This is a genomic window from Plantactinospora sp. BC1 (assembly GCF_003030345.1).
Lineage (GTDB): Bacteria > Actinomycetota > Actinomycetes > Mycobacteriales > Micromonosporaceae > Plantactinospora.
In genome coordinates, this window is the sequence record NZ_CP028158.1 from 346030 (window position 1) to 807402 (window position 461373).

390 protein-coding genes and 7 pseudogenes (2 of these 397 cut by a window edge) are annotated in these 461373 nt (G+C 72.8%); 223 read left to right on the plus strand and 174 right to left on the minus strand.

The window, feature by feature from the left end; genetic code table 11:
• The 4 genes from C6361_RS01395 to C6361_RS01410 form a co-directional block, all read left to right on the plus strand.
• On the plus strand, positions 1–481 hold the 3' portion of the coding sequence (locus C6361_RS01395) for a carboxymuconolactone decarboxylase family protein (protein ID WP_107266487.1). The gene continues 74 nt to the left of window position 1, outside the view; only the last 481 of its 555 coding nucleotides appear in the window; the start codon falls outside the window, past its left edge; it ends in the stop codon at positions 479–481.
• A 116-nt stretch (positions 482–597) separates the two neighbouring features.
• Positions 598–1761 (plus strand): M20 family metallopeptidase, encoded by a 1164-nt coding sequence (locus C6361_RS01400; RefSeq protein WP_107266488.1) that lies wholly within the window; start codon positions 598–600, stop codon positions 1759–1761.
• A 47-nt stretch (positions 1762–1808) separates the two neighbouring features.
• Positions 1809–2957 carry a glutamate--cysteine ligase gene (locus C6361_RS01405; RefSeq protein WP_107266489.1) on the plus strand — a complete coding sequence of 383 codons (1149 nt, stop codon included), beginning with the start codon at positions 1809–1811 and terminating at the stop codon, positions 2955–2957.
• A gap of 261 nt (positions 2958–3218) precedes the next feature.
• Entirely contained in the window at positions 3219–3818 is a 600-nt protein-coding gene (locus C6361_RS01410) for a nitroreductase family protein (protein WP_199853402.1), read from the plus strand.
• On the opposite strand, the gene C6361_RS01415 is transcribed toward C6361_RS01410, so the two are convergent.
• The 3 genes from C6361_RS01415 to C6361_RS01420 all read right to left on the minus strand — a co-directional run bounded on the left by C6361_RS01415 (position 3802) and on the right by C6361_RS01420 (position 8353).
• Positions 3802–5346, minus strand: a complete 1545-nt coding sequence (locus tag C6361_RS01415) for an NAD(P)-binding domain-containing protein (protein ID WP_107266491.1) — start codon at positions 5344–5346, stop codon at positions 3802–3804. The genes C6361_RS01410 and C6361_RS01415 overlap by 17 nt on opposite strands.
• A 150-nt stretch (positions 5347–5496) precedes the next feature.
• The gene (locus tag C6361_RS38795) at positions 5497–5628 is read right to left on the minus strand and encodes a hypothetical protein (RefSeq protein ID WP_255416198.1); all 132 of its coding nucleotides are present in this window, start codon (positions 5626–5628) and stop codon (positions 5497–5499) included.
• Positions 5629–5695: 67 nt separating this feature from the next.
• Complete coding sequence (locus tag C6361_RS01420; RefSeq protein WP_107266492.1) at positions 5696–8353, minus strand: IPT/TIG domain-containing protein; 2658 nt, start codon at positions 8351–8353, stop codon at positions 5696–5698.
• Positions 8354–8647: 294 nt separating this feature from the next.
• On the opposite strand from C6361_RS01420, the gene C6361_RS37465 reads away from it, so the two are divergent.
• Positions 8648–9595: a LuxR family transcriptional regulator gene (locus tag C6361_RS37465; RefSeq protein WP_234359256.1), complete on the plus strand. Its 948-nt coding sequence runs from the start codon at positions 8648–8650 to the stop codon at positions 9593–9595.
• A gap of 61 nt (positions 9596–9656) precedes the next feature.
• Here the strand turns inward: C6361_RS37465 and acpS are convergent, their stop codons facing one another.
• From acpS to C6361_RS01465, 8 genes are read right to left on the minus strand one after another with little or no spacing between them, the layout of a single operon-like run.
• A complete protein-coding gene (gene acpS, locus C6361_RS01430; RefSeq protein WP_107259565.1) occupies positions 9657–10025 on the minus strand; it encodes a holo-ACP synthase in 369 nt (122 codons plus the stop codon).
• A complete protein-coding gene (locus tag C6361_RS01435) occupies positions 10009–11208 on the minus strand; it encodes an acyl-CoA dehydrogenase family protein (RefSeq protein ID WP_107266493.1) in 1200 nt (399 codons plus the stop codon). Before C6361_RS01435 ends, acpS begins: the two co-directional genes overlap by 17 nt.
• Entirely contained in the window at positions 11201–11824 is a 624-nt protein-coding gene (locus C6361_RS01440) for an acyl-CoA dehydrogenase family protein (protein WP_159079118.1), read from the minus strand. Before C6361_RS01440 ends, C6361_RS01435 begins: the two co-directional genes overlap by 8 nt.
• Positions 11821–12663, minus strand: a complete 843-nt coding sequence (locus tag C6361_RS01445; protein WP_107266494.1) for a hypothetical protein — start codon at positions 12661–12663, stop codon at positions 11821–11823. The genes C6361_RS01440 and C6361_RS01445 overlap by 4 nt, the downstream gene beginning before the upstream one ends.
• 4 nt (positions 12664–12667) lie before the next feature.
• Positions 12668–12925: an acyl carrier protein gene (locus C6361_RS01450; RefSeq protein ID WP_107259557.1), complete on the minus strand. Its 258-nt coding sequence runs from the start codon at positions 12923–12925 to the stop codon at positions 12668–12670.
• Entirely contained in the window at positions 12912–14216 is a 1305-nt protein-coding gene (locus C6361_RS01455; protein WP_107266495.1) for an alanine racemase, read from the minus strand. Before C6361_RS01455 ends, C6361_RS01450 begins: the two co-directional genes overlap by 14 nt.
• Positions 14213–15649: an ATP-grasp domain-containing protein gene (locus C6361_RS01460; protein ID WP_107266496.1), complete on the minus strand. Its 1437-nt coding sequence runs from the start codon at positions 15647–15649 to the stop codon at positions 14213–14215. The genes C6361_RS01455 and C6361_RS01460 overlap by 4 nt, the downstream gene beginning before the upstream one ends.
• A 13-nt stretch (positions 15650–15662) precedes the next feature.
• Entirely contained in the window at positions 15663–16607 is a 945-nt protein-coding gene (locus C6361_RS01465) for a 3-oxoacyl-ACP synthase III family protein (RefSeq protein WP_107259551.1), read from the minus strand.
• 322 nt (positions 16608–16929) lie between these two features.
• On the opposite strand from C6361_RS01465, the gene C6361_RS01470 reads away from it, so the two are divergent.
• The 4 genes from C6361_RS01470 to C6361_RS01485 are packed head-to-tail and all read left to right on the plus strand — an operon-like array spanning position 16930 to position 22280.
• Entirely contained in the window at positions 16930–18750 is a 1821-nt protein-coding gene (locus C6361_RS01470) for a condensation domain-containing protein (RefSeq protein ID WP_159079119.1), read from the plus strand.
• Complete coding sequence (locus C6361_RS01475; RefSeq protein ID WP_107266498.1) at positions 18747–19634, plus strand: ABC transporter ATP-binding protein; 888 nt, start codon at positions 18747–18749, stop codon at positions 19632–19634. The genes C6361_RS01470 and C6361_RS01475 overlap by 4 nt, the downstream gene beginning before the upstream one ends.
• Positions 19631–20455, plus strand: a complete 825-nt coding sequence (locus tag C6361_RS01480) for an ABC transporter permease (protein ID WP_234359257.1) — start codon at positions 19631–19633, stop codon at positions 20453–20455. Before C6361_RS01475 ends, C6361_RS01480 begins: the two co-directional genes overlap by 4 nt.
• A 13-nt stretch (positions 20456–20468) precedes the next feature.
• Complete coding sequence (locus tag C6361_RS01485; RefSeq protein ID WP_107266499.1) at positions 20469–22280, plus strand: carbamoyltransferase C-terminal domain-containing protein; 1812 nt, start codon at positions 20469–20471, stop codon at positions 22278–22280.
• A 64-nt stretch (positions 22281–22344) separates the two neighbouring features.
• Here C6361_RS01485 and C6361_RS01490 read toward each other — a convergent pair whose 3' ends face one another.
• Positions 22345–23097: an alpha/beta hydrolase gene (locus tag C6361_RS01490; protein WP_107259545.1), complete on the minus strand. Its 753-nt coding sequence runs from the start codon at positions 23095–23097 to the stop codon at positions 22345–22347.
• Positions 23098–23292: 195 nt separating this feature from the next.
• Here C6361_RS01490 and C6361_RS01495 point away from each other — a divergent pair, with 195 nt between their 5' ends.
• The 3 genes from C6361_RS01495 to C6361_RS01505 all read left to right on the plus strand — a co-directional run bounded on the left by C6361_RS01495 (position 23293) and on the right by C6361_RS01505 (position 25840).
• The gene (locus C6361_RS01495) at positions 23293–24432 is read left to right on the plus strand and encodes a sensor histidine kinase (protein ID WP_107266500.1); all 1140 of its coding nucleotides are present in this window, start codon (positions 23293–23295) and stop codon (positions 24430–24432) included.
• Positions 24429–25088: a response regulator transcription factor gene (locus C6361_RS01500; protein WP_107266501.1), complete on the plus strand. Its 660-nt coding sequence runs from the start codon at positions 24429–24431 to the stop codon at positions 25086–25088. The genes C6361_RS01495 and C6361_RS01500 overlap by 4 nt, the downstream gene beginning before the upstream one ends.
• A gap of 104 nt (positions 25089–25192) precedes the next feature.
• Complete coding sequence (locus C6361_RS01505) at positions 25193–25840, plus strand: DUF2306 domain-containing protein (protein WP_107266502.1); 648 nt, start codon at positions 25193–25195, stop codon at positions 25838–25840.
• Between the two features lie 23 nt (positions 25841–25863).
• Here the strand turns inward: C6361_RS01505 and C6361_RS01510 are convergent, their stop codons facing one another.
• From C6361_RS01510 to C6361_RS39105, 5 genes and pseudogenes are all read right to left on the minus strand, one after another.
• On the minus strand, positions 25864–27576 hold the full coding sequence (locus C6361_RS01510; RefSeq protein WP_199853195.1) for a CdaR family transcriptional regulator: 1713 nt from the start codon (positions 27574–27576) through the stop codon (positions 25864–25866).
• A 119-nt stretch (positions 27577–27695) separates the two neighbouring features.
• Positions 27696–28802, minus strand: a complete 1107-nt coding sequence (gene menC / locus C6361_RS01515; protein ID WP_107266503.1) for an o-succinylbenzoate synthase — start codon at positions 28800–28802, stop codon at positions 27696–27698.
• The gene (locus C6361_RS01520; RefSeq protein WP_107266504.1) at positions 28799–29653 is read right to left on the minus strand and encodes a GNAT family N-acetyltransferase; all 855 of its coding nucleotides are present in this window, start codon (positions 29651–29653) and stop codon (positions 28799–28801) included. Before C6361_RS01520 ends, menC begins: the two co-directional genes overlap by 4 nt.
• Before the next feature lie 54 nt (positions 29654–29707).
• Complete coding sequence (locus tag C6361_RS37920; RefSeq protein WP_234359258.1) at positions 29708–30280, minus strand: serine hydrolase; 573 nt, start codon at positions 30278–30280, stop codon at positions 29708–29710.
• A 58-nt stretch (positions 30281–30338) separates the two neighbouring features.
• A pseudogene (locus tag C6361_RS39105) lies at positions 30339–31976 on the minus strand (serine hydrolase); the annotation flags it as partial.
• Between C6361_RS39105 and C6361_RS37935 the strand changes: the two are divergent.
• Positions 31903–32076 (plus strand): hypothetical protein, encoded by a 174-nt coding sequence (locus tag C6361_RS37935; protein ID WP_234359260.1) that lies wholly within the window; start codon positions 31903–31905, stop codon positions 32074–32076. The pseudogene C6361_RS39105 and the gene C6361_RS37935 sit on opposite strands and share 74 nt — an antisense overlap.
• Positions 32077–32078: 2 nt before the next feature.
• A complete protein-coding gene (locus C6361_RS37940) occupies positions 32079–33041 on the plus strand; it encodes a hypothetical protein (RefSeq protein WP_234359261.1) in 963 nt (320 codons plus the stop codon).
• Here the strand turns inward: C6361_RS37940 and C6361_RS01530 are convergent.
• The 8 genes from C6361_RS01530 to C6361_RS01565 form a co-directional block, all read right to left on the minus strand.
• Entirely contained in the window at positions 32995–33996 is a 1002-nt protein-coding gene (locus tag C6361_RS01530; RefSeq protein ID WP_107266505.1) for an ABC transporter ATP-binding protein, read from the minus strand. The genes C6361_RS37940 and C6361_RS01530 overlap by 47 nt on opposite strands.
• Entirely contained in the window at positions 33993–35846 is a 1854-nt protein-coding gene (locus tag C6361_RS01535; protein WP_107266506.1) for a dipeptide/oligopeptide/nickel ABC transporter permease/ATP-binding protein, read from the minus strand. Before C6361_RS01535 ends, C6361_RS01530 begins: the two co-directional genes overlap by 4 nt.
• Entirely contained in the window at positions 35846–36811 is a 966-nt protein-coding gene (locus C6361_RS01540; protein ID WP_234359262.1) for an ABC transporter permease, read from the minus strand. The genes C6361_RS01535 and C6361_RS01540 overlap by 1 nt, the downstream gene beginning before the upstream one ends.
• A 42-nt stretch (positions 36812–36853) precedes the next feature.
• A complete protein-coding gene (locus C6361_RS01545) occupies positions 36854–38440 on the minus strand; it encodes an ABC transporter substrate-binding protein (RefSeq protein WP_107266507.1) in 1587 nt (528 codons plus the stop codon).
• Positions 38441–38455: 15 nt separating this feature from the next.
• Positions 38456–39868 (minus strand): serine hydrolase, encoded by a 1413-nt coding sequence (locus C6361_RS01550; RefSeq protein ID WP_107266508.1) that lies wholly within the window; start codon positions 39866–39868, stop codon positions 38456–38458.
• Between the two features lie 135 nt (positions 39869–40003).
• Positions 40004–41425, minus strand: a complete 1422-nt coding sequence (locus tag C6361_RS01555; RefSeq protein WP_107266509.1) for a hypothetical protein — start codon at positions 41423–41425, stop codon at positions 40004–40006.
• 255 nt (positions 41426–41680) lie between these two features.
• Positions 41681–43237 carry a hypothetical protein gene (locus tag C6361_RS01560; RefSeq protein ID WP_159079120.1) on the minus strand — a complete coding sequence of 519 codons (1557 nt, stop codon included), beginning with the start codon at positions 43235–43237 and terminating at the stop codon, positions 41681–41683.
• 199 nt (positions 43238–43436) lie between these two features.
• A complete protein-coding gene (locus C6361_RS01565; RefSeq protein ID WP_159079121.1) occupies positions 43437–57296 on the minus strand; it encodes a hemopexin repeat-containing protein in 13860 nt (4619 codons plus the stop codon).
• An 819-nt stretch (positions 57297–58115) separates the two neighbouring features.
• Here C6361_RS01565 and C6361_RS01570 point away from each other — a divergent pair.
• From C6361_RS01570 to C6361_RS01585, 4 genes are all read left to right on the plus strand, one after another.
• Positions 58116–58415 carry an antibiotic biosynthesis monooxygenase gene (locus tag C6361_RS01570; protein WP_107259523.1) on the plus strand — a complete coding sequence of 100 codons (300 nt, stop codon included), beginning with the start codon at positions 58116–58118 and terminating at the stop codon, positions 58413–58415.
• Positions 58415–59440 (plus strand): NADPH:quinone reductase, encoded by a 1026-nt coding sequence (locus tag C6361_RS01575; protein WP_107259521.1) that lies wholly within the window; start codon positions 58415–58417, stop codon positions 59438–59440. The genes C6361_RS01570 and C6361_RS01575 overlap by 1 nt, the downstream gene beginning before the upstream one ends.
• 125 nt (positions 59441–59565) lie before the next feature.
• Positions 59566–60132: an RNA polymerase sigma factor gene (locus tag C6361_RS01580; protein WP_107266512.1), complete on the plus strand. Its 567-nt coding sequence runs from the start codon at positions 59566–59568 to the stop codon at positions 60130–60132.
• The gene (locus C6361_RS01585) at positions 60117–60884 is read left to right on the plus strand and encodes a hypothetical protein (protein ID WP_159079122.1); all 768 of its coding nucleotides are present in this window, start codon (positions 60117–60119) and stop codon (positions 60882–60884) included. The genes C6361_RS01580 and C6361_RS01585 overlap by 16 nt, the downstream gene beginning before the upstream one ends.
• 150 nt (positions 60885–61034) lie before the next feature.
• On the opposite strand, the gene C6361_RS01590 is transcribed toward C6361_RS01585, so the two are convergent.
• The 5 genes from C6361_RS01590 to C6361_RS01610 all read right to left on the minus strand — a co-directional run bounded on the left by C6361_RS01590 (position 61035) and on the right by C6361_RS01610 (position 66726).
• The gene (locus tag C6361_RS01590; protein ID WP_107259515.1) at positions 61035–62000 is read right to left on the minus strand and encodes a DMT family transporter; all 966 of its coding nucleotides are present in this window, start codon (positions 61998–62000) and stop codon (positions 61035–61037) included.
• 10 nt (positions 62001–62010) lie between these two features.
• A complete protein-coding gene (locus C6361_RS01595) occupies positions 62011–62988 on the minus strand; it encodes a BadF/BadG/BcrA/BcrD ATPase family protein (protein ID WP_107266513.1) in 978 nt (325 codons plus the stop codon).
• Between the two features lie 5 nt (positions 62989–62993).
• Positions 62994–64250, minus strand: coding sequence for an SIS domain-containing protein (locus C6361_RS01600; protein WP_107266514.1), 1257 nt, complete (start codon positions 64248–64250; stop codon positions 62994–62996).
• Positions 64247–65548: a D-tagatose-bisphosphate aldolase, class II, non-catalytic subunit gene (locus tag C6361_RS01605; protein WP_107270665.1), complete on the minus strand. Its 1302-nt coding sequence runs from the start codon at positions 65546–65548 to the stop codon at positions 64247–64249. Before C6361_RS01605 ends, C6361_RS01600 begins: the two co-directional genes overlap by 4 nt.
• Before the next feature lie 392 nt (positions 65549–65940).
• Positions 65941–66726, minus strand: a complete 786-nt coding sequence (locus tag C6361_RS01610) for a GntR family transcriptional regulator (RefSeq protein WP_199853197.1) — start codon at positions 66724–66726, stop codon at positions 65941–65943.
• 456 nt (positions 66727–67182) lie between these two features.
• Here C6361_RS01610 and C6361_RS01615 point away from each other — a divergent pair, with 456 nt between their 5' ends.
• Positions 67183–69258, plus strand: a complete 2076-nt coding sequence (locus C6361_RS01615) for a glycoside hydrolase family 36 protein (protein WP_107266516.1) — start codon at positions 67183–67185, stop codon at positions 69256–69258.
• A 138-nt stretch (positions 69259–69396) separates the two neighbouring features.
• Here C6361_RS01615 and C6361_RS01620 read toward each other — a convergent pair whose 3' ends face one another.
• Positions 69397–70959, minus strand: coding sequence for a non-reducing end alpha-L-arabinofuranosidase family hydrolase (locus C6361_RS01620; RefSeq protein ID WP_107266517.1), 1563 nt, complete (start codon positions 70957–70959; stop codon positions 69397–69399).
• A 469-nt stretch (positions 70960–71428) separates the two neighbouring features.
• Between C6361_RS01620 and C6361_RS36785 the strand changes: the two genes are divergently transcribed.
• The 4 genes from C6361_RS36785 (at position 71429) to C6361_RS01640 (ending at position 74382) form a co-directional block, all read left to right on the plus strand.
• Positions 71429–71899: a hypothetical protein gene (locus C6361_RS36785; RefSeq protein WP_159079123.1), complete on the plus strand. Its 471-nt coding sequence runs from the start codon at positions 71429–71431 to the stop codon at positions 71897–71899.
• A 39-nt stretch (positions 71900–71938) separates the two neighbouring features.
• Positions 71939–72745 carry a MerR family transcriptional regulator gene (locus C6361_RS01630; RefSeq protein ID WP_234359263.1) on the plus strand — a complete coding sequence of 269 codons (807 nt, stop codon included), beginning with the start codon at positions 71939–71941 and terminating at the stop codon, positions 72743–72745.
• A 3-nt stretch (positions 72746–72748) separates the two neighbouring features.
• Positions 72749–73666: a hypothetical protein gene (locus C6361_RS01635; RefSeq protein ID WP_107266519.1), complete on the plus strand. Its 918-nt coding sequence runs from the start codon at positions 72749–72751 to the stop codon at positions 73664–73666.
• A gap of 254 nt (positions 73667–73920) precedes the next feature.
• Positions 73921–74382, plus strand: a complete 462-nt coding sequence (locus C6361_RS01640) for a hypothetical protein (protein ID WP_107266520.1) — start codon at positions 73921–73923, stop codon at positions 74380–74382.
• A 25-nt stretch (positions 74383–74407) separates the two neighbouring features.
• Here the strand turns inward: C6361_RS01640 and C6361_RS01645 are convergent, their stop codons facing one another.
• Together C6361_RS01645 and C6361_RS01650 are read right to left on the minus strand one after the other, a co-directional pair.
• Complete coding sequence (locus C6361_RS01645) at positions 74408–75640, minus strand: RNA polymerase sigma factor (protein ID WP_107266521.1); 1233 nt, start codon at positions 75638–75640, stop codon at positions 74408–74410.
• A complete protein-coding gene (locus C6361_RS01650) occupies positions 75637–76008 on the minus strand; it encodes a YciI family protein (RefSeq protein WP_107259499.1) in 372 nt (123 codons plus the stop codon). The genes C6361_RS01645 and C6361_RS01650 overlap by 4 nt, the downstream gene beginning before the upstream one ends.
• 287 nt (positions 76009–76295) lie before the next feature.
• Between C6361_RS01650 and C6361_RS01655 the strand changes: the two genes are divergently transcribed.
• The 3 genes from C6361_RS01655 to C6361_RS01665 all read left to right on the plus strand — a co-directional run bounded on the left by C6361_RS01655 (position 76296) and on the right by C6361_RS01665 (position 80164).
• A complete protein-coding gene (locus tag C6361_RS01655) occupies positions 76296–77750 on the plus strand; it encodes an MFS transporter (RefSeq protein ID WP_199853198.1) in 1455 nt (484 codons plus the stop codon).
• 198 nt (positions 77751–77948) lie between these two features.
• Entirely contained in the window at positions 77949–79136 is a 1188-nt protein-coding gene (locus C6361_RS01660; RefSeq protein ID WP_159079124.1) for a low temperature requirement protein A, read from the plus strand.
• 134 nt (positions 79137–79270) lie between these two features.
• Positions 79271–80164: an SGNH/GDSL hydrolase family protein gene (locus tag C6361_RS01665; RefSeq protein ID WP_107259493.1), complete on the plus strand. Its 894-nt coding sequence runs from the start codon at positions 79271–79273 to the stop codon at positions 80162–80164.
• Between the two features lie 202 nt (positions 80165–80366).
• Here the strand turns inward: C6361_RS01665 and C6361_RS01670 are convergent, their stop codons facing one another.
• Positions 80367–80912, minus strand: coding sequence for an SUKH-4 family immunity protein (locus tag C6361_RS01670; protein ID WP_107266523.1), 546 nt, complete (start codon positions 80910–80912; stop codon positions 80367–80369).
• A gap of 336 nt (positions 80913–81248) precedes the next feature.
• Here C6361_RS01670 and C6361_RS01675 point away from each other — a divergent pair, with 336 nt between their 5' ends.
• Positions 81249–81905 (plus strand): hypothetical protein, encoded by a 657-nt coding sequence (locus tag C6361_RS01675; RefSeq protein WP_159079125.1) that lies wholly within the window; start codon positions 81249–81251, stop codon positions 81903–81905.
• Between the two features lie 77 nt (positions 81906–81982).
• On the opposite strand, the gene C6361_RS01680 is transcribed toward C6361_RS01675, so the two are convergent.
• The 3 genes from C6361_RS01680 to C6361_RS01690 form a co-directional block, all read right to left on the minus strand.
• Complete coding sequence (locus C6361_RS01680) at positions 81983–83002, minus strand: SMP-30/gluconolactonase/LRE family protein (protein ID WP_107266525.1); 1020 nt, start codon at positions 83000–83002, stop codon at positions 81983–81985.
• Between the two features lie 68 nt (positions 83003–83070).
• Positions 83071–84699 (minus strand): long-chain fatty acid--CoA ligase, encoded by a 1629-nt coding sequence (locus tag C6361_RS01685; RefSeq protein WP_107266526.1) that lies wholly within the window; start codon positions 84697–84699, stop codon positions 83071–83073.
• Positions 84700–84752: 53 nt separating this feature from the next.
• A complete protein-coding gene (locus C6361_RS01690) occupies positions 84753–86456 on the minus strand; it encodes a carboxylesterase/lipase family protein (protein ID WP_234359264.1) in 1704 nt (567 codons plus the stop codon).
• 300 nt (positions 86457–86756) lie between these two features.
• Between C6361_RS01690 and C6361_RS01695 the strand changes: the two genes are divergently transcribed.
• The 9 genes from C6361_RS01695 to C6361_RS01735 all read left to right on the plus strand — a co-directional run bounded on the left by C6361_RS01695 (position 86757) and on the right by C6361_RS01735 (position 96017).
• Positions 86757–88352 carry a tannase/feruloyl esterase family alpha/beta hydrolase gene (locus C6361_RS01695; protein ID WP_199853199.1) on the plus strand — a complete coding sequence of 532 codons (1596 nt, stop codon included), beginning with the start codon at positions 86757–86759 and terminating at the stop codon, positions 88350–88352.
• 195 nt (positions 88353–88547) lie between these two features.
• A complete protein-coding gene (locus tag C6361_RS01700; protein WP_107259479.1) occupies positions 88548–89294 on the plus strand; it encodes an ABC transporter ATP-binding protein in 747 nt (248 codons plus the stop codon).
• Complete coding sequence (locus tag C6361_RS01705) at positions 89287–89979, plus strand: ABC transporter ATP-binding protein (RefSeq protein ID WP_107259477.1); 693 nt, start codon at positions 89287–89289, stop codon at positions 89977–89979. The genes C6361_RS01700 and C6361_RS01705 overlap by 8 nt, the downstream gene beginning before the upstream one ends.
• Positions 89980–90030: 51 nt before the next feature.
• Positions 90031–91275, plus strand: coding sequence for an ABC transporter substrate-binding protein (locus C6361_RS01710; protein WP_107259476.1), 1245 nt, complete (start codon positions 90031–90033; stop codon positions 91273–91275).
• Between the two features lie 68 nt (positions 91276–91343).
• Positions 91344–92216, plus strand: coding sequence for a branched-chain amino acid ABC transporter permease (locus C6361_RS01715; protein ID WP_107259474.1), 873 nt, complete (start codon positions 91344–91346; stop codon positions 92214–92216).
• Positions 92213–93265, plus strand: a complete 1053-nt coding sequence (locus C6361_RS01720) for a branched-chain amino acid ABC transporter permease (protein WP_107266529.1) — start codon at positions 92213–92215, stop codon at positions 93263–93265. The genes C6361_RS01715 and C6361_RS01720 overlap by 4 nt, the downstream gene beginning before the upstream one ends.
• A 152-nt stretch (positions 93266–93417) precedes the next feature.
• On the plus strand, positions 93418–94047 hold the full coding sequence (locus tag C6361_RS01725; protein WP_159079126.1) for a TetR/AcrR family transcriptional regulator: 630 nt from the start codon (positions 93418–93420) through the stop codon (positions 94045–94047).
• A gap of 51 nt (positions 94048–94098) precedes the next feature.
• A complete protein-coding gene (locus tag C6361_RS01730) occupies positions 94099–94836 on the plus strand; it encodes an SDR family oxidoreductase (RefSeq protein WP_107259468.1) in 738 nt (245 codons plus the stop codon).
• Entirely contained in the window at positions 94833–96017 is a 1185-nt protein-coding gene (locus C6361_RS01735; RefSeq protein ID WP_107266530.1) for a thiolase family protein, read from the plus strand. Before C6361_RS01730 ends, C6361_RS01735 begins: the two co-directional genes overlap by 4 nt.
• 50 nt (positions 96018–96067) lie before the next feature.
• On the opposite strand, the gene C6361_RS01740 is transcribed toward C6361_RS01735, so the two are convergent.
• A complete protein-coding gene (locus C6361_RS01740; RefSeq protein WP_234359265.1) occupies positions 96068–97246 on the minus strand; it encodes a peptidoglycan DD-metalloendopeptidase family protein in 1179 nt (392 codons plus the stop codon).
• Between the two features lie 446 nt (positions 97247–97692).
• On the opposite strand from C6361_RS01740, the gene C6361_RS01745 reads away from it, so the two are divergent.
• Positions 97693–98472 (plus strand): formyltransferase family protein, encoded by a 780-nt coding sequence (locus C6361_RS01745; RefSeq protein ID WP_159079127.1) that lies wholly within the window; start codon positions 97693–97695, stop codon positions 98470–98472.
• Here C6361_RS01745 and ectB (C6361_RS01750) read toward each other — a convergent pair whose 3' ends face one another.
• Positions 98473–99717 carry a diaminobutyrate--2-oxoglutarate transaminase gene (ectB, locus tag C6361_RS01750; protein ID WP_107266532.1) on the minus strand — a complete coding sequence of 415 codons (1245 nt, stop codon included), beginning with the start codon at positions 99715–99717 and terminating at the stop codon, positions 98473–98475.
• The gene (locus tag C6361_RS01755; protein ID WP_159079128.1) at positions 99714–103781 is read right to left on the minus strand and encodes a non-ribosomal peptide synthetase; all 4068 of its coding nucleotides are present in this window, start codon (positions 103779–103781) and stop codon (positions 99714–99716) included. The genes ectB (C6361_RS01750) and C6361_RS01755 overlap by 4 nt, the downstream gene beginning before the upstream one ends.
• A 229-nt stretch (positions 103782–104010) precedes the next feature.
• Between C6361_RS01755 and C6361_RS01760 the strand changes: the two genes are divergently transcribed.
• From C6361_RS01760 to C6361_RS01790, 7 genes are all read left to right on the plus strand, one after another.
• Positions 104011–105249: an MFS transporter gene (locus tag C6361_RS01760; protein WP_159079129.1), complete on the plus strand. Its 1239-nt coding sequence runs from the start codon at positions 104011–104013 to the stop codon at positions 105247–105249.
• A complete protein-coding gene (locus tag C6361_RS01765) occupies positions 105246–111626 on the plus strand; it encodes a non-ribosomal peptide synthetase (RefSeq protein WP_107266535.1) in 6381 nt (2126 codons plus the stop codon). Before C6361_RS01760 ends, C6361_RS01765 begins: the two co-directional genes overlap by 4 nt.
• The gene (locus tag C6361_RS01770) at positions 111623–115987 is read left to right on the plus strand and encodes a type I polyketide synthase (protein ID WP_107266536.1); all 4365 of its coding nucleotides are present in this window, start codon (positions 111623–111625) and stop codon (positions 115985–115987) included. The genes C6361_RS01765 and C6361_RS01770 overlap by 4 nt, the downstream gene beginning before the upstream one ends.
• Entirely contained in the window at positions 115984–116598 is a 615-nt protein-coding gene (locus C6361_RS01775; protein ID WP_199853200.1) for a GNAT family N-acetyltransferase, read from the plus strand. The genes C6361_RS01770 and C6361_RS01775 overlap by 4 nt, the downstream gene beginning before the upstream one ends.
• Positions 116595–118364: a non-ribosomal peptide synthetase gene (locus C6361_RS01780; RefSeq protein WP_107266537.1), complete on the plus strand. Its 1770-nt coding sequence runs from the start codon at positions 116595–116597 to the stop codon at positions 118362–118364. Before C6361_RS01775 ends, C6361_RS01780 begins: the two co-directional genes overlap by 4 nt.
• Entirely contained in the window at positions 118361–119578 is a 1218-nt protein-coding gene (locus C6361_RS01785; RefSeq protein WP_107266538.1) for a cytochrome P450, read from the plus strand. Before C6361_RS01780 ends, C6361_RS01785 begins: the two co-directional genes overlap by 4 nt.
• A 78-nt stretch (positions 119579–119656) precedes the next feature.
• Positions 119657–120859: an acetyl-CoA carboxylase biotin carboxylase subunit family protein gene (locus C6361_RS01790; RefSeq protein WP_107266539.1), complete on the plus strand. Its 1203-nt coding sequence runs from the start codon at positions 119657–119659 to the stop codon at positions 120857–120859.
• 96 nt (positions 120860–120955) lie between these two features.
• Here the strand turns inward: C6361_RS01790 and C6361_RS01795 are convergent, their stop codons facing one another.
• From C6361_RS01795 to C6361_RS01830, 6 genes are all read right to left on the minus strand, one after another.
• Positions 120956–122191, minus strand: a complete 1236-nt coding sequence (locus C6361_RS01795) for an MFS transporter (RefSeq protein ID WP_159079130.1) — start codon at positions 122189–122191, stop codon at positions 120956–120958.
• A 47-nt stretch (positions 122192–122238) separates the two neighbouring features.
• Positions 122239–123276, minus strand: coding sequence for a helix-turn-helix domain-containing protein (locus C6361_RS01800; RefSeq protein WP_107266541.1), 1038 nt, complete (start codon positions 123274–123276; stop codon positions 122239–122241).
• A 540-nt stretch (positions 123277–123816) separates the two neighbouring features.
• On the minus strand, positions 123817–125121 hold the full coding sequence (locus C6361_RS01810) for an amidohydrolase family protein (RefSeq protein WP_107266542.1): 1305 nt from the start codon (positions 125119–125121) through the stop codon (positions 123817–123819).
• Positions 125118–126011 (minus strand): TauD/TfdA family dioxygenase, encoded by an 894-nt coding sequence (locus C6361_RS01815; protein WP_159079131.1) that lies wholly within the window; start codon positions 126009–126011, stop codon positions 125118–125120. Before C6361_RS01815 ends, C6361_RS01810 begins: the two co-directional genes overlap by 4 nt.
• A gap of 87 nt (positions 126012–126098) precedes the next feature.
• A complete protein-coding gene (locus tag C6361_RS01820; RefSeq protein WP_159079132.1) occupies positions 126099–127022 on the minus strand; it encodes a hypothetical protein in 924 nt (307 codons plus the stop codon).
• Positions 127009–128880 (minus strand): hypothetical protein, encoded by a 1872-nt coding sequence (locus tag C6361_RS01830; protein ID WP_107266546.1) that lies wholly within the window; start codon positions 128878–128880, stop codon positions 127009–127011. Before C6361_RS01830 ends, C6361_RS01820 begins: the two co-directional genes overlap by 14 nt.
• 426 nt (positions 128881–129306) lie before the next feature.
• Between C6361_RS01830 and C6361_RS01835 the strand changes: the two genes are divergently transcribed.
• The 16 genes from C6361_RS01835 to C6361_RS01910 all read left to right on the plus strand — a co-directional run bounded on the left by C6361_RS01835 (position 129307) and on the right by C6361_RS01910 (position 149605).
• The gene (locus C6361_RS01835; RefSeq protein ID WP_159079133.1) at positions 129307–130560 is read left to right on the plus strand and encodes an MFS transporter; all 1254 of its coding nucleotides are present in this window, start codon (positions 129307–129309) and stop codon (positions 130558–130560) included.
• Positions 130561–131194: 634 nt separating this feature from the next.
• On the plus strand, positions 131195–134494 hold the full coding sequence (locus C6361_RS01840) for a BTAD domain-containing putative transcriptional regulator (protein WP_159079134.1): 3300 nt from the start codon (positions 131195–131197) through the stop codon (positions 134492–134494).
• 221 nt (positions 134495–134715) lie between these two features.
• The gene (locus C6361_RS01845; RefSeq protein ID WP_107266548.1) at positions 134716–135546 is read left to right on the plus strand and encodes a ferric iron reductase; all 831 of its coding nucleotides are present in this window, start codon (positions 134716–134718) and stop codon (positions 135544–135546) included.
• A gap of 32 nt (positions 135547–135578) precedes the next feature.
• Complete coding sequence (locus C6361_RS01850) at positions 135579–136112, plus strand: hypothetical protein (protein ID WP_159079135.1); 534 nt, start codon at positions 135579–135581, stop codon at positions 136110–136112.
• 126 nt (positions 136113–136238) lie between these two features.
• On the plus strand, positions 136239–137210 hold the full coding sequence (locus tag C6361_RS01855; RefSeq protein ID WP_199853201.1) for a TauD/TfdA family dioxygenase: 972 nt from the start codon (positions 136239–136241) through the stop codon (positions 137208–137210).
• Positions 137211–137248: 38 nt separating this feature from the next.
• Positions 137249–138013 carry a TSUP family transporter gene (locus C6361_RS01860; RefSeq protein ID WP_107259426.1) on the plus strand — a complete coding sequence of 255 codons (765 nt, stop codon included), beginning with the start codon at positions 137249–137251 and terminating at the stop codon, positions 138011–138013.
• 123 nt (positions 138014–138136) lie between these two features.
• Positions 138137–139444, plus strand: coding sequence for a diaminopimelate decarboxylase (locus C6361_RS01865; protein WP_107266550.1), 1308 nt, complete (start codon positions 138137–138139; stop codon positions 139442–139444).
• A gap of 66 nt (positions 139445–139510) precedes the next feature.
• Positions 139511–140533, plus strand: a complete 1023-nt coding sequence (locus C6361_RS01870; RefSeq protein ID WP_107266551.1) for a fatty acid desaturase — start codon at positions 139511–139513, stop codon at positions 140531–140533.
• A gap of 26 nt (positions 140534–140559) precedes the next feature.
• Entirely contained in the window at positions 140560–141621 is a 1062-nt protein-coding gene (locus tag C6361_RS01875) for an aspartyl/asparaginyl beta-hydroxylase domain-containing protein (protein ID WP_107266552.1), read from the plus strand.
• Complete coding sequence (locus C6361_RS01880; protein WP_199853202.1) at positions 141618–142922, plus strand: GNAT family N-acetyltransferase; 1305 nt, start codon at positions 141618–141620, stop codon at positions 142920–142922. The genes C6361_RS01875 and C6361_RS01880 overlap by 4 nt, the downstream gene beginning before the upstream one ends.
• Positions 142909–144150, plus strand: a complete 1242-nt coding sequence (locus C6361_RS01885) for an MFS transporter (protein ID WP_234359266.1) — start codon at positions 142909–142911, stop codon at positions 144148–144150. Before C6361_RS01880 ends, C6361_RS01885 begins: the two co-directional genes overlap by 14 nt.
• Positions 144147–145433 carry an acetyl-CoA carboxylase biotin carboxylase subunit family protein gene (locus tag C6361_RS01890; protein WP_107270668.1) on the plus strand — a complete coding sequence of 429 codons (1287 nt, stop codon included), beginning with the start codon at positions 144147–144149 and terminating at the stop codon, positions 145431–145433. Before C6361_RS01885 ends, C6361_RS01890 begins: the two co-directional genes overlap by 4 nt.
• Positions 145434–145453: 20 nt before the next feature.
• The gene (locus tag C6361_RS01895) at positions 145454–146014 is read left to right on the plus strand and encodes an isochorismatase family protein (protein ID WP_107259414.1); all 561 of its coding nucleotides are present in this window, start codon (positions 145454–145456) and stop codon (positions 146012–146014) included.
• Positions 146011–147228 (plus strand): PLP-dependent aspartate aminotransferase family protein, encoded by a 1218-nt coding sequence (locus C6361_RS01900; protein WP_107270669.1) that lies wholly within the window; start codon positions 146011–146013, stop codon positions 147226–147228. The genes C6361_RS01895 and C6361_RS01900 overlap by 4 nt, the downstream gene beginning before the upstream one ends.
• Positions 147228–147803, plus strand: a complete 576-nt coding sequence (locus C6361_RS01905) for a peroxiredoxin (RefSeq protein WP_107266554.1) — start codon at positions 147228–147230, stop codon at positions 147801–147803. The genes C6361_RS01900 and C6361_RS01905 overlap by 1 nt, the downstream gene beginning before the upstream one ends.
• A gap of 605 nt (positions 147804–148408) precedes the next feature.
• The gene (locus C6361_RS01910) at positions 148409–149605 is read left to right on the plus strand and encodes a pyridoxal phosphate-dependent aminotransferase (RefSeq protein ID WP_199853203.1); all 1197 of its coding nucleotides are present in this window, start codon (positions 148409–148411) and stop codon (positions 149603–149605) included.
• 62 nt (positions 149606–149667) lie between these two features.
• On the opposite strand, the gene C6361_RS01915 is transcribed toward C6361_RS01910, so the two are convergent.
• Genes C6361_RS01915 through C6361_RS01950 form a run of 8 tightly spaced genes read right to left on the minus strand, consistent with a single transcriptional unit; the run spans position 149668 to position 164318 of the window.
• Positions 149668–157752 (minus strand): non-ribosomal peptide synthetase, encoded by an 8085-nt coding sequence (locus C6361_RS01915; RefSeq protein ID WP_107266555.1) that lies wholly within the window; start codon positions 157750–157752, stop codon positions 149668–149670.
• Between the two features lie 48 nt (positions 157753–157800).
• The gene (locus C6361_RS01920; protein WP_107259406.1) at positions 157801–157995 is read right to left on the minus strand and encodes an MbtH family protein; all 195 of its coding nucleotides are present in this window, start codon (positions 157993–157995) and stop codon (positions 157801–157803) included.
• Positions 157996–158023: 28 nt separating this feature from the next.
• Positions 158024–159139 (minus strand): mandelate racemase/muconate lactonizing enzyme family protein, encoded by a 1116-nt coding sequence (locus C6361_RS01925; protein ID WP_107266556.1) that lies wholly within the window; start codon positions 159137–159139, stop codon positions 158024–158026.
• A 41-nt stretch (positions 159140–159180) separates the two neighbouring features.
• Positions 159181–160503 (minus strand): methylaspartate mutase, encoded by a 1323-nt coding sequence (locus C6361_RS01930; RefSeq protein ID WP_234359267.1) that lies wholly within the window; start codon positions 160501–160503, stop codon positions 159181–159183.
• Positions 160504–160505: 2 nt separating this feature from the next.
• Positions 160506–160994, minus strand: coding sequence for a cobalamin B12-binding domain-containing protein (locus C6361_RS01935; RefSeq protein ID WP_107266558.1), 489 nt, complete (start codon positions 160992–160994; stop codon positions 160506–160508).
• Complete coding sequence (locus tag C6361_RS01940; protein ID WP_107259400.1) at positions 160991–161938, minus strand: diiron oxygenase; 948 nt, start codon at positions 161936–161938, stop codon at positions 160991–160993. Before C6361_RS01940 ends, C6361_RS01935 begins: the two co-directional genes overlap by 4 nt.
• A gap of 17 nt (positions 161939–161955) precedes the next feature.
• Positions 161956–163254 (minus strand): diaminobutyrate--2-oxoglutarate transaminase, encoded by a 1299-nt coding sequence (gene ectB, locus C6361_RS01945; RefSeq protein ID WP_234359268.1) that lies wholly within the window; start codon positions 163252–163254, stop codon positions 161956–161958.
• A gap of 41 nt (positions 163255–163295) precedes the next feature.
• Positions 163296–164318: a TauD/TfdA family dioxygenase gene (locus C6361_RS01950; RefSeq protein WP_107266559.1), complete on the minus strand. Its 1023-nt coding sequence runs from the start codon at positions 164316–164318 to the stop codon at positions 163296–163298.
• An 854-nt stretch (positions 164319–165172) separates the two neighbouring features.
• On the opposite strand from C6361_RS01950, the gene C6361_RS01955 reads away from it, so the two are divergent.
• Complete coding sequence (locus C6361_RS01955) at positions 165173–166441, plus strand: MFS transporter (RefSeq protein WP_107266560.1); 1269 nt, start codon at positions 165173–165175, stop codon at positions 166439–166441.
• A gap of 152 nt (positions 166442–166593) precedes the next feature.
• Here the strand turns inward: C6361_RS01955 and C6361_RS01960 are convergent, their stop codons facing one another.
• On the minus strand, positions 166594–167166 hold the full coding sequence (locus C6361_RS01960) for a Clp protease N-terminal domain-containing protein (protein WP_107266561.1): 573 nt from the start codon (positions 167164–167166) through the stop codon (positions 166594–166596).
• Between the two features lie 212 nt (positions 167167–167378).
• Here C6361_RS01960 and C6361_RS01965 point away from each other — a divergent pair, with 212 nt between their 5' ends.
• The gene (locus C6361_RS01965) at positions 167379–168971 is read left to right on the plus strand and encodes an amidohydrolase family protein (RefSeq protein WP_159079137.1); all 1593 of its coding nucleotides are present in this window, start codon (positions 167379–167381) and stop codon (positions 168969–168971) included.
• A gap of 18 nt (positions 168972–168989) precedes the next feature.
• Positions 168990–169118, plus strand: a complete 129-nt coding sequence (locus C6361_RS38800) for a hypothetical protein (RefSeq protein WP_255416199.1) — start codon at positions 168990–168992, stop codon at positions 169116–169118.
• Positions 169119–169172: 54 nt separating this feature from the next.
• On the opposite strand, the gene C6361_RS01970 is transcribed toward C6361_RS38800, so the two are convergent.
• Positions 169173–170189: a LacI family DNA-binding transcriptional regulator gene (locus C6361_RS01970; RefSeq protein WP_107270672.1), complete on the minus strand. Its 1017-nt coding sequence runs from the start codon at positions 170187–170189 to the stop codon at positions 169173–169175.
• A gap of 351 nt (positions 170190–170540) precedes the next feature.
• On the opposite strand from C6361_RS01970, the gene C6361_RS01975 reads away from it, so the two are divergent.
• From C6361_RS01975 to C6361_RS01990, 4 genes are all read left to right on the plus strand, one after another.
• Positions 170541–171107 (plus strand): snapalysin family zinc-dependent metalloprotease, encoded by a 567-nt coding sequence (locus tag C6361_RS01975; RefSeq protein WP_107266563.1) that lies wholly within the window; start codon positions 170541–170543, stop codon positions 171105–171107.
• A 456-nt stretch (positions 171108–171563) separates the two neighbouring features.
• Entirely contained in the window at positions 171564–172838 is a 1275-nt protein-coding gene (locus tag C6361_RS01980) for a hypothetical protein (RefSeq protein ID WP_159079138.1), read from the plus strand.
• Entirely contained in the window at positions 172835–173827 is a 993-nt protein-coding gene (locus C6361_RS01985) for a glutamate ABC transporter substrate-binding protein (RefSeq protein WP_107259386.1), read from the plus strand. Before C6361_RS01980 ends, C6361_RS01985 begins: the two co-directional genes overlap by 4 nt.
• Position 173828: 1 nt before the next feature.
• The gene (locus C6361_RS01990) at positions 173829–175286 is read left to right on the plus strand and encodes a hypothetical protein (RefSeq protein WP_159079139.1); all 1458 of its coding nucleotides are present in this window, start codon (positions 173829–173831) and stop codon (positions 175284–175286) included.
• 49 nt (positions 175287–175335) lie between these two features.
• Here C6361_RS01990 and C6361_RS37470 read toward each other — a convergent pair whose 3' ends face one another.
• A complete protein-coding gene (locus tag C6361_RS37470) occupies positions 175336–175620 on the minus strand; it encodes a hypothetical protein (protein ID WP_199853204.1) in 285 nt (94 codons plus the stop codon).
• Positions 175621–175912: 292 nt separating this feature from the next.
• Between C6361_RS37470 and C6361_RS01995 the strand changes: the two genes are divergently transcribed.
• The 4 genes from C6361_RS01995 to C6361_RS02010 all read left to right on the plus strand — a co-directional run bounded on the left by C6361_RS01995 (position 175913) and on the right by C6361_RS02010 (position 182007).
• The gene (locus C6361_RS01995) at positions 175913–178063 is read left to right on the plus strand and encodes a serine/threonine-protein kinase (RefSeq protein WP_234359269.1); all 2151 of its coding nucleotides are present in this window, start codon (positions 175913–175915) and stop codon (positions 178061–178063) included.
• Positions 178064–178866: 803 nt separating this feature from the next.
• Positions 178867–179898, plus strand: coding sequence for a PP2C family serine/threonine-protein phosphatase (locus tag C6361_RS36790; RefSeq protein WP_159079140.1), 1032 nt, complete (start codon positions 178867–178869; stop codon positions 179896–179898).
• Entirely contained in the window at positions 179895–181187 is a 1293-nt protein-coding gene (locus C6361_RS02005; RefSeq protein ID WP_107266567.1) for a VWA domain-containing protein, read from the plus strand. Before C6361_RS36790 ends, C6361_RS02005 begins: the two co-directional genes overlap by 4 nt.
• Positions 181188–181191: 4 nt before the next feature.
• A complete protein-coding gene (locus C6361_RS02010) occupies positions 181192–182007 on the plus strand; it encodes an FHA domain-containing protein (protein WP_199853205.1) in 816 nt (271 codons plus the stop codon).
• A gap of 105 nt (positions 182008–182112) precedes the next feature.
• Here the strand turns inward: C6361_RS02010 and C6361_RS36795 are convergent, their stop codons facing one another.
• Positions 182113–182871 carry a hypothetical protein gene (locus tag C6361_RS36795; RefSeq protein WP_159079141.1) on the minus strand — a complete coding sequence of 253 codons (759 nt, stop codon included), beginning with the start codon at positions 182869–182871 and terminating at the stop codon, positions 182113–182115.
• Between the two features lies 1 nt (position 182872).
• Here C6361_RS36795 and C6361_RS02025 point away from each other — a divergent pair, with 1 nt between their 5' ends.
• Both C6361_RS02025 and C6361_RS02030 read left to right on the plus strand, forming a co-directional pair.
• Positions 182873–183310, plus strand: coding sequence for a hypothetical protein (locus C6361_RS02025; protein WP_159079142.1), 438 nt, complete (start codon positions 182873–182875; stop codon positions 183308–183310).
• Positions 183311–183757: 447 nt separating this feature from the next.
• Positions 183758–185617 carry a Xaa-Pro dipeptidyl-peptidase gene (locus C6361_RS02030; protein WP_234359270.1) on the plus strand — a complete coding sequence of 620 codons (1860 nt, stop codon included), beginning with the start codon at positions 183758–183760 and terminating at the stop codon, positions 185615–185617.
• 127 nt (positions 185618–185744) lie between these two features.
• On the opposite strand, the gene C6361_RS02035 is transcribed toward C6361_RS02030, so the two are convergent.
• On the minus strand, positions 185745–186116 hold the full coding sequence (locus tag C6361_RS02035; RefSeq protein ID WP_101365836.1) for an FKBP-type peptidyl-prolyl cis-trans isomerase: 372 nt from the start codon (positions 186114–186116) through the stop codon (positions 185745–185747).
• 280 nt (positions 186117–186396) lie between these two features.
• Here C6361_RS02035 and C6361_RS02040 point away from each other — a divergent pair, with 280 nt between their 5' ends.
• Together C6361_RS02040 and erm are read left to right on the plus strand one after the other, a co-directional pair.
• Positions 186397–187203 carry an SAM-dependent methyltransferase gene (locus C6361_RS02040; RefSeq protein WP_107270673.1) on the plus strand — a complete coding sequence of 269 codons (807 nt, stop codon included), beginning with the start codon at positions 186397–186399 and terminating at the stop codon, positions 187201–187203.
• A gap of 640 nt (positions 187204–187843) precedes the next feature.
• Positions 187844–188632: an ErmE/ErmH/ErmO/ErmR family 23S rRNA (adenine(2058)-N(6))-methyltransferase gene (gene erm, locus C6361_RS02045; protein WP_107270674.1), complete on the plus strand. Its 789-nt coding sequence runs from the start codon at positions 187844–187846 to the stop codon at positions 188630–188632.
• A gap of 140 nt (positions 188633–188772) precedes the next feature.
• Here the strand turns inward: erm and C6361_RS02050 are convergent, their stop codons facing one another.
• From C6361_RS02050 to C6361_RS02060, 3 genes are all read right to left on the minus strand, one after another.
• Positions 188773–189228 (minus strand): hypothetical protein, encoded by a 456-nt coding sequence (locus tag C6361_RS02050; protein ID WP_159079143.1) that lies wholly within the window; start codon positions 189226–189228, stop codon positions 188773–188775.
• A 137-nt stretch (positions 189229–189365) separates the two neighbouring features.
• Complete coding sequence (locus C6361_RS02055; RefSeq protein WP_107266574.1) at positions 189366–190439, minus strand: hypothetical protein; 1074 nt, start codon at positions 190437–190439, stop codon at positions 189366–189368.
• A 143-nt stretch (positions 190440–190582) separates the two neighbouring features.
• Positions 190583–191590, minus strand: coding sequence for a tripartite tricarboxylate transporter substrate binding protein (locus tag C6361_RS02060; protein ID WP_234359271.1), 1008 nt, complete (start codon positions 191588–191590; stop codon positions 190583–190585).
• Between the two features lie 264 nt (positions 191591–191854).
• Between C6361_RS02060 and C6361_RS02065 the strand changes: the two genes are divergently transcribed.
• Both C6361_RS02065 and C6361_RS02070 read left to right on the plus strand, forming a co-directional pair.
• Entirely contained in the window at positions 191855–193618 is a 1764-nt protein-coding gene (locus C6361_RS02065) for an ATP-binding protein (RefSeq protein ID WP_199853206.1), read from the plus strand.
• Entirely contained in the window at positions 193615–194289 is a 675-nt protein-coding gene (locus tag C6361_RS02070) for a response regulator (protein ID WP_107266576.1), read from the plus strand. Before C6361_RS02065 ends, C6361_RS02070 begins: the two co-directional genes overlap by 4 nt.
• A gap of 67 nt (positions 194290–194356) precedes the next feature.
• Here the strand turns inward: C6361_RS02070 and C6361_RS02075 are convergent, their stop codons facing one another.
• From C6361_RS02075 to C6361_RS02085, 3 genes are read right to left on the minus strand one after another with little or no spacing between them, the layout of a single operon-like run.
• Positions 194357–195904 carry a tripartite tricarboxylate transporter permease gene (locus C6361_RS02075; RefSeq protein ID WP_107266577.1) on the minus strand — a complete coding sequence of 516 codons (1548 nt, stop codon included), beginning with the start codon at positions 195902–195904 and terminating at the stop codon, positions 194357–194359.
• Positions 195901–196518, minus strand: coding sequence for a tripartite tricarboxylate transporter TctB family protein (locus C6361_RS02080; RefSeq protein WP_107266578.1), 618 nt, complete (start codon positions 196516–196518; stop codon positions 195901–195903). The genes C6361_RS02075 and C6361_RS02080 overlap by 4 nt, the downstream gene beginning before the upstream one ends.
• A complete protein-coding gene (locus C6361_RS02085; RefSeq protein WP_107266579.1) occupies positions 196518–197606 on the minus strand; it encodes a tripartite tricarboxylate transporter substrate binding protein in 1089 nt (362 codons plus the stop codon). The genes C6361_RS02080 and C6361_RS02085 overlap by 1 nt, the downstream gene beginning before the upstream one ends.
• A 242-nt stretch (positions 197607–197848) precedes the next feature.
• Between C6361_RS02085 and C6361_RS02090 the strand changes: the two genes are divergently transcribed.
• Positions 197849–199570 carry a glycoside hydrolase domain-containing protein gene (locus C6361_RS02090; RefSeq protein WP_107266580.1) on the plus strand — a complete coding sequence of 574 codons (1722 nt, stop codon included), beginning with the start codon at positions 197849–197851 and terminating at the stop codon, positions 199568–199570.
• Between the two features lie 21 nt (positions 199571–199591).
• Here C6361_RS02090 and C6361_RS02095 read toward each other — a convergent pair whose 3' ends face one another.
• Complete coding sequence (locus C6361_RS02095; protein ID WP_234359272.1) at positions 199592–200671, minus strand: NAD-dependent epimerase/dehydratase family protein; 1080 nt, start codon at positions 200669–200671, stop codon at positions 199592–199594.
• Positions 200672–201194: 523 nt separating this feature from the next.
• On the opposite strand from C6361_RS02095, the gene C6361_RS02100 reads away from it, so the two are divergent.
• Positions 201195–202907, plus strand: a complete 1713-nt coding sequence (locus tag C6361_RS02100) for a cellulose-binding domain-containing protein (RefSeq protein WP_369931158.1) — start codon at positions 201195–201197, stop codon at positions 202905–202907.
• A gap of 75 nt (positions 202908–202982) precedes the next feature.
• Here the strand turns inward: C6361_RS02100 and C6361_RS02105 are convergent, their stop codons facing one another.
• From C6361_RS02105 to C6361_RS02130, 6 genes are all read right to left on the minus strand, one after another.
• Positions 202983–203651: a YceI family protein gene (locus tag C6361_RS02105; RefSeq protein WP_107266582.1), complete on the minus strand. Its 669-nt coding sequence runs from the start codon at positions 203649–203651 to the stop codon at positions 202983–202985.
• 197 nt (positions 203652–203848) lie between these two features.
• Positions 203849–205288 carry a hypothetical protein gene (locus C6361_RS02110; protein ID WP_234359273.1) on the minus strand — a complete coding sequence of 480 codons (1440 nt, stop codon included), beginning with the start codon at positions 205286–205288 and terminating at the stop codon, positions 203849–203851.
• 82 nt (positions 205289–205370) lie between these two features.
• On the minus strand, positions 205371–205922 hold the full coding sequence (locus C6361_RS02115; protein WP_107266583.1) for a hypothetical protein: 552 nt from the start codon (positions 205920–205922) through the stop codon (positions 205371–205373).
• A gap of 23 nt (positions 205923–205945) precedes the next feature.
• Positions 205946–207019 (minus strand): DUF5937 family protein, encoded by a 1074-nt coding sequence (locus tag C6361_RS02120; RefSeq protein ID WP_107266584.1) that lies wholly within the window; start codon positions 207017–207019, stop codon positions 205946–205948.
• Positions 207020–207046: 27 nt separating this feature from the next.
• Positions 207047–208252 (minus strand): amidohydrolase, encoded by a 1206-nt coding sequence (locus C6361_RS02125; RefSeq protein WP_107259350.1) that lies wholly within the window; start codon positions 208250–208252, stop codon positions 207047–207049.
• A 208-nt stretch (positions 208253–208460) separates the two neighbouring features.
• A complete protein-coding gene (locus tag C6361_RS02130; protein WP_369931161.1) occupies positions 208461–210017 on the minus strand; it encodes a M28 family peptidase in 1557 nt (518 codons plus the stop codon).
• Positions 210018–210398: 381 nt separating this feature from the next.
• Between C6361_RS02130 and C6361_RS02135 the strand changes: the two genes are divergently transcribed.
• From C6361_RS02135 to C6361_RS02160, 6 genes are all read left to right on the plus strand, one after another.
• Entirely contained in the window at positions 210399–211487 is a 1089-nt protein-coding gene (locus C6361_RS02135) for a serine protease (protein ID WP_107266585.1), read from the plus strand.
• Positions 211487–211903, plus strand: coding sequence for a hypothetical protein (locus C6361_RS02140; RefSeq protein WP_107259348.1), 417 nt, complete (start codon positions 211487–211489; stop codon positions 211901–211903). The genes C6361_RS02135 and C6361_RS02140 overlap by 1 nt, the downstream gene beginning before the upstream one ends.
• Before the next feature lie 144 nt (positions 211904–212047).
• Entirely contained in the window at positions 212048–213049 is a 1002-nt protein-coding gene (locus C6361_RS02145; protein ID WP_234359274.1) for an ABC transporter ATP-binding protein, read from the plus strand.
• A complete protein-coding gene (locus C6361_RS02150) occupies positions 213046–213885 on the plus strand; it encodes an ABC transporter permease (RefSeq protein WP_107266586.1) in 840 nt (279 codons plus the stop codon). The genes C6361_RS02145 and C6361_RS02150 overlap by 4 nt, the downstream gene beginning before the upstream one ends.
• Positions 213886–213911: 26 nt before the next feature.
• Entirely contained in the window at positions 213912–215396 is a 1485-nt protein-coding gene (locus C6361_RS02155) for a sensor histidine kinase (protein WP_199853207.1), read from the plus strand.
• Positions 215393–216031: a response regulator transcription factor gene (locus C6361_RS02160; protein WP_234359275.1), complete on the plus strand. Its 639-nt coding sequence runs from the start codon at positions 215393–215395 to the stop codon at positions 216029–216031. The genes C6361_RS02155 and C6361_RS02160 overlap by 4 nt, the downstream gene beginning before the upstream one ends.
• 70 nt (positions 216032–216101) lie before the next feature.
• On the opposite strand, the gene C6361_RS02165 is transcribed toward C6361_RS02160, so the two are convergent.
• On the minus strand, positions 216102–216494 hold the full coding sequence (locus C6361_RS02165) for a cupin domain-containing protein (RefSeq protein WP_234359276.1): 393 nt from the start codon (positions 216492–216494) through the stop codon (positions 216102–216104).
• A 78-nt stretch (positions 216495–216572) separates the two neighbouring features.
• Between C6361_RS02165 and C6361_RS02170 the strand changes: the two genes are divergently transcribed.
• Together C6361_RS02170 and C6361_RS02175 are read left to right on the plus strand one after the other, a co-directional pair.
• On the plus strand, positions 216573–217046 hold the full coding sequence (locus tag C6361_RS02170; RefSeq protein ID WP_234359277.1) for a MarR family winged helix-turn-helix transcriptional regulator: 474 nt from the start codon (positions 216573–216575) through the stop codon (positions 217044–217046).
• Between the two features lie 91 nt (positions 217047–217137).
• Entirely contained in the window at positions 217138–217539 is a 402-nt protein-coding gene (locus C6361_RS02175) for a GntR family transcriptional regulator (RefSeq protein ID WP_107264102.1), read from the plus strand.
• 35 nt (positions 217540–217574) lie between these two features.
• Here the strand turns inward: C6361_RS02175 and C6361_RS02180 are convergent, their stop codons facing one another.
• The 5 genes from C6361_RS02180 to C6361_RS02200 are packed head-to-tail and all read right to left on the minus strand — an operon-like array spanning position 217575 to position 219955.
• A complete protein-coding gene (locus tag C6361_RS02180) occupies positions 217575–218177 on the minus strand; it encodes a hypothetical protein (protein ID WP_107266587.1) in 603 nt (200 codons plus the stop codon).
• A 22-nt stretch (positions 218178–218199) separates the two neighbouring features.
• The gene (locus C6361_RS02185) at positions 218200–218751 is read right to left on the minus strand and encodes a DUF6286 domain-containing protein (protein WP_107259339.1); all 552 of its coding nucleotides are present in this window, start codon (positions 218749–218751) and stop codon (positions 218200–218202) included.
• 3 nt (positions 218752–218754) lie between these two features.
• Positions 218755–219213, minus strand: coding sequence for a hypothetical protein (locus C6361_RS02190; protein WP_107266588.1), 459 nt, complete (start codon positions 219211–219213; stop codon positions 218755–218757).
• On the minus strand, positions 219210–219710 hold the full coding sequence (locus C6361_RS02195; RefSeq protein ID WP_107266589.1) for an Asp23/Gls24 family envelope stress response protein: 501 nt from the start codon (positions 219708–219710) through the stop codon (positions 219210–219212). The genes C6361_RS02190 and C6361_RS02195 overlap by 4 nt, the downstream gene beginning before the upstream one ends.
• A 56-nt stretch (positions 219711–219766) precedes the next feature.
• Entirely contained in the window at positions 219767–219955 is a 189-nt protein-coding gene (locus tag C6361_RS02200) for a hypothetical protein (RefSeq protein WP_107259333.1), read from the minus strand.
• 155 nt (positions 219956–220110) lie between these two features.
• Between C6361_RS02200 and C6361_RS02205 the strand changes: the two genes are divergently transcribed.
• The gene (locus tag C6361_RS02205; protein WP_107264101.1) at positions 220111–220707 is read left to right on the plus strand and encodes an MBL fold metallo-hydrolase; all 597 of its coding nucleotides are present in this window, start codon (positions 220111–220113) and stop codon (positions 220705–220707) included.
• Positions 220708–220790: 83 nt separating this feature from the next.
• Here the strand turns inward: C6361_RS02205 and C6361_RS02210 are convergent, their stop codons facing one another.
• Both C6361_RS02210 and C6361_RS02215 read right to left on the minus strand, forming a co-directional pair.
• Positions 220791–222161, minus strand: coding sequence for an MFS transporter (locus C6361_RS02210; protein WP_107270680.1), 1371 nt, complete (start codon positions 222159–222161; stop codon positions 220791–220793).
• 281 nt (positions 222162–222442) lie between these two features.
• The gene (locus tag C6361_RS02215) at positions 222443–222679 is read right to left on the minus strand and encodes a hypothetical protein (RefSeq protein WP_107259329.1); all 237 of its coding nucleotides are present in this window, start codon (positions 222677–222679) and stop codon (positions 222443–222445) included.
• Between the two features lie 156 nt (positions 222680–222835).
• Here C6361_RS02215 and C6361_RS02220 point away from each other — a divergent pair, with 156 nt between their 5' ends.
• Positions 222836–223948 (plus strand): geranylgeranyl reductase family protein, encoded by a 1113-nt coding sequence (locus tag C6361_RS02220; RefSeq protein ID WP_107259327.1) that lies wholly within the window; start codon positions 222836–222838, stop codon positions 223946–223948.
• An 82-nt stretch (positions 223949–224030) separates the two neighbouring features.
• Here the strand turns inward: C6361_RS02220 and C6361_RS02225 are convergent, their stop codons facing one another.
• The gene (locus C6361_RS02225; protein WP_159079144.1) at positions 224031–224726 is read right to left on the minus strand and encodes a GntR family transcriptional regulator; all 696 of its coding nucleotides are present in this window, start codon (positions 224724–224726) and stop codon (positions 224031–224033) included.
• A 185-nt stretch (positions 224727–224911) separates the two neighbouring features.
• Between C6361_RS02225 and C6361_RS02230 the strand changes: the two genes are divergently transcribed.
• Positions 224912–226189 carry a glycosyltransferase gene (locus C6361_RS02230; RefSeq protein ID WP_107266591.1) on the plus strand — a complete coding sequence of 426 codons (1278 nt, stop codon included), beginning with the start codon at positions 224912–224914 and terminating at the stop codon, positions 226187–226189.
• A gap of 24 nt (positions 226190–226213) precedes the next feature.
• Here C6361_RS02230 and C6361_RS02235 read toward each other — a convergent pair whose 3' ends face one another.
• The 3 genes from C6361_RS02235 to C6361_RS02245 are packed head-to-tail and all read right to left on the minus strand — an operon-like array spanning position 226214 to position 229774.
• Positions 226214–228505, minus strand: a complete 2292-nt coding sequence (locus tag C6361_RS02235) for a cation-translocating P-type ATPase (protein ID WP_107266592.1) — start codon at positions 228503–228505, stop codon at positions 226214–226216.
• 14 nt (positions 228506–228519) lie between these two features.
• On the minus strand, positions 228520–229515 hold the full coding sequence (locus tag C6361_RS02240; RefSeq protein ID WP_107266593.1) for a hypothetical protein: 996 nt from the start codon (positions 229513–229515) through the stop codon (positions 228520–228522).
• Between the two features lie 49 nt (positions 229516–229564).
• Positions 229565–229774, minus strand: a complete 210-nt coding sequence (locus tag C6361_RS02245; RefSeq protein ID WP_107259317.1) for a heavy-metal-associated domain-containing protein — start codon at positions 229772–229774, stop codon at positions 229565–229567.
• A gap of 125 nt (positions 229775–229899) precedes the next feature.
• On the opposite strand from C6361_RS02245, the gene C6361_RS02250 reads away from it, so the two are divergent.
• The gene (locus C6361_RS02250; RefSeq protein ID WP_101365859.1) at positions 229900–230202 is read left to right on the plus strand and encodes a metal-sensitive transcriptional regulator; all 303 of its coding nucleotides are present in this window, start codon (positions 229900–229902) and stop codon (positions 230200–230202) included.
• A gap of 47 nt (positions 230203–230249) precedes the next feature.
• Here the strand turns inward: C6361_RS02250 and C6361_RS02255 are convergent, their stop codons facing one another.
• The 3 genes from C6361_RS02255 to C6361_RS02265 all read right to left on the minus strand — a co-directional run bounded on the left by C6361_RS02255 (position 230250) and on the right by C6361_RS02265 (position 233519).
• Positions 230250–230813 carry a hypothetical protein gene (locus C6361_RS02255; protein ID WP_107266594.1) on the minus strand — a complete coding sequence of 188 codons (564 nt, stop codon included), beginning with the start codon at positions 230811–230813 and terminating at the stop codon, positions 230250–230252.
• A 197-nt stretch (positions 230814–231010) separates the two neighbouring features.
• Entirely contained in the window at positions 231011–231994 is a 984-nt protein-coding gene (locus C6361_RS02260) for a serine hydrolase (RefSeq protein ID WP_107266595.1), read from the minus strand.
• 103 nt (positions 231995–232097) lie between these two features.
• The gene (locus tag C6361_RS02265) at positions 232098–233519 is read right to left on the minus strand and encodes a glycosyltransferase 87 family protein (protein ID WP_234359278.1); all 1422 of its coding nucleotides are present in this window, start codon (positions 233517–233519) and stop codon (positions 232098–232100) included.
• 275 nt (positions 233520–233794) lie between these two features.
• On the opposite strand from C6361_RS02265, the gene C6361_RS02270 reads away from it, so the two are divergent.
• Positions 233795–234565, plus strand: coding sequence for a DUF899 family protein (locus C6361_RS02270; protein ID WP_107266597.1), 771 nt, complete (start codon positions 233795–233797; stop codon positions 234563–234565).
• A gap of 228 nt (positions 234566–234793) precedes the next feature.
• Entirely contained in the window at positions 234794–236362 is a 1569-nt protein-coding gene (locus C6361_RS37950) for a cellulose-binding protein (protein ID WP_234359279.1), read from the plus strand.
• Between the two features lie 197 nt (positions 236363–236559).
• On the opposite strand, the gene C6361_RS02280 is transcribed toward C6361_RS37950, so the two are convergent.
• From C6361_RS02280 to C6361_RS38805, 6 genes are all read right to left on the minus strand, one after another.
• Positions 236560–237138, minus strand: coding sequence for a dihydrofolate reductase family protein (locus tag C6361_RS02280; RefSeq protein ID WP_107259309.1), 579 nt, complete (start codon positions 237136–237138; stop codon positions 236560–236562).
• A complete protein-coding gene (locus C6361_RS02285; RefSeq protein WP_107266599.1) occupies positions 237135–238334 on the minus strand; it encodes an RNA polymerase sigma factor in 1200 nt (399 codons plus the stop codon). The genes C6361_RS02280 and C6361_RS02285 overlap by 4 nt, the downstream gene beginning before the upstream one ends.
• Before the next feature lie 19 nt (positions 238335–238353).
• A complete protein-coding gene (locus tag C6361_RS02290) occupies positions 238354–238707 on the minus strand; it encodes a YciI family protein (protein ID WP_107259306.1) in 354 nt (117 codons plus the stop codon).
• Positions 238708–238746: 39 nt separating this feature from the next.
• Positions 238747–239160 (minus strand): DUF6069 family protein, encoded by a 414-nt coding sequence (locus C6361_RS02295; RefSeq protein WP_107266600.1) that lies wholly within the window; start codon positions 239158–239160, stop codon positions 238747–238749.
• 232 nt (positions 239161–239392) lie between these two features.
• Positions 239393–241990: a rifamycin-inactivating phosphotransferase gene (gene rph, locus C6361_RS02300; RefSeq protein ID WP_107266601.1), complete on the minus strand. Its 2598-nt coding sequence runs from the start codon at positions 241988–241990 to the stop codon at positions 239393–239395.
• Positions 241987–242109, minus strand: a complete 123-nt coding sequence (locus C6361_RS38805) for a hypothetical protein (protein WP_255416201.1) — start codon at positions 242107–242109, stop codon at positions 241987–241989. The genes rph and C6361_RS38805 overlap by 4 nt, the downstream gene beginning before the upstream one ends.
• A 133-nt stretch (positions 242110–242242) precedes the next feature.
• Here C6361_RS38805 and C6361_RS39110 point away from each other — a divergent pair, with 133 nt between their 5' ends.
• Positions 242243–242587, plus strand: coding sequence for a hypothetical protein (locus C6361_RS39110; protein ID WP_199853209.1), 345 nt, complete (start codon positions 242243–242245; stop codon positions 242585–242587).
• A gap of 85 nt (positions 242588–242672) precedes the next feature.
• Here C6361_RS39110 and C6361_RS02310 read toward each other — a convergent pair whose 3' ends face one another.
• The 3 genes from C6361_RS02310 to C6361_RS02320 all read right to left on the minus strand — a co-directional run bounded on the left by C6361_RS02310 (position 242673) and on the right by C6361_RS02320 (position 245379).
• A complete protein-coding gene (locus C6361_RS02310) occupies positions 242673–243194 on the minus strand; it encodes a GNAT family N-acetyltransferase (protein WP_234359280.1) in 522 nt (173 codons plus the stop codon).
• A 76-nt stretch (positions 243195–243270) separates the two neighbouring features.
• Entirely contained in the window at positions 243271–244410 is a 1140-nt protein-coding gene (locus C6361_RS02315; protein ID WP_159079145.1) for a low temperature requirement protein A, read from the minus strand.
• A gap of 102 nt (positions 244411–244512) precedes the next feature.
• A complete protein-coding gene (locus C6361_RS02320) occupies positions 244513–245379 on the minus strand; it encodes a hypothetical protein (RefSeq protein ID WP_107270681.1) in 867 nt (288 codons plus the stop codon).
• 241 nt (positions 245380–245620) lie between these two features.
• On the opposite strand from C6361_RS02320, the gene C6361_RS02325 reads away from it, so the two are divergent.
• The 6 genes from C6361_RS02325 (at position 245621) to C6361_RS37955 (ending at position 251958) form a co-directional block, all read left to right on the plus strand.
• Positions 245621–246520, plus strand: coding sequence for an aminoglycoside phosphotransferase family protein (locus C6361_RS02325; RefSeq protein WP_234359722.1), 900 nt, complete (start codon positions 245621–245623; stop codon positions 246518–246520).
• 175 nt (positions 246521–246695) lie between these two features.
• A complete protein-coding gene (locus tag C6361_RS02330; RefSeq protein ID WP_107266604.1) occupies positions 246696–247157 on the plus strand; it encodes a hypothetical protein in 462 nt (153 codons plus the stop codon).
• Positions 247154–248329, plus strand: a complete 1176-nt coding sequence (locus C6361_RS02335; RefSeq protein ID WP_107259300.1) for a zinc-dependent alcohol dehydrogenase — start codon at positions 247154–247156, stop codon at positions 248327–248329. Before C6361_RS02330 ends, C6361_RS02335 begins: the two co-directional genes overlap by 4 nt.
• A 114-nt stretch (positions 248330–248443) precedes the next feature.
• A complete protein-coding gene (ctaD, locus tag C6361_RS02340) occupies positions 248444–250453 on the plus strand; it encodes a cytochrome c oxidase subunit I (protein ID WP_107266605.1) in 2010 nt (669 codons plus the stop codon).
• 60 nt (positions 250454–250513) lie between these two features.
• A complete protein-coding gene (locus C6361_RS02345) occupies positions 250514–251233 on the plus strand; it encodes a VOC family protein (RefSeq protein ID WP_107266606.1) in 720 nt (239 codons plus the stop codon).
• A gap of 251 nt (positions 251234–251484) precedes the next feature.
• Entirely contained in the window at positions 251485–251958 is a 474-nt protein-coding gene (locus C6361_RS37955) for a hypothetical protein (RefSeq protein ID WP_159079146.1), read from the plus strand.
• Between the two features lie 85 nt (positions 251959–252043).
• Here the strand turns inward: C6361_RS37955 and C6361_RS02355 are convergent, their stop codons facing one another.
• Both C6361_RS02355 and C6361_RS02360 read right to left on the minus strand, forming a co-directional pair.
• Positions 252044–252427 (minus strand): hypothetical protein, encoded by a 384-nt coding sequence (locus tag C6361_RS02355; RefSeq protein WP_234359723.1) that lies wholly within the window; start codon positions 252425–252427, stop codon positions 252044–252046.
• 156 nt (positions 252428–252583) lie between these two features.
• Positions 252584–254038, minus strand: coding sequence for a M20/M25/M40 family metallo-hydrolase (locus C6361_RS02360; RefSeq protein WP_107259292.1), 1455 nt, complete (start codon positions 254036–254038; stop codon positions 252584–252586).
• Positions 254039–254201: 163 nt separating this feature from the next.
• Here C6361_RS02360 and C6361_RS02365 point away from each other — a divergent pair, with 163 nt between their 5' ends.
• Positions 254202–255500, plus strand: coding sequence for an NAD(P)/FAD-dependent oxidoreductase (locus C6361_RS02365; protein ID WP_107259290.1), 1299 nt, complete (start codon positions 254202–254204; stop codon positions 255498–255500).
• A 159-nt stretch (positions 255501–255659) separates the two neighbouring features.
• Here the strand turns inward: C6361_RS02365 and C6361_RS02370 are convergent, their stop codons facing one another.
• Positions 255660–256679 carry a DUF2267 domain-containing protein gene (locus C6361_RS02370; protein ID WP_107259289.1) on the minus strand — a complete coding sequence of 340 codons (1020 nt, stop codon included), beginning with the start codon at positions 256677–256679 and terminating at the stop codon, positions 255660–255662.
• A 325-nt stretch (positions 256680–257004) separates the two neighbouring features.
• On the opposite strand from C6361_RS02370, the gene C6361_RS02375 reads away from it, so the two are divergent.
• Positions 257005–257316 (plus strand): hypothetical protein, encoded by a 312-nt coding sequence (locus C6361_RS02375; RefSeq protein ID WP_107259287.1) that lies wholly within the window; start codon positions 257005–257007, stop codon positions 257314–257316.
• A 120-nt stretch (positions 257317–257436) separates the two neighbouring features.
• On the opposite strand, the gene C6361_RS02380 is transcribed toward C6361_RS02375, so the two are convergent.
• On the minus strand, positions 257437–258285 hold the full coding sequence (locus tag C6361_RS02380; RefSeq protein WP_107266608.1) for an aldo/keto reductase: 849 nt from the start codon (positions 258283–258285) through the stop codon (positions 257437–257439).
• 222 nt (positions 258286–258507) lie between these two features.
• Here C6361_RS02380 and C6361_RS02385 point away from each other — a divergent pair, with 222 nt between their 5' ends.
• From C6361_RS02385 to C6361_RS02420, 8 genes are all read left to right on the plus strand, one after another.
• Positions 258508–258852, plus strand: coding sequence for an STAS domain-containing protein (locus C6361_RS02385; protein ID WP_107264097.1), 345 nt, complete (start codon positions 258508–258510; stop codon positions 258850–258852).
• Positions 258853–258965: 113 nt separating this feature from the next.
• Complete coding sequence (locus tag C6361_RS02390; RefSeq protein ID WP_199853210.1) at positions 258966–259412, plus strand: response regulator; 447 nt, start codon at positions 258966–258968, stop codon at positions 259410–259412.
• A 163-nt stretch (positions 259413–259575) separates the two neighbouring features.
• Complete coding sequence (locus C6361_RS02395) at positions 259576–260241, plus strand: DUF4178 domain-containing protein (RefSeq protein ID WP_107266609.1); 666 nt, start codon at positions 259576–259578, stop codon at positions 260239–260241.
• A gap of 3 nt (positions 260242–260244) precedes the next feature.
• Complete coding sequence (locus tag C6361_RS02400) at positions 260245–260778, plus strand: DUF2617 family protein (protein WP_107266610.1); 534 nt, start codon at positions 260245–260247, stop codon at positions 260776–260778.
• On the plus strand, positions 260775–261200 hold the full coding sequence (locus C6361_RS02405) for a DUF4247 domain-containing protein (RefSeq protein ID WP_107259279.1): 426 nt from the start codon (positions 260775–260777) through the stop codon (positions 261198–261200). Before C6361_RS02400 ends, C6361_RS02405 begins: the two co-directional genes overlap by 4 nt.
• Positions 261201–261281: 81 nt before the next feature.
• Positions 261282–261704 carry a DUF350 domain-containing protein gene (locus tag C6361_RS02410; protein ID WP_107264095.1) on the plus strand — a complete coding sequence of 141 codons (423 nt, stop codon included), beginning with the start codon at positions 261282–261284 and terminating at the stop codon, positions 261702–261704.
• Complete coding sequence (locus C6361_RS36805) at positions 261704–262576, plus strand: hypothetical protein (protein WP_159079147.1); 873 nt, start codon at positions 261704–261706, stop codon at positions 262574–262576. The genes C6361_RS02410 and C6361_RS36805 overlap by 1 nt, the downstream gene beginning before the upstream one ends.
• Complete coding sequence (locus tag C6361_RS02420; protein ID WP_107266611.1) at positions 262573–264189, plus strand: polyamine aminopropyltransferase; 1617 nt, start codon at positions 262573–262575, stop codon at positions 264187–264189. Before C6361_RS36805 ends, C6361_RS02420 begins: the two co-directional genes overlap by 4 nt.
• 19 nt (positions 264190–264208) lie before the next feature.
• Here C6361_RS02420 and C6361_RS02425 read toward each other — a convergent pair whose 3' ends face one another.
• On the minus strand, positions 264209–265057 hold the full coding sequence (locus C6361_RS02425) for a hypothetical protein (protein ID WP_107270683.1): 849 nt from the start codon (positions 265055–265057) through the stop codon (positions 264209–264211).
• Positions 265058–265567: 510 nt separating this feature from the next.
• On the opposite strand from C6361_RS02425, the gene C6361_RS02430 reads away from it, so the two are divergent.
• A complete protein-coding gene (locus C6361_RS02430) occupies positions 265568–266515 on the plus strand; it encodes an endonuclease/exonuclease/phosphatase family protein (protein ID WP_234359282.1) in 948 nt (315 codons plus the stop codon).
• Between the two features lie 64 nt (positions 266516–266579).
• Here the strand turns inward: C6361_RS02430 and C6361_RS02435 are convergent, their stop codons facing one another.
• Positions 266580–267002 (minus strand): OsmC family protein, encoded by a 423-nt coding sequence (locus C6361_RS02435; RefSeq protein ID WP_107259273.1) that lies wholly within the window; start codon positions 267000–267002, stop codon positions 266580–266582.
• 296 nt (positions 267003–267298) lie between these two features.
• On the opposite strand from C6361_RS02435, the gene kdpF reads away from it, so the two are divergent.
• From kdpF to C6361_RS02465, 6 genes are read left to right on the plus strand one after another with little or no spacing between them, the layout of a single operon-like run.
• Positions 267299–267388, plus strand: coding sequence for a K(+)-transporting ATPase subunit F (kdpF, locus tag C6361_RS02440; RefSeq protein WP_101366169.1), 90 nt, complete (start codon positions 267299–267301; stop codon positions 267386–267388).
• Positions 267389–269044 (plus strand): potassium-transporting ATPase subunit KdpA, encoded by a 1656-nt coding sequence (gene kdpA, locus C6361_RS02445; RefSeq protein WP_107266613.1) that lies wholly within the window; start codon positions 267389–267391, stop codon positions 269042–269044.
• 41 nt (positions 269045–269085) lie between these two features.
• On the plus strand, positions 269086–271290 hold the full coding sequence (kdpB, locus tag C6361_RS02450; protein ID WP_107266614.1) for a potassium-transporting ATPase subunit KdpB: 2205 nt from the start codon (positions 269086–269088) through the stop codon (positions 271288–271290).
• Positions 271290–272195 carry a potassium-transporting ATPase subunit C gene (locus C6361_RS02455; protein ID WP_107266615.1) on the plus strand — a complete coding sequence of 302 codons (906 nt, stop codon included), beginning with the start codon at positions 271290–271292 and terminating at the stop codon, positions 272193–272195. The genes kdpB and C6361_RS02455 overlap by 1 nt, the downstream gene beginning before the upstream one ends.
• Positions 272196–272237: 42 nt before the next feature.
• Complete coding sequence (locus C6361_RS02460) at positions 272238–274778, plus strand: DUF4118 domain-containing protein (RefSeq protein WP_107266616.1); 2541 nt, start codon at positions 272238–272240, stop codon at positions 274776–274778.
• Positions 274775–275455, plus strand: a complete 681-nt coding sequence (locus C6361_RS02465; protein WP_107259264.1) for a response regulator — start codon at positions 274775–274777, stop codon at positions 275453–275455. The genes C6361_RS02460 and C6361_RS02465 overlap by 4 nt, the downstream gene beginning before the upstream one ends.
• A 36-nt stretch (positions 275456–275491) precedes the next feature.
• Here the strand turns inward: C6361_RS02465 and C6361_RS02470 are convergent, their stop codons facing one another.
• A complete protein-coding gene (locus C6361_RS02470) occupies positions 275492–276403 on the minus strand; it encodes an EamA family transporter (protein ID WP_107270684.1) in 912 nt (303 codons plus the stop codon).
• Positions 276404–276475: 72 nt separating this feature from the next.
• On the opposite strand from C6361_RS02470, the gene C6361_RS02475 reads away from it, so the two are divergent.
• Positions 276476–277381: a LysR family transcriptional regulator gene (locus C6361_RS02475; RefSeq protein ID WP_107266617.1), complete on the plus strand. Its 906-nt coding sequence runs from the start codon at positions 276476–276478 to the stop codon at positions 277379–277381.
• 31 nt (positions 277382–277412) lie between these two features.
• Here C6361_RS02475 and C6361_RS02480 read toward each other — a convergent pair whose 3' ends face one another.
• Positions 277413–278567, minus strand: a complete 1155-nt coding sequence (locus tag C6361_RS02480) for a phospholipase D-like domain-containing protein (protein ID WP_107266618.1) — start codon at positions 278565–278567, stop codon at positions 277413–277415.
• A 103-nt stretch (positions 278568–278670) separates the two neighbouring features.
• On the opposite strand from C6361_RS02480, the gene C6361_RS02485 reads away from it, so the two are divergent.
• Complete coding sequence (locus tag C6361_RS02485) at positions 278671–279363, plus strand: helix-turn-helix domain-containing protein (RefSeq protein ID WP_107266619.1); 693 nt, start codon at positions 278671–278673, stop codon at positions 279361–279363.
• On the opposite strand, the gene C6361_RS02490 is transcribed toward C6361_RS02485, so the two are convergent.
• Positions 279360–279761 (minus strand): VOC family protein, encoded by a 402-nt coding sequence (locus C6361_RS02490; RefSeq protein ID WP_107266620.1) that lies wholly within the window; start codon positions 279759–279761, stop codon positions 279360–279362. The two genes, C6361_RS02485 and C6361_RS02490, sit on opposite strands and share 4 nt — an antisense overlap.
• Positions 279762–280028: 267 nt before the next feature.
• On the opposite strand from C6361_RS02490, the gene C6361_RS37485 reads away from it, so the two are divergent.
• From C6361_RS37485 to C6361_RS02520, 7 genes are all read left to right on the plus strand, one after another.
• The gene (locus C6361_RS37485) at positions 280029–280196 is read left to right on the plus strand and encodes a hypothetical protein (protein WP_199853212.1); all 168 of its coding nucleotides are present in this window, start codon (positions 280029–280031) and stop codon (positions 280194–280196) included.
• Between the two features lie 16 nt (positions 280197–280212).
• Positions 280213–281682, plus strand: coding sequence for a class I SAM-dependent methyltransferase (locus C6361_RS02495; RefSeq protein ID WP_107266621.1), 1470 nt, complete (start codon positions 280213–280215; stop codon positions 281680–281682).
• Entirely contained in the window at positions 281675–283783 is a 2109-nt protein-coding gene (locus tag C6361_RS02500) for a sulfatase-like hydrolase/transferase (protein WP_107266622.1), read from the plus strand. The genes C6361_RS02495 and C6361_RS02500 overlap by 8 nt, the downstream gene beginning before the upstream one ends.
• Before the next feature lie 238 nt (positions 283784–284021).
• Positions 284022–285305: a citrate synthase gene (locus tag C6361_RS02505; RefSeq protein WP_107266623.1), complete on the plus strand. Its 1284-nt coding sequence runs from the start codon at positions 284022–284024 to the stop codon at positions 285303–285305.
• 197 nt (positions 285306–285502) lie between these two features.
• On the plus strand, positions 285503–286252 hold the full coding sequence (locus tag C6361_RS02510) for an acetate uptake transporter family protein (RefSeq protein WP_107259254.1): 750 nt from the start codon (positions 285503–285505) through the stop codon (positions 286250–286252).
• Positions 286253–286492: 240 nt separating this feature from the next.
• Positions 286493–287455: an SRPBCC family protein gene (locus C6361_RS02515; protein ID WP_234359283.1), complete on the plus strand. Its 963-nt coding sequence runs from the start codon at positions 286493–286495 to the stop codon at positions 287453–287455.
• Between the two features lie 27 nt (positions 287456–287482).
• Positions 287483–288655, plus strand: coding sequence for a zinc-dependent alcohol dehydrogenase (locus C6361_RS02520; protein WP_107266625.1), 1173 nt, complete (start codon positions 287483–287485; stop codon positions 288653–288655).
• Here C6361_RS02520 and C6361_RS02525 read toward each other — a convergent pair.
• Both C6361_RS02525 and C6361_RS02530 read right to left on the minus strand, forming a co-directional pair.
• Entirely contained in the window at positions 288645–289031 is a 387-nt protein-coding gene (locus C6361_RS02525) for a transcriptional regulator (RefSeq protein ID WP_107266626.1), read from the minus strand. The genes C6361_RS02520 and C6361_RS02525 overlap by 11 nt on opposite strands.
• On the minus strand, positions 289028–289519 hold the full coding sequence (locus C6361_RS02530; RefSeq protein WP_107266627.1) for a hypothetical protein: 492 nt from the start codon (positions 289517–289519) through the stop codon (positions 289028–289030). Before C6361_RS02530 ends, C6361_RS02525 begins: the two co-directional genes overlap by 4 nt.
• 207 nt (positions 289520–289726) lie before the next feature.
• Between C6361_RS02530 and C6361_RS02535 the strand changes: the two genes are divergently transcribed.
• The gene (locus tag C6361_RS02535) at positions 289727–290680 is read left to right on the plus strand and encodes a PrsW family intramembrane metalloprotease (RefSeq protein ID WP_107266628.1); all 954 of its coding nucleotides are present in this window, start codon (positions 289727–289729) and stop codon (positions 290678–290680) included.
• A gap of 76 nt (positions 290681–290756) precedes the next feature.
• On the opposite strand, the pseudogene C6361_RS37960 reads toward C6361_RS02535, so the two are convergent.
• Positions 290757–291608, minus strand: a pseudogene (locus C6361_RS37960) (DMT family transporter); the annotation flags it as partial.
• A gap of 269 nt (positions 291609–291877) precedes the next feature.
• On the opposite strand from C6361_RS37960, the gene C6361_RS02545 reads away from it, so the two are divergent.
• Positions 291878–292243, plus strand: a complete 366-nt coding sequence (locus tag C6361_RS02545) for a DUF3817 domain-containing protein (RefSeq protein WP_369931182.1) — start codon at positions 291878–291880, stop codon at positions 292241–292243.
• A gap of 17 nt (positions 292244–292260) precedes the next feature.
• Here the strand turns inward: C6361_RS02545 and C6361_RS02550 are convergent, their stop codons facing one another.
• Complete coding sequence (locus C6361_RS02550) at positions 292261–292806, minus strand: hypothetical protein (RefSeq protein ID WP_107259247.1); 546 nt, start codon at positions 292804–292806, stop codon at positions 292261–292263.
• A gap of 268 nt (positions 292807–293074) precedes the next feature.
• On the opposite strand from C6361_RS02550, the gene C6361_RS02555 reads away from it, so the two are divergent.
• Positions 293075–294199 (plus strand): Vms1/Ankzf1 family peptidyl-tRNA hydrolase, encoded by a 1125-nt coding sequence (locus C6361_RS02555; RefSeq protein WP_107266630.1) that lies wholly within the window; start codon positions 293075–293077, stop codon positions 294197–294199.
• 16 nt (positions 294200–294215) lie between these two features.
• The gene (locus tag C6361_RS02560) at positions 294216–296081 is read left to right on the plus strand and encodes a thiamine pyrophosphate-binding protein (RefSeq protein ID WP_234359284.1); all 1866 of its coding nucleotides are present in this window, start codon (positions 294216–294218) and stop codon (positions 296079–296081) included.
• Between the two features lie 136 nt (positions 296082–296217).
• Here C6361_RS02560 and C6361_RS02565 read toward each other — a convergent pair whose 3' ends face one another.
• Positions 296218–296673 (minus strand): hypothetical protein, encoded by a 456-nt coding sequence (locus C6361_RS02565; RefSeq protein WP_107266632.1) that lies wholly within the window; start codon positions 296671–296673, stop codon positions 296218–296220.
• A gap of 190 nt (positions 296674–296863) precedes the next feature.
• Here C6361_RS02565 and C6361_RS02570 point away from each other — a divergent pair, with 190 nt between their 5' ends.
• Both C6361_RS02570 and C6361_RS02575 read left to right on the plus strand, forming a co-directional pair.
• Positions 296864–298276, plus strand: coding sequence for a hypothetical protein (locus C6361_RS02570; RefSeq protein WP_234359285.1), 1413 nt, complete (start codon positions 296864–296866; stop codon positions 298274–298276).
• A 226-nt stretch (positions 298277–298502) separates the two neighbouring features.
• On the plus strand, positions 298503–299639 hold the full coding sequence (locus C6361_RS02575; protein WP_107259244.1) for a SigB/SigF/SigG family RNA polymerase sigma factor: 1137 nt from the start codon (positions 298503–298505) through the stop codon (positions 299637–299639).
• A 36-nt stretch (positions 299640–299675) separates the two neighbouring features.
• Here C6361_RS02575 and ctaD (C6361_RS02580) read toward each other — a convergent pair whose 3' ends face one another.
• The 3 genes from ctaD (C6361_RS02580) to C6361_RS02590 all read right to left on the minus strand — a co-directional run bounded on the left by ctaD (C6361_RS02580) (position 299676) and on the right by C6361_RS02590 (position 304145).
• The gene (gene ctaD / locus C6361_RS02580) at positions 299676–301727 is read right to left on the minus strand and encodes a cytochrome c oxidase subunit I (RefSeq protein ID WP_107266633.1); all 2052 of its coding nucleotides are present in this window, start codon (positions 301725–301727) and stop codon (positions 299676–299678) included.
• A gap of 200 nt (positions 301728–301927) precedes the next feature.
• The gene (locus C6361_RS02585) at positions 301928–303088 is read right to left on the minus strand and encodes a glycosyltransferase (RefSeq protein WP_107266634.1); all 1161 of its coding nucleotides are present in this window, start codon (positions 303086–303088) and stop codon (positions 301928–301930) included.
• A gap of 49 nt (positions 303089–303137) precedes the next feature.
• A complete protein-coding gene (locus C6361_RS02590) occupies positions 303138–304145 on the minus strand; it encodes a glucosyl-3-phosphoglycerate synthase (protein WP_107270685.1) in 1008 nt (335 codons plus the stop codon).
• Positions 304146–304406: 261 nt separating this feature from the next.
• Between C6361_RS02590 and secA2 the strand changes: the two genes are divergently transcribed.
• The 3 genes from secA2 (at position 304407) to C6361_RS02605 (ending at position 308291) form a co-directional block, all read left to right on the plus strand.
• Positions 304407–306701 carry an accessory Sec system translocase SecA2 gene (secA2, locus tag C6361_RS02595; protein ID WP_107266635.1) on the plus strand — a complete coding sequence of 765 codons (2295 nt, stop codon included), beginning with the start codon at positions 304407–304409 and terminating at the stop codon, positions 306699–306701.
• Between the two features lie 246 nt (positions 306702–306947).
• Positions 306948–307685, plus strand: a complete 738-nt coding sequence (locus C6361_RS02600) for a GAF and ANTAR domain-containing protein (RefSeq protein WP_107264089.1) — start codon at positions 306948–306950, stop codon at positions 307683–307685.
• A 99-nt stretch (positions 307686–307784) separates the two neighbouring features.
• Positions 307785–308291 (plus strand): DUF2231 domain-containing protein, encoded by a 507-nt coding sequence (locus tag C6361_RS02605; RefSeq protein WP_107259240.1) that lies wholly within the window; start codon positions 307785–307787, stop codon positions 308289–308291.
• 74 nt (positions 308292–308365) lie between these two features.
• On the opposite strand, the gene C6361_RS02610 is transcribed toward C6361_RS02605, so the two are convergent.
• Positions 308366–309319: a DUF3500 domain-containing protein gene (locus C6361_RS02610; protein ID WP_107259239.1), complete on the minus strand. Its 954-nt coding sequence runs from the start codon at positions 309317–309319 to the stop codon at positions 308366–308368.
• 404 nt (positions 309320–309723) lie between these two features.
• On the opposite strand from C6361_RS02610, the gene C6361_RS02615 reads away from it, so the two are divergent.
• Together C6361_RS02615 and C6361_RS02620 are read left to right on the plus strand one after the other, a co-directional pair.
• Positions 309724–311181, plus strand: a complete 1458-nt coding sequence (locus C6361_RS02615; protein ID WP_199853213.1) for a hypothetical protein — start codon at positions 309724–309726, stop codon at positions 311179–311181.
• A 93-nt stretch (positions 311182–311274) separates the two neighbouring features.
• Positions 311275–311646: a signal peptidase I gene (locus tag C6361_RS02620; RefSeq protein ID WP_107259237.1), complete on the plus strand. Its 372-nt coding sequence runs from the start codon at positions 311275–311277 to the stop codon at positions 311644–311646.
• A gap of 150 nt (positions 311647–311796) precedes the next feature.
• Here C6361_RS02620 and C6361_RS02625 read toward each other — a convergent pair whose 3' ends face one another.
• Positions 311797–312906 carry a cellulose binding domain-containing protein gene (locus C6361_RS02625; RefSeq protein ID WP_107266636.1) on the minus strand — a complete coding sequence of 370 codons (1110 nt, stop codon included), beginning with the start codon at positions 312904–312906 and terminating at the stop codon, positions 311797–311799.
• A 189-nt stretch (positions 312907–313095) separates the two neighbouring features.
• On the opposite strand from C6361_RS02625, the gene C6361_RS02630 reads away from it, so the two are divergent.
• From C6361_RS02630 to C6361_RS02645, 4 genes are read left to right on the plus strand one after another with little or no spacing between them, the layout of a single operon-like run.
• Positions 313096–313818, plus strand: a complete 723-nt coding sequence (locus tag C6361_RS02630; RefSeq protein ID WP_234359286.1) for an MBL fold metallo-hydrolase — start codon at positions 313096–313098, stop codon at positions 313816–313818.
• A 21-nt stretch (positions 313819–313839) separates the two neighbouring features.
• Positions 313840–314217: a nuclear transport factor 2 family protein gene (locus C6361_RS02635; RefSeq protein WP_107266638.1), complete on the plus strand. Its 378-nt coding sequence runs from the start codon at positions 313840–313842 to the stop codon at positions 314215–314217.
• Between the two features lie 32 nt (positions 314218–314249).
• On the plus strand, positions 314250–315809 hold the full coding sequence (locus C6361_RS02640) for a DUF4419 domain-containing protein (protein WP_159079148.1): 1560 nt from the start codon (positions 314250–314252) through the stop codon (positions 315807–315809).
• A gap of 45 nt (positions 315810–315854) precedes the next feature.
• Positions 315855–316349 (plus strand): DinB family protein, encoded by a 495-nt coding sequence (locus C6361_RS02645; RefSeq protein ID WP_159079149.1) that lies wholly within the window; start codon positions 315855–315857, stop codon positions 316347–316349.
• Between the two features lie 62 nt (positions 316350–316411).
• On the opposite strand, the gene C6361_RS02650 is transcribed toward C6361_RS02645, so the two are convergent.
• Entirely contained in the window at positions 316412–317488 is a 1077-nt protein-coding gene (locus tag C6361_RS02650) for a nucleoside hydrolase (RefSeq protein WP_199853214.1), read from the minus strand.
• Positions 317489–317735: 247 nt separating this feature from the next.
• Here C6361_RS02650 and C6361_RS02655 point away from each other — a divergent pair, with 247 nt between their 5' ends.
• The 7 genes from C6361_RS02655 to C6361_RS02685 all read left to right on the plus strand — a co-directional run bounded on the left by C6361_RS02655 (position 317736) and on the right by C6361_RS02685 (position 324669).
• Positions 317736–319337, plus strand: a complete 1602-nt coding sequence (locus C6361_RS02655; protein WP_234359287.1) for an ABC transporter substrate-binding protein — start codon at positions 317736–317738, stop codon at positions 319335–319337.
• On the plus strand, positions 319307–320347 hold the full coding sequence (locus C6361_RS02660) for an ABC transporter permease (protein ID WP_234359288.1): 1041 nt from the start codon (positions 319307–319309) through the stop codon (positions 320345–320347). The genes C6361_RS02655 and C6361_RS02660 overlap by 31 nt, the downstream gene beginning before the upstream one ends.
• Complete coding sequence (locus tag C6361_RS02665) at positions 320340–321224, plus strand: ABC transporter permease (RefSeq protein ID WP_107266641.1); 885 nt, start codon at positions 320340–320342, stop codon at positions 321222–321224. The genes C6361_RS02660 and C6361_RS02665 overlap by 8 nt, the downstream gene beginning before the upstream one ends.
• The gene (locus C6361_RS02670; RefSeq protein ID WP_234359289.1) at positions 321221–322273 is read left to right on the plus strand and encodes an ABC transporter ATP-binding protein; all 1053 of its coding nucleotides are present in this window, start codon (positions 321221–321223) and stop codon (positions 322271–322273) included. Before C6361_RS02665 ends, C6361_RS02670 begins: the two co-directional genes overlap by 4 nt.
• Before the next feature lie 5 nt (positions 322274–322278).
• Positions 322279–323112: an ABC transporter ATP-binding protein gene (locus C6361_RS02675; RefSeq protein WP_234359290.1), complete on the plus strand. Its 834-nt coding sequence runs from the start codon at positions 322279–322281 to the stop codon at positions 323110–323112.
• Positions 323113–323389: 277 nt separating this feature from the next.
• Positions 323390–323938, plus strand: a complete 549-nt coding sequence (locus C6361_RS02680) for a helix-turn-helix domain-containing protein (protein ID WP_199853215.1) — start codon at positions 323390–323392, stop codon at positions 323936–323938.
• 11 nt (positions 323939–323949) lie between these two features.
• Entirely contained in the window at positions 323950–324669 is a 720-nt protein-coding gene (locus tag C6361_RS02685; RefSeq protein ID WP_107266643.1) for an SDR family oxidoreductase, read from the plus strand.
• Between the two features lie 51 nt (positions 324670–324720).
• Here C6361_RS02685 and C6361_RS02690 read toward each other — a convergent pair whose 3' ends face one another.
• Positions 324721–325263: an MOSC domain-containing protein gene (locus tag C6361_RS02690; protein ID WP_199853216.1), complete on the minus strand. Its 543-nt coding sequence runs from the start codon at positions 325261–325263 to the stop codon at positions 324721–324723.
• A 321-nt stretch (positions 325264–325584) separates the two neighbouring features.
• Here C6361_RS02690 and C6361_RS02695 point away from each other — a divergent pair, with 321 nt between their 5' ends.
• The 8 genes from C6361_RS02695 (at position 325585) to C6361_RS39115 (ending at position 333643) form a co-directional block, all read left to right on the plus strand.
• The gene (locus C6361_RS02695) at positions 325585–325818 is read left to right on the plus strand and encodes a helix-turn-helix transcriptional regulator (RefSeq protein WP_107266644.1); all 234 of its coding nucleotides are present in this window, start codon (positions 325585–325587) and stop codon (positions 325816–325818) included.
• A 121-nt stretch (positions 325819–325939) separates the two neighbouring features.
• The gene (locus C6361_RS02700) at positions 325940–327211 is read left to right on the plus strand and encodes a glycosyltransferase 87 family protein (RefSeq protein WP_159079150.1); all 1272 of its coding nucleotides are present in this window, start codon (positions 325940–325942) and stop codon (positions 327209–327211) included.
• 144 nt (positions 327212–327355) lie between these two features.
• Complete coding sequence (locus C6361_RS02705) at positions 327356–328531, plus strand: low temperature requirement protein A (protein WP_159079151.1); 1176 nt, start codon at positions 327356–327358, stop codon at positions 328529–328531.
• 208 nt (positions 328532–328739) lie between these two features.
• Positions 328740–329921: a PQQ-binding-like beta-propeller repeat protein gene (locus tag C6361_RS02710; RefSeq protein ID WP_107266647.1), complete on the plus strand. Its 1182-nt coding sequence runs from the start codon at positions 328740–328742 to the stop codon at positions 329919–329921.
• Between the two features lie 222 nt (positions 329922–330143).
• Positions 330144–331625 (plus strand): CoA-acylating methylmalonate-semialdehyde dehydrogenase, encoded by a 1482-nt coding sequence (locus C6361_RS02715; protein WP_107266648.1) that lies wholly within the window; start codon positions 330144–330146, stop codon positions 331623–331625.
• Positions 331626–331761: 136 nt separating this feature from the next.
• Complete coding sequence (locus tag C6361_RS02720; protein WP_107266649.1) at positions 331762–332241, plus strand: cysteine dioxygenase family protein; 480 nt, start codon at positions 331762–331764, stop codon at positions 332239–332241.
• A gap of 61 nt (positions 332242–332302) precedes the next feature.
• Complete coding sequence (locus C6361_RS02725) at positions 332303–332800, plus strand: rhodanese-like domain-containing protein (RefSeq protein ID WP_107270691.1); 498 nt, start codon at positions 332303–332305, stop codon at positions 332798–332800.
• Positions 332801–333235: 435 nt separating this feature from the next.
• Entirely contained in the window at positions 333236–333643 is a 408-nt protein-coding gene (locus tag C6361_RS39115; protein WP_369931477.1) for a winged helix-turn-helix domain-containing protein, read from the plus strand.
• 41 nt (positions 333644–333684) lie between these two features.
• Here the strand turns inward: C6361_RS39115 and C6361_RS02735 are convergent, their stop codons facing one another.
• A complete protein-coding gene (locus C6361_RS02735) occupies positions 333685–334608 on the minus strand; it encodes an AEC family transporter (protein ID WP_107266651.1) in 924 nt (307 codons plus the stop codon).
• Between the two features lie 192 nt (positions 334609–334800).
• On the opposite strand from C6361_RS02735, the gene C6361_RS02740 reads away from it, so the two are divergent.
• Positions 334801–335418 carry a winged helix-turn-helix domain-containing protein gene (locus tag C6361_RS02740; protein ID WP_107266652.1) on the plus strand — a complete coding sequence of 206 codons (618 nt, stop codon included), beginning with the start codon at positions 334801–334803 and terminating at the stop codon, positions 335416–335418.
• A gap of 40 nt (positions 335419–335458) precedes the next feature.
• On the opposite strand, the gene C6361_RS02745 is transcribed toward C6361_RS02740, so the two are convergent.
• Together C6361_RS02745 and C6361_RS02750 are read right to left on the minus strand one after the other, a co-directional pair.
• The gene (locus tag C6361_RS02745) at positions 335459–336115 is read right to left on the minus strand and encodes a response regulator transcription factor (RefSeq protein ID WP_107266653.1); all 657 of its coding nucleotides are present in this window, start codon (positions 336113–336115) and stop codon (positions 335459–335461) included.
• A gap of 1 nt (position 336116) precedes the next feature.
• Positions 336117–337424: a sensor histidine kinase gene (locus C6361_RS02750; protein ID WP_107266654.1), complete on the minus strand. Its 1308-nt coding sequence runs from the start codon at positions 337422–337424 to the stop codon at positions 336117–336119.
• Between the two features lie 170 nt (positions 337425–337594).
• Here C6361_RS02750 and C6361_RS02755 point away from each other — a divergent pair, with 170 nt between their 5' ends.
• The 6 genes from C6361_RS02755 to C6361_RS02780 all read left to right on the plus strand — a co-directional run bounded on the left by C6361_RS02755 (position 337595) and on the right by C6361_RS02780 (position 341964).
• Complete coding sequence (locus C6361_RS02755; protein WP_107270692.1) at positions 337595–338518, plus strand: ABC transporter ATP-binding protein; 924 nt, start codon at positions 337595–337597, stop codon at positions 338516–338518.
• A complete protein-coding gene (locus tag C6361_RS02760) occupies positions 338515–339276 on the plus strand; it encodes an ABC transporter permease subunit (RefSeq protein ID WP_107266655.1) in 762 nt (253 codons plus the stop codon). Before C6361_RS02755 ends, C6361_RS02760 begins: the two co-directional genes overlap by 4 nt.
• Positions 339277–339309: 33 nt before the next feature.
• Positions 339310–339948 (plus strand): uridine kinase, encoded by a 639-nt coding sequence (locus C6361_RS02765; protein WP_107259211.1) that lies wholly within the window; start codon positions 339310–339312, stop codon positions 339946–339948.
• A 148-nt stretch (positions 339949–340096) separates the two neighbouring features.
• On the plus strand, positions 340097–340495 hold the full coding sequence (locus tag C6361_RS02770; RefSeq protein WP_107259210.1) for a TraR/DksA C4-type zinc finger protein: 399 nt from the start codon (positions 340097–340099) through the stop codon (positions 340493–340495).
• Between the two features lie 73 nt (positions 340496–340568).
• Positions 340569–341438 carry a DUF72 domain-containing protein gene (locus C6361_RS02775; protein ID WP_107259209.1) on the plus strand — a complete coding sequence of 290 codons (870 nt, stop codon included), beginning with the start codon at positions 340569–340571 and terminating at the stop codon, positions 341436–341438.
• A 97-nt stretch (positions 341439–341535) separates the two neighbouring features.
• On the plus strand, positions 341536–341964 hold the full coding sequence (locus C6361_RS02780; protein ID WP_107259208.1) for a DUF2267 domain-containing protein: 429 nt from the start codon (positions 341536–341538) through the stop codon (positions 341962–341964).
• Positions 341965–341980: 16 nt separating this feature from the next.
• Here C6361_RS02780 and C6361_RS02785 read toward each other — a convergent pair whose 3' ends face one another.
• The gene (locus C6361_RS02785; RefSeq protein WP_107266656.1) at positions 341981–342730 is read right to left on the minus strand and encodes a DUF72 domain-containing protein; all 750 of its coding nucleotides are present in this window, start codon (positions 342728–342730) and stop codon (positions 341981–341983) included.
• Positions 342731–342843: 113 nt separating this feature from the next.
• Positions 342844–345390: a beta-glucosidase gene (locus C6361_RS02790; protein ID WP_234359291.1), complete on the minus strand. Its 2547-nt coding sequence runs from the start codon at positions 345388–345390 to the stop codon at positions 342844–342846.
• 693 nt (positions 345391–346083) lie between these two features.
• Between C6361_RS02790 and C6361_RS02795 the strand changes: the two genes are divergently transcribed.
• The gene (locus C6361_RS02795; RefSeq protein ID WP_107266658.1) at positions 346084–347583 is read left to right on the plus strand and encodes a PQQ-dependent sugar dehydrogenase; all 1500 of its coding nucleotides are present in this window, start codon (positions 346084–346086) and stop codon (positions 347581–347583) included.
• Between the two features lie 115 nt (positions 347584–347698).
• Here the strand turns inward: C6361_RS02795 and C6361_RS02800 are convergent, their stop codons facing one another.
• From C6361_RS02800 to C6361_RS02815, 4 genes are all read right to left on the minus strand, one after another.
• Positions 347699–348958 carry an MFS transporter gene (locus tag C6361_RS02800; RefSeq protein WP_107266659.1) on the minus strand — a complete coding sequence of 420 codons (1260 nt, stop codon included), beginning with the start codon at positions 348956–348958 and terminating at the stop codon, positions 347699–347701.
• Entirely contained in the window at positions 348955–349716 is a 762-nt protein-coding gene (locus C6361_RS02805) for a Clp protease N-terminal domain-containing protein (protein WP_107266660.1), read from the minus strand. Before C6361_RS02805 ends, C6361_RS02800 begins: the two co-directional genes overlap by 4 nt.
• Positions 349717–349779: 63 nt before the next feature.
• Positions 349780–350256 (minus strand): ribonuclease HI, encoded by a 477-nt coding sequence (gene rnhA / locus C6361_RS02810; RefSeq protein WP_107266661.1) that lies wholly within the window; start codon positions 350254–350256, stop codon positions 349780–349782.
• A gap of 22 nt (positions 350257–350278) precedes the next feature.
• Positions 350279–351217 (minus strand): ribose-phosphate pyrophosphokinase, encoded by a 939-nt coding sequence (locus tag C6361_RS02815; RefSeq protein WP_107266662.1) that lies wholly within the window; start codon positions 351215–351217, stop codon positions 350279–350281.
• Between the two features lie 292 nt (positions 351218–351509).
• Here C6361_RS02815 and C6361_RS02820 point away from each other — a divergent pair, with 292 nt between their 5' ends.
• The gene (locus C6361_RS02820) at positions 351510–353204 is read left to right on the plus strand and encodes a cholesterol oxidase substrate-binding domain-containing protein (protein ID WP_107266663.1); all 1695 of its coding nucleotides are present in this window, start codon (positions 351510–351512) and stop codon (positions 353202–353204) included.
• Positions 353205–353324: 120 nt separating this feature from the next.
• On the plus strand, positions 353325–353993 hold the full coding sequence (locus tag C6361_RS02825) for a class I SAM-dependent methyltransferase (RefSeq protein ID WP_107266664.1): 669 nt from the start codon (positions 353325–353327) through the stop codon (positions 353991–353993).
• Here C6361_RS02825 and C6361_RS02830 read toward each other — a convergent pair.
• From C6361_RS02830 to C6361_RS02850, 6 genes are all read right to left on the minus strand, one after another.
• Positions 353985–354812 (minus strand): inositol monophosphatase, encoded by an 828-nt coding sequence (locus C6361_RS02830; RefSeq protein WP_107266665.1) that lies wholly within the window; start codon positions 354810–354812, stop codon positions 353985–353987. The two genes, C6361_RS02825 and C6361_RS02830, sit on opposite strands and share 9 nt — an antisense overlap.
• A gap of 43 nt (positions 354813–354855) precedes the next feature.
• On the minus strand, positions 354856–356325 hold the full coding sequence (locus C6361_RS02835; protein ID WP_107259197.1) for an NADH-quinone oxidoreductase subunit NuoF family protein: 1470 nt from the start codon (positions 356323–356325) through the stop codon (positions 354856–354858).
• Positions 356322–358079 carry a hypothetical protein gene (locus C6361_RS02840; protein ID WP_107266666.1) on the minus strand — a complete coding sequence of 586 codons (1758 nt, stop codon included), beginning with the start codon at positions 358077–358079 and terminating at the stop codon, positions 356322–356324. The genes C6361_RS02835 and C6361_RS02840 overlap by 4 nt, the downstream gene beginning before the upstream one ends.
• Before the next feature lie 291 nt (positions 358080–358370).
• On the minus strand, positions 358371–358493 hold the full coding sequence (locus C6361_RS38810; protein WP_255416204.1) for a hypothetical protein: 123 nt from the start codon (positions 358491–358493) through the stop codon (positions 358371–358373).
• Positions 358490–359962, minus strand: a complete 1473-nt coding sequence (locus tag C6361_RS02845; protein WP_107264081.1) for an OFA family MFS transporter — start codon at positions 359960–359962, stop codon at positions 358490–358492. Before C6361_RS02845 ends, C6361_RS38810 begins: the two co-directional genes overlap by 4 nt.
• 262 nt (positions 359963–360224) lie before the next feature.
• Positions 360225–360953: a Sir2 family NAD-dependent protein deacetylase gene (locus C6361_RS02850; protein WP_107266667.1), complete on the minus strand. Its 729-nt coding sequence runs from the start codon at positions 360951–360953 to the stop codon at positions 360225–360227.
• A gap of 26 nt (positions 360954–360979) precedes the next feature.
• Between C6361_RS02850 and C6361_RS02855 the strand changes: the two genes are divergently transcribed.
• Positions 360980–361153, plus strand: coding sequence for an acetate--CoA ligase family protein (locus C6361_RS02855; protein WP_107266668.1), 174 nt, complete (start codon positions 360980–360982; stop codon positions 361151–361153).
• A 76-nt stretch (positions 361154–361229) separates the two neighbouring features.
• Positions 361230–362954, plus strand: a complete 1725-nt coding sequence (locus tag C6361_RS02860; protein WP_107266669.1) for a GAF domain-containing sensor histidine kinase — start codon at positions 361230–361232, stop codon at positions 362952–362954.
• A gap of 66 nt (positions 362955–363020) precedes the next feature.
• Here the strand turns inward: C6361_RS02860 and C6361_RS02865 are convergent, their stop codons facing one another.
• Entirely contained in the window at positions 363021–363659 is a 639-nt protein-coding gene (locus C6361_RS02865; protein WP_107259192.1) for a response regulator transcription factor, read from the minus strand.
• Between the two features lie 168 nt (positions 363660–363827).
• Here C6361_RS02865 and C6361_RS02870 point away from each other — a divergent pair, with 168 nt between their 5' ends.
• The 7 genes from C6361_RS02870 (at position 363828) to C6361_RS02900 (ending at position 369959) form a co-directional block, all read left to right on the plus strand.
• On the plus strand, positions 363828–364856 hold the full coding sequence (locus C6361_RS02870; RefSeq protein ID WP_369931199.1) for a nitroreductase: 1029 nt from the start codon (positions 363828–363830) through the stop codon (positions 364854–364856).
• Between the two features lie 131 nt (positions 364857–364987).
• Positions 364988–366022 (plus strand): nitroreductase family protein, encoded by a 1035-nt coding sequence (locus C6361_RS02875; protein ID WP_107266670.1) that lies wholly within the window; start codon positions 364988–364990, stop codon positions 366020–366022.
• Positions 366023–366061: 39 nt separating this feature from the next.
• Positions 366062–366634 (plus strand): hypothetical protein, encoded by a 573-nt coding sequence (locus tag C6361_RS02880; RefSeq protein ID WP_199853217.1) that lies wholly within the window; start codon positions 366062–366064, stop codon positions 366632–366634.
• Between the two features lie 133 nt (positions 366635–366767).
• Complete coding sequence (locus C6361_RS02885) at positions 366768–367568, plus strand: SDR family NAD(P)-dependent oxidoreductase (RefSeq protein WP_199853218.1); 801 nt, start codon at positions 366768–366770, stop codon at positions 367566–367568.
• Between the two features lie 179 nt (positions 367569–367747).
• Positions 367748–368359, plus strand: a complete 612-nt coding sequence (locus tag C6361_RS02890; RefSeq protein ID WP_107266672.1) for a dihydrofolate reductase family protein — start codon at positions 367748–367750, stop codon at positions 368357–368359.
• Between the two features lie 52 nt (positions 368360–368411).
• Positions 368412–368705, plus strand: coding sequence for a putative quinol monooxygenase (locus C6361_RS02895; protein ID WP_107259188.1), 294 nt, complete (start codon positions 368412–368414; stop codon positions 368703–368705).
• 75 nt (positions 368706–368780) lie between these two features.
• Positions 368781–369959, plus strand: coding sequence for a winged helix DNA-binding domain-containing protein (locus tag C6361_RS02900; protein ID WP_199853219.1), 1179 nt, complete (start codon positions 368781–368783; stop codon positions 369957–369959).
• 46 nt (positions 369960–370005) lie between these two features.
• Here the strand turns inward: C6361_RS02900 and C6361_RS02905 are convergent, their stop codons facing one another.
• A complete protein-coding gene (locus tag C6361_RS02905; protein WP_107259187.1) occupies positions 370006–371013 on the minus strand; it encodes a threonine/serine dehydratase in 1008 nt (335 codons plus the stop codon).
• A 141-nt stretch (positions 371014–371154) separates the two neighbouring features.
• Between C6361_RS02905 and C6361_RS02910 the strand changes: the two genes are divergently transcribed.
• From C6361_RS02910 to C6361_RS02920, 3 genes are all read left to right on the plus strand, one after another.
• On the plus strand, positions 371155–371625 hold the full coding sequence (locus C6361_RS02910) for a DoxX family membrane protein (RefSeq protein WP_107259186.1): 471 nt from the start codon (positions 371155–371157) through the stop codon (positions 371623–371625).
• 133 nt (positions 371626–371758) lie between these two features.
• Entirely contained in the window at positions 371759–372211 is a 453-nt protein-coding gene (locus C6361_RS02915) for a YbhB/YbcL family Raf kinase inhibitor-like protein (protein ID WP_107270695.1), read from the plus strand.
• Positions 372212–372312: 101 nt separating this feature from the next.
• Positions 372313–373281: a GNAT family N-acetyltransferase gene (locus tag C6361_RS02920; RefSeq protein ID WP_107270696.1), complete on the plus strand. Its 969-nt coding sequence runs from the start codon at positions 372313–372315 to the stop codon at positions 373279–373281.
• A gap of 9 nt (positions 373282–373290) precedes the next feature.
• Here C6361_RS02920 and C6361_RS02925 read toward each other — a convergent pair whose 3' ends face one another.
• Positions 373291–374823 carry a glycoside hydrolase family 43 protein gene (locus C6361_RS02925; protein WP_107266673.1) on the minus strand — a complete coding sequence of 511 codons (1533 nt, stop codon included), beginning with the start codon at positions 374821–374823 and terminating at the stop codon, positions 373291–373293.
• A 257-nt stretch (positions 374824–375080) separates the two neighbouring features.
• On the opposite strand from C6361_RS02925, the gene C6361_RS02930 reads away from it, so the two are divergent.
• The 3 genes from C6361_RS02930 (at position 375081) to C6361_RS02940 (ending at position 378154) form a co-directional block, all read left to right on the plus strand.
• Positions 375081–376103 (plus strand): LacI family DNA-binding transcriptional regulator, encoded by a 1023-nt coding sequence (locus C6361_RS02930; RefSeq protein ID WP_107266674.1) that lies wholly within the window; start codon positions 375081–375083, stop codon positions 376101–376103.
• A 296-nt stretch (positions 376104–376399) separates the two neighbouring features.
• The gene (locus C6361_RS02935) at positions 376400–376705 is read left to right on the plus strand and encodes a hypothetical protein (RefSeq protein WP_107259183.1); all 306 of its coding nucleotides are present in this window, start codon (positions 376400–376402) and stop codon (positions 376703–376705) included.
• Between the two features lie 9 nt (positions 376706–376714).
• Complete coding sequence (locus C6361_RS02940) at positions 376715–378154, plus strand: cupin domain-containing protein (protein WP_107266675.1); 1440 nt, start codon at positions 376715–376717, stop codon at positions 378152–378154.
• Positions 378155–378186: 32 nt separating this feature from the next.
• Here the strand turns inward: C6361_RS02940 and C6361_RS02945 are convergent, their stop codons facing one another.
• The 6 genes and pseudogenes from C6361_RS02945 to C6361_RS02970 form a co-directional block, all read right to left on the minus strand.
• On the minus strand, positions 378187–378861 hold the full coding sequence (locus C6361_RS02945; RefSeq protein ID WP_107259181.1) for a hypothetical protein: 675 nt from the start codon (positions 378859–378861) through the stop codon (positions 378187–378189).
• Positions 378858–379565, minus strand: a pseudogene (locus tag C6361_RS39120) (cell division protein FtsK); the annotation flags it as partial. The pseudogene C6361_RS39120 and the gene C6361_RS02945, both read right to left, overlap by 4 nt.
• 147 nt (positions 379566–379712) lie before the next feature.
• Positions 379713–381689, minus strand: a pseudogene (locus C6361_RS02955) (FtsK/SpoIIIE domain-containing protein); the annotation flags it as partial.
• Complete coding sequence (locus C6361_RS02960) at positions 381682–382548, minus strand: hypothetical protein (protein ID WP_107266676.1); 867 nt, start codon at positions 382546–382548, stop codon at positions 381682–381684. The pseudogene C6361_RS02955 and the gene C6361_RS02960, both read right to left, overlap by 8 nt.
• An 8-nt stretch (positions 382549–382556) precedes the next feature.
• Positions 382557–382817 carry a hypothetical protein gene (locus tag C6361_RS02965; RefSeq protein ID WP_107259179.1) on the minus strand — a complete coding sequence of 87 codons (261 nt, stop codon included), beginning with the start codon at positions 382815–382817 and terminating at the stop codon, positions 382557–382559.
• A gap of 250 nt (positions 382818–383067) precedes the next feature.
• Positions 383068–383457, minus strand: a complete 390-nt coding sequence (locus C6361_RS02970) for a hypothetical protein (RefSeq protein WP_107266677.1) — start codon at positions 383455–383457, stop codon at positions 383068–383070.
• Positions 383458–383569: 112 nt separating this feature from the next.
• Between C6361_RS02970 and C6361_RS02975 the strand changes: the two genes are divergently transcribed.
• The 3 genes from C6361_RS02975 (at position 383570) to C6361_RS02985 (ending at position 386843) form a co-directional block, all read left to right on the plus strand.
• The gene (locus C6361_RS02975) at positions 383570–386137 is read left to right on the plus strand and encodes an ATP-dependent Clp protease ATP-binding subunit (RefSeq protein ID WP_107259177.1); all 2568 of its coding nucleotides are present in this window, start codon (positions 383570–383572) and stop codon (positions 386135–386137) included.
• A gap of 191 nt (positions 386138–386328) precedes the next feature.
• Complete coding sequence (locus C6361_RS36810) at positions 386329–386493, plus strand: hypothetical protein (protein ID WP_159079152.1); 165 nt, start codon at positions 386329–386331, stop codon at positions 386491–386493.
• Positions 386493–386843: a DUF3140 domain-containing protein gene (locus tag C6361_RS02985; protein WP_107259175.1), complete on the plus strand. Its 351-nt coding sequence runs from the start codon at positions 386493–386495 to the stop codon at positions 386841–386843. Before C6361_RS36810 ends, C6361_RS02985 begins: the two co-directional genes overlap by 1 nt.
• A 68-nt stretch (positions 386844–386911) precedes the next feature.
• Here the strand turns inward: C6361_RS02985 and C6361_RS02990 are convergent, their stop codons facing one another.
• Positions 386912–387148, minus strand: a complete 237-nt coding sequence (locus tag C6361_RS02990) for a hypothetical protein (RefSeq protein WP_107259174.1) — start codon at positions 387146–387148, stop codon at positions 386912–386914.
• A gap of 369 nt (positions 387149–387517) precedes the next feature.
• Here C6361_RS02990 and C6361_RS02995 point away from each other — a divergent pair, with 369 nt between their 5' ends.
• The gene (locus tag C6361_RS02995) at positions 387518–388762 is read left to right on the plus strand and encodes a sugar MFS transporter (protein ID WP_107266678.1); all 1245 of its coding nucleotides are present in this window, start codon (positions 387518–387520) and stop codon (positions 388760–388762) included.
• A gap of 161 nt (positions 388763–388923) precedes the next feature.
• Here C6361_RS02995 and C6361_RS03000 read toward each other — a convergent pair whose 3' ends face one another.
• The 3 genes from C6361_RS03000 to C6361_RS03010 form a co-directional block, all read right to left on the minus strand.
• Positions 388924–389895: a LysR family transcriptional regulator gene (locus C6361_RS03000; protein ID WP_107259172.1), complete on the minus strand. Its 972-nt coding sequence runs from the start codon at positions 389893–389895 to the stop codon at positions 388924–388926.
• Positions 389896–389989: 94 nt separating this feature from the next.
• Entirely contained in the window at positions 389990–390670 is a 681-nt protein-coding gene (locus C6361_RS03005; protein ID WP_107270697.1) for a ThuA domain-containing protein, read from the minus strand.
• An 85-nt stretch (positions 390671–390755) separates the two neighbouring features.
• Positions 390756–391418 (minus strand): hemerythrin domain-containing protein, encoded by a 663-nt coding sequence (locus tag C6361_RS03010; protein WP_107266679.1) that lies wholly within the window; start codon positions 391416–391418, stop codon positions 390756–390758.
• Between the two features lie 154 nt (positions 391419–391572).
• On the opposite strand from C6361_RS03010, the gene C6361_RS03015 reads away from it, so the two are divergent.
• Positions 391573–392901 (plus strand): M20/M25/M40 family metallo-hydrolase, encoded by a 1329-nt coding sequence (locus C6361_RS03015; protein ID WP_107270698.1) that lies wholly within the window; start codon positions 391573–391575, stop codon positions 392899–392901.
• A gap of 177 nt (positions 392902–393078) precedes the next feature.
• On the plus strand, positions 393079–393747 hold the full coding sequence (locus C6361_RS03020) for a hypothetical protein (protein WP_107266680.1): 669 nt from the start codon (positions 393079–393081) through the stop codon (positions 393745–393747).
• A 7-nt stretch (positions 393748–393754) separates the two neighbouring features.
• On the opposite strand, the gene C6361_RS03025 is transcribed toward C6361_RS03020, so the two are convergent.
• On the minus strand, positions 393755–393946 hold the full coding sequence (locus C6361_RS03025) for a DUF5703 family protein (protein WP_101366076.1): 192 nt from the start codon (positions 393944–393946) through the stop codon (positions 393755–393757).
• Positions 393947–394024: 78 nt separating this feature from the next.
• Positions 394025–394996 (minus strand): aldo/keto reductase, encoded by a 972-nt coding sequence (locus C6361_RS03030; protein WP_107259169.1) that lies wholly within the window; start codon positions 394994–394996, stop codon positions 394025–394027.
• Positions 394997–395177: 181 nt separating this feature from the next.
• On the opposite strand from C6361_RS03030, the gene C6361_RS03035 reads away from it, so the two are divergent.
• The 6 genes from C6361_RS03035 to mshC all read left to right on the plus strand — a co-directional run bounded on the left by C6361_RS03035 (position 395178) and on the right by mshC (position 400897).
• Positions 395178–396230, plus strand: coding sequence for an LLM class F420-dependent oxidoreductase (locus C6361_RS03035; protein ID WP_107259168.1), 1053 nt, complete (start codon positions 395178–395180; stop codon positions 396228–396230).
• A 64-nt stretch (positions 396231–396294) separates the two neighbouring features.
• Entirely contained in the window at positions 396295–397128 is an 834-nt protein-coding gene (locus C6361_RS03040; protein ID WP_107259167.1) for an undecaprenyl-diphosphate phosphatase, read from the plus strand.
• A gap of 132 nt (positions 397129–397260) precedes the next feature.
• A complete protein-coding gene (locus tag C6361_RS03045) occupies positions 397261–398001 on the plus strand; it encodes a histidine phosphatase family protein (protein ID WP_107266681.1) in 741 nt (246 codons plus the stop codon).
• Positions 398002–398113: 112 nt separating this feature from the next.
• Complete coding sequence (locus C6361_RS03050) at positions 398114–398689, plus strand: DUF3090 domain-containing protein (protein ID WP_107259165.1); 576 nt, start codon at positions 398114–398116, stop codon at positions 398687–398689.
• A gap of 31 nt (positions 398690–398720) precedes the next feature.
• Positions 398721–399539 (plus strand): SCO1664 family protein, encoded by an 819-nt coding sequence (locus tag C6361_RS03055; RefSeq protein ID WP_107266682.1) that lies wholly within the window; start codon positions 398721–398723, stop codon positions 399537–399539.
• 119 nt (positions 399540–399658) lie between these two features.
• On the plus strand, positions 399659–400897 hold the full coding sequence (gene mshC / locus C6361_RS03060) for a cysteine--1-D-myo-inosityl 2-amino-2-deoxy-alpha-D-glucopyranoside ligase (RefSeq protein WP_107270699.1): 1239 nt from the start codon (positions 399659–399661) through the stop codon (positions 400895–400897).
• A 51-nt stretch (positions 400898–400948) separates the two neighbouring features.
• Here mshC and C6361_RS03065 read toward each other — a convergent pair whose 3' ends face one another.
• Complete coding sequence (locus tag C6361_RS03065; RefSeq protein WP_107270700.1) at positions 400949–401740, minus strand: GntR family transcriptional regulator; 792 nt, start codon at positions 401738–401740, stop codon at positions 400949–400951.
• 341 nt (positions 401741–402081) lie between these two features.
• Positions 402082–402951, minus strand: a complete 870-nt coding sequence (locus C6361_RS03070; protein ID WP_101366070.1) for a PAC2 family protein — start codon at positions 402949–402951, stop codon at positions 402082–402084.
• Between the two features lie 302 nt (positions 402952–403253).
• On the opposite strand from C6361_RS03070, the gene metH reads away from it, so the two are divergent.
• Entirely contained in the window at positions 403254–406766 is a 3513-nt protein-coding gene (gene metH / locus C6361_RS03075; protein WP_107266683.1) for a methionine synthase, read from the plus strand.
• A 137-nt stretch (positions 406767–406903) separates the two neighbouring features.
• Positions 406904–409033 (plus strand): LuxR family transcriptional regulator, encoded by a 2130-nt coding sequence (locus tag C6361_RS03080; protein ID WP_107266684.1) that lies wholly within the window; start codon positions 406904–406906, stop codon positions 409031–409033.
• A 43-nt stretch (positions 409034–409076) separates the two neighbouring features.
• On the opposite strand, the gene C6361_RS03085 is transcribed toward C6361_RS03080, so the two are convergent.
• Entirely contained in the window at positions 409077–410225 is a 1149-nt protein-coding gene (locus tag C6361_RS03085; protein WP_107266685.1) for an oxalate decarboxylase family bicupin, read from the minus strand.
• Entirely contained in the window at positions 410222–410464 is a 243-nt protein-coding gene (locus tag C6361_RS36815; RefSeq protein ID WP_159079153.1) for a hypothetical protein, read from the minus strand. The genes C6361_RS03085 and C6361_RS36815 overlap by 4 nt, the downstream gene beginning before the upstream one ends.
• A gap of 310 nt (positions 410465–410774) precedes the next feature.
• Here C6361_RS36815 and C6361_RS03095 point away from each other — a divergent pair, with 310 nt between their 5' ends.
• The gene (locus C6361_RS03095) at positions 410775–411515 is read left to right on the plus strand and encodes a neutral zinc metallopeptidase (RefSeq protein ID WP_234359730.1); all 741 of its coding nucleotides are present in this window, start codon (positions 410775–410777) and stop codon (positions 411513–411515) included.
• A 196-nt stretch (positions 411516–411711) separates the two neighbouring features.
• A complete protein-coding gene (locus C6361_RS03100) occupies positions 411712–412365 on the plus strand; it encodes an HAD family phosphatase (protein ID WP_107264070.1) in 654 nt (217 codons plus the stop codon).
• Between the two features lie 133 nt (positions 412366–412498).
• On the opposite strand, the gene C6361_RS03105 is transcribed toward C6361_RS03100, so the two are convergent.
• From C6361_RS03105 to C6361_RS03125, 5 genes and pseudogenes are all read right to left on the minus strand, one after another.
• Entirely contained in the window at positions 412499–415045 is a 2547-nt protein-coding gene (locus C6361_RS03105; RefSeq protein WP_107266687.1) for an ABC transporter permease, read from the minus strand.
• Complete coding sequence (locus C6361_RS03110; RefSeq protein ID WP_107259157.1) at positions 415045–415812, minus strand: ABC transporter ATP-binding protein; 768 nt, start codon at positions 415810–415812, stop codon at positions 415045–415047. The genes C6361_RS03105 and C6361_RS03110 overlap by 1 nt, the downstream gene beginning before the upstream one ends.
• A 733-nt stretch (positions 415813–416545) precedes the next feature.
• Entirely contained in the window at positions 416546–417232 is a 687-nt protein-coding gene (locus tag C6361_RS03115) for a response regulator transcription factor (RefSeq protein WP_107259156.1), read from the minus strand.
• 52 nt (positions 417233–417284) lie between these two features.
• The gene (locus C6361_RS38945) at positions 417285–418547 is read right to left on the minus strand and encodes a sensor histidine kinase (RefSeq protein ID WP_107259155.1); all 1263 of its coding nucleotides are present in this window, start codon (positions 418545–418547) and stop codon (positions 417285–417287) included.
• A 320-nt stretch (positions 418548–418867) separates the two neighbouring features.
• Positions 418868–419779, minus strand: a pseudogene (locus tag C6361_RS03125) (RecB family exonuclease); the annotation flags it as partial.
• A gap of 136 nt (positions 419780–419915) precedes the next feature.
• On the opposite strand from C6361_RS03125, the gene C6361_RS03130 reads away from it, so the two are divergent.
• The 8 genes from C6361_RS03130 (at position 419916) to prcA (ending at position 429256) form a co-directional block, all read left to right on the plus strand.
• Positions 419916–421070: a site-2 protease family protein gene (locus C6361_RS03130; protein WP_369931213.1), complete on the plus strand. Its 1155-nt coding sequence runs from the start codon at positions 419916–419918 to the stop codon at positions 421068–421070.
• Positions 421067–422011 carry a tRNA (adenine-N1)-methyltransferase gene (locus tag C6361_RS03135; protein ID WP_107259153.1) on the plus strand — a complete coding sequence of 315 codons (945 nt, stop codon included), beginning with the start codon at positions 421067–421069 and terminating at the stop codon, positions 422009–422011. The genes C6361_RS03130 and C6361_RS03135 overlap by 4 nt, the downstream gene beginning before the upstream one ends.
• Positions 422012–422258: 247 nt before the next feature.
• Positions 422259–422831 (plus strand): hypothetical protein, encoded by a 573-nt coding sequence (locus tag C6361_RS03140; protein ID WP_107259152.1) that lies wholly within the window; start codon positions 422259–422261, stop codon positions 422829–422831.
• 447 nt (positions 422832–423278) lie between these two features.
• Positions 423279–425060: a proteasome ATPase gene (gene arc / locus C6361_RS03145; protein ID WP_107259151.1), complete on the plus strand. Its 1782-nt coding sequence runs from the start codon at positions 423279–423281 to the stop codon at positions 425058–425060.
• Between the two features lie 291 nt (positions 425061–425351).
• Complete coding sequence (gene dop / locus C6361_RS03150) at positions 425352–426869, plus strand: depupylase/deamidase Dop (RefSeq protein WP_107259150.1); 1518 nt, start codon at positions 425352–425354, stop codon at positions 426867–426869.
• A 96-nt stretch (positions 426870–426965) separates the two neighbouring features.
• A complete protein-coding gene (locus tag C6361_RS03155; protein ID WP_101366062.1) occupies positions 426966–427181 on the plus strand; it encodes a ubiquitin-like protein Pup in 216 nt (71 codons plus the stop codon).
• A gap of 317 nt (positions 427182–427498) precedes the next feature.
• A complete protein-coding gene (prcB, locus tag C6361_RS03160; protein ID WP_107266688.1) occupies positions 427499–428338 on the plus strand; it encodes a proteasome subunit beta in 840 nt (279 codons plus the stop codon).
• Between the two features lie 60 nt (positions 428339–428398).
• On the plus strand, positions 428399–429256 hold the full coding sequence (prcA, locus tag C6361_RS03165; protein ID WP_107266689.1) for a proteasome subunit alpha: 858 nt from the start codon (positions 428399–428401) through the stop codon (positions 429254–429256).
• 20 nt (positions 429257–429276) lie between these two features.
• On the opposite strand, the gene rfbD is transcribed toward prcA, so the two are convergent.
• Both rfbD and rfbB read right to left on the minus strand, forming a co-directional pair.
• Complete coding sequence (rfbD, locus tag C6361_RS03170) at positions 429277–430179, minus strand: dTDP-4-dehydrorhamnose reductase (protein WP_199853414.1); 903 nt, start codon at positions 430177–430179, stop codon at positions 429277–429279.
• A 161-nt stretch (positions 430180–430340) separates the two neighbouring features.
• On the minus strand, positions 430341–431357 hold the full coding sequence (gene rfbB / locus C6361_RS03180; RefSeq protein WP_107266690.1) for a dTDP-glucose 4,6-dehydratase: 1017 nt from the start codon (positions 431355–431357) through the stop codon (positions 430341–430343).
• 97 nt (positions 431358–431454) lie between these two features.
• Here rfbB and rfbA point away from each other — a divergent pair, with 97 nt between their 5' ends.
• The 3 genes from rfbA to C6361_RS03195 all read left to right on the plus strand — a co-directional run bounded on the left by rfbA (position 431455) and on the right by C6361_RS03195 (position 434039).
• Positions 431455–432327, plus strand: a complete 873-nt coding sequence (rfbA, locus tag C6361_RS03185; RefSeq protein WP_107266691.1) for a glucose-1-phosphate thymidylyltransferase RfbA — start codon at positions 431455–431457, stop codon at positions 432325–432327.
• Positions 432328–432449: 122 nt separating this feature from the next.
• The gene (gene pafA, locus C6361_RS03190) at positions 432450–433808 is read left to right on the plus strand and encodes a Pup--protein ligase (RefSeq protein WP_101366057.1); all 1359 of its coding nucleotides are present in this window, start codon (positions 432450–432452) and stop codon (positions 433806–433808) included.
• A gap of 27 nt (positions 433809–433835) precedes the next feature.
• Positions 433836–434039: a hypothetical protein gene (locus C6361_RS03195; RefSeq protein WP_107259145.1), complete on the plus strand. Its 204-nt coding sequence runs from the start codon at positions 433836–433838 to the stop codon at positions 434037–434039.
• A 16-nt stretch (positions 434040–434055) separates the two neighbouring features.
• On the opposite strand, the gene C6361_RS03200 is transcribed toward C6361_RS03195, so the two are convergent.
• Complete coding sequence (locus C6361_RS03200) at positions 434056–435138, minus strand: DUF3866 family protein (RefSeq protein ID WP_107266692.1); 1083 nt, start codon at positions 435136–435138, stop codon at positions 434056–434058.
• An 18-nt stretch (positions 435139–435156) separates the two neighbouring features.
• Positions 435157–436089, minus strand: a complete 933-nt coding sequence (locus tag C6361_RS03205; RefSeq protein WP_107266693.1) for a cation diffusion facilitator family transporter — start codon at positions 436087–436089, stop codon at positions 435157–435159.
• 104 nt (positions 436090–436193) lie between these two features.
• Here C6361_RS03205 and C6361_RS03210 point away from each other — a divergent pair, with 104 nt between their 5' ends.
• The 7 genes from C6361_RS03210 to C6361_RS03240 all read left to right on the plus strand — a co-directional run bounded on the left by C6361_RS03210 (position 436194) and on the right by C6361_RS03240 (position 442274).
• Positions 436194–437195: a YafY family protein gene (locus C6361_RS03210; protein ID WP_107259142.1), complete on the plus strand. Its 1002-nt coding sequence runs from the start codon at positions 436194–436196 to the stop codon at positions 437193–437195.
• A 55-nt stretch (positions 437196–437250) separates the two neighbouring features.
• Positions 437251–438336 (plus strand): YafY family protein, encoded by a 1086-nt coding sequence (locus C6361_RS03215; protein WP_107266694.1) that lies wholly within the window; start codon positions 437251–437253, stop codon positions 438334–438336.
• Between the two features lie 10 nt (positions 438337–438346).
• Positions 438347–438601: a hypothetical protein gene (locus C6361_RS03220; RefSeq protein ID WP_107266695.1), complete on the plus strand. Its 255-nt coding sequence runs from the start codon at positions 438347–438349 to the stop codon at positions 438599–438601.
• A 193-nt stretch (positions 438602–438794) separates the two neighbouring features.
• Positions 438795–439094, plus strand: coding sequence for a Sec-independent protein translocase subunit TatA (gene tatA / locus C6361_RS03225; protein WP_107259139.1), 300 nt, complete (start codon positions 438795–438797; stop codon positions 439092–439094).
• A gap of 15 nt (positions 439095–439109) precedes the next feature.
• The gene (gene tatC / locus C6361_RS03230) at positions 439110–440060 is read left to right on the plus strand and encodes a twin-arginine translocase subunit TatC (protein ID WP_107266696.1); all 951 of its coding nucleotides are present in this window, start codon (positions 439110–439112) and stop codon (positions 440058–440060) included.
• Between the two features lie 49 nt (positions 440061–440109).
• Entirely contained in the window at positions 440110–441054 is a 945-nt protein-coding gene (locus C6361_RS03235; RefSeq protein ID WP_234359294.1) for a diacylglycerol kinase family protein, read from the plus strand.
• Positions 441055–441500: 446 nt separating this feature from the next.
• Entirely contained in the window at positions 441501–442274 is a 774-nt protein-coding gene (locus C6361_RS03240; protein ID WP_107266698.1) for a maleylpyruvate isomerase family mycothiol-dependent enzyme, read from the plus strand.
• Between the two features lie 266 nt (positions 442275–442540).
• Here the strand turns inward: C6361_RS03240 and C6361_RS03245 are convergent, their stop codons facing one another.
• The gene (locus C6361_RS03245; protein WP_369931221.1) at positions 442541–443317 is read right to left on the minus strand and encodes an HAD family hydrolase; all 777 of its coding nucleotides are present in this window, start codon (positions 443315–443317) and stop codon (positions 442541–442543) included.
• Between the two features lie 86 nt (positions 443318–443403).
• Here C6361_RS03245 and C6361_RS03250 point away from each other — a divergent pair, with 86 nt between their 5' ends.
• On the plus strand, positions 443404–446190 hold the full coding sequence (locus C6361_RS03250; RefSeq protein ID WP_107259132.1) for an RNA helicase: 2787 nt from the start codon (positions 443404–443406) through the stop codon (positions 446188–446190).
• 186 nt (positions 446191–446376) lie between these two features.
• The gene (locus C6361_RS03255) at positions 446377–447297 is read left to right on the plus strand and encodes an MHYT domain-containing protein (RefSeq protein ID WP_234359295.1); all 921 of its coding nucleotides are present in this window, start codon (positions 446377–446379) and stop codon (positions 447295–447297) included.
• 71 nt (positions 447298–447368) lie between these two features.
• Here the strand turns inward: C6361_RS03255 and C6361_RS03260 are convergent, their stop codons facing one another.
• The 11 genes and pseudogenes from C6361_RS03260 to C6361_RS03310 all read right to left on the minus strand — a co-directional run bounded on the left by C6361_RS03260 (position 447369) and on the right by C6361_RS03310 (position 453895).
• On the minus strand, positions 447369–447776 hold the full coding sequence (locus tag C6361_RS03260; protein ID WP_107266699.1) for a gas vesicle protein K: 408 nt from the start codon (positions 447774–447776) through the stop codon (positions 447369–447371).
• Positions 447773–448045, minus strand: a complete 273-nt coding sequence (locus C6361_RS03265) for a gas vesicle protein (RefSeq protein ID WP_234359296.1) — start codon at positions 448043–448045, stop codon at positions 447773–447775. The genes C6361_RS03260 and C6361_RS03265 overlap by 4 nt, the downstream gene beginning before the upstream one ends.
• The gene (locus C6361_RS03270) at positions 448042–448884 is read right to left on the minus strand and encodes a GvpL/GvpF family gas vesicle protein (protein WP_107266700.1); all 843 of its coding nucleotides are present in this window, start codon (positions 448882–448884) and stop codon (positions 448042–448044) included. The genes C6361_RS03265 and C6361_RS03270 overlap by 4 nt, the downstream gene beginning before the upstream one ends.
• 157 nt (positions 448885–449041) lie before the next feature.
• Positions 449042–449242, minus strand: a pseudogene (gene gvpJ / locus C6361_RS39125) (gas vesicle protein GvpJ); the annotation flags it as partial.
• A gap of 1 nt (position 449243) precedes the next feature.
• Positions 449244–449582 carry a gas vesicle protein gene (locus C6361_RS03280; protein ID WP_107266702.1) on the minus strand — a complete coding sequence of 113 codons (339 nt, stop codon included), beginning with the start codon at positions 449580–449582 and terminating at the stop codon, positions 449244–449246.
• A gap of 5 nt (positions 449583–449587) precedes the next feature.
• Positions 449588–449905 (minus strand): gas vesicle protein GvpG, encoded by a 318-nt coding sequence (locus C6361_RS03285; RefSeq protein ID WP_107266703.1) that lies wholly within the window; start codon positions 449903–449905, stop codon positions 449588–449590.
• Between the two features lie 3 nt (positions 449906–449908).
• Positions 449909–450664: a GvpL/GvpF family gas vesicle protein gene (locus C6361_RS03290; RefSeq protein ID WP_107266704.1), complete on the minus strand. Its 756-nt coding sequence runs from the start codon at positions 450662–450664 to the stop codon at positions 449909–449911.
• A gap of 181 nt (positions 450665–450845) precedes the next feature.
• A pseudogene (gene gvpJ, locus C6361_RS39130) lies at positions 450846–450995 on the minus strand (gas vesicle protein GvpJ); the annotation flags it as partial.
• A gap of 62 nt (positions 450996–451057) precedes the next feature.
• Positions 451058–452191, minus strand: coding sequence for an SRPBCC family protein (locus tag C6361_RS03300; RefSeq protein WP_107266705.1), 1134 nt, complete (start codon positions 452189–452191; stop codon positions 451058–451060).
• Between the two features lie 2 nt (positions 452192–452193).
• Complete coding sequence (locus tag C6361_RS03305; protein WP_159079154.1) at positions 452194–452640, minus strand: hypothetical protein; 447 nt, start codon at positions 452638–452640, stop codon at positions 452194–452196.
• A gap of 325 nt (positions 452641–452965) precedes the next feature.
• Complete coding sequence (locus C6361_RS03310; RefSeq protein ID WP_107266707.1) at positions 452966–453895, minus strand: 5'-3' exonuclease; 930 nt, start codon at positions 453893–453895, stop codon at positions 452966–452968.
• 247 nt (positions 453896–454142) lie between these two features.
• Between C6361_RS03310 and C6361_RS03315 the strand changes: the two genes are divergently transcribed.
• The 3 genes from C6361_RS03315 to C6361_RS03325 all read left to right on the plus strand — a co-directional run bounded on the left by C6361_RS03315 (position 454143) and on the right by C6361_RS03325 (position 457209).
• Complete coding sequence (locus C6361_RS03315; RefSeq protein WP_107266708.1) at positions 454143–455255, plus strand: Xaa-Pro peptidase family protein; 1113 nt, start codon at positions 454143–454145, stop codon at positions 455253–455255.
• Between the two features lie 127 nt (positions 455256–455382).
• Positions 455383–456522 carry an acyl-CoA dehydrogenase family protein gene (locus tag C6361_RS03320; RefSeq protein WP_107266709.1) on the plus strand — a complete coding sequence of 380 codons (1140 nt, stop codon included), beginning with the start codon at positions 455383–455385 and terminating at the stop codon, positions 456520–456522.
• 162 nt (positions 456523–456684) lie between these two features.
• Complete coding sequence (locus C6361_RS03325; RefSeq protein ID WP_107266710.1) at positions 456685–457209, plus strand: Lrp/AsnC family transcriptional regulator; 525 nt, start codon at positions 456685–456687, stop codon at positions 457207–457209.
• On the opposite strand, the gene C6361_RS03330 is transcribed toward C6361_RS03325, so the two are convergent.
• Positions 457139–457750: a histidine phosphatase family protein gene (locus C6361_RS03330; protein ID WP_107266711.1), complete on the minus strand. Its 612-nt coding sequence runs from the start codon at positions 457748–457750 to the stop codon at positions 457139–457141. The two genes, C6361_RS03325 and C6361_RS03330, sit on opposite strands and share 71 nt — an antisense overlap.
• 241 nt (positions 457751–457991) lie before the next feature.
• Between C6361_RS03330 and C6361_RS03335 the strand changes: the two genes are divergently transcribed.
• Positions 457992–458186 (plus strand): CsbD family protein, encoded by a 195-nt coding sequence (locus tag C6361_RS03335; RefSeq protein WP_107259117.1) that lies wholly within the window; start codon positions 457992–457994, stop codon positions 458184–458186.
• A gap of 13 nt (positions 458187–458199) precedes the next feature.
• Here C6361_RS03335 and C6361_RS03340 read toward each other — a convergent pair whose 3' ends face one another.
• Positions 458200–459630 carry a KamA family radical SAM protein gene (locus tag C6361_RS03340; protein ID WP_369931225.1) on the minus strand — a complete coding sequence of 477 codons (1431 nt, stop codon included), beginning with the start codon at positions 459628–459630 and terminating at the stop codon, positions 458200–458202.
• 247 nt (positions 459631–459877) lie between these two features.
• Here C6361_RS03340 and C6361_RS03345 point away from each other — a divergent pair, with 247 nt between their 5' ends.
• Both C6361_RS03345 and C6361_RS03350 read left to right on the plus strand, forming a co-directional pair.
• Positions 459878–460864, plus strand: a complete 987-nt coding sequence (locus C6361_RS03345; RefSeq protein WP_199853416.1) for a zinc-binding alcohol dehydrogenase — start codon at positions 459878–459880, stop codon at positions 460862–460864.
• Between the two features lie 4 nt (positions 460865–460868).
• Positions 460869–461373, plus strand: the beginning of a protein-coding gene (locus C6361_RS03350) for an amidohydrolase (protein ID WP_107266713.1). 1094 nt of this gene lie beyond the right edge of the window; the window shows 505 of its 1599 coding nt (coding positions 1–505); its start codon is at positions 460869–460871; its stop codon lies beyond the right edge, outside the window.

Here is a 461373-nt window from a genome sequence, read left to right on the forward strand (position 1 = left end):
AACGGCGAAGCCGCTCAACGAGCTGGCCGAGGTACTGCTGCGGGCCCCGCACTCGCTCCCGGCCGGTGAGCGGGAACTCATCGCCGCGTACGTCTCCGGGCGCAACGAGTGCAACTTCTGCTGCGCGTCGCACTCGGCGTTCGCCGCCGCGCAGCTCGACGACGGCATGACCCTCGTCGAACAGGTACGCGCGGACCTCGACACCGCGCCGATCTCGGCCAAGCTGCGGGCGCTGCTGCGCATCGCCGGGGCGGTACAGGTCAGCGGCCGCAACGTCACCACCGAGCTGGTCGCCGACGCCCGCGCGAACGGCGCCACCGATCTGGAGATCCACGACACCGTCCTGATCGCCGCCGCGTTCTGCATGTTCAACCGGTACGTCGACGGGCTCGGCACCTTCGCGCCCGTCGGTCAGGACGCCTACGCCGAGTCCGCGCGCCGGGTCGTCGAGGTCGGCTACGGAGCGGCGGTGAACGCGTAGCCGGCGGAAAACCGCCGCCCTCCTGAGCACAGCCAAGGGTGACCACGCCCCGATCCCGCTGCGATGGTCGATGGAGAAGCCTTGCCAGGCCCGTCACCCGGGAGTCGGAGGGATCGATGGACCACCCACGCCGCCTGCTCGACGCCGCGAAGCGGTGCCGAGCGGACATGGTCGACCGGCTGCGCACGCTCGTCGGGTACGAGTCGGCACCGGGCTCGCTGCCGCACCTGGAGTCCTGTGCCGACCTGCTCACCCGCTGGGGGGAGGAGGTGCTCGGCCGGCCCGCCCGGCGGGTAGTGGTCGACGGCCTGCCGCACCTGCTCTGGCCGGCCGCCGACCAGCGGGTGCTGCTCCTCGGCCACTTCGACACCGTCTTCCCGGTCGGCACGATCCGCGCCAGGCCCTTCACCGTACGCGGGGACGTCGCGACGGGGCCCGGCGTGTGCGACATGAAGGCCGGCATCGTGCAGATGTTCACCGCCCTGCGGCTGATCGAGGAGACCTCGGCGGTCGGCGTACTGCTCAGCTGCGACGAGGAGAGCGGGTCGGTCACCTCGCGGCCGCTGATCGAGCGGGAGGCACGGCGCTCCGGCGCGGTCCTGGTCTGCGAGGCGGCCACCCCGGACGGGGCGGTGAAGGTGGCCAGGAAGGGCGGATCGGTCTACCGGCTCACCGTCTCGGGGCGGGCCGCCCACGCCGGCGTCGAACCGCAGCGCGGCGTCAACGCCACGGTCGAGGTCGCGCACCAGGTCCTCACGTTGCGCGCCCTCGGTGCCCCGGACAGCGGTGGCACCTCGGTCACACCGACCCTGCTCTCCGCAGGTACCACGACGAACACGGTGCCCGAGCGGGCCAGCCTCGCCGTCGACGTCCGGGCCTGGACCACGGACGAACTCGAACGCGTCGACCACGCCATCCGGGGGCTGGTGCCGTACCTGCCGGAGGCGACGTTGGCGGTGCAGGGCGGGATCAACCGCTACCCGATGTCACCGGAGCTCGCGCGACCGCTGCTGGAGCTGGCCCAGTCGATCGCCGGGCAGCTCGGCATCCCGAACCTCGCCGGGGCGCACGCCGCCGGGGCGTCCGACGGCAACTTCACCGCCGCGCTGGGCGTACCGACGCTGGACGGTCTGGGCGCGGTCGGCGGCGGGGCGCACTCCGCCGACGAGTACGTCTGCCTGGACCGCATGCCGGAACGGACGGCACTGCTGGCCGGGCTGGTCGACACGCTGTCCGCCGTGGAGCGTCTCGGGCCGCGATCCATCGACGGAATCCCGTAACGTGCTCACCGTCGGCGAACGACCGGCAGCGAGAGGTCGGCGTCGGCATGGCTACCGGACGACTCCCGGGATCGCGGATTCCGCTGCTCGGCGTGGAGGAGGAGTTCCTCGTCGTCGACGGCGAGCGGGGCGAGGTCGTACCGGAGGCGGCCACCGTGGTCGACCGGGCGCGCCCGGCCCTCGGTGCCCGGGTGGGCGGTGAGATCACCAAGCTTCAGGTCGAGACCCGTACCGATCCGTGCCGGAGCGTGGCCGAGCTCAGCGGGCAGCTCGTCGAGGCCCGCGCCGTCGTCCAGGCCGCCGCCCTGTCGGCGGGTCTGCGGGTGATCGCGAGCGGCTCGCCGGTGCTCGGCCGTGCCGTGCCGCCGCCGATCACCGAGGGACCACGCCAGGATCGCGGCACCGCCACCTTCCGTGGGCTGCACGACGAACTCGCGATCTGCGCCGTCCACGTCCACGTGGAGCAGCCCGACCGGGACCGTGCCGTGCTGATCGGCAACCATCTGCGGCAACACCTGCCGGTGTTTCTCGCCCTCTCGGCGAACTCGCCCTACTGGGCCGAGCGCGACACCGGATACGCGAGTTGGCGCAGCGTCACGTGGGGGCGCTGGCCGGTGGCCGGCCCGCCGCCGTTCCTGCGGTCGGCACGGCAGTACGACGAGCACGTGCGGATGTTGCTGGAGGCGGGTGCACTGGTCGACCACGGCACGATCTTCTGGGATCTCCGGCTGTCGACGAAGCACCCCACGCTGGAGGTACGGGTCGCGGACGTACCCGTCACCGCTGCCGAGTCCGCGGCGCAGGCCGCCCTGGTGCGGGCGCTGGCGGTCGTCGCCGGTGACGCGGTCGACCGGGGCGACGAGGGACCGGAGCTGGCGCCGGAGCTGATGCGGCTGGCGTACTGGCGGGCCGCCCGGGACGGGATGGCCGGGCACGGCGTCGACGTCGTCACCGGTCGGCTGCTGCCTGCGGCGACGCTCGCCGCACGCCTGGTCGAGCTGGCCGGACCAACGTTGGACGAGGCGGGTGACCGCGAGCGGGTCGAGGACTGGCTGGCCCGGCTGGCCACCGACGGCGACGGGGCGACCCGCCAGCGGGCGGCGGCGGCGCTGCGCGGACGCCTGACCGACGTGGTCGACGAGATCGCCAACCGGACCGCGCCCGACGTGTCCGCGCCCGACGTGTCCCGTCGGTAACGTGTCCCGTCGGTAACGTGCGCCGTGGGTGACGTGTCCCGCCGGTGACGTGCGCCGTGGGGTGACGTGCCGACGGGTGAAGAAAGCACGCCGGCATAACGCGAATCGCCCCGGTCTCGGAAATGCTGGAGGAACCGGACGCGGCGGCAGGCAGCCCTCCCGCCGGCAACCGGCACACCCGATCAGGGGAGGCCACAGGTGACCGAGGCAGACCTGCTACCCACGATCCCGGTCCGGCACCACCGCAGGCCGCCGGCGGAGATGGTGCGCGAGGCCGAGGCGTTCGCGGAACGGATGGCGCAGCGCCGCTCCGTACGCGACTTCGCCCCCGACCCCGTCCCCGACGCGGTGATCGAGGCCGCGATCCGGGCCGCCTCGACCGCGCCGAGTGGGGCGAACGTGCAACCGTGGCGGTTCGTCGTGCTGACCGACCCGGCCCGCAAGCGTCGACTACGCGAGGCGGCGGAGGCCGAGGAACGCGCCTTCTACGACCGCCGCGCCTCGCGGGAGTGGCTGGACGCGATCGCCGGGTTCGGCACCGACTGGCGGAAGCCGTTCCTGGAGACCGCACCGGCCGTCATCGTCGTCTTCGAGATACACCAGGGGCCGCACAGCCCGAAGCCGTACTACGTCAAGGAGTCCGTCGGCATCGCGGTCGGCCTGCTGATCACCGCGCTGCACCACGCCGGCCTGGTCACCCTGACCCACACGCCCAGCCCGATGCGGTTCCTCAACCAGGTCTGCGAGCGACCCCCGGAGGAGCGCCCGCACGTGGTGATGCCGGTCGGATATCCCACCCCGGACGCCCAGGTCCCCGACCTGGCCCGCAAAACCCTCGACGAGGTCATGGTCCGCTGGTGAGGTCCCCGGTCAGGAACTCGACGAGTGGCTCGACGTGCCGGTCCGGGCGCCGCCACTCGGCCAGCAGATCCTCCAGCAGGTGCTGCTCGGCGAGCAGCTCCGCGCCACGGTACCGTCGGATGACCGGGTGGATGAAGGCGCTCTCCCGGGCCCGGTCCGGCGTCGGGTGCCGGTCGATGGCGAAGACGTCGCCGTAGTCGTCGCGCCCCCACCGGAGCGCGAGCGTGTACCAGTGCGTGGCGGCCGCGAAGCGCTGCACGGCGTAGTCCTCCGGCAGGTCCTCGTAGTGCTGGAAGTCGCCGGTGACCTGGTCGCGGACGAAGACGTCGCAGAGGTACTCGAACTGCGTCCAGAGCGCCGACGACCAGTTGACCCGGTCGAGCATCAGTTTGGCCAGCGACGCGGCGTCGGCCGGCGTGGTCGTGCGGGGCAACGGGACGTCCTCGTACCGCTCCCGCAGGATCCGGGTGAACGTGCGGAGGTTGTAGCGGAAGCCGTCGATGAAGGGCGACGAGGCGTGCTTGACGTCCCGGGCCTGGGCGATGGTGCCGGCGAAGTAGAGGTCGTCGATGTTGCTCGACTGCCAGTCGGGGCGCAACCCGGGCATCCGGCCGTCCCGCACCATGTCGGGACGGGACGTCTCGTCGAACATCGTGGTGTCCATCCGGAAGCCGGTGCAGCGCAGCACCGTGTGGTAGTCGAGGACGGCGGTCTCACCGTCGGCGTGGGTGTACGTGATCGACACCTGGTACCGCCCGTCGACCGGCCGGATCTCGTCGATGGTGCAGTCCAGCACCGAGTGCAACGTCTTGAACTGGTAGCTGTCGAGGATCGCGCCGTACTGGCCACGGACGTCCCCGGGATGTTTGGTGTTCCAGGCGAGCCGCAGGGGTTGCCGGCTGGCGAGGTGCACCATCGACGCCCGGCCGAGGATCGACGACGCGGTCTCGAAGGCGGAGTTCCCCTTGCCGATGATCAGGACCCGCTGCCCGTCGTACGCGGTGGGGTCGATGACCATGTCCTCGTACCCGACGGCATGCTCGATGCCCTTGATCGCCGGTACGAACGGCTGGCCCCAGCCCGTCGCGACGACGAGGCAGCGCGCGCGGACCTCCCCCCGGTCGGTCCGTACCGTGAAGCCGTCGCCCGTCCGGGTGACCCGCTCGACCGTCGTGCCGTACCGGACGTTGAGCTGGTGGACCCGTTGGAACTCGGCGAGGTAGCGCACCAGGTCGTCGGCGGCCGGCAGGTACTCCTGGCTGAATTTCGGGAACAGCAGGTCCGGTGAGTCGTTGAGCAGCGAATTCCAGTCCCAGCGCAGCCGGATCTCGGGATCGTTGCTGTCGGTGTGCACCTTGTTCAGGGAGATCAGCCGGCGATGCCGGGGAAACCGCCGGAAGAACCCGCCCGGTTCGTCGCCACTCTCGAGCGTCAGGTAGTCGGCGCGGTGCCGCTGAAGGTAGTAGCTCAGCTGAAGTCCGGCGGGCCCCGCCCCGACGATGACGTACCTGTGCTCGTTGCCGACCATCCTGGGACCTTCCGACGGAGAGGTGGGTCCATCGACGATGGAATGGATAGCGGAGTGTGTCAATGCCGCCCGTCGACCGGGAACCGATGCAGTGCGCCGAGAACGGCAGCACCGCGAGGGTCAGGGGGCGAGGATCACGGACGCCTCCGGTCAGCTGTGGCTGAAGAACCGGGTACGCCAGGCCGGATCGGCGGTCGGACCGAAGGCGCAGGCATTCGGACCGCCGCACGGTGTGGCGAGGAAGTCCCACGGCACGACGTGGTACGCGGGTACGGCAAGCACATCTGCGGCTCGCGGCGCTACACCTCGGAGTGAGGGGCGGCCCACAGGTGCTGCCCGGCCGACCCGTTCAGCCGGGCAGCAGGTCGTCGCGGCGGCGGGCCAGGAGCAGCAGGACGACTCCAGCGGCCACGGCACCGGAGCTGTACCGGACCAGCGCACCGACGGGGTCGCCGGTGACCGGCAGGTTCGGGCCAGGAGGCGGCGGGTCGTCTCCGACGTACCGGAACCGGATCCCGGTCGAGACGCCGTCAGGGGTGTCGACGATGATGGTGGTGTGGCCGGCCCGGCAGGCCGGGGTGCGGAACGTCAGCGAGGTGCCGTCGGGAGCCACCGTGACCTGGTCGGCCGGAATGGTCCGGCCGCAGATCGTGATCGTGGTCCTACCGGGTCGGAATCCGCGGCCGAGGAGTGTCACCGTCGTGCCGCCCATGGTGTCGCCCCGGACCGGGTCGACCCTCTCGACGGTGGGCGCGACGACCAGGTAGGTGAAGCCCTCGGAGGTGACCGCGTCGGCTCCGGGCATTCGCACCCGAACCTCGACCGGGCCGGCGGGGCCGGGCGGGGTGACCACGGTCAGTGCGGTGCCGTCGGGGTCGACCGTCAGGTTGGTGCCGGGGACACCGTCGAAGGTCACCCCGGCCACCCGGTGGAAACCGGTTCCGGTGATGGTGACCGGCGTACCGCCGGTGCCCGGCCCGCGCGCCGGGCTGACCGCCGCGATGGTCGGCGCCACGTACTCGTAATGGCCGATGGCGCGGAGGCCGGCCGGGAAGGTCAACACCACCAGCGCCGGCCCAGGCGCGTGGGGCGGGGCGACCGCGCTGATCACGGTACCGGCCGGATCGATCGTGACGTCGGTGCCGGGGATCCCGTCGAAGGTCACTCCGGTCGCGCCGGTCAGGCCGGTACCGGTGACGACCACGGTGGTGCCGCCCGAGGTACGGCCGGAGCGGGGGGACAGTCGGGCGTCGCGGACCATGCTGCCGTCGGCCAGGTACGTGAACTCCAATGGTGCCGTGGTGCCGCTGGGGGTGCGGACCAGGACGGTGGCCGGCCCGATCGGCCGGGTCGGGGTCGAGCCGGTCAGCGACCGCCCGTCGGGAGCCACCCAGACGTTCATCGCAGGTTCGCCGTCGAAGCTGACCGTCGTCAGGCCGGGAACGAGGTTGGTACCGGTGACGGTGAAGTCCTCGTAGCCCAACTGCCGACCGGAGGCCGGTGTGATCGCCGTGGCCGTCGGTGGCACACGCAGATAGCTGAAGCCGTCGACCGAGATGGCGTCGGCTCCCGGAAGTAGCACCCTCACGACGGTCGGCCCGGGGAATCCGGGCGGTGTGACCACGGTCAGCGAGGTGCCGCTCGGGTTGACGACCAGGTCGGTCCCCGCTCTGCTGGCGAAGTTGACGCCGGTCGCCCCGGCGAGCCCGGTACCGGTGATCGTCACCGTGCTGCCGCCGACGGCCGGACCCTCAGCCGGAACGATCGAGGTGATCGTCGGCCCGAGGTAGCTGAAGCTCCCGGCGTAGGCATAGCCGGCGGGGAAGACGACCGATATGCTCGCCGGCCCGGCATCGCCGGGCGGAGTCACGATGCTGATCGTCGTACCGGCCGGGTCGACGGTGAAGTTGGTCCCGGGTACCTGGTCGAATATCACCCCGACCGCGTCGGTCAGATTGGTCCCGGTGATGGTGACGGTGGTGCCACCGAAACTGGGGCCGGTGTCCGGGGTGAGCCCGGTTACGGTGGCGTCGCTGCCGTCCGGCAGGTAGCTGTAGGTCACCGGCGGCGTCGAGCCGCCGGGGGTGGTGACGACGACGGAGGCCGTTCCGATCGGATGGGCGGGGGTGACGAAGGTGAGAGAGCTCTCGTCCGGACCCACATCGACGGCTTCCACGGGTACTCCGTCGACGGTGACGCTGGTCTGCTGGTAGATGAAGTTGCTACCGGTGACGGTGACGTACTGGCCGCCGGACTGTGGGCCGGAACTCGGGCTTAGTCCGGTCACGGTCGGTGCGGGTGGCATGCCCGGACGTTCACAGCTCGCCCGCGCCACGATCACGGTTCCGACCGGGATCGTCACCGGGGAACCGGCGGCGGTGCCGGTCAGTGTGAAGGTGGCCAGGATGGCGACGGACGCGCCGGCGCCGGTGGTCGTCTCGGTACTGCTCAGTGCGGCGTGCAGGGTGGCATCGAGCAGCCCCGGAACGGTGACCGGCGCGCTGGCGTCGACGCTGGGGCCGTTCACGGCCGGGTCGACGACCGTCGCGAACAGTCGGATCTGCCGGAATCTGGTGGTGGCGGTCTGCGCCCCGACGTACGGACAGTTGGCCAGGACGCCGACATCGACCGCGTCGAGCGTGCGGCTGCCCAGTACGTCCAGTGCCAGCACGGGCACGTCGGCGTCCGCGCTGGAGGAACCTGCCTGTCGTACGGCGAGGAGCGATCCGGCAGTACCCTGGGCGGTCACCCCTGTGGCTCCGGGCAGCGAGATGTCGGTCCGGAGGGCGAGATCTGCACCACGGCCGGCCGGCGCTGTCGCGCTGAGGATGGTGGCGTCCGCGCTGATTACCGGATCGCCGGAGACCTCCGCAGAGAGGTCCACCACCACGGCGCGGGCATCGGCGCTGCCCGGTTGGGCCACGGCCGGCGCCGGCACGGCCAGTACGACGGCACCGGCGACCAGCGTCGCCGCCAGTATCGCTCCGCTCTCCCGAATGGCTCTCACGGCTTCTCCGTCTCGGTGCGTCCGACCTCAGGTGGACGGACGGGAGCGTCCCAGGCCTGTCCTTCCTCCTTGAACGACCAGGAATCGCGAGAAGTTACGCGGAAACTACACAAAGTATTCATGTGAATACGTATAGCGACGGAGGCGTCGGCGGGTGCGGACCGGATCGTCGAGGCCGCCAGCGATCCATCCATTGACGACTGTCACTCAGCGTCGTCCAGTGCGCGTCCATTTGCGGTCCAGCCGAACTGCGTACGCTCTTCCATTGTCGACGGCATGGACGGAGAGCCGAAATTGCCCGAAATCAGCGCACCCACCACGGATCCGGTCGACACCCCCTTCACCTCCACGGGACCGGCCCGGTGCCGCCCCGGAGCGTGTCGTGGCGGCGGGTTCGACCCGGCACCGGCGCCTCACCCGGACGCGGCGGCACAGCGGATCGGAGAGCTCCTCGGTGACCTCGACGCGGGCGCCCACGTCGTCGAGGTCACCGCCGAGGCCGGCATCGGAAAGTCCAGGCTGCTCGCCGAGATCGCCCGCCTGGCCGGGGCCCGGGAGATCCGCGTCTTCTCCGGTGCCGCACCGCCGGACGGTGCGCTCTTCCCGTTCGGCGCCTTCGTCGACGCCGCCACCCGCCGTACCGGCGACGTCGACCTCGGGCCCGCTCCGCCGCCCGGAGTCCCGCCGGAGCACCGGCCGGTGCTGCGGGAGCTTCTCCCGCCGGGCGCCGGCCCGAGCGGCAGCCGCACACGGCCGGGCCGGCCGCTCCAGGCGTACGCGCGGATCGACGCCGTGTACGCCCTGCTGGAGCCGTACCTGTCGGCCGGCGGTCCCCTGGTGGTGGTGCTCGACGTCCCGCCCGCACACCCGCCGGAGCCGCTCGGACCCGACGACCTCGCCGACCCGGCCGACCAGACCGCACCGGAACCGGGTGCCGACGAGGTCGCGCCGGAACCGGGTGCCGACGAGGCCGCGCCGGAGCGGGGTGGCGCACCCGTGGTCGCGCGTCCATGGCGCGGCCGGCGGCGGACCGGCCGGCCGGCGTCGGCCGCGCTGACCAACCGGGAGCGGCAGGTCGCCGAGCTGGCCGGTGACGGGCTCACCAATCGCGAGATCGCGGCGGCGCTCTTCGTCACCGAGAAGACGGTCGAGATGCACCTCACGCACGTCTTCGCCAAGCTCGACGTCCGCAACCGGGTCGGACTGGCCCGGCGGCTGCACGCGGCCGGCCGGAGCGAGTGACCGGCCCTCGGGCGCGGTGACCGCCGACCGGCGACCGACCGGACCGGTCACCCCGCCCGCCTCACCAGCCCATCGCGACCGCGGCGACGAGGCCGCGCTTGTGGGTGATGGAGACCGTCACCTGGGCCACCCCGACCCGCTCGGCGGCGACGGTCGCCGCCCGGCGCAAATCGACCTGCGGTGCGCCGCCGGGCCGGGAGAGTACGGCGACGTCGCACGGTGCCACCCCCTCGAACAGTCCCGTGCCGAGTACCTTCAACACGGCCTCCTTGGCGGCGAACCGACCCGCCAGGAACTCCCGCCGTCGCTGCCCCGACAGCCGGTCGGCGTGCGCCAGCTCGGCGTCGGCGAAGGCGTACCGGACGAACCAGGCCCGCCCGGCCAGCCGGTCCAGCTCGTCCACGGACATCAGGTCAATGCCGAGCCGCATGGGGGGTCTCGTCAGGCTCGGTCGCGGCCAGGAAGTTGCCCTTCAGCACTCCCCGGAAGACGGACATCCGATGCAGGTTCGTGGTCCCTTCCATGATCTCGAAGGCCCGGACGTCACGGTAGATCTTCTCCAGCCAGGGATGTTCCACCAACGCCGCCGGCCCGAGCAGCCTGGTGGCGAGCAGCGTCGCCTCCTCGGCCAGCCGGGCGGCCTGTGCCTTGGCCGCGCCCAGCCGGTGACTGTTCACCGCGCCACGGTCGACGTCGGCGGCACCCTGCTGGATGAGCCGGCGCACCGCGGCGATCCGGTCCAGTACGTCGTCGAGGTGCAGCCGGTCGAAGCCGGTGAGGGCGGGGCGCTGCGCCTGGACGTAGTCGCAGACGGCCTGGGCACAGCCCAGCGCCATCGCCGCGATGGTGGGCCGGGCCCGGTACAGCACCTGGGTCGCGCCGTACAGGCCACGGCGGGTCCGGCGCAGGTGCGCCCCGAGCAGGTTCTCCGCCGGCACCCGGACGCCGTCGAACCGGATCCGGCTGATCCGGGCGCCGCGCAGGCCGACGGTGGAGAGCAGCTCTCCGCTGAATCCGGGGGTGTCGGTGTCGACCAGTACGGCCTCGATGCCGAGCGGTCCGGGTGCCCGCCGGCAGAACACCACGCCGAACTCGGCGCGGGCGCCGTTGCCGATGTAGCACTTCTCGCCGTCGAGGATCCAGCCGTCGCCGTCGGGCGCCGGGGTGAGCGTGGTGGTCAGCTCGGTGGCGGCGGAGCCCTTGGCCGGCTCGGTGAGCCCGAAGAAGGTGTGCTGCGGCTGCGCGACGAGCCGGTGGTAGTACCGGTCGGCCTGTTCAGCGGTGGCGAGCACGTCGACGACGCCGCCGGAGAGCGCCGGGCCGGGGCTGGCCAGCCAGACGTTCGGGTCACCGTAGGCGAGCCGTTCCCAGGCGACGCTCTGTCCCAGTACCGTCCGGAGCAGGCCCACCAGGTTGGCCGGCGCCTCCGGGCCGGGCCAGTACCGGGGTGGGATGGCGCAGAACCGGGAGAGGCGCACCCCGGGCCGGTCCAGGTGTTCCGCGATGACGTCCGGATCGTGGTCGAGCAACCGGCCCAGCTCGCGGAAGTCCGCGGAGACCTCAGCGCAGAATCCGTCCAGCTCGCGGAGGGAGTCGTCGAGCAGCTCAGGCATGGTGGTCCTCCGTCGACCGGCCCGGCCGCGGTGCTCCGGGATGCAGGTAGAGATTGCCGGTGACCTCCGCGAGGTAGAGCTCGCCGGCCGGGCCGTCGAGCAGGAACCCGGCGGCGCCGAAGAGGTACAGGATCGTGCGACCGATCCGGACCAGCCGCTGGTGCGTACGCCACCGCGCGGCGCCGTCACCGCAACGCCGCTCCGGCGGCATCGCCTCGTCCTCGCGCAGCGCCATCGCGATGTCGGCGAGCTGCGCCTGGACGAGCTGCCGGGCCAGCAGCGAGGCCCCCTCCGAGCTGCGTTCGCCGAGATGCTCCAGCGCCTGGTCGAACGCGCGGCGCAGCACCGCCCGGTGCAGGTCGAGCAGTCCGGTGGCGAACCGCTCGGCGACGTCGCCCGGCACCGGCGGCCGGTCAGCACCGCCGGGCGGTGGTGTCACGGCGAGGCCGAACCGCCGCAACGGCGTCGGCTCCGCCGAGGGCAGCGCCGCCACCGAGGCGGCGACGTGCCCGGTCGGCGCCGGTACCGGCCCGTCGGGGCGGATGCTGTGGTGCAGGGCGTCCAGTGCGCGCGGGTATTCGCTGACGCCGAGCTGCTGGGTCAGGGTGATGGTCACGGCGATCTCCTGGGGGTCGGTGCGGCGGGCCGTTGCCGCAGCACGGCGGCCTGGCTCTGCCCGGTACGCGGGTCGGTGTCGCAGAGCACCACCGACCGGTACGCGTCGCTCCACTCCTCGTGGTGGCGCGCGAGTTCGAGCCAGACGCCGGTGCAGTACGGGCCGGCCGCGGCGCGGTGCACCGGCACGGCGATCTCGGCCAACTCGTCCGGGTGCGTCCACGAACCGGCGACGAGCAGGGTCGAGTCCGGCTCCAGGTCTGTCGTCACCGACCCGAGCAGGGCGCGCAGCGGCGTGCCCCGGGTCGCCATCCGGGTGCCGTGGAACTCGTACCGGCCGGTGTCGTCGAAGTAGAGCAGCGCCGCCGAGTTCGGCACCTTGTTCTCCTCGACGAACGGGTCGGGGTAGGCGTACGTGTTCTGCTCGCAGACGACCAGGGCGAGGGTGCGGCAGCGACCGGAGCCGGCGAAGGCGTCGGCCACCCGCAGGGCGGTGTACGGCGCCCGGAGTCCCTGCTCGGAGACGGCGAAGCAGTGGCTGCCGCCGCCCAGCAGATAGTTGACCCGCTGGGCGACGTGCTTCAGCGCGATCATGTCCGGCAGCCCGAACGCGAAGACCAGCAGGTCGGGGCTGGTCAGCCGGAACGGCAGCCGGCCGATAACACTCTCGGCCAGTTCGGTGAACCCGATGTTCGCGCCCTGCCGGAGCCGCTCCTCGTCGCGCTGGATGCCGAACCGGACGAGCAGGTCCCGTTCGAAGATCGCGCAGTCGGGATCCGGCCGGTACGGGATGCTGCCGGGTTCCAGCACCAGGGCGGCGGATGACAGTGACAGCGGCATGGGATCAGGGCTTGTCGTCGAGGTTGCCGGCCACGTACTCGGCGAGGGTCTCCAGCGACGTGAAGTCGGACATCTCCAGGTTCTCCGGGTCGACCTCGATGCCGACGCTGTCCTCCAGGGCCATCAGCAGTTCGAGGATCGAGGTGGAGTCCAGGTGCAGGTCCTCGAAGAGCCGGGTCTCCTTCGGCATGCCGGAGACCGGGCGCTGGAGTACCTCGCTCAGCGCCCGCTCGATGTCGGCGATGATCTTACTGTTCTCCATGGCTGGTCCCTTCGGGTGAGGCGGTGGCGGTGGTGGCGGTGGTCACCGGCACGGGCAGGCTGACCAGGCGTTGCGGCCGGAGCAGGTCCTCGACGGTGTCGCGGCTGCGGACGAGGTGTGCCACACCGTCGAGCAGGAGCACCTCGGCCGGGTGGCCGTGACTGAGGAAGAGCACCGGCGAGGCGCTGGGGCCGTACGCGCCGGAGCGCTCCACCCCGAGCAGGTCGCCGGGGCGTACCTCGGGGAGCCGGACCTGCTTGCCCACCACGTCGCCGGGGGTGCAGAGCGGCCCGGTGACCGTGTAGACGTGTTCGGCCGGCTCGTCGGGACGGCTCAGCGACCTGATCGGGAAGTTCCGCTTGACGAAGCTGCCGACGCCGACCGCGGCCATGTGGTGGTTGGTGCCGCCGTCGGCGACCACGAACCACTCGCCCTTGGAGCGCTTGACGTAGCGGGCCCGGGTCACGTACGTGCCGCACCAGCCGACCAGGTAGCGGCCCAGTTCGGTGACGACCCTGCTCTCCGGGTGGCGTTCCCGGAACGCGGCCACCTCGTCGTTGACGCCGTCCACCGCGGCGTCGCCGTCGAGGTCGGTCTCGTTGTCGAAGTACGGCACGCCCCAGCCGCCGCCGATGTCCACCATCTCCAGCGGGATGTCGAGCGCCTTGGCGAGCGCCTCCGCCATGGCCAGCACGCCCCGGGTGTTGTGCCGTACCGTCGCCGCGTCCAGGATGCGGGTGCCGAGGTAGGCGTGGATCCCGGCGACGCGTACCCGGCGCAGCCCGCGCAGCGCGGCCGGGCCGTCCCGGAGGATCTCCTCGTCGATGCCGAACTGGCGCGGCTTGCCGCCCATCGCCAGCCGCGAGCCGTGGGTGTCGAAGTCGGGGTTGACCCGCAGCACCACCCGCAGGCCGGCGGCCGCGTCCAGCGCGTCGAGCGCCAGCACCTCGTCGAGCGACTCGCAGACCACCGCGTAGATGCCGCGCTCGCAACAGGCGCGCAGTTCCTCGGCGGACTTGCCGGGGCCGAGGAAGATCACGTCGGCGGGGTCGACCCCGGCCCGCTCGGCGGTGACCAGCTCGGCCAGCGAGGAGACCTCCAGACCCGCGCCGAGGGCGCCGAAGATCGCGCAGACGCTGAGGTTCGGGTTCGCCTTGGCGGAGTAGAAGATGTCCACGTCGGGACGGAGCCGGCCGCGCAGCGTCTCGTACCGGCGGCGCAGCAGGTCGCCGTCGTAGACGTACACCGGGGTGCCGAACCTCTCGGCGATCTCGGCGTAGTGGTCGGTCATCGCCGTTCCTCCGTTGCGGTGGCGGTCATGTCGGCGCGGGGTTCGGGCATCGGCGCTCCTCCGGTAGGGCGGCGCTCGTCGGGTGCGAGGCCGGCGAGGGCGGCCCGGGCGGCGTCGTCCAGTGCCGCCAGCCCCGCCTGGTCGGCGGCGACGAGCAGGGCGTACAGCCGGCCGTCGAAGGGCGGCGGACGATCGGCGTCGGCGTTGACCGTGCCGAAACAGGTGATGAGGAACCGCTCGGCGCCGGTGCGGTCGAGTACCGGCCCGAGCGTGCGGGCGAGTTCGTCGAAGGAGACGGGCGCGGCCAGCCGCAGCGGGTAGTGCCGGGCGAGCGCCACGTGCCCGTCGGGCTGGTACCGCTCGGTCACCCCGCCCTGGTAGCTCGACATGTTCAGCCGGGCGTTGATCTCCAGTACCGGGTACAGCTCGCCGCCGGTGGCGACGACCGCGTCGACGCCGACCACCCCGACGTACCCGTCGGCGTGCAGCCGGGTCCCGACCACCTCGGCGGCGTGCGCCAGCTCGGCCCGCTGCCGTGGGGTGAGCGCGACCGGCATCAGGTGTCCCTTGTGTACGCCGTTCTCGGTGATCGCCCGCTTGACGAAGTCGAGGGTGACCCGGCCGTCGCCGGCCACCGTGAGCTGGTAGTTGAGGTCGTGGCTCTTCTCCAGCCACTCCTCGACGACCACGTGCAGCCGGTCGTCGCCGCTGCGCTCGGCCCGCCGGTCGACCATCCGCAGCAGCCGGTCGGCGGTCTCCGGGCGGTCCAGCAGCAGGAGCCCCTTGCCGGAGACCCCGTAGGCGTCCTTCACCACGAATCGGGTGCCGTCCGCGAGCGCCGCCCGGCGTCGGTGCAGCACCGCCGCGAGTTCGTCGCGGCTCTCGCAGCAGTCGCCGGGCACGGCCCGCAACCCGGCGGCCGAGGTCAGCCGGCGGGAGTAGATCTTGCTGTTGACCCGGGCGAAGGTGGCCGCGTCGGGTACCGCGAGCGGCAGCCCGCACCGGTCGGCGAGCTTCTCCTCCAGCGCGGTGGTCCCCATCGGCAGCAGTCGGGCCCCGGCGGCGCCGAGCGCGTGCAGCCGGCCGAGCAGCCCGGGGGAGTCGAGGACGTCCTCGGTCGTCGACCGGTCGGCCCGGACGTTCTCCGGCACGAGTACGGTCGGCACCGGCAGCCCCAGCCCGGTCAGGTACTCCCGGTAGCCGGGGTCGAGCGGGTGTTTGAGCACCAGTACGTCGTCCGCGCCGGCCAGCAGGACGCCGTGTTCCTCCATCCGGGCCACCACCGAGGTCGGGGCGGCGAATCGCGGCGCGGGAAGTCCGACGTGTCCCTCGGCCCACCAGTTCTCGGCCTCGAAGTTGCAGAGCAGGACCAGTCGCCCGGTGGGCGCGCCGAGCAGGTTCGTCTTGAGCGTACGCAGATAGCTCGTGTCCATCGCCCACCCTCCGTCAGTATTGGATGACCATGGCGGCGTACGTGGCGCCGACCCCGACCGAGGTCAGCAGGTAGTACTGCCCCGGAATCAGCAGATCGCGGTCGCGCATCGTCGCCAGGTTGATGAACGGATCGGAACAGTACGTGTGGCTGTAACTCGCGATGTTGTCGAGAAAGACGCGGCTCCGGTCGAGGCCGACCTTCGCGCACAGCCGCAACCACAGTGTCCGGTTGACGTTGTGCGGGACCACCATCGCGATGTCGGAAATCTCCAGCCCGGCCCGGCGCAACGCCTCCTGCATCATTTCCCACAGGTGGACGTTGTAGGTGTCGTCGAATTCCTTCTGCCGCTCGACCGTCATCCGGAAGCCGTCGGCGAACTCACCGGCGGTGTGTGCGGCGTAGGAGAGGATCCGGCTGCCGGTGCCGTCGACGCCGAGCAGGCACGCCGCCGAGCCCTCCCCGGTCACCGAGACGTTGAGCATGTACCGCACCAGGCCGGTGAACGGCTTCTCGCCGGTGACCACCAGCGCCTGCGCGGTCGGGTCGCCGTCGGCGCGGAGCAGCTCGCTGGCGACGTCCAGCGCGGCCAGGTTGCTGGCGCACATCTGGTGGGTGACGGCGAAGGCGTCCGCGTCGACCAGGCCCAGCCGCTCGCGCAGCCGGTCGGCCGCGAAGACGAACGACGGGGTGAGGTCGGGGAAGGTGTGTGCGTAGATCAGGTACCGGATGCGGCCCGGGTCGGAGACCGAGCGGAGGACCTTCTCGGCCGGGGCGGCGAGCAGGTCGAAGAGGTCCAGGTCGGGGTCGAGGTGTATCCGGTCGAGTCCGCGAATGCGCCGGAACATGCGTGCCTGATGTCGGTTCAGTCCATTCGCCTCGGCGATCTCCTCGACGGCCCAGGACCGTTCCGGGGCGAACGCCTCGACACGCAACAGGCTCGTGACGGGCTTGGCCACCGATTTCTCCAGGTGAGCGGCCACCGATTCCTCCCAGTGAGCGGTACGCCGGCGCGGCACTGTCGCACAACGACGGCGCGCGGCGATGCCAGATTATGTGCGGCGCCCGTTCGGCGGAACTGGGGAATCCCCCAGGATCTCGACGCTCTTCAATGTTCTCGAAAAGGCTCGGGTTTCCCCGATTGCCACGGGCCGAGCAATTCGCCTAGCGTGTTCGGCAGCCAGCGAGCCACCCATCCGCTCGACGTGTGCCGACGGACCGGCGAATCGACGCGCCGGTCGGGTGGCCGCCGCCACTTCCGGTTTCCCTGAGGAGACGGCAATGGGAATAAAGCCGATAGACCTCTTTCCGCCTCCGGTCGTCGGTCCTCGGACGTCCACTGTCGAGCTGGTCCGGGTGGAGCGGCGGTACGCGAAGGTGGTCGGCGGCCGGGGCGGCGACGGGCCGCTCACCCTCGGCCACCTCGGCATGCTGAAGTGGATCAACCAGGAGAAGCCGTACGGCCGCTGGGCGGCGGCGCCGCTGGAACTGCCCCCGGGCGCAAACGTCGACGACGTGGTGGCCGCGCTCGGCGTGCTGGTGTCCCGGCACGAGGGTCTGCGGACCCTCTTTCCCGGTCGGGGCGAACAGGTGCAGCGGGTACTCGCGCACTGCGAGCTGCCGGTCGACGTGTACGAACACGGCGAGGCGGATCCACCGGCGCTGATCGAGGAACTCTTCCACCGGCTCCGCAACGCCGAGTTCGACCTCGCCGAGGAGTTGCCGCTGCGCGCCGCGGTCGCCGTACGCGACGGCGTGCTCACCGTCGCGGCCGTGGTCTACTCGCACGTCGTCGTCGACCTGATGAGCGCGGAACTGCTCGGTCGGGAGTTCACCGCACTCGCCGCCGATCCGGCCCGCCGGCACGTCGGACCGCCGACGCACCAGCCGCTGGACCAGGCGGCGTACGAGCGGTCACCGGCCGGGCGACGCCGGCTCGACACCGCCCTCGGGTACTGGGAACGTCACCTGCGGCGGCTACCGCAGTGCACCTGGGCGGCACCGCGGTCGACGGCGCCACCCGGCGGCGCCCTCTCCGGCTGGCTCTGGTCCCGGGCCGGGGCGCTGGCCCTGCCGCAGATCACCGCCCGGGTGGGTGCGAGCGAGTCGATGGCGGTGCTCACCGCGATCTGCGCGGTGCTGGCCCGGCGCACCGGGCACCGGAGTTTCCCGCTGCCGACCCTGGCCAGCAACCGGATCGAGCGTCGGCTCCGGGAGTACATCGGACCGCTGGCCGCGGACAGTCTGGTGCCGGTCGACATCGACGCCGAGAGCTACGACGACCAGCTGCGGCGGGTGGGCGGCGCGGTGCTGCGGGCCGGGCGACAGGCGTTGGTCGACGACGTCGCGCGGGTCCGGATGATCGATCGGATCCACCACGACCGGGGCAACTGGTACGGCCGGGACACCACCTTCAACGACGCCAGCACCTTCAACGACACCGAGGCGGCAGCCGACCCGACCGAGGCGGCAGCCGACCCGACCGAGGCGGTGGCCGACCCGACCGCTGGCCGGAAAGCCAGGAAAGCGCTCGGCGAGAGCCGGATCTGGTGGCAGGACTGGCCGCCCATCTCCCCGCTGCTGGCGTTCCGGCTGATGCAGAAGCGCGGTGAACTGGTGCTCGGCATCATCGCCCACGACCGGAACCGGATCCCGGCGGAGGAGATCGACCAGCTGCTGCGCGGCGTGGAGCGGGTGCTGGTGGCGGCGGCCGAGGGGGACTTCCCGATGTCCCGGATCGGCGAGGTGAGCGGTGTCGAGCCGATGGAGCGCGGCGCCGGTTGGCGACTCGTCGACTCCTCCTGGGTCGAGCTGGCCGAGGCACAGCGACTCCTCGACGAGTCGCTGGACGCACCGGTCCGGCGGGTCTTCGCGATCCCGGACGGCGACGGGCACCGGCTGGTGGCGTACCTGGTCGGCGGCTCGGCCCGGACCCCACGGGAGGCGCACGCCGCCTGCGTGGCCGCGATGCCGGGCCGCCGTACCGCGATGACGCCGCAGCGGTACGTGATCTGCGCCGAGCCGCCGGCCGACCCGGCCGATCCGGCGGCCTGGGCCCGGCAGCCCGTACTGGCCGACGGCGACGGCCGGATGGACCCGTGAGCGGGCGGACCGGCGGAGCCGGCGTCCCGGGCGACGACGTGGCCATCGCCGTGACCGACCTGCGCAAGTCCTACCGGGGGCGGCCGGCGGTGGCCGGCATCGACCTGACGATCCCCCGGGGCGAGGTCTTCGCCCTGCTCGGCCCGAACGGCGCCGGCAAGACCACCACGGTGGAGATCCTGGAGGGGCACCGCCGGCGCGACGCCGGCCAGGTGCGGGTGCTCGGCGTCGACCCGGCGCTCGGCCGGGCGGACTGGAAGGCCCGGCTCGGCATCGTGTTGCAGCGCTCCGACGACCTGACCCAGGGCGGGGCGCTCACCGTACGGGACTGGACCCGGGCGATCGCGGCCTGCTTCCCGAACCCGCGGGACCCGGACGAGGTGATCGAGCTGGTCGGGCTGACCGACCGGCGCGACGCCCGCGCGGCGTACCTCTCCGGGGGTCAACGCCGTCGGCTCGACGTCGCGCTCGGCATCGTCGGCCGGCCGGAGCTGCTCTTCCTGGACGAGCCGACGACCGGGTTCGACCCCGAGGCACGCCGCCGGTTCTGGGACCTGATCGCCGATCTCGCCCGGTCCGGCACGACGATCCTGCTCACCACCCACTATCTGGAGGAGGCCGAGCATCTCGCCGACCGGATCGCCGTGATCGTCGACGGCCGGGTCGTGGAGATCGGCTCCCCGCAGACCCTCGGCGGCCGGGCCACCGCCCCCGCCACGGTCCGCTGGCTCACCCCCGACGGACCCCGCAGCGTCCGCACCGGTACCCCGGCGAAGCTGGTCGCCGAGCTGGCCACCGAGTACGGACCGGAGGTGCCGGGGCTGGCGGTCGAGCGGCCCAGCCTGGAGGAGACCTACCTGCGGATGATCGGAGAGCCGACGTGACCGCCCCCGGACTCCCCGCCCGGCTGCCGGCCGTACTGGCGGTCACCCGGGCCCGGGTACGCGTGGAGTTCCTGGTCTTCATCCGGGAACGCATCTCGGTGGTCTTCACCTTCTTCTTCCCGGTACTGCTGCTGATCGTGATCGGCGCGATCTTCCACGGCCAGCGGTTGCCGGGCGACGTCGACCTCGCGCAGTACTTCGTCGCGGGCATGATCGGGGCCGGCCTCTTCGGCGTCAGCTTCCAGAACGTCGCCATCGCGATCCCGATCGAACGGGACATCGGCACCCTCAAACGGCTCGCCGGCACCCCGATGCCGAGGTCGGCGTACTTCCTCGGCAAGATGGCGATGGTCGCGTTCGTCGCGCTGGCCCAGAACGTACTGCTGCTCGGCATCGGCTCGGCCTTCTTCGGGCTGCGACTGCCGGACACCGCCGACCGGTGGCTGACCTATCTCTGGGTCATCGCGCTCGGCATCGCCTCGTGCACCCTGCTGGGCATCGCGGCGAGCGGGTTCGTCCGCAACGGCCGTACCGCTCCGGCGGTGATGTCACCGATCGCGATCGTGCTCCAGTTCATCTCCGGCGTCTACTTCGTCTTCGCCACCATGCCGACCTGGATGCAGACGGTGGCCGCCATCTTCCCGCTCAAGTGGATCGCCCAGGGGATGCGGTCGGTGTTCCTGCCCGACGGCTACCAGAGCCAGGAGCCGGCCGGGAGCTGGGAACTCGACCGGGTGGCCCTGGTCCTCGCCGCCTGGTGCGTACTCGGCTTCGTGGTCGCCGTCCGCACCTTCCGCTGGCGCGGCCGGACCGACGACTGAAGGGAGGGAACCGATGGAGGCTGCACAACGTCCCCGGGTGGTTCTCGGTTACAGCGGGCTGCACGGCTCCGCCGAGCTGAAGGCGGCCGGTTTCGCCGACCTGGACGAGCGCGAGGCGCGGCTGTTCCAGGGGCTGGACTCGGCGGCGGCACTGGTGGTCGACGGTGCACTGGTCGCGGCGGTCCAGCAGGAGCGGTACTCCGGCCGCAAGTTCGACCACGCCTTCCCGGTCGACGCCATGCGGTCCTGCCTGCGCCTGGCCGGCCTGGACTTCGCCGTGGTCGACGCGGTGGCGCACAACTTCGACCACACCAGGTTCGAGATCTTCGCCCAGGGCGAGCCGTACGCGCTGCGCCGCTACACCGAGGTGCTGGCGCCGCAGCGGCAGACCGAGCTGCTGCACCGGTTCGTGCCGGAACTCTCCGAGCACCGGGTGCGGCCGGTGCCACACCACCAGGCGCACGCGCTGACCGCGGCGATCCCGGCCGGCTTCGACGAGGCGCTGGTGGTGGTGCTGGACGGGATGGGCGAACTGCACGCGGTCAGCGTCTACGCCTGGCGGGGCGGGGCGCTGCACCGGCTGGCCACCCTCGACTACCGCAGCAGCCTGGGACTCTTCTACGCCCTGGTCACCATGTTCACCGGGTACTGGCCGAACAGCGACGAGTACAAGGTGATGGCGCTGGCCGCGCTCGGCGACCCGGAACGGTACCGGTCGGTGATGGCGGAGGCCGTCACACTCGGCCCGGACGGGCGGTTCGACGTGCCGGTGCTGCGGCACAACCGCGACCCGCGCAGCCGGGAGACCTTCGCCGGGTCCCGGGCCTGGCTCGCCGGGCGGGTCGGTCCGGAACGAGGGGCGGGCGAGGCGCTGAGCCAGGCGCACATCGACCTGGCCACCGCCGCGCAGCAGCGGTTGGAGCAGGCGATCTTCCACCTCGTCGGCCACTGGGTGCGGCGGACCGGGCTGCGCCGGGTCGCCTTCGCCGGCGGCGTGGCGCTGAACTGCGCCGCGATCGGCAAGCTCGCGTACTCCGGTCTGGTCGACGCGATCTACGTGCAGCCGGCGGCCGGCGACGAGGGTACCGCGGTCGGTGCCGCGCTCGCGGTGGCCGCCCCGCCGACCGAGGCGGTCGACTACCCGGCGATGACCTATCTCGGCCCGGAGGTGACCGAGGACGGCCCGCCGGCCGACCAGCCGTACTGGTCGGTGCGGGTCGGGCCGGGGGTGGCCGAGCAGGTGGTGGCGCGGCTGCTCACCCGGGGCCACATCGTCGGCTGGGCCCAGGGCCGGTTGGAGTTCGGCCCCCGCGCGCTGGGCAACCGCAGCATCCTGGCCGACCCGCGCGACCGGGGGGCCCGGGAGCGGGTCAACGCGGCGGTCAAGTTCCGGGAGGAGTTCCGGCCGCTGGCCCCGGCGGTGAAGGCGGAGTCCGCGAGCCGGTACTTCGTCGTGCCGGCCGGGACCAACCTGCGGCACATGACCGTCGCGGTGGCGGTGCACCCGCACGCCCGGCCGGTCATCCCGGCCGTGGTGCACGACGACGGTACCGCCCGGGTGCAGGCGGTGTTCGCGGCGGAGAACCCCCGGTTCTGGCGCATCCTCGACGAGTTCGAACGGCTCTGCGGTGTTCCGGTACTGATGAACACCTCGCTGAACGTCAAGGGCCAGCCGACCGCGCGGGCCGGTGCCGAGGCGTTCCGCACGTTCGCCTCGTCCGGCCTGGACCTGGTGGTCATCGCCGACCGGCTGTACGCGAAGCCGTCGGCGGTCGGTGACGCCGTCGAGGCGCTCGCCGCCGTCACCGGGGCGGTCTCGGTCTGACGGACACCACGGTTGCCGGCCGCTACTGGAGGACCGCCTACCGCCGGACGTCGTGGAGGACCGCCTACCGCGGGCCGTCGGTGGACCCGCCGCCTGAGTCGTCGTTCGTCCCGGGGGAGCGGAGCCACCGGGTGGCCTGCTGGACGACGGCGGCGGGTACCTCGTGGTTGCCGTCGAACTCCTGGTAGGTCACGGGGTAGCCGAGGGCCTCCAGTTGGGGTACCACCCGGCGGCTGCACCGGTCGACGGGCAGGACCCGGTCCCCGGTTCCGTGCGAGACGAAGACGCGTGGCTTTCCGTGCGTCACCAGCGGTGCGGCGAAGCCCGGGGAGAACGCGACGACGGCGTCGAAGAGGTCGCCGTTGGTCAACCCGAGCGACAGGGCGTACGACGCGCCGTCGGAGAAGCCTCCGATCGTGAGCCGGTCGACCGGAAAGGACTCGAAGACGTGCTCGAGTATCCGGTCGATCATGCGTACGTCGGGTCCGAAACCGTCGATGATCAGATCCCAGGAGCTGTCCGTCGACTTCGGTGCCACCAGGAGGAGGCGATGCTCGTCCGCGACGGGCAGCAGCAGGTCGAGGGCCTGCCGGGCTGAACCGCCGGCACCGTGCAGCAGCAGGACCAGGTGCCGGGGGCGCTGGTCGGTCGAAGCGGGCGCGTAGGTGAGGGCCAGCAGTTCCCCGGTCGGCGCCTCCTGGCGCAGCAGCCCGCTCCGAGCCTCGGCGGGGCTGACCGGGGGACAGGGGCGTACGGAGAGCCGCCCGTGCCGGGAGTTCTCCTCCGGCTGGACGTGCGGGAGGGCCGGCTCGCTCATGCGGCACCCTTCCTTCCCGTCCCACCGCCCAGCACCGGACCGACGGCGCGGGTGCCGTGGCGGGCACTTACCCGTAGTGGCGGGCACTTACCCGTAGCGGGTGCGGGCAAACGAGCCGAGGCGGGTGCCGGGGCCGGCATACCAGTCGTACTTTGGGCCGATCTGGAAGCGCACCAGCGTTCGTACGATGGTTCCGTGCACCCCCGCCTGCGCGCCGTGTTTGCCGAGCCGGCCGCCCCACACGCCCCGGCCCGGGTGTGGCGCGACTGGGCGCTGCTCGCCGGCTTCGCACCGGCGATCGTGCTGGAGGGTGCCTTCCGGCCCGACCTGCCGTGGCGGGTGGGCTGCGTCGTCGTCGCCCTCGCGCTGCTCGCCACCCTGCTGTGGCGGCGTACCCGGCCGCTCGCGACGGTGGCGACCGCGTTCGGCTGCACCGCGCTCGCCCCGCTCGTATTACCGGGCGACCCCTGCGACATGTACGCGACGAGTTTCCTGCTGCTGCTCTGCTACGCGCTGTTCCGCTGGGGGTCGGGCCGGGACGTGCTGCTGGGCTCGGTCTTCGTGGTGGCCAAGGTGGTCGTCACCGGCCTGGCCGGCTCGATCACCGGCGGCGAGGTGGTCGCCGGCTTCGCGGTGCTCTTCGCCGCCGCCACCCTGGGGGTCGCGGTCCGGTTCCGGGCCGCCGCCCGGCTGCGGGAGTTCGACCGGGTCAAGCTGTTGGAGCGGGAGCGGCTCGCCCGCGACCTGCACGACACCGTGGCCCACCACGTCTCGGCGATGGCGATCCGGGCCCAGGCCGGCATCGCCGCCTCGGCCAGCCAGCCCGACGCCGCCGTGGAGGCGCTCCGGGTGATCGAGGCCGAGGCGTCCCGCGCGCTCGCCGAGATGCGCGCGATGGTCCGGGTGCTGCGCCGCGACCAGCCCGCCGACCTGGCGCCCAGCCCCCGGGTCGCCGACATCGGGCGGCTCGCCGGCCGGTTCCGGGCCGGGCCCGCCGTCGACGTGCAGATCCGCGGCGACGTCGACGACCTTCCGCCCACGGTCGGCTCCGCGCTCTACCGCCTCGCCCAGGAGTCGGTCACCAACGCCCGCCGGCACGCCCGGCACGCCACCCGGATCGAGGTCAGCGTCGCGGCCGACGACACCTCGGTACGGCTGCGGGTCAGCGACGACGGCGAGCCCGGCGCCGCCCGCCCGGCCGGCTCGCCCGGGTTCGGCCTGGTGGGCATGATGGAGCGGGCCGGCCTGCTCGGCGGCACCTGCGAGGCCGGCCCCAACCCCGACCGTGGCTGGACCGTGACGGCGGTGCTCCCGCGCGCGGGGGCTGGTTCGTGACGGTGCGGGTGCTGGTCGCGGACGACCAGGAGATCGTCCGCACCGGCCTCACCATGATCCTGAACGCGCAGCCCGGCATCGAGGTGGTCGGCGAGGCCGGCGACGGCCGCCGGGCGGTCGAGCTGGCTCGGCGGCTCCGCCCCGACGTGTGCCTCTTCGACATCCGGATGCCCGGCATGGACGGCATCGAGGCCACCCGGGCGCTCGCCGGGCCGTCGGTCGCGGAGCCGCTCGCGGTGGTCGTCATCACCACCTTCGACCTCGACGACTACGTGTACGCGGCACTGCGCGCCGGTGCCCGCGGCTTCCTGCTCAAGGAGGCCGGCCCCGCCCTGCTGGCCCAGGCCGTGCACGCGGCCGCCGACGGGGAGGCGCTGATCGCGCCGAACGTCACCACCCGGCTGCTGAAGGCGTTCGCCGACGCGGGTCCGGCCGCCCCGCCGAAGCAGCCGGTCGAGGCGCTCACCGACCGGGAGGAGCAGGTGTTGGCCGCGGTCGCGCGGGGGCGCACCAACCGGGAGATCGCCGACGAGCTGTACATCACGCTGAGCACCGTCAAGTCGCACGTCACCAGCCTGATGACGAAACTCGGGGTGCGTAACCGGGTCGAGATCGCGATGTGGGCGTACGAGACCCGCCGGCATCCCGGTCGGTGACGGCTGCCGCCGAAGGTACGACGACCGGGTACCACCATGGGACGGCCCGATCGCGGCCCTTGTGCCGATGAGCCGGGGCGGGTACGACGGCCACCATCGACGGCATGACGAGACGCGAGTGGCGGCTGCCGGCCGCGCTGATCCTGCTGGGCCTGATCCCGATGATCGCCGGTGCGGTGCGGGTGACCGAGCTGGGCCTCGGTCCGGAGGTCACCCCGGCGAACGCCCGCTTCGTCGCCGACCCGCTGCCGGTGGTGCTGCACGTCGTCGGCGCGGTGGTCTACACGATCCTCGGCGCCTTCCAGTTCGTGCCCGGGCTGCGCCGCCGTCGCTGGCACCGGGTCGCCGGCCGGATAGTCGTCCCCTGTGGACTCGTGGTCGCCCTCTCCGGGCTGTGGATGACGTTCGGGTACGACCTGCCGGCCCATGACAACGACGTACTCGCCGGCCTGCGGCTGCTCTTCGGTTCGGCGATGGCCGCCTCGATCCTGCTCGGCCTCGCCGCCGTACTCCGCCGCGACTTCACCCGGCACCGGGCCTGGATGGCGCGCGGCTACGCGATCGGCCTCGGCGCCGGCACGCAGGCGTTCACCCACGCGCCGTACGTGGCGGCGACCGGCGAGCAGCCCGACGGGAACGTACGCGCCGCGCTGGTGCTCGCCGGTTGGCTGATCAACCTCGCCGTGGCCGAGTGGTACCTGCGCCGCCCGGCCCGTACCTCGCGCCGGTCGCGGGTCGTCGCCGCCGGATGAGCTGCTGCTGCGGCCCGGACGGTTCAGTCGCGGGCGATGTCGGCCGCGGCGAGGCGGCGGCCGGGTCCGGGTCGGTCCGGCCCGGATCGGGGCGGTGTGCCCGGCGAGATGACCCGCAGTTGGAGCATCGCCGCGAAGCGGGCCTCCGGATCGGTCAGGTCGATGCCGCCGACCTCGGCGAGCCGACGCAGCCGGTACCGGAACGTGTTCGGGTGGACGTACATCGCGGCGGCGGCGGCGATCACGTCGCCGAACGCGTCCAGCCAGGCCCGGAGGGTTTCGACGAGGTTCGTGTGGTGCTCCTCGTCGTAGGCGAAGAGCCGCGCGACCGGTCCGGTGAGCCGGTCGCCCCGGGCCGCGACCAGGTCGTGCAGTTCCAGGACGAGCGCCTGGACCTGCACGTCGGCCAGCCGGGCGACCCGGTGGCCGGCTCCGGCGCGCAGCACCCGCAGCGCCCGGTCGGCGCTGGCCCGCGCGGCGGCCATCCCGGCGGCGTCCTGCGCGACCTGACCGACGCCGATCACGGCGTGCACCCGGTCGCCGACCCGGTCGAGGAAGTCAGCGGCGATCCGCACCGCCCGCTGCTCGCCGTCGCCGTCCCGGGAGATCGGCACCAGCCCGTACGCGACGTCGCCGACCAGCGCCGCCGCGCAGCGCGGGTGGACCGCGCTCAGGTGCATCGCCAGCGCGTCGCTGGTGCGCTGGCGTTCGGTCGCCAGGGAGGCGTCGTCGCCGCCGGACCGCTGCGGGGCGGTGGCGATGACCGCGAGGCCGAGTACCACGACCGGCTGGCCGGCCAGGCCGAGCCGGCTGAGCGCCTCGCCGGCACCGGCCCCGCCCTCCAGCGCGGTGGCCAGCAGGTCGGCGCGGAGCCGGCGCTGCACGTCCGCCCCGGCCCTGATCCGCAGCATGTGCAGCGCGACCAGCTTGCTGGCGTCGCGCAGCGCCTGCGTCCGCTCGGCGCTGAGCGGCTCCCGGACGGCGGCCCAGATCGAGCCGAGGACCTCGTCTCCGGCGAGCACCGCGACGGCGACCCGGGGCACCGAGAACCCGTCCATTCCGGACGGTGGCGGTTCCACCCACAGCGGCGTACTGCTGCGGTAGAGGTCGCGGAAGACGCCCCGGTCGAGCAGGAGCCGGGAGTACCGCTGCGGGACCTGGCGGCCGAGGATGGTCTCCACCCGCGACGGGTCGGCCTCGTCCTGCCGGCCGGAGAAGGCGAGCACCCGGGAGCTGCGGTCCTCGATGGTGACGGGCGCGTCGACGAGGGCGGCGATCGCGTTGGCCAGCGTGAAGAGGTCACCGGAGGGCACCCCGCCGATCGTCTCCGGCCCGGCGTCGCCGACGTCGCCCTCGGCGAGTACGGCGCGGACCAGCGCGGCGAGCTGTGCCCAGGAGGCGCCACGGGTCAGCCCGAGCAGGGCCACCCCGGACTCCTCGACCGCCCCGGCCAGCTCGGCCGTGACCTCGACGGGGAGCCGGACCACGAGGCCGGCGGCCCGGTGCCGGCCGAGCGAGCGGAGCAGGGCGGCGATCTCGTCCGGCCCGCGCAGCCCGACGCCGAGCACGAGGGCGTGGTGCGGCAGGACCGGCTCCTCGACCGGGTCGTGGATCGCCACGCCGCCGATGTCGGCGCTGCGGTCCGGGTCGCCGTGCACGAGCTCCAGCACGGTGAACCCCAGGTCGTCGAGGACCCGGCCGAGGGTCGCGTGCGGGCGCAGATTCACCGGGAGCACCGCCCGAAACTAAGGAGGGTTCAGCCTGCCTGGTTCGTCGGAACATACGAGGTTCGTCACAGCCTATGGTGCGGACGGCCAAAGGGCTCGACGTCCTATCGTGTGGACGCGCCGGGGGCTCAGCGTCGCAGCCACCGGGATTCGGTGGTGACCGCCGCCAGTTCGTCCGGCAGCGGCTCGACGCCGATCCCCGGGCCGGCCGGCACCGCCAGGTGGCCGCCGTCGAGCACGAACGGGTCGGTGATGTCCGTCCGGTAGTAGCGGTCCGACGCCGACGTGTCGCCGGGCAGGGTGAAGCCGGGCAGCGCCGCCAGCGCGACGTTCGCGGCCCGGCCGAGGCCCGACTCCAGCATCCCGCCACACCAGACGGGTACGCCGTGCGCGACGCAGACGTCGTGTACCCGCCGCGCCTCCAGGTAGCCACCGACCCGGCCCGGCTTGATGTTGACGATCGCGCAGGCGCCCAACCGGATGGCGGCGGCGGCGGCCCGCGCCGAGGTGATCGACTCGTCCAGGCAGATCGGCGTGCGGACCGTCTTCGCCAGCTCGGCGTGGCCGAGCACGTCCTCCTCGTCGAGCGGCTGCTCGATCAGCAGCAGCCCGAACGGGTCGAGCGCGGCCAACCGCCGCCCGTCGGCGACGGTGTACGCGGTGTTCGCGTCGACCTGGAGCAGCACCTCGTCGCCGAAGCGTTCCCGGACCGCCCGGACCGGTTCGACGTCCCAACCGGGCTGGATCTTCAGCTTGATCCGCAGGTAGCCGGCGTCGAGGTAGCCGTCGACGGTGTCGAGCAGCTCGCCGATCGAGTCCGTGATCCCCACCGAGACGCCGCAGGGCACCCGGTCGCGTACGGCGCCGAGTTCCCGGGCGAGCGGCCGGCCCAGGGCGCGCAGCTCGGCGTCGAGTACGGCGGTCTCCAGCGCCGCCTTCGCCATCCGGTGCCCCTTGAATCCGGCGAGTGCCGGCGCGACCGAGACGGCGTCGAGGGTGTCCCGGGCGGCCAGGGCCGGCACCAGGAACCGGCTCAGGACGTCCACGGCGCCGTCGACGTACTCGGCGGAGTAGCGCGGGTCGGTCATCGCCACGCACTCGCCCCACCCCTCGGCCTGGTCGGTGACGGCGCGGACCAGCACGATGTCCCGGGTGGTCTGGGTGCCGAACGAGGTCCGGAACGGTGACACCAGCGGCATCGCGATCCGGCGCAGTTCGACTCCGACGAGTGTCATCCGGCGTTCCTTCCGACGATGTACCAGCCGGCCCGGTCGAAGCCGGTCACCCGGGCGCCGCCGGCCAGCAGCGGTACCAGGGCCTCCCGCAGCGCGGTGCGCCACCGCCGGGCCAGGTCCGGGGCGGCCGACCGCAGCGCGGCGATGTCCGGCGGTACCGCCACCAGCACGGTGTCGCCGTCCAGGGTCCCCGGCGCCGGGGCCCCGTCGGCGGTGCGCCCGAGCCCGACCACCGCGCCGCCGGCCCGCTCGGCCCGGGCGTCGCCGGCCCGGTGTCGTCCCTCGCACGCCGTGGCGACCCTGGGGTCGCGCAGCTCCCAGCGGATCAGCAGCCGGTCGGTGGCGTCACCGGCGTTGATCTCGTCGTCCATCTCGCCGTAGAAGTCCGGCAGGTACTCCACGGCGGTGGCGGCGAGCTTCACCACGTTGAAGTAGGCGTTGCGGGCGACCAGCGGGTCGAACGTCCACTCGACGGCGGAGCCGCCCCGGGCCAGCACCCAGGCGCGCTGGTGCAGCTTGAGGGCGTACCCGACGCGCCGGCCGAGGGCGGCGGCGCAGACCCCGGCGATGTGGCTGTGCAGCTCGGCCCCGGCCGGCGCGCCGGAGAAGCCGACGCAGGCGCCGACCAGTTCGCCCCCGTCGTAGGCGCCGGCCACGTAACCGCCCGACTTGCTCAGCGCCCGCAGCAACTTGGTGGTCACCAGCGGGTTGCGCGGGTCGGGGCCCCAGATGCCGTCGTAGAGCCGGCGTACCTCGGCGAAGCCGGCGACGTCCGCCAGCTCCCGGATCTCGACGCCGGCCGCCTTCGCCGCCCGGGCCACGGCCGCCTCGGCGGCGTGGATGTCGGTCATCTCGGCGTTCCCCTCTCCGCCAGCGGGCGGCGCCTCCGGGCGACCGGGCGCACGTCAGCCCACCTTCGGGGTGGCGCGGGCACCGAAGTGCAGGTACCGCTCGCCGGTCGGCAGCTGGTAGAAGATCACCGGTACCCAGGTCCGGGTCTCCGGCTCGCGGACCGCGAAGAGGTCCTCGGCGACCGGCACCATCGGGTACTCGTGGGTCGGCTCGGGCACCAGCTCGGCCAGCGGACCGGTGACCGTGGTACGCAGGGTGGGGCCACCCTCCCCGTCCAGCACCGCCATCCGGACGCCGGCCCGCTCGTACTCGCCGACGTGCCGGCCGAGGTCGGCGCCGACCGGGTGCTGCGGCGGCACGAGCGAGTGCGGTACCGCGACCCCGGCGACTTCGGCGAAGATCTCGCGGTACAGCTCCTCGTACAGGTCGCGGGCGTGACCGCCGTTGGTGAGCAGGGTGACCGCCAACCCCTGCTCCGGCAGCAGCCGCAGGAAGGCGGACTGCCCGATCGTGTTGCCGTCGTGCCCGACGAGCCGGTGCCCGTCCCAGCCGAAGCGGATCCAGCCGAGCCCCCAGGAGTCGCCGAGGGTGTGCGTGTCGGGCAGCTCCGCCTCGCAGGCGGTCATCGCGGCGGCGCTCTCCGCGCCGAGTACCCGGGTGCCGTCCGGCGCCAGCCCGCCGGTGCATCCGGGCGAAGCCGAGGAGGTCGGCGGCGGTCGAGGTGATCAGCCCGGCCGGCCCGAGGGAGCGGGGCAGCCCCCAGACCGGCGCGCGGGTCGGCTCGGCCTGCCCGGCCGAGACGTGCCCGACCGCCGCCCGGTGCAGCAGCGCCTCCTCCGGCAGCGTCCCGGTGTGCCGCAGCCCGAGCGGGGTCGAGATCCGGTCCCGGAGGGCGGCGTCCCAGGTGCCGCCGGTGAGCTTCTCGATCACCCGCCCGGCGAGTACGAAGCCGGCGTTGCAGTAGGACCAGGTGGCGCCGAGCGGGTGGTTCTGGGCCACCTCGCCGAGGAGCGCGACGTACTTCTCCAGGCAGTCGTCGCCGCGACCGGTGTCGGTGAAGACGTCGCCGTCGATCCCGCTGGTGTGCGCGAGCAGGTGCCGCATGGTCACCCGCTTGGTCACCTCCGGATCGGCCAGCCGCAGCTCCGGCAGGACGGTGCCGACCGGAGCGTCGAGATCGAGCCGGCCCTCGTCGACCAGTTGCATCACCATGGTCGCCGTCCACACCTTGGAGATCGAGCCGATCTGGAACACCGAGTCGGTGGTCACCTCGACCCCGGTCTCCACGTTCAGCACGCCGTACGCCGCCTCGGCCAGTTCGTCCGGGCGATCCTGGCCCAGCCGCAGGATTCCGAGTACGGCACCGGGGACGCGATGCCGCTGGGCGAGTACGGCCAGCCGGCGCTGCCAGTGCCCGGCGTCGATCGGCGCGCGGCGCCCGCCCGCGTACCGCTCGACCCAGTCCACGACCCGCTGGTTGTAGTCGGCGCGGTGTGACGGCCGCCCGTCGAGGATGAAGAGGTGGCCGGCGTCCGGGTAGAGCACCAGCCGGGTCGGCACGCCGCGCTCCCGCAGCGCGGTGTGCCACTGCTGTGCCTGGCCGACCGGGCAGGTGCGGTCCTCGGCACCGTGCAGCACGAGCGTCGGCGTGTCGACCCGGTCGACCCGGGCCAGCGGCGACATCGCGGCGTAGCGCCCGGGATCGGTCCACGGCGTGGCGCCCAGCTCGTACTCGCTGAGCTGGTGCCCCTCGTCGGAGGTGCCGGCCATGCTGGTGAGGTCGGCGACGGTACCGCCGGCCACGGCGGCGGCGAACCGGTCGTCCCGGCTGGTGAGGTAGCAGGTCATGTAGCCGCCGTAGCTGTAGCCGGTGACGGCGAGCCGGGCCGGGTCGGCGACGCCGGTGGCGACGAGCTGGTCGACCGGCTCCAGGAGGTCTCTGGCGTCCGCCTCGCCCCACCCGCCGTGGGTGGCGGTGAAGAACGCCTCGCCGTAGCCGTCGCTGGCCCGGGGGTTGAGCAGCAGTACCACCCAGCCCCGGGCGGCCAGCTCCTGGTGGTAGAGGTGCACGTCCTCGGCGGCGGCGTTCCAGGCGTTGTGCGGCCCGCCGTGCACGTCGAGCAGCAGCGGCCGTGCGCCGGTGAAGTCGGGGTCCCGGACCAGCCAGCCCTGCACGACGGTGCCGTCGGAGATCTCGAACGAGCGCTCCTCCCGGGGGTAGAGCCGCACCTCGGACGAGGTGTGTCCGGTGAGGACGGTCTCGGCGCCGGTGCCGAGGTCGACCGCGACCACCTCGCCGAACGAGGCCGGGGTGCCGAGCACGACGGCGGCGGTGCCGGCGCGGGCCGAGACGCCGAGGACGTTGCGGCCGGCCCCGCCGACGACCACCCGTGGTTCGCCGCCACCGGCCGGTACCGCGTAGAGGTGGGTGCAGCCACGGTCGCGGACGCAGAAGAGCACGGTGTCGCCGTCGTCGACGAGCTGCGGCAGCGCGCCCGGATATCCGGGGCCGCCCGGCATGACGTTGCGGTCCAGCGGGGCCGCCAGGTCGGTGACCGGTCCGGCGTCGAGCGGTACCCGGAGCAGGCCGGCGTGGCCGACGGGTGCGCCCTCGGTGCCGACGGCCAGCAGCGCCGACCCGTCCGCGGTCCAGGTGACGGCGGCACCGACGCCGTCGGCCAGCCCGACCGGCCGGGGTACGGCCGCCGTGTCGTCGACGTCCACCGTGTGCAGCGGGGCCCGGAGGGTCAGGTCCGCGTCGGGGGCGGTGGCCGCGACGAACGCCAGCCGGTTTCCCTCCGGCGACCAGGACGGGTCACCGGCGTTCCAGTCGCCGCTGGTGAGCTGCCGGCACCGTCCGGTGGCGACGTCGACGACGTGCAGGTGTCGGCGTCTGCCGCCCAGCAGGCCGGCGCCGTCACTCTGGTAGTCGAGCCGGTCCGCGACGACCGGGGCGCTGTCGTCCGGGCCGTCGCCCCGGTCGTCGACGGCGGCCACGAACGCGATGGCCGAGCCGTCGGGGCTCCAGACCGGGCGGCCGGCGCCGAGCGGCAGTTCGGTCAGCGGTTCGGGCTCGCCACCGGCGGCCGGGAGCAGCCACACCTGCGGGTGCCCGTCCCGGGCGCGCAGGAACGCGATCCGGTCGCCCTGCGGCGACCAGGCCGGTGCGGTGTCCGCCGGCCCGGCGGTCAGCCGCCGCGCCGGGCCGCCCGCCGCGTCGACGTGCCACAGCGTGCGCACCGTACGGTCGGCGTCGGCGTCCGCGCCGCGCAGTACGTAGACGATCCGGGCGCCGTCCGGCGACAGGGCCGGCTGCTCCGGTACGGCGACGGTGGTCAGGTCAGCGATGCGCAGGCGGCGGGTCACCGGCTCCTCCTCGGGTCGTGATCGGTGTGTCGGCGGACTCGGCGAAATGGCAGAGCGCCCGGTGCCGGTGCGCCGCCGTCGGCTCGACCTCCCGGCAGACCCGACGGTCCGGGTGCACCAGCGGCCCCACCGGGCAGCGGGGGTGGAACCGGCAGCCGGCCGGCGGCCGGTGCGGGTCGGCGGGCTCCGCCTCGGCGACGGCCGGCTCAGCCTCGGCGACTGCCGGCCCGGCGCCCTCGGCTCCGAGCCCGATCGGGTGTGCGGCCGAGCCGAGCAGTTCCCGCGTGTAGGGGTGCTGCGGATCGCCCAGCACCTCGGCGGCCGGCCCGTACTCGACGATCCGGCCGAGGTACATCACCGCGATGATCTCGCTGACGTAGCGCACCACGGCGAGGTCGTGCGAGATGAACAGCATCGACAGCCGCATCCGCCGTTGCAGGTCGCGGACGAGGTTGAGCACGGCGCCCTGGATCGACACGTCCAACGCCGAGGTGATCTCGTCCGCGACGATCACCTCGGGGCGGCCGGCGAGCGCGCGGGCCAGCGCCACCCGCTGCCGCTGCCCGCCGGAGAGGCCGGCCGGATACCGGCCGGCGAGGCCCGGATCGAGCCCGACCAGCTCCAGCAGCCGGGCCACCTCGGCCTTCGCCGCGACGCCGGCCCGGCGCGGGATCGCCTCCGCGATCGAGGCACCCACCGTCATCCGAGGGTCCAACGAGGAGTACGGGTCCTGGAACACCATCTGCACCGGTGCCCGTTTCGGCAGCGGGCGGCCGTCGAGCAGGATGCGGCCACCGGCCAGCGGGGCCAGCCCGACGGCGGCCCGGGCCAGGGTCGACTTGCCGGAGCCGGACTCGCCGACGAGTCCCACCACGGTGCCGGCCGGGACGGTGAGTCGTACATTGTCGACGGCGGTCAGCCGCCCCCGCCCGGTGCCGTACCGGACGGTGACGTCGTCGAAGACGAGATCGCTCACCGGCGGCTCCCCTCGATCTCGACGTCGACCTCCGCATGCCAGCAGGCGACCCGACCACGACCGTCGGCCAGCAGTGGCGGCTCGGCGGCGGTGCACCGGTCACCGGCCAGGGGGCAGCGGGGGGCGAAGGCGCAGCCGGGCGGCAGGCGGCCGGGATCGGCGGGCCGGCCCGGGATCACCGGCAACGGCCGGTCGCGGTCGGTGCTCATGTCCGGTACGGCGGCGAGCAGTGCCCGGGTGTACGGGTGCCGGGCGCCGGTACGCAGCCGCGCGGCGGGCAGCTCCTCGACGATGCGTCCGGCGTACATCACCAGTACCCGTTCGCAGACCTCGGCGACCACGGTGAGGTCGTGGCTGATCAGCAGTACCGCCACGTCGTCGGCGGCGCGGACGGCCGCCAGCAGCCGCAGCACCTGCCGCTGCACGGTGACGTCGAGCGCCGTGGTCGGCTCGTCGGCGACGATCAGTGCCGGCGTACCCATCATTCCCATGCCGATCATCGCCCGCTGCCGCATGCCGCCGGAGAACTCGTGCGGGAACTGCCTGGCCCGCCGCGCGGCGGCCGGGATCCGCACCGCGCGGAGCCGGTCGACCGCCCGGGCCAGCGCGGCGCGGCGGCTCGCCCCCCGGTGCTGCCGGACCACCTCGGCGAGCTGCCGGCCGACCCGCTGGGTGGGGTTGAACGAGGTCGTCGGGTCCTGGAAGACCATGCCGAGCGAGAGGCCCAGCAGCCGGCGTCGCGCGGCCGAGTCGCCGGCCAGCAGCGACACGCCGAGGAACTCCAGCCGCCGCGCGTCGACCCGGCCGGGCTCCTCGACGAGCTGGGCGATCGCGAGCGCGGTCAGGCTCTTGCCGGACCCGGACTCGCCGACCAGGCCCACCGCCTCACCGCGACCCATGGTGAAGCTGACCTCGCGGACCGGGCTGACCTCCCCGAAGCTCACCCGAAGGCCCTCGACCGCCAGCAGGTGGTCACCGGCGGCGGGCGGAACCGGCTCGGTGCGCGGGGCCCGGCGACCGTCGCCGACCGCCGAGCCTCGGGTGCCGATCGCCCGGGCGAGTGCCTCGCCGAAGAGGTTGAACGCCAGGCCCGCCAGGACGATCGCGACGGCCGGGGCGAGGGCGGCGGCCGGGCGTACGTAGATCCCGGCCAGGCCCTCGCCGAGCAGCCTGCCCCAGTCGTACCGGGGCGGCTGTACGCCGAGGCCGAGGAAGGAGAGCCCGGCGAGCGCCAGCAGCGCGCCGCCGGCCGCCATGGTGCCGTTGACCAGCAGCGGCTCGGCGATGTTGGGCAGCACGTGCCGGGCGAGCACACGGACCCGACCGAGGCCGGCGATCCGCGCGGCGTGCACGTAGTCCCGTTCGGCGACACCGGCCGCGAGCGTGTGGGTCAGCCGGGCGAAGCCCGGCGCGATCGCGAAGCCGATCGCCAGCACCGCACCCTTGAGACCGACCCCGAAGACGACCGCGAAGAAGAGCGCCAGCAGCAGGCCGGGGAAGGCCACCGCGATGTTCAGCGCGGCGGCCGCCCAGCGGCCGAGGCGGGCGCCGAGCAGCAACGGCGCCATCCCCAGCACCAGGCCGATGGCCAGACCGATCAGCGTGGCCAGCAGCGCCAGCAGCACCGACAGCCGGGTGGCGACGAGTACCCGGGCGAAGACGTCCCGGCCGAGGCTGTCGGTGCCGGCCCAGTGCGCGCCCGAGGCGCCCTGGAGGATCCGACCGGTGTCGACCGCCTCGGCCCGCTCGGTCCAGAGCACGGGCCCGAGCAGCGCGAGCAGGACGACAGCGACCAGCAGCGCCGCCGCGGCGACGGCCACCGGGGACCGCAGGACCCGTCGTACCGGCACTAGCTCTCCCTGATCGTCGAGCGCGGGTCGAGCAGGGCGAGCCCGACGTCGACCGCGAGGTTGACCAGCAGTACGGCCGCGCCGTAGACGAGGACGATGCCCTGGACCACCGGATAGTCCTTGGCCAGGATCGACCCGACGATGGTGCTGCCCAGCCCGGGCCAGGCGAAGACGTTCTCCACCAGTACGGTCCCGGCGACCATCGCGCCGAGCAGCAGGCCGCCGACGGTCGCGGTGGCGGTCAGCGCGTTCGGCAGGGCGTGCCGCAGGTAGATCCGCCGGGCCGGGAGTCGCTTCGCCCGCGCCGTACGGATGTAGTCGGTGCCCAGCACGGCCAGCGTCTCGACCCGGACGATCCGGGCGAGCAGCGCGGCCGGGCCGATCGCCAGCGCCAGTACCGGCAGGACGTAGGAGTCCGGGCCGGAGCGGCCGGCGACCGGGGCCACGCCGAGCGTCACGCCGAAGACGTAGACCAGGCCCACGGCGACGAGGAACTCCGGGAGTACCCCGAGGATCGAGCTGGTCGAGGTGAAGGCCAGCTCCGCCGGGCGGTTCCGGCCGCCGCGGGTGGCCACCGCCATGGCCAGACCCAGCGGTACGGAGACCGCGACCGCCAGGGTGAACGCGAGGAGCGCGAGCTGTGCCGTGGCCGGGAGCCGGTCGCCGATCAGCTGCGACACGGGCAGCCCGGTGACCATCGACTCGCTCAGCTCCCCGGTGACCAGGTTCCGCAGGTAGCGCAGGTACTGCGACCAGAGCGGGTCGTCCAGGCCCAGCGCGGCCCGGCGGGCGGCGACCAGCTCCACCGGGGCGGTCGGCCCGAGCGCGGCCCGGACCGGGTCGCCGGGAATGAGGTGGATCATGCCGAAGGCGGCGGTGACGAGCACCCAGAGCGACACCACCAGCCGTGCCGCCCGCCGGGCGGCGAAGCGCACCCAGGGGTGTTCGGTCGTCGTCTTCGGCACCGGGCCCGCCTTTCCGATAGTGGGGTACGCCGGCCGCGCCGGTCAGCCGAGCATGCGGATGGAACTCGGCGCCACGCTCCCGGTGCTGAGTTCGAAGCTGGCTCCCTTGCCGAAGACCGGCACGGTGGAGTAGACGAACGGCACGATGTCGACGCCCCGGACCAGCGCCTGCTCGGCCTCGGCCCAGCTGGCGCAGCCGCCGGTACCGGCCACCGCCGACGCCGCCCCGACCGCGGCCGCGTACCCGGGGTTCTCGACGTGCGCGAAGTTCACCCCGTTCGGCGGGGTCGCGCCGGAGAAGAACGGCACCAGCTCGCTGGGGAGGCCGACGTTGAGCGGCAGGAATGCCGCGTCCCAGGAGCCCTGCCCGCCGACGATCACCTGGCTGATCTCGGCGTTGGCCACCCCCCGGATGGTCACCTGCGCGCCGACGCCCTGCCAGGCCCGCTGGAGCAGCTCCGCGCCGGCCTGCATGCCGCTGCCGGCGTTGGTCGGGTAGTAGAAGCCGAGGGCGAGCCGCCGGCCGTCCTTGACCCGTACCCCGTCGCCGCCGGGAAGCCAGCCGGCGGCGTCCAGGGCCGCCTTCGCCGCCGCCGGGTCGTGCGCCGGCAGCAGGGCGTCGGTCCCGGCGGGCGGGCACGGGCTCAACCCGGGAGCCACCAGGCCGGTCATCGGCTTGCCGGCGCCGCTGCTGACCACCTGTCCGAGCTGCTTGAGGTCGAGCGCCTGGGTCAGCGCCCGGCGCACCGTCTCGTCGGCGCCCGGCAGGCCCGGCTTCTGGTGGAACCAGAGTTCGCCGAGCGCGGCGACCACGCTGCGTTCGAAGAGGCGCATCGCCCTGAGTCGCTGGCTGTCCGGCCCGATCACGGTCACCGCGTTCGCCTGGTCGGAGCCGAGCAGGTTGGCCGCGGTGCTCTCGTTCGTGACGATCTTCAGGATCACGGTGTCGGGCAGCCCGTCCTGGGTGGCCGGCCAGTCGCCCGGCCCCCAGGCGTACTCCTTGCGCCGGGTCAGCGTGTAGTGGTCGTCGGCCACCGCCTCGGTCAGGGTGAACATCCCGGTGCCGACCGAGCCCTGCCGGAGCAGCTTGCGGTCCTTCAGTCCCCGGTCGCAGACGATGTGCAGCCCGCCGACCATGCGGTCGAGGAAGGCGGCCGGCGTCGGCGAGGTCACCGTCACGGTGCCGGCCGCCTCGTCGGCGGTGGCGGTGGCGCCGGCCGGCACGTAGACGCCGATCCGGGAGGAGGCGTTCTTCGGGTCGCCGACGAAGGTGATGTTCGCCGCCACCTGGCCGGCGGTCAGCGGGCTGCCGTCGGCGCAGGTGACCCCCTTGCGCAGCGTGTACGTCACCGTGCTCGTGTCGCCCTGCCACTTCTCCGCCAGGCCGGCGAGGAGCGTGCCGTCCGGGCCGACGTTGAGCAGCGAGTCGTAGAGGAACCGGTCGACCTGTTGGGTGCTGGCCAGCGAGGTGAAGTGCGGGTCGAGGTTGCCCGGGTCGGCGCTCAGCACCATCGTGAAGGTCTTGCCGTTGACCAGCCGCTGGCCGCCGGTGCCGGCGGAGTCGCCGCCGCAACCGGCCAGCCCGACCAGCAGCACACCGGCCGCCGCCAGCGCAGGAACACGTCTCATCGTCTCTCCCGGGAGCTACTGGTGGCCGCTGGACGGGGTTGGTACGCCGGCACGTCGGGTCGCCCGACCACTGTGGATGTAGAGCGCCCGCCCGGTGCCGTCGTCGCCGAGGAAGACCTGCGGCAGGTGGATGCCGAGCCGTGGCCGTACCGGCAGGAAGGTCTCGGCGTCGAGGTGGACGAGTTCGGTCCGTTCCGGTTGACCGCCGATCTCCGCGAGCACGCCCTTGGGCACCTGGTCGAGCCAGAGCCGGCCCGCGTCGTCCTGCGAGACGGTCAGCTCGGCCACGTCCGAGGTGTAGGTGCCGAGACAGCGGTCGACCGGGACCCGGCGCGGCGTCGACGGTGGGGTCGGCAGCGCCGGCATCTCGATCCCGGCGAGTTCCCGGAGTACGTGGCCGTAGATCTCCGTGTAGAGGGCGATCGGGTTCCCGCCGTTGGTCAGCAGCGCGATCGCCACGTTCCGGTCCGGTACGACCCGGAGGAAGGCGGCCTGGCCGACGGTGCCGCCGTCGTGGCCGAGTACCGTGCCGCCCGGCCAGTGGTAGATCTCCCAGCCCAGCCCCCAGGCGTCACCCATGAGCCCGAGCGGTGGCAGGGTGACCTGCGGCTGCCGCATCGCGTCGGCGCTGTGCGGGGCGAGTACGGCGGTGCCGTCCGGCGCCCGTCCGCCGTCGATGTGCAGCTGCGCGAAGCCGAGCAGGTCGCGGGGGCGCATCGCCAGCATCGACCCGGCCGGGGCGGAGGAGCGGGCCAGCGACCAGATCGGCGCCGGTTCGGGATCGGCGTCCGGGTCCGGCTGGATGTGCCCGACGGCGGCCCGGAACAGGATCGCCTCGTCCGCACCGGTCGCCGCGTGGGTCAGCCCGAGCGGGGCGAACAGGTGCTCGCGCAGGCAGACGTCGTACGGCTTGCCGCGCAGCACCTCGACGACGCGGCCGAGCACGCAGAACCCGGCGTTGTTGTACGAGAACATCTCGCCGGGCGGGAAGAGCTGCGCGACCTCGCCGAGCGTGTCGACGTACCGGCGTACACAGTCGTCGCCCCGGCCGGTGTCGGTGAAGATGTCGCCCTCGAAGCCGGCGGTGTGCGCCAGCAGGTGGCGTACCGTGATCGCGGCCGACGCCGCCTCGTCGGCGACCCGGAAGTCGGGCAGGACGTCGCGGACCGGCGCGTCGATGTCGAGCCGGCCCTCGTCGACGAGCTGCATGACCAGCGTCGCCGTCCAGACCTTGGTGATGGATCCGACCTGGAACACCGAGTCCGTCGTCGCGGTGACCCCGGTCGCCTTGCTGAGCACTCCCTCGGCCACCTCGACGACCTGCCCACCGGCCGACACGGCGAGCGCGGCGCCGGGCACCCGGTGCTCGGCGAGCAGCGCCGGCAGCCGGTCCCGCAGCCAGCCCGCGACCTCGTTCAGACTCGACATGCGCGCCACCATAGGGACCGGCGGCGGGTGCCGTGTTCGTGCGAGACGACGAGCCGGGATCCGTTCGTCCGTATCGGCGGCCAAGTCCGTGCCGTGACGCCGGGTGGAGCGGGTCGCCCGACCGGAGCCGGTCGGCTACCCGAGGATCGGTGCGGTGTGCGTGGCGAGGACGTCCCGCACCGTCCGCCAGGCGTTCTTGACCTCCTCGTCGACGTCGCCCCGCTGTTCGAGTACGGCCAGGTGGCTGGTGACCTCGCCGGTCGCCGCCTGCATGAAGACCTCCGCGCAGAACTCGGTGAACTTGCCGGCCTGGTATTCCCGGCGGTTGTCCGGCCGGCGGCCCGCTCCCAGGTCGAGGCCGAGCAGTTCGGCCCCGTCGGCCTCGCGGAGCAGCAGCCAGGCGTGGTAGAGCCGCTTGGCGTCCGCCGACATGCCCCGCCAGCCGTCGAGCACCCGGTTCTCCAGCAGTGAGGTTTCGATCGCGAGCAGCTCCGTGAGGCCGGTACCCCAGCGCTGCGCGTTCCTCCACTCGCTCCTCGGCGGCGGCCCGGCCGGGGTGTACCCGTAGGTCTGCCGCAGGACCACCCGGCGCAGCAACTGCCCGATGGCCGACCCGTCGTCGAGGGTCAGCGGCATCGTCCGGTCCGCCAGCAGGATGCGCTGGAAGGTGGCGTGCCCGGTCTCGTGCAGCACGAGCCGCAGGAAGGCGTCGGGCGCGACGTGCTTGAGGTCCTGCAGGTGCACGACGCCGTCGAGGTAGGCGCCGCCGCCGTAGGCTCTGGCCTTGCCCGAGCCGAACTCGAAGAGGACGCGGCGCCGCCGCAGCTCCGCCAGGAAACGCGGGTTGTCGGCGAGGAACCTGTTGATCGCGCCGGCCTGGGTGCTGGTGACCTTCAGCGCGGTCTCGCCGAGCGTCGCTGTGAGCAGGTCGGGTTGCTCGTCGTCGGTCACCAGCGCCTGCGCTATCCGGCGGTACCGTTCGTCGCCGGTGAGTGGCTGGCCGCTCTTCGCCTGCTGGTACTGGGCGGCGACGTCGCGGATGAGTTGGATCAGCCCGTCGGTGGTCAGGTCGAAGGTGCCGTCCGCCAGCACGTGGTGCAGGATGCCGGGCGCCAGATAGACGGCTACCGCGCCCCTGGCCCGCTGGGCGACGCTGTTCAGTTCCTCCTCGGTCAGCCCGTCCACCCGGCGTCCGTCCAGGGTCAGGCCGCGGGTGACCGCCGGCTGTTGGGCCAGTGCGGTCGCGATCGAGGTACTGCCGGTGACCTCGGCCAGCTCGGCGATCGCGATCATGGTGTCCGCCGCGTCCGCCGCCTCGGGACTCAACTCGGCGGCCTCGTCGCCGAGCGCCGCCTGGAGCTGCGCCAACGCCCGGGGCGGGAGCGTCGACGGCACGCCCCGCCCGCTCTCCAGCAGGGTACGGATCCGTTCCCGGTCGGCGTCGCCGAGCACTCGGCGCGGGGCGGTACCGGAGCCGGTGTCGACCGGTCGCGCCGTGGTCCTGTTCGCCGGGCTGGGCTGGCGGGTCGAGGGTCCGGAGTCGTCCCGCTCCGGCACCTGCCGCAGTGGCGCGGGCGGCGCGACCGGCCTGCTCGTCGACTCTGGCCGCGTCTGTCCGGGGTCGGCGGCCGGCGTGCGTACCGGGATCGGCGGCAGGGGCTTGTCGGGCCGTCGCGGCGGACTGGTTGGCGTACCGTCCGGCGACCCGCCAGGGGTCGGCGAGAGTCGTTTCCGGGTCCGGTGTGGACGTGTCATCGGGTTCCTCCGTCTCGGGTGGGTCGGGGGTGGCCGACCTGGTCGGACTGCCGACGTTCAGCCCTTCAGCAGCGGCATCGCGCGTCGGGCCAGGACGTCGAGGACGTCCCGCCAGGCGTTCCGGACCCGGGGGTCGTCGCCGTCGCGGGGCTCCAGCATCGCCGTGATGTGGCTGACGATCTCACCGGTCGCGGTCTGCATGAAGACCTCGGCGAGGAACTCGGTGAACGTGCCCGCCTGGTAGGTCTGGCGCTTCGCCGGCGAGCGGCCGGCCCCCAGGTCCAGCCCCAGCAGATTGGCGCCGTCCGCCTCGCGGAGCACCTGCCACGCCCGGTAGATCTGCTGGGTGTCCTCGTCCAGCCGGTTCACCGCGTCGAGTACACCCTGCGCCTGCAACTCGCTCTCCACCTTCGCCAGCTCCGTCTCGACGCTCTCCCGTTGCTGCGGGCCGAGCAGCGACGCGCCGGGACCGGTCGGGTCGTTCAGGGCCTGCAGCAGTGCCGCACGCCGGGCCAGCAGGGTCGCTCCGGATCCCGCGTTGAGCGAGTCCGGCAGCGGGGTGGGGCCGAGGAGGTCCTGCTGGAAGGTCGCGTGTCCGGTCTCGTGCAGGAAGAGCCGGAGGAACGTCGCAGGGTCGATGTCCTGGAGTGGTTCGAGCTGTAGCTCCTTCGTCGCCGCCTCGTACTTGCCGCCGAGGCCCTTCGCCGCCACCGCGTTGAACGTGAACTTCACCCCGTTCCGGCGCAGTACGGCGAGGAACGACGGGGCCGACTTCAGGAACTGGTTCACCGCGTGGGCCTGACCGGGGAGGAGCGCCGCGGCCTCCTTCGCGTTCAGGGTGCGCTGGAGCTGGTACGGCGCTTCGTATTCGGCCGTCATCCTGCGCACGACCGTGGCCGCGGTGCTCCAGTCGGTGGGCGGGACCGAGGGCAGCGCCAGCTTCTCCGTTATCTCGACGACGAGCTTCAGCAGCTCCTCGGTGCGGAGCGCGAAGGTGCCGGTCGCGATCAGGGCGGAGAGGATGGTCGGCAGCATCAGGGCCGCCTGCTCCGGCAGCCGCCCGGCGAGCCGGTCCTCCAACTCCTCGCTGGACTCCCGCACGGTCTGCCCGTCCAGGACGAGACCGGGCCTGCTGGCGGAACGCTGACCCAACTGCCCACCCACCCCGGGACCGGTCATCCGCTGCACGTCCCGGATCGCGAGGACGGTCCGGACCGCGCCGAGCTGCTCCCGACTCAGTTCGGCGCCGGGACTCCCGTCGAGGACTGCCTGCACCACCGCCCGCAGGCTGGCGGAGACCGCGGGGAGACCTCCCGAGCGCAGGGCCAGGAACCCTCGGAGCACGTCGCGGTCCCGGCCGCCGAGTACCCGGTCCGACCCGGTCTGCGCGCCGGTCGTCCCGGTCGGCGGCCCGGACACGGTCGTCGACGGGCCGGACTGCCCGACCGTCGGGTCGACCTCGACCGGCTCCGGCCCGCGCCGGGTCAGCGTGGGCGGCGATGCCAGCGCGCGCTGCGGTGCCAGCACCGGCCGGGACCGGCCGGGCTGAAGCGCGGAACCGCCCTGCGGACGGTCCGGACGCGGTGGCCGGGGCGGGCGCTCTGGCTGCGGCACCGGCTTGTCCGGCCGTGCCGGCCGGGGCGGGGGCAGCGGCCCCGCGACGGGTCGCGGCGGGGTGACCGGCGGACCGCCCACCCGGGGCGGTGTCGGGGGGAGTGGCCGGTTGGACCGTACCGGCGGATTGCCCACCCGTGGCGGCAGCGGAGGAGGCTGCCTCCTCGGCGGCGGGGGAGGGTTGTTGCCCGGCGGCCGGTCAGGGGTCCGGGGTGGCGATCCCCGCTTCGAGCGAGCCATGATTCTTCTCTCCGTCCAGTGTGTCGGTGTCGCTGGTCCGGTGGAAACCCGACGGCACCGGTCGCCCGGCGATCGGCGCCGTCGTGGTCCCCGGCCCTCGCCCCGGCTGTGCCTGGTAGGTCAGGACCAGGCCGATGTTGCGGACCGGTTGCCGGTCACCGCGCGCGGTGAAGACCAGCGGCGCCCCCGGGTCGGCGCCGACGGTCAGCCCCGGGGTGGGCAGCAGCCGTCCGGGCGGCAGCTCCAGGTTCGGCTGCCCGGCGAGTGCCAGGACGAAGGCGCCGCCGCCGGCCACGTCGTAGCTGGCGTGCACCGCACCGATCTGCCGGCTGCCCATCTCCGGGAAGAACTCCGGGGTCAGCGGCAGCCTGAGCTCTTCGCTGTCGCCCTCCAGGAACGCCGCCCACTCGGCGGGGAACTCGCGGGCCAGGTCGAAGAAGCGGGCCGCCGTCTGCGGCTTCAACATCCCGCGTACCGCGTTCGCGAAGACCTGCCCGCCCTGCTCCGCGCTGTAACGGACGGTGAGCAGTACGTCGTACGGCGGCGTCGCCATCCGTCCGGACCGTTCCAGCCGCCAGGTCGAGACCGCACCGGTCCGCTCGAACGGCAGGTACCGGTCGTCGTCGTAGCGGAGCTCGAAGAGGCCGTTGTTGTCGCCGTCGACCTCGGAGAGTGCGATCTGCTGGCTCGGCCGCCAGTCGGCGCGGATCGTCGCCGGAGCCGGACCCACCGGGTCGAGCAGGTGCTTGACCGCCTTCGGGTCCGGCTCCAGCACGGTCTTGTGGCTCAGCTGGGTGAGCATCGCGTTGACCCAGGACGGCTGCCCGTCGGCGTCGACGAAGCTGACCGTCACGGTGCGCAGCTGCCGCCGGTAGTGGCCGGGGAAGTCCTGGTCGAACTCCGCCTCGGTCAGGGCGAACTCGCAGGTGCCGGTCTCCCGCAGCCGCAGCAGCGCCAGCGGGTCCAGCGCCAGCAGCGAGACCTGCTTGGTGATCTCCAGCCCCCGGCTGTCGGTGTCGGCGTACGCCTTGCCCAGCCGTTCCAGGTCGATCGCCAGGGTCTCCCCGGCGAGCAGCCCGGCCCGCCGGCTCTCCCAGTACGTCGACCGGATGTGGCTGGCCGCCCCCTCCGGCACCCCGCGCTCGAACTGGTACGCCCGCTCGGCCGAGCGGGCCACCTCGTGCGCCAGGTGGTACGCCTGGAAGTACAGCGCACCGAGCTGTCCCGCCATCCAGCCGTGCAGCTCGGCGGTGCCGAACCTGTCCCGCAGGAACGTGTCGACCGCCTCGCCGTGTGCGATCTCCCGGTCCAGCAGTTCGGCCTCGCGCCGGGCGATCGCGAGCTGGTGGGTCGCGCCGGTCATCTGGTGACCGATCTGCACCAGGTCGCTCTGCGCGGTCCTGAGCTGGAGATCCCAGTCGCTCGCACTCCGCTCGTGCTGGGCCTGCATGCCGAGGATCTCGCCGACCACGCTGAGCCCCTCGCCGACCGACTCGGTGAACTCGGAGGCCTTGTCGATGGAGTCGCCGAGCTGCCGCCCGCCGTGCTCCACGCCGATGATGAAGGGTCCGACCTTGACCTGCGGGACGGCGTGCGCGATGCCGGACGCCACCTTGAGCAGGCTGGAGGCGAAGTGTGCGCTGGCGGCGGAGGACATCAGGTCGAGCTGGGCCCGTTCCAGCGTCGACATTCCCTCGTCGATCAGCTTCTGGTAGTGGCCGGCCCGCTCCTGCGCGGCGGACTGCCCCGAGGCCAGCTCGGCGAGCTGCTCGGTGGCGATCCGGATCTGGGCCTCCTTGATGTCCCGGGTCAGTTCGAGGATCGCCCCCTCCTGCCGGCCGCGCAGCATGCCGAGTTCCTCGGTGTCCCGCCGGTCCAGCGCGGCCAGCAGCTCGCCGCCGAACTGCCGGAGCCGGTCCACCAGTTCCTGTGCCCGGCGGAACACCACGGCGAACCGGTAGGGCGGGGGTGCCACCGCCGCACCGGCGACCACGCTCTCCGGGCCGGCGCCGGTGGCGACACTGCGGACCAGCGCCATCGGGTCGAGCGGCGGATCGAAGAGCGGGAGCGGCTGGGCGACGCCGAGGATGTTGAGCGAATCCCGGATCTTGCGCAGCCGGTCCTCCACCCGGGTCCGGTACTCCCCGAAGACGGTGTTGGCCGGGATGTGGAAGTACCCGCTCGCCACGCTGTCGTGCACCGCACCGGTCCCCTCCAGCAGCGCGCCGCCGCCGGTCAGGTAGCCGATCAGGTCGAGCGTCCCGGGCTCCTCGTCCAGCTCGCCGAAGCTGCGCGCCGGCGCCGGCAACCGGGTGCCGAGCCGTACGGACGGCTCGCCGAGCAGGTCGTACGCGAGCACGTAGAGCATCCGGGCCTCGTCGACGCTCTCCGGGGTGTACTGCCGGAACAGCAGGTCGCCCCAGTCGAGCAGGTTGTCGATGTAGCCCAGCACCACCGCCCGGCGGTGCGCGACCGGGCGCAGGTCGGCGATCGCGTGCGGGTCGAACGGGTTGTCCCGGTACGCCTTCAGCAGCCCCTCCCGGTCGCCGAGCACGTCGAACTGCTTCTCCAGCCCGCTGAGCACGGCGGCCCGCTCCCGCAGGCTGGCGAGTACGGCCTGCTGCGCGTCGGTCAGCGCCGCACCGGGCAGGGTCCGCAGGGCGGTGGCGATGGCGTCCTGGGTCGCCGTGGAGGTGACCGTCAGCAGGGCCGCCCGCTCCTGCTCGGTGCCCGGCTCGCGGTTCTGCTCCACCATCGGGGCCAGGGTGCGCAGCGCGGTCAGCACCGGTGTCAGGGTCTCCGCCAGGGGCTCCGCGTTCAGCCCCAGCGCACGCAGCTCGGCCAGGTCACCGTCGACGCTCTCGGCGAGCGCCCGCAGGTCGGCGGTGAGGAAGGGCAGGAACCGCCAGTACGAGTCCGGGTTGGTGGGGTCGAAGACGTATTCGTACCACCGCCGGGCGTCGGCGAACCGTTGGGCGCCGTTGAGCGCCTGCGCGATCAGGAACGGGGCGTGGAAGAAGATCTCCGAGTAGTAGAGGCCGTTCGCGCTCTGGAAGTCCAGGTGCGAGCCGGTGGGCAGCCGCCCGGCGTCGACCATGCTTCCGCGTACCCGGATCGCGCCGACCGCCTCCGGATCGGTGCTCAGGGCCAGCTCGTCGGTCTCCTGGGTGGCGAGGTCGAGCAGCGCCGGAACACCGCCGGAGAGCAGCTTGCGGTTCAGTTCCGAGGCGGTGCCGGTGGTGAGCCGGATCAGTTCGAACGGCAGTCCGGCCCGCTCGTACGGCCGCCGCACCGGCACCGTCTTGGAGTGCACCACGTACTCGTCGCCGACGAAGAGGTAGAGCCCGGAGTCGCTGTCCAGCGCGGCGTCGAACGGCGGGGAGCCGTCCCGGGGGAGTTCGCCCCAGACCCCGGCGACCGGGCGCGGCGCCACCCGGACGTTCGGCTCCTGCCGGGCGTCGATCCGGACGTAGCCGTCGCCGCCGAACAGGTAGACGTCGTCGTCGCGGGTGAAGGCGGCGTCGACCGCCCGGGGCATCGCCTTGGGATACGACTCGTCCACCAGGTCCGGGGCCGACCCGTCCGGGTTGAGCGTGTACCGCACGTACTCCGCGCCCCGGGTCAGATAGAGCCGCCCAGCGGCGACCCAGGCCGCCTCCACCTGCCCGTCGGCGGCCACCGCGCTCTGCTTCGGGAAGGTGGGCCGGACCCGCCGGCGGTCGTCGGTCACCTCGACGTAGGTCCGGTTCTTGTTGTCGAACCAGTAGACGGTGCCCTGCCGCAGCAGCGCGGCGCCGATCCGGAAGTCGTCCGGCAGCCCGTCCGGGTTGCCGGCGAGCGGCTTGGGATATCCGGCGTCCTGCCAGGGCACGGTCTCCGGACCGGGCCTCGGCGGCGCCTGCGGCCGGCGGGACCGGCTGGCCCGGGTGGTCCGGCCGGTGCCGCGGCGAGGTCGGCCGGCGGGGATGGAGTGCCGGGTGTACCGGTCGCCGACGATCACGAACACGAATTCCTCGGTGACCAGGAACGCGTCCGGCTTGCCGAGGTTCTCGCCCCGGCTGGACCAGTAGTGCGCCGTCGGGTGCGGTTCGTCCAGCGCCGCCGAGGTGACGTACTCGTCGCGGGCGTGCGAGAAGAAGTACTCGACTCCGTCCTGGTCGGTGCAGGCCGCCTGCACCGAGGTCCAGGCGGGGAACCCCTCGTCGTTCTCGGCGATGCTGCGCGGGTAGCCGGCGTCGACGAGTCCGAACGGGGTGCCGGTGAACCGCAGGTACCGCTCGCCGGAGAAGACGAAGGTGTGGTCCCCGCGTACCAGCACCGCGTCGACCTCGCCGGGCTCGGCGAGCGCGCCGGGCTGTCGACCCCACCGCGACCCGGTCGGCACCGGCTCGCCCGGCTTGCCCCGGGGCTTGGCGGTGGCGAAGCCGTGCGCGGTGTTGTCGAAGAAGTACCGGGTGCCGTCCGGCAGTTCGACCGCGGCGTCCACCAGGGACCACTCCGGCAGCCGGTCCCTGTTCCGGGCCAGCCGGGCGCGAACCCCCTCGGTCCCGCTGACCACGGCCGGCCGGCAGAGGAAGCTACCGCCCCGGTGGTCGACGCTGAACCAGGAGAGCGCGTCCGACCCGGCGGGGTGGTCGAAGGGTACGACGGCGCCCGGGGCCACCGGGTCGACGAAGATCTGCGCCACCCGGGCGGCGGTGGCGGTGGCCGCCGCGGTCGCTTCGAGGTCGCTCAGCACGGCGGCGACCTCCGGGGTCAACCCGTCGGTGCCGAGCAGGTCGTCGGCGTACAGCTCGGGGTTGAGTTCGAAGAGCACGGCGGCCCGGCGGGAGGTGGCCGGCTCCTCGCCCTTGGCCGGGGCGGTCGCGGTGTAGGAGGCGGAGACCACGATCGCGGTACGGTCGCCGCCCTCCTTGGTCCGGGGCCGGATCAGCAGGCTGACGTCGGAGAGGACGCCCTCCTCCCGCTGCCCGGTGCCGAGGGTCTGCGCCGGCACCCACTCCTTGTTCAGGTTGTAGAACGAGTAGTAGATCTTGATCCGTTGCGTTCCGGCCTGCCCGGAGACCCGCTGCTCCTCGCCGGAGTCGGCGACCACCACGGTGGTGCTGCCGGGGTCGGCGTTGGCCGGCACCGTCTCGGTGGTCGCCCAGAAGACGAAGACCCGGCCGAACGCGTGCACCGGGTGCACCTGGTCGGCGTCGATCTGCAACTCGACCCGCTGCCAGGGCTCCCAGGTCGCGGAGAGCTTCTCCCGGCTGCCGAACTCGGCCCGCCGGTAGTAGTAGCGCCGGGGGTCGGTCTTGGTCCGGCCGAAGAGCACCAGCCGGCGGCGGCCGTCCGGGTCCCGGTCCTGGGTGTAGACGTACCCGCCGGCGATGGTGAGCCGGGAGACCTCGGTGTACTCGTCCAGATAGCGCTTGTACGCCCGCTCCACCGACGCCGCCGTGATCTCACCGGAGAGCAGGTCGCTCTCCAGCGCCCGGAACGCCGGGGTCTTGCTCGCCCGCAGCTCCGGACGGAGGTAGTTCTCCGGGTGGAGGAAGACCTTCCGGTTCGCCTCCCAGACCCGGTAGCTGCGCATCCAGGACCACCAGCCCTTCAGCCGCTGCCGGGTCAGCGCGGCACCCACGTCGGTCGCGCCGCCGGACTCCAGGTTGAGCAGGTAGCGGTGCAGGTAGAGCTGGGTGGCGGCGATCGCCTCCCGGATCCGCGAGGTCCGGCCCCGCCCACCCATCTCGACGTCGATCAGGAAGTACTCGTAGAGGTCCCGGGGAGTGCGGAACTCCGGAGTGCGGCCCGCGCTGCCCGCGATCACCACCGGCACCAGCGCGTCCCGTCGCCGCACGTTCAGCTCGTCGTGGATCTGCCCGGCGAGCGCGGCCCACTCCGCCGGGCCGTGCCGGCGGGCCAGCAGGCCGGCGAGCGCGGTCGCGGCGGCGTCCAGCGCGGCCGGGGAGCCGTCCTGGTGGAGCCGGGCCCAGACCTCGGCGCGGATCCTCGACGGCCCGGCACCGAGCCGGGCGGCGAAGGCGAACAGGTCGGCCAGCTCGACCAGGAACTCGATCTCGAAGCGCTCCTCGTCGACCGGGCCGCCGGTGAGGAAGCGGCTGTGTCGCCGGCACCACTTCAGCTCCTCGACGTCCCAGCCGAAGAGTTCGCCGAGGTGTTGGTACGGGTCGGCGACGGTCTCCGGGCCGGGCAGCAGGAAGGCGGCCAGCCCGCCGTCGCCGGGGTACGCCCGGGCCAGCCCGGTGAACCGGGTGATCGCCCGTACGTCGGCCAACCGGTAGTCGACCGAGCCGGTGAAGCGGTGCCGGAACGGCTGCGGCAGCGTACGGTCCACCGCGTCGAAGCCGTCGCCGGAGTAGCGGACGTACTCCTCGCCCCGGCACAGGTAGGTGCGGCCGCCGAGCACGAACGCACCGTCCACGCCCTGCTCGAAGGCGGTCGGCAGGTCGCCCCAGTTGTCCCGGATCGGCCGGGGGTGGCCCTCCTCCACCGCGTCGAGCTTGCCCGGCTGGTAGCGGACGTACTGGTTGCCGGCGAAGACGTACAGGTGCCCCTCGGGGCCGACGAACGCGGCCTCGACCGGCGTCGCGGCGCCGAACCCGCTGCGGACCGCGCCCCAGGCCCCGGCGACCGGCCCGGCCACCGCCGACGTCCCCTCGATGCGCAGGTACCGGCGCCCGGCGAAGAGGTAGGTCCGGCCGGCGCCGTCCCGGAACGCCGCGTCGATCCCGTCGGTGAACTCGGCCGGCAGCTCGGCGATGCCGAGTTCGGCGGGAAGCCCGGCGGCGATCGTCCGGGGGTAGCCGTCGTCCACCTCCGCGTAGTCCCGCCCCGAGTACCGGACGTACTGGTCGGCGGAGAAGACGAAGGTGTGCGAGTCGGTGACGAGGGCGGCGTCGACCCGCCCCCGTTCGGCGACGGTGTTGCGGACCCGGCCGAGCCGGTCGGTGGGGTAGCTGGCGGTCGGCTTCCGGGAGACCACGTGCAGCGCCCCACCGGCGAAGAGGTAGCAGTTCCGCGCGTTGGCGAGCACCGCGTCGACCAGCGGGCCCGCCCCGTCGAGCGCCCGCTCGGCGAGTTCGTCGTCGAAACCGGCCGGCAGGTTGCCGAACGGCTCCTCGGTGCGGAGGTTCCCGACGATCGGCCGGGGATAGCCGGTGTCGGCGTACCGGTAGTCGGTGCCGGAGTAGCGGGCGTACTGGTCGCCGGAGAAGAGGTAGCTGACCCCGTCGACCACCACCGCCGCGTCGACCCGACCGCCGTCGGTCAGGAAGTTGTTCTTCGACCGGCCCCACCGCTCCCGGATCGCCTCCCGACCGGTGAACGTTCGGTCGTGGTAGCGGGTGAACGTCTCGGCGAAGAAGAAGTAGGTCGCCCCGTCCCGACCGGTGAACGCGGCGGTCAGCCCGTCGACGGAGCCGATGCCCGGCCAGATCCGCTCCACCGGCCGGGGATAGGACCAGGTACCGCTGGTACCGTCGCGTTGCAGGCACACCGCACCGGCCAGCAGCAGCATGCTCTCCCCCTCGACCAGCACCGCGTCCGGCAGGAGGAAGCCGGCCGGGCGGTACGGCTCTGGGATGTCCCAGAAGTCCGCGTCGAGGACGGCCGGGTATCCGTCGTCGGGCTGGCCGTAGGTCTCGCCGGAGTAGGCGAGGTAGCGGACGGTGCCGTCCTGCTCCGGCGGCGCGAAGAGGTACGTGACGTCGTCGTGCACGAAGGCCAGCGCGACGGCGGGCAGCCCGGCCCAGTGCTCGGCGACCGGCCGGGGCTCGGCCTCGACCGGCGCGTCCAGGTACGCCGTCCCCGGATAGACCACGAACTGGTCGCCACTGAACAGGTAGGTCCTGCCGTCCCGGCCGACGAACCCGGCGTCCACCCGGTTGTGGTGGTAGATGTTGTTCCGGGGCCGGCCCCACTCCTCGGCGAGCGGGTAGCCGCGGCCCAGCCGGACGTTGAAGCAGGACGTCCCCTTGAACAGGTAGGTGTTGCCGTCCACGCCGGAGAGCACCGCGTCCAGCCCGGTCCGGTACTCCGCCGGCACCGTCCGCAGCCCGCGCGGCCGCACCGGCGTGGTGTCGACGGCCGTACCCTCCAGGGCGCCGTACCGGTGCCAGCCGTCGGCCCGCTCCACCAGTACGGCGCCGTCCTCCAGGTAGCCGCAGCGCACCCCGGCCAGCTCGACCCGGGGCGGCTCGCTTCCGGGCCGCTCGTCGCCGGGTGGCACCACCCCGGGCAGCTCGGCGTAGCGGCGGTAGGCGGTGGCGGAGACGACCGCCAGCTCCGGGCCGCTGAACAGGTAGACGTTGCGCCGGTCGGCGAAGGCCGCGTCCACCCGGTCCGGCGGCACGACGAGGTTGCCCAGCACCGGCTCGGCGGAGAGTTCCGCCAGACTCCTCGGGTAGCCGTCGTCGACGGTCCCGTACTCGGTGCCGGTGTACCGGACGAACTGGTCGCCGGAGAAGAGATAGGTGTACGTCGGGCCGACACCCTTCGGGACGGGTTTCGTCCCCGGTGCGAAGAGCGCCGCCGAGTCCACCACCAGCGCGGCGTCGACCCGGCCGGTCCGGGCGATGCTGTTCACGACGTTGCCCCAGTACGGCGTGATCCGGGCCGGGTACCGGTCGTCGACCCGGTTGAGGTTGCCGTCGGAGTACCGGACGTAGCGGTCCCCGGCGAAGACGTAGGTGTGCCCGTCCGCGCCGACGAACGCCGCGTCGACCCGGTCGAAGGGCAGGCTGTCCCACTCCGTCCGCAGCGACTTCGGCGCCGACCACCAGCGCCGCTTGTTGTCGAAGACCACGTAGCGGTCCCCGGAGAAGAGGTAGCTGCGGTTGTCCCGCGCGGTGAGGACGGCGTCGATCCGGGCGAACGCCGCCTCCTCGCCGACCAGCTCCTCCGGCAGGTTCCAGAAGTTGTCCGCGAGCGGCCGGGGGTAGCCGGCGTCCGGGGTGGTGTAGTCCCGGGTCGAGTAGCGCACGTGGAACGCCGTCTCGGTCGCCGGCTCGCAGTGCACGCCGATCGCGTTCTCGGTCCGGCGCAGCGTCAGCTCGATCCGGTGTCCGGCGGCGAGCTGCCACTGCGGCGCCGCGCCGCTCACCGCCGCGTCGTCGGCGACCGGCACGCCGTGTTCGGCGAGCCGCTGCCGTACCGACCGGGGCAGCCGGCCGGCGTCCAGCTCGGTCGCGTGGGCGAGCCCGATCTCGAAGAGCAGCCCGGCCGAGCCGAACAGGTGCGTCGCGCCGTCCAGCACGAACGCGGCGCCGACCGTACGCAGCCCGGCCCAGTCACCGGCGGTGCCGCGCGGATACCCGAGATCCACCGCCGAGTAGTCCGCGCCGGAGTAGCGCAGGTACTGGTCGCCGCTGAAGAGGTAGGTCCGGCCGTCCAGCCCGACCATCGCCGCGTCCACGGTGCCGCTGGGCAGCACCGGCCCGAGCACACCCCACCGCCGGGCGGTCGGCACGACCTCGCCGGCCGACCCGTCGCGGATGGTCACCGTCCGGCCGTCCCGGAACAGGTGCAGCGCGCCGGTCGGGTCGACGAAGGCGGCCTCCAGCCCGCCCTCGAACTCCGCCGGTACGCCGGGCAGCTGCGCCCCGATCCGGAGCGGACAGCCGGAGTCCACCCGTACGCCGTCGTTCTCCAGGCTGTCGGTGTAGCGGACGACCTGGTTGCCGGCGACGAGGTACTGGGCCGGCCCGGCGACGTAGCCGGCGTCGACCCGGCCCGTCGCGGCCAGGTTGTTCCGCACCCTGCCCCAGCTCTCGGCGATCGGCTGGGCCGCGTCGCTCGCCCCGCCCGGCCCGACCGCCACGAACCGGTCGTCGGCGAAGAGGTACGTCCGGCCGTCCCGGCCCCGGAAGGCCGCGTCCAGCGACCGCCGGAACGACGCGGGCAGCCCGACCCGGTGCTGTTCGCTCTCCCACCACTCGCCGATCCGGCGCGGGTAGCCCTGGTCGGCGTGACTGTGCTCGGATCCGGAGTAGCGGACGTACTGGTCGCCGCAGAACAGGTAGATCCGTCCCTCGTCGTCGACGTACGCGGCGTCGATCCGGGCCGGGTCGGTGAAGTTGTTCAGCACCGTCCCCCAGGACTGCGTCCGGGGCGCCCAGCGGGTGCCGCCGCGCTCCCGGACGAAGGCCAGCGCGCTACCGCCGTCGTTCCGTCCGACGATCCACTCCGTGCCGGTACCGTCGACGAACGCGGCGTCGACGCGGGACAGTTCGGCGAAGCGGGGCCAGAGCGCGGCCAGCGGCTTCGGGCCCGGCTCCAGCAGGGCGTAGGTGTCGGCCGAGTAGGTCCAGTACGACTGGTTCCGGAACAGGTAGATCCGCCCGTCGGCGCTCTCCAGCAGGGCGTCGATCCGGTCCACCTCGGCCGGTAGTGCCAGCGGCTCCGGAAACTTCTCGACCAGGTTCTGGTCCCGGAACGCGCACGTCACCTCGTCGGCGGCCAGGCCGAGCTTGCCGGCGAGCCGGGCGAAGCCGACGATCCGGCGGTACGCCCGGTGCAGTCCCGCGTCGGGCGTGGCCGGGTCGGCACCGGCGAGCGCGGGTACGACCAGCAGGTCGAGCGCGTCGGCCGTGCTGCCGGTCACCGCGACGCAGATCGCCTCGACGGTCGACGCCGGCATGCCGAGCACGTCCTGCCCGACGGTGCCGAGCACGCCGCGCTGCGCGGTCTCGCCGGCCGTCAGCGCGTCGGTGATCTCGGCGATCGCGTCGGTCAGTTCGGTGGCGATCGCGTAGAGCAGGAAGAAGATGTCCCGGCTGAAGTCCTCCAGACCGGGGATGACGAAGTCGAGCGCGTGCTGCACGGTGCCGAAGTAGTCGAGCCGGTCCTCCGGAACGGTCAGCGACTCGGTGAGGTGCCCGGCACCGGCCAGGTGTGCGACGAGCTGGTTCTGCTGGCCGGGGTCGAAGCCGAGGTCGGCCAGGGCGGCGGGGTCCAGGTGGTACGGCTGCTGCTCGGCGACGATCTCGGCGATCCGGTCGAAGACGGTGGCGTTCTCGCTCTCGGTGAACCCGGGAAGGTCCAGGATGTTCCCCGGGTCGGCGAACTCGGCCAGCCGGTCGACCGGCACCCGGCCGTCGAGCAGGTACGTCCCGGCCAGTTCCGCCATCACCCGTCGGGCCGCCCCGGCGTCGGCGACGTCCCGGAAGTCCTCCTCGGTCATTCGGTACGTCTGCGCCCTGGCCTGCCGCACCTGCTCCTGCATGGCGGCGAGTACGCGTCGCCGGTGCGGGTGGAACTCCAGGGCCAGCTGGAAGTCGGTGATCGGCAGGTCGAGCAGTGCGACCGGGTCGAGGTAGCCGTCACCGGCGTCGAGGTAGCCGTTGAACCGGAGGCTGTGCAGCAGTTCGCCGAGTCGTGGCCCGGTCAGCCGGAGCCCAGCGAAGATCGTCGGGTCGAGCGGCAGCCGTTCCCGGCCGAACCGGTCGGCCCGGTCCCGCAGAAGTGCGAGAAGGTCGTCGGTGACCCCGCCGAGGTGGGCGTTGACGGCGAACGTCTCGACGTTGGCCGGCTCGGCGAAGAAGTCCGGCCGGGTCACGTTGCCGTCCGGGTCGAGGTAGCCGTTGAAGATGAGGTTGTCGTACAGCTCGGCGCGTTCCCCGACGCTCAGCTCGGCGAGGGTCACCAGGTCGGACGGGAAGAACGCCGCCGGTACCGCCGGCAGCTCGCCGTCAGCGCCGCCGGTGCCGGCGCCGGCGTTGACCTCGGCGACCAGCGCGAACACCTGCTCGCGGTATTCGGAGAAGTCGGCGGAGAGCGCCAGCTCGTCCGGGGTGGCCGGTATCCGGTCCGGGACCAGTTCGCCGCCCGGTTCGAGATAGCCGGCGGCGAGCAGGTTGGCGAAGATCTTGGCCGCGCCGCGTTCGCCGATCCCGAGCCCCACGAAGTCGGCGTCGACCACCACCGGCAGCGCGGTGACGGCCCGGTACGCGGCCGATGCCACGGTGTCGGGCTCGACCCGGAGCAGCCGGTCGTCCCGGGCCGAGACCACCGCGTCGATCTCGCCGGCCAGCACGCCGTGCAACACCTGCGCGCCCCGCTCGCCGAACCGGTCGGAGCGGAGCAGGTCGGGACCGAACGCGACCGTCTCGAACTCCTGCCGGAGCAGGTCGGGACCGAACGCGACCGTCTCGAACTCCTGCCGGAGCCGGTCGAGCAGCCCGGGCAGCCCGTCCGGGACCCCGGTCGGCCCGGCGGCGGCGTCACCGCCGAGCACGCCGATCAGCTCGCGGCCGGTGAGACCGCTCGCCCGCAACCACTCCACCGTGCCGCGCAGGGTCTGCACCAGCCAGAGCCCGGCCGGCACGTCGCCGCCGGCCAGCACCGCCGCCACCCGGGGGGTCGGCGCGTCCGCCTCGACCAGCAGCGAGAACACCGGGTACCGGTGGAGCGACGGGTCGGCATCCAGGGCGTCGAGCACGTCGAGCAGTTCCCCGACCGGCACGCCCAGGGCGGTGGCCAGCCGGCTCACCCGGTGCAGCAGGGAGAGCGCGGGCAGCCCTGTCTCCCCATCGAACGGGCCGCGCGCGTCGGTGCGGCGGAACCAGTTCACCACGGCGGTCAGGTCACCGTCCGACATGGATAGTGCCGCGCCGATCCGTCGGCGGTAGTCGGCGTTGCGGGCGGCCAGGATGTCACCCTGGCAGGTCAACTCGGCGAGATCGGCGTACCGCGCCGGCAGGTACGCCGAGCCGCGCAGCACGGACCGTTCGGCGCCGACGAAGGGTACGTTGAAGATCCGGTTGAACAGGTCCTGCGGTGCCGGCCCGTCCCCGAACCCGAGCGTGTCGATCGGGGCGACCAGGCTGACGAGGACGTCCACCGGCAGGTCGAACCCGCGTCGCAGGTGCAGCAGGACCGCGATCGTCCGGAGCGCGGCGAGGTCGATCCGGTTACCGCAGCAGGTCCTGAGCACGAGGTCCAGTTCGGAGAGGGTCAGTCCGGTCCGCCGGGCCAGCCGGACGAACCGGTTGACCCGGTCGAACCACTCGACCGGCACCGCCGGCCCGGCGACCGGCCGGAGGCGTTGCGTCTCCTCGTCCAGGGTCACCACGGCGCCGCCCTGGTGGACGAAGAACGCCGAACTGGCCGCCCGCTCCGCCGGCCCGTCCCCGGTCGGGGTCGCGGAGAGGTTCTGGAACAGCAGCTCCAGCACCTCCGCCTCGGTCAGCGCGGCGGCCCGGCGGAACCGCTCGACCGGCTCCAGGGCGTCGAACGGCTCCTCGGCGCCGAGGTGCCAGCACTCGCGCAGCGCTGGCCCGTCGGGCAGCGCGCTGGTCAGCAGTGCGACGTCGGCCGGGGTCAGCCCGAGGTACTCCCGGGCCACCGTGTCCGGGTCGACGTGGGTGGCGAATCTGCGGTACAGCTCGGCCGGGTCGACTCCGAGGTGCTCCAGGTGCCGCCGTACCCGCTCGTGCGGGAGCGAGAACGGCATCGTGAACGGGTACCGCAACCCGGCGAGCAGCGTGTACGCGTCGACACCGTCGCTCTCGCCGTCGCTCTCGTTCTCGCCGGACAACTGCCCCTTCCGTACCGCCCGCTCCAGGACCTCGTTGACGATGTCCAGGTACGGCAGTTCGCGCTGGGTGTGCTCGGCGTCGAGCGGGACCGAACGGAGGTCCGGCCGGCGTACGACGAGTTCCGCTGGTGCCCCGCCCTCGCCGTCGCCCAGCAACTGGAGCAGGTCGGCGAGGTACGCGGCCGGGGAGTGGACCGTCCGTGCCTCGTCGCCGGGCCGGTACGGCAGATCTCCGAAGAGTTCGTCGTAGCTCGGCAGCAAGTCGTCCTGGTGCATTCGACCTCCCACGGTCGGTCGGCGAGAGAGCGCGCACGATGAAGCCGCCGGAGAGAGTCCGGCCGGGCGCGGAGAGAAGAGGGGGAATGTGGCACCGCGTCCTCGCGGCGACGGGCCCAGCATTCACGACGGTGGGTTGCCGGACAAGGGGGCCGAATGCGATTCGACAGTCGCCTCACCGACCGAACCGGGAGCCCGCCCTGCGCCGGGCAGCGGCCCTCAGCGGCGTCCGAGTTCTTCCGGGGTAGCGGTCGTCAGACGGCCGACAACCTGATCAGACGGGATCGCCGACGCTGCGGCGCGCGCGGTCACGGAGTGCCGGCACCGTAACCCGGCTGGTGCGTCAGCGCGGGAGGATCGGTGTCATCCGATATCCGACAGGGCGGCCCGACCGGTGTGCCGGACGACCGGGGCCGGCGCGAAGAACCACGCCCAGGCCCGGCCACCCGCACTCCCGACGACGTCCGTTGGCGTTCGGCAGCGGTGGGCAGTTCCGCCCCGCAAGGCACCGACATAGGGAGCAAATCGGTCAAACCGGGGTGTTCTACATAACATATGCCGGTGAGTTCGTTCCGCTCACCCGGTACGGCGGTACCGTACCCCCGTGCCGGCAACCTGCCGCGGAGCCGGCAGCGTCGACGTTCGGGCACCGCTGCGGGAACGGCGATTCTGCGGACCGAGTCGCAGCACGAGGCCGAGGGCGCGACGGATCTCCTGCTCACCGCCCTGGCCGGACTGATCGTCACCCGCGTCCGACCGGCTCGGGCTGGTGCTGGGGCACAGGGGCTGATCTCCGGTACCCGAACAGATCGAGGAGCCATGACCACCGTCGAAATCACCCGCTTCCGCGTGTCGGCGGCACACGCCGACGCACTGCTGGCCACTCGTCCGGCGATGCTGCGCGACTTCCAGACCGGTCGCGCCGGCTTCCTCGGCGCGCGCCTGATCCGACTGGCCGAGGACGAATGGCTGGACATCGTCTTCTGGCGCTCGTCCGAGGACTTCGCCGAGTCCCGGCGCCGGGGCGCCGACGAGCCCGGCATCCAGGCGTTCTTCTCGCTGATCAACGAGGTGATCAGCGTCGAGGAGGGCACCACCACCGAACCGGTGGGTGCCTGATGCGCGCGGCCTGGTACGACCGGCAGGGTCCGGCGCGCGAGGTGCTCCAGGTCGGTGAGTTGCCCGATCCGTGGCCGGGCGAGGGTGAGGTCCGGGTCCGGGTGTCGGTCTCCGGGATCCACGTCGGCGACCTGGGCAAACGACAGGGCTGGTGGGGGTCCACCATGCCGTTCGACCGGGTCGTACCGCACGGTGACGGCGCCGGAACGATCGACGCGGTCGGACCCGGCGTCGACCCGTCCCGGGTCGGCGAGCGGGTCTGGGTCTACCTCGCCCAGTCGTACCGCCCGTCCGGCACCGCCGCCGAATACACGGTGGTGCCCGCCCGGCACGCCGTGACGCTGCCTGCCGGCGTGCCGGACGAGCAGGCGGCCGGACTCGGCATCCCGGGGATCACCGCCCACCGGGCGATCTTCGGCGACGGGCCGGTGACCGGGCAACGGGTGCTCGTCACCGGTGCCCTCGGCGCGGTCGGCCGGGCCGCGTTGGCGGTTGCCCGCCGGGGCGGCGCCACCGTGATCGCCACGGTACGCAAGCCGGACCAGATGGAACCGGCACTCGCCGCAGGCGCGCACCACGTGGTGCCCACGGCCGGTGGTGACGTGGCCGCCCGGATCCTCGAACGCACCGGTGGAGAACCGATCGACCGGGTGGCGGAGCTGGCTTTCGACGCCAACCTGGCGACCAACCTGGAAATCCTCCGGTACGGCGGCGTGATCGCCACCTACGCCACCGGCGAGGCGGAGCCCCGAATCCCGTACTGGCCGCTCGGCTTCAAGAACATCACGGTGCGGTTCCTCAGCAACGACGACTTCCCGGAGTCGGCGAACGAGGCGGCCGCGACCGAACTGACGGCCGCGCTGGTCGACCGCGACCTGCGCTATCCGATCGCCGCCCGGCTGCCGTTGACCGAGATCGCCCAGGCACACGAACTGGCCGAAACGAGTTCGGCCAGCGGCCGGGTCGTCCTCGACATCGAAGACGCCCCGCAACGGCCCGCGCCTACGATCCCGAGCGCCGCCTGAGCGGCACGGAGCATCCGAGCGACCACCTCGCCCCGCCCGAGCCGGCGACACCGTACGTGAACCGGCGTGTGACAGCGGCCGCCGAGCCGGACAGGTAGGGGGTATGGACGACGAAGGAAACCCAGATGAGCGAAGCTGACCCTGGCGCCCGGGAGGAGCGTTTCCGTGCCCTGCACCTGGACACGTACCCGGATCTGCTGCGTTTCGTCGAGCGGCGGGTACCGACCGGCGAGGCCGAGGACATCGTGTCGACGGTCTTTCTGACCGCCTGGCGGCGCTTCGACGAACTGCCGGACGACACCCGGCCGTGGCTCTTCGCCGTGGCCCGCAGAACCATGGCGAATCAGGCGCGCGGCTGGCTGCGACGCCGAGCGCTGGACGTACGGCTGGGGTCGTCGGAGGCGCGCGAGTTCTCCGACGAATCCTCGGGTGCGGCGGTACGGATCGACCTGGCGCGCGCCTGGGCCGCCCTGAGCGCGGCGGACCGTGAGGTTCTGGCGTTGGTCGCGTTCGACGGCCTGACCGCCGAGCAGGCGGCCGTCGTGTTGGGCTGCCGGAGGTCGACGTTCGCGATGCGGCTCGGCCGGGCGCGACAACGGCTCCGGACCGCCCTGGAACCGGCCGGACCGGCCACCCGCTCGTCTCTCCGCCCCCACCCGCTCAAGGAGCAGCAGTCGTGGACCCAAGCATGAAGGACCTGGAGCAACTGGCCGTGCTCGACCCGGCGCGGCAGCGTACCCCCACCGAGCTGGAGTGGGCGCGCTCGCAGGCGTACGTCGAGCGGGTGATGGCCGGCGAGGTGACCCGGAAGCCGGCCCGGCGGCCGGTGCGGCGGTGGCTGGGGGTGGGCGTTGCCGCGGCGGCGGCGGGCGTCGTCGCGGCCCTGGCCGTGCCCGCGCTGCTGCCGGGCGCGGCCGAGCAGGCGATCGCGTCCTGGACGGCCACGCCCAGTTCGCGCACCGGCGAGCAGGTGCTGCCGCAGGCGCGGGCGTGCGGCGCGAACGAGGTCGGCGGCTCGTCGACGGTACGCCCGGCCGACGTGCTCCTGGCCGAGCAGCGCGGGGTCGCCACGCTGCTCATCCTGAAGAAGAGCAGCGGCAGCGTCGTGGAGTGCCTGAGCGTGGACGGGGACCAGTTCGCCTCCATGGCACTGGCCGACAGCCGGCCCCTGCCCGCCCCGCCGGCCAGCATGGTCAACCTGGAGACGATGAGTTCCCTCGGCAGCGGCGACAGCATGTGGTCGAACATCGTCGGCCTGGTGGGCCCGGGTGTCACCGGGGTGGAGGTGCGGCTCGACGACGGCCGGCTCTTCCGGGCCAGTGTGAAGGCCGGCTGGTGGGCGGCGTGGTGGCCGGGGCCCGAGGGGGGCGAGGTCGACCGCCTCACCGTACTCGTGCACACCGCCGACGGAACGACCGGCTACCGCCCCTCCGAACTGCCCTGAGTACCTCCGGCCGGGGCGGTCCCGACGGGGGTCGCCACGGCCGGACGGACACCGACCCGGTCACCACCCGATTCGATTCCCGCCGCCCGCGAATCCGGCCGCCGGTCCGGACCAGGTCCGGACCGGCGGCCGGCGGGGCCGCGCTGGCGGTTACGGTACGGCGACGTCCGGCGTGCCGTCCCGGTCGAGCGTGGTCGGGCTGGCCGCCCCCGCCGCCAGGGCCTCGCCGCGCTTCTCGTCGGCGTAGACCATCAGGGTGGAGCCGACGATGGCCAGCACGATGCCGATCGTGGCGTAGACCGACGGCACCTTCTGGTAGACGGCCAGCGAGAGGACCACGGTCAGCACCGGCGCCAGCGCGTTGGTCGTGGGGGCGACGATCGAGGCCTTGCCCCGGCTGAACGCCATCACCAGGAACAACGCGCCGACGGCGTTGAGCAGCTGGGTGACCGCGGCGAGGGACGGTGCCTGCCAGGGGGCGTCCAGCGCCAGGCCGCCGGCCATCCAGATGGCGATCGGCGCCAGCAGCAGGCCACTGATCGTCATCCAGGTGAAGGTGGTGGCGTCGTTGACCCCGACCGTGGCGGCCTTGCGCATGAAGTAGGCCTGCACACCCCAGGCGACACAGACCACGATGGCCAGGATCAGCCACGCTCCGCCGGTGGCGGATCCGTCGCCGTCGCTGACGCTGAACAGCACGACCGCGACCAGCGCGGCGACCGCGCCGACCATGGCGAGCCGGGGGATGCGCTCCCGCAGCAGCGCCATGGCCATCAGCACGGTGATCGCCGGGGACAGCGCGATCAGCGGGAAGATCAGGTAGGCCGGGCCGATGGTGAGCGCCTTGAACAGCAGCAACTGGCCGCCGGCACCGGTCAGGCCGACCAGCAGGCCGTAGCCGGCCGCGATGGGGCGGCGGTCCAGCCGGTTGCCGCGCAGCGCGGCGACGGCCGGGATGATCATGGTCAGCGACCAGACGACGTAGACCATGCCGTCGGGGTAGCCGTAGTCGCTGGTCGGGACGGCGGAGAAGGCTCCCCAGACGCCCCAGAAAAGTACGAGCAGTCCCGCGTACGGGATCCAGCTCCGGCTGATGCGGGAAATAGTCGTTGGCATCTGCGCCTCCTCAGGCAGCGGTGGCGGGCGGGGCGGTCCGGAGATGCTCGAGCGCGTCTGCGCGGAGCGGGCTGCGGGCCTGTTTCGCGGCGTAGAGCGCCGCACCGACAACCGGTGGGTACATCGGCTGACGAAGGTCGTACCGGTCGTGCAGCGTGTGCAGGTGCGCCCGGAACTCCGCGCGCACCTGTGCTGCGTTGAAGGTGCCGCCGGAGTAGGAGACCAGCACCTGCTCGTCTGCGGAGTAGCCGAGCCGGCTCCGGGTGGTCTCCACCAGATGGGCGAGTTCCCGGCCGGCCTCGGCCAGGATCGCCGCGGCCGCCTCGTCGCCCCGGTCGGCGGCGCCGGTGACCAGGGCGCTCAGCGCCGCGATTTTGCCGCGATCGCCGTGCCACCGGTTCAGCACGACGTCGATCAGGTCCAGGTCCGCGGCGAGCTTCAGATGGTCGCGCAGGACGTCCAGGAGCGGGCCGGCGGGCTGCCGACCGTCGCTCATCCGGGAGAACGCCTGGAGGCCCCGGATGGCGATCCAGTACGCCGAGCCCTCGTCGCCGAAGAGTTCGCTCCAGCCGCCGACGCGCAGGCCACGACCGGCCCGCTCGCCGTAGGTCATCGATCCGGTACCGCTGATCACGTTGATGCCGTCCACGGCGCCCAGCGAACCGGACCAGCCGCAGACCATGTCGTTGTCCACCCGGTACCGGTGGTGGCCTAGGATCTCCCGTGGCAGCGCGTCCAGCGTGCCGACGTCGTCGCTGACCTCGCCGTAGGTCGGGATGCCGAAGAACGCGAAGTCGATCTCGGCCGGGGTGATGCCGGCCGTCGCGCAGACGGCGCCGACGCCCTCCTTGAGGACCCGGGTGACCAGGTCGATGCCTTCGCCGAAGTAGTAACTGCTCGCGGTCGTCGCCTGGGCCACGATCGTGCCGTCCGCCCTCAGTAGGCAGAAGGCGGTCTTGGTGCCGCCGCCGTCCACGCCGAGGAACATCTGTCTCACCTCCGTGTGGCGTTGCTGCCGGCGTAGGCTCGGTCGCCGTCCGGGCCGGGGGAGTGGAGTCGGGCCGCCGGTGTCGTCGGCCCCGCCGTGTGCTGGCCGGCCAGGGGGTACATGATCGCGCCCTGGACGACCCGGTTGACCTCCCCGCCCGGAAAGGGGTTGTCCGGGGTACAGCCGAGCGCCAGGGAGAAGTGCAGGCCGATCAGCTGCGCGCAGATCACCGCCGGCAGTGCCAGCGCGGCGTCGTCCACGTCACCGACGTCGGGCAGGAGCCAGCCGTTGTCGTCGTCCCCGGCTCGCCGCCCGGCACGGCCGGTGACGGTGACGAGGTTCCGCTCGGGGATCACCCGCAGCAGCTCGGCCACCATGTCCCGGTCGTACTGGCTGGTGTACGGGTCGTTCGACTCGTAGCTGACGACCAGGGTCTGCTCGTTGAGTACGGATTTCGGCCCGTGCCGGAAGGCCAGCGCGGTTTCGGCCAGCGCCACCGCGCGACCGGCGGTCAGCTCCAGGACCTTCAGGGCGGATTCCCGGGCCAGGCCGTGCAGGGCACCGCTGCCGAGGTAGACGACCCGGGAGTAGCCCCGGGCGGCGAGGTCGGCGGCCGCGGCCGGCCGGGTGGTCAGCAGCTCCTCGGCCGCGCCGGCGAGCCGCTCCACCAGGGCGTCGTCGGGGCCGCCGAGGGCGAGCAGGCCGGCCAGCACCATGCCGGTGAAGCTGGACGTCATCGCGAAACCCCGGTCGTTGGCGGCTTCGGGCAGCAGCAGCACCTGCGAGGTCGACCGGTCGGCGTGCTGGCGGGCGAGCTTCCCCTGCCCGTTGCAGGTCACCACCAGGTGCCAGCAGTCGGTCAGTACCTCGGTGGCCAGTTCGGGGGCGGTGACGCTCTCCGGACTGTCTCCGGAACGGGCGAAGGAGACCAGCAGGGTCGGGACGTCCTCGGCGAAGCAGGCCAGCGGGTCGGCCACGATGTCGGTGGTGGCGACGGCCTCCACCCGGCGACCCAGCCGCCGGCGCAGTGCCGGCGCCAGCACCTCCCCGACGTACGCGGAGGTGCCCGCTCCGGTGAGCACGATGCGCAGCTCGGGCCGTTCGAGCAGCGGCTTGAGAAACGTGGCGGTCGTCGTACCCGATTCCGCCGCCATCCGGCCGATCTGCCGCCACACGGCCGGCTGCTGGGCGATCTCCCGGCTGGTGTCGAGGGCGCCGAGCCGGCGCAGGTGCTCGGGGTCGTGGCCGAGGAGGGTGCTCATGCCGCCCGCCCCGGTCGCGCGGGGGTGGTCGCCTGGCGGTAGCCGCGCAGGACGTCCCGGATCCGGTCGAGGACGAGTTCGCCGGGATGGTTGCCGAGGGTGCCGTCGCGGACCCGCCGGTACTGGTCGGGAAGGTACTGGCTGAGCAGCGGCAGTGGGATCTCCCGGCCGGTCAGGTTGGCCAGCAGTCGCCGCTGCGCGCCCTCGATCTCCGGGTCCGGCCAGTAGTAGCGCATCCGGTCGCTGTAGCTGTACCGCCGGGCGAGGCGCTGCTCGGCGGCGCCGCCGGTGTAGTACTTCGCCCACTGTCCCGGCTCGGCGCGCATCCGCTGCTCGACCACCTCCGGCAGGTTCGAGCGATCCTGCTCCGCGACGAGTTCGGCCTCGATCGCGGCCAGCGCGAAGAGGGCCTCCCGGAGCGCGAAGGTCAGCCCGGGTCCGACCTTGAGCACGGCCCAGTGGTCCTCGACCAGGGCGGCGAGTCGCGGGACGGTCTGGTAGTCGGTGGAGTGCGCCTCGAAGACCATCGTCGGCTCGTCGTCGAGGACCCGCTGTAGGTCCTTGGTGCGGTCCCGGTCGTAGTCCACCACCCGAAGGTGGTCGAACTCGACGCCCGGCTGCACCACCAGGGCGATCACCTGGGGCCAGACCTCTTCGAGGCCCTGCGCGGCGAAGGCCGCCCGGTGCCGGGCCAGGGTGGCGCGGGCCGACTCGGCGGTGGTGGGCAGGAGTTCCTCGATCGTCTCCTCGGCACCGCCGGGCACCGGGACCTCGGTGCCGATGACGTACCGGAGTTCCCCGGTCCGGCCGATCGCGGCGGCGGTCCGCTCGGCGACCGCGAGCATCCGGGCGGCCCGGGCGGCCATCACCTCGTCGGGCAACGGGGTCGGATCGTCCGCACAGGGGTAGCTGCAATCAAGGTGGATCTTGGTGAATCCGGCTTCGACGTACGCCGCGACGAGCACGTCGACGCGGACCATGGCCTGCTCCGCCGGCAACGACCGCCACCGGTTCGGGCCCAGGTGGTCGCCGCCGAGAACGATCCGCTCCCGAGCCAGCCCGGCCCGGTCGGCGGCCCGGTACACCAGGTCGCGGAAGTCTGCCGGTCGCATACCGGTATAGCCGCCGTCCTGGTCGACCTGGTTCGAGGTCGCCTCGATCAACAGCAGGTCGCCGTCCTCCCGGGCCTGTGCCATCGCGGCCTCCAGGACCAGTGGATGGGCGGAGCAGATCGACGTGATGCCGACCGGTTCCCCCCGTTTGTGCAGGGCGATGACCGTGTCGAGCGGGTTGTTCACGGGCGACTCCTCCTCCTCGGCGTTCCGAAGCTGGTAATGGACCATACTGGTATTCGTTCTGGTCGGCTACTGTCTAGATGGTCGCAATCTGGTACGGCGCACCTGGAGTGGGAGCCGACCACGGCCGGTGGGTCGTCGCAGCCGGGCCCAGCCGCGAACCGAGGCGTCGAACAGAGGCGTCGGACAGCGCCGTCGGACGGCGGCGGCACGGCCTACCGAGGTGAAGTGGGGTGGCGACCTGCCGCGGCCGGTACCGCTACCGACCGTCCATCATCGACAGACCGGCCGACCACCCGCCGGAACGGGTCGGCGCGGCGCCGGGCGACCGCTTTCCGGCGGCCGGTGATACGGCGGCGACCCGCCCTGCTCCGGCTACCGCCCGGCGGCCGTCGTCACCGATTGGTGATGGAGGCTCGGAAGCGGTAGCGGTCGCCCCGGTAGACCTGGGTGGTCAGCTCGATCGGCCGGCCCGCCTGGTTGAAGGTGAGCGTGGTGGCGACGAGCATCGGCATGGTCTCGGCGATCTCGAACAGCTCGATCTCGCGTGGCGTCGGGTGGCGGGCTTCGCACGAGTAGTCGGCGACGCGCGGCATCTGCGGCGGGTCCGCCGCGCGCAGCGTGGCGTAGAGCGAGGCGGCGTTGAAATCGGTCTCGGCCAGGGCCGGGCAGGCGGCCAACGGCAGCCGGTTGTGTTCGAGTACCACCAGCAGGCCGTCGAGGAAGCGCAGGCGGTGGAGGTCGAAGAGGTCGGCGCCGGGAGCGATGCGGAGACTCTCGGCCTCGGACACCGTCGCCGGGCGAACCGTGGCGGAGAGAACCCGGCTGCTCGGCGTCAGACCGTTGAGCCGGGCGAAGTCGGCGAGGCCCTGCACCTGGGGGGCTGCCGTGGTGGGCGCCGTCGCCGGCTCGGGGAACTGGTCGAGGTCGGCGACGAACCATCCCCGCGAGGACGCCGGTCGTACGACGCCGCGGGCCTCCAGGTCGGCGAGGGCGGCTCGCAGTGTCACGCGCGAGACGGCGTACCGGGTCGCCAGCGCCCGCTCGGAGGGCAACCGGTCACCTGCGCGGGCGGCGGAGGCACGTAGGTCGTCGAGTAGCTGTCCGGCGGTGCGCTCGTAGAGCGGAAGCGCGTCGTCGGCGAACAGGCCACGGGGCATCCGCGTCCTCGCAACAGTCATACCAGCCAACCATACCAGTTCAGTCGATCCTGCGGCCGGTCGCCCGCAGGCGGCCCACCGGCTCGGGTCGGACCAGGGTGGCCAAACCAGGAAACTACCGAGAACCGGCCATTGACAAGCCAAGACTATACCACTTACGTTCGTCGAGCAGACCATCCCGCAGCGAACGGGGAACGCTCGATGAGTGAGCTTCTGCTCGATCCTGTCGCCGCCAGCGTGCCGGGTCGACGGTTGACATCCCTCCGGTCTGCTCCGCGCATCCACCCGTGAACCAGACGGCGGTGCGGCAGTCCGTTGGAACCACCCTGACCTCGCTTCGACACCGCAGGCCGTACCGGCCCGTTCGGGGGCGCCCGATCTAGATGATCAACAACGGGTGAGCGAACGGCGCGCCTGGTTGTCGAAAGCTGCGCAACAAGCCCGAAGGTGCGCAACGAGCCCGAAAGAGAGTTCGACATGACCGAGATGAAGCGGCGGAGCGTACTGAAGGTGGCACTGGGCGGCGCCGGCCTGGCCGCGTTGCCTGCCCTGACCACGGGTGTGGGCGCCACACTCGCAGCCGCCGCGCCGAACCGTGGTCCCGACGTCGTCGGGGTCGGCGACACCTCCATCACCCTGGAGTTCGACGACAAACTGCACACCCGGGTGGCCCTGAAGGGCGTCGACGTCACGCGCTTCGACGCCAGCGAAGCCCTGCTGCTGGGCGGTACGACCGTCGCCGACTTCCGCTACCGCGGACACCAGACCCGCCGTAGCCGGCACCCCCGGCACGGCGCGGGCGTGACGGTGACCGTCCGGGGCGACTCCAGGGCGGGCGTACGCAAGACGGTGGAGCTGACCTCCTACCAGCGGCTGACCGGAATGATCGTGATGAGGGTGACCTACACCAACATCTCCGGCGCCGAGTTGACGGTCACCGGGTGGCGCAGCGGCGCGCACGAACTGCTGGAGAAGCCCGGCGGCTTCTACACCTTCTCGGGTACCACCTACGAGGACCGTCGCGACTGGGTCCAGCCGGTGCCGGACGGCTTCGACCAGAAGAACTCGCTGGGGATGGACTCCTCCGACTACGGCGGCGGTACCCCGATGGCCACCGTCTGGCGTTCCGGCGCCGGCATCTCCGTCGGGCACGTCGAGCCCGTGGCGAGGATCCTGCGCCTGCCGGTCCGCAAGACCCGCGACGGCGCGAGCATCGCCGTCGAGGGCGACACCCCGGTCACCCTGAAGCCGGGCCAGGAGTTGGCGACCGACACCACGTTCCTGACCGCCCACCCGGGCGACCACTTCGTGCCGCTCCAGCGCTATCGCGACTACATGAGCGACATCGGCCAGCGGGCTCCCCGGTCACCGAAGTCCGCCTTCGACCCCATCTGGTGCGCCTGGGGCTACGAGCGCGACTTCACCGTCGAGCAGGTCATCGCGACGCTCCCCAAGGTGCGCGAGGTCGGCCTCAAGTGGGCCGTCCTCGACGACGGCTGGCAGACCAACGAGGGCGACTGGGACCTCAACCCGGCGAAGTTCCCGCGCGGCGAGGCGGACATGCGCGCCTTCACCAGGCGGATCCGGGACGCCGGCCTGCGGCCGCGGCTGTGGTGGGCCCCGCTGGCGGCCGATCCGGAGAGCAACCTGTTCAAGGAACGCCCGGACATGCTCCTGCTGGACCGGGACGGCAAGATGCAGAAGGTGACCTGGTGGAACGCCTGGACGCTCTGCCCGGCGTACCAGCCCACGGTGGACTACTTCGTCGCGCAGGTGAAGAGGTTCATCCGAGACTGGGGCTACGAGGGACTCAAGATCGACGGCCAGCACCTCAACGGCGTCACACCCTGCTACAACCCGGCGCACCGGCACGCCCGCCCCGAGGAGTCGACCGAGGGCCTGGCGCAGTTCTGGAAGGCGGTGTACGAGGCCGCGCACCGGGCGAACCGCGACGCGGTCGTCGAGCTCTGCCCCTGCGGCACCGCCTTCGCCTTCCACAACCTGCCCTACATCGACCAGTACCCGGGCTCCGACCCGACCTCGTCGTACCAGGTGCGGACCAAGGGCAAGACGATGAAGGCACTGATGGGCGAGGGCGCCAGCTATGCCGGCGACCATGTCGAACTGAGCGACGGCGGCGACGACTTCGCGTCGAGCTACGGCGTGGGCGCCGTCCTGTCGACCAAGTTCACCTACCCGACGGGCCCGGACGAGGAGAACGTGCTCACCCCGGAGAAGGATGCGCTCTGGCGTAAGTGGGTGAGCCTGTACCAGCGGCACATGCTGCCCGCCGGGGAGTACCGGGGCGACCTGTACGACATCGGGTTCGACAAGCCCGAGGCGCACGTGGTGACCAGGCGCGGGACCCTGCACTACGCCTTCTACGCCGACCAGTGGGACGGGACGGTCGAGTTGCGCGGCCTGGGCCGGGGGAGGTACCGGCTGACCGACCCCTTCAACGGCGTCTCGCTGGGCACCGTCGACGCCCGGCACAACACGGTGCGGCTGACCTTCGAGAAGTTCCAGCTCGTCGTGGCGGAGCCCGTCGGCTGACCGGGTCGCACCGTTGCGCCTGCCGAGCAGGGGCGCCGGCGGTGGGAGATCCGTTCGGGTCTCCCACCGCCGGCGCGGCGTTCTCCTGCTCAAGCGCCACGGGCCCCAGGCGCTGCGACAGCTCGCCCGATCACGCCGTCAGCGTTGCAGGGTCAGCAGGCCGGGCCGGTAGGGCAGCAGGCCGTAGTCGCCGCCGGAGTTGGGGGAACGCCCCTGGTAGAGCAGCTGTAGGTTGCAGGGATCCACCGTCATCGTCTGGTCCGCGTTGCTGCGGATCAGTTCGCCGTGACTGATGTCGTTGGTCCAGGTGGCGCCGCTGTTGGCCTTGCCGGCGAAGGGGTTGCCCTCGGTCGCGGCCTGCGGGGTCCAGGTGCCGCCCAGGCTGGTGGCGGTGAACGAGCGGAAGTACCGGCCCTGTGCGCCGATCGCCTCGACGAGCATCAGGTACCGGTTCTGGCCCTGGAGCTTGTAGACCTGGACGCCTTCGAAGAGGTTGTTCGTCGAGTCGGTCATGATCGTCGTGTAGTTCGAGCCGAAGCTGCCCGGGAAGTTCCCGATCGGCATGCTGGCCCGGTAGATCCGGCCGTTGTCCCCGGCGAAGAAGAGGTACATGTTCGTACCGTCACCGATGACCGCCTGGTCGATCGGTCCGGTGCCGGAGTTGGAGATGCTGCCGGTGAAGAGCGTCTGGGGTGCCGACCAGCTGTTCACGTTGGTGGGGTCGGTCGAGGTCCGGTAGGAGAAGGCGGGTCCACCCCACTGGTAGGCGAGCACCCAGACGTTGCGCGGGGCGAAGTAGAACAGCGACGGCGCGACAGCGGCGAACGGCATCGCGTTCTGGCTCGCCGACCCCATCTCGGACCAGTTCGTGAAGAGGCCGAAGTTCATCGAGCCCCACGTCGTTCCGGTGTCGTGCGTCGTCGCGTAGACCAGTTGCCTGCCGTTGTAGGGAGCATGGGTGAAGTCCTTCAGCGACACCCACCCCGACCTCGGCTGCGCCAGCGCCCCGGTCGACGACCACCGGTACGTCGACGGAAGGTTGCAGCTGCCCGTCGGCGGCGGCGTCGTCGGCGGCGTGGTGGGGGTGCCGCCGCCGTTGAGGCGTACCAGTTGCCACTGCTGGTTGGTGCCGTTCCAGTCGTCGTACTGGACGACGTTCCCGCCGTCGGCGGTCGAGGCGCCCTGCACCTCCACCACCCGGTTGCTGTTCCGGTTGATCAACCGGACGTAGCCGCCGTCGGAGTCGGCCAGCCGGAACTGCTGGTTGGCCCCGTTGCTGTCGGCCCACTGCACGATGTTGGCACCGTTGGCGGTCGACCAGTTGTAGACGTCCAGCACCTTGCCGGAGAGCCGGGACCGCAACCGGTAGTAGCCACCGCCGGAGTCCACGAACTGCCACTGCTGCTGGTTGCCGTCGTTCCGCGCCCACTGGGTGATCCGCGCGCCGTCGTTCGTGGCCAGGTTGTACACGTCCAGGGCCTTGCCGCTGTTCCGGTTGACCAGCACGTACCACGCGCTCGTGTCGACCGTCGCAGCCGACGCCGGAGCCGGACCGAACGCGACCGCCGCGGTAGCGACGAGGGCGGACACCACGGCGACGACGAGCCCGGACCGCCAGCGGCGTCGCGGGACGCGGACCGTACCCTGGCAGGCCGGTCCTGGAGCCGGCGTGACTGGTGGCGCCTGCGCCACGACATCCATAGTCTTTCTCCTTTGCCGGAACCACCCGGGCGCGGTACGCCACGCGTGGCGGTGGTGGGGTTCCTCGCATTCCCTGGACGGCACGGAAGCGTGGCTGACCGGCGACGCCGTCCGTCATTTCGGTGTGACGGCATGGGCGTCTTCATTGCCCGGCCACGCTTTCGCGCTCTCCTCCCGGGTGCGGAAACCGAACAGTGTTACCGCTAACATGACCGGCCGCATGGCCTCACGGGCATCAAGTGAGACATGGGAGAGCCGCTCAGGCGACGGATGTACGGCATATTGCCAGACTGTTTCGAGGTATTCAAGGGGTGAACATCAATGCGTGTACCGCAGCTGGCATCCGTACGACCGACGGCGCCCTACTTCGGAGAACCCGACGTTTACCGCGTTGGCTGATAACATCTTTCGGCACAGAGAATCGAATCGATGCGGGAAATCAAACCGCGAGTTCTTGTTATCGATGCCGGTGTCGGAAGGTCGCGACTCTCCCGACGCCCGGGGGTGGCGTTCACGTTGGCTCCGGGGCGAGCCGTCCGGACCGCTCGTCGTCACCGGGGCGGACGACGGCAGGTGCGTCCCGCTTCGATCACCTGGGAACACCCGCACCCGCGCCACCCACACCAGCGGTCAACTCGCCGACCTGCTCAACACCGCCGGCCTGACCACCGGCATGGGCAAGCCCTACACCGCCGCCAACATGGCGTCCCTGCGGCACGTCTACAAGATCCCCGGGCCCCGGACCGTCGCGGTCCACGACGGCGAAGTCAGCGTCAAACAGGCGGCCACCGAACTCGGCATCCCCGCCGACGCGGTCTACAACTGGCTGCGCCTCGGTCAGGTACCCGCCCGCCGCGGTCCCAGCGGACGCTGGTGCATCCCCTGGGACCCGGCCACCCGGGAGATCTACCGGCAGGATGAAGAAGGCGGAGGCGGATGAGCTTGACCTCGCCCCAAGGGAATGGCCCACGCTGGGCGGGTGAACGACGCGGAACTCATGCTGCCCGGCGAGTTCGGCGCAGCGACCCGGCTGTCGTCGAAGGCGCTGCGGCTCTACGCCGAGCAGGGCCTGCTGGTACCGGCCGGCATCGACCCGGCCACCGGCTACCGCCGCTACCACCGTGACCAGATCGCCCGCGGTCGGCTGATCGCACGGCTGCGCACCTTCGATCTGCCGCTGGCGCGCATCGCCACTCTGATCGAGCTGAGCCCAGAACGTCGCCAGGCCGAGCTGCGCGCATGGCTGGCCGCCCAGGAGGCTCAATTGCGGCGCCGGCGCGACCTGATCGAGGCCCTCGACGGTGCCGCCGCACCGATCACCGCCCCTCCGAGACTGCGAGTGAGGCCACCACGCAAGCTGTTGTGCCAGGAACGGCGCGTGCACATCGGCGAGCTGGACACCTTCGTCACCGACGCGCAGCAACGCATCCGCGCCCGGCTGCAGGCGACCGGCCTGCCGCACGACGGGCCGACCCTGGTGCACTTGCACGGATTCGTCACCCACGACGGCGACGGACCGGTCGAGGTCGCGGTGCCGTTCACCGGCTCCATCGAACCCGTCGACGACCTGCGGATCCGGCTGTCGCCGGCCGGCACCGACGTCTACCTGCCGGTCGCCGAAGCCGACGCCGGGTTCCCCGACATCCTGCGCGCCTACGAGACGTTGGAGGCGTGGATCGACGCGAACCACGTGCTCAGCCTTGCCAGCCCGGTCGAGATCCGGCCCGGCACCGACGGCGCGCTCCTCGACGTCACCTACCCCATCTCGACCAGCGAAAGAGGCTGAACCATGCATCCCTACATCGGTTCCGGGCCCTACTGCTACGCCAACTCGCTGGCCATGGCCCTGGGCCCCGCGGCGCCCTCCCCGTCGATCATCGAAGTGCTGACCGGCTCGCCGTTCGGTATGCACCTGCTCGGCGGGCGGGTGCCGCTGTTCGACCCGTACGGCTGGGACGACCGCGGTATCGACGACGCGATCGCGCTGCTCGGCTGGACCTGCCGACGGCAAAGCGCGGACGACAGCGAACAAGCCCTGGCCAACCTTGAGGAAGCGGTTAAGACCGGCCCCGTCCTGGCCGGACCGCTGGAGATGGGCCTGCTGCGTCACGTGCCCGGAATGACCGGGCCGATCGGGTCGGACCACTTCGTTGCTGTCCTGGAAGCCGACGACACGCTGGTCCGGTTCCACGATCCGTACGGCTGCCCCTACGCGACCCTGCCCACCAAGGACTTCCTGGCCGCATGGCGCGCCGACACGATCACCTTCTACCACGCTGAGCCGTACACGATGCGTGGCAACTTCCAGCGGGTCCGCGAGATCACCACCGAGGCAGCGCTGCGCGCGGCCCTGCCCGCAGCGGTCGCCTGGCTGCGCGGGCGCGACGACCTCACCGTGCCGCCCGGCACCATCAGCGGCGCCGCCGCCGTACACCGCCTCGCTGACCTGGTCACCGACGGACTTGACCCTGAGACGCACGATCACCTGACGCATTTCGCGATCCGGGTCGGCGCTCGACGGCTCACCAACGCCGCAACAGCGCTCACCAGCCTCGGCCGGGACGAACCCGCCGTAATCGCTACCCAGCAGGCCCGGCTGATCGGCAGCCTCCAGCACGACATCGTCGGCGGACACACGGAATCCGCCACCCGAACGTTGCGGCAGCTCGCTCCGACCTACGACCAACTGGCTGCCGTGCTCGGCTGACACCGCCATGCCCAGAGCGCCCAGCCGACGGTAACCTCCAATCACGACGGTCCGAGCTGTCGGTGGCCGCGGCGACCCTCCGCCTACCAGACAACCGATGCCGTTCGAATCCGAACAACAACCGCAGAGAAGGCAGTATGAAGCGCCCGTCGGCGAGGACGTCGACGCTCCAGCTCCGACTACCAGCGACGACCGCGCGCGTGCGGTGTCCGGGCCGCGGTGGTCACGTTCCGGAGCCCCGATACGCTGACGCGATGGACGTCGAGGCCCTCCGCTGCCGCCCGCTTCGGCGGCTGGCCGGACTACCAGGCCCGCTGTGGCTGACCTTCCATGTGCTGCTCTACCTCGGGGTGGGCGCGGTGGGCATCGCCCTGTGGGATGTCAGGTCCGGCGCGGCCCTCAGCCAAACCCTGGCTGCGATGCTCGTCGGGGTCCTGTGGTTCAGTCCGCTGGTGGTCTTCGTGAGCGTCGCGGCCACCTTCTGCCTGGGTGTGCTGCGCCTGCTGACCACCGCCCGCTGGTACTGGTTCAGGTTGGCCGCGGTGCTGCTCTTCGCGGTGCCGTTCCCGTTGTTGGTGCTGGGCGTCAACGGGCCGGAGACCGCGCTGCCGGTGGCCGCTGTCCAGTTGGCGACGGCGCTGCTCATCGTCCAGCCCAGGAGAGGGTCGGACGGCTGGGCGGACCGGGATCCCGTCATGCGGGACCATCACTGGTGACGGCTCCGGATCGCCGCAACCCACCTCAGCCGTGCCCGGGTCGGATCGTCGCTTTCACCCGGCTGGCCCGGGACTCCAGGTAGCGCTGTTCGGCGAGGCTGGCGGTGGCCTTCGCGGCACGCCGGTAGTGCTGGTACGCCCCGGCCGTGTCGCCGACCCGCTCCAGCAGATGCGCCCGTACGGACAACAGCCGGTGATTCCCGGCCATCCGTCCGTCACCGTCGAGTGTGGAGAGCAGGGCCAGTCCGGCCGACGGGCCCTCGATCTCGGCGAGCGCGATCGCCCGGTTGAGGGTCACCATCGGATTCGGTGCGATCCGTTCCAGGATCAGATAGAGGGCGTGCACCTGCCGCCAGTTCGTCTCCTCGGCGGTGGTCGCGTCGTCGTGGGTGGCGGCGATGGCGGCCTGTAGCTGATAGGGGCCCAGCGCCGGGCCGGCCAGCGACGCCTTGACCAGCTCGGTGCCCTCCTCGACGAGGGCACGGTCCCACTTCGTGCGGTCCTGCTCGTCCAGCGGCACCAGGTCACCGGTTGCGGTGGTCCGTGCTCTCCAGCGGGCGTGTGTCAGCAGCATCAGCGCGAGCAGCCCGGTCACCTCGTCGTCCCGGGGCAGCTGTGCGTGCACCAGTCTGGCCAGCCGGATCGCCTCGTGCGCGAGGTCGACGCGGTGCAGGTCGGCGCCCGAGGAGGCGGTGTACCCCTCGTTGAAGATCAGATAGAGCACCTGTAGGACGGCGCGTAGCCGCTCCTCCCGCTCCGCACCCTCCGGCAGCCGGAACGAGCTGCCGGCGGCCCTGATGCGTTGCTTGGCCCGGCTGATCCTGGCCGCCATCGTGGCCTCCGGCACCAGGAAGGCGCGGGCGACCTCGGCGGTGGTGAGGCCGCCGACCGCCCGCAGCGTCAGGGCGATCTGTGATGCCGGGGTCAGCGTCGGATGGCAGCACAGGAAGAGCAGGACGAGCGTGTCGTCGGTGTCCGGTACCTCCTCGGGCGCCGGTTCGACGGCGGCGGCCGACTCGCGCTCGCGGCGCGCGCGGTCGCTGCGCATCTCGTCGATGAGCCGCCGGGTCGCGACGGTCAGCAACCAGCCGCGCGGGTTGTCCGGAACTCCCTCGGCCGGCCACTGCACGGACGCGGCGAGGACGGCCTCCTGCACGGCGTCCTCACATCCTTCGAACTGGCCGTGCCGGCGCACCAACACGCCGAGGACCTGCGGCGTGAGTTCGCGCAGCAGGTCCTCGAACGCTCGTGCCGTCATGCCTCCAATTGTCCGTCGGCGAACATCACCTGCCGCACCTCGACCCCCAGGCCCTCGATCGCGCTGTCCGGGATCTGCGACGCCAGCTCGATCGCCCGCTCCCGGCTCTCGCAGTCGATCAGGTAGAAACCGCCCAGATACTCCTTGGACTCCACGAACGGTCCGTCGGTGACCACGGGCTGACCGTTCCGGACCGCCACCACGGCCGCCTGGGAGGGGTCGACCAGCGCCAGCGTGTTGATCAACTCTCCGGACTCCTTCAGCGCCTCGATGAACCTGCCGTGGCCGTCGCCGATCGCCGCCGTCTCCTCGTCGGTCAGCGCGTCCAGCACCGCCGGGTTGATATGCAGGCTGATCAGGAACTTCATCTCGTACTCCTCGTGGTTCGCGAGCCCGCTCCGGGCCCTTGCGCCGGTTGGTCGGAGCCGCCGCCGTCGGCTTGACATCCCGGACGACCTCCGGACGAGTTTTTCAGCGTCGCACCGTCCCGACCGCGAGGTCGCCCCCTTCCGGCACCCCCGCCGGACAGGATCCGAGGGATCCGGTCCAGCGATGTCAAGAAGCTCCCGACGGCTCCGACCGGCTGGCAAAGGTCGAGAGAACAGGAAGTTTCGGATATGCGAGTCAACCGGGGTGGTGGGGACTGACGATCCTGATGATGCCGACATTCCTCGTCGCGGTGGACCTGACGGCGCTGCTCCTCGCGCTGCCACGGCTGAGCGCCGACCTGGGCGCCACCAACATCCAACAGCTCTGGATCAGCGACAGTTACGGACTTCTGGCGGCGGGCCTGGTCATCACCATGGGTACTCTCGGTGACCGGATCGGTCGCCGACGGCTGCTCATGATCGGCGGAGCCGCCTTCGCGGTGCTGTCGGTCGTCGCCGCCTTCGCGGTCAGCCCGCTGATGCTGATCGTCGCGCGGGCACTGCTCGGCGTCGCCGGGGCGACCCTGGCCCCGTCCACCCTTGCCCTGATCATGAACATGTTCCGCGACGAAGGAGAGCGCGGCCGGGCCATCGCGATCTGGGCGTCCTGTCAGTTCACCGGGGGCGCGCTCGGTCCCGTACTCTCCGGGTTCCTGCTCCAGCACTTCTGGTGGGGCTCGGTCTTCCTGGCCGCCGTACCGGCGATGCTGCTGCTCCTGCTCGCCGGGCCGTTCCTGCTGCCGGAGTTCCGCGGTGACCGGGCCGGCCGGCTGGACCCGGTCAGCGTCGGGCTGTCGCTCGTGGCGGTGCTGCTGATGGTCTACGGCGTCAAGCAGTTGGCCGTCGAGAGCGTACCGGTGGTGCCCCTGGTGGCCCTGGTCGTCGGCGGGCTCACCGGGTTCCTCTTCGTACGCCGGCAACTGCGGCTGGCGGCGCCGCTGCTGGACCTGCGGCTGTTTCACCACCGACCCTTCACCGCGGTGATCGTCGCGCTGGTCTTCGCGGGCGTCGCGATGGCCGGTACCGGCCTGCTGGTGACCCAGTACCTCCAGAACGTGCTCGGCTTCTCGCCGGTCGCCTCGGCGTTGCTCTTCGCACCGATGGGCCTCGGCGTGGCGGTCGGCACCATGGCCGCACCGGCGCTGGCCCGCCGGACAGGGCGGCGGGCCGCGATCGCCGGTGGGCTGGTGGGGTCGGCCCTGGGCAGCCTGCTGCTGGTCGGCGTGCCCGGTGCGGGCGCGCTGTCGACAGTGATGATCGGCATCACCGTGCTGGCGCTGGGCACCGGTCCGCTGTTCGCGCTCGGCACCGGGCTGGTCGTCGGGTCCGTACCCCCGGAGCGCGCCGGTTCGGCGGCGTCGATGTCGGAGACCGGCAACTATCTCGGTGGATCGCTCGGCTTTGCCCTGCTGGGCGTGGTGGCCGCGGTGGTCTACGACAGCCGGATGGGCGGCACCTCCGACTCGCTGGCCGGCGCGGTCGCCGCCAGTCAGCACCTGCCCAGCGGCCAGGGCGCGGAACTGCTGCACAACGCGCGGGAGGCGTTCACCGTCAGCCTGCACGTCACCGGCCTCATCAGCGCGATCATCTTCGCCGGGCTCGCCGTCCTGATCCTGGCGATGCGTCCGGGGACCCGGAGCACCCCGGCCACGGTTCCCGAATACGAGACGACGCCCGCATAGCACCTCGCGGCAGCGCAGGGGCGGAGTTCGGCCAGACGGTTGGTCGGGGAGAGGGGACGTAGCTGACCTCGGCGGTCGGTGGCCGGCGCTTCCGGTCGGGGTGGTGCGCCGGGTGGGGACTGTGTGCGCAAAGGCGGCGTGGCGACTCTCCGAACATGGTACTAATTTCGACAGATTTGTCGGGAGAGACGGGGAGCGGTGTCGCAGGCTCGGTCGGGGTGGATCCTGCGCGGTCAGGAGACTCCCCGCCGGATCTCCTACCTGGAACTCCTCTTCGACCTGGGCCTCATCGTCGCACTCACCCGGCTCTCCGACCGCCTGACCGGCGCCCTCGGCTGGGACCACGTGCTGGAGACCCTGGTCCTGCTCGCCGCGATCTGGTGGGTCTGGACGGTCACCGCGTACACCACCGACTGGTACGACCCCGGCCTGCCGCTGGTGCAGTTGATCGTCATCGGTGTCCTCTTCGGCGGGCTACTGATGTCCCTCGCCGTCAGCAGCGCCTTCGAGGGACGCAACGGCGTCGCCTTCGCCGGGGCGTACGTGGGCCTGCACCTCTGCCGTGGGCTCATCCTGATCACCGCGCTGCGCGGCCACGCGCTGCGGATGCGGGCCATGCGGGTACTCGTCTGGTTCTGCGTGACCGGCGTGCTGTGGCTGGTCGGGGCGTTCCTGCCCAGTACCTGGCGGTTGGTCTTCTGGGCGGTCGCGATCACGACGGACTTCGCGGTCGGCTTCTTCGGCTATCCGCTGCCCCGGTTCGGCCGGTCGGGTGTCGAGGAACTCCGGGTCGGCGGCGAGCACCTGTCGGAACGGTACCGGCAGATGTTCATCGTCACCCTGGGCGAGATCATCCTGGTCGGGGTGCGGCAGTACGGCGACCCGCCCTTCGTTTCACTGAAGACGGCGGGCGTGGTCCTGCTCTTCGTGATGACCGTGACGATGTGGCGGATCTACATCGTCTACGTCGCCGAACACTTCGCCACCGGAATCGACCGGGCCACCAACCCCGGCCGGATCGCGCTGGTCGCCGCCTATGCGCACCTGGTCATGGTGGCCGGCGTCGTGCTGGTCGCCGCCGGTGGTGACATCGTCGCCAAGGACCCCACCGGGAGCGCCGATCCCACCCAACTCTCCGTCGTGGTCGCCGGGCCGGTGGTCTTCCTCGCCGGCCGCACCGTCTACGCGCTGGTGGTCTTCCGGGCGATGCTCTGGCGGCTGCCGATCGGCGTCGTCGCCCTGGTGCTGGCGGCGGTGTTGACCCGAGACTTGCCACCACTCGCGATGAACGCCGTCATCGCCGCCGGAATGATGGTGATCGCCTTCGTTCCGCACTTCGGCCGGCCGGTGTACCGCACCCACTGGAACATCTGTACCCGTTGGTGAACGGCCGGCACGGCGCGCAGCGTTCCGCACGTCCACACCTCGGGCCATTTAGTGAGGACCATCCATATTGACGTGTGACGTTGGTCGGCGACAGGATCTCGACACCACCACCAGCGTGATCCTCTGGAGGCGCCATGACCCGTCCCCGCCTGCGGCTCCTGCGCACAGCCACCCGGCTGGCCGCACTCGCCGTAGCCACCGCCGGCGTACTGCTCACCGTCGCCACACCCGCCAGCGCCGCCGTACCCACCGGCCGCTACGTCGCGCTGGGTGACTCGTACACCGCCGGTCCGCTGATCCCGACCCAGGTCGACCTGAACTGCCTCCGGTCCAACCGCAACTATCCGTCGCTGGTGGCCGCCTCCGCCGGATCGTCGTCGTTCGCCGACGTGAGCTGCTCCGGCGCCACCACGGAGGACATCCTGCAGGCTGGCAGCGGCCAGTTGGGCATCACGGTGCCACCGCAGCTCAGCGCGGTCACCGCGAACACGGCGCTGGTGACGGTACAGATCGGCGGCAACGACATCGGCTTCTCCGGCATCATCAGCGCCTGCGCGGAGGCGAGCCTCAGCAGTCCGCTCGGGTCGCCGTGCAAGAACCGGTACACCAGCGGAGGCACCGACCAGTTGCAGGCCCGGATCGCCGCTACCGCGCCGAAGGTGACCGCCGTGCTCCAGGCTGTCCGCCAGGCCGCGCCGAGCGCGCGGGTGGTGGTGCTCGGGTACCCGGCGATCGTGCCGGACAGCGGAAACGGCTGCTGGCCGGTGGTCCCGATCGCCTACCAGGACGTGCCGTACCTGCGCGGCATCGCCAAGTCGCTCAACGCGATGCTGGCCAACACCGCGACCGCGAACGGCGCCACCTACGCCGACGTCTACACCCCGTCGATCGGCCGTGACGCCTGCAAGAGCAGCGGGACCCGATGGGTCGAGGGTCTCGTGCCGCAGAACTCGGCCGCCCCCTTCCACCCGAACGCCCGTGGTGAGCAGGGCATGGCCACCGCCCTGCTCGCGACGCTGAACGGCTGACCACGCCCGCAATCGACGCACCGGCCGTCCCCCGGTGACACGCGCCGCCCGGCCGGCGTGGGTGGGTGGGCGGCCGGGTCGGCCCGGGTCGTCAGTACGGCAGTGCTGGCGACCCGAGCCGTGGGTTAGGTTCACCGCTGTCGGCCGTGCCGCCGATCCGTCCGGTGGGCGCCACCGACCGTGGTGACCTGCCGTGTCGCCGTCATCCGTCCGGCTGCCGGTCCTCGTCCTCGTCACCGGGAGTGGTCAGGCCCTGCTCGCCGAGGAAGGCCCACCACCTGTCTTCGGCGCCGATCTCGGCGTACCCGGGGCCGAAGACGTAGTAGCCGAGGAACGAGTCGAGGTCCGGCGCGACGTCGAGGAACAGTTCGCGCATGAACCACTCGTCGGTGGTCTCCGCCGGGAGGTACCAGACCGCGCCGGAATCGCGCCTGATGAGCAGCGGCTCGTCACTGAGTGTGCCGAAGACCAGCCACTCGGCGGGCTCGTCGGCGACACCGGTGAACTCGGGCATCTGTGCGATGTAGTACTGGATGTCGTCCAGGTGCGCGACCGAGGGCAGGTCGAACGCGCCGGCCAGCATTCCGTCGGCCGTCTCCAGCAGGTCCCGGACCGACCGCGGCAGATCGGCGGGGATCTCGTCGGCCGGGGCGCCCTGGTTGATCTGGGCCCAGGCCAGCGTCGCGGGCCGGTCCGCCTCCAGGTCGGCGCGCAGCTCCGCGATCAGCTCCCGCAGCTCGGGATTCACTCCGCTACCTCGATTCGGGTCGGTGGCCAGCGGGCCCGCTCCTGAGTCGACGGCAGATCCGTGGTGGCGATCCCGGTTCGTTCTGCCGCCGTAGCGGCTCCAGACTATTGACCAACCGCCGCCACGATCGCGTCGGAGGCGCCGGCACCAAGGTCGTACGCCACGGTGCGCCCGGCGGCCGGGGGGTGGCGGGCGTGGGGGCCGCGACAACCTCGGTCTGCGGGCCTTGATCCGGAAAGTGCCTGCTCAGTGATTGTTTCGGGCGGACAGTTTATTGATGAACGACGATGGATATAGGCATACTGTTGAGGCAGATTTTCCAAGGATTGGAGCGCCATGGGACAGATGAATCGGATGTCGGCTCGCGTCGGCAGGAGCGGTGCGCGCCTCGGTGGACAGCTCGTCGTGCTGGTGGCACTGCTTGTCGCGACGACCGGTGTCGGCACCGCGTCGGCGGCGACGCTGGCCAGTGACGACTTCGAGGACGGCAACGCCGCAGGCTGGACGACCACCGGCGGAACCTGGATCGTCACCCGGGAAGAGTCCAGGGTCCTGCGCCAGTCCAGCTTCGCGGCCAACGCGCTGGCCCGGACCGGCCAACCCGGGTGGCGGGACTACACCGTCGTGGCCGAGGTGCGGCCCGACTCGTTCAATGGAATGCCGGGCTTCGTGGGCATCGTGGCCCGGGCGCAGTCCACCACCACCTTCTACGCACTGGTGTTGCGCCCGAACAACACCGTCGCGTTGACCCGGACCGTCGAGGGCAGGTCGAGCACCCTCGCGTCCGCACCCATGACGGTCAGCACGGATCGCTCGTACACCCTGGCGCTGCGCACGGCCGGGCGAACCCTGACCGGGTCGGTCGGCGGCACCCGGCTCACCGCCTCCGACGGCTTCATCCTCACCGGGCCGGCCGGTCTGGTCACCACCTGGGCCACCGCCTCGTTCGACAACGTCTCGGTCGACACCGACACCGACACCCCGGCCCGCTAACCCTCCGGCCGTAGTCCGGCTGCCCGATCGCACGACCGGTGCGCTCGTACCGGGTGATCGTCGAGCCGCCCCGCCCGTCAGTACGGCGATCCTGGCACGTTGAGTTGGACCTGGTAGAGGCCGAAGTTGCCCCACGTACCGGAGGTGATGAACAGCGTTCGGCCATCGGCGCCGCCGAAGGCGGCGTTGGTGGTGTTCCGGCCTGCGGAGATCGTGCCCAGCTTCTCGCCGGTGGGCGCGAAGACGTGGATCCGCCCGTCGGTGTGAGAGGCCCAGTAGAGGTTGCCGGCGCAGTCCACCGTCGCGCCGTCCGGCCCGGCGATGCTCGCGAACGTGCTGCGCCGACCGGTGCTGCCGTCCGGCAGCAGGTCGTACCGGACGATGGTGTTTCCGGCGTTGGCGCCGACGTAGAGCGTCGTCTCGTCCGGCGAGAGCACGACGCCGTTGGGTTGGGCCAGGGTGCCGTCGACGAGGAACACCTCGCCGTTGCTCACCCGGAAGACCCCGGTCATCCCGCTCAGCTCGTCCGGCCGGTTGCCGCGTTGGAAGTTCGGGTCGGTGACGTAGACGGTGCCGTCGGAGCGGATGGTGAGGTCGTTCGGAGAGTTGAACCGTCGCCCCTGGAAGCCGCTCGCCAGGGTGCTCCGGCTTCGGTCGGAGAGCTGGTAGGACGACACGCTGCGCTGGTCGTGGGTGGCGGCGAGGATCCCGGTGCCGTCTCCGGTCACGGCCAGCCCGTTGCTGCCGGAGTTCTCCAGGAAGACGTCGAACGTGTTCGGCGGAGTGAACCGGCGGATCGTCGACGGCTGTACGTTCTCCGGACCCGTACCGCCGCGCATGTCGGAGAAGAGCAGTTGGCCCGCCCCGGCGACCCAGACCGGTCCCTCCAGGAAACTGAAAGCGCCGCCGATCCTGGTGGCGGCCATGCTGGCGGCGGGCAGCGGCGACGGGTAGGAGGCGCCCGGGGTGCAGGGGCCGGCGGTGCCGGTGCGGGCTCCGGCCCCCGCCGGGTCGCCGGTGAACGTGGTGGTGATGGTCAGGGCGGTCAGCAGCGCCAGGGCGCCGGCCAGGCCGGCCCGGGCAGATCGTCGGGGCATGGGTCGCTTCCAATCAGGGGTGGGACCTGCCGTCTCGTCAATCAACGCCTATCTATATCACCGTCTATCTATACCACGCCGTCCGACCCGGCGACGGACCCAGTGAGACCGCGCAGCGCCACCTTCGAGAACTTGCCCGTCGCCGTCTTGGGAATCTCGTCGACGACGACGAAGCGATCGGGGATCCACCACGAGGCGACCCGGCCGCGAAGGTACTCGCGGAGACCCGTCTCGTCGACGTCCACCCCACCCGCGAGTACGACGTACGCGCACGGCCGCTCTCCCCAGCGGTCGTCGACGACACCGATCACCGCCGCCTCCCGCACCGCCGGGTGCGCCATCAGCTCGTTCTCCAGGGTGACCGACGAGATCCACTCCCCGCCAGACTTGATCATGTCCTTGATGCGGTCGACGATACGTAGGTAGCCGAACTCGTCGAGCGTCGCGACGTCACCGGTGCGCAGCCAGCCGTCGTCGGTGAAGGACGACGTGCCCGGATCGGCACCGAAGTAGCTCGCCGCGACCGTCGGCCCGGCCACCTGGAGTTCGCCCGACGCGATGCCGTCCCGCGCGACGGGCCGACGCTCGGCGTCCACAATCCGGACGTCGACCAACGGCACCGTCGGCCCGGGCCGGCCGAGCACCCGTCGGCGTTCGTCGGCCGGCAGCGCGTCGTGCGCGGACGAGACCCGGCCGCACGCGACGAGCGGGCTCGTCTCGGTCATCCCCCAGGAACCTGTGATGGGTACGCCGATCGCCCGCTCCCACGCCTGGGACAGCGCGTCCGGCAGGGCGCTCCCGCCGCTGACCACCTTGCGCAGCGACGAGAGGTCGGCGGTACGCAGCAGCGGCTCCAGCCCGCGCCAGATCGCCGGTACGCCGGCAGCGAATGTCACCCGGTGCCGGGAGAGTCGCTGGATCAGCTCCGTCGGGGCCATCGCCGGACCCGGAAGCACGAGGTCGGCTCCGGCGAGCACCGCCGCGTAGGGCAGCCCCCAGGCGTTGACGTGGAACATCGGCACGATGGGCATGACGACGTCCCGCTCCGAGATGGCGAAGCTGTCGACGCCCAGCAGCAGCATCGCGTGCAGCACGAGGGAGCGGTGGCTGTAGAGCACGCCCCTCGGCCGCCCGGTCGTACCGGAGGTGTAGCAGAGGCTCGCGGCGTCGTCCTCGTCGACGCAGGGCAGCGGTGCCGGCTCGGGGCATCGGGCGAGTAGCGCCTCGTAGTCGACCACCCGCGGATCGGCGGGAACCGCCTCGTCGCCACCGTCGTCCATCACGACGATCCAGCGGACCGTCGCGATGGAGCGGACGGCGTCCCAGACCGTGCCGAGCAGCGACCGGTCGACGAAGACGACGTCGTCGGCCGCGTCGGACATGATGTGTACCAGGTCGCGGGCGAAGAGCCGGTGGTTGATCGTGTGGAGGACGCGGCCGGCCGACGGGACACCCAGATACAGCTCGACGTGGCGCTGGCTGTTCCAGCCGAAGGTGCCGACCCGGGCCGAGTTCGGGACCTCCAGGACGTCGAGCACGGCGGAGAGTCGCCGCGCACGGTCGATCACCTCGCCCCAGGTCGAGATCGTCTCGCCCGACGCGGTCGCCGTGACGACCCGCTTGTGCCGGAAACCCAGATCCGCCCGGCGCATCAACAGGCCGACGTCGAGCGACCTGTCCTGCATCAGTCCGCGCACGGTTCCTCCGTTTCTGCGAGGGTGCTCCTGCCGCTGTCCGGCGCCGGCCGTCCTCACCGGACGGTGGTCGACCCGAGCCGGACGTGCCGATCGTCGGCGTCCAGCACCAGGCTCGCCGGCCACTGGTCCCAGTGGCGACCGAGTCCCCGGTGCTGCGGTGATCCGTGGTGGACGAAGTTCCGGACGCTGGCGATCATCAGGTCCGACAGCCGCAGCCGGCCGGGCCGGTTCTGCTGGCTGAAGGCGTACGAGAACACGTTGCGGCCGAAGTTGCCGAAGACGAAGGGCAGATCGATCGCGTGCACGGCGCCGTACACCTCGTCGAACGGCGCGGGCTGCTGGTTCCAGTCGAACCGGTAGTGATAGAGCGACCGGTTCCCGCCGCGAGCCAGCGCATCGAGTGAATCCCGGTTGATGCCGGTGAAGACGGCCTCGGTGAGCGCCGCGGCAGCGTCGTTCCAGCCTCCGGGCTTCTCCACCGGCAGGTACTCGTCCCTGAGCAGATCGGAGGTGGTCAGCTCGCCGGGGTCGTCCGGGTCGAACAGGTACTGCATCGTGAACCGGTCGTAGTCGCTCGGCCTGTGTGCGCCGATGGTGCTGCCGAAGAGCTTCCCTTCCTCAAGGGTGTTCCCGGCCAGTACGGGCACGTCCCGACCGACCCCGGACCCGAGTACGGCGTACGGGTCCGCGGGGATCACGGTGCCGTCGGCGATGACCGCCGGTGTCGCGTCGAGCTGGTGCCTGACGAGCACCCGGACCAGTTCGTCGGCGGGAAGCGAACGGAGCAGCTCCATGCCGCTGCTGCCCGAGGAGGGGTGGTCGCTCTTCGCGGCCTGCATCACCCGGTCGGCGTAGGCCCGCGCGCTGGCCACGCTTCGGGTGCTCAGGCCGCCGCTGAGCGGGATGGCCTTGTCCACCATGCCGCGGGCCAGTGGGGAGACGAGCAGGGACCAGACGTTCACCGCACCCGCGGACTGGCCCATCACGCTGATGTTGCCGGGGTCGCCACCGAACCGCCGCGCGTTCTGGTCGACGAAGCGGAGCGCCTTGACGAGGTCGAGGGTGCCGAAGTTGCCGGAGGCCGACAGCGGGTCGTCGTGGCCCGCGCCTTCGGCGTTCAGCCAGCCGAAGATCCCCACCCGGTAGTTGACGGTGACGACCACGGCCTGGGCGCGCCTGGCCAGCTCGCGCCCGTCGTACATCGGATCCGCCGAGTAGCCGACGACGTTGCTTCCGCCGTGGATGAAGAACACGACGGGCAGGTCGCGCGCTGACGTGGACGGCCGGAACACGTTCAGCGTCAGGCAGTCCTCCTCGCCGACGGGCTGTTGCAGGCCGTCCCGGACCGCCAGGTCGTAGCGCGGCCCGTTCGGGGACGGGCTGAAGAAGCGTCCCGGCTGGGTGCATCCCGGCCCGTACTCCTGGGTGCGCCGGACGTCCACCCAGGACCGGTGGGTCTTCGGCGGTTGCCACCGGAGCCTGCCCACCGGCGGCTCGGCGTAGGGGATTCCCAGCCACGAGTACGTCCCGCTCGACCGGCCCTCGTTCAGTCCGACGATCGGGCCCAGCGTCGTTCGGACCTGGGTCGGGTTCGCTCCAGGGTGGAGAGCGTGCGCGGACGCACCGGCGGGTGGCGTGGCGGCCAGCACGGCGGTCGCAAGGACGACGCCGAGGATCGGCCGGAGCAGAGACGACCTGGTGCGACGACGCCCGGCCGGTTCGCGGGCGATGGCGGCCCCGGACGGCATAGCAGGCATTGGCACTGCCTCCTTGGTGTCAGCCTGGCACGCGGTGTCGCAATCCGCGTCTACATTGCCACCGCGTGCCATCACTGTTGCACGCGTCACTTATCCGGGGCAAGAGCCGGCCGGCTGCCGGACGTTTCCGCTGCCGACCCTTGCGGGCCCCTGTGACCCATGGCACAGTGTTGGCACTCAGTGCCGCCTAGGGGCGGCGTTGGCGGCACAGCGTGCTTAGGCAGGAGGTCCGCGATGAGCCAGGTGCGGCGAGTTCGGGGAAGACTGAGGCGATTCCATGCCGGACTGATCCTCGCCACCGTGTTGGCGAGCGCGACGGCGGTCCTCGGGACCGCGCCCGCCACCGCCACGGTGGGCGCGGCACCGAGCTGCGCCGAGTTGGCGGGAAGCGAGATCCCGGCGTCGGCAATCACGTTGCCGACCAGGGGTGGCCGGGTCGGGTCGGCATCCCTGGTGACCCAGACCGTGAGTGGCAAGACCATCGAGTACTGCACCGTCGGTGCGGCGCTCTTCCCGATCGACCCCTCCGCGCCGGACATCAGGCTACAGATCGCGATGCCGGTCGAGTGGAACCGCAACGCGATGATGTTCGGCGGCGGCGGATACAACGGAACGATTCCCGCCGTCACCCAGAACGTGCCGTTCGGGCGTGCCGATCAACCGACGCCGCTGGCCCGTGGGTACGTGACGTTCGGGAGCGACTCCGGCCACCAGGCGGGGCCCGCAGGGTCCCTGGACGGGTCCTTCGGGATGAACGACGAGGCACTTCGCAACTTCGCCGCCGGTGACGCGCTCAAGAAGACCCGCGATGCCGCGCTCTACCTCATCCGTCGTGGCTACGGTGTCGGACCCGGTCGGACGTACTTCGCGGGCGGCTCGACGGGCGGACGGGAGGCTCTCGTCGTCGCACAGCGCTGGCCGGACGCCTTCGACGGCGTCATCTCCGCCTACCCCGCCTGGAACAACACCGCCGAGATCCTGCACCTCGGCCACCTCGTGCAGGTGATGTCCCGCCCCGGCGCATTCCCCGGCCCCGAGAAGCAGACCCTCCTCTACGACAGCGTCATGGCGGCGTGCGACGGACGGGACGGCCTCGAGGACAGGATCATCTCGAACGCCGACGGCTGCGAACTCGACCCCCGCGTGCTCCGCTGCTCCAAGGGTGCCGATACCGGCCCGACCTGTCTCTCCGATCCGCAGATCGCCTCGGTGATCGCCGCCGCCGAGCCGTTCCGCTGGCCGTACCGGATCGCCAGCGGCGAGCGGTACTATCCCGGCTTCCCGCTGCTCTCGGGTGCCGACATGAGAACCCCGGTCCTCGGCTTCGGCACCTCCGCGCCCGCCAACCCGATGCCGACGACCAGCGGATACGGGGCGCAGTACTGGGACCAGTGGGTGAAGTACTTCCTGACCAGGGACGCCGGCCACGACCCCCTGGCTGTCGACCCTCGGCGACCCGGAAAGTGGCTTCCCCGGATCAGTCACCTCTCGACCATCCAGGACCGCAACGACTCGGACCTGCGTCCCTTCGCGCGCTCCGGCGGAAAACTGCTGCTCCTGCACGGTGCTGCCGACGAGCTGGTGTCGCACCGCTCGACGAACGACTACTACCGGCGGGTGCTCGGCACGGTAGGCACCCGGCAGACCCGGGAGTTCATGCGGTACTACCTGGTGCCAGGGGCGAACCACGCCAACGTCGGCGCGCCCGCGTTCGCCGCCAACTGGGACTCGCTCTCCGCCCTGGAGCGCTGGGTCGAGGCAGGACGGCCGCCGGTCAGGCCGGTGGCCACCGACGCCAGGAGTGGCAGGACCCGCCCGCTCTGCGAGTACCCGCGCTGGCCGAAGTACCGCTCGGGTGATCCCGACAGCGCCGAGAGCTTCGTGTGTGCGCGCTGACGTCACCTCGGTGCCGTCAGCCTGCCGGGGCGCAGCGACCAACCGCGGCACAGCGCCGCCCGAACCGTGTGACCGAGAAGGGACTGAGATGCCTCGACCGCCAGCGCAGCTCCCCGCCGGAGGGAGGGCAGCCGGGATGACGACGGGCTCGGCCGCTCTAGCCAGGAGGGAAGCCGGGTGACGACGAGCGATCGGATGGCGCTGCGCACCCGGTCCCTGACGAAGGTGTTCCGCGGCTTCCGGGCGGTGGACTCGGTGGACCTCGAGGTTCGCGAGGGCAGTGTGCACGCGCTGGTGGGCCCGAACGGTGCCGGCAAGACCACGCTGTTCAACCTGCTGACCGGATTCGTCTCCCCGACGTCCGGCGCGATCACGGTCTTCGACGAGGACGTCACCGGCCAACAGCCCGAGCAGGTCGCCCGCCGTGGCGTGGCCAGGTCGTTCCAGATCACCAGCCTCTTCGAGACACTGACGAGCCGGCAGCACGTGGAGCTGGCTCTCCAGGGGCTCACCAGCCAGGGATTCCGGTTCTGGCGGTCGGAGAAGCTGCTCGGCAGGAACCGCGCCCGGGTGGACGAGCTGCTCGCGCAGGTGGGGCTGATGCCGCTGGCGGAGAAGCCGGTCGGGCTGCTCGCCTACGGGCAGAAGCGCGCGCTGGAACTGGCGCTGGTGCTGGCGCTGGATCCACGGGTGATGCTCCTCGACGAGCCGACGGCCGGGATGGGGATCGAGGACGTCGACCGGACCATCGAGCTGGTCCGCCGCCTCGCGGCCGGTCGCACGGTGGTGTTCGTGGACCACAACATGCACGTGGTCGGCAGCCTGGCCGACCGGGTGACGGTGTTGCAGCAGGGCCGAATCCTGGCCGAGGGCGGCTACGACGAGGTCCGCAACGACGAACGGGTGATCACCGCGTACCTGGGCGAGGCCGACCATGCTTGAGGTGAACGGCCTGATGGCGTGGTACGGCGAGGCGCAGGCCCTGCACGGGGTGAGCGTACGGGTCGGAGAGGGCGAGGTCGTCACCCTGGTCGGGCGCAACGGCGCCGGAAAGACCACCCTGGTGCGGTGCCTGATCGGCCTGCACCGGCAGGTCGGCGGCAGCGTCTCCTTCCTCGGCCGCGACGTCACCCGCACGCCGGCCCACCAGCGGGCCCGCGCCGGGATGGGCTGGGTCCAGGACGACCGCGGCATCTACGCGAGCCTCAGCGTGGAGGAGAACCTGCTGCTTCCGCCCAGGGTCTCCGACCGGGCGTGGACGCTGGAGCGGGTCTACGAGACGTTCCCGGAACTCGCCGACCGCCGCAGGGCGCCCGGCACCACGCTGTCGGGTGGGGAGCAGCAGATGCTGGCCATCGCCCGGGCGCTCCGGACCGGTGCCCGGCTGATGCTGATGGACGAACCCTCCGAGGGCCTGGCCCCGGTGGTCGTGGCCCGGATCGGGACGATCATCCGCCAGATCAAGGCCACCGGCGCCGGTGTGCTGCTCATCGAGCAGAACGTCAAGTTCGCCGCCACCGTGGCCGACCGGCACTACCTGCTCAGCCAGGGCCGCGTCGTCGAGACCCTCGACAACTCCGAATTCCGGCGGCGCGAGGGCGAACTCCTCACCCATCTCGGCATCTGACCGGTCGGCGAGACGACGCGACACATCCGATACGACACGAGGAGGACCACCATGAGAAGCAAGCGGATTGGGGCCGGTGCCGCGGCGGTGACAGGGGTACTGCTCCTCGGCGCCTGCGGTGCCGGCGGCCCCGGGGGGTCGGACGGCGATTTCACCGACGGCAAGCTGGTGCTCGCGGTACTCAACGACCAGTCCGGCATCTACAAGGACGCGTCGGGGCCGAACAGCGTCAAGGCGGTCAGGATGGCGGTGGCCGACTACCAGAAGAAGTACGGCGACAGGGCGGTCGTCGACGAGATCGAGGTGACCTCGACCGACCACCAGAACAAGCCGGACATCGCCAACACCAAGGCGAAGGAGCTGTACGAGCGCGGGGGAGCGGACGTCATCCTCGACGTGCCGACCTCGTCGGCGGCGCTGGCCGTCGCCAACCAGGCGAAGAGCCACAAGAAGCTGTTCCTCGACGTCAGCGCGGCGACCACCGAACTGACCGGCGGGCAGTGCAACAAGTACACCTTCCAGTGGGCCTACAACACCTACATGCTCGCCAACGGCACCGGCACGACCGTCACCGAGAACGGCGGCAAGAACTGGCACATCATCTACCCGGACTACCAGTTCGGCCAGGACATGACCAAGTCCTTCACCGAGGCGATCAAGCGGGCCGGCGGCACCGTGCAGGGCACCATCCCGACGCCGTTCCCGAACGACAACTTCGCGACCTTCCTCACCAAGGCCGGCAGCACCAACCCCGACGTGATCGGCACGATGCAGGCCGGCGGTGACCTGATCAACGTGGTCAAGCAGTTCAACGAGTCGGGGCTGCGGGAGAGGGGCATCGACCTGGCCGTCGGGCTGATGCTGATCACCGACATCCACTCGCTCGGCGTCGACCAGTTCGCCGGCACGATGTTCACCGACGCCTGGTACTGGAACATGGACGCCGAGTCGCGCGCCTGGGCGGACCGGTTCCGCGACGAGACCGGGACCCGGCCGACCTTCGAACACGCCGGCAACTATTCCGCGGCGCTGCAGTATCTGGAGGCGGTCCAGGAGGCCGGCACCGACGACGCCGACGCGGTCGTCGGCAAGCTCGAGGGCAGACGAGTCAACGACGTCTTCCTGCGCAACGGCGAGATCCGCGCCAAGGACCACCTGGTCACCCACGACGCCTACCTGGCCCGGGTCAAGAAGCCGTCGGAGGTGAAGGAGGACTGGGACTACGAGGAGATCGTCACCACGATCCCGGCGGCGAAGGCATTCCCTCCGGCCGAGGCGTCCAACTGCTCGCTCTGAGCGGTGGTCGGAGTCCGTAGTCCGCAGACACCCGTCGGCGCCCAGCGTGAGCCCCGGGAAAGGAACCCATGAACGCAGTGCTGCAGTACGCCGTACAGGGCCTGGCGGCCGGCAGCTTCTACGCGCTGGCCGCCCTGGGACTGGCGATCATCTTCGGCGTCCTGGGCGTGGTGAACTTCGCCCACGGCGCGTTCTACATGCTCGGCGCGGTCGCCGCGGCCGTGCTGCTCGACACCCTCGGGCTCACGCTGTGGTGGGCGCTGCTGGCGGTACCGCTGCTGATGTTCGGCTTCGGCGTCGTGGTGGAGCGGCTGCTCGTGCAGTGGCTGCTCCGGCTCGACCCGCTCTACAACTTCCTGCTCACCTTCGGTCTCACGCTGGTCCTGGTGGAGGCCGTCAAGCAGCGGTACGGCGTCTCCGGGCTGCCGTACAAGCCTCCGGACGTACTGTCCGGACGCGTCGAGCTGGCCGGCGTCGTGCTGCCGCGCTACCAACTGTTCGTCTTCCTGTTCTCCGTGGCGATCTGTGTGCTCGTCTGGCTGCTGATGACGCGGACCAGGGTCGGCATGATCGTCCGGGCGGCGACCGAGAAGCCGGAGCTGGCCCGTGCCCTGGGCATCAACGTCGGCCGCTGGGTGACGCCGGTCTTCGGCTTCGGGGTCGCGCTCGCCGGGCTGGCCGGCGTGCTCGCCGCACCGTTCCGGGCGATCACCGCCGACATGGGCAACAACTTCGCGATCATCCTGTTCGCGGTCGTGGTGATCGGGGGACTCGGGTCGATCGTCGGCGCCGTGGTCGCGGGTTTCATGGTGGGCCTGGTGGAGGCGTTCGGGCAGGCGTACGCCCCCACGTTCGCGCAGATCCTGATCTTCGTCCTGATGGCGGTGATCATCCTGGTCCGCCCCGCCGGGCTGTTCGGACGCAAGGAGGCGACGGCATGACCCGGTCCGTGGTAACCGAGGCCCCGGTCACCGAGCCGCAGTCCGCCACCTCGGCGGGCAGCCCGAGACTGCGCTGGGTTCTGCTCGCCGTCGGCCTGGTGGCGGCGCTGGCGCTGCCGTGGTTCGTCTATCCGCCGGTGGCGATGGACATCGTCGCGATGGCGCTGTTCGCGATCGCCCTGGACATCCTGCTCGGCTACACCGGCCTGCTCTCCTTCGGACACGCGGCCTTCTGGGGCAGTTCGGCGTACGTGACCAGCCTGATCGCGACGCACCACGGCGTGCCGTTCCCGGTGGCCGTCGTCGGCGGCGCGCTGTTCGCGATGATTCTCGCCCTCCCCGCCGGATATCTGTCGGTGCGCCGCTCCGGGATCTACTTCGCGATGGTGACCCTCGCCTTCGCCCAGATGGTCTACTTCATCGGGTACCAGTGGAGCGGCCTGACCGGCGGCGAGAACGGGCTGCAGGGCGTACCCCGGAATTTCTTCGGGATCGAGCTGGTGGAGACCGATTCGTTCTACTTCTACTACGCGGCCCTGCCGATCCTCCTGCTCGGCATGTGGGTGGCCTGGCGGATCGTGCACTCGCCGTTCGGCCGGGTCCTGGTGTCGATCCGCGACAACACCCAACGGGCCCGGGCGCTCGGTTACGAGGTGGAGAAATACAAGGTCATCGCCTTCGTGCTCTCCGCCGGACTGACCGGGCTGGCCGGCGGTGTCTTCGCCATCAACCACGGTTTCGTCGCGCTGACCGAACTGCACTGGAGCACCTCCGGCGAGGTCGTGCTGATGACGGTGCTCGGCGGCATCGGCACGCTGTGGGGAGGAATCCTCGGCGCGTTCCTCTCCGTGATGCTCGCCGACTATCTCGCCTCGTCCGGCTTCGACGGTATCGATCTGGTCACCGGCTCGGTCTTCGTCCTCGTGGTGCTGCTGTTCCGGCGTGGGCTCTGGGGTACCGTTCGGTATCAATGGCTGGCCTGGCAGCAGCGCCGTACGTCGTCGCGCCGCACCTCGGCCGGTGCCGACCCGGCGGAGCGCGGGCCGTGAGCCGCTGCGGACGTCCCGCAGGGGTCACAGAGTTCGGCAAACCTCACGATGCGCGGGAACTGCACTTCGCGCAAGAGCAGATCAGGAGAGGGCACCTGTCGGTGACTTCGCGGAGAATACTCGAGACCAAGTACCGGATCTCGGAAACGGCGATGGCCCTGTTCCTGGAGGAGGGGTACGCGAATGTGACCGTCGAAGCCGTTGCGGAGGCGTCGAGCGTGTCCCGCCGCACCGTCTTCCGGCACTTCGAAAGCAAGGACGAACTCGCGTTTCCGGACCACACCGAACGCATCAGGCTGGTCGAGCGATGCCTCCTGGAGTCGGCCCCCGACACGGATCCGGTGGAGGCCGTCATCGCGGCCACGGGCGAGTCGTTGCGTGACTTCCTCAGTCGTCCCGAACTCGTCCTCCGGCGATTCAAACTGACGCGTGTCGTGCCCGAGTTGCGCAAGCGGGAGGTCATCGAGCACGAGCGGTACGTGGCGCTCACCCGTTCGTTCCTGCGCGACCACCTCCCGGCCGACGCTCCGCCTTTCCAGTCGATGGCCCTGGCGGCGCTGATCGACGCGATCCACCGCTCCGCGCTCGGAAACTGGGTACGCACCGGCGGCGCGACCGACGCCGTCGCCGAGTTGGAGGCGGGCATGGAGTGGGTCCGTCGGCTCATGGTCCACCAGTCGACCTTCTCGGCCTCCCCGCTGCTCCTCGCGTTGCTCCCGGACACGCCGCAGACCCGTCGCGTCCTGACCTCACTGAAGGACGCGGCGGAGGAACTGTTCTAGTCATGGCGGACAGGAGGATCTAGTTATGGCGGACAGGAGGAGGAGCCGGAGTTGCCGAACCTGACCTTCGACTTCGCGGGGAGAACCGCGATCGTGACCGGAGCGGCGCGCGGACTCGGGATCGAGTTCGCCCGCCTCTTCCACGAGTCCGGGGCGACGGTCTTCCTGGTCGACGCCGACGCCGAGGCGGTCGCGCTGGCGGCGGAGGAGCTGGGCGCCGTCGGCGTCGCTTGCGACGTCACCAGCACCGAGGCCGTCGAGGCCCTGGTGCGGAGGGTGGTCGCGGCCTCCGGTCGCCTGGACATCGTCGTCAACAACGCCGGCATCCTCCGGGACCGTCGACTGTGGAAGCTCTCCGACCAGGACTGGGCCGAGGTGCTGGACGTCCACCTCGGCGGCACCTTCCGGCTGACCCGCGCCGCGGTTCCGGTGTTCCGGGAGCAGCGCTACGGCCGGGTCATCAACGTGACCTCGTACACGGGGCTGCGCGGCAACATCGGGCAGGCGAACTATGGCGCGGCCAAGGCCGGGATCATCGGCTTCACCAAGACCGCGGCCAAGGAACTCGCGACGTTCGGGGTCACCGTCAACGCCATCTCGCCCAACGCCGAGACACGGATGATCGACTCGATTCCCGCGGAGAAGCGTCAGGAACTCGCCGCCGCCATCCCACTCGGCCGGTTCGCGGCGCCGAGCGAAATGGCCACCACCACGGCTTTCCTCGCCTCCGAGGAGGCCGGTTACATCACCGGAGTCATCCTTCCGGTGGACGGGGGAATCTCGATATGACCGGGCCGGATCAGCGGATAGTGATCGTCGACGGTGCCCGTACGCCGGTCGGCAGGTACGGCGGGGTGTTCAAGGACACCCCCGCGCACGAGTTGGGGGCCGTCGCCGCCAGGGCGGCGTTGACGCGCTCGGCGGTGCCGGCCGAGGCGGTCGAGGAGGTCGTGATGGGCTGCGTCGGCCAGGTCGGGCCGGACGCCTACAACGCGCGTCGGGTGGCCATCGCCGCCGGGCTTGCGCCGTCCACCCCCGCCTACACCGTCAACCGGCTGTGCGGGTCCGGACTCCAGGCCATCTGGTCGGCGGCGATGGAGATGCGCTGGAACGGCCTCGACTTCGCCCTCGCCGGCGGTGACGAATCCATGACCCGGATGCCCTTCTACGACTTCGGGGCGCGCGCCGGTTACCGACTCGGCGACCGAGTCCTGGTGGACGGCACGGTTCTGATGCTCACCGATCCGTTCCAGCACATCCAGATGGGGATCACGGCGGAGAACGTGGCCGGCCGCTACCGGGTCTCCCGCGCCGACCAGGACGAGTTCGCCGCCGAGTCCCAACGTCGCGCCGCGACCCCGGCGGCCCGGGCGGCGTTCGCCGAGGAGATCGTTCCGGTCACCACCGGGGGACGCCACGGCGCCGAGGTGACGACCGACGAGCACCCGAGGCCCGACACGACCGTGGCGGCGCTGGCCCGCCTCCGCCCGGCCTTCAGGGAGGGCGGCACGGTCACCGCCGGCAACGCCGCGGGCATCAACGACGGTGCCGCCGCCGTCGTGCTCGCCACCCGGTCCGCCGCCGCCGAACGTGGGCTGAAACCCCTGGTGGCCATCGAGGCGGTTGCCACCGGTGCGCTGGAGCCGGAGATCATGGGCTACGCCCCGGTGGTCGCGCTCCGCAAGCTTTTCGCGCAGACCGGCACGGCGCCCGACGACATCGACGCCATCGAGTGCAACGAGGCGTTCGCGGCCCAGGCGGTCGCCGTGATCCGCGACGCCGACCTCGATCCGGACCGGGTCAACCCCTACGGCGGCGCCATCGCGCTCGGCCACCCTGTCGGCGCGACCGGCGCCATCCTCGCCCTTAGGCTGGCCAAACATCTGGTACGCAACGACCTGGAGCTCGGCGTCGTCACCATGTGCATCGGTGGCGGGCAGGCGCTGGCCGCGCTCTTCCGGCGGGTCTGACCGGAGCAGGACGCGGTCCGTCGCGTTCTCGGTGCCGGGCCGGTGCCGGCTCAGCACCAGCCGTTGACCGGCCCGTTCACCCCGGTCCAGAGGTAGGCGTCGGAGACCCAGGCGCCGTCGCTGAGTCGGTTCCACAGCGATGTGGTGCCGTACCGGCCGGTGTGGGAGGTGCCGTTGGCGGAGCACGAGACGGTGACCGTGGCGCCGTCGCCCACCGATCCCAGCACCGAGTAGCCGGTGCCGGGCCCGGACCGCTTGGTCAGCGTGCCGCCGCCGTTGGCGTCGACCACCGCCTGGTTGAGGCCGAGCGCGCCGTGGTTGTAGAGGCCGCCTCCGACGCCAACCCAGGCCGACCCGTGCCGGGCGCCGCCCTGGTACGCCCCGGCGCCGTTGACGAACTCCCACTTGCCGATGCCGTGGCCGGCGATTCCCACGTACGCGCTGTTCTGCCGCAGTCCGAAGTGCACGTGCCGACCGGTCGCCGCCCCGCCGCAGGTCACGTCGGTCCCCGTGTTGCCGAGGTACGTGCCCTGGCTGACGGCGGCGCCGTTGACCGAGATGCTGCTCCACAGGTGATAGTAGTCGGTGGAGTAGCCCCGGTCGTGGATCACCCGGATCCACCCCGTGCACATGGTGTACGCCGTACCGGCCCGTGCCGCGCGGACCACCTGGTCACCGCCGGCCAGGTCGATGGAGCTGTACGGCGTCTCGTAGCCGCCCCAACCGTGCGGTCCGCTGGTCATCGTCCACGTCTGGCCGACCGCGAACGGCAGGGCCATCCCGGTCCGGTAGTCACCACCCGCGAACCTGGGGCTCGGGGTGCTGCCGAAGACGCTCTTCTCCTGGCTGTTCACCACGGGCGACTCGGCGGCCAGCTCGGTGAACCCGGCTTCACCGTCGAAGCTCACCCGCCACGTCCCGGCCTCGGCCCGGGCGATGAAGATCGCGCCGGTCGGGTGGACGTCCCGCTCGTGGGAGGTGAGAGCCACGGCGGTGCCGAAGGCCCACTGGCCGTGCCGGCGGGTGACGGTCACGCGGGTCTCGGAAGCGTCGGTGTGCTCCGCCGCCGCCGTGGCGCTGACCTGCCCGCGCAGCTTGGCGGCCACGGCGTCCTCGACGCTCGCCCCCAGCGGGTCCGGTGCGGGTCCGGCGTGGGCGGCAGTGCCCGTGATCAGGAGATTCGCCGCCAGCAGGGCCGGGGCGACCGCGGTCCATCGTCCGATCTGCACCACTGACGACCTCTTCCATCGAGGAACATCGCTCTGGGTAGTGCTGACGATAGGCAGCGCAGCGAAACTTGTCTACACTTCCTCGGCACGTTGGCGAAGGTAATCTTCAGACCGTCCCGGCCACCCGCCCCTGCCGGCCGGCGCGTCGGCGGTCCACCGTCGGTGATCTCGTCCACGACCGAACCACGGCTCACCGACGCCGGTAAGGTTGCCGCCGGGATGATGAAACGGGATGAAAGGGCAGCCGTGGGATCGGGGTTCGTCGAGGCCGTCGCTCGGCCGTGGCCGACGTCCGCGCTCACCCGTACCCCGGCAGGGTCGGGAGACCGGTCCCGGTCCTCCCGGACCCGACGCGTAGCGGTTGCGTGCCGACCGCGAGCAGGCGAGCGGACCGGTTCCGGTGCGCACCGGACGACGACCGGCACCACGAGGGGAGAGGGCGCCCCGTGAGCCAGCCGCCCGACGCGGTCCCGTTTCGCGTGCCCGGCCGTACCAGCCCGGCCGAGCTGCGCTACGTCTACCTGAACCTGCGGGACCATCCCCGGGGCCAGCTACAGCTGGCGGCCCTGGTCGCCGCCGGATTCGTGCCGTGCCTCGTGGTCGACGAGGACTCCCCGCTGGCCGAGGCCGGGCGTTCCGGCCAGCTCGCGGAACTCAGCCAGGTGGCGGGGTACGCCGAGCCGGAGCCCACCAGCGAGTTTTGCCGGCGGCACGGCATCGCCCACCGGACGGTCGCCGACCACAACGACGAGACGACCGTCGAGCTGCTGCGGACCGCCCGGGCCGACCTCGTCGCCCTCGGCGACACCCGGATCCTCAAACCGCACATCCTGACGCTGGCTCCGCACGGCATCGTCAACGTGCACCCCGGGTACCTGCCCGAGGTGCGGGGCAACCATCCGTATCTCTGGGCGATCATCCACGACCTGCCGCAGGGCGTCAGCGTGCACCTGATCGACGCCGAGGTGGACCGGGGACCGCTCCTGCGGACCCGGCGGGTGCCGATCCCGGACGGAATCGGCCTGCCGGACCTGGTCCACCTGCTCAACGAGGAGTGCGCGACGCTGCTGGTCGAGACGATGCGGCAGATCGTCGACGGTACGGCGACGCTGATCCCACAGCCCGGCGACGCGCGCCTGACGTTCCGGCAGGCGCGTCCGGAGATCCGTGAACTCGCCCGGACGATGTTGCGGGAACGCGCCACGGCGCCGGTCGCCGGGCGGTGATCACCCGGCGGCCCGGGTGGCCTCGGCCAGGATCGCCAGACCCTGGCCGAGTTCCTCGGTCGAGGCGGTCAACGGCGGCAGCAACTTGACCACCTCGGCGTCGGCGCCGGAGGTCTCCACCAGCAACCCCCGATCGAACGCCTCGGCCGCGACCTTCGACGCCCGTCCCGGCGAGGCGAAGACCACCCCGTGCACCAGCCCCCGGCCCCTGGTCGTGATCCCGGCCAACGGCTCGGTGAACTCCCGCAACGCGTCCGCCAGCCATTCGCCCTTGGCGCGTACCTGTTGGGCGAAGCTGTCGTCGGCCCAGTAGTGCCGCAACGTGGCGGCCGCCGCCGCGAAGGCGAGGTTGTTGCCACGGAAGGTGCCGTTGTGCTCGCCGGGCGCCCAGACGTCCAGGTCGGGACGGATCAGCGTGAGCGCCATCGGCAGCCCGTACCCGCTGATCGACTTGGCCAGGCAGACGATGTCCGGGACGATTCCCGCCGCCTCGAAGCTGAAGAACGTACCGGTCCGGCCGCATCCCATCTGGACGTCGTCCACGATCAGCAGCACCCCGTGGCGCCGGCACGACTCGGCCAGCGCCCGCAGCCACCGGGGCCGGGCGACATTCACCCCGCCTTCGCCCTGCACCGTCTCGACGATGACGGCCGCCGGCCGGTCCGGGCCGCTGCCGGTGTCCCGCAGCATCCGCTCGAACGCGGGCGGTCCGCCGCTCCCGACGTCGTCCCGGTCGTCGTCGTACGGGAGCACCGTGACGTTGCCGAGCGGCACGCCGGCCGCGTGGCGCTTGGCGGCGTTCCCGCTGACCGCCAGGGCGCCGAGCGTCATGCCGTGGAAGGCGTTGCCGAAACAGACGACGTCCTGCCGGCCGGTCACCTTGCGGGCCAGCTTGAGCGCCGCCTCGACCGCGTTGGTCCCGCCCGGGCCGGGCAACTGCACCCGGTAGTCCAGGTTGCGCGGCCGCAGGACCAGCTCGTGGAAGGTCCGCAGGAACTCGCGTTTGGCCACGGTGTCCATGTCCAGCCCGTGCACGATGCCGTCGCCGGCCAGGTAGTCCAGGACGACCCGCTTGAGGACCGGATTGTTGTGCCCGTAGTTGAGTGTCCCGGCGCCGGAGAAGAAATCGAGATAGGGCCGCCCGGACTCGCTGTAGATCCAGCTTCCGGCGGCCCGGTGGAACACCGTCGGCCACACCCGGCAGTAGCTGCGGACGTTCGACTCCAGCTCGGTCAAGGCGTTCATCGTGTCCCGTCCGGGGTGCCGGCTGAGCCGAGGGTGGTGGCCAGGGCGGAGGCGAGCTGCCCGACGGCCGGCTGGTCGATGATGGAGAAGTGGGTCGCCTCGACCCGGTCGATGCTCACGCCACCCCGGGTGAAGCGGCCCCAGTCGGTGCGGGTGACCAGCCCCCGGTCCAGCGAGTCGCCCGCCCAGGTGACCCGGAGCGGCGCGTCGACGACCGGCGGCCGCCAGGCGCTGAAGAGCCACCGGTGCAGCGCGGCGACCACGGCACGGGCACCGAGCGCGTCCGCGTCCGGTGTGGTGGTGCCGGGCCAGAGCCGGGCAGCGGTGGCAGCGATCCACCGGCCGCTCTCCCGGGCGATCCCACGGCTGTCCTGACCCGCCAGGCGTACGGTCAACTCGCGCACGTCGTCCGGGCCGGCGGATGCGGCACCCGCCGGGGCGAGACTGGCGAGGACCGCCGCCGCCCCGGCGGGCCAGTCGGGGTCCGGGGCGCGCTGGGCCGTGACGGCTGCGACACCGGAGTCCCACAGCGTCACCGACCGCACGGTGACGTTGCGCCGCTCCAGGGCGGCGGCGGTCGCGTGGGCGAGGAGACCACCCAGCGACCACCCGGCCAGATGGCACCCGCGCCCGTCGAGGCTCCGCGCCACCTCGGCGGCGTACGTCTCGATCATCTGCTCCGGATCGGCCCACGTCGTGCCGTGGGTGACGTCGGTGTGACCGTCGAAGACCGCGTAGACCGCCCGGTCCGGCGGCAGGGCGTCGACCAGGTGGCGATAGACGAAGACGTCGCCGCCGAGCGGGTGCAGCAGCACGAGCGGGGTGTCGTCGGCGACGTCACGCAGCGCCAGCACGGTGCCTCGGACGGGCCCGGGAGTCGGGGCCGGATCCGGCGAGTCCGGCACCGCTCGGCCGGCGAGCCGGGCGGCCAGCAACCGGGGCGTCGGCGCGTCGACGAGATCGGCGTAGGTCATCGTGGCGCCCAGTTCGTGCCGTACCCGGGCCACCAGCCGGGCGGCGAGCAGGGAGTGACCGCCCTGGGAGAAGAAGTGGGCGTGCGCGTCGAGTTCCGTCGTCTCCAGCAGGTCCGACCACTGCCGACACAGCCAGGACTCGGTCGGTCCGGCCGGCGGTTCCGGCGCCTCGGCGCCGCCCGTGGCCGTCTGCTCCCCGGTCGCGGCGAGCGCTTCCAGCGCCCGGTGGTCGATCTTCCCGATGATCGTCACGGGCATGCGGTCTAGGAGGTGGATGCGGGCCGGAACCATGTAGCCGGGGAGGAAGGCCCGCAGGTGGTCGGCGAGGGTGGCGGCGCTCACCGGCGCGCTGACCGTGACGAAGGAGTGCAGCGCCGGTCCTCGCCGATCCTGGTGGTCCACCACGATGGTGACCGCCGACCGTACGGTCGGATGGGCCAGCAACCGGGCGGTGATCTCGCCGAGTTCGACCCGGTTACCCCTGATCTTGACCTGGCTGTCGAACCGCCCGAGGTACTCCACCACGCCGCCCTTGGCGATGCGCACCCGGTCTCCGCTGCGGTAGACCCGCAGCGGCGTCCCGCCCGGCCCCCACGGCCGGGTGGGGAAGGCCGCGGCGGTGAGATCGGGCCGGTTCAGATAGCCCGCGCCCACCCCGGCACCCGCGATGTGCAGCTCTCCGACCGCCCCGTCGGGCAGCAGCCGCCCCTGCGCATCGGCGACGAAGAGTGCCACCCCGGGCAGTTCCCGGCCGATGACCGGGCGCTCCACCGCCGGGACGACCTCCTGGAAGGTCGAGTTGACCGTGCACTCGGTGGGCCCGTACACGTTGAACACCCGCAGCTGAGCGGCGTCGGCGAGCGGTCGCCACATCGGGGCCGGCAGCGCCTCGCCGCCGGTGACGAGCCGGCGCAGCGCCAGGTCCGGACGGGTGAGCAGGCCCGCGTCGACGAGCAGTTGCAGGTGCGGGGGGATGCACTCGAAGAGCGTGATGCCGGTGCTGGCGACGTAGTCCAGCATCGCGTCGGGGTCGAGTCGGACCGCCGCCGGGATGATCACCAGGCTCGCGCCGCCGAGCAGGGCGAGGAGCTGCTGCACGCTCACGTCGAAGATCAACGGGGCGTTCAGGGAGGCCACCTCGTCGTGCCAGTCGTCGATCCCGTACGTCTCACGCAGCCCGGCCATGAAGTTCAGCATGTTGGCGTGGGTCGTGACGGCGGCCTTGGGCAGACCGGTCGTGCCCGAGGTGTAGATGGCATAGGCGATGTCGGCCGGATCGGTACGCCGGTCCCGGACAGCCTCCGGCCAGCCCTCGCCGACGACGAGGCGGGGATCGAGCACCTCGGCCCCGCAGGCGTCGAAGCCGGCCGGCCCGCACACGACGCCCAGCCCCGCGTCGGAGATCATGTGGCGTCGCCGGTCGGCCGGCAGGGCGGGATCGATGGGTACGTAGGCACCGCCGGCCAGCCAGATACCGAGCACCGCGACGATCGAGTGCACCGAACGATCGGCGATCACCCCGACGTACCGGCCGGGCCCGACCCCACGCAGCCCGGCGCCGACCCACTCCGCCCGGCGTACCAGTTCGGCGAAGCCGATCGACTCGTCGGCCGAGCGCACCGCGACCCGCCGGTCCCCGATCGCGGCCAGTCGACGGATCGCCTCGCTGGTGACCACGATGTCGTCGCGCGGCGGTCCGGCGGCGTGCCGCCGGCACTGCTCCTCGGCGGCCGGCGCGTCCAGCAGCGCCAGCGCCGACACCGGCTGCCCGTCGTCACGGGCGCCGTGGGTGACGACGGTGAAGACGGCCTGTACGAAGGCAGCCACCAGCGGCTCGTCGAACAGCGAGGTGTCGTACTCGACCAGCAGCCGCAGCCCGGCTCCGTCCCGCAGGAAGAAGAGTGCGAGGTCGAACTTGGCCCGCCTGTCGTCGAGGCTGTCGACCCGCGCCGACACGCCGCCCCAGAGCCGTACGTCGGACTCCGGGGCGTCCTGCAACTCCAGTGCGATCCGGAAGGGCGGACCGGTGCCCAGCGCCGCGACAACCCGGTCGAACGGCACGTCGTCGTGCGAGAGCGCGTCGCCGACGGTCCGGGCGGCACGGCTCACGGCCACCCGGAAACTCGGGTCGTCGCGAAGGTCGGTGAACAACGCCACCGTGTTGACGAAGAAGCCCAGAGCCGACTCGAACTCCGGCGCCTTGCGGTTGAGCGTCGTCGTGGCGAGCGCCACCGCCGGCTCCCCGCTGAACCGTTGCGCCACTGTCTGGACGGTCGCCTGGAGGACCGCGAACACGCTGACCGTCGGGTCGGCGGTGAACCCGGCGATCGCCGCGGCGGCCGGGGCCGGAACGGCGTAGCTGACGGTGGCGGCCCGGCCGCTGTGGGTCTGCCCCAGCGGTGCGGTGGCCAGCAGGGACGGCGGCGGTGCCGGCGGCAGGGCGCGTTGCCAGTAGTCGAGCTGCCGGGCGACCAGCTCGTCGGTGAGCCGGTCGTGCTGCCAGCGGGCGAAGGTCTGGTACTGGGTGGGCTGGTCCGCGGGATCCCAGGCGCCGCTCGCCGCGAAACCCTGGTACGCCTCGGTCAGCTCCCGCTCGAAGATCGCCATCGACCAGCCGTCGGTGGCGATGTGGTGCATGGCCAGCAGCAGCACGTGGTCGTCGTCGGCGAGCCGCGCCAGGCAGGCCCGCAGCGGTGCCTCGGTCCGCAGGTCGAACGGGCGGTGCAGGAACTCCCGGGCCGCCTCCCTGACGCCCGCGTCGCCGAGCCCCGCCGGCCAGCCGACCGTCTCGCCGAGCATCGGCTCGGGGTCCAGTACCAGTTGCCGGACCGTGTCGCCCGCGTCGACGAAGACGGTCCGCAGCACCTCGTGCCGCGCGACGAGCGCGGTCAGCGCCCGACCGAGCGCGTCGGTGTCGAGGGGCCCGCGCAGCCGGATCAGCCGGGAGACGTTGTAGGCGTTCGAGTCGCGGTCGAGTTCCTGGTCGATCCAGAGGCGCAGCTGGTTCGGAGCGATCGGGTCGAGCAGCTCGACCAGGCGTGCGAACTGGTTCTCGTCGAGGGTGGCGAGGAATGCCTCGGCCTGCGTCATGCTGGTGCGACTTCCGGATGGGGGCGGGCTGGACGTGGCGGGAACGGCCGCGCCGAGCCACCGGTCACAGATTGACCTATCTGCGACACCGCGAGCACGCCGGAGAGAGATAGTGTGAGATTTGTCTATGCGTACGTGACCGTCGTCTTTGGGTAGGGTCCAGGTTCGTGCCCGCTGCGGCGCCATACCCACAGAAGATCTTCGAGCTGTTGCGGGGGACGGGTTGAGGGTGACCGCGCGTGGTCGCTGGTTTCTGGGTGCGAGCTTCCTGTCGTCTCTGGGCGACGTGCTGGTCGTGACCGCGGTACCGTTCGGCGTCGGCTCGGAGACCGGGCGTATCCAGTTCAGCGTGGTGTTCTGGCTGGTGCCGGCTCTGGCCGTGCTCGTCGCCAGTTTCGCCGGAGGGCACCTCGCCCGGCGCGTCGGGACCGCGCGGCTCGACTACGCGATGCTGCTGCTCGGCATCGCCGCCGTCGAGGTCATGATCTCGCTGCTCACGCTCTGGCTCCGAGGAACCCTCGAAACACTGATCCTCTCGATCGTCTTCGTCGCGCTGTACGCCTTCGCGAAGGAGGGCATCCCCCGGCTGTTCTACCAGGTCGCCGTCTACCGGTACTTCGTGGACGGTGACGAGTACGGTCGTCTGGCCGGCATGAAGGCCGGCCTGGACATCGCCGCCGCCCTGGTGGCGACGGTGGTGGCGGCGGCCATCGTCGCCACCAACACCTGGCGCTACGCCTTCCTGTTCGACGCGGTCACCTTCGTCGTCCTGGCCGCCACGCTGTGGTTCGCCGGCCGTGACGCGGCGCCGGAGCGACCCGCGCCGACCGACGACACCGGCGAACCGGCCGCCGCACCCCGGGTCAGCCCCGCGCTGCGCACCGGCCTGATCGCCGTGCTGGTGGCCATTCCACTGTTCCACGGGGTCAACGCCGCGTTCGTCAACTACCTGCCGTTGCTCAACAAGGAATTCGGCGTGATGGCGGCCAGCACCAGCATCCTGCTCCTCGCGGTGCTGCGCCTGCCCGGCATGCTGCTCGGACTGGCCTACGACCGGGTGCGGCGCTGGGCCTCGCCCCGGACCTGGGCGACGGCGCTGCCGATCGTCTTCGTCGCGATGGCCGCCACCTACCTGATCCAGCCCAACGTCTGGTCGGTCTACGGGCTGCTCTTGCTCGGCGGCCTCAACATCGGCGTCTTCGGCCCCTCCGACGCCGTCATCCGCAACCAGATCCCCGGCCCGTACCTCATCGGCTTCAACGTCATCGTGCTGCGCTGGCTCGGCGTGTTCCAGGCGCTGGCCTGCGTGGGCGCGATGCTGGTCTTCACCTACGGCGGGATGAACACCGCCTGGCTCGGCGGCATCGTCGCCGCCGCCGTGATCGGTGGCCTGCTGCTGCCCCGGGTACACGCCCGGCACCCGGTGCTGGCCCGCACGGCCGACGAAGAGACCCGGGTGACGGTGTGAGCGCGCCCGCCGCCGACGGCGTGCGGCCCGTCGCGCGTACCGCCGACGGGTACCCGGTCTCCTTCGCCCAGGAAGGGTTGTTGCTCGCCGACCAACTCGCCGGCGGCGACCCGTCGTACAACATCCCCTGGTGCCTGCGCCTGGAGGGAAGCCTGGACGTCGCCGCCCTGACGACCGCCCTGCGGACGCTGGTCGGCCGCCACGAGGCACTCCGGACCAGCTACGAGTGGACCGGGACGAGCTTCCGGCAGGTGGTCGCGCACCCCGACGGCACGTTCCTGGACGTGCCGGTGACCGACGTGGACGGGGAGGCGACCGCGGAGCGGGAAGCCGTCGCCCTGCTGCGGGAGCCCTTCGACCTGACCGGCGGGCCGCCGCTGCGCGCCCGACTGCTGCGGGTCGCCGACGACGAGCACGTGCTGGTCTTCAGCGTGCACCACATCGCCTTCGACGGCTGGTCGCTGCGACTCTTCGGTGCGGAACTCGGCGAGGCGTACGCCGCCGCGCTCGCGGCACGGCCCCTGCGGCTGCCCGACCCCGGCCCGCAGTACGTGGACTACGCCGTATGGCAACGTAACCTGCCCGATCGTCATCTCGACGCGTCCCTGCGCTGGTGGCGCGAGCGGCTCGGCGGGGCCGCGACGGTCAACCTGCCCCTGGACCATCCGCGTGCACCGACCCCGCGACACCGTGGCGGCGTGCTGCCCTTCACCATTCCGGCGGCCGTTGCCGCAGACCTGCGGCGCCTCGCCCGGGCCGCCCGCACGAGCGACTACGTGGTCCTGCTCGCCGCGTTCCTGGTGCTGCTGCACCGCTACAGCGGCCAGACCGACCTGAGCGTCGGTACGCCGGTGGCCAACCGCGACGTGGACGGACTCGACGAGGTGGTGGGCTTCTTCGTCAACACGCTCGTGCTCCGCGTCGACCTCGCCGGCGACCCCAGCTTCACCGAGCTGGTCGACCGGGTACGGGCCGTCGTGACGGAGTCGATGCGCCATCAGGAGGCTCCGTTCGAGCGCGTGGTGGCCGAGGTGAACCCGCGACGCGATCCGAGCAGCACGCCGTTGTTCCAGGTGCTGTTCGGCATGGGACTGCCCGAGACGCCACCGGCCGCCTGGGCAGCCAGCGGACTGCGCGCCCGCCCGCTCGGCTGGACACATGGCCTGGTCAAGTTCGACCTGACGATCACGGTCAATCCCCGTCGCGACGGGTCCGTCGACGGACTGTGGCAGTACGACGCCGACCTGTTCGAGGCGTCGACCGCCCGGACGATGGCTGAGCAGTTCGTCCACCTGGCCACCGGGCTCGCCGACGACGCCACCGCACCGGTCAGCCGGACCCCTCTGCGAGGACCGGCGGAACCGGACCGTCCCGGCGCGGACGTCACCGCCGAGGACCTCGACGTGACCGTGCACGAGCTGATCCTCGCGCAGGCCCGCCGCACGCCGACGGCGGTGGCCGTCGCCCAGGGCGACGCACGGATCAGCTACCGGGAACTGGACCGACGCTCCGCCGCGCTGGCCGCCAGCTTCGAGGCCGGGCAGGAGATCATCGGTCTCTGCCTGCCCCGCTGCCCCGACAGCATCGTGGCGCTCCTCGGCATCCTGCGCAGCGGCGCCGCCTTCCTGCCCCTGGATCCGGAGCTACCGGCCGAACGGCTGCGACTCATGGTCGAGGACGCCGGTGTACGCACCGTGGTGGTGCACGACCCGGCGGTCGTGGCCGGTCTGGACGTCGAGACGATCACCCTGGACGCGCTGCCGGACGCGGCGCGGCCGGTCCCGGCGCCCGGCCGTGCCGACGGGTTGTGCTACGTCATCTACACCTCCGGCAGCACCGGGCGGCCGAAGGGCGTCGCGATCGAGCACCGCAGCCTGGTCCACTACGTCCGCAGCCTCGGCGAGGTGCTCGGCGCCGCCGGCATCGACCCGTCCGGGGCGAGCTTCGCGACCGTGTCGACGCTGGCGGCCGACCTGGGCCACACCAGCGTCTTCGGGGCGCTGCTCAACGGCGGATGCGTGCACGTCCTCGACTACGGCACCGTCACCGACCCGTACCGCTTCAGCTCCTACCTGGGGCAGTACCGGGTCGACATCCTCAAGATCGTGCCGACGCACTTCGACGCGCTGCGGCGCGGTGCCGCCACGCCCGAGGCGGTGACCCCCCGCCGGGCGCTGATCTTCGGTGGCGAGACCCTCACCACCCGGCTCGCCGAGGCGGTCGCCGCGCAGCCCGGGGCACCGGCCGTCTTCAACCACTACGGCCCGACCGAGACCTGTGTGGGCGCGCTGATGGGGCGGTTCACCGTGGACGGCGACGCCGCGGCCACCGTACCGATCGGTCGGCCCCTCGGCGCCACCCGGATCGCGGTCCTGGACCCGGCGGGCCGGCCGGTGCCGCCCGGGGCCACCGGCGTGCTGCACATCGGCGGACCGGGACTCGCCCGTGGCTATCTGGGGCGCCCCGACCTGACCGAACGGGCCTTCGTCGCCCTCCCCGACGGCCGCTACTACCGGACCGGCGACCAGGTCCGCGTCCGACCCGCCGGTGACCTGGAGTTCGTCGGACGCGCCGACGACCAGGTCAAGATCCGTGGGTACCGGGTGGAACCGGCCGAGGTGCAGGCCGTCCTGGACGGCATGCCGGGAGTCGCGCAGTGCGCGGTCCTGCCCGTCCGCTCCGGCGACGAGACGACCGCGCTCGCCGCCTACCTCGTGCCGACGCCGGGCACCGACGGCGAGGCCCTCGGCCCCCGCCTGGCCGACGCCCTGCGCGAGGTCCTGCCCGCCGTGCTGATCCCCGCCTTCTTCGTGGCGGTGCCGGAACTGCCCCGCACCCGCAACGGCAAGGTCGACCGCGCCCGGCTGCCCGTACCGCCCACCGACGCGGCGCCAGTTTCCACCGCCCCGGTGAGCCCCGAGGAGCAGAGCCTGCTCGCCGTCTGGACCGACCTGCTGGGCCGGCCGGTCACCGACCCCGACCAGGACTTCTTCGCCGCAGGCGGCAACTCCCTGCAACTCATGCGGCTCGTCGGCCGGATCAGGGACACCCTCGGCGTGACGCTCTCCGTGCGGGACTGCTTCACCGCCCCCTCCGTACGGGCGATGGCCGCCCGCCTCACCGCCACCGGAGCGCCGACCGGCCCGGCGCAGGTCGTCCGCACGGTCCCGCGCACACCGCACGGCCGCTACCCACTCTCGTTCGCCCAGGAACGGCTCTGGGTCCTCGACCGCATCACCGGGACGAGCACGGCCTACAACGTCCCCTGGTGCCTGCGGCTGCACGGCGAGCCGCGCATTCCGGACCTGCTCCGGGCGTTGCGCTCGGTCGTCGACCGGCACGAGGTGCTCCGCACCCGCTACGTGTCGACGCCCGACGGGCCACGTCAGGTGATCCAACCGCCCGGCGGCGCCTTTCCCGACCTGCCCGTCGTGCGGGTACGCGACGAGGCGGCCGCCGAGGAGGAGGCCCGGGAGTTCCTCCGGCGGCCCTTCCGGCTCGACGAGCAACCGCCGATCCGCGCCATGCTGCTGCGGCTCTCCGCCCGGGAGCACGTCCTGGTGGTGTGCGTCCACCACATCGCCGTCGACGGCTGGTCGGTCGGCATCCTCGACCGGCACCTGGCCCGGGCCTACCTGGACGCCCGCGAGGGCCGCCCGCTGGCCGGCGATCCGGCCGGCCACCAGTACGCCGACTACGCCCGCTGGCAGCGTGACCGCGACGCCGGGCAACTCGACGACTCGGTACGCTGGTGGAAGCGGCAGCTCACCGGGCTGCAACCCCTGCGGATGCCCTTCGACCGGCCGCGCCCCGCGGACGTCGACCGGCCGGCGCGCACCATCGCCTTCGACCTGCCGGCCGATGCCGCCCGGGCGCTCCGGCACGCCGCCCGCACCCACGGCACCAGTCCGTTCGTCGCCTGCCTCACGGTATTCCTGGTCCTGCTGCACCGCTACAGCGGACAACAGGACATCGCGGTCGGCACCCCGGTCGCCAACCGCGACCGGGCGGAGTTCGACGAGGTCGTCGGCTTCTTCGTCAACACGCTGGTGCTGCGGGCCACGGTCACCGGCGACGACACCTTCGGCACGCTGCTGGAGCGCGTCCACGGCGTACTCGCCGACGCGCTGACCCACCGGGACGCACCGTTTGAGCGGATCGTGACCGAGGTCAACCCGGTCCGTGACGTCGGGCGGACACCCCTGTTCCAGGTGATGTTCGGGATGGAGCTGCCCGGGGTCCGGGACTCCCGGTGGACCGCCGGTGACCTGCGGGCCGAGACCCTCCGGTGGAGCCACGAGACGGCCAAGTACGACCTCTCGGTCAGCGTCGAGGACCACCCGGACGGATCCCTCACCGGTACCTGGCAGTACGACACCGCCCTCGTCGGCGACGCGACCGCCTCGGCTATGGTCGGCCACTTCCGTCACCTGGCCGCGACCCTGGCCGGCGACCTCACCTGCCCGGTCGCCCGGGCCCGGATGCTCGACGACGTCGCGTGGGACCGGATGGTCCGAGCCGAGAACGACACCGGCACGTCCGTCCCCGACGCGCAGGCCAGCGTCGGGGAGTTGATCCTGCGAGCCGCCCGCTCCCACCCCGGGGCGCCGGCGCTGCGGCAGGGTCGCCGCGAGATCAGCTATCGGGAACTCGACGACTGGTCCGGCTCGGTCGCCGCCCAACTCCGCCCGGGACCGGGCCTCGTCGGCATCCTGATGCCGAGGGTGCCGGAGAACATCGTGGCCCTGCTCGCCGTCCTACGCGTCGGCGCCGCCTACGTCCCGCTGGATCCGACCCTGCCACCGGCGCGGCTGCGTTTCATCATCGAGGACGCGGGCATCGACACGCTGCTGCTCGACGCCCCGGACCTCGACCAGCGACTGCGTCCGGCGGTCGACGGCCTCGACGTACGCCTGGTCGACGTCCGCGCCGCGGCCGACGGGCCCAGGGCGGCGGTCAGCACGCCGGGTCCGGGCGGTGACGCGCTGTGCTACGTCATCTACACCTCCGGCACCACGGGTCGACCCAAGGGCGTCCTCGCCCACCACCGGGGCGTGCTGAACTACCTCTCCTGGGCCTGCCGGGAGTACGGCCTCACCGCCGGGTCCCGGGTCCTGCTGCACTCACCACTCACCTTCGACCTGAGCGTGACCACCACACTCGCCCCGCTGACCGTGGGCGCGGTGATCGAGATGACCGCGGGTGACGACCTCGACGGGCTGATCACCGCGCTGCGCGACACGGCGGCGCCGTACCAACTCGTCAAGCTGACCCCGGCCCACCTGCGGGTGCTCAACGTCGCCCTCGCCGCGGAGCTGGAACAGCGCACCCTCACCCGGTGCCTGGTGGTCGGGGGCGAGGCCCTGCCGTCGGAGCGGGTACGACCCTGGCGGCGATCCCGGGTGATCAACGAGTACGGCCCGACCGAGACCGTTGTCGGCTGCACCGCGCACGAGGTGACCGACGGCGACGGCGAGGGCGACGTGCCGATAGGTCGACCGATCGCCAACACCGCCAACCACGTACTGGACCGGTATCGGCAGCCGGCGCCGGTGGGGGTTCCCGGTGAGCTGTGGGTGGGCGGTATGGGCGTGACCCTCGGCTATCTCAACCGGCCCGGACTCACCGCCGAACGGTTCACTCCGGACCCGTTCGTCCCCGGCGCCCGCCTGTACCGCACCGGCGACCTGGCCGTACGGGACACCGACGGGCTACTGCACTACCTGGGCCGCACCGACGACCAGGTCAAGATTCGCGGGTACCGGGTCGAGCTGGCGGAGGTGGAGAACACCCTGCGGACGCTCCCCGGCGTGCTCGACGCGGCCGTCGTGCACGATCGGCACCGGGACGTCCTGCTGGGCTATGTGGTCGCCCCCGGGCAGGACACCGAGGACATCCCGGGCGCACTGCGGGCGATCCTGCCCGAATACATGGTGCCGGCCGGTGTCCAGGCGCTGCGCCGGCTGCCGTTGACCGCCAACGGCAAGCTCGACCGGGCCGCCCTGCCCCGTACCCCGTCGGTGGTCGCGCCCTCCGCGCCGGTGCCGGGCAACGCCGGCGCCGAGGAGATCGTCCTGCGGCTGTGGGCGGAGCTGCTCGGTCGCACCGACCTGGGCCGGCACGAGAACTTCTTCGACGTCGGCGGCCACTCGCTGCTGCTGGTCCAGCTGCATGCGCGGCTGACTCGCGCATTCCACACCGACGTCGCCCTGTTGGACCTGTTCCGCAATCCCACCGCTGCGGCGATGGCGGCGCTGATGCGCCCATCCTCGACACCGCAAGGGCCGGTGGCGGCGTCGGCGCCGCTGAACACCGACCGGCGGCAGGACCGGGCCAACGCGTTGAACAGTCTGCGCAGGAGAAGGAACGGCGCGTGAGCGAACTCGACATCGCGATCATCGGGATGGCCGGGCGATTCCCCGGGGCCGCCCACGTGCAGGAGCTGTGGCAGGCGGTCACCGAGGGCCGGGCCAGCGCGACCACCTTCACCCGCGACGAGTTGCTGGCCGCCGGGGTCCCGCCGGAGCTGGCCGACCAGCAGGGCTTCGCGCCGGTGCGGGGCGTACTCGCCGACGCCGACCGGTTCGACGCCGCGTTCTTCGGCTACTCGCCCCGGGAGGCCGAGTACATCGATCCGCAGCAACGGGTCTTCCTGGAGGTGGCCTGGAACGCCGTCGAGCACGCCGGCTACCGGCCCGACGGGTTCGTCAGGCCCGTCGGCGTCTTCGCCAGTTGCAGCCAGAACACGTACCTGGAGGCCGTCGGCGGCCGAGGCGGCGGCGACTGGACCGACGGGCTGCTCGTCGGGATCGGCAACCAGATCGACTTCCTGAGCACCCGGGTGTCGTACAAGCTCAACCTGACCGGTCCGAGCCTGACGGTGCAGACCGCCTGTTCCAGCTCGCTGGTCGCGATCCACCTGGCCGTGCAGAGCCTGCTCTCCGGCGAGTGCGACTTCGCGCTGGCCGGCGGGTCGGCGATCCGCTTCCCCCAGGTCGGCGGTCAACTGCACACCGACGGCGGCGTCTACTCACCGGACGGGCGGTGCATGGCGTACACCGTCGCGGCGCGGGGGGTCTTCAGCGGCAACGGTGCTGCCGTGGTCGTCCTCAGACGCCTCGACGACGCCCTTGCCGACGGCGACCACGTGCACGCGGTCATCAAGGCGTCGGCGGTCAACAACGACGGCCGGGAGAAGATCGGATTCAGCGCACCCAGCCAGGCAGGTCAGGCCGCAGCCATGCGGTCGGCGCTGGAACTGGCCGGGGTGGCACCGGGAGCCGTCGGCTACGTCGAGGGGCACGGCACCGGCACACCGCTGGGTGACCAGATCGAGATGGCCGCCCTGCGCAGCGTGCACGAGGTTCCGGGGCGCGGGGCGAGATCGTGCGCGGTGGGCTCGATCAAGAGCAATCTCGGGCACCTCGACGCGGCCGCCGGAGTCACCGGCCTGATCAAGGCCGCGCTGGCGGTCCGGGACGCGGTGATCCCGCCGCAACCGCACCCGGCCGAACCCAGCCCGGCGCTGGTCGACGGGGCGAGCCCGTTCTACCTGGCGACCGAGGCCGAGGCGTGGCCGACCCCCGGCGAGCGGGTCGCCGCCGTCAACTCGCTCGGGCTGGGCGGGACGAACGCGCACGTCGTCCTGGCCCAGCCGCCCGAGGCCCCGGCACAGCACACCGCGTCGACCGGCCTGGCCGGGTACTTCCTGGCGCCGGTGTCGGCCACCGGGGCGTCGGCACTGCAACGGCAACGACTCGCCGTCGCCGACGACCTCGACGCGGTGGACCACGGGCGTTTCCACCCGGCCGACGTCAGCGCGACGCTGCTCGCCGGCCGCAGCGTGCACCGGCACCGTGCGGTCGCGATCGGCCGGGACCTCGACGAGCTGACCCGGGCGCTGCGCGGGCCGGACCTGACGCACGACGAGGGCGACAGCACCGCCCAGGAGGTCGTGTTCATGTACTCCGGCGGCGGGACCCAGCACCTCGGGATGGCCCGGGAGCTGCTCGACACCGATCCCGTGTTCGCCGCCCACCTGGCCGAGTGCCGGTCCGTGTTCGCCGAGCGTACCGGTATCGACCTGGTCGACGACATCCTGCGGCGGGACGCCGACTTCACCGACCCGGTGATCGGGTTGGGCGCGACGTTCCTGCTACAGGTGGCGATGGCCCGCACCCTTGTCGAGCGCGGTGTACGCCCGCGCCGGCAGATCGGGCACAGCCTGGGTGAGTACACGGCGGCCGTGGTGGGCGGAAGTCTGTCGCTGCCCGACGCCGTCGGGCTCGTCGTGGCCCGTGCCGAGCTGCTGCGGGGTATCGAGGGCGGCATGCTCAGCGTCTACGCCTCGGAGGACGCCCTGCGCCGCTCGGGCGTCCTGCACCGGGTGTCACTGGCTGCGGTGAACGCTCCGGACATCTGCACGCTCTCCGGCTCGCGTCCCGCCATCGAGGAGGTGGCCGCCCAACTCGCCGCCCAGGGCGTGGAGTGCCGGATGGTGGCGATCGGCACCCCGGGACACTCCTCGCTGCTGGATCCGATCCTCGACCGGTTCGCCGAGGTCGTCCGCGGCGTCACGTTCAACGTGCCGGCCATCGGCTGGATCTCCAACCTCACCGGCATCGAGATCACCGAGGCCGACCTCGCCGATCCGGGCTACTGGGTGCGGCACCTGCGGCACACCATCCGCTTCACCGACGGGGTGACGACGCTCCTCGACGCCGGTATGGAGGTCTTCGTCGAGATCGGCCCCAGCCGGGTGCTGGGCGCCTTCGTCCGCGCGACGGCCGGTGGCCGCCGGGTGCGCACCGTGCCGACGATGCGTCACGCCGACGAGCCGGTCACCGAAGGCTTCGCGTTGGCCCGTTGCTTCGCCCAGCTCTTCGCCGCCGGGGTGACGGTGGACCCCGCGCTGCTCTACGGACGCCGGTGGCGGCGGGTACCGATGCGGGGGTACCGCTTCGCACGCACCCGACACTGGGCGGCGCCGGCACCGGCGTTGTCGTCCGGCACCGGCGTGCTGGCCGACCCGGACGCCTGGCTCACCGCACCGACCCTGGCCCGGCTACCCCGCCTGCGGCGGCGACCGCGGCTGGCGGGACGGTCGATCGTGCTCGTCGGGGCGGCATGGCCGGGCGCCGAGGGAGTGCGTCGGGCCGCCGCCGCGCGAGGTGGCACCGTGCTGACGCTCGGCGAGCTGGCGGAGTCGACCGGCCGGGACGGCGACGTCCAGCTGGTCGTCACACCGGGGACGGCCGCCGCCGAGGCGATGGCGGTGCTCGCCGCTGCCGTCGCGGCGGCCGGGAAGCGGCCGTACCCGTCGGTCACCGTCCTGACCGCCGGGGCCTTCGCGGTGGGCGACGAGCAGACCATCGGGTACGGGCCACGTGAGCTGATCGCCGCCGTGCGGGTGTTCGCGCAGGAGTACGCCGGGCTGCGGTGGCAGTGCGTCGACCTGGCCCCGGCCGGTGAGGACGCGGACGCCGTACTCGACGAGATCGCCGAACCGGCCGACCACACGATCCGGGTGGTCCGCGGAGCGCATCGCTGGCGGCAGCTGCTGACCGGTGGCGCCTGTGATCCGGTCCCCGCCGTCGGCACCGCCTTCCGGCAGGGCGGCAGCTATCTGTTCACCGGTGGCCTCGGCCGCTTCAGCCTGCACCTGGCCCACCACCTGTGCACCCGGTACCGGGCCCGGGTGGTCCTGGTGAGCCGTCGCGGCGCCGCCACCGGGCTCGATCCGTCGACCCGGGCGGCCTTCGACCGGCTCCGCGCCGACCACGCCGAGCGGGTCGAGATCGAGCGGTGCGACGTCACCGACGTCGCCGGCCTCACCGCGGTCGTCGACCGGCATCCCCGGATCGACGGCATCTTCCACGCCGCGGCCGCCACCGCCGGGGCCTCGATGCGGGTACTCTGCGACCGGCTCACCGACGGCGACTTCGCCGAGCAGGCCGCCGCCAAGCTCGGTGGCGCGGAGGCGCTAGCCCGGGCGATGACCGGCCGCGACTTCGACTTCTGCCTCTCCTTCTCCTCCAACGCGGTCTGGTTCGGTGGCCCGGGCCTGGCCGCCTATGCCGCCGGCAACGCGGTGTTGGAAGCGTTCGCCGAGCGGCGATGGTCGGCCGGGGACACCCGGTGGCTGACCGCGGCGTGGGACGGGTGGCGGCTGCCGGACGAGCCGCCCCCGGCCGTGCGGACCGCCCTGGACGCCCTCGCGCTGGCGCCCGGCGAATCCGTGGCGATGGTGGAGGCGATCGTCGCCGGTGCCCGTGGACCGGTGACGGTGGTGTCGAAGGCCGACGTGACCGAGCGGGCCGCCCGGTGGATCCGCGACAGCGCCTCGGCCTACGCGACGGCGGATCCGCCACCCGAGCCGGTGCCGGGCACCGGGACGCCGGTGATGTCGAGCGAGCCGCCCGCCGACGAGCTGGAGACGACGATCGCGGGGATCTGGCACGACGTGCTCGGCACCAGCGGGATCGGCCGGCACGACACCTTCTTCCACCTGGGCGGGCATTCGCTGATGGGACTGCGCATGCTGAGCCGGGTCAACGAGACCTTCCGGGTCGAGCTGCGCTACGTCAACCTGATGGAACTCGACACGGTCGCCAAGCTGGCCGACTGGGTCAGGCGGCAGAGAGCGGCCAAGGCCGATCCGGGCCCGCCGCCCGTACCCGTTCCGACGCGTAGCCGTACCCTTTCCGAACTACGCAGGCTGGTGACCGAAACCCCATGAGCCCTCTGCTTCGGTTGCGTACCCCACGCCTGCTCCTGCGCGATTTCGACCCGTCCGACGAGGCGGCGGTGCACGCCTTCGCCGGCGACCCGGTCGTCACCCGCTACACCGACTGGGGCCCCAACACCCCCGCCGAGAGTGCGGCGTTCGTGCGTGGCTGCGTGGCGCAGGCCGCCGACCCGCACCGCACGGCCTTCAACCTGGCGGCGGTGGCCGACGGCGTGCTCGTCGGATCGGTCGCCGTCTGGGTGGAGAACGTCACCCACCGCCGGGGCGAGATCGGCTTCGTCTTCCATCCCTCGGTCTGGAACCGGGGCTACGCCACCGAGGCGGCGCGGGAGCTGGTCCGGTTCGGCATCGCCGAACTGGGCCTGCACCGCATCTCCGCGACGTGCCATCCGGAGAACATCGGCTCGGCCCGCGTCCTCGGCAAGGCCGGCCTGCGCCAGGAGGGGCGGCTGCGCGACCACCTGCTCGCCCGCGGCCGCTGGCGGGACTCGTTGCTCTTCGCCGTCGTCGCACCGGGCGCGGACGAGGCCGCCTCCGGTCTCCGGTCGCAGGACGAGACGGCGTTTCGCTCTTCAGACCCTGCAACCGGGAGAACGCTGTGACAGCCAACCAGAGCAACGGCACGCTGGTCGATCTCTTCACCCGGTCCCGGCGACGTCACGGCCAACGGCCGGCCGTCGGGGACGGCACGACCACCCTCTGCTACGACGAACTCGACCACCGGTCGGACGCGGTGGCCGCGCTGTTGCGCAGCCACGGGGTGGGCACCGAGGACCGGGTGGGCGTCTGCCTGCCCCGCTCGGTCGACTTCGCCGTCGCGGTGCTGGGCATCCTGAAGGCTGGTGCGGCGTACGTCGCGGTGGATCCCCGCTATCCGGACGCCCGCCGGGGCCAGATGCTCGTCGGCAGCGGCGCCGACGTCGTCCTGGGTGACCCGTCCGCCCGGCCGGCCGGCGTCACGGCGACGTTCGTGTCGATCTCCGACTGGTCCGGCTTCGCGGGTCATGGCGTCGACCAGCCGCCGCTGCCGGAGAACGCCGCCAGTGTGCTCTTCACCTCCGGTTCCGCCGGGGAGCCGAAGGCGATCGTGCTCGAGCACCGCAACCTGGTCTCCTTCGCGACCAATCCGAGCCTGCCGCGGCTGGGCCCGGAGGACCGGACGGGACAGATCTCCAGCGTCTCCTTCGACGCCTTCCACTTCGAGATGTGGAACACCCTCGCCGCCGGTGCGCAGCTGGTGATCCTGCCGGCGGTCCCGGATCTGCTCGCGGCGGATTTCCAACGGCAGATGAAGAGGTACGGCATCACCGCCATGCTCGTGCCCACCATGGTGGTCAACCACGTGGTGCGGGAGGATCGCGAGGCGTTCGCCTCGTTGCGGGTCCTCGCCGTCGGCGGTGACGTGCTGCAACCGGCCGCCTGCCGGGCACTGCTGGAGAGCCGCTTCGACGGCGACCTCTACAACCTGTACGGTCCGGCCGAGATCACCACCGCCTGCACCGCGCACCTGGTCACCGAGGAGGACGTCGCCGCCGACGTCGTACCGATCGGCACGCCGCTCGCCGGCGTGACCGTACGGCTGCTCGGCCCCGGCCTCGACGAGGTGCCGGCGGGCGAACGCGGTGAGATCGTCGTCGGCGGACCCGGCCTGGCCCGTGGCTACCTCGGCCGCGCGGATCTGACGGCGGAGCGTTTCGTGACCGTCCAGATCGACGGCACACCGGTCCGGATGTACCGCACGGGCGACCTGGCGCGGCGGCGTGCGGACGGAACGCTGCTGTTCGTCGGCCGGGTCGACGACCAGGTGAAGATTCGCGGTTACCGCGTCGAACCCGGCGAGGTCGAGCAGGCACTGAGGCGGTACCCGGAGGTGCAGGACGCCGTGGTGCTCGCCGGTGGCGAGGGCGACGGCCGCACGCTCGTCGCCTTCGTGGCCCTCGCCGACGCCCTGAACGTCAAGGATCTGCGTGGTCGCGTCGAGCGCGATCTGCCGGACTACATGGTGCCGAGCCGCATCGTCATCCTCGACGAGATCCCCTTCACCCAGCACGGCAAGCGGGACGTCGTGGCGCTGCGCGCCGAACTCGAGCGTCAGGACGCCCGTGCCGAGGGCGTCGTGGCACCGCGGACCGAGACCGAACGGTACCTGGCGGCGCTCTGGGAGGAGCTGCTCAACATCGAGCAGGTGGGCCGCGACGACGACTTCTTCACCCTGGGCGGCCACTCCCTGCTCGCCTTCCGGATGAGCCGACGGATCAGCCGTGAACTCGACGTCCGGCTCCCGTTCAACGAGATCCTGGACAACGCCACCCTGAAGGACCTCGCCGGGGAACTCGACTCGGCGCGTACGGCCGGAGCCGTGCAGTGACCCGGGGGGCGGGCACCGTCGACCTCACCGATGTCGACGTGTTCGTCGCGGGTGGTCACCCGGCCGTCTTCGCGCACCTGCGCGCGCACGACCCGATCCATCTGAACCAGGGCGCCGACGGCAGCCGGTTCTGGGCACTGACCCGGTACGAGGACGTCCTGTGGGCGTACAGCAGCCACGAGCTGTTCGGCTCCACCCGGGGTGCCATCGTCGGCGGTTCGTTCCGCAGCGAGGAGGACACCTCGGCCGGGAAGATGCTGGTCTCCACCGACCTGCCCCGGCACCGGATGCTGAAGCAGATCATCCATCCCGCCATGTCGACCAGCGTCGCCAAGCGGGTCGCCGCCCGGGTGTCGGTGCTCCTGGACGACGCGCTGGCGCGGCTGCGCCGGAACGGGGGCGGCGACTTCGCCACCGAGGTGGCCACCGAACTCCCCGCTGGCGCGCTCATGGAGATCATGGGGTTGTCGCACGAGGAGGCGCACCATCTGATCGGCCTGACCCGACGCATGGTGGGCTACCGGGACGAGGTGTTCGTCGAGACCGGCGGGGACGAGCGGTTGCGTCTGGCCTGGTTGCAGGCGGAGATCTTCGAGTTCTTCACCGACGTGGTGGCCGCGCGCCGCCGTGACCCGGGCGAGGATCTGATCACGATGCTGCTGCACGGCACGGTCAACGGACGGAAGCTGACCGAGGAAGAGGTCTTCTACAACTGCATGAACGTCGCGGTCGGTGGCAACGAGACGTCGTCGTACACCGGGTGTACCGGTCTGCTGGCGTTGCTGGACCATCCCGATCAGTACGACCTGCTGCTGAGCCGGCCGGCGATCGGGAGCACGGTCGTCGACGAGATGCTCCGCTGGAGTTCGACCAACGCATACGTCCAGCGCGTCGTGCTGCGCGACGTCGAGCGCGGCGGTGTCACCTTCCGGGCGGGCGAGTCCGTGACGCTGTGGAACTACTCGGCCAACCGCGACGAGCGGGTCTTCGCCGACGGCGACCGGTTCGACGCGACCCGGTCCCCGAACCGGCACCTCTCCTACGGAGCGGGGCTGCACCGGTGCGTCGGCGCCCCGGTCGCGCAAGCCGAACTGTCGCTGCTCGTGGAGAAGATCGCCGCCCAGGGGCTGCGACTGAAGCTCGCCGGGGACGTCCGCAGGCTCCGGTCCAACTTCATCCTCGGCGTCACCAGCCTTCCCGTGGAACCCGTCTGAGGGCGCTCGTGCCTGACCCGACCGCCCCTCGCGGGGCCGTCCAACGATCCGAACGACACGCTCGGCCGAGGGGGATGTGTGGAACGTATCGCGGTGGTCTACGACGTGGGTGCTGCCACCCCGACCGAGATCCTGGGCAGTCTCGACGGCTTGGCGGAGCCGGTCTTCGTGCTGCCCGACTCCGAGCAGGGCAGTGAACTTGCCGAGCTGATCTCCGACTTCGCCGCGGTGACGACCTTCGACACCGTTCTCGACCACCGGCCGCGCGGCGTGCTCACCTTCAGCGACTACCAGCTGGAGCCGGCCGCGAATCTCGCCGAACGACTCGGCGTGCCATTCCACTCCCCGGAGGCCGCGCTCAACATCACCAGGAAGTTCCGGCAGCGGTCGATCCTCAACGAACGCGGGGTGGACCCCACCCCCACCACCCTGCTCACCAGCCTGGCGGCGGCGGCCGCAGTCGCCGGCCAGATCCCGCTTCCCGCCGTGCTGAAACCGAACCGGGGGTTCGGTGGCACGAACACCTATCTCGTCGAGTCGACGGAAGAACTGTTGACGCTCGCGGAGAGGCTGTTCGGCGCCGAGGAGGTCGCCCCGGACGACGGGTACGTCGCCGAGGGCCTGATCGCCGGCGTCGATGTCGCGCCTCCCTGGGGAAACTATGTCTCGGTGGAGTCCATGGTTCGGGGCGGCGAGATCAGCCACATCGGGATAACCGGAAAGCTGGCGCTGACGCCTCCCTTCCGGGAACAGGGCAGTTACCTGCCGGCCCGCACGGACGCGTTCGACGCGGACGCCGTACTCGCGCTGACCACGAACGCACTCACCGCACTCGGAGTCGGCGACTCGATCTGTCACACCGAGGTCAAGCTGACTCCGGACGGTCCCCGGATCATCGAGGTGAACGGCCGCCTCGGCCATCCCATCTACGACCTGTTCAAGCGGGCACACCGCGTCGACCTGATTCGGGTGGCGGCCCAGTTGGCGCTGGGGGAGCGGCCGGCGATCCGGCTCCACCCCAGCCGGGACGTCGTGTACCACTACTTCGGTTTGCCGCCGGTGGGCGCGTGGAAGCTGTCGGAGATCTCCGGGCTCGGGCAGTTGCGTGCGCGCGGCGAGGTGGAGCAGGTGTCGCTGCTCATCAAACCTCCGTCGTCACTCGATTGGCGACGCGGCTTCCAGGAGCGGATCTACACCTGCATCGGTCGTACCGACAACCACGCGGCGCTGGCGGATTTCGCCAGCCGGATCGACGACATCCTCGGCATCCGCTACCTGTAGATCACCGGCTCGCCGCTCGTGCGCGGATCGCTGCGGCCGGACGGCTCGGCTCCGGGGGAGGAGGCGGCGGCGGACATCGGGCGCCCGCGCCGCCGCTCAGGTGGCGAGGTCCCTGGCCAGGTACCCCGGAAGTCGGAGCAGTGCGAGCGCGACCAGGCCGGCGATGACGGCGGCTCCCGGATAGAGGTACAGCGACAGCCCGGCGCTCGCCGCCACGGCACCGCCCAGCCACCCGCCGACTGCCGCACCGAGGAAGGCGACTCCCCGGGACACTCCGGAGATCCGCCCGATCGCTTCCGCTCCGGCGACCTGCTGCCGCATCGCCCGCCAGCCGACGTTGAACACCGTGGCGCCGCAGGTCTCCAGGGCGAGCGCGCCGATCACCCAGCTGATGTGGGCGGGCCTTGCCATCAGCAGGCAGGCGACCATCGAGAGCAGCAGACCGATCGCGAGCGTGCCGGGATAGCCCAGCCGGCGCTGGAGGCGGGGCAGCGCCGCCACGACCAGCGAGAAGATCGCCGTCCCCGTCATGATCAATCCGACCGTCGGCGCCGGCACGTCGAACCGGTCGCGGAGCTGGAAGATCGCCACGATGTGCAGCGCTCCGACACAGACGTTCGTCGTCGTGCTCAGAAGCATGCCGAGCCGGATCGAGCGGGTCCGGAACGCCAGCCCGATTCCCTCGCCGATCTCGCGGAGCAGGTTGCGGGTCGTCGCCGGGCGCCGGGGCGCCGCCCGGGGCGCCAGTGGCGGCAGCGAGAGGAGCAGCAGCCCGGCGACCAGGAAACTGGCCGCGTCGAAGACGATCGCGCCGACCCCCGGGCCCAGGGTGACCAGCAGGCCGGCGAGGCCGGGCCCGACCACCGCGCAGACGATGCGGCTGACCTCCAGCCGGGAGTTGGCGCTGACCAGCCGCTCCGCCGGGACGATCCGCGGAATGCACGACTCGTACCCGGGCAGCAGGGCGGCGAGCAGACACGCCAGGAGCAGCGCGCTCACGGCGAGCGTCACGGGCCCGGCAGCACCGAAGTGCAGCATGGCCGCCAACACCAGCAGTGCCGCCGTCGCCGCCGCGGAGAGCGTGGCGAGCAGCCGGCGCTGGTCGAAGCGGTCCGCGAGCGCGCCGCCGAGGATGCCCAGGGCGATGTGCGGCACCATCGTCATGCCGAATGCGATCGACATGGCGCCGGCGGAGCGGGTGGTGGCGTACACGATCAGCGGCAGCGCGACGATGAACACCTCGTCGCCGAGCTGGCTGACCGTCTGCGCGGTCCAGAAGCGGATGAAGGTCCGGCCGGAAGGGAGCTTTCGGCCGGACTCTTCGTGAGTCACCACCGCATCGGTCGTCGGCGACATGGTTCCCTCTCCCGGGCAGGGTGCTACAGGCTGAAGTAGTCGACCTTCACCCGGGGGATGTAGTTCGAGATGTCCGAGTAGTACTGCACGATCTGGTCGTGGAACTGGTCGTACGAGTGCTTCAGGTCGTGCAGGTTGTTGACCACGACGTGTGCCTGCCTGCCGGGGATGTCGCCCAGGATCCGCGTGGCCTGACCGATCAGGCTGGCGTGCTCCGCCTGCACGTCGATGCCCATGTGCCGGATGACCGGGTCGACCGAGTCCTCGGGGAAGCCGGCCGCCACCGCCGCGCGGCGCATGCTCGCCGCCCCACCCTCGAAGTCGTCCGCCCGGGCCTCGAAGAGCGAGGTGCAGGCGATGTAGGAGAGGGTGTCCTGGCGGGCGATCTCGCACAGGTTGTTGACCAGCGACCAGGTGCCGATGATCGGGTGCGCGGACCTGACCTGCTCCTCGGGGACGCCCATCTGGACGAGACTGCCCAGCAGCATGCCGGCGTGGTTCCACTCGTCCACGAAGTACTCCGACAGCAGCGGCACCAGGCGCTCGTCCCGGCAGTGGGCGATCGCGGTGCTGATGTGCTTCGGCGCCGACTTGACGTAGTGGTAGGTCTCCAGGATCAGGCCGAGGAAGACCTCCGGCCGCAGGTCGCCGTGCTCAAGGTCGGCGAAGAGGTGGTGGAACCCGATCTGCCGGGCCCACATCTCGCAGCTCGCGTCGATCTGTGCGGCGAACACGTCGCCGGGAATATATTCGGTCGGGGTCTCCCGGCGCAGCAGACCGGCCTCGTGCAACGTGCTCACGATCTGTCGTACGGACGCCTCGTCGACGCCCGACAGTTTGGCGATCTCCGGAATGGTGTGCCGCCCGTCGAGATACCGCTTGACGGTCAGCAGCGCCGTACGGGTCCCCTCTTCCTCGCTGATCTCGAAGTGTTCCCGTCCGACGATCATCAGCATGGGCTGGTCGCTGGAGAGTTCACGGAATGTGCAGTGGCGCAGCCGAGGATAGTCCAACTCGGCCAGCGGGTCGATTATGTCGGGCTGGGGAATGACTGCGGTCATGGCGGTCTCCTTCTTCGTCGGTTCAGCAGGGTCTGCACGGGTCGGTGGGCCGCCGAAAAGCGAGCCCACCGACCCGTCCTGGCCTCAGCCGCAGCGGACGACCGCCGACAGCTTGGACTCCTGCTTGGGAGCCGCGACCTTCTTAAGGGAGATCTTCACCGACATGATGTGACACCTCCTTCTCCTGGACGAAGGGTCGGGGAGGTTCGGGTCCGATTCGGCTGATCCCCGATTGGCGCCGACTGAGGTGAGTCAAGCATGTCAATAGTGGGTAACGCAAGGGCAAATTTTTTGGACGGAGTCGCGCATGATATTGCCGCATTATTAATCCACAATGTGTCCGGGATTTCGTCCGGGATCACGCCACGCAAGCCGATCTCCACACACGTGGAATCCAGCATGAATTCGGCGCCGACCCCGCATACGAACAGGGGTCGGACACCGTGCCGGGCGGCCTCTCCGGCAGTTCGGGAATCAGCGGCGCACAACGCTTCCGCGCCTGCCGGATTTCTCCGTCCGGGGGCCGGGTGCCGGCCCTGGCTATGCCGTCGGCCGGCCCGGGGCGGAGAGCAGCGCGGCCACCCCGGGCAGCATCCGGGCGGCCGCGTCGCGGTACAACTCGGTCAGGACGTCGTCAGGCAGGTCGAGGCCGTACAGCGGGCCCGGGTCGACCGGGTCCAGCGGGGCGAACGCGTCGTCGTCGGTCTCCAGCACCCGGAACTGTTCCCGGTAGGTACCGGCGTCCTGGGCGCGGTCGCCGCCGAAGAGCACCCGACCGGCGAACTCCCGGAGGAAGCGCGCGGCGTGCCGCGGCTGCCGGGCCAGGACCCGATGCCGGGCGCCGAGCTCCACGTACAGGTTGGGATGCCGGCGCAGCGACGCGGCCAGCACGTCGAGCCGTTCGCCGTACCCGTCGAGATGGGCGGCGACGAGGCGCAGCCGGGGGAACCGGGTCAACACCCGGTCCCGCCGGGCGTGGACCTCCTGCTGGGACAGTCCGCCGGGGCGGCGACGCGACCACGGCGCCCGGTAGAGCCGCCGCAGCGCCTCGTTCCGGGCGTCCCACGGCCGGTACGTGGCGATGTCGTCGCCGCAGTGCACGATCACCGGTACACCCAGCTCGGCCGCCGCCGCCCAGAACGGGTCCAGCCGCAGGTCGTCGAGGTGGATCGGGTCCGCTGGCACCGGACCCACCCCGTGGTCGTCGACCCCGAAGCCCTTGTCGTGTGCCTCGTTCACCAGGACCGCACCGTGCCGCGTCACGTCCTCGTGGAGCCGTTCCGCGAGCAGGGCACCGCCGTTCGTCCGCCGGACCAGGGACCAGTCGACGGTGGCCGCGGCGAGGAACCGGCCCGGCGCCGCGGCGACGAATCGGCGTGCGGTATCCGCGGTGGTGTCCCCGCGGTCGGCGAAGCCGCCGGTGATCGCGACGGCGACGTTGACCGAGTTCATCAGGCGGACCCGCTCGGCCGCGTCCGCGTCGCCGAGCCCGAGGTGCGCGTGCACGTCGACCACCGGGAACCGGGCCGCCACCGGCTCGGAGCCGGGCACCTCCAGCAGCGGTTCGGGCCGGTAGTCGAAGATCGACACATCCGGCGGCGGGTCGAAGACCATGAGCCAGGCCCGCCCGTCGCCGGGAATCTCGATCTCCACCGAGCCGTCCTGCCAGCTCAGATGGCGCTTGCGCACCAGATCGGTCAGGCGCGTGTGCCGGTAGCCGGGCGCCTCCAGGGTGGCTGTGGCGCCGGCCTCGCCGTACACCGAGACGAGTCGGCTGTGCTCGTCGTACGGCTGCGTCTCGACCCGGCATCCGGCCGCCCGGAACACCGGCTTCTCCGCGCTCATACCGGCACCACCGGCCCCTCGGACATCCGGACTCGCAGCAGGTGACGCTCCGGATCCGCGAAGTGCTCCCGGGCGTGCACGGTCCGGTGGTTGTCCACGAGGAGCACCTCGTCGGCGGCGAGTCGGATCCGGGTGCGGTGGCTGTCCGCGCCGAGCCGCCGGGCGAACGCGTCGACCGCCTCCGTCACCGGGTGCGTCGGGCCCAGCCCGGCCCGCCGCAACCCCTCGGCGATCAGGTCCTCGCGGTACCGCACCAGCGGCTGGCCGGGACCGCCGAGCACCCGGACCGGCAGCAGCGTCCGGCCGTTCCACAACGGAACGTCGGTGCCGCGCAGCAGCTCCACCGCCGCCCGGGCACCGGGTTCGGCCGCCATCGCCTCGACCACCCGGCGCGCGTCGACCAGGACACTCGCCCCGCCGTCGCTGGCCGGCCGGACGCACCACAGCCCGAACCAGCGCTCGGGAGCGGGCGCGAACGTGGCGTCGGTGTGCAGGCACGCCTCGCCGGACGAGATGGAGACGTTCGCGGCCTGCTGTGCCGCCGGCAGGTCCGGCCGGGGCCGGACGTCCCACACCAGCAGGTTGGTGGTCTCGCCCACCGGGCTGGGCCGGCCGAAGAGCGCGCTCACCGCGACGACCGCCGCGTCCCGCTGGACGTCGGGGAAGGCGGCGAGCCCGGGTACCCCGACGAGCGCGTAACCGTCGTCGGTGAGGCGCTGGCGTATCCGGAGTACCGCGGCCGGCAGGCCGGGCACCTGCGCCAGCGCCGCGCGAGCCAGCCGTTCCTGCACGTCGGGACGGTGCAGGCGCCTGCCGCCGACCTCCGGCCACCCGGCCACCGCGTCCACGAGCGACTGTAGCGACAGGGAGAGTCCCTGCGTGACCGTCATGATCTGCTCCTCGCTGCGGGTGCGGCGTTCGGTATGTCGGTCGGTGGGTGCCGCGCCGTGCCGCACCCGGGCCAGGCGGCGCGGCGGTCAGACCAGAAAGTCGCCCGGCCAGCCGCCGATCGGATCCCGGGCGAAGCCGACCAGGGTGCCGACCACCCCGTCGACGTCGCACGGCAGGCAGGTGTAGCCGTGCTGGGCCAGCGGCGGCTCGCCGAGGTCGCCACTGAGCCGGTACACCGCGGAGGGGTGCGGTGGCGCCGAGGCGTCGGCCGCCGACCCGTCCAGGGCGGGCCCGTGGAGGTCGCCGACGCGGACGCCGCCGAGCCGGGTGCAGCTCTCCGGGTGGTCGTGCCCCCGCAGCACCTCGGCGGTGCGGCGCAGCCGGGCCGGGTCGGTGCCGACCAGGACGACGCAGTCGCCGGTGGCGGCCAGCACCCGGGCGGTCGTGACGGCGCGCACCTTCGCCACCGTGGCTACCCGCCCGGTGAGTACCACCAGGTCGTCCGGGCCGCAGCCGGCCACCGCCGCGCTGGCCGGCTCGTCGCCGGCGGTCAGGCCGGGCAGCTCCAGCAGCTCGGCGACGGTCGCGGTGCAGCGCCGCAGCACCGTCCGGTCGACGTCGTGGCCGTGCACCCGGACCGGCCGGCCGCAGAGCGCGAACGGCAGGGCCCGGCGGATGACGTGCACCGCGTGGCCGTGCCGGGGCAGCAGGGCGACCACCGTACCGTCGCCGGACCAGGCGGCGCCGGGGAGCGCTCCGGCGTCCGGCGCCGCCCCGGCGAGTGCGCGTCGGGCCGCCCAGCTCAGGGTCAGCGCCAGTTCCCGGGCGAGCACCGAGTCCCATGCCCCGGCCGGGATCCGTGGGTCGCGAAGCCCGGCCGCCGCCCCGGCGGGCACCCCGTCCCGCACCAGCGCGCGCAGCCGGCGGAGTGCGGCCGGGACCGGGCGGTGGCGTAGCGCCACCGCCCGGCCCACCTCGAAGCCCTCCGGCGACCGGTCAGGCGGTGACATGCCAACCGACGCGCTGGAGTACGGCCGCGTCACCATGCCGGTAGTGGCACCGTATCCCGTCGAGGAAGCTCCACGTCAGCTGCGGGACGAGCGCGGCGGCGGCGACCGTCTCGGCGTCGACGGTGTGCCGCTCGGCGAGCAGGCGCAGCAGCGTACGGGTGTCGTCGCCGTGCCCCAGCCGGGTGTCCTCGTCGTCGTGCCGGCGCATGGCCGACACCAGCCGCTCGCTCTCCGGCAGCTCCCGGGCCATCGTCTGGTAGAACCGCTCGTGCCGCTCGTGCACGCCGTTGTCGCCGGCGGAGAGCGACAGTTGCAGGTACGCCAGCGCCAGCACGTACGCCTTCCAGTTGCGCTGACCCAGTTCCCGCAGCGTGCCGATGAACGCCACCGTCGTCGGCAGCGGTCGGGCCGAGGCCACCGGCAGCGTGGCGTACCGGCCGCCCTGGGCCGCGTCGATGCCCCGCCGGAACATCTTGCCGTGGTTGAACTCCTCGATGAGGTGCTGCACCAGCTCGTTGCGGATCAGCGGGTCGGGGCAGGTGGAGATCGCGGCGCCGGCGTGCTGCCAGATGCCGGAGACGTAGTGGTAGTTCTCCGCCATCCAGCCGTAGACCAGGGGGTACGTGGGCCGCTCGGTCAGCTCACGCCACAGCTCGTGTCCATCGATGGCGCCGAGCCAGCTCTCCACCAGCTTCTCCAGGTCCAGCGCGGACCCGTTGCCGATCCAGCCGTTGCCGGCCCGACTGACGAAGTCGCGGGCCGCCACGGCCGGCGTGGTGCCGGATTCCGTGGTGCCGGGCTTCGTGGTCGTACCGCCCGGCCGGTCCGCCGCCTTCCCGCCGAAGGCGTACGCCAGCGCCAGCGACTGCCGCACCCCTGCGGCGCTGCTCTGCGGCCCGTGGGCGAAGGACTGGTACACCTCGGCGGGCCAGACCGGTAGGCCGTCCACCTCGCCGGCGTACACCCGGACGGTGGCGTCGGCGGGGAGGGTGAGGGCGGGCAGCGCGGCGACGACGTCGCCGGAGAGGCCGGTCTCGAACGTGTCCAGCCACCGCACGATCATCTCGGCGACCAGGGTGACGGAGTTGAGCCAGTCGGCGAGTTCCTCGACCGGGACGACCTTCGCCGCGTGCAGCGCCTTGCGCCAGTTCGACCCGTGGCCGAGACCGAGGTCCGTCTCCACGTGCTCGAAGATGGCGCGTACGGCCTCGTCGCTGAGCAGTCCCTCCGCGACGAGCATCTGGTGCCAGCCGGTGACCGCCGCGTTGTCCCCGGCGGTGTACTCCAGCAGGCCCGAGCAGATGCCGGCCGCCAACGGGCTGTATGCCGCCACCGTGCGCATCAGGTGGACCCACTCGACGGTCACCGGCGACGGCCGGGCTTCCCGGAGCAGTTCGCGGGGCACGCCGAGCGCGGCGAGCCCGTTCTCGAAGTACGTGTCGTGGTTGGCCTCCTCGACCACGTGGTGCGCCTGGAGCCGCACGAGGTCGCTCGGGCGCAGCGCGTCGGTGACGCCGCTGGCCATCCGGAACGGCGCCGCGGCCAGGTAGTGCCGCGACTCGATCAGGTACGCGAAGAGCGCGTGCCGGGCGGCGCCGTCGCGGAAGCGCTGCCAGACGGGGTGCCCGTAGACATACTCCAGACACGCCTGGTATTGAGCTTCGACGATGGGCTCGACTTCGGCGGCAGGCAGGCAACGGTCGGCCGGACCGAGCCCGAGTGGCCGGGCGGCCCGGGCGAACACCTCGGTGGACGCCTGAGCCAGCGACAACTCGACCCGGTCGAGCAGCAGCACGCGAGACTCGCTCCGAGCGCGTCCGGCGGCGAGGAAGGGCACGGTTCGACGAAGGCGGCTCATGGCATCCTCCAACTAGTGCGTGTGGTCGGTGATGTGCTCATCGGGTGGGACGACCGGGGCCGCGGACCACGGCCCCGGCCGTCGGGCGGTGGTTACTCCACCACCGCGGCGCGCAGGGCGGCCGCCGCCTCCTCGGCGCGCTCGGCAACCTCGGCGAGCTCCTGGAGCTCCTCAACGGTGAGCTGCTGGTCCATGTCGTACACCTCCTTCGAATTCGATGGGGGTCTGGATGACTCAGTGAACGGGATTCTTCACCCCGGGCCACCGGTGTTGTCAATATTGACCGCAAAAGATTCCGGCTGGCAAGAGAAAAGCGTGAGGAGACGGTGTGACGAACTTCACTTGACGGGCCGTTTATGATCGACGACGTTCGTTGAACAATGGCCTGGTCCGGCCGAATGAGCTATCTGGGTTGGGAGTTGTCAGGTGCAATTACAAGGCACGAAGAGTTGGCGCTTCCGGCTGCTTTGGTCGGGCCAGAGCGTGTCGGTGATCGGCGACGGCGCCGCAGCGCTCGCGATCCCGTTGTTGGTGCTGACCGTGACCGGTTCGGCGGTCGCCACCGCGCTGGCCGCAGCGGCACGCACCATCGCCTACCTGCTGTTCGGCCTCACCGCGGGCACCTTCGTGGATCGCTGGGACGTGCGGCGTACGATGATTTTCTGTGATGTCGTCCGAGCCGTCACCTTCCTTGTTCTGCCGATTGTCGCCACATTCAACGGCGGTATATGGATAGTTCCGCTGGCCGTTGCCGCCGCCTCGGCCGGCATATTCTTCGAAACCGCGCTCGCGGTCGCGGTGCAGGACAGTATCGCGCCGGAGCAGCTGACCGGAGCGAACGCGAAACTGGAATTCAGCAATCAGGTCGGGCTGCTGCTGGGGCCGGCCTCAATCGGCGTGGCGATCGCCACCATCGGTGTCGAAAAATGCCTCTGGCTGAATGCCGCGACGTTTGCGGTGTCCGTGGTGACCCTGGTTCCGCTGCGATTCCGGGACCGCCCGCCGGGGGAGCGGGAGACCGGCCGGCTCGGTGAGCGGCTGGCCGGGATCTGGCGGGAGACCAGGGCCGGTCTGCGCTACATCTGGGCCAACTCCCTCCTGGTCCGGCTGGTGTCGCTGCAAGCGGTGATCAACTTCGTGATCGCCGCCGAGACGCTGGTGGTCTTCCACGCCGACCGGGGGCTGCACGCCACGTCGATCTGGACCGGCGTGGTACTCGCGGCCGCCGGCCTGGGCGGCATCGTGGCCACCGGGCTCGCCGCCTGGTTCGCCGACCGCTTCTCCGCGCAGGCCCTGATCGCCTGGTCGGTGATCGCGCTGGGTGGTTCCCTGCTCGCGCTGGCGGGCTCGGCCAACCCGCTCCAGTTGGCGATCTCGAACGGGCTCCTCGGTGCGCTGTCGGTCTTCGCCTCGGTGCACATCCGCACGCTCCGGCAGCGCATCGTGCCGCGCGAGGTGCTGGGCCGGGTCACCGCGACCGCGCGGACGCTGGCCTTCGCCGCCAACCCGGTCGGTGCGGCGCTGTTCGGGCTGGTCGCGCAGGCGGCCGGCGGCAACGCCCGGTGGAGTTTCCTCGCCGCGACGGTGTTGAGCGTGGCGAGCGCGGCGGTGGCGTACCGAGGACTCCTCCGGCCGGCTCGTGAGTCTGCGGTCTCGCCGGTGCCCGGCGACGGCGAGTGATCGTGAGCGAGGCGGTTGGTCGAGAGTGTCCAGACGATCTGCATCGTTCCTCCTCAGCGCGCCTGACCCGCCGGACTACCTGCTCGTGATGCGACCGGGGCGACGGTATGCGCCCCGGTTATGCCGCTGATTTGCCGGCGATTTCCCGCCCGCCGTCGACCGTCCTTTAGTGATGCAGATCACACTACGATCAGTAGTGGGGCTCCGGGGGCGCGGGTGCGGCGGTGGGCGGTCGGGCACCCGGGCCCGCCTGGGGATGCCCGCGTAGTGACTCGGCGTCACCGGCTCGGCCTTTCCGGGTGGCGCAGTGTTGCCGACGGCTCTCGCAGCGTGCAACTATCGGTCCCGGCCAATGGCGGCACAGAGCCGAGAGTTGTAGCGATCGGCGGTGCTGCAGACGTGCCGCTTCGACGCGTACGGCAGCCGGACCCGGGTGAGGGTCTCACCGTTGTCTGGTCCTGCTGTCCGCGACTCCCGGTCCACAGTCGCCATTGGTACCGACAGCGGGGCGCAACGGGGGGATTTGCCAACCATGGGTCAGTCTGTCCAATTTCGAATACTCGGTCCTCTGGAAGTGGCCGTCGGCGGCAGACAGATCGCCGTCCCGCTCGGCCGGCAGCAGATCACCATGGCGATGCTGCTGCTTCACCCAGGCCAGGTGACCCCCGCCGACCGGATCGCCGAGGCGGTGTGGGAGGACCGGATGCCGGCCACCCCGGCGAACCAGATCGCGATCTGCATCCACGCGCTCCGCCGCAAGTTCAGCGCGGCCGGCGCCGACGAAAAGATCATCACCACTCGGGCCCCGGGCTACCTGCTGCGGCCGGCGCCCGGCAGCATCGACACCCACGTGGTGGAGGAGCATGCCGCCGCCGCCCGGAAAGCGCTCGCCGACGGTGCCGTGGAGGTGGCGGCGGAGCGGCTCCGGGCCGCACTCGCCGTCTGGCGTGGCCGCTGTCTGGCCGGCATCACCAGCCGCGTGCTACAACCCGAGATCATCAAGTGGGAGGAGCGCCGGCTCGCGCTGACCGAGGAGTACTTCCAGGCGGAGTTGCAGCTCGGACACCACGTCGACATCATCAGCCAGCTCCAGGCGTTCGTCGCCGAGCACCCGCTACGGGAAAAGGCGCGGGTCCGGCTGATGGTCGCGCTGTACCGGGCCGGGCGGCAGGCCGACGCGCTGAACGCGTTCCACGACGCCCGCCGGGTGCTCAAGGACGAACTGGGGCTGGACCCGGGTGCGGCACTCCAGGCGACGCACCGGGCGATCCTGCGCGGCGAGCTGTCGCCACCGGCCGGTGGACCGGGCCCGGAGATGGCCGACGAGGCACCGGAGCCGGCCAGGTCCGCCTCGGCGGCGGGGCGGACCGGTGGGGTGCGCGGCCCCGCCGCCGGGACCGGTGCCGGTGCGGCGACGCACCGGGTACCGACGGCGGACGAGCACGCCGACGACCTCCCGGCCGGAGGCGGCGAGCCCGTCCGGCGACCCGCGCCGGCTGCTCCGGACCTCGCCCCGGGCGGCGGTCCGGAGGCGCTCCCCGGCGGCGTCGAACCGGGCCGGTTGCTGGGTCCCGTCGCGATCCCGGACGTCCGCCCCGGATCGGCCGAACCGGTACGCCCGGAGACGGCCAGGGCCGGGCGGCACCCGGACATCCGGCCCCGGATGCTGCCCGCGGACATCGCCGACCTGACCGGCCGGCACGGCGAGGCGGAGGAGCTGGAACGGGCACTGACCCCCGACGACCGCGCCGTCCTGCCCATCGCGCTCGTCGCCGGCCGGGGCGGCGTCGGCAAGACGACGATCGCGATCCACGTGGCGCACCGGCTGAGCCCGGTCTTCCCCGACGGGCAGCTCTACGTCGACCTGCGCGGCGCCCACCAGCCCGCCGCCGACCCGCTGGAGGTGATCACCCGGTTCCTCCGGGAGTTGGGCGCCGACACCTCGACGATCCCGGACGGCCTGGAAGCGCGGGCCGCGCTCTACCGGAGCCTGCTCGCCGACCGGCGAGTGCTGCTGGTGCTCGACAACGCCGCGGACGAACGGCAGATCGAGCCGCTGCTGCCCGGCTCGCCGGGTTGCGCCGTCCTGATCACCAGCCGGTACCGTCTCACCTGCCTGGCCGGGGTGCGCCTGGTCGACCTGGCGGCGTTGGAGAGCGATCAGGCGATCCAGCTGCTGACCTGGATCGTGGGCGCGTCCCGGGTCGAGGTCGAGCCCCGGGCGGCCGAGGACCTCGCCCGGTTCTGCGGCGGGCTGCCACTGGCGGTACGGGTGATCGGCGCCCGCCTGGCGGCGAAGCCGCACTGGTCCCTGGCGCAGATGGTCACCCGGCTGGCCGACGAGAGCCGGCGGCTCGACGAGCTGGCGCACGGTTCGCTGGAGGTACGGGCCAGCCTGGCCCTGTCCTACCAGGCACTCGAACCGGCGGCGCGGCTGCTCTTCCGCCGGCTCGCCCTGCTCGACGTCGTGGACTTCGCGGCGTGGGTCGCCGCGCCGCTGCTGGAGTCGAGCATGCAGGAGGCGGAGGACCTGCTCGAACGGCTGGTCGACGCCCGCCTCGTCGACGTCTTCTGCCGGGACGCCACCGGCAACCTCCGGTACGGCTTCCACGACCTGGTCCGGCTCTACGCCCGGGAGCGCGTCGAGGAGGCGGAGTCCGCCGAGGAACGGACCGCGGCGGTCGGGCGGGTGTGCAGCGCGCTGCTGCACCTGACCGAGCAGGCGCATCGGCGGGTCTACGGCGGCGACTACGTCGTCGTGCACGGGCCGGCGCCGCGCTGGCGGCTGGACGAGCGGACGGTGCAGCGCCTCACCGAGGCCCCGCTGGCCTGGTACGACGCCGAGCGCCGGACGATCGTCTCCGCGGTCCGGCAGACGGCAGCGGCCGGGATGTCGGCGCTCTGCTGGGACCTCGCCGGCACCGCCCTGTCGATGTTCGGCGTGCGTAGCCACTACGACGAGTGGCGCGAGACGCACGAGGTCTCGCTCTTCGCGGCCCGCGCCGCGAACGACCGCTGCGGCGAGGCGGTACTCCTCACCGGGCTCGGCGACCTGTACGTGGTCCAGCAGCGCTACGAGCAGGCCGCCGAACGTCTCGGCGGCGCGCTGGAGATCTTCGACGAGATCGGCAACTGGCACGGGTACGGGCTCGCGCTGCGCAAGGTCGCGTACATCGACAGCGTCTACGGCCGTACCGACGAGGCCCTGCGCCGGTACGAGACGGCGTGCCGGCTGCTCCGCGAGGCCGGCGACCGGGGCGCACAGGCGCACGTGCTGCGCTGGACCAGTCAGATATACCTGGAGCGGGGCCAGCCGGAACGGGCTCGCCCGTACATGGAGGAGGCGCTCGCCGTCGCCGAGGGGAGCAACGGCCGGGCGCGGGCGCAGTCGCTCTACCTCTTCGGTGAACTGCACCTGGCAACGGGTGACCTGGAGACCGCGGACAAGACCTTCGACGAGGTACTGGCGCTGGTGCACCAGATCGGCGACCCGCGCGGACAGGCACACGCGCTGTACGGCAAGGGCCGGGTGAGCCTGAAGTTGGGCTTCCACCGGATCGCCGACAGCACGTTCCGGCAGGCGCTCGCGATCGCCCGGGAGGTGCCGGACCGGCTGGTCGAGGTGCAGACCCTGATCGCCCTGGGCGAGCTGCACACGATGAAGGGGGAGACCACCAGGGCGATCGGGCTGCTCACCGACGCGGTACGGGCCGCGCAGGAGATCCACTCGCTGGTCTGGTTGGCCCGGGGCCTCACCGCGCTCGCCGAGGTGCACTTCTCGGCCGGCGCGGAGTCGCTGGCCGAGCAGTGTCTGGCCGAGGCGGCTCGGCTCCGGGCGGAGTTCGGGGTCACCCGTGCCCGCACCGGGCCGCCGGCCGGCCGGGCACCGCTACGGATGGTCGTCGCCGGCCGGTCCGCCGGCAACGTGTCGTAGCGACGCCGGCTGCCGGCCGGCCTGGAACGCGCCGGGCGGCGGCGCCCGGTGGTGCCCGGCCGGCCGGGGCGTGCCGGGCGGGTACGCCGTCGCCGGGGCCGGTGTGGAGCCGCGGCGGCGCCCTGCCGAGGCGACGAAATCGACGGCAAATCGGCGCCGGTTAGCGTCCGGTGGAGCGGTGGCTCGACCGGGGCGATCGCGCCCTCACGGGAGGTGTTGGCATGGCACCGTCGGTTGTGGCGGACAAGCCGGCGACCGCCGGTGTCCTGGCCCCGACGATCCGGCTGATGCCGAGGCTGCACGGCCGCACCGGGCCGGAACAGGTGGCGATCGCCGAGCCGCTCGTCGTCACCGACGTCGCCGGCTGGCTACCCGCGGTGGGTCTGGTCGCCGGCGCCGGCCTGGAGCGGCTGCTCTCCGGCAAGGTACGTACGCTGCGGGTCCCCCTGCACGTGTCGGCGGTGCTGACCTGGAAGGCGTACACCTACTGGCTGACCCTGCCCGCGGTGGCCGGTTACCTGTCGTCGCGACGGGTGCCGGTGCTCTCCGCCGGCAACATGCTGGTCCGGGTGTCGCGCCGGGAGCCGTGGGTCGTCCTCGGCATGCGCAACCCGCTGGTGACCGTGCTCGCCACGGACCCGAGCGCCGGTGCCGGGGCGACGAGGGTGGTACCCGACGAGGCGGTGCTGCTGCGCACCATGCGGGAGGCGATCGTCGAACGGCACCTGCGCCCGCTGGCGCTGGCCGTCTGCGACCTCACCCGGATCGGCGAGCGGCCGCTCTGGGGTGGCCTGGCGAACGCGGTGGCCCGGCACGTGCAGCGCGCGCCCGGCCTTGCCGGTGAGGAGGCGCTCGCCACCGCCGGCACGCTGCTGCGCGCCCTCGGGGTGGAGGACCTGGTCCGGCTGGACCTGACCGGGACCGGCGCGCTGCGGGTACGCCGACGGACCTGCTGCATGGCGTTCACCGTGTCCGGGCTGGATCCGTGTGAGAGCTGCGCGTTGCGCTGGTCGCGGAGCGTCCAGCGGCCGCTCGACAGCCTGGGCGGATAGCCGCGGCCCGGACGGACAGCGAGGAGGTACTGATGTCAACGGCTGATGTTCCGCTGGCCCAACCCCGGCACGCCCTGCCGGAGGTGGTCGCCGCGCTGCGCGCGCTGCCCCCGAACTCCCGCCAGACCATCGTGGCGTACCTGTCCGACGGCGACTACCGGTTCGACGTCACGCTCGGCGTGGACAGCGCGGTGGTACGCGTCCACGCCACGCTCCGGGAGGACTGGGCCGCGGGTGGCACCTGGTGGACCAGCCGGGTCGTACGGGTGCGTGGCGCCTCGGCGGGCGACCTTGGGCACCGGGTCGGCGCTCAGGTCGCCGCCGAGGTGACGGCCCTGCGCGGGCGGTTCGCCCGGCTGCTGCGCGAGCACCGCGCCGAGGCGGCCGAGCCGCAGCGCGCCGAGGCGATCGAGTCGCACCGCGCCGGGGCGCCTGAGTCGCACCGCAACCAGCCGACCGGTCCGGGCCGGGTCGGCGCCGGCCGGACCGCCGCCGGGCAGGGCGGTGTGCCGCGGGCCGGGGAGCACGCCCCGGACCGGTCGGGGCATGCCCTCACCTGGGGGTAAATCAACCCGAAATCGGGATCACATCCGCCCGCCATACGTTCGGCGCGCTGGACCGCTTCGACCAGGAGTGGTCTCCCTGTGCGGTACGTGAATCGGGAGGATCCGATGCTACTGACGGCTGGCTCCGTGAGCGAATACATCGTGGAGGTCGAGGAGCGGGGCAGGATCTGGGACCTCGCCCAGGGAGTTGCGGTCGATCCGCTGCTGCACGAGGAACGGGTCCGGCGTTGCGCGGCCCAACTCCCGACCGGGCTGCGCAACGCCCTGGCGGAGTTCGGCGCCGGCGCCTCGGCCTCGGGCTTCCTGCTCATCCGGGGCCTGGAGATCGGTGAGTTGCCGCCGACGCCCGACGGGCACCAGGCGACGCCGCTGACGGCGCACGGCACGACCGGACTGCTCGCGATGGTGGCCGACGCGCTCGGCCGGCTGGTCGGGTACGCGGACGAGAAGAACGGCGCGCTCGTGCACGAGGTGCACCCGGTGCGCAACGAGGAGCACCGGATCGAGAACAGTGGTGCGGTCGCCTTCGACTTCCACACCGAGAACGTGCACCACCCGCTGCGCCCCGACTTCCTCGGCCTGCTCTGCCTGCGCCAGGACCACGAGGGCGTGGCGGCGACCCGGGTCGCCTCGGTGCGCGAGGCGTACCGGTTGCTGACCGAGGAGCAGATCGCGACGCTGCGGCGGTGCGAGTACACCAGTCTGTACCCGACGTCGTTCAGCCGGAACACGCCGGACCGGCCGCGCGCCGAGTCGGGGCCGCACCCGGTGCTCTTCGGCGGCGGGGACTCGTTGTTCATGCGGTACAACTCGCACAACACCCGGGCGACGAGCACCGCCGGCCGGCACGCCCTCGACGCCCTGGCCGTGGCGCTGGAGGAGGTCGCCCGCGACCTCGTCCTCGCGCCCGGTGAGATGGTGGTCCTCGACAACCACGTCGCCGCGCACGGTCGGTCGGCGTTCCGTCCCCGGTACGACGGTGCCGACCGGTGGCTGCGACGCTTCTACTCGCTGCGGGCGGTGCCGCGGTGGGCGGAGCAGATGAGCACCCATGCCCGGGTGCTGCCGTCGATGGACGCCATCGCCGGCGTGCTCTGAGCGCGCAGCGCGACACGAGCCGAACCAGAGGTGGACGAATGGACTTCGCGGACCTGGCCCTGCTGCTTCTGGTGGCGGCCGCGGCCGGCTGGGTGGACGCCGTCGTCGGGGGCGGCGGACTGCTCCAGATCCCCGCCCTGATGCTGGCGATGCCGAACCTGCCGGTGGCGGCGGCCCTCGGCACGAACAAGCTGGCCGCGATCACCGGTACGACCACGGCGGCGATCACCTTCGCGCGCCGTACCAAGCTCGACTGGCGCTTCCTGTCCGGGGCGGCGGGGCTGGCGGTCGTCTGCTCCGGACTCGGCGCGCTGTCGGCCTCCGAGGTGCCGGTCGGCTACTTCCGGCCGGTCGTGATGGTGATGCTGCTACTGGTGGCGGTCTTCGTGGTTACCCGACCCCAGTTCGGCACGGTGCAGCAGGACGCCGTGGTGACCCGGATGCGGCGGCTGGCCGCGCTGCTCCTGGCCGGGGTCGTCATCGGCTTCTACGACGGGGTGCTCGGGCCCGGCACCGGAACGTTCCTCATCTTCGCCTTCATCGGCCTGCTCCAGCAGGACTTCGTGCACGGCTCCGCGATGGCGAAGGTGGTCAACGCGGGGACGAACCTCGGTGCCCTGCTGGTCTTCGCGGCGCAGGGCCACGTGGTCTGGCTGGTGGGCCTGGCCATGGCGGTGCTGAACATCCTCGGCGCGCGGCTCGGCGCGGCCACCGCGCTCAAGCGCGGCTCCGGCTTCGTCCGGGTGGTTCTCCTGGTGGTGGTGACGGCCATGGTCGGCAAACTCGCGCTCGACCAGTGGTAGGGCCGGCTCGCCGCTGCCGGAACATCACCGCGAAATAGCCGCCAAATCCGTCTTCCCTACCGTCCGTATCACTCCGGACAAACGTCGCCGGCCGTGAACCGGCGGGTCAGGAAGGGACCGGTTGTGAGTGATCCACGGCATGCCGTCAGCGACCCCATCGAGCAGCTCAAGTTCCTCCGCGTCGAGGAGGTCCGCGACATCGCGGAGAGGTACGGAACGCCCGTCTTCGTCTACGACGAAGGCTCCATGGTCGCCGCGGCCCGGGGCCTGGCCGCACTCTCCAGTCCGTACGGCCTCACCGTCCGCTACTCGGTCAAGTCCTGCCCGACCCGGGCGGTGATCCGGATCTTCGACCGGCTCGGGCTCGACTTCGACACCAGCTCGGTCTGGGAGGCGCTCCGGGTGGTCGGTGCCGGCGTCCCGGCGGAGCGGATTCTGCTCACCGCCCAGGAGGCGGTCTTCGACGACCGCCTGCGGGGCCTGATCGAGGCCGGCCTCCGGTTCGACGCCGGCTCGCTGCGCCAGCTCGACCAGTACGGCCAGGCGTTCCCCGGCGGCGCCGTCTCGGTCCGGCTGAACCCGGGTTTCGGCTCCGGGCTGGTCAACCGGCTGACCAGCGGCGGCCCCAACTCCAGCTTCGGCATCTGGCACGAGGATCTGGGCGAGGTCAAGCGGCTGGTCGAGAGGCACAGCCTGCGCCTGGTGCGGCTGCACTCCCACATCGGGTCCGGGCACCACTGGGACGTGCTGATCAACGCCGCCCGCGCGCTGCTCGCCGCCGCCCGGCAGTTCCCGGACGTCGAGGTGATCGACCTCGGCGGGGGATACCGGGTCAAGAGCCTGCTCGGCGACCCGGAGTACGACCACCGGGAGTGGGCCGAGGTGCTCGGCGCCGACCTGCGGGCGTTCGCCGAGGAGACCGGCCGGCGGCTGCGGGTCGAGCTGGAGCCGGGTACGGCGATCATGGCCAACTCCGGCTCGCTGGTGACCCGCGTCGTCGACGTGGTCTCCACCGGCGCCGACGGGCACCGCTTCGTGAAGACCGATGGCGGCCTGACCGAGATCGTCCGCCCGTCCTACTACGGCGCGGTGCACCCGCTCGTCTCGGTGCCGGCCTCCGGCCCACTCCGCGACGACCGCGAGCGGTACTGCGTCGTCGGCCACTGCTGCATCGCCGGTGACCTGCTCACGCCCGCTCCCGGCTCGGTCGAGGAACTGGCGCCGGTGCCGCTGGCGCGGACCCAGCCCGGCGACCTGCTGGTCGTCGAGCGGGCCGGCGGCTACGCCTCCAGCATGTCGATGAAGAACTTCAACTCGTTCCCCGAGGCGCCCGAGGTGCTGCGGCGCACCGACGGCTCGGTCCACCTGATCCGGGAGCGCCAGACCCTGGACCAGATCATCGCGAACGAACGTGTCCCCGCCGGCCTCTGAGTATCCCGATGGCGGCGTGCGGCCACGATCTGGCGCTCCCGCCGACACACGCGGCAAGGAGATGCAATGACTGTCACCAGCACCATCCCGCTGCGGGACGACCAACTGGAGCGGCTCGACGCCGCGGAGAACGCGCTGCTGGCCCCGGTCCGGGGCGAGGACGCCCGGCGGGCGCTGTCCCGGGAGTACTTCGTCAAGAAGCCGGGACGGTTCGTCACGAAGTTCGTCTTCGCCTTCGCGTTGATCGTGGCCGGTTGGGTCGCGGTCGCGCTCGTCCAGCACTGGGCCGTCACCGTGGCGGCGGTCCTCGTGCTCGGCCTGATGTACGCGCACCTCGTCGAACTCCAGCACGAGTGCCTGCACGAGCACGCCTTCCAGCGGCGGATCTGGAACCGGATCTGCGGCGTGCTCTGCGGTCTGTTCATGCTCAGCTCGTTCTGGCACTACAAGCACGACCACCTGCGCCACCACGCCTTCCTCGGCACCCCGCAGAACCAGGAGTTCTTCAACTACCGCTTCCGCAACCTCGACCGCTGGTACGGGCTCGGCTTCGCACTGGCGGCGCTGCACCCCGGGCGGTACTGGACCACGCTGCGGGACATCGTCCGCTCCTGCCTCGGCCGGCCGATCCCCGGCATCGACCGGGCCCGTGACCTGCGCCGGATCCAGTACGAGTACCGGCTGATGGCGGTGCTGCTGGTCGCCGCGGTCGTCGCCACGGTGGTCACCGGCAGCCCGTACCTGCTGCTGGTCTGGCTGTTGCCGGCCATGCTGGTGGCGGAGCCGGCGCACTATCTGATCGAGATGCCGGAGCACTTCGGGCTGAACACCCAGTCCGACGACAACGTGCTGACCAACACCCGCACCATCAGGGCCTCGAAGTTCGCGCAGTGGTACACGAACTACAACAACCTGCACACGGCACACCACTATCACCAGGGGGTGCCGATGGCGCAGGCGCCGTCGCTGCACGCGCTCATCGAGCCACGGGTGGTGCCCGTCGAATCGTCGTACTGGCACTTCTACCGGCTGGTGATCACGGGCCGGATCACCAGCGTCCGCGCGGACGAGACCTGTATGACCCGCTGAGGCATCGACACCCAAGGAGGGACCACATGTCCGCGACTCCGTCCCAGGCGGTGGACGTCCAGGCCACGCCCGAGTACTCGACGAACGACTCGCCCGAGCCCACCGACCTGCCGCCGCTGGCGACCGCGCTGCCGCACACCGCCCGGCTGACGCCCGGCTTCGACGTCGACCGGCTGGTGGCCGACCTGGAGCGACTCGGCACCGCCGAGTGGAAGCAGCAGCAGCTCTACACCGAGTCCGGGCTCGGCGCCGTGGCCAACTTCGACTGGAAGGTGCTGTCGCTGTGCAGCATCGGCGGCGACCCGACCCGGACGGATCCGGGCGGGCCCGGGCTGGAGGGCTTCGGGTACACCGAGCGGCTGCAATCCACCCCGTACTTCGCCGAGATCCTCGCCGGGATCCCGGCACCGCTGCGGGCCGTCCGGCTCATGTCGCTCGGCCCGGGCGCCAGGACCCGGATACACCACGAGACGAAATACGGCTTTCCGTGGGGGACGCTGCGGCTGCACATCCCGATCACCACCTCGCCGGGAGCGATCCTGGCGTTCGGCGACGAGGTGTACCAGTGGCAGCCGGGCGAGTTCTGGTTCGGCAACTTCTGCCGCTCCCACATGGTGCGGAGCAGCGGTCCGGGCAACCGGGTGCACATGGTGATCGACACGTTGGTGACCCCGGAGTTGGTCGCGTTGTTCCCGGCGGACGTGCGCGCCATCCTCGACCGGCACGAGCCGCTGTTCGCCCGCCGTACCGTGCCGATCTGCTCCGCCGACCTCGGCGAGTACCGGTCGACGACGTTCGCCATGCCGGCGTCGTTCGCCAACTGGGAGGAGGCCGACGGCGAGTTCCTCCGCCCGCAGCCGACCGTTGCGGCGTCGGTCGACGTACGCGACTCCCGGCTGGTCCTGCTGGTCGACGACAAGCCGACCTTCGGCCTGGTGCACATCGGCGACGGCGAGTTCCGGTTCGCGGGTTGGAGCGACGAGCGGACGGTGCAGCTGGGGCCGTCCGGTCCGGCGGGCGGCGTGACCCTGCGTACCCGACAGGGCGGGGTGACCCGCGAGCTGACCGTCGCCGCGAGCCGTCCATGACGGTCGGCGCCGTCTCCGCCGACCGGCTCGGTGCGGTCTTCTCCGACCATCTCGGCGGGATACCGCCGGGGCGGTGGGACGGGTTGGCGGCCGGCCGGCTCTACTCGTCGCGGGACTGGCTCGCGCTCTGTGCCGGCGACGCCGGTGGCACCGCCGGCGCCGTCGGCGTGGAGTCGGTCGACGGACGGCTGGCCGCGCTGCCGGTCACCGCGATCACCGCCGAGGGGAACCCGTTCTACCGCTGGTCGGAGGCGCTGGCCGAGGCCGGCCTGCCGGCGCCGGCACCGGTCGGGATCCTCGCCGGCCAGCGTCGGGGGTACCAGACCCACCTGCTCGTCGAGACCGGCGAGCGGGCGGTACCGGCGGCCCGGGCCGAGGCCGCGGCCTCGCTGCTCGACCGGCTCGCCGAGCTGCCCGGTGCGGCGGCCCAGGCCGGGCTGCTGGGGGCGCGACCGCCGGAACACCCGCCCTGCGTCGCGATGTACCTCGACACGGCCGACGTGCTGGCCTTCCGGGCGGCCGGGGTCGGCACCCTACCGGTGCTGCTCCGGCCGGACGCCTGGATTGCGGTGCCGGCGGGGGGCTGGGACGCCTGGCTGGCGTCCCTGCCCTCGCCGCGCCGGGCCGAACTGGTCCGGCGGGAGAGCCGCCGGTTCGACCGCGCCGGCTACACCCTGCGGGAGACCTCGCTGCTGGAGAGCCACGCCGTCGCCGCCCGGCTGCTGGCCGGTACCGAGGCCCGGTACGGCCGGGCGACCACCGCCGCCGCACACGAGGCGTCGCTGCGCCGGCAGGCGACGATGATGGGACCGGCCGCCCGGGTGCTGCTCTGCCTGCGCGACGACGAGCCGGTCGGCTACGTCTGCTACTACCTGTGGGGCGACACGCTGTTCCTCAGGTCGGCCGGCTTCGACCACGCCCGGCTGGCCAACGCCGCCGAATACTTCAACCTGGTCTACTACCTGCCGGTCCGGATCGCGGCCGAGGCCGGGGCGCGACGGATCCACGCCGGCATCGAGGCGTTCGACGCGAAGGCGCTGCGCGGCGCCCGACTCTCTCCACTGTGGCTGCTGGACCTCTCCGCCGACAGCCCGCTGGCCGGCCGCGACGCGCAGATCCGGGCGTACAACGCCGGCCGGTCCCGGCAGCTGGTGGAGTCGTCGCGGGCGGTCGCCAAGTCCTGGCGCGGCGGCGTGTCCGGGGTACCCGAGGAGTTCGGGCTGCACGACGGTCTGGACGCCGGGCGGCCGGACCCGGAACCTGGGACGGAGGCGTCCGGTGACGCCGGTGCTCTCCGCTGACTTCGGCCGGTTGTGGGCCGCGCAGGCGGTGTCCCAGGTCGCGGCGAAGAGCGGTCTGCTCGTCCTGCCGCTGCTGGCGGTGCTGCTGCTGGACGCCTCGCCGGGCGAGGTCGGCCTGGTCAACGCCGCGCAGTACGCCCCGGTGTTCGTGGTGACGCTGCTGGCCGGCGCCTGGCTGGACGGGCGGGCCCGCCGGCCGGCCATGCTGGCCGCGCACCTCGGCCGGGCGCTCCTGCTCGGGCTCGCCGCGGTCATGGTGCTGGCCGATGCGGTGCACGTGTGGCTGCTCGCGGCGATCGCCCTCCAGGTGGGCTGCCTCACCGCGCTGGCCGACGTCGCCGCGCACACCTACCTGCCGACCCTGGTACCGGCCGCGTCGCTGCCGGCCGCGAACAGCCGGCTGGAGGCGACCTACTCGGTGACGCAGATCGCCGCGCCGGGGCTGGGCGGCATCGCCGTCGGCGCGGTCGGCGGCTCGACCCTGCTGGCGTCGCTCGGCGCGACGTACGCCGTCGCCGCGGCCTGCCTGTACCGGATCCGTCAGCCGGAGCCGCCGGCCGGGCCGACTCGCGGTGCCGGGGCGCTGCGCCGGATCCACGAGGGGGCCCGGTTCACCGCCGGGTCTCCGCCGCTGCGCAGCCTGATGGTCCAGGCCGCCTGGTTCAACCTCTTCGAACAGGTCATCCTCACGGTGTACCTGGTGCACGCCGTGCGGTTCCTGCACTTCTCGCCGGGGCTGCTGGGCGTGACGGTGGCCCTGGGCGCGGTGGGCGCGGTGTGCGGGTCGGCGCTGGCCCGGCGGATCGAGCGGCGGGTCGGCATCCGGGGCACCCTGGTCCGGGGCATGGCGGTCGCCTCCGCCGCGCCGCTGGCGATCCCGCTGACCGCCCTGCCGACCCCGGTCGCCGCCGCGCTCTGCACCGTGACGTTCCTGGCCTTCGGGTTCGGCCTGACCGTGTTCAACGTCTACAGCGTGTCGCTGCGCCAGCGGCTCGCCCCGGACCACCTGCTCGGCCGGGTCACCGCGACCTTCCGGTTCGTCACCTTCGGCACGATCTGGATCGGCGCGTTGGTCGGTGGCGTGGCCGCCGAACTGCTCGGCACCCGGCCGGCCATCGTGCTCGCCGCCGCCGCGCTGCTGCTCGGCTGGGTCCACTTCGCGATCGTCACCCGGCGGGTCGAACCGACCCTCTGGACGGTCGGCGAGCGGCTGGAGTGTGCGTCGTGAGCGCTGCCTCGGGCGTACCGGCCGTCATCCTGCTCGGCCGGCTGGCCACGCTGGCCCGGCACGCGCGGTTGATCCGCGAGGCGCGCCGCCGGGGGTACGCCCCGATCGCCGTCGTCGGCTACGCCGCGGACGCGGCGCGACTGGCCGTCGCCCGGGCCCGACCCGGGCACCCGCTCGCCGACCTGGCGGACGCGGTCGGGGTGCCCGACGCCGCCGTCGACACGGTGGTCGCCGCCGTGCAGCCGGTACTCCGTACCCGCCCGATCGCCGCGGTGCTCTCCACCGGCGAACCGTTCCTGGAACCGGCGGCCGTACTGGCGGAACTGCTCGACCTGCCCGGTCCGGGCTGGGCCGCGGCCCGGATCTGCCGGAACAAGCTGCTCCAGCGCACCCGCCTGCCGTGGATCTCGCCGCGCTGGCGGCCGGCGGCACCGCTCGACGTCGACGGGTTCGGCGGGGTCGGGTTCCCGGCGGTGGTGAAGCCGGCCGGCCGGTTCCAGAGTTCCGGGGTCCGGGCGGTACGCGACGCGGCCGAGCTGGCCGACGCGCTGGCAGCGCTGCCCGCCGGCGAGACCGTGCTGGTCGAGGAGCGGGTCGACGGGCGCGAGTACTCGGTGGAGGCCCTGGTCCGCGAGGGCCGGATCATCTGGTCCGGGGTCACCGGCAAGGAGACCAACGAAAACCACCGGGGCAGCTTCTTCACCGAGCTTTCGCACACCAGTCCGGCCTGCGGGCTGACCGGCCGGGAACACGAGGCGCTGCTCACCGCCAACGCGGAGGTGCTGCGCGGGGTGGACGTGCGCACCGCGATGACGCACGCGGAGTTCCGGCTGACCGACGACGGGCCGGTGCTGATGGAGGTGGCCGCGCGGGCGCCCGGCGACGGGATCACGCTGATGTGGGAGCTGGCCACCGGCGTACCGCTGGAACCGGTCCTGCTCGACCTGGCGCTCGGCGTCCCGACCGGGTATCCGGAGCCCCGCCGCCGGGTGCACCACCGGTACCTGCCGCATCCGCGCGGCCGGCTGCGGGACGTCGCCGCCGACGTCCCGGTGCACTGGCTGACCCGCGACGACCGCTGGCCGGAACCCGAACCGTCCCCGGCGACGGCACCGCCGCGCTGTCACGCGGTGCTGGTCAGCCGACTCCCCGGTGACCTGCTCGGCGAGCAGAGCGACTCGACACAGCGCTCGGTGTCGGTGCTGGTCGACGCGCCGTTGGAGCAGAGCGTCGAGGCGGTGGCGGCGGCAGTCGCGGCCCGGGTACGGGTCGACGTGCAGTGACAACCGATCGGAGAGGAAACATGGCGAGAGCGTTCGTGATAGTCGACGTGCAGAACGACTTCTGCGAAGGGGGCACGTTCGCGGTGCCGGGCGGCACGCGGGTGGCCGGCGACATCACCCGGTACCTGGCCCGCGCCGCCGGGGACTACGCGGCCGTGGTGGCGATCGCGGACTTCCACTACCCGGAGACGGCCGGCGACCCGCCGCACTGCGTGCTCGGTACCCCGGGCCACGAGTTCCGGCCGGAGCTGGACCTGAGCCGGGTCTCGTCGGTCTTCGCGAAGGGTGGCGAGCGGGCCGCGTACAGCGCGTTCGAGGGCACCTGCGACGGCAGGTCCCTCGGCGACTGGCTGATCGACCGGGGCGTCCGAGAACTGGACGTGGCGGGCCTCGCGGCCGACCTGTGCATCCGGGCCACCGCACTGGACGCGGCCGGCAGGGGCTTCGGTACCCGGGTCTTCACCGACCTCGTCGCCGGGTTCGACCCGGACCGGGTCGCGTCCGCGTACGACGAGATGCGCGCCGCCGGCGTGACGCTGGTGAGCACCTCGGCGGCCCCGGCGGCGCGGTGGCCGCGGTGAGGCCACGCACCGCCCCGGCGACCCGGGCGGTCCACCCGCCCGACCCGCCCCCGGTACTCCAGCGCTCGCCGACGCCGCCGCTGCACCGGGCCACCTCGTACCTCTTCGAGTCCATGGCCGAGTCGCTGGACCTGCGCGCCGGCCGGCGCAGCGGGTACGTGTACGGCCGGATCGACAACCCGACCGCCGACGCCTTCGCCACCGCCGTCGCCGAGATGGAGGCCGTGAACGTCGCCGGCCCGGTCGAGGGGCAGGCGTTCAACTCGGGGATGGCGGCGATCACGGCGGTGATGCTGGCGGTCACCGGCGCGGGTGCGCACGTGGTGGCACCGCGCGACGCGTACGGCGGCACCTACGGGCTGCTGGACGGCGTGCTCTCCCGGTTCGGTCTGGCCGTCGACTTCGTCGACCCGACCGATCCGGAAGCCGTCCGCGCGGCGATCCGGCCGGAGACCCGGGTGGTGTTCGCGGAGACCCTGGCGAACCCGACGCTCGCGGTGCCGGAGCTGCCGGTACTGGCCGAACTGGCCCACGCGGCCGGCGCGCTCCTGGTGGTGGACTCCACCCTGGCCACCCCGGTGCTGTGCCGGCCGCTGGAGCACGGCGCCGACCTGGTCGTGCACTCCGCGACGAAGTACTTCGGCGGGCACAGCGACGCCGTCGGCGGGGTCGTGGTGGGCCGGCCCGAGCTGATCCGGGAGGTCCGGGCCGCCCGGGTGGCGACCGGCGGGGTGCTCGCGCCGGACCCGGCCTACCTGCTCCGGCGCGGGCTCAGCACCCTGCCGCTGCGGATGGCCCGGCAGTGCGCGACGGCGGCGACGATCGCCGACGCGATGACCAGGCACGACGCGGTCCTCCGGGTGGACTATCCCGGCCTCGGCACCCACCCCAGCCACGACCGGGCCAGTCGGCTCTTCGACGACGAGCGGTTCGGCGCGATCGTGACCCTCACCCTCCGAGGTGGCAAGGAGGCCGGTAGCGTCTTCCTCGACTCGCTCGGACTTGTCGCGATCGGCACCTCCCTCGGCGGCGTCAGCACGGTGGCGCAACACGTCGCGTCGACGACGCACCGCCAGTTGGATCCGCAGGCGCTGGCGGAGGCCGGCATCGGGGCCGGTACGGTGCGTCTCTCGATCGGCCTGGAGGACCCGGCCGACCTGGTCGCGGACCTGCACCGGGCGCTCTGGGCCATCCGAGGCTTTTGGAGGCTGTGATGAGTCACAATCCACTGCTGCTCCCCGCCGACCTGCCGGTGCCGCAGGACGACGGTGCCGCCGACCACCTGCCCGGCCTCCGGATGCCGGCGCTCGCCCTGCCAGCCACCGACGGTGCGGAGATGCGGGTCGACGTGGTACCGCCGGGCGCCACCCGACTGGTCCTGTACGCGTACCCCCGGACCGGCCGGCCCGGGGTGGAGCCGCCGCCGGGCTGGGACCTCATCCCCGGTGCGCGCGGCTGCACCCCGCAGTCGTGCGCCTTCCGGGACCACGCGGCGGAGCTGGGCTCGGCCGGTGCGGCGGTCGCCGGGCTGTCGACCCAGGACACCGGGTACCAGCGAGAGGCGGTGCAGCGGCTGCACCTGCCGTTCCCGTTGCTCAGCGACGTCCACCTGGCGTTGACCCGGGCGCTGCGCCTGCCGACGTTCGAGGTCGCCGGCGTCACCCTGCTGCGCCGGTTGACCCTCGTGGTCCGGGACGGCGTCGTCGAGCACGTCTTCTACCCGGTCTTCCCGCCGGACCGGCACGCCCGGGTCGTGCTCGACTGGCTCGCCGGGCACCCGGTGCGCTGAGGCGCCGGCTCGCGGTGCTGCCGGTTCGCGGTGCGGCCGGTTCGCGGTGCGGCCGGTTCGCGGTGCGGCCGGTTCGCGGTGCTGTCGGCTCGCGTGCGGCTGGTTGGTCGGGGCTCGCGCGGTCAGCACGGCCGGTTCGACCGGCCGTGCTGACCGGTGCCGGCCCTGGTCGCCGACGACGGCGCGGACGCGCGGCTTCTCGTGCTTCCCGGTGGCCCCGGTGCGGGTCGCCGGGAGGTCGCGGGATCCGATTGTGTCGGAATATCGCGGCGGAGATCCGCCCACGACCTGGGCAGTAGTGGAATTCTCGTCGCGTTCCGACGAGAATGCGAGGCGCCGCCCGAGGAGTCCGACGTTTCGGCCCGCGATGTCAATTGAATTCGCCGCCCACGGCAATGCCGTGGCGACCGCGCGAATTGGACCTCAGCTCCCTTGTCGACGCCACCCGGCGGGTGGGACGGGTGCCGCGCCCGCTGCCGGATCCCTTGCCACGGCTGGCCGAACCGCTTCCCGGAGTCCGGTCGGGGATTGACCGCGAAGCCCGTACCACAGGCTCGGCCGGACCGGCTCGAGTCGTGCCGGAACCCATATGACAGCATGGGCACATGAGGCGTATATCGGCGCGCGTCAGCGCCATTACCGAGTCGGCAACCCTCGCTGTCGATGCGCGGGCGAAGGCGATGAAGGCGGCCGGACGGCCGGTCATCCTCTTCGGTGTGGGTGAGCCGGACTTCCCGACCCCCGAATACATTGTCGAGGCGGCTCGACAGGCCTGCGGAAATCCCCGATTCCACCGGTACAGCCCCAGCGGAGGTCTGCCCGAACTGCGCGAGGCGGTGGCGGCGAAGACCCTGCGAGACTCCGGCTACCGGGTGGACCCGTCGCAGGTCCTGATCACCAATGGCGGGAAGCAGGCGGTGTACGAGGCATTCGCGACCCTGCTCGACCCGGGCGACGAGGTGCTGGTCGTCTCGCCGTACTGGACGACCTATCCGGAGGCGATCAGGCTCGCCGGTGGCGTCCAGGTGGACGTGGTGACCGACGAGACGAGCGGCTACCTGGCCACCGTCGAGCAGTTCGAGGCTGCCCGGACGCCCCGCACCAAGGCGCTGCTCTTCGTCTCGCCCTCCAACCCCACCGGGGCGGTCTACCCGCCCGAGCAGGTGGCCGCGATCGGACGGTGGGCGGCCGAGCACGGCCTGTGGGTGGTGACCGACGAGATCTACGAGCACCTGACCTACGGCGGTGTCACCGCGCCCAGCATCGCGACCACCGTGCCGGAGCTCGGCGACCGGGTCGTCGTCCTCAACGGCGTGGCGAAGACCTTCGCGATGACCGGATGGCGGGTCGGCTGGCTCATCGGGCCGAAAGACGTCGTCAAGGCCGCCACGAACCTGCAGTCGCACGCCACGTCCAACGTCACCAACGTCGCCCAGGCGGCGGCGCTCGCCGCGGTCTCCGGCGACCTGAGTGCCGTGGCCCAGATGCGTGCCGCCTTCGACCGCCGCCGCCGGACCATGGTGCAGATGCTCAACGGGATTCCCGGGATCGTCTGCCCCGAGCCGCAGGGCGCCTTCTACGTGTACCCGAGCGTGCGCGGCTTGCTCGGCCGTGAGATCGCGGGCCGCCGGCCGGCGAGCAGTGCCGAGCTGGCGGAGGTGCTGCTCGAGGAGGCGGAGATCGCGGTGGTGCCGGGCGAGGCGTTCGGTACCCCGGGCTACTTCCGCTTCTCCTACGCGCTCAGCGACGACGACCTGGCCGAGGGGCTGACCCGGCTCGCCAAGCTGGTCGCGTCGGCCTGATGCCCGTGCTGTCGTGATCGTCCGTGGACGCCAGCGGTGTCCGGCGTCGACGGACGATCACGTCAGGTTCGTACCACCTCGGCCAGCAGTGGACCGATGGTCGCGAGCGCCTCGACGTTCAGCAGACGGTGGTGGGTCGACGCCACGTCGTGCACCACGATCTCCCCGCTGACGTACGGGCGCCACGCCCCGGGATCGCGCTCGCCAGCGGCCTCGTCCGCCGCGGCGCGGAAGAAGACCAGGTCGCCGCGGTAGATCCGGCCCGAGACCGAGCCGGCGAGCGCCGAGTTCTCGGCGAACGCCCGGGCCAGGGCGGGTACGGCCCGCTCCGGCAGGTCCGCAAGCGCCCCGCCCGGGCGGCGGATCGCGGTCAGTACGTCCGCCGGTGCCGGTGCCGGCCCGACCCCGTCGTCGAGGCCGAGGGAGGCGAGCAGCCGGCGCAGGTTCTCCGGGTCGTCCGGATGCAGCGCGCCCGCTCTGCCGGGACGGGCCGGATAGCCGTCCAGCATCACGAGCGTGACGTGCTCGCCCTCCGCCTGTAGCCGGGTGGCGATCTCGTGCGCCACGCCGGCCCCGAACGACCAGCCGAGCAGGTGGTACGGCCCCCGGGGCCGGGCGGCGCGAATCTCCGCGAGATAGTCCTCGGCCATCGCGGCGAGCGAGGCCGGGGCGGCGTCGGGATCGGAGAGCCGGCGCGCCTGCAACCCGTAGACCGGAAGGTCCGGGGGCAGATGGCGCAGCAGGCCCGCGTACACCCAGGCGATGCCGGCCACCGGATGCACGCAGAAGAGCGCGTCCGGTGCCGTACCGGCCCGCAGCGGCAGCAGGACGGCGAGCGGATCGCCACCGGTCGGCGTCGCGCCGGATCGGTCACGGTCGCCGAGCCGCAGCGCCAGAGCGGCCGGGGTGGGGCTCTCGAACAGGGCCCGGATGCTCAGCTCGGCACCGAACTCGGCCCGAACCTGCGCGATCAGCTTGACGGCGAGCAGTGAGTGGCCGCCGAGGGAGAAGAAGTCCTCGCCGGGGCCGACGTGCGGGACCCCCAGCGCCTCGGCGAAGAGCTCTGCGATCCGCTCGCTGCGAGCGCTCCAGGAGGACTCCGCCGGGCACGGTGCGCCGTCGACGCTCGGCGGGATCCCGGCCGGCCCCCGAGGCGGCTGCGGAAGGAGCGCGGGCAGCCGGCGCGTGGGATCCTCGGCGGCGGCGTGCAGCACCCGCATGTACGCCGCCGCCAGGCCCTCGGCGGTGTCCCGGTCGAGCAGGTCGGTGGCGTATTCCAGCGTGCCGTGCAGCCCGGCCGGCGTGCCGTCCGCGGCCCATCGTTCCTGGAAGGAGTAGAACATGTCGAACTTGGCGCTGCGCCGGGTCACCCCGGTGCGGGAGACCGCCACCTCCGGCAGCTCCAGCGCCGCGTCCGCGGTGTTCTGGAGCAGGAGCATGACCTGGAACAACGGGTGGTGGGCCAGCGACCGCCTCGGGTTGACCAGCTCCACGACGCGGTCGAACGGGATGTCGTGGTGGCCGAACGCCGCCAGGTCGGTCTCCCGCACCCGGTCGAGCAGGGTGGTGAAGCGGGGATCCCCGCTGGTGTCGGTCCGCAGCACGAGCGTGTTGACGAAGAAACCGACGAGGTCGTCGAGCTCCTCGTCGACCCGTCCGGCCACCACCGAACCGATCGGCAGGTCCTCCCCGGCGCCGCAGCGGGTGAGCAGCGTGGCGAGGCCCGCGTGCAGGACCATGAAGAGGGTCACCCGGCCGGCACCGGCGAGTCCCAGCAGTCGGGCGTGCAGCTCGGCGTCGATCTCGATGTCGACGACGTCGCCGACGTGACTCGCCACGGCGGGTCGCGGCCGGTCGGCCGGCAGGGGCAGGATCTCGGGTACCCCGTGCAGCGTCCGGCGCCAGAAGGCCGCCTGCTCGGCCAGCACACTCGACGGGTCCTCCAGCGCACCGAGCAGGTCCCGCTGCCACAGCGTGTAGTCGGCGTACTGCACGGCGAGCGGAGCCCAGTCAGGTTCCCGGCCGGCGAGGTGCGCCGCGTAGGCCACCGACAGGTCGTGCAGCAGTGGACGCTCGGACCAGCCGTCGGTGGCGATGTGATGCGTCAGGAGCAGCAGTACGTGCCGTCCCGGCCCCACCGCGAACAGGGTCACCCGGATCGGCAGCTCGTGGCGCAGGTCGAAGACGTGCGCCGCCGCGTCCCTGAGGAGTTCGTCGAGTTCGGTCTCGGTGGTGGCGACGAGCGAGACCGGGACGCTGGCCTCCTCCGGCGCCAGCACCACCTGCTCCGGCTCGCCGTGCATCTCCCGGTAGACCGTGCGGAGGCTCTCGTGCCGGGCGACGACCGCACCGACACTCGCGGTCAGGGCCGCGGTGTCGAGCGGGCCCTCCAGCCGGAAGGCGAGGGGCAGATTGTAGGCCGCGCTCGGCCCGTCGATCGCGTCGAGCAGCCAGATCCGCCGCTGGGCGAACGACAGCGGCAGGTGCTCCGGGCGGGCAGCCGCGCGCAGCGCCGGGCGGTCTCCGGCGGCGGTGCTCGACGCGATCCGGCGCGCGAGTCCGGCGACCGTCGGCGCCTCGAACAGCGTCCGGATGCCCAGCTCCACGCCGAGCGCCGACCGGATCCGGCCGATCAGGCGGGCGCCGAGCAGGGAGTGACCGCCCAGCCGGAAGAAGTCGTCGTCCACACCGACCCGTGGCATGCCCAGCACCTCGGCGAAGAGTTCGGTGAGCAGCTCCTCGCGTGCGTCGCGCGGACCGCGGGCACCGACGACGGCGTGGCCCGGGGCGGGCAGCGCGGCCCGATCCAGTTTCCCGTTCGCGTTCAACGGGAACGCGTCCATCACGACGAAGGCCGAGGGCACCATGTAGTCGGGCAGCGTGCCGGCGACGTGCGCCCGCAGCTCCTCGACGGCCGGCGCCCGGCCGGGGGCCGCGCGGACGTACCCGACGATTCGCCGATCGTCCGGCCGGTCCCCGCGGACGGTCACCACCGCCTGGGCGACCTCCGGGCAGCGGGTCAGCACCGCCTCGATCTCGCCCAGCTCGATGCGGAAGCCGCGGACCTTCACCTGATGGTCGACGCGGCCCAGATAGACCAGGCCCTCGCCGGTCCATCGGACCAGGTCACCCGTCCGGTACATGCGGTCACCGGGCGCACCGTACGGATTGGCGACGAACCGTTCGGCCGTCAGTCCGAACCGCCCCAGATAGCCCCTGGCCAGGCCGGTACCCGCCAGGTACAGCTCGCCGACCACGCCGACGGGTACGGGCCGCAGCCGGCCGTCGAGCACGTACGCCTGGCAGTTCCGGATCGGCCGGCCGATCGGTGTCGTCCCCCCGACCTCACCCTCGGACGCCCACGAGGTGGCGTAGACGGTGTCCTCGGTCGGCCCGTACGCGTTGACCACCCGTACGGCCGAGAACGCCCGCTGGACCGCTGCGGCGGTGGCGCCGGTCAGCGCCTCGCCGGCCAGCACGACGGTCGGTGCCGAAACTTGCACCGATCCCGTCGCCACGAGCTGCGCCAGCGCCGAGGGCACCCCGCTGACCAGCGTCGGCCTGCCCAGCGGGGCGTCCGCGGCCGGCGGGCGCTCCGCCAGCGCCAGCGCGTCCCGGAGCACCTCGACGGCGCCGCCGCAGAGCAGCGGGCCGAACATCTCGAAGACGGAGACGTCGAAGTTGAGCGAGGTGCTGAACAGCACGTGCGCCAGCCGGTCCGGGCCGAACTCCTCGTGCGCCCAACGCGCGAGGTTCACCGCCGATTCGTGTGACACGAGCACCCCCTTGGGACGCCCGGTGGACCCCGACGTGTAGATGACGTACGCCGCGTTCTGCGGCGTCAGCCGGCTACGACGCTCCGCGTCGGTCAGGTCGTCGGCGGCCAGCGCCGCCACCGCCTCCACGGTCCCGGGGGCGTCGAGGACGATGTGGCGGGTCCCCGCGCAGACCGGTGGGAGCACACCGGCGGTTCCCGACTCGGCGATCACCGCGACCGGCGCCGCGTCACCGAGCATGTACGCGATCCGCTCCACGGGGTAGCCGGGTTCGACGGGCAGGTAGGCGGCGCCGGACTTCAGCACGGCCAGCAACGCGACCAGCATCCGCGTCGAGCGGGAGAGCGTGATCGCCACCAGGTCCTCGGGCCCGGCGCCGTGCTCGATCAGGTGCCGGGCCAGCCGGTTCGCCCGGCGGTCGAGTTCCGCGTAGCTGAGGATCCCGTCGTCGCCCAGCACCGCCGGGGCGTCGGGGCTGCGCCGCGCCTGCGCCTCGAACATCGCGGTGAGCGTGGTACGGGGCAGCGGAGCGGCGGTGTCGTTCCACGAGCGCAGCAGCTCGTGCTCGGCCGGGCCGAGCACCGGCAGCTCGTCGAGCGGGATGTCCGGCTCCCGCCCGACGGCGTCCAACACCCGTACCAGCGCGTCGGTCATCCGCTGTACGGTCGGACGGTCGAACAGGTCTACCGCGTACTCGACCTCCAGCGTCATCCCGGCCGGCGTGCCGTTGTCGTGTTGCTCGAAGAAGGCGACGAAGAGATCGAACTTCGCGTTGCCGGCGCTCATCGCCCGCACCGTGCACTCCAGCCCCGGTGCGCTGAAGTCCGCCCGGGCGTTGTTCTGCAACAGCAGCATCACCTGGAAGATGGGGTGCCGGCCCAGCGAGCGCGCCGGGTTGACGGCCTCCACCACCCGCTCGAACGGCACGTCCTGGTGGGAGTAGGCGGCCACGTCGACCTCCCGTACCCGGTCGACCAGCTGCCGGAAGGTCGGGTTCCCCGCCGTGTCGGTGCGCAGCACCACGGTGTTGACGAAGAACCCGACCAACTCGGTGAGCGCCTCGTCCGTCCGGCCGGCGACCGCGGAGCCGATCGGCAGGTCGGTGCCGGCGCCGAGCCGGGTCAGCAGGGCGGCCAGCGCGCTGTGCAGCACCATGAAGAGCGTCGATCCGGTACGCCGGGCCACGGTGAGCAGCCGGGCGTGCAGCGCGGGCGGGAGGTCGACGACGAGCATGCCGCCGCGGTGACTGGCCACCGCCGGACGGCTGCGGTCGGTGGGCAGGACCAGCTCCTCCGGCGCACCGGCGAGCGTGCGCCGCCAGAAGGCGAGCTGCGCGCTGACCAGGCTCTCCGGACTCTCCTCCCGGCCGAGCAGCCGGTCGTGCCAGAGCACGTAGTCGGCGTACTGCACGGGCATCGGCGACCAGGACGGCCGACGGTCGAGGGCGCGGGCGGTGTAGGCGGTGGCCAGGTCCCGCATCAGGGGCCGGACGGACCAGCCGTCGCTGGCGATGTGGTGCGGGACCACGAGCACCACGTGCCGGTCGGCGGTGACCCGGAGGACGGTGCAGCGGATCGGCAGCTCGGTGGTGAGGTCGAAGGGCTGCCGCGCCGCCTCGGCCAGACGCTGCTGCACATCGGCCCGCGAGGTGTCGACGACGTCGAACGGCAGCCGCGCCTCCGGCACCGCGAGCACCACCTGGTGCGGGTCGCCCTCCGAATCCGGATAGACGGTACGCAGGATCTCGTGGCGTTCCAGCAGGTCGGCGAAGGCGGTCCGGAGCGCGTCCACGTCCAGGGGACCGTCGATCGTGATCGTCTGTGGAATGTTGTACGTCGCGCTCGGCCCCTCCAGCTGCCGCAGGAACCACATCCGCCGCTGCGCGAAGGACAGCCCCAACGTCTCCGGCCGGCTCGACGGCAGCAGCGGCGGCCGGTCCAGGCTGGAGATCTCCTCCGGTAGCCGCGCCGCCAGCTCCGCCACGGTGGACGCCTCGAACAGCAGCCGGATGCTGATGGTCGTGCCGAAGGCGGTCCGGATCCGGCTGATCAGGCGCGCGGCCAGCAGCGAGTGGCCGCCGAGTTCGAAGAAGCCGACGTCGGCACCGACCCGGTCGACCTCAAGTACCTCGGCGAAGAGCGCGCAGAGCGTCCGTTCGGCGTCGGTGACCGGCTCCCGGCCGGCGTCGGCGCCGTAGACGGGGGCGGGCAGCGCCTGCCGGTCCAGCTTCCCGTTGGGGGTGCGCGGAAACTCGTCCAGCGGGATCACCACCGACGGCACCATGTAGTCGGGGAGGGTCCGTGCCACCTCGGCGCGCAGCGCGCCGGGGTCGATGTCCCGCCCCTGGACGTACGCGACCAGGTGGGTGCCGCCCGGCCCGTTGACGTCCGGCAGCACGACGACCTGGGCCACGCCCGGCGCGGCGGCGAACGCGGCCTGCACCTCCGCCGGCTCGACCCGGTACCCGCGCACCTTGACCTGGTGGTCCACCCGCCCGACCACCTCGAACAGGCCCTCGGCCGTGATCCGCCCGAGGTCGCCGCTGCGGTACATGCGTTCGCCCGGCGCCCCGAACGGGTCGGCCACGAAGCGTTCCGCCGTCAGGCCGGGCTGGTGCAGGTAGCCGTGCGCCAGGGCGACGCCGGTGAGGTAGAACTCGCCGACGACGCCGACCGGGACCGGGCGCAGCCACCGGTCCAGCAGGTACGCGCCCTTGTTCGCCAGCGGCCGGCCGACCGGCAGGGTACGCAGGTGCAGGTCCTCGGGGCGTACGGCGTGCCAGGTGGTGAAGCCGAGGTTCTCCGCCGGGCCGTAGACGTGTCGTACGCGCAGGTGGGGATAGAGCTGCATGATCTTCCTGACGTGCGGGGTGGACGCCGCCTCGCCGGCGCTGAACGCCACCCGTACCCCCTTGAAGGTGTGCGGGTACTCGTCGACGAGGAAGTTGAACAGGCTGCCGGAGAGCCGCACCATGGTGACGCCCCGGCCGGTCACCTCGTCCGCGATGACGGCCGGTTCTGCCTCCTGTGTCGGCAGCAGCACCGATCGGGCGCCGTGCAGGAGTGCCCCCCAGAGTTCGAGGCCCGAGGCGTCCCAGGAGGGCGGTGCCGCCTGTAGGAACACCTCCTCCGGCCCGAAGTCGGCGTACGTCTGACCGAGGTAGCTGCCGACGAGCGCGCGGTGCGGCGTGGCCACCCCCTTCGGCTGCCCGGTGGAGCCGGAGGTGAACATGACCCAGAGCAGGTCGTCGGGGCGTACCGGCAGGCGCAGGTCGTCGGCCGGCTGGGCGCTGATCGCCTCGGTGTCGAGGCAGATCGTGCCGGGATCACCGCCGCTGAGTCCCAGCCACTCCGACCGCCCGCTGGTGGTCAGCACGGCCCGGGCCCGCGCGGCGGAGAGGATCAGCCGGAGCCTGGCCGGCGGGAACGTCGGATCCAGGACCGTGAACGCCGCCCCGATCTTGGCGATCGCGAGCATCGCGGTCACCATCTCCGCGTTCCGGGGCAGGAGGATGCCGACTAGTGCGCCGCGAGCCACGCCTCGATCGCGCAGGTGGTGTGCCAGCCGGTTGGCCGCGGAGTTCAGCCCGGCGTACGTCGTCCACTCGTCACCGCAGATGATCGCCGTCGCGTCCGGGGTCCGCACCGCCCACTCTTCGAACAGCTCGTGCACGCACCGGTCGAGGGGCACCTCGACCGCGGTGTCGTTCATCTCCACCACCAGCCGGCGGTGCTCCGCCTCGGAGAGCCGGTCGAGCCGGCGGAGCAGCCGATCGGGTCGTTCGGCGACGTCCCGCAGGACGCGCGCGAGCACCGCGCCGAGCCGCCCGGCGGCGGCGAGGCCGACCGAGCCGGCCGCCAGCCGGATCGTCACGCCGGTGGCCGGCCCCGACGACACGCGGAGCACGATCGGCCACCCCTCGGGCACCGTCTCGACGTCCACCGCCAGGACCGTGTCGAAGAGAGGGGCGGTGGCGCCGTGCGGCGCGCGGGACTCGTCGGCGCGGGCGCGCACGAGCGAGTCGAGTGTCGCCTCCGGCCCGAGCCGGACCTGCGTCGGACGCACCTCGCCCCGCTCGTCGGCCACCCCGAAGAGCACCTCCGCCCGCCCCAGCAACTCGCCGAGGGTCACCGCCCAGGCGGCCCGGTAGACCGCCTCCGGCGAGGTCCCGGCTCCGGCCGCGACGGCGTGCAGCCGGGCGGCGACCCCGGCCGGGAGTTCCACCGGTACGTCCTCGGGAGCCTGCACCGACGCGCGGCCGTCGCCCTGTCCGCGCAGCTCGTCGACGAGCAGGGTGGGCTCGATGTCGGCGCTCGCGGGCACGGGCGCGGCCGACGCGGGCCTCTGGTCGTGCATCACCTGGTGGGACACGGGTCGAATCTCCGATCGGCGGTCGAACGGGTGCCGGTGCTGGCGGTGCTACCGGCTGCTCGCCGGCCGTAGGTCGGTCCAGTGCGTCTCGACGTAGCCGAGACAGTTCGCCCTGCCGTCCGGTCCGTGCACGACGGACCAGCCCGCCGGCACGTCGATGTCGGCCGGCCAGAGGCTGTGCTGGTCCTCGGGATTGCGGAGGACCAGGTAGGAACGGTCGGGGTCCTCGAACGGATTGGTCATCAGCGGCTCCCGTCCCTGCGGTGCCCGCTCATCCGCGCACCGTCCGCGCCGAACTCTCGGCGAACCACTCGGCCGGCACCGTCGCACCGTGGCCCGGTCCCTCGGGCAGCAGGACCCGGGCTCCCTCCCGGCGGGGGCCGCCGCGGACGTCGCCGTCGTCGAGTACCTCGTACGGGAAGTAGAAGTCCGAGCCGCTCACCAGATCGCCGGCGAGGCTGTACGCCTGCATGGCCGCGCCCACCCCGAGCCGTGTCTCGTTGAGTGATCCGCAGTAGACGGCCAGGCCGTGCCGCTGCGCGCTCTGGAACAGCTCGATCGTCTGCTTCGTACCTCCGCTGCGGCCGAACTTGACCGCCACGACGTCGCAGAGCCCCGCCCGGGCGACGGGTTCGAGGTCCTCGGCGGTGCTCACCCCCTCGTCCACGCTGATCGGCACGTCGAACCAGCCGCGCAGCCGGGCCAGCCGATCCAGCTGTCGGGCCCGGAACGGCTGCTCGCAGAACTCGACCCCGCTGTCCCGGGCCGTGCCGAGGATCGCCCGCAGGGCCGTCTCGGTACCGCGCTGGTTGTAGTCGAGGCGCAGCGCCGCGTCGGGGGCGGCGCGGCGGAGCGCCCGCAGGCGTTCGACGTCCTCGGCCGGCGACAGCGCTCCGACCTTGAGCTTGAAGATGCGGTAGCCGTCGTCGGCCCGCTCCCGGACCACCCGGTCGACGGAGGCCGGATCCGGCCGGGACACGGAGTAGGAGAGATCGATGGCGAAGCCGGGGTCACCGCCGAGGAGCGTGTGCACCGCCAGGCCGGTCGCCCGGCCGACGAGGTCGTGGATCGCCATGTCCAGCGCCGCCTTCGCCACCGCGTTGCCCGGCACCGCCGCGTCCATCGCCCGGGACGCCCCGGCGCGGTCGGTCGGGTCCCGGCCGATCAGGGCGGGGGCGAGGAGCCCGGTGACGATCTCGACGATGGCCTGCGGGGTCTGCTCGGAGAAGACGGACCAGGCCGACGCCTCCCCGTACCCGTGGTGGCCGGCGTCGTCGGTGACCTGGAGGAAGACCGACTCCTGCACGCCGTTGACGGGTTGCAGCCCGCGCATCTGCGTCTGGGTCAGCTTGATTTCCCGTACGACGGCCGAGATTGATGTGATCACTACGTCCCCTTCTCGTGAATGGTGTTCCGCGGGTCGGCCGTTCAGCAGGGCAGCGGTTCCGCCCCGTCCGACGGCGGGCCAATCGCGGCCAGCCGGTCACACTCGCGCTGGATGTGCGTCAGGGCCCGCAACAGGCCGTCGGAGGAGAGGCGGCGGCTCCGATCGCCACGGGTGACGATCGGCATCCGGCCGCCGTCGCTCCAGGCCAGCCGGCCGTCCGACTCGATGTAGCTGCGGCTCAGCCCGGCGTTGTCGGGATGTATGCAGAACGGGACGTCGAGGATCCCGCGCTCGAAGGCGGTCACGATGGCCCGGCCGACGTCGGCATCGAGGTCGAGCACCGTGTCGATCAACAGACGTGCCTCGGTGTGCACGGCGCTGTCCCGCCCGGAGTCGACCGCGACCGGCGGCCCGGCCCGCCGCGCCACCGCGGCCGCGTCGGTGAGCGCCGCCACGTTGTCCGCCACGGTGGGGATGCGGAACGCCTCCGCCTGCGTCTTCACCAGCAGACGGGCGACCCCGGTGCGCATCGCGAGTTCTGCGGCGCGGCGGCCGAGCAGCCGCGCGCCGCCGGGGGTACGCGGGTACGCGCCCATGTAGGTGTAGAGCACGATGTGCCAGTCGGCGCCGACCAGCAGCTCGGAGGCGATGCGGTGCAGGGCGAGGATCGCCTCCTCGTCCTGGGCGGGATTCGCCTGCTGGGTGTAGCTGACCGAGACGCTGTGCAGCCCCTCCTGGACGAAGAAGAGCGCCTCCAGGACCGTGATCGCTACCAGGAGGCCGGGTGGGCAGAGCTGGCCCATCATGCAGCCGCCGAAGCTCTCCAGGTGCGGCTGGACGCCGGCCCTCGACGCCGCGACGAGCAGCTCGCACGCCCGGCGCCAGCTGACCAGCGCGTCCCGCAACGGCACCCGGCCGTACGGCAGGCAGTACGAGGCGGGCCCGCCCTCCGTCGCCGAGAGCCCGGCGGCGATGGCCGCCTCGATGATCCGCTCTGGCCGGGCGGCGCCGTGCCGGACCTGGACGGGGAAGTCGGGACCGTGAATGCCGTGCAGCACCGCCCGGGTGGTGGCCGCCGAATGGGAGACGATCGGGTAGCCGTTCAGCGGGGCACCGTCGGCCAGCGCGCGCAGCGCCGCGTCGTGGTCGCCGACCCGGGTGTAGCTGTCCAGCGTCAGCGTGCCGACCGTCGCCCCGCCGACCTGCTTCGTCGCCAGCAGCCCGGCCCGCATCATCTCCGGGTCGCCGAAGCCCATCCGGGGCTGCACGACCAACCGGCCCGAGGCGCGGGCCTGGCGGACGTAGTCCCCGAACGACGAGGCGACCACCGGCGCCCGCTGCTGCTCCGCTGCGCCTGCCGACACCGTCAACCACCCACCGCCGAGGTACTGTGGTTCAGGTAGGTTTCCAGCTCCCGGGCCGATGCCTGGTCGTCGAAGACGGCCGTGAAACCGGCCTCCAGCAGGGCGCGGCTCTGGGCGGCGTCGGGTGACCCGTCGATGCCGAGTTTGCCGCCGATCACCACCGGTACCCCGGCCAGGGCGGGGTTGGCCCGGAGTTCCGAGATCAGCCGCAGCCCGTCGGTGTGCCCGTGGCCGTTCACGCTGCTGACCACGACAAGGTCCGGACGGTAGGTCGCCATCTCGCTCAGCACGGTGCCGGTCGGCACGCAGCAGCCGAGGTTGCGCACCCGGTGGCCCAGCTCCTCGATCAGCAACTGCAGGAAGACCAGGTTCCAGGTGTGTGCGTCGGAGGCCGTGCTGGTCAGCAGCACCCGCATCCGGCGGCCGTCCGGCGGGCCGGCCGGGCCCACCCGGTCGGGGGAGCTGGTGGCCGGCCGCACCGCGACGGTCATCGGCCGACCTCGAATTCCGTCTCCGCCCCCACCTCGTGGGCGAGTCGCCGCACCCCGGAGAAGTCCCGGACCAGCAGGGAGTTCCCGGGAAGCCGGCGGCAGTCCTCGACGATGTCGACCGCGTTCCTGATCCCGGCGTGCCGGATGACGATCGGCCACACGTCGAAGTCCTGCACGACGAACGCCTCCAGCGCCAGCGGGATGGCGCGGTTGAAGAACTCGCGCTGCCTGCGGTCGAGGTGCGCGTGCAGCTCCCTGCCGACCTCCACCATGACCGGGCCGTGCGCGGACTCGTCCCGCGCGTGCAGCCGGGTCACCAGCGAGTGCGCCGGCTGGATGGTCTCGTCCCGGGACATCAGCTCCAGGTACGCGTTCACGCTCACCTCGGCGACGGTCGCCCAGACGAACGTGAGCAGGTCCCGCTGCCAGGTCTCCGTGACGCGCTCGTGCTCGGCCAGCAGCCGCCGGTAGGTGACGGTGTGCGGGTAGTCCGGCTCCCGGTCGACGCGCCGCAACAGCCGGGTGTTGCGCATGGCGAGCATGTGCATGTAGGTGTGCCACGTCTCGTCGACGTGCGCCTGCTGGACCGTCTGCTGGATCTCGAAGCGGTCGATGCCGGGGTAGTCCCCGTGCACGATCTTGGCGAAGGTGGGGTTCGCGACGTACTCCTCGGCCGTGATGACCCGCTCGTTGTAGACCAGCCAGGCCAGGGTGAGTACCAACTGGCGCTGCTCGTCGGTGGCGTCGAGGAAGTCGGGGTGCTCGGCGAAGGGCAGGAACTGGACGGGATAGTCCGGCACCGTGTCGTCGTACTCGGCCCGGCCGTGCACGGCGTCGAGATCGGTACGTACGGTGGCCCGCCGTGGCCACGCCTCGGCGAGGCGTCGCAGCGTGCTCGGGCCGATGGAGTCCTCGCGGTCCAACAGGTCGGATACGGTGTTCATGTCGGTGTGATCCCTCGCTAAGACTGGTCTGCGGCACATTCCCGGACTGAGTCGGCGATCCGATCCAGTCCGGTGTGCAGGGTCGTCGGCTCGGTCGTGACCGGTGGCATCAGCTTGAGTACCTGTCCCCGTGCGCCGGAGGTCTCGGTCAGCACGCCTCGCTCGAACGCCCGGCGTGAGACCTCCGCGGCCACGCCCGGCCGCGCGAAGAACAGCCCGCGCATCAGGCCACGACCCCGCACCTCGGCGCCGAGTGCGGGATGACGGCCGGCGAGTTCGGTCAGCCGCGTGTCGAACTCGGCACAGAGGCTCTGGATCTCCTTCTCGAAGGCGGGATCCGCCCAGAGGCTCAGCGCGGCCGTGGCCGTGACGAAGGCGAGGTTGTTGCCCCGGAACGTTCCGGCGTGTGCGCCCGGCTCCAGCACGTCGAGTTCGGGACGGATCAGCGTCAGCGCCATCGGCAGCCCGAACCCGCTGATGGACTTGGCGAGGCAGACGAGGTCCGGCCTGATCCCGGCCTCCTCGAAGCTGAAGAACCGGCCGGTCCGCCCGCACCCGGCCTGGATGTCGTCGACGATCAGCAGGATGCCCCGGTCCCGCACCACCTGCTCCAGGCGGCGCAGCCACTCGCCGCCGGCTGCGGCCAGGCCCCCCTCGCCCTGCACCGTCTCCACCACGACGGCCGCGGGCGTCTCGACACCGCCGGCCGGATCGTCGAGGACCGCCTCCAGGTAGGCGATCGTGTCCATCGACCCGGCGAGGTAGCCCTCGTACGGCAGGTGGACGACGTCGCCGAGGGAGACGCCGCCGGCCGACCGCTTCGACAGGTTGCCGGAGGCGGCGAGTGCGCCGAGCGAGCCGCCGTGGAAGCCGTTGGTGAAGGCGACGATGTTCGACCGGCCGGTCGCGCGGCGGGCCACCTTGAACGCCGCTTCGACGGAGTTCGCCCCGGTCGGCCCGGTGAACTGGACGCGGTAGTCGAGGTGCCGTGGGGCGAGGATCACGTTCCGGAACGCGCTCAGGAACGCCGCCTTCGCGGGAGTGTGCAGGTCGAGGGTGTGCACCGGGCGGTCTTCGGCCAGGTACCCGAGCAGCGCCCGCTTCATCGTGGGGTGGTTGTGCCCGTAGTTGAGCGCTCCCGCCCCGGCCATGAAGTCGAGGTACTCCCGGCCGTGCTGGTCCCACATCCGGTCGCCGCGCGCCCGGGTGAAGATCGCTGGAAAACGCCGGCAGTAGGTACGGACGTTCGACTCCAGCTCCTCGAAGACGGTGGTCTCCACGATCTGTTCGTCGGCCCGTGGCGAATCGATCTGCAACTCATGTCCTCTCTGACGTCTGTGCCGACGGTGCCGACCGACTACCGGTGGGTCCGGCGGCTGCCCTCCACGACGCGGTCGCGGATGTTCCAGAGGCTGCGCCGGACGTACGTCCGTTGCAGCCACCGGTCCTTGCCGTCGTACCGGGCGGTGAACCGGGAGCGGGCGTGGATGCCCTTGCGGTTGTTGATGAGCAGCGCCTGGCCCGCCCGGAGGCTGACGATCTGGGCGACCTCGGGGTGGCGGGCGACCTTCTGCAGGGTGTCGAAGGCGGCGTCGGCCTCCGGCGTCAGCCGGCGCACCCCGTTGGCGGCCACGGCGATCTCGGGCGCCTCGGCCGGACCGGTGAGGAGCGGGACCGGTTCGGAGAGCACCTCGCGGCCCCCGGCGAACATCCGCGTGTAGCCGCCCGGCGCGTTGAGCTGGAACAGCGGGGACCGCAGCACCTCGATCGTCGTGTCGTCGAGGTGGTCGGTGAGGTCGCGCGCGTCGGCGTAGGCGGTCAGCGCCTCGCCGGCCAGGTCCGGGCGCAGGCAGTTCAGGACGAGGAAGTCGGGGTTGCTCACGTCGTACCGGCCGCCGGCGTCGTGCACGATGTCGTTGTGGAAGTTGAGGAACACGTCCGAACCCTGGCTGGTCTGGGTCTGGGCGCCGGCCGCCGTCGGGATGATGTCGTGGACCGCCCGGCCGTCCTTCTCGGTGAGGAAGGAGACCGGCTCACCGAGCAGGCCCGAGAGACCGAGCAGGACACCCTCCGCGACGTACGTGGACTTGCCGACGCACGGTCCGCCGTTGCTGGGCGTCGGCGGCAGATCGAGGTCGACCGGGAGGTTCTCCACCAGCGTCACGCCGGGGGTGTCGACGTGCCGCCCGAAGTCGAGGATCGCCTGTAGCGTCTCGGCGGGCAGGGTCGCGAACGCCTTGTGTGCCAGCGTCGTCACCCAGTCCATCTGGGGCTCCGGATTCGGTAATCCCTTCAAGTGCTCGAAGAGCGCGTCCCGACTTTCGTTGGACAGAGCGATGCGGGCGATTCCCTTGACGGGAGTCGTCTGAGTCAGCGTCATGCTGTCACTCCTTTTTGGGCAGGGTGAATCGCGACGGGATCGAAATGGTCGGCAGGCCGTAGCGTGCTCACCAATCGGCTTGCCAGCGATTGTTGCCCGCCGTATTCCACTGCTGCGGGTGAAATGTTTCAAGCGTCCGCGTGTGATGTGCGGTGATGCTCGCGCGTCACCATCGGGAACGACGCCGCAGACCGCGCGCCGCGAGTCCGGGCGCGGTTTTCCGACGCGTCACCGGGCGTTTGCTACGCCTGCTACGAGCCGTTCATATCATGTGGATGCGAAATCAGCGTCATCCCAACCCCCGTGGAAGCTCTGACAGTGGCAGCGACACGCACTCTGCGTGTGTGCTCTCGATGACCTCTCGGCGGCGACACTGGGCGCCGGGGTCGTCGGGATCTGGGCGGCAGTCCATGGCCCCGACCCGAACGTGACCGATCGTGGCACACTCGCTACGACTGTCGCAAGTGTCGAGTAAAGATGATCAGTCTTTTATCGGAATCACCGCCGCGTGACGATCACCGCCCCAGTGAGGTGATCTCAATCGGTACCGGAGTGTCCACGTGCGAACCTCAGGCTGGTGGGGGCCTGAGTTGGTGGTGGCCGACGTGCTCGGCCAGTGCGCGCGAGTTCTTCTCCGGTACGTCGGCCGGCGGCGCTCCGTATGATCAGCCTCTTCACGGCCCTACCACCGGGAACGGTTAACGACATTTACAACGGCAGATTAGGCTGTTTTAATTCTGTGTCGGCAGTGCCTGCCGGCCCGACCGTCGACCGGCAATGCAGGGGGTGTTGCCGTGCACGGGCCGTACGCTGCACCGGCGTGACGATGACGAGACCGCGGGGGAGGTCTTCCGATGGCGGACGTGCCGGTGTCGGTCGTGGAGCGGGCGAACCTGCGCGCCTTCTGGGCGGCTAGCACGGTCTCGGCCTTCGGGTCCCAGGTGAGTCTCCTCGCCCTGCCGCTGATCGCGCTCACCGTGCTGGACGTGGCGGGCTGGCAGCTCGGCGTGCTGGCGGCGCTGCAATACCTCCCCACCCTGTTGTTGAGCCTGCACGTCGGGTGGGCCATCGACCGGTGGCCCCTGCGCGGCAGCCTGATCACCGCCAACATCCTCTCCGGGGTCTTCGTCGCCGCGGTGCCGCTGCTGCACCTCGCGGGGCTGCTGAATCTCGGGGTGCTCTGCGTCATCGCCTTCGCGCTTGGCGTCAGCCGCCTCTTCCTGGAGATCGGAAACCAGTCGTACGCGCCGATGATCTTCGGGCAGGAGCGGCTGGTCGGGGCGGCCTCCCGGATCAACTCGGGGGCCTCGCTCGCCGAGACTGCCGGTCCGGGCCTCGCCGGCCTGCTGATCCAGGTGGTGCAGGCCCCCTTCGCGATGCTGCTCGACGGCCTCTCCTTCCTCGTCTCCGCCTTCTTCACCGCCACCACCAAAACCCTGCGCACCGTGACACCCGTGGAGCGGCCCCGGCGCTGGGTGCGGGCCGGGTTCGGCATCCTGTTCGGCGATCCACGGCTGATGACGCTGGCGGTGACCTCCGCCTGCTTCAACGTCTGCCTGCGGATCGCGGTGGTGGCGTTCACCGTCTACGCCGTCCGGGGGATCGGCCTGGGGCCGTTCGCGCTCGGTGTCGCCCTGGCGGTCGGTGGGGTGGGCGCGACGGCGGGCGCCGTCCTGGCCGGGCCGATCGCGCGCCGGATCGGTACCCTGCAGTCGATTTCCAAGGGCATCCTGCTGGCCTCCGTCGGCATGTTCCTGGTCCCCTGGGGCTTCGGGCCGGTGGCCGGCTTCGTCGTGGCCTGCGTGGGTCTGCTGCTGCAGTGGTTCGGCCTGGGCGTCTACAACGTGCACGTCATCGTGTACCGGCAGACGGCCGCACCGCCCGAGGCGCTCGGCGTCGTCAACGCCTGCTACAAGCTGATCTCGCATGGCAGCATCCCGATCGGCGCGCTGGTCGGCGGCGTGGGCAGCAGCGTCGTCGGTCCCCGGGTCACGCTCATCGGCGCGGGGCTGATCGCCATGGTGGGGGCGCTGGTCGCCGGAGCCAGGCTGGCCAGGTCCCGGCCGCCGGCCGGCGAACCCCGCGACGTGACACCGGCCGCCACCAGCACGAGCGGGCAGTAGCCTCGACGCCCTCGGTCCGGGCGGCGCAGGGGGAGGACCCGGCCCGCCGCGCCATCGACGTCCGTCGTGGACGAGGCCGTGCGCCGGAGCCGGCGATCCTGTCCGCCCCCGACCGTCGGTTGCGGCGCCGTCAGGTGGGTGAGGGGCTGCGGTCACGTCGCGCGGCGCAGCGCGAGGATCACGCGTGGCCGGGCGTCCGGGTAGGTCACGCCGTGCCGGGTCAGCGTCTCCGACACCGGACCGGTCAGCTCGTGCCGGAGCAGTGCCAGCAGGAGGTGACCGGTGCTGATCTCCCGGTGCCGCAGCCCGACCGTTTCGCGCAGGCACAGTTCGAGGACCGTGCGGGCCCGCGCGTCGAGCGGCCCGGTGAACCAGCCGCGCCGGTCGCGCCCCGCCGGCGGTTCGGGTTGCCGCAGGGATGCGGCGGGTCCGAACTCCTGCTCGATGCGCCGGAACACCTCGTCGACGTCGGCGTCGACGGCTCGGAGCGCGGAGATCTCCTCGTCGGTGAGTCGCCGCCGCGTGGTCGGCCGGGCCATCGCCGCCCGCAGCACGGCGGCGGTGACGCCGTACTCGGCCAGGATCCGGGCGCCGGTGCCGGGTGCGTCGTCGGCGAGACCGAGCAGCAGGTGTTCCGGGCCGGCCCTCGTCGCACCGGTCTCGGCCGCGATCCGGACGGCGGCGGAGACGGTACGACGTGCGTTCGTGGTGAACCGTTCGAACATGTTCCGCTCCCGCTCCCCGCTCGGCGGTCGGTCGGTACAGCCGTGCCCCGTACGGTTGTCAACCTAGGTTGACGGGGCGGGTCTGTCAACTCGGGTTGACAACACGTGGACCGGTCTGGCGGAGCAGCCGCTGGGAGGTAGGGCTAGGACCACCCCGTTCCGGGTGTCAGGAGGTGTGCCCCGACCGGCCCGTGCCCGCGACGATTCCAGGCATGACGACAGAGTTTTCCCGCCGGGGCGTGCTGGTCGCCGGTCTCGCCGTCGGTGCGACCACCGCTACCTCGCTGGCTGCCGGTACCTCGCTCGCCGCCACACCGGGCGCGGACCACGGCGGCGGGTCCGCCGCCACGGCTTCCGCCGGCACGGCCTTCACCTCCGCCACCGTGATCGACCCGGCGTCCGGGCGGGTCCGACCCGACACCACCGTGCTGGTGCGCGGCGACCGCATCGCCGAGGTCGGCCGGACCGGCCAGGTCCGGGTGCCGGCCGGCGCCGCCGTGGTCGACCTGCGCGGCAGGTTCCTGATCCCGGGACTCGCGGACATGCACACCCACGGGTACGCCGAGCAGATCGATCCCGCGCTCTGCGTGGCGAACGGGGTGACCACGGTCCGGGAGATGTCCGGCACGGCGGCGGTGCGCGACTGGCGGCACAGGATCGAGGCGGGCAGCCTGCTCGGCCCGCGCTACACGATCGGCAGCCGGATCATCGACGGGGCGCCGACGGTCTGGGACCCGACGATGCTCAGCGTGCTCTCGGTGGCCGACGCCGAGCAGGCCCGGCAGGCGGTCCGCCAGGTGGTGGCCGAGGGGGCCGACTTCGTGAAGGTCTACTCCCGGCTGTCGCCGCCGGCGTACCGGGCGATCGTCGCCGAGTGCCGCCGGCTCGGGGTCGAGTTCGCCGGGCACTGCCCGGACGAGGTACCGATCACCGAGGCGGCCACGCTCGGACAGGCGAGCGTCGAGCACATGTTCTGGACCGCCATCGACACCTCGGGGGAGGAGGAGCGGCTCCGGGCCAGGATCGCCCGGATCCGTCTGGAGACCGGTGACTACAGCGGCTGGTTCGCCGCGATCCACCCGGTCGAATGGAGCGCCGCACACAGCTACAGCCCGGCCAAGGCACGTCAGGTCTTCGCGCGACTGGCCGAACGCCGTACCCGTCAGGTCCCGACCCTCGTCATGCACCACGGGCTGGACAACGCGCGCACCCTCGACCTGTACGCCGACCCGCGCGCCCGCTACCTGCCCGCGCCGATGCTCGCTGGCCTGCAGTACGCCCTCGACGAGCTGTACCTCAAGGACCGCGCCCCGGCGGAGGACGGGCAGTGGGCGGCGATGTTCGGCCACCGGCTCCGGATGGTCGGCGAGCTGCACCGGGCCGGGGTACCGCTGATGGTCGGCACCGACGTCGGCACCTGCGGCACGTACCCGGGATTCTCGGTCCACGACGAGCTGGGCTACCTGGTCGAGGCGGGCCTGAGCCCGATGGCCGCGCTGCACGCCGCGACCGCCGAACCGGCGAGCTTCCTCGGCGCCCGCACCGGCCGGGTGGCCCGGAACTACGCCGCCGACCTGGTGGTGTTGGAGGCGAACCCGTTGGCGGCGATCGGCAACACCCGGCGGATCGCCGGGGTGGTGGTGCGGGGCCGCTACCTCGACCGGGCGGCGCTGGACGGGCTGCTGCGCGGGGTCGAGGAGGCGGCGGCCGCGATCTCCGCGTCGGCGCCGGGCGGCGCGGTGCCGGCGGTCGGCTGTCCGTGCCACGGCGCGGCACCGGCCGGGAAGGGGCGACGGGGGGCCTGAGGCATTGCCCAACCTCTAATGAGCGAGGGTGGGGCGCCGCACTCCGCGTCGAGCCCGGCGCAGCCCCGGCACCGGGTCGACTGGTACGCCGACAACGCCACCTTGCGGGCGGAGAGTTCGTTCCGGCCGACCGCCGGCTGGGCCTGACACCGCGGGCGAGTCGCACCTCCGGCGCCCCGACCGGCCGTCCCGGCGGCCCGGTCAGCTCCGGGCGGCCGGGGGAGCGGCGGTGCTCTGCCGGATCACCAGGGTCGGCTCGATCGGCGTGGTGCTGGAGAGCACCGGAAGCGGGCCGCCGACCCGGCCGGGGGTGTCGAGCAGTTGCAGCAGGGTCGCCATGCCGCGCCGGCCCACCTCGTCGAAGTCCTGCCGGACGGTGGTCAGCGGCGGCAACATGAACTCCGCCTCCGGAATGTCGTCGAAGGCCACCACGCTGATGTCGGCCGGCACCCGGACGCCCCGCTCGTGCAGGGCACGCAGCAGGCCGAGCGCCATCTGGTCGTTGGCGACGAAGACCGCGGTGACGTCCGGGTTGCCGGCCAGCGCGGTGCCGGCCGCGTACCCGGACCGGGCGCTCCAGTCGCCGGAGATGATCGGCGGTACGGCGGCGCCGGCCTCCTCCAGGCTCTGCCGCCAGCCGATGATCCGGTCACCCGCCTCCAGCCAGTCGCTCGGCCCGGAGACGTGCCACACGGTCCGGTGCCCGAGTTCGAGCAGGTGCTGGACGGCGAGCCGGGCCCCGGCCACCTGGTCCACCGAGACCGACGGCAGCCCGCTGTCCTGGCCGGCCTCGACCGCCACCGCCGCCATCCCCTGGGGGAGGCTGTGCAGCGCGGCGGCGGCGGCCATCTGCGGCGCGATGATGATCACGCCGTCCACACCCTGACCGTCCAGCGCCTCGACCGCGCTGAGTACGCCACGGCGGTCGACCTTCTCCAGGGTGACGATGCTGACCCCGTAACCGGCGGCCCGGGCGGCGCGCTCGATGCCGAGCAGCGTCGAGGCCGGGCCGAAGAGGATGGTGTCGAAGCTCACCACCCCGAGTACCCGGGAGCGGCGGCTGGCCAGGGCTCGGGCCATCGCGTTCGGCCGGTAGCTCAGCTCGGCCATCGCCCGGACCACCCGGTCCCGGGTCTCGGGCCGGACCCGTGGATGGCCGTTGATCACCCGGGAGACGGTCTGGTGCGACACCCCGGCGAGCCGGGCCACGTCGGTCATCACCGCCGGACGTCCGGTCCGCGACGGTGTGGTCACGTGGTTCTCCTCCGCCAGCACAATCCCGCTACCGCCTTCCACCCCCGCCGGCGACGCCGGACGCTCGATCCAGGTTAGCCCCCTCACCATGGTCGACGGTCGCGACGGCGCGCGTTCGACCAGGTTACGTTTCGGTTCATCGTCGGCGATCACTCCGGTTCCGCGCCGTCGTCGTCGACGGTCGTTCCGGTACCGCCTCGCTGGTCCGGTATGAGGCAACTGTTATGCGCCGATCGACGGGCCGGAGACCTAGATTAATGAGCATCGATCGAGGGCGTCGCTTCCTCGCCTTCCCCGCTCCCATAAGGAGTCGTCATGCTCAGACGCCACCTCCTCCGGGCCACGCTCGGCCTGCTCACCCTCGCCACCTCGCTGGTCGGGGTCGAGGTCGCCGCCGCGCCGGCCACCGCCGCGCCCGCGGTGCGTACGGTCTACTACGACGCGAGCCGGGCCGGGGAGTTCGGCACCAACTTCACCCAGGCCGCCCAGATCTGGAACAGCAGCGTCAGCAACGTGCGCCTGGTGGCCGGCACCCCGGCGACGGTGACGATCTACGTCGACAGCGGCTGGCCCCGGGCGTACGTCACCGGGCTCGGCTCCGGCCGGGTCTACATGGGCTGGCAGGCCGTGAACCAGGGGTACGACCGGACCAGGATCGCCACCCACGAACTCGGGCACATCCTCGGGCTGCCCGACCGGCGTACCGGACTCTGCTCGGATCTGATGTCCGGCAGCAGCGCCCCGGTCTCCTGCCGCAACGCGTACCCGAGTGCGGCCGAGGCGTCCCGGGTCGACGCGCTGTTCGCCGGCGGCCTCGCCCCCGCGTACGCCGGTGGCGCGGCGGCGACAGTGGCCGGCACGTACGTCTGGACCACCGGCTGAGCGTCGCGGGCCGCGCGGCGATCCGGCGCGGCCCGCCCGCGTCCACCTCCCGGTCCGGGCGGCTCGCCATGCCGCCCGGACCTTCCGGGCTCCGCCGGCACCCGGGTCCCTCCCGGCGGGCGGGCCGGTGCGGGCGCCGCGAGGGCCGGCCCGGGTGGACCGTGCGGCTGCTCCGCCGGGATCGGCCGCCGAGAGTGGACGGTGTGCCGGGCCGGTTCGTCGGTGGCCGACAGTAGGCTCGCCGACACCGGCGGGCCGCCCCCCACCGGTTGAGCCGATTGGTTACCTTGAAGCCGGTCGTCCAAGATCTGACCGGCTGGACCACGTCCGGACCGGCCGTTTCCCGTTGCGGTGTTGGGGAGGTTTCGGGTGGGTTCGCACGGGTCGGCGGTGGCTGTCACGCCAGGCCGGTTGGCCGTTCCGCCGCAACCCCGCCCACCGGACCTGATGCGCCGGATGACGACACCGTTGCGCCGCACACCCGGCCGGTTCACCGCGATCCTGGCCGGGGTGGTCGTGCTGGGGCTGCTCACCGGGGTGGTCGCCTTCGTCGGCGTACGGCAGCGCGCGGATCTGGTCCGGGGAGTGACCGCCCGCAGCGGTGAGCTGGCGGTGGCGGCGCAGAGCCTCTACCGTGCGCTCTCCGACGCCGACGCCACCGCCGCGAGCGCCTTCCTCTCCAACGGTCTCGAGCCGCCCGCGCTGCGCGACCGCTACCAGCGCGACCTGGCCGACGCGGCCTCCGCGCTCACCGTCGTCTCGGCAGCGGTCTCGGACGACAGCCGGGGTGCCGCGGCGGTCGCCCGGATCACCGCCCGCCTTCCGGTCTACAGCGGGCTGGTGGAGACCGCCCGGACCTACAACCGGCAGGGTCTGCCGCTCGGCGTCGCCTATCTCCAGGAAGCCTCCGGCCTGATGCGTGACGAGCTGCTGCCCGCCGCCCAGGAGCTCTACGCGACGGCCTCGACCGAGCTGGACGAGGCGCGGGACCGGGCGGCCGGCTTCCCCTGGGTGGCGGTACTGCTCGCCGTACTCACCCTGGCGGCACTGGTGCTGACGCAGATCCACCTGACCCGGCGGACCAACCGGCTGCTCAACGTGGGTCTGCTGGTCGCCACGGGTGCGACCGTACTGCTGGTGGCCTGGCTGACCGGCTCGGCACTGGTCGCGGCGGGGAACCTGCGGGACAGCCGGGACTCCGGCTCGGCCCAGGTCAACCTGCTCGCCGAGGCGCGGATCGCCGGGTTGCAGGCCCGCGCCGACGAGGCGCTGACCCTGGTCGCCCGGGGCAACGGCGCGGCCTTCGAGGAGAACCACGGCGTCCTGATGGAGCGACTCGCCGGGGCCGACGGCTCGGGCGGGCTGCTGGCGCAGGCTCGGGCGGCGGCGCCGGACGACACCACCCGACAGGCGGTCGAGGCGGCGATCGCCCGGAGCAGGGAATGGTCGGCGGCGCACCGCAACGTGCGGGCCCTCGACGACAGTGGCGAGTACGCCAAGGCGGTGGCCGCGACGGTCGGCACCGGCGAGCAGACCACGGCCGCCATCTTCAACAGGTTCGACGAGGCGCTCGCGCTGGCCATCACCCACAACGGAGACCGGTTCGAACGTGAGGCGGTCAGCGCCGGCCGGGCCCTCACCGGCGTCGACATCGGTATCGTCGGACTGAGCCTCCTCCTGCTGGTCGGGGCCGCGGTGGGCATGCAGCAGCGGATTGCGGAGTATCGATGAGACATCGGCATCTCGCCGGCCGGGTCCTTGCCGGCGTCCTCGTGGCGGTGGCCACGGTGGGTCTCGCCGCCTGCGGCACCGACGAGCAGGCGCTGCCCGACAACCGGATGGTGGCCGACCCGCCCCGGCCGGTCGGGATGCAGGATCCGGCGGTCATCCCCACCGGCCCGGCGGCCTCGTCCGGCTCGTGCAACCCCCGGGCCAGCCTGCGGCCGTCCGGCGCGCTGCCCCGTCCCCGACAGATGCCCTCCGGCAGCGCCATGGACAAGATCGTCCAGCGTGGACGGCTGATCGTCGGGGTCGACCAGAACAACTACCAGTTCGGGTTCCGGGATCCGCTGACCGGCCAGCTCACCGGCTTCGACGTCGACATCGCCCGGGAGATCGCCCGGGGCCTCTTCGGCGATCCGGGCCGGATCCAGTTCCGGGCGATCAGCTCGGCCGACCGGATCAAGGTGGTCAAGGACGGCACCGTCGACATGGTGGTCCGGACCATGACGATGAACTGCGAACGGTGGCAGGAGGTCAGCTTCTCCACCGAATACTTCACCGCGGGCCAGCGCGTCCTGGTCACCCGTGGCTCCGGGGTGAAGAGCATCGACGACCTGCGCGGCAAGAAGGTCTGCGCGGCGGCCGGCAGCACCTCGATCCGGAACATCGCGGAGAAGGGCACCGCACCGGTCTCGGTGGTCAACTGGACGGACTGTCTCGTGCTGCTCCAACAGAACCAGGTCGTCGCGGTCTCGACCGACGACAGCATCCTGGTCGGGCTCGCCGCCCAGGACCCGAACACCGAGGTCGTCGGCCCGCGGTTCAGCGACGAGCCGTACGGGGTGGCGATCTCCCGCGAGGCGCCTGAGCTGGTCCGGTTCGTCAACGGCGTACTCGCCAAGATCCGCCTCGACGGCACCTGGACCCGGCTGTACACCCGATGGTTGACGTCGCTGGGCCCGGCGCCGGCGCCGCCGGTCGCGCGTTACCGGGACTAGCGTGTCTCGTGGACCTTCCAGTGCGGTGGCGGGGCACCGCCGGGCACCCGGCGGCGCCGGCCGGCAGCACGGGATCCGGTCAGCCCCGCCGATGAGCGTGCCGCCGCCGTCACCGATGGGCCGGGCCGAGGTCGACCGGGTGCTCGGCGCGCTCGGTGCGGCGCTCGACCGGGCCTCGGCCGCGATGTACGCCCTGGACAGCCGCCCCGAGCTGGCCCTGCTGCGGGACACCCGGCCGACCGGCGAGACCGCCCGGGTCGCCGCCGACGTGCGCGCCCGGACCGCTGCGCTCTGGTCGCAGTTCGCCGCCTTCGGGGTGCTGCTCGACCAGGCCCGCGCGGTACGCGCCCGGCGGTCCCGGCCCGGCGACCCCGAGCTGCGGGAACTCGGTGCACTGCTCACCTCCCCGGCCGTCGCGCTCGACGCGGACGGAACGGTGCTGGACGACCCGGCAGGCGCGGCGGCGCACCGGATCGCCTTACCCGAGCTGGCCCGGCGGATCGAGGCGGAGGCCGCCGCGCTGGCCGGCACGCTCGACGCGCTGGCGGCCGCACGGGCCCGGCTCGCCGGCTGGTTCGGCCAGCTCACCGACGGCCTGCACCGGCTGCGGGCAGAGGTCGTCGAGCTGAGCGGGTCGGTACGGCCCGACGAGCCGGCGGGTACCGGCGCTCCGGCCGGACCCGGTGCCGCCCCGGCCGTCGGCGCGCGGGCCGGCGTCGCGGCGGCGGGATCGGGTACCGCCGAGGTGCCGCGCGACGAACTCGAACGGCTCGGCCGGGCGGTCGAGGAGGCGTACCGGAGCGCGCTCGCCGACCCGCTCGGCGCGGCCGGGTCCGGGTCGACCGCGACAGTCCTGCGGGACCGGCTGCGGCGGTTGGCGGCCGAACTCGCCGCCCTGACCGGTCGAGTCGCCGAGTTGACCGAGGTACGCGACGGCTATCCCGGGCGTACCGCACGGCTGGCGGCCGAACTGGACGAACTCGGTACGGCCGTCGCCGAAACCGCCCGGACGTACGCGCTGGCACGCACCAAGATCGCCAACTCGGCCCTGCCCGACCCGACCCCGGATCCGACCCCGGCGCTGCGTGCCCAGTTCGCCCAGCTCGGTCAGGTGCACCGGGAGCGGCGGTGGAGCCGGGTCGGCACGGAACTGGCCGCGCTCGAACGGGGCGTGGCGGACGCCCGGCGCCGGACGGCCGAGTCGCACGAGGCGGCGGACGGGCTGCTGCGGCGGCGTGCCGAACTGCGGGGCCGGCTCGACGCGTACCGGGCCAAGGCGGGGCGGCTCGGCCTGATCGAGCACACCGCACTCTCCGCCCGCTACCGGCAGGCCCGCGACCTGCTCTACACCAGCCCGTGTGATCTGTCGGCGGCGACCCGGGCCGTGGTCGCGTACCAGCGTCACCTCAACGATCTCGCCGAGCGCCCGGCGCCCGGCGCGAAGGGAGCCGTTCCATGAGCACCCGCTGCCTGCGACCCGGTTGCCCCGGCTCCTACCTCCCCGACGGCTACTGCGACGAGTGCGGTCGGCGGGCACCGGCCGCCGGGTCGACGACGGGGCCGGAGAGCACCGGCGGCGCGACGGGTACCGGCCCGGTAGCCGCCTCGACGGGTACCGGCCCGATCGGGACCTCGACGGGTACCGGTCCGGTCGGGACCTCGACCGGTACCGGACGGGGCGCGGCGCCGACCGGGACGGGCCGGGCGTCGGTACCGACCGGAACCGGCCGGGCGTCGGTGCCGGCCGCCGCCGTCGGTGTCGGCCCGGGCGTCGGCCCGGGCGGCCGCGCCATCGCCGGACACGGCTCGGTGCCGGGACAGCCAGCGGGGCCGACCGGGCACGCCGCGCTCTCCACCGGTCAGCGCCCGGGACCGGCCTCGACGGGCCAGGGCCCGGCGCAGGCCGGCTCGCCGGGCCCGGCGTCGACCGGGCAGGGCTTGGCGTCCGGGCAGGGCTTGGCGTCTGGGCAGGGCTTGGCGTCTGGGCAGGGCTTGGCGTCGACGGGGCAGGGTCCGGCGTCGACCGGCCAGGGACCGGCGTCCACCGGCACCGGGTGGGGCTCGACGCCGAGCGGGATCGGCACCGTGCCGAGCCGGGGCACCTCGAACTCCGGCTCGCGGAGTTCCACCCGGTCCCGCAGCGCGTCCCGGGGTGGTCTCGGCGCCGGCCTGGTCGACATCGCCCGGGTACCGCTGCGCGACCCGGCCACCGCCGTGATGGCCGAGCCGAAGGTCGCCGAGTCGCGACGGTTCTGCGTGAGCTGCGAGAAGCCGGTGGGGCGGGGCCGGGAGGACCGCCCGGGTCGGGCCGAGGGCTTCTGCCCGCACTGCGGCACCCAGTTCTCCTTCGTACCCCGGCTCGGCCCGGGCGACGTGATCAATCGACGGTACGAGATCCTCGGGGCGCTCGCGTACGGCGGACTGGGTTGGATCTACCTCGCCCGGGACCGCAACGTCAGTGACACCGTCAGCGACCGCTGGGTGGTACTCAAGGGACTGATCAACACCTCGGACGAGGACGCGATGGCGTCGGCCGTGGCGGAGCGTCGCTTCCTGGTCGAGCTGGACCACCCCAACATTGTCAAGATCCACGATTTCGTGGAGCACCCCGACCCACGCACCGGGATCCCGGTCGGCTACATCGTGATGGAGTACGTCGGCGGCCAGTCACTGCGGGACATGCTGCTGGCCCGGCGCCGGGACACCGGCCAACGCGCCCTGCCGCTGCCCGAGGTGATCGCCTACGGGGTGGAGATCCTGCCCGCCCTCGACTACCTGCACGACCGCAACCTGCTCTTCTGCGACTTCAAGCCGGACAACGTCATCCACGCCGAGGAGCAGCTCAAACTCATCGACCTCGGCGCGGTACGCCACGTCGACGACAGCACCAGCGCGATCTTCGGCACCCCCGGTTACCAGGCGCCGGAGGTCGGCACGCTCGGCCCCTCGGTCGCCTCGGACATCTACACCGTCGGGCGGGCGCTGGCCGTACTCAGCCTCGACTTCCGCGGCTTCTCGACCACGTACGCCAACCGGCTGCCGGAGCCGGCCGACACGCCGCTGTTCACCGCCGAGATGTCGTACCACCGGCTGCTGCGCCGGGCCACCCACCCCGATCCGGACCGGCGCTTCCAGAGCGCCGGGGAGATGAGCGAGCAACTCCTCGGCGTACTGCGCGAGGTGCTCTCCGCCGCCGACGGCGTACCCCGGCCGGCGGTGTCCCGGCAGTTCACCCCGGAGCGGCGCGCCTTCGGTACCGAGGCCGGCGAGGTCGGCCGGGCGGTCGCCGGACGGGCCTGGGGCGCCGGAGGTGGCGTACCACCCGGTGCGATCGCCCCGGCGCCGCCGGTGGTCGCCGCGGCACTGCCGCTGCCGCAGGTCGACGTCCTCGATCCCGGTGCCGGCTTCCTCGCCTCGCTCGGCGCGACCGACCCGGCGGAACTGGTCCGGCAGCTCACCGCCGCACCGGTCCGCAGCGTGGAGGTGGCGCTGCGGCTGGCCAGGGCCCGGATCGAGGGCGGAGACCTGGCGGGAGCGGCCGCGGACCTGGACCGGCTGGCCGCGGCCGACCCGTTCGACTGGCGCGTCGACTGGTACCGGGGCCTGGCGGCGCTGACCGCGAACCGCCCCGCCGAGGCGCGGGTCGCCTTCGACGCGGTCTACGACGTCCTGCCGGGCGAACCGGCGGCCCGGCTCGCGCTGGCGGTCAGCGCGGAGTGCACCGGCGACCGGGAGATGGCGACCCGGCTCTACGACCGGGTCTGGCGGGTGGACCACGGCTATCTGAGCGCCGCGTTCGGGCTGGCCCGGATCCGGTTCCTGGTCGGCGACCGGGCGGGCGCGCTCGCCGTACTCGACCAGGTGCCGGACAGTTCGAGTCAGCACGTGGCGGCGCAGGTCGCCGCCGTCCGGGCCAGTCTGCCCGGGTTGACGGCGGGCACCACCGGCCCGGACGACCTGCTGCGGGCGTCCGCCCGGCTGGAGCGGCTCGGCCTGGACGTGGAGCGGCAGACCCGGCTCACCATCGAGGTGCTGGAGGTGGCCCTGGCCTGGGTACGGAACCGGTCGACGGCCGCCTCCGGGGCGCGTCTGCTGGGGCACGAACTCTCCGAACGCGGGCTGCGGTTGGGGCTGGAACGGGCGTACCGGACGCTGGCCCAGCTCTCCCGCGATCCCGAGCTGCGGATCGCGCTGGTCGACCACGCGAACGCCGTCCGGCCGAGGACGCTGGTGTGACCGGCGTCGGAGCCGGCGCTGCCGGCAGCATGCCGAAACCGTGTCCCGAGCACGGCGCCCCGGACGACCCGGCGCACCGCTACTGCGAGGAGTGCGGTCGGGAATTGGAGCGCGTTCCGTTCGGGGAGGCGGCTGGCGCCTCCGGCCGGGCGGCCCCGGTGATCGGCTCGGTCGCTCCGGTCGGTCCGGTCGCTCCGGTCGCTCCGGTCGGGACGTCCTGGTCGACCGCCACGCCCGCGACCGGGCGGTCCGACGCATCCGGCTGGGCCGAGGCGTCCGGCTCGGTCGAGTTGCCCGAGTCCACCGAGCTGCTGAGGCTGGCCGAGATGTCCGGGCCGACCGCGCTGTCCCGGCTGGAGGCGCTGGCCGGACCGACCGGATCGTCCGGTCCTACCGGATCTCCTGGTTCGACTGCGCCCCCGGGTTCGACTGCGCCCCCGGATTCGACTGCGACCCCTGGTTCGGCGACGACGAGCTGGAGCAGCCAGCCCGGCCCGGCGCCGGCCGCGCCACCCGGTACGGCGGGCTGGGGTCCGCCCGGGCATCCCGGCGTACCGGCCGGAGCCGGCAACCGGGCCGGCTACCCGCCGCCGGCCGCGTCGCCCGGTTGGACGGGTCACCCCGCACCGCCCGCCCCGCCCGGCTGGACCGGCTCGGTCCCGCCGCCCCGGCCACCCGTGGCAGCCGGTGCTCCGCCCGCCGCAGTTGCACCGCCTGGCGCAGTCGTACCGCCCGGTGCACCACCCGCAGTCGTGCCGCCCGGTGCTCCGCGTGGCGCAGTCGCGCCGCCCGGTGCTCCTTACGTGGTGCCGCCGGTAGCCGGCGGTCCGTTCGGGGCGCCACCGGTTCCGGCCGGTACCAGCGGCACCTCACCCGGTCCGGGCGCGGCCGGCAGGTCGGCCAATCCGGGCGACGCACCTGTCCCACCGGGTCCCTGGCTCTCGTCACGCGCGGTCGGCCAGCCCTGCCCGAGCTGCGGTACCCCGCCCTCCGGCCACTCCGGCCACTGTGACCACTGTGGACGGCGGGCGTCCGTCGGCCGGGACCGTGCGGACCTGGACCTGGGGGCCGTCGCCGCCGTCACCGACCGGGCCCGGCGGCGCCGCAACGAGGACGCGGTCACCGTCGGGCGGCTCGGCCAGACCATCGCCGCGGTGGTCTGCGACGGGGTCTCCACCTCGCTCCGGGCCGATCTCGCCGCGCACGCGGCCGCAGAGGCGGGGCTCGCCGCGATGCTCTCCGCGCTCGGGAACGGTACCGCCGCGCCCGACGCCATGGTCGCCGCCGGTCGGGCCGCGGCCGTGGCTGCCCGGGCGACCGCGGTGCAGGACGACGGACAGGTGCCGTCCAGTTGCACCTTCGTGGCGGCCGCCGTCACCGCCGGCTCGGTCACCGTCGGTTGGATCGGTGACAGCCGGGCGTACTGGCTCGGTCCGGACGGTGCCGTGCACGAGGCGGTCTGCCTGACCGTGGACGACTCGGTGGTCGGCCAGATCCGGGCCGGGCGGCCGGTACCGCCCGGCGCCGAGCAGGACCCGACCTCCAAGGCGTTGATCCGGTGGCTCGGCGCGGACTCCGGCGACGCCGACCCGCAGGTGGTGACGTTCCAGCCGGCCCGGCCGGGCAGACTGGTCATCTGCTCGGACGGGCTCTCGCACTACCTGCCGAACGCGAGGGCGTTGGCGGCCCGGGTACCGGGGCCGGGCGGTGCCACGCCGATCGCGATCGCCCGGGACCTGACCCGGTTCGCGGCCGAGGCCGGCGGACACGACAACATCGCCGTGGCCGTACTGCCGTTTCCGCCCGCCGCCGGATCGGGGGAGGCAGGCAGGTGAGCGCGGTACCGCACTTCGTCGCCGAGGTCGACCACAACGAGTACCTGCCGGCAGGTGGCCAGGTGGTGGACGCGATCCTGACCGTGACCGCGTCCGGTCCCGACCTGCGCAACCCGGCGACCGTTCCGACGGCGGCGCAGGTGATCATGGTGGACACCTCGGGTTCGATGTCGATGCCGCCGACGAAGCTCGCCGAGGCGAAACGGGCCACGGCGGTAGCCATCGACACCCTGCGCGACGGTGTGGCCTTCGCGGTGGTCTCCGGAACCGCGGTCGCCCGGATGGTCTACCCGGTACAGCCGGGGATGGTGCCGGCCAACGCCCAGACCAGGGCGGCGGCGAAGGCGGCGGTGGCCGGGCTGCGGGCCGACGGCGGTACCGCCATCGGCCGCTGGCTGGACCTGGCCAACTGGCTGTTCGCCAGCTATCCGACCGAGGTACGACACGCGATCCTGCTCACCGACGGACGCAACGAGCACGAGCAACCCGAAGACCTGCGCCGGATGCTCGCCGTCTGCGAGGGGCGGTTCGTCTGCGACAGCCGGGGCATCGGCAGCGGCTGGGTGGCCAGCGAGCTGCGCGCCATCGCCTCGGCCCTGCTCGGCACGGCCGACGGGCTGGAACACCCGGCGCAGTTGCCGGCCGCGTTCCAGGCGATGACGGCGTCCGCGATGGGCAAGCGGGTGGCAGACGTCGCGCTGCGGATCTGGAGTCCGGCCGGCGCGACGGTACGGATGGTCAAGCAGGTCTTCCCACACGTCGAGGAACTCACCGCACGGCGTGCGACGGTCAGCGCCCGGATCGGGGACTATCCGACCGGCGCATGGGGAGCGGAGACGCGCGAATACCACCTGTCCGTGACCCTCGAACCCGACTCGGTCGGCGAGGAGGTGCTGGCCGCCCGGGTCAGCCTGGTCAGCGCCGGTCAGGTGTTGACAGAACGGCTGATCCTGGCCAGGTGGACCGACGACACGGCGCTCTCCACCCGGATCAGCCCGCAGGTGGCGCACTACACCGGGCAGGCCGAACTCGCCGCCGCGATCCAGGAGGGGCTGCGGGCCCGGGAGGCCGGCGACCTGGAGACCGCGACCGCCCGACTGGGTCGGGCCGTGCAACTGGCCGCCGAGTCGGGACACGACGAGACCGCGATGCTGCTCGGCCGGGTGGTCGAGGTCGTCGACGCGCCGACCGGCACGGTACGGCTCAAGCGGCAGGTAGCCGCGCTGGACGCCGAGCTGACCGACGTACGGTCGGTGAAGACGGTGCGGGTGAAGAAGGAGCAGGGATGAGGCCGTGACGGCAGCCACCTGCTCCCGGGGACACGTCTCGTCCACGATGGACTACTGCGACGTCTGCGGCGTACCGATGTCACGTGGTTCCGCCGCGCCGGTCGGCGAGGGCGCCGAAGCCGCGCGCCCGGCGTCGGCGGTCGGCGTACCGGCGGGGCAGGGGAGCGGCGCGGCGTCGGCGAGTGGTGGGGCGGAACCGGCCGGGCAGCCCGCTCCGGCCGCCGCACCGTGCCCCCACTGCGGTACACCGAGAGCGGGGCGGTTCTGCGAGGAGGACGGCTACGACTTCCTGCTGGCCCCGCCCGCCGAGGGCGTCGATCCGGACGCGTCCGGTCCGGTCCGGGCCCGAGCCGAACCGGGCACCGGCGGTCCGGTCGGATCCGGCGACGGCAGCCCGGCGTCCGGGCAGGGAACCGCCTGGCTGCTGGTGGTGGACGCCGACCCCGGATACTTCGACCTGGTCACGTCCTTCGGCGGTACGGACGCCGCAAGCCTGACCTTTCCCCGCTTCGTCGTGCCTCGCGGGTTCACCCTGGAACCCCGGCAGTTGCTGATCGGTCGGCGTAGCCGGTCTCGGGGCGTGCAGCCGGACATCGACCTGGTCGGGCCGCCGGAGGATCCCGGAGTCTCCCACCTGCACGCACTGCTGCTCCCGCAGCCGGGCGGCTGGGCGGTGGTGGACCTGGGTTCCGCCAACGGCACGTACCTCAACGATCCGTCGACGCCGCCGATCGTGGCCAACACCGCGGTCCCGCTGGGCGACGGCGACCGCGTCTACCTCGGTGCCTGGACCCGCCTGACGATCCGAGCCGATCGCTGACCGGCCGCATCACCCGCGTGCCGACCAACTCCGGCCGCCCGGCGAGCAGCTCCGCGGGCCAGCCGACAATCGAGGCCGGCACCGCCGCTGCCGCGGGTACGTCGCTCAGGCCGATGCCCGCTCCTGGTTCTGCCGCCAGGTCCGGACCCAGCTCTGTGCGGTGTGCCGAGGAACTCCGTAGTGGTCGGCCACGGCGGTGACGGTACCGGCCTGGTTGAACACCTGCGCGAGGTCGTCCGGGGCCCGCCGGTAGGAACGGCTCGCCGTCGGAGTCGCGGCGGTGGCCGGGCTGGGGGCGCGTCGCCGGCCGGTCGTCCGGGTGGTGGCGGTGTCCGGGGCGCTCTTCGCCGCCCGGCCGTTGGCGCGCTTGGCGGTGGTCGTGACGGCGGTCGCCGGAGCCTTCCTGGCCGGGGTCGCCTTCCCGGCCGGGGTCGCCTTCCGGCCTGTGGTCGCCTTCCGGCCTGCCGTTGCCGTACCGGAGCCGGCGGCGGTCCGCCCCTTCACACCGGTACGCCCATCGGTCGCGGCCCTGCCCACAGCCGTGCCGCCGCTCTTGGCCGTGCTGGCGCGCTTGGTGGCACTGCTGGTCTTGGTGGCACTGCTGGTCTTGGCGGGGCCGCTGCTCTTGGCGGGGCTGGTCCGCTTGGCGGTGCCGGTCGCCTTGCCGGCACGACTCCTGGTGGGAGTCTCCTTCGCCGTGGAGCCTCGGCTCGACGGGCTCTTCCTGGCGGTACTCCGGGTCGGCGCCGCCTTCCTGACGGCGCCGCGCGTACCCGCCGCCCGGTAACCGTCCGCCGGCTCGACCTCCCCGGTGGTCGCCGCCTTGGCCGGGGCGACGGCGAGCGCGCCTGCCGAACGCTCCACGGTGGACAGCCCCGACCCCGACGCGTCCGCACCCGACTCGCCAGACGACGAGTCCAACGACAACGAGTCCGACGACAACGAGTCCGACGACGACGAGGGGACCGGCAATGACTGGTCCGTCGCCGCCGAGCTTGACGAGGAGGCTTCGGGTGACACGGCTTGCGGTGCGGCGCCGATCGGTGTGACCGCCTCGGCGGGGCCGGAGTCGGAGGATGCCAACGGGGTCGGCGCAGCAGGGGCGGTCGGAGCCGCACCGGCCGGCATCACGGCGCGGAGCAACTGGTCGACGTCGACCGTGGGCAGTTCGCCAGCGGTGAGTCCACCGCCCTCACCGGCCCGTACGAGCAACTCGGTGATCCGGGTGGTGCCCCCGGTGACCTCCACCCGCAACGTCGTGGTCGCCCGCGTCCCGTCGTCCGGGGAAATCGTAATTGTGTAGGCACTCACCGGGACCCAGCCTCCAATAACCACGCCACTCGCCACCGTCGCGCTCCCGGCCCCGTCAACGGTCACGTCGGTACGACTCTTCCGATGTCGGCGGCCAAGCTACCTCCCGGTAGGGCGGTTGGCCAAGTCCGGTGCGGGGTGAGGTGCTGCCAGGACCGGTCCGGGTCGGCCCCAGCAATCGACGTACCGGGGTGGCCTATCTAGGATAAGTCGTCAATGTTCCCCCCATCGACAATCTCTTTTCCCCCGTAGTCAGCCGTTCTCGGTACGGCCCGCCCCGACCATTCCGACAACCCCCGGAATGCGCCGCATCGTCCGATGCGGACAGTGCTCCGCCCCGAACGCCGCGACAACCGGTCCGGGGGCGGCCAGCGCGGCGTCGGGCGCCGACCCACGAGGACCGGTCGAGAGGAGCAACTCCATGCCATCAGCAGGTCCCGTGAGGATTCTCGGGGCGTACGCGCTGGGCCTGGCCCTGGTCGCGGCACCGTTACCGGCCCGCGCCGCCCCGGCCGCGCCGCCGCCGGGCATCGTCGTGCAGGACGGCATGACCCAGCCGGTCTTCTCCCTCGCCGACGCCATCGAGGAACGGGTGTGGGTCGAGACCCCGCTCGACACCGACCACGACGGCCGGCGTGACCGGGTGGTGGTCGACATCTCCCGGCCCCGGGAGACCGACACCTCGGCGCTGCGGGTGCCGGTGATCCTGGAACACTCGCCGTACCGGAAGGACACCTGGGGCGACGTACCCTATCCGAGCGTCCTCGTCGACGACCTGCCGCAGAACTCGTCGACCGGCACGTCCGCCCGGCGGGCCGAGCAGCCCGGCGTCCTGCGGGCGCAGGCGAAGGCGAACCTGCCCGGCCAGCTCGACGACTACTACGTGCCGCGTGGCTACGCGGTGGTGCTGGGGCAGAGCGTCGGCACCGGCGACTCCGACGGCTGCCCGACCACCGGTGACTCGGCCGAGACGCTGGGCACCAAGGCGATCATCGACTGGCTGGGCGGGCGGGCCAGGGCGTACGACGCCAGCGGCGCACCGGTACGGGCCGGCTGGACCACCGGGGCGGTCGGGATGACCGGCGTCTCCTACAACGGCACCCTGCCGAACATGGTGGCGACGACCGGCGTCGAAGGGCTCAAGACCATCGTCCCGGTCGCCGCGATCAGCAACTGGTACGACTACTACCGGGCGAACGGCCTGGTGGTGGCGCCCGGCGGATACCAGGGTGAGGACGCCGACATCCTCACCATGTACACCGCCGGGCGGGCTCGTTCCGAGGGGACCTGTGCCGACGAGATCGCCGAGATCGCCGAGGAACAGGACCGGGTCACCGGCGACTACACCAGGTTCTGGCGGGAGCGGGACTATCTGCCCGGTGCGCGCAAGGTCCGGGCCAGCGTCTTCGTCGTACACGGGCTCAACGACTGGAACGTGAAGACCGGGCAGTTCGCCGACTGGTGGGACCAGCTCGACCGGTACGGCGTGCCGCGCAAGCTCTGGCTGCACCAGGGCGGTCACGGCGGACCGGGCAGCGCCGCCACGGTGACGCTGCCGGACGGGCGGTCGTGGACCTACAAGCAGACCGAGAACCGCTGGTTCGACTACTGGCTGTGGGGCGTCGACAACGACATCATGGCCGAGCCGAGGGCGGTGTTGCAGCGCGAGGACCGGGTCTACACGACGTACCGGGACTGGCCGGACCCGGCCACCCGAGAGGTGTCGCTCGGGCTCTCGGCGAGCGACGCCACCGCGCCGGGCCGGCTGGTCGAACACGGCGGGCGGGGCCGCACCCTGCAGAGCATGGTCGACTCGGGGCGGACGATCACCCCGGCCGAACTGGTGGCGGGACCGGATGCCGCCAACCCGAACCGGCTCGTCTACACCTCCCCGGCACTGGGTCGGGACGTCCGGATCTCGGGGCGGCCGGAGCTGCGGGTACGGCTCTCCGTCGACAACCGGACGGCCGCGAACCTGACCGGCTACCTGGTCGACTACGGTCCGGTCGGCTCGACCGACGCGCCGGTGGTGGTCAGCCGGGGCTGGCTGGACCCGCAGAACCGCATTAGCGAGGCGCACGGCCGGCCACTCCGGCCGGGGCGCCTGGCGGACTACCGCTGGACGATGGAGCCGAAGGACTACGTGTTCCGCTCCGGGCACCGGCTCGGTCTGGTGATCTTCTCCAGTGACCAGGACTACACGCTGCTGCCGCTGCCCGGTACCCGGTTGACGGTGCTGCCGGCGTCGAGCACCCTGACCCTGCCGGTGGTGGGCGGCCGGGGCGCGCTCGACTTCTGAGCGCGCCGCCGCAGGGCGCAGGACCGGCCCGGAACAGATCACGGGCCCCGGACGCCGTTGGCGTCCGGGGCCCGTCGGCCGGGGCGGACGTACCCCGGGCGGGTCGGAACAGGTCAGGACCGGCGGGTCAGAACTTGACGTCCACCAGGTCGACCACGAAGACGAGGGTGGCGCCCGGCTTGATCCGGTTGCCGACACCCTGGTTGCCGTAGCCGAGCTGCGGTGGGATCACCAGCTTGCGCCGGCCGCCGACCCGCATCCCGAGTACGCCCCGGTCCCAACCCTCGATGACCTTGCCGCCACCGACGGGGAAGCTGAACGGCGAGCCGCGGTTCCACGACGAGTCGAACTCGTCGCCGGTGTCGAACGAGACGCCGACGTAGTGCACCACGGCCCATTGGCCCGGCTGGACCTCCTGGCCCGTGCCGATCGTAATGTCCTCGATGACAAGGTCTGGCGGCGGCGGACCGTCGACCAGACCCACGGTGGGCTTTTCCATCCGGGTACCTTAACGCCGGCCCGGGATCGTGATCACTTCCCCGCCGGGAGTGTCGCGGCAGGTGAGCGCCACAACCGGCGCCGTGGTGCGGATCGGCGGCCCGTGGCCGGGCGGGAACAACGGCCTGTCTCGATGTCCGCGGGCTCCTCGACCGGGCTCCGATCGGTACGCTGAGGATCTGGAAACCGGTGCGGACACCGGGCTCGCCGGTACGGGCTGGCCGGTACGGGTGGCCGGGCGAGCCGGGGTGGCGAAGACACCGAGCTGGCGGAGTGTGACGGTGACACGACCGGACTGGGCGCCCGACGACATCGATACCGACCGGCCCAGCGCCTCGCGGATCTACGACGTGTGGCTCGGCGGATCGCACAACTTCGAGGTCGACCGGGAGATCGCCCGGAAGACCGTGCTGGCCTGGCCCGACGCGGTCCGCTACGCCCGGGCCAACCGCGCCTTCCTCGGTCGGGCGGTACGGTTCCTCGCCGCGCAGGGCGTCCGGCAGTTCCTGGACATCGGCTCCGGCATCCCGACCGCGAACAACGTGCACGAGGTCGCCCGACAGTTCGACCCGGAGGCCCGGGTGGTCTACGTGGACATCGATCCGGTCGCGGTGGCACACAGTCGGGCCATCCTGGCCGGCGACGACCGTACCGCCGTACTCCAGGCAGACCTGCGGCGGCCGCAGGACATCCTCGACCAGGTCCGCGACGGCGGCCTGCTCGACCTGGCCCGACCGACCGCGCTGCTGCTGGTCGCGCTGCTGCACTTCGTACCCGACTCCGACGACCCGCACGGGGCGATCGCGCGGTTGACCGAGGGGATGCCGTCGGGCAGCTACCTGGTGGTGACCCAGGGCGCGCACGGGGCCAGCGAGGAGTCCGACGAGGAGATCAAGGAACTCTACCGGCGTACTCCGACGCCGCTGACCGCCCGGGACCGGGCCGAGACCGAGCGGTTCTTCACCGGCTTCGAACTGGTGGAGCCGGGCCTGGTGAACCTGCCGGACTGGCGTCCGGATCCGTCCGAGACGGTCGACGACCGCTACCGGGGCGCCCTCGTCTACGCCGGAGTGGGACGCAAGCGGTGACCCGGCCCGCCGGTGCGGTGGTTCGGCCGGCCCGGTGAACCGGACTTACCGCACCGGACGGGTGTCGCACCGGACGGGTGTCGGCGGGGCGGGTGTCGGCGGGACGGATGGCACCCGGGCGGGTGCCGGCGGGGCGGAAAAACTGGTTGATGCGGTCCCGACCTGCTGAGCTAGGGTGGGCGGGTGTCCGGCACCTTCCACGCCCTGATCCGCGGGTCCCTGACCGGGACGTGCACCGCCGACTGGGCGCCCCAGCTCCTGATCCGCCCTCGGGCCGGCCGCTCCGCCCTGGTCGGCTGAGCGCGGGAGCACCTGGGTTCGATCGCCGACGCCGCTGACGCGGCGCCGTCGAACGCCGGTCCCATCCTTTTGCGGTTTGTGACGTGCCGCGACGCCGTCGGCGTCCGTGTCGTCCTGTGCCGCCGTTTGCGTGTGGTGCGCTGTCCAGGGTCATCCGAGTCCTGATCACTTCCGGACAGGTCGTGGCGATCGCGCCCGCCTGCCCACAAACCGGCCCGGAGCGTCCGGGCGGGAGGACACGGCTGTGCCGCACCATCATCCGAATCGAGAGAACCGTCCGCACGCCCACCGGACGAACCCGCCGACCCACCGGCAACCCGACCGGCCCGCCCGACCGGCGGTGCCGCGTACCGGGCAGGACCGGTCGCGCCGGGTTCTCGGGCAGAACTTCCTCCGCGACGAGCGGACCATCGGGCAGATCGTCGCGTCGGCCCGCCCGGACCCGACCGGGCTGATCCTGGAGGTCGGCGCGGGGCAGGGGGCGCTGACCAGGGAGCTGGTTCGGCGGTGTCGCCGGGTCGTCGCGTACGAGATCGACCCGGCGCTGGTCGCCCGGCTCGGCGAGGAGTTCCGCGCCGAGCCGGGACTCCGGCTCGTACACGGAGACTTCGTCGCCGCCGTGCCGCCGACCGAGCCGTTCGCGGTGGTCGGCAACATCCCGTACGCCTCGACGAGCCGGATCGTCGACTGGTGCCTGGACGCCCCGCGGCTGACCAGCGCCACCCTGGTCACCCAGCTCGAGTACGCCCGGAAGCGCTGCGGCGACTACGGCCGGTGGACGCTGCGGACCGTGCAGACCTGGCCGTGGATGAACTGGCGGCTGGCCGGCCGGATCCCCCGGGAGCGGTTCCGGCCGATGCCCCGGGTGGACTCCGGCATCCTGCGCCTGGAGCGCCGGGCGGTGGGCCTGCTGCCGGGACGTCAGCTCGCCGCCTACGAACGGTTCGTCGCGCTCGGCTTCGGCGGGGTGGGCGGCTCGCTGCGGGCCTCGTTGCACCGTGGCTACCCGGCCCGCCAGGTCGACGCCGCGCTGCGGGCCAACCGGGTGCCGGCCGACATCCTCGTCGGGTACGTCTGGCCGGAGCAGTGGATCTCCCTCTTCCAGGCGATCCATTCGAGCCGACGGTGAGGTGACGCGTAGGACGACGACGTACTCCGGTCGGCCCGGCGCTGTCGCGGCGCCGGCCGCCGGACCCGGCGCGGTGGCGACCCGCGCGGTGGGCGACCCGCGCGGTGCCTACCCGCAGTGCCGGCCCGCCGTCGGGTCCGTCAGTCGAGGCAGCGTACGTGCACGGCGATGTGCTGGGGTTCGGCGCCGACATCCCGGTGCAGCACCTCGAGTTCCACCCGGTGCCGGTCGGTGGAGACGGGGTCGTCGGCCGCACCGGCGAGGCAGCTCGGATAGCTGCCCTCGCCGTGCAGCGTGCCGCCCGCGTCCTGCCAGCCGTCGGCGATCACGGTGTAGACGGTGTCACCGTGCAGCGGGTCGGGCACGGCGCCGTCCCGTTCGAGGACGAACAGCCTGGTCCGGTCGTTCGACCAGGTCACCGTGCCGGTGACCAGCTCCGACCGGGCGGTGTGCGGGTCGTCGGCGAGCTTCGTCGCGCTGACACCGATCAGCACTCCGATCGTGACGAGGACCAGCGGGAGCGCGACCCGGACGAGGGCCCGGCGCGGCCGAGGGGCCACGACACCGCGCACCGGATCGGCGGAAGCTGCTGCCATGCGAGCAAGGTACGCGACCGGCGCGGGACCGTGCGGTCGTCGGGTGCGGCGGAGGTGACGACGGTGAGGCGTCCACCGGGGGTACGGCCCGGGGCGGCGCGACCACGGCCGCCGCGCCTCCACCGGCGCTCGACGGGTCAGTAGGTGATGAAGCCGTACAGGGCCAGGTGGTTCGACCTGGTACCGGCCACCGTGTGGTCGACCGCCGACGGCTGCACACTGCCCCGGACGAAGAGATAATCGATCTTGCTGGAGCCGCTGGTGGCCCTGGAACCGTAGCCGGTCATGCCGTAACCGCTCAACGTCGACGCCGGGATGCCGGTCCGGTTCGCGTCGATGCCGACCACCCGAATCGTCGAGGCGTTCATCAGGCTGGTGGCGTCCGCCCCGATGTGGATGCCGGTGCCACCGATGCCGGTGTAGCCGGCCCCGGCGCAGGCGTTCTGCCGGTTCTCCTGCGGCAGGTGCATGGTGGCGGCGAAGACGGTGGTGCCGGTCGCCTTGATGGTGAACCTCGCCGCGATGGCGCTGGTCCGCTTCCACTTGTGGTAGTCGGTGCTGTCCGGGTCGCTGTTCGGCGGCTTGTAGAGCGTGCACCCGGCACCGTTCGCGTACGCCGTCCCGGGCCGCAGCCAGCCGGCACTCCAGTATTTCGAGACGTCGCCGGAGGCGAGGCTCAGGGTCCGGGTGTTGTAGAGGATGCCGTTGGTCTGCTTCTTCTTCAGGTCACCGAGCGACTGGGAGCTGCACTTGTGGGTGCTGCCCCACGGCTCCGGGTCGCTCCAGGCCACGATCGCCCGGTAGGTGCCGGCCGGATAGCCGAACTTGGCCGAGAGCTGGTCCGCGTACGCCTCCGCCTGCCCGGTGCCCCGGACCTGCTGCACGATCAGCAGGTCCGGTGCCGCCACACCGGCGGTACCCGTCCGGCCGCTGTCGTCGACGAGGATCGAGGTGAGATGGTCCGGACCGGAGATCCGGGTGCAGGTGCCGTCGGCGTTGTTCACCACGAGGTTCTCGATGTTGTTGTTGTAGACCCGCAGCACCCGCTCCGCCGCCACGGCGCCGTCACCGGCCGCCATCCGGGTGTCGCCGGCCGTGGGCCGGGTGTCGCCGTCGTGCGCCGACGCGTCCCCCGTCGGGATCGCGACCAGCGCGACGGCCGTGAGCAGGGTGGCGGCGGTCCGGGGCGACCGACGTGCGGCGGTGGCCATGGCGGGCTCCTGTCCGGGTGGCGTTCCGACGGGGTACCGGCGCGCACCGGTGGCCGGGACTCTACCGCGACCGCACCGTCCTCAGGGGAGCGTGCCGACCCCGCCGGGACGGTGTGGCGGCGCCGATTGACCGTCCCGTCGGGCTATCCGCCGCCCCCGGCCCCGGAGGCGTGCGCCGGATTCAGGCCGAGCCCGTCGAGCGCGTGGGCGAGGCGGGCGTTCTCGGCCCGGAGGAAGTCGCCGAATCCCGCGCCGTCGAGGTACGCGTCGGTCCAGCCGTACTTGGTCAGCACCGTCCGCCACTGTGCCGAGGCGTGCAACCGGGCGACCATCTCGCGCATGGCCGCCACGTCCCCGCCGTCCAGTCCGGGCGGCGCGACGATGCCCCGCCAGTTGGTGAAGACGACGTCGACACCGCGCTCCCGCAGGGTCGGCGCCTCGGTGCCGGCGAGCCGGAACTCGCTGGTGACGGCGAGTACCCGGAGCTGGCCGGAGGCGATCTGGTCGGCGTACTCGCTGCGGCCGGAGACGCCGAAGTCGACCTGGTGGTCGAGGATCGCGGCGAGCAGGTCGCCGCCCCCGTCGAACTGCCGGTAGCTCACCTGTCGGGGCGGGATGCCGACCGCCTCCGCGATCAGCATCGGGGCGAGATGGTCCGGCCCACCGGCGGACGAGCCGCCGCCCACCGGTACGGCCGCCGGGTCGGCCCGCCAGGCCGTGATCAGCCCGTCGATGTCCCGGTACGGCGAGTCCCGGGTCACCACCACGATCGCCGGCTCCTCGATGAGCCGGGCGATCGGCGTGGTGTCCTGGAGCGTGAACCGGGCCCCGGAGGCGTACTGGCTGCCGACCACGCCGAGCCCCATCAGCATCATCAGGTCCGGGTTGCCCCGCTCGTAGCCGAGCCGTCGGAGCCCGACGACGCCACCGCCGCCGGGCAGGTTGAAGACCTCCACCGCCCGGGCGATCCCGGCGTCGGCCAGGGACTTGGCGGCGGTGCGCGCGGTCACGTCGTAGCCGCTCCCCGGTGGGTTCGGGACGAGCAGGCGCAATTCGGCGGCGCCGTCCGCGAGGCGCCCCGCGCAGCCGGAGACGACGATCAGCACGACCGCGAGACCAGCGGCGACCGAGCCGGCCAGCCGCCTCGCCACCGGACACCTCGTCGCCGGATACCTCGCCACCGCACACCTCCGCACCGGATACCTCGTCGTCCGACCCCTCGTACCGTCCATCCGCCGATCCTGGCCGCCCGACGCCCGGTTGTCACCACCCGTGACGGGTCCGGTCCGCCGGTTGACGTCGGGGCTGGTCAGGTGAGAACTTCCCGGTTGCCCGGCGCCGCGACCGGGTGTCGTCGCGGGGCAGGCGACCGTGCCGGTACCGGACCGGCGCGACGAACCGGACGAGGAGGAGCGATGCGGCAGCGGATGTCCCTGGCCGGTCAGTTCCTGCTGTTGCAGCTCGGCATCGTCCTGCTGGTCGTCTGCACGGTGGCGGCCGTCTCGATCACCGAGTCCGACGCGGCGTTCCGCCGGGACGAGGGCTCCCGGCTGCGCTCGGTGGGGGAGAACGCGGCGATCAACCGGACCGTACGGATGGGGATCGGCGACCCGCACGGCCAGGAGGCGCTGGCGGCGGTGGCGGAGAGCGCGCGGGCGGTCTCCGGCGCGACGTACGTGCTGATCGCCGACGCCACCGGCAAGCTGGTCACCGGCCCGGACGCCGGATCGCCGATGGTGCTCGGCAGCAGCGACGGCCTCACCGGCCGGTCCTGGGTCGGCGTGGTCGACGACGGCTCCAAGGCGCTGGTCGCGCACGTGCCGGTCCTCGACGAGCGGGACGGCCGCTTCCTCGGCCTGATCGTGGTCGGCCAGACCTATCCGACGCTGCCTGAGCAGCTCGCGGCCGGCCTCACCAACCTGCTCACCTATCTGCTGCTCGGCGGGGTGCTCGGGGTGGCCGGGTCGCTGCTGCTGGCCCGGCGGGTGAAGCGACAGACGCTGGGGCTGGAGCCGCGCGAGATCACCGGTCTGGTCGAGCACCGGGAGGCGATGCTGCACGGCATCAAGGAGGGCGTGCTCGGCACCGACACCGCCGACCGGGTGACCCTGGTCAACGACGAGGCGGTCCGGCTGCTCGGGCTGGCCGCGCTGCCGGTCGGCCGGTCGCTGCACGCCGAGCCGATGGAGCCCCGGCTGCGGGACGTACTCACCGGCAGGGTCACCGGGGTCGACCAGATCGTCCTGAGCGACGACCGGGTACTGGTGCTCAACCGCCGGCCGGTGCTGGTCCGGGGGCGCCGGGTCGGCTCGGTCACCACGCTGCGGGACCGGACCGAGCTGACGGCGCTCCGCCGTGAGCTGGACGCGAGCCGGCAGACCACCGAGGCACTGCGGGCGCAGGCACACGAGTTCTCCAACCGGCTGCACACGATCGCCGGGCTGATCGAACTCGGCGAGCACGACGAGGTGATCCGGTACGTCAACCGGGCCAGTCAGGTGCACGAGAAGCTGAACCGGGACGTCACCGAGCTGGTCCGGGATCCGGCGCTGGCCGCGCTGCTGATCGCCAAGGCCAGTCTCGCCGCCGAGCAGGGTGTCCGGCTGGGGGTCTCGCCGGAGTCGGATCTGCCGGCGGTCGACGAGCAGCTCGCCGCCGATCTGGTCACGGTGGTCGGCAACCTGGTCGACAACGCGCTGGACGCGGCCGGCTCCGGTGGCCGGGTGGAGGTCGTCCTCGCCCGGGTCGACACCGAGGTCGTGGTCCGGGTCGGCGACTCCGGTCCGGGGGTACCGCCGGAGCGGGTCGAGGAGGTCTTCCGGCAGGGTTACAGCACCAAGGACCCGGCCCGGGGGCACCACGGGCTGGGGCTGGCACTGGTCCGGCTGATCTGCCAGCGCCGGGGCGGCAGCGTCGAGGTCGACGGCGCATCGTTCCGGGCCCGGCTGCCGCTGCCCGCCACCGGCCGGGCCCGGCTGCCACTGGCCGCCGCCGGCCGGGACCCGGCTCGGCCCGCCGCCGGCCGGGATCCGGCTCGGCCCGCCGCCGGCCGGCATCCGGTCCCGTCGGTCACCGGTGCGGATCCGGTCCCGTCGGTCGACGAGCCGGCCGGGGACACCGCGCCGCCGGCCGGCAGCCCGGTCCGGGACGGCGCGCTGCCCGGGAGGGCGCCGACATGATCCGGGTACTGGTGGTGGACGACGACTTCATGGTCGCCCGGGTGCAGCGGGGCTTCGTCGAGCGGACGCCCGGCTTCACCGTCGTCGGGGTGGCGCACACCGGCGCGGAAGCGCTCGACGCGGTGCACCGGCTCCGCCCCGACCTGGTACTGCTCGACATCTACCTGCCGGATCTCTCCGGGCTGGAGGTGCTGCGTCGGCTGCGCGAGGGCGAGGTGGTGGTGGACGTACTCGCGGTGACGGCGGCCCGGGACGTCGACACGATCCGGACCGCCCTGCGCGGCGGGGTCGTGCACTATCTGATCAAGCCGTTCGGCTCGGACGCGCTGCGCGACCGGCTGGAGCGGTACGCCGCCGCCCAGCAGCGGCTGGCCGGATCCGGAGAGGTCGGCCAGGAGGACGTCGACCGGCTCTTCGTCGCGCTCCGGCCGGCCCCGGTCGAGTTGCCGAAGGGCCTGACCCAGCCGACCGCCGACCTGGTCGCCACGGCACTGCGGTCGACCGACGGCGATCTCTCCGCCACGGAGTGCGCCGATCGGGTCGGGCTGTCCCGGGTCAGCACCCGCCGCTACCTGGAGCACTTCGTCGGGGCCGGCAAGGCCGGGGTGAGCCTGCGGTACGGCTCCGCCGGCCGACCGGAGCGCCGCTACCGGTGGACCGGCGGAACCTGACCGACCCTGCCGGCCACCGGAACCCGCCGGGGGGCCTGCCCGGCCGGCGGAACCTGACCGGGCGTGCCTAGTCGTCCTCGCCGAAGGTGAGCCGCCGTGCCGTGGCGGGCCGGCCGCGCAGCCGGGCGACGATCCGGGGCAGGAACGGCACCAGCACCGCCAGCACGACCAGTCCGAGGAGTACGGCGGTGAGTGGCCGGGTGACGAAGACGCTCAGGTCCCCGTTGGAGAGCACCAGCGTGCGACGGAACTGCAACTCCATCATCGGACCGAGGATGGCACCGAGAATCACCGGTGCGATCGGGAACTCGAAGTGCCGCATGAAGAACCCGACCACCCCGATCCCGTACGCGATCAGCACCTGGGTCACACTGCTGGTGGCCGCGTAGACGCCGAGGGTGGCGAAGACCAGAATACCGGCGTAGAGGATCGGCCGGGGGATCTGGAGCACCTTCACCCAGAGCCGAATCAGCGGCAGGTTCAGCGCCAGCAGCAGTACGTTGCCGACGTAGAGCGAGGCGATCAGCGCCCAGACCAGTTCCGGGGACTTGTCGAAGAGCTGCGGTCCCGGCTGCACGTTGAAGATCTGGAACGCCGCCAGCATCACCGCCGCGGTCGCCGAGGTGGGGATGCCGAGGGTGAGCAGCGGGACGAGTACCCCGGAGAAGGCCGCGTTGTTCGCCGCCTCCGGCCCGGCGACCCCCTCGATCGCCCCCTTGCCGAACTCGGCCCGGTTCTTCGCCCGGCGCCGCTCGTAGGTGTAGGAGAGGAAGGTCGGGATGTCGGCGCCGCCGGACGGCAGGGCGCCGAACGGGAAGCCGACGGCGGTGCCGCGCAGCCAGGGTCGCCACGACCGGGCCCAGTCCCGCCGGCTCAGCCAGCCGAAGCCGCCCCGGGCCGGTTCGAGCGGGGTGACCCGGTCGGGGAGTTGTCCCAGCCGGCTCGCGACGTAGAGCGTCTCGCCGATGGCGAAGAGGCCGACGATGATCACCACGACGTCGATGCCGTCGAGCAGTTCCAGGGTGCCGAAGCTGAACCGGGCCTGCCCGGTGAGTTCGTCGAGCCCGACCAGGCCGAGCAGGAGGCCGAGGCAGAGCGAGATGAGGCCACGGACCAGCGAGCGGCCGACCAGGGCGGTGACCGCGACCATCGCCAGCAGGGCCAGCGCGAAGTAGTCCGCCGCGCGGAACTCGACGGCGAGCGCGGCCACCGGCTTGGCGAAGAGGGTGAGCAGCAGCGTCGAGATGGTGCCGGCGACGAACGAGCCGATCGCCGCCGTCGCCAGCGCCGCCCTGGCCCGGCCGCGCCGGGCCATCTGGTACCCCTCGATCGCGGTCGCCACCGAGGCGGACTCGCCCGGGGTGTTCAACAGGATCGACGTGGTCGAGCCGCCGTACATGGCGCCGTAGTAGATGCCGGCGAACATGATGAACGTGCCGATCGGGTCGTCCAGGTTGAACGTGACCGGCAGCAGCAGGGCGATGGTCAGGGCCGGGCCGATCCCGGGCAGTACCCCGACGAAGGTGCCGAGCGTGACGCCGATCGCCGCGTAGAGCAGGTACTGCGGTTCGAGGACGGTGCCGAAGCCGCCGAGCAGGTCGCCGAAGACGTTCACAGCGGCAACACCCCGGCCGGCAGCGCGATGTCGAGTCCCCGGGTGAAGCCGTAGTAGACGCCGACGACGAGCGGCACCGCGACCGCGACGTCGCGGATCCAGCGCCGGCTGCCGAGGATCCGGGCGCACGCCACGAAGAAGAGCGCCGAGGCGAGTACGAAGCCGGCCGGGTCGAGCAGCAGCACATAGCCGAGCAGTGCCACGCAGAGCAGGGCCGGGGAGAGCCAGCGTACGGGCGGCGCCGGCTCTTCCACCGGCCCGGCGGTGGAGGTGTCGGCGTCGTCGGTGGAGCTGTTGGGATCGTCGGTGGAGCTGGTCGGATCGGTGGGGGAGTGGGCCGGGTCGTCGGCGCCGGGTGGCTCGGCGGGGGACGGCGTCCGGAACTGGCCGACCAGGTACCAGCCGGCCAGCACCACCCAGCCGCTCGTCACCACCAGTGGGGCCAGCCACGGTCCGGCGACCGAGTAGTCGCCGTCGGCGGCCCGGTACGCCGTCCAGAGCAGGAACAGCCCGCCGGCCAGCAGTACGGAGCCGAGGATCCGGGCTCCCCGGCGGGTCGGTACGGGGGCGGCCGGCTCGACCACCCCCGTCCGGTTCGGCGACTCCGAGGGCATCAGCCGGCCAGTCCGATCTCGGTGAGCACGTCGGTGATCCGCTTGCTCTCCTGCGCGAAGAACGCCTCCGCCTCCGCACCGCTGCGGTAGAAGTCGTCCCACTTCTGCGCGGCCAGGGTCTGCTTCCACTGCTCCGAGGCGTGCAGCCTGTCGACGAGTTCGATGATGGCGGCCCGCTCGCCGTCCTTGATCCCCGGTGCGGCGACGAGTCCGCGCCAGTTCATCAGCTCGACGTCGTACCCGGATTCCTTGATCGTCGGGGTGGGCTTGCCGGCGCCGACGTCGATGGCGGTGGCGCCGGAGACGGCGAGGGCGCGGACCTGGCCGCCGCCGACCAGGTCGGCGTACTCGCTGGCGCCGGAGACGGCCGCGGTCAGGTCGCCGGAGAGCAGCGCGGCCTTCGACTCGCCGCCGCCGGAGTAGGCGACGTACTTCATCGCCTTCGGGTCCGCGCCGGCCGCCTTGGCGAGCAGCCCGACGAGGATCTGGTCGGTGCCACCGGCGGAGCCGCCACCCCAGTTGATCGACCCGGGATTCGCCTTGGCGTCGGCCATCAACTGTTGCAGGGTGGTGTACTTCGAGTTCGCCGGTACGACGATGACCTCCTGCTCGGCGGTGAGCGTGGCGATCGGGGTGGTCTGCCCGAGGTTCACCGGGGACTTGTTGGTCAGCACGCCGCCGATCATCACCAGGCCGGTCACCATGAGGTGGTGCGCGTCGCCCCTGTTCTTGGTGACCAACTGGGACAGTCCGAGCGTGCCGCCCGCACCGGTCACGTTGGTCACCTCGACCGATTCGGTGACCAGCTTGCCGTCGGTCAGCGTCTTCTGCAGGGCCCGGGCGGTGCTGTCCCAGCCTCCACCGGGTGCGGCCGGCGCCATCAACTGGATCGTCCGGGTCGGATACTTCACGGCCGAGGCGTCGCCGCCCCCGGCGCCGTTCTGGCCACAGCCGGCTGCCGCGAGTGCGATCAGCGGTACGCAGGCGAGTGCCGCGACCCGCCGCCGGCCGCCCGTACCCGAGCCGGGGGCGCCGGGCGGGCGGGAGCCGCCCCGGAGCCGGCCGGGCGCGTTCCGAAGGTCTGTCATCGGTCTCTCCTCGACGGACGAAGCTGTTGCCGCAGCGTTACCGCTGGGTTGCGTAGATGGTTCCGTCCGAGGTGACGGCCGTCACGGTTACGGTCATGGAGTTCGTTGTGGTCTTTGTGGTCACCGGCCCGCGCGCTGCGGAGCGCCGGCCCGGTTGGCGGCGCCTAGCGGTCGGCGTCGATATCTGGTAGGAATTCTTCAAACATCGCGGCTGCGGGTAAGGATTTCTCCAGGAGGCTCGGATGAAGAGAACCGTGGCGGGCCTGACCGGCCTCGCCGCCGTGGTCGCCGGCTCGACGATGGCGGTCCTGCCGGCCCGGGCCGGCCTCGTCGACGACCCGGCCGGGCCGGAGCGCAGCCGCACGGTGAGCTACCAGGGCTACCGGGTCACCGTGCCGCAGAGCTGGCAGGTCGTCGACCTCGCCGCCCGGCCGCACGCCTGCGTCCGGTTCGACCGCCCGGCCGTCTACCTCGGCCGTCCGGGCGACCAGGCCGAGTGCCCCGCCCGACTCGTCGGGCGGACCGCCGGGCTGCTGCTCGAACCGGTCGACGCCGACTCGGCGCAGCGGCTGCCGACCGCTGCCGCCACCACCGCGCCCGGCGCGGCGACCGTCGCCGCGCCGCCGTCCCGGGACGACGCGATCCAGATCGCGGTCCGGGACGCGGGCGTACTCGTCACGGCCGTGCACACCCCGCTGACCGAGGGCCTCGTCCGACGGATTCTGGCCGGCGCGACCCTCGGACCGGACGCGGTACCGCTGTCGCCGTCCGCCCTCGGGGCGCTGACCCGACCCGCCACCCCGGTCGCCCCACTGGCGGCGGCCGGCCCGCAACCCGGCACCTTCCTCGGCCGGGGCTTCGACACCTGCACCGCGCCGTCCCAGTCCACGATGAACACCTGGCGGGCCAGCTCGCCGTACCGGGCCGTCGGGATCTACATCAGCGGGGCCAGCCGCTCCTGTGCCCAGCCCAACCTGACGGCGACCTGGGTGACCAACCAGACGAACAACGGTTGGCGCCTGATCCCCATCGAACTCGACCGCCAGGCCCCCTGCGGCACCCGGACGCCGAAGATGTCCGCCGACCCGGCCACGGCACGTTCCCAGGGCGCCAGCCGGGCGACCAGCGCGGTGAACGCCGCACAGGCCCTCGGCATCCTCGCCGGCAGCACGATCTACAACGACATCGAGCACTACCCGTCGAACGCGTCGTGCCGGGCCGCCGTGCTGTCGTACCTCTCCGGCTGGACGGAACGGCTGCACGCCCTCGGCTACCTCTCCGGGATGTACTCCAGCGGCTCGTCCGGGGTCGCGGACCTGTGCGGCGCGTACAACGACCCGGCCTACACCCGGGTGGACCAGCTCTGGTTCGCCTGGTGGAACGACGCGGCGAACGTCGACGCCGGCCCGTACTGCCCGGCGGAGTACTACGCGAACCACCAACGGCTGCACCAGTACACCGGTGACGTCTACGAAACCTGGGGCGGGGTGCAGATCAAGATCGACCGCAACTACCTCGACGTCTCGACCGACGGGGGTGGTGGCCAGCCGCCCGCCTGGAGCAGCATCGTCGACAACGGTACCGCCGGCCGGTTCACCGCGAGCGCCAGCTGGGGCACGTCCGCCTACTCGGGCCAGCGGTACGGCGCCGACTACCGCTTCGCCGACCCGGTGGCGGCCAGCGACGTCGCCTGGTACCGGGTGAACGTGCCGGAGACCGCCAGTTACGAGGTCTCGGTCTGGTACGCGGCCAACCCCGACTACAACGACTCCACGCCGTTCATCGTCGCCACCACCGGCGGCAACCAGACGGTACGGGTGAACCAGCGCCTCACCGGTGGCCAGTGGGTGTCACTCGGCGTCTTCGCGCTGGCCGCCGGTGACGCGGACCGGGTGGGCGTGAGCCGGTGGACCGGCGGTACCGGCTACGTCATCGCCGACGCGGTCCGGGTCACCCGGGTCTGAGCCGCCGGCCGGCGACTCCGGTCAGGGGCGCTCGCCCACGCCGGTGCCGGCCTCGGCGAGCCGGCCACCGGTGAGCCGGGGCGTCAGCGGTGCGGTCGGCATCCCGGCGGTGCTGCGCAGTCCGTGCAGGAACTCCTCGATCGCCTCCCGGGCGCTGTGTCGTGGTGTCCAGCCGAGTTCGGTCCTGGCCCGGGTGATGTCCATGATCGGCACTCGGAGCACCGCGTCGAGCAGGTGCGGGGAGGCCGGCACCAGGTGCAGGTGCCAGGCGAGCGCGAGCGCGGCGCGGACCGGCCCGGAGGGCAGCCGTACCCGCCGGGCCCGCAGGATGTCGGCGAGCAGCCGGCCGTCGACGACCGGCTCGGCGGCCACGTTGAAGGCGCCGCGCACGTCGCGCAGCACCGCCAGCCGGTACGCCTCGGCGGCGTCCGCCGAGTGCAGGGCCTGGAACCGCAGGCCGGGCAGGTCGGGGAGGAGCGGTACGGTCCCCGGCCGCACCAGCCGGCCCGGCAGCAGCGGGCCGGTGAAGAGTCGACGTTGCTGGCTGGCGGACTCGCGCTTGAAGATGAACCCGGGCCGCAGTCGTACCACCCGCATCTGCGGGTGCCGGTGCTCGAAGGCGTCGAGGGCACGCTCCAGGTACGCCTTCTCCCGGGTGTACCCGGCGATCGGCCAGCCGTCGGTCGGCCAGCTCTCGTCCACCGGCCGGTCCTTCGGCCCCGGCGAGTACGCGCCGACCGACGAGGCGTAGACCAGTGCCGGTACGCCGGCCCGGGCCGCCGCGGCGAAGACCCGGCGCCCGCCGACGACGTTGACCCGCCAGGTGGTCAGCGGCCGGTGGGTGGGTTGGAAGAGCCAGGCGAGGTGCACCACGACGTCGGCACCGTCGAAGACCTCGACGAGGTCGGCGCTGACGATGTCCGCCTCGGCCCACTCGGTCTTCGGGGGCCGCCACCGGGGTGGCCGGCGGGCCACTCCGACGATCGTGCCGACCGCCGGGTCCCGGCCGAGCGCCTCGACGAGACTCGTTCCGACGTTGCCGGTCGCGCCGACCACCACCACCCGCAGGCCGGAACCGGTGCCACCCCCCGCCGCCGTCACCGGTCGGTCCCGTCGTGCCGCTCGCTTGCGCCGGGCCGGTGGTCCGGGACGGTCTGGTCGTGCCGGTCGGTTGGGCCGTCGGCGGCCACCCGAACGCTCATGGCGACAGCCGTTCCCGCCGATCGCCGCGCCAAACGTCGATCACGCCGACAAATCCGGGTACCCGCTGTCCCGCCGGTGTCCGGCCGCCGGCCGGGCCCCCGTCCAGGCCGCCGGTGCGACCTACGTCTACCTGCGTCAACCAAATCCCGACGGGGCCGCCCGGCACGCGTTGACAGTACCGACCCGGCCAGTAACATAGACGTAAATCAATCGATGGTGATACGCCGGCATCCCCGCCGGGGTTCCGCCCGGCCGCTCCGGCGACCGGTGCGGCTCGCGCTCGCCGCCGGGCGGGCGAATCCCGGTCCCCGCCGTCCAGCACACCGCCTGCCGGGGTCCACGTTCCCCGTCGATTCACCCACCATCGTTCGGAGGACCAGCAATGCGCCTACATCGTCCCCGGTCCCGGCTGTGGTCAGCCGTGACCGTGGCAGCCGTGGCCGCCGCCAGCGGTACGGCCATCACCATCGCCGGGCCCGCGGTGGCCGCCGCCGGTTGCGGCGTCACCTACACGGTCGGCTCCCAATGGCAGGGCGGCTTCACCGCGACGGTCACCGTGAACAACGTCGGGGACCCGATCAGTTCCTGGACGCTCACCTGGAGCTACGACGCCGGCCAGCGGATCACCCAGGCCTGGAACGCCACCGCGACGCAGAGCGGCAGTCAGGTCACCGTCCGCAACGCCACCTACAACGGCAGCATTGCCACCGGAGCCAGCGTCTCGTTCGGCTTCAACGGGTCCTGGAACGGGAGCAACCCGGCGCCGACCAGCTTCGCGGTGAATGGCACCACCTGCACCGGAGCCCCTGGTCCCAACCCGACGACCGGGCCGACGACCCAGCCGACGAACCCGCCGACGACCCAGCCCAGCACGCCGCCGAGCACGGCACCGCCCGGCAACCCGACCTGGGGCAGCGCGCTGCCCCCGGCGAGCGCCGAGCGGAGCCGGGCGTACGAGCTGATCTCCACGGCCAACGAGAAGGGGTACCTGCCGAGGTCCGGCGAGTGCTCCGTCGACATCCACGCCCGCTACTGGACGTACGGCCCCGACGGGAAGGTCTATCCGACCTGGCACCCGACCCGGGACCCCAGTGGTTGCAACTTCGGTCACGAACACGGCGACGACCCCCGGCCGTCCGACCTCTACAGCACGGTGGGCTGGCCGGCCTTCGGCTACACCAGCGAGGTGATGCTGGACAGCATGCCTGAGCACAGTCACCGGCACGAGGACCACGTCGGGCACAAGGTCCTGACGGTCAACAACGTCAACGTGATCCAGGGTGACAACGGCACCAGCTTCTTCCCGCCGCAGGGCACCACGATCGCGACCTGCGACACCCTGCTCAAGTTCCACCAGGGCACCCACTCGCCGGACGCGTTCAGCAACAACGTCCACGAGCTGCTCTTCAACCAGCGCTGCACCGCGAGCAACGGTGGCCAGGTCACCGAGGCGCGGTACAACGCGATGATCCCGCTCGGCCGGGCCGGGGGATTCAGCCCCAGCGAATGCCCGGGCTTCGGCGGTGCGTTCATCAACGTCGCGCCCGCGGTACCGGCGGACTCGCCGTCGGACACCCGCTCGCTGGGTCGGCTGATCACCGAGCCGGGCTGCGTGCAGGCGATCCGGGAGGGCCGTACCCACAACGACCCGCTCTATCCCAACCCGGTGCCGTTCACCGTCTCCGACATGGACGACTTCTGGTTCTCCGACTTCCAGGTGACGGGTTCCGGGCTGAACTTCCGGCTCGCGCCGCTGTTCTACGTGGTCAACCCGTCGCGCTACTACGACCCGACCAAGCCGAACAACCTGGGCCGGATCGTGGACCTGTGCTACACCAACCTCGCCGGTGGTGACTACTGCGCCCAGGCGCGCCAGGCCGGGCAGAACCTCGCCTGGGACGACCCGCGCTCGCCGTTCAAGGGCACCCTGCGGGAGTTCCGGCCGGGCACCTTCCAGGTGCAGAACAGCAGCGGCTCGACCACGGTCTACACCGACGTGTACGGCCGCAACGCCTCCAGCACACCGTTCACCGGCTCCATCCGGCAGTACTTCTCCGGTAACCAGTCCTCCACCATGTACGTCCGTGGTGCTACCAGGGACTGGGCCGCCAACGGGGTGCACGCCCCGAACTGACGGCAGCGACCGGTGGTCCGGGCCCGCGGCGGATCCGTCCGTCGCGGGCCCGGCCCGCACCGACCGGCGGTCCGGTCAGGACTGCCGGATCGCCTCGCCGGCTATCTCGATCCGTACGCTCCTGCCGACCAGTACCCCGCCGCTCTCCAGGGCCACGTTCCAGACCAGCCCGTACTCCTCGCGTTCGATCTCGGTCGAGGCGCTGAACCCGAAGATGTCCTGGCCGTACGGGTCGCGCCGGGCGCCACCGAACTCGACCTGGAGGTCGACGGGTCGGGTGATCCCCTTGATGGTCAGCTCTCCGGTGAGCACGAACCGGCCCGACGTCTTCTCGACCTGTTCCGGTACGGCGACCTCGCTGCGCCGGCCCGGGCGCTGGCTCCGTAACCGGGCCCAGTAGAAGATCGAGTCGTTGCGGTCCGGCCGCCACCTGATCCCGGTACTGCGGTACTCGAGCGTGGGGTACCGCGCCACGTCGAGGAAGTCGGGGCTGCTCAGGTGGGCGTCCCGGTCGGCGTTGCCGGTACCGATGCTGGCCGATCTGATCGTCGCGGTCACCGAGGAGGACAACGGATCCGGCTCGACGAGGATCTGCGCGGTCGCCTCGCCGAACTCACCGCGTACCGGGCTCACCATCATGTGCCGGGCGAGGAAGCCGACCCGCTTGTGCGCGGGGTCGAGGAGATATGTCCCGGGCGCCGGAATCGTCATGCCCTGCCAGGAGCGTGTGGCGGAACCGGTCATGCTGGTACTTTCCCCCCGGACGGCTGCTGTGCGGCGCGGTGATCTTTCCGCTAACCGATTCCACAGAGTAGTCAGAGGGCCGACGAGGCATCCCTGACCTGGGCGGCGTCCGTGACGATCATCACCTTCAGTAGCCGACGCGGCTGGCGGGCGTCGGTCAACCCTCGGTCCCCAGCCGCGCGGCTGGCGGGCGTCGGTCAACCCTCGGTCCCCAGCCGGGGCACGACCGGCCGGAACGGCGTCGGGGCGCCCGGGTCACCGGCACGGCGCGACCGGTATGCGGGCACCCCCACACAGGTGAAGAGCAGCGCCGCGAGGTCGGCCGGCTCGCCGAGCAGCCCGGGCACCTCCGCGTCGACGAAGGTCATGCCGCTGGCGCTGGCGCCGAGGGCGTACGCCGCGAGGTGCAGGCGTCCCTCCACCAGGCCGGCGGCCAACTGCGCGTCGCGGTAGCCCCGGTCGTCCAGCCCGGCCAGCGGCGTCGCCGCGACGACGACGTAGGCCGCGTCCGCGGCGAGGCTCTGGTCGAGGCAGACCTGCAGCAGTTCGGCGCGGTGGTCACCGGCGCGCACCGGATGCGCCAGCTCCGGCCACCGGTAGATCCCCGGGGCCAGCCCGTCGACGCCGTGCACGGCCACCCAGTGCGGCACCCGCACGCCGCGCAGTGCCGCCCGCAGCGGCCAGTCCAGCAACGCGCGGGGCAGCGTGCGGCGCCGGTCCATCCGGCGCTGCGAGCCGCGCCGCCGGACCACCTCGTCCACGGACTCCGCCGCCGGCACGTCCGGCAGTTCGGGCCCCTCCGGCCAGGCCGGTCCGAGGTCGTCGCACTCGCCCGCACGCTGCGCGGCGGTGCAGAGCGGCAGCTCGACCGGCGGCAGTTCACCGGTGGCGGCCGGCCCGGTGGGTGCCACCGCCGGCTCGCCGTCACCGAGGCGGAGCAGCGCCAGCGGGTATTCGTGGGTCCCGTCGGCGCCGACCAGCGTCCGAAGCCGGGCGTCCGGAAACCGGCTGTGCAGGCGCGGTCGCAGCCCGGCGCTCGCCGCCGCCGCGTGCAGTTGCGAGAGCAGGGTGCCGGCGTCCCAGTAGAGGTGCCGCCAGCCCCGCTCGGCGTAGCGCCAGCCCGTCCGCCACGGCACACCGGTGACGACCAGGGTGGTGGCGGCGCCGTCGGCGGGCGGGCCGACCCGCACCAGGGCGTGCCGCTGCCCGTCGTACCAGTGGACTCCGTCGGGGACGCCGGCCACTCCCCGGGTACTGGCGTAGAGCTCCAGCGGAAAGCGCCCGCCCGCCGACCCGGCGGCGCGGAACGGCAGCACGATCCCGTCGCGCTCGGCGACCCGGACCACCCCGGCGCCGAGGAAGAGCACCCGGCCCAGCTGCGCGGCGTCCAGCGGCCGTGCCGGAGCCCGCTGCCCGGCCAGTACGGCGGTCGCGGAGACGCCCGGATCCGGCAGCTCACGTGGCAGCGGTACGACCGGCAGCCCGTGGTACGCCTTCATCGGCGGCGGCCGGGTGCCGGAATCGTTCGGTACGAGGTCGTGCCGGACCCGCGGATCGTCGACCGGCACGTCCCACTGCCGATCCGGCGCGTACGACGTCAGCCGGTGCAGCAGCCCGGCGCCCGATTCCAGATCCACCGACCCATCCTCGCAGGTCCGGTCGTCGGTGGACCGGTGCCTACCGGGCGGCCCGGCCCTGGACCGTGGCCCGGGACCGGGCTCACGCCTCGGGGCTGACGGTGTCGACGGCGACGCAGGGCCGCACCTCCACCTCGCCGACGACCACCCGGACTCCGGGGGTCGCCGGGACGGGCCGCTGCGGTTCGAGCCGGGCGACGAGCGCCGCGCGCAGCCCCGCCAGATCCTCCGGACGATGGCGCCCGTCCAGGCGACCGGGGCGGAGCGCCGTGCGGAGGGACTGGCGCAGATCCGACAAGCCGCGCCGGTGACGTGCCCGGACCACCTCGACCGGGTCGACGACCGTGCAGTGGAAGATCACCGTTATCGGGAACTCCCATCCGGCCTCGGCACTGCGTACCCGGTCGGAGGTGTAGATCGACACGTCGCGGCGGATGTCGACGACGGTGGCGGCGACCGCCCGACCGGCCCGCGCCGGATCGAGCGGGCCCGGCAGGTACTCCTCGCCGAGCTGGTAGACCAGGATCTCGTGCCGCCCGGCGACCAGCGGATGCCGGCGCTGGCGCAGGGCGTTCGGCCGGAACCGGGGCCAGAGTTCCCGGTGCGCGACGATCGGATAGTGGCGGCTCGCCATCTCAAACCTCCCACTCCGGTGACTCAGTACTGCAACGCCGTCGCCACGTCCCGCCCGATCCGTTCGACCGCCGCGAGGTCGAGCCCGTAGAGCACGTAGCGACCGTGCCGTTCCACCCGCACCAGTCCCAGGTCGCGCAGCACCCGCAGGTGCCGGGAGACCTGGGGGCGGGTCATCGACAGCCGGTCCGCCAGGTCGGCGGTGGTCATCGACTGCCGGGCGATCAGCCGGCACAGCCGGACCCGGCGTGGATCGGTGAGCGCCAGCAGGCGACTGCGGGCCAGGGTGACCCCGACGTCCGGCGCCTCCACCGGGAAGTGCACCACCGGCGGCAGTCCCGGCTCGTTCTTCACCAGCAGGTGCGGGGCGCCGTGCCGGGTGGGGATGAGCAGGACCGGGGTACGGGACGGGCTGATCACCGCGTGGTGCACCTTGTCGAAGACGACCCGGGACGGCCCGGTCGACGGGGTGGCCAGGCGGGCGGTGGAGGGGCTGAGCGCGATCAGGGCGGCCGCCGGACCCTCGTCGGCCAGCCGCTGCCGCAACCGGTGCGCGGCCCGGGCGAGGATCGGCTCCGTCCGCGCCCAGAGGTCGGCGAAGTAGACCCGGTGGCACAGGTCGAGGAAGTCGAGCAGGTCGGCCCGGAGCGCCTCGGGGTCGCGCAGCAGATCCTCGGCCAGACCCAGGTGCGGCTCCGGCAGCCGGGCGGCGGCCTGCCGCAGCGCGCCGGCCTGGGCCGGGTCGTGCAGTACCCGGCCGAAGTCGAAGCCGTGGTAGCCGCTGGCGCAGGTGAACGCCGTGAGTTCGGCGAACCGGTGCAGTGGGATCCCGGTCAGCGCGGCGGACGGTGCGGTCGTGCCGAGCCCCGGATAGAAGGCCCGCCAGCGCAGCGCCGTCCACAGTGGTGCGAAGCGCAGCAACCCGGCCCGGAAGGCGGGTGGTGCGGTCCGGGAGACCTCGGCCGCCCAGGTCGCGTGCTCGGGGTGGTGACGGTGACCGGTCAGCACGTGCAGGCTGGCCGCCAGCTCCGCCAGTGGCGACACGACGACGGGAAATCGGTCGGGGCCCACCCCCGCGAGGAGGATCACAACCGACATGACGCCGAGTGTATGGTCGGCACCTCGTCACACCCGTACCTCGGACTGCGCCGCGAACTCCGCCCGCGCCGCCGCCAGCAGGTCCGGCCGGGTGAGCAGTTCGGCGACCACCCGGGCCAGTCCGGTCGCCGCGACCTCGGTGCGGTCGTGCGCGAGGGGCGTCGCCGCCGCCTCGCGCATCGCCGCCGAGTGGCTCGGCGTGCCGGGCTCGGCGATCTGGACGTACGGGTGGATGACCGGCAGCAGCCCGGAGAGGTTGCCGATGTCGGAGGAGCCCGCCGGCCCGTCCGGCTCACCGGGCAGGATCTGCACCCCGAGGGCCCGTACCGCCGCACCGAACCGCTCGGCGAGCACCATGTTGTTGCGGCGTTCGGCGTACATCGGGCCGGTTTCCCGGAGCGCCGCCGCCGTTCCGGTGGCCAGCGCCGCCCCGTCGGCCGCAGCCCGGACCCGGTCGACCAGCGCCTCGACCGAGGCTGCCGTCCGGTCCCGGACGTAGAGGTCCACGGCGGCGTACGCGGGTACGACGTTCGGGGCCGCTCCGCCGTCGGCGACGATGCCGTGCAGCCGTACGGTGGGCGGCACGAACTGGCGCATCGCGTCGACCGCCTGGAGGAAGAGTTGGGCTCCGGCCAGCGCACTGCGGCCCAGCCAGGGGGAGACCGAGGCGTGTGCGCTGGTGCCGGTGAAGGTGATCCGCAGGTGCGCGGCGGCCAGTCCGGGGCGGGCGGTCAGCGAGCGGTCGCCGGGATGGAACATCACCGCCGCGTCGACGCCGTCGAAGACCCCCGCCTCGATCAGCCGGATCTTGCCGGCGCCGCCCATCTCCTCGGCGGGGGTACCGAGCACGGCGACGGTGCCCGGATGGTCGGGCAGCGTCCGGACGACCGCGATCGCCGCCGCGGCGGCACCGGCCGCGATGAGGTTGTGGCCGCAGCCGTGCCCCAGGCCGGGCAGTGCGTCGTACTCCGCGAGTACCGCGACGTACGGTCCGGGCCGGCTCCCCTCGTGTACGGCCGCGAACGCCGTCTCCATCCCGCCCAGCGGCGCCCGCACCGTGAAACCCGACTCGGCGAGCCAGCCGGTCAGCAGCTTCCGGGCGTGGAACTCGGTGAACTTCAGCTCGGGGCGGGCGTGGATGGCCAGGCTGACCGCCTCCATCCGGGGCCGGAGCGCGGCGACGGCGGTGCGAAGGACCTCCAGCGCCGGGGTGGCGGTGGACGTGGTGGACATGGCGACTCCCGTGGTAGGCGGCGATCGGTGTGCCGACGCGCCTCGGCGGAGGCCGTGCGTCGTCAGGTACTCCGAGACTGCGGCCGTCCGGAGCGCGGTGGCGGCGGATTGCCGCGGCCGAGGTAACCGTCGCCCGCTGACCGCTGGGACCGCCCGGGCGGCCCGCCGGCCGGTGGCGCGAAGCCGTTCCGTCCGGCGGGCCGCACACTCAGCTCCGGGTGATCCGCACGTCGTCGAGCGCCGCCTCGACCAGGCTGGCGCTGCCGGCGTCGGCGGCCTCCACCACGATCCGGACGCTCTGCCCGGCGAAGGCCGAGATGTTCGCGCTCGCGGTCTGCCAGGCGGCGGCCCGGTTGGCGGCGGTGCCGGCGACGTCGAGCACCGTGCCGGTGCTGCTGCCGACGATCCGCACCCGCAGGTGGTCGACGCTGCTCGCGTTGTTCAGGTGCGCCAGATACCAGGAGAAGTCGAGTGTCAGCGTGCCGCCGGTCGGCAGGCTGATCGGCGGTGACTGGACGCTGGTCACGCCACCGTCCACGTCGTGGTCTCCGGCGGCGCTGCCGGCGAGCGCTCCGGTCACCAGGTCGAAGCTGCCGCTGACGGTGGTGCCGAGCTGGGTCGCCACCCCCGAACTGGTGGCCGCCGGATCGGCCCGGACCCACTGGCCGGCGGTCGCGGTGTCGGTACCGGCGGGGTCGACGGTCCAGCCGGTCGCCGTCTCGAAGGTGTCGGCGTAGACCGTACTGCCCGGTGGTGCCGGCGTACCGGCGAGCGTCCAGACGGTGTGCGCGATCGCGTCGGCGTTCCGGTCGAGCGCGGTGTCGTTGATGTTGCTCGTGGTGTCGCAGGCCCGGTGGTAGCACGGATCGAAGGCGGCACCGGCCGTACCGCCCCAGAGGGTGGCCTGGCTGCTCGACTTGATCCCCTCGGCGCCGGTGAAGGTGCCGCCGGCCGGGATGCCCACCCGGATGAACGGCCCGTAGTCGCTGCGGCCGTCGAAGTCGGTGCCCCGGGTCGGCACCCCGATCGAGGTGAAGTACCCCTGGATCGTCTGCTCGATCAGGGCCGACCCGGCCGGTCCGGGGCCGGAGCCGACGCCGTCGGAGTTGTCGCCGTCGTAGACGAAGTAGCCGGCGTTCGGCGAGCCGACCATGTCGAAGTTCAGATACTCGCCGATCCGGGCCCGCTCGGCGCTCGGCAGGTTGTCGACGTAGTACTGCGAGCCGCGCAGCCCCAGCTCCTCCGCACCCCACCAGGCGAACCGCAGGTGCTTCCGCGCGGCCAGCCCGGTCCGGGCGACCGCCAGCGCCACCTCCAGGATCGCCGCCGAGCCGGAGGCGTTGTCGTTGATGCCCGGACCGGCGGCCACGCTGTCCAGGTGTGCCCCGGTCATCAGGACGTCCTCGGGATCGCCGCCCGGCCAGTCCGCGATCAGGTTGTATCCGGTGGCGCCGTTGTAGCTGAACGACTGCACCGCCGTGCGATAGCCGACGGCGTCGAGTTGGGCCCTGACGTGGTTGACCGAGGCGAGGTAGCCGGGGCGGCCGTGCGCCCGGTTGCCGCCGTTGGCGGTGGCGATGGACTGGAACTGGGCCAGGTGTGCCTTCACGTTGGCCAGCGGGATGTCCGGCGCGGCGAGCAGCCGGACCCGCTCGGCGGCCGAGCCGGGTGCTCCGGCTCCGGCCGGGCCGGCCCCGGCGGGTACGAGCACGCTGACGGCGGCCAGTACGGCGCCGGTGAGGCAGTGCAGCAGACGACGGTTCACATGTCCTCCCAGGGTCACCGGATCGGTCCACCCGGGCGCCGCCGATCGGCGGTGACCGGGTGGCGGACGCCGTCGTCGCCGCCCCGGTCCGGGCCGGCCGTCACATCGACGACTTTCATCCGCGATCAGCAGCGTGGCGATCCGGAGGCGCGGCGGCAATAGCCGGGAGTTCGATTCCCCGCCTGCCCCGAATTGGGGCGACTCACCCGACATCACCATCCGACATCACCAGCCGACCGGTCCGGCCACGCCGGCTGTCGAGGGCCGGGGAGCTTTCCGACAGTGCCGTTCAGGCGACAGAACAACATGAACGTCCCTCGATACCTTCGGTGCGGCACTCGAGAGCCGGTCCTGATTTGCCTCGCATCAGATGGGACATCCATGCGACTACGACCATCTCTTCGGACCACCACCGCGACGATCGCCATCCTGACCGCCACCGTCCTGTCGTCGACGCTGACGGCGGCGGGCGCCACGGCCGCCCCGGCGGCGGATCCCGCCGGGGTCAGCTCGACCTCGGTCCGGCTCAGCCCGGAGGCCGCCGCGCTGGGCAGCACTCCGGAGACCGCACTCGCCCGGTTCTGGACGAAGGAGCGCATCGCCGCAGCCAAGCCGGCCGACAACGGCGTCTCGCTCGCCGAACTCCGCAAGACCGCGCAGAGTTCCGTACTCGGTGAGACCGTCGTGGCGGGACTGCCGCCGCGCGCCGCCGCGACCGGCCTCGACGGGCAGGCCGGGACCGGCTCGGCCAAGGCGGCCCGGGGCGACGCGTCCGTGCTGGCCGGCCCGACCGGCACCTCCTGGCCGTGGCGGCACGACTTCGTCTCGCTGACCAACGGCAAGGTGCTCTACCAGCACAACGGCGGGCTCTGGCACTGCTCGGGCGTGGTCGTCAGCACCGAGGCCCGCAACACCGTCTTCACCGCGGGACACTGCGTGCACGAGGGCTCCGGCGGTGTCTGGCAGAACACCAACTGGACCTTCATCCCGGACTACTACTACGGCGACCGGCCGCTCGGCACCTGGACCGCCCGGGAACTCTGGTCGCTGAACGGCTGGATCAACGACGGCGACCGGGCGTACGACGTCGGGGTCGCGGTGATGCACCTGAACGCCGGGCGCCGGCTCGCCGACGTCACGGGCAGCCAGGGCATCCGGATCAACGGGCCGACCACCCCGTCGGTGTGGCACTTCGGGTTCCCGCTGAACTCCCCGTTCGACGGCGAGGACCTGATCACCTGCGACGGTCCGACGTCGCGTCGGTACGTCATCACCGGCGACCTGAAGCTGGCCTGCACCATCCAGGGCGGTGGCAGCGGTGGCGCCTGGCTGGCCGACTTCAACGGCGACTCGGGCTACACGATCAGCGTCAACAGCTACCACGTCGGCAACGACCTGACGCAGATCTACGGACCCTACTTCGGTGACGGGGTGTCGAACCTCTACGCAGCGGTGCGTAACCTTAGCTGATGCGTTCCGTACGCCGCCGGGTTGTCGCCATGGTCGTCCTCTCGACCGTGGCGGCAACACCGGCGGCGTGTGCGGGTGCGGACCCGGGCGGTGACCCGGCCTCGCCCCGGGTGGTTCCGGCGCTGAGCCTCACCCTCGAACGCAGCCCGGGGCCCGCCGACCGCGAACTGCGGATCCGGGTGGCGATGTCGGCGCTGGCCGACGGCATCGACCGGGTCGAGCAGCGCCGCGACGGCGACCGGTTGGGCCTGCTGGTCTGGGTACGGGAACGGGCGGCCGGTCCGGCCGAGGCGGTGCCGAACTCGGCGCGGGTCGAGAGCACCGCCGTACCGCTCGACGAGCCGGTCGGTACCGCCCGGGTGGTCGACCTCTCCACCCGGCCACCGCGACCGGTCCCGGTGGTTCCGGCCCCCTGACCCGGGCGATGAGAGCCGCCCGGCCGGCGGTCGTGACCGGCGGGACCCGGTTGACATTTGTCACGGGCCCGACCGGGTGCGCCGCACGGAAACCGGTGAGCGGTGGCACTGCCGCCGGCCGGCCACGGCCCGAACAATCGAGACATGAACCAGACCATGACGGCCACCGACCCCGGGTCCGGGGCGCTGGACCGGGAGACCGTCGTCCAGGTCGACGACCTACGGCGACGGTACGGCGGAAGTGGCGGCTTCGAGGCGGTGCGCGGGATCTCCTTCTCGGTCGGCCAGGGCGAGCTGTTCGCGCTGCTCGGCACCAACGGTGCGGGCAAGACCTCCACACTGGAACTCGTCGAGGGACTGGACCGGCCCAGCGGCGGCACGGTCCGGGTCTTCGGGCGGGACCCCTACCGGGACCGGGCGGCGGTACGGCCCCGCACCGGCGTGATGCTCCAGGAGGGCGGCTTCCCCGCCGACCTGACCGTGACGGAGACCGCCCGGATGTGGGCCGGTACGCTGCCCGACCCGCAACCCGTCGACCGGGTACTGGAACTGGTGGACCTGCGCCACCGGGCGCGTACCCAGGTCAAGGCGCTCTCCGGCGGCGAGCGGCGCCGGCTCGACCTCGCCATGGCGATCCTCGGCCGGCCGGACGTGCTCTTCCTCGACGAGCCGACCACCGGGCTGGATCCGGAGAGCCGGCACAACACCTGGCAGTTGGTCCGGGCGCTGCTCGTCGACGGCCTCACGGTACTGCTCACCACGCACTACCTCGCGGAGGCGGCGGAACTCGCCGACCGGCTGGCGATCATGCACCGGGGACGGATCGTCACCGCCGGTACCGTCGCCGAGGTGGTGGCCGCCTACCCGGCCCGGATCAGCTTCGTACTCCCGGACGGGCTCGACCGCGCTGAGCTGCCGGCGCTGCCCGGCGCCCAGCCGCCGCCGGCCGGTGCGCCGGCCGCCGGTGCCGGCGGCCGGCTGACCCTCTACACCGACGCGCTGCAACCCGCGCTGACCACGCTGCTGGGCTGGGCCAACGGGCGCGGCCTCGAACTGGCCGGACTGGACGCCCGGTCCGCGTCCCTGGAGGAGGCGTTCCTCGCGGTGGCGCACTCCGAGGAACCCGTCGAGGAGGAGATCCGATGACCGCATCGACGCAGGCGACCGGCGGTGGTGGCCTTCTCCGGCGGCTCGGGCTCGGCCGGGTGAGCCTGCGCCGGATCGGCGCGCTCGGCCGGGCCGAGATGATCCTGCTGCTGCGCAACAAGACCGCCACGACCACCGCGCTGCTGCTGCCGCTGGGCACGGTGGCGCTCTTCTCGACCTTCATCGACGGTGCCGGGCACGTCTCCACCGGGGCGATGCTCGCCACCACCATGTTCGGCTTCGTCCTGCTCTACGTCGTCTACTACAACCTGGTCACCACCTACGTGGCGCGGCGCGAGGAGCGGGTGCTCAAACGGCTGCGGACCGGGGTGGTCACCGACGCCGAGATCCTGGTCGGCGCGGCGGTGCCGGCCCTGGCGCTGGCCCTGGTCCAGCTGCTGCTCACCGTCGTCGCGGCCACGGTCTTCTTCGGCCTGCCGGTACCGGTCAACCTGCCGCTGCTGCTCGTCGCGGTGCTGGCCGGCTGTGCCATCTTCGTACTGCTCGCCGCCGCGTCGTCGGGCTTCACCAGGACGGTGGAGACCGCACAGATCACCACGCTGCCGGTACTGGTGCTGTCGATGATCGGTTCCGGGTTCACCGGCCCGGTGGAATCGCTGCCGGACGGGATCGCGGCGGTGTTCCAGATGCTGCCGCTGACTCCGGTGCTCGAACTGGTCCGGCTCGGCTGGGTCGGCACCACCGGAACGGACGCGCCGCGCGACTTCGTCGGCGTACTGGCCGAGGCGGGGCGACCGGCGCTGATCATACTGGTGTGGCTGGCTGCGGGTGTCTCGGCGACCCGCCACTGGTTCCGCTGGGACACGCGACACTAGTCGACGGAGGACAGGGAGGTCCCGGGATGCGTGAGCTGATCGGCTGGTGGACCAGACGTGGCCAGCCCGAGCGGTTCGACCTGGTGACCCGGGCCACCCTCTACGTGGTGTTGGTGACCGAGCCGATCGCGCTCCTCAACGCGACCGGGGACGCGTGGCCACTGGCCGGCCGCGTCGTGGTGCTCGGGCTCGGTACCGCGCACATGGTGCTCTGCCTGCTCGCCGTACGGGCCGGGGTCGAGCACTTCCTCGGCCGTCGGGAACGTCCCACCCGGCTGGTGCTGGCGACCGGCGGCCTGACCCTGGTCACCATCGTCGCCGCCGAGGCCACCAACGCGCTGACGCGGCACCAGGCCGACTCCGCCGGCTGGACGCTGCCGGTGACGGTACTCGTCTCGTGCTACTTCCTCGGCACGCTCTGCACCGTGACCCCGCCCCGGTACGCCTTCGTCGGCGCCGTCGGACTGGCCGGTCTCATCCTGCTGGTGGGGCTGCTCGACGGGGCGCCGGCCGCTCTGCTGTTCTCGTCGGTCTGGATGCTCCTCTTCGGCTTCGTCGTGCTGCTCTCCACCTTCCGGTGCTCGCTCTGGATGCTCGGGGTGCTCTGGGAACTGGAACGGTCCCGGGGCAACCAGGTCCGGCTGGCGGTCGCCGAGGAGCGGCTGCGGTTCGCCCGGGACCTGCACGACGTACTCGGCCGGAACCTCTCGGTGGTGGCGTTGAAGAGCGAGCTGGCCGCGCAGTTGGCGAAGCGGGACCGGCCCCGGGCCGTGGAGGAGATGCTGGAGGTGCGCCGGATCGCCCAGGACTCGCTGACCGAGGTACGCGAGGTCGTCCGGGGCTACCGCTCCGTCGACCTGGACGCGGAACTGGCCGGCGCCCGCGCCGTGCTCACCTCGGCGGGCGTGCGGTGCCGGGTGCTGGGGGAGGGGCGCGACCTGAGCCCGCAGGCGCAGAGCGCGCTCGGGTGGGTGGTCCGGGAGGCCACCACCAACGTACTGCGGCACAGCGAGGCGCTGACCTGCACCGTCTCGCTGCGGCGGGAGCGATCGGCAGCCGAGCCGGACGCTGCCGGGGCCACCGGCGGCGCCAACGCCGGACACCTCGCCGATCCGTCCGACGGCGCGCGGGTGGTCACGCTGGTGATGGAGAACGACGGGGCACGTCCGGGCGGCCCGCCCGTGTTCGGCAACGGCCTGCTCGGGCTCACCGAACGGCTGGCGCCGCTCGGGGGTCGGGTGACCGCCAGCCGACCCGGCCCGGAGCGGTTCCGGCTCACCGCGCAGCTGCCGCTGGCCGCGGCGGCCCCGTCGACCGTCTCCCCGTCGGCCGTCTCCCCGTCGACGGTCGGCGCGTCGTCCGTCTCCCCGTCGACGGTCTGCCCGTCGACCGACGAGGCGCAGGTTGTCTCGCCGTCGACCGCCGGGGCGCAGGGCGTTTTCCCGGTGGGCGGCGGGGCGCCGTCGGGTGCGGTGACCGGCTCCGTCCCGAGCCGGCGGGACCGATCGTGACCGGCCGGCCGGGACCGCCGCAGCCGGAGCCGATCCGGATCCTGCTCGCCGAGGACGAGCACCTGATCCGTGGGGCGCTGACCGCGCTGCTCGGGCTGCACGACGACCTGGTGGTGATCGGCGAGGCCGCTACCGGTACCCAGGCGTTGTCGCTGGCCCGGGCACTGCGGCCCGACGTGGCCCTGCTCGACATGCAGATGCCGGAGCTGGACGGCATCGCGGTCGCCGAGGCGATCCGGGCCGAGGTGCCGGGCTGCCAGACGATGATCGTCACCAGCCATGGCCGGCCCGGTCACCTGAAGCGGGCCCTCTCGGTGGGGGTACGGGGGTTCCTGCCGAAGACGGTCTCCGCCGAGGTGCTCGCCGACGTGGTCCGCAGCGTTCACGGCGGCGGCCGGTACGTCGATCCGCAGTTGGCCGCCGAGGCGATCAGCGCCGGGGACAGCCCGTTCACGCCCCGCGAGTCCGACGTGCTGGAGTTGGCGGCGGACGGCGCGCCGATCGAGGAGATCGCCCAGCGCATCTCGCTCTCGCCGGGGACGGTGCGCAACTACCTCTCCTCGGCGGCCGGCAAGGTCGGTGCGGCCAATCGGCACGAGGCGGTCGCCATCGCCCGCAGGTACGGCTGGCTCTGAACCCCGGCCCCGGGTCGGCGCGTCCCGGCGCGGCGCCCGAGTTCGCCCGACGGCCGGGGTGTGCCACCGCTCAGCGGGCCCAGGGCAGCTCCCGGGGCTGGGGATCGTCCGGGACGGTGGCGGTCCCGCCGGCCGGCATGCAGACCAGCGCCTCGGCCGGCTCGGCGCCGGCCCGGATCTGTCGGGCCACCCCGGCGGGCAGGATCGCCGCCTGGCCGGCGCCGATTACCCGGGTCTGGCCGTCCACGGTGACGGTGAAGGACCCGGCCAGCGGCATCCAGACCTGCTCACGGTCGACCGCGTGCACCGGCCCGGCGCCGTCCGGCGCCATCCGGACCCGCCAGGTGGCCAGCTCGGCGCTGCCCTGGCTGGGGGTGGCCAGCCCGGACATCGTGCCACCCGGGGTACGCGTCGTCCGGCTCTCGCTCTCGGTCACCACGACCACGTCCGCTCCTCGGATCACGTCGTCTCCTCGCTAGTCAAGTTGCTTTACTCAGATCACGAGTAAAGCAACTTGACTCGCCCGTGTCAAGATGGGGCGGTGACCACAGACGACCCACTGGCCCGTACCGAGCTGACCTTCCTGCTCGGGATGGGTTTCCAACTGGTGCTCGCCGAGTTCGTTCGGCGGGTGGCCGAGGCCGGCTACCCGGACCTGCGCCCGGTGCACGGACTGGCGTTCCAGGCGTTGCGCGGCGGGGGTGCCACCGGCACCGAGCTGGCGGAGCGGCTCGGTGTGACCAAGCAGGCCGCCGGGCAACTCGTCGACGAACTGGAACGGCGGGGTTACCTGCGCCGCGAGCCGCACCCGAGCGGTGGGCGGCGTCGGCTGATCGTGCTGACCGATCGGGCCACCGAACACCTCGCGGTCGCCGGCCGGGTACTGCACACCCTGGAGGCCGAGCTGGTCGCCGGAATCGGCGCCGACGGCCTCGCCGCGCTGCGTACCGAGCTGAGCCGGCTGGTACGGCACCTGGCCGGCGACGAGCCACCGCCGCTGCGCCCACTCTGGTAGCGGCGGCGACCACCGCTCCGGGCGGGGCACCGGATGCGCGGGAGGCGCACACCCTATCGCACTAACACTATAGATAATTAGGATGTACGGCGTGCTGGAGTTCTACCTGGATCGTCACGCCGGAATCCCGACCTATCTGCAACTGGTGCAACAGGTCACCCACGCCCTGCGGGTCGGTGCGTTGCATCCCGGTGACCGGCTGCCCACCGTCAAGGAGGCGTCGGCGCAACTCGCCATCAACCCGAACACGGTGCTCAAGGCGTACCGCGAATTGGAGCGCGGCGGGTTGGTCGAGGCACATCCCGGCCGGGGCACCTTCGTCCGCTCCGGGGTCGCGGTGGCCGCGGTGCCCGACCACCCGGTGCTGCGCGACCAGCTCGCGGCCTGGGTCGACCGGGCGCGGGCGGCCGGGCTGACCGCCGACGACGTGCTGGCCCTGGTCAGCACGGCGGTACGCCGCGGCTATCCGGAACGGACCGAGCCAGCGGCCTGACGCCGGAGCCGCCCCGCGCGATGCCGTCGGGCGGCTCAGTGCACCCGGACCGGGCTGGCGGCGTCGATCCGGGCGGTCACCTCCAGCCGGCGCGGGGCCAGCCCGGAGGTGGTCCGGAACCGCTCGACCGCCGTCGTCACATGGTCCCGGACGGCGGTCATCCCGGCCCGGGAGTTGAGCTGCAACTCGATCCAGAGTTCCGGCCGGGGTGCGGTGCCGGCCAGCGTGACCGACGCCCGGCGGACCTGCGGATCCCGGGCGAGGTCGCGTTCGAGGCCCCGGGCCAGCCGGGCGCCCCGGACCCGGGTGGCGCCGGGCAGCGCCGGGCCGGCGGCCGCGGTCTGGCCGGTGACGGACCGCAGGTCGAGGTCGCCGAGCACCGGGTAGCGACGGGCCCGGAGTACCCGACCGAGCAGCTTCGAGCCGAGCCAGGCGAAGAGGAGCCCGAGTACGCCGAGGATGACCAGGCCCCACGGGTCGATGCCGCGCCAGGTGCGCAGCAGTCCCGACCAGAGCAGCGGTGCCTCGTTGTCGACTCCGGCCAGGTGCCCGAGGCTGGCGATCAGCCCCACCACGCCGATGGCGGTGAGCACGAGCCCGACCACCGTCCAGAGCACCCGGATGGCGCTGTTCGTCATGCCGGCTCCCCGCGTCGCCGCATCAGCCCTCCACCCGGGCTACCTCGGTTCGTGGCCGGCTGCCCGACCGGACCATCTGCACGTCGACGTGGTCCTGGGACGAGGCACCCAGATTCTCCAGTTCGCGCCGGACCGTGAACTCCACCGCCAGCCGGACCGAGGCGTCGCCGGTCGCCCGGATCCGGGTCCGCCAGCCGAGGCCCTCGCGGCGGACCCGGGCGCTCGCCGACTCGACTCCGGGTACCGAGTTCGCGGCCGTCGCCAACTGCCGTTCCACCGACCGGCGTTGCAGGTGCCAGCCGTCGGCGAACCGGGCCGGTAGCCGCTCGGGCTTCCAGCGGACCAACTGTCCCCACAGGATCAGCAGTCCGACCACACCGGCGGCGATGATCCCGGTCCGCACCCAGGGATCCGCCAGCCGGGTACCGGTCAGGGTGCGGTACCAGTCCGTCCGGTCGATCACCACCGAGCCACGGTCCAGGGCCACCGCGAAGACCTCCACGATCAGCAGCAGTCCACCGCCCAGCAGCGCGCAGCCGAGCAGCAGGGTGGCGAGCCGGTTGACCAGGCGCATCGGTCAGCTCCCGTCCACCGGTACCGGCAGGTCGATGTCGTCGACCACCACCTCCACCGAGGGGCGCTGCCCGAAGTCGGCCAGTACGGCGCGGACCGCCCGCTGGATCTGTTCGGCCACCGGGGCGATCGGGACCGGAGCGACCTCGACGTGCACCTCGACCGGGTTCCCGAGCCGGATACCGACGATCTTGCCGCCGGGGAAGAGGGTGGCCACCTCCACGCCGGTGCCGGCGGTCAGTCCGGACACTCCGGGGACGGCGAGTACGGCGTCCCGGACTCTCCCGGCGACCGTGGCCAGATCGGCGACCGTGGCCAGTTCCGCGACGGCGGCCGGGCCGCTGACAGTGGTCGGGCGGGTCGGCGTGCCCCGGTCGGCGGTCGTGACCCGGGTGGCGTCGGAAGCAGCGGCGTCGGAAGCGTTCGCGTCGGAAGCCGCGTCGGTGGCCGCCCGGCTGGTCATCGGGCCCGCTGCTGGGGGTCGTCGCCGTCGCCGTCCTGGTCACCCTCGACGAAGACGTCGTCGACGTTGATGTTCACCTCGACGACCCGGAGGCCGGTCATCGCCTGCACCCGCTCGACGACGTTGCGGCGTACCGCCTCGGAGACGTCGACGATGCTCTGGCCGTAGAAGGTGACGATGTCCAGGTCGACCGCTGCCTCGCGCTCGCCGACCTCGACCGAGACGCCCTGCCGGATGGTCTCGCTGCCGCCCGGGACGAGGCCGCGGAGCTGCCCGACCCGCCGGGCCAGCCCGGCACCCATCGAATGCACGCCCGGAATCTCCCGGGCCGCGAATCCGGCGATCTTGGCGACCACGCCCTCCGCGATGCGGGTCTTGCCGGCCTCGGTGCTCAACTCGGCCCGGGGCGGTCCGCCGCCGTCCGGGCTGGCCACCGGTCCCGGCGCGGCGGCCTGCTTCCGGTTGTCGTTCCTGGTGGCGGTCTTGCTGTCAGCCATCGCCTCTCCTCATCTCCTGCCGCTGCTCGGTGGATATCCGGGTGCCCGGCACCCGCTCAGCGCCTGCGGGAGGCGGTTGCCCGGTCGGCGAGTCCGGCGACGTTGAGGTCACCGTCGATCACCCGTACGGCGAGCCACCCGACCAGGCCGGCGAGCACGGCCCCGGCCGCCGCTCCGAAGCCGGCGACGGCCCACACCGCCGCGATGAGGAAACCGGCGACGAAACCGAACTGTTGGCGTGACATGGGGTTCCTCCCCGGCTGGTGCGGCGTGCGGCAGGTCGCAGTGGCTTACACATTTGGCGGAGAAGTCGAACCCGGCCGGGCGGAGGAGATGTGTGATCTGCGTCACTCCGGCTCTTGCGATCATGCTTGCCCGTGTCGCCGGTACCGTGGCCGGGGTGCGGCTCACCAAGTACACCCATGCCTGCGTACGGCTCGAACACGACGGCGCCGTCCTCGTCATCGACCCCGGCTCCTGGAGCGAACCGGCGGCGCTGCGCGGTGCCGACGCGGTACTCGTCACGCACGAGCACACCGACCACATCGACGTACTGCGGCTGGCCGGCCTCGGTGTCCCCGTCTACGCGCCGGCCGGGGCGAACATCCCCGACCTCGACGTGCACCCCGTCGCGCCCGGGCAGGAGTTCACCGCCGCCGGCCTCCGGGTACGCGCCTTCGGCGGCCGGCACGCCACCATCTACGGCGGGAAGCCGGACTGCCCGAACCTCGGGTACCTCGTCGAGGGGCGGGTCTACCACCCCGGCGACTCGGTGCACCGGCCGGAGGTGCCGGTGGAGACGCTGCTCGTGCCGGTGCAGGGATCGTGGCTGAAGACCGCCGAGGCGATCGACTTCGTCCGGGACGTCGCACCCGAGCGGGCGTACGGCATCCACGACGCGCAGGTCAACGAGCGGGGATTGCAGAGCGTGCACGGGTGGCTAGCCGAGGAGGCCGGCGACTGCTACCGCTGGCTCACCCCGGGCCAGACGGCCTGACGCATCCCCCGCCACTCCCTCGATGACGGCCAACCGACGGCCGGTCGACGACCGCGCGTCGGTGATTCCGCACTCCGTAGCCGTCAACCGCTGCGGCCGGGGCCGGCCGGGCTGCCGGGCCGTTCGGTCCAACTGTCCACGATCGCCGCGACCAGCGCGACGAGTACGAATGCGATGGTGGCCAGCAGGGCGTCCCGGAAGGCCCGCGACCAGCCGCCGTGGGTGGCGGCCAGGGTGCTGAAGAAGATCGCGCCGACTCCGGCGATGCCGGCGGCGGCGCCGATCCGCTGGCCGGTCTGCAACATCCCGGCCGCGCTGCCGGCCTGGCCGACCGGCACCTCGGAGAGCGTCAGGTTCTGGTTGGGGGTGATCACCAGGCCGCTGCCGAGCCCGGCGACGAGCAGCGGCAGGGCGGTCGCCAGCGGCGCGCCGTGCCCCGGCACGAAGTGCAGGGCCAGGATCACCCCGCCGAGCCCGACCGCGACGGTGGCCAGGCCGATCGCGACCAGCGGCCGGCCGAACCGGTTGACGATCCGGCCGCCGACTCCCGCCGTGAGCGCCGAGCCGAGCGCGAACGGCGTGATCGCCAGGCCGGCCTCCAGCGCGCTGTACCGCAGGCCGCTCTGGAGATAGAGGGTGAAGAGGAAGAAGACCGCGACGAAGCCGCCGAAGTAGAGCAGCCCGATCAGGGTGCCGAGCGAGTACGACCGGAGCCGGAACAGCGCCAGGTCGAAGAGGGGTTCGCGGTGGCGCCGGTACCGCAGTTCCCAGCCGACGAAGCCGAGCAGCACCAGCAGACCACCGGGGATCAGCAGCCACTTGAGCGGCCCGTGCCACTGCTGCCGTTGCACCAGCGGCAGCAGCAACAGGACGACACCGGCGCCGAGCAGCAGTACGCCGACCGGGTCGAGGCCCTTGCGGCTGGCCCGGCGCCCGGGACCGGTCGGCAGCAGCCGCCAGGCGAAGAGGATCGTGGCGATGCCGACCGGCACGTTGACGAAGAAGACCAGTCGCCAGCCGAGGTGCTGGCCGCCGAGTTCGATCAGGGCGCCGCCGAGCAGCGGGCCGACGGCGGTGGAGATGCCGATGGTGGCGCCGAGCATCCCGAACGGGCGACCCCGGTCCGCACCCCGGTAGAGCTGCTGGATCAGCCCGATCACCTGCGGGTTCACCAGTCCGGCCGCCGCGCCCTGGAGCAGCCGGGCACCGATCAGCCAGGCCGGCGACTCGGCCAGCCCGGCCGCCGCACTGGTCAGGGTGAACAGCGCGAGGCCGAGCATGAAGACGTTGCGTCGGCCCCGGATGTCGCCGAACCGGCCGGCGGGTACCAGCATCAGCCCGAAGGTCAGCGCATACCCGGAGAGGATCCATTGGAGATCGCTCGGGTCGGCGTGGATGGCCTGGTCGATCGAGGGGATCGCGACGTTCACGATGCTGACGTCGAGCAGCGTCATGAACGCGGCGACCAGTCCGATGGTCAGGATCTGCCTGCGCCGCCGGGCGGCGGTCCGCTCGTCGAGCCCGGCCAGTGGATCCGGTTCCGGTTCGTCCGGGCCGCCCGGCCCGGATCGACCGGCACGACCCGGTGGATTGCCTTCTGCCGCGCTCAATCGGGCCTCGCTGACTGTGCCGCGTCCGGGTGCGGGCCCCGAACGGTGACCGCCGGGGACAGACTATCGCAAATCACTCCGAACGCCTGGTCAGCGACGTGCCGGCCGGGTCGTCGCCCCGCCGCTCAGGCGAGCTGCTGGGAGCACCAACGCGGGCCGAAGTCCAGACCCTCCAACGGGGAGTCCTCGCGGTGCAGCAGGTTCTTCTCGCCGAGCACGTGCAGCGGCGTCGTCAACTGGTCCGGCGGCAGGCCGACCTCTTCCGCGATGGCCTCCGGGAACGGTACCTGTCCCCGGGCCTCCAGGGTGGTGACCGCCTGGTACACCCGCTGTTCGATGTCGGTGAGATGCAGCTGTTGCATGGTGACCTCCTCGCCCGCGCACAGCGCGCGGGCAGTTCGCGAGGCGGCGATTACCCACCGAGACGGCGTTGATGCACCGGGTAGTGGATCCGCCACCGATCGTCGACCGGCGTCCCGTTCCCGGCGCCGCCCGGCCGGTCACCTAGGCTGCTACCCGTGACCTGGGACGTCGCCGTGATCGGGGCCGGACCGGCCGGGCTCTCCGCCGCGTTCGCCGCCGCGCGGGCCGGAGCCCGGACGGTGGTGCTGGAGAAGTCCGAGCATCCGCGCTACAAGACCTGCGGCGGCGGGCTGATCGGCACCTCGTTGGCGGCCGCCGAGGCGCGGATCGAGGTACCCGCCGACGACCGGGTGGACCGGGTGACCTTCACCGCCGACGGGCGGCGGGAGTTCACCCGCCGGCACCGGCCGGGGCAACTGCTCACGATGGTGCGGCGGGAGGAGTTCGACGACCGGCTGCGGGGCGCCGCCGTCGGCGCGGGCGCCGAGATCCGGCAACGGGTCGCGGTGCGCGGGGTCGAGCAGGACCCGGAGGGCGTACGCGTCCGGCTCGCCGACGGCACCGAACTGCGCGCCCGTACGGCGGTCGGCGCCGACGGCTCTGCCGGGGTGACCGCCCGCCAGGTCGGGGTGCGGTACTCGCAGGTCGACCTCGGGCTGGAGCTGGAGATCCCCGTCCCCGCCCCGCTCCAGCAGCGTTGGCGGGGCCGGCTGCTGCTCGACTGGGGACCGCTGCCCGGGTCGTACGCCTGGGTCTTCCCCAAGGGCGACCGGTTGACGGTCGGGGTGATCGCGGCCCGGGGCGAGGGGGAGCGGACCCGGCGTTACCTGCGGGGGTTCGTCGAGCGGCTGGGCCTGGCCGGCCTGGAGCCGGCGCACGACTCCGGGCACCTGACCCGGTGTCGCGCCGACGACTCCCCGCTGCGGCACGGCCGGGTGCTGGTCGCCGGGGACGCGGCCGGCCTGCTGGAGCCGTGGACCCGGGAGGGGATCAGCTTCGCGCTGCGCTCCGGGACGCTCGCCGGCACCGCCGCGGCCGGTGGTGACCTCGACGGGTACGTCCGGGCGGTGCACGACCAGCTCGTCCCGCCGATGCGGGCCGGGCACCGGATCCTCGACGCCTTCTCCCGGCATCCCGGCATCTTCCACACCGCCCTGGCCACCCCGCCCGGCTGGCGGATGTTCACCGCCTTCTGCCGGGGCGAGACCAGCTTCGACCGCACCCTGGAGCGTCGCCGGGTACGCGCCGCACTGGCCCTGCTCGGCTAGTTGCAGTGCTCACGCGCGTTGTCGACGGCGTGTCGGCCTGATCCAGGCAGAGGGTGCTGACGCCCGTACCTACCGGAGGCCGCTACGGCCCACCGGGCGTGGCGAGGTGGTGGAACAGGTCACGTGCCGCTCGGCCACTGTCTTTGATCAACTGCGGTAGGTGCTCGGCGATCTCCTCGGGCTGCCGGCCCGCGATGTGTCGGTTCCAGCGGTTTATCAGCTGCTGTAGCTGTTCCGGGACGTCGCGGCCCTTGAGCAGGGTGACCCACAGGCGCGACATCTGGGCCGAGAGCTGGTCGAAGGTCGACCGCAACCAGCGGTTCGCGCTCGCGACGGCCAGGAGCTGGAAGACGCGCATCGACAGCTCGGAGAAGCGCAGGACCGCTTCCAACCGGTACTCACCGTCGGTGTCGGGCGGGGACCACTCGGCCAGCAGCCGGGCAAGCTCTCGGGCCTCGGCGTCGGACAGGCGCTCCAGGCCCAGTCGGACAAGCTCGGGGCCGATGAGATCCCACGCCTCGACCAGCTCCGACACTCGCTGGGCGTCGAGGGGGCTCACGACGTACCCGGCCCGGGGCAGCGTGATGATCAGCCCCTCGCGGTCCAGCCGGGCGAGCGCCCGACGAATCGGCGTCAGGCCGTACGGGGTCGAGCTGGCCAGTCCCCGCTCGGTGAGCGACGACCCCGGCGGAAGCTCACAGGCCACGATGCGGGTACGCAGCGCCGCGTAGGCCTGCTGCGTGAGCGATGCCTCTCCCGTCGCACCCTGGTCGGTCACAAGAGGAAACCCTAGCTCCGCCCGCCACTGCGAATCCCAGGAGACATCGCACACTCTCCGCGAACCGGACTTGACCACCCGGGCCACCGAGAGACATGCTGGGCTGAAATTTCAGGCAGCTCAGAAGGGGACTGCCGGTCTCGGAGCTCCTCGGGGCCCGGTGGAACAGAGGGGATCTCAGCAGGATGAAGGCATTCGTGCTCGCGTTCGGGACGCGTGGCGACGTACAGCCGTTCGTCGCCCTGGGACGCGCGCTCTCCGACGCCGGCCACGAGGTACTGGTGGCCGGGCCGGCGTGTTACCAGTCGCTCGCCGCTGCCGGCGGCGTTCCGTTCGCGCCCGTCGACGACCGGTGGAACCGGCTCACCGACGAGCCCCACATCCAGGAGGCGCTCGCGACGAACTACCGAGGGCCGAAGGCGAAACGGACAGCCCTCGAGGTGGTACGCCGGACCCGGCAGTACATCGCCGCCGCGCTCGACGACATCGCCGCAGCCGTTCCCGCCGGAACCGACGTCGTCGTGCACCACACCATGCTCCCCGGCCAGCACCTCGCCGAGGCCCTCGGCGTCCCCTCGGTCCCGGTGGCACTACAGCCGAACTGGGTGCCGACCGGCGCCTTTCCGTGCCCGATGTGGGCCCCGCCGTGGCTGCCCCGATCCTTCAACCGGCTGAGCTACCGACCGGCCGCGCTCGCTCCTCAGTTGCTCCTCGGAGCGGTGGGGAAGCACTGGCGGGCACGACTCGGGCTGAGGTCTCGGCGTGGGTCCGGCGATCCGTTCCGCCGCCCCGACGGAGGCCCCGCCTTCGTACTGCAGGCGTTCAGTCGGCACGTCCTGCCGCAGCCGGCGGACTGGCCCGGGTACGCGCCCGTCACGGGATACTGGACCCTCGCCAGCGAGGACCGGGGCCCGTCGCCCGCCCTGGCCAGGTTCCTCGACGGCGGAGCACCGCCGATCTACGTCGGCTTCGGCAGCATGCGAGGCCAGAACCCCGAGGCGATCGGCGAGATGGTCCAACGGATGGTCCAGGCGACCGGAGAGCGAGCCGTTGTCGCCACCGGCGGCGGCGGGATCGCGATGGCCGCCTCGGACAGCGACCTCGTCCACGTCGTCGACGACGCTCCGCACGACTGGCTCTTCCCCCGCACCGCGGCGATCATCCACCACGGCGGAGCGGGAACGACGGCCGCCGCGCTGCTCGCCGGACGCCCACAGGTGATCTGCCCCTTCACCGGTGACCAGCCGTTCTGGTCCGAGCGGATGCGATCCATCGGCGTTGCCCCGGACCCGATCCCACAGCGGCAGATCACCGCCGAACGCCTCATCAGGGCGGTCGAGGCGACCAGATCCGACACGGCGATGCCCCGGAGGGCCGCCGAAATGGGCGAGCTGGTGCGCTCCGAAGGCGGTACACGTCGTGCAGTCGAACTCCTACTCGAACTCACGGCCCACCAGGCCTGAACCCGACGCCCCCTGGTGTGCCGGTCACCCGCCGACGGTGCCCGCCCGGTCGGGCCGGTACGGCGTGAAGCGGCGCAGCCGCAGCGAGTTGCCGACGACGAAGACCGAGGAGAAGGCCATCGCCGCACCCGCGATCATCGGGTTGAGCATCCCGATCGCGGCCAGCGGCAGCGCGGCGACGTTGTAGGCGAACGCCCAGAACAGGTTGCCCCGGATCACCCGTAGCGTGGCCCGGGACAGCCGGATCGCGTCGACGGCGGCGGTCAGGTCACCGCGTACCAGGGTCAGGTCGGCGGCCTCGATCGCGACGTCCGTACCCGTGCCCATGGCCAGCCCCAGGTCCGCCTGGGCGAGCGCGGCGGCGTCGTTGACGCCGTCGCCGACCATCGCCACCACCCGGCCCTCGGCCTGGAGTCGCCTGACCACGTCGAGCTTCTCGGCCGGCAGCACCTCGGCGATCACCTCGTCGATGCCGACCTCGGCGGCGACCGACCGGGCGACCGCGGTGTTGTCGCCGGTGAGCAGGATCGGGGTGAGGCCGAGCCGGCGCAGTCCGGCGACCGCCTCGCGGCTGGTCGGCTTGATCGCGTCGGCCACCACCAGCGCCCCCCGGACCCGGCCGTCCCAACCGGCCAGCACCACGGTCCGGCCGGCGGCCTCGGCGTCCGCGACCGCCGCGCCGAGCGCGGCGGGCAACTCCAGGTCGCGGTCGGCCAGCAGGCGGGCCCGGCCCACCGTGACCGCACGGCCGTCGACGGTACCGGTCACGCCCAGCCCCTCGACGTTGGCGAACCCGTCGACCTCCGGATGCGGCCCGGTCCGGTCGGCGGCGGCACCGGCGACCGCGCGGGCGATCGGGTGCTCGGAGGCGTTCTCCAGCGCGCCGGCCAGCCGGAGCAGTTCGTCCGGGTCCTGGCCGTCGGCGGGGAGAATCTCGGCCAGCGTCATCCGGCCGGTGGTGACCGTGCCGGTCTTGTCCAGCACCACGGTCTGCACCCGACGGGTCGACTCCAGCATCTCGGGACCCTTGATCAGGATGCCGAGCTGGGCACCCCGGCCGGTGCCGACCAGCAGCGCCGTGGGGGTGGCGAGCCCGAGGGCGCAGGGGCAGGCGATGATCAGCACCGCGACGGCGGCGGTGAAGGCCGCCGTGACGCCGTCCTCGGAACCGAGCCAGAAGCCGAGAGTGGCGACGGCGAGGGCGATCACGATCGGTACGAAGACCCCGGAGATCCGGTCCGCCAGGCGCTGCACCTGGGCCTTGCCGGCCTGTGCCCGCTCGACCAGGGTCGCCATCTGGGCGAGCTGGGTCTCCGAGCCGACCCGGGTGGCCCGGACGACGAGCCGGCCACCGGCGTTGACGGTCGCCCCGACCACCTGGTCGCCCGGACCGACCTCCACCGGTACCGACTCGCCGGTGAGCATGCTGGCGTCGACCGCGGAGGAGCCGTCCTCCACCACGCCGTCGGTGGCGATCTTCTCGCCGGGCCGGACCACGAAGCGGTCACCGACGGCGAGCCGGTCGACCGGGATCCGGGTCTCGACGCCGTCGCGGCGCACCGTGACCTCCTTGGCGCCGAGTTCGAGCAGCGCCCGCAGCGCGGCACCGGCCCGGCGCTTCGACCGGACCTCGAAGTAGCGGCCGGCGAGGATGAAGAGGGTGACCCCGGCCGCCGTCTCCAGGTAGATGTTGCCGGCCCCGTCGCTTCGTCCGATGTCGAGGCTGAACGGGTGCGTCATGCCGGGCGTACCGGCGGTGCCGAGGAAGAGCGCCCAGACCGACCAGCCGAACGCGGCGAGCGTACCGAGCGAGATCAGGGTGTCCATGGTGGCGGCGCCGTGCCGGAGGTTGATCCAGGCGGCCCGGTGGAACGGCAGCCCGCCGTACCCGACGACCGGGGCGGCGAGGGTCAGCGAGAGCCACTGCCAGTAGTCGAACTGCCAGGCCGGCACCATCGCCAGCACGATCACCGGTACGGTCAGCACCAGCGACACCAGCAGCCGGGTACGCAGCGTCCGCAGCTCGTCGACGGGCGCCTCCCGCTCCGGCCCGGACTCGTCGACCGGCCGGGGCGGCGGTGGCAGCGCGGCGGTGTAGCCCGTCTTCTCCACCGTGGCGATGAGTTCGTCCGGGGTACGGGTGTCGTCGAAGGTGACCGTCGCCTTCTCGGTGGCGTAGTTGACCGTGGCGGTCACCCCGTCCAGCCGGTTGAGTTTCTTCTCGATCCGGTTGGCGCAGGAGGCGCAGGTCATCCCGCCGATCTTCAGTTCGATCCGGTTGGGTGCCATCGGTGGTCGTCCGGCGGCCGGTGCCATTGCTGCCTCCTGGGCTAGTTGTGTCCGTGTCCGGGCTCGCCGTGACCGGACTCGTCCGCTCCCGGGGTGGCCGTCGGCGCCGGCTGCCCGGGTGTGGCGCCGCCGCCCGGGGTACCGGTCGGCGACGGCTCGGCCGGCGTTCCGGCGGAGAGGGTGAACTCGGCGGTGCGGACGGTGCCGCCGTGCTGGAAGTCGAGATAGAGCCGGTAGCTGCCGGCCGATGGCACGTCGGCGTAGAAGGTGATCTCGGGACCGGACGCTGTCCGGCCGTCGCCCGGCTCGCCGTCCGGGTGCACGTGCAGGTAGGCCAGGTCGCCCTGGCGGAGCGCGACCAGGTGGCCGTACGCGCCGAGGTAGGGCTCCAGGTCGGTGACGGGTCGCCCGTCGCGGCTGACGGTCAGGGTCAGTTCGCTGGTCTGTCCCGGCGTCAGGGCGCCGTCGAGGCGTACCCGGTATCCGTCGACCTCGGCGGTCGGTGCCGGTGCCGGCAGCGGCCGGGGCCGGAAGTCGCCGGCCACCGCGACGTCGAGCCCGAGGGTGAGTGCCGCCGCGCCGCTGGGCTTGAAGTCGGCGAACGCGCGCCAGCTGCCGGGACCGGTGAGCGGCGAGGCGACCCGCCAGGTGCCGTCGGCCGACATCTCCGGGTGCACGTGCCGGAAGCCGGAGAGGTCCCGACGGGCGACGATCAGGTGCATCCGCTTGTCGTGTTCGACGTCGTAGCCGGTCACCGGGTGCCCGTCCGGCCCGATGATCCGGAACGCGAACTCGCCGGCCGGGGCGGGTACGCCGGTCAGCGTGTAGCCCCGGTCGGAGACGAGCAGCCCACCGGGTAGCCGTGGTGCGCCGGTCGTCCCGGCGTCGGTGCCGTGCCCGGTCGAGTGGGCCGAACCGGTCGAGTCGGTGGAGTCGGCGGTGCGTACGGGGCCGGTGAGCTGACCGACCCCGTACGCCGCGCCGAACACTGTCGCGAGCCCGAGCGCGAAGGCGCTCAACTTCGTCGCGGTGTTCATCGTGCTACCTGGTTTCTGCTCTTCGGGCGTGGTCAGTCTTCCGGCGTGGTCAGGAGGTGACGAGTTCGTAGCCGGCCTCGTCGACGGCGGCGCGGAGCCGCTCGGTCTCCACCGGGCCGTCGCTGGTGACGGTGACCGCGCCGGAGGTCACGTCGACGCTCACCTCGGTCACCCCCGGGATCGCGCCGACCTCGGTGCTGACGGCGTTGGCGCAGTGTCCGCAGGTCATGCCCTTGACCTGGTAGCTCTCGGTGATCATTGCTGTTCTCCCTTTCCTGCCCCACCCTATACCCTAGGGGGGTATGCGACGCGCGGTTTACCCCTCAGGGGTATCCGTACTCCTGGACCGTAGCATACCCCTGGGGGGTTAGCTATGCTTGTGGCATGACGACACCCGCCGAGACCCCGACCCGCGGCTACACCGCCAGCAAGGATCAGCTGCTCGCCCGGCTGCGTCGGGTCGAGGGGCAGGTGCGCGGGATCGAGCGGATGGTCGAGGACGACCGCTACTGCATCGACGTGCTGACCCAGATCTCCGCCATCCAGGCCGCGCTGGACAAGGTCGCGCTCGGGCTGCTCGACGGGCACGCCCGGCACTGCATGCACGAGGGCGCCGCCGAGGGGCGGGCCGACGAGATGGCCACCGAGATGATGGCCGCCGTCGGGCGCCTGATGAAGCGCGGCTGATCAGCCGCGGTTGATCAAGCGCGGCTGATGGGGCGCGGCTGATCCGGTCAGCCCTGGGCCGGGTCGACCCGGCCCTCCGGCGCCGGGGTCGGGAAGAGGTCGACCTGGCCGCCGAGCCGCACGTCCCCGCCCAGGTGGGCCGGCGCCGGCCGGTCGGTGGCCGGCAGCCTCGAGTACCGCCGGCCGGAGCCCTCCCGGTCGGGTCGGGAGGTGACCCGGAACGGCACCAACGCGATCGGGGCCGGCGGCGGCTCGAACCTGCGGTCGCCCCAGCGCAGCCAGACGGCGATCCGGCCGGCCTCCGCCTCCAGCCTGAGCTTCTCGACCGAACGCTGCCGGTCGGAGTGGTCGACCTCGACCACCACCGGTGCGCCGTCCGGCCGCGCGCACCCGACGTCCACTATGGAATGCCGGTGCTCGTACGGCGGCGGCAGCGGCATCACGCTGGCGGCCCGCCGGTACACCCGCCAGCCCTGGGCCATCGCCCAGGCCGCCACCGAGTCGATCAGCAGCACGGTGACCTCGTCACTCGTCTGGTCGGTGAACGTCAGCCGGCCCAGCCAACCGGTCAGCGCGGCGCCGATCCGGGCGCCCTCCTCGGCCTGGTCCACGATCCGACCGTACCGCCTCGACGTCACCGCGCGGCGACCGTGCTGACGTCACGACGCGGGTTTGCCGGCTGACGTCACGACGCGGGTTTGCCCTTCTCGGCCGTGGCGGTGATCGTGGCGCCACGGCGGCGCGGTGCCCTGGGGGAGCGAGGCAGCGCCGGAGGCCGACCGAGCGGGGTGTTCGGGCCGCGCGACCGTCAGGTGACCGCCGGCAGGACGACCCGCTCCAGCAGCGTCACCGGGGTGCGCCACTGGTCCGGGGCGTTGTAGTTGCCGGCGGTGACCGCCACGGTGAGGTCCAGGTCGGGCAGCACGAAGAGGCGTTGGCCACCGTTGCCGCTGCCGGAGACCATTCGGTGGCCCGAGACGGTCTCGACATACCACTGGTATCCGTACCCGGCGCCCCAGGTGGTCTCCAGGCGGGGGCGGAGCATCTCGTCGATCCAGCCGGCGGGGACGAGCTGCCGGCCCTGCCACGCCCCTCCGCCGAGTACCAGCTCGCCGATCCTGGCCAGCGCGCGCGGCGTGAGCCGGAGACCGGAGGCGGCCGAGGCCACCCCGTCCGGACCCCTCATCCACTCGATGTCGTGGATCTCCAGCGGTGTGAACAGGGCCGCCCGGCCATACTCCGTCAGCGACCGCCCGGTCCCGTCGGCGATGAGCCGGCCGAGCAGCGCCGCCGCGCCTCCGCAGTAGTGCCAGCGGAGACCGGGTGGCTCGACGACCGGCCGCTCCAACACGTACCGGTACCGGTCCGGCGCCAGCTCCATGGCGATCTCGGCGTTGTCCGGATCGTCGTACGGCAGATCCTCGCGCCACTGCAGCCCGAGCGACATCGTCAGCGCGTGCTCGACGGTGAGCCGGGCCCGGGCCGGATCGGCCGCCAGGTCGGGATATTCCGGGAACTGTCCCAGCAGCGGCGCCGTGACCTCGGGAACCAGGCCGTCACCGAGGGCGATGCCGTAGAGCAGCGCGGTGACGCTCTTGCTGATCGACCGGACGTCGTGCAGCGTCTCCGGCCCGAACTCGACGACGCCGAGCGAGGTGCCCCAGGCGAAGTCCTCGCCCGTGCCGTAGTACTCCAGCAGGGTCTCACCGCCCCGGACCGCCACGGCCGCGTGCAGGCCCTCGAGCGCGCCCTCCCGGAGCGGCTCGGCCAGCCGGTCGTGCGGCTCCGTCACCGGGCACCTCCCTGGCGGAGCGGCGTCGCGCGCACGGTCCGGTGCGGCCTCGGCCGGCGACGACGTCCGTCGGGGTGGGTGGGGAGAGTCACGCCGCCGAACGTTACCGGACTCCGCGCCGGCCCGCGGGCCACCGACCGGCTACCCGAACCCGGCCGGACGCCCGATCGCTCCGATGTGGACGGTGCGCTGCCTCCTCGGCGGGTGCCGGTTCGGGTGGGAGCGGCTCGGCGTCGGGCGAGTCCGGCGCACCGGGCCGTCGGAGAGCACCGGGTGGCCCGGCGGCGCGGTGGACCGGACCGCGCCGCCCGGCCCGCCACAGGTGGACCGGGAGGTAACCGAGCCCGGCGAGGCCGACCAGCACGTAGAGGTTGCTGTAGAGCAGGCCCCAGCCCCGGAAGTGCAGGTCCCAGCCGTGCAGGCCGGCGAGCACCCAGCCGGTGCCGCCGACGAAGACGAGCCAGGCCAGGCCGGCGGCGGCGAGCCCGAGCCGGCTGCGCGCCCGCCGGGAGCGTACGGCCAGCAGCGCCAGCGCGGGTACGCACCAGACCCAGTGGTGGTGCCACGAGACGGGGGAGACCAGCACACCGGTCGTGGCGCAGGCGAGGACGCCGAGCAACTGCTCCCCGACCCGGGCGCAGTACGCCGCGACCGCCATCCCGAGCGCGGCGACGGATACGGCCAGCACGAGCCAGCCGGTCCCCGGCTCGGCGGAGTCGGTCAGCCGGGTCAGCGCACCGGCCAGCGACTGGTTCAGGATCGTCCGGGGATCGGCGGTGACCCGGGCGGTGTCGAAGAGCGCGCCCGTCCAGAACCGTACCGAGTCCTCCGGCCGCCAGGCGAACCCGAGCGCCACCGTGCCGGCGAAACCGGCGAGCGCGGTACCGGCGGCCCGGAACCGGCCGGTGACCAGCAGGTACACCACGAAGACCAGCGGAGTGAGCTTGATCCCGGCGGCGATTCCCACTCCGAGGCCGGACCAGCGCCGCCGGGGGTCGCCGGTCAGGTCGAGCAGTACGAGCAGCATCAGGAAGAGCCCGACCTGTCCGGCCTGGAGGTGCCCGGAGACCGGGAACATCGGCAGCGCGACAGCCGCGCCGGCCAACGTCGCCAGCGCCCGCCGCTCGGCCGGCACGCCCGCCGCCCGGAGTGTCACCCGGAGCGCCGCCAGCAGTGCGAGGACCGAGGCGAGGGTCCAGAGCCCGACGGCGACGGGCACGCCGAGCGGTACGAGCGGCTGGAACAGCAGGGCGGCGAATGGCGGATAGGTGAAGCCGAGCGCGATTCCGTCCGTACCCCGATGGGTTGCCTGGTAGAGGGCGCCGTCGGCGGAGGCGGCGGCGGAGGCCCCCGAGTGGTACGTCGCCAGGTCCCCCCAGAAGCTCCCGGTCGCCTGCTGCACGGCCACCGCGGCGGCGGCGACCAGCAGGGGGAGCACGACCAGACCGACCCTCGGGTACGCCGGGCGGCGCGGCGGCGAAGGCCGGACCTCGGCCGCGTCGGCGCCCAGATAGGTGCTGGTCACGGCGCTCCTCCGCATCCACCGAGCCGGTCGTCCGGATCCGGGGCCGGGCAGCGGTAAGGAGAAAAGTAACGATCTCTCCTCTACCGTTCCTGGACCGAACCTCGATCACGCGCGGTTCCGGCCGCGAAGCGCGGACTGCTCCGCGTTCCGCCGGTGGAGCGCGTCGGGCCACCGAGTGGCGTCGGCGGCGGGCGCGGGTGGTCGGGAGTGGACTCGCGCCTCGGGACCGGTCGGAGGTGTTGTGCCGGACTCTCCGACTCGGCTAGACAGATCACATGACGGAATCACCCGGAGCTGAGCACCCACTGCCACGGATCGTCGACCGGCAGACCTGGCAGGCGCGGATCGACGAACTCCGGGTCAAGGAGAAGGCGCACACCAGGGCCGGGGACGCCCTGGCCGCCGAACGCCGTCGGCTGCCGATGGTCGAGGTCGATCCGCAGACTCCGCTGCTCGGAGCCGACGGTCCGACACCATTGATCGACATCTTCGGCGGCCGGTCCCAACTGATTGCCTACTTCCAGATGTGGCACACCGGTCGACCTGCGGCCGAGCAGTGCGAGGGCTGCACCTTCTCCACCACCCACATCGACGAGTTGTCCTACCTGCACTCCCGGGACGTCAGCTATGCCACCCTCTGCCAGGGGCCGTACGAGGAGAGTTCGCGCTATCGCGACTTCATGGGCTGGACGATCCCCTGGTACTCGGTGCCGTCCGAGTCGGTGGACCGGTTGGTCGCGAACCGGCACTTCGGCATTCTGGTCAGCTATCTCCGGGACGACGACAGGGTCTACGAGACCTACTGGACCACCGGTCGCGGCAACGAGGTGATGGCACCGTCGTACGGGCTGCTGGATCTGACCGTCTACGGCCGGCAGGAGTTCTGGGAGGACTCGCCGGAGGGTTGGCCGCAGCGGTGGGACGCCCGGGGCGGCCAGTTCCGGCTGGACGGCCGACCGACCGCGCAGTGGTCCCGGATCGGGGCCGGGCGCGACGACGACCTCGGCACCTCGGCCGATGCCCGGCACCAGCCGCACCAGCACTGAGTACGCGTCGAGAGCTGGCAGTCGTTCCCGCCGGGCAACGGCGGGCGGGGGAGTGTGCGGACGCCGCCGTGTTATCGTCCGCATAGACCTCTGTCGATGAATATGTGTTGACGGAGCATCCTGCTGGCCAGATTTACCGTGGCCGACACCTCCCACCACCCGCAGGAGAGGAAAGCTCAGGTGATCATCCGTCCAGGTCGTTTCAGAATCCGTTCGACGGTCGTGGCGGTGGCGGTCGCGGCCCTCGCGGTCGGTGGAGCGGTGACCGTGGTGACCCAGACCACGACCCCCGCCCTCGCTGCCGCCGCACCGGTGGAAGACGAGGGCGCCGACTGTTCGGTGTCGCTTCCCGGCTCGCTGACCGCCAACTCCCGGCTCCCCGACCCGTTCCGAAGGCTCGACGGCTCGCGCATCTCCAGCAGGGCAGACTGGCGGTGCCAACGCGCACAGCTCAAGGAGATGGTCGAGCGTTACGTCTACGGCGACAAGCCGGCCAAACCGGCGACGGTGACGGGTACGGTCTCCAGCAGCAGCATCACGGTGAACGTGTCGCACAACGGCAGGAGTTCCAGCTTCTCGGCCAGTGTCCAACTGCCCAGCGGTACCGGCCCCTTCCCGGCGGTCGTCGTGCTGGGCGGCTTCGGTGCCGACACGGCCGCCATCCGAGCCGCGGGTGCCGCCGTCATCAACTACGACCCCTACCTGGTCGGTCGGGAGGGGACGCCCCGGAACAACAAGCAGGGCGCCTTCTACAGCATCTACGGCAACACGAGCAGTACCGGCCTGCTGGCCGCCTGGTCGTGGGGCGTGAGCCGGATCATCGACGTCATCGAGTCCTCCGGCGGCAACACCCTGCGGGCCGACGCGATGGGCGTCACGGGCTGCTCCCGGTTCGGAAAGGGCGCCTTCGCCGTCGGCGCCCTCGACCAGCGCATCGCGCTCACCATGCCGATCGAGTCCGGCAGTGCCGGTGTTCCCATCTTCCGTGGCATCCCGGGGGAGGGCGCCCAGAGCCTGAGCAGCGCCTACGGCGAACAGCCGTGGCTCGGCGACGGTTTCGGCTCCTTCACCGGCAGCCCGAACAACCTTCCGGTCGACACCCACGAGATCGTCGCGATGGTCGCCCCGCGAGGACTCTTCATCATGGACAACCCGCACATCGCCAACCTGGGCCCCAGGTCCGCGAGCGTGGCGGCCCTGGGCGGAGCGCAGGTCTACCAGGCCCTCGGTGCCGGCGACAACATCACGTACTGGTCGGACGTCCAGGACGGCAGCCACTGCGCGAACCGGTCCGAATGGCGGACCCCGCTCCAGCAGCACATCCAGAAGTTCCTGCTCAAGACGGGCAACGCCCCGGGCACGATGCGGATCGCCAGCAAGGCGGCCGGCAACCTGGCGCAATGGCGGGACTGGCAGACGCCGACCCTCACCGACGGCCCGAACACTCCGCCGCCGACCGGCCCCACACCGACGACTCCGCCCGCGACCACCCCGCCGCCGACCACCCCGCCGCCGACCGGTGACAGCTGCACCGCGTCGATCACCCCCGGCACGGTGTGGGGTGACCGGTACAACACCTCGGTGACCGTCAGCGGGGCCAGTGCCTGGACCGTCGTCGTGAACATCACCGCGCCGCAGAGGGTCTCGACCACCTGGAGCGGCACCTTCAGCTGGGACAGCAGCGGAAGCGTGATGACCGTACGGTCCAACGGCAGCGGCAACACGTTCGGCTTCACCACCATGACGAACGGGAACAGCTCGGCCCGACCACAGATCAGATCCTGCACCGCCGGCTGACCGCCGCCGGCCGACAGCAACCCACCACCGGCCGTGCGTGGCGACCCCGGTCACCACGCACGGCCACGATTCCAGCGGGAGCCGCACCTCACGATCCGCGCGGTCACCCTGCCGGCATCCGTGGCCCGTCCGGCGCGGCATCGGCGACAGAACCGCTGACGAGCACTCCCGGCGTCGGAGGGGCGCTCCCGGCGGCGTCAGCGATGCAGGGTGGGCCGGTAGACGAGCTGCTGGGTGCGGCCGTCGAGCGTCCGGCTCTCGATCAGTTCGAGGTCGAAGTCGGCCGCACCCTGGAAGATCGGCTCCGTCCCGGTCCGACCGGTGATCACCGGGAAGATCGTCACCTGGACGCGGTCGACCAGACCGGCGGCCATCAGCGCCCGGTTCATCGACAGGCTGCCGTGCGATCGCAGCGGCACCTCGGATTCCTTCTTCAGCCGGGCGACGACGTCGACGGCGTCACCGCGCGCGACGGTCGCGTCCGGCCAGTCGAGGGGTCCCTCCAGGGTGCGCGACACCACCGTCGCCGGAAGGTTCCGCATCCGGGTGACCCAGGGGTCCCGTACCTCGGACTCCTCGGTGCTCGCGGCCAGCATCCGAGCGAACACCCGGTACGTCTCGGCCCCGAAGACCATCCGCTGCTCCTCGCTGTACTGGGCGAGGCGGTGGTCGAGCAGCTCGGGACCCTGCTTACCCCAGTAGCCGCCCCAGTTGCCGCTGGTGGTGCCGAAGCCGTCGAGGCTGGCGAAGACGTCGAAGGTGTAGCTGGCGGTCATGATGGTCTCCTGGTGCGGCTGAGTTCGGTCTGACGGGTTTGCAGGAAGGCCCGCTCGGTCTCGTTGGTGGCCAGTGCCATGGCCTCGTCGTAGGCGGCTCGGGCCTCCGCCTCGCGTCCGAGCCGGGCCAGCAGTTCGGCCCGGGTGGCCGGCAGCCGGTGGTAGCCCGGAAGGTCGAGGTCCTCCAACGCGGCGAGGGCCACCGCCGGTCCGTGCACCTCGGCGACGGCGACCGCACGGTTGAGCGCGACGACCGGGGTCGGCACGAGCGCGAGGAGCTGGTCGTAGAGTGCCAGGACCTGCCGCCAGTCGGTGCTGGCGCCGTCGGTGTGCACCGCGCTGATCGCGGCCTGGATCTGGTACGGGCCGGGCCGGTTGCGCCGCAGGCAACGGCGGACCAGGTCGTGACCCTCGGCGATGAGCGCCCGGTTCCACAGCGACCGGTCCTGGTCGGCCAGCAGCACCAGTTCGCCGGTCGGGTCGAGCCGGGCCGGGCGGCGCGCCTCGGTCAACAACAGCAGGGCGAGCAGGCCGAGGACCTCCGGCTCGTCCGGCATCAACGCGGCGAGTTCACGGGCGAGCCGGATCGCCTCGGCGCACAGGTCCGTTCTGATCAGCGGTCCGGCGGTGGACGCGTAGCCCTCGTTGAACATCAGGTAGAGCACGGTGAGTACGGGCGGCAGCCGGTCCGGCAGCTCGTGTTCGGCGGGTACCCGGTAGGGGATGCCGGCGTCCCGGATCTTCTTCTTGGCGCGCACGATCCGCTGGGCGACCGTCGCCTCCTGGATCAGGTAGGCCCGGGCGATCTCCGGTACTTCGAGGCCGCCGAGCAGGCGGAGCGTGAGGGCGGTCCGGGCGTCCGGGGCGAGCGCCGGGTGACAACAGGTGAAGATGAGTCGCAACTGGTCGTCTTTCACCGGTCCCACCTCCTGGGGTTCGTCCTGTTGGTGCAGCAGCAGGGCCTGGGCGTACCGGGCCTCGCGGGTCGATTCCCGGCGGAGCCGGTCGACGGCCCGGTTCCGGGCGGTGGTGACGATCCAGGCGCCCGGGTTCGGTGGCGGGGTCTGCCACTTCTGCACCGCTGTGGTGAAGGCGTCCTGGACCGCCTCCTCGGCGAGGTTGATGTCACCGAGGAGGCGGGCCAGGGTGGCGACGCAGCGGCCGTACTCCGCGCGGTAGATGCTCGCCAGGTCCATGTCGGCTGACCGGCCCCGTTCAGGCCTGGGACAGGTCGTCGAAGGGGCGTACCTCGACCGGCCCGCAGGCCGCCGCGCACTTCTCGGCCCAGGCCAGCGCCTGGTCCAGATCCGCACACTTGATGACCCAGAATCCGGCGATGTGCTCCTTCGTCTCGGCGAACGGCCCGTCGCTCATCGTGGTGGTGCCGTTCTCGACCCGTACGACGGTGGCGCTCTCCGGCGACCGGAGTCCTCCGGCGAAGACCCAGGCGCCCGCGGCCTGGAGTTCGTCGTTGATCCGGTCGGTTTCCCTGAACATGGTCTGCATCTCCTCGTCGGTCGGCGTCGGTGCGCCCTCGACGAAATGCACGGACAGCAGGTACTGCTTCATGACGGTCCTCCGGTAGCTCGTTAGGTGGATGGCGACAGGTCAGGCGGCCAGGCGGCGCGCCACGGCGGGGATCACGATCGCGGCCGCGACCAGGTGGGTGAGCATCAGCAGCGCCTTGGTGGCCACCCCGGCGTCGACGATCACGTCCGGCACCAGCGACAGGACGGTCAACACCACCGTGGTGCGGACGAACGTGCGCCGCGGACGCCGGGCGAAACGGGACAGCAGCGCGGCCATGACCACGCCGATCAGCGAGAAGACGGCGGTCAGCATGCCGAACCCGCTGACCGGGATCGGGGCGCCGCTCATATCGAGGCTGATCCCGGCCGCATGCCCGGCGGCCGCGACGGCCATGGTGGCGGCGCTCGCGGCGACCGTGGCGATGACGCCGGTGCGGATCACCGTACCGACGGTCGAGGTGGTGGCGCGGGTCGGGTTGACAGTGCTGGTCATCGTGCCCTCCAGTGGCGGTGGACCGGCTCCGTGCCGGCCTCTCACCAGGGCTACGAAAAGGATCAAGCCCAATCGACAGGCCGCCCCAGATCTTTTCGAAGAAATTCGAGTCCGGCGTCCGTCAGGGCGATATCGGGCAATAACGGACGGTCCCACGATAGGCCGCCGACGACCCGGCCACGACCAGCCGCGCGGCGGTCGTGGCCGGCTCGACCCTGCGCGACCCGGTCGGTCAGGGCAGGATCTCGACGTACCCGTCGGCCCCGTGCACCCGGATCCGCTGCCCGTCCCGGATGAGCCGGGTCGCGTCGACCACACCCACGACGGCCGGCAGGCCGTACTCCCGGGCGATCACCGCGCCGTGGGTCATCAGGCCGCCCACCTCGGTCACCAGGCCCGTGATCGCGACGAACAGGGGCGACCAGCTCGGATCGGTGTAGGCCGTGACCAGGATGTCACCGGCCTCGAGGTCGGCCTGCGCCAGGTCGAGGATGACCCGGGCCCGCCCCTCGACGGTCCCGGTGGAAACCGGCAGGCCGACCAGGGCACCGGCCGGCACGTCGTCGCGCCGGTACGTCCCGACGACCGCCTCGCCGTCCGAGGTGAGCACCCGGGGCGGCGTGAGCGCCTGGTACGACCGGAACGCCTCCCTGCGCTGCTCGATGAGCCGCTCGTCCACTCGATTCGCGCGCACGACGTCGTGCAGTTCCTGGAACGTGAGATAGAAGATGTCCTCCGGCGCGCTGAGCACGTCGGCCCGCACGAGGCGCTCCGCCTCGGCCAGCAACGCCTGCTTGTAGACGAAGTAGCGGCTGACGATGCCGTACTTCGGGTACTCCCGGTACCCGATGAAGGTCCGGACCCGGTCGATCATCCGCTTCGTCTCGTCGGCCTTCCGCGCCCCGTCCGGCAGGTCCCGCAAGCGTGCGAGTACCTCCTGTTCCTTCTGCTGTGCCGCCCGCCGCCCGTGCTCGAAGCGCCGCCCGGCGGCGCCCGGCTCGAAGTTGCGGACGTTGTCGAGGATCAGCGGCACGAGGGTGCTGGGGCGTTCTCTCCAGCGCGGCCGGGTGATGTCGATCTCGCCGACGCAGCGCATGCCGTAACGGTCGAGGTACGCCTCGATGGCGTCCCGCGCCTCGTTCCCACCCGCGAGCTTCGGCAGCTCGTCCAGGAAACCCTCGTCCTCGACGCCCTGGAGGAACGCGACCACCTCCGGGTACGGGCGGATCACGTCGGCGACGTCGAGCAGCGCCAGCCCCATCTCCGAGGTGACGTTGTTGGGAGCGGAGAGGGTCAGGGTGTCGGCCGCGTTCTTCTCGCCCAGCCACTCCTGCAACCGGTCGTTGAGCCACCAGGTGGCCTCCATGCCCGCCATGATCGCCTGCATGCTCAGCGGATCGCCGAGAACCCGCTTGTGATCCTGGAACGCCTCCAGCAGGAAGTCGAAGAGCGCGGCTCCGCTCTTCGTGCGGATCTCGTGCCGCAGCGCGGCGATGGACGCCTCGCTCCGCTCGATCAGCTCGGTGACGATGGCCGGATCGGTCTCGATCGGGGCGGGCGCGCCGCCGGCCGGCGGTCCGGCGGGCTCCGCCTCCGGGACGGGCGGGAGGAAGTCGTCGCGGTCGAGGACGGTCTCCAGTGCGTCCCTGGTCAACGGATCGGCTCGCTGCATGGCTTCCAGGATGCCGGCGCGGCTGGCGGCCGAGCCGAGCCTCGGGGTGACGTCGACGAACAGCCGCCCGCCGGCCTCGTGCATCGGTGCCATCGCCGTCAGCTGCCACATCGAGTACCCCAGGGGCCTCATCGGGTCGGTCATCATCTGCTGGTGGCCGACCGAGAGGTAGACGCGGTTCTGCGCGTCCGGGGCCGCGGGGATGGGAAACAGCGTGGTGATCGGCCGGCTCTGGACGATCTGGAAGTCCTCGTCGACCAGGCACCATTCGATGTCCTGCGGGCGGCCGAAGTGCGCCTCGATCCGCCGCCCGAGCCGTACGAGCCGCACCACCTGCGCATCCGTCAGCGCCGGCTGCTCCTGCCGCTGCGGGTCGATCGTCACCTCCTCGGTACCGCCCGCCGGCAGGGCGTGCACGGCACGCTTCTTCGCCGCGATCACCCGCTCGACGATCTCGCCGTCGCGCACCTTGAAGACGTCCGGGTTCACCAGGCCGGAGACCAGGGCCTCGCCGAGGCCGAAGCTGGCGTCCACGGTGGCGACCCTCCGGTTGCCGGTGACGGGGTCGGCCGTGAAGAGGATGCCCGCCGTGCGCGGGAAGACCATCCGCTGTACGACCACGGCCATCGTGACCGTACGGTGGTCGACGCCGTTGCGCTGCCGGTAGGTCACCGCCCGCTCGGTGAACAACGATGCCCAGCACCGGCTGACGTGCTGGAGGATCGCGGCCGGCCCCACGACGTTCAGGTACGTGTCCTGCTGACCGGCGAAGGAGGCCGTCGGCAGGTCCTCGGCCGTCGCGCTGGATCGGACGGCGTAGGCCGCTTCCGGGCCGAACCGGGCGAGGGCGCGGGTGATCGCAGTCGCGAGATCATCGGGGATGGCGATTCCCTCGATGGTCCGGCGGATCTCCGCGCTGAGCGTACGGATCGTCTCCCGATCGTCCGGCTTCGACCGGGAGAGCCGATCGAGCCGATCGCCGATCGAGGGCGCCTCCGCCATGATCCGCCGGAAGGCATCCGTCGTCACACAGAAGCCGGCCGGCACCCGGACACCCTCGATCCGGGAGAGCTCGCCCAGGTGCGCGCCCTTGCCACCGACGGTCGCGACCCGCGTCGCGTCAACCTCTCGAAGATCCACAACGTACTGCTCGGTCACCGCGACACCTCCGAGGCGGCCGTGCCGCGCCGCACCGCACCGGCCGACCGGAGCACCGACGAGTCGGCGGGGCGTACCGCCGGTTCGACGGCACCGCGTCTGCTGAACTTCGTTGACAACACCCGCACCTCGGGCCCCCATTTCCGCAGGTTGTGGCTCGGCCGACGATTCTGCGCCAGGACCCGGGTCTTGCCGCAAGCCCCCCGGTGCGGTATACGTTAAGAGTGGCAGGGAGAGATCTCCCTGCCATCGTTGCTTTCTCGTCCCGTTCTTTGCTGGCCCGATCCTCTCGTTGCGGCCCGTTCTTCTGCCCGCCCGTCGCACCCGACAATCTTCTGTCGGTCCCCCTGTCGGGTCGGTCGGTCAGGGACGCAGCAGTGTCTTGATCGCGCGGCGTTCGGTCATCGCCCGGTAGACCACCCCACCGTCGGCCGCCTCGACCTCGGCTTCGAAGCCATGCCGCTACCCGCCGACCCCGGGCTGACGATCACCGCCTACAGCGTCCAGCCCGGCACCCCGACCCACGAAGCCCTCCCGCCTGCTGGCGAGCTGCGAAGCGAGTCCCGCCGATGCCCGTACCGCCCCGGCAAACCCTGACACGCTCTCCTCCGGCTGACCACGGTTCGGCCGGAACGGCGGTCGGCTGTGGAGGTCGCGGAGGACCTGACCGGTGTCGTCCTGGCTACGCCAGGCGTGCCGCGTAGACGCGTACCGGTAGCCCCGACCGGGAGGTGGTGGCCCGTTCGAAGCGCAGGCCGATCTTCTCGGCGACCCGTTGCGACGGCGTGTTGTCGGGATGGACTATCGCGATGAGCCGTTCGACGCCCAACCGGTCGCGGGCATGGTCGCGGCAGGCGATCGCGGCCTCCGTGGCGTATCCGTGACCCTGTAGATCACCCCGGACGTGGTAGCCCACCTCGATGTCGATCGTCCCGTCGATCTCCTGCGGCGTCAGACCGCAGTCGCCGACGAACTCGCCGGTCTCCCGCAACCTGAGGGTCCACAGACCGAAGCCCTCCCGCTGGTACAGGTCCTGGTTCCACCTGATCCAGCCCAGCGCCTCGGCGCGATCCTTCGCACGCGGGTAGTACCGCATCACGTCCGCGTCACCGAGCAGCGCGGCCATGTCGTCGAGGTCGTCGACCGTCATCTCGGCGAACGCCAGCCGTTCGGTGTCCGCGGGCGTACGCCGACCCAGGTCCACGGAGCCTCCTCGCCACCGGGGCGGGCCCGCCACCGGCTGTCCCCGGAAACCTAAGGTACGGCATCGGGTGCCGGCGTCACTCCTGCGCGACCGGGCCCCGGTCCATCTCGTCCCGGAAGGTGTTCCCGGGGTCGGCATTGCGGTGCCGGAAGATCTCCTCCATCGCGGCGAGCCCGCCCACGAGCAGGATCAGCAGCCCGAGGGCGGCGATGGCGGGGAGGAGTGCCATCAGCGGCAACAGGCTGAAGCAGGCGACGGCCACGCCGAGCCGCCGCCAGGCGATCTTCCGGTCGATCCGCCAGTGTGTGTAGGTGAAGGTGCCCAGGAAGAGGGCACAGCCGCCGACGAGCCGGGTCATCTCGCTGTCGGTCAGCAACTCGGCCGGGGCCATCACGACGTCGGCCAGGCCGTCGGCGATCGCGATGATTGCCAGGCTGAACAGCAGGTGGCAGTAGATCAGGATCGCCCGCCGCAGCCGCGCCTGCTCCTGGCCCCCGGACCGCTCCAGCGCGGACCGGAAGGCGTGCACGCCGTAGCCGAAGTACGTCCACCAGAGGGCCGCGATCAGGGCGTACCCGGCCGCCATGGCCAGCAGCCGGGTGGCCGTCAGCGGCTGCTCGACGGCCGCCGCCCCGAGCCGGATCACCGACTCGCCGAGTACGAGAATGATCAACAGTCCGTAGCGGTGCGCGTAGTGCCGTGGCTGCACCCGGACCAGCTGTACCGTCCGGGCGGCCAACCACGGGCTCAACACGTCGAGGGCGGCGGCGACCGCCCAGAGCACGATCCGGGTCGTGCCCTGGGAGAGCGCACCGGCCAGCAGCAACGGGGCAGTCGCCACGACCACCCCGTGCGGGCTGAGGAAGAAGGCCCGCCAGCGGGGGAGATTGCGCAGCGAGACGACGCCGAGCAGGATCCGGGCGCCCAGCGCGGCGCCGACGAAGAGCAGACCACGGTCGCCGTACGCCTCGGGAACGGTCATCGCCAGCAGCACGCTGGCGAAGCCGAGCGTGAGTATCACGATCCGGCCGGACACCATGCTGACGTTCTGCTGGTCGGTGTAGAGACCGGCGCCGCCCCAGATCCAGTAGACCGACACGAAGAGGATCAGGGCCTTGCCGACACCCGCCCAGGTGTGGTCGTCGTGCAGTACGTGCGAGAACTGGGTGAGCGCGAAGACGAAGGCCAGATCGAAGAAGAGTTCCTCCCACGTCACACCCTTGTCGCTCGGCTGCTCAGGAGGGCACCGGCACACCATATCGGGACGGTGGGCACGGAGAATCCGGTTCGGCCGGGCGGGCTCGCCGGGGTGGCCCGGTCAGGGCCGGCCGGCGGTGAACAGCAGCGGGGTGTCGACCCCCTGCCCGGCGGCCAGGTCGGCGAGGAAGCCGGCCAGCCAGCCGAGCGTGTCGAGCGACCACTCGGCGAGCGTGCCGTGGAAGGTCACCCGGTGCCGGGGCGGGCCGTTCCAGAGAGCGTCGTCGAACGGCGGTGCCGTCGCCAGCGGGTCATGATCGACCAGCGAGGACGACTCGCACGCGAAGACGTCCTGGTCCAGCCGGCCGATCCGCTCCCGGATCAGCGGTGCCGCCGAGGTGATGGCCGGGGCCCGGCCGCCGTCCAGGCTGACCCGGACCGGCGTACGCGACCCCGGGTCAGCGGCGCCGAACCAGCCGGCCGTGCGCAGCGACGGCATCCCGGCGTACTCCGGGGGCGACGACGCGGGGTCGAGGCCCTGTACGGGCAGCAGCACCTGCACCGCCCGCAGATCCAGGGTGCCGAGCCGGGCGAGCACGTCGCCGGCGCAGCGCAGGAAGGGCTGCACCGGCAGCGGCCGGTCGACCGGCAGCGGCTCGACCCCCACCTGGAACCAGCCGACCAGGGACGAGCCGGGGAGGGCGAGCGGGTGCTCCTGCCCGGCGTCGTTCATGCCCCACAGGCCCGGTGCGCCGGTCCTCCGCTCCCGGGGGCCGGCGTCGGTGATCTGGACGACCCCGCCGACGTCGTCGAGCCAGCCCATCGCGAGCGACCGGTCGTAGAACAGCGCGTACGCGTCCCGGGTGTCGTCCGGGTCCCGCCACGGATGCGGCGTCAACCCGCCGTAGAGCGCCGCGAACATGGTGCCGACCGGCGAGCGGGCACCCGGTGCCAGCCCGGGACGGGCCTCGGTGCTGTCGTCGGTCATCCGCGCTCCGCCGGCCGTCGAGGCACCGGGTTCGGGCGCCAGCCGGACGACCCGACGGCGCGAAAGCCGGGCCGGCGCGGTGGCTTCGAGGTCGACGGCAAGGGTCCTCCTGTCCCGGGCGCGGGTGTCCTGGAACATCGCCGCGACGGCCGCGACGGTCGAACCTGGTTGCCCGGGGGCCGGCCGATCGGCGATGCTGCCGCAAGTCTGCCCCTCGATCAGGAGAGCTGTCTTGCCCGTTGTGAAGATGCACGAGGATGAGATCGACATCTCGGCGGAGATGGTCGCCCGGCTGGTCGCCGGGCAGTTCCCCGAGTGGGCGGATCTGCCCGTGCGTCCGGTGGCCGCCTCCGGCACCGTCAACGCGCTGTTCCGGCTCGGCCCGGAGCTGGTGGTGCGGCTGTGCCGGGTGCCGTGGGCGGCCGGCGAGGAGGCCGAGGAGCACCGCTGGCTGCGGCGGTTGGCGCCGTACCTGCCGGTCGCCGTGCCGGCACCGCTGGCGGTGGGGCAGCCCGCCGAGGGGTACCCGTGGACCTGGTCGGTGCTGCGCTGGCTGCCCGGCACCAACCCGGTGCCCGGCCGGCTCACCGCGGCTGAGGAACTCGCCGCCGACCTGGCCGGCTTCGTCCGCGCGTTCCGCTCCGTCCCGCTGCCGGACGGGCCGGCGGCGCACCGGGGTGGGCCGTTGGCCGCACTGGACGTGCCGACCCGGGACGCCATCGCCCGGTTGGCGGGGAGCGTCGACCCGGAGGCGGCCACCGCCGCCTGGGACGACGCCCTGGGCGCGCCCGACTGGGCGGGCCCGCCCACCTGGGTACACGCCGACCTGATGCCGGGCAACCTGCTCACCGTCGACGGGCGGCTCAGCGCGGTGATCGACTTCGCCACGGTGGGCGTCGGCGACCCGGCCTGCGACCTGATCGTCGCCTGGAACCTGCTGCCCGCCGGCGTCCGGGACGCGTTCCGGGCGGCGGTCGACGTCGACGACGCCACCTGGCGGCGGGCCCGGGGCCGGGCGCTGTCGATCGCGCTCATCGCGCTGCCCTACTACCGGGACCGGGCACCCGGGTACGCGGCCGAGGCCCGGCACACGATCGAAGAGGTTCTGGGCGACCTCGACTCCGGTCCGGGCCCCCCATGAGACGCTCGGATCCCTAGCCGGATCGGCCGGGCGAACTATCCGGATCCACCCTGCGTCTTGCGTCCGTTGTGAGAGGGTTTGCCCTGTGGGGCCCGCTGTTTCACCGCGACGCCCCGCGTCAGCATTCGACGTCGACGGGGGCCGACACATGCGGTGGCTGGTCACAGGGGCGGCAATGGTCGCCGGTGGATACGTCGCCCGGCGGCTGTTCGGCAGGTCGGAGGAGGGCGACGGGCAGTGGCCACAGCGCCTGGTCGGCCGCCGGAAACGGCGCTGGCACGTCGCCACGGTCAACCGCCCGGTCGACAGGATCGGCGCGGACGGCCAGCTGCCCGAGCCGTTGACCGGGCTCGGCGACGCGGTGGAGATCCAGCTCCGGCCGGCGGCCGGCGACCGGGGTACCGAGATCGCGGTGCGGCTCAGGGACGGCGCCCGGCTCCCCGCCGTCGACGTCGTGCGGCGGGCGATGGGCCGCGACCCCGAGCAGGCGATCCGGGCGGCGCTGCGGGAGGCGAAGCAGCTCATCGAGACCAGCGAGGTGCTGCACCCCGACCATCCGCCGACCACCGAGACGACCCCGCTGAACAAGCCACTTCAGGTGGTCACCCGACACGGGCGCCGGGAGGGCCGGCTGTGAAGGCACTCGTCTGGGAAGGGGCCAACGAACTCGCCGTACGCCAGGTGCCGGACCCGCAGCTCCGCAACGACCAGGACGCCATCGTACGGGTGCGCCGGACCGTGACCTGCGGCTCCGACCTGCACCTGCTCGGCGGGTACGTGCCGTTCATGGAGCGCGGCGACGTGATCGGGCACGAGTTCCTCGGTGAGATCGTCGAGGTCGGTTCGCAGGTGCGCCGGCACCGGGTCGGCGACCGGGTGGTGGTCTGCTCCTTCGTCTCCTGCGGCAAGTGCTGGTACTGCCAGCAGCAGCAGTACTCGCTCTGCGACAACGGGAACACCAACCCCGCGATCACCGAGAACGTCTGGGGGTTCGCCCCCGGCGGCTGCTACGGGTACTCACACGCGCTCGGCGGCTTCGCCGGCAGCCACGCCGAGTACATCCGGGTGCCCTACGCCGACCAGGGCGCCTTCGCCGTCCCCGAGGGGGTGACCGACGAGCGGGCCGTCTTCGCCTCCGACTCCGCCCCGACCGGCTGGATGGGCGCCGACCTCGGCGGCGTGCGACCCGGCGACGTCGTGGCGATCTGGGGCGCCGGAGCGGTCGGGCAGATGGCGGCCCGCGCCGCGACCCTGCTCGGCGCCGACCGGGTCATCGTGATCGACCGGCTGAGCGACCGGCTGGAGATGGCGGAGCGGCACCTCGGCGTGGAGACGCTCGACTACGAGCGGCAGGACATCGGCGGGGAACTGCTGGAACGCAGCGGCGGCCGGGGACCGGACGTCTGCATCGAGGCGGTCGGCATGGAGTCGCACAGCGGTGGTCCGCAGCTCTGGTACGACCAGGTGAAGCAGCAGCTGCGGATCGAGACCGACCGCCCGGTGGCGGCCCGGGAGGCGATCTACCACTGCCGCAAGGGTGGCAGCGTCTTCGTCCTGGGCGTCTTCGCCGGAATGGTGGACAAGTTCCCGCTCGGCGCGCTGATGAACAAGGGGCTGACCCTGCGCGGCGCGCAGCAGCACGGCCAGCGGTACATCCCGATGCTTTTGGAACGGATGGCCCGGGACGAGCTGGTCACCGAGCACCTGGCGACGCACACCATGCCGCTGGACCAGGCGCCGCGCGGTTACGACATGTTCAAGCAGAAGCTCGACGGTTGTGTACGGGTCGTCTTCGAACCCGCCGGCTGAGCTGCCCGGGCTCGCCGCCGGCAGCTCCGTACGCCGGGACCCGGCGCCGGGCCGGGACCCGGCGCCGGAGCCGCTCCCGCCCTGCCACTGCGTTCTTCGATGGGATGAGCCGCGATGCGGAAACGGGTAACCACCGAACCCGGACAGGACCCCGGACGGCTGATCCTGGCCCCCGCCCGCTCGGGCGGATATCCCGGGCCGGTCCGGGAGGCGGTGCGGGGCAGCCAACTCATCCGCCTGCTGGGCACCACCGACGCCAAACAGATCGGGCTGCTCTATCTGACGACGTCGTTCGGCTTCTTCATCGCGGCGGGGATCGAGGCGCTGCTGATGCGGGCCGAGCTGGCGCGCCCGGGAATGCAGTTCCTCTCGCCGGAGCAGTACAACCAGCTCTTCACCTCGCACGGCACGATCATGATGCTGCTCTTCGCCACCCCGCTGGCGTTCGCCTTCGGCAACTACCTGGTGCCGTTGCAGATCGGTGCCCCGGACGTGTCGTTCCCCCGGCTCAACGCGCTGGCGTACTGGCTGTATCTCTTCGGTGGCCTGATGGTGCTCGGCGCCTTCCTCATGCCCGGCGGGGGGCCCGACTTCGGCTGGACCGCGTACCCGACGTTGAGCCTCTACCAGCACACTCCGGGAGCCGGCGGCAACCTCTGGGTGGTCGGCCTGGTGCTCTCCGGACTGGGCACCATCCTCGGCTCGGTCAACCTGATCACCACCACCCTGACCCTGCGGGCGCCGGGCATGACGATGTTCCGGATGCCGCTCTTCACCTGGGCGATGCTGATCACCGCGCTGATGGCGGTCGTCGTCTTCCCGCTGCTGGCGGCGACGCTGCTGGCCCTGCTCGCCGACCGGGTACTCGGCTCGCACGTCTACGCCGCCGAGACCGGCGGACCGATCCTCTACCAGCATCTGTTCTGGTATTTCGGCCATCCCGAGGTCTACATCGTGGCGCTGCCGTTCTTCGGCATCATCAGCGAGATCATCCCGGTCTTCAGCCGCAAGCCGCTGTTCGGCTACAAGACCATGGTTCTCGCCATCGTCGTCATCTTCCTCTACTCGATGACCGTCTGGGCGCACCACATGTTCGCCACCGGTCAGGTACTGCTGCCGTTCTTCTCGGCGTTCACGTTCATCATCGCCGTACCGACCGGGATCAAGTTCTTCAACTGGATCGGCACGATGTGGAAGGGGCAGTTGACCTTCGAGACGCCGATGCTCTTCTCGATCGGGTTCCTGGTCACCTTCCTCTTCGGCGGGTTGACCGGGGTGCTGCTGGCCAGCCCGCCGGCGGATTTCCACACCCACGACAGCTACTTCGTCGTCGGCCACTTCCACTACGTACTCTTCGGCACGATCGTCTTCGCCGCCTTCGCCGGGGTCTACTTCTGGTTCCCGAAGATGACCGGCCGGCTCCTCGACGAGCGTCTCGGCCGGGTGCACTTCTGGACGATGTTCGTGGGGTTCCACGTCACGTTCCTGGTGCACCACTGGCTGGGTAACGAGGGGATGCCCCGCCGGTACGCCGACTATCTGCCGACCGACGGCTTCACCACGCTGCACACCGTCTCCACCATCGGCTCGTTCATCCTGGGCGCCTCCACGCTCTTCTTCATCTACAACGTCTGGAAGTCGTGGCGGTTCGGCCGGCTGGTCGGTGTCGACGACCCCTGGGGCTTCGGCAACAGCCTGGAGTGGGCGACCACCTCCCCGCCGCCGCTGCGCAACTTCGACCGGATGCCGCAGATCCGGTCGGAGCGGCCCGCCTTCGACGCGAAGTACGGCCCGCTCGTCGCCGACCTCGGCCGGGACCTGCCACAACGGGCCGCCGAGCCGCCGCAGCGGATCCGGGACGAGATGCACCGCGAGCGCAGCACGCCCGAGCCGCCGACGGTGCAAGGCGCGGAGGGTGCCCGGGAGACGGTCGGGCACTATCCGCCGGAGCAGTCCGGCGCCCGGCCGGTGGAGGTACCCGATCCGGAGCAGGTCCGCCGGCCGAGCTTCGAGCAGACCGAGGAGGCGACCGAGAACCCGTTCGACGCCGACCGCACCGGACCGAGTTCGAAACGGTGGCGGGACCCCGGCGGCGACGAGGAGGGCGACGACGAGGCGCGGTAGCTGGTTTTGTCGTACCCGGCCGCCAGGATGCGGGCGGACGACGAGACCAGGGAGTGACTGATGATCGGAAAGCTGGAGATGGTGGTGCTCGACGCGCCCGACATCGAGAGGCTTGCCGCGTTCTACCGGGGGCTGGCCGGGTGGGTGGCGTCGGGCGTCGACGACGACTGGATCACGCTCGACACGCCCGACGGTTGGCAGGTCGGCCTGCAACTGGCGCCGGACCACCAACCGCCGCGCTGGCCCGGCCAGGAGCGGCCGCAGCAGGCCCATCTCGACCTGCGGGTGCCGGACCTCGACGCCGCACTCGACCGGGCTGTCGGGCTCGGCGGGACGCTGCTGGCCAAGAACGAGGCGTGGTACACGGTGGCCGACCCGGCGGGGCATCCCTTCGACCTCTGCCTGAAGGCGGACAACCCCGACACCACCCTGATGGGCGTGATGCTGGACTGCCCGGACGCAAAGGTGCTCAGCGCCTTCTACGCCGAGTTGCTCGGCAAGCCGGTCACCTACGAGGGCGACGGCATGGCGATGGTCGGCAACGACGGCGAGCAGCCGGTGCTGTTCCAGCAGGTGGCCGACTACAGCCCGCCGCGCTGGCCGGATCCGGCACACCCGCAGCAGTTCCACCTCGACGTGGTCGTCGAGGACTTCGACGTCGCCGAGCCGGCGGTGCTCGCCCTGGGCGCAACCCGGCAGCCCGGTGGCGGCAGGACGTTCCGGGTCTACACCGACCCGGCCGACAAGCCGTTCTGCCTGACCCGTTCCGAGACGCCGTAGTCGCCCGAGATGCCGTAGTCGGCCGGGCCGTCGTAGTCGCCCCGAGCGCCGTAGTGGGCCGGGACGTCGTAGTCCCCCCGGGGAGACGGGAGCCGCCTTTCCCCCCGGGGGAGGCGGCCGCCGTCGCAGGAACGTCGTAGCCGCCCGCCGGTCCCGTGCCGGCGGGCGGCATCGACGGGGCTGAAGTCGGTCTGAAGCCGGTCGGCGCTACGTTCTCGCCAGCGGAACCCATCCGAACAGGAGGATCCCTGATGAGAACCCGAGTGTTGGCGGCCGTGCTGACGGCGTCGCTCGTCGCGGTGTTCGCCGCCGCGCCCCAGGCGTCCGCGGCGACTCCCGCGCCCCGGACGGCGGCCGACTGCGAGCGCGGCGCGAACGGTTTCCGCGACATCCCGGACACGCTGCGCGGCACCCAGGCGGTCGCGCCGGTGACGCTGCCCGGCGGCCCCGTCGTCCGCCTCTACTACGGTACGGTCGCCGGGGCGCAGCGCGGCTGGGCGATGATCGACGGAGGCACCTACGCCCGCGACCGGGTCTGGCTGAACTGGAGTGTCGACGGCGGCGCGAACATCCACGTGCAGTGCGGTCCGTTCCTCGTCGACGCCACCGGCCGCACCAAGACCAGCGCGGCGAAGACCACCAGCAGCAACCCCAGCTACCGGTTCCAGGCCTGCGGCCAGTCCTTCCCGTACGCCACACCGTTCCAGTGCACCGCCTGGTGGTGACCGGGTGCCCCGGTGACCAGCCGACGACCGGTGCCCGGCGTCACGGTGCCCGGAGCGGCCGGGACGGACGGAACGGCGGGCCGGCTCAGCCGTCCGGGGTGAAGAGGCCCTGGATCCCGACGATGATGGCGATGAGGCCGAAGACCGCGAGTAGCAGGCCGACCCCGGTCGCCGCGCCGTCCGCCCCGGTCCGCGGCGCCTGCCGGCCGGTCAACCTGTCCCAGAGCAGGGCGAGGCCGACGCCGATCCCGACCACCTCGAAGTGGAACGGGCGCGGCCCGGAGACCAGGTGGACGATGAGGTAATAGCCGCCCGCCACCAGGGCGACGATCCCGACGACCCAGCCGAACGGCGCGACCCGGGCGGCGAAGCGACCGAGGTCGTCGCCGACCCGGGGCAGCCGGCGCAGGAGTGCGACGGCGAGCAGGAAACCGCCGAGGATGTTGGCGAGATCGAGCAGCAAGGCCATGATCACGGGACGGTCTCCTCCACCGGCGCCACGAACGCGAACCCACGCATGTCGATCGAGAGCATAGTGAGGTCCGGCCCGTCCCGCCCGGTGGCCGACCGCTCCGGGCGGGACGGGTGACGGCGGTCGGCCCGCGAGGCGACGCCGCCGGCGTACTCAGCTACCGGGGCGGGGGAACGCCACCGGGCTGCGGTGCCCGGCGCGGTCGACGGCGCGTACGCCGAAGAAGACGTTGTCCTTGGACAGGTCGATGGTGGCCGTGGTGACGTCGCCGACCGGGATCACGTGGGTCCACTCCGGCGCCGTGGTCTCCCGCCACACGATCTCGTAACCGGCCAGGTCCGGCTCGGTGCCCCGGGTCCAGCGCAGCTCGGTGTCGTTGGTCAGGTTCGTGGTGACGATGGTGACGCCCTTCGGCGTACCGGGGGCCTGGGCCAGGGACCAGAGTGCCGCCGCGTTCACCTTGGCGACCCGGGTGATGTACTCGAAGTCGCAGAACTCCGGCAGGTCGCCGTACTGCTTGCCGTCGACCACCCGGACGTCCTGGTGCTGGTGCGCGAAGTCCTCGTTCGGCTCGGTGAACCGGCCGGCCGGGTAGCCCTGCTCCAGGAAGGAGATGTGGTCGCTGCCGCGCAGGTAGCGGTCCCGGCGGTAGATCACCCGGACCCGCATCCCGGTGCTGTCGTTGTCCGCCACGTCGCTGACGTACCGGGCGAGTTGCCGGCTCGGCGAGTCGTTCTCGCCGCCGACGGAGCGCCGGGTGTTCGCCTCGGCCGGCGTCTCGGCCGTCGGCACGCCCTCGGCGAAGAGCCGGACCGTACGCCGGTCCCGGGTGCCGTCGTCCGCCGTCGAGCTGCCGACGATGTCGTCGCTGAACATGCCCTGTACGTCGGCGCCGGCCGCCCGGTACTGCCGGGCCATGTACCCCGAGCCGTAGAGGCCCTGCTCCTCGCCGGCCACCGCCGCGAAGACGATGGTGGCCTCGCTGCGCCGGGTCGCCATGATCCGGGCGAGTTCCATCGCCACCGCCACCCCGGAGGCGTCGTCGTCGGCGCCCGGCGCGTCGCTGGTGGCGTCCATGACGTCGGTGCAGCGCGAGTCGTAGTGGCCGGTGACGACGTAGATCCGCTCCGGCGAGGTCTCCCCGCGCAGCGTGGCGACCACGTTGGTGATCCGGGTCGGCACCGGGATCCGGGAGGCCGGCTCCTGGACGTACGACTGGAGTTCCACAGTCATCCGCCCACCGGACCGGGCGGCGTAACCCCGCATCTGCTCGTAGATCCAGTCCCGGGCGGCCCCGATGCCCCGGACCGGGTCGTCCTGGCTGGAGAGGGTGTGCCGGGTACCGAACTCGGCGAGCCGGCGGACGATCGCCTCGATCCGTCGCTGGTCGATCTCCCGGAGCAGCTCCCGCAGCTCCCGGTCGGGTGACTGGGGCCGGATCGGCCGACCGGGCCCGGACGAGCCGCCGCCGGTGGTGGCGGAGGCGGCCGAACCGGTGGCGAGCGGCGCGGCGACCGTTGCGGCGGCCGCGGTGACGGTGGCGGCGGACAGGAACGTACGGCGGCTCGGCTTCGTGGGCCCGTCGCCTCGGGAGTCCTGGGATGTCATGCCAGGCATCGTCATCAATGCGAGCCGGGACTGTCAACGGGCATGATCGTCTTTCTTCGCCCGGTTTGCCGCCGTCCGGACCCGTCCCGCCCGCTCGGGCCCGGTCCGCCGGGTACGCCCACCGGTGGGTTTGCCCGGCCGATGCCCGGGAACGGGCGTTCTCATGACCAAACCGCGCGTTGTGATCGTCGGGGCCGGGTTCGCCGGCTACCACGCGGCGAAGAGCCTGTCCCGGATCGCCAACGGCCGGGCCGAGGTCGTGCTGCTGAACCCGACCGACTTCTTCCTCTACCTGCCGCTGCTGCCCGAGGTGGCGGCCGGGATCCTGGAGCCGAGCCGGGTCTCGGTCTCCCTCGCCGGCACCCTCAACGGGGTCCGGGTGGTGATCGGCGAGGCGCAGCACATCGACCTGGCGGCGAAGCGGGTCGACTACACCGGCGCCGAGGGCGACCCCGGGCAGCTCGACTACGACCGACTGATCATCTCGGTCGGCAGCGTCAACAAGCTGCTGCCGATCCCCGGGGTCACCGAGCACGCGCACGGGTTCCGGGGCCTGCCGGAGGCGCTCTTCCTGCACGACCACGTGGTCAGCCAGGTCGAGCTGGCCGAGGCGACCGACGACGAGGCGGAGCGGGACGCCCGGAGCACCTTCGTGGTGGTCGGCGCCGGCTACACCGGGACCGAGGTGGCCGCGCACGGTCAGCTCTTCACCGACGCGCTCGCCGCCCAGCATCCGCGGCTCGGCGTACGGCCGCGCTGGATGCTGCTCGACCTCGCCGAGCGGGTACTGCCGGAACTCGACCGGCGGATGTCGGAGACCGCCCGCCGGGTGCTCGACGCGCGGGGCGTGGACGTCCGGATGGGCACCACCGTCTCGGAGGCGACGGCCGACGGGGTACGACTCAGCGACGGCGAGTACGTCCCGACCCGCTCGCTGATCTGGTGTGTCGGCGTCCGCCCCGACCCGCTCGTGGCCGACCTGGGACTGCCGACCGAGAAGGGACGGCTGGTGGTGGACGAGTTCCTGAACGTGCCCGGCTTCCCCGACGTCTACGCCTGTGGGGACGCCGCCGCCGTACCCGACCTGACCCGGCCGGGCGAGGTGACGGCGATGACCGCCCAGCACGCCCAGCGGCAGGGCAAACTGGCCGCGCACAACGTCGCCGCCTCGTACGGGCAGGGCAAGCGGCGGCCGTACCGGCACCACGACCTCGGGTTCGTGGTGGATCTCGGTGGCACCGACGCGGCCGCGAACCCGGTGCACGTGCCGCTCTCCGGGCTGCCCGCCAAGGCGGTTACCCGGGGCTACCACCTGATCGCGCTGCCGGCGAACCGGGCCCGGGTCAGCGCCGACTGGCTGCTGGACGCGGCCTTCACCCGCCAGGCGATCCAACTCGGGCTGGTGCCGGCGCACGCCGTACCGCTGGAGAGCGCCTCCCCGGAGCTGCCGGCCCGCCGCTGACCCTGCCGGCCCGCGCCGTCAACGCGCTCGCGGCCCGCCGTCAACGCGCGCGGCCTGCCGTCAACGCGTGCGCGGTCTGCCGTCAGCGTGCGCGGCGTGTCGTCGACGCTGCCGGCCCGCCACCGTCGAGGGTGGCGGGCCGGCGGACGCCGTGGCGGCTCACGGACCGAAGCGGGGCCCTGGGGCCCGTTCCGGCGGGGCGGCCATCCCGGCGCCGACCTCGTCGATCGCGTCGTCGATCTGGTGCGCGAGCGTCACGTCCAGCGCGGTCACCGCGTCCAGCGAACGGGTCCGGACGGTGAGCACCGCCGACTGTGGTGACTCGCGGCCGATGGTCGGCCCCCGCCCGGTCTCCGGCCGCAGCCGGGCCAGCCGGCCCAGCACCCGGTCCAGGTTCTCCGGCGGCAGCTCGATGGTGCGGGTCAGCCCGCGCCGGTCGCCGGACCAGTAGGGGAGGGTCGCCAGCGCGTCCCGGAGTTCGTCGTCGGTCAGCGCGGCGGTGGCCCCGGCCGGGTCGACCAGCCCGCCGCCGGCCGGTGGTGGACCGAGCAGCTCCCGCAGCTCCGGCGGCAGGTGCAACGAGTCGATCAGCCCGCCGTCCTGTGCGGCGAGCGCGCTCAACGTCGCCTGCGCCTGGTACCGGGCCTGCTCCGGGCTGCGATGGGTCGACCGGGCCACCTCGTCGAGGAAGCCGGCCAGGTCGCGGCGCCGGTCGCCGGCAGCCATCGCGCCGTCGTCGTGCAACTGGTTCGGTACGGCGTCGAGCAGCCGCTGCCGGTCTGCGGTGTCCAGCGCCCGGGCCAGTGCCGCCACGGTGGCTCCGGCGGCGGCGCGGGCCTGTTCGAAGTCGACGCCGGCCCGGCGCCCGATGTCGGAGACGAGATCCCGGTACGCGATCACCGGCACCTCGGCGGTGGTCGTGCCGACCAGCTCGTCGGGGGCCGGCATGGGGCGCTCGGCCGGTGCCGGCGGCGCAGTGGTCGGACCGCCGCGCTCGGTGCTCGGCTTGCGCGCACCGGCCGGTGGCGGACCGTCCCGACGGCTCCGGTCGAGGCTGGTGAGCTGCCTGTCCGCGCCGAAGGTCGCGCCAACCTCGCTCGGCCGCCGGCCCCGCTGACGGGCCTGCCGGGCCAGGGTACGGCGCCGCTGGTTGTCGCCCTCCATCTGCTTCCCGCTCATGCCGTCTCCTCGCTGCGCTCGTCGTCGTGAGCCCCGAGTCGTACCGGACGTACCGGCCGATCCGGGTCCACCTCGGCTCGCTCCGCGTCTCGCCACCACCGGGCGGGGCCGGCCGCCGCGTGCGCCGGCCGACCGTACGCCCCGCGGTGCGACCAACCGCCTTCCCGACCGGGCATCGACGAAACCCGGTTGGATCCGGCCGCCGGCTCCCGGCAACTCATCCGGCCGGGGTGAGGGGAACTCACCCGACCGACGCCGATGATCGGGCTGCCCGGGACCCACGTCTTCGGCCCGGGACGCGCAGGTACCGCCGGAGGAGGCCACCGTGAAGAGGATCGTCGAGATCGTCCCCGCCCGGCCCGGTTGGTACGCCCGCTGGCGGCTCGCCCCGGACACCACCCGTTGCTATCCGGTGTCGCTCTGGGCGCTGCTGGAGGAGACCGACGAGGGCGGTCGAGAGGTGATCGGGGTGGACGCCGTCGGCCAGTGGCCCGGCTCCGAGGAGAACGAGACGGGCGGCGAGTTCGTCCGCTACCTCTTCCAGCCGCCCGACAGCGGTGCGCCGGAGGACGCCGCCCGGCCGGACGAGCTGGGCATCGAGCCGACCCGTCAGCCGGCCCGGCTGAAAGCCGTCTGAACCGTCCCCTGAACTACCGTCTGAACTCGGCTGAACCGGCCCGCACCGCCGCCTGAACCGGCCCGAGTTGTCGTCCGAGCCTTGCCCGAACTGCCGGCTGAACCGCCGTCCGAGCGTCGGTCAGGGCAGTTCGAGTGGTTCGGGTGCGTGCGGTGCCGGGAAGGCGAGGTCGAGTTCGGCGAGGTCCTCTTCGCCGAGGATCAGCTCCATCGCTGCCCGGTTCTCCCGGACGTGCTTCGGACTGCTCGCCTCGGTCACCGTGCAGACCCCGTCCTGACCGAGCAGCCAGGCCAGCGCCACCTGCCCGGGAGTCGCGCCGTGCCGCCGTGCCACCCGGGCCAGTACCGGGTGCCCGAGCATCGGCTCCCGCTCCGGTGGTGGGTACGCCATCACCGGCAGGCCGGCGGCGCGACAGCGGGGCAGCAGATCCCGCTCGACGTCCCGCCGGACGAGGTCGTACGGGATCTGGTCGATCTCCACTGCGGTACCGCCCGGGATGGCGGCCAGTTCCACCACGTCCGGTACGTCGAAGTCGCGTACGCCCCAGTGCCGGATCAGGCCCTGGGTGATGAGGCTGGTGAACGCCTCGACCGTCTCCGGCAGCGGCGCGTCGCCCCGCTGGTGCAGCAGGTACAGGTCGATCCGGTCGGTGCCGAGCCGCTCCAGGCTGCGGGCGCAGGCGTCGGCGGTCCCGGTGAGCCCCGCGTGCTCGGCGGAGACCTTGCTGACCAGGAAGACTTCCTCGCGCCGGTCGCCGAGCGCCTCCCGGACCAGTTCCTCCGCGCGGCCGTCGGCGTACGCCTCGGCGGTGTCGATCAGGGTGAGGCCGGCGTCCACCCCGGCGCGGAGGGCGGCGATCTCGTCGTCGCGCCGCCGTGGGTCCTCCGCCATGCCCCGGGTGCTCTGACCGAACGCCGGGATCGCCTCGCCGGAGGGGAGTGTCACCGTCGGGATGCTCCGATCCGCCATGCCTCCGCTCCCTCCTGACCAGGCCGTATTCGGCTGCCCGCCGGTGCGCGCCTTCCCCCGGCCGTGCACGGCAAACCGCGCTCGCAGGGCGGTGGACGGGGGAGGCGAGGGCCGGGCCATCGCACCGGTAGCCTCTGGCCACACCGGTCCTCGATGTAGATCTAGTCGATGCGTATACTTGCCTGACTGCAAGTATTGGCTGTTGAGCGTACGGAGGCGGGTGTGGTTTTCTCCGTCAGGCATGTGGTGCACTCGAAGCTGGTGCGCCTCCACCTGGGGGGTGAACTGGACATAACCACCGCGCCGAGGCTCAGCGCGGAGATCGACCAGTTGGTCGACGACGGGCACCGCCGCCTGCTCGTCGACCTCGCGGAACTCACCTTCTGCGACTCCAGTGGTCTGGCGGCGTTCGTCCGGGGAGACGACCGGGCAGGTGCCCGGGGCGGCTGGCTCCGGCTGACCGGTGCCACGGGGCGCGTCGAGCGGGTATTGCGGATCAGTGGCCTGGACGACTTGCTCCGTTATGACCAGGAACAGCATGACCCGGCCGCATTGCGCGACCGTTGATCGGTTAGAGTTCGCACGCCGCGTCGACGGTCGACGACTGCCGGCGACCAGACCATCGGCTCGCGGCGCGGGCCGCCGCCCCTAGAATTTCGACGACCAGAGACAGGTATGCCGTGGACGCAGCCGAGTCGAACCCCGTACGCATTCTGGTCGTCGACGACGACCCGGGCGACGTCTTGATGATCGAGGAGGCGCTGGCCAACTCGGAGGTACCCAAGTCGATCGACGTGGTCAGCGACGGCCAGGAGGCGATGGAGTTCCTGCACCAGGAGGGGCGGCACCGGGACGCGCCCCGGCCGGACATGATCCTGCTGGACCTGAACATGCCCCGGATGGACGGTCGGCAGGTGCTCAACAAGGTCAAGAGCGACGACAACCTGCGGACGATCCCGATCGTCGTCCTGACCACGTCCAACGCCGACACCGACATCCTCGGCAGCTACAACCTGCGGGCCAACGCGTACGTCACCAAGCCGATCGACCTCGACGACTTCAACGACGTCATCCGGCGGATCGACGAGTTCTTCGGGCAGATCGTGGTGCTGCCGAAACACCGCTGACCGGCCCGCAGGCCCAACGTCTTCCGGAGCGGACCCGGGCCGATCACCCGGCCGCCCCCGAGGAGGCCGCCTACCGCGCGACCCTTCTTCGATCATGGACTACCGGCGGCGTGCGTCGCCTTGTTACCGTCGGCGCCCAGCGGGATCGAGAGGAGCACGGGCGTTGAACGGGGCAACGGCATACCTGGTGGCGGCGGCGGGTCTGCTGATCGCGGCGGCGGGCGTACTGGTGGCGGTGGTCGCGCTGCGTACCGCCCGGAAGCGGGCCGCCCGACCGGCCGGAACACCGGTACGCGATCCGTTCCGGAGCGTCGACGACGACGCCGACGCGCTGCGCGGCGATCCGCGTACCCTCAAGCCCGGTGACCTGGTGGAGATCCGGCACACCTCCTACGGGGTTCGCGGCACCCTCCGGTTCCGGGAGGGCGCCTGGGGCTGGGCGGAGCACCTGCTCGACGACGCGCACGGCAGCAAGGTCTGGCTCTCGGTCGAGGAGGACCCGGACCTGGAACTGGTGCTCTGGACCGCGCTGCCGGACGTCGACGTCACCCCGGGCCCGGCCGAGCTGGAGGTCGCCGGCCGGCGCTACCGGCGGGACGAGTCGGGGCGGGCCACCTTCACCTCGGCGGGCAGCACCGGACTCGACCCGACCGGCACGGTCCGCTACCACGACTACGTCGCCGCCGACGGCTCCCCGCTCTCCTTCGAGGCGTACGGCGACAGCGAGCGCTGGGAGGTCGGCACCGGTGAACGGCTGCACCGGGCCGAGGTGCTGATCTATCCACAGGCGACGGGCGCCGACGACCCGACGACGGGACGGATCGGCTGAGCGATGCTGGTCACCCTGCACACCGCGTACGAGGACACCACCGCCGCCGAGCTGAGCCACGCGCTGGACACCCCGGAACAACCCGCGCTCCATCTGCTCGACCTCGGTCTGGCACACCTGGGCCGGCCCGGCACCCGGCTCCAGCTCCGGCTGCTCGGCGCCTCCCACCAGGTGGTGCTGGAAGGTCCCGCTGGCAACCTGATCGAGACGGTGGCCTGCCTGCCCGGTCGACGCCCCGAACTGCCGGCGACGCTGGCCGACCCGGCCACCGGCTACCGGTTCACCGCCCGGGTGCGGCGGCTGGCGGCGGCGGAGATGTCGGCCCGGGCGGCCCGGCTGCGCCGCGATCTCGCCGACGACCCGTACGCCCTGGTCGGGGTCTTTCCCGGCGGCCCGGACGCGATCACGGCGCTGCGGGTGGCGCGCCGGGCGGACCCGGGCGGTGACGGGACCGGCGGGATCGGTTGGCGCACCTGGCACGCGTACCCGCAGAGCGGGGAACTGGTCGAGACGGAAACGGTGGTGACGGCGGTATGACGTACCGCAGGTGGTTCCTGGTCGGTGGCGCGTTCGCCCTGGTGGGCGCCCTGGTCGCCGGCTTCGCCATCTTCTACGGCAACTTCTCCCCGCGCGGCTACGTGCAGGACCGGTACGCGCGGGCGGCGGCCCAGGACATCGGCCGGGACGCGACCGCGTACCGCTCGGACAAGTCGCCGAGCGTCGTCGCCGACGAGATCACCGGGGCGTGGCGGCCGGCCGACCGGTACGTCGACGCCAGCGGCGTCTACCTGCGCTACGACGAGGACTCGGTGGTGATCCTGCCGCTGGCCGGCGGCTCGCTGATCCTGCTGGAGCGCATGGTCACCGCCTATCCCCGCTACTCCAGCACGGTCGGCAACGCCTGGGGCTGGGGGCGCGGCAGTTCGGTCCGGGGCGGCGGTCCCGGTGCCGGCAAGTGACCCCTCCGGCCTCCGCCCCGACCCACCACCACCCGCTTCGCCCACCACCACCCCCTCCTCATCCCTCCGGAGCCTGATGTGTTGACGACCCTCGCCACCGACCTGCTGGCCACCCTCGCCTACGGGGTGGTCGGGCTCGTGCTGATGGCGGTCGGCTACGTGGTGGTCGACATGGCCACCCCGGGCCGGCTGCACGACCTGATCTGGGCCGACCGCAACCGCAACGCCGCGCTGCTGCTCGCCTCCAACCTGGCCGGGGTGGGCATCGTCGTCACCACCGCGATCGTGGTCAGCCACGACGACTTCGTCGAGGGGATCGTGAGCACCGCCGTGTACGGGCTGCTCGGTCTGCTGATCATGGGCGCGGCGTTCCTCCTGCTCGACCTGGCCACCCCGGGGCGGCTCGGCGAGATCCTGGTCGACCCGGAGCCGCACCCGGCGGTCTGGGTCTCGGCGGTGGTGCACCTGGCGACCGGGGCCGTCATCGCGGCCGCGATCAGCTGATGGCCGCCGGCGGAAAGGGCGGCGGCGGGCAGGGCGCGAACGCGCGCCGGGCCGCCGCCGCCGGACGGGCGAAGGCGGCGGAGAAGACCGCCAGGCGACTCAAGATCACCCTGGTGGTCGCCGTGTGCCTGCTCGTCGCGGGAGGTCTCGTCGTCGCGGCGCTGAGCCCGGACGACGACAGCACGGTGGTGTCGCCGCCCGAGCCCGCCGAGCGGACCGACACCGTCACGCTGCTCCGGCAGGCGCACACGACACAGCAGATCTGTTACGGCTGGCGGCTGCGCAGCGGCGGAGCGTCGTACGGCGCCGCACCGGTCAGCGTCGGCTCCAACCTCGGCGACACCGTCGCGGTGGACGGCGATCCGGCCCGCTGCCCCCGCTGGGTGGAGATCGACGCGTCGGTCTGGTACACCTCGGCGAGCAGCGAGTCGAACGACAGCGCCTCGTACCTGGTGACCAGCTCCTCCGATCTGGCCCACATCGACTTCGACCGGGGCCTGCGGCGACTCGGTGTCGACCCCGACCAGTTCGTCGACGATCCCGGCCGGGCGGTCTGCCAGGCCGCGATCCTGCTGCCGCTGCTGGTCTCGGAGGCCGGCGCGGGCTCGGCGACCCGGGCGGCGCCGCCGTCGGCGGCCGGTGCGGCGCCCTCGCCGCTGCCCGATCCCGGTAACGACTTCTGGCGCGACCGCTGGGTCTTCCTGCTCGGCGCCGCCGGACTCTTCCTGCTCACCGCCCTCTTCCTGGCGATCGGCGTCTTCGAGCGCCGACACCAGAGCCCGCCGCCGGTCGAGTCCGCCGGCCTCGGCCTGAGCGCCGACAGCGTGGTCGCACCCGGGAACGGCCGCCGCGGCGGCGGTCGCGGGCGATGAGCGCCACCCAGGCCGACCCGACCGCTGCGGCCACCTCCGCCGGCACCGCTCCCGGCCTGGCGGACCGGCCCCGGCGGCGGGCGGCCCGGGCGGCGGTGCTCGGCGCGGTCTTCGTCTGCGCCGCCTGCGGCCTGGTCTACGAACTGGCCCTGGTGGCGCTCGGCAGCTACCTGATCGGGGACACCGTCGGCCAGGCCTCGATCGTGCTCGGCGTGATGGTCTTCGCGATGGGCATCGGGGCGCTGCTGGCCAAGCCGTTCCAGCATCGGGCCGCCGCCGCGTTCGCGGTCGTCGAACTCGCCCTCGCGCTCTTCGGCGGGCTCTCGGTGCTCGGCCTCTACGCCGCCTTCGCCTGGCTGGACCTCTACGCCCCGGCACTGGTCGGCACCGCCCTGCTGCTCGGGCTGCTGATCGGGGCGGAGATTCCGCTGCTGATGGTGCTCTTGCAGCGGATCCGGGAACAGTCCGCCGGCAGCGCCGTCGCCGACCTCTTCGCCGCCGACTACGTGGGCGCGCTGCTCGGCGGCCTCGCCTTCCCGTTCCTGCTGATGCCCTTCTTCGGCCAGCTCCGCGGGGTACTCGTGGTCGGGGTGGTGAACGCACTGGCCGGGCTGGCGCTGGTCGGCACCGTGTTCCGGCGTGAGCTGACCGCCCGGGTCCGGCTCGCGCTGACCGCCGGCACCGTCGCGGTCGGCCTGATCCTCGGGTACGCCTACCTGACCGCCGCCGACTTCGAGGTGACCGCCCGGCAGCAGCTCTTCCGGGACCCGGTGGTGCACGCCGAGCGCAGCAGGTACCAGGAGATCGTGCTGACCCGGTCGGTGCCGCTGGTCTCGCAGGGCGTCACCGACCTGCGGCTCTATCTCAACGGGGACCTCCAGTTCAGCTCGGTCGACGAATACCGCTACCACGAGGCGCTGGTGCATCCGGTGCTGGCCGGCGGCCGTCGTTCGGTACTGGTCCTCGGCGGCGGCGACGGGCTCGCCGTACGGGAACTGCTGCGCTATCCCGACGTCGGCTCGGTGACCGTGGTGGAGCTGGATCCGGCGGTGGTCCGGCTGGCCCGGACCGAGCCGCAACTGCGGGCGCTGAACGGAGACGCCTTCGCCGACCCCCGGGTCCGGATCGTCAACACCGACGCCTTCGCCTGGCTGCGCGCCCAGCCGGACCGGTTCGACGCGGTGGTGGTGGACCTGCCGGACCCGGACGAGACGGCGACGGCGAAGCTCTACTCGGTGGAGTTCTACTCGCTGGTCCGGGCGGCGGTCGCCGAGCGGGGGCGGGTGGTGGTGCAGGCGGGTTCACCGTACTTCGCGCCCCGCTCGTACTGGTGCGTGGCGGCGTCGCTGCGGTCGGCCGGGTTCGCCACGGTCCCGTACCACGTCGACGTGCCGTCCTTCGGCGACTGGGGGTTCCTGCTCGCCGCCCCGGGGCCGACGGCTCCGGCGCTGGGGCTGCCGGCCGACGTGCCCCCGTTGCGCTATCTGGACTCGGGGACGCTGCGGGCCGCGATGAGCTTCCCGCCGGACCGGCACCGGTTGGAGTTGCCGCCCTCCACCCTGCTGCACCCACGGGTGCTGGAGTACGCCCGCGCGGAGTGGCGCCGCTACTGAGCGCCGCCCGGCGTACCGTTCAGACCAGGGCGCCGACCACCGTGCCGGCCCGCCCCTCGTGCTGGGCGTACGCGTCGGGGAAGGCGGAGATCTGTACCGCCTGCGCGGCGCCGGTCACGCTCATCTCCTGCCAGCCGGGGATCTGGAGCAGGGCGGCGTAGAACCGCTCCGCCGCGTACGCCGGGCGCATCAGGTCGGCGACGGTACCCCAGCCGGAGCTGGGTCGCTGCTGGAAGAGCCCGACCGAGTCGTGGTCGTAGCCGACGCCCTGGTTCGGCAGGTTCAGCGACTCCGGCAGTACGCCGCTGGCCAGGTTGTAGAGGTTGCTCTCCTGCATGGCGGTGGCGATCGCGACCACCAGTCCCCGGCGCGGGATGTCCATCTTCACGCCCACCTGGACGATGGTGTGCGCGTTGTCCATCTGCGCCTGGGTGAGCCCGGCGACCGGGGTCGGTCGACTCGGCTTCTTGCTGACCCGGGCGACCTTGGTCCGGGCCATCGTCGGTGTGGCGGTCGGCGTGGCCGAGGGGGTGCTGCTCGGCGTGGCGGTCGGGGTCGGCGCGGGGGCTCGTTCGGTGGCCCGGGAGGCGGGCTGGCGTTCGGCGCTGGCGGCGCGCTCGGCGAGCAGGTTGGCCGGGGCCGGGTCGGCCGGGGCGGTCGCGGTCTGCGACTCGACGAAGACCACGGCGCCGAGGCAGCAGGCCAGCGCGGCGACCGAGCCGACCCGGAACGGGCCCGACGAGAGCAGCGCCCGGGTCCGACGCAGCCGGCGCGGCGCCGCGGCCCGGTGGCGACCGGTTACCTGGTCGGTGGAGCCGGTATCAGCCGAACGGCCAGCCTGCGCTCCGTTGTCCTGTCCACGATCAATCTGTTCCCTGTGAGGCACCCGCCGAGGTTAGGTAACACCGAGCTGAATGGGGTGGCCCAGATCGGTGGCCTGCGCCACACTTTTCCCTGGTCAACCGGGCACTCGTCGGCAGCCCGGCCCGGGGCCGCCGGGACGGGACACATGCGGCATGTCCGTCTTGCCGTGCTGCCCGTGCCGGGTGGGCACGCTTCGCCGCCGACGCCCGGACCGACGGTGAAGATCGCCCGGTTCGGTCGTTCGGTCCAGTTCCGCTGGCCCGGTCGGGCCCGCTGCGAGTTGGTCCGAATGGTCGAGCAGCGCCAGCGTCGAGCGAAAGGCCACCATTTCGAGCCCGCGTGCTTCCGACAGCTTCGAGCCCGCGTGCTTCCGGCGGCGTGCTTCCGACGGCTTCGGGCCGGCGTGCTTCCGACGGCTTCGGGCCGGCGTGCTCGGCAACTCGCCTCGGGTCGAGCCGGCGGGGCGGTTCGGTCCCCGGTCCCGGGCCGCGCCGGCTTCGATACGATGCGCTCGGTGGCGGAGAGCAAGATCAAGCCGGCGGATGGCGGGCCGGCTGGACGGGGGCGGCGCCGCGGCACGCTGATCCTGGGCGCGGCCGCCCTGCTGACCGCCCTGATGGCGGGCCACCGGTTGATTCCCAACGTGCGCGGCCTGGGCAGCCTGGTGGACAGCGGCGCCCCCTTCCTCGGTCTCGGCGTCCCGCTGCTGCTGCTCGCCGCCGCGCTGCGCCGGTCCCGGATCGCGCTCGCCGCCGCGCTGGTGCCGGCGGTGCTCTGGGCGGTGCTCTTCGGCACCGCATGGCTGCCCGGCGGCGGTGGCGGCTCGGTCCGGCTGCGGGTGGCCAGCCAGAACCTGCGGGCCGGCAACCCCGACCCGGTGGGCACGGTGACCAGCCTCGCCGACACCGAGGCCGACCTGATCGGGTTGCAGGAGGTCTCCGGCGACACCCGTACCCCGGTCTCCGAGGCGCTCGCCGAGCGGTACCCGTACCGGGCGGACGTCTCCACGGTCGCGCTCTGGAGCAGGTACCCGATCCGCGAGGACGTCGGCGTCGACACCGGGCTGGCCTGGACCCGGGCGCTCCGGGCGGTGGTGGCCGCGCCCGGCGGCGACGTGGTCGTCTACGTCGTGCATCTCGGTTCGGCCCGGGCCGGGGACACCGGCACCCGGGACCGTACCGTGACGGCGCTCGCCACCCGGATCAGGCAGGACCCGGCCGAGCGGCTGATCGTGCTCGGTGACCTGAACACCGCCACCACCGACCGCATGATCGAGCCGCTGACCGAACTGCTCAAGGACGCCCAGGCCGACGCCGGCCGGGGACCGGGCTTCACCTGGCCGGCCGCCCTGCCGGTGACCCGACCCGACCACGTGCTCTACCGGGGGCTCACCGCGGCGTACGCCCGGGTGGTTCGTACCCCGGCCAGCGACCACCGGGCGGTGACCGCCGGCTTCCGGTAGCGCCCGAGGCCGTGCGGCGATGCCGTGCGGGGTCGCCGTGCGGGGTGGTCAGCGGTGGGGTCGGTCAGCGCTGGCCGGGTTCGGCCGGGCCGACGGTGAGGGTGTGCCGGCCGCCGTCGCTGGAGAACGGCCAGAGCCGATCGGCGTACCGGGCCAGGTCGGTGAGCTGGTCACGGTTCAGCCCCACCGAGGCGATGCTGGCCCGTACGTCGGCCCGGTAGAGCCCGTCGGCGTCCCGGGCGAGCCGGGCCTGGGCGCGGACCTGCACGGTGTGCGCCTCGTCGGTGATGCCGGTGGCCGCCTCGACCGCCGCGTGGTGCAGGCAGGAGGCGAACGCCGCCGCGAGCAACTGCTCGGGGGCGAGCCCGGTGCAGTGCGGCGCCAACGGCGAGGCCAGGGTGGTGGAAAGTTCACCGTCGTCGGTACGCAGCCGACCCCCCTCGGCCGTCGCGGTGGCCTCGTGCACCCAGGCTTCCGATTCCGGCATCCCGCACCCCCCCGTGTGGTTCCCCGGCCGGGCTACCCGGCAGGGCCGCCGGGAAACCCGCAGCTCAGCCCGCTCCGCACGTCAAGATCACGTCAAGAAGCGGGTGGCCCGCGTAGCCGAACCGTCAGAACCGGCCACCCCGACCGGCATCCGCGTTTACCTGGATCGGGCGGCCGAGAACGGTCGCCTGGACGCGCGAGCTGGAGAGGACGTTCGGTGATCGACGTCGTGTTCGTGGTGCTGACGCTGGGGCTCTTCGCGGCCCTCGCCCTGCTCGTCCGGGCGGTGGAGCGGCTGTGAGCGCCGTCAATCTCATCGGCCTGGTGCTCTCGGCCGGGCTGGCCGTCTTCCTGTTGTTCGCACTCCTCTTCCCGGAGCGTTTCTAGATGAGTACGACGACCGCGGGCATCATCCTCGTCGCCGCGCTCGCCGTGGTGCTGGTGGCGGTGCACAGGCCCTTCGGCGACCACCTCTACCGGGTGGTCGCCGGCTCCCGACACTCCCGGGTGGAGCGGGGCATCTACCGGCTGATCGGCGTCGACGCGAAGGCCGAGCAGTCCTGGGGCACGTACGCCCGCAGCGTACTGGCGTTCTCGCTGCTCTCCCTCCTCTTCCTCTACGCCTTCCTGCGGTTGCAGGACAGGCTCTGGCTCTCGCTCGGCTTCGACGCGGTACCGGACCACGTCGCCTGGAACACCGCGGTCAGCTTCGTGACGAACACGAACTGGCAGGCGTACTCGGGTGAGTCGACCATGGGTCACCTGGTGCAGATGGCCGGGCTGGCGGTGCAGAACTTCGTCTCCGCGTCCGTCGGCGTCGCGGTGGCGGTGGCCCTGGTCCGGGGCTTCGCCCGCAGCCGGACCGACCGGCTCGGCAACTTCTGGGTCGACCTGGTCCGGATCACGCTGCGGGTGCTGCTGCCGATCGCGGTACTCGGCAGCGTGGTGTTGATGATCGGCGGGGTGGTGCAGAACCTCTCCGGCGGTACCGACGTGACCACGGTGACCGGCGGCACCCAGACGATCACCGGCGGCCCGGTCGCCTCGCAGGAGGTGATCAAGGAACTCGGCACCAACGGCGGCGGCTTCTACAACGCCAACAGCGCGCACCCGTTCGAGAACCCGACCACCTGGACCAACTGGGTGGAGTTGTTCCTGATCCTGGTGATCCCGTTCAGCCTGCCCCGGGTCTTCGGCCGGATGGTCGGGCAGAACCGGCAGGGCCACGCGATCGTCGCGGTGATGGCGATCCTGGCGATCGTCAGCATCACCCTGACCAACGTCTTCGAGCTGACCGGCGACGGCACGGTGCCACAGGCGGTCGGGGCGGCGACGGAGGGCAAGGAGGCCCGGTTCGGGGTCTCCAACTCGGCGACCTTCGCCGCGGTCACCACGCTCACCTCGACCGGTGCGGTGAACTCGTTCCACGACTCGTTCACCCCGCTCGGCGGGATGATGCCGCTGGTCAACATGATGCTGGGCGAGGTGGCGCCCGGCGGGGTCGGTGCCGGCCTGTACGGCATGCTGATCCTCGCCGTGATCACGGTCTTCGTGGCCGGCCTGATGGTGGGCCGCACGCCGGAGTACGTCGGCAAGAAGATCGGCGCCCGGGAGATCAAGTTCGCCTCGCTCTACTTCCTGGCCACCCCGATGCTGGTGCTGGTCGGCACGGCGGCGGCCTTCGCCACCGGCAACAACGCGACCGCGCTGAACGTCGGCCCGCACGCCCTGACCGAGGTGCTGTACGCCTTCACCTCGGCGAGCAACAACAACGGCTCGGCGTTCGCCGGCATCACGGTCAACACCCCGTGGTGGGACACGGCGCTCGGGCTCTGCATGCTGCTCGGCCGGTTCCTGCCGATCGTCTTCGTGCTCGGCCTGGCCGGCGCGCTGGCCCGGCAGAGGCCGGTACCCGCCTCGGCGGGGACGCTGCCGACGCACCGGCCGCTCTTCGTCGGGATGCTCGCCGGGGTCACGGTGATCCTGGTGGCGCTGACCTTCCTGCCGGCGCTGGCGCTCGGCCCGCTGGCCGAGGGGCTGTGAGCCCGGTGAGAGTTCTGTTCGACATGGTGAGGAAAGGGAAGATGACTGTCAGCCCGGTGCTGCCCGCCCCCTCTGGCGGGCTGCCCTCCTCCGGCCCCGCGGGTGACGGCCGGGTCGGCGGTGGGCTGTTGGACCCCCGCCAGCTCGTCCGCTCGCTGCCGGAGGCGTTCCGCAAGCTCAACCCGGTGACGCTGTGGCGCAACCCGGTGATGTTGATCGTGGAGGTCGGCGCGGTCTTCACCACCGCGCTGGCCGTCGCCGACCCGAGCGGGTTCGGCTGGGCGATCACGGTCTGGCTCTGGCTGACCGTGCTCTTCGCCAACCTGGCCGAGGCGGTCGCCGAGGGCCGGGGCAAGGCGCAGGCGGCGACGCTGCGGCAGGCCAAGCGGGACACCGTCGCGACCCGGCTGATCGGCTGGTCGCCCGGGGCGAAGCCGGGCGGGTACCGCGACGAGGCGGTCGCCGCCACCGAACTGCGGTACGGCGACATCGTGCTGGTCGAGGCCGGTCAGGTCATTCCCGGTGACGGCGACGTGGTCGAGGGGATCGCCAGCGTGGACGAGTCGGCGATCACCGGCGAGTCCGCACCGGTGATCCGGGAGTCCGGCGGCGACCGGAGCGCGGTGACCGGCGGGACGAGGGTGCTCTCCGACCGGATCGTCGTGCGGATCACCCAGCAGCCGGGGCAGAGCTTCGTCGACCGCATGATCGCCCTGGTGGAGGGGGCGAACCGGCAGAAGACCCCGAACGAGATCGCCCTGAACATCCTGCTCGCGGCGCTCACCGTGATCTTCCTGATGGCGGTGGTGACGCTCCAGCCGTTGGCGATCTTCTCGAAGGGCTTCCAGGGCGCGGCCCCGGACACCGCCGCGATCGGCGCGGACGGGGTCACCGGGATCGTGCTGGTCTCGCTGCTGGTCTGCCTGATCCCGACCACGATCGGCGCGCTGCTCTCCGCGATCGGCATCGCCGGGATGGACCGGCTGGTCCAGCGCAACGTGTTGGCGATGAGCGGCCGGGCGGTCGAGGCGGCCGGTGACGTCAACACGCTGCTGCTGGACAAGACCGGCACCATCACCCTGGGCAACCGGCAGGCGGCCGAGTTCGTCCCGGTCGACGGGGTCGACGCCGCGCAGGTCGCGGACGCGGCCCAGCTCTCCAGCCTGGCCGACGAGACCCCGGAGGGGCGCTCGATCGTGGTACTGGCCAAGAACGCGTACGGGCTGCGTGAGCGGGAGCCCGGGCTGATCCCGCACGCCACCTTCGTACCCTTCACCGCGCAGACCCGGATGTCCGGCGTCGACCTGACCCCGGACGCCGGCGTCGACGGTGGCTCCGCCGGCCCGGCCCGACGGGTCCGCAAGGGTGCCGCCGCAGCCGTGCTGAAGTGGGTCCGGGACAACGGGGGACACCCGACCGAGCAGGTCGGGGAGATCGTCGACGGCATCAGCGGCGGCGGCGGTACCCCGCTGGTGGTGGCCGAGCACGTCGAGGGCGAACCGGCCCGCACCCTCGGGGTGATCCACCTCAAGGACGTGGTCAAGTCCGGCATGCGGGAGCGGTTCGCGCAGATGCGCCGGATGGGCATCCGGACCGTGATGATCACGGGGGACAACCCGCGTACCGCGAAGGCGATCGCGGACGAGGCCGGCGTCGACGACTTCCTCGCCGAGGCCACCCCGGAGGAGAAGCTCGCGCTGATCAGGCGGGAGCAGGAGGGCGGCCGGCTGGTCGCGATGACCGGCGACGGCACCAACGACGCGCCGGCGCTGGCCCAGGCCGACGTCGGGGTGGCGATGAACACCGGCACCACGGCGGCGAAAGAGGCCGGCAACATGGTCGACCTCGACTCCGACCCGACCAAGCTGATCGAGATCGTAGAGATCGGCAAGCAGTTGCTGATCACCCGGGGTGCGTTGACGACCTTCTCGATCGCCAACGACATCGCCAAGTACTTCGCGATCATCCCGGCCATGTTCGCCGGGATCTATCCCAGCCTGGACACGTTGAACATCATGCGGCTGTCCAGCCCGGAATCGGCGATCCTCGCCGCCGTGGTCTTCAACGCGATCATCATCGTGCTGCTGATCCCGCTCGCCCTGCGCGGCGTCCGCTACCGGCCCAGCAGTGCCAGCAGACTGCTGACCCGCAACCTCTGGGTCTACGGCCTCGGTGGCGTCGTGGCACCGTTCGCCGGCATCAAAGTCCTCGACCTTCTCATCTCGCTCATCCCAGGGATCTCGTGATGCGCCTACCCACCTGGCTCGCCCAACACCTGGCCGCGTTCCGGGCCGTGCTGGTCTTCACCGCACTGCTCGGGTTGGCCTACCCACTGGTCATGGTCGGGGTCGGCCAGCTGCCCGGCCTGCACGACCGGACCGAGGGCTCGCTGGTCCGCGACGCGGGCGGCACCGTCGTCGGCAGCAGCCTGATCGGCCAGTCCTTCACCGACGCCGACGGCAACCCCGTCCCGCGCTACTTCCAGCCCCGCCCGTCGGCGGCCGGGGACGGCTACGACCCGACCGCCTCCGCCGCCAGCAACCTGGGGCCGGAGAGCGTCGAGGACACCCTCCCGGTGCCCGGCGCGGTCGACGCCGAGGGCAACCCGGACGAGGGTACCCAGAGTCTGCTCACCCAGGTCTGCGCCCGCAGCCGGGCGGCGGGCGAACTCGACGGCGTCGACGGCCGGCGACCGTTCTGCACCCCGGACGGCGTCGGCGCGGTGCTGCGGGTCTTCCACCGCGACGGGCTGACCGGCCCGGTGACCCGGGCGGTCAGCGTCAACCAGGCCTGCCCGGCCACCCCGTTCGTCGCCACCTTCGGCGGGGTGCCGGTGGAGTGCGCGGTGCCGGGGCAGGACTACTCCGGCGGGCTGATCACCCCGGTCCGGGGCGACGCGCCGGACCGCCCGGCGGTACCGGCCGACGCCGTCACCGCCAGCGGCAGCGGCCTCGACCCGCACATCAGCCCGGCGTACGCGTCGATCCAGGTCGCCCGGGTCGCCCGGGAGCGGCAGACCAGCCCGGACGAGGTACGCCGGCTGGTCGCCGAGCACACCGACGGGCGCGGGCTCGGCTTCCTCGGCGAGCCCCGGGTCAACGTGCTCGAACTCAACCTCGCCCTGGACCGCGAGCTGCCGGCCGGCGGCTGATCGGCACCGGGCGGCCCCGAGAGATAAGGCAGGATCGGCAGCGTGGCACGCGGGCAACTGCGCATCTACCTCGGGGCCGCCCCGGGGGTCGGCAAGACGTACGCGATGTTGGAGGAGGCGCACCGCCGGGCGGCGCGCGGTACGGACGTGGTCGTGGGTCTGGTCGAGACGCACGGCCGCCGGCACACCGCCGCGATGCTCGGCGACCTGCCGACGGTCCCGCGCCGGACGATCCGCTACCGGGACAGCGAGTTCACCGAGATGGACACCGACGCGGTGCTGGCCCGCCGCCCCGAGGTGGCGGTGGTGGACGAGCTGGCCCACACCAACGTGCCGGGCTCGCGCAACGGCAAGCGCTGGCAGGACATCCAGGAGCTGCTGGACGCCGGCATCGACGTGCTCTCCACCGTCAACGTCCAGCACCTGGAGTCGCTCAACGACGTCGTGGAGCAGATCACCGGGGTCGTCCAGCGGGAGACCGTGCCGGACGGCGTGGTACGCGGTGCCGAGCAGGTCGAACTGGTCGACATGACCCCGGAGGCGCTGCGCCGACGGATGGCGCACGGCAACATCTACCACCCGGACAGGGTCGACGCGGCGCTGGCCAACTACTTCCGGATCGGCAACCTCACCGCGCTGCGCGAACTCGCCCTGCTCTGGCTGGCCGACAAGGTCGAGGACCAGCTCGACCGGTACCGGGCCGACCAGGGCATCGCGGCCACCTGGGAGACCCGGGAACGGGTGGTGGTCGGGCTGACCGGCGGGCCGGAGGGCGACACGCTGATCCGCCGGGCGGCCCGGATCGCGGCCCGGGGCCGGGGCGCCGAGCTGATGGCGATCCACGTCTCCCGCAGCGACGGGCTGCGCGGCGCGGACCCGAGCACCCTGGAGCGGCAGCGGATGCTGGTGGAGCGGCTGGGCGGCAGCTACCACCAGGCGATCGGCGCCGACATCCCGACCGCGCTGCTCGACTTCGCCCGGGGGGTCAACGCCACCCAGATCGTGCTCGGGGCCAGCCGGCGGGGCCGGTTCGCCCAGATCCTCTCCCGGGGCGTCGGTGCCACCACCGCCGCGCTCTCCGGGCCGATCGACGTGCACCTGGTCACGCACGAGCAGGCCGGCCGGGGTCGCCTGGTGACACCGCCGGCCGCGCTCTCCCGGCGGCGCCGCCTGATCGGGCTCGCCCTGACCGTCGTCGGAGTACCGCTGCTGACGTACCTGCTCTGGCTGCTCGCCGACGAGCTGTCGCTCACCAGCGACCTGCTGCTCTTCCTCGCCGCCGTGGTCGGGATCGCCCTGGTCGGCGGCTGGTGGCCGGCGCTGCTCGCCGCGCTGCTCAGCTCACTGCTGATCAACTTCTTCTTCACCCCGCCGGTACGGAAGTTCACCATCGCCGAGACCGAGAACCTGCTCGCGCTGGTGGTCTTCCTGCTGGTCGCGGCGGCGGTCAGCGGGGTGGTGGACCTGGCCGCCCGACGTACCCGGGAGGCGGCGAGAGCCAGCGCGGAGGCGCAGTTGCTCGGCGCGGTCGCCGGCAGCGTGGTCCGGGGCGCCCGGCCGGTGACGGCGCTGCTGGAACGGCTGCGCGAGACCTACGCGCTCGGCTCGGTCACCCTGCTGGAACGCTCCCCGGACGCGCCGGAGAGCCCGGACCGGCAACGGGACCCCCGGGCCTGGCGGGTGGCGGCGAACGTCGGCGCCGAGCCCTGCGGCACCCCGGCCGCCGGGGACGTCGAGGTGGGGGTCGACGACGACCTGCGGCTGGTGCTGCGCGGCCGGGTACTGCCGGCGGCCGACCGGCGCATCGTCGAGGCGTTCGCCGCGCAGGCCGCCGTGGCGCTGCGGCAGGAGCGGCTGGCCGAGGAGGCGGCGGCGGCCAAACCGATCGCCGAGGCGGACCGGCTGCGTACCGCACTGCTGGCGGCGGTCAGCCACGACCTGCGTACCCCGCTCGCCTCGGCGAAGGCGGCGGTGACCAGCCTGCGCAGCGCCGACGTCGAGTTCGACGACACCGACCGGGACGAGTTGCTGGCCACCGCCGAGGAGTCGCTGGACCTGCTGACCCGGCTGGTGGCGAACCTGCTGGACATGAGCCGGCTCCAGGCCGGGGCGTTGGGGCTGCGGCCGGCGGTGCTCGGGTTGGAGGACGTGGTGCCGTCGGCCCTGGACGAGCTGGGCGAGCCGGCCCGCCGGGTCCGGGTCAGCCTCCCCGCGCACCTGCCGGCGGTCCGCTCCGACCCCGGCCTGCTGGAACGGGTACTCGTCAACCTGGTCGCCAACGCGCTGCGGTTCAGCCCGGCGGACCGGCCACCGGCGGTCACCGCCAGCGAGCACGGCGGCTTCGTCGAGCTGCGGGTGGTCGACCAGGGCCCGGGACTGCCGCGCGAGCAGTGGGAGCGGGCCTTCCTGCCGTTCCAGCGGCAGGGCGACCGGGGCAACCACGCCGGGATCGGGCTCGGACTGGCGCTGTCCCGGGGCCTGGCCGAGGCGATGGGTGGCAGCCTGGAGCCGGAGGAGACCCCGGGCGGCGGGCTGACCATGGTGCTGCGGCTGCCGGTGGCGGACGAGGAGGGGGCCGGGTGACCCGGGTACTGGTGGTGGACGACGAGCCGCAGATCCTCCGCGCGCTGCGGATCAACCTGAAGGCCCGGCGGTACGACGTCGAGGTCGCCGGGGACGGCGCCACCGCGCTGCGGCTGGCGGCCAGCCACCGCCCCGACATCGTGGTGCTCGACCTCGGCCTGCCGGACATGGACGGGGTGCAGGTGATCCGGGGGCTGCGCGGCTGGACCAACGTGCCGATCATCGTGCTGTCGGGCCGGGCCGGCAGCCAGGACAAGGTGGCGGCGCTGGACGCCGGGGCGGACGACTACGTCACCAAGCCGTTCGGGGTGGACGAGTTGCTGGCCCGGGTCCGCGCGGTGACCCGGCGGGCCGCCGGGGCGGGCGAGGAGGTGCCGGCGGTGGAGGTCGGCCGGCACACGGTGGACCTCGGCGCGCACGCGGTACGCGGTGCCGACGGGGCCGAGGTGCGGCTCACCCCGACCGAGTGGCACCTGCTGGAGATCCTGGTACGCAACCCGGGCCGGCTGGTCAGCCAGCGTCAACTGCTGCACGACGTGTGGGGTCCGCAGTATCAGTCGGAGACGAACTACCTGCGGCAGTACATGGCGCAGTTGCGCCGGAAGCTGGAGGACGACCCGTCCCGCCCCCGCCACCTGCTCACCGAGCCGGGAATGGGCTACCGCTTCCAGCCGTGACCGATCGCGGCTGCTGGCCTGACATCCGCTCCCCGTTCACCTGGACACCAGAGGCGTTGAACCGCGCGGGTGACGCTCCCGGTGTCCGGGTGAGGGTCTCGCCGCCCGCACCACCATGGCCAGCCCGACCAGTACGACGACACCCGCCACGATCTCCGCCCAGGTGATCGGCTCGCCGAGCAGCAGGGCGGCGGCGGCCAGCCCGAAGATCGGCACCAGCAGGCTGAACGGGGCGACCCGGGCCACCGAGTACGTCCCGATGAGCCGGTTCCAGATGCCCCAGCCGACCAGCGTGGAGAGGTACCCGACGTAGCCGACCGCCAGCACCGCGCTCCAGGACATCCCGGTGATCGCGTCGAAGACCACCCGTGGCCCGTCGACCACCCCGGCCAGGCCGAGCAGCGGCAGCGGCGGTACCAGGCTGGACCAGACCAGCAGCGACAGCGGTCGGGTCTCGCCGCTGGCCCGGACCACCACGTTCGCCAGCGCCCAACTGCCGGCGGCGGCGAGGGTGAGCGCGAAGCCGATCGCGGTGGCGTGCCCGCCCGCGCCGACGGCGAGCAGGGCGATCCCGGCCGAGCCGGTGAGCACCCCGGCGAGCTGGGTGCCGCTCGGGCGCTCGCCGAGGAAGGCGGTGGCCAGCATCACCGAGACCAGCGCCTGGGTCTGCAACACCAGCGAGGCGAGCCCGGGCGGCATCCCGGCGTCGATGGCGACGAAGAGGAGGCCGAACTTGAAGACGCCGAGAATGATCCCGTACCCGAGCACGTACCGCAGCCGCGCGGTCGGCCGGGGGACCAGGAAGACCAGCGGGAGCGCGGCGGCGACGAACCGCAGCGCGGTCAGCACCAGCGGCGGCAGGTCGCGCAGGCCCACCTCGATGACCACGAAGTTGACCCCCCAGAGGGCGGCGACCAGGACCGCCTGCATGCGGTGCGGAAATCTCATGCCGCTCACGCTGCCGGCCGGCATGCTTAAGGTCCAGTTCAAGATTCTTAACCGGCGCTGTAGCGTGGCTACATGGATCTGGACGTCCGGCGCCTGCGGGTGCTGCACGAGGTGGCGCTGCGCGGCGGGGTGACCGCTGCCGCCACCGCCCTGCACGTCACCCCGTCGGCGGTCTCCCAGCAGCTCGCCCAGCTCGCCCGCGAGGCCGGCTATCCGCTGGTCGAACGCTCCGGCCGGGGCGTGGTGCTCACCTCCGCCGGGCAGGTGCTGGCCGGGCACGCCGAACGGATCCTCGGCGCCGTCGAGCAGGCGGTCACCGGGCTCGCCGTCGCGCACCAGCGGGTCGCCGGGACCGTCCGGGTCGGCTCCTTCCCGTCCGCCGCCGGTGCCCTGGTCGCCCCGGCCGCCGCCCGGGCGATGGCCGCACACCCCGATCTCGACGTACGGGTGAGCGAGGCGGAGGACGAGCAGAGCCGGCTGGACCTGCGCTCCGCCGTACTCGACATCGCGGTCCTCCAGGAGTACGACCACGTGCCCGGGATCGCCACCGCCGAGCTGGACCGGCACCCGATCGCCACCGACCCGATGCACCTGATCACCCCGGCCGGCTGGGGTCGGCGCACCGGACTCCTCGCCGACCTCGCCGACGTGCCCTGGGTGGCCAGCGCCGCGCACACCCCGTGCGGCAGGTCCACCCTGCACGCCTGCCACCTGGCCGGCTTCGAGCCCGACATCCGGCACCGGGCGATCGACTTCGCGCTCACCCTCGACCTGGTGGCGGCCGGGCTCGGTGCCGCGCTGGTGCCGGGGATGGCGCTGCGCAACGTACCGGCCGGGGTGCACGTCGAACCGCTGCTCCGGCCGCTCACCGGTCGGCGGATCTTCGCGGTGACGCGGCCGAGCGGCGACGGGCCGGTCCATCCGGCGATCGCCGCCGTCCTCGACGCGCTGGCCCAGGCACGCCGACCGGCACCCTGACCGCTCCGGCGCCCGCCAGCGGCACCGCGGGCTATCGCCGTCCGAGGAAGCGCTGGCCGGCGGCTTCGATCCGCTCGATCTCGGTACGGAAGAAGCCGGCGATCTCGGCGCACCGGTCGAGGTCGCTCGGGCCGCCCTCCCGGCGGGGCAGGTCCGGATAGGGACTGCCGACGACGAAGATGTTCTCGTCGTTGTACTGGTTGGCCGGCGCCGTGTAGTTGAACGAACCGGCGACCACCACCGCCTCGTCGATCACCATCAGCTTGTGGTGCAGCTTGCCGAAGGCCGGTGACCGGACCGGGGCGTAGAGCGCGATGTTGGCCCGGTCGAGGTCGTGGGTGGCGGCCCACTTCTGCACGCCCTGCCCGGGGTCCACCGCCCCGGTCACGGTCCGCCCGGCCGCGGCCAGCGCGATCATCGCGTCGTCGATCCCGGACGAGCCGGAGAAGGTGAAGATGGCGAAGTCGACCCGCTCGGTCGCCTTCAGCATCTGCTTCATGATCTCCAGTTCCGGGGTGTGGTCCGGCGCGAACAGCACCTTCACCGGCACCCCGCCGACGTGGTACGCGTTCGGCACCCGCCCGTGCTCGCCGCGCCCGAACCGTCCCTGCCGGAGCCGGGCGAACTCGTCGGCGTACTCCCGGCAGATCCGGGCGTCGTGGAAGAGTACGACGTGGTTGAGGTTGCGGTGGCAGTCGGTACCGGTGAAGTTCGCCGAGCCGGAGAGCACCGCCGCCCGCCCGCCGGCCCGCTGCCGGTAGTCCCGGACCGCGAACTTCTGGTGGAAGATCGCCGGGTTGTAGTCGGCCTTGACGTCCACGTCGCAGCGGAGCAGCGCGGCCACGATCCGCCGGTTCGGCTCCAGGCTGCGGCTGCCGGGCTCCGGCTCCCACTGGGCCCGGCGCCGGGCGTCCGCCTCGGGCTCGCCGGGCCGGGTGGTGACCCGGGGCAGTTTCGCCGTCCGCAGGTAGTCCTGTTCCAGCACCATCCGGACGCTGACGCCCCGGAACCGGGCGTCGAGGATCGCCTGGGCGATCGGCTCCGAGTCGAGTTCCTGTACGGCGATGTCGAGACTCTCCCGGGCACCGGCGATGAAGTCGACCACCACCGCCTCGAGGTCGTCGGTGGCGCCGAGTTCCCGAGGCCCGACGTACGCCTCGATTTTCCTGCCGGCGAAGGTCGCCATGCGGCACAGGCTCGCACCCGGCGGGCCGCCCCGGTGTCGCCTTGGCTACAAACCCGGCCCCGCCGGGGGCAGCCGTAGCCGTTCGGGTGGCAGGCTGAGGGCCGTGTATCGGGAGCGGACGTCCGGGCTGGCCGGTGCCGTCGTCTGGACGGTCACCCGGACCGCCGACGCCGGCCCGGGGCGGGTGCTGCCGGACGGCTGCATGGACCTGATCTGGTCGAGCCGGAGCGGTCTGCTGGTGGCCGGCCCGGACACGGTCGCCCAGGTCGTCGCCAGGTCGGCCGGTGACCGGTACGTGGGCCTGCGCTTCCCGCCCGGCACCGGCCCGGCGGTCTTCGGGCTGCCGGCACACGCGCTGCGCGACCAGCGGGTCCCGCTCGGCGCGCTCTGGCCGGGGCCGGAGGTGGCCGAGTTGACCGAGCGGGTGGCCTCGCACGACCGGCCCGGCCGGGTGCTGGAGTCGATCGCCGCAGCCCGGCTCGCCGCCGACGGCGGCCCGGATCCGCTCGCCGCGCCGCTGGCCGCCGGGCTCGCCGCCGGCCGCGAGGTCGCCGACGCGGCGGACGCGCTCGGGCTCGGGACCCGGCAACTGCACCGGCGCAGCCTGGCGCTCTTCGGGTACGGCCCCAAGACGCTGGCCCGGATCCTGCGGCTGCGCCGCGCGCTGGCCCTGGCCCGGGCCGGTACGCCGGCCGCCGAGGTCGCCGCCCGGACCGGGTACGCCGACCAGGCGCACCTGTCCCGCGAGGTGAGGAGCCTGGCCGGCGTACCGCTGCGGCAGCTCGTCGGTGCCTAGCCGGCCGCCGGGGCGAGCGGGGCGTACAGGTCGACGCCGTTGCCGTCCGGGTCGCGCAGCACCGCGTACCGCTGTCCCCACGGCGCGTCCCACGGCTTGAGATGGCCCTCGTGGCCGGCGGCGGTCATCTCGGCGTAGACGCTGTCCACCTCGGCCGGGTCGGCGCACCGGAAGGCGAGGCTGATCTGCGACCCGCCCGGCGGGGACCAGTCCGGCTCCAGCGAGCGGACCATCTCGACGGTGTCCCACATCAGGCGCACCCCGCCAGGCAGGGCGTACTCCGCGTGCGGCTGCGTGTCGGCGCTGGCCGGGACGTCCAGTCCCAGCTTCCGGTAGAAGGTGAGAGATCGGGCCATGTCGGCCACGACCAGGCCGAATGCGTCTAGTCTCGGTGTCATTCGGCCAGCGTAGGAACCGGTCACGTCCGCGTCTTGAACGAATCGGACCTGCCGGACCGGCGTTCCGGGTGCCGATGCGGTCGAGGGATCATCGGCGTACGGTGTGTTTAACGGCATCCGACGTCCTGCTTTCCGCCACCTGACCGGTGGGTTGCGGATGGTCGGCCGCGTTGTCGTGCGCGCGGGTCAGGTCGTCGGCGACAGGCGACCGGACACGGCGCTCTTTTTTCGGGTACGGGGGTAGACAGAAAGGGAGGTGGCCGGGCGATGGACCCTCTGGCCTACCTGGATGCGGGATCGGGCAGCCTCATCGTGCAGGCCGTGGTCGGCGGCGTCGCCGGGGTCGCGGTGGCGGGCAAGCTCTACTGGCGCAGGCTGACCAGCCGGTTCCGCAAGCAGCCCGCGCAACCCTCGCAGACCTCGAAGCAGGACTGAGGGCGGTCCACACCCGATGGTCGTACCACCTCCCGTCCCGGCAACGTCCACCACCACCTCCGACTCCGTTCCCCGAGCCGATCCCGGCTCCTTCCGCGACCCGGCGAACCGGGTCCTGCACGCCGACGGCCAGGTCTTCCGGGGACTCGGCCCGCAGGGCGCCGAGGACTGGCGGGCACTGGCCGGGGCGGAGTTCTTCGGCCGGCTGCTCGCCGACGGCAAGGTCTGCGGCACCGAGACCGCCGACCCGGCGACGCTGCCGGCGAGCCTGACCGGGCAGTGGGCGACCGTGCTCCGGCACGAGCGCATCCCGTTCGTGTCGTACCCGTACGAGTGGTCCTTCGCCATGCTGCGCGACGCCGCGCTGCTGCACCTGGAGATCCTCCGGACCGCCGTACCGGCCGGCTTCACCACGAAGGACGGTTCGGCGTACAACCTCCAGTGGCGGGGCGCCGAGCCGGTCTTCATCGACGTCGGCTCGTTCGAGCCGGCCCGCGACGGCGAGCCGTGGGCCGGCTACCGGCAGTTCTGTCAGACCCTGCTCTATCCGCTGCTGCTCCAGGCGCACCTGGGGCTGGACTTCCAGCCGTGGCTGCGGTCCCGGATCGACGGGATCGAGGCGGGGGAGCTGCGCAAGCTCTTCGGCGGCACCCGACGGTTCCGGGCCGGCGTGCTCAAGCACGTCCACCTGCACGACGCCATCCAGTCCCGGTACGCCGCCGCCAGCACCGGGACGGTCCGGGCCGAGTTGAAGGACGCCGGCTTCTCCCGGGAGCTGGTCCTGGCCACCCTGCGCGCGCTGGAGAAGCTGGTCGGCCGGCTCGACTGGCAGCCTCCGGCCAGCCACTGGTCCGGCTACCGGGAGACCTGCACCTACTCCGACGCGGACCGGGAGGCCAAGGAGCGGTTCGTCACCGAGGCCCTGGCCGAGTCGAACCGGTCCCGGCTGGTGCTCGACCTCGGCGCCAACGACGGCAGGTACTCGCGGCTGGCCGCCGGGTACGCCGACTACGTGGTCGCGGTGGAGAGCGACCCGGCCGTGGTCGACCAGCTCTACCGCCGGCTGCGGGCCGACGGCGAGCGTCGGGTGCTGCCGCTGGTGATGGATCTGGCCGACCCCTCCCCGGGCGGCGGCTGGCGCGGCGTGGAGCGCGGCTCGTTCGCCGAGCGGGCCGACGCGGACGCGGTGCTCGCGCTGGCCGTGGTGCACCACCTCGCCATCGGCCGCAACGTCCCGCTGCCGGAGATCGTCGACTGGCTGGTCGGACTGCTTCCGACGGCCGGCGGCGGCCGGCTGGTGGTCGAGTTCGTGCACCCCGACGACCCGATGGCGGCCCGGCTGCTGGCCAACAAGCCGGCCGGGCTCTTCCCGGACTACCACCGGGAGGAGTTCGAGCGGCTGCTCGGGCAGCGGTGCGACATCGTCCGCCGGCTGGAACTCCCGTCCGGCACCCGCACCCTCTATCTCGGGACACCGCGTGGCTGAGCCCGGCGCCGCCGGCCCGGCGCAGCGGCCGGGACCGGCGGCCGGGTCGGGGCGCCGGGTCGAGGTGCGGGCCCTGGTGGAGATCCTGGCGCTCTGCGGCCTGGTGATCACGCAGCCGCTGCTGGACGTGACCGGCAAGAGCCCGGACTTCTTCCTCTTCCACGGCGCCGACCGGCGGGACATCCTGCTGCTGGTGGCGGCGTACACGGTGCTGCCGCCGCTGGTGCTCTGGGGGACCGGTGCGCTGCTCGGGCTGCTGGCCCGCCGGGTCGTGGGGCCGGACCGGGGCCGGCTGGTCCGGGCGGTACTGCACACGGTGACCCTCGGCCTGCTGCTCGCCGCGCTGGCGATCCAGGTCGGCAAGCACCTCACCCCGGTACGCGGTGTGCCGCTGGTCGGGCTCGCGGTGCTGGTCGGCGCCGCCGGGGCGTACGCGTACCGGCGCTGGCAGGTCACCGGCCAGGTGCTCCGGGTCGCCGCGGTCGGTCCACTCGTCTTCGTGCTGCTCTTCGTCTTCGCCTCGCCCGCCTCGGCCGTGGTGCTGCCGGGGGAGCGGTCCGGGGCCGGTGCGGGGACCAGCCGGGGCGGCACCACCCATCCGCCGGTGGTGATGCTGATCCTGGACGAGTTCCCGCTGACCTCCCTGCTGGACGGCACCGGTGCGATCGACGCCCGCCGCTATCCGAACTTCGCCCGGCTGGCCGGGGAGTCGACCTGGTACCGCAACGCGACCGGGGTGGCCGGCTACACCCCGTACGCGCTGCCGGCGATGCTGACCGGCCGGTATCCGAGCGAGCAGCAGGCGCCGCACCACTCGCGCTATCCGGACAACCTCTTCACGGCCTTCGCCGGCCCGTACCAGATCCGGGCGCAGGAGAGCATCACCCAGCTCTGCCCGCCGCGACTCTGCCCGGACCGGGCCGCCGGTTCCGCCCGGGGTGGCCTGCCGACCCTGCTGCGGGAGAGCGCGACCCTGCTGGAACAGATCGTCTCGCCGTCGGAGACGGGGCAGCGGGACCCCGAGGACTCGTACCGGGAGATCACCCGGCGTGAGGCGGGGAAGGCGGACGGGCCGGCGCCGCCGACCGATCCGCAGTTCCGCTGGGGGGCGCTGGACGAGAACCAGCCGGCCCGGTTCGCCGACTTCCTCGCCACCCTCCGGCCGACGGTCCGGCCGACCCTGCACTTCCTGCACCTGCTGCTGCCGCACTCGCCGTGGAACTACCTGCCCTCCGGGGTCCGCTACGAGTCACCGGACGGGATGCCGAACGACGGGGACGGCTGGGTCGAGCTGGCGCACCGCCGGCACCTGCTGCAACTGGAGTACACCGACCGGCTGCTCGGCGAGACGCTGCGCCGGATGGACGAGACCGGCCTCTACGACGACGCGCTGGTGCTGCTCACCGCGGACCACGGGGTCAGTTTCACCCCGGGGGTGCAGGGGCGCGGGCTCGGCGCGGTGGAGCGGGCGCCGGGCGAGGTGCTCTGGGTGCCGCTCTTCGTGAAACGGCCGGGGCAGCGGGCCGGTGAGGTCGACGACCGGAACTGGGAGCACGTCGACCTGTTGCCGACCGTCGCCGACCTGGCCGGCGTCGAGGTGCCGTGGCGGACCGACGGCGCGTCGGCGCTCTCCACCACCCGGGCGCCGGGGGACAAGCACTACTACGACCAGCCGGGACAGCCGCGTACGGTGCCGGCCGGCGTCTTCGCCGACGTGGTCGCCGGGCGGGCGAACCCGAAGCTTCCGGCGCAGCCCCGACCGGAACTGATCGGTCGCTCGGTCGCCGAGCTTCCACTCGGTCCGGCGGCCGGCGCGGTGACGGTGCGGAACCGATCCGATTTCGATCAGATCGACCAGGCGGGTGGCCGGCTTCCGGCGCTGGTCTACGGCACCGTGCCCGACTCGGTGCCGAACGGGACCCTGCTGGCGGTGGCGGTGAACGGCCGGATCGGCGCGGTGGCCCCGGTCGTGGCGCCGGACCCGGGCGGGCAGCGGTTCGGCGCCCTGGTGTCGGACGAGTCGCTCTTTCTGCCGGGCCGCAACACCGTGGACGTGTTCCAGGTCACCGAGACCGGCACCCTGCGCCCGCTGCACGGCTGACCGGACCCCGCCGGATCGCGGGTGCCGACCGCCCCTGCCGGGGTAGACCCCTCCGGGTGGACCGGCGGGGATTCGCCGCTGCCACAACGGCTAGCAGGTTTCGGCCCGGCGGAGAACGTGTGACCAGCGTGATCCATCACTCACCGGCAGACCACGCAAGGTTCTCGGCTACCCTGCACGTTTACCGTAAAAAGTGAAGGCAATTCAACGTAGATTCTGCCGGCGAAGCGAGGATCACATGACGGATGTCAAACTCGACCACCCGGGCGGCCAGCTGTCGATACCGGTCAAGCCCGCGGTCGACGGCCCAGCCGGCATCGCCACGGGCAACCTGTTGAAGGAGACGGGGTACGTCACCTACGACCCCGGATTCGTCAACACCGCGGCCTGCTCCTCGGGGATCACCTACATCGACGGTGACGCGGGCATCCTGCGTTACCGGGGCTACCCGATCGAGCAGTTGGCCGAGAAGTCCTCCTTCCTGGAGGTGTCGTACCTGCTGATCTACGGCGAGCTGCCCACCACACAGCAGCTCGCCGAGTTCGACGAGTGGATCCGGCGGCACTCGCTGCTGCACGAGGAGATGCGGCGCTTCTTCGACGGTTTCCCCCGGGACGCGCACCCGATGGCCGTGCTCTCCTCCGCGGTGAGCGCCATCTCCACCTTCTACCAGGACAGCCTCGACCCGTTCGACCGGGAACACGTGGAGATCTCCACGGTGCGGCTGATGGCGAAGGTGCCGACCATCGCGTCGTACGCCTACAAGAAGTCGATCGGGCAGGCGATGCTCTACCCGGACAACTCGCTCGGGTACGTCGAGAACTTCCTCCGGATGACCTTCGGGGTGCCGGCGGAGCCGTACGAGGTCGACCCGGTCGTGGCCCGGGTGCTGGACATGCTGCTGGTGCTGCACGCCGACCACGAGCAGAACTGCTCCACCTCCACGGTCCGGCTGGTCGGTTCGAGCCAGGCGAACCTCTTCGCCTCGGTCTCGGCCGGGGTGAACGCGCTCTTCGGCCCGCTGCACGGCGGCGCCAACCAGGCGGTGCTGGAGATGCTCGACGACATCCGGGCCAGCGGCAGCGACGTGCCGGGCTTCGTGCGGCGGGTGAAGGACAAGGAGCCGGGCGTCAAGCTGATGGGCTTCGGGCACCGGGTCTACAAGAACTACGACCCCCGGGCCGCCATCGTGAAGCAGGCCGCCCAGGACGTGCTGGCCCGGATGAACAAGCCGGACCCGCTGCTGGACCTCGCGATGCAGTTGGAGGAGATCGCCCTCGCCGACGACTACTTCGTGTCGCGCCGGCTCTACCCGAACGTCGACTTCTACACCGGCCTGATCTACAAGGCGATGGGTTTCCCGACCAAGATGTTCACCGTGCTCTTCGCGCTCGGCCGGCTGCCCGGCTGGATAGCGCAGTGGCGGGAGATGATCTCGGATCCGGAGACCAAGATCGGTCGCCCCCGGCAGCTCTACACCGGCGCCGCCGAGCGGGACTACGTACCGGTCGAGAAGCGCTGATCCAGCCCAGGCCCGCCGGGCCCGGTCGTTCACCGGCCGTCGACGCGTACCACGCGTCGGCGGCCGGTTTGTCGTGGGCGGTCCGGCGCCGGACGAACCCCACCTCCGTGTAACAGGGCTCACGCTGGGTAGTCGGCGGTGGCTACGTGCCCGACCGCGACAAGGCGGTGCGAACCGCTGCGTAGAAGGAGCCTGTGATGACACATATGTCACGTTCGGCCCAACCCGGCCGTGGTGGTGGCCATGACGGCCACGACGGCGAGTTCGAATTCTGGCGGAACCACGCGCACATCTCGCTCCAGCCGGTGGCGGCGCCGTCGATCCTGGGACTCTTCGGTTACGCGGCGGCCACCTTCGTCGTCGCCACGAACCTCGCCGGCTGGTACGGCAACGCCAACACCCAGACGTTCCTCTTCCCGTTCGCCGCGATGCTGGGCGGGCTGGCACAGTTCCTCGCCGGCATGTGGGCGTACCGGGCACGCGACGGGCTGGCCACCGCCATGCACGGGATCTGGGGCGCCTTCTGGCTCTCCTACGGCATCCTCTACCTGCTGATCGCGATCGGCGTACTGGTCCAGCCGACCCCGTTCGTGGCGCTCGGCTTCTGGTTCGCCGCGCTCGCCGCGATCACCTGGTCCGGTGCCTTCGCCGCGCTGGCCGAGAACATCGGCCTGACCCTCGTGCTGGGAACCCTGGCCGCCGGGGCCAGTTGCCTGGCGGTGGGCCAGATCGCCGACATCTCGCCCTGGCGTACCGCCGGTGCCTACATCCTGATCGCCTCCGCGGTGGTCGCCTGGTACACCGCCACGGCGATGATGCTGGAGGGCACGTTCCGCCGGGTCATCCTGCCGATCGGCAAGCTGCGCGGCCCGAACGTCCCCGGCCGGGAGCCGCGCCAGGTCATCCAGTTCATGGCGGGCGAACCCGGCATCAAGGTCGGCCAGTAGCGACAGGGTCGGCCACCGACCGGCCGGCGGCGAGCCGGCCCCGACGCCCGACGCGGGCGGGTTCCGGCGCAGAGGCCGGAGCCCGCCCGCGTCCGCGCCCGCGCCGGTCCTCGTGGTCCGGCCCGGCCTCCTCGTGGTCCGGCCCGGCCGGTTTGGCACTTTACGACGGTTCTTCGGGTTCATCCCGATAGCGTGGTGGTGCACGGCATCCGACGACCAGCCACGGCGAACGGGGAAACGATGCGCGGAGCACCGCTGGACATGCCCGAGGAGACGCTGGACATGCCCGACGGCGACGGCCACCTCCTGCCGCGCGCGCTCGGCCTGCTGAGCCTCGGCCTCGGCGCCGCGGCGCTCGCGGCGCCCGCCCAGGTCGGCAGGCTGATCGGGCTCGACGACGTGCCGGCCGGACCCGCCGTGCTGCGCGCGATCGGTGCCCGGGAACTGGTACCGGTCCCCGGGCTGCTCCTCGCCCGCCGACCGGCCGGCTGGGCCTGGACCCGGGTCGCCGGAGACGTGCTGGACCTGGTGCTGCTCGCCCGGACGCTGCCGCAGCGGCGCGGGGAACGCCGCCAGCGGGTCGCCGCCACCCTCGGCGTCGTCGCCGGGATCACCGCCGTCGACGTGCTGGCCGCCGTACGCAGCTGGCGCTCCTCCGGTGCGCCGCGCCGGGCCCTACGGGCCAGCGCCACCGTCACCATCAACCGGCCGGCCGACGAGGTCTACCGGTTCTGGCGGGACTTCGAGAACCTGCCCCGGTTCATGTACCACCTGGAGTCGGTCCGGACCGACGGGGACGGGCGGTCGCACTGGACGGTCCGGGCCCCGGGCGGACGCCGGGTCGCCTGGGACGCCGAGCTGGTCGAGGACAGCCTCAGCGAGCTGATCAGCTGGCGTTCGGTGCGCGGCGCCCGGGTGCCGAACGCGGGCCGGGTCCGGTTCGCCCGCGCGGCCGGTGGCCGGGGCACCGAGGTCCGGGTCGACCTGGCGTACGCGCCGCCGGGTGGTGCGGTCGGCCGGGCCGTCGCGAAGCTCTTCGGCGAGGAGCCGGGGCAGCAGATCCGGGACGACCTGCGCCGGTTCAAGCAGGTCATCGAGACCGGTGAGGTGGTGCTGTCGGAGGGGAGCCCGGCCGGGCTGGCCACCCCGCAGCAGCTACGGCAGAAGCCGGCGCGTCCACGGGCCGGACGCCCGTCCCGCTGACCCGACGCCCGACACCGGAGGTAGTCCATGAAGGCGAACTGCTGGCAGGGCCGGGAGACCGTCCGGGTGGAGGACGTGCCCGATCCACGGATCATGAACTCCCGGGACGCCGTCGTACGGGTCACCAGTACCGCGATCTGCGGTTCCGACCTGCACCTCTACCACGGGTACATCCCGACGACCAAGCACGGCGACATCCTCGGCCACGAGTTCATGGGCGAGGTGGTCGAGGTCGGGCCGGAGGTCGGGAACCTGCGGATCGGTGACCGGGTGGTGGTGCCGTTCCCGATCGCCTGCGGCAACTGCCTGGCCTGCCAGGCCGGGCTCTACTCGCTCTGCGAGAACTCCAACCCGAACGCCGGGCTCGCCGAGAAGCTGCTCGGGCACTCGCCGGGCGGGCTCTTCGGCTATTCGCACATGCTCGGCGGGTACGCCGGCGGCCAGGCCGAGTACGCCCGGGTGCCCTTCGCCGACATCGGACCGATCAAGGTCCCCGACGACCTCCCCGACGAGAAGGTGCTGCTGCTCTCCGACATCTTCCCGACCGGCTACATGGGTGCCGAGATGTGCGGGCTGAACGGTGGTGAGATCGTCGCGGTCTGGGGTGCCGGCGCGGTGGGGCTGCTGGCGATGTGCAGCGCGTACCTGCTCGGCGCCGAGCGGGTGATCGCGATCGACCGCTACCCGTACCGGTTGCGGATGGCGCAGGAGCGGGCCGGTGCGGAGCCGTTGAACTACGAAGAGGTCGACGTGGTCGAGGCGCTGCGCGAGATGACCGGCGGGCGGGGCCCGGACGCCTGCATCGACGCGGTCGGCATGGAGGGGCACCACTCCTCGGCGGTGCTCGCCGGCTACGACCGGGCCAAGCAGTCGGTCCGGCTGGAGACCGACCGGCCGCACGCGCTGCGCGAGGCGATCATGAGTTGCCGCAACGGGGGTACGGTCTCGGTGATCGGCGCGTACGCCGGTTTCATCGACAAGTTCCCGATCGGCTCGCTGATGAACCGGTCGCTGACGCTGCGCAGCGGGCAGTGCCACGTGCAGCGCTACACCCGGCTGCTGCTGGACCGGATCCGTCGCGGCGAGGCGGATCCGAGCTTCGTCATCACGCACCGGCTGCGGCTCGACGACGCGCCGATCGGCTACGAGATGTTCCGGCAGAAGGCGGACGACTGCGTCAAGGTCGTGCTCAAGACCTGACCGGGCCGGCGCCGGACCGTCCCGGGACGGTGTCCCGCTCGTCCTCGGTACCCGGGGTGCCGGCCGGGCGACCGCCGCTCGGCCGGGCCCGGGCGACGATCTCGTCCAGCGCGGCGACGTGCCCGTCGAAGGCGGTCAGCCCGGCGTCGGTGAGGGTCACCCAGGTACGCCGGATGCCCCGTCCCCGGTTCTCCTTGTGCACGGTGACGTAGCCCGCCGCGCCGAGCGCGCTGACGTGCTTGGAGAGCGCCGAGTCGCTGAGCCCCAACTGCTCGCGCAGATAGCTGAACTCCACCGCGTCGGCCGGGGCGAGCAGGGCGACGAGCGAGAGCCGGGCCGGTGCGTGGATCAGCTCGTCGAACCGGGGCCGGGTCACCGGGTTCCGGTCCGTGCCGGGGCCCCCGGGTCGGGGGCCGGCCCGTAGGTGACGCGGTAGAGCCAGTGGGCCATGGCCGCCATCAGCAGGGCGGACGGGATCGCGGCGAGGACCGAGGTCGGCCCCTCCGGCACGAGCGGCTGGAGCAGCAGCCGGGTCAGCGCGTACGTGCCGGCGAGCCCGACCAGCCAGCCGGCGGTGACCAGCAGGTTGCCGGGGCGCCACGCGTTCCGGCGGTACCGCACGGTGTCGCCGGCCGAGCGTCGCGACTGCGCGACGTGCCCGGCGAGCAGCAGCGAGGCGCCGACGGCCAGGGTGAGCAGCGGCACCGGGAACGGGAAGTCCAGCCCGGCCATCGCCAGGTAGTAGCCGCCGACCGTCAGCAGGGTGTACCGCCGGCCGGGGCGCTGCCGGGCCAGTTCGGCCCGGACCTGCCGGTCGCGGTCGCGGACCTGGTCGAGCGCGACACGGGCCTGTTCGGCCTCCATCGATCCTCCTCGGTGCCGGGGGCGGTGCCCGGAGCCGGACACCTACTTTCCAAGTAAGAAAGTAGCACCAACTTTCCGTTGTGGAAAGTCCGTTGGGCAGGTGCGCCGGCCGGATTCGCCGACACGTTCGACCCCACCCGCAGCGGGTACGCCCCGAACCCAGCCCCGGATCGGCCACCAGGGCGCGACGGACCGTGCGGAGGCGCGATGGACGGCGTCGGCAGGCAGTGGACGGTGCCGATCACGCCGCGCCGTCAGTGGCTGCGGATCTTCCTGGTCGGCCTGGCGCTCTGGCTCGCCACGGTGGCGGTCATCTTCCTCACCGGCAACCCGACCCTGCTGCCCACCCTGGTGCTGCTCGGCAGCTTCCTGGTGCCGGTGACCTTCGTCGCCTGGGCCTTCCAGCGCCGGGACACCGGCGAGGTCACCGTGAGCGCGGTCTTCGGCACCTTCCTCGCCGGGGGCGTACTCGGGATCCTCGCCTCGGCCGTGCTGGAGTCGTACCTGCTGCGCCCCTCGGTGCTGCTCTTCCTCGGGGTCGGCCTGATCGAGGAGGCCGCCAAGCTGGCCGCGCTGGCGCTGCTGACCCGGCATCTCGTGGCCAAGACCGTCCGGGACGGGATGATCCTCGGCGCCGCAGTCGGCTTCGGCTTCTCCGCACTGGAATCCGCCGGGTACGCCTTCATCGCGCTCTTCACCGTGCAGGGCCTCTCGGTGGTGCAGGTGGTGCAGACGGAGATCCTGCGCGGCCTGGTGGCGCCGGTCGGGCACGGGCTCTGGACCGCCATCCTCGGCGGTGTCCTCTTCGCGCCGAGCGGGCGGGAGCACTTCGTGGTCGGGCTGCGGCTGCTCTACGCCTATCTGGGGGTGGCGATCCTGCACGCGCTCTGGGACGCGATGCACGTGATCGCGTTCTACCTGACCCTGCTCTTCACCGGCGCGCGCGACCAGCTCACCCTGGACGGTTCCCTGGGCCGGCTGACCCCGGTCCAGGCGGTGTTGATGCCGGCGCTGGAAGGGCTTGGGCTGACGCTCGTCGCCGTGATCGGGGTCGTCTGGCTGGTGGTGCTGTGGCGGTCCGCCCGGAACGGACCGGGGCGACCGGCGAGCGGCTGGCGGGTGCCGACCGGTTCGGGCAGGGCAGCGGCACCGCGCCCCTGAGCCGGGCCGGACCGCGACGCCCGGGCCGCGACCGGCGCCGCCCCGGCGTGGGCTGGTCCGCCGCGGCGAGTCGCAGCACGCCCCAGGCGGCGAGGGCGGCACCGGCCGTGGCGGCGAGGCCGCCCCAGTAGCCGCCCGCCGTCCGCTCCCCGAGCAGCAGGATGGCGATGGCGGCCGAGGCGACCGGGTTGGCCAGGGTGACGGTGGCCAGCGGCGCGCCCAGGCCGACGCCCCGGTAGGCGAGCTGGGAGAGCAGCAGTCCGGCGGCGGCCATCCCGGCCACCGTCAGCGCCAGGCCGGCGGTGGGCAGCAGTGCCCCGCCGTCGGTGACGAGCCCGGAGACGAGCTGGGTGAGCGCGGAGGCCACCGCGAAGGCGATTCCGGCCGCGGTCGCGGTGAGCAGGCTGCGCGACAGCGCCGACCGGCTGGCCCGGCCGGCCAGTACCAGCACGGCCACCAGCGCGCCGGCCACCCCGGCCAGCGCCCAGCCCTGCCCCGGCAGGAGGTCGTGGTCGCCCGCCCCGGGCAGCGTCAGCGCCAGCAGCAGCACCAGGCCGGCCACCGTGGCGGCCGCCCCGGACCACTGCCGGGCCGATGCCCGGCGACCGATGGTGGCCGCCGCGATCGGCAGCGCGAGCACCAGGGTGAGTACGCCGAGCGGCTGCACGACCGAGAGCGGCCCGTACGCCAGCGCGGCGACGTGCAGGGCGGCGCCCGCACCGTTGCCCGCCACCGACAGCCACCAGCCGGACCGGCGCAGGACGGTGCCGAGATAGCCCCGCCCCGCGTCCCCCGTCGGTCCGGCCTGACTGGCGAGCCGTTCCTGTAGGACCGCCGCCCCCGCGTACGCCGCTGCCGAGGCCACCGACAGGACGATCGCCAACACCAGTGCGATCACGGCCGGCCCCCCGAGACCATGACTCGTCATGACCTCATGATCCTCCGTGACCGCACTCCTGACGTCCCCCCGTGGTGGGCATCACCCGTACGCCGCTGGGTGTAGACGGGCTCCGGTCGATTCCCCCGAGAGGGTGAGGGCCTCCTCCCCACGGCGGGCCCCGGCTCTGCCGAACGGCTGGTCCGGCGGGGCGGGCCGGCGGCGTCGCCTAAGCTGTCAGCCGGACCGGATCGGTGGCGGTCGGCCGGCGTCGTCGTCGGGCGGACCAGCGGAGGGGGAGCGGAATGCACCGCACGGCGGTGAGGCTGTTCGTGCTGGCGGCGGTCGCCGAGGCGACCTCCTGGCTCGGGCTGTTGGTCGGGATGGCGGTCAAGTACGGCCCGCCAGGCAACGAGATCGGGGTGCAGATCTTCGGCCCGGTGCACGGTGGACTCTTCGTCGCGTACGTCGGTCTGGTTCTGCTGGTGGCCCGGCTGGGCCGGTGGCGCTGGCTGACCGTCGGCGTCGCGCTGGCCTGCGCGGTGCCGCCGTTCGCCACCCTCGTCTTCGAGCGGTGGGCCCGGCGTCGTGGCCTGCTGAACGTCGCTTCCGGTGACCCGGCCGGCGGTGCGGGGGAGCCGACGACCGGCCTGGACCGGCCGCTGGAGGACGCGGCCCGACCCTGACCCCGGGCCGGGTGCGGTCAGCGGGCCAGCGCCAGCCAGGCGACGAGCGCGCCGATCAGCAGCAGGCCGATCGCGGCCTGGAGCAGCAGCGCCGGGCCGAGGTGGGACCAGAGGGTCGGGGTACGCGGCGTGAGCAGTTGACCGGTGGTGAGGTTGACGATCCGCTCCACCCGGGGGGCGAGCCCGGCGTCCTTCTGCGAGCGTACGGTCACCTGGATGTGGTCCGCCGGTTCCAGCGCGCTCTGCGGCAGGTGTCCGTGGATTTCCATCTCGCAGAGCACCCCGCTGCCGTCGCGCACCCGCAGCGGGGTCACCAGGAACTCCGGCCCCTTGCGCAGGTCCTTCCACTTCCGTCTCGCGCCCGCGCCGGCACCGGCCCGGAGCACCGAGGCGATCAGCAGCAGCACCACCTTGACCACCGCCGCCGTGCCGAGTACGGCGACCAGGACGGGCTGCCCGATCCGGACCTCCCGGGAGTAGCCCTCCATCAGCCGTACGACGTGACCGGTGATGACCGGTCCGGGGCGCCAGGCCACCCGTTCGGGAAACAGTTCACCGTCCATGCGTTCACCACCGAGAGTCCGCTCCCGAACACGAATTGTATCGATCATGACGAATGAACCGGCAGTGAGTGAATCCATTTCACGTAATGTGACGATCCGCTCACTCCTGGCTGCTCGGGACGTTTCCGGGCACCGGCCGGCCCGGGAGGAGGCCGCCCGAGCAAGCCCGCCGCCGAGGTGACAAGCCGCCGAGGTGACAGGCCGCCGCCGAGGTGACAAGCCGACCGGCGTGGGTAACCCCGGCGGGAGCTTGGAGAGGGGACGACCCATGCAGCTGTCCTTCCTGCGTCCGATCTGTGCCCATCCCGGCCCGTGGACGTCGGTCTACCTGGACGCCTCCCGGGACACCCACGACGCCCATCCCGCGCTCGACCTGCGCTGGCGGGCCCTCCAGGAACGGCTGGCGGCGCAGCGGACCGACCCGCGCGACGTCGCGGCCCTCGACGCCGTGGTCCGGGGGCACGACCCGATGCCCGGCGACTACGGCCTCGCCGCGTTCGCCACCGGCGGCGAGGTGGTGCTCACCGAGTACCTCTCCGCGCCGCCGCTCAAGGACATCGCCGCGCACGGGCCGGTCGCGCACACCATGCCGCTGGTCGCGCAGCGCCGCGAACAGATCCCCTGGGTCCGGGTGCTCGCCAGCCGTACCGGGGCCGGCCTGGACGCGATGAGCGCGGGCGGGGTACCCCGGCACGCCCAGGTCGAGGGCGGCAACCGGTGGCCGCTGCGCAAGGTGCACCCGGGCGGCTGGTCGCAGCCGCACTACCAGCACGCGGCGGAGCTGGCCTGGCAGCGCAACGCCGGGGACGCCGCCTCGGCCACCGCCGCGCTGGCCGAACGGGTCGGCGCCGAAGTGATCGTGGTCGCCGGGGAGACCCGGGCCCGGCAGTTGCTCGCCGCCCAACTGCCGGAGTTCTGGCAGGACCGGGTGGTGCAGACCGACGCCGGTTTCCCGGCCGCCGGCGCCGACCAGACCGCCTTCGACGACGTCACCGTGCAGGCCATCGCCGAGGTCGCCGCCGCGCACGCCGACGTGGCACTGGACAGGTTCGGCATGCAGCGCGACGTCGGCGCCGGCCTGGACGCGGTGGTGACCGCACTGCAACGCGGCCAGGTGGACACCATGCTGATCGTGGACGACCCCTCCTCGACCGACGAGCTCTGGATCGGTCCGGAGCCGACCGACATCGCCACCGGCCCCGACGAACTGCTGGCGATCTCCGTCGAGCAGCCGCAGCGGGTACGCGCCGACGCCGCCCTGGTCCGCGCGCTGGTCGGCACCGACGCCGGAGTCACCGTGCTCGGCCCCGAGCAGGCACCCGACCTCACCGACGGGGTCGGCGCGGTCCTGCGCTACGTCGACGCCAGCACGCCGGCGGACCGCAATGGCTGACCCCGGGCGGTCGGCGGTGCGGACGAGCACGGTGACGGCGGACCGGACCATCGCCGACCTGCTGGTCGAACGACTGCGCGCCTGGCGGGTACCCCGGGTCTTCGGCGAACCCGGCGAGGGGGTGGCGCTGATCGTCGACGCGCTGCGCCGGGCCGGCGGCGACCCCGGCTTCGTACCGTCCCGGCAGCCGGAGGCGGCCGGCTTCATGGCGGCCGGGCACGCCAAGTACACCGGCACGGTCGGGGTGTGCCTGGCCACCCAGGGACCGGGCGCGCTGCACCTGCTCGGCGGCCTCTACGACGCCAAGCTGGACAGCAAGCCGATGGTGGCGATCATCGGGCAGCAGACGTACAGCGCGCTGGGCAGCGCCTACCAGGAGATCGAGCTGCCCCGGCTGTTCAGCGACGCCTGCGCCCAGTTCCTGCGTACCGCCGCGGTGCCGGAACAGGTGCCGTACCTGGTCGACCAGGCGATCCGTACCGCCGTGTCGACCCGGAGCCCGACCTGCCTGGTGGTGCCGCACGACCTGCTCGGGTACTCCGTACCCGACGGGATGCCGCACCCCGACGGCGGCGGCGTGCTCGCCTCGGCGCCCGGCCTGCCCCCGGCCCGGGTGGTTCCGCACGAGGAGGACCTGAACGCCGCCGCCCAACTGCTCAGCGCCGGACAACGGGTGGCGATCCTGGTCGGTCAGGGCGCCTACGGCGCCGCCGACGAGATCGTCGAACTGGCCGACCGGCTCGACGCCGGGGTGGCGACCTCGCTGCTCGGCAAGCCGGTGCTGGACGAGCGGCTGCCCTACCACACGGGCGTGCTCGGCCAGGTCGGCACGGCGGCGAGCGCGCAGTTGATGGCCGGCTGCGACATCCTGCTGATGGTCGGCACCAACGACCCGTGGACCGGCTACTACCCGGTGCCGGGGCAGGCCACGGCGGTGCAGATCGACATCGACGGCAGCCGGCTGGCCAGCCGGTATCCGATCGACGTCCCGCTGGTCGGCGACGCCCGGGAGACGCTGCGGGCCCTGCTGCCCCGGGTGCCGCAGCGGCGCAACCGGGACTGGCGCGACATGATCGAGGGGGCCGTGGACCGGGCCCGCGCCGAGTGCGACGCCCGGGCCGAGGAGCGGACCGCGCGGCTGAACCCCCGGCTGGTGCTCCGGGAACTCTCCGCCCGGCTGCCGGCCGAGGCGTCGGTCGCGGTCGACGTCGGGTCGGTGACCTACTGGTACGCCCGGCACCTGCAACTGCCACCCGGAGTACGGGCACATCTCTGCGGCACGCTCGCCTCGGTCGGATCGGCGGTGCCGTACGCCATCGCGGCCAAGTTCGCCCAGCCCGACCGGCCGGTCGTGGTCCTGCTCGGCGACGGCGCCATGCAGTCCGGCGGGCTCGCCGAGCTGATCACCGTGGCGCAGCACTGGCCGGAGTGGCCCGATCCCCGGATGGTGGTGCTGGTGCTGAACAACTCCGACCGGACCGGCCGGGGCGGCGAGCCGGAGCGCGGGCCGGACGACGAACCGGTCCGGGCACCTGGGGCGGATCTGGACCGGCCGGCCGCACCCGGGATGTCGACGCCGGAGGCGGTACGCGCCGGAGACATCCCGTACGCCGGCTGGGCCCGGCTGCTCGGGCTGCACGGCATCGGGGTCGACCGGCCGGACCAGATCGGACCGGCCTGGGAGGAGGCGCTCGCCGCCGACCGGCCCACCCTGATCGAGGCGGTGGTCGAGCCGTCGACCCCGCTGGACGCGCCGGAACAGCCCTTCGCCGACCTGCGCGGCCTGCTGGCCGGCGGGACCGGGGAGGGCGCCGGCACGGCGATCCGCAACCGTGCCCAGGGCCTGGCCGATCGCGCCGCCAACGGCGCCGACCTCGTCTGAGGCCGGGCCGGATCTCGCCTCGACTCGATCTCGTCCGAGGCCGTTTGGATCTCGTCCGGCGCCGTCGGGATCTCGGCCGGCGCCCGGCCGGTCTCGTTCTGGCGATCGGCCCGTCCCGTTCCGGCGCCGGTCGGGATCAGGCGCGCTCGACCTGCCGGCCGGACCACTGCTCGACCAGCCGGATCGCCTCGTCGGCCGGCACGTCGGCCCCGTCGACCGAGCCGAGCCAGACCGGCGTACGCGCCCCGGCCGGCCAGGCCGCCAGCAGGCGCTGGTCACCGGTCCCGGGGTGCAGGCTCAGCCTGGTCACCCGGGTCCAGGCCAGCACGCCCTGCCGCCCGGTGCGGATCCCGTCCGGGCCCGCCGACCGGCCGGCCCGGCCACGCCGTTCCGCGAGTACCAGGCCGACCGCGACCAGCAGGCCGGCCAGGCTGGTCACCAGGGTCGCCACCGCGATCGGGCGCAGCCCGTCGCCGGAGGCCACCTGCCAGCCGGCCAGCCCCGCCACCACCAGGGCGAACGGGACGACGGCGACGGCGAAATAGCTGGCGTACCGGGGGCCGCCGGCCGGTCCGAAGCTCAACTGGGTCACAACCGACGATCATCCGGATCCGGCCCGCCCGGAGCAAACCGGACCGGCGCCCGGGCGTGGCGGGCCGGCGGCAGCGGGGCCGGACATAACGGCCCGTCCTCCGAATTGCGCCCGCCAGGTTGCTGACCGCCCGTTTGAACCCGATCGGGACGGGAAGGCCCGGGCAGCGCGGACGAGGGAGGTGGGCCCGGTGCGGGAGACACAGGAGTGGCTGGCCGCGGGTGGGTCCGGGCTCCCCGGACCGGACCGCATCGTCTCGGCGGAGAGCACCGGCCGGGTGCTGTTGGCCGTGGCGTCCCGCGCGGTCCGTGGCCAGGACTGCGCCGATCTCGGGTACCACCCGCTGCTGTCGCGCTTCCGGGGCGCGCCGGAGGCGGTACGCCGCTCCGCGCTGGCCCGGGCGGCCACCCGGACGGCGCTCACCGCCGAGCAGGCCGGGGCGCTCGACGCCGACCGGGTGGCCCGGTGGATGGTCGAGCACTACCCGCCGCGCTGGTACCCCGGTGTCGTGATCGGCTCCCCGCACGGCGGAGCGGTCCACCTGGCCACCGCGATGGGCGTGCCCTGGCTGCCGGCCGGCTTCGAGGTGTCGGTGCAGTGGCCGGAGGGCCGGGTCGACCGACCGGGCGAGGCGTCGGCGTACGGCGGTCGGGTCGCGGCCCGGGTGATCGCAGGCAACCCGGGGGTACGCGTACGGCAGGTGCACGATCCGGCCGGTCGGGGCGTACTGGCCGGCTCGACGGTCTCCCTGGTGGTCCGCTGGGACCGGCTGCCGGAGGCGTACCGGGAGTTCCTCGGCAGCCGGCTGGCGCCGGGGGCCCCGGTGCTGCTGCTGCGGGACGTGCGCACCTGGCCGGTGGTCGACGCGGGTGACGGGCACAGCTTCCAGCTCGGCGGGCCGGTCAGCGGGCTGGAGCCGGCCGACTTCCGGGCCGGCAGTGAACTGCTCGGGCAGGTGCTGCGCGGGGCCGGCGGTGACGGGGCGAGTTGGGACGCTCCGGAGGGCGGCCGACCCGGATACGCCGAACAGGGCGTCGAGCCCGGTTTTGAGACGAGTCTGCTGGACTGGGTACGCGGCGCGGGCAGCCCGCTGCACCGGGTGCTCTTCCCGGGCCCGGACGCGCTCAGTGCCGCCGCCGCGGACGTGTACCGGAGCTGGCTGCGCGGGGCCGGCAAGAGCGGGGACCGCTGCGTGGTGGAGTGCGGGCGGCTGATCGACCCGTGGCAGGTGGTCCGGGCCGGCCTGGTGCCGTACTGGTGCGAGAACGCCACCGCGCGCAGCGTGGCCGGGGCGGAGTGGTGGCTCGCCGGCAGTGCCCCGTTCAGCTCGCTGGACGTACTCCCGGAGCCGCCGGGGCTGCGCTCGCCGGCCCTGGCCGGACTGCCGCAGTGGCTCGCGGTGGCCTCGTTCGGGCGCCGTCGCCGGGCCGTGGACCGGGTCGCCGCCCGGGGCTACCCGGTGACCTCGGTGGCCACCCGGCACGCCACGGAGGTACTCCGGAACCAGCCGTACGACCTGCCGGCACCCGCGCCGCTGCGGGTGGTGGAGGCGCTGGCCGGGCTGCGCGCCAGCGGTACCCCGCAGGGTCTGCTGGTCTGCTGATCCGCCTGATCGCAAAACTCCTCGCGACAGTCACGTGGCGTGATTGAGTACCTACAGGGCGGGAAGAACGCTGACTGCTGGCTGGTCAACCGCGCTGCGCAACGCAGTGTGCGGCGTTCGCTCGTTCAGTTTCGGTACATGTTCGCTTCCGGCGCGGTGACGTTCCGTACGGCACCGATGACCGGATTCGCATCCCGGGCGGGGGACCTTCCTGAGGGAGGCGCGGATGTTCGGACAGATCACCACCACACCACCGGCCGAGCGGGGGCTGGAGGACCTGGACGCGGCCGCTCTGGCGTACGCGGCGCGGATCGCCGGCCTGCCGCCGGAACGCCGGCAGGAGGCCCGGGACGACCTCGTCCGGTTCGCCCTGCCGTTCGCCGGCAGGTTGGCCCGGCGCTACCGGGGCCGGGGTGAACCACTGGAGGACCTGGAACAGGTGGCGCGGTTGGGCCTGGTGAACGCGGTCGACCGGTACGACCCGGAACGGGGCTCGTTCACCGCGTACGCCGCGATCACCATCGTCGGCGAGATCAAACGGCACTTCCGGGACCGGACCTGGGGTGTGCACGTACCCCGGCGGCTGCGCGACCTGATCCTGGAGGTCGGCCAGGCGACGGCGGCGCTGACCAGCGAGCTGTCCCGGGCGCCGAGCGTGGCCGAGTTGGCCGCCCGGCTGGAGACGCCGGAGGAGGAGATCCTCGCGGCGCTGGAGTCGGCGGCCGGCTACAGTCCGGCCTCGCTGAACGCCCCGGTCGGCGGGGAGAGTTCGGCGGAGTTCGGCGACCTCGTCGGCGAGTCCGACACCGACCTCGAGTCGGTCGACGACCGGGTGACGGTCAGCGGGCTGCTCGGCCGGCTGCCCTGGCGGGAGCGGCGGATCCTGGCGATGCGCTTCTACGGCAACCAGACCCAGGCCGAGATCGCCGCCCGGTTCGGCATCTCGCAGATGCACGTCTCCCGGCTGCTCTCCCGGGCGCTCACCTGGCTGCGGCAGGCGATGCTCGCCGACTCGCCGGCCCCGTGGCAGGCCGGCGGGGCCGAGGCGGGTGGCGCGCCGGCCCGGCTCGAGGTGCGCCAGGCGGGGGAGCGGGTGGTGGTCGAGGTGACCGGGGAGATCGACCGGGAGACCGCGGAGCAGTTGCGCCAGGCGGTGGTCGAGGCGGTCGCCGACGGGCATCCGACGGAAGTGGCGATCGACCTGACCGACGTGGCGAAGCTGGACGGGCCGGCGCTGGCCGCCCTGGTCGCCGGCCGGGACGCCGCACATCGGGCCGGGGTCCGGTGGCGGCTGGCTCGGGCGCAACCGGTGGTGCAGCATTCGCTCAGCGCCGCCGGCCTGGTCGCGTTGCCGGCGGACTGACCGACATCCCGGTACCTGCCGGTGCGCCGCGCGTCGTCATCGGCCCTCCTCCTCTTCCGGCCGGTCGTCGCCGGTCCGCCGGCCGGTCCGCCACCGAGGGCTCTCCGGGCCACCCCGGGCGGTGTCGTCGACGTTCTCGTCGGGCTCGCTCGGCTCGAACGCCGGCCGGCGTACCTCGTGCGGCTCCGGTACCTCGATCGGCCGGGCACCGGAGTCGGCCGGCGGGTGGTGCGCGACGGCGGCGTCCGCGCCGTGCGCCCCCTCCGGGGCCGGGACCTCGCCCTCGGGGTGCGGCGTCTCGTGCCGCAGCTCGTCGCGGGCCCCCTGGGGTGGTCGGGTGGACCGCTGCGGCAGGTCCCGGCCGAGGTCGGCGACGAGCGGGCCGTACTTCGCGTCGAAGGCGGGCCGCTCCGACCGGATCCTGGGCATCCGGTCGAAGTTGCGCAGCGGCGGCGGGGAGGTGGTCGCCCACTCCAGGGAGTTGCCGAAGCCCCAGGGGTCGTCGACCGCCACCATCCGGCCGAACCGCCACGACTTCCAGACGTTGTAGAGGAAGAAGAGCGTGGAGAAGCCGAGTACGAAGGAGCTGATCGTGGAGAAGGTGTTCAGCGCGGTGAAGCCGTCGGTCGGCAGGTAGTCGGCGTACCGGCGGGGCATCCCCTCGTTGCCCAGCCAGTGGTGCACCAGGAAGGTGCCGTGGAAGCCGAGGAACATGGTCCAGAAGTGGGCCCGGCCGAGGCGCTCGTCGAGGAGCCGGCCGGTCATCTTCGGGAACCAGAAGTAGACCCCGGCGAAGGCGGCGAAGACGATGGTGCCGAAGAGTACGTAGTGGAAGTGCGCCACCACGAAATAGGTGTCGTGGGTGTGGAAGTCCACCGGCGGGCTGGCCAGCAGCACCCCGGTCAACCCGCCGAAGAGGAAGGTGACCAGGAACCCGATCGAGAAGAGCATCGGCGTCTCGAAGGTGAGCTGCCCCTTCCACATCGTGCCGATCCAGTTGAAGAACTTCACCCCGGTCGGTACGGCGATCAGATAGCTCAGCCAGCTGAAGAACGGCAGCAGTACCTGGCCGGTGCCGAACATGTGGTGTGCCCAGACGGTCATCGACAGGATCGTGATCGCGATGGTGGCGGCGACCAGCCCCTTGTAGCCGAAGATCGGCTTGCGGGCGAAGACCGGGATGACCTCGGTGATGATGCCGAAGAACGGCAGCGCCACGATGTAGACCTCGGGATGGCCGAAGAACCAGAAGAGGTGCTGCCAGAGCAGCGGGCCGCCGTTGATCGGGTCGTAGACGTGCGCGCCGATCCGGCGGTCGGCGTAGAGCGCGAGCAGCGCGGCGGCGAGCAGCGGGAAGACGAGTACCACCAGCAGGGCGGTGAAGAGCATGTTCCAGGTGAAGATCGGCATCCGGAACATGGTCATCCCGGGCGCCCGCAGGGTCAGGATGGTGGTGATCAGGTTGACCGCGCCGAGGATGGTGCCGAGGCCGGAGAGGACCAGTCCGATCACCCACATGTCCGGGCCGATCCCCGGCGAGTGCTGGTCCCGGCTCAGCGGGGTGTACGCGGTCCAGCCGAAGTCCGCCGAGCCGTTCGGGGTGAGGAAGCCGGCCAGCACCAGCGAACCGCCGAGCAGGTAGAGCCAGTACGCCAGCGCGTTGAGCCGGGGGAACGACACGTCCGGGGCGCCGATCTGCAACGGTACGACGTAGTTGCCGAAGGCGAACGCCAGCGGGGTGGCGAAGAGCAGCAACATGATCGTGCCGTGCCCGGTGAAGAGCTGGTTGTACTGCTCGGGGGAGAGGAACTGCATTCCCGGCCGGCCCAGTTCGGCGCGCATCAGCATCGCCATCGCGCCGGCGATGACGAAGAAGCCGAACGCCGTGGTGAGGTAGAGCAGGCCGATCTGCTTGGCGTCGGTGGTGCCGAGCAGCCGGATCAGGGTGCTGCCCCGGATCGCCCTGCGGATCTGGCCCGGGTGGCCGCCGGACCGGGAGGGTGCCAGGACCAGCGGCCCGCGCTCCCGCCCCTGCTCCCGATCCTCCCCGCGCTCCCGCTCGGGTTCGGTGACCGCCCGCTTCGGCATCCCCGGCTCACCTCGTAGCTGATCACGGCTAGGACGAGGGGCGGCTACCCGGTAAACCGACGGCGAAACCCGGCAGGCCGACCATTTCGCCTCGCTCTGCCTCTAACGGGTGAAAACCGACGAAGGCGGGCCGGGTCGGGCGTCGGGCCGCAGCGGTGCCCGGCCGTCAGGCGCGGACCGGCGACGGATCAACCGAGGGATCAACCGGGTACGGGTCGACCGGTCGGGTGGCCGACCGGGCGTACCCGGTCGTACAGCTCGACATAGCGTTGCGCCATCGTCGCCGGGGTGAACCTGCGGCTGGCCTCCCGGCGGCAGTCCCGCTCGTCCAGCCGGCCGACCTCCCGCACCAGGTCGGCGAGGCCCTCCTCGTCCTCGGCGAGCAGTCCGGTCCGGCCGTGCTCGATCAGCTCCGGCAGGCAGCCCCGGCCGATCGCCAGCACCGGGGTGCCGAGGGCCAGCGACTCGATCACCGCCGTCCCGCCGGGCTCCTCCCAGCAGAGCGGGAAGAGGCTGGCCCGGGCCGCCGCCACCAGCTCGTCCCGGGCGCCGCCGGCCACCATCCCCACCCAGCGCACCCGGTCGCCGTCCACCAGCGGGGCGACCTGCTCCCGCCAATACCGTACGTCCGGATTCTGGTCCGCCTCCGGCCCGGCGGCGGCCAGCTCCTCCGGACGCAGGTACGGCCCGACCGGTCCGGCCAGCACCAGGTCGAACCCGGCCTGGTGGGCCAGTCGGGCCCCCACGTGCTGCCCCTTGCCCGGCGTGATCCGGCCGAGGATCACCAGGTGGTCGGACTTCTCCACCGGCGGCCGTCGGTCGGCCGCCACCGCCAGCGGGGTGGCCAGGTGCACGTGCCCGACCGCGTGGTCGCGCAGCGCCTGCGGGGCCCGGGCGAGCTGCGCCGCCGAAACCCCGTTCACCCGTACCCGGTCACCGCCGTCCAGATATCCGTAGAGGTCCGGATGCTTGCCGAGGTCCCAGTGCAGGGTGTGCAGCGCGGGCCCGCTCCCCGGACCCATCGCGGTCAGCACGGCCAGCCCGACCGCCTCCACGTGGTCGTGCACCAGGTCGATGTCGTCCCGCTCGCGCAGGGCCCGGACCACCCCGTTCAGGTGCGCGTGCGAGATCCCGCAGACCTGGTTGTACGGCCGTTGCAGCGCCCCGAACTGGCCGTCCGGAAAGACCGACAGCAGTTCGTCGACCGGCAGCGTGGCGTCGGCGGTCGAGGCGAGCACCACCCGTACGCCGAGCCGGCGCAGCTCCGGCACCAGCGTGGCGACGACGTTCTCGATCCCGCCGTACCCGGGCGGCGGCACCGGGAGCCACGGGCCGGCGTTCATCAGCACGGTCAGGCCCATCCGTCCTCCCCGGCCGCACCGCCGTACCCGGTCACACCGCCGTACCCGGTCACACCGCCGCCCCCCGGGACGACGGCCGCAGTTCCACCAGCGGCGGGCGCTCCCGGACCGAGACGTCGCTGATCACGATCTCCCGATCGAGGTTGGGCAGCGCGCTGCTGCCGTCCCGGCGGAACTGCACCAGCAGGTTCCCCGGCGGCGCGCTCTCCTCGACCAGGCCCCGCCGGCAGAGCCGCTGCCACACGGTGTGCATGATCTGCCCGGACATCCGGCCGAGCGCCTCGGTGTCCTGGTGCCGGTGCAGGCGTTCGCCGAGGTCGACCTGGGCCAGGGCGTCCAGGCCGCACATCTCCAGCAGGTCGATCAGCATCGCCGTCTCGACGCCGTAACCGGAGACGAAGGGCACCCGTTCGAGTACGTCCCGACGGCCGGCGTACTCCCCGGCGAGCGGCTGGACGAAGCCGGCCAGTTCCGGCCAGAAGAGGTTGAACAGCGGTCGGGCCACCAGCTCGGTCACCCGGCCGCCGCCCTCCGCCTCGACGCCGCTGGTGCCGACCAGCGGGCGGTGGTAGAAGCCCTTGACGAACGCGACCGACGGGTCGGTGAGCAGCGGGCCGAGCAGCCCGGTGACGAAGTGCGGCTGGAACTCCCGCAGGTCGGCGTCGACGAAGGCGACCAGGTCCCCGGTCGACGCGGCCAGCCCGGCCCAGAGGGCGTCCCCCTTGCCGTCCAGCCGGGGCAGCCCCCGGGTCATCTCGTCCTGGCTGACCACCCGGGCCCCGGCCGCCGCCGCCACGACGGCGGTCCGGTCGTTGGACCGGGAGTCGACCACCACGACCTCGTCGACGAGGTCGATCTGCTCGACCAGGCAGGCCCGGATCGCCGCCACGATCGCGCCGACGGTGGCCTCCTCGTCCCGGGCCGGGATCACCACACTGACCGTGCGGGTCCCCTTCAGGTATGCGAGCTGTCGCGGCGTCCACTGGTCGGCCACCCCGGTACGGTGGGTGGACCACGCCTCCAGCGCCGGTGACACGGGTGTACGCGAGCGCCGCACGGCGACCTCCCCCACTGCCTCGACCGGCGCCCGTCCAGGCCCCGGTGCAGCCCTCCAGCCTTCCCCGCCGGCCCCGGATCAACCGTCCCGGCACCCGCCCGACGGCACCCCGGGGACGGGTCGCCGGACGGCGCTCACAATCCGCCCATCCGGGCACACCCGGGCGGTACGGACATCCGGCCGCCGACCCGGCGGAGAGCGGACCCGGCACCGGCCGGGCGGGCCGCACTTTGCCGGAGAGTTCGCGTACCGTTGCCCGTCATGGGTGTGTCGCAACGGTTGAAGACCAGGGTCCGGCGTTTCCTCCAGCGTCCGGGCACCACAGTTGATCTGGCGCCGCTGGAGAAGCTGCTGCCCACGATCGAGGCGCGGGAGGAGGACCTCACCGAGCTCAGCGACGAGGAACTCACCGAGGCCGCCGGTAGGGCCGAGGACTTCGTCGAGATCTGCGCGGTGGGCCGCGAGGCCGCCCGGCGCGGGCTCGACCAGCGGCCGTACGACGTCCAGCTGCTCGGCGCCATGTCGCTGCTGGCCGGCAAGGTCGCCGAGATGGCCACCGGTGAAGGCAAGACGCTGACCGCGACGATCGCCGCGTACGGGCACGTCCGGCGGGGCAACGGGCCGGTGCACGTGCTCACCGTCAACGACTACCTGGCCCGCCGGGACGCCGAGTGGATGGAGCCGGTCTACCGGCTGCTCGGGCTGAGCGTCGGCTGGGTGACCGAGGCGTCCACCCGGGAGGACCGCCAGGCGGCGTACGCCTGCGACGTCACCTACGTCTCGGTCAGCGAGGCCGGCTTCGACTTCCTCCGCGACCAGCTCGTCACCGACATCGACGACCGGGTGCAGCCGCCGCTGACCACCGCGATCGTGGACGAGGCCGACTCCATCCTGATCGACGAGGCCCGGGTGCCGATGGTGCTGGCCGGCGCGGTGCCGGGCGAGCAGGACCCGGTGCACCAGGCCGCTGCGGTGGTCCGTGGGCTGCGGGCCGGGCGGCACTACACGGTCGCCGACGACGGCCGCAGCGTCGCCTTCACCGACGCCGGGCTGGCCGAGGTCGAGTCCCGGCTCGGCGGCGTCGACCTCTACGACGACGAGCACGTCGAGCAGCTCTCCGCGGTCAACGTCGCGCTGCACGCGCACGCGCTGCTGCACCGGGACGTCGACTACATCGTCCGCAACGACGGGGTCGAGCTGATCGACGAGATGCGCGGCCGGGTCGCCCAGCGCCGCCGCTGGCCGGACGGGCTCCAGGCCGCCGTCGAGGCGAAGGAGGGGCTCGACGCCACCGCCGAGGGTGAGGTGCTCGGCACCATCACCGTGCAGGCATACGTCGCGCTCTACAAGACCGTCTGCGGGATGACCGCCACGGCGGTGCTGGTCGGCGACCAGTTGCGGGAGTTCTTCTCGCTGGAGGTCGCGGTGATCCCGCCGAACACCCCCTGCGTCCGGATCGACGACCCGGACCGGATCTACGCCACCCGGGGTGAGAAGGAAGAGGCGCTGATCCAGGAGATCCAGGAGCAGCACGAGACCGGCCGCCCGGTGCTGATCGGCACCCTGGACGTGCAGGAGTCGGAGCGGCTCGCCGAGGCGCTGCGCGAGGCCGGGGTGCCGTGCACGGTGCTGAACGCCAAGAACGACGCCGAGGAGGCGGCGATCATCGCCGAGGCCGGCAAGTACGGCGCGGTGACCGTCTCCACCCAGATGGCCGGCCGGGGTGTCGACATCCGGCTCGGCGGCAGCGACCAGGCCGACCGGGACCGGGTCGCCGAACTCGGCGGCCTCTTCGTGATCGGCAGTGGCCGGCACGACAGCCGGCGGGTCGACGACCAGCTCCGGGGGCGGGCCGGCCGGCAGGGCGACCCGGGCCGCTCGGTCTTCTTCGTCAGCCTTGAGGACAACCTCGTCGTCCGGCACGCCCCGGACGCGATCCCGCCGTCGCCGCGGATGAACGCCGACGGTCTGGTCACCGACGAGCAGGTCGACTTCGCCGTCGAGCACGCCCAGCGGATCGCCGAGGGCGTCAACCACGAGATCCACCGCAACACCTGGCGCTACAGCGTGGTGATCGAGCAGCAGCGCAAGGCGCTGGCCGAGCGCCGGGAGCGACTGCTCACCACCGAGGTGGCGGCGCAGATGCTGACCGAGCGCTTCCCGGAGCGGGCCAAGGAGATGGACGAGGAACTCCTCTCCCGGGTCGGCCGGTCGATCGCGCTCTACCACCTCGACCGGCTCTGGGCGCAGCACCTGGCCGAACTCTCCGAGGTGCGCGAGGGCGTACACCTGCGGGCGCTCGGCCGGCTCGATCCGCTCGACGAGTTCCACCGCTCGGCGGTGCCGGCGTTCAACGCGCTAGTACCGGAGATCGAGACCCGTACGGTGGAGACCTTCGAGGAGAACGAGTTCGACGACGACTGGCAGCCGGGCGAGGGTGAGCTGGCTCGACCCAGCGCCACCTGGACCTATCTGGTGCACGACAACCCGTTCGGCTCGGAACTCGACCGGCTGATCGCCGCCGTCGGTCGCCGGCTCAGCTCCAGCCCGCGCTGACCCGTCACCCACCCGCAGATCCCGGGGTTGATCGTCGGAAGCCTGACGGCAACCCCGGGGCGGGTGGGATCGTTCTCTTCCTGGAACGGGTGGTTTGTCCACCCGGCGCTCGGGTAGTAGCGCAGGTCCGTACCGGCGCGGGATCGGTGACGGCGGGGGAGAGGCGACCATGAGACAGGCGACGGTGCGAACCGGACGTACCGCGGGGGGCGCGGTGGTGGCGGGGGTTCCGGAACGGTGCTGAGGCTGAGGACGACGACGGAGCCGTCGACCGAAGCCCCGGGCGTGCTGGAGACCGCCGCCCTGCTCCGCGAAGTGACTGCCGGACTGATCGCGAGCGACGACTTCGACGCCGCGCTGGACCGGCTGGTACGTACCGTCCGGGACGCCATCCCAGCGGTGAGCTGGTGCGGCGTCACTGTGTTGCGGGCCGGAGCGCCCGCCTCGGTCGCGGCCTCGGAGCCCCGACTCGGCGACCTCGACGACGTCCGGCACGGCTCGGACGGTCCGGCGATGACGGCGATCCGCTCCCGGGAGATGGTCTGGTCGGCGGACCTGCGTACCGAGACCCGGTGGCGGCCGTGGACCGGCCGGGCGCTGGCGCTGGGCGTACGCGGGGTGCTCGCCGTACCGGTCGACGTCGACGAGCACGTGGTCGGGTCGATCAACCTGTACGCCCGCGAGCCCGGCGTGCTGACCGCCAGTCAACAGCTCACCGCGATGCTGCTCGCCGAACACGTCGGGTTGCTGCTCGGCGCGGTGCGGGACCGGTCCCGGCAGACCGAGCTCGCCGACGCGGCCGACGACACGCTCTCGGCCGGTCAGGTCATCGACCAGGCGGTGGGGGTTATCATGACCCAACGTGGCTGTCCGGCCACGGAGGCGCTACGGGTGTTGCGGTCCGCCTCGGCGGCGCTGGCCATTCCGTTGCGGGACGTGGCCGAGCGGCTGGTCACCTCGGTGGCCCGTCGTCGCGACAACTGACCCTCCGCCGTGGTGCGCGCGATGCGGCGTCGTTTCGGCGGGGTGGCCCGGGGGTAGCACGCTGAGGGCTGGTCGACGAGCGAGCCGGGAGGCGCCACCATGCAGAGCCGCCTACGGGTGCACGGTCATCCGATCCAGCCGATGCTGGTGACCTTTCCGTTCGGCCTGTTCGTCTGCGCCACGGTCTTCGACCTGGCCGACGTGGTCGGCGGCCCGGCGATCCTCGGGCTGGTCGGCTACTGGACGGCGGTGGCGGCGCTGGTCGCGGGCGGTCTCGCCACGGCGGCCGGCATGATCGATCTCTGGGACGTGCCCGGTGATCCGACCCGGCGCACCGCTATCACCTTCAACCTGGTGAACGCCGCCGTGGCGGTGCTCTTCGTCTTCGCCTGCCTGATCAGGTCCGGCGTGCCGGAGCACGGGGCGAACGCCGGCCTGGTCGCGGTCGAGCTGCTCGGCCTGCTGGTGGGCGCGGTCGGGGTACGGCTCGGCGGCAGCCTGGTGCGGCAGTTCGACCAGGGGCGTACCGAGCCGACGAGCTTCGACGGGTTCGGCCCGCCGGCCAGTTCGGTCGCCGGGGGCTTCGGCCGACGTCGCGGCGGCTGACCGACCGGCACCCGGCAGCGGCCGGCACCCGGCAGCGTCGTCAGGGGTGTGCGGTCGTCAGGGGTGTGCGGTCGTCAGGGGTGCGCGGTCGCCCGGTGCTCGGCGAGCAGGTCGGCACCGAAGTCGCCGCGTGGGCGGCGGAGCACGCTGTGCGCGTGGTTGCCGTCCTCACTGGTGTTGTCGTACTCGATGAGCAGGTCCTCGCCCTGGATGCGGTAGTAGTGTCGCCCGCCCGGCCTGGTCGGACCCTCCCAGGCGAAGTAGAGGTCGCCCCGGGCGACCCGGGCCGCCTCCTGGCGGGCCAGCTCGGGCGGGAGCCGGTCGAGATAGAGCGCGACGAGCTGGTCGAGCAGTGCCCGGCCGGTCGGCCCGAGTCCACCGGCCCGGAGCCCGGCCGGTTCGATCCGGCTGTCGAACCGTGCCCGGGTGCCACTGCGGATGTCGGCCGGTGCCTGGTCGGCGACGATCGCCGCGCCGCGCCCGTCCGGGCCGATCGCGTCGAGCAGGGCGCGGGCGAGATCCTCCTCGGGCCCGAGGGGTCGGCTGACCGGGCGGCCGGCGTAGCTCACCGTCGCCGGGTTGGCGCCGAGGAAGAGCGGGGCGGGGGAGACCCGGTCACCGGCGACGGTCATCGTGACCGAGAGGTGGTGTCCCTCGAACCGCCAGGACCACTGGTCCTCCCGGGCCGGGTCGCCGAAGACCACGATCCGGTAGTCGTCGCTGTGCCGGCCCCGCCGCCACTCCTCCTGCCGGTCGAGCACCTCCTCCAGGGCCATCACGGCGGTCGCCTGCGCGTACGCGTGCGGGCTCAGCGCGGTGGCCAGCAGCCGGTGGGTCGCCTTGCGGCCGGTCCGGTCGAGGTCGGCGAGGCAGGCGCCCGGTCGGGGCAGCGGCCGGTACTCGATCCAGCGCCGGCCGGCCTCGTCGCCGAACGGACGGGTGGCCAGCGCCCGGGCCGGACCCGGTAGCGCGTCCAGCAGTGCGGTGGCCGCCGTCCGCATCTGCCCGGCCAGGTTGGTGTTGCGCATTCCCCCTGTATACCGGCTGTGCCGGCACTCCTGACGACCAGGCTCTCGGCCGTGCGGTCGGGCCCTCTGACGGGCCGTGCGGTCGGGCCCTCCGGTGGGCGTGTGGTCGGTGGCGGTCGGCATGGGACCGGCGTGCGGCCGGCCGGTGCCGGGCGGTACCTGCCGGTGTGCGGTCGCGCCGGTCTGCTCACCCGGCCCACCGGTGTCTGTCCGGGTCGGACGGTCTCCTCCGGCCTGCCCGGGTTTCCGGCGGAACCGGTTGATGCCTTGTGGAGCGTGCCTGGTCGGAGGATGATCGAAAGAAGTTCCTTGATCGTCAATAATGTGACTGGGATCACATCGACGTCCACCATCTCCAGGTAAGGTCTGGTCAATCGTTAACCCCTTTCGAAGGGTGCCGCCAGATGTTCAGACTCTCCCCACAAGGGCCGCGGCGACTCCGGATCGTCGGGCTCGCCGCTCTCTCCTTCCTGGTGGTGACCGTTGCCGTCGCTCCGGCAGGCAATGCCCAACCGATGGCCGCGACGGACCGGACCACAACGGACGTCGCCGCTCCGCCGGGCGTGGACGAGATCTCCAGCAGCCCGAACCTCCGCCAGATCGCCAACGTCCCCAAGCAGGGCAGCTTCGCCACCGAGGCCGCCCTCGACTCGGACCTCGCCTTCCAGGGCCGGTACGTCTTCGCCGGCAACTACGAGGGCTTCGTCATCTACGACGTCAAGAACCCCGCCCGGCCCACCATCGTCTCCCAGGTGGAGTGCTCGGGCTCGCAGAACGACATCTCGGTCTACGGCGACCTGCTCTTCCTCTCCACCGACGACCCGCGCAGTGACGACTCGTGCGACAGCACGAGCGTGCCGCGCACCGAGACGGTCTGGGAGGGCATCAAGGTCTTCGACATCAAGGACAAGCGCAACCCGCGCTACGTCAAGTCGGTGAAGACCGCCTGCGGCTCGCACACCCACACCCTGGTGCCGAGCAAGGACAAGAAGTCGGTCTACCTCTACGTGGCCTCGTACGGACCGTCGGACACCTACGCCGGCTGCGCGACGCCGCACGACTCGATCTCGATCGTCAAGGTACCGCTGAAGAAGCCGACCCAGGCCGCCGTGGTGGCGGTGCCGAACCTCTTCCCGGACGGCGGCAACCCCGGTGGCAACGGCAGCTCGACCACGAGCGGCTGCCACGACATCACCGTCTACCCGAGCAAGGACCTGGCCGCCGGCGCCTGCATGGGTGACGGCATCCTGCTGAACATCGCCAACCGCGAGGCGCCCCGGGTGATCAACCGGGTACGCGACACGGTGAACTTCTCGTTCTGGCACTCGGCGACGTTCAACAACTCCGGTACCAAGGTCGTCTTCACCGACGAACTCGGCGGCGGCGGCGCCGCGACCTGCGTCGAGACCGTCGAGCCGACCCGGGGCGCCAACGCCATCTACGACATCGCCGGTCGGGGCGACGGCCGCAACCTGGTCTTCCGGAGCTACTACAAGATCCCCCGGCTGAACACCACGCTGGAGAACTGCGTCGCGCACAACGGGTCGCTGATCCCCGTGCTCGGCCGGGACATCATGGTCCAGGCGTGGTACCAGGGCGGCATCTCGGTCTTCGACTTCACCGACTCGGCCCGCCCGGTCGAGATCGCCTACTGGGAGCGGGGTCCACTCTCGACGGAGCGCCGGATCACCGGCGGATCGTGGTCGGCGTACTGGTACAACGGCCACATCTACTCCAACGACATCCAGAAGGGCCTGGACGTCCTGGAGCTGCGGGACTGGCGGATCTGGACGGCGCACCTGACCCGGTTCAAGGAGCTGAACGTGCAGACCCAGCCCAGCTACCTGGGCAGCAACTGGTAGCCACAGCCGTACGCACCGGGCGGCCCGGTCCCCGCGAGCGGGGACCGGGCCGTTCCCGTGATAACTTGCCCGACCTGTGGGAGGGGAGGGCCGGTGCGGGACGGCATCTACGTCGGCCAGGCGGAGATCGACGGCGCGGAGAACGGCGGCTGGCTGCTCGGCCACTTCATGCCGCCCGGCGTGGACGTGCGGCACAGCGCCGAGGTGGAGGTCAAGTGGGGGGTGCACCCGGCCGGTGACACCCGGGCCGAGTGGGTGACCGGAGAACGGCGTACCGCCCTGCTGGTGCTGGTCTCCGGTCGGTTCCACGTCGAGCTGCGGGACCGTACCGTCGTGCTGACCAGACCGGGTGACTACGTCGTCTGGGGACCCGGGGTCGACCACTCCTGGCTGGCTCCGGAACCGGCGGTGGTGCTCACGGTCCGCTGGCCGTCGGTGGCCGGCTACAAGGTCGCGGCGAGCTGAATCCGCCGCTCGGGTCGGCCGTACCCGGCGGCGGGGAGGCGGCCGGCGGGGTCCGGGAAACGGTACCGGGTCCCCGTGCCCGGGGGACCGACCGCCGCGACGGGGGCACGCGGGGCCGGTTCCTGGGCACGGGGACGTCCTCGGTGCCGGTCAGCCGAGTGTGCAGCTGACCGCCGGGGCCGGATTGCTGCCTGTCCAACTGCCGACGAAGCCGAACGTGGCCGTACCGCCGGGCGCGAGCGAGCCGTTCCAGCCGACGTTCCGGGCGGTCACCGTGCCGCCGCTCTGCGACACGGTGGCGTTCCAGGCCTGACTGACCTGTTGACCGGCAGCGAAGGCCAGCTCGGCCGTCCAGGACCGGCCCGCCGTGGTGCCGTTGTTGGCAACCGTCACCTCACCCTGGAAGCCGCCCTGCCACTGCCCGATGCTGCGGTAGGTCGCCGTACAGCCGCCGGCCGGTGGTGCGGTGGTGGCGGTCGGCGGCGGGGTCGGGGTCCGGGTCGGCGGTGGGGTCGGGGTACGGGTCGGCGGCGGGGTGGGCGTGACGCCGTCCAGCACCGCCGCCAGCGCCGGATACCACCGGTCGGACATCTTCTGGTCCCCGGCGGCGTTGGGGTGCACCCCGTCGTAGGTGTCGCTGCCCGTGCTGAAGCCGGTCCACTGGTCGACCACCACGATCGGCGATCCGGCGGTGCTCTTCGACGCCGCCCAGCCCGGAATGGCGTCGTTGAGCGCCACCACCCGCTGGCCACACTCGGCGCAGGTGCTCGGCGCCATCGGGATGATCTTCGCGACCAGGATCTTCATCGCCGGGTTGCTGGCCCGCATCTGGTCCACCAGCTTCCCGTACGCGGCGAGGATGGTCGAGGTGGCCCGGTTGCTCCAGACGTCGTTGGTGCCGAAGTGCATCAGTACGACGTCCGGGCGGGTGGCGGCGAGCCACGGCGGCAACTGGTTCTGGTCGGCCACGGTGGTCACCAGGGCGCCGCCGTGCCCCTCGTTCTCCCCGTCGTACGGCTGTCCGCAGCCCTGCGGGCCGAGCGTGCCGACGAAGTCGATGTCGGTGTACCCGGTGTCCTGCAACCGGTTCCAGAGGATGGAGCGCCAACAGCCCGGGGAACCGGTGATCGAGTCGCCGAGCGGCATGATGCGCACGGGTGCCGGTGCCTCCGCCGGTAGCGCGGGTCTGGCCACGACGACCGTGCCGAGCGCGACGGCGAGCGCGGCGAGCACGATGCTGAGCAGGGGCCTGCGGAGCATGGTTGTCTCCTGTCACGGTGTTAGGGGTGGAACGTGCCCGGCCCTGTGCGCCCGAGATATTCAAGCAGGTAACTGGATCAGAACTCAACCGGTACCGTCCGCCTACGGTCCGTGTCGTCTGCCTGCCGGCCGTTACGCCGACGGTGAACGGGTCTCCGTCAGCCTGTCGCCGGGGGCGAGGATGGACCGGTGACAGAGCACGACGTGGCGGTACGCCGGCTCGACCTCGGCTACTTCGTCCGGTCGGCGGCGGAGGCGGGCGAGCCGCACCCCCGGGTCGAGCCGGCGTACGGCTACCTGGTCCGGCGCCCGGAGGGGTTGCTGCTCTTCGACACCGGCATCGGCGAGCTCGACCCGGAGACGGAGGCGCGCTACCGGCCGGTCCGCCGGCCGGTGCTCGCGGCCCTGGCCGCCGCCGGGATCGGCCTCGACGAGATTGCGCTGGTGGTCAACTGCCACCTGCACTTCGACCACTGTGGTGGCAACCCGGCCCTGGCCGGCCGGCGGATCGTGGTGCAGCGGGCCGAGCTGGCCGTGGCCCGACAGCCCGGTCACACCATCCCCGAACTGGTCGACTTCCCGGGTGCCCGCTACGAGGAGCTGGACGGCGAGGCCGAGATCTGGCCGGAGGTGTGGATCCTGCCCACCCCGGGGCACACCGTCGGGCACCAGTCGCTGGTGGTACGCCAACCGGACGGCACCCTCGTCCTCGCCGGGCAGGCGCACGACTTCGCCTTCCAGTTCGGCTCGGCCCAGCTCGCCCTGCGGGCGGCCCGGGACGGGGTGGCGGAACCGCTGCCGCCGGTGCCGGGGTGGCTGCCCCGGCTGATGGACCTCGACCCGGCCCGGGTGCTCTTCGCGCACGACGGCGCGGTCTGGGAACCGACCTCCGACGAGTGGCGGCGGGCGTGACGACACGGGAGGGGTGGCCGAATGTCCGATGACACCAGGGTGGCGGCGCTGCGCGAGGCCGAGCGGCGGCTCCAGGCGGCCCAGCTCGCCTCGGACGTCGCCGAGCTGGACCGACTGCTCGACGAACGACTCGTCTTCACCGGCCCGGACGGCAACCACTACGGCAAGCAGGACGACCTGCGGGTGCACCGCACCGGGGAGCAGGTCCTGACCGAGGTCCGCGAGGAGGAGTTGACCGTCCTGGTCAGCGGCGACACCGGGGTCAGCTGGTTTCTCGGCACCCTGGCCGGGACGATGGCCGGCACGCCGTTCACGGCACGGGTGCGGTACACGCGCACCTGGATCCATGTCGACGGTGGCGGGTGGCGACTGCTGGCGGCACACGTCAGCGCCGTATGACCACCTCCGGTGCGCGGCGCCAGGGTCACCCGATGGTGATCTTTCCGGTCGACGACGTCACCCCCGCCGCCGAGCCGCTGCCCACCCGGCCGCTCGGGGAGCTGTTCGGCGACGCGATCGTCGTCGGCGGAGACCCGACGCTGCCGGTGCTGGTGCCGGACGGCGTTCATCCGCTGCTCGGCGCCGTGGCGCGGGCGTTCGCCGACCACCGTCCGCTGGTGCTCTCGCCGGACGCGGTGTGGCTGACCATCGCGCAGGGCGTCGCCCAGCACGTCCGGCTGCACGCGGAGGAGTTGCGGCCCCGACTGGTACGCCACTCCGGGCGCAAGCGGCTGGAGGTCGTCGTCGACGGCACGATGCCGGAGAACGCGGAGGCCTGGCGGGACATGGTGGAGCTGTTCGGCAAGCTGCTCCGGGCCGAGAGCGCCGGGGCGGACCTCTTCGAGTGCGACTTCTCCACCAGTACCGAGGTCGAGCGGGTCGCCGGGCGGATCGTCATGCTCGACGCGTACTCGCCGTACTTCGCGATCTGGATGGTCTTCGTCTGCGGGATCCCGTCGATCACCCTGACCGGCACGGTCGAGGACTGGCGGCGGATCCGGGACCGGGTGGACGCCCTCGCGGATCTGGGGCTCACGACCTGGCACCGCTCGCTCGCACCGATCCTCGACCAGTTCGTCCGGGCCGCCTCCGGCGACGTCGACACCGCCTTCTGGCAGCGCATCTACAGCCCCGTCGACGCGTACGGCGGTGAGGTGGTCACCGGTTGGGTGGCGCGGCTGTATCCGTACCTCAGCGGGAACGCCGTCGCCGACGAGCCGAACCCGCTGCTGGAGCTGCCGATCGGCGAGCCTCGCGACGTCACCGTCGCGCACGGTTTCTATCACGGTCCCGGCATCCGGACCGACCGGGTGCCGGGCACCCTGTCCCGGGTGGTCATCAACGTCAACGACCGGGTCGGCGGCGACAACCGGGCGCTGGCCCTGCACGGCGGCCTGGCGGCCGTGGCACAGGACGACGGGGGTGCGCTGCGCCCCGTCGCCGGCTGGTATCTGGGGCGGGCGAGCGTCGCGATCGACGACGTGCTCGACCGGATCGTCCGCGACCACCAGACCACACCGCCGCAGCCCGATCACCCCATGCACACGCACACCGACGGCGATCTCGTCGCGATCTATCGACGGATCGGTTCGGCGACCCTCTTCGACGGTGGGTGGCGGCTGCTGCCGGCCGCCGAACAGGACTGGATCTTCGACGGCGTCGGCGACCTGGGGATCGCGGTGATCGGCGAACTCGCCGACGGCCGGAGCCTCTGCGCCGCCGCCGACTTCACGGCCCAGACGACACACTGGGTCGTCTGCCGCGTCGAGCGGGGTGCGGCCGACCGGCCGGGCTCACCCGGACCGCTGCGCCTGGTGGACCGGCTCGCCGAGGTGCCGGTGTACGGCAGCTCGCTGGCCCTGCTGCTCGACGCCGCGCTCGACTCCGGCGGCGACATCAGGCACCTCGAGACCGGTCGACTCGACGCCCTGGCCGGGGCGGCAGCCCAGCAGCACCCGCCGGTGGACGGACGCGATCCGGGCGTGGCCTGAGGGTGGACCGGTCCGCCGGACCTCCCGGTCGTACCCTTGGCGGTCGTGGAGCGTTGCGACGAGTGCGGGTTCGACTATTCCTCCGTCCCGGCCGAGGCGCTGCCCGACCGGCTCTGCGGATTCGGGTCACGGTATTCCACCGGGCTGCGCGCGGCCCGGGACCCGCGGCGGCGCCCGGCCGAACGGGTGTGGTCGCCGCTGGAGTACGCCTGCCACGTGCGGGACGTCTTCCGGGTCCAGGGGGAGCGGCTCGCCCTGGCGCTGGCCGTCGACGAACCGGAGTTCACCCCGATGGGCCGGGACGAGCGGGCGGTCGCGGACGCCTACAACGAGCAGGATCCGGTGGTGGTGCTCGGCGAACTCGACGCGGCGGCCGGGGAACTGGCGACCGCCTTCGGTCGGCTCGGCCCGGCGGAACTCGCCAGGACCGGCAGCTATCCGTGGCCGCAGCGGCAGGTCCGGACGATGTTGTGGCTGGGCCGGCACAGCGTGCACGAGGGGGAGCACCACCTGCTCGACATCGGTCGCGGCGCCGGGTAGCCCGTAGCCAGCTTCGGCTCGGGCCGGATCGGGGCGGGTCGGTCGTCGCTGCGGTCGGCGGGTCAGCGGCGACCGTTGAGCGAGTCGAGGAAGCGTTCCTCGAACGCGGCCCGGTCCGCCTCGAAGGCGGCCCGGACCCGGGCGCCGTACCGGTCGACGACCGTACGCCCGGACTGCTCGCCGGCCTGCACGACCGAGATCGGCACCGTACGCCGGGCGGTGACGATGTCGTCGTGCACCAGCCAGACGGCGGCGAGCGCGTCCCACCAGTACATGATGCCGAGGTCGATCAGGGCCGCCAGGTCGGGCTGGCTGACGATCCGGTACGCGATCCGCGCCCCCGGTGCGGTCTGCTCGGCGCCGAGCCGGGCGACGAAGTCGGGGGTGATCGGCACGAACCGGGTGGCGTCGAGCGGCACCAGGTGTACGGTGCCGGGCCGGGCCCGGAGCAGCATCCGCCGCGCCGAGGGCGGATCCATCCACATGTTGAATTCCTGCGAGTTGTCGAATCCGGGCAGCGCCGAGCCGTACAGGTTGCCGGGCACGGCCAGCGCGCCGCCCATCACGTAGATCCGGGCCACCCGGTCGCGCACCCCGGGGGAGGCGAGCGCGTCGGCGAGGTTGGTCATCGGGCCGGTGGCGAGCAGGACGACGTCCCGGGGTGCCGTCCGGGCGGCTCTTCCGATGAGCTGGGCGGCGCCGAGTGGTGACGGCGGCACCGGATGGTCGGCGTCGTCGAGCGCGCCGGTGAGTACCGTCTCGATGGTGTCGACCAGCTCCGGCGGGGCGGGGTTCACCCCGGCTCCGGTGGCACCGTCGGCGACGGGTACCCGGGGCAGGCCGCACTGCTCCAGTACGCTCCGCGCGTGGGTCAGCGCCCGGCCTGGTGCGCCGAAGCCGTTGTTGGCCACGGTGACCGCCCGCAGGTCGATCCGGCCGAGCTTGTGCTCCTCGCAGAGCAGCGCGAGCGTCGACGCGTCGTCGAAGTCCATGTCGCTGTCGTAGATGACCGGCACCGGCCCGCCGGCCGGCCGCCCGGACCCGGACGGCGCGGCGGAGGCTGGCCCGGGCCACTGCCCGGCGAGTACGACCCCGACGGCCAGCATCGCCGCCACGGTCCGACGCGGTAGCACCCGCACTGTCGACACCTCCCCGTTTCGACCACTGACTCGAAGATAGACGGTGATCGACGGCGCCGGGTGCCGTGCCGACCTCGGGCCGCAGGTGAACGGTCGAGTCTCCGGCCGGTTGCCGACACAAGATCAATAGCTTAATGCGCGATGTGCGTTGTTGCCAAACTTTTGCAACTCTGCCACCGTGATCAGCCGAGGGTGCCGGTGAGCCGGTCACCCCCGCGTCCATGTCCGACCTCCGTGGGAGACCTCCGTGATCCGGATCCGTCCGACCGTCCGCCGATTCGTGGCGGTGGCCGCCGCCGGTGGCCTGCTCGCCGTCGCGTCCTGCTCGTCATCGACGGCACCCGGGGCGTCCACGGCCGCCGGTGACACCTTCGTGGTCGCCACCGGTGGCGAGCCGGACACGCTGAACCCGGTGCTCAACTACGGTGTCGACGGAGCATCGCTGATCTTCGACGGCCTGGTCGCCCGGGACGCGCAGAACCGGCTGGTGCCGGGCCTCGCCACCGAACTGCCGACGGTCTCCACGGACGGCCGGACCGTGACGGCCAAGCTCCGCGACGGGGTGCTCTTCCACGACGGTACGGCGCTGACCGCCGCCGACGTCGTCTTCACCTACCGGACCGTGCTGGACCCGAAGGTCGACTCCACGCTCCGATCCGACCTGGAGATGCTGGCCTCGGTCGAGGCGCCGGACCCGGCCACCGTGGTGTTCCGGCTCAAATACGCGTACGCGCCGTTCCTGCAACGGCTCACCCTCGGCATCGTGCCGGCCAAGGCACTGGACGGGCAGGACGTCAACAAGGCCGGGTTCAACCGCAAGCCGGTCGGCACCGGCCCGTACCAGGTGGAGTCCTGGACCCCCGGCGACCGGCTGGTCCTCACCGCCAACGACCGCTACTTCGCCGGGAAGCCGACGAACCGGCGCCTGGTGGTGGCGTTCGTCGCCGACGACAACATCCGGGCCCAGCGGATGCGGGCCGGCGAGTTCGACGTCGCCGAACTGGCCCCGAAGCTCGCGGCCGGCTTCGACGGCGGCGCCGGCTACCGGGTCGAGCGGGTGCCGACCGCCGACTACCGGGGCGTGATGCTGCCGATGGGCAACCCGGTCACCGCCGACCCGGCGATCCGGCGGGCGCTCAACCTCGCCGTCGACCGGGCCGCCATGGTCACCGGGGTACTCGGCGGGGCCGGCGAACCGGCCCACGGACCGGTCCCGCCCACGTCGGAGTTTGCCGAACCGGCCGTCGTCGGCAAGCCGACCGCCGACCCGGCCGCCGCCACCGCGCTGCTCGACGCCGCCGGCTGGACGCCCGGTGCGGGCGGCATCCGGGCCAGGGACGGCCGCCCGGCCCGGTTCACCCTGATGTACCCGGCCAGCGACAGCCTCCGCAAGGAACTGGCGCTGGCGGTGACCGCCGACGCCAGGAAGGTCGGCATCGAGATCACGCCTGCGGGCCTGACCTGGGACGCGATCGACCCACGGCTCAACTCCGACGCGCTGATCATGGGCTACGGCACCCCGTACGACCCGGACTTCGTCTCCTACAAGCTGTTCGGGTCCCGCTTCGCCGGGCAGGGCTACTTCAACCCCGGACATTACAAGTCGACAGTGGTCGACCAGGCGTTGCAGCAGGGCCGCGACCAGTCCGACCCGGCCCGGCGCAAGCAGGCGTACTCGACGTTCCAGAAGCAGCTCGCCGCCGACGTGCCGTGGGTCTACCTCACCTACCTCAAGCACACCTACGTGCTGCGGGACTCGATCGACGGGGTGTCGCCCCGGGTCGAGGCGCACGAGCACGACGTGGCGAACAGCCTCTGGTGGAACATCAACACCTGGACCCGCCGGTGACCCGACCAGCAACGGCGGTCAGGCGTCGGGGCCGGCTCGCCGGAGCGGGCGCGGTGGTACGCCGTCGGCTGCTGGTCGCCGTACCGGTGCTCGTCGCCACCAGCATGGGCATGTTCGCCCTCGGCGCGGCCTCCCCGGTCGACCCGGCGAAGCAGTACGCCGGAGCGGCGGCGTTCACCACCAGCGAGGAGAACCTGGCGCAGATCCGGGCCAACTGGGGCGTCGACGACCCGCTGCCGGTGCAGTACCTGCGCTGGGTCGGCAACCTGCTCCGCGGCGACCTCGGCTGGTCGACGAGTCGACACGAGGCGGTCGGCTCGGTCATCGCGGCCCGGGCCGGCTGGACGCTGTTGCTGGTCGGTGCCGCGCTCGCCGTCGTACTCGTGGCGAGCCTGCTGCTCGGGTCGCTGGCCGCGTACCGCCGGGGTGGGCTCTTCGACCGTGGCCTCCGGGCGGCGGCGTTCGCGGTCCAGTCGATGCCGGTCTTCTGGCTCGGGCTGGCCGCCATCGCGCTCTTCGCCCTCGCCCTGGGTTGGCTGCCGGCCGGCGGGCTGACCGACGTCACCGCGACCGGCACCTCGTGGGGCGACGTCGCCCACCACCTCGTGCTGCCGATCGGGGTCCTCGCGGTCTCCCAGGCCCCGTGGTTCGTGCTCTTCGTCCGGGACGCGGTCGCCGACAGCCTCCGCGACGACCACGTCCTCGCCGCCCGGGCCCGGGGACTGCCCGGCCGCACGGTGCTGTTCGGGCACGCGCTGCGTACCGCGCTGCTGCCGTTCCTCACCCTGGTCGGCACCCACCTGCCCGAACTCGTCGGCGGTGCGGTGCTGGTCGAGACCGTCTTCTCGCTGCCCGGACTCGGCGCGGTCACCGTGCAGGCCGCGCTGGGCAGCGACTTTCCGCTGCTCGCCGCGATCACCCTGCTGACCACCGCCGTGGTGCTGACCGCCAACCTCGCCACCGACCTCGGCTACGCCGCCGCCGATCCCCGGGTGCGCCTCGATGACTGACCTGACCCGTACCCGTGTCGGGTCCGCCGGCTGGCGGCCCCGCTTCCGGCTGCGTCCCGGCCAGGCCGGTGCGGTCGTGGCCGGCGCGGTGCTGTCGGTCGCGGTCGTCGCCTGTCTGGCCGCGCCGCTGCTCTGGCCGCTCGACCAGAGCGCGGTCGCCCTGGACCGGATCCGGCTGGCCCCGTCCTGGGACCATCCCGCCGGCACCGACGACCTCGGCCGGGACGTCGCGCACCGGGCCCTCTACGGGCTGCGGGTCTCGCTGCTCGTCGGCGCGGTCGCCGCGCTGGTCGCCACCGTGATCGGCGGCATCGTCGGCGGGATCGCCGGCACCGTCGGCGGCCGGGTCGACCGGGTACTGATGCGGATCGTGGACACCGTCGCCGCCCTGCCGCACCTGCTGCTCGGCATCTTCATCGTCGCGATGCTCCGCCCCAGCCTCGGCGCGGTGATCGCCTCGATCGGGCTCACCCACTGGCTATCCACCGCCCGGATCGTCCGGTCGGAGCTGCTGAGCCTGCGGACCCGGCCCTTCGTCGACGCGGCGATCACCGGGGGCGCGAGCCGGCTCCGGGTGCTGACCCGGCACCTGCTGCCGCACGTGCTGCCCCGGCTGGCCCTGGCCATCACGCTGATGATCCCGCACGCCGTCTGGCACGAGACCGCGCTCTCCTTCCTCGGGCTCGGCCTGCCGCCGCACCTCGCCTCGCTCGGCAACATGATCAACGACGGCCAGGGGTCGCTGCTGGCCGGCGCCTGGTGGGCCAGCCTCGCCCCGGGAGCGGTCATCGTCGTGGTCACCCTGGCCATCGCCGTGGTCGCCGCCCGCTGGCGGGACCGGCTCGATCCCCGCGTCCGAGCGGAGCTACAGCTGTGAAGAGCACCCCATCCGGTACCAGCACCATCGCCACCGCCGCTGCCAGTGCCGGTGTCGGTGCCGGCGGTCCGGTGCGCGCCGGTGCCGCTGAGCCGGTGCTCACCGTCGACGGGCTCACCGTCCGGTTCCGGCTCCGGGACGCGACCGTGCACGCCGTCAGCGACCTCGCCCTCACCGTCCACCCGGGGGAGCTGCTGGCCGTCGTCGGCGAGTCCGGCTGCGGCAAGTCGGTCCTCGCGCACGCCCTGCTCGGGCTGCTGCCCCGCAACGCCACCGTCACCGGCTCCGCCCGGCTGCACCAGCCGGGCGGCGGGCAGCTCGACCTGATCACCTGCGGTGAACGGGTACTCGCCGGCTCGGTCCGGGGCCGGCGGGTCGGTCTGGTACCGCAGAGCCCGGCCACCGCGCTCAACCCGGTGCGTACCGGCCGTCGCCTGATCGAGGAGACCCTGCGGGCACACCGGCACAGCCGCGCCGAAGCCGTCGCCGGGGCGGAACGCGCCGCCACCGAGGTCGGCCTCGACGTCGCCGACCTGGACCGCTATCCGCACGAACTCTCCGGCGGGATGGCACAGCGGCTCGTCACCGCGCTCGCCCTCGCCCCGGACCCGACCCTGCTGATCGCCGACGAACCCACCAGCGGGCTGGACCAGCCCCTGGTCGAGCAGACCCTCGACCTGCTCCGCCGCAGGTGCGACAGCGGAAAGTCGGTCGTGCTGATCACCCACGACCTCGCCGCCGCCGAACGGGTCGCCGACACCGTCGCCGTGATGTACGCCAGCCGGGTCGTCGAGCACCAACCCGCCGGGCGGTACTTCACCGCGCCCGCCCACCCGTACGCCGCCGCCCTGCTCGACGCGCTGCCGGGCCGCGCCTTCCGGGCCGTACCGGGGCACCCGCCGATGCTCACCGCGCTGCCGGAGGGCTGCGCCTTCGCCGCCCGCTGCCCGTACGCCACCGACGCCTGCCGGCGGCAACCGCCGTTGGCGGCGTACGACGCGGGCGCGGTCGCCTGCCACCACCCGCTCTCCGCCGGAGTTCCGTCGTGACCGCCGTGCCCACATCGACAGTCGTACCGGGATCCGGGCAGCTCGCCGCGCACGAGGTCACCGCCGGCTACCGGCGACAGGTGGTGCTCGACCGGGTCAGCCTCTGCATCGACCGGGGCGAGGCGGTCGGCCTGCGGGGGCCGTCCGGTGGCGGCAAGTCCACCCTGGTCCGGGTCCTCGCCCTGCTGCACCGGCCGGACGGTGGCCGGGTGACGGTCGACGGTACGCCGGTCACCGCCACCCGGTACGCGGTGCCGGTGGCCGTCCGTACCCGGATCGCGGTCCTCTTCCAGAGTCCCCGGGCCGCCGCCGACCCACGGCTGAGCCTGACCGACCTGATCGCCGAGCCGCTCCGCGCCACCCGGCACCCCGCCGACGAGATCCGCCACCGGGTCGCCGAACTCGCCGACCTCGTCGGACTCACCCCCGACCTGCTCGGCCGGCGCCCGCACGCGGTCAGCGACGGGCAGCTCCAACGCGCCTGCCTCGCCCGTGCCCTCGTCCATCGCCCCGACTATCTGCTCTGCGACGAGGCCACCGCCATGCTCGACGCCTCCACCCAGGCGCACGTCGCCGCCGTGATCAGGGACTACCAGCACGAGCACCGGGCCGGGGTCCTGCTCGTCACGCACGATCCGGCGCTGATGAGCCGCTGGGCGGACCGGGTCGTCGAGCTACCAGCGGCGGCGGCGCCGGAAGCCGACGCGGCGGGGACGTCGAGCGGGACGGGGACGTCGAGCGGGGCGGGGACGTCGAGCGGGGCGGGGACGTCGAGCGGGGCGGGGACGTCGAGCGGTGTCGACCGGCGTGTCGAAGGTGGTGTGCCCGGCCGGTCATGATGGTGGCTGATGGCCCGGCTGACGCAGCTCCATTCGATACCGGCGGAAGCGCAGGCCGTGGCGTGCGAGACGATCGTCCGGCTCCCGCACCCACGGCTGCGCCACCACGTGCTCGGCTACGCCGGATTCCGGGCCGGGTCGCGGAGCAGGATCCCGCACCGGCTCCTGCCGTTGAGCTACGCCATCCTGCTGGTCGACTTCGCGGACCCGGACGCGCTGGTCACCGGGGGCGCGCAGTACGGCGACGCTGGCCGGGCGCACCGACTGGGCGTACGGGGTGAGCGTCGGGTTGACCCCGGCCGGGGTGGCCGCGCTGCTCGGCGTACCGATGCCGGAGCTGACCGAGGTCACCGCCCCGCTGTCGGAGCTGGTCGGCCCGCGCGCCGTCGGGCTGGCCGAGCGGCTGCGCGGGGCGCCGGACTGGCCGAGCCGGTTCGCCCTTCTCGACCGGGTACTCACCGGGTGGCTGGCCGGTGCACCGGCAGGGTCGGCGGACGCGCTGGTCAGCGCCGCCTGGTGGCGGCTGTCGCAGAGTCCCGAGCGGCTCCGGATCGGCGTGCTCGCCGACCGGCTCGGAGTCAGCCGTCGTCGCCTCGAACTCGGCTTCCGCCGCCAGATCGGCCTGACCCCGGCGACCGTCGCCCGCACCGCCCGGTTCCAGCACGCGATCCGGCTTCTCCTGCACGGTGCCGACCTGGCGGACACGGCTGTCGAGACGGGGTACGCCGACCAGCCGCACTTCACCCGCGAGGTGCGGGCGCTCTCCGGCCTCACCCCGACCGAGCTGTGCGCATTTCTTCAAGACCACGCACCTGGCCGTCGATAGCGTCTCGATGCATGAGACTCGACGGCAGGACGGCACTGGTCACCGGCGGTTCCCGGGGAATCGGCCGGGCCATCGTGCAACGGCTCGCCGAGGCCGGCGCGCGGGTGGTCTTCACCTACCGGAACGACCGGGCGGCGGCCGACGAACTCGTCTCCGGGTACGACGGTGTGCGTGCCGTCCGTGCCGACCAGGCGGACCTGGCCAGCCTCGGGCCGATGTTCGCACCGGTCCGCGACGGCCTGGACATCCTGGTCAACAACGCCGCGATCGGCCCGCCGACGCCGATCGCCCAGCTCAGCGGCGAGGAGTTCGACCGGGTGATGACGGTCAACGCGAAGTTTCCGCTGCTGGCGATGCGCGAGGCGGCCACGCTGCTGCGGGACGGCGGCCGGATCGTCAACATCTCCACCCTGAACACCGTGCTGCCGGCACCCGGGCTCGCCCTCTACTGCGCCAGCAAGGCCGCCCTCGAACAGTTCACGGCGGTGGCCGCCCGGGAACTCGGCCCCCGGGGCATCACCGTCAACACGGTCTCGCCGGGCGCCACCGACACCGACCTGCTCCGGGCGTCGAACCCGGCCGAGGCGCTGGCCAGTACCGCGACGCTCACCGCACTGGGCCGGATCGGGCAGCCGGCGGACGTCGCCGCCGTCGTCGCCTTCCTCGCCGGACCCGACGCCGGGTGGATCACCGGACAGAACATCCGGGCGACCGGCGGTCTGCTCCTCTGAGACACTCCGCTGTCCGGAGGCACTCCGCCGACGGCGGTGGGGTCGGGCGGATCAGACCCGGTCGAGCGGCCGGTGCGGCTCCGCCGGCAGCTGCACGGTGATCTCGTCGCCGGGCCGGATCTCGCCGCCCTCGCGTACCACGCCCATGATGCCGGCCAGCCGGACCAGGTTGCCGGCCTCGTCGCGCCGGAGGACCCGCTTGAGCAGGCCGGCCTGGAAGTTGTCGATCTGCACGCACGGGTTGCGCAGCCCGGTCACCTCGACCACGGCCGCGTCGCCGAGCCGGAGCAGCGTGCCGACCGGCAACCCGAGCAGATCCACACCCCGGGTGGTGACGTTCTCGCCCATCTCGCCCGGGGCCACCTGGTGACCGCCGGCGCGCAGCTCCTCGTGCAGCTCCGAGTGGATCAGATGTACCTGCCGGAGGTTCGGCTGGGTCGGATCCTGCGCCACCCGCGAGCGGTGCTTGACGGTGACGCCGAGGTGCGCGTCGCCCTCCACGCCCAGCCCGGCAAGCAGCCGGATGCTGTCCCGGGTCGGCTTGCTGAAATGGTGCCCCTCGTCCCGGGACACCGCCGTCACCACCGCGCCCATCAGACCTCCCCGTCCGGTGTGAGCCGCACTCCGCCGGCCCCGGCGGTCGCGGACAGTCACTTTGATCATAGTCCGGTCCTGCTGGGCACCCGCGCGGTATCGGTTGAGCAGGTCCGAGCAGAACCCGCCGGTTTGTGGGGAGAGGCCGTGCAGTCGGGTACTGGTCACAAACTGGTTCAGAACGATGAAATCTGGGTGGTGACACTCCGCTGTGGACGGGACTACGCTGGCCGGCGATCGGATGATCGCAGAGGGTGATCACCCGAGGTTGTGGGGGCGGCTGACGGCGTGAGTCCGGTACGAGCAGGGGAGTCAGAGCAGATGACCATGTCACCGTCCGAGTTCCTGATCCGGGAGTTGCGACGCCGCAGAGTCGCCGCCGGTCTCAGTCAGGAGGCGCTGGGGGAGTTGATGCACTTCTCCGGCTCACACGTCAGCTCGGTCGAGACCGGCCAACGCCCACCGACGCCGAAGTTCCTCAAGGTGGCCGACGAGGTGCTGAACACCGGCGGCCTGCTCAGGGACCCGGGCGGCGGTCGATCGCCCCGGGAGTGATCTCGCCCGGCCCACCGGTCGTCCGGCTGTGCGGCACCAGATTCTGCAACCGGAGTACCCGGCCGGCCGTCCGGCCTAGACTCCTTCCGCCGGTATTGACCTCGGTGGATAGGCGGAGTGGGTGTCGACGACCGATCGCGTGGGTGGACAGTCGCACCACCGGAGCCGGCTGTGGCCGACGATCGCCGTGGTCGCGGTCTGGATCGCCACCCGGACGGTCTTCGTCCTGATCTACGCGAACGTGGTCCGGGCGCCGGTCGGGAACGTCTTCGCCGACGTGGCGCTCTTTCGGCGCTGGAGCGACGAGCTGCTCGACTGGCAGGTTCCCCGCGACGATCCGATGTGGCAGTACCCGCCCGGCGCCGCCGCGCTGTTCCGGTCCCTCCGGCACGTCGCGGGGGACTCGGCAGGCTCGTACGAGATCACGTTCTTCGCCCTGGCCCTCGTCGCCGACCTGCTGGTCCTGCTCACCCTGCTCCGACTCGCCCGTGGCGACGGCCTGCTCCTCGGCGTCTGGGCGTGGGCCGTGGTCGTCCCGTTGCTCAACCTGCTGACGTACGCCCGGTACGACATCTTCGTCACCGCGCTCGCCGTCGTCGCGCTCGCCGCGACGATCCGGCGTCCGGTCCTCGCCGGTGCGGCGCTGGGCATCGGCGCGCTGGTCAAGGTCTGGCCGGCGGTACTGCTGATCGCTGCCAGACCGCTCGATGGCCTCCGGCCGGTCCTTGCCGGCTTCGCCGTGACGATCGCCGTGCTCGGCGGTCTCCTCACGCTCGCCTTCACCGGCGCCTGGTCCGGGTTCACCGGCAACCAGGCGGACCGTGGCCTCCAGATCGAATCGATCGGTGCCACCCCGCTGGTCCTGGCCCGCCTCGGCGACCGCGGCGTCGACGTCCGCTACGCCTACGGTGCGATGGAGTTCGTGCCCGACCCGTTCGTCCGACCGGTGACGCTCGGGCTGCCCGTCCTGACGTTTCTCGGGCTGGCCGCCCTGGGCCTCTGGTGGCTCGCCAGGGGACGGCATCTCACCTGGACCGGCGCCCTCGGCTTCGACGTCGCACTGCTGGCAGTCCTGACGACGGTGGCGACCAGTCGGGTCTTCTCCCCGCAGTACATGCTCTGGCTGGTCGCGGTGGCGGCGGTCTGCCTGACCCGCCGGGACACGACGCAGCGCGTCGCCAGCGCCCTGATCGTCGTCGCGACCGCGCTGACCAGCGCGCTGTTCCCGTGGTACTACGCACAGGTGTCGACGGACCCCGCCTGGCCGGGTACCGCCCTGCTGGTCGTCCGGAACGCCCTCGTCGTGGCGGCGCTCGGCATCGGCTTCCGCGCCCTGACCCGGCGTCGTGAGGGCGCGGCCCAGGTCGACGCTTCGCGCCTTTCACCCGTTTGAAGGAGGTACGTGAAGATCGGCGTTACGATGGCCGCGTAGTGGCGGACGCCCCGGCCCGCCGCCGGCACCCCTGCGGAGCCATGGCGGGAGAGGCTGTCGTCATCAGGACGGATCCCCATGCGGCGCTTTCTCCGATTCCGAACGGTGCCGGCCAGCGCCGGAATCGACCGCGCGAGCCCGTTCGAACTCTTCTTCGACCTCGTCTTCGTCTTCGCCCTCACCCAGATCATCGCCTTCATGGGGCATCCGCCCAGCTTCACCAGCCTGGCGCGGGGACTGTTGCTCCTGCTGTTGCTGTGGTTCTCCTGGGGGGCGTACATCTGGCTGAGTAACCAGGCCCGGTCCGACGTCGGGCTGATCCAGGCCGGCACGCTGCTGGCGATGGCCGCCCTGTTCGTGGCCGCTCTGGTGATCCCGGAAGCCTGGCGCACCGAGGCCGGATCGATGCGGGCGCCGCTGATCCTGGTGGTGGCCTACGTGACGCTCCGGGCGGTGCAACTCGCCCTCTACTACCGGGTCGCCGCACACGACCCGGCGGTACGCACCGGACTGCGGGTGCTCGCGATCCCGATCGTGCTGGCCTGGATCCCGCTCGTCCTCGGCGCGCTGTACGGCGGTTCTGTGCAGACCCTGCTCTGGGCGGTGTCGTTGCTGGTCGACATCGGTGGCCAACGGCTCGCGCTCGCCGCCTTCGGCGGTTGGCAGTTGCGGAATCCCGGTCACTTCAGCGAGCGGCACAACCTTGCGCTGATCATCGCGCTCGGCGAGTCGCTGATCTCCATCGGCACCGGGGCCGGGAAGGCGGTCACGCACCCGCCGGTGCTGGCGGCCGCCCTGCTGGGCCTGCTCTCGACGGTCTGCCTGTGGCGGCTGTACTTCGAGAACGTCGGGCCGGCCGCCGCCCGCGCCCTGGCCGGGGCCCCGGCGCCGCAGCGCGACCGGATCGCCGCCGACGGGTACGGTCTGGCCTACCTGCTGATGATCACTGGAATCATCTACCTGGCGCTCGGGATCGAACAGGTCGTCGCGGACCTGGCCGAGAACCGGTCCGGCGGGTTCGCCGGTGCACCGCTGGACTGGCCCTCGGTCGTCGCCCTGCACGGCGGTGCCGCGCTCTACCTCGCCGGTCGGCCACTCTTCCTCTGGGTCGCCCTCCGGTCGGCGCCCCGGGCGCAGTTCGGCGCGGTCGGCGCGGCGCTGTTGCTGTTGCCTGCGGGAGCGCACCTGCCCGCCCTGGCCGCGTTCGGCCTGGTCGTGGCGTTGCTGGTCGTGGCGACCGGTTACGAACGCGTGCGCTGGCGGCCGGCGCCGCAGTCCTGACGCGGCACCGGGTTACCCGTCTCGTGCGGCCGGCGGCCGACGATCTCCTGGTTGATCCGCCGCATGCCGCCCCCGGCCCGACACGCTGCCGGCGGCGCTTTGCCGCCGTTCGCCCGTTTGATTGAAGTACGTCATTGCACGGGTTACGCTGACCGGGTAAGTGGTGGCTTACCCGGACCCCGCTTCGTCGTGTCGGCGTGCGCTGGGAATGGGTGGAAACGTGAACGTCACCGGCATCGACCATCGTCCGACCGGCCTGTCGGCCCCGCCCGGGCCGACCCGGCACCGCCACACCGGCACCCTCGCCGGTGCCATGGCCGGAGCCGTCCTCGCGCTGCTGCTCGGCTATCTGCCCGGGGCGCGGCTGGGACTGCCGGGCCGGCCGAGCGAGCCGACCGGGCCGCAGCTCCGGTGGGCCTTCACCGCCGCCGACGAGACCTACGCCGCACCGGTCGTCGCGGGCGGCACGGTCTATCTCGGCAGCGCCGACGGCACCCTCTACGCGCTCGACGCCGCCACCGGTACGGTGCGCTGGACCCATCCGGTCCCCGAGCCGGAGACCACCCTGACCATCGCCGATGGCGTCCTCTACCTCGCCGGTTCCGAGCTGCTCTACGCGCTCGACGTCGCCACCCAGCGGATCCGGTGGAGTTTCCGGGTCGGCGGCAGCCTCCGGTCGACAGTGAGCGCGACCGGCGGGCTGGTCTACGTCGCCGACCAGCACGGCAGCCCCGGTCCGAACCTCTACGCGCTGGACCAGGCCACCGGCCGGCTCCGCTGGAGCCGCAACCTGGGCCGCCTGCACGGCACCGGACCGACGGTGGCGCACGGCGTCGTCTACGTCGGCGGCGACCACACGCTGTACGCGCTCGACGCGGCTACCGGTGCGCTCCGGTGGAGCTATCCCGACCTGCCGGGACCGGTGGGTGCCGCCCCGGTGGTCTCGGACCACGCCGTGCACATCACGGCCGCCGGCAGCTACCTCGGCGCCTTCGACCTGTGGGACGGCCGGAAACTGTGGAGTCACGAGTCGGATCTGGTGGCGACACCGGTGGTCCGGGACGGCACCGTCTACGTACCGCTCGGCACCGGCTGCTGTTTCGACCGCTGGCGTACCAACGCCTACCGGGCGTCGACCGGGGAACTCCTCTGGTCGGCCGAGTTCCACGCCTCGGGGCTGGTCACGGCGGGCGGAGTCCTCTACTCCCGCGCGGCCGGCGACGGCACGGTGTACGCGGTCGATCCGGCGACCGGCGCGGTGGGCTGGCGCTTCGCGGCCGGGGACCGGAACTCGGGCGCCCCCGCCGCCACCGGCGACAGCGTGTACGTGGCCGACGGCGAGCGCACCCTCTACGCGTTTCGGGCTCCACCGCCGCCACCCTGGCGCTGATCCGGCCCCCGTGCGGCCGGCCCGGCGGCGAGCAGGGCGCTGGCCGCAACGGCGCAGCATGTCACTTCTGCGCGGGAATCAGTAACAAACTGGCCGTTGTCCGTCCCGACCCCCGTCACTAGAGTCCTACGCCATCCGGCGCAGTCCAGGGGGGCACGGCGCCCGCACTCCTGTCCGGGACTGCCGACGTGACGCAACCGAGCGGGGACGGGAGCTGGCGTGATGCGGGAGATTCCACACTGGATCGACGGGGCCGAGGTGGCCGGCGGCGGGGACCGGCGGCTGCCGGTCTACGACCCGGCGACCGGGGAACGGCAGGCCGAGGTGGTCGCCGCGACCGACGCCGAGGTGCGCGTCGCGGTCCGCTCCGCCGCCGCCGCGCAACCCGGCTGGCGGGCGGCGTCGCTGTCCCGCCGGGCCGAGGTGATGTTCCGGTTCCGCGACCTGGTGGACGTCAACCGGAAGGAGATCGCCACCCTGCTCTCCACCGAGCACGGCAAGACGGTGGCCGACGCGGCCGGCGAGGTGGCCCGGGGCCTGGAGAACGTCGAGTTCGCGGCCGGCGCTCCGCACCTGCTCAAGGGCGGCTACAGCGAGCAGGCCGCGACCGGGGTGGACGTCTATTCGATCCGCCAGCCGCTCGGGGTGGTCGCCGGGATCACCCCGTTCAACTTTCCGGCCATGGTGCCGATGTGGATGTTCTGTACCGCGTTGGTCGCCGGCAACACCTTCGTGCTCAAGCCGAGCGAGAAGGACCCGAGCGTCTCGCTGCTCCTCGCCGACCTGCTGCGCCGGGCCGGGCTGCCGGACGGGGCGTTCAACGTGGTCCAGGGCGACCGGTCGGCGGTCGAGGCGCTGATCGCCGACCCGGACGTCGCCGCCCTCTCCTTCGTCGGCTCCACCCCGGTGGCCCGGTCGATCTACGTCGCCGGTACCGCCGCCGGCAAGCGGGTGCAGGCGCTCGGCGGGGCCAAGAACCACATGGTGGTGCTGCCGGACGCCGACGTCGGGGCCGCGGCCGACGCCGCCGTCTCGGCCGGGTTCGGTTCGGCGGGGGAGCGCTGCATGGCCGTCTCGGTGGTGGTCGCGGTCGGCGCGGTCGCGGACCCGCTGGTCGAGGCGATCGCAGAGCGGATGGCGCGGATCCGGGTCGGCTCGGCCAGCGACCCGGACGCCGAGATGGGACCGTTGATCACCGGCGAGCACCGGGACCGGGTGCGGGCGTACCTGGATCGTCCCGGCGGGCGGGTGGTGGTCGACGGGCGGGCGCTGCCGGCCGCCGACGGGCCCGGGTTCTTCCTCGGCCCGTCCCTGGTGGACCATGTCGCGACCGACTCCGGCTACTACCTCGACGAGATCTTCGGGCCGGTGTTGTCGGTGGTCCGGGTCGACAGCTACGCCGAGGCCGTCGCACTGGTCAATTCCCACGAGTACGGCAACGGCACCGCGATCTTCACCCGGGACGGCGGCGCGGCCCGGCGCTTCCAGTACGACGTGGTCTGCGGCATGGTCGGGATCAACGTGCCGATCCCGGTGCCGGTCGCCTACTACAGCTTCGGCGGCTGGAAGTCGTCGCTCTTCGGCGACCTGCACATGTACGGCCCGGAGGGGCTGGCCTTCTACACCAGGACCAAGGTGGTCACCTCGCGCTGGCCCGACCCGGCGACCAGCGAGGTCGACCTCGGCTTCCCCAAGGTGCGCTGAGCGGGGCGGTACGGCGACGGGGGACCGCCCGGACCCGTATCGGATGTCGGTCGGGGCTTGTGATAAAACCTACTAAGCAGATAGGTTTTATGGGCTACCCTCACCGGTAGTCGCACACCTGCCCTGAGGACCGAAAATGATCTCCATTTCTTCGAACCCGTCGACCGGCCCGGACCCGCTCGCCATCGCCCGCCGGTACGCGGCGGAGGCGGCCGGCCCGGCCGGTTGGCCCGTACCGCTGCGCTTCGACCCGCTCGAACGCTGGTACCACCGGCTGGCCGGCGCCGCCGACCACGAGGTGTGGCTGCTCACCTGGCTGCCCGGACAGCACACGGACCTGCACGACCACGGCGGCTCCGCCGGTGCCTTCCTGGTCGCCGCCGGGACCCTGGTCGAGGAGACCGTGGCCCGGGGCCGGCTGCACCCCCGTCAGCTCGGCACCGGCGCCGGTCGCCGGTTCGGCGCCCGGCATGTGCACCGGGTGGCCAACACCGGCGACGAGCCGGCGGTGAGCGTGCACGTCTACCGCCCCGCGCTGCGGAGGATGACCCGCTACCGGCTCGACGGCGGGCGGCTGCGGGTCGCCGACGTGGCCGAGGCGGGAGTCGCCTGGTGACCGGGTGCGACACCCGGTGCGGGTTCGAGGCCCGACACGACGGAAGGACAGCACGGTGAACCTGACCAACCTCCGAGAGCCCGTCGACGGCTGTCGCGGAGCGCAGGCCCCGGCCGGTTCGCGGAGCATCGACGAGATCCTCGCGGCCGCCCGGGTGCGGCTGCGCCGCCTGGAACCGGAGGCGGGGCATCTCGCCGCCCGCGCCGGTGCGGTACTGGTCGACATCCGCCCCGCCGCCCAGCGGGCCGCCACCGGGGCGATCCCGGGGGCGCTGCCGGTGGAACGCAACGTCCTGGAGTGGCGCTTCGACCCGCGCAGCTCCGCCCGGCTTCCGCTCGCCGACCGGTACGACCTGCCGGTCATCGTCTTCTGCCAGGAGGGCTACACGTCGTCCCTGGCCGCCGCCGCCCTCCAGGAGATCGGCCTGCACCGGGCCACCGACATCGTCGGCGGATTCGTCGCCTGGCGCGGGCTCGGGCTGCCCGCCTTCGGGCCGACCGACGTCTACGCCCAGCCCGAAACCGTCCCGCCGGTGATCCCCCGGCGGGCGCTCACCTGACCCCCGCGCGCCAACGCACGCGGGCGGACCGGACCAACGTCCCACGAAGGAGTTCCCATGTCGGTCGTCGCCATCCACCCGCGTACCCCGTCACCCGCCGGACCGCGCCGGGCCCCCTCGGCCCGGCGCCGTTCGCCGGCCGTCGAGACCGCGTCGGCCGTCGAGACCGCGCCGGTCATCCGGGTCACCGTCGACCTCCCGCTGGTCGGCGGGCGGGTCACCGAGGAGCTGGCCCTGCTGCTCGGGCTGGTTCGTCAGCTACGCGACCAGGGCGCCGACGTGGTGACCGAGACCCGCCTGCCGGGCCGGACCGCCACCGACCCGGGCCTGCCCGGCCTGCCGGACTCGCTGCTGCCCGATCTGCCGGAGCCGTTGCGGCCCGGCGCCGGTCTGCCGGAGCCGTCGCTGCCCGGCGTCGGTCTGCCGGAGCCGTCGCTGCCCGGCGTCGGTCTGCCGGCGGCGTCGCTGCCGGGCGTCGGTCTGCCGGAGCCGTTGCCGACCGCCGCCGGTGCGGCGACGGCGACCGGTCCGGACGACGGCGACTCGCTACGGGTACTGACCGGACCCCGGGTGGTGCTCCAGGGCGGGCGACCGGTCCCGTTTACCCGGCTGGAGTTCGACCTGCTGGTCTTCCTCGCCCGCAACCCGCGCCGGGTCTTCACCCGGTTGCAACTGCTCGGCAACGTCTGGGGGTACGAGCACGCCGTCGCGCGTACCGTCGACGTGCACGTACGCCGACTGCGGGCCAAGGTGCACCCGTCGATGCCGCTGGTCACCACCGTGCACGGGGTCGGCTACCGGCTCGCCGACGACGCCGCGGTACGCATCGACGACCTCACCTGACGCCCCCGGCCTCCCAACGGCCCGCTGGGCGGCGGAGGGGCTCAGCCGAGCAGGGCGGCGATGGCGGCGAGCGAGACGGCGGCGGCGATGGTGGAGAGCACCACCACGTCCCGGGCGTGCGGCTGGGCCTGCCGGTAGTGGGTGGCGAAGACGAAGACGTTCTGCGCGGTCGGCAGCGCCGAGGTGACCACGGCGGCGAGCAGGGCCGGACCGGTCAGCCCCAGCGCGTACCGGGCGATCAGGTACGCCACCACGGGCTGTACGACGATCTTGAGGATCACCGCGACGTACCGCTCGGCGGACCCGGGACCGACCGCCAGGGGGCGGCTGCCGGGCAGCGACATGCCGAGCGCGATCAGGGCCAGCGGAACGGCGGCCGAGCCGACCAGGTCGAACGGGAGCAGCAGCTCGGCCGGGGGCTGCCAGCCGGAGACCGAGACCAGCAACCCGCCGGCCGAACCCAGCATGATCGGGTTCCGGGCCGGCAGCAGCGCCAGCCGGCGTACCGACAGGCCCCGGTCGGTGGTGGTGGCGTCCAGTACCCCGAGGGCCAGGGGCGCCGCCACCAGCACCTGGAAGATCAGTACGGGGGCGACGAAGGAGACGTCTCCGAGCACGTACGCGGCGACCGGCAGCCCGAGGTTGGCCGCGTTCACGTACGACGCGGACATCGCGCCGACGGTCGCCTCGCCGGCCGGGCGGCGCCAGCCGAAGCGCGCCACGAGCAGGTAGACCGCCGCCACGATCAGGGTACTCAGCACGAAAGCGGCCAGCGCCGGGGTGAACAGATCGGCCACTGTGGAGCGGGCGAGGGTGCCGAAGAGCAGCGCGGGGGTCGCGACCAGGAAGACCAGCCGGGCGATCACCGCGGTGCCGTGCGGGCCGAGCAGGTCGTACCGGCCGACGAGGTAGCCGACCAGGGTGACCGACCAGATCACCGCGAACCCCGTCACCACACCCCGCATCCTGACCATCCTGCCGGGTGTGCGTGCCGCGACATGATCTGGTACTAAGAGCGAGCAAGTGATTCCGTTGAGTTTGTCGATTGTCACATTCATGCATCGTCGTGTCCCCTTGACCCTCGCCCCGGTGCCCGGAAGCATCGAGGCAGCGGCGGTTCGGGCCGTGGGGAACACCCGGAGCAGCCAAGGAGGACCATGTCGGTCAGCCCCGCCTCGTCGCGTACCGGGTGGCACAGCGCCCAGCCGGTCGGCCCCGGCCGGCCGCCGGGAGCCTCCCGCCGGCCCGCCGGGTCGACCGCGCCGACGCTGACGGTAACGTTATCGATCCCGCTCGTCGGCAACGAGGAACTCCTGACGGCACCCGCCCGTCGGCTGCTCGAAGCCGCCCGCGAGCTGGTGGAACGGGGCGAGGCGACGATCACCGGTGGGTTCGCCGGCCAGGCGGAACGCCGCGCCGAAGCGGCCGCCCCGCGCACGCCGGCCCGACCGGTCTCCTCCACCGCCACCGGCGGCTCGGAGCTGCACATCCTCGCGGCGTCCCGGTCCGTGCTGCTCGGCGGCGAGCCGCTGCCGCTCACCCGGCTGGAGTTCGACCTGCTGATGCACCTGGTCGCGCACCCCCGGCGGGTCTTCACCCGACTCCAGTTGCTCACCGCCGTCTGGGGCTACGAGCACACCGGGGTACGCACCGTCGACGTGCACATCCGGCGACTGCGCGGCAAGGTCGGCGACGTACCGCTGATCACCACCGTCTACGGGGTCGGCTACCGGCTGGCCGACGACGCCGTGGTCACCATCGACCGGAACGCCTGACCCACCGGCCGGGACGGCCGACCCACCCCGGGGCGAGGCGTCAGCTCCACGGGGTGGGCCCGGCGTCCCGGGAGAGCAGGGCGGCCTGCACCCGGTTCGTGCAGTCGAGTTTCCCCAGGATCCGGCTCACGTACGTCTTGATGGTCATCTCGCTCATCCGCAGCCGCCGGCCCACCTCGGCGTTGGAGAGACCCTCGGCGACCAGGCGCAGGATCTCCGACTCCCGCGCGGTCAGTACGGCCAGCCGGTCCCGCGCCTGCCGTCGCCGCGCCGCCGGTTCCGGCGCCACCATCCCGAGCAGCAGCCGGGTCACCGCGGGGGAGAGGTAGGCGTCGCCGTCGTGCGCGGCGCGTACCGCGCGGATCAGCTCCTCCGGCGTGCAGTTCTTCAGCACGAACCCGGCCACCCGGGCCTGCACCGCCCGCAGCACGTTCGGCTCCGCGCCGAACGAGGTCAGCACCACCACCCGGAGTCCCGGCAGTCGCCGGCCGAGTTCGTCGACCACGTCGAGGCCGTCCAGCACCGGCATCCGGATGTCCAGCAGTGCCACGTCGACCCGGTGCCGGAGCGCGGCGTCGACCGCCGCGCCGCCGTCCGCCGCCTCGGCGACCACCTCGATGTCGCCGGCCGACTCCAGCACGGTGCGGATGCCGGCCCTGATCAGTGGCTCGTCGTCGGCGAGCAGCACCCTGATCACCTCACCGCACCCCCAGCAGCATGCTCGCCGGCATCGCCACGAACATCAGGGCCGCGGTGGCGAGCCCGAGGGCCAGGGTACGGATCCCGCCCGGCGCGGGCAGCTCGGCGTCCGCGGCGTCCGGCTCCGCGACGGGCAGCATCGCGAGGAGTCGCCAGCTCCGTGCGCCGCCGTCCGGCTGGGCGGGATCGCCGGGCTCGACGATCCGGTACGCGACCAGCCCGCCCGCCTGCTCGGCCCGCTCCCGCAACCCGACCAGCCCGTGCCCGACCGCTCCCGGCCCGTCGCCCTCGCCCTCCGCGCCTCCGATACCGCAACCGCCACCGTCCCGGGTGGGTCCGGGGCCGGGCGGCGTCCCGGCCCGCTCGGGCAGCGGGTTGTCGACGGTCAGCAGCAGGGCGTCCGGCTCCCACCGCAGCCGTACCGTCACCGGCTGCCCCGGCGCGTGCTTCAGCGCGTTCGTCAGCCCCTCCTCGACCACCCGGTACGCCGCCCGCCCCGCCGCGCCGGGCAACGGGCCCGGGGTACCCTCCTGTCGCAGCGTCACCGGGGTGCCGGCCGCGCGGAACTCCGCGACCAGCGGGCCGATCCGCTCCGAGCCCGGCGACCGCTGATCGGTCCCCTGCCCGCCGCGCAGCGCACCGACCAGCTCGTAGAGTTCGTCCAGGGCGCCGCGTGCGGCTCCGGCGAGCTGCCGCACCGCCTGGCGCTGCACCGGCGGCAACTCCGCCACCTCCAGCGCGGCGGCCTGCACCGAGACCAGGCTGAGCCGGTGGCCGAGCGAGTCGTGCATGTCCCGGGCGATCCGCAGCCGCTCCCGGAGCTGCTCCTGCTCGGCGAGCAGCTCCCGCTCCCGGCGGAGCTGCCGGTTGTGCCGGTCCAGGGTGGAGACCAGCCGCTCCTGCTGGGCCAGGTAGCGGCCGACCAGCACCGGCAGTGCGGCGAAGACCAGGTACGTCGAGATCAGGTTCGGGACCGTGCCGGGCTCCGCCGGGGCGGTCACCAGGTGTACGGCGAGCGCGCCGGTCAGCGCCCCGGCCACCATCACCGCACTGGTGCGGTCCAGCGCCTCCCGCCCCGCCTGGTAGGCGGCCCAGAGCAGCAGGACGTACCCGCCGTCGGAGAGTGCGACGAGCAGCAACGCGCCGATCAGCGCACCGACCGGGGCCCGGCGGCGTACCGCGATCACCAGTGCGACCAGCACGACGTGGCCGACGACGTCCCAGGGCGACGTCCCGGGCCCGGAGCCGGCCAGCAGCAACGCGGTCTCCGCCAGCAGTACGACCACGGGCAGCAGGTGTCGGCGCATGCCAGCAGGTTACGTCCGCCGGCCACCCGCCGGCACCGACCGGCACACCGGTGGCACCCCGCCGGCCGGCGCCCCGGCGGTGCCGCCCCTTGGCCCCGTCGACATTGGTGGGCGGGGTGGACGACTTTCGAGGACTGTTCCGGCTGGCGGCGCTGCCTAGCGTGGCGGTCGTGATCGAGGTGTGCAATCTCAGCAAGCGCTACGGGCGGACGGTCGCGGTCGACGGGATCTCCTTCACGGTCCGGGCCGGACAGGTGACCGGCTTCCTCGGCCCGAACGGTGCGGGCAAGTCGACGACGATGCGGATGATGCTCGGCCTCGACCGCCCGAGCGGCGGTCGGGTACTCATCGACGGCCGGAGCTATCCGGAGCACGTCGCCCCGCTGCGCTCGGTCGGCGCGCTGCTGGAGGCCCGGTCGGCGCATCCGGGGCGCACCGCGTACCACCACCTGCTCTGGTTGGCGCAGAGCAACCGCATCCCGCGCGCCCGGGTCGCCGAGGTGCTCGCCCTGGTCGGGCTGGAGAGCGTGCCGAAACGGCGGGTCGGCGGCTTCTCGCTCGGCATGGTGCAGCGGCTCGGGATCGCCGCCGCGCTGCTCGGCGACCCGCCGGTGCTGCTCTTCGACGAGCCGGTCAACGGACTCGACCCGGAGGGCATCCGGTGGATCCGGGAGTTGATGCGGGGGCTCGCCGGGCAGGGCCGGACCGTCTTCGTCTCCAGCCACCTGATGAGCGAGATGGCGCTGACCGCGGACCACCTGGTGGTGATCGGGCAGGGCCGGCTGCTAGCCGACACCGGGATGCGGGAGTTCGTCGAGGCGAACTCCGGCACGACGGTACGGATCCGGGCGCCGGAACCGGAGCGGCTGCGCGGAGTACTGGCGGCCGCCGGCATCCGGGTCGAGGCGGAGCCGGACGGGACGCTGCTGGCGTACGACAGCGAGGCCGCCCGGATCGGGGAGCTGGTCGCGGCCAACCGGCTGACGGTGCACGAGGTCGGCGTGCAGCGGGCGTCCCTGGAGGAGGCGTTCATGCGGCTCACCGCGACCGCGGTGCGGTACCGGGCCGACGTCGAGGCGGAGGGTCGGCGATGAGCGCGGTGCTGCGGGCCGAGCTGACGAAGATCCGGACCGTCCGGTCGACGATCTGGACCCTGTTGCCGACCTTCGTCGTCGGCGTCGGCATCAGCCTGCTGGCCGGGCTCAGCTTCGGCGCGCAACCGCCGGAGCGGCAGTTCGGCTTCGACCCGCTCTTTCCCGCCTTCTACGGCCTGACGCTCGGCCAGCTCGCCCTGGTGGTCTTCGGGACACTGGTGATGGCGAGCGAATACAGCTCCGGCACGATCCGGGCCACCCTGGTCGCCGTGCCGCGCCGGGGACGCTGCTACGTCGGGAAGATACTCGCCGCCGCCCTCTTCGCCACTGCGGTGGCGGTACCGACCGTACTGGTCGGCTTCTTCGCCGCCCAGGCCGCGCTCGGCCGGTACGGCGTCGGGCTCGGCGCCGACGGTGCGGTGGCCGCCGTGCTCGGTGGCTGCCTGCACCTCGTACTGCTCTGCCTCTTCTCCCTGGGGGTGGCGGCGATGCTGCGCAGTCCGGTACGCGCCCTGGCGGTACTGTTGCCGATCTTCTTCCTCGGTTCGCAGGGCCTCGGCAACGTCCCCGGACTGCGTACCGTCACCCAGTACCTGCCGGACCAGACCACCTGGGTGATCCTGCACCTCGCCGGGTCGCAGGACGAGGCCCGGTGGGCCCGGGACTACGGCCCGTGGACCGGGGTCGCCCTGCTGGCGCTCTGGACCGCCGCCTCGCTGCTCGGCGGCTACCTCGTGCTGCGCCGCCGGGACGCCTGACCGGCCGCTCCGCCCGGGGGGCAGGATGGTCGGATGAGGGTCCGTCCGATCAGCCCCGAGCTGCTGGTGCAGGAGTTGGCCGACCGGCTGGCCGGCGAGCGTGCCGGCGGCTGGCTGCGGGTGGCGGTCGACGGGCCGCCGGCCGCCGAGCCGGGCCGGCTCGCCGACGCGCTGGTCGACCCGCTGCGGGTCCGGGGCCGCCCGGCCGTCCGGATCGACACGGCGGACTTCCTCCGGCCGGCGTCGCTCCGCTACGAGCAGGGCCGCACCAACCCCGACGCGTACTACTTCGGCTGGCTCGACGAGGCGGGCCTGCGTCGGGAGGTACTCGATCCCGCCGGCCCGGCCGGTTCGGGCCGGATCCTGCCGTCGCTGTGGAACGCCGAGACGGACCGGGCCACCCGGGCCGACTACCTCACCCTGCCGCCCGGCGGTGTCGTCCTGGTGAGCGGGGCGCTGCTGCTCGGCGGCGGCCTACCGTTCGACCTGGCGGTGCATCTCGTGCTCTCGCCCGGCGCGCTGGCCCGGCGTACGGCCCCGGCACAGCGGTGGACCCTGCCCGCCTTCGCCCGCTACGCCGACGAGGTCGGACCGTCGGCCTTCGCCGACGTGGTGGTCCGGCTGGACGACCCCCGGCACCCCGCGCTGGTCGAGGCGGACAGCGTCGGATGACCCGGTGGCCGGGGGGTCGGGGCGGGTCGGGAAATCGACGGTTTGCCGGCGACGGCGGTGGGGTAATCGCGCTGCTCATGACGGAGCGACCCGGACAATAACGTCCAGGACCGCAGATCCGTTCCTTCGACGGAAAGGCAGGCAGCGCATGCTCGTCAACGAGGCAATCGGTACGCGCCGCTCGGCGGCCGACAGCGACCAGATCCGCCGCGCCCTGCAGGCCCGCTTCGACGAGCTGACCGTCGAGTACGACGAGGCGTTGGCACAGAGCCAGGTGCTGCGACTGGTGGAGGTCGGTGACACGGCCGGCGACGACCAGGCCGACAGCGGCACCAAGACGGCCGAGCGGGACACCGCGCAGTCGCTGCTGCGGACCATTCTCGACCGCCGGGCGCAGTTCGAGCACGCGCTCAGCCGGCTGGCCGAGGGGACGTACGGCTGGTGCGAGGGATGCGGCGACTCGATCCCGGTCGAGCGGCTGGAGATCTTCCCCTCCGCGACCACCTGCGTCACCTGCAAGCAGTCCCGGGAGCGCCGGGCGGCCTGACCGGACGCGACCGACGACGGAGGTGGACCGCGCTCGGCTTGCCCGTCCCGTTCGGGGCGGGTGAACTGGAGTCATGGGTGAGATCAAGGTCGGCACGGCCTCGTGGACCGACAAGACCCTGCTGGAATCGGGTTGGTATCCGGCGGGCGCGGACACCCCGGAACGGCGGCTCGGCCACTACGCCGAGCGGTTTCCGCTGGTCGAGGTCGACGCCACCTACTACTCGCCGCCGGCCGAGCGGACCGCCGAGCTGTGGGTCGGGCGCACCCCGCCCGGGTTCACCTTCAACGTGAAGGCGTTCAGCCTGCTCACCGGGCATCCGACCCGGGTCTCCGCGCTCTACAAGGACCTGCGGCCGGAGACCGAGAAGAAGAACGTCTACCCGGGCGACCTGCCGGCGCAGGCGTACGAGGAGGTCTGGACCCGCTTCCTCTCCGCGCTGGAGCCGCTGGCCGAGGCGGGCAAGCTCGGCGCGCTGCTGTTCCAGTTCCCGCCGTGGTTCACCATCCGCCGGGACAACAAGCAGTACCTGCTGGAGGTGCGGCGGCGGTGCGGCCCGCTGCGGCCGGTCTTCGAGTTCCGGCACGCCTCCTGGTTCGCCGACGGCAACCGGGAGGAGACCCTGGAGTTCCTCCGCAAGCACGAGCTGGCGTACGTCTCGGTCGACATGCCGCAGGGGCACCGCTCGTCGGTGCCGCCGGTGCTGGCCGCCACCGCCGACCTGGCGGTGGTGCGGTTCCACGGGCACAGCGACAAGTGGACCAGCAAGAACATCTACGACAAGTTCGGCTACCACTACTCGGATCGGGAGCTGGCGGACTGGGCGCCGAAGTTGCGCGAACTCGCCGACGACACCGCCGAGACACACGTGTTGTTCAACAACTGCTATCGGGACTACGCGCAGACGAACGCCGAGAAGCTCCGTGATCTCCTCTCGGCCTAGCCGCCGGAATCACCCGCTGCGGGTGAGCGGCGGTCACCCGTCCCAGGGCGAGCATGGCAAGGGTGGGCAGTAGCCGAGACGGGACGGGGGATCAGTCGTGCCGAACAATTCGTACTCGATCTTCGAGTCGTCGATAGACAAGACCAACCTCATCCTCAAGGACATCGAGCAGGCGTACGGGTGGCCGAAGGAACGCCGCAACCAGTCGTACGCGGCGCTGCGGACCGTACTGCACCTGCTCCGGGACCGGCTGCCGGTGCAGGAGAGCGTGCACTTCGCCGCCCAGTTGCCGGTGCTGGTCCGCGGGGTCTACTTCGACGGCTGGGATCCGAGCGTCGTCCCGATCAAGCTGAACCGCGAGGAGTTCCTCTACGAGGTACGCGCCGGTTTCCCGTTCGACGTCGAGGGTGGCCCGGCGACCGTGGTGAACACGGTGCTGAACGCGCTGCGCCGGCACGTCACCGACGGGGAGTGGGACGACGTCAAGTCGACCATGCCGAAGGACCTCACCACGATCATGCCGTAGCCCGGCGAGCGGTTGCTCAGGGCGTCCGGCTGATCGGGACGCCCCGGCGCCCGGCGATCGCGGCCAGCGCGGCGGCGTCGACGATCGCCGCGCCGCCGGGATCGTTGTTGAAGTAGACGTAGACCGGTTCGTCGCCGGGGAAGGCCGCGCCGATCCGGTCCAGCCAGGAGCCGAGCGCGGTCCGGCCGTACCGGGGCCGGGGTTCGGCCCGCCCCTCGTGCAGCCGCAGGTAGCCGAAGTCGGCGGTACGCCACAGCGGCGTCACCGGTCGGCCGCGCCGGTCGGCCCAGCAGAGCGCGGCGCCGTACCGCTCCAGCACCTGCCGGGTCTGCCCGGTCCACCAGGACGGATGCCTCGGCTCCACGGTGACCCGTACCTCGGGTGGGAAGAGGGAGAGCACCTCGGCCAGCGCGCCGGTGTCGGCCGGCAGGTTCGGCGGCAGTTGCAGCAGTACCGGACCGAGCCGGTCGCCGAGTGCGGTGGCCCGGCCGAGGAACCGGGCGATGGGTTCGGCCGGTTCCCGCAGCCGCTTGATGTGCGTCAGGTAGCGGCTCATCTTCACCGCCACGCAGAAGTCGTCCGGGGTACGGGCCCGCCAGGCGGCGAAGACGTCCCGTTCGGGCAGCCGGTAGAAGGCGTTGTTCACCTCGACCGTGCCGAACCGTTCGGCGTAGTGCTCCAGCCAGCGTCGTTGCGGCAGACCGGTCGGATAGAACCGATCCCGCCAGTCGCGGTACTGCCACCCGGAGGTGCCGACGAGGATCATCCCCGGTCAGTATGCCGGCTCGGCCGCCCGTCCACCCGTCGGGCGACGCCCGAGGCCCCGCCGGGTGTGGGCCCGGCGCCCCAACCGCCGACCATCGGGGCGCCGGGCGGCTGTCAGTGCAGCGTCACCTCGGCGACGAGCTGCCGGCGGTGGTCCACCCGCCGCTCGGGGCCGGTCAGCTTGACTGGGACGGTGTGCCGGTGGTCGTCGCTGGAGGCGGAGAGCCGCAGCTCCAGGTCGCCGGGCTCGACCACCCGGTGGCCGCGCCGACCGGTGAACGAGGAGAGGTCGGCGTGCACCCGGAAGTCCACCTGCCGGGTCTGGCCCGGTTCCAGCGGCACCCGGGCGTAGCCGATCAGTCGGACCACCGGGCGGTTGACCTGGGCGACCGGGTCGTGCAGGTAGAGCTGCACCAGCTCGGTGCCGGCCCGGTCGCCGTCGTTGCGGACCGAGACCGAGACGGTGACGCTCCCGTCGGTGGGCACCTCCACCGGCCGGTCCGCGACCGGTGCCGCACCCTCCACCCGCACCTCGGGCCAACTGAACGCCGTGTACGACAGGCCGTGGCCGAACGGGAAGAGCGGGGTGGGGTCGACGCTGCTGACGTCGGTCTTCTGGCCCAGCTTCGGGTTGAGGTAGCTGTTGGGCTGGCCGCCCGGGGTGCGCGGGACGCTCACCGGCAGCCGGCCGGAGGGGTTGACCGAACCGCTGAGCACCCGGGCTACCGCCGGCCCGCCCTCCTCGCCGGGGAAGAACGCCTGCACCACCGCGGCGAGCCGGTCGATCGAGTCGCCGAGCGCGTAGGGGCGGCCGGCGAGCAGCACCAGCACCACCGGGGTTCCGGTCTCCAGCAGTGCGGCCAGCAGTTCCGCCTGGGCACCGGGCAGCCGCAGGTCGTCGCTGTCGCAGCCCTCGCCGGAGGTGCCCCGGCCGAAGAGTCCGGCCCGGTCACCGAGTACGGCCACGCAGACGTCGGCCTCGGCGGCGACCGCGGCGGCGGCGCTGATCGCGTCGGCGTCGAGTTCGGCGGAGCCGTCGACGGTGCTGCCGGGGGCGTACTTGATCGGGGTTTCGGGCAGCTCGGCCCGGAGCGCGGCCAGCAGGGTGGGGATCTCGACCCCCTCCGGCAGCTCCGGGTGCTGGCTGCCGACGTGGCTGGGGAAGGTGTAGCAGCCGAGCATCCCGGCGACGTCGTCGGCGAGCGGCCCGACCATGGCGATGCGGCTCTCCGGCCGGAGCGGCAGTGCCCCGGAGTTCGCCAGCAGCACCACCGACTCCTCGGCGATCGTCCGGGCCAGCGTCCGGTTGGCCGGCGGGTCGAGGTCGACGGAGCCCTCGACGACGCCGGGGATGTCGCCGTTGCTCCGCTCGGCGGTGCCGGCCAGTGCCGCCGGCAGCGGCGACCAGTCGGGGTCGAGGAGGCCGAGTTCGCACTTCTGCCGGAGGATCCGGGTCACCGCCCGGTCGACCAGGGACTCCGGCACGGCGCCGGCCCGGACCGCGTCGATCAACAGGTCGCCGTAGCAGTGCGCGGAGGGCAGTTCGACGTCCACCCCGGCGGTCAGCGCCAGCGCCGCGGCCTCGCTCAGGTCGCCCGCGACGTTGTGCAGCCGTTGCAGGAAGCTGATCCCGAAGTAGTCGGAGACGACGGTGCCGGTGAAGTCCCACTCGTCGCGGAGCAGCCGGGTGAGCAGCTCCGGGTCGGCGGCCGGCGGGATGCCGTCGATCTCGTTGTAGGCGTGCATCACCGATCTGGCACCGCCGTCCCGCAGCGCCATCTCGAAGGGCGGCAGGAGCACGTCGGCCAGCTCGCGGTGCCCGGCGCTGACCGGTCCGTGGTTGCGGCCGGCCCGGGAGGCCGAGTATCCGACGAGGTGCTTGAGGGTGGCGACCACGCCGGTGGACTCCAGGCCCCGGACGTACGCGGTGGCGATGGTGGCGACCAGGTAGGGGTCCTCGCCGATCGACTCCTCGCAGCGCCCCCAGCGCAGGTCCCGGATCACGTCGAGCACCGGGGCCAGCCCCTGGTGTACGCCGAGCGCCCGCATCGCCGACCCGATCTGCCCGGCCATCCGCTCGACCAGCTCGGGGTTGAAGGTCGCGCCCCAGGCCAGCGGCGTGGGATAGACGGTCGCCTTCCAGGTCATGATGCCGGTCAGGCACTCCTCGTGCGCGATGGCCGGGATGCCGAACCGGTTGGCGGCGACGATCTCCTCCTGCATCCGGGCCAGTGCCCGGGCGCCGAGGGCGGGGTCGACGGGCGCGGTGCCGAACGCCCGGGTGACCTGGCCGAGGCCGTTGCTGATCAGTGCGCGCCAGTCCGGGGCCTCGCTGGTCATCTCGTGCTGGTGCGGCGCCAGGTCCTCGCCGGTGGAGTCGCCACCGACCCAGACGCCGTACAGTTGGGCTGCCTTCTCTTCCAGCGTCAGCCGGGCGAGCAGGTCCTCCACCCGCCGCGCGACGGGCAGCCGCGAGTCCTGCCAGCCGGGCAGGGTGTCGGGAGCGGGGCTGTCGCTGGGCGCTGCGTCGTCCGCCGGGACGGTCGCGGTCGCGGTGAGCTGTCCGTCGTGTGGATGCCCATCGTGCACCCCCGTCACCTCAAGCCGCTCGACTTCGGTGGTTGTCCGACTGGTGTCGGCGGCATTGCGGTTGCTGCTCACGAGCAGCCTCCTGTCGCTTGTTGCTGGCCTCTTCCGGAGCCGCCGCACGTCGAAGTGAGGTTTGGACGCGGGCGCACACGTACTTCCGACATGTTTCCGGAAAGTCCGGCCCGCGTCGAGAGGGTACTTAGGCCGAAAGTAGCTCGCAAGCCTCCGGAGGGCGCAAGCCTTGACCGTTTGTTCACCACGTCGTAGCGTGCGCCGCATCACGGCGAATTATCGGGCCGGCACCGAAAGTTTGCGGATGCTTCGGCTCGGGCCCGGCGCGGGAGACGTCCGGCCGCCCCGAGCGGCGCAGGTCCGCGACGGCGGCGTGAAAAGGGACGAGGACTCGTGCGACGACCCGGGACCACCGAAACGGTAGCCCACCGGCCGGGCGGGGGTCGGCGAAAGTGATGGTCATCTCCGGTTTACCGGGTGTGGGTCGGCAGGTGTGCGGCTCCGGTTGTGACCGGCGGCCGGGCGTCGGCCGTCGGCCCCGCGACACCCCGGGTCGGGGCGTGGTCACACCCGGATGACGTGGCGGGCGGGGGAGCCCGCCGAGGACGCGGGCGGGTCGGCCGGGCGGGGACCGGCTCGCCCGCCCTCGGCGGAGCTGATCTAGACCGCGCCCGGCCCCGGTGTTACATTGACACGTGTCTCTGTCTCGTCGGGCGGCCGTGCCCACGGAAGAGTGGTCCCTGGAGGTGCGGCATGCGGAGTAGTCGGCTTCTCGTCACGGGTGCGGCGCTCGCCGTCGTACTCGGCGGCGCCGGGTTCGCCGTCGCCGACACGACCTCGGCGCCGGGCGACGGGGCGGGGGTGCTGGCGGCCGGAGACTTCGACTTCAGCCGCCCGGAGACCGTCGCCACCAACCTCCAGGCGCCCTGGGGGATGGCCTTCCTGCCCGACGGCAGCGCACTGGTCGCCGAGCGGGACACCGCCCGGGTCGTGCAGATCCGCCCGGGGCAGAGCCCGCAGCAGGTCGCCACCATCTCCGGCGTCTCGCCCGGCGGCGAGGCCGGGCTGCTCGGCCTGGCCGTCTCGCCGACCTACGCCAGCGACCGCTACGTCTACGCCTACTTCACCTCTTCCAGCGACAACCGCATCGTCCGGTTCCGGCTCGACGCGCCGCAGACCCAGACGCCGATCCTCACCGGACTGGCCCGGGCCAACTTCCACGACGGCGGCCGGATCGCCTTCGGACCCGACGGCATGCTCTACGCCGGTGTCGGCGACGCGGGCCAGACCGCCAACTCGCAGAACCCGTCCAGCCGCAACGGCAAGATCCTGCGGATGCGCCCCGACGGCAGCGCCCCGCCGGACAACCCGACCGCCGGCTCGCTGGTCTACAGCCTCGGGCACCGCAACGTGCAGGGGCTCGCCTGGGACGCCCAGGGCCGGCTCTACGCCAGCGAGTTCGGGCAGAACACCTGGGACGAGGTCAACTACATCGTGCCCGGCGGCAACTACGGCTGGCCGACGGTGGAGGGGCAGGGCAACGACCCCCGGTTCCGCAACCCGATCGTCACCTGGACCACCGCCGAGGCGTCGCCGAGCGGTGCCACCATCGACGGCAACATGCTCTTCGTCGCCGCGCTGCGCGGTACCCGGCTCTGGCAGGTACCGCTGAACGGCAGCGGCGGGGTCAGCGGCAGCCCGATCGCCCGGCTCACCGGCCAGTACGGCCGGCTGCGTACCGTCGAACGCGCCCCCGACGGCTCGCTCTGGGTGGCCACCAGCAACCGGGACGGCCGGGGCTCGCCGGCCGCCACCGACGACCGGATCCTGCGCTTCCTGCCGGTCGGCACCACCCCGACGCCCACCGCGACCACCCGGCCGCCCACCTCCTCGCCGACCCCGAGCCTCCCGCCGACGGTCCCGCCGACCAGCACCCCGCCGGGCAGTGGTGCCTGCACCGCGACCTACCGGCAGGTCAACCAGTGGCAGAGCGGCTTCCAGGGCGAGGTGACGGTCCGCAACAACGGCACCAGCACGCTGAACGGCTGGACCGTGCGCTGGACCTTCGCCAACGGGCAGACGATCAGCCAGCTCTGGAACGGCACGCTGACCGCGAGCGGATCGTCGGTCACGGTCCGCAACGTCGGCTGGAACGGCACGCTCGGCGCCAACGGCTCGGCCACGTTCGGCTTCCAGGGCTCGTGGACCGGGACCAACACCCCGCCGAGCGACCTCGCCTGCACCAGCCCCTGAGTCCGACGCCGCCTGCACCAGCCCCTGAGTCCGACCTCGCCTGCACCAGCCCCTGAGTCCGACGCCGCCACCGGGCAGGGCCGGCCGGGATGCCGGCACCTGCCCGGGCGGGTGCTCAGCCCCGGGCGGGATCAGCCGTCGGCACCGGCACGAGTTCCGGACGCGGCGCCCTGATCGGGGTCAGCACGGCGACTGCGGCGATGCCGAGGCAGGTCAGGCCGGCGGCGAGGCAGACGGCGGCGGTGCCGTACCGGGCAACCGCCCCGGTCAGCACCGCCGCGCCGAGCGGGCCGAGCGCGGAGTGCAGGGTCCAGAACGCCGACGTCACCCGGCCGAGCAGGTGCTCGGGGGTGACCTGCTGGCGCAGCGACATCGAGCAGATCCCGGCGAGGCTGGTCCCGAACGTGTAGGCGGCCACCAGCAGCGCCAGTGCCGGTACGTCCCGGGTCAGTCCGGCACCGGCGACGGCGAGCCCGCTGACCGCGTACGCCCCGATCCAGCACGCGCCGAAGCCGAGTGACCGGCGGACCGGCGCGACCAGCAGCGCGGCCACGATCGTGCCCCCGGCTGCGGCGGCGAGGACCTGCCCGACGGTGCCGTCGGGGCGGCCGAGGTCGTGCTTGACGTGGTAGATGAAGACGTCGGTCAGCCCGATGGTGAGGAAGGTCAGGAACGACAGCAGGACGGTCAACGTCCGCAGCACCGGATGCCGCCAGAGGAACCGGACCCCGACCAGCAGCCCGGACCAGCCGGAACGGCCACCCCGGACGCTCGGGGCCGGCGCGCTGCGGAGCCGGACGAGGCAGAGGCCGAGCGCGGAGAGCGCGAAGGTGCCGGCGTCGACGGCGAGCGCGGCGGTCGGCCCGACGGCCGAGGAGAGCAGCCCGGCCAGCATCGGCCCGACGATCCCGGCCGCCGCGTAGGTCGCGTAGAGCTGGCCGTTCGCCCGGGTGATCCACTCCGGGCCGACCAGCGCCGGCACGGCGGCGACGTAGCCGACCTGGAAGACCATCCCGGCGGCGGCGCAGGCCGGCGCCACCAGGTAGAGCAACCAGAGCTGCGGCGCGAAGAGCCAGGTGACCGGGATGCTGGCGTATCCGGCGGCCCGGAACAGGTCGCAGCCGAGCAGCAGGAGCCGCCGGTCGACCCGGTCGACCAGATAGCCGGCGAAGATGCCGGCGAGCACCGACGCCGCCCCGACCAGTCCGGTCAGCAGCCCCATCCGGGCCACCGAGCCGGTCGCGTGCAGCACCAGCAGCGGTACGGCGAGCAGCGAGAACGAGTCACCCAGCGCGGAGAGCGCCTGCCCGGCCCAGAAGAGCGGGAAGTCCCGGCTGCGCCAGAGCGTGCCGGCGTCCGGTCTCGCCGCCTTCACCTGCCGGAACTGGCCGACCGGGACAGTACCCGGAGGGTGTCGACGATCCACTCCTCGGCCCGGTCCCGGGTGATGCCGAGGTCGACGAGGATCCGGGCGCCCGGCTCGATGTCGACGGCGAGCAGGCCGAGCAGGAGGTGTTCGGTGCCCACGTAGTTGTGGCCGAGCCGCAGCGCCTCGGCGAAGACGCGGTCCCGGACCCGCTTGGCGCCGGGGGAGAAGGGCAGGTGTTGCGCGGTCTCCGCCGGCCCGGTCGGTTCGGTGGACTCCGCTGATGTGCGTGTGCTGGCGTGGACGGCGGCCCGGACCGCCTCGGCGGAGACGCCGAGCGCACTGATCGCCCGGCCGGCCAGGCCGTCCGGCTCGTGCAGGATGCCGAGCAGCAGGTGTTCGGTGCCGACCTCGGGGCTGCCGGCGCCGCGCGCCTCCGCCTGGGCCTCGGTCAGGACGTGCCGGGCCCGGTCGGTGAACCGGGCGAGGACGCCGGCCGGGACCGGCTCGTCCAGCTCCGAGCGGCGGGTCACGAAGCGCTTCTGCACGGCCTGCTTGGTCACACCCATGCTCTGGCCGATTTCGGTCCAGGAGGCACCGGCGCGGCGGGCCTGGTCGACGAAGTGTCCGATCAGGTGGTCGGCGAGGTCGCCGAGGTAGTCACCGACCAGTACCGCGTCGGTGAGCCGTTCCAGGGCGTCCCCGCTGGGGTGCTGGCGGCGGACGTACTCGATGAGGTCGTCGAGGCGTACCGGTAGTCGCTCCATGCGTCAACCCTAGGTTGACGATGGCTAGCCGTCAACCGGCGGTTGACTCCGGGGCGGCCCGGCTCAGGCCGGTACGGCCGAATGGCGGCCCCGCCCGGCGGCCGCCTCCCGCATGCCCCGCACGGCGAGCTGGTCCGCCCGCTCGTTCTCCGGATGCCCGGCGTGCCCCTTCACCCAGTGCCACCGCACCTGGTGGCGGGCGGCGGCAGCCTCCAGCCGCTGCCACAGGTCGGCGTTCTTGACGGGCTGCTTCGCGGCGGTCTGCCAACCGTTGCGCTTCCAGTTCGGCAGCCACTTGGTGATGCCGTCCCGGACGTACGTGCTGTCGACGTAGATCTGCACCGTCACCGGGCGGGTCAGGCTCTCCAGCGCCCGGATCGCCGCCATCAGCTCCATCCGGTTGTTGGTGGTGGCCGCCGCCTCCCCGCCGAGAAGCTCCTTCTCCACCGTGCCGTACCGCAGCACGGCGCCCCAGCCGCCCGGACCGGGATTGCCACTGCACGCACCGTCGGTGTAGATCTGCACGACCTGCTCTGTCACCGGGGCAACATACCCTGCCCGGTCAGCCGAAGAGGGCGCTGACCGACTCCCCGTTGTGGATCCGGCGCATCGCCTCGGCCAGCGCCGGGGCGACCGAGAGCACCGTCAGCTTGTCGGTGTGGTCCGCCGCCGGGATCGGCACCGTGTTGGTGCAGACGATCTCGGCGATCTCCGGCTCGGCGGAGAGCCGACGCAGTGCCGCCGAGGCGAAGAGCCCGTGCGTGCAGGCCACCCGTACGCTGCGCACCTTCTGCTCGCGCAGCCGGTCGAGCAGCTCGAAGACCGTACTGCCCTTGGCGATCTCGTCGTCGAGCACGATGACGTCCCGGTCGACCACGTCGCCGATCACCGCACTGATCACCACCTTGTCGTCGGAGAACCGCTGCTTGGCCCCGGCCGCCACCGGCACCTTCAGCATCCGGGCGAACGCCGCCGCCTGCTTGGCGTTGCCCAGGTCCGGCGAGACCACCACCGTGTCGGTCAGGTCGTAGCCCCGGAAGTGCGTCGCCAGCTCGCGCAGCGCGTGCAGGTGGTCGACCGGGATGCTGAAGAAGCCGTGCACCTGCGGCGAGTGCAGGGTGATCGCCAGGATCCGGCTGGCACCGGCCGTGGTGAGCAGGTCGGCGACCAGCCGCCCGCCGATCGAGATCCGCGGGGCGTCCTTCTTGTCGCTGCGGGCGTAGGCGTAGTGCGGCATCACCACCGTGATCCGGCCGGCCGAGGCGCCCCGGGCCGCGTCCAGCATCAGCAACAGCTCCACCAGGTGCTCCTGCACCGGCGGCACCAGCGGCTGGATCAGGAAGACGTCCCGCTCCCGGCAGTTCGCCTGCAACTGCACCTCCAGGCAGTCGTTGGCGAACCGGGAGATCCGGGTCGGGAGCAGGGGAACGCCGAGGTGGTGGCAGATCTCGGTGGCCAACTCGGGATGGGCACTGCCGCTGAAGACCGCGATGTCGCGCACCCGGCAGAGTCTAGTGAACGCCACCCCGCCGGCCGGTGTCCCGGCCCGGAGCGCCGCGACCGCGTCGCCGGGGACGTCCGCGCACCGCCCGCCGGTTCACCGGCTGCCGGGTTGACGGTGGTGTGCCGGTGTTGACAGCGGTGTGCCGGCGTTGTCGCTTTGATCAGCGACCCCGATTCTCCGCCCGATCGAGTTCCGTCGACGGATGCCGAGGGTAAGGCGCGATCATTTCGCGCCGGCAACGATCACTTCGCGGCCGGCCTCGACCACGTCCGAGCAGAGGGGGAACGAGATGGCTCTCACCCGACGCGGCTTCCTCGAGGCGTCCGCCGTGACCGCATTCGGTGCACTGTGGACGCCGGGGGAGCGGCCGGCACCGCCGGACTTCCCGGCCGACGTACCCGTGCAGCGCGAGGCGTACCGCAACTGGGCCGGTGAGATCCAGGCGGACGGCGTCTGGACCTGCGCCCCCCGGACGGCCGCCGACGTGGTGACGGTGACAAACTGGGCGTACCGGCACGGCTACCTCGTCCGGGCCCGTGGCTACCGGCACACCTGGGCACCGCTGACCCTCCCGGCCGACGGTACCGCCGACCGGACGATCCTGGTGGACACCACCCGGCACCTGACCTCGATGACCGTGCTCTCCACCGCACCCGAGGCGGCGGTACGCGTCCAGGCCGGCGCCTCGATGGACGACCTCCTCGCCTTCCTCGAGGAACACGGGCTCGGCGTCACCAACACCCCCGCCCCGGGCGACCTGAGCGTCGGCGGGGTACTCGCGATCAACGGCCACGGCACCAGCGTGCCGGCCGACGGCGAGACCCGAACCCCCGGGCACAGCTACGGGTCGCTGAGCAACCTGATCCTCTCGCTCACCGCCGTGGTCTGGGACGCGGCGACCGGCGGGTACGCGCTGCGCACCTTCGACCGGGCCGACCCGGAGTGCGCGGCGCTGCTCACCCACGTCGGCCGGGCGTTCGTCACCGAGGTGACGCTGCGGGTCGGAGCCAACCAGAACCTCCGGTGCGTCAGCCGGGTCGACATCCCCGCCTCGGAACTCTTCGCCGCACCGGGCACCGGCGGCCGTACCCTGGCCAGCCACGTCGCGGCGGCCGGCCGGGTCGAGGCGATCTGGTTCGCCTTCACCGACAACCCCTGGCTGAAGGTCTGGAGCGTCAGCCCGACCCGACCGCTGACCTCCCGCCCGGTGGTCACCCCGTACAACTACGTCTTCTCCGACAACGTCCCCGAGCCGGTCTCGGAACTGGCCGAGCAACTGCTGAACGGGGCGTGGGCGCTGGCCCCGACCTTCGGGCAGGTGCAGTACACCACCGCCGCCGCCGGGCTGACCGGCACGCTCGCCACCGACCTGTGGGGACCGTCGAAGAACCTGCTGCTCTACGTCAAGCCGACCACGCTGCGGGAGACCGCCAACGGGTACGCGGTGCACACCGCCCGGGGCTCCATCCAGCGGGTGGTGCACGAGTTCGCCCGGTTCTACCAGCGGCAGTTGGCCGCGTACCAGGCCCGGGGCGAGTTCCCGGTGACCGGCCAGGTGGAGATCCGGGTCGCCGGGGTCGACCGGGCCGCCGACGTGGGCGTACCCGGGGCGGAGCCGCCGGCACTCTCCGCGGCCCGGCCCCGGGCCGACCACCCGGAGTGGGACAGCGTGGTCTGGTTCGACGTGCTCACCTTCCCGACCGCGCCCCGGGCACACGCCTTCTACCGCGAGATGGAGACCTTCTTCTTCACCAACTACACCGGCTCGTACGCCGGCTGCCGGGTCGAGTGGTCCAAGGGCTGGGGCTACACCGACTCCGCCGCCTGGGCCGATCCGACCATGCTGACCCGGACCGTGCCGGACTCCTACCGGCACGCGCCCGACCCGACCTGGGACGCGGCGGTGGCGGAGCTGAACTCCCACGACCCGCACCGGGTGTTCAGCAACGCCTTCCTCGACGTGCTGCTGCCCGGCACACCGTGACCCGGTCGCCGGGGCGCCGAGGTCGACGACCTGCGCCCTGAGCGAACAGGGCTGGCCCGGGCCGCCGCGCCGTGCGGGAATGGAATCGGCATCGGTGCGGCCGACCGGGGGAGGAACCGGATGCGTGGTGGTGCGGCGTACGACGAGATCGCCGACTGGTACGAGGCCGAGTTCCTGCCCCGGCACACCGGCAGCGACGAACTGGAGATCGACCGGAGCCTGCGGCTGCTGCTCGGCCCCGGCGACGGGCCCTGCCTGGAACTCGGCTGCGGCACGGGTGCGTACGCCGGCTCGATCCGCGCCCTCGGCCGGACCCCGGTCGGCGTCGACATCTCGGCCGGCATGCTCCGGTACGCCCGCGACCGGCTGCCGGTCGTCCGGGCCGACGCCGCCCGGCTGCCGGTCCGGGACGGTGCGCTGCCGGCCGTCGTCGCGGTGATGGTGCACACCGACATGCCGGGATATCCGGCGGTGCTCCGGGAGGCGGCCCGGGTGCTGGCCCCCGGCGGGACCTTCGTGCACGTCGGCGTCCACCCGTGTTTCTGCGGCGGGTTCGCCGACCGCACCGACGGCGACGCGATCCTGATCCGCCCCGGCTACCGGGACAGCGCCTGGACGAGGGAGTCCTGGACCGACCGGGGGATCCGGGACAAGGTCGGCGCGACGCACCATCCGCTGCCGGAGTTGCTGCACATGTTCCTGGACGCCGGGCTCACCTTCGAGCGGTTCGCCGAGGGCGGCGCGCCCACCCCGATCGTCCTCGCCGTCCGGGCCCGCCGGTCAGGCTGAGCCGGTCGCCGAACCGGTGCGCCCGGCGGCGCCGAGCTGCCGCAGCGCGGCGTCGTGCAGCGCCGGGGTCCCGGCGAACAGCGCCGATCCGGCGGCCGGTCGGGACCGCCCGTCGAATCCGCTGTACCGGCCACCGGCCTCGGTCACGATCAGGCTGGTGGCGGCGAAGTCCCAGACCTGTCCCCGGGTCTGCACGGCGAGGTCCAGTTCGCCGCGCGCCACCAGCAGCGCCGGGTGGGTGCGCCACGGGGTCGGCGAGGTGACCGCCAGCAGCGGGGCGATCATCTCGCGTTCGGCCGGGTAGACCTGCTCGTCCGGCGGTACCACCCCGAGCCGGCCGCCGGGCAGCGGATCGGTCGGGTCGGATCCGCCGGTGCGCAGCGGTCGTACCCCGGTCACCCCGGTCCCGGAGATCTCCGCCTGGTGGGCACCGGAACCCCGCCGGGCCCACCAGATCGTCCGCTGCGCCGGCACGGCGGCGACCCCGACGACGATCTCGCCCGCCTCCTCCAGCGCGACGAGCACCTGCCAGCGCTCGTCACCGGCGACGAACTGCGCCGTACCGTCGATCGGGTCGACGATCCAGCGCCGGGCGGCCTGCCCGGTCTGCCCGACCTCCTCGCCCAGGATCGCGTCGTCGGGCCGCGCCCCGGCGAGTACCTCCCGGACGGTGGCCTCGACGGCCCGGTCGGCCTCGGTCACCACGCTGCCGTCCGACTTCCGCTCCCGGTCGAGCCGGCCGAGGTCGGCGAAGTACCGGAGGGCGACGGCGGCGCCGGTCAGCGCGGCCCGCCGGGCAAGGAGAAGATCGTCTTCCACCGACCCATCCTCCCGGTCGACCGGGAGGATGGGCCGACCGGGGTCAGCGGTCGACCGGGGTCATCCGCAGGGCCAGGGCCGGGCACATCCGTACCGCCTTGCGGGCGCCCCCCTCCAGCCAGGTCGGCACCGGGGTGGACGGGAACGACGGGAAGCCGTTGGAGTCCAGCCGGACGAACTCCGGCACCACGCTGGCGCAGAGCCCGTGCCCGTCACAGCGCGACCAGTCCACCACCAGCTTCGAGGTCGGGGCGTCGGCCGCGTTGGGCAGCCCGAGGAGGCCCTTCACCTTCTTGCCGCAGGTGCCCCGCGCGGCGTGCGCCTCCAGGTCCTCGGTGAAGATCTCCAGCGCCGAGGTGGCGAACCGGGCCGTGCCGTCGGGGTGGCTGCACGCGCCGCGACCCTTCACCGCACCGGCCGCCGCCCGGACCACCTCGGCGGCGGCGCTGCCACCGACGATCAGGTCCAGCGAGCGGGCCAGGTCCGGCAGGCCGAGTCGGCACGGCCCGCACTGCCCGGCCGACTCGCCGGCCAGGTAGGTGACGACCTGGGCGGCCTCGCCGAGCGGGCAGACCTCGGCGCTCAGCGGCATGATGATGCCGGCGCCGAGCGCGCCGCCGACCTTGGCGAAACCGGCCCGGGAGACCTCGGCGGTGGCGGCACCCTCGGCGCTGATCCACTTGCCGTGGTAACCGCCGGTGAGCACACCCGGCCCCTCCGGCGTCTCGCAGAGTTCCAGCACGTCCCGCAGCGGGATGCCGGTCGGGCACTCCACCACGGCAGGTCGCCCGGCGGCCCCGGTCACGGTGAGCAGCACCGTGCCGGGCTCGTCGGCGGTGCCGACCGTGCCGTACTCGTACGGGCCGAGGCGGGCGGCCAGGGCGAGCTGGGCGTACGTCTCGGCGTTGGAGAGCAGCGTCGGCAGCCCGCCCACCCCGGTGTCGCTGGCCCGTACCTTGCGCCCCGGCGGGATGTGCGCCTCGCCGTTGATCCCGCGCACCAGGGCGCCACCCTCGCCGGAGATGAACCGGTGCGGCACGGTGACGATGCCGGTGCGTACCGGCATCCGGCGCTCGGCCAGCGCGGCGGTCAGCGACGCCTCACCGATGCCGTCGTCGGCGACCCCGATGACGATCTCGTCGGCGTCCAGCGCGTAGGCGGCGATCGCGGCCCCGTCGAGGATCAGGTGCGGCGCGCGGGTGAGCAGCGCCTTGTCCTTCCAGGCGCCCGGCTCGCCCTCGGTCGCGTTCACCACCACCACGGTCGGCAGGTCCTGCCGGTCCGCCGACTCCAGTACCGCCCGGAACTTGCGGGCGAACGGGAAGCCGGCGCCGCCCTTGCCCTTGAGTTCGATCCCCTCGACGAGTCGGAGCAGGCCCTTGGGGGAGAGCGGGTTGACGGCACCGTGCACCATCTCGTGCGCGGTCAGGTCGAGCCGGCCGAACTCGTCGAAGCCGGCGGTGAGCCGGGGTTCGCCGAAGCAGGCGACCGGGGGTACGGCGGTCAGACTCACCGCGCTTCACCTTTCAGACTGGTCCAGTACGCGCCCTCCTCGGCCGCCTCGTCCGGGTCGTCCCGACGCCGGGAGGACCGGCCGGACGGCTCGTCGGACCTGCGGGACCGGCGGGTGGCGAGGTCGATCAGGGCAGGCTTCTCGTCGTCGTCATCGTCGTCGTCCGCCCGGGCGACGAGATTCGGCTCGTACCGGGCGGCCCGGCCCCACTCCGCGGTGCTCTCCTCGGCGTCGTCGGCGCCGCGGGCGCGGCTGTGCCGTCCGGAGCGGTCGTCCGGTTCCTCGTCGGCGGCCCGCCGTCGCCGGCCGGCCCGGGTGGCACCGCTCGGCGTCGGCTCGTCGTCGGGCTCGCGCCAGGAGCGCCGTCCCGACCCGTCGGTGTCCCGTCGGGACCGCCGGCTCTCGCCGGGCTCGTCACCGGCCGAGGTGTCGTCCCAGGCGCGTGGCGGGCGGTACATCGCGTCGTCCTCGCCGCCCCGTGGCCGATCCCACGGGTCGCCCGGCTCGTCGCCGGCCGCCCAGCGTCGGGGGCTGTCCCAGGGCAGTTCGGCGTCGCTGAACGCGTCGCCCTGGTCCCGGCCGCCCGACATGCTGCCCGGCGGCGGCACCTCGGGTACGGCGAAGCGGTCGGAGCGGCTGCGGGGGGCGTACGTGCTGTCGAGTTCTCCGGCCCGGGCCCAGGCGTCGATCGCCGACTCCGAGCCGCCGCGCAGGTCGGAGAGGCTCTCCCGGCGACGCCGGCCACCGCCCTGGGTGTCGTCCGGCCGGCCGCCGTAGGTGTCCCGCTCGTCGCGGCCGGCCCGGCCCGCCGGCTGGCCGCGCCGCCCGCTCACGGCGTCCGAGTCGTCCCAGCGGTTGCCCCGGCCGCCGCCGCGCCGGCCGGCGAGGGTGTCGTCCTCCCACCGGCTGCGCCGGCTCCGGCCGCCCTCCCGAGCGGGGGAGTTGGCCCGGCTGGCCCGGATCTCGTCGGCGGTGCGCCGCTTGGCCGGCGCCATCGAGCTGGTCCGGCCGACCGGACCCGGCTTGCCCGGCCTGCCGGCCCGTCCCGGCTTGCCCGCCCGGCCGACCGGGGAGAGCGCGCCGGTGGTCTGGCCCAGTTCCGCCCGCTTGCGACCCAGCGACACGGAGAGTCGGACACCCAGCAGCGCCAGTACGAGAGCCACGCAGAGCAGATAACTCAGGGTGACCCAGGTGGCCGCGGCCCGGCCGGCCTGGAGGCCGTGCACCAGCGCGATCGGCCAGGCGGCGTACGAGATGCTGTGCAGGGTCCGCCAGAGCCACGGCTTGCCGACCCCGGCGAACCGGGCCCGGACCAGTCCGGTCCAGAGCACCGCCACCATCATCGCCCCGGCCACGGTGCCCAGCCCGACGTAGACGTCGGCACCGTTGACGAAGGGCAGCAGCGCCTTGTCAGGGCTGATGTGACCGGCCGCGATCTTGGTCAACACGTGCAGCACCAGGGCGAAGACCGCGATGATGCCGAGGGACCGGTGGGCCGACTGGAGCAGCACCCGGTGCCGGATCAGCAGGACGATCCGGTCGGTCGCCACCAGACCGACCATCACGGTCAGGCTCAACGCGACCAGGGTGGCCGGTCCGGCGAAGAACGCCATGTAGACGAACATGTAGGCGTTGATCAGCCCACCGATCGGGCTCAGCATCGCCGCCGCCCAGAGCACCGCCAGGGCCGAGACGACGAGCAGGGCCACCGCACCCTGCGGCTTGGGTGTGCTGCCCCGGCTGGTGAAGCTCATGGGGACGCTGGCACGCTGAATCTGTCTCGTCCGGGCCATCTGCTCCTCGATCTTCCGCCTCGGCGCCCACCACCGCGCCCCGCCTGCCCACCCGTCGCGTGACGGGCACGGCCGCCTATTGTGCCCCGCCCCGATCACGCCACTTTGGGCGGAGTCGTACCGCCGCGCGTCGCTCGACGGCGGTCCGACCCCCATCAGGTACGGGAAAACGGGCCGGGGGGATGAGTCCCGTGCCGATTATGTTTCACGATCGGTGGAGTTGGCTGCCCCCGGGGGGTGGGCAATCCGGGGTCAACCGGTGAAGAGCTTCGCCGCGGTGATGACGGTCTGTACGACGCCGTACCCGAGGAGTGCCGCGACCAGCAGCCACGAGATCCAGAGTCGGCCGGACTGGTTCTTCGGTTGCCCGGTCATCGGGTGCTGCTCCTCTCGGTGCCGGTCGCGTCGGCGGCCGTCGCGGCGGGGGTGGTGGGGTCGGGGCGCTCGCCCTCCGTCGGCTCCGGAACGGGTGCGTCCGTCGTCCGGGCCGGCTCGTGGAAGCGGTCCGGCACCGGCCGGATCAGCAGGTTCGCCACGAACCCGATGGCCAGTACGCCGACCATGGTGAACAGTGCGGGCTGGTAGGCGGCGGCGGTGAGCGTACCGGGCTTGCCCTGTGCGTCGAGGAAGCCGTTGATGATCAGGGGACCGGCGATACCCGCCGCCGACCAGGCGGTCAGCAGCCGGCCGTGGATGGCGCCGACCTGGTAGGTGCCGAAGAGGTCCCGCAGGTAGGCCGGCACGGTGGCGAAGCCGCCGCCGTAGAAGGAGAGGATGACGCAGGCCAGCAGGACGAAGAGTGCGGTCGCGGTGGAGCCGACCAGGGCGAGCAGGGCGTAGAGCACCATGCCGACGCCGAGGTAGACCATGTAGATCGGCTTGCGCCCGATCACGTCCGAGGTGGACGACCAGGCGAACCGGCCGGCCATGTTGAACAGTGAGAGCAGTCCGACGAAGCCGCCGGCCGCCGCGATGGTGACGCTGGAGGTGCCGCCGTCCCGGAAGAAGTCCTGGATCATCGGGCTGGCCTGTTCCAGGATGCCGATCCCGGCGGTGACGTTGCAGAAGAGCGCGATCCAGAGCAGCCAGAACGAGCGGGTGCGGATCGCGTTCGACGCCGAGACGTTCGCCGTGGTCACCAGGGGCTTGGCGGCCACCGTACCCGGGTCGAAGCCGGCGGGGCGCCAGCCCGGCGCCGGGACCCGGACGTTGAAGACCCCGAACATCATGATGGCGAAGTAGCCGATGCCGAGGGTGACGAAGAGCCCGACCAGGGCGCCGCCGGAGGCGACCGAGGCGGAGTTGGCCGGGTCGTAGCCGGGGTCGTAGAGCGAGAGCAGTTGCCGGCTCAGCGGGCTGGCCAGCATCGCGCCGCCGCCGAAGCCCATGATCGCCAGGCCGGTGGCCAGGCCGGGACGGTCCGGGAACCACTTGATCAGCGTGGAGACCGGCGAGATGTACCCGATGCCGAGGCCGATCCCGCCGAGGAAGCCGTAGCCCAGGTAGACCAGCCAGAGCTGCCCGGTCGCGATCCCCAGCGCACCGACCAGGAAGCCGGCGGCCCAGAAGGAGGCCGAGACGAACATCGCCTTGCGGGGGCCGTTCGACTCCACCCAGGTGCCGCCGAGCGCTGCCGAGAGGCCGAGCATCACGATGGCGATGCTGAAGATGACCCCGATCGCGGTCTGGCTCGCGTCGAAGTGCGCGATCAGCGAGTTCTTGTAGACGCTCGTCGCGTACGCCTGACCGATGCAGAGGTGCACCGAGAGGGCCGCCGGAGGTATCAGCCAGCGACTGTATCCCGGTGGAGCGACGGTGTGCTGGTGGTCGAGTGCGGTCATCAGCGACACGACGTACCTCGTTTGCGGCAGGGCGGGCGTGGCGCGGTGCTACGGATCGGTCGTCCCGCGTTGACGCCAGCCGCGGTGGCTTTGCTCTTCGCCCGGAACCTATTCCCCGATCCGGGCTACCTTGATCATCGATGTCTCACCGATCGGCGGACGGTCGATCGGCTGAGCCGAACGGTAGTTCGTATACCGTACGCGGTCGCCAGCGTCGCTCGTCCGGGGCGCGTCCGGCCCGGCGGGGCGGGCCGGACGCACTCGATCAACGGGTAGCTCGGGCGGCGGCGGTGAGCGCGGCGGTGATCCGGGGCAGCGCGCTGCCGATCGGCTCCCTGACCACCTCGTCGGCCAGGCCGTCGTACGGGGTCGGGTCCCGGTTGACGATCACCAGCCGGGCACCGGCACCCACGGCGAGCCGGCAGAGCGAGGCGGCCGGCTCGACCAGCAGCGACGAGCCGACCGCGAGCATCAACTGACTCGCCGCCGCGATCCGCTTCGCGTTGTCCAGGGTGTCCGGGTCGAGGTACTGCCCGAACAGCACGACGGCGAGTTGCAGGATCCCCCCGCACTCCCGGCACCCCGGATCCGGCTCGCCCGCCGCCACCCGGTCCAGGGTGGCCCGCGCCTCGGACCGCGCCCCGCAGCCGGTGCAGACCACCGAGCGCATGCTGCCGTGCAGCTCCAGTACCTTCCGGGCGGCGATCCCGGTCATCTGGTGCAGGCCGTCGACGTTCTGGGTCAGGATCCGCACCGCGATCCCGGCCCGGTCCAACTCCGCCAGCGCGTGGTGCGCGGCGTTCGGCTCGGCCCGCCACGCTGCGTGCCCGAGATAGGTACGCCAGAACCGGGCCCGCACCTGCGGGTCCGCCATGAAGCGGTCCCGGGTGAACGCGTCGGTGAGCTTCGGATCCCGGGTCCAGACCCCGTCCGGTCCCCGGTAGTCGGGGACCCCGGAGTCGGTGGAGATGCCCGCCCCGGTGAGCACCGCCACCGGTCGACACCGCCGCGGTCGAGGAGCTGCTCTGCCGGCTCGGTCAGCTCGCCGAGGACCTGCCGGAGGTGGCCGAACTCGATCTCAACCCGGTGCTGGTCGGCCCGGACGGGGTGGCGGTGGTCGACGCCAAGCTGCGGCTCGCGCCGGTCGGCGCGGAGCCGCACCGCACGCTGCGGCAGCTGCGGGCCGCGCGGTGAGCCGGTGGTGGCGCGGCGGGCGCGAGCTGATCATCGCGCCTGCCGTGCGGCCCGGTGCCGGGGATAACATCGCCGGATGACCGAGTCGAGGCCGCCCGACGACTCAGGCTTTCCGACCCCGTCGCTGGGCATCACGCCGCTGTCCCGGGTACGCCTGGACGAGTTGCTCCAGGAGATGCTGGACCGGGTCGGCGAGGTGGTGACCAGCCGGGAGCGGCTGCGGGCGCTGCTGACCGCCGTCGTCGGGATCAGCACCGACCTCGACCTGCGCAGCACCCTGGACCGGATCGTCGCCGCCGCGTGCCGGCTGGCCGACGCCCGGTACGCCGCGCTCGGCGTCATCGGCCCCGACCGGCTGCTCACCGAGTTCATCACGCACGGCATCGACCCGGAGACGCATGCCCGGATCGGTGACCTGCCGCACGGCCGGGGCGTCCTCGGGCTGCTCATCGCCGACCCCCGTCCGGTGCGGATGCCGGACATCACCCAGCACCCGCAGTCGTACGGCTTCCCGCCGAACCACCCGCCGATGCACAGCTTCCTCGGCGTGCCGATCCGGATCCGGGACCAGGTCTTCGGCAACCTCTATCTGGCCGAGAAGCAGGGGGCGGCGGAGTTCACCGACGACGACGAGGAGATCGTCGTCGCGCTCGCCGCCGCCGCCGGGGTGATCATCGAGAACGCCCGCCTCTTCGCCATGGCGCACCGCCGGGAACGCTGGCTGGCCGCCGCCGCCGAGATCACCGGGGTGCTGCTCGGCGAGGTGCGCCGCACCGACGCGCTGCGGCTGATCGCCCGCCGCGCCCGGGAGGTGGCCGAGGCGGACGTCGCCCTGGTGCTGCTCTACGACGAGGGCGCCGGAGAGTTCACCGTCGAGGTCGCCGACGGTGGCCAGGCCGCCGCCGAGCTGGTCGGGGCGGTACTCGCCGCCGACGACACGGCCTTCGTGGAGCCGGTGACGCACCGGCGGCAGGCGGTGGCGGAGAGCCTGGCGAAGGCGGCACCCTGGCCGGTACCGGTCAGCGCCGGCCCGGGGCTGATCTCCCCGCTGATCGTCGGCGACGCGCTGCACGGCGTACTGGTCGTCGGCTACCCGGTCGGGGAGCAGGCCGGTACCGACGTCGAGGGCACCCTGCTGGCGACGTTCGCCGGGCAGGCGGCGTTGGCCCTGGAACGGGCCCGGGCGCAGGAGGAGCGGGAACTGCTGGTGGTCCTGGAGGACCGGGAGCGGATCGCCCGGGACCTGCACGACGTGGTGATCCAGCGGCTCTTCGCGATGGGGCTCCAGTTGCAGACGGTGGCGCCGCTGGCCGCCCGGCCGGACGTACGGCAGCGGCTCAACGCCACCGTCGACGACCTCGACTCCACCATCCGGGACATCCGGCGGGCGATCTTCGAGCTGCGTACCCCGATGAGCGCGGCGCTGCGTACCGAGATCCGGGACCTGGTCGCCGGCTCCGCCGAGGCGCTCGGATTCCGTCCCGGGCTGGAGATGACCGGGCCGGTGGACAGCGCCGTGCCGGACCGGATCCGCCCCGACCTGCTCGCGGTGCTCGGCGAGGCGCTCTCGAACGCCGTCCGGCACGCCCGGGCGAGCCGGGTGACGGTCACCGTCGACGTGCGCGACGGTGAGCTCTGCGTCGGGGTCGCCGACGACGGGGTGGGCACCGACCCGGCCCGGGCCCGTGGCGGCCTGGTCAACCTGCGGGAACGCGCGGAGCGCTACGGCGGCAGCTTCGAGGTCGGCCGGACAGAGCCGACCGGTACCACGGTGGTGTGGCGGGTGCCGCTGCGCGACTGAGCGCTCGGCCGAGCCGGTCCGGTGTCGGGGTCAGTGCCGGTGCGGGGGTCAGTGCCGGCGTCGGGGTCAGTGCCGCTCGCCGAGCAGTCGGGTGGCGAGCACCGCCGCCTGGGTGCGCCGTTCCAGGCCGAGCTTGGCCAGCAGGCTGGAGACGTAGTTCTTCACCGTCTTCTCGGCCAGGAACATCTTGCCGGCGATCTCCCGGTTGGTCAGCCCCTCCGCCACGTACTCCAGGATCCGGCGCTCCTGCTCGGTCAGCGACTGGAACTCCCGAGGCTGCTCGACGCCGGTGCGGATCCGGTCCAGCACCCGGGCGGTCACCGCCGGGTCCAGCAGCGACTGGCCGGCGGCCACCCGGCGGACCGCGTCGACCAGGTCGGTGCCGCGGATCTGCTTGAGGACGTACCCGGCGGCGCCGGCCATGATCGCCGCGAAGAGCGCCTCGTCGTCCTCGTACGAGGTCAGGATCAGCCCCTTGATCGCGGAGTCGACCGCCCGGACGTCCCGGCACACGTCGATGCCGTTGCCGTCCGGCAGCCGGGCGTCCAGGATCGCCACGTCCGGGCGGAGCGCCGGGATCCGGCGCGCCGCCTCCTGCGCCGAGCCGGACTCGCCGACCACCTCGATATCGCCGTCGCTCTGCAGCAGCCCGGCCAGGCCGCGCCGGACCACCTCGTGGTCGTCGAGCAGGAAGACCCTAATCACCCGTCCTTCCTATCCGGCCGACGCCCCGACCGGCAGGGCCGAAGGTCCCGAACGCCGGTCGCCGGGATCGGGGACTGGGTCCCGCCGGCACGGGACCTGCGGCCCTGCCGGCGCGCCCCGGCGGCGGCGCACGGTGGTGGGGCAGGCAGCGAACGAGGAGGAAGTGCGATGAGCCCCAACCGGAGCGACGCGACGACGCCCGCCGACGGAACCGCCGTACCCGCCGACGAGGTCCGCGCCGCGTTCGGTGCGGCCGCCGGGTACGCGCTGCTGGCGCCCTCGGTCTTCAACACCCAGCCGTGGCGCTGGCGGGTCGGCCCCGGCGCCGTACTGACGCTGCGGGCGGACCGCTCCCGGCAGGTGCACAGCGTCGACGAGGCCCGACGGCTGCTGCTGGTCAGCTGCGGCGCGGCCCTGCACCACGCGCGGTTGGCGCTCGCCGTGGCCGGATACCGCACCGAGGTGGTGCGGTTCCCGGAGGCGGCCGACCCGGACGTGCTGGCCAGGATCACGGTGACCGGACGACAGGAGCCGGATCCGGAGCAGTCGCGACTGCACGCGGCCGGGGAGCGGCGACGTACCGACCGGCGGGCCTTCGACGACCGCCGGGTCGCCGAGCCGACCCTGCGCCGGCTCCGCCAGGTCGTCGAGGCCGAGGGGGCGTACCTGCACCTGGTCCGCGAGGACCAGATGCCGATGCTGGCCGTCGCGACCGCCAACGCCGCCGCCGTCGAGCTGGAGGACCCGGCGTACCGGGCCGAGTTGCGGCGCTGGACGAACCGCCCGGCCGGGAGCCGGGACGGGGTACCGGCCGCCTCGGCGGTCCGCCCGGGACCGCGCCGGGTGCCGATCCGCGAACACGCGTTCGGCGGCACACCCGGGCTGGAGACGGGCGACGGCATGGACCGGGGCGCCGCCTACGCGATCCTGTTCGGCAACGGCGACGCCCCGGCCGACCTGCTCGCCGGCGGCGAGGCGCTCTCCGCCCTGCTGCTGACCGCCGTGGCGGAGGGGCTGGCCACCGCACCGCTGAGCGATCCGATCGAACTGGAGTGGCCCCGCTGGCTGATGCGCAACCTGCTCGCCGCGATCGGTGAGCCGTACGTGGTGGTCCGGCTCGGCTTCGTCGCCGACCCGAGTCCGCTGCCGCCGGTGCTCCGGCGGGACCCGACCGACGTGATCGAGTACGCCGACTGAGCCGAGCGGTCCCGGCACGGCGCCGAGTCCGGCCGCGCACCGTCGACGGCCGGGTCCGGTGCCGGACGGGTCCCACGCACGGCCGATCCGCCGCCCGTCGACCCGGGCGGGACGGGGCGAGGAGAAGCAGGATGAGTCCGACGGGCTACACGCGGGAGGACCTGGAGCTGGCCGTTGTCGCCGCCGCCCGGGCGCCGGTGCCGGAGCAGAGCCAACCGTGGCTGCGGCTGCACGGCGGCGCCATCGACGTGCTGGTCAGCCCGCCCCGGGCGAGTCCGGCCGGGGCGCACGCCGGGTGGTGGGCCGCCCGGATCGGCGGTGGTGCCGGGCTGTTCAACGTACGGCTGGCGCTGAGGCAGCTCGGGCGGCCCGCGCTGGTCCGGCTGCGTCCGTACCGCGACGAGCCGGACCTGCTGGCGCGGCTGCATCCCGGTCCGGCGCAGCCGCCCGGTCCCACCGAGCGGGAGTTGTTCGCGGCGTTGCCGCTGTGCCGGGTCGATGCCGGACCGGTCGTCCCGACGCCGGTACCGCCCGAGGTCCGGCGTCGGCTGATCGACGCCGCCCGGACCGAACACGGCTGGCTGGAGCTGATCGTCGGTCATGCCGCGGTGGCCGCCTTCAGCGAGATCGAGGCGAGCGCCGGGCGGGTGCTGGACCGGGCCCGGACGGACCCGGTCCGCTGGCGCACCGCCGCGCCGCCGTTCGACGGGTCGTTCCACCTGCCGTGTGACGTGCCGGCCGGTCGGGGCGACCGGGCCGGGACGGCCGACGAGCCGGCTCAGCGGTCGGATCAGGGAGCCGGTCAGGAGCCGGACCAGGAGCCGGTGGTCGCCGTGCTGGGGAGCCCGGCGGACGGCCCCGGTGCGCAGTTGCGGGCCGGGCAGGCGTTGCAGCGCGTCCTGCTGACCGCCGCGGCGGCCGGGCTGACGACCTGCCTGCACAGCCAGGTGATGGCGGTGCCGGCGGCACGCGAGCAGCTCCGGCTGGCGCTCGGGCGGTTCGGCAGACCGCAGATGGTGCTGCGGATCGGGCACCGACCGGCGCACCGGGGAACGCCGCCGGCGGTGGCGGACCCGAACCGGACGTCCCGGGAAGACGGGTCCAAGGTCCCGGCGGCGAGCGGCCCGTCGGCCCTGCCCCGCCCGGTGGTGCACGGCGTCGAATAGAGGTAGCCGCGAGGGACAGCGCGGACGACACGAGAGGACGTGACGACGATGACGGCGACCAGCAACCAGCCCGTCGCCCGCCAGACCGCTGCGGCGGCCGACCCGGTGGGTGCGGAGACCGGCGCCCAGCGGGCCACCCGGTACGTTTTCGCCGGCATCCGGCTCGCGCTGGGCTGGACCTTCCTGTGGGCGTTCCTGGACAAGATGTTCGGCTTCGGCTTCGCGACCGAGAGCAAGGCCGCCTGGGTCAACGGTGGCAGCCCCACCAGGGGCTTCCTGGCGTTCGGCGCGGAGGGACCGTTCAAGGGGTTCTACCAGGGCATCGCCGGGGCGGCCTGGGCGGATGTGCTGTTCATGGTCGGCCTGCTCGCCATCGGCGTCGCCCTGCTGGCCGGGATCGGCCTCCGGGTCGCCGCGGTGGCCGGCGGCCTGCTGTACGTGCTGATGTGGACGGTCGTACTGCCTCCTGCGAACAACCCCTTCCTGGACGAGCACCTGGTCAACGCGGCGCTGCTGGCCGGTCTGGCCCTGGTCGGCGCCGGTGACACCTGGGGACTGGGCCGGGTCTGGGCGAGGCTGCCGATCGTGCGGCGGCAGCCCTGGCTCAGGTGACGCCGGTTTCCGCTGCGGCGGGCATCACCCCCGGGTGGTGCCCGCCGCGCCGTCGTCCGGGTGCGGCACTACGGTCTGATCTGTAGGGATACGCGCCGGTCCGCCCGGACCGCTCACCTTCTGGGGGAAGCTCATGACCGTGCAGATCGACCTGACCGGCCGGACCGCGCTGGTGACCGGATCGACCCAGGGCATCGGGGCGGCCATCGCGACCGGGCTGGCCAGGGCCGGTGCGCGGGTGGCCGTCAACGGTCGTACGCCGGAGAGCGTCGCGCGGGCCGCGACCGCGCTGCGGGCCGAGGTGCCGGACGCCGAGCTGGTCGAGGTCCCGGCCGACGTGGCCACCGACGACGGTACGGCGCGGACCCTCGAACTCCTGCCCAGCGTCGACATCCTGGTCAACAGCCTGGGCATCTTCGCCGCCCGGCCGGCGCTGGAGATCGACGACCAGGAGTGGCGGCGCTACTTCGAGGTCAACGTGCTGGCGGCGGTCCGGCTGACCCGCAGCTACCTGCCCGGGATGATGGAACGCGGCTGGGGACGGGTGCAGTTCATCGCGAGCGACTCGGCGGTGGTCATCCCGACCGAGATGATCCATTACGGGGTCTCCAAGACGGCGCTGCTCGGCGTCTCCCGGGGCTTCGCCAAGGCCGCCGCCGGGACCGGGGTGACGGTCAACTCGGTGATCGCCGGACCGACCCACACCGGCGGGGTGGAGGACTTCGTCTACCAGCTTGTCGACCGGAGCGTGCCGTGGGAGCGGGCGCAGCGCGAGTTCATGCGACTGCACCGGCCGCAGTCCCTGCTGCAACGGCTGATCGAGCCCGTCGAGATCGCCAACATGGTCACCTACCTGGCCTCGCCGCTCGCCTCGGCGACCACCGGCGCGGCCGTCCGGGTCGACGGCGGGTACGTCGACGCCATCCTCCCCTAGCCGGTGCACGGGGCCCCGGTAGCGCGCCCGTCGGCGCCGTCTCCGGCTCGTCCAGCCCGACAAGTCTTCTGTTCTTGACAAATTGAGTTGTCGGTGTGAGAGTTGCTGGCAGGCGCGGGAGAACGCGCCGACGACGACGGTCCGCCGCACAGCGGGGCCCGATGGAGAGGACACCGACGATGCGGAAACTGGTGGTGAGCACCTTCCTGACCCTCGACGGGGTCATGCAGGCCCCGGGCGGCCCCGGCGAGGACGACGACAACGGCTTCGCCCACGGCGGCTGGATGGTCAACTACTGGGACGACCAGGTGGCCGAGGCCATGACCGACCTGATGGACAAGCCGTTCGACCTCGTACTCGGGCGCAGGACCTACGACATCTTCGCCTCGTACTGGCCGCACGCCTCCGAGGAGGAGGGCGCCGGGCCACTCAACCGGGCCACCAAGTACGTCGCCTCCCGGGGCCGCCCCACGCTCGACTGGGACAGGTCCGTGCTGATCGAGGGTGACGCCGCCGAGGGCGTCGCGGCGCTCAAGCGGCAGGACGGACCCGAGTTGCAGGTGCACGGCAGTGCCAACCTCATCCAGACGCTGCTGCGGCACCGCCTGGTCGACGAGTTCCGGCTGCTGGTCTTCCCGGTCGTCCTCGGCTCGGGCAAGCGGCTCTTCGCCGACGGCACCGTCCCGGTCGGGTTGAAACTGGTGCGGAGCACGGTCTCGCCGAACGGGGTGATGATCGGCAGGTACGAGCCGGCCGGCGAGATCGTCGTCGGCTCGTTCGGGGCGGAGTGACCGGCCACACCACCGGCCACACCGCTCGCCGGGGACGCGAAGGGAAGGTGCCATGGCCGAACTGCTCGTGGTCGCACACTGGACGATCGCTGCGGGGGCGGAGGAGGAGGTCCGCGCGCTGTTGCCCGAGTTTATCGAGGCGAGTCGCGGCGAACCGGGCTGCCTCTCCTTCGTGGGCTACCAGCAGTTGGACGACGACCGGACCGTGGTGCTGCTCGAACGGTACGCCTCCCGCGAGGCGTTCGAGGCGCACCGCGACACGCCCCACTTCCAGCGGCTCGCCCTCGAACAGATCGTGCCGCGCCTTGCGCGCCGCGTCGTGCAGACGTACGACGTACCCGGGTAGCGCCGAAGGGTCGGGCCCGCCGCCCGGCCGCTGGTAGACAGGGGTTCGACCGGCCGGCGGACCGGAGGAGGCAGGGTGCGGATCGAGGTTGCCCAGCGGCGGGCCAGGATCGGCCGGCGACACCGGCTCGCGGCCGAGGCCCGCGCCGACGACCCGGTCGAGGTCGCCCGGGACATGGTGGCGCTGCACGCCTCCGACCCGCCCACCGTCTATCTGGCCCTCTTCGCCCGGCTGGCCGGCGCCGCCGCCGACGTGCGGACCGTCGACCGGGCGCTGTACGAGGACCGGACCCTGATCCGGATGCTCGCGATGCGCCGGACCATGTTCGTGACCCCCGTCGAGTCCGTACCGGTGCTGCACGAGGCGGCGGCCCGGACCGTCGCCGGCCGGGAACGGCGCAAGCTCCTCGGCTTCCTCGCCGAGGCGGGCGTGGCCGACGACGTCGAACGCTGGCTCGCCGAGGTCGAGGCGGTGGCGCTCGCGGCGATCGAGGCGCGCGGCGAGCTGACCTCGGCGGAACTCGCCGAGCAGGACGAGCGGCTGCGCCAGCCCCTGGTGCTGGCCCGGGGCAAGTCCTACGAAGGCCGGCAGCGGGTGGTCGCCCGGCTGCTCCTGCTGCTCGCCGCGGAGGGGCGGATCGTCCGGGGACGGCCACGCAGCACCTGGCGGTACAGCCCGTACCGGTGGTCGCTGGCGCAGCGCTGGTATCCGGTGGCTCCCGAGCCGTGGACGGCACAGGACGCCGAGGTCGAGTTGGCCCGCCGCTGGCTCGCCGCGTACGGGCCGGCGCCGGTCGAGGACCTGCGCTGGTGGACCGGGTGGACGGTCACCCAGACGCGTCGGGCGCTCGCCGGGGTCCGGCCGGTGGAGGTGGAGTTGGACGGCGGCACCGGGCTGCTGCTCCCCGACGACCTCGAACCGGTACCTCCGGTCGAGCCCTGGGCGGCGCTGCTGCCCGGCCTGGACCCGACCCCGATGGGCTGGTCCCGCCGGGAGTGGTTCCTCGGTGGGCACGGCCCCCGGCTCTTCGACCGGAACGGCAACATCGGCCCGACCGTGTGGTGGGACGGCCGGATCGTCGGCGGCTGGGCGCAGCGCAGGGACGGCGAGATCGTCCACCGGCTGCTTGAGGACGTCGGCGCCGAGGCGGCCCGCGCGGTGCTGGCGGCGGTGGCGGAGCTGGCCGGACGGCTCGGCGAGGCGCGGATCACGCCGCAGTTCCGTACCCCGCTGGAGCGGGAACTCGCCGGCTGACCGGCCGGACCGCGACTCGGCCGGCCCGACGGCACCGGCCCCGGGCTCAGTGCCGGGCGCTGCCCTGCGGCGGGGCGAGCAGCTCCGGACGGGCGCCGGTCCGGGCGGCCCAGCCGAGTACGTCCGGCACGGTGACGTTGCCACCGCAGCAGAGCAGTCCGAGCACCGCGTCGGCGCCGACCCGCTCGACCACCCGGCGGGCGGCCGGCAGCAGGCAGCCGGCCGCCGGCTCCAGCCACAGTTTGGCCTCCTCGGCGACGGTCAGTACCCCGTCGACCGCCTCGGCGTCGGAGACCACCAGCACCTCCTCGACGTACGCCCGGACGTGTGCCAGGGTCAGCTCGGTGACGGTCGGCGCGCCGAGCGTGGTCGAGATCGAGGTGACGTCGACCCGCACCGGGTGCCCGGCGGCCAGCGCCCGGGACATCGACTCCGCCCCGACGGTCTCCACGCCCCAGATCCGTACCCCCGGCTTCGCCGCCTTGATCGCGGTGGCGACCCCCGAGATCAGCGCGCCCCCGCCGATGCTGACCAGGACGTCGGTCAGGTCCGGCCGGTCGGCGACGAACTCCGCGCCCGCCGTGCCGTGCCCGGCGACGATCGCCGGGTCACCGAGCGGGTCGACGTAGGTCATCCCCGCCTGCCGACGCTGCTCGGCGACGTCGAACGCGGCGCCGACGTCCGGGGTCAGCACCAGCTCGGCACCGCTGGCCCGGACCCGGGCGGCGGACCGGGCCGGCGCCTTCGCCGGCATCACGACGGTGGCCCGGACACCCGTCCGGGCGGCCATCGCGGCCAGCGCGATCCCGTGGTTGCCGCCGCTGACCGTGACCAGCCCGGCGGCGAGTTCCGACGGCGACAGCGACAGCAGCCGGTTGGCGATGCCCCGCGGCTTGAAGCTGCCGGAGTGCTGGAGCGTCTCCAGCTTCAGCGCCACCGGCACGCCGAGCACCTCGGCCAGCCCCGGACTGGGCACCGTCGGGGTACGCAGCACGTGCGGCCGGATGCGGCTCGCCGCCTCCGTGATCCGTTCGGCGGGAATCAGCTCGACCATGCCGACGGACGTTACCGGGTGCCCGGCCCGGCCCGCCCCGCCCGGCGCCGCCCGTCCGCCCGACCGGGCGGTACCCGGTGTGCGGGCGGACTATCCGGGTAGGCGGGCCCGGACAGCGGTACCGGCAGAGCGGAGCGACCGATGAACGTGTCCCATCTTCCGCTGCGCGTCGCGATCGGCGCGTTCGTCCTGAACTCGGGCGTCTCCAAGTGGAACCTGGAGGGGGAGGAGGCGGCCGGCATGCACGGGATGGCGTCCGGGGCGATCCCGCCGATCAAGCAGATCCCACCGGACCAGTTCGCCCGGCTGCTGGCCGGCACCGAGGTGGCGCTCGGCGCCGCGCTGCTCTTCCCGGTGGTCCCGTCCGCGCTGGTCGGGCTCGGCCTGCTCGCCTTCGGCGGCGGCCTGATGCGGCTGTACTGGGCCACGCCCGGCATGCACGAGCCCGGCAACCCCCGGCCGACCCAGCAGGGCGTACCGATCGCCAAGGACAGCTGGCTGGTCGGGGCCGGTCTCACCCTGCTCCTCGACGACCTGCTCGGCCGGGCCGCCGGCAAGCGGCGCGGCGTGGGCCGGCAGATCGCGCGCCGGTGCGGCAAGCGGCGCGGCTGACCGTGCGCCGACCCGGCCGGCGGCTGTTTCGGCCCGCCCACCCCGGGTACGCCCGGAAGAACACGAGCGGCCCCACCGGCGTTCTCGGCCGGTGGCGTCCGGAGAGGTCCCGAACCGGGAGGAGGGCGACGCGATGGCCGGGATTCTGATGCGCAGCCGCGCCTTCAACGACCACGACCGGCTGCCGGACCGGTTCTCCCGGGACGGCGGCAACATCTCGCCACCGCTGGAGTGGTTCGACGTACCGGACGAGGCGACCGAACTGGTGCTGCTGGTCGAGGACCGGGACGCCGGGCGTACGCCGTTCCTGCACTGGCTGGTGACCGGGATCGAGGCGACCTCCGGCGGCGTCGACGAGGGCGAGACCCCACCGGGCGGCCGGGTCTGGGAGAACGGCTTCGGCACGGCGGGCTGGGGCGGCCCGCATCCGCCGACCGACGACGACCCGCACCGGTACTTCTTCCGGCTCTACGCCGTGAACCGACCGCTGGAGCTGCCCGGCGCGCCGCAGGCGTCGGACGTGCACGCCGCGGTGCGGAAACTCGAACTGGCCAGCGGCAACATGGTCGGCACCTTCGCCCGCTGACCCTCGGCGGAAATCCCCGCCGGTCCTCGCCGGAGAGTCGGCGCCGATTCTCGGCGGAAAATCGGCGGCGGAGCAGGGCCGGCCGGGGTTAGATGCACGACATGCCCCTGCCGCCCGGCTGGTCGGTGCGCCGGCCCCGCCTCGTCGACGTGCCGGCGATCCTGGCCGTCGTGCACGCCAGCGACATCGCCGCGCTCGGCCACCCCGACTTCAGCGCCGACGACGTACGCGAGGTGCTGACCGCGCCCGACCTCGACCCGGCCCGGGACAGCTGGCTCGCGATCGACCCGGACGGCGAGGTGCGCGGCTGGTCCTATCTGGAGGACTCGAACCGGGGGCCACGGGAGACCGTCGAGGTCTACGTGCACCCGGAGCGGGGACTGCCGGCCCAGGTGCCGCTGCTGGAGATGCAGCTGGCCCGCTCCGCCGAACGCGCCGCCGAGTTCGGTCTCGCCGCGATGACCGTACGGGCGCTCGCGCTGCCGACCGAGGAACGCTGGATCGGGGTACTCCGGGACGCCGGCTTCGAGTTCGTCAAGCGGTACGCCCGGATGCGCCGGCCGCTGGCCGGGGTGGCCGCCGAGCCGCCACCCCCGCCGCCCGGGGTGCTGGTCCGGCCGGTCCGGTCCACCGACGACGCGGAGCTGCGCACCTTCCACCGGATCCTCGACTCGGCCTTCCGGGACACCCCGGACTACCAGCCGGCGAGCTACGAACAGTGGCGGGCCCAGGTGGCCGCGCTGCCCAGCGTCGCCTGGGACGAGTGGTTCGTCGCCGAGGTGGCCGGCGAGCCGGTCGGCGTCCTCCAGTCCGCCGACCAGACCCTCGACCAGAACGAGGGCTGGGTGAAGCAGTTGGCGGTGCTCCGGGAGCACCGGCGGCGGGGCGTCGGCGCGGCGCTGCTGGCCCGGGCCTTCGCCTGCTATGCCGGCAAGGGCCGGGAGTACGCCGGGCTCGGCGTCGACCTGGCCAACCCGATCGGTCCGGTCCGGCTCTACGAGTCGGTGGGGATGACCCCGCGCTACGAGGCGGTCGTCTTCGAACGGAGCGTCGACGCCGACGGGAAGTAGTCGGGCGGCTCAGGCGTCGACGAGGTCGTCGTCGACCACCTCGGCCCGGTCCAGCGAGCCGAGCACCCGGTAGTCGTACCAGTCGACCCCGATCGCGTCGGCGGTGGCGTAGCAGCCGATCACCCGGCCGGTGAAGCCGCCGGCGACCTCGGTGGAGAGGTAGCGGCCGTCGAGTTCGGCGAGGACGACGAACTCGCCGCCGGGTGCCTCGTAGCCGAGCCGCACCACGTCCGGCTCCTGCCGGGGATGGTCCATGCCCGGCCCGGAGGCCCAGGTCTCGACGCGCAACACCACCGGGCCGGTCACCGGACGGCTGCCGATCCGCTGGCAGAGCGGCCCGATCCGGGCCCGTACCCAGACCTCGCCGTCGCCCAGCTCGACCGCGTAGTGGTGGGCCTCGTCGAGGCGTACCGCCAGGCCGCCCCGGCCCACCCCGGGGTCGACCAGGGCGCGTACCCGGACGTCGTGCTGCTCCTGCCGGCGGCCGACGAAGGTCACCGTCGGCTCGTCGAGCGAGTTGCCCCGGGAGCGCAGGGTCAGCCAGCCGGGGCGATCGATCAGCGAGACGTCCTCCGGCGGCCGGGCCCGGACGGAGATCCACCGCGGGTGCAGTTCGGTGGTGTCGAAGTCGTCCCGCACCGGCGCGGCACCCACCGGCGCGGGGGACAGGGTGGGGGTACGCGGCACCGCGCCGACCGGCCCGACCACCGGCCAGCCGTCGGACCAGGTGACCGGGGCGAGGAAGGTTTCCCGGCCGAGTACGTGCCAGCCGGGTGTGCCGCCCCGGGCGCGTACCCCGAGAAAGACCAGCCACCAGGAGCCGTCGGCGGCCCGCACCAGGTCGCCGTGCCCGGTGTTCTGGATCGGGTGGTCGGTGCTGCGGTGGCTGAGGATCGGGTTGGCCGGGCAGGGTTCGAAGGGCCCGTCCGGAGCCGGCGCCCGGGCCACCGAGATGCCGTGGCCGCGCTCGGTGCCGCCCTCGGCGATCAGCAGATACCACATGCCGTCGATCTGGTAGAGGTGTGGCGCCTCGGGCGCCTGCGCACCCGGGGTGCCGGACCAGATCCGCTTCGGCCGGCTCAGCGCCGTGCCCCGGACCGGGTCGATCCGCAGTTGGTCGACGCCGGCCACGGTGCACCAGCAGGTGCCGTCGTCGTCCCAGGCCAGGTCCGGGTCGATGCCGAGGACGTCGGGCAGGTGCACCGGCTCCGACCAGCGGCCGGCCGGGTCCTCGGCGGTGACCAGCAGGGTGCCGCCGTGCGGGACGTTCGAGGTGATCAGCCAGAACCGGCCGTCGTGGTGCCGCAGGGTGGGCGCGTAGACCCCGCCGGAGGAGGGGGTGCCGGGCGGCAGGACGAGCTGGCTGGGCCGGTCGAGGACGTTGCCCAACTGGGTCCAGTGCACCAGGTCCCGGCTGTGGAAGATCGGCACGCCCGGGAAGTACTCGAAGCTGGAGCAGGCCAGGTAGTAGTCGTCGCCGACCCGGCAGATGCTCGGGTCCGGATGGAAGCCGGGGATGACCGGAGCGCCGGAGGGCACCATCAGGACTCGACCCCGGCCAGGTCACCGGTCGCCCGAGCCGGCGGGACCGTGGGCGCGGCGAGACGGGGCATGGACGATCCTCTCCGGCGTAAACTTTCCGGAATTGTTCCGTAACTCGTTCGGAACGTTATGGCCCACCGTGCGGTCAGTCAACCCCGAAAGCTGCGGCAAAATACTGGGAGGGCACGTGACCGACGCCGGTGCACCCTCGAAAGTGTTTCGGTCGTAGGCTGAACCCTCAACGAAGGAGCTGCCTCGTGACGGTCGACGAAGGACGCAGGATCACGATCACCGCCATCGCACAGGAGGCGGGCGTGTCGGTGCCGACGGTCTCCCGGGTGCTCAACGGCCGCAACGACGTGGCGCCGCAGACCCGGGAACGGGTGGAGGAACTCCTCCGCCGGCACGGCTACCGCCGACGGGCCACCCGACCGCGGGCCGGGGCGAGCCTGATCGACCTCATCTTCAACGACCTGGACAGCCCCTGGGCGGTCGAGATCATCCGAGGGGTGGAGGACGTCGCGCACGCCTCCGGCGTCGGCACCGTGGTCTCGGCGATCCACCGTCGCTCCACCTCGACCCGGCAGTGGTTGCAGAACCTGCGTACCCGGGCCACCGACGGGGTGATCCTGGTGGCCAGCGACCTCGCCCCGCCGGTGCACGCCGAGCTGCGCCGGCTCAACGTGCCGATGGTGCTGGTCGACCCGGCCGGAGTGCCCAACCTCGACATCCCGACCATCGGCGCGACCAACTGGGCCGGCGGGCTGCGCGCCACCGAGCACCTGCTCTCGCTCGGCCACCGCCGGATCGGTTTCATCGCCGGGCCGCCGCGACTGCTCTGCAGCCGGGCCCGGCTCGACGGCTACCGGGCCGCCCTGGACGCCGCCGGCATCCCGCTCCGCGACGAGCTGGTCCTGCCCGGCGACTTCTACCACGAGTCCGGCTACTCCGGCGGGGCCGCACTGCTCGACCTCGACGAGCCACCGACGGCGATCTTCGCCTCCAGCGACCAGATGGCGTTCGGGGCGTACGAGGCGGTCCGGCGGCGCGGTCTGCGGGTCCCCGACGACGTGAGCGTGGTCGGCTTCGACGACCTGCCGGAGGCGCGCTGGGCCTCGCCGCCACTCACCACCGTACGCCAGCCGCTGGCCGAGATGGGGCTGCTGGCCGCCCGGACGGTGCTCCGGCTGGCCGGCGGCGAGCCGCTGGACACGCCCAGGGTCGAACTCTCCACCGACCTGGTGGTCCGGGACAGTTCGGCGCCGTACGCCCGCCGTTGACCCCGAGGCCGTTCCGGCAATGCCGGGGTGAACTTCCGGGAGATTTCCGGTAGCTGTCGAGGGCGGCTGACCGGGTGTTCCGGGACCGTCGTCGGCCGCGCACGGGCACGCGTTTTGCCCCGAACCGCGTCGCCTGCCGTACCGGCTGACCGCCAGCGCTGCGCTGGGTCGCGAGGCACCCCCGCGCGGGAGAAGGACCGGTTTGCCGGGTTAGAGGTGATCGCGCGCGGGGTACCACCACCCGCGTAGCGACGCCCGGCCGGCGCGGCGGGGCGCTGACCCGAGGGAGCAACCCGATGAGACTCGACGACGACGACATCCGGACCACGGGCGGCGGCGGTGGTGAGGGCCCGGCCGACGGCGGAGCCAACCCGCAGGGCCGGGACGGTGGCGCGGACGGTGCCGCCGAAGGCCCGGCCGACGCCGGAGCCACCCAGGGGCAGCACGACGGTGGCGCCGACGGCAGCGCCGAGGGTCCGGCCGACGGCGGCGCGACCCCCGGGCAGCACGACGGCGGGGCGGACGGTGCCGCCGAGGGCCCGGCCGACGCCGGAGCCACCCCGGGGCAGCAGGACGGCGGCGCCGACAGCGCCGCCCGGTAGCGCCCGACGATGACCGAGTACGACGGGTCGACCGGCACGGTCGCGGCCCGGTACCGGCCGGAGGCTTCCCGGGCGGACCTGCCGGACGCACCGCCGACCGGGACACCCCGACCGGCGGTACCGACCCTGCCGGGATCCGATCCGACGACCGGGGCGGGCGGCGACGGTCGCCCGGCCCGGTCCACCGGCCCGGCGACGGGGCCCGCCCCGGCCAACGGATCGGCGCTGACCCGCTGCGTGGCGGTCGAGCCGGCGAAGTTCGCCGCCGCGTACTGGGGACGGGCCGCGCTGCTCTCCCGGGCCGCCGAACTCGGCAACCCGGACGGCTTCCGGGACCTGCTCAGCCCGGACGACGCCGACGAACTGCTCAGCCGGCGCGGACTGCGTACCCCGTTCCTGCGGGTGGCCAGGAACGGCCAGGTACTGCCGACCGGGCAGTACACCGGCGGTGGCGGGGCCGGGGCCGAGATCACCGACCAGGTACTCGACGAGCGGGTCCTCGCGCTCTACGCCGACGGCGCCACCCTGGTGCTCCAGGGACTGCACCGGACCTGGCCCCCACTGATCGACTTCACCCGGGAGCTGAGCCGGCAACTCGGCCAGCCGCTCCAGGTGAATGCCTACCTGACGCCGCCGGGCAACCAGGGCTTCGCCACCCACTACGACACGCACGACGTCTTCGTGCTCCAGGTCGACGGGCACAAGCACTGGCAGATCCACGAGCCGGTGCTGCCCGACCCGCTGGAGCGGCAGCCGTGGGGCGGCCGGGCCGACGAGGTCGCCGCGGTCGCCGACGGGCCACCGGCGCTGGACGTGGTGCTGGGTCCCGGTGACGCGCTCTACCTGCCCCGGGGCTGGCTGCACAGCGCCCGGGCCCAGGACGAGAGCAGCCTGCACCTGACCGTCGGGGTCCGGGCACTCACCCGGTACGCGATGGTCGAGGCGCTGCTGGAGTTGGCCACCGAGGATCCGCGACTGCGCGCCACGCTGCCGTTCGGGATGGACGTGGCCGAGGTCGACCAGGTCGAACCGGAGCTGACCGAGACCGTCGAGGCGCTGCGGGACTGGCTGCTGCGGGCCGATCCGGGCGAGGTCGCCGCCCGGCTACGGGCCCGGGCCTGGCCGGCGGCCCGCCCGGCGCCGATCCGGCCGCTGGCCCAGGCGGCGGCGATCAGTGCGGTGCACGCCGACACCCGGCTGGTGCCCCGGGACGGCCTGCGCTGGCGGTTGACGAGCCAGCCGGCCGGCGGGGACGGCAGCCCCGGTCGGGTCGTGCTGTCGCTCTTCGACCGCACGGTGACCTTCCCCGCCCAGTGCGGGCCGGCACTGCGGGCGTTCCTCTCCGGGGCGGCGGAGCGGGTCGGTGACCTGCCCGGGCTGGACGACGACGCCGACCGGATCGTGCTGGCCCGGCGGCTGCTCCGCGAGGCGGTCGCGGTACCGGTCTGAGCCCGGCCGCACCGCCTCCCGGGCCGGCGTCCTCAGCGGAGCAGGCCGAACAGGGCCCCGGTGGTGACCAGCCCGGCGACCACGACCACCAGCGCGGAGCGTACGTCCAGGCCGGCGTGCCGCCGGTCGGCGAGTACCCGGGCCGGTGCCAGCCCGACGACCGGGCCGAGGAGCGTCACCAGCAGCCCGAGCACCGGCATGCCCACCGCCAGGTCACCGCCGTACCGGTCGCCGACGGTCCGGGCGGCCAGCCCGAGGGCGTACGCGGCGGCCGCGCCGAGCACCCCGAAGAGGGCCAGCAGCGGCCGGGTGGCGCTCGGCAGCTCGCCCGGTTTCCGGGCCCGGTCCAGCAGCTCCCGGACCCCGTCGAGCAGCGCCTCGACGTCGGCCGGTACGCCCACGCCGTTGCGCGGCACCGGTGGCTCGCCGACCCGCCGGTCCGCCGCACCGAACTGCCCGCGCAGGATGCTCCAGAGGTGGATCGACTCGGCCTCGGTGCGGTCCACCTCCTGCTGGGCGTCGGCCACCTCCGCCTCGGCCCGGCGTACCGCCTGCTCCGCGTCGCGTACCGCCCGTTCGGCGGCGGCGCACTGCCGCTCGTACCAGGCGTCCGCCTCGGCGCGCTCCGCCTCGGCCCGGCCGGTCAGTTCGGCGAGCCGCCGGATCGCCTGCGCGTAGCCGGCCTCCCGTTCCAGGTCGCCGCTCATCGGGACGGTCCATAGGGGATGATCACTTGACCGGTCCGGTGCACCGAGCGGTCGAAGAAGAGCCCGCGCCACGGCCGGGGGTACCAGTCCGGGCCACCGCCGGCCCCGGGATAGAGCGCGGAGGTCAGCTCCGCACCCTGCACGTCGAGCGCGACCCAGGCGCCGATCTGGTCGGTACGCGACGCCGGGCCGCCGAGGTCCGCCCGCAGCCGGGCCACCCCCCGCCACCAGGCCAGCACGTGGGTACGCCGCTCCGGCCCGTTGTGCAGCACGTGCCGCAGGTGGTCCAGCCCGGTGCGCCGCCCGATCGTGGTGCCGAGCTGGCCGGCGGCGGCGTCGACGGCGTAGAGCAGCAGGTAGTGCGGCTCGCCCGGGGCGCCGCCCGAGCCCAGCCCGTCGGCGGTCTCGGCCATCAGCTCGCCGATGTCCTCCTCGGAATACCAGGCGGCGTCGGCGCCGAGCGCCTCGTAGAGCGACCGCGCGGCGGTGTCGGCGTCCGGGTCCAGGCAGGCGATGGAGAACCGGGCGGTACCGGGGCGGTGCTGGCGGCGCAGCGACCGGGCCGCCGCGTCCAGCACCGCGCAGGCCTCGTCCACCCCGGTGCCCAGCACGGCCAGGTTCCGGCCCGGTGCCCGGGGCAGTCGCATCCCGGCCGAGCGCGCCTGCACGTCGATGATCTCGCCGAGCAGCGCCACCGGCCCCCGGGCCCCGCCACCGGTCCGCTCCGGGCCGCCCGGCCGGTCTCCGCCGGGCTGCGCCGGTGTGCCGCCGTTCGGCACTCCGCCCCGCTCCGGCCCGACCCCCTCGGGCCAGATCGCGCCGCCGGCCGCGCGGTCCCGGGGGGCGCCGACCGGGGTCGCCTCGCCCGGCGGCCGCAGCGCGACGAAGTCCGGCGCCTCGTCCAGCCGGGGGATCGCGTCGCCGTCGAAGAGCCGGGCCGGGGCCGCGTCCGGCGGGCGCATCCGCCAGAGCCGGTGCTGGAGGTCGCTCCAGGTGCCCCAGTCGCTGGCCGCCGGGATCCGGGCCACCTGGTTGCCCTCGGACATCCCGGACTCGGCGTTCACGATCGCGTGGTGCCGGGGCAGCACCTGGGCGGCGTCGTTGCGCTCGGCCAGGATGCGCAGCGCCTTGGGCAGCGCGATCCGCAGGGTGAACTGGGCGACCAGCGCGGGCCGGCCCCAGAGCGCCTCGATGCCCCGGACGTCCTGCGAGGCGAGCACCAGGTGGATGCCCTGGGAGCGGCCCCGCCGGGCCAGGTCCTCCAGCAGGTCGGCGGCCTCCCTGGCCACCGCGTCCCGGCCGGCCAGCAGCATCTGGAACTCGTCCACCACCGCGACGATCCGTGGCCAGCGGCCGGTCGGGTCCACCGCGCGCAGCTCGGACAGCTTGGTCACCTCGTGCCGCTTGGCCGCGTCCGCCCGGCGGCGCAGCTCCTCGGCAAGGAACCGCAGCAGGGCCAGCCCGAACTCCCGGTCGGTGTTGACGTTGATCCCGACCAGCCGCATGTGCGGCAGCCAGCTCGGGTCGCGCCGGCCCTGGGCGAACCGGGCGAACGACACCCCCTCCTTGAAGTCCAGCAGATAGAACTCCAGCTCGGCGGGGGAGTAGCGGGCGGCGAGCGAGCCGATCCAGGCGAAGATCAGGTTGGTCTTGCCGGTACCGGAGGGGCCGCCGATCAGCGCGTGCGGCGGATAGTCGCCCAGGGTCAGCGTCACCGGCCGGCCCTGTGGACCGTCGCCGATCGGCGCGACCAGACCGGCGGCGGAGTCCTCCCGCCACATCTGGTCGGCCGGCGGGAGCAGGTCGGTGAAGGGCGTCGGCGGCGGACCGGCGTTGACCCGGGTCGCCACCTCCCGGCAGGTCTCGGTGACCAGCCCGGCCGGCGGGGGCGGGTCGGGAAGCACCGGCAGGTCGGGGCAGGTGTCCAGCCAGGCGGTGCCGTCGTCGACCACCACCCGGTGCACGTCCGGCCCGTCGGGCAGCTCGATGCCGCGTACCACCAGGTGCACGCCGCAGGCGGCGCCGGTCCGGGCCACCCGGTCGAGCTGGCCCCGCTCGTGCCGGGAGAGTTCGTCGCCGCCGAGCAGCACCGCGACCCGCCACGGCTCGGGGCGCCGGCCGGTCGCCGCGGCCAGCTCGCGCAGCGAGGAGTACTCGCCGGCCAGCACCGTCTCGTTGATCCGGCGGATCTGGTCGACGAGGTCGTCGAGGAGCCGGGCCAGGCCACCCGGCCCGACGAAGGTCAGCAGCCCGGCGGTCGAGAGCGGGGCGAAGCCGGCCAGCCCGCCGCCGAGGTGTTCCGGGTCGTAGCCGACCAGCCGCAGCGCGCCGGGATCGGCCCGGCCCAAGGCCCGGAGCAGCAGCGCGGCGACCACCTCGTCGCAGCCGCCCCGGTCGGCCCCGGAGAGGTGTACGTGGCCGGCGTCGAGCAGCGGCACCAGCGCCGGTACCGGCACGGCGCCGTCGACCCGTACGGTGCCGATCCGCAGCGGTCCCGGTGCCTCGCCCCGGATCACCGGGGTCGGTTGCCAGCCGGCCCAGTCCGTACCGGCGGCACCGGGCGCCTCCCGGGCGGCGGCCTCGGCGGCCCGGGTGGCGAGCCGGCCGATCTCCGCCGCGTACCGGTCGGAGAGTTCGGCCACCCGACGGTCCCGTTCCGCACCGACCCGGTCGGGTACCCGGGCAGCGGCGTCCCGGATCCGGCGCAGCCGGTCCTGTGCGCCGCCGAGTTCGGTCCGCGCCGCCGTGAGCCGGGCCCGGGACGCGCCCAGGGCGTGCGACAGCATGGTGCGGACCCGGTCGACGAGCTGGGTCCGTAGGTCAGGCATGGGTGTCCCGGGGTGCGCGAGCGGTGACGGGGCGCTGGTCGACGCCGAGCCGGCGCATCAGCAGTCCGGTGAGGACCCCGGCGGCGACCGCCGGGTCGGCCGGGTGCGGCTGCTCGACGGGTTCCTTCGGCGGCGGCATCCGGCAGAGGCGGCTCAGCACGGTGTCGAGCACCCCGGGTGGCAGGTTGGGCACCAGGTCCTTGACCCCTCCGGTGACCTCGCGGCGCAGCCTCGGCAGGTCCGCCGCCCGGGGCGGGTGGCCGAGCAGGGCGGTGGCCAGGTCCCGCAGCATCGGCGGGGCGACCGAGGCGAGGCCCAGCCCGACGTTCGCCTCCACGGCGCGCAGCTCGGTGTGCAGCCGGGTCCGGTCGCCGGAGCGGACCCCGCTGGTCACCCGACGGAGCAACTCCTCCGGGTCGGTGATCTCACGGTCCGGCTTGGGTGCCGGGGTGTCCCGCCGGTCGAAGAGTTCGGCGACCCGGACCGACCACCAGCCGCCGGTCGCGGCGGGAGCGGCCCGCCGGACCGGCCCGGACGCGTCGGTCGGGCCCCGGGTGCCGGGACGACCCGCCGGCCGCTGCGGGCCGCCGGCCGGCGGCCCGTCCCGGCCCAGCCCGATCGCCGCCAGGTACGTCGCGAACTGGTCCTGGGCGAGCCGCAGCGCGTGCCCGGCCGTCTCCAGGTGTTCGGTGGCGGCGGAGAGTTCGGGTACGCCCATCGGGTCGGCCGACTCCTGCCGGACCCAGCGCAGCCGCTCGGAGGCGAGTTTCAGGTGGTCGAGTGCCTTGATGACCAGCTCGACCGGCAGCTCGTCGGAGGCGGCCCGGACCCGGGCGCCCAACTCCTCGATGATGGACATCCGCTGCTCTACAGCGTCGAGACGTAGAGCTGGGCGTGTTCGACGGCGGCGAGCGTCGCGGCGAGGCACTCCTCCAGCTCCTGGGCGGCCTGCGACAGCGACGCCTGCGCGGCGTCGACAGTGGAGTGTCCACTCCCCTCCAGCGCCCCGGCCAGGGTCTGCTGGGCCTCGGCGAGCTTGTCGCTGGCGGCCTGCACTGCGGCCTGGCCGTCGCCGATCTGCTGCAGTGCGGCGTCGATGGCCGCTTTCAGCTCGGCGACACTCGCCACGGCGAAACCTCCTGGGGGCGGGAAGGCTCTAATTAGAGCTTATCCCGATCAGCGCTCTGCGGCGCCCTGGGCGTTTGCTGCCCCGCTGTCCGTTCCCAGGTGGTCCCGCCGGACCGGGTCACCCGCCCCGCTTCCTCCCACTTTGCGTCACCGGACGATTACTCAGTCGGATCTCCGACAGTTGTCTGGCGGCCACCGGCGGGCCCAGCTCAGCGCCGCAACTTCCAGGCCGTCCCGAGTCGGTTCTCCGTCACCCGTGCGGCGGTGCGGTCAACCAGCGCGGTCCGCGTACCTGCGCGCCGAGCGCGGTGACGCGGTCCCGCAGCGCCCGGTCGGCGGTGACCACCACGCAGCTCCGACCGGTGCCCTCCGCACCGACCAGGCCGACGATGGCGTCGTCGCCGGAGCCCTCCGCGGCGACCACCCGGACGCCCTCGGCCGGCTCCACCCGGCGGGCCGCGCCCTCCACCACCAGCACCACCGCCACCGGCGGGGGCAGCCCCGGCAGGCCGTGCCGGGCGATCGGCGCCAACCGGTCCCGCAACCGTGCCGTCGCCCCGGCCCGGTCCCGCCACCAGCCGTCCGGGCGGGAGCCGACCACGTTCGCGGCGTCCACGACGAGGAGAGCTTCGACTGCCATCCGCCCAGCCTGCCAGCACAGCCGTCCCACCTGTGGTTAGGGCGCGTTTGTCGGGCCTTCCGCCGGGTAGCCGAGATGACGCCAGTGCCCGCGCCCGTGAGGGGGACAAGAGATGACGCAGGGACCCGGCGACTTCGGCCCCGATCCGTGGGACGAGTTCCTCGCCCGCTACTTCGGCCGGGGAGAAAGCCGCCGGCAGGGGCAGCGGGTCGACATCACCAGGCTGATGACCGCGGACGCCCGGGAGATGCTGGCGGACGCGGCACGCCGGGCGGCACAGGCGAACAGCAACGACCTGGACACCGACCACCTGCTCTGGGCCGCCCTGCAACGCGAACCCCTGCGGGACCTGCTCAGCCGGGCCGGTGCCGACCCGGACGCGCTGCTCGGGGCGCTCGGCGGCGAGCAGCGGGTGGAACGGCCGGCCAAGCACGGCCAGGTGCCGTCGAACATGTCCCTCACCCCGGCGGCGAAGCGGGCGCTGCTCGACGCGCACCAGCTCTCCCGGGCGATGGGCGCCTCCTACATCGGGCCGGAGCACATCCTGATGGCCCTGCCGCTGAACCCCGAGTCGCCGGCCGGCCGGATGCTGGCGGCGGGCCGGATCCAGCCGCAGTCGTTGCAGGCGGCCAGCGCCAGCGGCGGCGGGAACGGCGGCGCCAAGCCGGACCGGGGCACCCCGACCCTCGACCAGTACGGGCAGGACCTCACCGACCTGGCCCAGGCCGACGGGATCGACCCGGTGATCGGCCGGATGGACGAGATCGAGCAGGCGGTGGAGATCCTGTCCCGGCGTACCAAGAACAACCCGGTACTGATCGGCGAGGCCGGGGTCGGCAAGACCGCGATCGTCGAGGGGCTCGCCGAGCGGATCTGTGACGGGGACGTGCCGCAGACGCTGATCGGCAAGCGGGTGGTGCAGCTCGACCTCGCCGGCCTGGTCGCCGGCACCCGCTACCGGGGCGACTTCGAGGAGCGGCTGAAGAAGGTGATCGACGAGATCCGGGCGCACGGCGACGAGCTGATCATCTTCCTCGACGAGCTGCACACCCTGGTCGGCGCGGGCGGAGCCGGTGCCGAGGGCGGGATGGACGCCAGCAACATGCTCAAGCCGGCGCTGGCCCGGGGCGACATGCGGGTGATCGGCGCGACCACGCTCAACGAGTACCGGCGGCACATCGAGAAGGACGCCGCGCTGGCCCGGCGGTTCCAGCCGGTACTGGTGCCGGAGCCCACCGTGGACGACACCGTCGCCATCCTGCGCGGACTGCGGGACCGCTACGAGGCGCACCACCAGGTCCGGTTCACCGACGAGGCGCTGGTCGCCGCCGCCGAACTCTCCGACCGGTACGTCACCGACCGGTTCCTCCCCGACAAGGCGATCGACCTGATCGACCAGGCCGGTGCCCGGGTCCGGCTGCGTACCCGGACACCCGCCGGTGACGTACGGGAACTGGAGCGGGAGCTGGAGGAGGTACGCCGGGAGAAGGACCAGGCGGTCGCCGACGAGCAGTACGAGCGCGCCTCGGAACTGCGCGACCGGCTCCAGGAGGTACGCGAGCGGCTGCACGTGGCGAACGGCAACGGCGACCAGCCGGCGGTGCCCGAGGTGGGGCCGCAGGAGATCGCCGAGGTGGTCTCCCGGGCCACCGGCATCCCGGTCAGCCAGCTCACCGAGGAGGAACGGGACCGGCTGCTCCGGCTGGAGGGGCACCTGCACGAGCGGGTGGTCGGCCAGGACGACGCGGTGAGCGCGGTCGCCGAGGCGGTACGCCGGTCCCGTACCGGGCTGGCCGACCCGGACCGGCCGATGGGCAGCTTCCTCTTCCTCGGCCCGACCGGGGTCGGCAAGACCGAGCTGGCCCGGGCGCTGGCCGAGGCGCTCTTCGGCGAGCAGGACCGGATGGTCCGGCTGGACATGAGCGAGTTCCAGGAGCGGCACACGGTGAGCCGGCTGGTCGGCGCCCCGCCCGGGTACGTCGGCTACGAGGAGGCGGGACAGCTCACCGAGGCGGTCCGGCGCCGCCCGTACGCGGTGGTGCTGCTCGACGAGATCGAGAAGGCGCACCCGGACGTCTTCAACATCCTGTTGCAGGTACTCGACGACGGACGCCTCACCGACAGCCAGGGGCGGACGGTGAACTTCCGGAACAGCGTACTGATCATGACCAGCAACCTCGGCTCCGAGCTGATCACCGGCAGCCAGCGCAGCGTCGGCTTCGGCGGCGGTGCGGGTGGCGGCGCCGAGGAGGAGAACACCGAGCTGCGGGACCGGCTGATGCGCCGGCTCCAGGAGCAGTTCCGACCGGAGTTCCTGAACCGGATCGACGAGGTAATCATCTTCCGCCGTCTGGAGCAGCAGCAGCTCCGGCAGATCACCGAGCTGCTGCTGGGCGAGACCCGCCGACGGCTGCGCGCCCAGGACATCGGGGTCGAGTTCACCACCGAGGGGGTGGACTGGATCGCCGAGCACGGCTACGAACCGCAGTTCGGCGCCCGGCCGCTGCGCCGGACGATCCAGCGGGAGGTCGACAACCGGCTCTCCCGGATGCTGCTGGACGGGACCGTCGAGCCGGGGCAGCGGGTCACGGTCGGCGCCCGGGACGGCCAACTGACCTTCGACGTGTCGGCGGAGCGGCCCGGCGGACGCAGCCCGGCCACCGCCACGCACGGCCGATGAGCCGACGACCGGCCGGCGGCTCGCCCGGACCCCGGACCTACCGGACCGGCGGGCCCGGCCGGGAACCGCGCCCACTGGCCGGAAGCCTGGGAGCCCCGCGCGGCCACCGCGCCGGGGCCCCGCTGACCGCAGACCCGGACCCGCGGGTACGACCCGCCTGGCGGGGACCGGGCCGAGAGGAGGAGAGCGACGTGAGCCAGCCCGAGGAGAACCGCGAGAAGAGCGCGAAGACCGACGCCGTGCTGCGGCCACCGACCGCCGGGGGACCGGCACGGCCCCAACCGCCGCAGGGAAACCGGAACCGTACCGAGGAGGAGGCCGACCGATCCGCGCCGCCGTCGACGGAGGAGGCGTGATGGCCCGACAGCAACGGGTGGAGCCGGAGGTGGAGCAGCTGTGGCAGGACTTCCACAGCCGCGTCAACGTCACCTCGGAGCAGCTGCGCAGCTGGCTGCTCACCCAGGGCTCCGGTGAGCAGGCGTTCGGCGCCGACCCCGATCTCGGGCTGCCGGAGCCCGGCCGGCAGATCCTGATGATCCTGGGCAAGCGCAAGGTCGACCTGACCGACGGCGACATCCAGGTGATGCGGGAGACGGTCGACGAGATCCAGGACCTGATCGACACCCGACCCCCGGACGGCGCGACCGACGAGCAGTGGCGGCGGGCCCTGCTCGACCTCGGCCACGACCCGCTGATCGAGCGGTAGTACGACCCGACCCGACCGACCACGCCGTTCGCCGTCACACGGAGACCGGCGTGGTCGGTCGGGTCGAGCTACGCGCCGCCGATCGACGGTACGTTCAGTCCGGCCGTGTCGGCGGCATCGGTCCGCTGGGTACGCAGCGCCTCCTCCCGGGCCAGCAGCGCCGCGTACTCGGCGATGTCCTCGGGAGTCGGCAGCGCCGGTACCCGGCGAAGGAACGCCTCGACGTCCCGGGAGGCGGCGGTGTGCGCGGCGGCGACCCGGCGTACGGTCTCCCGGTCGTCCTCGGGCGGGATCATGTCGGTCATGCCGGTACCCGTACCCGCTCCCGGCCGCTTCGCACCAGTCCGTCACGGGTGGCGGTCTCGGCCGGTCGGGCCGTGCGCCGTCCGGCCCGGAACCGGACGGCGCACGGTGGCAGGTGCCCCGCCGACCGGGGGTCAGTCCCGCCGGCCGGGGCGATGTCGACGGTCGCCTCGGTACCGGAGGTTCTGGGTCGGGCAGGGCACCGTCAAGGTAACCGGCCACGATCGACCGAGGTATATCCCGGCTAGCTCATACCGCCTCGTGCGGCGGGCCGGGCGGATCTTCCGATCCGTGCCGGCGCCTCGTAATCTTGGGCGCCCGATCGACCCGTCGCTGCGCACCCCGCACCGCACCGCCGCCGAGGAGCCCCCTTGCCCGTCACCCGACCCGGCCGGCGGCCGGCGGTCCTGCTGGCCTATGCCGCCTTCGTCCTGGTCGGCCTGAGCGCCGGGGTCGGCGGCGTGCTGCTGCCGGCCCAGATCGACGACTACGGGATCGACAAGGCCACCATCGGGATCACCTTCTTCACCTTCTCCGCCGGCTTCCTGCTGGCCGGGATCACCACCGGCGGCCTGATCGACCGCCTCGGCACCCGGACCGCGCTGGCCGTCGGCGGCGGCGCCTTCGTGCTCGCCGCCCTCTACACGGCGCTCCGCCCACCCTTCCTGGCTCTGGTGGCCGTGCAGGTGCTCGCCGGCTACGGCATCGGGGTACTGGAGTCGGTACTCAACGCCTACCTCAGCGAGCTGCCCGGGGCGACGACACTGCTGAACCGGCTGCACGCGTTCTTCGGCGTCGGGGCGCTGCTCGCACCCGCGCTGGCCGCCTGGATGCTGCGTTCGCTGCCGTGGACGGCGGTGTGGCTGGTACTGGCCCTGGCCGGGCTGCCGCTGGTCCTCGGCTTCCTCTGGGCGTACCCGGGTCGGCGCGGCCCGGAGCACGGCCCGGCGCCGACGGCCGCCGACGGCCCGGTGGCGGTCGACGGCCCGCCGCCCGGCGGTGCCGGTCCGCCCGACCGGCCCGGCGGCGGCGGGCTGCTGCGCGCGGCGCTGCGGCAGCCGGCGGTGGTGCTGGCGGCGGTCTTCCTCGCCGTCTACGTAGGACTCGAGATCAGCGTCGGCAACTGGGGCTTCAGCCTGCTGGTCGACGGCTACGACCAGTCGACGGTGCTGGCCGGCTACGCGGTCAGCGGCTACTGGCTGGGCCTGACCGCCGGGCGTTTCCTGATCAGCCCGCTGGCCACCCGGGCCGGCCTCACCCCGGCGGCCACCAGCGCCGGCTGCCTGCTCGGGGTCACCGCCAGCGCCCTGCTCGCCTGGGCGGTACCGGTCGCGGCGGTGGCCAGCGTCGCGCTGGTACTGCTCGGCTTCTTCCTCGGGCCGCTCTTCCCGACCGCGATGGCGATGGTGCCCCGGTTGACGGCCAGCCGTCTGGTGCCGACCGCGATCGGGGTGCTGAACGGGGTCTCGGTGATCGGCGGGGCGGTCTTCCCCTGGCTGGCCGGCGTCGTCGCCCAGGGGGTGGGTGTCTGGACCCTGCTGCCGTTCGCCCTGGTCCTGGCGGTCGGTCAGCTCGGGATCTGGTGGCGGCTGACCCGGCGGGTCGCCCCGGGCTGACCGGCCCGGCCGCCTCGCCCCGGCTGACCGGCCCGGGCGCTTCGGCCGTTTCGGGCGCGGCAGAGCCGGACGGCGGTCAGGCGGGGGAGCCGGACGGCGGTCAGCCGGGCCGGAGCCGGACGGCGGCCAGGTGGAGGAGCCGGACGGCGGCCGGGCGGCGGTCAGGCGGCGGCCAGGTCCTGCGGGCCGAAGTTCGGGTTCCGGGCCAGCCAGGCGAGGTAGTTCGGGTTGCGGGACAACGAGTCGGTGTAGGCGGCGATGGCGTGTCCGAGCACCCGGGCGGCGATGCCGGCCGCCGGGGCGTCCGGGTGCCAGCCGAGCAGCAGCCGCCAGCGCAGCGGCGTGTTCGCCAGCGGGCGGGTGACCAGTCCGGAGACCGGTCGAAAGGTGGCCTGGGCGAGCGCGATCGCCTCGCCCGCCTCGACCAGGTCGATGCAGCTGCGGATGTCGGTCTCGTAGATCTTCGCCGGGGTGAAGCCGGCCCGGGCGCAGGCCGCCACGAAGCAGTCGGCGAAGCAGCCGTCACCGGGCGCCGCCGCCCAGCGCTCCCCGGCGAGCGCCGCCAGGTGCACCTCGTCGTTGGCGGCCAGCGGATGCGCCTCCGGCAGCAGCACGAAGACGGCGTCCATCGCCACGGCCCGCCAGGTCAGCCCGAACTCCGCCGACGGTACGGCGTCACCGCAGACCCCGGAGAGCACGAAGTCGAGCCGGCCGCTGAGCACCATCTGGGCCAGCTCGTCCACCGACCAGGACGCGTGGGTGCTGATCTGCGCGTGCGGCTGGTCGGCGGCGAGCCGGTGCACCAGTCCACCGAGGATCGGACTGTTCACCCCGCCGAACCGGAACCGGGTCATCGTGGTGCCGGTTCCGGCCAGCCGGGCCGCCTCGTCCTGCAACCCCTTCATCGCGGGCAGCAGCACCCGGGCCCGGGCCAGCACCAGCTCACCCAGCGCGGTCGGTCGGGCGCCGCGTCGATCCCGCTCGAACAGCGGGCCGCCGAGAGTCCGCTCGATGCGCTGGAGCTGTGCGGTGAGCGCGGGCTGTGCCAGGCCCAGGGTCGAGGCCGCCTTCGTCACGCTGCCCGTCTCCGCGATCGCGCAGACCACCTTGAGGTGCCGCAGCTCCAGGTTCATAGCGTGACGGTAGGACCCGAAAGGGATTCACGGCTAGACCTTTGACTAGTGAAAGATCCCCCAAAGGAAACCCAAACTGCAACCGAACGGACACCTAATTCTGACGGGCGGCCCAGAGCAGGCCCCGTTCGGTGATCGTCCGGATCGGCGGCAGGGTCAGGTCGTCGAGCTTGTGCCCGACCGTCGAGACGAAGACCCGGCCGGCGCCCCAGGATCTGGTCCAGACCGCCGGCAGGGTGACCGACCGGTCCCACGGGGTACGCTCCGCCGCCCCCACCTCCGCGACCGGCTCCGGGTCGAAGGTCACCGTCGCGAGTACGTCGTTGAGCGGATCGGTCAGCACCCAGTACTTCTCGGTGTGCAGCCGTACCGTCCCGATGTCCCGGACGATCGGATGGTCGGCCCGCTCCGGGCGTACCGTCAGCTCGTGGTCGAGGAAGCCCGGCGGATGGTGCACGAAGACGCCGCCGGTGAGCTGGTGGTAGGCGTTGTGGTGGAAGGCGCCGACGATCCCGCCGTGCCAGCCGGCGAACCCGGTACCGGCCCGGACCGCCGCGGTCAGCCCGGCCGCCTGCGCGTCGCTGATCGTCCCGATCGACCAGCACTGCACCACCAGGTCGGCGGCGGCCATCCGCTCCGGGTCGGCGTAGACGGCCAGGTCGTCGTGGACCTCCACCGCGAAGCCCGCGTCCCGCAGGAACGGGACGAACAACTCCGTCGCGGCCACCGGGACGTGCCCCTCCCAGCCGCCCCGGACCACCAACGCGTCTCGCACCGCCACACCTCCGTCCGGTAACGCACCCCGGCCCGACGCGGGGTCCGCGCCGGGCCGAGCAGGATCATGCCATCCGGGCGGACGTTCAGGTCGCCGCCGCCGGCGGCGTCGCCGTGGTCGCCGGTGGCGTCAGGTCCTCGACGTACGTCGGCCGGCCGCTCACCGCGTCGCGTACCTTGTCCACCACGCCGAGCGCGGGTTCGACCACCCGGTTCCACGGCGGTGTCGCCGGGGTGTCCGGGTGCGGCCGGGTCGGGGCGGCCTCCTCGGCGATCTCCACCCGGTTGCCGAGCCGGATCAGCTCGGCGTCACTGGCCGCCGCCCGCAGTGCCGGGAAGATCTCCGTCGAGGCGGTCGACGCGTGCCGGCGCAGCTGCCCGGTCACCTCGTCGGCGAGTTCGGCGAACCGGGGCTCGGTCGGGGTGACCTGCGCGAGTTCCCGCAGCGTACGCAGCACGTCGGTGTCCGCCGCCAGCTCCCGGTCGGCCAGCGGTCCGCCGTCGGGCAGCGCGCTGCGCACGGTCGGGTAGAGGTACTGCTCCTCGCCGGAGAGATGCCGGGCGACGGTCGCGGTCAGCACCTCGGCGACCTGGCTGCGCCGCTCCGGCGCGATCTCCCCGGTCAGCTCCCCGCAGAGCGCCACGATCTGGTCGTGCTCCTCGGCGAGCAGTTCCACCATGCTGCGCCCGCCGGGCCGGTAGTCCTCCTCGTCACCGGTCGGGGGCAGCGGCGGCAGTGGCACGCTCACGGTTGGCCTCCTCACTCCAGGTCCGCCGGTCCGGTCCATCCATCGACCGGCGCTGTTGGGCGGACACCCGCAGGTACCCTCGGGTCCAGATGGCGAAACCCGACACCGGGTGGGGGCGGACGCGTGGAGCCGCCCGGCTGGTATGAAGAACCGCATGACTAGCGAGTCCGCGTCCACCCACCCGAGCGCCGCCGACGAGGTCGTCGAACTCTGCCGGGACCTGCTCCGGATCGACAGCAGCAACACCGGCGACCCCGAGACCACCGTCGGGGAACGGGCCGCCGCGGAATACGTCGCGGGCAAGCTCGCCGAGGTCGGCGTGGAGTCGCAGCTGCGCGAGTCCGCGCCCGGCCGGACCAGCCTGGTCGCCCGGATCCCCGGTACCGACCCGGGCCGGGGCGCGCTGCTGGTGCACGGGCACCTGGACGTCGTACCCGCCGACGCGAGCGAGTGGTCGGTGCACCCGTTCTCCGGCGAGATCGCCGACGGCTACCTCTGGGGCCGGGGCGCCATCGACATGAAGGACTTCGACGCGATGGTCCTCGCGGTGGTGCGCCAGTGGCAGCGCACCGGGGTACGCCCGCCCCGCGACCTGGTGCTCGCCTTCACCGCCGACGAGGAGGCCGGCGGCGAGTACGGCGCGCACTTCCTGGTCGACCGCCACCCCGAGCTGCTGGAGGGCGCCACCGAGGCGATCGGCGAGGTCGGCGGCTTCTCCTACACGGTCAGCCCGGACCTGCGGCTCTATCTCATCGAGACCGCCGAGAAGGGCCTGGAGTGGCTGCGGCTGCACGCCCGGGGCCGCCCCGGACACGGCTCCATGGTGCACGACGACAACGCCGTCACCGCCCTCGCCGAGGCGGTGGCCCGGGTCGGCCGGCACCGCTTCCCGATCGTGGTCACCCCGACCGTACGGGCGTTCCTGGAGCAGGTCTCCGAGGCGCTCGGCATCGAACTCGACCCGGACGACCCGGAGCTGGCGATCGCCAAGCTGGGGCCGATCGCCAACCTGATCGGGGCGACGGTCCGGAACACCGCCAACCCGACCCGGCTGGCCGCCGGCTACAAGGACAACGTGATCCCGAGCCGGGCCAGCGCCACCATCGACTGCCGGAGCCTGCCCGGCCAGTCCGAGCTGCTGATGGAGCAGTTGCGCGAGGTGATCGGGCCGGACATCGAGATCGAGCACGTCCAGCGGCAGCCGGCGCTGGAGACCAGTTTCGACGGCGACCTGGTCGACGCGATGGCGGCGGCGCTGCGGGCCGAGGACCCGGGTGCCCGGCCGGTGCCGTACATGCTCTCCGGCGGCACCGACGCCAAGGCGTTCGCCAAGCTCGGCATCCGCTGCTTCGGCTTCGCGCCGCTGCGGCTGCCGGCCGACCTGAACTTTTCCGCGCTCTTCCACGGCATCGACGAGCGGGTGCCGGTCGACGGACTACAGTTCGGCGTGCGGGTGCTCGACCGGTTCCTCCGGCAGAGCTGACCACCCGTCCGCCTGGCACATCCGGCGGCACTCGTCTACGGTTCCCCGGTTGATCCATCTACTTCCGGTTCCACCCAGTCCCGGTCCACCCAGCCCCGGCCGCGTCGGCGTATCGACTTCCCGCCCGCGCCGGGCTCGGCGGGCCGGCGACATCGCAGCGAAGGGACAGGCCACACCATGACCGACCAGCACGCCGAGCTGGACGCCGCCCTGGAACGGGTCATCGAGACCGCTCGGGCGCACCTCGCCGCCGTCCGGGCCGCCGAGGGCCGGATCGACGACGATGCCGTCTGGCAGGCGTACGTCGAGCTCAACAACGCGTCGTACGAGTACGACGAGCAACTGCTCGACGCCTTCGGCGAGGTCACGCCCTGGGACGTGGAGGCGATCGACCCGGACGAGGCGGACGAGCGCTTCGGGGTGGGCCTGGGCGGTGCCGACGGCTCCGAGCCGAGCGACCCGCACCCGCTGGTCCTCTCCGTACGCCACCGGCGCGACTACCGGGTGCCGAGCGTCGCCGCCCTGCTCCGGGTGGCCCAGGCCGCTCGGCGGGCCGCCGTACCGGAGGACGACGAGTCGCCGGTGGTGGAGGGTGTCGGCGAGGCGGTGCTGGAGCTGTTGCAGACCGGGGACGGGTCGCTGGGCGCCCTCGACATCCCCGAGCTGGAGCCGCTGGACGGCGTGGTGATGGTCAGCGAGGTCTCCGTCCCGCTCGACCTGGAGTCCTTCGACGACGAGGACAGCAGCGGGCCGTTCACGCCGGGGGCCGACGACCGGCTCGTCGGTCGGCTGGACGAGCACCCGTTCCTGTCGGACGCCGACGAGGAGACCGAGCGGGCCCGGTAGGGGTGGTTCAGTAGGAGAGGCCCGGTTGCGACTGGTTGGCCACCCGGCGGCGCAGCACCACCTGTCGGGTGCCGTCCCGGAACAGTCGCACCCGGGCCAGCTCCCAGCCGGAGAACTCGGCCTGGATCGCCAGTTGCGCCATTGCGGTCTTCCGGTCGACATTCGGCGGTAACCGCAATGGCGCGTATTCGTAGTCCATGTCCTCTATCCTGCCCACGCGCGCGGGGCGGCACCAGTCCTTCCGCGCCGGTGCGGTGTGCCGTGTCCCCGTCCGGGGTCAGCTGTCCCGTTCCGGGTAGCCGACCGGAACGGACGAGACGTCGTCGAGGGCCCGGGTGATCTCCAGCGGCAGCGTCATCCGCTCCACCTGGAGTGCGCCGAGCAGCTGACCAACGGTGCGGGCGCCGAGGATCGGGGCGACCACCCCGGGCCGGTCCCGGACCCAGGCCAGCGCCACCTCCAGCGGTGACACGCCCAGTCCGCCGGCCGCGGTCGCCACCGCCTCGACGATGCTGGAGCAGCGCGGCTCCAGATAGCGGGCGACGAAGGGTTCGAAGTGTGCCGAGGCGGCCCGGGAGTCGGCCGGTCGGCCGTGCCGGTATTTCCCGGTCAGCACCCCGCGACCCAGCGGTGACCAGGGCAGCACGCCGAGCCCGAGCTCCTCGCAGGCGGGCAGCAGCTCCCGCTCGATGCCGCGCTCCAGCAGGGAATACTCCACCTGGGCGGCGACCACCGGCGCCCGGCCGGGGAACGCCGCCTGCCAGGTGGCGGCCCGGGCGGTCTGCCAGCCGGAGAAGTTGGAGACGCCGACGTAGCGCACCCGGCCGCTGGTCACCGCGTGGTCCAGCGCGGCCAGCGTCTCCTCCAGCGGGGTGGCCGGGTCGTAGCCGTGCACCTGCCACAGGTCGACGTGGTCGGTGCCGAGCCGGCGCAGCGAGGCGTCCAGGGTGCGCAGCAGGTGGCCCCGGGAGGTGTCCCGGCGGCGGCCGGGACCGGGCCGCAGCCCCGCCTTGGTGGCGATCAGCAGGTCGTCGCGGGGGACCAGGGTGCCGAGCAGTGAGCCGATCACCGCCTCGGCGTCCCCGTCGCCGTAGACGTCGGCCGTGTCGACGATGTTGCCCCCGGCGTCCAGGTAACTCTTCAGTTGCGCGGCAGCGTCGTCCGCATCGGTGTCCCGACCCCAGGTCATGGTGCCGAGCGCGAGCCGGGAAACCGCCAGCCCGCTTCGGCCGAGCGGTCGCTGTTGCATGGTTGAACCTTATTCAGAACATCGCCCCGCCGATATCCTCGCTCCCGCCATCCCGCTGCGGGTCGAGAGGTACAAAAACGACGTCCAGGCACGGGTCCGGCATCGGCGGGTCAGCGGAGGAGGGTCGGGGGTCATTGCGTACCCTGATGCGACTTGCGCCACGGATGGGGGAGAAGAAGCAGTGCGACTCGGGCTCAGCCTCGGATACCAGACGGCGTGGAGCACTCCGGCGGACCACCTCGCCCTCACCCGGGAGGCGGACCGGCTCGGCTACTCGGTGGTCTGGGCGGCGGAGGCGTACGGCTCGGACTCGCCCAGCATGCTGGCCTGGCTGGCCGGGCAGACCGAGCGGATCGACGTCGGCTCGGCGGTGATGCAGATCCCGGCCCGCAGCCCGGCGGCGACCGCGATGACCGCCGCCACCATCGACGCCGTCTCCGGCGGCCGGTTCCGGCTCGGTCTCGGCGTCTCCGGCCCGCAGGTCTCGGAGGGCTGGCACGGGGTGCGGTTCGCCAAGCCGCTGGCCCGGACCCGGGAGTACGTCGACATCGTCAAGCTGGCCATCGCCCGCAAGCCGGTGGAGTACGACGGCGCGCACTACCGCCTGCCGCTGCCGGACGGCCCCGGCAAGGCGCTCCGGCTCGGCTTCCATCCGCCCCGGGAGGAGATCCCGATCTACCTGGCCGCGGTCGGGCCGAAGAACCTCGAACTCGCCGGTGAGATCGCCGACGGCTGGCTGGCGATCTTCTACGCGCCGGAGTTCGCCGCCGAGCAGCTCGGCGCGGTGACCGCCGGCCGGGCGAAGGTCGGCAAGGAACTCGCCGGCTTCGACGTGGTGCCCAGCGTGCCGGTGGTGGTCGGTGACGACGTCGCCGCCTGCGCCGAACTGGTCCGCTGGTACGCCGCGCTCTACGTCGGCGGGATGGGCAGCCGGGAGCAGAACTTCTACAACCAGCTCGCCACCCGGATGGGGTACGGCGACGCCGCCCGCGAGGTGCAGGACCTCTACCTGGCCAAGCGGCAGCGCGACGCGGCGGCGGCCGTACCACTCGAGTTCATCGACCGGACCTCCCTGCTCGGCCCGAAGGAGCGGATCGCCGACCGGATGCGCGAGTACGCCGCTGCCGGCGTCACCACGCTCTCGCTGACCCTCTTCGTCGCCGACGCGGAGAGCGGGATCGAGACCCTGCGTACCTGCGCCGAGGCGCTGGACCTCGCCGGGGTCGGCGAGTGAGCGGGCCGGGAGAGCACGGGCCGGCGGGCGAGCGGCGGGGTACGGGAACGAGCGGGGTGCGCGGGTGAGCTGGATCGAGGCAATCGTCCTGGGGATCGTCCAGGGCCTCACCGAGTTCCTGCCGGTCAGTTCGTCGGGTCATCTGCGGATCACCTCGGCGATCTTCTTCGACCAGGACGCCGGGGCGTCCTTCACCGCGGTCACCCAGCTCGGCACCGAGGCGGCCGTGCTGCTCTACTTCGCCAAGGACATCTGGCGGATCACCCGGGTCTGGGTGGTCGGGATCTGGGACAAGTCCGTGCGGTCGAGCCTCGACTACCGGATGGGCTGGTACGTCATCATCGGCTCGATCCCGATCGGCGTCTTCGGCTTCCTCTTCAAGGACCAGATCCGGGACACCGCCCGGAACCTCTGGCTGGTCGCCACCACGTTGATCGTCTTCGCCTTCGTGCTCGCCTTCGCCGAGTACTGGGGCCGGCAGACCCGCCGGCTGGAGAACTTCACCCTCAAGGACGGCGTCGTGATGGGCTTCGCCCAGGCGATGGCGCTGATCCCCGGGGTGTCCCGGTCCGGCGGCACGCTGACCGCCGGGCTCTTCCTCAACCTGACCCGCGAGGCGGCGGCCCGGTACTCCTTCCTGCTGGCCATCCCGGCGGTGGTGATGTCCGGGATCTTCAGCCTCCCCGACGTCTTCGACACCAGCGGCGGCGGCTCGATCCCGACCCCGGCGCAGATGATCGTGGCCACGGTGATCGCCTTCGGGGTCGGCTACGCCGCCATCGCCTGGCTGCTGCGCTATGTCGCGCACCACACCCTCTACGTCTTCGTGCTCTACCGGGTGGCGCTGGGCAGCCTGGTCCTGGCCCTGCTGCTGACCGGCACGATCAGCGCCACCTGATCCACCCGCCACGGCCGTCGGTGGTCGGCCCGCCGGCCGTCACCGGGGCCCGGCCGCCGGGCCGGTGACCCTCCGGTCGGGGCGGCCGACCTGGCGGCTCGCCGGGGCGGCCGGACGGCCGGAACGTAGGGTGTGGTCGTGGCGACCCTTCTGCTCCTCCGGCACGGCCGGACCACGGCGAACGCCGACGGCGGCCTGGCCGGACGGCAACCCGTGGAACTCGACGAGACCGGCCGGGCCCAGGCGACGGCGGTGGGCGGCCGGCTCCGGGCGATCCCGCTGGCGGCGGTGGTGACCAGCCCGCTGATCCGGTGCCGGCAGACGCTGGAGCTGGCGCTGCCCGACGCCGTACCGACGGTCGAGGAGGGACTCGTCGAGTGCGACTACGGCGCCTGGCAGGGCCAGCCGCTGAAGAAGCTGGCCAAGGATCCACTGTGGCAGGTGGTGCAGCAGCACCCGAGCGCGGCGGTCTTTCCGGACGGGGAGTCGATGGCCGGGATGGCGGCCCGGGCGGTCGAGGCGGTACGCCGCTGGGACGCCCGGATCACCACCGAGCACGGGCCGGAGGCGGTCTGGCTGGCGTGCAGCCACGGCGACGTGATCAAGGCCATCGTGGCGGACGCGATGGGCGTACACCTGGACCAGTTCCAGCGGATCGTGGCCGACCCGGGGTCGGTGACCGGAATCCGCTACACCCCGGTCCGCCCGTTCGTGCTGCGGCTCAACGACACCGGCGGCGACCTGACCAGCCTGGTCCCGCCGCGCCCGACCCGGCGCCGCCGGGCCCGCCCGGTCTCCTCCGACGCGGCGGTCGGCGGTGGGGTGGGGGTGGCCGGCGCCGGATCGGCTGGCCCCGCCGGGCGGCGGCGGTGACCGGGCGGCGCTGCCGTCCCGGGCGGTGCCCCGCAGCGACCGGACCGGGGCGTACGGTGATTCGGGTCGGTGGGCTGCGCGGTGTGGTACCGGGCCGGATAGGGTCGTGGGTATGACCCACCAGGTGCACGCATTCGAGCCGCCCGAGCGGTTCGTCGCCGGAACTGTGGGTCCGCCGGGTGAGCGGACGTTCTTCCTCCAGGCGCGCGGCGGCGGCCGGCTGGTCAGCGTCGCCCTGGAGAAGGTCCAGGTCTCGCTGCTGGCCGAGAAGCTGGAGGAGCTGCTGACCGAGGCGCACCGGCGGTTCGGTGTCGAGCTGCCCGAGCCGCCCCCGGTCACCTCCGACAACGAGCCGCTGGACACGCCGGTCGACGAGGAGTTCCGGGTCGGCACCCTCGGTCTCGCCTTCGACGTCGACACCGCGACGGTGGTGATCGAGGCGATCGCGGCCGGGGAGGCCGAGGCGGAGGTCGAACTCGGCGGCGAGGAAGAGGTCGACGAGGACGAGGAGGAGCCCGACGACGACCTCGACCGGCTCCGGGTCCGGTTGACCCCGCAGGCGGCCCGCGAGTTCATCGAGCGGGCCCGCCGGGTGGTGGCGGCCGGCCGGCCGCCGTGCCCGCTCTGCGGCCAGCCGCTCGACCCGGCCGGCCACCTCTGTCCCCGACACAACGGCTACCACCGGTGACGGTCGCCGTGCTGCCGCCGGGACCGCCCCGGTGACCTCCTCCGAACTGCGACCCGTGCTGGACGAGAGCGACGCGCTGCGCCTCCTGGAAGGGGGCGAATTCGAGCTGGAGGGTCGGCTGGTCGACGCCTCCAACACGACCCTGCGGGGGTTCCTGACCCTGGACGGGGTGACCGCCCGCTGCGTCTACAAGCCGATCCGGGGTGAGCGGCCGCTCTGGGACTTCCCGGACGGGACCCTGGCCGGTCGGGAGGTCTCGGCGTACCTGCTCTCCCGGGCCACCGGGTGGGACCTGGTCCCGCCGACCGTTCTGCGGGACGGTCCGCTCGGCCCCGGCGCCTGCCAGCTCTGGATCGACGAGCCGGAGCAGGCCGAGCCGCTGGTCGGGTTCGTACCCGCCCGGAGCCTGCCGGCCCGGTGGTTCCGGGTCGCGGCCGCCCGGGACGAGGACGGCGCCCCGTACGCCCTGGCGCACGCCGACGACCCCCGGCTGGCCCGGCTCGCCGTCCTCGACGCGGTGATCAACAACGCGGACCGCAAGGGCGGGCACGTGCTCGTCGGGGCGGACGACCGGATCTACGGCGTCGACCACGGCGTCTGCTTCCACTTCGAGGAGAAGCTCCGCACGGTGCTCTGGGGCTGGGCGGGCCGGGACCTGCCGCCGGACGCGCTGGAGATGCTGACCGAGCTGTCCCGGGGGCTGACCGGCCCGCTGGGGGAGAGCCTGGCCGAGCACCTGACCCTCGGCGAGGTCGCCGCGCTGGCCCGCCGGGTCGACCGGCTGCTCGCGACGGCCCGGTTTCCGGAGCCCTCCGAGGAGTGGCCGGCCATCCCCTGGCCGCCGATCTGAGCCGCGCCTCCGGCGCCGCCGTCCCGGGTCTCCGGGCGGGCCGGTCGGTGCTGTCGATCTGATCACCCCTGCCCTCGCGCCGGGGATTCGCGTCGGTCCGGCTGACTAGGCTGGTGACCATGGAAACCTGGATGGGTCACGAGATTCCGCGGCTGCCGGGCAGGGGACCGCGGCTCGCGCTGTACGACTCGGCACGCCGCGGCGTGCACCCGACCCGCCCCTCCGGGCCGGCGACGATGTACGTCTGCGGGATCACTCCGTACGACGCGACCCATCTGGGGCATGCCGCGACGATGATCGCCTTCGACCTCGTACAGCGGGTGTGGCGGGACGGCGGCCATCAGGTCAGCTACGTGCAGAACGTCACCGACATCGACGATCCGCTGCTGGAGCGGGCCGAACGGGACGGCGAGGACTGGGTGGTCCTGGCGATGCGGGAGACCGCGCTGTTCCGGGAGGACATGGAGGCGCTGCGGATGATCCCGCCCGCCCACTACGTCGGCGCCGTCGAGTCGATCCCGGCGATCGCCGAGAAGGTGCGGATGCTGCTCGACGACGGTGCCGCGTACCGGCTCGACGACGGCACCGGGGACGTCTACTTCGACATCTCCGCCGCGCCCCGGTTCGGCTACGAGTCGAACCTGAACCGGGCGGAGATGCTCGACTACTTCGCCGAGCGGGGCGGGGATCCGGACCGGGCCGGCAAGCGGGATCCGCTCGATCCGCTGCTCTGGCGTGGCGCCCGGGACGGCGAACCGGCCTGGGAGGGCGGCCCGCTGGGCCCCGGGCGGCCGGGCTGGCACATCGAGTGTGCGGTGATCGCGATGGCGCTGCTCGGCGAGACCATCGACGTCCAGGGCGGCGGCAACGACCTGGTCTTTCCGCACCACGAGTGTTCGGCGGCGCACGCCGAGCGGCTCACCGGGGCGGAGCCGTTCGCCCGGCACTACGTACACGCCGGGATGATCGGCCTGGACGGCGAGAAGATGTCGAAGTCGAAGGGGAACCTGGTCTTCGTCTCCCGGCTCCGGGCCGACCACGTCGACCCGATGGCGGTCCGGCTGGCGCTGCTCGCCGGCCACTACCGCAGCGACCGGGAGTGGACCGACGACCTGCTCAAGGACGCCACCTCGCGGCTGGCCCGGTGGCGGGAGGCCGCCGCCGCGCCGTCCGGGCCCGCCGGCCCGGAGCTGCTGGCCGGGGTACGCGAACGGCTCGCCGACGACCTGGACACGCCGGGCGCGTTGGCCCTGGTGGACCGCTGGGCGGATGCGGCGCTGGCCCGGTCCGGTGCCGATCCGGCCGCGCCGGACCTGATGGCCGCCACCGTGGACGCGCTGCTCGGCATCAAGCTCTGACCGCCCGCGAGGTCCCCTCCGTCCCGCGAGGGGGCCTCGCGGCGGCACCGTTCAGCCGAGCACCAGTCCCGGGTCCGGGTCGGCCTCCGGCGCCGGGCCGGGGACCTGGTACTGCTCGGTCAGCGTGGTCATCGGGCCGGGCCAGGTCGCCTGGGCCACCTCGATCGGCCGGTGGCTGGCGTCGTAGGCGACGTGCAGCAGGTGCAGCACCGGCGTGTCGGGGCGGATCTGGAGGATCTCCGCCTCCTCCCGGCTCGGCTGCCGGGCGCTGATCTGGTCGGTCGCCGAGACGTAGCGCCGGCCGATCGCCTCCTCGGCCTCCTGGTAGAGCGGCCGGCCGTACGCTTCCATCCGCTCCAGGCTGGTGCCGGCGGCGTCGGCGGTGCGGAACCAGGAGGCGCCCACCTCCACCGGCACCTCCTCGGTGCGGACCAGGTGCCGCCGGACGACCAGTTCGGTGCCGTCGGGCACCCCGAAGGCGTCGGCGACCTCCGGCGGGGCCGGTGCCCGGCCGACCTGTACCAGCTGTTGGCGGTACCGGGCGGCCAGGTCGGCGTGGTAGCCCCGGTGGCCGCCGTACCGGCCCCGGGAGAGCCGGTTGAGCCGGCGCCGGGTGCCTCGGACGTACGTCCCGGAGCCCGGCTTGGTGATCAGCACGCCCTCCACCCGGAGCTGGTCGATGGCCCGCTGCACGGTCTGCTTGGCCACCCCGAACATCTCGGCGATGGCGGGGATGGAGGGGAGCCGCTCACCGGCCGCCCAGTCGCCCGCCCGGATCCTCGCCCGCAACTGGCCGGCGATCTGCCGGTGGGGGAACTCGGCCGCTCCGGGATTGATCTGCACCGCTCCTCCGTCCGCCCAGGACATGATCCAGCAATACGCTAGGTTCCTAGGATGCCTTACGGGGTGTGCGCCGGGCAACCGGAACACGGAACGTTCACACCGAGAATCGGAAGTCGGCGGCGGGTCAGCGTCGGGAAGCGACCGATCAGCGTCGGCATGCGGCCGGTAACCGGCCGAAGAGGCGGCCGAGGAAGCGGCCGAGGAAGCGCCGAAGAACCGGAAGCCCATCGGTCGGCAGATACACGAGGGCCCCCGGTCCGGCCGACTCACCGACGGCGGACCGTCGGCGAGTCGGCAGCGGTCACCAGGGACCCGAGGCGTTCACCAGGAGCTGGCAGCGGTCACCAGGAGCCGGCGGTGGGGCCGGCGGAGCCGCCGCGCCGCCGCAGGTACTTCTCGAACTCCTGGGCGATCTCGTCACCGGTCAGCGGCTGGATGCCGGCGTCGCCGACCCGTTCCTCCAGCTCGCGGACGTACTCGCCGAGTTCGGCGTCCTGCTCGGCGGCGGTGCGGACCCGCTGCTCCCACTCGGCGGCCTCCTCGGCCAGCTCCGACATCGGGACGGGGAGGTCGAGCACCTCCTCGACCCGGTGCAGCAGGGCCAGCGTCGCCTTCGGGCAGGGCGGGTTGTTGGCGTAGTGCGGCACGTGCACCCAGAACGAGACGGCGTCGACCTCGGCCCGGGTGGCGGCGTCGTGCAGTACCCCGACGATCCCGGTCGGGCCGTCGTAGCGGGTCGGGGTGAGCTGGTAGCGCTCGGCGGCGTCCTTGTCCGAGGCGCTGCCGCTGATCGGCAGCGGCCGGGTGTACGGCACGTCGGCAAGCAGCGCGCCGAGCAGCACGATCCGGTTGATTTCGAGGCTGTGGCAGAGCTCCAGCACCTGCTCGCAGAAGGTGCGCCAGCGCATGCTGGGCTCGATGCCCCGAATCAGCACGACGTCGCGGTCCGTACCGTCCGGGCTGGCCCGCATGAACCGGGTGGTCGGCCACTCGACCCGGCGGGTCTCGCCGTCGGCCATCGTGATCGTCGGTCGGCTCACCTGGAAGTCGTAGAAGTCCTCGGGGTCCAGTTCGGTGATCTGGCGCGCCTGCCACACCTGTTCGAGGTGTTCGACCGCCGCGGTGGAGGCGTCGGCCGCGTCGTTCCAGCCCTCGAAGGCCGCGATCGCGACCGGCGAGCGCAGCTCGGGCAGCCCGTCGAACTCGGTCACGCCCTACCCCCAGCGTGCGTGCCACGGCCGAGCCGGGCGGTCCGGAGCCGCGTGGTGGTGCCCCCGATGTGCCTGGTGCCGTCCCTGTTGTCCCTCACGTCCGTCAGCCTACGTCCCTGACTCGGATGCGGCCCGCCGGCCGCGCCGGCTCGGCCCGCCGGGGGAGCGGTCCGGCAGGTCGACCGCCATCGGACCGGCCCGGACAACCAGGACAGAAAGGGCGATTGCCCGGCGGACCGTACGTTCGGCAATGGTACGCCCACGTCCGGTTGTCAGCACCCCCGCCGGACTAGCCTGAAGTCGTGCCGACTCCGCTACGTGACGCCCTGGGCGGCCGGGTACTGGTCGCCGACGGCGCGATGGGGACGATGTTGCAGGCGGCCGAGCTGACCCTGGACGACTTCGAGGGGCACGAGGGCTGCAACGAGATACTCAACGTGAGCCGGCCCGACGTCGTCCGGTCGGTGCACGACGGGTACCTCGCCGCCGGGGCCGACTGCGTCGAGACGAACACCTTCGGGACGAACCTCTCCGCGCTGCGCGAGTACGGCATCGAGCACCGGATCGCCGAGCTGGCCGAGGCCGGCGCCCGGCTGGCCCGGCAGGCCGCCGACGCGGCGGGTACCCCGGACCGGCCCCGGTACGTGCTCGGCGCGATGGGGCCGGGGACCAAGCTGCCGACGCTGGGCCACCTCGGCTACGCCGAACTGCGCGACGCGTACCAGGCCAACGCGGCCGGGCTGGTCGCCGGCGGCGCGGACGGGCTGATCGTCGAAACCTGCCAGGACCTGCTCCAGGTCAGGGCCGCGGTCGTCGGGGCCCGGCGGGCGCTGGCCGAGGCGGGCCGGGAGCTGCCGGTGATCTGCCACGTCACGGTCGAGACCACCGGCACGATGCTGCTGGGCACCGAGATCGGCGCGGCGCTGACCGCGCTGGAGCCGCTCGGCATCGACCTGATCGGGCTCAACTGCGCCACCGGGCCGGCCGAGATGACCGAGCACCTGCGCCACCTGTCCCGGCACGCCCGGATCCCGCTGTCGGTGATGCCGAACGCCGGGCTGCCGGAGCTGACCGCCGACGGGGCCCGCTATCCGCTGACCCCGGAGGAGTTGGCGGAGGCGCTGGCCGGCTTCGTCGAGGAGTACGGGCTCTGCCTGGTCGGCGGCTGCTGCGGTACCACGCCCGCGCACATCCGGGCGGTGGTGGACCGGCTCGGTGAGGTGGCGGTGCCGCCCCGGACGCCCGAGCCGGAGCCGGGGGTGGCCAGCCTCTACCACCAGGTGCCGTTCGCCCAGGACGCCAGCGTGCTGATGGTCGGCGAGCGCACCAACGCCAACGGCTCCAGGGCGTTCCGGGAGGCGATGCTGGCCGGTGACTGGCAGGCGTGTGTCGAGATCGCCCGCAGCCAGGCCCGGGACGGTTCGCACCTGCTCGACCTCTGCGTCGACTACGTCGGCCGGGACGGCGTACGCGACATGCGGGAGATCGCCGGCCGGTTCGCCACCGCCTCCACCCTGCCGATCATGCTGGACTCGACCGAGCCGGCGGTGATCGAGGCCGGGCTGGAGATGCTCGGCGGCCGGTGCGTGGTCAACTCGGTGAACTTCGAGGACGGCGACGGCCCCGACTCCCGGTACGCCCGGGTGCTGCCGCTGGTCCGCGAGCACGGCGCCGCGGTGGTGGCGCTGACCATCGACGAGGAGGGGCAGGCCCGGACCGCCGACTGGAAGGTACGGGTGGCGTCCCGGCTGATCGACGACCTCACCGGCCGGTGGGGGATCGACCGCCGCGACATCCTGGTCGACTGCCTCACCTTCCCGGTCGCCACCGGCCAGGAGGAGACCCGGCGGGACGGCATCGAGACGATCGAGGCGATCCGGGAGATCGCCCGCCGCTATCCGGGGGTCAACTTCACGCTCGGCATCTCGAACGTCTCGTTCGGGCTGAACCCGGCGGCCCGGCAGGTGCTCAACTCGGTCTTCCTGCACGAGTGCGTGCAGGCCGGCCTGACCAGCGCGATCGTGCACGCCAGCAAGATCCTGCCGATGGCCAGGATCCCGGACGAGCAGCGCGAGGCGGCGCTGGACCTGGTCTACGACCGGCGCCGGCCCGGCCACGACCCGGTGGCCCGGTTCATCGAACTCTTCGAGGGGGTGGACGCCGCCTCGGCCCGGGCCACCCGGGCGGAGGAGTTGGCCGCGCTGCCGGTCGACGAACGGCTGAAGCGGCGGGTGATCGACGGCGAGCGCAACGGCCTGGAGGCCGACCTCGACGAGGCGCTGACCGGCCGCCCGGCGCTGGCGATCGTCAACGACCTGCTGCTGGACGGGATGAGGGTGGTCGGCGAGCTCTTCGGCGCCGGCCAGATGCAACTGCCGTTCGTGCTCCAGTCGGCCGAGGTGATGAAGGCGGCGGTGGGCCACCTCGAACCGCACATGGAGAAGTCCGACGACGGCGGCAAGGGCCGGATCGTGCTCGCCACCGTCAAGGGCGACGTGCACGACATCGGCAAGAACCTGGTGGACATCATCCTGACCAACAACGGCTACGAGGTGGTCAACATCGGCATCAAGCAGCCGATCGCGGCGATCCTGGAGGCGGCCGAGGAGCATGCCGCCGACGCCGTCGGGATGTCCGGGCTGCTGGTGAAGAGCACCGTGGTGATGAAGGAGAACCTCGCCGAGATGGCGTCCAGGGGGGTCGCCGGGCGCTGGCCGGTACTGCTCGGCGGTGCGGCGCTGACCCGGTCGTACGTCGAGGACGACCTCCGGTCGACGTACCCCGGCGAGGTGCACTACGCCCGGGACGCCTTCGAGGGACTGTCCCTGATGGACCGGCTGATGGCGGCGAAGCGCGGCGGCGCCCCGGTGGTGGACGCCGAGCGGGAGGCGGCGCTGGCCGCCCGGCGGGCCCGCCGCGATCGACAGCGGGCCCGAACCGCTGCGGTGCTGCCGGAACTCTCCGACGCCTCGGTCCGCTCCGACGTGGCGGTCGCCGTGGAGGTGCCGGCGCCGCCGTTCTTCGGTACCCGGGTGGTGAAGGGCATCCCGCTGGCCGACTACGCGGCCCTGCTCGACGAGCGGGCCACCTTCGCCGGCCAGTGGGGGCTGCGCGGGTCGCGCGGCGGCTCCGGGCCGAGCTACGAGGAGCTGGTGGAGACCGAGGGACGGCCCCGGCTGCGCTCCTGGCTGGACCGGCTCGCCGCCGACCGGGTGTTGGAGGCGGCGGTGGTCTACGGCTACTTCCCGGCGTACTCCGACGGCAACGACCTGGTGCTGCTCGACGAGCGGGGCGAGGCCGAACGGGCCCGGTTCAGCTTTCCCCGGCAGCGGCAGGAGCGCCGGCTCTGCCTCGCCGACTTCTTCCGGCCCCGGGGCGAGCGGCTCGACGTCGTCGCGCTGCAACTGGTCACCGTCGGGGAGCCGGTCGGCGAGTACGCCGCGAAGCTCTTCGCCGGGGACGAGTACCGCGACTACCTGGAGGTGCACGGGCTGTCGGTGCAGCTCACCGAGGCGCTCGCCGAGTACTGGCACCGCCGGATCCGGGCCGAGCTGACCCTGCCCGACGGCCGTACCGTGGCCGACGACGACCCGGACGACCTCGCCGGGCTGCTGCGTACCGACTACCGGGGCTGCCGGTACGCGTTCGGTTATCCGGCCTGCCCCGACCTGGAGGACCGGGCGAAGCTGGTCGAGCTGCTCGGCGCGGAGCGGATCGGGGTCCGGCTCTCCGAGGAGTTCCAGCTCGTGCCGGAGCAGGCGACCGACGCCATCGTGGTGCACCACCCGGACGCCGGCTACTTCAACGCCAGGTGACCGGCCGTCCCGACCCCGGGTAACCGGCCGGGGTAATTGCCGGCGAACTCCGGCACGGCCGGGAACGCGCTGGATAACCTCCGGGTGGAGGCCGAATCCGGCTCGGGTCCGGGCGCGGTCGCCGCCGAGGGGGTGCCATGGCCACGTCGTTCACCCTGGACCGGCCGGGCGGGCCGGCGGCGGACGGGCTACCGGTCGCCTCCGCGGCCCAGCGGTGGATCCTCCGGGCGGTGGCGATCTGCGCGGACCCGTGCCAGATCTGGTTTCTGGAGCGGATGACCGACCGGACCGGTCCGGGGCTGCACGACGACGTCGAGGCGCTGATCGCCGGCGGTGCGCTGGCGGACTCGCCGGCCGGCCTGCGGCCCGGCTCGGTCGAGCTGCGCGACGCCGTCCGCCGGGGCATCCCGCCGTCGCTGCTGGCCGCGCTGCACCACCGGGCCGCCGGGGTACTGGCCGACCAGGCGCGTCCGGCGGCGGCCGCCGAGCACCTGCTCCGGGTGCTGGAGCTGGCCGGGCGGGTCGACGTACCCCTGGTTTCCCGGCTGGTCGCGGATCCGGCCCTCGACCCGTCGACGGCGGCCGACCTGCTGCTCGCGGCCCGGGACGGCCGGGATCCCGCGCTCGGTCCGGAGCTGCGCCGCGACTGGGCGCTGGTCGCGGTCGACCACCTGATGCTGGCCGGGCGGGTCGAACCGGCGCTGGCGATCCTGGCCGACGAGATCGCGGCCGACCGGGCCGGGGCCGGACACCGGGCGCTGCTGCTCGGCCGGCTCGGCGCCTGGTACGCCACCGGCCGGCCGTCGCTGGCCTTCGACTACCTGGACCGGGCGCTGGCCCAGCCCGACCTGCGGCCCGGTCACCGGGGCTGGCTGCTGAGCACCCTGGCCGCCGTGGCGGGCCGGCTCGGCCGGCCGGGCTTCGACGCGCTGCTCGCGGCGGCGGACCGGGCCCAGGCCGACGCGCCGACCCCGGACGGCGAGATCCGGTTGGCGCTGGCCCGGGCCGGCAGCGCGCTGGCCGGCGGGGACCTGCCGGCCGCCCGGCGGCTGCTCGGCCGGGTGGACCCGAGCGACCCGGCGGCCCGGGCGCAGGCCGCGGTCCTGCGGGTCGAGCGGATCGCCTGCCAGCTCGCCGGCGGCGACCACGAGGAGGCCGGCACCGCGCTGCGCTTCGCCGAGGTGGATCTGGGCGTCCTGGGCGGGGCGGCGCAGCCGATGCTGGCGGCCCTGGACTGCCGGCTCCGGGTCAGTGCCGGTGACCTGCCGGAGGCGTCCGCCCGGGCCGGCCTGGCGCTGCGCCGCCACCCCGCCGACCGGCTCCCCGAGGAGGTCCGTGCCGAACTGCTGGCGGTACTGGTGGAGGTGGCCTTCCGGCAGGGCCGGCCGGAGCGCGCCCGCGAGCTGCTGGCCGAGGTCGAGACCCCGATGGACTGGCCCGACGCGCTGCCCTGGGTACGGCTGGCCGGTGCCGCCGCCTTCGATCCGGAGCCCGGCCGGCACGCCGGGCTGCTCCGGGCCGCCGTCGACGTGCTGGACCGGTCGCTGCGCCCACTGCTCCTCGTCCCGCAGCAGGCACCGGCGCTGACCCGGGCGGTGCTGCTCCTCGGCGACCAGCACCGGGCGCACCAGCTCGCCGAGCATCTGGTCCGGATCGCGCAGCGGGTGGAGAGCGGACTGTGGTGGGGCGTCGCGCAGCACGTCGCCGGGCTGGTGCAGCGGGACCCGGAGCTGCTGCGCGGTGCGGTGGAACAGTTGCGGGCCACCTCGGCCCGGCCGGTGCTGGCCGACGCGCTGCACGACCTGGCCGGTACGCCCGGGGCCGGGCCGGCGCAGGTCCGGCGGGCGGCCGAGGAGGCCGCCGCCCTCTTCGGCCGGCTCGGCGCCACCGGCGACCAGGAGCGGGCGGTACGCCGGGGGCGTGCCCCGGTGGCGTCGGAGCGCCGGGACCGGGGCGGCGCCGACGGCGCGACGGCGATCGAGGGGGACCGGAGGAGCCGGCACGGCGCCGGGTTCGACGCGTTGACCGCCGCCGAGACCCGGGTCGCCGAACTGCTGGCCGGCGGTGCGACGAAGCAGCAGGCGGCGGCGAGCCTCTTCGTCTCCTTCCACACCGTCGACGCCCAACTCCGCGCCGTGTACGCGAAACTGGGCGTCCGGAACCGGCTGGAGCTGGCCCGGCTCTGGGCCACCCGCACTCCGGCGCCGGGCGATCCGACCCGGCCGCCCCCGGGCACCGAATCGGGCGGGCCGGCGCGGCCGGACTGATCCGACCCGTGGCCGGCCCGGCCGGACGAGCCCCGACGGCGGCTCAGGAGGCGATCGGCCGCTTCGTCCTCGGGATCGACTCGACCAGCGACCGGGGCAGGTTGAGGGTGTCGGCGGCGACCTGCGGCGGGGTGTTCGCCATCCACTGGGCCAGCGAGATGTCCTCGAAGCGCGGGTTGCGGAACATTTCCAGGAAGACCAGCGGCTCCCGGCCGGTGTTCTCGATGTAGTGGCCGTAGGCGAACGGCACGTAGCCGACGTCCCCGGACCGGTAGTCGAAGGTCCGGTTCACCCCCGAGCTGGCGAAGACCCCCATCCGACCGGAACCGGAGATGTAGTACTGCCACTCGTCGTCGGTGGGATGCCAGTGCAGTTCGCGCATCGCGCCCGGCTCGATCTCCACCAGCGCCGCGCAGATGGTCGTCGAGGCGGCGAAGTTGCTCACGTCGGCGATCCGTACCGTACCGCCGTCGAACCGCTCGGGCGCCTGGGCGTGCAGCCGGTGCTTGAAGGTACGCGGTACGTCCCCGGTGGGGCTGACCACCCGGTCCGACTCCAGCGGGGGCGGCACCTGCCCGGGGAAGATGTACCGCTCCTTCTCCGGCAGGCCGGCGAGTTGGTCCGTACGCCAGCCGAAGTTCTTCGCGATCACCTCTTTCGGGGTGTGTGCGAAGAAGTCGCTGATCAGGAAGGTGGAGTTCTCCGAGAAGGCGCCGTCGTCGAAGACGAGCAGGAACTCCACCCCGGCGTCGAGGGCCTGGATGTGGTGCGGTACCCCCTTCGGGAAGAACCACAGGTCGCCCTGGGAGACGTCGTCGAGGAAGTTGCGCCCCTCCTGGTCGACCGCGCCGATCCGGCAGCTTCCGGCCAGCACGTACGCCCACTCGGCCTCCTTGTGCCAGTGCAGCTCCCGGTAGGCGCCGGGTTGCAGCGCCATGTCGACCCCGGAGAGGGTGCTGGCGATCGGCAACTCGCGCTGGGTCACCTCCCGGGTCCAGCCGCCCTCCTCGATCCGGGTGTGCGCGTTGGAGAACGAGAACTTCAGGTTCGGCACGGTGCCCCGGTCGGTCGGCGGCGGTACCAGCAGGTCCGGGTTCTGCCGGTCCAGCCCGAGGTTGCGGGGCCCCGGGTCGGGGCCGCCCGCCGTGCCGCGCGTCGGTTGGGGCAGGTCGTTGCGGGGTGTCCGGCTCATACCAGTTCTTCCTCTCGTCGGCGCAGATCGTCGGTTCGGGTCCGCGGGCCGGTCGCGCCGAGCAGCAGCGTCCGCACCAGCGCCGGTCCGCCGTGCAGCCCGACGGCGGCCGGGATCGCGAGGCAGGTCAGGGCGAGCACCAGTACCGTCCAGAGTGGTGCGCCGGTCAGTGCGGCACCGGCGGTCAGCACGGCGAGGGCGCCGAGGTTGCGCCGGGTCCGGCGCAGCGGCACGATCATGGGAACTCCTTCCGGACGGTGCTGCGGACCGGACGACGGATCGCACGGGCGCCGGCTGCCGGAGCCGGCCCGCCGGCCGGGACGGGGCGGAGAGCGCCGGGCGCGCTCCGGCGCGGTCGGCAGGATGCCGGCGGTGGCCGCGACCGGCCGGTTCCGGCGACCGGTCGTCACGCCATCCGGTCTAGCCGGGAAGCGCGCCGACAATCTCACGTGATCGCGGGAAATGTGCCCGGCCCGGGGCCGCTGACCGGCAGGGGTTTGGCCCGGTGCGCACGCTGGGAAGTGTTCTGCCCGTCGACCCGTGGAGGCCATGATGCGCCCGTTGCGCCGTACCGGCCGGTTCTGGCCACTGCTCGCGCTGATCGTGACGCTGGTCGTCGCGGGAGCCTGCTTCGTCGGCGGGACCGGCGGGGGCGGTCCGGAGGCACCCGACGATCCGGGTACCTCCGGCGCGAACGGCACCGGCGAGGCCGACGGCACGATGACGGTGGACGAGTTCCGGCGCGACATCGACGGCGCGGTGCGGGTCGCCGAGGAGTACTGGACGGGGCGGTTCAAGGCGTCGGGGGAGCGGTTCCAGCCCATCCGCCGGATCACCGCCTACCAGCGCGAGGGCGAGGTCGACTGCGCCGGCCAGGGACTGCCGCGCAACAACGCCGTCTACTGCTCGGCGGGCGACTTCATCGCGTACGACGTCAACTGGGCGGTCGCCGCCTTCCGGCAGGTCGGCGACGCGTTCCTGTACTACCTGCTCGGGCACGAGTACGCGCACGGCGTGCAGGTGCGGCTCGGCATCCGGTACGAGTTCACCATCCAGCAGGAGTTGCAGGCCGACTGCATGGCCGGGGCGTACCTCGGGGACTCGGTGCGGGCCGGGGCGCTGACCATCGAGGAGGGCGACCTCGACGAGCTGAGCCGGGGCCTGCGGGCGGTGGCCGACGAGCCGGGCCAGCCGTGGTTCGCCGAGGGGGCGCACGGTACCGCCGAGCAGCGCACCGACGCCTTCTTCGGCGGTTACGAGCGGTCGCTGGACGCCTGCGACCTGCGCTGAGCCGGCCGGCGGCCGAGCGCCGCGCCGCCGGCCCCGACCCGGAGCGCCGACGGCCCCGACCCGGTGGGCAGCGCTGAGGCATCCGCCACACTTCGGCGCCGACAGCGGGAGATCGTCGCGCCGCGTTGGCAGGATCGGAGCCGGCAGCTCGCGTCCGATCCGGGAGGACACCCTGAACAGCCAGCATCTCGCCGCGGTGCTCTTCGACATGGACGGCACGCTGGTGGACAGCGAGCGGTTGTGGGACATCGGGCTCCAGGAACTCGCCGCCCACTACGGCGGCACCCTCTCCGACGCGGCCCGGCTCGCCATGGTCGGCACCGACATGGCCGTCTCGATGGAGATCCTGCACACCGACCTCGGGCAGCAGTGGCGGGACCCGGCGGTCAGCGCCGCCTGGGTCGACCGCCGGGTCGGCGAGCTGTTCCTGACCGACCTGAAGTGGCGGCCGGGGGCGCTGGCCCTGGTGACGGCGGTACGCGCCGCCTCGGTGCCGGCCGCGCTGGTCACCTCGACCCGTCGGGCGGTGGTGGAGATCGCGTTGGAGACGCTCGGCCGGGACACCTTCGACGTGGTGGTCTGCGGTGACGAGGTGGCCGCCACCAAGCCCGACCCCGAGCCGTACCTCACGGCGGCCCGACTGCTGGACGTGCCGATCTCCCGCTGTGTGGCGATCGAGGACTCGCCGACCGGGGTGGCGAGCGCGCTGGCCGCCGGAGCCGCCGTACTCGCCGTGCCGCACGCGGTGCCGATCGACCCGGTCGACGGCGTACGCCTGCTGGAGACGCTGACCGGAGTCGACCTGGACCTGCTCTCCGGCCTGCTCTCCCCGCTCGACCTCTCCCGCTGACCACACCCGCCGGCCACACCGGGCGCCGGGCCGGAACCCGGCCGGGCCCGGACGTGGCCGGGGGCGGCGCCCGTCCCGACGCCGCCCCCGGCCCTGCTGCCCACGGCCACCCCCACGGCCGCAGGCCGGCCCGCTACTCGTGCGCGATCGCGCCGAGCACGTTCAACCGGGCGGCGCGGATCGCCGGCAGTACCGCCGCGACCACCCCGACCACGGCCGCCAGGCCGAGGAAGACCCCCATCTCGGTCCACGGCAGCACCAGGTCGGTGATGCCGTCCTCGCGCAGCGCCCGGACCACGGCGGCGCCGAGACCGGTGCCGACCACCACCCCGAGCAGGGCACCGAAGACCGAGATCACCACCGCCTCGACGGTGATCATCCGCATGGTCTGACCCCGCCGCAGGCCGATCGCCCGCAGCAGACCCAACTCGCGGGTCCGCTCCAGCACCGACAGCGCCAGCGTGTTCACGATGCCGAGTACGGCGATCACGATCGCCAGCGCCAGCAGGATCTGGATCATCGTCAGCAGGCCGTCGAGCTGACCGGTCTGCTGCTCGATGAAGTCGGCCCGGTCGGCGACCGACACCTCGGGGCTGTCCGCCAGCAGCGTCTCGACGCTCGGCATCACCTGGTCGACCGAGGCACCCGGCGCCAGCTTGAGGTACGCCTGCGTCGGCTGCGGCACCGCGAAGTCGGCCGCCGCCGAGGCCGGTACGACGAACCCGCCGAACAGCTCGGACTCGGCGTAGATGCCGCTCACCGTGTAGTTCCGGGCATCGCCCCGGGACAGCTGCACCGGCAGGGTGTCCCCGACCGAGAGGCCCCGGTCCTTCGCGGTCTCCGAGTCGACCAGGAGCTGGCCGGGGCCGAGCGAGTCGATGCTGCCGGCCGTCGGGGTGGCCCGGTAGATCTCCCGCAGCGCCGGGACGCTGCTGGTCGCGGTGATCCAGCCCTGCTTGCCGCCGATCACCGCGCGGTCGCCGTACAGGCCGGCGACCATCGCCACGCCGGGCAGCTCGGCGGCCCGGTCCAGCACCGCCGGGTCGAAGCTCGGCGGCCGGGGGCCGGTCTGCGCCCCCGAGATGACCAGCTCGGCCTGGATGGTGTCCTCGGCCAGCGCGGTGAGGCTGCTCTTGGCCGAGTCGAGGATCACCGTCACGCCGGTGACCAGCGCGATCCCGACCATCAGCGCGGCGGCGGTGATCGCGGTACGGCGCGGGTTGCGGCCCGAGTTCAGCCGGCCCAGCTTGCCCGGCACCGACCAGGAGAAGAGCCGGCCGAGCAGGCCGACCACCGGACGGCTGATCAGCGGGGTCAGCAGGGCCACCCCGACGAAGGAGAGCAGCACGCCGCCGAGGATGGTCAACAGGGTGTTGCCGCCGTTGCCGCTCAGGCCCAGCGCCATCAGGGTGCCGCCGAGCGCGGCCACCACCGCACCGGCGGCGGAGATCTTCGTCAGCGGCCGGTCCGGCGTCGCCACGTCCTGCATGGCGGCCACCGGAGGGATCCGGGCGGCCCGCATCGCCGGGAGTACCGCCGCGATGACCGTGACGACCAGACCGACCGCGAAGGAGCTGATCACCGCGGCCGGGGGTACGCCCAGGCCGGCCAGTTGCAGCCCACCGGCGGTCTGCCCGAAGACGTACGCCAGCAGCGCGCCGATGCCGATGCCGGCGCCGAGCCCGAGTACCGAGGCGACCAGGCCGATCGCGACCGCCTCGACCAGCACCGAACCGATCACCTGACGGCGGCCCGCGCCGATCGCCCGGAGCAGCGCGAGTTCCTTGGTGCGCTGCGCGACGATGATCGAGAAGGTGTTCAGGATCAGGAAGATGCCGACGAAGAGGGCCACCCCGGCGAAGCCGAGCAGGATGTTGTTGAAGAAGGCGAGTCCCTCCTTCAGCCCGGCGGAGGCGTCCTCGGAGAGCTGTTCGCCGGTCTTGACCACGTAGCCGTCGCCGAGCGTGGCGGCGATGTCGTTGCGCAGCTTCGCCGGGTCGACCCCGTCGGCCGCCTTGACGCTCAGTTCCGAGAAGACGCCGGGCTGGCCCAGCATCAGCTCCTGGGCGACCCGCTCGGTGAACGCCACCTCCTGGGCGCCGCCGAGGCTGTCCCGGTCACCGCTGTAGCCGTAGATGCCGACCACGGTGAAGTCGCGCTTCGGTTGCAGGGTGAGTACCCCGACCCGGTCGCCGACGGCGAGCTTGGCCGCCTTGGCGACCCCGGCGTTGACCGCGACCTCGTTGTCGGCGGTCGGGCCCCGGCCCTCGCGCAGTTCGACCTGGCCGCTCTCGCCGGTCCAGTTGGCGCCGATCTGCGGCGGACCGACGGAGGTGAGCACCTTGCCGTTGCTGCCGATCACCCGGGCGCCGTCGGCGGCGGCCAGGCCGGTGGCGCTGGCCACCCCGGACACCCCACGGACCTGCTCCAGGGTGCTGGCCGGGAAGGTGGCGGCGACCGGCATGCCCTCCATCTCGCTGACGTCGATCTTCGGCTTGGCGGAGACCCCGACATCGGTACCGGCGTACGCGTCGCTGAAGACGGTGTCGAAGGACCGGCCCAGGGTGTCGGTGAGCACGAAGGCGCCGGAGACGAACATCACGCCGAGCACGACGGCCAGGCCGGAGAGGACCAGCCGGACCTTGCGGGCGAGCAGGCTCTTCAGGGTCGCGCGCAGCATCAGAGCCCCGCCTCGGCGAGCCCGTCGAGCTTCTTCATCGTGTCCAGCACGGTCTCCGGGGTCGGTTCGATGAGTTCGGAGACGATCTGGCCGTCGGCGAGGAAGATGACCCGGCCGGCGTACGAGGCGGCCACCGGGTCGTGCGTGACCATCACGATGGTCTGCTGGTATTCGGCGACGGAGCGGCGCAGGAAGCCGAGCACCTCGGCACCGGCCCGGGAGTCGAGGTTGCCGGTCGGCTCGTCGGCGAAGATCACCTCGGGTCGGGAGGCGAGTGCCCGGGCGCAGGCGACCCGCTGCTGCTGCCCGCCGGAGAGCTGGGCCGGCCGGTGTCCCAGCCGGTCCCGCAGCCCCACGGTGTCGATGACGGTGTCGAGCCATTCCTTGTCGGGCTTACGACCGGCGATCGAGAGCGGCAGCAGGATGTTTTCCAGTGCGGTCAACGTGGGCAGCAGGTTGAACTGCTGGAAGATGAAACCGACCTTGTCCCGGCGCAGTTTCGTGAGACCGGCGTCACCGAGTCCGGTGACCGCGGTGTCGCCGATATGGATCGTCCCCCGGGTCACCGAGTCGAGGCCGGCGAGGCAGTGCATCAGGGTGGACTTGCCGGATCCGGACGGTCCCATGATGGCGGTGAACCGGGCCCTTTCGAATTCCGCATTCACTCCCCGCAGCGCGACGACCTGGGCCTCTCCGCTGCCGTACACCTTCCACACGTCGTTGGCCCGGGCGGCCATCTGGGCATCTCGGGCTAGCGTCGCGGTCACTTTCATCTCCCCCTAGACATTCTTGGTCCGGCCGGACCACCTGGTCCGGCCGGCAGCATCCATCGTCGGTGACCCGGGCAACCCGGGCGTCCGTCCCGCGGTGGAGTTCGACGCGGAAATCTGCTGCGGGTGGGCCCTGACTGCAAATCAGGGTTGCCCCTGACTGATATGTGTCGGCGCCGTCGGGTGTCGGCGCAATCGACGCACCCGCTCGCCGATCGGTGAGCGTGCCGCGACCGGCTCGGAATTCGACGGTCCAATTCCCTTTCGGGCGAATACGTTTGGTTGCGCCCGCTGTCCGGCTCCGGCCGGATCCCGCGCGGGTCGTATCAGTCTGTCACGATCCGCTTGCGCTGTGCGTCGATCGCCGGAACGTCGCCCCGGTCCGCTCCGGTACCCCCGTCGTCGCGGTCATGCCGCCCCCTCTGCCCACCCGGTCGGCGGAACCTCCGCCCCCGTCGCCGTACCTGCGGAAAACGGTAGGCGCGGGAAGCCGGCGGGCCGTCGTGCGCCGGGATGGTCTTCGGGTACGCCCCGAGCCCCGGGCCGGTCCTCCGACCGGACGACTCCGCGTCCGGCGGGTCGTACGCCGTCCGGGCCGTCCGGTCTACTCCTCCGGGCGTGCTGCGCGAGCACCGACTCCGCCTGCCGGAGGGTCCGACCCCGGGCCCGACTCAGGGTCGGCGGTCGGACCCGCCGTCGGCCGGGGCGGTGCGGCGGAGTGGCGCTGCCGTCAGGCGCCGGGCCGGACCAGTCCGGTCTCGTAGGCGAGCACCACCGCCTGGACCCGGTCGCGGAGACCGAGCTTGGTCAGCACGTGCCCGACGTGGGTCTTGATGGTCGTCTCGCTCACCGAGAGCACCCGGGCGATCTCCGCGTTGGAGAGCCCCCGGGCCACCTGGACCAGCACCTCCCGCTCCCGCTCGGTGAGTACGCCGATCGCCTTGGGCGGGGTGGCGTCCGGATCGGGCAGCGTCTCGGCGAACCTGTCCAGCAGCCGCTTCAGGATCCGGGGCGCCACGACCGCCTCGCCGGCGGCGACGGTGCGGATGGCGGTGACCAGGTCCTCGGCGGGTACGTCCTTGGCCAGGAAGCCGCTCGCACCGGCCCGGAGCGCGCCGACGACGTACTCGTCGAGGTCGAAGGTGGTCAGGATGAGCACCCGGACCGGCAGTCGGGCGTCGATGATCGCCCGGGTGGCGGCGACCCCGTCCATCCGGGGCATCCGGATGTCCATCAGCACCACGTCGGGGAGGAGCCGCCGGGACAGGTCGACGGCCTCGACACCGTCGCCGGCCTCGCCGACGATGTCCAGGTCGTCCTCCGCGCCCAGCACCATCCGGAATCCGGTACGCAGCAGCGGCTGGTCGTCGGCGAGCAGCACGCGTACCGGCCGGCTGGACTCCCTACCGTCGCTCATGCCGCTCATGCCGGCACTCCGATTCGCCGATCGTTCCGTTCGCCGCCCTCGGTCATGCCGCTCCCTTGCTGATCGGCGCACCCAACTGCTCCATCGGCATCTTGGCGTAGACGCGGTAGCCGCCGCCGGGACGGGGCCCGGTGCGCAGGGTTCCACCGTAGAGGGCCATCCGTTCACGCATCCCCACCAGCCCGTGCCCCAGCCGTCCACCCTCCGGGGCCGGCCCCCGGCCGGTATCGGCGACCTCGACGATCAGCCAGTAGACCCCGAAACTCAACCGGACCTGGGCGGTCGCCGCCCCGGCGTGCTTGAGGGTGTTGGTGAGCGCCTCCTGCACGATCCGGAACACGGTCAGCGCCACCCCCGGATCCAGCGGGCCCGGTGTGCCGTCCACCCGCAGGGTCACCGGCAGCCCGGCCTCCCTGACCTGCTCCACCAGCGCCTCGATGCCGGCCAGTCCCGGCTGCGGGGACAGCTCGGCGGCCGGCTCGGCATCGGTACGCAGCACGTCCAGCAGCCGGCGCAGTTCGCGCAGGGTCGTCCGGCTGGTCTCCTCGATGGTGCCCAGCGCGCCGTCGGTGGCCGTCGGATCCCGGGACAGCACCCGGCGCGCCCCGGTGGCCAGTACCCCCATCACGCTGACGTGGTGCGCGACGACGTCGTGCAGCTCGCGGGCGATCCGCCGCCGCTCGTCGGCGACCGCCTGGTCGGCGAGCGACCGCTGGTTCTCCTCGGCCACCCGGGCCCGCTCCTCCAGGGCGAGGATGGTGGCCCGCCGGGCGTGCACGGTACGGCCGACGAAGAAGCAGACCAGCGCGAGCAGTACCTGGGTGAAGACCAGGTACGCGGGGGAGGGTTCGGTGAAGTCGGGCGGTGGCGGCTCGGCGAGTGCGACGGCCACGGCCGGTCCCCAGATCGCTCCGGCGGCGAGTGCCGCCTGGCGCAGCGGGAGCAGCGCGGCGGTGGTGTAGGTCAGCAGCACGAACGTGGCGGCGGCGGTGACCGGCTGGGCGCCGGTCAGGGCCGAGCCGACGAAGATCGGCACCGCCAGCAGCACCGCCCACCAGGGAGCCACCCGGCGCAGGGTGATCGGTGCGGCGCAGAGGACGCTCCAGAACGCCCACCCCGGCCACCCCCACGGGGCGAGTCCCGGCGGAGCGGTGCCGACCAGTACGGTCTCCACCGCGACGGCGGCGACCGCGAGCAGCCCGTCCCGGGCCAGCCATGCACGCTGCCGGGAATCGGGCCGGAGGCGTCGCCAGCTCCCCCGGATCCGGCTGGAGGCCGGCGTCGCGGGGGTATCGGTAGGGGTCATGCTGGCGACGCTAGCCGCTGCCTGGCGCGACAGGTCATCGCCAGCGGCGACCCTCTGCTCCTCCTTCAGGAGGAGCCGTGCTCCTCCCGAGGGGAGCCGACCCCGAGACCCGACGCCGCAGCACCCGTCCGGCCCGGCCCGGTCGACTGGCTCGGCACCACCGGAACGCCCGGTCCCGGTCCGGCCTCCGTGGCCGGTCCCGGTCCTGCCTCCGCCGCCGGTCCTGGTCCTGCCTCCGCCGCCGGTCCTGGTCCCGACACTGGTGCCGAAGCCGAAGCCGAAGCCGAAGCCGGAGCCGGAGCCGGGCGGGCGCCGGGCCGGGCCGGTGGCGGGATCGGAGCGCTCGGGTCGACCGGCGCGGTCGGCTCCGGAAACGGCGGGGGAGTGCCGCCGAAGGCCGGGCAGTGCGCCTGGTGGCTGCACCAGTCACAGAGCCGGCTCGGCTTGGGTCGGAAGTCGCGCGCCCGGGTGGCCTGCTCGATGGCCCGCCAGAGCGCCAGCACGGTGCGCTCGAACCGGACCAGCTCCTCCGCGTCGGGGGTGTAGTCACAGACCTCCGCGTCCCGGAGATAGAGCAGGCGCAGCACCCTCGGCACCACCCCCCGGGTGCGCCAGAGCACCAGGGCGTAGAACTTGAGCTGGAACAGCGCCCGGGCCTCGAACGCCTCGCGGGGCGCGCCCCCGGTCTTGTAGTCGACCACCCGCAGCGCGCCGTCGGGCGAGACGTCCAGCCGGTCGATGTAGCCCCGGATCAGCAGCTGGTCGTCCACCACCGTGGAGACCAGGCTCTCCCGCTCGGCCGGCTCCAACCGGCGCGGATCCTCGACGGTGAAGTAGCCGTCGAGCAGCTCGCGGGCCGAGGCCAGGAACTCGGCCGGGCCGGCGAGGTCGCCGTCGGTGAAGATCTCGGCCAGCTCCGTCTGCTCGGTCACCAGCCGGTCCCACTGCGGCGCCACCAGGTCACCGGCGGCGGCCGGCGTCCGCTCCTGCGCCGGCAGGTCGAAGAGGCGTTCCAGCACCGCGTGCACCAGGGTGCCACGGGCCTGTTCGACGCTCGGCCGCTCCGGCAGCCGGTCGATGCTGCGGAACCGGTAGAGCAGGGGACAGGTCTTGAAGTCGGCGGCCCGGGACGGGGAGAGCGAGGCGGTGACCTGCGCCGTGGGCGGGTCGCCGGCCGGGGAGTCCGCCGGGTCGCCCGTGGCTGTCTGCGATGTCACCGTCTCCGCCGTCATGTCCGGAAGGCTATGTCACGGGTACGACCGAACCGGGCCCACCCGCCCCGGCATGCGTACCGGCCCCGATCGTCCGCGGTCACCCCGGCCGAACCGACGGGGTCACCCGGAGGGTTGTTCCGTAGCATCGGAGGAGATGGAGCGAAACTCGCGACCGCGACGCGGCGCTGACCGGCGGCCCGGCGTCACCGTCGGTCGGGTGTTCGGCGTGCCGGTCTACCTCAACCCCTCCATGCTGCTGCTGGTGGCCCTGATCACCCTGATGTACGGCGAGTTCGTCCGGCAACAGCTCGGATTGTCGCAGCTCACCGGCTATCTCGTCGGGCTGGTCTTCGTGGTCCTGCTGCTCGGCTCGGTACTGCTGCACGAGTTGGGGCACGCGCTGACCGCCCGCCGGTTCGGGATCGGGGTGCGCGGCATCACCCTCGAACTGCTCGGCGGCTACACCGAGATGGAGCGGGACGCCCCGACCCCCCGGGTGGACCTGTTCGTCTCGCTCGCCGGCCCGGCGGTCTCGCTGGTCCTCGGGCTGGTGGGGGTCGTCGCCACGCTCGCCCTGCCGGACGGCACCCTGGCCAACCAGTTCGCCTTCCAACTCGCCGCCAGCAACGTGCTGGTCGGGCTCTTCAACATCCTGCCCGGACTGCCGCTGGACGGCGGCCGGGCGTTGCGGGCCGGGGTCTGGGCCGTCACCCGGGACCGGCACCTGGCCACCGAGGTGGCCGGCTGGTCCGGCCGGGTCGTCGCGATCGGCACCGCCGTGGTCTTCACGCTGCTGACCTGGCTGGCCGGGCTGCCCTGGCTGGGCCTCGCGCTGGTGCTGCTGGTCGCGTTCACCCTCTGGCAGGGCGCCGGCCAGACGATCCGGGCTGCCCGGATCAGCCGGCGGTTCCCGCTCGTCGACCTGGCCCGGCTGGCCCGGCCGGTCTTCTCGGTGCCCAGCGGCACCCCGCTGGCCGAGGCGCAGCGGCGGGGGGCGGACGCCGGGCTCCCCGGTTCGACGCTCGGGGTGGCCGACTCCTCCGGCCGGCTGGTGGCGCTGGTCGACCGGACGGCGGCCGAGGCCGTACCCGTCGAGCGTCGGCCCTGGGTGGCGGTGGACGCGGTGGCCCGGGGCGTGGACGCCGTACCCAGTCTCGCGGTCGGGCTCGGCGGGGAGCAGGTGGTGCACGCGGTGCAGGCCCACCCGGGCGCACAGTACCTGGTGACCTCAGGCGAAGATGTGGTCGGCGTTCTGCACGTAGCCGACCTGGCGCAGCTCCTGGAGCCGAACCGAAAGATGACTCAGTGACCGCACAGCCCACCGCCGTCCCCGCCGCCCCGACCGCACCGGTGCCGGCGCACCGAGGGCCGTTCCGCCCCGGTGACCGCGTCCAGCTCACCGACCCGAAGGGTCGGATGCACACCATCAAGCTGGAGCCGGGGCGGTCGTTCCACACCCACCGTGGCGCGCTGGAGCACGACGCGCTGATCGGGTTGCCGGACGGCAGCGTGGTCACCTCGACCGGCGGGACCGCCTACCTGGCGCTGCGTCCGCTGCTCGCCGACTACGTGCTCTCCATGCCGCGCGGTGCGCAGGTGATCTATCCCAAGGACGCGGCCCAGATCGTGGCGATGGGCGACATCTTCCCCGGCGCGAAGGTCCTGGAGGCCGGTGTCGGGTCCGGCGCGCTGACCTGTTCGCTGCTCAGGGCGGTCGGCCCGGAGGGCGAACTGCATTCCTACGAACTGCGCGAGGACTTTTCCGAGATCGCCCGCAGAAATGTGGAATCCTTCTTCGGTGGACCGCATCCAGCCTGGAATCTCCGGGTGGGCGACGTGGCAGACTGCCAGGAGTCCGGTTTCGACCGGATCATTCTTGACCTCCTCACCCCCTGGGAGGCGCTCGACATGGTCGAACGCGCGCTGGTCCCGGGCGGGGTCTTCATCGGTTACGTCGCCACCACGCCCCAGCTCTCCGAACTCGTCGAGGCGCTGCGGGAGCGGGGCGGCTTCACCGAGCCGCGGGCCTGGGAGTCGCTGGTCCGGGACTGGCACGCCGACGGCCTCGCCGTGCGCCCGGACCACCGCATGATCGCGCACACCGCCTTCCTCGTGTCGAGCCGGCGGCTGGCGCCCGGGGTGACCGCGCCGCCGCGCCGTCGCAAGCCCAGCAAGGGCGCCGAGGCGTACGCGCTGCGCCGCCAGGCGCGGCAGGAGGCCGAGGCAACCTCCGGGAGGGCCGGGGAATGACCCTTCCCGCCGGAGTCGACGCATCAGCGGGCGTGCCGAGCACGGCGAGGAGACGGCATGACTGAGCGCAGCGGGCGAGTGAGCCGGCTCGGCTCCGACGAGCCTCGTGAAGCCGACGAGCCTCGTGACGGTCCCGAGCCTCGTGAAGCCGACGAGCCTCGGGACGGCACGGGGCACGACGGTCCGCTGGATCCGACCCGGATGCGGAGCGGAGTGCCGGAATGAGCGACCGGAACGAGGCGACGGCGTGAGCCGGCCGGCATTCGGTGGGGGAGACCTGCCGGCCGTGTTTCCCGACTGGTCGCCGTACCGTGACCTGGAGTCGGCCGCCCGGGCGTACCTGCGCGATCCGGATGTCGCGATGGAGGCGCTGACCGGGGTGTTGAACGGCGCCTCGGTGCTCGGCTTCACCCTGGAGCGTTTCGTCAACGAGGTGAACGGGGTCTGGCAGGAGGTCGCGATCTGCGACGGCAGCCGGTTGATCCTCTGGCACGGCGAGGACGTGCCACCCGACGACGGTCCGGCCGGCGCGATGACGTCGTCGTTGCGGGTGGTGCCGGTCTCGACGGTCAGCGAGGTGGGCTGCCGACGGCGGTTGAGCCGTACGCCGACCGGCCAGATCCGGGTCGACAGCATCGACGTCTACCTGCTGCTCAGCTCGCTGGACGAGGGCGTGCCCGGCGACGAGGCGCACGTACCGCCCCGGCACGACGCGCTGCGGTTCGGCAAGACGCTCGACGACGGCGGTGCGGGGCAGATCTCCCGGCTCGAGGAGTTCGCCCGACTGGTCGCCTCGGTGGTCGGCCGTCCCACTCTGTGAGCAGGGGCGCGGTGAGAAATGTCCCCGTCGTCGCCGGTGGGAAACCTCCGGCCTCCTCGCGGGTGAGAAATGTCGCCGCCCCCGTCTCGGCGTCCGGCCGGGCGGATTCCCCTCCGCCGGCCTCGGCGGCGATCCGGTGCCGAACCGCGACCGGCTGGCGCCGGGACGGCCGCGTCGTTCGACGGCGCCGCAGCGCCGACAGGGCGGCTCCTGCCGGCCCGGAGTCCCTGGTCAACAGCGGTGTCGAGACGACCGGCGCCGCCCTCGGACGGGGTCGCCGGGGCACCGGGCGGCGGGCCGGGACGCCGTCCCGTTTCGCCGACGCCGGCCCGCCGGTCCGTCGACGAAGTGATCAAGCTTCGGCGACGAGGGTGTTGCGTGGAACCGAATCAGCGTCATAGCGGTTAGTGTTAGGGCAGAACGTTCAAGCCCCCGGGGAGGTGGGACGTGGCACGCAGCGACGACGCGGACTCGCGCGCCGCACGGTGGGAGAAGGAGGCCCACGATCTCTCCACCCAGGTCGCGTTTCTTCAAGAGGAACTCGCTCTGGTGCGGCGCAAGTTGACCGAAAGCCCTCGACACGTCCGGCAGCTTGAGGAACGGCTGGCGGCGACACAGGCGCAGCTGGCTCGACTGACGGAGAACAACGAGCGGCTCGTGAACACCCTCAAGGAGGCACGCGCCCAGATCGTCACGCTCAAGGAGGAGATTGACCGGCTGGCGCAACCGCCGAGCGGTTATGGTGTCTTCCTGGCCAAGCACGACGACGGTACGGTCGATGTCTTCACCGGCGGTCGCAAGCTCCGGGTGGCGGTGTCACCCTCGCTCGACGTGGCGGAGCTGCGCCGTGGGCAGGAGGTCCTGCTCAACGACGCGCTCAACATCGTCGACGCGTTCGGCTACGAGCGGGTCGGCGAGGTCGTCATGCTCAAGGAGGTGCTGGACAGCCCCTCCGGCGGCGCGGGCGACCGGGCACTGGTGATCTCCCACGCCGACGAGGAACGGATCGTCCACCTCGCGGAGACTCTCATCGGCGCGCCGCTGCGGGCCGGTGACTCGCTCATGATCGAGCCCCGCTCGGCGTACGCGTACGAGCGGATCCCGAAGAGCGAGGTCGAGGAACTGGTCCTGGAGGAGGTGCCGGACGTCGACTACGGCGACATCGGCGGCCTACAGGCCCAGATCGAGCAGATTCGGGACGCCGTCGAGCTGCCGTTCCTGCACGCCGACCTCTTCCGGGAGCACCAGCTCCGGCCGCCGAAGGGCATCCTGCTCTACGGCCCGCCCGGCTGCGGCAAGACGCTGATCGCCAAGGCGGTGGCGAACTCGCTGGCCAAGAAGATCGCCGAACGGCGGGGCGAGGAGAAGCACACCAGCTTCTTCCTCAACATCAAGGGCCCGGAGCTGCTCAACAAGTACGTCGGCGAGACCGAGCGGCACATCCGGCTGATCTTCCAGCGGGCTCGGGAGAAGGCCGGCGAGGGCACCCCCGTCATCGTCTTCTTCGACGAGATGGACTCGGTGTTCCGGACCCGGGGCTCCGGCGTCTCCTCCGACGTGGAGAACACCATCGTTCCGCAGCTGCTCAGCGAGATCGACGGTGTCGAGGGCCTGGAGAACGTGATCGTGATCGGCGCCTCCAACCGGGAGGACATGATCGATCCGGCGATCCTCCGCCCCGGCCGGCTCGACGTGAAGATCAAGATCGAGCGGCCGGACGCCGAGGCGGCCAAGGACATCTTCTCCAAGTACATCCTCACCGGGCTGCCGCTGCACCCGGACGACCTCGCCGAGCACGGCAACGACCCGCAGTCCACGGTCGCGGCCATGATCGAGGCGGTCGTGCTGCGGATGTACTCGGAGACCGAGGAGAACCGCTTCCTCGAGGTCACCTACGCCAACGGCGACAAGGAAGTCCTCTACTTCAAGGACTTCAACTCCGGCGCGATGATCCAGAACATCGTCGACCGGGGCAAGAAGATGGCGATCAAGGAGTTCCTCTCCTCCGGGCGCAAGGGGCTGCGCCTGCAGCACCTGCTCGACGCCTGCGTCGACGAGTTCCGGGAGAACGAGGACCTGCCCAACACCACCAACCCCGACGACTGGGCCCGGATCTCCGGCAAGAAGGGGGAGCGGATCGTCTACATCCGTACCCTCGTCTCCGGCGGCAAGGGCGCGGAGGCCGGCCGGTCCATCGAGACCGCGAGCAACACCGGCCAATACCTGTAGCACCACGAACGGCATCTGTGGGCGCCGCGTTCCGCGGCGCCCACAGCGCTGTCCGGGACCCGCCACCGCGACTCGCCGCCGGCACCCCGGTGCCGAACCGGGCGAAGAAGCGGTGAAGGCGTACCGTGGCCGTGTCGACACACCGGGCGAACAATCCGGCGACGGCGCGGACTAGGCTCAATAGCATGGGCAAGCGGAGCGAGGCGGCGGCATGAGCGAGCGTGGCGAGCGAATCATCAGACTCAGGGTGGTTGTGCCTCATGGCGGCGCCGAGCGGAGCGAGGCGGCGGCATGAGTGTACGACGGATCATGGGCACCGAGGTGGAGTACGGCATCTCCGTGCCCGGGCAGGCCGGAGCCAACCCGATGGTGACCTCATCGCAGGTGGTGAACGCCTACGGCGCCCGACCGGAACTGGCCCGGGGCGGCCGGGCCCGGTGGGACTACGAGGAGGAGTCCCCGCTGCGGGACGCCCGCGGCTTCACCTACTCGGGTGCCGCCTACGACCCGGCGGAGGCGCTGGCCGACGAGGACCTCGGGCTGGCCAACGTGATACTGACCAACGGCGCCCGGCTCTACGTCGACCACGCCCACCCGGAATACTCCACCCCTGAGGTGACCAACCCGCTGGACCTGGTCCGCTGGGACAAGGCGGGGGAGCGGGTGATGGCCGAGGCGTCCCGCCGGGCCGCCACCATCCCGGGTACCCACCCGATCCACCTCTACAAGAACAACACCGACAACAAGGGCGCCAGCTACGGCGCCCACGAGAACTACCTGATGCGCCGGCAGACGCCGTTCGCCGACATCGTGGCGTACCTGACGCCGTTCTTCGTGAGCCGGCAGATCGTCTGCGGCGCCGGCCGGGTCGGGATCGGCCAGGACGGTTCGCAGCCCGGTTTCCAGATCTCCCAGCGGGCCGACTTCTTCGAGGTCGAGGTGGGCCTGGAGACGACGCTGAAGCGGCCGATCATCAACACCCGGGACGAGCCGCACGCGGACGCCGACAAATACCGTCGGCTGCACGTCATCATCGGCGACGCCAACCTCTCGGAGATCTCCACCTACCTCAAGGTCGGCACCACCGCGCTGGTGCTCACCATGATCGAGGAGAAGGCGCTCAGCCCCGACCTGGCGATCGCCGACCCGGTGGGTGAGCTGAAGGCGGTCAGCCACGACCCGTCGCTGTCGCACCGGCTCAGGCTGCGCGACGGCCGCCGGCTGACCGCGCTCGACCTCCAGTGGGCGTACCTCGAACGGGCCCGCTCCTTTGTGGAGGAACGGTACGGCGACGACGTCGACTCCGACACCGCCGACGTCCTCGACCGCTGGGAGGGCGTACTCGACCGGCTCGGCCGGGACCCGATGCTCTGCGCCGGTGAGCTGGACTGGGTGGCGAAGCTGCGGCTGCTGGAGGGCTACCGGGAGCGGGAGAAGCTCGGCTGGGCCTCGCACAAGCTGCAACTGGTCGACCTGCAGTACTCCGACGTACGCCCGGAGAAGGGCCTCTACCACCGGCTGGTGAGCCGGGGCTCGATGGCGACGCTGCTGCCCGAGGAGCTGACCCGCTCGGCGATGACGGAGCCGCCCGAGGACACCCGGGCCTACTTCCGGGGCCGCTGCCTCGCCCAGTACGCCTCCGAGGTGGTGGCGGCGAGCTGGGATTCGGTCATCTTCGACGTCGGCCGGGAGTCCCTGGTGCGGGTTCCGATGATGGAGCCGGAGCGGGGCACCCGCAAGCACGTCGGGGCGTTGTTCGACCGGTGCGCGAGCGCCAAGGACCTGCTGGAGACGATCACCGGTGGCTGACCCCGAGCCACCCGCCGTCGGCAGCGGCGGTGGCGGAGGATTCGTCGCCCATCCGAGGTAAGTTTTCCCCAGGCGATCGTGGAGGAGGCAGCAGAGATGGCTACCCGTGACACCGGCGGTCAGTCGCAGTCCGGCAAGGCGCGCCGGGACGAGGAGGTCGACGAGGTCGCGACCGAGGCGAACCCCGAGGTCGCCGAGCGGCACGCGGAGATCACCGAGGACGTCGACGACCTGCTGGACGAGATCGACTCGGTGCTCGAGGAGAACGCCGAGGAGTTCGTCCGGGGCTACGTCCAGAAGGGCGGACAGTAGCCGTACCCGGGCCGGGTCGGGCGTGGTCCGCCACGCCGAACCCGGCGCGGCGCGCGGCGGCGGGCCGTGCCGACCAGACCGGCGCGACCGCCGACCGTGGATCGCGCCGCCGGGCCGGGACGTCCGGGCGGTGGCGGCGACCGGCGGCGGGGCGCCTTCGGGCGGCGCCGTCGGGAGTGACGCAACACGGCGACGACGATCATCGCACCGGGGAGATCCGGGGGATACTCTGCTTCAACCGCAACGGTGGCCTCGCCCGGTTCCCGCGCTGACGCGGGGGATCCGGGCGACGTGATGAGAGAGCTGAGAGGGAGCACGTGGCAGCGGCTTTTGATCCAACCGGGCGTCTACCAGACGTGTTCCTCAACGTGGGGACGTCCTCGTTCACCCAGTTCCTGAGCACGGCAGCCCCCGACCTGCTGCCCGGACGCCGGCCGCTGCCGCCCGGCTCCGCCAGCGCGCTGGCCCCGCACGCCACCACCATCGTCGCGCTGACCACCGCCGACGGGGTGGTGATGGCCGGCGACCGGCGCGGCACCATGGGCAACCTGATCTCCAGCCGGGACATCCGCAAGGTGCACCCGGCGGACGAATACTCGCTGATCGGCTTCGCCGGCACCGCGGGCATCGCCCTGGAGATGGTGCGGCTCTTCCAGGTGGAGCTGGAGCACTACGAGAAGATCGAGGGGGCGATGCTCTCCCTCGACGGTAAGGCCAACCGGCTCGCCGCGATGATCCGTGGCAACCTCGGCGCCGCGATGCAGGGTCTCGCGGTGATCCCGCTCTTCGCCGGCTACGACCTGGCCGCCCCCGACCCGGTCAACGCCGGCCGGATCTTCAGCTTCGACGTGGCCGGCGGCCCCTACGAGGAGACCGGCTACGACGGCATCGGCTCCGGCTCGCTCTTCGCGAAGGCGGCCCTGAAGAAGCGGTACCGTCCCGGGCTGAGCACCCCGGACGCCATCCGGCTCGCCGTCGATGCGCTCTACGACGCCGCCGACGACGACAGCGCCACCGGTGGCCCCGACCTGAGCCGCCGCATCTATCCAGTCGTGATGACGGCGACCGCGGAGGGCACCAACCGACTCTCCGACGCCGAGGCGGCCGAGGTCGCCGAAGCGGTGGTCGCCGCCCGGATGGAGAACCCCGGCGGCTGACCGCCCCGCACCACCCGCAACCCGCCGTCGTCAGCAGAACCGGTTAGGAGAACCGCCGCCGTGGCCATGCAGTTCTACGCCTCACCCGAGCAGATCATGCGCGACCGCTCGGAGCTGGCCCGCAAGGGCATCGCGCGCGGCCGGAGCGCCGTGACGCTCAGCTACTCCGACGGGGTGCTCTTCGTGGCGGAGAACCTCTCCAGCGCCCTGCACAAGGTCAGTGAGATCTACGACCGGGTCGCCTTCGCGGCGGTCGGCCGGTACAACGAGTTCGAAAACCTGCGCCGCGCGGGCGTCCGGATGGCGGACGCGATCGGGCTCAGCTTCGACCGCCGGGACGTCACCGGCCGGGCACTGGCGAACGCGTACGCCCAGACCCTGGGGGCGATCTTCACCGAGCAGTCCAAGCCGTTCGAGGTGGAGATCTGCGTCGCCGAGGTCGGCAGCACGCCGGAGGCGGACGAACTCTACCGGATCACCTACGACGGCTCGGTCAACGACGAGCCCGGCCGGATGGCGATGGGCGGGCAGGCGGAGGCGGTCACCGGGGCGCTGCGCGAGGAGCACCAGCCGGACATGTCGCTGGACGCGGCGGTCCGGCTGGCGGTCCGGGCGCTGGGCAGTGTCGGTGGCGAGGGCGGCGCGCCCCGGACCATCGCCGCCAGCCAGCTCGAGGTGGCGATCCTGGACCGGCGGCGGGTCGGGCGTACCTTCCGGCGGATCACCGGTGCCGCCCTCGTCTCGCTGCTGGAGGGGGCGCCCGCCAAAGCCGACGGCGGCGAGGCAGCCGCGGCCGAGCCGAAGGCACCGGCTCCCGGCCCGGACAAGCCGGCCGAGTCCGCCGGCTCGGCCGACCTGGAGGGCAAGCCGAAGCGGGCCGGTGGCAAGTCGAGCGGCAGCGCGGAGAAGTCGGAGTAGGGACCAGGGCAGGGACCGGGCTATCGCGATCCGGAGCCGATCCGGTCCTCGGTTGCGTCGCTCGGCGCTGGCGGTCGGCGAGCGGTGCCGAGCGTCCCGTCCGGTCGTAGCGCGTCGGCGAGCATCGCCCGCCAGTCCGCCATCGGGGCCAGCCCGGCCCGGGACCACCCGGCGTGCCCGAGCACGCTGTAGCCGGGCCGGCGCGCCGGCCGGGGAAACCGGTCGCTGCTGGTGGGACGGATCCGCTCCGGGTCGAGTCCGGTCCGGGCGAAGACCTCGCGGGCCAGGCCGTACCAGCTGGTCCGGCCGCTCGCCGTGCCGTGGTAGACGCCGGCCGGTGCGGCTGACCGGTGTGCGGCGGCGCCGAGGTCGGCCAGCCGCTCCGCGAGCGCGTACGACCAGGTGGGCTGGCCGAGCTGGTCGTCCACCACGTCGAGGTACGGCCGAACGGCGGCCAGCCGGAGCATCGTGGTGACGAAGTTGGGGCCGTGCGCGCCGTACAGCCACGCGGTGCGTACCAGGTATCCGGTCTGCGGCAGCAGCCGGGCGACGGCGAGTTCGCCGACGAGCTTGCTGCGCCCGTACGCGTTGATCGGGGCGGTCGGGGCGTCCTCCGGGTAGGGGCGGTCGGCGTCGCCGGCGAAGACGTAGTCGGTCGAGACGTGCACCAGCCGGGCGCCGGCCTCGGCACAGGCTGCCGCCAGGTTGGCGACCCCGGTGCCGTTGACGGCGGTGGCCGCCGCCTCCTGCTGCTCGGCACCGTCCACGTCGGTCCAGGCCGCCGCGTTGACCACGATGTCGTGCCCGGCCACCGCCGCGCGGACCGCTGCCGGGTCGGTCAGCTCGACCTCGGCCCGGGTGGCGGCGGTGACCCGACCCCGCTGCCGGGCGGTGAGCACCGCCACCAGGTCCCGGCCGAGCATCCCGCCCGCCCCGGTCACCAGCCAGCTCGGCGGCTCCGCGTCCCGCTGGGCGTGCGGCTGCTCCGCGTCCCGCTGGGCGTGCGGCTGCTCCGCGTCCCGCTGGGCGTGCGGCTGCTCCGCGCCCTGTTGTGCGGTCACCGGCTGCGCGTCCCGCTGGGCGGTCACCGGGGGGCCGGCCCGGGGCGCCCGATCTCCTCGCCGCTCAGCCGTGCCTTGAGCGGTTCCCACCAGGCCCGGTTCTCCCGGTACCAGGTGACCGTCTCGGCGAGCCCGCGGTCGAGGTCGACGCTGGGTGCGTACCCGAGTTCTTCGCTGATCTTGGTGATGTCCAGCGAATAGCGGCGGTCGTGCCCCATCCGGTCGGTGACCGGCCTGACCCGGTCCCAGTCGGCGCCGCAGGCGGCGAGCAGCCGGCCGGTCAGCTCGCGGTTGGTCAGCTCGGTGCCGCCGCCGATGTGGTAGACCTCGCCCGGCCGCCCCTTGTCCTGCACCAGGGCGACGCCGACACAGTGGTCGTGCACGTGCAGCCAGTCCCGGACGTTGCCGCCGTCGCCGTAGAGCGGCACGGTGCCGCCGTCGAGCAGGTTGGTGACGAAGAGCGGGACGACCTTCTCCGGGAACTGGTACGGCCCGTAGTTGTTGGAGCAGCGGGTCAGCACCACGTCCATCCCGTAGGTGCGGTGGTAGGCCAGCGCGAGCAGGTCGGAGCCGGCCTTGGCGGCCGAGTACGGCGAGTTCGGCGCCAGCGGGGTGGACTCGGTCCAGGATCCCTGCTCGATCGAGCCGTAGACCTCGTCGGTGGAGACGTGCACGAACCGGCCGGTACGGTGCCTCAGCGCCGCCTCCAGCAGGGTCTGCGTGCCGAGCACGTTGGTGGTGACGAACGGGGCGGCCCGGTGGATGGAGCGGTCGACGTGGGACTCGGCGGCGAAGTGCACCACCACGTCGTGTCCGGCCATCACCTCGTCGACCACGGCCGGGTCGCAGATGTCGCCGACCACCACCCGCAGCCGGGGATCGTCGCGTACCGGGTCGAGGTTGGCCAGGTTGCCGGAGTAGGTCAGCTTGTCCAGCACCGTGACGGCGCTCGGCGCGAGCCGCGGACCGGTGCCGGTCAGCAGCATGCGTACGTATTCAGAACCGATGAATCCGGCTCCACCGGTCACGAGGATCCTCATGAATTGGAAAGTCTACGCGTCGGCCGGCGACTCCGGCCCGAGGCGTTTTGTCGGCGAGCCGACTCTGCCGACCGTCGCCCGCCGGTAGCCTGCGCGAATGCGCGGAATCCTGCTGGCGGGCGGCACGGGCTCGCGGCTGTGGCCGATCACCCAGGCCGTCTCCAAACAACTCATGCCGATTTTCGACAAGCCGATGATCTATTACCCGCTCTCCACTCTGGTCATGGCGGGAATACGGGAAATTCTCATCATCACCACTCCTGGCGACCAGGGGCAGTTCCGGAAACTACTGGGTGACGGCTCCCAGTGGGGCCTCCGGCTGGAGTACGTCGCGCAGCCGAGTCCGGACGGAATCGCGCAGGCGTTCCTTCTCGGCGAGGAGTTCCTGGCCGGGGATTCGGTCGCGCTGATCCTTGGCGACAACATCTTCTACGGCGCCGGACTGGGCCGGAGCCTGGCCCGCAACGGTGACCCGGACGGTGGTCGGATCTTCGCCTACCCGGTGGCGAACTGCGAGGGTTACGGAATTGTCGAGTTCGATTCCGAGGGGCGGGCGCTGTCGATCGAGGAGAAGCCGGAGAAACCCAAGTCGCGGTACGCCGTCCCGGGCCTCTACTTCTATGCCAACGACGTGGTGGAGATCGCCCGGGGGTTGACCCCGAGCGACCGGGGCGAGCTGGAGATCACGGCGGTGAACCAGACCTACCTGGCGGCGGGCCGGCTCCAGGTCACCGCCCTGGACCGGGGTACCGCCTGGCTGGACACCGGCACCTTCACCTCGCTGGTCCAGGCCGGCGAGTTCGTCCGGGTGATCGAGGAGCGGCAGGGCCTGAAGGTGGGCTGCATCGAGGAGGTGGTCTGGCGCAGCGGGCTGATCTCCGACGAGCAACTCCGCGAGCTGGCCCAGCCGCTGAGCCGCAGCGGCTACGGCGAGTACCTCTTCGGCATCCTGGAGGATCCCGGCCGGTGAGCGGACGGACGGCACGACCGGTGCACGGCGACGGGTGCACGGAGGGCTCGCCGGCCCGGTTCCCGCACAACCCGACCCTCCGACAGTGACCAACCGGGGCTCCGGGCGACTAATCTCCAAGCATGGAGCGGCGAATCTTCGGCCTTGAAACCGAGTACGGTGTCACCTGCACCTACCGCGGCCAACGGCGGCTGTCCCCGGACGAGGTCGCCCGTTACCTCTTCCGCCGGGTGGTCTCCTGGGGGCGCTCGAGCAACGTCTTCCTGCGCAACGGTGCCCGGCTCTACCTCGACGTCGGGTCCCACCCGGAGTACGCCACCCCGGAGTGCGACTCGGTCTCCGACCTGGTGGCGCACGACCGGGCCGGCGAGCGGATCCTGGAGGGCCTGCTCGTCGACGCCGAGAAGCGGCTGCACGACGAGGGGATCGCGGGCGAGATCTACCTGTTCAAGAACAACACGGACTCGGCCGGCAACTCGTACGGCTGCCACGAGAACTACCTGGTCTCCCGGCACGGCGAGTTCGGCCGGCTGGCCGACGTGCTGATCCCGTTCCTGGTCACCCGGCAGCTCATCTGCGGTGCCGGCAAGGTGTTGCAGACCCCGCGCGGCGCCGTCTACTGCCTCTCCCAGCGCGCCGAGCACATCTGGGAGGGCGTCTCCTCGGCCACCACCCGCAGCCGGCCGATCATCAACACCCGGGACGAGCCGCACGCCGACGCCGAGCGCTACCGGCGGCTGCACGTCATCGTCGGCGACTCCAACATGAACGAGGTCACCACCCTGCTCAAGGTCGGCAGCGCGGACATCGTGCTGCGGATGATCGAGGCCGGGGTGGTGATGCGCGACCTGTCGCTGGAGAACCCGATCCGGGCGATCCGGGAGGTGTCGCACGACATCACCGGCCGGCGCAAGGTCCGGCTCGCCTCGAACAAGGAGATCAGCGCGCTGGAGATCCAGCAGGAATACCTGGCCAAGGCGACCGAGTTCGTCGAGCGGCGGGGCGGGGACCAGACCGCGAAGCGGGTGGTCGAGCTCTGGGGCCGGGTGCTGCGCGCGGTCGAGACCGGCGACCTGGACCCGGTCTCCCGGGAGATCGACTGGGTGACCAAGCTCCAGCTCATCGAGCGGTACCAGCGCAAGAACGACCTGCCGCTCTCGCACCCCCGGATCGCCCAGATGGACCTCGCCTACCACGACCTGCGCCGGGGCCGCGGCCTCTACGGGCTGCTGGAGCGGCGCAAGCAGGTGGACCGGATCGCCACCGACCCGGAGATCTTCGAGGCGAAGGAGACCCCGCCGCAGACCACCCGGGCCCGGCTGCGCGGCGAGTTCATCCGGCACGCCCAGGAGAAGCGCCGGGACTTCACCGTCGACTGGGTGCACCTCAAGCTGAACGACCAGGCCCAGCGCACGGTGCTCTGCAAGGACCCGTTCCGGGCGTACGACGAGCGGGTGGAGCGGCTGATCGCGAGCATGTGAGGCCGGGCGGTTAGGCTGGCCCCCGCTATGACGCATCCAGAGGGTCGTGACGACGACGAGCACCGCCGCCCCGAGACGATCCGGCAGAACCGGGTCGAGCGGCGGCGCGCCAAGATCCGGGAGGAGATCGAGCGCAACCGGCGGGGCGAGTACACCGTCCCCACCTGGGTGCTCACGCTCATCCTCGTCCTGGTCGTGGCCGGCTGGCTGGCGCTGGTCTTCCTGAGCTGACCCGACGCGGTGCGGCTCAGCCCAGCCCGGCGGCGTACCGGCCGGCGGCGGCCGCGGCCAGGAAGTAGGCGTGCTCCTCGGCCAGTCCCCGGCCCATCGTCGAGAGCGGCACCGGGCTGGCCCGCAGCGCCTCGTCGAGCCCCTCCACCGGCACCCGGACGATCCGGTGCCGCCGCGCCAGCTCGGCCACCGCCGGCTCGACCAGCGCGGCCAGCTCCGCCGGCAGCTCGGCCGGGAGCACCAGGTCGGCGGCGGCCAGCGCGACCCGGCCGTACGCGGTCACGCTGTGGTGCGACAGCCCCCGGTGCCGGTCCCGCGGGTCGGCGCCGGAGATCCGCAGCGAGCCCACCGGCCGCCCGCCCAGGGTGGCGACCGCGTTGACCGCCTCCCCGACGGCGACCCCGGAGAAGCCCCACCGGGTACCCGTGCCCAGGTTGCCCGGCCCCTGCGCCACGATCGCCACGTCGGCGCGGAGCACGTGCCGGGCGGCGAGCAGCCCGCTGTGCAGGTTCGTCGCCTCCAGATCGCCGCCGAACGCCTGCCCGACGGTGACCGTGCCGGCGAGTTCGCCGCGCAGCCCGTGCAGGGTGCGGGAGAACCAGGCCGGCAGCGCGCCGCCGTCGGTCATCAGGTACGCGATCCGGGCCCCGGGCGCGTCGGCCCGGATCCCGGCCACGATCGCCGGCAGCGCGGAGTGCAGGTCGGCGGTGACCACCGGCAGCCCGCCGAGGTCGTCGGCGTCGGCCAGCGCGGCCCGGTGCGGGGAGGCCTCCTCGTCGACGCCGAGCAGGATCGGTTGCAGCGGCGTGTAACGGGCCTTCACCAGGTGTCCGGCGTCGCGGCTGTCGACCGTCTCGGGCGGGTCCGCCGGGAGCCGGTCCGGCAGCGCCACCACCAGGGCGTACCCGCCGGTGCCGAGCCCCATCAACAGCGCGCCGACGTTGAGCAGCACCCGGTCGCCCGGCTCGGGGGTGCCGACCAGTTCCGGGTACGCCAGCGCGCGTAGCCGTACCCCGTCGGCCTGCCGGACGTCGAGTTCGACGGCACCGTGCCAGCTACGCCGGACCGCCGTGACCGTCCCGGACCGCCATCGCACCATGGCCGGCAGGGTAACCGGCTACGGCCGGCCGCTCCGGGTCGGGTCGAGGAAGACGTACCGGACGTGTGGGAAGCGGGCGACCAGCCGGCGTTCGGCCTCCTCGGCGCCGGCCTCGATCTCCGCGCCGGTCGCCTCGTCCCGGAAGTCGACCTTCGCCGCGACCAGGATGTCGTCCGGGCCCAGATGCATGGTGAGCAGGGTGTCCACCCGGTCCACCGTCGGCAGCGCGGAGAGTTCGCGGTGGATCTGGTCGTGCATCGGCCGCGGCACCGCCCGGCCGACCAGCAGCGAGATGTTGCTCCGGGCCAGGATGGTGGCGACCACCAGGAGCAGCAGCCCGATCAGGATCGAGGCCAGCCCGTCCCAGAACTCGGTGCCGGTGGAGTGGGACAGGGCGAGACCGCCGGCGGCCAGCGAGATCCCGATCAGCGCGGCGGTGTCCTCCAGGAAGACCGCCTTGATCGTGGTGTCCGCGGTGCTCCGCAGGAAGCGGGCCGAACTGATCCGCCGCGCTCGGGACGCCCGGCGGATCTGCCGGACCGCCCGGGCCAGCGAGACCGACTCGATCAGGAACGAGACCGCCAGGACGACGTAGGAGACCAGGAACTCGCCGGTGTGCTCACCGCCACGGATCGTGTTCACGCCGTGCGTGATCGAGAAGCCGGCGCCGACCACGAAGGTGAAGACCGCCGCGATGAAGGCCCAGACGTAGCTCTCCTTGCCGTACCCGAACGGGTGCTCGACGTCGGCGGGCCGGGCGCCCCGGCGCAGCGCGGTGAAGAGCAGCACCTCGGTGGTGGTGTCGGCGATCGAGTGCGCGCCCTCGGAGAGCATCGCGGCCGAGCCCGAGATCACCCCGGCGACCACCTTGGCGAGCGCGATCGCCAGGTTGGCCAGCCCGGCTACCACGACCGTGAGGACGCTTTCCGACGTGTCGTCCCGTTCCGGCATACCGCCAGCCTAGGAGTCGTCCGGCCGGCCGGCACCCGGACCGGGCGGCGCGGGTGCCGCGCGGGGTACCCGCTTCGTGATCCGACACTGCTAGCGTCTGTGTCGTGTCGCGGACCCGTACCGAACGCCTGGTCAACCTGGTGATCTGTCTGCTCTCCACCCGACGGTTCCTGACCGCCGCGCAGATCGCCGCGACCGTGCCGGGCTATGAGCATGATCCGGACGACCCACGTGACCACGAGGCCTTCCAGCGCAAGTTCGAGCGGGACAAGGCCGAGCTGCGTGAACTGGGCGTACCACTGGAGACCGGCACGGCCAGCGCCTTCGACGCCGAGCCGGGCTACCGGATCGCGCGCCGGGAGTACGCGTTGCCGGACATCCCGCTGGAGCCCGACGAGGCGGCGGCGGTGGGGATCGCCGCCCGGCTCTGGCGGCACGCCGGGCTGGCCGCGGCGGCCTCCTCCGGGCTGGCGAAGCTGCGCGCCGCCGGTGTCGACGTCGACCCGCAGGCCACCCTCGGGGTGGAGCCGGTGGTCACCGTCGACCCGGCGTTCGGGCCGCTGACCGCCGCGGCCCGGGAGCGGCGCACCGTCGGTTTCGACTACCGGGTGCCCGACGGCGACGCCCCGACCAGCCGCCGGCTCGAACCCTGGGGCGTGGTCTGCTGGCGGGCCCGGTGGTATGTCGTCGGTCACGACCTCGACCGCGACGCGGCCCGGTGTTTCCGGCTCTCCCGGATCGTCGGTGGGGCCGTCCGGACGATCGGCGGTCCGGGCGCCTTCTCCCCGCCGGTCGGCGTCGACCTGATCAGCCACGTCGCCAAGTGGTCCGGTCCGGTGGAGCGCTCCGGCCGGGCCACCGTGCTGGTCGCACCGGGGCGGGCGGCCGGCTTGCGGCGGTGGGCCCGGGAGGTGACCAGCGGACCCGACGGCGACCGCCTGGTGCTGCCGTACGCCGACGCCGAGTCGCTCGCCGGTAGGCTCGTCGGCTACGGTCCCGATGTCCGGGTGCTCGAACCGCCGGAGATCCGGGATGCCGTGATCCAGCGGCTCAAGGAGATCACCGCCCGGCACGACGAGATGGCGACCGCCCGGGCGTCGGGGTAACGCGGGGGCGGACCGGGGTCGGGGCCCCGGAGACTGACCAGAGGGGGGAGCCGGCGTGACTCGTCCGGCGCAACGGTCCGGCGGCGGGGCGCGGGCCTCGGCCGACCGGCTGGCCCGACTGCTGAACCTGGTGCCATACCTGCTGGCGCGACCCGGGATCGAGCTCTCCGAGGCGGCCGCCGACCTCGGGGTGACCGAGCGGCAACTCCGGGAGGACCTGGAACTGCTCTGGGTCTGCGGGCTGCCCGGGTACGGGCCGGGTGACCTGATCGACATGGCCCTCGACGGCGACCGGGTCACCATCACCTACGACGCCGGGATCGACCGCCCGCTGCGGCTCACCCCGGACGAGGCACTGGCGCTGGTGGTGGCGCTGCGGATGCTCGCCGAGACGCCGGGGATGGCCAACCGGGACGCGATCGAACGCGCCCTCGCCAAGATCGAGAACGCGGCCGGTGAACTCGCCGACGCACCCGTCGCGGTGCGGATGCCGGGCGACAGCGACCGGGTGGCGGCGCTGCACGGCGCGGTGCAGCGGGGCCGGGCGCTGCGGATCACCTACTACGCCGCGACCCGCGACGAGACGACCGAACGCACCGTCGACCCGATCCGGGTACTGATGGTCGGCGGCCTGGCCTACCTGGAGGCGTGGTGCCGGCGGGCGGAGTCGGTACGGCTGTTCCGGGCCGACCGGATCGACGCGCTCGTCGAGCTGGACGAGGCGGCCGCACCGCCGCCGCAGGCCCGGCTGCACGACCTGAGCGCCGGAATCTTCCGCCCCGACCAGGACCTGCCGCTGGTGACCCTGCGGGTCGGCCGGTCCAGCCGGTGGATCACCGAGTACTACCCGTGCGAGCGGGTCGAGCCGGACCCGGGTGACGCCGACCGGGCCGGCCGGGAGTGGCTGGTCTCACTGCGGGTCACCGACCTCGACTGGGCCCGACGGTTCGTGCTCGGGCTCGGGCCGGACGTCACGGTGGTCGCCCCGGCGGAACTCGCCGACCAGGTACGCGACCGGGCCGCCGCCGCGCTCGACGCGTACGCCACGCTGCCGCCGGACGGCGCGGCGGCACCCGCCCCGCACCCCGACGTCGCACTGGTCCCGGACGCCAGTCCGGCGGCAACGGCCGGGAGCCACTAGGCTGGCCGACGTGGTGAAGTGGATCGTGCTCGCGGTCGTTCTCGTCGGGCTCCTGGTGCTGGGGCTGGCGGCCCGCCGGGTGCTGACCCGGCTGCCTCGGCTGCACCGGGCCGCCCGGGGTCTGCAACGCCGCCAGGAGCAGGCCGAGGACCTCCAGCGGGTCGCGCTGGCGGTGCAGGATCGGGCCGAGGCCATGCAGCAGCAGGTCGAGACGCTCCAGCAGCGGCTCGTGTTGATCCGCGCCAAGCGCGGCAGCGAGGAATAGCGCCGGTCGCGGCGGCGAGGAATAGCTCCTGGTCAGCGCCGTCGATCTTCTGGTTGACGGATGCCCGACGTTGGTCGAGACTTCACCAGCCGGCCGCAAAGTCACCAGCCTGGCGGGTGGCACTCCTTCCCGACGCACGTACGATGGGCCAGGACACACCCTTTGCTGGACAAAACATCGAACTGGAGCTTCCATGGGCGTCCTCAAGCCATGGCACATCTTCGTCCTCGTGGCTGTGCTGGTCCTGCTCTTCGGCGCGAAGCGGCTTCCGGACGCGGCCCGGTCGCTCGGTCGTTCGCTGCGGATCATCAAGGCCGAGACGAAGAGCCTCGCCGACGACGACAAGGACCTGGCGGAGAAGGCCGACGCGCAGGCGGGGCGGCAGCCGCTGCCGGGTGACCCGGTGCAGCCGACCAGCGTGCACCAGCCCGGTTACCAGCCGCCGCCCGCGGCGCCGGTCAACGACCCGGTGCAGCGCGTCCGCGACAACTGACCGGGGCCCGCACCCGTGGCCTTCGCCCTGCTGCGTCGGCGCGGCCCGAGCAACTTCGAGCGGGCCGCCGACGGCTCGATGACGCTCATCGAGCACATCCGGGAGCTGCGTAACCGGCTCTTCAAGGCCTCCCTGGGCATCGTGGTCGGCTTCGGCCTCGGCATCTGGCTGGCCCAGGACGTCCGGCACCTGCTCCAGCAGCCGTACTGCGAGCTCGAGGGCTCGACCGTGGACGGCAAGTGCCAGTTCGCCCAGCTCGGCCCTGCCGACGTACTCCTGCTCGACCTGAAGATCGCGCTCTGGGTCGGGCTGATCGTCGCCGCCCCGATCTGGCTCTACCAGCTCTGGGCGTTCATCGCGCCGGGGCTGCACCGGCACGAGCGGAAGTACGCCTACATCTTCACCGCGCTCGCCGCCCCGCTCTTCGCGGCCGGCGCCGTACTGGCGTTCTTCGTGGTCGCCAAGGGGCTCGAGTTCCTGGTCGGGCTGGCCGGCGAGGACGTCACCAACACGCTGGAGATCACCCGGTACATCTCCTTCGTGACGAACATGATCCTGATGTTCGGGGTGGCGTTCGAGTTCCCGCTCATCGTCCTGATGCTCAACTTCGTCGGGCTGGTGACCGGCCGGAAGATGCTCGGCTGGTGGCGGATCGCCGTCTTCGTCTTCTTCCTCTTCTCGGCCATCGTCACGCCCACCCCGGACCCGTTCGGCATGACCGCGCTGGCGATCTGCCTCTGCGCGCTCTACTTCGCGGCGGTCGGGGTGGCGATGCTCAACGACCGGCGCCGGGGACGCGGCAAGGAGATCTACGCCGGGCTGGACGACGACGAGGTCTCGCCGTTGCACCTGGAGCCGGAGCCGGTCACCGCCGGCGAGCGGGTGGAGACGGTGGCACCGGTCTCCGCGCCGGATCCGGTCCCGGCGCCGCAACCGATCGACCGGCGCTACGACGACATGACCTGAGTTCGACCGAGGTGTCGGAGGCGGCACGGCGGGCGGTACGGTGCTCGCCGTGACCGCCGACGATCAACTTCCCGGGCCGGGTTGCGCCGGCCCGCTGGCCGACGGCCACCTGGCGGTGCTGGCCAATCCGACCGCCGGGCGGGGCCGGTTCCGCGGGCTGTTGCCGGCCGTACTCGACCGGCTCGGCACCGTGGGCCGGCCGATCCGGCTGCTGGAGGCGGGCAGCGCCGCGCAGGCGAGTGCGGCGTGCCGGGCCGCGGTCGCGGACGGCGCCGCCGCGCTGGTGACGGTCGGTGGCGACGGTACGGTCCATCTGGCGCTCCAGGCGGTAGCCGGTACCGGTGTCGCCTTCGGTCCGGTACCGGCCGGCACCGGCAACGACTTCGCCATCGGCACCGGGTACCCGGCCGATCCGCTCGCCGCCGTCGAGGTGATCGCCGCGGCGGTCGCCGCCGGGCGGACCCGCCCGACGGACCTGGCCCGGATGACCGGCCCGGACGGCGACGAGCGCTGGTACGGCGCGGTGCTGGCCGCCGGCTTCGACGCGCTGGTCAACGAGCGGGCCAACCGGATGTCCTGGCCGCGCGGACCGCGCCGCTACGACCTCGCCATCCTGGTCGAGCTGGCCCGGCTCCGGCCCCGCCGCTACCTGCTCCGGCTGGACGGGGTGCCCCGGGACCTGGACGCGGTGCTGGTGGCGGTCGGCAACTGCCCGAGTTACGGCGGGGGGATGCGGATCTGCCCGACGGCCGACCCGACCGACGGGCTGCTCGACGTGGTCTACGCCGGCCCGGTCAGCCGCACGACGTTGACCCGGATCAAGCCCCGGGTCTACCGGGGTACCCACCTGGCGCATCCGATGGTGCACACCCAGCGGGCCCGTACGGTCGAACTCGTCGCCGAGGACATCGTCGGGTACGCCGACGGTGAGCGGGCGCTGCCCCTGCCGGTGACCGTCACCGCGGTCCCCGGCGCGGTACGCCTGCTGCGCTGATCCGCCGCGACTGATCCGGGCGGTACGTCGGCCCGGTACCCGATCCGCGCGGTGGCGGGGGCGGCGGGATACCTGTTTGCGAGACTGTCGAGCTGCCCCGTCTGTGCTCCCGTCTCCGCGCTGGCCGGTGCGCTGACCGGTGCGGGCCGACGAGGACACGGTGCGGGACGTGATGCACCGGTTCGACCAGAGGGAACACGCGCGCCTCCGCAGCGAAAAGGGGCCTTCGCTGGGGAGGAATGACCTTCACCGAAGCGGCGTGAACGGCCCGCCTCGGCAGGGTCGCTCACCCGAAGGACTGGACCGGGACGCGGACGAAGCCCTCGGTCCAGTGGTCCTCATCGAGGTCGTACTCTCCGATGCAGCCGGCGCTCCGCCCGGCCGTCGAGGCGTTCGTCCGACAAATGCGCTATCCGGCGGCCGGAGCGCCGTGATACACCACCGACGTGCAGAACATCTTGGAGTTCCCCGAGGTCCTGCGGCTGATCGAAGACCGCTCGGCCGCGTTCCGCGCCGCGATCGCGTCCGCCCCCGACCTTGACGTCCAGGTCCCGACCTGCCCGGACTGGACGCTGCGCGAACTGGCGCAGCACCTCGGCGACGGCCGCCGCCGCCAGGCCGCCATCGTCGCGGCGGGCCCGGGCGCTGAGCCCCCGGCGAAGACGGATCCGAAGGGCGCCCCGACCGCGCCCCGCGACCGGGAAGCCCTGGACGCCTGGCTTGCCGAGTCGACCCAGCTCATGCTCGACGCGCTGCGCGAGGCCGGCCCGGATCGCGGCTGTTGGACCTGGTGGGGCCGCTCGCAGGCCCCGGAGACCAGCGGAGCCGTGGCGCGGCACCAGATCCAGGAGATCGCCGTCCACACCTACGACGCCCAGCTCACCCTGGGGGCCGCACAGCCGCTACCGACGGACGTCGCGGTCGAGGGCGTTGACGAGTTCCTCACGACCGTCTCGGCGACGACCGTCCCCTGGCCGTTCAAGCCGGCGACCATCGACCTGCACACGACCGAGGGCCGCTCCTGGCGCCTGACCCTCAACGCCGACGGCGTCCGCTGCGACGACCTCGCCGCGGACGCGGAGCCGGGCGACATGGCGATGCGAGGCGCAGCGAGCGAACTGGTCCGCTACTTCTACGACCGCATCCCGCTGGATGGCCTGGAGACCACCGGCGACACCGAGCCGATGGAGCAGCTCGCAGACTGGGACCCGAACGCGTAAAGCCCGCATTTGTGACGCATCTGTCGGTTGTGCGGGCGTCACCGGGCCTGTCCGGCTCATCCCACCGGTTCCGGGCCCGCCGCCGCCAACCCGGTGAACGTTCCCGGTCGGAGCAGTAGCCAGCGCGGACGCGGGAGCACAAACGGGGCAGCTCGACAGTCTCGCCACGACCCTTCACCACCCCGGTCCCGACCCCGAACCCGACCCCGACCCGGCCCCGATCGCGACGGCGACGCACGCGGGTCACGGCGGCGGGGCCATCCAGGTCAGCGGCCGTTCGGCACCGCCAGGTCCACCGCGGCGGTCAGCCCGTTCACCTGCCCCGGCTCGGCGGCCGGCAACACCAGCACGGCGCAGCCGGCGCGTACCGCCCCGGCGTCGGCCGGGGTGTCCCCGACCATCAGGGTCCGTTCCGGGTCGACGCCGAGCAGGCCGCAGGCCCGGTAGAAGATCGCCGGGTCGGGTTTGCAGCGCCCGACCTCGTAGGAGAGCACGAACGCGTCGACCAGGTCGGTCAGCTCCCAGGCCTCGAAGATCGGCCGGAGGTCGAATCCGATGTTGCTCACCACCGCCACCGGCACCTTGGCCGCGCGCAGCGACCGCAGCGTGGCCGCGGTGTCCGCGTACGGGAGCCAGCCGTCGGGGAGCAGGAGGCGGTCGTAGAGCGCCTCGGCCAGCCCGCTCACGCCGCTGTTGACCGTTTCGGCCAGCCCGACGAAGGCGGCCCGGTGGGCGGGGCCGTAGAGGTCGCGTTCCGCCCACACCTCGGCCAGGTGCGGCGGGACCCGGGCCGGCAGCGGCCCACCGGCCCGGCCGGCGGTGACCAGGCGGTCGGCGAGTGCCGTCGCCCGGGCGCGGTCCAGCGTCGTCCCACAGGCCGTGGCGGCGGCCAGCACCCAGGCGACCGGCTCCTCCACCTGGGCGAGGGTGCCGTGGAAGTCGAAGAGCACCGCGTCCACCGGGCGGCGCGGCGGCACCCCTGGAGCGGAGTCGGCGGTTCCGCTCGACGTACGAGGCTTGGGCGGTTCGGCATGATCCGGCACGTCGTGCACCCTACCGACCGGCTCTTCGGGGCCCGCTCTACGGCCTGCCGGCGTGCGAGCACCCGGTACGCATTAATCTTGGATTCATGTCGAGCCCCGCCGAGCGGTACGCAGCGGCGCGCCGCCGGGCCGCGCAGGCCAGCATGTTCCCCGCGCTTGACGAGTTCGCCCAGGATCTGGGGTTCGATCTCGACGACTTCCAGCGGGAGGCGTGTCAGGCGCTGGAGCGGGGCAGTGGTGTCCTGGTCTGCGCCCCGACCGGCGCCGGCAAGACGGTCGTCGGCGAGTTCGCCGTGCACCTGGCGCTGCGCACCGACGCCGGGGCCGAGCCGGGCGGGCCGACCCGGAAGTGTTTCTACACGACTCCGATCAAGGCGTTGTCGAACCAGAAGTACCACGACCTGGTGGACCGGTACGGCTCCGAGCAGGTCGGGCTGCTCACCGGGGACAACGCGATCAACGGCGACGCGCCGGTGGTGGTGATGACCACCGAGGTGCTGCGCAACATGCTCTACGCGGGCTCGTCCAGCCTGACCGGCCTGGCGTACGTGGTGATGGACGAGGTGCACTACCTCGCCGACCGGTTCCGGGGCGGCGTCTGGGAAGAGGTGATCATCCACCTGCCGGAGTCGGTGACCCTGGTCTCGCTCTCCGCCACGGTCTCCAACGCCGAGGAGTTCGCCGACTGGCTGATCACCGTACGCGGCGAGACCGAGGTCGTCGTCAGCGAACACCGCCCGGTGCCGCTCTGGCAGCACATGCTGGTCAACCGGCGGATGTTCGACCTGTTCCACGACGCCGACGCGGCCCGCAAGCACGACGTGCACCCGGAACTGCTCCGCTACACCCGGGAGATGCTGCGCCGCCTCGAACTCGGCGACGGCCGTACCCACGGGCCGGGGTGGGGGCGCGGCGGGCCCCGGGGGCCACGCTGGCGCGGGCCGCTGCGGCCCGACATCGTCGAACGGCTGGACCGCGAGGGGCTGCTGCCGGCGATCCTCTTCATCTTCAGCCGGGCCGGCTGCGACGCCGCCGTGGCGCAGTGCCTGGCCGCCGGACTGCGGCTGACCACCCCGGACGAGCGGGCCGAGATCCGCGAGGTGGTGGAGAGCCGGATCACCAGTGTCCCCGGCGAGGACCTCGCCGTGCTCGGCTACTGGGAGTGGCTCGACGGCCTCGAACGCGGCCTCGCCGCCCACCACGCCGGGATGCTGCCGGCGTTCAAGGAGGTGGTCGAGGAACTCTTCGTCCGTGGGCTGGTGAAGGCGGTCTTCGCCACCGAGACGCTGGCGCTCGGGATCAACATGCCGGCCCGGTGCGTGGTGCTGGAACGCCTGGTGAAGTTCAACGGCGAGGCGCACGTCGACCTGACGCCGGGGGAGTACACCCAGTTGACCGGGCGGGCCGGGCGGCGGGGCATCGACGTCGAGGGGCACGCCGTCGTGGTCTGGTCGCCGGAGGTCGATCCCCGGCACGTGGCCGGGCTCGCCTCGACGCGTACCTATCCGCTGCGGTCCAGCTTCCGGCCGTCGTACAACATGGCGGTCAACCTGGTCGGGTCGGTGGGCGCGGCGCCGGCCCGGGAGCTGCTGGAGTCGTCGTTCGCGCAGTTCCAGGCGGACCGCTCGGTGGTCGGCCTGGCCCGGCAGGTGCAGCGCAACGTCGAGACCATCGAGGCGTACGGCGCGGAGGTGCGCTGCCACCACGGCGACTTCGACGAGTACTTCGGGCTGCGGCTGGCGATCGCCGACCGGGAGCAGTCGCTGGCCCGGCAGGGGCAGTCGCAGCGCCGGGCGGCGACGTTGGCCGCGCTGGAGCGGCTGCGGGTCGGTGACGTGATCCGGGTGCCGTCGGGCCGGCGGGCCGGGCTGGCGGTGGTGCTCGATCCCGGCGTCGGTGGGTTCGGCGAACCCCGGCCGCTGGTGCTGACCCAGGATCGCTGGGCCGGCCGGATCACCCCCGGCGACTTCACCACCCCGGCCGAGGTGTTGGCCCGGATCCGGGTACCGAAGCATTTCAACCACCGTTCCCCGGCGGCCCGCCGGGATCTCGCGGCGGCGGTCAGCGGGACGGGGCTGGACCGGAACGCGCGGCGCGCCGGCCGGTCCCGGGGTGCCGCGGGTGAGGACGAGCGGCTCAGCCAGCTCCGTGCCGAGCTGCGCCGGCACCCCTGCCACGCCTGCCCGGACCGGGAGGAGCACGCCCGCTGGGCGGAGCGCCGCCGTCGGCTGGAGCGGGACACCGCCGAGCTGCGGCAGCGGGTCTCCGGACGTACCGGATCACTCACCCGGACCTTCGACCGGGTCTGCGGGATCCTCACCGCCCGTGGCTACCTCTCCGAGTCCGGCGAGGTCACCGACGCGGGCCGGATGCTGGGCCGGATCTGGACCGAGGCGGACCTGCTGGTCGCGGAGTGCCTGCGGCGCGGGGTCTGGGACGGGCTCTCCCCGGCCGAGCTGGCCGCCGCGGTTTCGGTGGTGGTCTACGAGGCGCGCCGGGACACCGACGAGCGGGCCTCGATGCCCCGGGGGCCGGTCTCGGACGCGGTGGGCGAGACCCTGAAGATCTGGGCGGAGCTGGAGTCCGACGAGGCGGCCCGGGGGCTGGAGGCGACCCGGGAGCCCGATCTCGGCTTCGTCTGGCCGGTCTACCGGTGGGCCCGGGGCGAGGCGCTGGCGAAGGTACTGGCCAGCGGCCACAACCTGGACGGCGACATGCCGGCGGGTGACTTCGTCCGGTGGGCCCGGCAGGTGGTGGACCTGCTCGGGCAGGTCGCGGACTCGGCGGGTGCCTCGGTGGAGCTGCGTGGCACGGCGCGGCAGGCGATGGGGACGATCAATCGGGGCGTGCTGGCCTACCACGGCGCGACCTGACGGGCCGATCGAGTCGGGCTCGGCTGTTCAGCCAGCCGTTCTCTTCCGTCAGGTCAGCCGACGCTCCTCCTCTGATGATCTTTACGGCCACCCTGCCCACGGCCCGTCGGCCGGCAGATGCGCCCGAACGCACCGTTGTGGCTGGTCGGACAGCAAGTGATCATCATCCGCGGGCGCGGAACCGCCGTGCGACGGCGCGAGGAGATCACCGACATGGGCACCATCGACCATTTCCAGTACGGCTGGGTCACGCCCACGCTGAGCTACGGGCTCTCCGTCCTCGGCTCGTTCCTGGGGCTGCTCTGTGCGGTACGGGTCCGGGAGGCGCGGACGACCGGACGCCGGGTCTGGTGGCTGCTCCTCGCCGCCTGGGCGATCGGCGGTACGGGGATCTGGACCATGCACTTCACCGCCATGCTCGGGTTCAGCGTGACCGGCACCCCGATCCGTTACGACGTGGCGGTGACCGTGGCCAGTGCCCTGGTCGCCGTCCTGACCGTCGGGATCGGGCTGGTCGTCGCGGTCTTCGCCGGGCGGGTCTCCTGGCCCCGGATCCTGCTCGGCGGGCTCTTCGCCGGGCTCGGCGTGGCCAGCATGCACTACCTGGGCATGTCGGCGATGCAGTTGCGCGGGCGGATGGACTACCAGATGTCCCTGGTGGTGGCGTCGGTGCTGATCGCGGTGGTCGCGGCGACCGCGGCGCTCTGGCTGGCCGTCAACGTCCGCGGCACCCGGGCGGTGACCGGTGCCGCCTTCGTGATGGGCTTCGCGGTCACCGGCATGCACTACACCGGGATGGCGGCGATGTCGGTGCACCCGCAGCCGGCCGCCCCGGCGCCGACCGGTGCCAGCGGCGCCACCCTGCTGTTGCCGATCATGCTGATCGTGATCTTCGTGGCCTTCGTACTCTTCTACGCCCTGCTCGCCACCCCCACCGAGGCCGACCGGGCCGCCTCGGCGTACCTGGCCGACCGGGCGGCGGAACGGCTCGAGGCCGACCGGGCCGCCGAACGGCGTGCCGAGGAGCGGGCCGCCGAGCGCGGCGCCGAGCGCTCCGCCCCGTCGACCGGCCCGGGCCGACGCTTCCGGACCCGCCAGCCCTTCTGAGGCCGCACCCGGACGGCTCCGGGCCGCACCCCGGCCACCCCGCCGACGAGGTCGGCCGGTCGCCACGGTGGTCACTCCGTCGGCAGCAGCGTGCCGAGCGGGCCGAGATCCAGGTTCAGCTCCTCGGGAGCCAGCCCGAAGTACTCCCGCAGCTCGGTCATCTGCTCCTCCAGCGCCATCAGCGTGACGCCGATCCGCTCCACCTGCTCGCCGGTGAGGTCGCCCAGCTCCACCCGGCGCAGCGCCTGGCGTTCCACGAGCTGCCGCAGCAGCTCGATCACGGTGAGCACGAGACTGGCGAGCCCCCGCTCGACGGAGTCTCGGTCCACCGCGAGCCGCCGGTCCAGCGGCGTCACCCGGGGCGCCGCCCAGCTCGGCTCGCCGAGGGCGGCGGCGAGTTCGGCCGCCTCGTCCCGCCGGGCGGCTCCGCCCGGTCCGGCCGGGACGTCCCGACCGCCGTCGAACCCGGGCCCGGTCATTGCCCGAACCCGACCGGCTCCGGCCCGCACGGCCGCGGCGTACCGGGCGGCTCCGGCGGCTCCGGCGCTTCCGGCTGGACGAGCGCGCCGACCGAGGAAACCAGCGCCCGCAGTGAGACGCGTACCAGCTCCACGTCGGCGACGGCGATGGTGAGGTCACCGCTGATCACCACGCCGGTGGCGAGTACCCGGTCGAGCAGGTCCACCAGCGCCACCGGCCGGTACGCCAGCGGGTCGTCCGCGCTGCTCGGCGTGAGCGCCGTGGTCACCACGCCGGCTCCCGGACGGTCAGCGCCGGCCGCGGCGGGTCGTCCTGGGCGAAGGAGTACGCCGGCCAGGGGCCGGTCAGCTCCAGGCGCAGCTCGGCGTGGCGGCGGGCCAGGGCGGTGACCAGTGCGGTGAACCCGTCGAGGCCGGCCACGTCCACCAGGTACGCCCCGTTGAGCACCATCGCGGTGGGCGCCCCGGACAGCCGGCGGTCCTGCGGGGCGTGCCGGCGGGCGGCCGCCGCGTACCCGGCGAGCGCGTCGTGCACGGCGGCGGCGGCCTGCGCGGCGGCTCGCTGACCCTCGTCCCGACAGCTCAGCTCCGCCCGGCGTCGCCGCAGGTACGCGGCTCCGGCCCCCTCGGCCCCGACCGGGGCGGTGGCCCGGGCGGGTAGGCCCGGCACGACGTACCCCTTGACGCCCCACTCCGTGCGGCCGGTGAGCCGGTCGAGGGTGGCCGCCAGGTCGGCCCGGCGCTCGGCGAGCAGCCGGGCGACGCCCCGCTCGTCGCGGTAGACGGTGGCGAGCCGGGTCGGCACCACCGCGCCGGTCCGGGACAGCGCCGCCACCACCTCGTGGTGCGTCCGTGCGGCCCGCTCCAGCCAGGCCAGGTCCTCCAGATTGCGGCGCAGCGCCTCCTCGCCGTACTCGGCCAGCGGCGCGGTGCTCACCACGGCGACCAGGCCGGCGGCGGGTACGGCCCGCAGCGGCCCGCCGTCCATCCCGGTGCCGCCGGCCAGCGTGGCCGGGTCGACCTCCCGGGCCACCCCGTGCAGCCAACACCCGGCCGCCCCCGCCGCGGAATCCGGGTCGCCCGGAACAGGCTCATCGATCCGGCTCATCGCGGTCCTCTCTGTACACGGCGGCCCGACGGGCCACCCGGGGCCGCCGTTGCGCCTCGACCTCCTCCGGGTCCCGGGGACCCGGCTCGACCGGCGGGCGGGCCCGCGAGCTGAGCCACGGATCGTGCTCCCACCAGTCGATGCCGATCTGCCGGGCGGTGTCGACCGACGCGATGACCAGCCGGAGCTTCAGGGTCAGCAGCTCGATGTCGAGCAGGCTGACCCGGATGTCACCGGCGATCACGATGCCCCGGTCGAGCACGCGTTCGAGGATGTCGCCGAGGTTCGCCGGCTCGTGGCCGGCCGGCAGCACCTGGCCGGAGTTCTGCACCACCGACGGGGTGCGTGGACTCGTCATCTCAGCCCACCTCGCCCTTTCCGCGCGGGTAGCGGCGCACCCGCCGGTACCCGAGCAGCTCACCGTCGACGTCGATGTCGATCTCGTACAGCCCGAGCAGGTCGGTGGAGGCGGGAATCCGGTGGTCCTCGACCACCTCCACGCCCACCCGCCAGCCCTCGTCCGTGGACTCCAGCGAGACGACGCCCTGCGCCTCCCGGCCGGCGAGGGTGCTGATCAGGCGCAGCCCCTCGTCGGCCGCCTCGGCCGCCGACAGCGGTTCGGGGTACTCCTCGTCGTCACGCCCGCCCGCCGGCTCGCCGCCCCGGGCGCCGACGTCCCGGATCCGTCCCTGGGTCATCCCGCCTACCTCCCTGACCGCCGCCTGCTGCTGCCGTCGCCCCGGTGCGCCCCGGTGCCCCGCCGCGCGCCGCCGGGGTCCCGCCCCGGCTGGCGCTCGCCCGTCGGCGTCAGCCGGTCGAGGATCCGCTGCTGCGCCCGGTCCCGCTCCCGTTCCGTGATGTCGCCGGCCGCCGCCGCCCGATCGAGTTCCTCCAGTTCCCGGCGCACGTTCACCGGGTCGTGCTGCTGGGACTCGGCCTCCCGGGCGATCACCTTCACCACCGCCGTCAACCCGCGCACCGGGGCGTACGGCAGGGTCAGCAGCGCCCAGAGGATGTCCACCGGTCACCCCGCCAGCTGGTGCGCGGCGACGAAGTCGTACGGGGCGTGCGGGCCGAGCAGCCGCATCCGGATCAGGTCCCGGTGCCGCCCCGCGTACTCCTCCAGAACGTCGACGAACTCGTCCACCCGCGCGGAGTCCACCAGGAAGGCCAGGTTCACCGCGTCCAGCTCGTTGCTCGGCGGGCGGGCCGTGCTCTCCACCACCAGCGGCGCCACGGCGTCCAGGACGTGCCGGTTCTCCGCCTCCCGGCGCAGCTCCACCGCCTGGCTGAGCATCTCGCCGAGCCGGAGCCGCTGCTGCCGGCTCGCCGCCTCCGGCTGCCCGTGCACCTGCCGCGCCAGCTCGGCGGCCTGCGGGGCGGCGGCGAGCAGCTCCTCGACCAGCGGCTCCTCGTGGTAGCGGCCGTGCACCACGTACTCGACGCGGTCCTCGAACCCGTCGAGGGCCGCCACGAACCCGTCGTGGTGGTTGCCGAGCAGCTCGGTCACCGCGTCCGGTCCGGTGACCACGGTGCCGAAGCGCACCGGCAGTACCGGTGCCACCACCGCGGTCCCGTCCAGCAGTTCCTGGTAGGCGCGCAGGTCGGCCGGCCGGCCCAGCGGCTCCGCCAGCCCTACCTCGCTGACCAGCGCGGCCAGCTCGCCGTGCCGGATCGCCGCGACCTCGCCGGGCGGGTCGCCGATTCCGGCGGCGTCCGGGGTCGGCTCCACGTCGGACGGCACGATGCCGTAGACGAAGAGTCCCGTCTCGTCGGCCACCTCACCGCCTCCGGTTCTCGCGGCGCGTCCGCCGGGCCGGCGCCGCGGGGCCGCCGGCCGCGTCGCCCAGCTCGCGGGCGACCCCGGCGAGGCCGGCGGTGAGCCCCTGCGCGGCGTCGGTGACGTTCTCCACCAGCCCGCCGAGCGCGTCGCCCGGCGCGGGGGAGAGGTCCAGCCGGTCCACGATCTCGGCGAAGCGCAGGTACGTCTCGATGCTCGCCACGACCACCCGGGCGTTGATCTCCAACAGTGGGATACCGACCACCCCGACGGCGACCTGGGCGTCGATCACCACGCCCTTGTCGAGCACGGTCTCCACCACGTCGGCCATCCCCCCGGCTCCGCCGGACCGCTCCAGCGCGCCGCCGCCCGCGGCACCCCCCGCCGCGACCGTCATTCGCCCCGCTCCTCCCGCCGGCGCCGGACCACGGGTCGCCGGGGCGGCTCCGAGATGCGGCGGGCCGCCGGACGGGGACGTTCCGGCTCCTCCTGCGCCCGGGGGCGGCGGACCCGTTCCGGCCGGCGTCGGCGCGGCGGCTCCTCCTCCTCTTCCGGCTCCTCCCCGTCGTACTCGTCGAACTCGTCCTCGTACTCCTCGTCCCGGGGGCGGCGGCGCTGTTCGGGCCGGCGGTCGGCGGCGGGCCGTTGCTCGCGCTCCTGCTCGGCCGGCCGCGCTTCGTCCCGCTGCTCGCGTTCCTCGCGCAGCGCCGTCTCGTGGTCCCGCACGACCTGGGAGTCCTCGATCTCGCCGCGCCAGCCCTCGACGGAGTCCGGGTCGAGGACCGTCTGCGTCATCACGTGCCGGACGAAGTGCTTCAACTCCAGCCGCACCCGGCGGCCCTGTGCCCGCCAGAGGTTGCCGGTGTGCTCGAAGAAGCCCTGCGGGTGGTACTCCAGGACAATCAGGATGCGGGTCAGGTCCGGGGTCAGTTCGTGGAAGCTGACGGTGCCGTCGACCGAGCCCTTCTCACCCTTGGAACGCCAGTGGATCAGCCGATCCGGGATCTGCCGGACGATTGTCGACTCCCAGCTCCGGTGCGACCAGAGCACCTGTGCCTTCCAGCTCAGCTTCTCGTCGCTGTCCGCGTCGACGCTCTCGACCTTCTTCATGAAGCTCGGGAAGTCGCCGAACTGCGTCCACTGGTTGTACGCGACCCGGATCGGCACGCCGACCTCGATCGACTCGACGATGTTGGTGACCTTGAGTTTCTTCGAGCCGCCCTTTCCGCCGCCCCTGCCGAAAGCTGACATCAACCTCTCCCTACCGCTGGCCAGGCCGGCCTCGAACATCGCCCTTGCCGGGGTACGCCCCTCGGCGAGCTTCTGCGCGCCCGTTGCCGCGGCGATGAGGCCGGGGCCGCCACCCTGCCGGGCGTACTCGCTGAGCCGTTCGGTCGCGCCGGTGACCTTCTCCGTCACCGCCGCCACCGCGCACTCACCGATCGCCGAGGCGAGGTTGCGCAGCTCGGCCCCGATCTGGTCGCGGGCCCTGCCGGCGAGGCCGCCGGGCTTCGCGTTTCCGGCCATCGTCACCGCCCCCGCCTCCGCCGGCCGCCGGCGTTCTCGGTTCCGGCCTCCGCCCCGTCCGGCCTGTCCTGGTTCTCGTCCCGGCCCTGCTCCTGGCCGGGTTCTTCGCCGCCGCCGGCGTCGGCACCAGGTGCGCCGGGCGAGCGTCGGCGCAGGGCGTCCGCGCCGCCGCGCAGCCGACCGCTGAGGGCGTCGATGCCGCTGCCGGCGGCGGCGGTCGCGGCGGCCCGGCCGGCCGAGACGAGCGGGCTGCCGAGGCGGCCGAGGCCGCTCAGCTGGGGGGAGGACTGGAGCAGATCCTGGCCCTGCTTCAGCAGGCCGCCCGGCCCACGGCTGGCCCGTCCGGCCGCCACGGCGGTGGCCAGGACGAGAGCGCTCCGCAGCTTTTTCCGACGGCCGAGAACGTAGCCCAGAGCCACCGCGAGTCCGATCCGCATTCCGCTCTTCATCCGTGCTCCTTAGCTCCCCGGTAGGCGGAAACATCCCTTTCGGGGGGAGGCCGGAAAAAGCTACCGAGGATCAGCGCGACAGTGGCCTCTGCCTGGGAAGTTCCGCTTCAGCGGACCGGCCGGCAGTACCCGTCGACATTTCCGCGAAACGTCGGAACGCAATTCCTGGGGGCAGACCGGGGCCAGGTCGGACGAGCACGACGCATTTCCCCTCTGACCGGGCCACGCGCCGCAATAATGCCCGGATCGGTGGCCCTGCCGGCGAACGGGCCTCGGGGGCGTCTCCTCGGCGGAAGTCGGAGGGCGCGGGCGGGAGCGGGAGCGGTCAGGCGGGCACGGCGTTGCCGGCCAGCGCGTCGACGAGCCGGCGGCACGGGCCGGCGAGGTTCCACGCCTCGGCGAGCCCGAGCAGTCGGTCGGCGTCGACCGGCGCCGCCGGCAGGGTGGTGTCCAGCGGCGGTAGCGGCACGTCCAGGGCCACCCGGACCACCTTCGGCGCCACCGCCAGATAGTCCCGGGCCGCGTTCAGCTTGGTCCGCAACCCGGGCGCGAAGCCGGAGGAGGGGTCGTCCAGCGCGGCCAGGATGCCGGCCAGGCTGCCGTACCGGTCGACGAGCCGGGCGGCGGTCTTGTCACCGACCCCGGCCACCCCGGGCAGGCCGTCGCTGGGGTCACCCCGCAGCGCGGCGAAGTCGGCGTACCCGGCGGCCGGTACGCCGTACTTGGCCCGTACGGCGGCGTCGTCGCAGTCCTCCAGTTTCGCCACGCCCCGGCCGCAGTAGAGCAGTCGCACCGGCCGGCTGTCGTCGATGAGCTGGAAGAGGTCCCGGTCCCCGGAGGCCACCTCCACCGGTGCCGGTGCGGTGGCGGCCAGCGTGCCGAGTACGTCGTCCGCCTCGTAGCCGTCCACCCCGATCGCCGGGATGCCGATCGCGGCCAGCAGTTCGAGGATCAGCGGTACCTGTGGGGAGAGGGTGTCGGGCACCACCTCGCCACCTTCCGGCGCCACCCGGTGCGCCTTGTACGACGGCAGCAGCGCCACCCGCCAGGCCGGGCGCCAGTCGTAGTCAAGGGCGCAGACCAGCCGGTCCGGTCGGCGGGTCCGGATCAGTGTCGCCAGCATGTCCAGGAAGCCCCGGACGGCGTTGACGGGGCTGCCGTCCGGCGCCTTGGCGGCCGACTCCGGGATGCCGAAGTAGGCCCGGAAGTAGAGGCTCGGTGCGTCGACGAGGAGCAGGGGGCGGCTGTCGTTCACCCGGACAGCCTGGCACAGCGTCGCCCGCCCCGGCCGCAGGCCCTGGCCCGGCGGGTCGACGGCACCGCCACGACCGGCCCGGCGGGTTGGCAGGACACTTCCTCTTGTCGGCCCCACCGGCCGGGGCGTCGTCGGCGTGGCGCTCCGGATGCCCTCCGAGCAGGGCAGGTCGGACGGCCCGCCGAGAGCCGGCTTTCGGTGTGGTCCCGCCGGTCGATTCCGCCCGAACGACCGTTAAGCTATTCAGGTGTGTGACGCAGACCTCTATCCGCCGCACCGGCTGGCCGCGGCCCAGAAGGCCACCGCCGACGCCGGGCTGGACGCCCTGCTCATCCCGCCGGGCTCCGACCTGCGCTACCTGACCGGCTACCACGCGCACGCCCTGGAACGGCTCACCTGCCTGGTGTTGCCGGCCACCGGCGAACCCACCCTCGTCGTACCGACGCTGGAACGGCCGGCCGCCGAGGCGTCTCCGGCGCCACGCACCGGGGTACGCATCGTGGACCACCCGGACGGCACCGACCCGTACCCGCTGGTGGTGCGCGCCCTCGGCGGGCCCGTCGCCGCGGTCGGGCTCGGTGACCGGATGTGGGCCGAGCAGGTGCTCGCGCTGCGCGCCGTGCTCCCCGGCACCACCCAGCGGCTCGCCGGCGAGGTGTTGCGGGCGCTGCGGCTGCGCAAGTCGGCGGCCGAGGTGGCGGCGCTGCGCGAGGCCGGTGCCGCGATCGACGCGGTACACGCCCGGATGGCCGAGTGGCTGCGTCCCGGTCGGACCGAGGCAGAGGTCGCCGCCGACATCTCGGTCGGCATCCGGGAGGCCGGACACGCCACCGCCGACTTCGCGATCGTCGCCGCCGGCCCGAACGGCGCCAGCCCGCACCACGGCACCTCCGACCGGGTGATCGGGGTCGGTGAACCGGTCGTCGTCGACATCGGCGGGACCATGCCGTCCGGCTACTGCTCGGACTCGACCCGCTGCTACGTCGTCGGCGACCCGCCGGCCGACTTCACCGACTACTACCAGGTGCTGCACGCGGCCCAGCAGGCAGCCGTCGGGGCGGTACGGCCGGGGGTGAGCGCGGCGGCCGTCGACTCGGTGGCCCGCGAGGTCATCGCCGACGCCGGCTACGGCGCGGCCTTCCTGCACCGTACCGGGCACGGGATCGGGCTGGACGGACACGAGGACCCGTACCTGGTCGCCGGCAACGAGCTGCCGCTGGAACCCGGGATGGCGTTCTCCATCGAGCCGGGCATCTATCTGGCCGGCCGGCACGGCGCCCGGATCGAGGACATCGTGGTCTGCACCCCGGACGGGGTGGAGCGGCTCAACACCCTCTCCCGGGACCTGGTGCGGCTGTGACCGGCCCAGCCCTGCCCGGCGGAGTTCCCGGCCGGCACCGCGCGACGGGCCGGGAACTCGGGGCGACCCCGGCCGATCGGGTCGGCCAGGCGTGCCACGTCATCGACCAGCGGAGTGGGAGAGCCCGATGACCGTCGACCGGATCCTGCCCACCGACGAGGCGTACGAGCTGCTCGAACTCGTCACCGAACTCGCCGACCGGGAACTCGCGCCCCGGGTGGCCGACTTCGAGCAGCGTGGCGTCTTCCCCCGCGAGTTGCTGCGTACCCTCGGCCGGGCCGGACTGCTCGGCCTGCCGTACCCGGAGGAGCACGGCGGCGCGGCGCAGCCGTACGAGGTCTACCTCCAGGTGCTGGAGATCCTGGCCAGCCGCTGGTTGGCGGTGGCCGAGGCGGTCAGCGTGCACACCCTGTCCTGCTACCCGGTGGCGACCTACGGCGGCGAACAGGTACGCAAGCTGCTGCCGGACATGATCGGTGGCGAGCTGCTGGGGGCGTACTGCCTCTCCGAGCCGCAGGGTGGTTCGGACGCGGCGGCGCTGACCACCCGGGCGACCCGGGACGGCGACGACTACCTCGTCTCGGGCACCAAGGCCTGGATCACGCACGCCGGCAGCGCCGACTTCTACAACATCTTCTGCCGCACCGGCGGGCCCGGCGCCCGGGGGATCTCCTGCCTGCTCGCCGACGCCGGCACCGCCGGGATCGTCCCGCAGAGCCCGGAACGCACCATGGGGCTGCGCTCGTCGCCGGTCGCGCAGATCGCCTTCGACGACGCCCGGGTGCCGGCCGACCGGCTGGTCGGTGCCGAGGGGGAGGGGTTCCGGATCGCGCTGTCGGCGCTGGACAGTGGCCGGCTCGGCATCGCCGCCTGCGCCGTCGGGCTGGCCCAGGCGGCGCTGGACTACGCGGTCGACTACGCCCGGCAGCGGGAACAGTTCGGCCAGCCGATCATCGACTTCCAGGGGCTCGGCTTCATGCTGGCCGACCTGGCGACCCAGGTGTCGGCGGCCCGGGCGTTGACCCTGGCCGCGGCCCGGCTGCGGGACGCGGGACGGTCGTACTCGATCGAGGCGGCCAAGGCGAAGCTCTTCGCCACCGACACCGCGATGCGGGTCACCACCGACGCGGTGCAGGTGCTCGGCGGTGCCGGTTACGTGGCGGACCATCCGGTCGAGCGGTACATGCGGGAGGCGAAGGTGTTGCAGATCGTCGAGGGGACCAACCAGATCCAACGCCTGGTGATCGCCCGCTCGCTGGCTCGCTGACCGGGGACCGTCCGCCCCGCCGACCCCAGCCTGCTGAGCTGGTCGGCGGGGCGGTCGGTCGGCCGTCCGGGGTGGCCGCCAGCTATCGACCTGATAACGCACGGCGGGGACGCGGTCGGTGCGGCGTCGTCCGGGGCACCCATTGCGGGTAGGTTGCAGGCCGTGGAGGAGACCGATCGGGCCATCGTGGCGGCTCTGGCCGCCGACGGCCGGCTGTCGTACACGGACCTGGCCGAGCGGGTGGGGCTGTCGGTGTCCGCGGTGCACCAGCGGGTCCGCCGGCTGGAGCAGCGCGGTGTGATCAAGGGGTACGCCGCCCGCATCGCGTTCGAGGCTATCGACCTGCCGTTGAGCGCGTTCGTGGCGATCCGGCCGCTGGACCCGTCGCAGCCGGACGACGCACCGGACCGGCTGGCCCACCTGCCGGAGATCGACTCGTGCTACTCGGTGGCGGGGGAGGACTTCTACCTGCTGCTGGTCCGGGTGGCCAGCCCGGTGGACCTGGAGCGGGTACTCCAGGAGATCCGTACCGCCGCGAACGTCACCACCCGGACCACCGTGGTGCTCTCCGTCCCGTACGAGAGCCGCCCGCCGAAGCTGCCGGTGGCGTCGAAGCTCAGTTCGGAGCCGGGGACGGCGCGGCTGCGGGCGCTGCCGCCCGACCCGACGAGTTCCAGCGCAGGATGACCGGGCGGCCGTGCTCGTAGCCGAGCGCGGAGACGGTGGCGGTGTCCAGGCGCAGCCGGCCGCCGCCGCTGGGCGGTAGCCCGATCCAGCGCGCCCCGGCCACCCGCAGGCTGTGCCCGTGCGCCACCAGGGCCACGTCACCGGTGTCGAGCAGCGCTGTCGCCCTGGCCAGTACCCGGTCCAGCCGGTCGCCGACCTGCTCGGGGCTCTCGCCGCCGGGGCAGCCGTCGGTCCAGAGCAACCAGTCTGGGCGTTTCTGCCGGATCTCGTCGCTGGTCAGACCCTCGTACTCCCCGTAGTTCCACTCGCTGAGGTCCTCGTCGACCTCGGTGACGTGCAGCTGGGCGAGTTCGGCGGTGCGCAGTGCCCGCCGCCGAGGGCTCGAGAGCACGGCGGCGAAGCTCCGCCCGGCGAGTTCGGTGGCCACCTCGCGGGCCTGGCGTTCGCCGTCCGGGGTCAGTTCCAGGTCGGTGTAGGAGGTGTGCCGGTGGCTGGCACTCCAGGTGGTCTCCCCGTGGCGGATGAGGATGATCTCGGCCATCCGTCCAGTCAACCATCCCCGCCGCGCACCAGCCTCAAACTAGTATCCTAGGATGCCTTACGAGGTGTGGCACGCCAGCCAAGGCCAAGACCCGAAGAGACCCCGAGGGGCAAGAGCTCACACGTTGTTTGTGGAGATCCGAGCACTCTGAGGCGATTAGGCAGGTTTCACCGCAGCCTGTCGGGCAACTCAGCTATCGGCCAGCCGCCGCGAGCGGAGCCATCGAGGTGAGGAGTGCGACATGAGTGCCATGGACAAGATGCGCAACAAGGCGGAGGAGTTGAAGGGCGCCGCCAAGGAACGGATGGGCGACCGCACCGACAACGAGCAGATGCGCGGCGAGGGCGCCTCCGATCAGATGCAGGCCAAGGCGAAGCAGGCCGGCACCAACGTCAAGGAAGCCGGCCGCAACGCCAAGGACGCCTTCGACCGTTGACGGTCGTTCGTCCTCAGTGATCGGTCTGAGTGCCGTGCCGGGCCCACCAGGCCCGGCCGGCCTCGGGCAGGGTGTCGATCGGGTCGTAGTAGGCGTACCGCCGGTCCAGCGCGGCGAGGTCGTCGGACTCGATCGACGTACGGTAGTTCTTGGTCCAGTACGAGATGCCGCGTTCGCGGTCGTACTCGGTGACCATGTGCACCCAGCGCTTGCCGACGAAGGGCACGTCACAGACGATCCGTGGGGTGGCGTAGCCGGGCAGGTAGCCCATCATGTCGTGCTGGAGCCGCTGGGCGTGCCAGACCGGTACCCGCCAGTGTTCGGCGTTGGGGATCATGTCGCACATGTAGAAGTAGTACGGCAGGATTCCGGCTTCCCCCTGGAGCGTGAAGCAGAGGTCGAGCAGGTCGGCGGTGGTCGCGTTGACGCCGCGCATCAGCACGCCCTGGTTGCGTACGTCGCGGACGCCGACCTCCAGCGCGGTCTGGGCGGCCCGGGCGACCAGCGGGGTGAGCGACTGGACGTGGTTGACGTGGGTGTGGATGGCGAGGTTGACGCCGCGTCGGGCGGCGGTCCGGGCGACCCGTTCGAGTCCCTCCACCACCTCCGGCTGGAGCCAGTGCTGGGGGAGTCCGGCGAGTGCCTTGGTGGCGAGCCGGATGTCGCGGATCGTCTCGATGCCCAGTAGCCGCATCAGGTACGACTCGAGGTTGCGCCAGGGCACGTTGGCGACGTCGCCGCCGGAGACCACCACGTCGCGGACGCCGGGGTGGGCGCGCAGGTAGTCGATGTGCGCGTCGTACCGGTCGACGGGCTTGAGGCTCAGTCGCAGTTTCTGCACGGTCGGGGTGGAGTTGCCGACGAGGTCCATCCGGGTGCAGTGCCCGCAGTACTGGGGGCAGGTGGAGAGCAGTTCGGCGAGGACCTTGGTGGGGTAGCGGTGGGTGAGGCCCTCGGCGACCCACATGTCGTGTTCGTGCAGTGAGTCGCGGGTGGCGTACGGGTGGGAGGGCCAGTCGGTGCGCCGGTCGCTGCCGAGCGGCAGCATGTAGCGGCGGATCGGGTCGGCCCGGAAGGCGTCGGTGTCGAGCGGCCCGTCCGGCACCATCGTGTTGAGCATCTGCGGTGGGACCAGCATCGACATGGTGGCCTGGGTGGCCTGGTCGGCGGTGAGGTCGGCGTAGCAGTCGTCGTCGACGGTGTCGCCGAGGACGGCGCGGAGCTGTTTGACGTTCTTGACGCAGTTGGCGCGCTGCCACTGGGCGGATTCCCACTGTTCGCGGGTCACCTGGCGCCAGCCGGGGAAGCGGGTCCAGTCGGGTTCGACCAGGGGGCGGCGTCGGTATTCGTACGGCTGGCCCGCCGCCTCGGCCGGGCGGGGGTGCGCCGGTCCGGTGGGGTTGCGGGGGGCGAGCACGGCGGTTGCCGGTTCGACCTGGGTCACGGCGCCTCCTCCAGTTTCGGGTGCCGATGGGTCTCGGGCGGGGGCCGGTGGGCCTTGATCTCGAACGCTACTGGAAGATTTCCCGTCTAGGAAATATCCTGCCGTAAGTTTTCCTGTGCATGGCGGGTCTGAAGGAGTGATGCCCCGCCTGGCGGGCGGTCGGGAGGAGGCGGCGGTGGGGGCGACATCCGGAGGTGTGGCGGTCACGTCGGCGGTCGGGTTGCGCCGGGTACGCGAACCGGCCGGGGTGCTGCCGCAGGCGGCGTACCGGCTGGACGCCCGCGGTGAGATCTCCGCCGACGAGGTCCGGGTCCGGGTGGAGCGGCTGAACCTGGACGCGGCGAGCTTCCGGCAGTTGTCGGAGAAGCACGGCGGGGACGGTGCGGCGGTCCGGGCCGAGGTGCTGGAGATCATCCGCGAGCGCGGCAAGATGCAGAATCCGGTGACGGGTTCCGGCGGGATGCTGGTCGGCACGGTCGACGAGGTCGGCCCGGAGTCACCGTTGCCGGTCAAGCCGGGCGACCGGGTGGCGACGCTGGTCTCGCTGACCCTGACCCCGCTGGCGGTCACCGACGACCTCGCCGGCTGGGACGGCCGCTCCGAGCAGGTGCCCTGCGCCGGGCACGCGATCCTGTTCGCCCGCTCGATCGTGGCGGTACTCCCGGACGACCTCGACCCCCGGTTGAGCCTGGCGGTCTTCGACGTCTGCGGTGCGCCGGCGCTGACCGCCCGGACGGTGCGCGGCTACCCGGCGCCCCGGGTGGCGGTGCTCGGCGGTGCCGGCAAGAGCGGTTCGCTGGCCCTGGCCGCCGCCCGGCAGGCCGGGGCGGCCCGGACCGTCGGCGTGGTGCCGGTACCGGCCGAGCGGGACCGGCTGGTCGCCGCCGGGCTCGCCGACGAGGTGGCGCTCGCCGACGCCCGGGATCCGGTGGCGTTGGCCGCGGCGGTGACCGGTGCGTTGGGTGGGCCGGCGGACGTGACGGTGGTCTGTGTCGACGTGCCCGGCTGCGAGCACGGGGCGATCCTGGCCACCGCCGACGGCGGGACCGTGGTCTTCTTCTCGATGGCCACGAGTTTCGCCTCGGCAGCGCTCGGCGCGGAGGGGCTGGCCGCCGACGTGACGATGCTGATCGGCAACGGCTACCTGCCGGGGCATGCCGAGTACGCGCTGTCGCTGCTGCGTACGGTGCCCGGAGTGCGGGCGCTGTTCACGGACCGGCTAGCGGCAGACTGATGTCATGACGAACCCCTCGACTCTCTATCGTGCCGGCCGGTTGTACTGTCCGGCCGATCCGCAGGCGACCGCGCTGCTGGTCCGGGACGGCCGGATCGACTGGCTGGGTGCCGACGCCGACGCCCCGGCGGCCGACCGGGTGGTGGAGCTGGACGGCGCGCTGGTGACTCCGGCGTTCGTGGACGCACACGTGCACGCCACCGACACCGGGTTGGCGCTGTCCGGGCTGGACCTGTCCGGGGCGCGGTCGGCGGCGGACGTCTGCGCGGCGGTGGCCGGGTTCGCGGCGGGGCTGCCGGCGGACGCGGTGGTGCTGGGGCACGGCTGGGACGAGTCCGGCTGGTCGGACCGGCGGGTGCCGGAGGCGGCGGAGCTGGACAGGGCGGCCGGTGGCCGGCGGGTGTATCTGGCCCAGGCGTCGATCCATTCGGCGCTCTGCTCGTCGGCGCTGCTGGCGGCGGTGCCGGAGGTGGCCGGGGTGCCGGGCTACGACGCGTCGGGCTGGTTGC

Bases quoted from the DNA above. Each gene is read 5' to 3' on its own strand.
- C6361_RS01645 (WP_107266521.1), bottom strand. From the start codon at position 75,640: ATGACGGCACGAGCGTTCGAGGACCTGCTGCGCGAACTCACGCCGCAG.
- C6361_RS03130 (WP_369931213.1), top strand. From the start codon at position 419,916: ATGGAGCGAAACTCGCGACCGCGACGCGGCGCTGACCGGCGGCCCGGC.
- C6361_RS03080 (WP_107266684.1), top strand. From the start codon at position 406,904: ATGGCCACGTCGTTCACCCTGGACCGGCCGGGCGGGCCGGCGGCGGAC.
- C6361_RS37920 (WP_234359258.1), bottom strand. From the start codon at position 30,280: ATGACCGCCTGCGAGGCGGAGCTGCCCGACACGCACACCCTCGGCGAC.
- C6361_RS02640 (WP_159079148.1), top strand. From the start codon at position 314,250: ATGGTGATCTTTCCGGTCGACGACGTCACCCCCGCCGCCGAGCCGCTG.
- secA2 (WP_107266635.1), top strand. From the start codon at position 304,407: ATGGGTGTGTCGCAACGGTTGAAGACCAGGGTCCGGCGTTTCCTCCAG.
- C6361_RS02910 (WP_107259186.1), top strand. From the start codon at position 371,155: ATGAACGTGTCCCATCTTCCGCTGCGCGTCGCGATCGGCGCGTTCGTC.
- C6361_RS01665 (WP_107259493.1), top strand. From the start codon at position 79,271: ATGACCCGTCCCCGCCTGCGGCTCCTGCGCACAGCCACCCGGCTGGCC.
- C6361_RS02920 (WP_107270696.1), top strand. From the start codon at position 372,313: ATGCCCCTGCCGCCCGGCTGGTCGGTGCGCCGGCCCCGCCTCGTCGAC.
- C6361_RS01490 (WP_107259545.1), bottom strand. From the start codon at position 23,097: ATGAGCGAGCCGGCCCTCCCGCACGTCCAGCCGGAGGAGAACTCCCGG.
- C6361_RS02975 (WP_107259177.1), top strand. From the start codon at position 383,570: ATGACGCAGGGACCCGGCGACTTCGGCCCCGATCCGTGGGACGAGTTC.
- C6361_RS01505 (WP_107266502.1), top strand. From the start codon at position 25,193: ATGACGAGACGCGAGTGGCGGCTGCCGGCCGCGCTGATCCTGCTGGGC.
- C6361_RS02740 (WP_107266652.1), top strand. From the start codon at position 334,801: ATGTCGGTCAGCCCCGCCTCGTCGCGTACCGGGTGGCACAGCGCCCAG.
- C6361_RS02925 (WP_107266673.1), bottom strand. From the start codon at position 374,823: ATGGTGCCCTCCGGCGCTCCGGTCATCCCCGGCTTCCATCCGGACCCG.
- C6361_RS03085 (WP_107266685.1), bottom strand. From the start codon at position 410,225: ATGAGCCGGACACCCCGCAACGACCTGCCCCAACCGACGCGCGGCACG.
- C6361_RS02720 (WP_107266649.1), top strand. From the start codon at position 331,762: ATGATCTCCATTTCTTCGAACCCGTCGACCGGCCCGGACCCGCTCGCC.
- dop (WP_107259150.1), top strand. From the start codon at position 425,352: ATGAGTGTACGACGGATCATGGGCACCGAGGTGGAGTACGGCATCTCC.
- C6361_RS01810 (WP_107266542.1), bottom strand. From the start codon at position 125,121: ATGAGCGCGGAGAAGCCGGTGTTCCGGGCGGCCGGATGCCGGGTCGAG.
- C6361_RS01830 (WP_107266546.1), bottom strand. From the start codon at position 128,880: ATGAGCCGCCTTCGTCGAACCGTGCCCTTCCTCGCCGCCGGACGCGCT.
- C6361_RS03095 (WP_234359730.1), top strand. From the start codon at position 410,775: ATGATGCGCCCGTTGCGCCGTACCGGCCGGTTCTGGCCACTGCTCGCG.
- C6361_RS01650 (WP_107259499.1), bottom strand. From the start codon at position 76,008: ATGAAGTTCCTGATCAGCCTGCATATCAACCCGGCGGTGCTGGACGCG.
- C6361_RS01610 (WP_199853197.1), bottom strand. From the start codon at position 66,726: ATGACTGTTGCGAGGACGCGGATGCCCCGTGGCCTGTTCGCCGACGAC.
- C6361_RS01690 (WP_234359264.1), bottom strand. From the start codon at position 86,456: ATGCCTGCTATGCCGTCCGGGGCCGCCATCGCCCGCGAACCGGCCGGG.
- C6361_RS02610 (WP_107259239.1), bottom strand. From the start codon at position 309,319: ATGCGCAACACCAACCTGGCCGGGCAGATGCGGACGGCGGCCACCGCA.
- C6361_RS02840 (WP_107266666.1), bottom strand. From the start codon at position 358,079: ATGAGCTTCACCAGCCGGGGCAGCACACCCAAGCCGCAGGGTGCGGTG.
- C6361_RS02695 (WP_107266644.1), top strand. From the start codon at position 325,585: ATGACCATGTCACCGTCCGAGTTCCTGATCCGGGAGTTGCGACGCCGC.
- C6361_RS01720 (WP_107266529.1), top strand. From the start codon at position 92,213: ATGACCCGGTCCGTGGTAACCGAGGCCCCGGTCACCGAGCCGCAGTCC.
- C6361_RS03330 (WP_107266711.1), bottom strand. From the start codon at position 457,750: ATGGCCGAGATCATCCTCATCCGCCACGGGGAGACCACCTGGAGTGCC.
- C6361_RS02470 (WP_107270684.1), bottom strand. From the start codon at position 276,403: ATGAGATTTCCGCACCGCATGCAGGCGGTCCTGGTCGCCGCCCTCTGG.
- C6361_RS02070 (WP_107266576.1), top strand. From the start codon at position 193,615: ATGATCCGGGTACTGGTGGTGGACGACGACTTCATGGTCGCCCGGGTG.
- C6361_RS02530 (WP_107266627.1), bottom strand. From the start codon at position 289,519: ATGGAGGCCGAACAGGCCCGTGTCGCGCTCGACCAGGTCCGCGACCGC.
- C6361_RS02960 (WP_107266676.1), bottom strand. From the start codon at position 382,548: ATGTCCATCATCGAGGAGTTGGGCGCCCGGGTCCGGGCCGCCTCCGAC.
- C6361_RS01470 (WP_159079119.1), top strand. From the start codon at position 16,930: ATGGGAATAAAGCCGATAGACCTCTTTCCGCCTCCGGTCGTCGGTCCT.
- C6361_RS03115 (WP_107259156.1), bottom strand. From the start codon at position 417,232: ATGAGCGACGGTAGGGAGTCCAGCCGGCCGGTACGCGTGCTGCTCGCC.
- C6361_RS36805 (WP_159079147.1), top strand. From the start codon at position 261,704: ATGGCCGCCGGCGGAAAGGGCGGCGGCGGGCAGGGCGCGAACGCGCGC.
- C6361_RS01850 (WP_159079135.1), top strand. From the start codon at position 135,579: ATGTCAACGGCTGATGTTCCGCTGGCCCAACCCCGGCACGCCCTGCCG.
- C6361_RS02280 (WP_107259309.1), bottom strand. From the start codon at position 237,138: ATGACCGCCAGCTACACCTTCGACGTCTTCGCCAGCCTCGACGGCTTC.
- C6361_RS02320 (WP_107270681.1), bottom strand. From the start codon at position 245,379: ATGACCGACGACAGCACCGAGGCCCGTCCCGGGCTGGCACCGGGTGCC.
- C6361_RS02520 (WP_107266625.1), top strand. From the start codon at position 287,483: ATGAAGGCGAACTGCTGGCAGGGCCGGGAGACCGTCCGGGTGGAGGAC.
- C6361_RS02145 (WP_234359274.1), top strand. From the start codon at position 212,048: ATGAACCAGACCATGACGGCCACCGACCCCGGGTCCGGGGCGCTGGAC.
- C6361_RS02665 (WP_107266641.1), top strand. From the start codon at position 320,340: ATGACTGACCTGACCCGTACCCGTGTCGGGTCCGCCGGCTGGCGGCCC.
- C6361_RS01405 (WP_107266489.1), top strand. From the start codon at position 1,809: ATGGCTACCGGACGACTCCCGGGATCGCGGATTCCGCTGCTCGGCGTG.
- C6361_RS02120 (WP_107266584.1), bottom strand. From the start codon at position 207,019: ATGTCGGTTGTGATCCTCCTCGCGGGGGTGGGCCCCGACCGATTTCCC.
- C6361_RS02970 (WP_107266677.1), bottom strand. From the start codon at position 383,457: ATGGCAGTCGAAGCTCTCCTCGTCGTGGACGCCGCGAACGTGGTCGGC.
- C6361_RS37470 (WP_199853204.1), bottom strand. From the start codon at position 175,620: ATGGCGCGGCCGCCCGGGCCGACGCCCGGGCCGACACCGACGGCGGCG.
- rfbA (WP_107266691.1), top strand. From the start codon at position 431,455: ATGCGCGGAATCCTGCTGGCGGGCGGCACGGGCTCGCGGCTGTGGCCG.
- C6361_RS03020 (WP_107266680.1), top strand. From the start codon at position 393,079: ATGACCGACCAGCACGCCGAGCTGGACGCCGCCCTGGAACGGGTCATC.
- C6361_RS02625 (WP_107266636.1), bottom strand. From the start codon at position 312,906: ATGCTCCGCAGGCCCCTGCTCAGCATCGTGCTCGCCGCGCTCGCCGTC.
- C6361_RS01940 (WP_107259400.1), bottom strand. From the start codon at position 161,938: ATGAACACCGTATCCGACCTGTTGGACCGCGAGGACTCCATCGGCCCG.
- C6361_RS03155 (WP_101366062.1), top strand. From the start codon at position 426,966: ATGGCTACCCGTGACACCGGCGGTCAGTCGCAGTCCGGCAAGGCGCGC.
- C6361_RS02785 (WP_107266656.1), bottom strand. From the start codon at position 342,730: ATGATCCTCGTCGGCACCTCCGGGTGGCAGTACCGCGACTGGCGGGAT.
- C6361_RS02710 (WP_107266647.1), top strand. From the start codon at position 328,740: ATGGGTGGAAACGTGAACGTCACCGGCATCGACCATCGTCCGACCGGC.
- C6361_RS01400 (WP_107266488.1), top strand. From the start codon at position 598: ATGGACCACCCACGCCGCCTGCTCGACGCCGCGAAGCGGTGCCGAGCG.
- C6361_RS01975 (WP_107266563.1), top strand. From the start codon at position 170,541: ATGCTCAGACGCCACCTCCTCCGGGCCACGCTCGGCCTGCTCACCCTC.
- C6361_RS02935 (WP_107259183.1), top strand. From the start codon at position 376,400: ATGAGACTCGACGACGACGACATCCGGACCACGGGCGGCGGCGGTGGT.
- C6361_RS38810 (WP_255416204.1), bottom strand. From the start codon at position 358,493: ATGACCGGGCAACCGAAGAACCAGTCCGGCCGACTCTGGATCTCGTGG.
- C6361_RS02885 (WP_199853218.1), top strand. From the start codon at position 366,768: ATGACCGTGCAGATCGACCTGACCGGCCGGACCGCGCTGGTGACCGGA.
- C6361_RS02575 (WP_107259244.1), top strand. From the start codon at position 298,503: ATGTTCGGACAGATCACCACCACACCACCGGCCGAGCGGGGGCTGGAG.
- C6361_RS01715 (WP_107259474.1), top strand. From the start codon at position 91,344: ATGAACGCAGTGCTGCAGTACGCCGTACAGGGCCTGGCGGCCGGCAGC.
- C6361_RS03025 (WP_101366076.1), bottom strand. From the start codon at position 393,946: ATGGACTACGAATACGCGCCATTGCGGTTACCGCCGAATGTCGACCGG.
- C6361_RS01755 (WP_159079128.1), bottom strand. From the start codon at position 103,781: ATGACGCAGGCCGAGGCATTCCTCGCCACCCTCGACGAGAACCAGTTC.
- C6361_RS02690 (WP_199853216.1), bottom strand. From the start codon at position 325,263: ATGGGCGCGGTGGTGACGGCGGTGTCCCGGGACGAGGGGCACCATTTC.
- C6361_RS03250 (WP_107259132.1), top strand. From the start codon at position 443,404: ATGTCGAGCCCCGCCGAGCGGTACGCAGCGGCGCGCCGCCGGGCCGCG.
- C6361_RS02750 (WP_107266654.1), bottom strand. From the start codon at position 337,424: ATGCGCCGACACCTGCTGCCCGTGGTCGTACTGCTGGCGGAGACCGCG.
- C6361_RS03105 (WP_107266687.1), bottom strand. From the start codon at position 415,045: ATGCTGCGCGCGACCCTGAAGAGCCTGCTCGCCCGCAAGGTCCGGCTG.
- C6361_RS03015 (WP_107270698.1), top strand. From the start codon at position 391,573: ATGACTAGCGAGTCCGCGTCCACCCACCCGAGCGCCGCCGACGAGGTC.
- C6361_RS02585 (WP_107266634.1), bottom strand. From the start codon at position 303,088: ATGGGCCTGACCGTGCTGATGAACGCCGGCCCGTGGCTCCCGGTGCCG.
- C6361_RS36815 (WP_159079153.1), bottom strand. From the start codon at position 410,464: ATGATCGTGCCGCTGCGCCGGACCCGGCGCAACCTCGGCGCCCTCGCC.
- C6361_RS01800 (WP_107266541.1), bottom strand. From the start codon at position 123,276: ATGACCGCAGTCATTCCCCAGCCCGACATAATCGACCCGCTGGCCGAG.
- C6361_RS02510 (WP_107259254.1), top strand. From the start codon at position 285,503: ATGACACATATGTCACGTTCGGCCCAACCCGGCCGTGGTGGTGGCCAT.
- C6361_RS02760 (WP_107266655.1), top strand. From the start codon at position 338,515: ATGAGCGCGGTGCTGCGGGCCGAGCTGACGAAGATCCGGACCGTCCGG.
- C6361_RS02210 (WP_107270680.1), bottom strand. From the start codon at position 222,161: ATGACGCTGCTCGACGTCAGCATCGTGAACGTCGCGATCCCCTCGATC.
- C6361_RS03270 (WP_107266700.1), bottom strand. From the start codon at position 448,884: ATGAGCCGGATCGATGAGCCTGTTCCGGGCGACCCGGATTCCGCGGCG.
- C6361_RS02405 (WP_107259279.1), top strand. From the start codon at position 260,775: ATGACGTACCGCAGGTGGTTCCTGGTCGGTGGCGCGTTCGCCCTGGTG.
- C6361_RS01450 (WP_107259557.1), bottom strand. From the start codon at position 12,925: ATGGAGAACAGTAAGATCATCGCCGACATCGAGCGGGCGCTGAGCGAG.
- C6361_RS01570 (WP_107259523.1), top strand. From the start codon at position 58,116: ATGACCACCGTCGAAATCACCCGCTTCCGCGTGTCGGCGGCACACGCC.
- C6361_RS03200 (WP_107266692.1), bottom strand. From the start codon at position 435,138: ATGGTGCGATGGCGGTCCGGGACGGTCACGGCGGTCCGGCGTAGCTGG.
- C6361_RS01600 (WP_107266514.1), bottom strand. From the start codon at position 64,250: ATGAGCACCCTCCTCGGCCACGACCCCGAGCACCTGCGCCGGCTCGGC.
- C6361_RS37955 (WP_159079146.1), top strand. From the start codon at position 251,485: ATGAGAACCCGAGTGTTGGCGGCCGTGCTGACGGCGTCGCTCGTCGCG.
- C6361_RS02180 (WP_107266587.1), bottom strand. From the start codon at position 218,177: ATGACGAACAGCGCCATCCGGGTGCTCTGGACGGTGGTCGGGCTCGTG.
- C6361_RS02380 (WP_107266608.1), bottom strand. From the start codon at position 258,285: ATGGCGGATCGGAGCATCCCGACGGTGACACTCCCCTCCGGCGAGGCG.
- C6361_RS01615 (WP_107266516.1), top strand. From the start codon at position 67,183: ATGACCGAGATGAAGCGGCGGAGCGTACTGAAGGTGGCACTGGGCGGC.
- C6361_RS01860 (WP_107259426.1), top strand. From the start codon at position 137,249: ATGGACTTCGCGGACCTGGCCCTGCTGCTTCTGGTGGCGGCCGCGGCC.
- C6361_RS02355 (WP_234359723.1), bottom strand. From the start codon at position 252,427: ATGGCCTTGCTGCTCGATCTCGCCAACATCCTCGGCGGTTTCCTGCTC.
- C6361_RS02945 (WP_107259181.1), bottom strand. From the start codon at position 378,861: ATGAGCGGCGACCTGGAACGGGAGGCCGGCTACGCGCAGGCGATCCGG.
- C6361_RS01655 (WP_199853198.1), top strand. From the start codon at position 76,296: ATGATGCCGACATTCCTCGTCGCGGTGGACCTGACGGCGCTGCTCCTC.
- C6361_RS01870 (WP_107266551.1), top strand. From the start codon at position 139,511: ATGACTGTCACCAGCACCATCCCGCTGCGGGACGACCAACTGGAGCGG.
- C6361_RS02400 (WP_107266610.1), top strand. From the start codon at position 260,245: ATGCTGGTCACCCTGCACACCGCGTACGAGGACACCACCGCCGCCGAG.
- ctaD (WP_107266605.1), top strand. From the start codon at position 248,444: ATGCGGAAACGGGTAACCACCGAACCCGGACAGGACCCCGGACGGCTG.
- C6361_RS38945 (WP_107259155.1), bottom strand. From the start codon at position 418,547: ATGACCCCTACCGATACCCCCGCGACGCCGGCCTCCAGCCGGATCCGG.
- C6361_RS02605 (WP_107259240.1), top strand. From the start codon at position 307,785: ATGCAGAGCCGCCTACGGGTGCACGGTCATCCGATCCAGCCGATGCTG.
- C6361_RS02495 (WP_107266621.1), top strand. From the start codon at position 280,213: ATGGTCGTACCACCTCCCGTCCCGGCAACGTCCACCACCACCTCCGAC.
- C6361_RS02090 (WP_107266580.1), top strand. From the start codon at position 197,849: ATGAAGAGAACCGTGGCGGGCCTGACCGGCCTCGCCGCCGTGGTCGCC.
- C6361_RS03300 (WP_107266705.1), bottom strand. From the start codon at position 452,191: ATGGCCGGAAACGCGAAGCCCGGCGGCCTCGCCGGCAGGGCCCGCGAC.
- C6361_RS01455 (WP_107266495.1), bottom strand. From the start codon at position 14,216: ATGACCGACCACTACGCCGAGATCGCCGAGAGGTTCGGCACCCCGGTG.
- C6361_RS02890 (WP_107266672.1), top strand. From the start codon at position 367,748: ATGCGGAAACTGGTGGTGAGCACCTTCCTGACCCTCGACGGGGTCATG.
- C6361_RS02295 (WP_107266600.1), bottom strand. From the start codon at position 239,160: ATGACCAGCACTGTCAACCCGACCCGCGCCACCACCTCGACCGTCGGT.
- C6361_RS01820 (WP_159079132.1), bottom strand. From the start codon at position 127,022: ATGTCACCGCCTGACCGGTCGCCGGAGGGCTTCGAGGTGGGCCGGGCG.
- C6361_RS02795 (WP_107266658.1), top strand. From the start codon at position 346,084: ATGCGGAGTAGTCGGCTTCTCGTCACGGGTGCGGCGCTCGCCGTCGTA.
- pafA (WP_101366057.1), top strand. From the start codon at position 432,450: ATGGAGCGGCGAATCTTCGGCCTTGAAACCGAGTACGGTGTCACCTGC.
- C6361_RS03000 (WP_107259172.1), bottom strand. From the start codon at position 389,895: ATGAACCTGGAGCTGCGGCACCTCAAGGTGGTCTGCGCGATCGCGGAG.
- C6361_RS02825 (WP_107266664.1), top strand. From the start codon at position 353,325: ATGCGTGGTGGTGCGGCGTACGACGAGATCGCCGACTGGTACGAGGCC.
- C6361_RS01485 (WP_107266499.1), top strand. From the start codon at position 20,469: ATGGAGGCTGCACAACGTCCCCGGGTGGTTCTCGGTTACAGCGGGCTG.
- C6361_RS01635 (WP_107266519.1), top strand. From the start codon at position 72,749: ATGCATCCCTACATCGGTTCCGGGCCCTACTGCTACGCCAACTCGCTG.
- C6361_RS03050 (WP_107259165.1), top strand. From the start codon at position 398,114: ATGACCCACCAGGTGCACGCATTCGAGCCGCCCGAGCGGTTCGTCGCC.
- C6361_RS02190 (WP_107266588.1), bottom strand. From the start codon at position 219,213: ATGACCAGCCGGGCGGCCACCGACGCGGCTTCCGACGCGAACGCTTCC.
- C6361_RS01955 (WP_107266560.1), top strand. From the start codon at position 165,173: ATGGCGGACGTGCCGGTGTCGGTCGTGGAGCGGGCGAACCTGCGCGCC.
- C6361_RS02290 (WP_107259306.1), bottom strand. From the start codon at position 238,707: ATGAAGCAGTACCTGCTGTCCGTGCATTTCGTCGAGGGCGCACCGACG.
- C6361_RS01590 (WP_107259515.1), bottom strand. From the start codon at position 62,000: ATGCCAACGACTATTTCCCGCATCAGCCGGAGCTGGATCCCGTACGCG.
- C6361_RS02115 (WP_107266583.1), bottom strand. From the start codon at position 205,922: ATGGCGAGCCGCCACTATCCGATCGTCGCGCACCGGGAACTCTGGCCC.
- C6361_RS02185 (WP_107259339.1), bottom strand. From the start codon at position 218,751: ATGCGCCTGGTCAACCGGCTCGCCACCCTGCTGCTCGGCTGCGCGCTG.
- C6361_RS02875 (WP_107266670.1), top strand. From the start codon at position 364,988: ATGAGTCCGACGGGCTACACGCGGGAGGACCTGGAGCTGGCCGTTGTC.
- mshC (WP_107270699.1), top strand. From the start codon at position 399,659: ATGGAAACCTGGATGGGTCACGAGATTCCGCGGCTGCCGGGCAGGGGA.
- C6361_RS01910 (WP_199853203.1), top strand. From the start codon at position 148,409: ATGAGGCGTATATCGGCGCGCGTCAGCGCCATTACCGAGTCGGCAACC.
- C6361_RS02250 (WP_101365859.1), top strand. From the start codon at position 229,900: ATGACGACACCCGCCGAGACCCCGACCCGCGGCTACACCGCCAGCAAG.
- C6361_RS03305 (WP_159079154.1), bottom strand. From the start codon at position 452,640: ATGAAGAGCGGAATGCGGATCGGACTCGCGGTGGCTCTGGGCTACGTT.
- C6361_RS01965 (WP_159079137.1), top strand. From the start codon at position 167,379: ATGACGACAGAGTTTTCCCGCCGGGGCGTGCTGGTCGCCGGTCTCGCC.
- rfbB (WP_107266690.1), bottom strand. From the start codon at position 431,357: ATGAGGATCCTCGTGACCGGTGGAGCCGGATTCATCGGTTCTGAATAC.
- C6361_RS03195 (WP_107259145.1), top strand. From the start codon at position 433,836: ATGACGCATCCAGAGGGTCGTGACGACGACGAGCACCGCCGCCCCGAG.
- C6361_RS02985 (WP_107259175.1), top strand. From the start codon at position 386,493: ATGGCCCGACAGCAACGGGTGGAGCCGGAGGTGGAGCAGCTGTGGCAG.
- C6361_RS01960 (WP_107266561.1), bottom strand. From the start codon at position 167,166: ATGTTCGAACGGTTCACCACGAACGCACGTCGTACCGTCTCCGCCGCC.
- C6361_RS02240 (WP_107266593.1), bottom strand. From the start codon at position 229,515: ATGAACACCGCGACGAAGTTGAGCGCCTTCGCGCTCGGGCTCGCGACA.
- C6361_RS02085 (WP_107266579.1), bottom strand. From the start codon at position 197,606: ATGACAGACCTTCGGAACGCGCCCGGCCGGCTCCGGGGCGGCTCCCGC.
- C6361_RS01735 (WP_107266530.1), top strand. From the start codon at position 94,833: ATGACCGGGCCGGATCAGCGGATAGTGATCGTCGACGGTGCCCGTACG.
- C6361_RS01845 (WP_107266548.1), top strand. From the start codon at position 134,716: ATGGCACCGTCGGTTGTGGCGGACAAGCCGGCGACCGCCGGTGTCCTG.
- C6361_RS02105 (WP_107266582.1), bottom strand. From the start codon at position 203,651: ATGACCGGTTCCGCCACACGCTCCTGGCAGGGCATGACGATTCCGGCG.
- C6361_RS01675 (WP_159079125.1), top strand. From the start codon at position 81,249: ATGGGACAGATGAATCGGATGTCGGCTCGCGTCGGCAGGAGCGGTGCG.
- C6361_RS02870 (WP_369931199.1), top strand. From the start codon at position 363,828: ATGAGCCCCAACCGGAGCGACGCGACGACGCCCGCCGACGGAACCGCC.
- ctaD (WP_107266633.1), bottom strand. From the start codon at position 301,727: ATGCCGAAGCGGGCGGTCACCGAACCCGAGCGGGAGCGCGGGGAGGAT.
- ectB (WP_107266532.1), bottom strand. From the start codon at position 99,717: ATGAACGCCTTGACCGAGCTGGAGTCGAACGTCCGCAGCTACTGCCGG.
- C6361_RS01680 (WP_107266525.1), bottom strand. From the start codon at position 83,002: ATGCCCCGACGATCTGCCCGGGCCGGCCTGGCCGGCGCCCTGGCGCTG.
- C6361_RS02550 (WP_107259247.1), bottom strand. From the start codon at position 292,806: ATGGACGGTGAACTGTTTCCCGAACGGGTGGCCTGGCGCCCCGGACCG.
- C6361_RS02135 (WP_107266585.1), top strand. From the start codon at position 210,399: ATGCGACTACGACCATCTCTTCGGACCACCACCGCGACGATCGCCATC.
- C6361_RS02685 (WP_107266643.1), top strand. From the start codon at position 323,950: ATGAGACTCGACGGCAGGACGGCACTGGTCACCGGCGGTTCCCGGGGA.
- C6361_RS02200 (WP_107259333.1), bottom strand. From the start codon at position 219,955: ATGTCACGCCAACAGTTCGGTTTCGTCGCCGGTTTCCTCATCGCGGCG.
- C6361_RS02285 (WP_107266599.1), bottom strand. From the start codon at position 238,334: ATGGACCTGGCGAGCATCTACCGCGCGGAGTACGGCCGCTGCGTCGCC.
- C6361_RS01815 (WP_159079131.1), bottom strand. From the start codon at position 126,011: ATGACGGTCACGCAGGGACTCTCCCTGTCGCTACAGTCGCTCGTGGAC.
- C6361_RS02535 (WP_107266628.1), top strand. From the start codon at position 289,727: ATGGACGGCGTCGGCAGGCAGTGGACGGTGCCGATCACGCCGCGCCGT.
- C6361_RS01410 (WP_199853402.1), top strand. From the start codon at position 3,219: ATGGTGCGCGAGGCCGAGGCGTTCGCGGAACGGATGGCGCAGCGCCGC.
- C6361_RS03260 (WP_107266699.1), bottom strand. From the start codon at position 447,776: ATGACCGGGCCCGGGTTCGACGGCGGTCGGGACGTCCCGGCCGGACCG.
- C6361_RS01580 (WP_107266512.1), top strand. From the start codon at position 59,566: ATGAGCGAAGCTGACCCTGGCGCCCGGGAGGAGCGTTTCCGTGCCCTG.
- C6361_RS02860 (WP_107266669.1), top strand. From the start codon at position 361,230: ATGACCGAGTCGAGGCCGCCCGACGACTCAGGCTTTCCGACCCCGTCG.
- C6361_RS01710 (WP_107259476.1), top strand. From the start codon at position 90,031: ATGAGAAGCAAGCGGATTGGGGCCGGTGCCGCGGCGGTGACAGGGGTA.
- C6361_RS01950 (WP_107266559.1), bottom strand. From the start codon at position 164,318: ATGACGCTGACTCAGACGACTCCCGTCAAGGGAATCGCCCGCATCGCT.
- C6361_RS02895 (WP_107259188.1), top strand. From the start codon at position 368,412: ATGGCCGAACTGCTCGTGGTCGCACACTGGACGATCGCTGCGGGGGCG.
- C6361_RS02735 (WP_107266651.1), bottom strand. From the start codon at position 334,608: ATGCGGGGTGTGGTGACGGGGTTCGCGGTGATCTGGTCGGTCACCCTG.
- C6361_RS01620 (WP_107266517.1), bottom strand. From the start codon at position 70,959: ATGGATGTCGTGGCGCAGGCGCCACCAGTCACGCCGGCTCCAGGACCG.
- C6361_RS02215 (WP_107259329.1), bottom strand. From the start codon at position 222,679: ATGCAACAGCTGCATCTCACCGACATCGAACAGCGGGTGTACCAGGCG.
- C6361_RS02990 (WP_107259174.1), bottom strand. From the start codon at position 387,148: ATGACCGACATGATCCCGCCCGAGGACGACCGGGAGACCGTACGCCGG.
- kdpA (WP_107266613.1), top strand. From the start codon at position 267,389: ATGAGTACGACGACCGCGGGCATCATCCTCGTCGCCGCGCTCGCCGTG.
- C6361_RS01775 (WP_199853200.1), top strand. From the start codon at position 115,984: ATGAGCCCTCTGCTTCGGTTGCGTACCCCACGCCTGCTCCTGCGCGAT.
- C6361_RS02370 (WP_107259289.1), bottom strand. From the start codon at position 256,679: ATGAGCGGGAAGCAGATGGAGGGCGACAACCAGCGGCGCCGTACCCTG.
- C6361_RS02615 (WP_199853213.1), top strand. From the start codon at position 309,724: ATGTTCAGACTCTCCCCACAAGGGCCGCGGCGACTCCGGATCGTCGGG.
- C6361_RS02515 (WP_234359283.1), top strand. From the start codon at position 286,493: ATGCGCGGAGCACCGCTGGACATGCCCGAGGAGACGCTGGACATGCCC.
- C6361_RS01985 (WP_107259386.1), top strand. From the start codon at position 172,835: ATGAGACATCGGCATCTCGCCGGCCGGGTCCTTGCCGGCGTCCTCGTG.
- C6361_RS02480 (WP_107266618.1), bottom strand. From the start codon at position 278,567: ATGGCGACCTTCGCCGGCAGGAAAATCGAGGCGTACGTCGGGCCTCGG.
- C6361_RS02235 (WP_107266592.1), bottom strand. From the start codon at position 228,505: ATGGCACCGGCCGCCGGACGACCACCGATGGCACCCAACCGGATCGAA.
- C6361_RS01575 (WP_107259521.1), top strand. From the start codon at position 58,415: ATGCGCGCGGCCTGGTACGACCGGCAGGGTCCGGCGCGCGAGGTGCTC.
- C6361_RS38800 (WP_255416199.1), top strand. From the start codon at position 168,990: ATGAGCGAGGGTGGGGCGCCGCACTCCGCGTCGAGCCCGGCGCAGCCC.
- C6361_RS02035 (WP_101365836.1), bottom strand. From the start codon at position 186,116: ATGGAAAAGCCCACCGTGGGTCTGGTCGACGGTCCGCCGCCGCCAGAC.
- C6361_RS02905 (WP_107259187.1), bottom strand. From the start codon at position 371,013: ATGGTCGAGCTGATTCCCGCCGAACGGATCACGGAGGCGGCGAGCCGC.
- C6361_RS02805 (WP_107266660.1), bottom strand. From the start codon at position 349,716: ATGGAGCGACTACCGGTACGCCTCGACGACCTCATCGAGTACGTCCGC.
- C6361_RS02345 (WP_107266606.1), top strand. From the start codon at position 250,514: ATGATCGGAAAGCTGGAGATGGTGGTGCTCGACGCGCCCGACATCGAG.
- C6361_RS02475 (WP_107266617.1), top strand. From the start codon at position 276,476: ATGGATCTGGACGTCCGGCGCCTGCGGGTGCTGCACGAGGTGGCGCTG.
- kdpB (WP_107266614.1), top strand. From the start codon at position 269,086: ATGACTGTCAGCCCGGTGCTGCCCGCCCCCTCTGGCGGGCTGCCCTCC.
- C6361_RS02775 (WP_107259209.1), top strand. From the start codon at position 340,569: ATGGGTGAGATCAAGGTCGGCACGGCCTCGTGGACCGACAAGACCCTG.
- C6361_RS01905 (WP_107266554.1), top strand. From the start codon at position 147,228: ATGAGTCACAATCCACTGCTGCTCCCCGCCGACCTGCCGGTGCCGCAG.
- menC (WP_107266503.1), bottom strand. From the start codon at position 28,802: ATGACACTCGTCGGAGTCGAACTGCGCCGGATCGCGATGCCGCTGGTG.
- C6361_RS02155 (WP_199853207.1), top strand. From the start codon at position 213,912: ATGCGTGAGCTGATCGGCTGGTGGACCAGACGTGGCCAGCCCGAGCGG.
- C6361_RS01445 (WP_107266494.1), bottom strand. From the start codon at position 12,663: ATGCCGCTGTCACTGTCATCCGCCGCCCTGGTGCTGGAACCCGGCAGC.
- C6361_RS01725 (WP_159079126.1), top strand. From the start codon at position 93,418: ATGGCCCTGTTCCTGGAGGAGGGGTACGCGAATGTGACCGTCGAAGCC.
- rfbD (WP_199853414.1), bottom strand. From the start codon at position 430,179: ATGCTCGGCCGGGACCTGGTGGCGGTGCTCACCGCCCGGCAGCGGGGT.
- C6361_RS02270 (WP_107266597.1), top strand. From the start codon at position 233,795: ATGACGGAATCACCCGGAGCTGAGCACCCACTGCCACGGATCGTCGAC.
- C6361_RS02455 (WP_107266615.1), top strand. From the start codon at position 271,290: ATGCGCCTACCCACCTGGCTCGCCCAACACCTGGCCGCGTTCCGGGCC.
- C6361_RS02330 (WP_107266604.1), top strand. From the start codon at position 246,696: ATGGTCGCCGGTGGATACGTCGCCCGGCGGCTGTTCGGCAGGTCGGAG.
- C6361_RS01980 (WP_159079138.1), top strand. From the start codon at position 171,564: ATGACGACACCGTTGCGCCGCACACCCGGCCGGTTCACCGCGATCCTG.
- C6361_RS01520 (WP_107266504.1), bottom strand. From the start codon at position 29,653: ATGACCGACATCCACGCCGCCGAGGCGGCCGTGGCCCGGGCGGCGAAG.
- C6361_RS01705 (WP_107259477.1), top strand. From the start codon at position 89,287: ATGCTTGAGGTGAACGGCCTGATGGCGTGGTACGGCGAGGCGCAGGCC.
- C6361_RS01920 (WP_107259406.1), bottom strand. From the start codon at position 157,995: ATGACCAATCCGTTCGAGGACCCCGACCGTTCCTACCTGGTCCTCCGC.
- C6361_RS01875 (WP_107266552.1), top strand. From the start codon at position 140,560: ATGTCCGCGACTCCGTCCCAGGCGGTGGACGTCCAGGCCACGCCCGAG.
- C6361_RS01550 (WP_107266508.1), bottom strand. From the start codon at position 39,868: ATGTCGAGTCTGAACGAGGTCGCGGGCTGGCTGCGGGACCGGCTGCCG.
- C6361_RS01935 (WP_107266558.1), bottom strand. From the start codon at position 160,994: ATGACCGTCGCGGTGCGGCCGGCCACCAGCTCCCCCGACCGGGTGGGC.
- C6361_RS03280 (WP_107266702.1), bottom strand. From the start codon at position 449,582: ATGACCCAGGGACGGATCCGGGACGTCGGCGCCCGGGGCGGCGAGCCG.
- C6361_RS02435 (WP_107259273.1), bottom strand. From the start codon at position 267,002: ATGCCGGAATCGGAAGCCTGGGTGCACGAGGCCACCGCGACGGCCGAG.
- C6361_RS02125 (WP_107259350.1), bottom strand. From the start codon at position 208,252: ATGTCCACCACGTCCACCGCCACCCCGGCGCTGGAGGTCCTTCGCACC.
- C6361_RS02820 (WP_107266663.1), top strand. From the start codon at position 351,510: ATGGCTCTCACCCGACGCGGCTTCCTCGAGGCGTCCGCCGTGACCGCA.
- C6361_RS02365 (WP_107259290.1), top strand. From the start codon at position 254,202: ATGACCAAACCGCGCGTTGTGATCGTCGGGGCCGGGTTCGCCGGCTAC.
- C6361_RS02420 (WP_107266611.1), top strand. From the start codon at position 262,573: ATGAGCGCCACCCAGGCCGACCCGACCGCTGCGGCCACCTCCGCCGGC.
- C6361_RS01435 (WP_107266493.1), bottom strand. From the start codon at position 11,208: ATGCCTGAGCTGCTCGACGACTCCCTCCGCGAGCTGGACGGATTCTGC.
- C6361_RS03205 (WP_107266693.1), bottom strand. From the start codon at position 436,089: ATGCCGGAACGGGACGACACGTCGGAAAGCGTCCTCACGGTCGTGGTA.
- C6361_RS02505 (WP_107266623.1), top strand. From the start codon at position 284,022: ATGACGGATGTCAAACTCGACCACCCGGGCGGCCAGCTGTCGATACCG.
- C6361_RS02050 (WP_159079143.1), bottom strand. From the start codon at position 189,228: ATGGCAGCAGCTTCCGCCGATCCGGTGCGCGGTGTCGTGGCCCCTCGG.
- C6361_RS03320 (WP_107266709.1), top strand. From the start codon at position 455,383: ATGACCGTCGACCGGATCCTGCCCACCGACGAGGCGTACGAGCTGCTC.
- C6361_RS03030 (WP_107259169.1), bottom strand. From the start codon at position 394,996: ATGCAACAGCGACCGCTCGGCCGAAGCGGGCTGGCGGTTTCCCGGCTC.
- C6361_RS01460 (WP_107266496.1), bottom strand. From the start codon at position 15,649: ATGGACACGAGCTATCTGCGTACGCTCAAGACGAACCTGCTCGGCGCG.
- C6361_RS02715 (WP_107266648.1), top strand. From the start codon at position 330,144: ATGCGGGAGATTCCACACTGGATCGACGGGGCCGAGGTGGCCGGCGGC.
- C6361_RS02765 (WP_107259211.1), top strand. From the start codon at position 339,310: ATGAGGGTCCGTCCGATCAGCCCCGAGCTGCTGGTGCAGGAGTTGGCC.
- C6361_RS03335 (WP_107259117.1), top strand. From the start codon at position 457,992: ATGAGTGCCATGGACAAGATGCGCAACAAGGCGGAGGAGTTGAAGGGC.
- C6361_RS01640 (WP_107266520.1), top strand. From the start codon at position 73,921: ATGGACGTCGAGGCCCTCCGCTGCCGCCCGCTTCGGCGGCTGGCCGGA.
- C6361_RS01595 (WP_107266513.1), bottom strand. From the start codon at position 62,988: ATGTTCCTCGGCGTGGACGGCGGCGGCACCAAGACCGCCTTCTGCCTA.
- C6361_RS02635 (WP_107266638.1), top strand. From the start codon at position 313,840: ATGTCCGATGACACCAGGGTGGCGGCGCTGCGCGAGGCCGAGCGGCGG.
- C6361_RS02080 (WP_107266578.1), bottom strand. From the start codon at position 196,518: ATGCCCTCGGAGTCGCCGAACCGGACGGGGGTGGTCGAGCCGGCCGCC.
- C6361_RS01545 (WP_107266507.1), bottom strand. From the start codon at position 38,440: ATGAGACGTGTTCCTGCGCTGGCGGCGGCCGGTGTGCTGCTGGTCGGG.
- C6361_RS01970 (WP_107270672.1), bottom strand. From the start codon at position 170,189: ATGACCGACGTGGCCCGGCTCGCCGGGGTGTCGCACCAGACCGTCTCC.
- C6361_RS01700 (WP_107259479.1), top strand. From the start codon at position 88,548: ATGGCGCTGCGCACCCGGTCCCTGACGAAGGTGTTCCGCGGCTTCCGG.
- C6361_RS02915 (WP_107270695.1), top strand. From the start codon at position 371,759: ATGGCCGGGATTCTGATGCGCAGCCGCGCCTTCAACGACCACGACCGG.
- C6361_RS01895 (WP_107259414.1), top strand. From the start codon at position 145,454: ATGGCGAGAGCGTTCGTGATAGTCGACGTGCAGAACGACTTCTGCGAA.
- acpS (WP_107259565.1), bottom strand. From the start codon at position 10,025: ATGCGGCTCGGCATTGACCTGATGTCCGTGGACGAGCTGGACCGGCTG.
- C6361_RS02940 (WP_107266675.1), top strand. From the start codon at position 376,715: ATGACCGAGTACGACGGGTCGACCGGCACGGTCGCGGCCCGGTACCGG.
- C6361_RS02245 (WP_107259317.1), bottom strand. From the start codon at position 229,774: ATGATCACCGAGAGCTACCAGGTCAAGGGCATGACCTGCGGACACTGC.
- C6361_RS02055 (WP_107266574.1), bottom strand. From the start codon at position 190,439: ATGGCCACCGCCGCACGTCGGTCGCCCCGGACCGCCGCCACCCTGCTC.
- C6361_RS02065 (WP_199853206.1), top strand. From the start codon at position 191,855: ATGCGGCAGCGGATGTCCCTGGCCGGTCAGTTCCTGCTGTTGCAGCTC.
- C6361_RS01415 (WP_107266491.1), bottom strand. From the start codon at position 5,346: ATGGTCGGCAACGAGCACAGGTACGTCATCGTCGGGGCGGGGCCCGCC.
- C6361_RS01880 (WP_199853202.1), top strand. From the start codon at position 141,618: ATGACGGTCGGCGCCGTCTCCGCCGACCGGCTCGGTGCGGTCTTCTCC.
- C6361_RS02140 (WP_107259348.1), top strand. From the start codon at position 211,487: ATGCGTTCCGTACGCCGCCGGGTTGTCGCCATGGTCGTCCTCTCGACC.
- C6361_RS37485 (WP_199853212.1), top strand. From the start codon at position 280,029: ATGGACCCTCTGGCCTACCTGGATGCGGGATCGGGCAGCCTCATCGTG.
- C6361_RS02150 (WP_107266586.1), top strand. From the start codon at position 213,046: ATGACCGCATCGACGCAGGCGACCGGCGGTGGTGGCCTTCTCCGGCGG.
- C6361_RS02555 (WP_107266630.1), top strand. From the start codon at position 293,075: ATGCAGCTGTCCTTCCTGCGTCCGATCTGTGCCCATCCCGGCCCGTGG.
- C6361_RS01565 (WP_159079121.1), bottom strand. From the start codon at position 57,296: ATGCACCAGGACGACTTGCTGCCGAGCTACGACGAACTCTTCGGAGAT.
- C6361_RS02490 (WP_107266620.1), bottom strand. From the start codon at position 279,761: ATGACACCGAGACTAGACGCATTCGGCCTGGTCGTGGCCGACATGGCC.
- C6361_RS02195 (WP_107266589.1), bottom strand. From the start codon at position 219,710: ATGGCTGACAGCAAGACCGCCACCAGGAACGACAACCGGAAGCAGGCC.
- C6361_RS01840 (WP_159079134.1), top strand. From the start codon at position 131,195: ATGCTGCTGCTTCACCCAGGCCAGGTGACCCCCGCCGACCGGATCGCC.
- C6361_RS02360 (WP_107259292.1), bottom strand. From the start codon at position 254,038: ATGACATCCCAGGACTCCCGAGGCGACGGGCCCACGAAGCCGAGCCGC.
- C6361_RS02770 (WP_107259210.1), top strand. From the start codon at position 340,097: ATGCTCGTCAACGAGGCAATCGGTACGCGCCGCTCGGCGGCCGACAGC.
- C6361_RS02230 (WP_107266591.1), top strand. From the start codon at position 224,912: ATGAAGGCATTCGTGCTCGCGTTCGGGACGCGTGGCGACGTACAGCCG.
- tatA (WP_107259139.1), top strand. From the start codon at position 438,795: ATGGGCGTCCTCAAGCCATGGCACATCTTCGTCCTCGTGGCTGTGCTG.